The sequence below is a fragment of the Dietzia sp. MNB45 genome, assembly GCF_051994785.1.
GTDB classification, from domain to species: Bacteria; Actinomycetota; Actinomycetes; order Mycobacteriales; family Mycobacteriaceae; genus Dietzia; species Dietzia kunjamensis.
Genome location: NZ_CP163397.1, coordinates 1,949,344 through 2,407,551 on the forward strand (window position 1 = coordinate 1,949,344; position 458,208 = coordinate 2,407,551).

The 458,208-nt window shown below is 69.5% G+C and carries 416 protein-coding genes, 6 tRNA genes and 8 pseudogenes (2 of these 430 cut by a window edge); 149 read left to right on the plus strand and 281 right to left on the minus strand.

The genetic code is table 11. From position 1 onward, the window contains the following. The 18 genes from thyX to rimP all read right to left on the minus strand — a co-directional run. Window positions 1-9 carry the 5' end (the start) of an FAD-dependent thymidylate synthase gene (thyX, locus tag AB5G72_RS09350; protein WP_067717719.1) on the minus strand. 744 nt of this gene lie to the left of the window's left edge, so 9 of the gene's 753 nt are visible here — the first part of the coding sequence; it begins with the start codon at window positions 7-9; the stop codon falls past the left edge of the window. 32 nt (window positions 10-41) lie between these two features. Further along, window positions 42-494, minus strand: a complete 453-nt coding sequence (locus AB5G72_RS09355) for a flavodoxin family protein (protein WP_067717716.1) — start codon at window positions 492-494, stop codon at window positions 42-44. Continuing rightward, entirely contained in the window at window positions 491-970 is a 480-nt protein-coding gene (locus tag AB5G72_RS09360) for a hypothetical protein (RefSeq protein ID WP_440219726.1), read from the minus strand. The genes AB5G72_RS09355 and AB5G72_RS09360 overlap by 4 nt, the downstream gene beginning before the upstream one ends. Before the next feature lie 10 nt (window positions 971-980). Then, window positions 981-1,730, minus strand: a complete 750-nt coding sequence (dapB, locus tag AB5G72_RS09365) for a 4-hydroxy-tetrahydrodipicolinate reductase (protein WP_185950444.1) — start codon at window positions 1,728-1,730, stop codon at window positions 981-983. 36 nt (window positions 1,731-1,766) lie between these two features. Further along, window positions 1,767-3,095, minus strand: a complete 1,329-nt coding sequence (locus AB5G72_RS09370; RefSeq protein ID WP_440219727.1) for a M16 family metallopeptidase — start codon at window positions 3,093-3,095, stop codon at window positions 1,767-1,769. Between the two features lie 98 nt (window positions 3,096-3,193). Beyond that, the gene (locus AB5G72_RS09375) at window positions 3,194-5,455 is read right to left on the minus strand and encodes a polyribonucleotide nucleotidyltransferase (RefSeq protein ID WP_440219728.1); all 2,262 of its coding nucleotides are present in this window, start codon (window positions 5,453-5,455) and stop codon (window positions 3,194-3,196) included. Between the two features lie 360 nt (window positions 5,456-5,815). Then, window positions 5,816-6,085, minus strand: a complete 270-nt coding sequence (rpsO, locus tag AB5G72_RS09380) for a 30S ribosomal protein S15 (protein ID WP_185950441.1) — start codon at window positions 6,083-6,085, stop codon at window positions 5,816-5,818. Between the two features lie 121 nt (window positions 6,086-6,206). After that, window positions 6,207-7,196, minus strand: a complete 990-nt coding sequence (locus tag AB5G72_RS09385) for a bifunctional riboflavin kinase/FAD synthetase (protein ID WP_440219729.1) — start codon at window positions 7,194-7,196, stop codon at window positions 6,207-6,209. Further along, window positions 7,193-8,104: a tRNA pseudouridine(55) synthase TruB gene (truB, locus tag AB5G72_RS09390; RefSeq protein WP_154827638.1), complete on the minus strand. Its 912-nt coding sequence runs from the start codon at window positions 8,102-8,104 to the stop codon at window positions 7,193-7,195. The genes AB5G72_RS09385 and truB overlap by 4 nt, the downstream gene beginning before the upstream one ends. Continuing rightward, window positions 8,101-8,820 carry a 4'-phosphopantetheinyl transferase family protein gene (locus AB5G72_RS09395; protein ID WP_440219730.1) on the minus strand — a complete coding sequence of 240 codons (720 nt, stop codon included), beginning with the start codon at window positions 8,818-8,820 and terminating at the stop codon, window positions 8,101-8,103. The genes truB and AB5G72_RS09395 overlap by 4 nt, the downstream gene beginning before the upstream one ends. Then, a complete protein-coding gene (locus AB5G72_RS09400) occupies window positions 8,817-9,758 on the minus strand; it encodes a metallophosphoesterase family protein (protein ID WP_440219731.1) in 942 nt (313 codons plus the stop codon). Before AB5G72_RS09400 ends, AB5G72_RS09395 begins: the two co-directional genes overlap by 4 nt. Further along, on the minus strand, window positions 9,755-11,176 hold the full coding sequence (locus AB5G72_RS09405; RefSeq protein ID WP_440219732.1) for an MATE family efflux transporter: 1,422 nt from the start codon (window positions 11,174-11,176) through the stop codon (window positions 9,755-9,757). The genes AB5G72_RS09400 and AB5G72_RS09405 overlap by 4 nt, the downstream gene beginning before the upstream one ends. After that, the gene (locus tag AB5G72_RS09410) at window positions 11,133-12,113 is read right to left on the minus strand and encodes a DHH family phosphoesterase (RefSeq protein WP_440219733.1); all 981 of its coding nucleotides are present in this window, start codon (window positions 12,111-12,113) and stop codon (window positions 11,133-11,135) included. The genes AB5G72_RS09405 and AB5G72_RS09410 overlap by 44 nt, the downstream gene beginning before the upstream one ends. Beyond that, window positions 12,110-12,571 carry a 30S ribosome-binding factor RbfA gene (gene rbfA / locus AB5G72_RS09415; RefSeq protein WP_067717687.1) on the minus strand — a complete coding sequence of 154 codons (462 nt, stop codon included), beginning with the start codon at window positions 12,569-12,571 and terminating at the stop codon, window positions 12,110-12,112. The genes AB5G72_RS09410 and rbfA overlap by 4 nt, the downstream gene beginning before the upstream one ends. Before the next feature lie 112 nt (window positions 12,572-12,683). Further along, a complete protein-coding gene (infB, locus tag AB5G72_RS09420) occupies window positions 12,684-15,530 on the minus strand; it encodes a translation initiation factor IF-2 (protein WP_440219734.1) in 2,847 nt (948 codons plus the stop codon). Window positions 15,531-15,599: 69 nt separating this feature from the next. After that, the gene (locus AB5G72_RS09425; protein ID WP_440219735.1) at window positions 15,600-15,998 is read right to left on the minus strand and encodes a YlxR family protein; all 399 of its coding nucleotides are present in this window, start codon (window positions 15,996-15,998) and stop codon (window positions 15,600-15,602) included. A 140-nt stretch (window positions 15,999-16,138) separates the two neighbouring features. Further along, on the minus strand, window positions 16,139-17,125 hold the full coding sequence (gene nusA, locus AB5G72_RS09430) for a transcription termination factor NusA (protein WP_154827654.1): 987 nt from the start codon (window positions 17,123-17,125) through the stop codon (window positions 16,139-16,141). Continuing rightward, on the minus strand, window positions 17,122-17,667 hold the full coding sequence (rimP, locus tag AB5G72_RS09435) for a ribosome maturation factor RimP (RefSeq protein WP_440219736.1): 546 nt from the start codon (window positions 17,665-17,667) through the stop codon (window positions 17,122-17,124). Before rimP ends, nusA begins: the two co-directional genes overlap by 4 nt. Before the next feature lie 106 nt (window positions 17,668-17,773). On the opposite strand from rimP, the gene AB5G72_RS09440 reads away from it, so the two are divergent. Both AB5G72_RS09440 and AB5G72_RS09445 read left to right on the plus strand, forming a co-directional pair. Next, entirely contained in the window at window positions 17,774-18,241 is a 468-nt protein-coding gene (locus tag AB5G72_RS09440; RefSeq protein WP_440219737.1) for a hypothetical protein, read from the plus strand. Continuing rightward, a complete protein-coding gene (locus AB5G72_RS09445) occupies window positions 18,238-18,642 on the plus strand; it encodes a DUF4439 domain-containing protein (RefSeq protein ID WP_440219738.1) in 405 nt (134 codons plus the stop codon). Before AB5G72_RS09440 ends, AB5G72_RS09445 begins: the two co-directional genes overlap by 4 nt. Before the next feature lie 3 nt (window positions 18,643-18,645). On the opposite strand, the gene AB5G72_RS09450 is transcribed toward AB5G72_RS09445, so the two are convergent. Beyond that, window positions 18,646-20,400 (minus strand): proline--tRNA ligase, encoded by a 1,755-nt coding sequence (locus AB5G72_RS09450; protein ID WP_440219739.1) that lies wholly within the window; start codon window positions 20,398-20,400, stop codon window positions 18,646-18,648. Between the two features lie 81 nt (window positions 20,401-20,481). Here AB5G72_RS09450 and AB5G72_RS09455 point away from each other — a divergent pair, with 81 nt between their 5' ends. Together AB5G72_RS09455 and AB5G72_RS09460 are read left to right on the plus strand one after the other, a co-directional pair. Then, window positions 20,482-21,231, plus strand: coding sequence for a YaaA family protein (locus AB5G72_RS09455; protein ID WP_154827660.1), 750 nt, complete (start codon window positions 20,482-20,484; stop codon window positions 21,229-21,231). Beyond that, window positions 21,228-22,256, plus strand: a complete 1,029-nt coding sequence (locus AB5G72_RS09460; RefSeq protein ID WP_440219740.1) for a hypothetical protein — start codon at window positions 21,228-21,230, stop codon at window positions 22,254-22,256. Before AB5G72_RS09455 ends, AB5G72_RS09460 begins: the two co-directional genes overlap by 4 nt. Window positions 22,257-22,288: 32 nt before the next feature. Here AB5G72_RS09460 and cobA read toward each other — a convergent pair whose 3' ends face one another. Further along, complete coding sequence (cobA, locus tag AB5G72_RS09465; RefSeq protein ID WP_440219741.1) at window positions 22,289-23,527, minus strand: uroporphyrinogen-III C-methyltransferase; 1,239 nt, start codon at window positions 23,525-23,527, stop codon at window positions 22,289-22,291. Between the two features lie 135 nt (window positions 23,528-23,662). After that, window positions 23,663-25,159 (minus strand): malate dehydrogenase (quinone), encoded by a 1,497-nt coding sequence (mqo, locus tag AB5G72_RS09470; RefSeq protein ID WP_082923978.1) that lies wholly within the window; start codon window positions 25,157-25,159, stop codon window positions 23,663-23,665. A gap of 133 nt (window positions 25,160-25,292) precedes the next feature. Here mqo and AB5G72_RS09475 point away from each other — a divergent pair, with 133 nt between their 5' ends. Together AB5G72_RS09475 and mtr are read left to right on the plus strand one after the other, a co-directional pair. After that, entirely contained in the window at window positions 25,293-26,330 is a 1,038-nt protein-coding gene (locus AB5G72_RS09475) for an alpha/beta hydrolase (RefSeq protein ID WP_440219742.1), read from the plus strand. 5 nt (window positions 26,331-26,335) lie between these two features. Beyond that, window positions 26,336-27,736, plus strand: coding sequence for a mycothione reductase (mtr, locus tag AB5G72_RS09480; protein WP_440219743.1), 1,401 nt, complete (start codon window positions 26,336-26,338; stop codon window positions 27,734-27,736). Window positions 27,737-27,837: 101 nt separating this feature from the next. Here the strand turns inward: mtr and AB5G72_RS09485 are convergent, their stop codons facing one another. The 8 genes from AB5G72_RS09485 to dxr form a co-directional block, all read right to left on the minus strand. Further along, window positions 27,838-29,316, minus strand: a complete 1,479-nt coding sequence (locus AB5G72_RS09485; RefSeq protein WP_440219744.1) for a flavin-containing monooxygenase — start codon at window positions 29,314-29,316, stop codon at window positions 27,838-27,840. A 105-nt stretch (window positions 29,317-29,421) separates the two neighbouring features. Next, on the minus strand, window positions 29,422-30,297 hold the full coding sequence (gene map, locus AB5G72_RS09490) for a type I methionyl aminopeptidase (RefSeq protein ID WP_253001892.1): 876 nt from the start codon (window positions 30,295-30,297) through the stop codon (window positions 29,422-29,424). Between the two features lie 46 nt (window positions 30,298-30,343). Continuing rightward, window positions 30,344-30,529 carry a hypothetical protein gene (locus AB5G72_RS09495; protein WP_154827674.1) on the minus strand — a complete coding sequence of 62 codons (186 nt, stop codon included), beginning with the start codon at window positions 30,527-30,529 and terminating at the stop codon, window positions 30,344-30,346. Then, a complete protein-coding gene (locus AB5G72_RS09500) occupies window positions 30,529-31,014 on the minus strand; it encodes a hypothetical protein (protein ID WP_440219745.1) in 486 nt (161 codons plus the stop codon). Before AB5G72_RS09500 ends, AB5G72_RS09495 begins: the two co-directional genes overlap by 1 nt. Before the next feature lie 174 nt (window positions 31,015-31,188). After that, complete coding sequence (locus AB5G72_RS09505; RefSeq protein WP_154827676.1) at window positions 31,189-32,043, minus strand: GNAT family N-acetyltransferase; 855 nt, start codon at window positions 32,041-32,043, stop codon at window positions 31,189-31,191. Between the two features lie 3 nt (window positions 32,044-32,046). Continuing rightward, window positions 32,047-33,195 carry a flavodoxin-dependent (E)-4-hydroxy-3-methylbut-2-enyl-diphosphate synthase gene (ispG, locus tag AB5G72_RS09510; RefSeq protein WP_082923994.1) on the minus strand — a complete coding sequence of 383 codons (1,149 nt, stop codon included), beginning with the start codon at window positions 33,193-33,195 and terminating at the stop codon, window positions 32,047-32,049. Window positions 33,196-33,330: 135 nt separating this feature from the next. Further along, window positions 33,331-34,551, minus strand: coding sequence for a M50 family metallopeptidase (locus tag AB5G72_RS09515; protein ID WP_276534116.1), 1,221 nt, complete (start codon window positions 34,549-34,551; stop codon window positions 33,331-33,333). 3 nt (window positions 34,552-34,554) lie between these two features. Then, window positions 34,555-35,718, minus strand: a complete 1,164-nt coding sequence (gene dxr / locus AB5G72_RS09520; protein WP_440219746.1) for a 1-deoxy-D-xylulose-5-phosphate reductoisomerase — start codon at window positions 35,716-35,718, stop codon at window positions 34,555-34,557. A 163-nt stretch (window positions 35,719-35,881) separates the two neighbouring features. Here dxr and AB5G72_RS09525 point away from each other — a divergent pair, with 163 nt between their 5' ends. Beyond that, window positions 35,882-36,268, plus strand: coding sequence for a DUF2631 domain-containing protein (locus tag AB5G72_RS09525; RefSeq protein ID WP_096905327.1), 387 nt, complete (start codon window positions 35,882-35,884; stop codon window positions 36,266-36,268). Window positions 36,269-36,413: 145 nt separating this feature from the next. Here the strand turns inward: AB5G72_RS09525 and rlmN are convergent, their stop codons facing one another. Continuing rightward, window positions 36,414-37,523, minus strand: coding sequence for a 23S rRNA (adenine(2503)-C(2))-methyltransferase RlmN (gene rlmN, locus AB5G72_RS09530; protein ID WP_067717626.1), 1,110 nt, complete (start codon window positions 37,521-37,523; stop codon window positions 36,414-36,416). A gap of 84 nt (window positions 37,524-37,607) precedes the next feature. Here rlmN and AB5G72_RS09535 point away from each other — a divergent pair, with 84 nt between their 5' ends. Then, window positions 37,608-38,033 (plus strand): LapA family protein, encoded by a 426-nt coding sequence (locus tag AB5G72_RS09535; protein WP_132061113.1) that lies wholly within the window; start codon window positions 37,608-37,610, stop codon window positions 38,031-38,033. Window positions 38,034-38,125: 92 nt separating this feature from the next. Here AB5G72_RS09535 and AB5G72_RS09540 read toward each other — a convergent pair whose 3' ends face one another. The 5 genes from AB5G72_RS09540 to rpsB all read right to left on the minus strand — a co-directional run bounded on the left by AB5G72_RS09540 (window position 38,126) and on the right by rpsB (window position 42,546). After that, the gene (locus AB5G72_RS09540) at window positions 38,126-39,004 is read right to left on the minus strand and encodes a phosphatidate cytidylyltransferase (protein ID WP_067717620.1); all 879 of its coding nucleotides are present in this window, start codon (window positions 39,002-39,004) and stop codon (window positions 38,126-38,128) included. A gap of 40 nt (window positions 39,005-39,044) precedes the next feature. Beyond that, the gene (gene frr, locus AB5G72_RS09545; RefSeq protein WP_154827682.1) at window positions 39,045-39,602 is read right to left on the minus strand and encodes a ribosome recycling factor; all 558 of its coding nucleotides are present in this window, start codon (window positions 39,600-39,602) and stop codon (window positions 39,045-39,047) included. A gap of 50 nt (window positions 39,603-39,652) precedes the next feature. After that, the gene (gene pyrH, locus AB5G72_RS09550; RefSeq protein ID WP_154827684.1) at window positions 39,653-40,378 is read right to left on the minus strand and encodes a UMP kinase; all 726 of its coding nucleotides are present in this window, start codon (window positions 40,376-40,378) and stop codon (window positions 39,653-39,655) included. 241 nt (window positions 40,379-40,619) lie between these two features. Further along, window positions 40,620-41,444 carry a translation elongation factor Ts gene (gene tsf, locus AB5G72_RS09555; protein ID WP_185950420.1) on the minus strand — a complete coding sequence of 275 codons (825 nt, stop codon included), beginning with the start codon at window positions 41,442-41,444 and terminating at the stop codon, window positions 40,620-40,622. Between the two features lie 205 nt (window positions 41,445-41,649). Continuing rightward, a complete protein-coding gene (gene rpsB / locus AB5G72_RS09560; protein ID WP_440219747.1) occupies window positions 41,650-42,546 on the minus strand; it encodes a 30S ribosomal protein S2 in 897 nt (298 codons plus the stop codon). Window positions 42,547-43,015: 469 nt separating this feature from the next. Between rpsB and AB5G72_RS09565 the strand changes: the two genes are divergently transcribed. Further along, a complete protein-coding gene (locus AB5G72_RS09565) occupies window positions 43,016-43,588 on the plus strand; it encodes a M23 family metallopeptidase (protein ID WP_440219748.1) in 573 nt (190 codons plus the stop codon). Between the two features lie 21 nt (window positions 43,589-43,609). Here AB5G72_RS09565 and AB5G72_RS09570 read toward each other — a convergent pair whose 3' ends face one another. The 17 genes from AB5G72_RS09570 to ftsY form a co-directional block, all read right to left on the minus strand. After that, complete coding sequence (locus AB5G72_RS09570) at window positions 43,610-44,563, minus strand: tyrosine recombinase XerC (RefSeq protein ID WP_440219749.1); 954 nt, start codon at window positions 44,561-44,563, stop codon at window positions 43,610-43,612. Between the two features lie 103 nt (window positions 44,564-44,666). Continuing rightward, a complete protein-coding gene (gene dprA / locus AB5G72_RS09575) occupies window positions 44,667-45,866 on the minus strand; it encodes a DNA-processing protein DprA (protein ID WP_440219750.1) in 1,200 nt (399 codons plus the stop codon). A gap of 5 nt (window positions 45,867-45,871) precedes the next feature. Then, window positions 45,872-47,389 (minus strand): YifB family Mg chelatase-like AAA ATPase, encoded by a 1,518-nt coding sequence (locus AB5G72_RS09580; RefSeq protein ID WP_440219751.1) that lies wholly within the window; start codon window positions 47,387-47,389, stop codon window positions 45,872-45,874. A gap of 2 nt (window positions 47,390-47,391) precedes the next feature. Next, the gene (locus AB5G72_RS09585; RefSeq protein WP_163375889.1) at window positions 47,392-47,796 is read right to left on the minus strand and encodes a YraN family protein; all 405 of its coding nucleotides are present in this window, start codon (window positions 47,794-47,796) and stop codon (window positions 47,392-47,394) included. Window positions 47,797-47,939: 143 nt separating this feature from the next. Continuing rightward, on the minus strand, window positions 47,940-48,245 hold the full coding sequence (locus AB5G72_RS09590; RefSeq protein ID WP_007632861.1) for a DUF2469 domain-containing protein: 306 nt from the start codon (window positions 48,243-48,245) through the stop codon (window positions 47,940-47,942). Continuing rightward, entirely contained in the window at window positions 48,242-48,946 is a 705-nt protein-coding gene (locus AB5G72_RS09595) for a ribonuclease HII (RefSeq protein ID WP_185950417.1), read from the minus strand. The genes AB5G72_RS09590 and AB5G72_RS09595 overlap by 4 nt, the downstream gene beginning before the upstream one ends. After that, window positions 48,943-49,707 carry a signal peptidase I gene (lepB, locus tag AB5G72_RS09600; RefSeq protein ID WP_419763249.1) on the minus strand — a complete coding sequence of 255 codons (765 nt, stop codon included), beginning with the start codon at window positions 49,705-49,707 and terminating at the stop codon, window positions 48,943-48,945. Before lepB ends, AB5G72_RS09595 begins: the two co-directional genes overlap by 4 nt. Window positions 49,708-49,769: 62 nt before the next feature. After that, on the minus strand, window positions 49,770-50,111 hold the full coding sequence (rplS, locus tag AB5G72_RS09605; RefSeq protein ID WP_067717600.1) for a 50S ribosomal protein L19: 342 nt from the start codon (window positions 50,109-50,111) through the stop codon (window positions 49,770-49,772). 162 nt (window positions 50,112-50,273) lie between these two features. Continuing rightward, complete coding sequence (gene trmD / locus AB5G72_RS09610) at window positions 50,274-51,056, minus strand: tRNA (guanosine(37)-N1)-methyltransferase TrmD (protein WP_440221486.1); 783 nt, start codon at window positions 51,054-51,056, stop codon at window positions 50,274-50,276. A gap of 32 nt (window positions 51,057-51,088) precedes the next feature. Further along, window positions 51,089-51,622, minus strand: coding sequence for a ribosome maturation factor RimM (gene rimM / locus AB5G72_RS09615; RefSeq protein WP_067717598.1), 534 nt, complete (start codon window positions 51,620-51,622; stop codon window positions 51,089-51,091). A gap of 41 nt (window positions 51,623-51,663) precedes the next feature. Then, window positions 51,664-51,906: an RNA-binding protein gene (locus AB5G72_RS09620; RefSeq protein WP_119192748.1), complete on the minus strand. Its 243-nt coding sequence runs from the start codon at window positions 51,904-51,906 to the stop codon at window positions 51,664-51,666. 5 nt (window positions 51,907-51,911) lie between these two features. Beyond that, on the minus strand, window positions 51,912-52,406 hold the full coding sequence (rpsP, locus tag AB5G72_RS09625) for a 30S ribosomal protein S16 (RefSeq protein ID WP_120283496.1): 495 nt from the start codon (window positions 52,404-52,406) through the stop codon (window positions 51,912-51,914). A 192-nt stretch (window positions 52,407-52,598) separates the two neighbouring features. Beyond that, window positions 52,599-54,179, minus strand: a complete 1,581-nt coding sequence (ffh, locus tag AB5G72_RS09630; protein ID WP_440219752.1) for a signal recognition particle protein — start codon at window positions 54,177-54,179, stop codon at window positions 52,599-52,601. Window positions 54,180-54,245: 66 nt separating this feature from the next. After that, a complete protein-coding gene (locus AB5G72_RS09635; RefSeq protein WP_440219753.1) occupies window positions 54,246-56,621 on the minus strand; it encodes a [protein-PII] uridylyltransferase in 2,376 nt (791 codons plus the stop codon). A 193-nt stretch (window positions 56,622-56,814) separates the two neighbouring features. Further along, window positions 56,815-57,153, minus strand: coding sequence for a P-II family nitrogen regulator (locus AB5G72_RS09640; protein WP_440219754.1), 339 nt, complete (start codon window positions 57,151-57,153; stop codon window positions 56,815-56,817). Window positions 57,154-57,181: 28 nt separating this feature from the next. Further along, entirely contained in the window at window positions 57,182-58,477 is a 1,296-nt protein-coding gene (locus AB5G72_RS09645) for an ammonium transporter (protein WP_067717988.1), read from the minus strand. A 256-nt stretch (window positions 58,478-58,733) separates the two neighbouring features. After that, window positions 58,734-60,215 carry a signal recognition particle-docking protein FtsY gene (gene ftsY, locus AB5G72_RS09650; RefSeq protein WP_096907220.1) on the minus strand — a complete coding sequence of 494 codons (1,482 nt, stop codon included), beginning with the start codon at window positions 60,213-60,215 and terminating at the stop codon, window positions 58,734-58,736. A gap of 194 nt (window positions 60,216-60,409) precedes the next feature. On the opposite strand from ftsY, the gene AB5G72_RS09655 reads away from it, so the two are divergent. The 3 genes from AB5G72_RS09655 to AB5G72_RS09665 are packed head-to-tail and all read left to right on the plus strand — an operon-like array spanning window position 60,410 to window position 63,758. Beyond that, window positions 60,410-61,045: a succinate dehydrogenase cytochrome b subunit gene (locus tag AB5G72_RS09655; protein ID WP_082923992.1), complete on the plus strand. Its 636-nt coding sequence runs from the start codon at window positions 60,410-60,412 to the stop codon at window positions 61,043-61,045. Beyond that, the gene (locus AB5G72_RS09660) at window positions 61,042-63,018 is read left to right on the plus strand and encodes a fumarate reductase/succinate dehydrogenase flavoprotein subunit (protein WP_440219755.1); all 1,977 of its coding nucleotides are present in this window, start codon (window positions 61,042-61,044) and stop codon (window positions 63,016-63,018) included. Before AB5G72_RS09655 ends, AB5G72_RS09660 begins: the two co-directional genes overlap by 4 nt. After that, on the plus strand, window positions 63,015-63,758 hold the full coding sequence (locus AB5G72_RS09665) for a succinate dehydrogenase/fumarate reductase iron-sulfur subunit (protein WP_120283504.1): 744 nt from the start codon (window positions 63,015-63,017) through the stop codon (window positions 63,756-63,758). Before AB5G72_RS09660 ends, AB5G72_RS09665 begins: the two co-directional genes overlap by 4 nt. Before the next feature lie 3 nt (window positions 63,759-63,761). Here the strand turns inward: AB5G72_RS09665 and smc are convergent, their stop codons facing one another. The 11 genes from smc to AB5G72_RS09720 all read right to left on the minus strand — a co-directional run bounded on the left by smc (window position 63,762) and on the right by AB5G72_RS09720 (window position 76,418). Continuing rightward, on the minus strand, window positions 63,762-67,325 hold the full coding sequence (gene smc, locus AB5G72_RS09670) for a chromosome segregation protein SMC (RefSeq protein ID WP_440219756.1): 3,564 nt from the start codon (window positions 67,323-67,325) through the stop codon (window positions 63,762-63,764). A 16-nt stretch (window positions 67,326-67,341) separates the two neighbouring features. After that, window positions 67,342-67,632 (minus strand): acylphosphatase, encoded by a 291-nt coding sequence (locus tag AB5G72_RS09675; RefSeq protein ID WP_440219757.1) that lies wholly within the window; start codon window positions 67,630-67,632, stop codon window positions 67,342-67,344. After that, complete coding sequence (locus tag AB5G72_RS09680; protein WP_440219758.1) at window positions 67,629-68,117, minus strand: OsmC family protein; 489 nt, start codon at window positions 68,115-68,117, stop codon at window positions 67,629-67,631. Before AB5G72_RS09680 ends, AB5G72_RS09675 begins: the two co-directional genes overlap by 4 nt. A 32-nt stretch (window positions 68,118-68,149) precedes the next feature. Beyond that, complete coding sequence (gene mutM / locus AB5G72_RS09685) at window positions 68,150-69,067, minus strand: bifunctional DNA-formamidopyrimidine glycosylase/DNA-(apurinic or apyrimidinic site) lyase (RefSeq protein ID WP_440219759.1); 918 nt, start codon at window positions 69,065-69,067, stop codon at window positions 68,150-68,152. Between the two features lies 1 nt (window position 69,068). Beyond that, window positions 69,069-69,767, minus strand: coding sequence for a ribonuclease III (gene rnc / locus AB5G72_RS09690; RefSeq protein WP_440219760.1), 699 nt, complete (start codon window positions 69,765-69,767; stop codon window positions 69,069-69,071). After that, entirely contained in the window at window positions 69,764-70,363 is a 600-nt protein-coding gene (locus AB5G72_RS09695; RefSeq protein WP_440219761.1) for a YceD family protein, read from the minus strand. Before AB5G72_RS09695 ends, rnc begins: the two co-directional genes overlap by 4 nt. A 23-nt stretch (window positions 70,364-70,386) precedes the next feature. After that, window positions 70,387-71,178, minus strand: a complete 792-nt coding sequence (locus AB5G72_RS09700) for a DivIVA domain-containing protein (protein WP_325767745.1) — start codon at window positions 71,176-71,178, stop codon at window positions 70,387-70,389. A 128-nt stretch (window positions 71,179-71,306) separates the two neighbouring features. Then, the gene (gene coaD, locus AB5G72_RS09705) at window positions 71,307-71,780 is read right to left on the minus strand and encodes a pantetheine-phosphate adenylyltransferase (RefSeq protein ID WP_154827719.1); all 474 of its coding nucleotides are present in this window, start codon (window positions 71,778-71,780) and stop codon (window positions 71,307-71,309) included. Continuing rightward, a complete protein-coding gene (rsmD, locus tag AB5G72_RS09710) occupies window positions 71,777-72,382 on the minus strand; it encodes a 16S rRNA (guanine(966)-N(2))-methyltransferase RsmD (protein ID WP_440219762.1) in 606 nt (201 codons plus the stop codon). Before rsmD ends, coaD begins: the two co-directional genes overlap by 4 nt. 20 nt (window positions 72,383-72,402) lie before the next feature. Further along, entirely contained in the window at window positions 72,403-74,703 is a 2,301-nt protein-coding gene (recG, locus tag AB5G72_RS09715) for an ATP-dependent DNA helicase RecG (protein WP_440219763.1), read from the minus strand. Then, a complete protein-coding gene (locus AB5G72_RS09720) occupies window positions 74,700-76,418 on the minus strand; it encodes a DAK2 domain-containing protein (protein ID WP_440219764.1) in 1,719 nt (572 codons plus the stop codon). The genes recG and AB5G72_RS09720 overlap by 4 nt, the downstream gene beginning before the upstream one ends. A gap of 127 nt (window positions 76,419-76,545) precedes the next feature. On the opposite strand from AB5G72_RS09720, the gene AB5G72_RS09725 reads away from it, so the two are divergent. Continuing rightward, window positions 76,546-77,340: an enoyl-CoA hydratase-related protein gene (locus tag AB5G72_RS09725; RefSeq protein WP_440219765.1), complete on the plus strand. Its 795-nt coding sequence runs from the start codon at window positions 76,546-76,548 to the stop codon at window positions 77,338-77,340. Between the two features lie 35 nt (window positions 77,341-77,375). Here the strand turns inward: AB5G72_RS09725 and AB5G72_RS09730 are convergent, their stop codons facing one another. From AB5G72_RS09730 to thiL, 3 genes are read right to left on the minus strand one after another with little or no spacing between them, the layout of a single operon-like run. After that, entirely contained in the window at window positions 77,376-78,086 is a 711-nt protein-coding gene (locus AB5G72_RS09730) for a uracil-DNA glycosylase (protein ID WP_440219766.1), read from the minus strand. Window positions 78,087-78,089: 3 nt separating this feature from the next. Beyond that, the gene (locus AB5G72_RS09735; RefSeq protein WP_440219767.1) at window positions 78,090-78,611 is read right to left on the minus strand and encodes a gamma carbonic anhydrase family protein; all 522 of its coding nucleotides are present in this window, start codon (window positions 78,609-78,611) and stop codon (window positions 78,090-78,092) included. Window positions 78,612-78,621: 10 nt separating this feature from the next. Then, window positions 78,622-79,608, minus strand: coding sequence for a thiamine-phosphate kinase (gene thiL / locus AB5G72_RS09740; RefSeq protein ID WP_440219768.1), 987 nt, complete (start codon window positions 79,606-79,608; stop codon window positions 78,622-78,624). Window positions 79,609-79,723: 115 nt separating this feature from the next. Here thiL and AB5G72_RS09745 point away from each other — a divergent pair, with 115 nt between their 5' ends. Next, window positions 79,724-80,344 (plus strand): DUF3515 domain-containing protein, encoded by a 621-nt coding sequence (locus tag AB5G72_RS09745; protein WP_253001910.1) that lies wholly within the window; start codon window positions 79,724-79,726, stop codon window positions 80,342-80,344. 31 nt (window positions 80,345-80,375) lie between these two features. On the opposite strand, the gene AB5G72_RS09750 is transcribed toward AB5G72_RS09745, so the two are convergent. Then, window positions 80,376-81,482, minus strand: a complete 1,107-nt coding sequence (locus tag AB5G72_RS09750) for a D-alanine--D-alanine ligase family protein (RefSeq protein ID WP_440219769.1) — start codon at window positions 81,480-81,482, stop codon at window positions 80,376-80,378. A gap of 10 nt (window positions 81,483-81,492) precedes the next feature. Next, entirely contained in the window at window positions 81,493-82,491 is a 999-nt protein-coding gene (locus tag AB5G72_RS09755) for an NAD(P)H-dependent glycerol-3-phosphate dehydrogenase (protein WP_069388469.1), read from the minus strand. 111 nt (window positions 82,492-82,602) lie between these two features. On the opposite strand from AB5G72_RS09755, the gene cofC reads away from it, so the two are divergent. Genes cofC through AB5G72_RS09770 form a run of 3 tightly spaced genes read left to right on the plus strand, consistent with a single transcriptional unit; the run spans window position 82,603 to window position 86,317 of the window. Further along, window positions 82,603-83,322, plus strand: a complete 720-nt coding sequence (gene cofC / locus AB5G72_RS09760) for a 2-phospho-L-lactate guanylyltransferase (protein ID WP_440219770.1) — start codon at window positions 82,603-82,605, stop codon at window positions 83,320-83,322. Next, the gene (locus AB5G72_RS09765; protein ID WP_132061045.1) at window positions 83,319-85,415 is read left to right on the plus strand and encodes an RNA degradosome polyphosphate kinase; all 2,097 of its coding nucleotides are present in this window, start codon (window positions 83,319-83,321) and stop codon (window positions 85,413-85,415) included. Before cofC ends, AB5G72_RS09765 begins: the two co-directional genes overlap by 4 nt. Next, on the plus strand, window positions 85,412-86,317 hold the full coding sequence (locus AB5G72_RS09770; RefSeq protein ID WP_120283532.1) for an NUDIX hydrolase: 906 nt from the start codon (window positions 85,412-85,414) through the stop codon (window positions 86,315-86,317). Before AB5G72_RS09765 ends, AB5G72_RS09770 begins: the two co-directional genes overlap by 4 nt. 22 nt (window positions 86,318-86,339) lie before the next feature. Here the strand turns inward: AB5G72_RS09770 and AB5G72_RS09775 are convergent, their stop codons facing one another. From AB5G72_RS09775 to leuC, 3 genes are all read right to left on the minus strand, one after another. Continuing rightward, entirely contained in the window at window positions 86,340-86,720 is a 381-nt protein-coding gene (locus tag AB5G72_RS09775) for an HU family DNA-binding protein (protein WP_067717527.1), read from the minus strand. 133 nt (window positions 86,721-86,853) lie between these two features. Next, window positions 86,854-87,450 carry a 3-isopropylmalate dehydratase small subunit gene (gene leuD / locus AB5G72_RS09780; RefSeq protein WP_154827747.1) on the minus strand — a complete coding sequence of 199 codons (597 nt, stop codon included), beginning with the start codon at window positions 87,448-87,450 and terminating at the stop codon, window positions 86,854-86,856. Window positions 87,451-87,456: 6 nt separating this feature from the next. Next, entirely contained in the window at window positions 87,457-88,923 is a 1,467-nt protein-coding gene (gene leuC, locus AB5G72_RS09785; protein WP_440219771.1) for a 3-isopropylmalate dehydratase large subunit, read from the minus strand. A 68-nt stretch (window positions 88,924-88,991) separates the two neighbouring features. Between leuC and AB5G72_RS09790 the strand changes: the two genes are divergently transcribed. Further along, complete coding sequence (locus AB5G72_RS09790; RefSeq protein WP_440219772.1) at window positions 88,992-89,693, plus strand: IclR family transcriptional regulator; 702 nt, start codon at window positions 88,992-88,994, stop codon at window positions 89,691-89,693. A 26-nt stretch (window positions 89,694-89,719) separates the two neighbouring features. Here AB5G72_RS09790 and AB5G72_RS09795 read toward each other — a convergent pair whose 3' ends face one another. Together AB5G72_RS09795 and AB5G72_RS09800 are read right to left on the minus strand one after the other, a co-directional pair. Beyond that, entirely contained in the window at window positions 89,720-90,571 is an 852-nt protein-coding gene (locus AB5G72_RS09795) for an ABC transporter substrate-binding protein (RefSeq protein WP_440219773.1), read from the minus strand. A 76-nt stretch (window positions 90,572-90,647) separates the two neighbouring features. Then, window positions 90,648-90,720 (minus strand) — tRNA-Glu (locus tag AB5G72_RS09800). A gap of 113 nt (window positions 90,721-90,833) precedes the next feature. On the opposite strand from AB5G72_RS09800, the gene AB5G72_RS09805 reads away from it, so the two are divergent. The 3 genes from AB5G72_RS09805 (at window position 90,834) to AB5G72_RS09815 (ending at window position 94,228) form a co-directional block, all read left to right on the plus strand. Beyond that, the gene (locus AB5G72_RS09805) at window positions 90,834-91,556 is read left to right on the plus strand and encodes a TetR family transcriptional regulator (protein ID WP_440219774.1); all 723 of its coding nucleotides are present in this window, start codon (window positions 90,834-90,836) and stop codon (window positions 91,554-91,556) included. Then, entirely contained in the window at window positions 91,553-93,157 is a 1,605-nt protein-coding gene (locus AB5G72_RS09810) for an MDR family MFS transporter (RefSeq protein WP_440219775.1), read from the plus strand. Before AB5G72_RS09805 ends, AB5G72_RS09810 begins: the two co-directional genes overlap by 4 nt. A gap of 120 nt (window positions 93,158-93,277) precedes the next feature. Beyond that, window positions 93,278-94,228: an acyl-CoA thioesterase gene (locus AB5G72_RS09815; RefSeq protein ID WP_154827756.1), complete on the plus strand. Its 951-nt coding sequence runs from the start codon at window positions 93,278-93,280 to the stop codon at window positions 94,226-94,228. Window positions 94,229-94,337: 109 nt separating this feature from the next. Here AB5G72_RS09815 and AB5G72_RS09820 read toward each other — a convergent pair. The 3 genes from AB5G72_RS09820 to gltX form a co-directional block, all read right to left on the minus strand. Next, window positions 94,338-94,410 (minus strand) — tRNA-Glu (locus AB5G72_RS09820). A gap of 53 nt (window positions 94,411-94,463) precedes the next feature. After that, window positions 94,464-94,535: transfer RNA gene (locus AB5G72_RS09825), tRNA-Gln, on the minus strand. A 106-nt stretch (window positions 94,536-94,641) separates the two neighbouring features. Further along, a complete protein-coding gene (gltX, locus tag AB5G72_RS09830) occupies window positions 94,642-96,126 on the minus strand; it encodes a glutamate--tRNA ligase (protein ID WP_440219776.1) in 1,485 nt (494 codons plus the stop codon). Between the two features lie 128 nt (window positions 96,127-96,254). Here gltX and AB5G72_RS09835 point away from each other — a divergent pair, with 128 nt between their 5' ends. Next, window positions 96,255-97,385, plus strand: a complete 1,131-nt coding sequence (locus tag AB5G72_RS09835; RefSeq protein ID WP_440219777.1) for an isochorismate synthase — start codon at window positions 96,255-96,257, stop codon at window positions 97,383-97,385. A gap of 27 nt (window positions 97,386-97,412) precedes the next feature. On the opposite strand, the gene AB5G72_RS09840 is transcribed toward AB5G72_RS09835, so the two are convergent. From AB5G72_RS09840 to serA, 5 genes are all read right to left on the minus strand, one after another. After that, on the minus strand, window positions 97,413-98,207 hold the full coding sequence (locus tag AB5G72_RS09840) for a fumarylacetoacetate hydrolase family protein (RefSeq protein WP_154827762.1): 795 nt from the start codon (window positions 98,205-98,207) through the stop codon (window positions 97,413-97,415). Between the two features lie 10 nt (window positions 98,208-98,217). After that, window positions 98,218-98,937, minus strand: a complete 720-nt coding sequence (locus tag AB5G72_RS09845; RefSeq protein WP_325767724.1) for an exonuclease domain-containing protein — start codon at window positions 98,935-98,937, stop codon at window positions 98,218-98,220. Next, the gene (locus tag AB5G72_RS09850; protein WP_440219778.1) at window positions 98,937-100,799 is read right to left on the minus strand and encodes a putative nucleotidyltransferase substrate binding domain-containing protein; all 1,863 of its coding nucleotides are present in this window, start codon (window positions 100,797-100,799) and stop codon (window positions 98,937-98,939) included. The genes AB5G72_RS09845 and AB5G72_RS09850 overlap by 1 nt, the downstream gene beginning before the upstream one ends. Window positions 100,800-100,896: 97 nt before the next feature. Then, window positions 100,897-101,916 carry a 3-isopropylmalate dehydrogenase gene (locus AB5G72_RS09855; protein WP_067718233.1) on the minus strand — a complete coding sequence of 340 codons (1,020 nt, stop codon included), beginning with the start codon at window positions 101,914-101,916 and terminating at the stop codon, window positions 100,897-100,899. A gap of 17 nt (window positions 101,917-101,933) precedes the next feature. Continuing rightward, a complete protein-coding gene (gene serA / locus AB5G72_RS09860; protein ID WP_440219779.1) occupies window positions 101,934-103,526 on the minus strand; it encodes a phosphoglycerate dehydrogenase in 1,593 nt (530 codons plus the stop codon). Window positions 103,527-103,675: 149 nt separating this feature from the next. Between serA and AB5G72_RS09865 the strand changes: the two genes are divergently transcribed. Both AB5G72_RS09865 and AB5G72_RS09870 read left to right on the plus strand, forming a co-directional pair. After that, window positions 103,676-104,335 (plus strand): hypothetical protein, encoded by a 660-nt coding sequence (locus AB5G72_RS09865; RefSeq protein ID WP_440219780.1) that lies wholly within the window; start codon window positions 103,676-103,678, stop codon window positions 104,333-104,335. Continuing rightward, a complete protein-coding gene (locus AB5G72_RS09870; RefSeq protein WP_120283549.1) occupies window positions 104,332-105,831 on the plus strand; it encodes a phytoene desaturase family protein in 1,500 nt (499 codons plus the stop codon). The genes AB5G72_RS09865 and AB5G72_RS09870 overlap by 4 nt, the downstream gene beginning before the upstream one ends. An 8-nt stretch (window positions 105,832-105,839) precedes the next feature. Here AB5G72_RS09870 and AB5G72_RS09875 read toward each other — a convergent pair whose 3' ends face one another. From AB5G72_RS09875 to AB5G72_RS09890, 4 genes are all read right to left on the minus strand, one after another. Beyond that, window positions 105,840-107,456 (minus strand): hypothetical protein, encoded by a 1,617-nt coding sequence (locus AB5G72_RS09875; RefSeq protein WP_182633856.1) that lies wholly within the window; start codon window positions 107,454-107,456, stop codon window positions 105,840-105,842. A 77-nt stretch (window positions 107,457-107,533) separates the two neighbouring features. Then, window positions 107,534-108,547 carry a ketol-acid reductoisomerase gene (ilvC, locus tag AB5G72_RS09880; RefSeq protein WP_069388416.1) on the minus strand — a complete coding sequence of 338 codons (1,014 nt, stop codon included), beginning with the start codon at window positions 108,545-108,547 and terminating at the stop codon, window positions 107,534-107,536. Window positions 108,548-108,601: 54 nt separating this feature from the next. Continuing rightward, window positions 108,602-109,108: an acetolactate synthase small subunit gene (gene ilvN / locus AB5G72_RS09885; RefSeq protein ID WP_067718247.1), complete on the minus strand. Its 507-nt coding sequence runs from the start codon at window positions 109,106-109,108 to the stop codon at window positions 108,602-108,604. Continuing rightward, a complete protein-coding gene (locus AB5G72_RS09890; protein WP_096905282.1) occupies window positions 109,105-111,000 on the minus strand; it encodes an acetolactate synthase large subunit in 1,896 nt (631 codons plus the stop codon). The genes ilvN and AB5G72_RS09890 overlap by 4 nt, the downstream gene beginning before the upstream one ends. Before the next feature lie 287 nt (window positions 111,001-111,287). On the opposite strand from AB5G72_RS09890, the gene AB5G72_RS09895 reads away from it, so the two are divergent. After that, window positions 111,288-111,722, plus strand: a complete 435-nt coding sequence (locus tag AB5G72_RS09895; protein ID WP_083249449.1) for a PH domain-containing protein — start codon at window positions 111,288-111,290, stop codon at window positions 111,720-111,722. Here the strand turns inward: AB5G72_RS09895 and AB5G72_RS09900 are convergent. After that, on the minus strand, window positions 111,615-113,090 hold the full coding sequence (locus AB5G72_RS09900; RefSeq protein ID WP_440219781.1) for a YhgE/Pip domain-containing protein: 1,476 nt from the start codon (window positions 113,088-113,090) through the stop codon (window positions 111,615-111,617). The two genes, AB5G72_RS09895 and AB5G72_RS09900, sit on opposite strands and share 108 nt — an antisense overlap. 189 nt (window positions 113,091-113,279) lie before the next feature. Here AB5G72_RS09900 and ilvD (AB5G72_RS09905) point away from each other — a divergent pair, with 189 nt between their 5' ends. Next, entirely contained in the window at window positions 113,280-115,118 is a 1,839-nt protein-coding gene (gene ilvD, locus AB5G72_RS09905) for a dihydroxy-acid dehydratase (RefSeq protein WP_440219782.1), read from the plus strand. Window positions 115,119-115,157: 39 nt separating this feature from the next. On the opposite strand, the gene AB5G72_RS09910 is transcribed toward ilvD (AB5G72_RS09905), so the two are convergent. Then, the gene (locus AB5G72_RS09910; protein WP_440219783.1) at window positions 115,158-115,976 is read right to left on the minus strand and encodes a DoxX family protein; all 819 of its coding nucleotides are present in this window, start codon (window positions 115,974-115,976) and stop codon (window positions 115,158-115,160) included. A gap of 67 nt (window positions 115,977-116,043) precedes the next feature. Between AB5G72_RS09910 and AB5G72_RS09915 the strand changes: the two genes are divergently transcribed. Next, window positions 116,044-117,066 (plus strand): oxidoreductase, encoded by a 1,023-nt coding sequence (locus tag AB5G72_RS09915; RefSeq protein WP_440219784.1) that lies wholly within the window; start codon window positions 116,044-116,046, stop codon window positions 117,064-117,066. A gap of 96 nt (window positions 117,067-117,162) precedes the next feature. Here AB5G72_RS09915 and gatB read toward each other — a convergent pair whose 3' ends face one another. From gatB to gatC, 5 genes are read right to left on the minus strand one after another with little or no spacing between them, the layout of a single operon-like run. Beyond that, window positions 117,163-118,644 carry an Asp-tRNA(Asn)/Glu-tRNA(Gln) amidotransferase subunit GatB gene (gene gatB, locus AB5G72_RS09920; RefSeq protein ID WP_120284328.1) on the minus strand — a complete coding sequence of 494 codons (1,482 nt, stop codon included), beginning with the start codon at window positions 118,642-118,644 and terminating at the stop codon, window positions 117,163-117,165. A gap of 10 nt (window positions 118,645-118,654) precedes the next feature. Next, entirely contained in the window at window positions 118,655-119,689 is a 1,035-nt protein-coding gene (locus AB5G72_RS09925) for an ATP-dependent 6-phosphofructokinase (protein ID WP_069389663.1), read from the minus strand. A 57-nt stretch (window positions 119,690-119,746) separates the two neighbouring features. Then, the gene (locus AB5G72_RS09930; RefSeq protein WP_440219785.1) at window positions 119,747-121,132 is read right to left on the minus strand and encodes a DHA2 family efflux MFS transporter permease subunit; all 1,386 of its coding nucleotides are present in this window, start codon (window positions 121,130-121,132) and stop codon (window positions 119,747-119,749) included. Then, window positions 121,129-122,583, minus strand: a complete 1,455-nt coding sequence (gene gatA / locus AB5G72_RS09935) for an Asp-tRNA(Asn)/Glu-tRNA(Gln) amidotransferase subunit GatA (RefSeq protein ID WP_440219786.1) — start codon at window positions 122,581-122,583, stop codon at window positions 121,129-121,131. Before gatA ends, AB5G72_RS09930 begins: the two co-directional genes overlap by 4 nt. Beyond that, a complete protein-coding gene (gene gatC, locus AB5G72_RS09940) occupies window positions 122,580-122,879 on the minus strand; it encodes an Asp-tRNA(Asn)/Glu-tRNA(Gln) amidotransferase subunit GatC (RefSeq protein ID WP_067718272.1) in 300 nt (99 codons plus the stop codon). The genes gatA and gatC overlap by 4 nt, the downstream gene beginning before the upstream one ends. 77 nt (window positions 122,880-122,956) lie before the next feature. Here gatC and AB5G72_RS09945 point away from each other — a divergent pair, with 77 nt between their 5' ends. Further along, window positions 122,957-123,613, plus strand: coding sequence for an amino acid-binding protein (locus AB5G72_RS09945; RefSeq protein ID WP_440219788.1), 657 nt, complete (start codon window positions 122,957-122,959; stop codon window positions 123,611-123,613). A 48-nt stretch (window positions 123,614-123,661) separates the two neighbouring features. Here the strand turns inward: AB5G72_RS09945 and AB5G72_RS09950 are convergent, their stop codons facing one another. Both AB5G72_RS09950 and ligA read right to left on the minus strand, forming a co-directional pair. Further along, window positions 123,662-124,036, minus strand: coding sequence for a hypothetical protein (locus tag AB5G72_RS09950; RefSeq protein ID WP_413957337.1), 375 nt, complete (start codon window positions 124,034-124,036; stop codon window positions 123,662-123,664). Continuing rightward, window positions 124,033-126,231, minus strand: a complete 2,199-nt coding sequence (gene ligA, locus AB5G72_RS09955; RefSeq protein WP_440219789.1) for an NAD-dependent DNA ligase LigA — start codon at window positions 126,229-126,231, stop codon at window positions 124,033-124,035. The genes AB5G72_RS09950 and ligA overlap by 4 nt, the downstream gene beginning before the upstream one ends. A 59-nt stretch (window positions 126,232-126,290) precedes the next feature. Between ligA and AB5G72_RS09960 the strand changes: the two genes are divergently transcribed. Beyond that, window positions 126,291-126,986: an exonuclease domain-containing protein gene (locus AB5G72_RS09960; protein WP_120283569.1), complete on the plus strand. Its 696-nt coding sequence runs from the start codon at window positions 126,291-126,293 to the stop codon at window positions 126,984-126,986. 31 nt (window positions 126,987-127,017) lie between these two features. Here AB5G72_RS09960 and AB5G72_RS09965 read toward each other — a convergent pair whose 3' ends face one another. From AB5G72_RS09965 to AB5G72_RS09990, 6 genes are all read right to left on the minus strand, one after another. After that, window positions 127,018-128,061 (minus strand): cobalamin-independent methionine synthase, encoded by a 1,044-nt coding sequence (locus AB5G72_RS09965; RefSeq protein WP_440219790.1) that lies wholly within the window; start codon window positions 128,059-128,061, stop codon window positions 127,018-127,020. A 40-nt stretch (window positions 128,062-128,101) separates the two neighbouring features. After that, window positions 128,102-129,232, minus strand: coding sequence for a tRNA 2-thiouridine(34) synthase MnmA (gene mnmA / locus AB5G72_RS09970; protein ID WP_253001931.1), 1,131 nt, complete (start codon window positions 129,230-129,232; stop codon window positions 128,102-128,104). Further along, on the minus strand, window positions 129,229-130,425 hold the full coding sequence (locus AB5G72_RS09975; protein WP_440219791.1) for a cysteine desulfurase family protein: 1,197 nt from the start codon (window positions 130,423-130,425) through the stop codon (window positions 129,229-129,231). Before AB5G72_RS09975 ends, mnmA begins: the two co-directional genes overlap by 4 nt. 94 nt (window positions 130,426-130,519) lie before the next feature. Further along, entirely contained in the window at window positions 130,520-131,470 is a 951-nt protein-coding gene (locus AB5G72_RS09980) for an electron transfer flavoprotein subunit alpha/FixB family protein (RefSeq protein ID WP_096905270.1), read from the minus strand. 52 nt (window positions 131,471-131,522) lie between these two features. After that, window positions 131,523-132,308 (minus strand): electron transfer flavoprotein subunit beta/FixA family protein, encoded by a 786-nt coding sequence (locus AB5G72_RS09985; RefSeq protein WP_067718293.1) that lies wholly within the window; start codon window positions 132,306-132,308, stop codon window positions 131,523-131,525. 175 nt (window positions 132,309-132,483) lie between these two features. After that, window positions 132,484-134,115 carry an AMP-binding protein gene (locus tag AB5G72_RS09990; protein ID WP_120283575.1) on the minus strand — a complete coding sequence of 544 codons (1,632 nt, stop codon included), beginning with the start codon at window positions 134,113-134,115 and terminating at the stop codon, window positions 132,484-132,486. Window positions 134,116-134,312: 197 nt separating this feature from the next. Here AB5G72_RS09990 and AB5G72_RS09995 point away from each other — a divergent pair, with 197 nt between their 5' ends. Beyond that, entirely contained in the window at window positions 134,313-135,677 is a 1,365-nt protein-coding gene (locus AB5G72_RS09995; RefSeq protein ID WP_440219792.1) for an outer membrane protein assembly factor BamB family protein, read from the plus strand. Here the strand turns inward: AB5G72_RS09995 and AB5G72_RS10000 are convergent. From AB5G72_RS10000 to AB5G72_RS10010, 3 genes are read right to left on the minus strand one after another with little or no spacing between them, the layout of a single operon-like run. Next, complete coding sequence (locus AB5G72_RS10000) at window positions 135,662-136,879, minus strand: THUMP-like domain-containing protein (RefSeq protein WP_440219793.1); 1,218 nt, start codon at window positions 136,877-136,879, stop codon at window positions 135,662-135,664. The genes AB5G72_RS09995 and AB5G72_RS10000 overlap by 16 nt on opposite strands. 10 nt (window positions 136,880-136,889) lie before the next feature. Beyond that, on the minus strand, window positions 136,890-137,636 hold the full coding sequence (locus tag AB5G72_RS10005) for an NUDIX hydrolase (protein ID WP_067718303.1): 747 nt from the start codon (window positions 137,634-137,636) through the stop codon (window positions 136,890-136,892). Continuing rightward, window positions 137,633-138,484 carry an ABC transporter ATP-binding protein gene (locus AB5G72_RS10010; RefSeq protein WP_067718305.1) on the minus strand — a complete coding sequence of 284 codons (852 nt, stop codon included), beginning with the start codon at window positions 138,482-138,484 and terminating at the stop codon, window positions 137,633-137,635. Before AB5G72_RS10010 ends, AB5G72_RS10005 begins: the two co-directional genes overlap by 4 nt. A gap of 151 nt (window positions 138,485-138,635) precedes the next feature. Between AB5G72_RS10010 and AB5G72_RS10015 the strand changes: the two genes are divergently transcribed. After that, on the plus strand, window positions 138,636-140,654 hold the full coding sequence (locus AB5G72_RS10015; RefSeq protein WP_096905265.1) for a maltotransferase domain-containing protein: 2,019 nt from the start codon (window positions 138,636-138,638) through the stop codon (window positions 140,652-140,654). Between the two features lie 11 nt (window positions 140,655-140,665). Further along, window positions 140,666-143,059: a 1,4-alpha-glucan branching protein GlgB gene (glgB, locus tag AB5G72_RS10020; RefSeq protein ID WP_440219794.1), complete on the plus strand. Its 2,394-nt coding sequence runs from the start codon at window positions 140,666-140,668 to the stop codon at window positions 143,057-143,059. A gap of 69 nt (window positions 143,060-143,128) precedes the next feature. Here glgB and AB5G72_RS10025 read toward each other — a convergent pair whose 3' ends face one another. Then, entirely contained in the window at window positions 143,129-144,073 is a 945-nt protein-coding gene (locus AB5G72_RS10025) for a tetratricopeptide repeat protein (protein ID WP_120283581.1), read from the minus strand. A 35-nt stretch (window positions 144,074-144,108) separates the two neighbouring features. Continuing rightward, window positions 144,109-145,308, minus strand: a complete 1,200-nt coding sequence (locus tag AB5G72_RS10030; RefSeq protein WP_440219795.1) for an acetyl-CoA C-acetyltransferase — start codon at window positions 145,306-145,308, stop codon at window positions 144,109-144,111. Between the two features lie 76 nt (window positions 145,309-145,384). On the opposite strand from AB5G72_RS10030, the gene mce reads away from it, so the two are divergent. Beyond that, window positions 145,385-145,855: a methylmalonyl-CoA epimerase gene (mce, locus tag AB5G72_RS10035; protein ID WP_120283583.1), complete on the plus strand. Its 471-nt coding sequence runs from the start codon at window positions 145,385-145,387 to the stop codon at window positions 145,853-145,855. Between the two features lie 34 nt (window positions 145,856-145,889). After that, complete coding sequence (locus tag AB5G72_RS10040) at window positions 145,890-146,768, plus strand: hypothetical protein (protein WP_341254176.1); 879 nt, start codon at window positions 145,890-145,892, stop codon at window positions 146,766-146,768. On the opposite strand, the gene AB5G72_RS10045 is transcribed toward AB5G72_RS10040, so the two are convergent. The 17 genes from AB5G72_RS10045 to rho form a co-directional block, all read right to left on the minus strand. Further along, on the minus strand, window positions 146,749-147,051 hold the full coding sequence (locus tag AB5G72_RS10045; protein WP_241742425.1) for an ATP/GTP-binding protein: 303 nt from the start codon (window positions 147,049-147,051) through the stop codon (window positions 146,749-146,751). The two genes, AB5G72_RS10040 and AB5G72_RS10045, sit on opposite strands and share 20 nt — an antisense overlap. Before the next feature lie 14 nt (window positions 147,052-147,065). Beyond that, window positions 147,066-147,746, minus strand: coding sequence for an endonuclease NucS (gene nucS, locus AB5G72_RS10050; RefSeq protein WP_067718317.1), 681 nt, complete (start codon window positions 147,744-147,746; stop codon window positions 147,066-147,068). 46 nt (window positions 147,747-147,792) lie between these two features. Beyond that, complete coding sequence (locus AB5G72_RS10055; RefSeq protein ID WP_241742424.1) at window positions 147,793-148,251, minus strand: DUF2550 family protein; 459 nt, start codon at window positions 148,249-148,251, stop codon at window positions 147,793-147,795. 48 nt (window positions 148,252-148,299) lie between these two features. Then, window positions 148,300-148,671, minus strand: coding sequence for a F0F1 ATP synthase subunit epsilon (locus AB5G72_RS10060; RefSeq protein WP_120283589.1), 372 nt, complete (start codon window positions 148,669-148,671; stop codon window positions 148,300-148,302). Between the two features lie 9 nt (window positions 148,672-148,680). Continuing rightward, entirely contained in the window at window positions 148,681-150,129 is a 1,449-nt protein-coding gene (gene atpD, locus AB5G72_RS10065; RefSeq protein WP_067718325.1) for a F0F1 ATP synthase subunit beta, read from the minus strand. 3 nt (window positions 150,130-150,132) lie between these two features. Then, window positions 150,133-151,125, minus strand: coding sequence for a F0F1 ATP synthase subunit gamma (locus AB5G72_RS10070; protein ID WP_120283591.1), 993 nt, complete (start codon window positions 151,123-151,125; stop codon window positions 150,133-150,135). A 54-nt stretch (window positions 151,126-151,179) separates the two neighbouring features. Next, window positions 151,180-152,820: a F0F1 ATP synthase subunit alpha gene (gene atpA, locus AB5G72_RS10075; protein ID WP_120283593.1), complete on the minus strand. Its 1,641-nt coding sequence runs from the start codon at window positions 152,818-152,820 to the stop codon at window positions 151,180-151,182. 90 nt (window positions 152,821-152,910) lie between these two features. After that, window positions 152,911-153,729 (minus strand): F0F1 ATP synthase subunit delta, encoded by an 819-nt coding sequence (locus AB5G72_RS10080; RefSeq protein ID WP_067718333.1) that lies wholly within the window; start codon window positions 153,727-153,729, stop codon window positions 152,911-152,913. A 14-nt stretch (window positions 153,730-153,743) separates the two neighbouring features. Continuing rightward, the gene (locus AB5G72_RS10085; RefSeq protein ID WP_096905256.1) at window positions 153,744-154,316 is read right to left on the minus strand and encodes a F0F1 ATP synthase subunit B; all 573 of its coding nucleotides are present in this window, start codon (window positions 154,314-154,316) and stop codon (window positions 153,744-153,746) included. 25 nt (window positions 154,317-154,341) lie between these two features. Beyond that, on the minus strand, window positions 154,342-154,581 hold the full coding sequence (locus AB5G72_RS10090) for an ATP synthase F0 subunit C (protein WP_067718337.1): 240 nt from the start codon (window positions 154,579-154,581) through the stop codon (window positions 154,342-154,344). Between the two features lie 98 nt (window positions 154,582-154,679). Beyond that, window positions 154,680-155,363 (minus strand): F0F1 ATP synthase subunit A, encoded by a 684-nt coding sequence (atpB, locus tag AB5G72_RS10095; RefSeq protein ID WP_325767688.1) that lies wholly within the window; start codon window positions 155,361-155,363, stop codon window positions 154,680-154,682. Window positions 155,364-155,727: 364 nt separating this feature from the next. Next, window positions 155,728-156,171, minus strand: a complete 444-nt coding sequence (locus tag AB5G72_RS10100; RefSeq protein WP_067718342.1) for a hypothetical protein — start codon at window positions 156,169-156,171, stop codon at window positions 155,728-155,730. A 10-nt stretch (window positions 156,172-156,181) separates the two neighbouring features. Beyond that, a complete protein-coding gene (locus AB5G72_RS10105; RefSeq protein ID WP_067718345.1) occupies window positions 156,182-157,348 on the minus strand; it encodes a glycosyltransferase family 4 protein in 1,167 nt (388 codons plus the stop codon). Between the two features lie 3 nt (window positions 157,349-157,351). Next, entirely contained in the window at window positions 157,352-158,005 is a 654-nt protein-coding gene (locus AB5G72_RS10110) for an L-threonylcarbamoyladenylate synthase (RefSeq protein WP_067718348.1), read from the minus strand. After that, window positions 158,002-158,964, minus strand: a complete 963-nt coding sequence (gene prmC, locus AB5G72_RS10115) for a peptide chain release factor N(5)-glutamine methyltransferase (protein WP_440219796.1) — start codon at window positions 158,962-158,964, stop codon at window positions 158,002-158,004. Before prmC ends, AB5G72_RS10110 begins: the two co-directional genes overlap by 4 nt. A 3-nt stretch (window positions 158,965-158,967) precedes the next feature. Beyond that, window positions 158,968-160,053: a peptide chain release factor 1 gene (gene prfA, locus AB5G72_RS10120; RefSeq protein WP_067718354.1), complete on the minus strand. Its 1,086-nt coding sequence runs from the start codon at window positions 160,051-160,053 to the stop codon at window positions 158,968-158,970. After that, window positions 160,050-162,050, minus strand: a complete 2,001-nt coding sequence (rho, locus tag AB5G72_RS10125; RefSeq protein WP_120283600.1) for a transcription termination factor Rho — start codon at window positions 162,048-162,050, stop codon at window positions 160,050-160,052. Before rho ends, prfA begins: the two co-directional genes overlap by 4 nt. A gap of 433 nt (window positions 162,051-162,483) precedes the next feature. Here rho and AB5G72_RS10130 point away from each other — a divergent pair, with 433 nt between their 5' ends. Beyond that, the gene (locus AB5G72_RS10130; RefSeq protein WP_440219797.1) at window positions 162,484-164,145 is read left to right on the plus strand and encodes a long-chain-fatty-acid--CoA ligase; all 1,662 of its coding nucleotides are present in this window, start codon (window positions 162,484-162,486) and stop codon (window positions 164,143-164,145) included. Between the two features lie 64 nt (window positions 164,146-164,209). Here the strand turns inward: AB5G72_RS10130 and thrB are convergent, their stop codons facing one another. Genes thrB through argS form a run of 5 tightly spaced genes read right to left on the minus strand, consistent with a single transcriptional unit; the run spans window position 164,210 to window position 170,664 of the window. After that, window positions 164,210-165,172 carry a homoserine kinase gene (thrB, locus tag AB5G72_RS10135; protein WP_120283601.1) on the minus strand — a complete coding sequence of 321 codons (963 nt, stop codon included), beginning with the start codon at window positions 165,170-165,172 and terminating at the stop codon, window positions 164,210-164,212. After that, window positions 165,169-166,251 carry a threonine synthase gene (thrC, locus tag AB5G72_RS10140; RefSeq protein WP_120283603.1) on the minus strand — a complete coding sequence of 361 codons (1,083 nt, stop codon included), beginning with the start codon at window positions 166,249-166,251 and terminating at the stop codon, window positions 165,169-165,171. The genes thrB and thrC overlap by 4 nt, the downstream gene beginning before the upstream one ends. Further along, window positions 166,248-167,600 (minus strand): homoserine dehydrogenase, encoded by a 1,353-nt coding sequence (locus AB5G72_RS10145; RefSeq protein ID WP_067718363.1) that lies wholly within the window; start codon window positions 167,598-167,600, stop codon window positions 166,248-166,250. The genes thrC and AB5G72_RS10145 overlap by 4 nt, the downstream gene beginning before the upstream one ends. After that, entirely contained in the window at window positions 167,597-169,015 is a 1,419-nt protein-coding gene (gene lysA / locus AB5G72_RS10150; protein ID WP_120283607.1) for a diaminopimelate decarboxylase, read from the minus strand. The genes AB5G72_RS10145 and lysA overlap by 4 nt, the downstream gene beginning before the upstream one ends. Continuing rightward, window positions 169,012-170,664, minus strand: a complete 1,653-nt coding sequence (argS, locus tag AB5G72_RS10155) for an arginine--tRNA ligase (protein ID WP_120283609.1) — start codon at window positions 170,662-170,664, stop codon at window positions 169,012-169,014. Before argS ends, lysA begins: the two co-directional genes overlap by 4 nt. A 193-nt stretch (window positions 170,665-170,857) precedes the next feature. Here argS and AB5G72_RS10160 point away from each other — a divergent pair. Then, a tRNA-Arg gene (locus tag AB5G72_RS10160) sits at window positions 170,858-170,930 on the plus strand. Window positions 170,931-170,991: 61 nt separating this feature from the next. On the opposite strand, the gene AB5G72_RS10165 is transcribed toward AB5G72_RS10160, so the two are convergent. From AB5G72_RS10165 to AB5G72_RS10185, 5 genes are all read right to left on the minus strand, one after another. Next, entirely contained in the window at window positions 170,992-171,471 is a 480-nt protein-coding gene (locus tag AB5G72_RS10165) for a MarR family winged helix-turn-helix transcriptional regulator (RefSeq protein ID WP_235027941.1), read from the minus strand. 76 nt (window positions 171,472-171,547) lie between these two features. Continuing rightward, window positions 171,548-174,184, minus strand: a complete 2,637-nt coding sequence (locus AB5G72_RS10170) for an AAA family ATPase (RefSeq protein ID WP_440219798.1) — start codon at window positions 174,182-174,184, stop codon at window positions 171,548-171,550. Continuing rightward, a complete protein-coding gene (locus tag AB5G72_RS10175; RefSeq protein ID WP_440219799.1) occupies window positions 174,181-175,368 on the minus strand; it encodes a metallophosphoesterase family protein in 1,188 nt (395 codons plus the stop codon). The genes AB5G72_RS10170 and AB5G72_RS10175 overlap by 4 nt, the downstream gene beginning before the upstream one ends. A gap of 50 nt (window positions 175,369-175,418) precedes the next feature. Next, window positions 175,419-176,174, minus strand: a complete 756-nt coding sequence (locus tag AB5G72_RS10180; protein ID WP_154827865.1) for a hypothetical protein — start codon at window positions 176,172-176,174, stop codon at window positions 175,419-175,421. Beyond that, the gene (locus AB5G72_RS10185; RefSeq protein WP_440219800.1) at window positions 176,171-179,059 is read right to left on the minus strand and encodes a DEAD/DEAH box helicase; all 2,889 of its coding nucleotides are present in this window, start codon (window positions 179,057-179,059) and stop codon (window positions 176,171-176,173) included. The genes AB5G72_RS10180 and AB5G72_RS10185 overlap by 4 nt, the downstream gene beginning before the upstream one ends. Before the next feature lie 157 nt (window positions 179,060-179,216). Between AB5G72_RS10185 and AB5G72_RS10190 the strand changes: the two genes are divergently transcribed. Beyond that, entirely contained in the window at window positions 179,217-179,972 is a 756-nt protein-coding gene (locus AB5G72_RS10190; protein ID WP_206472388.1) for an HNH endonuclease family protein, read from the plus strand. Window positions 179,973-179,981: 9 nt separating this feature from the next. Here AB5G72_RS10190 and AB5G72_RS10195 read toward each other — a convergent pair whose 3' ends face one another. The 5 genes from AB5G72_RS10195 to AB5G72_RS10215 are packed head-to-tail and all read right to left on the minus strand — an operon-like array spanning window position 179,982 to window position 186,440. Next, window positions 179,982-181,994, minus strand: a complete 2,013-nt coding sequence (locus tag AB5G72_RS10195) for a DEAD/DEAH box helicase (protein WP_440219801.1) — start codon at window positions 181,992-181,994, stop codon at window positions 179,982-179,984. Between the two features lie 55 nt (window positions 181,995-182,049). Then, window positions 182,050-183,285, minus strand: coding sequence for an MFS transporter (locus AB5G72_RS10200; RefSeq protein ID WP_067718383.1), 1,236 nt, complete (start codon window positions 183,283-183,285; stop codon window positions 182,050-182,052). After that, window positions 183,282-184,616, minus strand: coding sequence for a M20/M25/M40 family metallo-hydrolase (locus tag AB5G72_RS10205; protein WP_440219802.1), 1,335 nt, complete (start codon window positions 184,614-184,616; stop codon window positions 183,282-183,284). The genes AB5G72_RS10200 and AB5G72_RS10205 overlap by 4 nt, the downstream gene beginning before the upstream one ends. Continuing rightward, complete coding sequence (locus tag AB5G72_RS10210; RefSeq protein ID WP_440219803.1) at window positions 184,613-185,809, minus strand: amino acid deaminase/aldolase; 1,197 nt, start codon at window positions 185,807-185,809, stop codon at window positions 184,613-184,615. Before AB5G72_RS10210 ends, AB5G72_RS10205 begins: the two co-directional genes overlap by 4 nt. Next, window positions 185,802-186,440 (minus strand): TetR/AcrR family transcriptional regulator, encoded by a 639-nt coding sequence (locus tag AB5G72_RS10215; RefSeq protein ID WP_067718391.1) that lies wholly within the window; start codon window positions 186,438-186,440, stop codon window positions 185,802-185,804. The genes AB5G72_RS10210 and AB5G72_RS10215 overlap by 8 nt, the downstream gene beginning before the upstream one ends. A gap of 142 nt (window positions 186,441-186,582) precedes the next feature. On the opposite strand from AB5G72_RS10215, the gene AB5G72_RS10220 reads away from it, so the two are divergent. The 3 genes from AB5G72_RS10220 (at window position 186,583) to AB5G72_RS10230 (ending at window position 192,649) form a co-directional block, all read left to right on the plus strand. After that, a complete protein-coding gene (locus tag AB5G72_RS10220) occupies window positions 186,583-187,917 on the plus strand; it encodes a D-arabinono-1,4-lactone oxidase (protein WP_440219804.1) in 1,335 nt (444 codons plus the stop codon). A gap of 82 nt (window positions 187,918-187,999) precedes the next feature. Beyond that, the gene (locus AB5G72_RS10225; RefSeq protein WP_440219805.1) at window positions 188,000-188,695 is read left to right on the plus strand and encodes a hypothetical protein; all 696 of its coding nucleotides are present in this window, start codon (window positions 188,000-188,002) and stop codon (window positions 188,693-188,695) included. Between the two features lie 129 nt (window positions 188,696-188,824). Next, entirely contained in the window at window positions 188,825-192,649 is a 3,825-nt protein-coding gene (locus AB5G72_RS10230; RefSeq protein WP_172812176.1) for a multifunctional oxoglutarate decarboxylase/oxoglutarate dehydrogenase thiamine pyrophosphate-binding subunit/dihydrolipoyllysine-residue succinyltransferase subunit, read from the plus strand. A 98-nt stretch (window positions 192,650-192,747) separates the two neighbouring features. On the opposite strand, the gene AB5G72_RS10235 is transcribed toward AB5G72_RS10230, so the two are convergent. Further along, the gene (locus tag AB5G72_RS10235) at window positions 192,748-193,734 is read right to left on the minus strand and encodes a glycine betaine ABC transporter substrate-binding protein (RefSeq protein ID WP_244294109.1); all 987 of its coding nucleotides are present in this window, start codon (window positions 193,732-193,734) and stop codon (window positions 192,748-192,750) included. Between the two features lie 69 nt (window positions 193,735-193,803). On the opposite strand from AB5G72_RS10235, the gene AB5G72_RS10240 reads away from it, so the two are divergent. Beyond that, on the plus strand, window positions 193,804-194,877 hold the full coding sequence (locus AB5G72_RS10240) for a magnesium and cobalt transport protein CorA (protein WP_440219806.1): 1,074 nt from the start codon (window positions 193,804-193,806) through the stop codon (window positions 194,875-194,877). Here the strand turns inward: AB5G72_RS10240 and AB5G72_RS10245 are convergent, their stop codons facing one another. The 3 genes from AB5G72_RS10245 to AB5G72_RS10255 are packed head-to-tail and all read right to left on the minus strand — an operon-like array spanning window position 194,878 to window position 197,020. After that, on the minus strand, window positions 194,878-195,450 hold the full coding sequence (locus AB5G72_RS10245; RefSeq protein WP_440219807.1) for a suppressor of fused domain protein: 573 nt from the start codon (window positions 195,448-195,450) through the stop codon (window positions 194,878-194,880). Window positions 195,451-195,482: 32 nt separating this feature from the next. Beyond that, the gene (locus AB5G72_RS10250; RefSeq protein ID WP_173674746.1) at window positions 195,483-195,989 is read right to left on the minus strand and encodes a general stress protein; all 507 of its coding nucleotides are present in this window, start codon (window positions 195,987-195,989) and stop codon (window positions 195,483-195,485) included. After that, window positions 195,986-197,020: an HpcH/HpaI aldolase/citrate lyase family protein gene (locus AB5G72_RS10255; protein ID WP_366220134.1), complete on the minus strand. Its 1,035-nt coding sequence runs from the start codon at window positions 197,018-197,020 to the stop codon at window positions 195,986-195,988. Before AB5G72_RS10255 ends, AB5G72_RS10250 begins: the two co-directional genes overlap by 4 nt. A gap of 69 nt (window positions 197,021-197,089) precedes the next feature. On the opposite strand from AB5G72_RS10255, the gene AB5G72_RS10260 reads away from it, so the two are divergent. From AB5G72_RS10260 to AB5G72_RS10275, 4 genes are all read left to right on the plus strand, one after another. Continuing rightward, window positions 197,090-198,403 carry a magnesium transporter MgtE N-terminal domain-containing protein gene (locus AB5G72_RS10260; RefSeq protein ID WP_069389880.1) on the plus strand — a complete coding sequence of 438 codons (1,314 nt, stop codon included), beginning with the start codon at window positions 197,090-197,092 and terminating at the stop codon, window positions 198,401-198,403. Next, on the plus strand, window positions 198,400-198,951 hold the full coding sequence (locus AB5G72_RS10265; RefSeq protein ID WP_067718401.1) for a DUF1003 domain-containing protein: 552 nt from the start codon (window positions 198,400-198,402) through the stop codon (window positions 198,949-198,951). Before AB5G72_RS10260 ends, AB5G72_RS10265 begins: the two co-directional genes overlap by 4 nt. Before the next feature lie 168 nt (window positions 198,952-199,119). Then, on the plus strand, window positions 199,120-200,175 hold the full coding sequence (locus AB5G72_RS10270) for a hypothetical protein (protein ID WP_253695910.1): 1,056 nt from the start codon (window positions 199,120-199,122) through the stop codon (window positions 200,173-200,175). A gap of 39 nt (window positions 200,176-200,214) precedes the next feature. Then, window positions 200,215-201,354: an Mrp/NBP35 family ATP-binding protein gene (locus AB5G72_RS10275; protein ID WP_067718407.1), complete on the plus strand. Its 1,140-nt coding sequence runs from the start codon at window positions 200,215-200,217 to the stop codon at window positions 201,352-201,354. A 97-nt stretch (window positions 201,355-201,451) separates the two neighbouring features. Here AB5G72_RS10275 and tatB read toward each other — a convergent pair whose 3' ends face one another. The 4 genes from tatB to sigE form a co-directional block, all read right to left on the minus strand. Next, the gene (tatB, locus tag AB5G72_RS10280; RefSeq protein ID WP_440219808.1) at window positions 201,452-201,922 is read right to left on the minus strand and encodes a Sec-independent protein translocase protein TatB; all 471 of its coding nucleotides are present in this window, start codon (window positions 201,920-201,922) and stop codon (window positions 201,452-201,454) included. 60 nt (window positions 201,923-201,982) lie between these two features. Then, on the minus strand, window positions 201,983-203,500 hold the full coding sequence (locus tag AB5G72_RS10285) for a S1C family serine protease (RefSeq protein ID WP_413957301.1): 1,518 nt from the start codon (window positions 203,498-203,500) through the stop codon (window positions 201,983-201,985). 10 nt (window positions 203,501-203,510) lie between these two features. Further along, entirely contained in the window at window positions 203,511-203,942 is a 432-nt protein-coding gene (locus AB5G72_RS10290; protein WP_440219809.1) for an anti-sigma factor family protein, read from the minus strand. Between the two features lie 139 nt (window positions 203,943-204,081). After that, window positions 204,082-204,702 carry an RNA polymerase sigma factor SigE gene (sigE, locus tag AB5G72_RS10295; protein ID WP_253001952.1) on the minus strand — a complete coding sequence of 207 codons (621 nt, stop codon included), beginning with the start codon at window positions 204,700-204,702 and terminating at the stop codon, window positions 204,082-204,084. A gap of 202 nt (window positions 204,703-204,904) precedes the next feature. Between sigE and AB5G72_RS10300 the strand changes: the two genes are divergently transcribed. Beyond that, on the plus strand, window positions 204,905-205,513 hold the full coding sequence (locus tag AB5G72_RS10300) for a hypothetical protein (protein ID WP_096905235.1): 609 nt from the start codon (window positions 204,905-204,907) through the stop codon (window positions 205,511-205,513). A 42-nt stretch (window positions 205,514-205,555) separates the two neighbouring features. Here AB5G72_RS10300 and glgC read toward each other — a convergent pair whose 3' ends face one another. Then, window positions 205,556-206,782, minus strand: coding sequence for a glucose-1-phosphate adenylyltransferase (gene glgC, locus AB5G72_RS10305; protein ID WP_120283638.1), 1,227 nt, complete (start codon window positions 206,780-206,782; stop codon window positions 205,556-205,558). 143 nt (window positions 206,783-206,925) lie between these two features. On the opposite strand from glgC, the gene glgA reads away from it, so the two are divergent. Then, on the plus strand, window positions 206,926-208,092 hold the full coding sequence (glgA, locus tag AB5G72_RS10310) for a glycogen synthase (protein WP_440219810.1): 1,167 nt from the start codon (window positions 206,926-206,928) through the stop codon (window positions 208,090-208,092). Here the strand turns inward: glgA and AB5G72_RS10315 are convergent. From AB5G72_RS10315 to dapE, 8 genes are all read right to left on the minus strand, one after another. Beyond that, window positions 208,081-209,046 carry a putative RNA methyltransferase gene (locus AB5G72_RS10315; protein WP_440219811.1) on the minus strand — a complete coding sequence of 322 codons (966 nt, stop codon included), beginning with the start codon at window positions 209,044-209,046 and terminating at the stop codon, window positions 208,081-208,083. The two genes, glgA and AB5G72_RS10315, sit on opposite strands and share 12 nt — an antisense overlap. Further along, window positions 209,043-210,518: a leucyl aminopeptidase family protein gene (locus tag AB5G72_RS10320; protein WP_440219812.1), complete on the minus strand. Its 1,476-nt coding sequence runs from the start codon at window positions 210,516-210,518 to the stop codon at window positions 209,043-209,045. Before AB5G72_RS10320 ends, AB5G72_RS10315 begins: the two co-directional genes overlap by 4 nt. A 78-nt stretch (window positions 210,519-210,596) precedes the next feature. Then, entirely contained in the window at window positions 210,597-210,764 is a 168-nt protein-coding gene (locus AB5G72_RS10325) for a DUF3117 domain-containing protein (protein ID WP_067718434.1), read from the minus strand. Window positions 210,765-210,856: 92 nt separating this feature from the next. Next, window positions 210,857-211,225, minus strand: coding sequence for a DivIVA domain-containing protein (locus AB5G72_RS10330; RefSeq protein WP_067718436.1), 369 nt, complete (start codon window positions 211,223-211,225; stop codon window positions 210,857-210,859). A 75-nt stretch (window positions 211,226-211,300) separates the two neighbouring features. Continuing rightward, window positions 211,301-212,197 carry a dihydropteroate synthase gene (folP, locus tag AB5G72_RS10335; RefSeq protein ID WP_120283646.1) on the minus strand — a complete coding sequence of 299 codons (897 nt, stop codon included), beginning with the start codon at window positions 212,195-212,197 and terminating at the stop codon, window positions 211,301-211,303. Further along, on the minus strand, window positions 212,194-212,751 hold the full coding sequence (locus AB5G72_RS10340) for a TIGR00730 family Rossman fold protein (protein ID WP_067718442.1): 558 nt from the start codon (window positions 212,749-212,751) through the stop codon (window positions 212,194-212,196). Before AB5G72_RS10340 ends, folP begins: the two co-directional genes overlap by 4 nt. Then, the gene (locus AB5G72_RS10345) at window positions 212,748-213,548 is read right to left on the minus strand and encodes a TIGR00730 family Rossman fold protein (protein ID WP_067718445.1); all 801 of its coding nucleotides are present in this window, start codon (window positions 213,546-213,548) and stop codon (window positions 212,748-212,750) included. The genes AB5G72_RS10340 and AB5G72_RS10345 overlap by 4 nt, the downstream gene beginning before the upstream one ends. Window positions 213,549-213,634: 86 nt before the next feature. Beyond that, window positions 213,635-214,807 carry a succinyl-diaminopimelate desuccinylase gene (dapE, locus tag AB5G72_RS10350; RefSeq protein ID WP_440219813.1) on the minus strand — a complete coding sequence of 391 codons (1,173 nt, stop codon included), beginning with the start codon at window positions 214,805-214,807 and terminating at the stop codon, window positions 213,635-213,637. Window positions 214,808-214,859: 52 nt separating this feature from the next. Between dapE and dapD the strand changes: the two genes are divergently transcribed. Then, on the plus strand, window positions 214,860-215,828 hold the full coding sequence (gene dapD, locus AB5G72_RS10355) for a 2,3,4,5-tetrahydropyridine-2,6-dicarboxylate N-succinyltransferase (RefSeq protein ID WP_067718447.1): 969 nt from the start codon (window positions 214,860-214,862) through the stop codon (window positions 215,826-215,828). Window positions 215,829-215,965: 137 nt separating this feature from the next. On the opposite strand, the gene dapC is transcribed toward dapD, so the two are convergent. From dapC to AB5G72_RS10370, 3 genes are all read right to left on the minus strand, one after another. Further along, window positions 215,966-217,078 (minus strand): succinyldiaminopimelate transaminase, encoded by a 1,113-nt coding sequence (dapC, locus tag AB5G72_RS10360; RefSeq protein WP_363424538.1) that lies wholly within the window; start codon window positions 217,076-217,078, stop codon window positions 215,966-215,968. 5 nt (window positions 217,079-217,083) lie between these two features. After that, on the minus strand, window positions 217,084-217,407 hold the full coding sequence (gene fdxA / locus AB5G72_RS10365) for a ferredoxin (protein WP_067718452.1): 324 nt from the start codon (window positions 217,405-217,407) through the stop codon (window positions 217,084-217,086). Window positions 217,408-217,493: 86 nt separating this feature from the next. After that, window positions 217,494-220,073 carry a bifunctional FO biosynthesis protein CofGH gene (locus AB5G72_RS10370; protein ID WP_120284352.1) on the minus strand — a complete coding sequence of 860 codons (2,580 nt, stop codon included), beginning with the start codon at window positions 220,071-220,073 and terminating at the stop codon, window positions 217,494-217,496. Window positions 220,074-220,172: 99 nt separating this feature from the next. On the opposite strand from AB5G72_RS10370, the gene AB5G72_RS10375 reads away from it, so the two are divergent. Beyond that, window positions 220,173-220,829: a PH domain-containing protein gene (locus tag AB5G72_RS10375; protein WP_096905226.1), complete on the plus strand. Its 657-nt coding sequence runs from the start codon at window positions 220,173-220,175 to the stop codon at window positions 220,827-220,829. Continuing rightward, window positions 220,826-222,514: a PH domain-containing protein gene (locus AB5G72_RS10380; protein ID WP_440219814.1), complete on the plus strand. Its 1,689-nt coding sequence runs from the start codon at window positions 220,826-220,828 to the stop codon at window positions 222,512-222,514. Before AB5G72_RS10375 ends, AB5G72_RS10380 begins: the two co-directional genes overlap by 4 nt. Here the strand turns inward: AB5G72_RS10380 and AB5G72_RS10385 are convergent. From AB5G72_RS10385 to typA, 4 genes are read right to left on the minus strand one after another with little or no spacing between them, the layout of a single operon-like run. After that, the gene (locus AB5G72_RS10385) at window positions 222,485-222,913 is read right to left on the minus strand and encodes a hypothetical protein (protein WP_440219815.1); all 429 of its coding nucleotides are present in this window, start codon (window positions 222,911-222,913) and stop codon (window positions 222,485-222,487) included. The two genes, AB5G72_RS10380 and AB5G72_RS10385, sit on opposite strands and share 30 nt — an antisense overlap. Beyond that, complete coding sequence (mshB, locus tag AB5G72_RS10390) at window positions 222,910-223,806, minus strand: N-acetyl-1-D-myo-inositol-2-amino-2-deoxy-alpha-D-glucopyranoside deacetylase (protein ID WP_440219816.1); 897 nt, start codon at window positions 223,804-223,806, stop codon at window positions 222,910-222,912. The genes AB5G72_RS10385 and mshB overlap by 4 nt, the downstream gene beginning before the upstream one ends. Continuing rightward, complete coding sequence (locus tag AB5G72_RS10395) at window positions 223,803-225,665, minus strand: ABC transporter substrate-binding protein (protein ID WP_259822291.1); 1,863 nt, start codon at window positions 225,663-225,665, stop codon at window positions 223,803-223,805. The genes mshB and AB5G72_RS10395 overlap by 4 nt, the downstream gene beginning before the upstream one ends. 11 nt (window positions 225,666-225,676) lie before the next feature. Then, a complete protein-coding gene (gene typA, locus AB5G72_RS10400) occupies window positions 225,677-227,599 on the minus strand; it encodes a translational GTPase TypA (protein ID WP_067718464.1) in 1,923 nt (640 codons plus the stop codon). 357 nt (window positions 227,600-227,956) lie between these two features. Between typA and AB5G72_RS10405 the strand changes: the two genes are divergently transcribed. From AB5G72_RS10405 to aqpZ, 3 genes are all read left to right on the plus strand, one after another. Beyond that, entirely contained in the window at window positions 227,957-228,637 is a 681-nt protein-coding gene (locus tag AB5G72_RS10405) for an Rv1157c family protein (RefSeq protein WP_082924021.1), read from the plus strand. Continuing rightward, window positions 228,634-229,407, plus strand: a complete 774-nt coding sequence (locus tag AB5G72_RS10410; protein ID WP_440219817.1) for an SIR2 family NAD-dependent protein deacylase — start codon at window positions 228,634-228,636, stop codon at window positions 229,405-229,407. Before AB5G72_RS10405 ends, AB5G72_RS10410 begins: the two co-directional genes overlap by 4 nt. A 150-nt stretch (window positions 229,408-229,557) precedes the next feature. Further along, the gene (gene aqpZ, locus AB5G72_RS10415; protein WP_440219818.1) at window positions 229,558-230,358 is read left to right on the plus strand and encodes an aquaporin Z; all 801 of its coding nucleotides are present in this window, start codon (window positions 229,558-229,560) and stop codon (window positions 230,356-230,358) included. Between the two features lie 99 nt (window positions 230,359-230,457). On the opposite strand, the gene AB5G72_RS10420 is transcribed toward aqpZ, so the two are convergent. The 8 genes from AB5G72_RS10420 to AB5G72_RS10455 form a co-directional block, all read right to left on the minus strand. Next, window positions 230,458-231,363 (minus strand): hypothetical protein, encoded by a 906-nt coding sequence (locus AB5G72_RS10420; protein WP_440219819.1) that lies wholly within the window; start codon window positions 231,361-231,363, stop codon window positions 230,458-230,460. A gap of 127 nt (window positions 231,364-231,490) precedes the next feature. After that, the gene (locus AB5G72_RS10425) at window positions 231,491-232,720 is read right to left on the minus strand and encodes an acetyl-CoA hydrolase/transferase family protein (protein ID WP_440221487.1); all 1,230 of its coding nucleotides are present in this window, start codon (window positions 232,718-232,720) and stop codon (window positions 231,491-231,493) included. Between the two features lie 122 nt (window positions 232,721-232,842). Beyond that, on the minus strand, window positions 232,843-233,829 hold the full coding sequence (locus AB5G72_RS10430; protein WP_440219820.1) for a TIGR03560 family F420-dependent LLM class oxidoreductase: 987 nt from the start codon (window positions 233,827-233,829) through the stop codon (window positions 232,843-232,845). A gap of 79 nt (window positions 233,830-233,908) precedes the next feature. Continuing rightward, window positions 233,909-235,147 carry a glucose-1-phosphate adenylyltransferase family protein gene (locus AB5G72_RS10435; RefSeq protein ID WP_440219821.1) on the minus strand — a complete coding sequence of 413 codons (1,239 nt, stop codon included), beginning with the start codon at window positions 235,145-235,147 and terminating at the stop codon, window positions 233,909-233,911. Window positions 235,148-235,323: 176 nt separating this feature from the next. Then, complete coding sequence (locus tag AB5G72_RS10440) at window positions 235,324-236,193, minus strand: iron ABC transporter ATP-binding protein (RefSeq protein ID WP_366220169.1); 870 nt, start codon at window positions 236,191-236,193, stop codon at window positions 235,324-235,326. 14 nt (window positions 236,194-236,207) lie between these two features. Beyond that, window positions 236,208-237,257, minus strand: a complete 1,050-nt coding sequence (locus AB5G72_RS10445; RefSeq protein WP_132063432.1) for an iron chelate uptake ABC transporter family permease subunit — start codon at window positions 237,255-237,257, stop codon at window positions 236,208-236,210. Beyond that, window positions 237,250-238,272, minus strand: coding sequence for an iron chelate uptake ABC transporter family permease subunit (locus AB5G72_RS10450; protein WP_440219822.1), 1,023 nt, complete (start codon window positions 238,270-238,272; stop codon window positions 237,250-237,252). Before AB5G72_RS10450 ends, AB5G72_RS10445 begins: the two co-directional genes overlap by 8 nt. Before the next feature lie 19 nt (window positions 238,273-238,291). After that, on the minus strand, window positions 238,292-239,203 hold the full coding sequence (locus tag AB5G72_RS10455) for a siderophore ABC transporter substrate-binding protein (RefSeq protein WP_253001968.1): 912 nt from the start codon (window positions 239,201-239,203) through the stop codon (window positions 238,292-238,294). A gap of 198 nt (window positions 239,204-239,401) precedes the next feature. On the opposite strand from AB5G72_RS10455, the gene AB5G72_RS10460 reads away from it, so the two are divergent. From AB5G72_RS10460 to AB5G72_RS10475, 4 genes are all read left to right on the plus strand, one after another. Continuing rightward, window positions 239,402-239,701: a hypothetical protein gene (locus AB5G72_RS10460; RefSeq protein WP_067718488.1), complete on the plus strand. Its 300-nt coding sequence runs from the start codon at window positions 239,402-239,404 to the stop codon at window positions 239,699-239,701. Between the two features lie 82 nt (window positions 239,702-239,783). Beyond that, the gene (locus AB5G72_RS10465; RefSeq protein WP_440221488.1) at window positions 239,784-240,323 is read left to right on the plus strand and encodes a protein-L-isoaspartate O-methyltransferase family protein; all 540 of its coding nucleotides are present in this window, start codon (window positions 239,784-239,786) and stop codon (window positions 240,321-240,323) included. 62 nt (window positions 240,324-240,385) lie between these two features. Further along, entirely contained in the window at window positions 240,386-242,083 is a 1,698-nt protein-coding gene (locus tag AB5G72_RS10470; protein WP_132063429.1) for a fumarate hydratase, read from the plus strand. 185 nt (window positions 242,084-242,268) lie between these two features. Beyond that, window positions 242,269-243,225 (plus strand): toll/interleukin-1 receptor domain-containing protein, encoded by a 957-nt coding sequence (locus tag AB5G72_RS10475; RefSeq protein WP_440219823.1) that lies wholly within the window; start codon window positions 242,269-242,271, stop codon window positions 243,223-243,225. Between the two features lie 56 nt (window positions 243,226-243,281). On the opposite strand, the gene AB5G72_RS10480 is transcribed toward AB5G72_RS10475, so the two are convergent. The 8 genes from AB5G72_RS10480 to AB5G72_RS10515 form a co-directional block, all read right to left on the minus strand. Beyond that, entirely contained in the window at window positions 243,282-244,499 is a 1,218-nt protein-coding gene (locus tag AB5G72_RS10480) for a phage major capsid protein (protein ID WP_440219824.1), read from the minus strand. Between the two features lie 338 nt (window positions 244,500-244,837). Beyond that, window positions 244,838-245,107, minus strand: a complete 270-nt coding sequence (locus tag AB5G72_RS10485) for a hypothetical protein (RefSeq protein ID WP_440219825.1) — start codon at window positions 245,105-245,107, stop codon at window positions 244,838-244,840. Window positions 245,108-245,363: 256 nt separating this feature from the next. Next, on the minus strand, window positions 245,364-245,492 hold the full coding sequence (locus AB5G72_RS10490) for a hypothetical protein (RefSeq protein ID WP_440219826.1): 129 nt from the start codon (window positions 245,490-245,492) through the stop codon (window positions 245,364-245,366). Between the two features lie 487 nt (window positions 245,493-245,979). Next, window positions 245,980-247,380: a hypothetical protein gene (locus tag AB5G72_RS10495; RefSeq protein WP_440219827.1), complete on the minus strand. Its 1,401-nt coding sequence runs from the start codon at window positions 247,378-247,380 to the stop codon at window positions 245,980-245,982. Continuing rightward, the gene (locus AB5G72_RS10500; protein WP_440219828.1) at window positions 247,377-248,141 is read right to left on the minus strand and encodes a bifunctional DNA primase/polymerase; all 765 of its coding nucleotides are present in this window, start codon (window positions 248,139-248,141) and stop codon (window positions 247,377-247,379) included. Before AB5G72_RS10500 ends, AB5G72_RS10495 begins: the two co-directional genes overlap by 4 nt. Before the next feature lie 110 nt (window positions 248,142-248,251). Then, on the minus strand, window positions 248,252-248,935 hold the full coding sequence (locus AB5G72_RS10505; protein ID WP_440219829.1) for a hypothetical protein: 684 nt from the start codon (window positions 248,933-248,935) through the stop codon (window positions 248,252-248,254). A 50-nt stretch (window positions 248,936-248,985) separates the two neighbouring features. Next, window positions 248,986-249,144: a hypothetical protein gene (locus AB5G72_RS10510; protein WP_440219830.1), complete on the minus strand. Its 159-nt coding sequence runs from the start codon at window positions 249,142-249,144 to the stop codon at window positions 248,986-248,988. Next, the gene (locus AB5G72_RS10515; protein WP_440219831.1) at window positions 249,141-249,353 is read right to left on the minus strand and encodes a helix-turn-helix domain-containing protein; all 213 of its coding nucleotides are present in this window, start codon (window positions 249,351-249,353) and stop codon (window positions 249,141-249,143) included. The genes AB5G72_RS10510 and AB5G72_RS10515 overlap by 4 nt, the downstream gene beginning before the upstream one ends. 163 nt (window positions 249,354-249,516) lie before the next feature. Here AB5G72_RS10515 and AB5G72_RS10520 point away from each other — a divergent pair, with 163 nt between their 5' ends. Together AB5G72_RS10520 and AB5G72_RS10525 are read left to right on the plus strand one after the other, a co-directional pair. Then, entirely contained in the window at window positions 249,517-250,212 is a 696-nt protein-coding gene (locus tag AB5G72_RS10520) for a helix-turn-helix domain-containing protein (RefSeq protein WP_440219832.1), read from the plus strand. Beyond that, on the plus strand, window positions 250,209-251,339 hold the full coding sequence (locus AB5G72_RS10525; protein ID WP_440219833.1) for a tyrosine-type recombinase/integrase: 1,131 nt from the start codon (window positions 250,209-250,211) through the stop codon (window positions 251,337-251,339). The genes AB5G72_RS10520 and AB5G72_RS10525 overlap by 4 nt, the downstream gene beginning before the upstream one ends. Window positions 251,340-251,572: 233 nt before the next feature. On the opposite strand, the gene AB5G72_RS10530 is transcribed toward AB5G72_RS10525, so the two are convergent. Then, on the minus strand, window positions 251,573-252,058 hold the full coding sequence (locus AB5G72_RS10530; RefSeq protein ID WP_268092263.1) for a VOC family protein: 486 nt from the start codon (window positions 252,056-252,058) through the stop codon (window positions 251,573-251,575). A gap of 158 nt (window positions 252,059-252,216) precedes the next feature. On the opposite strand from AB5G72_RS10530, the gene AB5G72_RS10535 reads away from it, so the two are divergent. From AB5G72_RS10535 to AB5G72_RS10545, 3 genes are all read left to right on the plus strand, one after another. Further along, on the plus strand, window positions 252,217-252,723 hold the full coding sequence (locus AB5G72_RS10535) for an LGFP repeat-containing protein (RefSeq protein WP_120283680.1): 507 nt from the start codon (window positions 252,217-252,219) through the stop codon (window positions 252,721-252,723). Between the two features lie 28 nt (window positions 252,724-252,751). Continuing rightward, complete coding sequence (locus AB5G72_RS10540) at window positions 252,752-254,335, plus strand: cation:proton antiporter domain-containing protein (RefSeq protein WP_440219834.1); 1,584 nt, start codon at window positions 252,752-252,754, stop codon at window positions 254,333-254,335. A 107-nt stretch (window positions 254,336-254,442) separates the two neighbouring features. Beyond that, window positions 254,443-255,633: a multidrug effflux MFS transporter gene (locus tag AB5G72_RS10545; protein WP_440219835.1), complete on the plus strand. Its 1,191-nt coding sequence runs from the start codon at window positions 254,443-254,445 to the stop codon at window positions 255,631-255,633. On the opposite strand, the gene AB5G72_RS10550 is transcribed toward AB5G72_RS10545, so the two are convergent. After that, the gene (locus AB5G72_RS10550) at window positions 255,608-256,345 is read right to left on the minus strand and encodes a CPBP family intramembrane glutamic endopeptidase (RefSeq protein ID WP_067718502.1); all 738 of its coding nucleotides are present in this window, start codon (window positions 256,343-256,345) and stop codon (window positions 255,608-255,610) included. The genes AB5G72_RS10545 and AB5G72_RS10550 overlap by 26 nt on opposite strands. An 83-nt stretch (window positions 256,346-256,428) precedes the next feature. On the opposite strand from AB5G72_RS10550, the gene AB5G72_RS10555 reads away from it, so the two are divergent. The 4 genes from AB5G72_RS10555 (at window position 256,429) to AB5G72_RS10570 (ending at window position 259,483) form a co-directional block, all read left to right on the plus strand. After that, window positions 256,429-257,304: an oxygenase MpaB family protein gene (locus tag AB5G72_RS10555; protein ID WP_440221489.1), complete on the plus strand. Its 876-nt coding sequence runs from the start codon at window positions 256,429-256,431 to the stop codon at window positions 257,302-257,304. An 88-nt stretch (window positions 257,305-257,392) separates the two neighbouring features. Then, on the plus strand, window positions 257,393-258,433 hold the full coding sequence (locus AB5G72_RS10560; protein WP_440219836.1) for a DUF808 domain-containing protein: 1,041 nt from the start codon (window positions 257,393-257,395) through the stop codon (window positions 258,431-258,433). After that, window positions 258,433-258,960, plus strand: coding sequence for a DUF488 domain-containing protein (locus AB5G72_RS10565; protein WP_440219837.1), 528 nt, complete (start codon window positions 258,433-258,435; stop codon window positions 258,958-258,960). Before AB5G72_RS10560 ends, AB5G72_RS10565 begins: the two co-directional genes overlap by 1 nt. A 40-nt stretch (window positions 258,961-259,000) precedes the next feature. Then, window positions 259,001-259,483: an FABP family protein gene (locus tag AB5G72_RS10570; RefSeq protein WP_440219838.1), complete on the plus strand. Its 483-nt coding sequence runs from the start codon at window positions 259,001-259,003 to the stop codon at window positions 259,481-259,483. 88 nt (window positions 259,484-259,571) lie between these two features. Here the strand turns inward: AB5G72_RS10570 and AB5G72_RS10575 are convergent. Continuing rightward, window positions 259,572-259,844: pseudogene (locus tag AB5G72_RS10575) on the minus strand (ABC transporter permease); the annotation flags it as partial. Between the two features lie 124 nt (window positions 259,845-259,968). On the opposite strand from AB5G72_RS10575, the gene AB5G72_RS10580 reads away from it, so the two are divergent. Both AB5G72_RS10580 and AB5G72_RS10585 read left to right on the plus strand, forming a co-directional pair. Beyond that, the gene (locus AB5G72_RS10580) at window positions 259,969-260,655 is read left to right on the plus strand and encodes a phosphate signaling complex PhoU family protein (RefSeq protein WP_067718518.1); all 687 of its coding nucleotides are present in this window, start codon (window positions 259,969-259,971) and stop codon (window positions 260,653-260,655) included. A gap of 63 nt (window positions 260,656-260,718) precedes the next feature. Next, window positions 260,719-261,123 (plus strand): VOC family protein, encoded by a 405-nt coding sequence (locus AB5G72_RS10585; protein ID WP_132063417.1) that lies wholly within the window; start codon window positions 260,719-260,721, stop codon window positions 261,121-261,123. 85 nt (window positions 261,124-261,208) lie between these two features. Here the strand turns inward: AB5G72_RS10585 and ilvD (AB5G72_RS10590) are convergent, their stop codons facing one another. The 3 genes from ilvD (AB5G72_RS10590) to AB5G72_RS10600 all read right to left on the minus strand — a co-directional run bounded on the left by ilvD (AB5G72_RS10590) (window position 261,209) and on the right by AB5G72_RS10600 (window position 265,585). Further along, window positions 261,209-262,948 carry a dihydroxy-acid dehydratase gene (gene ilvD / locus AB5G72_RS10590; RefSeq protein WP_440219839.1) on the minus strand — a complete coding sequence of 580 codons (1,740 nt, stop codon included), beginning with the start codon at window positions 262,946-262,948 and terminating at the stop codon, window positions 261,209-261,211. Between the two features lie 108 nt (window positions 262,949-263,056). After that, window positions 263,057-264,418: a cryptochrome/photolyase family protein gene (locus AB5G72_RS10595; RefSeq protein WP_440221490.1), complete on the minus strand. Its 1,362-nt coding sequence runs from the start codon at window positions 264,416-264,418 to the stop codon at window positions 263,057-263,059. Window positions 264,419-264,517: 99 nt separating this feature from the next. Continuing rightward, a complete protein-coding gene (locus AB5G72_RS10600) occupies window positions 264,518-265,585 on the minus strand; it encodes an LLM class oxidoreductase (protein ID WP_206472469.1) in 1,068 nt (355 codons plus the stop codon). 103 nt (window positions 265,586-265,688) lie between these two features. On the opposite strand from AB5G72_RS10600, the gene AB5G72_RS10605 reads away from it, so the two are divergent. Next, on the plus strand, window positions 265,689-266,972 hold the full coding sequence (locus AB5G72_RS10605; RefSeq protein ID WP_440219840.1) for a cation:proton antiporter: 1,284 nt from the start codon (window positions 265,689-265,691) through the stop codon (window positions 266,970-266,972). A gap of 130 nt (window positions 266,973-267,102) precedes the next feature. Here AB5G72_RS10605 and AB5G72_RS10610 read toward each other — a convergent pair whose 3' ends face one another. Then, on the minus strand, window positions 267,103-267,723 hold the full coding sequence (locus tag AB5G72_RS10610) for a hypothetical protein (RefSeq protein WP_413957271.1): 621 nt from the start codon (window positions 267,721-267,723) through the stop codon (window positions 267,103-267,105). Next, window positions 267,720-268,640, minus strand: coding sequence for an endonuclease/exonuclease/phosphatase family protein (locus AB5G72_RS10615; RefSeq protein ID WP_440219841.1), 921 nt, complete (start codon window positions 268,638-268,640; stop codon window positions 267,720-267,722). The genes AB5G72_RS10610 and AB5G72_RS10615 overlap by 4 nt, the downstream gene beginning before the upstream one ends. Window positions 268,641-268,782: 142 nt before the next feature. Here AB5G72_RS10615 and AB5G72_RS10620 point away from each other — a divergent pair, with 142 nt between their 5' ends. Further along, window positions 268,783-269,766, plus strand: coding sequence for a pseudouridine synthase (locus AB5G72_RS10620; RefSeq protein WP_440219842.1), 984 nt, complete (start codon window positions 268,783-268,785; stop codon window positions 269,764-269,766). Here the strand turns inward: AB5G72_RS10620 and AB5G72_RS10625 are convergent. The 3 genes from AB5G72_RS10625 to AB5G72_RS10635 all read right to left on the minus strand — a co-directional run bounded on the left by AB5G72_RS10625 (window position 269,735) and on the right by AB5G72_RS10635 (window position 271,761). Next, the gene (locus AB5G72_RS10625) at window positions 269,735-270,406 is read right to left on the minus strand and encodes a dihydrofolate reductase family protein (protein ID WP_440219843.1); all 672 of its coding nucleotides are present in this window, start codon (window positions 270,404-270,406) and stop codon (window positions 269,735-269,737) included. The genes AB5G72_RS10620 and AB5G72_RS10625 overlap by 32 nt on opposite strands. Before the next feature lie 49 nt (window positions 270,407-270,455). Next, window positions 270,456-270,920, minus strand: coding sequence for an SRPBCC domain-containing protein (locus tag AB5G72_RS10630; protein ID WP_206472477.1), 465 nt, complete (start codon window positions 270,918-270,920; stop codon window positions 270,456-270,458). Between the two features lie 67 nt (window positions 270,921-270,987). Further along, on the minus strand, window positions 270,988-271,761 hold the full coding sequence (locus tag AB5G72_RS10635; RefSeq protein ID WP_440219844.1) for an isocitrate lyase/PEP mutase family protein: 774 nt from the start codon (window positions 271,759-271,761) through the stop codon (window positions 270,988-270,990). Window positions 271,762-271,832: 71 nt separating this feature from the next. Here AB5G72_RS10635 and AB5G72_RS10640 point away from each other — a divergent pair, with 71 nt between their 5' ends. The 6 genes from AB5G72_RS10640 (at window position 271,833) to AB5G72_RS10665 (ending at window position 279,814) form a co-directional block, all read left to right on the plus strand. After that, entirely contained in the window at window positions 271,833-272,066 is a 234-nt protein-coding gene (locus tag AB5G72_RS10640; protein ID WP_440219845.1) for a dodecin, read from the plus strand. Between the two features lie 164 nt (window positions 272,067-272,230). Continuing rightward, window positions 272,231-272,671: a hypothetical protein gene (locus tag AB5G72_RS10645; protein ID WP_440219846.1), complete on the plus strand. Its 441-nt coding sequence runs from the start codon at window positions 272,231-272,233 to the stop codon at window positions 272,669-272,671. 11 nt (window positions 272,672-272,682) lie between these two features. Continuing rightward, window positions 272,683-274,275 carry an ABC transporter transmembrane domain-containing protein gene (locus AB5G72_RS10650; protein ID WP_440219847.1) on the plus strand — a complete coding sequence of 531 codons (1,593 nt, stop codon included), beginning with the start codon at window positions 272,683-272,685 and terminating at the stop codon, window positions 274,273-274,275. After that, entirely contained in the window at window positions 274,272-276,122 is a 1,851-nt protein-coding gene (locus AB5G72_RS10655) for an ABC transporter ATP-binding protein (RefSeq protein WP_440219848.1), read from the plus strand. Before AB5G72_RS10650 ends, AB5G72_RS10655 begins: the two co-directional genes overlap by 4 nt. A 112-nt stretch (window positions 276,123-276,234) precedes the next feature. Continuing rightward, the gene (locus tag AB5G72_RS10660; protein ID WP_069390307.1) at window positions 276,235-278,469 is read left to right on the plus strand and encodes an NADP-dependent isocitrate dehydrogenase; all 2,235 of its coding nucleotides are present in this window, start codon (window positions 276,235-276,237) and stop codon (window positions 278,467-278,469) included. 226 nt (window positions 278,470-278,695) lie between these two features. Next, window positions 278,696-279,814, plus strand: coding sequence for a N(5)-(carboxyethyl)ornithine synthase (locus AB5G72_RS10665; protein ID WP_440221491.1), 1,119 nt, complete (start codon window positions 278,696-278,698; stop codon window positions 279,812-279,814). A 58-nt stretch (window positions 279,815-279,872) separates the two neighbouring features. Here the strand turns inward: AB5G72_RS10665 and AB5G72_RS10670 are convergent, their stop codons facing one another. From AB5G72_RS10670 to AB5G72_RS10680, 3 genes are all read right to left on the minus strand, one after another. Further along, window positions 279,873-280,202, minus strand: a complete 330-nt coding sequence (locus AB5G72_RS10670; RefSeq protein ID WP_206472482.1) for a hypothetical protein — start codon at window positions 280,200-280,202, stop codon at window positions 279,873-279,875. Between the two features lie 93 nt (window positions 280,203-280,295). Further along, entirely contained in the window at window positions 280,296-280,628 is a 333-nt protein-coding gene (locus AB5G72_RS10675) for a VOC family protein (RefSeq protein ID WP_206472484.1), read from the minus strand. A 217-nt stretch (window positions 280,629-280,845) separates the two neighbouring features. Then, window positions 280,846-281,499, minus strand: coding sequence for a mismatch-specific DNA-glycosylase (locus AB5G72_RS10680; protein ID WP_206472486.1), 654 nt, complete (start codon window positions 281,497-281,499; stop codon window positions 280,846-280,848). Between the two features lie 174 nt (window positions 281,500-281,673). Here AB5G72_RS10680 and AB5G72_RS10685 point away from each other — a divergent pair, with 174 nt between their 5' ends. Beyond that, window positions 281,674-282,246 (plus strand): YdeI/OmpD-associated family protein, encoded by a 573-nt coding sequence (locus tag AB5G72_RS10685; protein WP_206472488.1) that lies wholly within the window; start codon window positions 281,674-281,676, stop codon window positions 282,244-282,246. A gap of 69 nt (window positions 282,247-282,315) precedes the next feature. Here AB5G72_RS10685 and AB5G72_RS10690 read toward each other — a convergent pair whose 3' ends face one another. Both AB5G72_RS10690 and ychF read right to left on the minus strand, forming a co-directional pair. Continuing rightward, window positions 282,316-282,843 (minus strand): DUF1877 domain-containing protein, encoded by a 528-nt coding sequence (locus tag AB5G72_RS10690; RefSeq protein WP_440219849.1) that lies wholly within the window; start codon window positions 282,841-282,843, stop codon window positions 282,316-282,318. Window positions 282,844-283,088: 245 nt separating this feature from the next. Next, entirely contained in the window at window positions 283,089-284,168 is a 1,080-nt protein-coding gene (gene ychF, locus AB5G72_RS10695; protein ID WP_185950324.1) for a redox-regulated ATPase YchF, read from the minus strand. Between the two features lie 99 nt (window positions 284,169-284,267). Here ychF and AB5G72_RS10700 point away from each other — a divergent pair, with 99 nt between their 5' ends. Then, complete coding sequence (locus AB5G72_RS10700) at window positions 284,268-285,773, plus strand: AI-2E family transporter (protein ID WP_269500939.1); 1,506 nt, start codon at window positions 284,268-284,270, stop codon at window positions 285,771-285,773. Between the two features lie 11 nt (window positions 285,774-285,784). Next, window positions 285,785-286,282, plus strand: coding sequence for a DUF6542 domain-containing protein (locus tag AB5G72_RS10705; RefSeq protein ID WP_208636639.1), 498 nt, complete (start codon window positions 285,785-285,787; stop codon window positions 286,280-286,282). Window positions 286,283-286,353: 71 nt separating this feature from the next. On the opposite strand, the gene AB5G72_RS10710 is transcribed toward AB5G72_RS10705, so the two are convergent. After that, entirely contained in the window at window positions 286,354-287,334 is a 981-nt protein-coding gene (locus AB5G72_RS10710; protein ID WP_440219850.1) for a 4-hydroxy-3-methylbut-2-enyl diphosphate reductase, read from the minus strand. 73 nt (window positions 287,335-287,407) lie between these two features. On the opposite strand from AB5G72_RS10710, the gene AB5G72_RS10715 reads away from it, so the two are divergent. Genes AB5G72_RS10715 through AB5G72_RS10725 form a run of 3 tightly spaced genes read left to right on the plus strand, consistent with a single transcriptional unit; the run spans window position 287,408 to window position 289,319 of the window. Beyond that, entirely contained in the window at window positions 287,408-287,797 is a 390-nt protein-coding gene (locus AB5G72_RS10715; RefSeq protein ID WP_067715593.1) for a hypothetical protein, read from the plus strand. Next, a complete protein-coding gene (xseA, locus tag AB5G72_RS10720) occupies window positions 287,794-289,086 on the plus strand; it encodes an exodeoxyribonuclease VII large subunit (protein ID WP_069390313.1) in 1,293 nt (430 codons plus the stop codon). The genes AB5G72_RS10715 and xseA overlap by 4 nt, the downstream gene beginning before the upstream one ends. Next, a complete protein-coding gene (locus tag AB5G72_RS10725; RefSeq protein ID WP_067715599.1) occupies window positions 289,086-289,319 on the plus strand; it encodes an exodeoxyribonuclease VII small subunit in 234 nt (77 codons plus the stop codon). Before xseA ends, AB5G72_RS10725 begins: the two co-directional genes overlap by 1 nt. A gap of 74 nt (window positions 289,320-289,393) precedes the next feature. Here the strand turns inward: AB5G72_RS10725 and AB5G72_RS10730 are convergent, their stop codons facing one another. Beyond that, window positions 289,394-289,954 (minus strand): DUF4245 domain-containing protein, encoded by a 561-nt coding sequence (locus tag AB5G72_RS10730; RefSeq protein WP_440219851.1) that lies wholly within the window; start codon window positions 289,952-289,954, stop codon window positions 289,394-289,396. A 165-nt stretch (window positions 289,955-290,119) separates the two neighbouring features. Here AB5G72_RS10730 and glpX point away from each other — a divergent pair, with 165 nt between their 5' ends. After that, window positions 290,120-291,130 (plus strand): class II fructose-bisphosphatase, encoded by a 1,011-nt coding sequence (gene glpX / locus AB5G72_RS10735; RefSeq protein WP_440219852.1) that lies wholly within the window; start codon window positions 290,120-290,122, stop codon window positions 291,128-291,130. 73 nt (window positions 291,131-291,203) lie between these two features. After that, window positions 291,204-292,607, plus strand: a complete 1,404-nt coding sequence (locus AB5G72_RS10740) for a class II fumarate hydratase (RefSeq protein WP_067715607.1) — start codon at window positions 291,204-291,206, stop codon at window positions 292,605-292,607. 88 nt (window positions 292,608-292,695) lie between these two features. On the opposite strand, the gene AB5G72_RS10745 is transcribed toward AB5G72_RS10740, so the two are convergent. From AB5G72_RS10745 to AB5G72_RS10770, 6 genes are all read right to left on the minus strand, one after another. Next, window positions 292,696-293,289, minus strand: coding sequence for an LGFP repeat-containing protein (locus AB5G72_RS10745; RefSeq protein WP_440219853.1), 594 nt, complete (start codon window positions 293,287-293,289; stop codon window positions 292,696-292,698). An 86-nt stretch (window positions 293,290-293,375) separates the two neighbouring features. After that, window positions 293,376-294,731, minus strand: a complete 1,356-nt coding sequence (locus AB5G72_RS10750; protein WP_067715613.1) for a PhoH family protein — start codon at window positions 294,729-294,731, stop codon at window positions 293,376-293,378. A 222-nt stretch (window positions 294,732-294,953) separates the two neighbouring features. Continuing rightward, window positions 294,954-296,213 carry an acetyl-CoA C-acetyltransferase gene (locus AB5G72_RS10755; RefSeq protein ID WP_440219854.1) on the minus strand — a complete coding sequence of 420 codons (1,260 nt, stop codon included), beginning with the start codon at window positions 296,211-296,213 and terminating at the stop codon, window positions 294,954-294,956. 18 nt (window positions 296,214-296,231) lie between these two features. Then, window positions 296,232-297,437, minus strand: a complete 1,206-nt coding sequence (locus AB5G72_RS10760; protein WP_440219855.1) for an acetyl-CoA C-acetyltransferase — start codon at window positions 297,435-297,437, stop codon at window positions 296,232-296,234. Window positions 297,438-297,441: 4 nt separating this feature from the next. After that, a complete protein-coding gene (locus AB5G72_RS10765) occupies window positions 297,442-297,894 on the minus strand; it encodes a MaoC family dehydratase (RefSeq protein ID WP_120283741.1) in 453 nt (150 codons plus the stop codon). After that, window positions 297,891-299,045, minus strand: coding sequence for an acyl-CoA dehydrogenase family protein (locus AB5G72_RS10770; RefSeq protein ID WP_120284364.1), 1,155 nt, complete (start codon window positions 299,043-299,045; stop codon window positions 297,891-297,893). The genes AB5G72_RS10765 and AB5G72_RS10770 overlap by 4 nt, the downstream gene beginning before the upstream one ends. Before the next feature lie 123 nt (window positions 299,046-299,168). On the opposite strand from AB5G72_RS10770, the gene AB5G72_RS10775 reads away from it, so the two are divergent. From AB5G72_RS10775 to AB5G72_RS10785, 3 genes are read left to right on the plus strand one after another with little or no spacing between them, the layout of a single operon-like run. Continuing rightward, the gene (locus AB5G72_RS10775) at window positions 299,169-300,032 is read left to right on the plus strand and encodes an HpcH/HpaI aldolase/citrate lyase family protein (RefSeq protein ID WP_317468477.1); all 864 of its coding nucleotides are present in this window, start codon (window positions 299,169-299,171) and stop codon (window positions 300,030-300,032) included. Between the two features lies 1 nt (window position 300,033). After that, window positions 300,034-301,068 (plus strand): acyl dehydratase, encoded by a 1,035-nt coding sequence (locus AB5G72_RS10780; protein WP_120283745.1) that lies wholly within the window; start codon window positions 300,034-300,036, stop codon window positions 301,066-301,068. Between the two features lie 8 nt (window positions 301,069-301,076). Next, window positions 301,077-301,844 carry a FadR/GntR family transcriptional regulator gene (locus tag AB5G72_RS10785; RefSeq protein WP_120284366.1) on the plus strand — a complete coding sequence of 256 codons (768 nt, stop codon included), beginning with the start codon at window positions 301,077-301,079 and terminating at the stop codon, window positions 301,842-301,844. 69 nt (window positions 301,845-301,913) lie between these two features. Here AB5G72_RS10785 and fabG read toward each other — a convergent pair whose 3' ends face one another. From fabG to AB5G72_RS10800, 3 genes are read right to left on the minus strand one after another with little or no spacing between them, the layout of a single operon-like run. Beyond that, complete coding sequence (fabG, locus tag AB5G72_RS10790) at window positions 301,914-302,654, minus strand: 3-oxoacyl-ACP reductase FabG (RefSeq protein WP_182634157.1); 741 nt, start codon at window positions 302,652-302,654, stop codon at window positions 301,914-301,916. Then, entirely contained in the window at window positions 302,641-303,852 is a 1,212-nt protein-coding gene (locus AB5G72_RS10795) for a CaiB/BaiF CoA transferase family protein (protein ID WP_253002003.1), read from the minus strand. The genes fabG and AB5G72_RS10795 overlap by 14 nt, the downstream gene beginning before the upstream one ends. Continuing rightward, on the minus strand, window positions 303,849-305,045 hold the full coding sequence (locus AB5G72_RS10800; RefSeq protein ID WP_440219856.1) for an acyl-CoA dehydrogenase family protein: 1,197 nt from the start codon (window positions 305,043-305,045) through the stop codon (window positions 303,849-303,851). The genes AB5G72_RS10795 and AB5G72_RS10800 overlap by 4 nt, the downstream gene beginning before the upstream one ends. 141 nt (window positions 305,046-305,186) lie before the next feature. Between AB5G72_RS10800 and AB5G72_RS10805 the strand changes: the two genes are divergently transcribed. Genes AB5G72_RS10805 through AB5G72_RS10815 form a run of 3 tightly spaced genes read left to right on the plus strand, consistent with a single transcriptional unit; the run spans window position 305,187 to window position 308,736 of the window. After that, window positions 305,187-306,344 (plus strand): CoA transferase, encoded by a 1,158-nt coding sequence (locus AB5G72_RS10805; RefSeq protein ID WP_120283751.1) that lies wholly within the window; start codon window positions 305,187-305,189, stop codon window positions 306,342-306,344. A 49-nt stretch (window positions 306,345-306,393) separates the two neighbouring features. Further along, window positions 306,394-307,578 (plus strand): acyl-CoA dehydrogenase family protein, encoded by a 1,185-nt coding sequence (locus tag AB5G72_RS10810; protein WP_253002005.1) that lies wholly within the window; start codon window positions 306,394-306,396, stop codon window positions 307,576-307,578. 54 nt (window positions 307,579-307,632) lie between these two features. Then, window positions 307,633-308,736 (plus strand): zinc-binding dehydrogenase, encoded by a 1,104-nt coding sequence (locus AB5G72_RS10815; RefSeq protein WP_120283753.1) that lies wholly within the window; start codon window positions 307,633-307,635, stop codon window positions 308,734-308,736. Window positions 308,737-308,949: 213 nt separating this feature from the next. Here AB5G72_RS10815 and AB5G72_RS10820 read toward each other — a convergent pair whose 3' ends face one another. The 6 genes from AB5G72_RS10820 to AB5G72_RS10845 all read right to left on the minus strand — a co-directional run bounded on the left by AB5G72_RS10820 (window position 308,950) and on the right by AB5G72_RS10845 (window position 316,487). Next, on the minus strand, window positions 308,950-310,092 hold the full coding sequence (locus AB5G72_RS10820; RefSeq protein WP_069388699.1) for a thiolase family protein: 1,143 nt from the start codon (window positions 310,090-310,092) through the stop codon (window positions 308,950-308,952). A 69-nt stretch (window positions 310,093-310,161) separates the two neighbouring features. Further along, the gene (locus tag AB5G72_RS10825) at window positions 310,162-311,367 is read right to left on the minus strand and encodes an acyl-CoA dehydrogenase family protein (RefSeq protein ID WP_067715648.1); all 1,206 of its coding nucleotides are present in this window, start codon (window positions 311,365-311,367) and stop codon (window positions 310,162-310,164) included. 100 nt (window positions 311,368-311,467) lie between these two features. Continuing rightward, complete coding sequence (locus AB5G72_RS10830; RefSeq protein ID WP_067715710.1) at window positions 311,468-312,229, minus strand: SDR family NAD(P)-dependent oxidoreductase; 762 nt, start codon at window positions 312,227-312,229, stop codon at window positions 311,468-311,470. Window positions 312,230-312,291: 62 nt separating this feature from the next. Further along, complete coding sequence (locus AB5G72_RS10835; RefSeq protein ID WP_120283754.1) at window positions 312,292-313,365, minus strand: phosphotransferase family protein; 1,074 nt, start codon at window positions 313,363-313,365, stop codon at window positions 312,292-312,294. A 67-nt stretch (window positions 313,366-313,432) separates the two neighbouring features. Continuing rightward, entirely contained in the window at window positions 313,433-314,797 is a 1,365-nt protein-coding gene (locus tag AB5G72_RS10840) for an MFS transporter (protein WP_440219858.1), read from the minus strand. A gap of 1 nt (window position 314,798) precedes the next feature. Beyond that, window positions 314,799-316,487: a class I adenylate-forming enzyme family protein gene (locus AB5G72_RS10845; RefSeq protein ID WP_413958019.1), complete on the minus strand. Its 1,689-nt coding sequence runs from the start codon at window positions 316,485-316,487 to the stop codon at window positions 314,799-314,801. 118 nt (window positions 316,488-316,605) lie between these two features. Here AB5G72_RS10845 and AB5G72_RS10850 point away from each other — a divergent pair, with 118 nt between their 5' ends. Further along, a complete protein-coding gene (locus AB5G72_RS10850) occupies window positions 316,606-317,256 on the plus strand; it encodes a TetR/AcrR family transcriptional regulator (RefSeq protein WP_440219859.1) in 651 nt (216 codons plus the stop codon). 86 nt (window positions 317,257-317,342) lie between these two features. Here AB5G72_RS10850 and AB5G72_RS10855 read toward each other — a convergent pair whose 3' ends face one another. Both AB5G72_RS10855 and glyA read right to left on the minus strand, forming a co-directional pair. Continuing rightward, window positions 317,343-318,059, minus strand: coding sequence for a LysR family transcriptional regulator substrate-binding protein (locus tag AB5G72_RS10855; protein ID WP_413958018.1), 717 nt, complete (start codon window positions 318,057-318,059; stop codon window positions 317,343-317,345). A gap of 31 nt (window positions 318,060-318,090) precedes the next feature. Further along, window positions 318,091-319,395, minus strand: a complete 1,305-nt coding sequence (glyA, locus tag AB5G72_RS10860) for a serine hydroxymethyltransferase (protein ID WP_313311923.1) — start codon at window positions 319,393-319,395, stop codon at window positions 318,091-318,093. A gap of 136 nt (window positions 319,396-319,531) precedes the next feature. Here glyA and coaA point away from each other — a divergent pair, with 136 nt between their 5' ends. Next, window positions 319,532-320,464 carry a type I pantothenate kinase gene (coaA, locus tag AB5G72_RS10865; protein WP_069388860.1) on the plus strand — a complete coding sequence of 311 codons (933 nt, stop codon included), beginning with the start codon at window positions 319,532-319,534 and terminating at the stop codon, window positions 320,462-320,464. Here coaA and AB5G72_RS10870 read toward each other — a convergent pair. Beyond that, the gene (locus AB5G72_RS10870) at window positions 320,461-321,573 is read right to left on the minus strand and encodes a tocopherol cyclase family protein (RefSeq protein WP_120283761.1); all 1,113 of its coding nucleotides are present in this window, start codon (window positions 321,571-321,573) and stop codon (window positions 320,461-320,463) included. The two genes, coaA and AB5G72_RS10870, sit on opposite strands and share 4 nt — an antisense overlap. Before the next feature lie 37 nt (window positions 321,574-321,610). On the opposite strand from AB5G72_RS10870, the gene AB5G72_RS10875 reads away from it, so the two are divergent. Then, window positions 321,611-322,099 (plus strand): PH domain-containing protein, encoded by a 489-nt coding sequence (locus tag AB5G72_RS10875; protein ID WP_440219860.1) that lies wholly within the window; start codon window positions 321,611-321,613, stop codon window positions 322,097-322,099. Then, a complete protein-coding gene (locus AB5G72_RS10880) occupies window positions 322,096-323,652 on the plus strand; it encodes a PH domain-containing protein (RefSeq protein WP_440219861.1) in 1,557 nt (518 codons plus the stop codon). Before AB5G72_RS10875 ends, AB5G72_RS10880 begins: the two co-directional genes overlap by 4 nt. A 74-nt stretch (window positions 323,653-323,726) precedes the next feature. Here AB5G72_RS10880 and AB5G72_RS10885 read toward each other — a convergent pair whose 3' ends face one another. The 3 genes from AB5G72_RS10885 to AB5G72_RS10895 all read right to left on the minus strand — a co-directional run bounded on the left by AB5G72_RS10885 (window position 323,727) and on the right by AB5G72_RS10895 (window position 326,374). Then, entirely contained in the window at window positions 323,727-324,419 is a 693-nt protein-coding gene (locus tag AB5G72_RS10885) for an MOSC domain-containing protein (protein ID WP_163375996.1), read from the minus strand. Continuing rightward, window positions 324,419-325,186: an isoprenyl transferase gene (locus AB5G72_RS10890; protein WP_069388863.1), complete on the minus strand. Its 768-nt coding sequence runs from the start codon at window positions 325,184-325,186 to the stop codon at window positions 324,419-324,421. The genes AB5G72_RS10885 and AB5G72_RS10890 overlap by 1 nt, the downstream gene beginning before the upstream one ends. Before the next feature lie 114 nt (window positions 325,187-325,300). Continuing rightward, window positions 325,301-326,374 (minus strand): 3-deoxy-7-phosphoheptulonate synthase, encoded by a 1,074-nt coding sequence (locus tag AB5G72_RS10895; protein ID WP_440219862.1) that lies wholly within the window; start codon window positions 326,372-326,374, stop codon window positions 325,301-325,303. 561 nt (window positions 326,375-326,935) lie between these two features. Between AB5G72_RS10895 and AB5G72_RS10900 the strand changes: the two genes are divergently transcribed. Together AB5G72_RS10900 and AB5G72_RS10905 are read left to right on the plus strand one after the other, a co-directional pair. After that, entirely contained in the window at window positions 326,936-328,186 is a 1,251-nt protein-coding gene (locus AB5G72_RS10900) for an LLM class flavin-dependent oxidoreductase (RefSeq protein WP_440219863.1), read from the plus strand. Continuing rightward, a complete protein-coding gene (locus AB5G72_RS10905) occupies window positions 328,183-328,884 on the plus strand; it encodes a CE1759 family FMN reductase (RefSeq protein ID WP_440219864.1) in 702 nt (233 codons plus the stop codon). Before AB5G72_RS10900 ends, AB5G72_RS10905 begins: the two co-directional genes overlap by 4 nt. Before the next feature lie 167 nt (window positions 328,885-329,051). On the opposite strand, the gene AB5G72_RS10910 is transcribed toward AB5G72_RS10905, so the two are convergent. Together AB5G72_RS10910 and mca are read right to left on the minus strand one after the other, a co-directional pair. Next, a complete protein-coding gene (locus tag AB5G72_RS10910; protein WP_407334648.1) occupies window positions 329,052-329,378 on the minus strand; it encodes a hypothetical protein in 327 nt (108 codons plus the stop codon). Continuing rightward, window positions 329,375-330,298 carry a mycothiol conjugate amidase Mca gene (gene mca / locus AB5G72_RS10915; RefSeq protein WP_096905165.1) on the minus strand — a complete coding sequence of 308 codons (924 nt, stop codon included), beginning with the start codon at window positions 330,296-330,298 and terminating at the stop codon, window positions 329,375-329,377. Before mca ends, AB5G72_RS10910 begins: the two co-directional genes overlap by 4 nt. A gap of 137 nt (window positions 330,299-330,435) precedes the next feature. Here mca and AB5G72_RS10920 point away from each other — a divergent pair, with 137 nt between their 5' ends. The 6 genes from AB5G72_RS10920 (at window position 330,436) to AB5G72_RS10945 (ending at window position 337,771) form a co-directional block, all read left to right on the plus strand. Further along, complete coding sequence (locus AB5G72_RS10920) at window positions 330,436-330,894, plus strand: DUF4307 domain-containing protein (RefSeq protein ID WP_120283777.1); 459 nt, start codon at window positions 330,436-330,438, stop codon at window positions 330,892-330,894. Window positions 330,895-331,041: 147 nt separating this feature from the next. Then, window positions 331,042-331,539: a transcription elongation factor GreA gene (gene greA / locus AB5G72_RS10925; protein ID WP_067715687.1), complete on the plus strand. Its 498-nt coding sequence runs from the start codon at window positions 331,042-331,044 to the stop codon at window positions 331,537-331,539. A gap of 94 nt (window positions 331,540-331,633) precedes the next feature. Further along, on the plus strand, window positions 331,634-333,874 hold the full coding sequence (locus AB5G72_RS10930; protein WP_069389600.1) for an AAA family ATPase: 2,241 nt from the start codon (window positions 331,634-331,636) through the stop codon (window positions 333,872-333,874). Then, window positions 333,871-335,280, plus strand: a complete 1,410-nt coding sequence (locus AB5G72_RS10935) for an McrC family protein (protein WP_440219865.1) — start codon at window positions 333,871-333,873, stop codon at window positions 335,278-335,280. Before AB5G72_RS10930 ends, AB5G72_RS10935 begins: the two co-directional genes overlap by 4 nt. Further along, window positions 335,277-336,509: an SGNH/GDSL hydrolase family protein gene (locus AB5G72_RS10940; protein ID WP_440219866.1), complete on the plus strand. Its 1,233-nt coding sequence runs from the start codon at window positions 335,277-335,279 to the stop codon at window positions 336,507-336,509. Before AB5G72_RS10935 ends, AB5G72_RS10940 begins: the two co-directional genes overlap by 4 nt. Before the next feature lie 41 nt (window positions 336,510-336,550). Then, complete coding sequence (locus AB5G72_RS10945) at window positions 336,551-337,771, plus strand: acetyl-CoA C-acetyltransferase (protein WP_069389598.1); 1,221 nt, start codon at window positions 336,551-336,553, stop codon at window positions 337,769-337,771. Window positions 337,772-338,063: 292 nt separating this feature from the next. On the opposite strand, the gene AB5G72_RS10950 is transcribed toward AB5G72_RS10945, so the two are convergent. The 5 genes from AB5G72_RS10950 to AB5G72_RS10970 all read right to left on the minus strand — a co-directional run bounded on the left by AB5G72_RS10950 (window position 338,064) and on the right by AB5G72_RS10970 (window position 342,038). After that, window positions 338,064-338,927 carry a Bax inhibitor-1/YccA family protein gene (locus tag AB5G72_RS10950; protein WP_120283781.1) on the minus strand — a complete coding sequence of 288 codons (864 nt, stop codon included), beginning with the start codon at window positions 338,925-338,927 and terminating at the stop codon, window positions 338,064-338,066. Between the two features lie 220 nt (window positions 338,928-339,147). After that, window positions 339,148-339,939: an excalibur calcium-binding domain-containing protein gene (locus AB5G72_RS10955; RefSeq protein ID WP_440219867.1), complete on the minus strand. Its 792-nt coding sequence runs from the start codon at window positions 339,937-339,939 to the stop codon at window positions 339,148-339,150. 140 nt (window positions 339,940-340,079) lie between these two features. Next, entirely contained in the window at window positions 340,080-340,913 is an 834-nt protein-coding gene (locus AB5G72_RS10960; RefSeq protein ID WP_268099796.1) for a hypothetical protein, read from the minus strand. Further along, the gene (locus AB5G72_RS10965; protein WP_440219868.1) at window positions 340,910-341,641 is read right to left on the minus strand and encodes an ABC transporter ATP-binding protein; all 732 of its coding nucleotides are present in this window, start codon (window positions 341,639-341,641) and stop codon (window positions 340,910-340,912) included. The genes AB5G72_RS10960 and AB5G72_RS10965 overlap by 4 nt, the downstream gene beginning before the upstream one ends. 1 nt (window position 341,642) lies before the next feature. After that, a complete protein-coding gene (locus AB5G72_RS10970; RefSeq protein WP_069390092.1) occupies window positions 341,643-342,038 on the minus strand; it encodes a GntR family transcriptional regulator in 396 nt (131 codons plus the stop codon). A 147-nt stretch (window positions 342,039-342,185) separates the two neighbouring features. Between AB5G72_RS10970 and AB5G72_RS10975 the strand changes: the two genes are divergently transcribed. Further along, on the plus strand, window positions 342,186-342,677 hold the full coding sequence (locus tag AB5G72_RS10975) for a flavodoxin family protein (protein ID WP_440219869.1): 492 nt from the start codon (window positions 342,186-342,188) through the stop codon (window positions 342,675-342,677). Between the two features lie 215 nt (window positions 342,678-342,892). Continuing rightward, window positions 342,893-343,063 (plus strand): hypothetical protein, encoded by a 171-nt coding sequence (locus AB5G72_RS10980; RefSeq protein ID WP_096905156.1) that lies wholly within the window; start codon window positions 342,893-342,895, stop codon window positions 343,061-343,063. Between the two features lie 205 nt (window positions 343,064-343,268). Here the strand turns inward: AB5G72_RS10980 and AB5G72_RS10985 are convergent, their stop codons facing one another. Continuing rightward, window positions 343,269-343,409, minus strand: coding sequence for a hypothetical protein (locus tag AB5G72_RS10985; RefSeq protein ID WP_440219870.1), 141 nt, complete (start codon window positions 343,407-343,409; stop codon window positions 343,269-343,271). Between the two features lie 65 nt (window positions 343,410-343,474). Then, the gene (locus AB5G72_RS10990; RefSeq protein WP_440219871.1) at window positions 343,475-344,857 is read right to left on the minus strand and encodes a family 1 glycosylhydrolase; all 1,383 of its coding nucleotides are present in this window, start codon (window positions 344,855-344,857) and stop codon (window positions 343,475-343,477) included. Between the two features lie 221 nt (window positions 344,858-345,078). Between AB5G72_RS10990 and AB5G72_RS10995 the strand changes: the two genes are divergently transcribed. Both AB5G72_RS10995 and AB5G72_RS11000 read left to right on the plus strand, forming a co-directional pair. Further along, window positions 345,079-346,758 (plus strand): MFS transporter, encoded by a 1,680-nt coding sequence (locus AB5G72_RS10995; RefSeq protein ID WP_440219872.1) that lies wholly within the window; start codon window positions 345,079-345,081, stop codon window positions 346,756-346,758. Continuing rightward, entirely contained in the window at window positions 346,751-347,368 is a 618-nt protein-coding gene (locus tag AB5G72_RS11000) for a TetR/AcrR family transcriptional regulator (RefSeq protein ID WP_132063382.1), read from the plus strand. The genes AB5G72_RS10995 and AB5G72_RS11000 overlap by 8 nt, the downstream gene beginning before the upstream one ends. A gap of 73 nt (window positions 347,369-347,441) precedes the next feature. On the opposite strand, the gene AB5G72_RS11005 is transcribed toward AB5G72_RS11000, so the two are convergent. The 8 genes from AB5G72_RS11005 to AB5G72_RS11040 all read right to left on the minus strand — a co-directional run bounded on the left by AB5G72_RS11005 (window position 347,442) and on the right by AB5G72_RS11040 (window position 358,314). Further along, on the minus strand, window positions 347,442-348,683 hold the full coding sequence (locus tag AB5G72_RS11005; RefSeq protein ID WP_440219873.1) for a hypothetical protein: 1,242 nt from the start codon (window positions 348,681-348,683) through the stop codon (window positions 347,442-347,444). 270 nt (window positions 348,684-348,953) lie between these two features. Next, complete coding sequence (locus AB5G72_RS11010; RefSeq protein WP_440219874.1) at window positions 348,954-350,072, minus strand: sterol desaturase family protein; 1,119 nt, start codon at window positions 350,070-350,072, stop codon at window positions 348,954-348,956. Window positions 350,073-350,088: 16 nt separating this feature from the next. Beyond that, a complete protein-coding gene (locus AB5G72_RS11015) occupies window positions 350,089-351,117 on the minus strand; it encodes an MsnO8 family LLM class oxidoreductase (protein ID WP_440219875.1) in 1,029 nt (342 codons plus the stop codon). Window positions 351,118-351,212: 95 nt separating this feature from the next. Next, window positions 351,213-351,920 carry a hypothetical protein gene (locus AB5G72_RS11020; RefSeq protein WP_440219876.1) on the minus strand — a complete coding sequence of 236 codons (708 nt, stop codon included), beginning with the start codon at window positions 351,918-351,920 and terminating at the stop codon, window positions 351,213-351,215. Window positions 351,921-352,065: 145 nt separating this feature from the next. After that, entirely contained in the window at window positions 352,066-353,574 is a 1,509-nt protein-coding gene (locus tag AB5G72_RS11025) for an MDR family MFS transporter (RefSeq protein WP_440219877.1), read from the minus strand. 105 nt (window positions 353,575-353,679) lie between these two features. Continuing rightward, window positions 353,680-354,690 (minus strand): arsenic resistance protein, encoded by a 1,011-nt coding sequence (locus AB5G72_RS11030; RefSeq protein ID WP_440219878.1) that lies wholly within the window; start codon window positions 354,688-354,690, stop codon window positions 353,680-353,682. A 190-nt stretch (window positions 354,691-354,880) separates the two neighbouring features. After that, window positions 354,881-356,869 (minus strand): hypothetical protein, encoded by a 1,989-nt coding sequence (locus tag AB5G72_RS11035; RefSeq protein WP_440219879.1) that lies wholly within the window; start codon window positions 356,867-356,869, stop codon window positions 354,881-354,883. Window positions 356,870-357,015: 146 nt separating this feature from the next. Further along, entirely contained in the window at window positions 357,016-358,314 is a 1,299-nt protein-coding gene (locus AB5G72_RS11040) for an ATP-grasp domain-containing protein (protein WP_440219880.1), read from the minus strand. A gap of 208 nt (window positions 358,315-358,522) precedes the next feature. On the opposite strand from AB5G72_RS11040, the gene AB5G72_RS11045 reads away from it, so the two are divergent. After that, window positions 358,523-358,912 (plus strand): DUF1622 domain-containing protein, encoded by a 390-nt coding sequence (locus tag AB5G72_RS11045; RefSeq protein WP_440219881.1) that lies wholly within the window; start codon window positions 358,523-358,525, stop codon window positions 358,910-358,912. Between the two features lie 134 nt (window positions 358,913-359,046). Continuing rightward, on the plus strand, window positions 359,047-359,271 hold the full coding sequence (locus AB5G72_RS11050; protein ID WP_440219882.1) for a hypothetical protein: 225 nt from the start codon (window positions 359,047-359,049) through the stop codon (window positions 359,269-359,271). Window positions 359,272-359,296: 25 nt separating this feature from the next. Here the strand turns inward: AB5G72_RS11050 and AB5G72_RS11055 are convergent, their stop codons facing one another. Then, on the minus strand, window positions 359,297-359,869 hold the full coding sequence (locus AB5G72_RS11055) for a nuclear transport factor 2 family protein (protein ID WP_440219883.1): 573 nt from the start codon (window positions 359,867-359,869) through the stop codon (window positions 359,297-359,299). Here AB5G72_RS11055 and AB5G72_RS11060 point away from each other — a divergent pair. Then, on the plus strand, window positions 359,766-360,794 hold the full coding sequence (locus AB5G72_RS11060; protein ID WP_440219884.1) for a DUF418 domain-containing protein: 1,029 nt from the start codon (window positions 359,766-359,768) through the stop codon (window positions 360,792-360,794). The two genes, AB5G72_RS11055 and AB5G72_RS11060, sit on opposite strands and share 104 nt — an antisense overlap. Window positions 360,795-360,898: 104 nt before the next feature. On the opposite strand, the gene AB5G72_RS11065 is transcribed toward AB5G72_RS11060, so the two are convergent. Together AB5G72_RS11065 and AB5G72_RS11070 are read right to left on the minus strand one after the other, a co-directional pair. Next, window positions 360,899-362,083 (minus strand): methyltransferase, encoded by a 1,185-nt coding sequence (locus AB5G72_RS11065; RefSeq protein ID WP_440219885.1) that lies wholly within the window; start codon window positions 362,081-362,083, stop codon window positions 360,899-360,901. 139 nt (window positions 362,084-362,222) lie between these two features. Continuing rightward, window positions 362,223-362,543: a hypothetical protein gene (locus AB5G72_RS11070; RefSeq protein WP_440219886.1), complete on the minus strand. Its 321-nt coding sequence runs from the start codon at window positions 362,541-362,543 to the stop codon at window positions 362,223-362,225. Window positions 362,544-362,708: 165 nt separating this feature from the next. Here AB5G72_RS11070 and AB5G72_RS11075 point away from each other — a divergent pair, with 165 nt between their 5' ends. Then, entirely contained in the window at window positions 362,709-363,557 is an 849-nt protein-coding gene (locus AB5G72_RS11075) for a class I SAM-dependent methyltransferase (RefSeq protein ID WP_440219887.1), read from the plus strand. Window positions 363,558-363,580: 23 nt separating this feature from the next. On the opposite strand, the gene AB5G72_RS11080 is transcribed toward AB5G72_RS11075, so the two are convergent. After that, on the minus strand, window positions 363,581-363,853 hold the full coding sequence (locus AB5G72_RS11080) for a type II toxin-antitoxin system RelE family toxin (RefSeq protein ID WP_440219888.1): 273 nt from the start codon (window positions 363,851-363,853) through the stop codon (window positions 363,581-363,583). A gap of 1 nt (window position 363,854) precedes the next feature. Beyond that, window positions 363,855-364,076, minus strand: a complete 222-nt coding sequence (gene relB, locus AB5G72_RS11085; RefSeq protein ID WP_407334667.1) for a type II toxin-antitoxin system RelB family antitoxin — start codon at window positions 364,074-364,076, stop codon at window positions 363,855-363,857. 241 nt (window positions 364,077-364,317) lie between these two features. On the opposite strand from relB, the gene helR reads away from it, so the two are divergent. Further along, window positions 364,318-366,567 (plus strand): RNA polymerase recycling motor ATPase HelR, encoded by a 2,250-nt coding sequence (gene helR, locus AB5G72_RS11090; protein WP_440219889.1) that lies wholly within the window; start codon window positions 364,318-364,320, stop codon window positions 366,565-366,567. 146 nt (window positions 366,568-366,713) lie between these two features. On the opposite strand, the gene AB5G72_RS11095 is transcribed toward helR, so the two are convergent. Then, on the minus strand, window positions 366,714-367,223 hold the full coding sequence (locus AB5G72_RS11095) for a hypothetical protein (protein WP_271798848.1): 510 nt from the start codon (window positions 367,221-367,223) through the stop codon (window positions 366,714-366,716). Window positions 367,224-367,415: 192 nt separating this feature from the next. Here AB5G72_RS11095 and AB5G72_RS11100 point away from each other — a divergent pair, with 192 nt between their 5' ends. Further along, window positions 367,416-367,697 (plus strand): hypothetical protein, encoded by a 282-nt coding sequence (locus tag AB5G72_RS11100; RefSeq protein WP_069390076.1) that lies wholly within the window; start codon window positions 367,416-367,418, stop codon window positions 367,695-367,697. Window positions 367,698-367,907: 210 nt separating this feature from the next. On the opposite strand, the gene AB5G72_RS11105 is transcribed toward AB5G72_RS11100, so the two are convergent. Further along, window positions 367,908-367,981 (minus strand) — tRNA-Met (locus AB5G72_RS11105). Window positions 367,982-368,433: 452 nt separating this feature from the next. On the opposite strand from AB5G72_RS11105, the pseudogene AB5G72_RS11110 reads away from it, so the two are divergent. Beyond that, window positions 368,434-368,553 (plus strand): annotated as a pseudogene (locus tag AB5G72_RS11110) (IS481 family transposase); the annotation flags it as partial. Window positions 368,554-368,566: 13 nt separating this feature from the next. On the opposite strand, the gene AB5G72_RS11115 reads toward AB5G72_RS11110, so the two are convergent. The 6 genes from AB5G72_RS11115 to AB5G72_RS11140 all read right to left on the minus strand — a co-directional run bounded on the left by AB5G72_RS11115 (window position 368,567) and on the right by AB5G72_RS11140 (window position 381,164). After that, the gene (locus tag AB5G72_RS11115) at window positions 368,567-369,853 is read right to left on the minus strand and encodes a TIGR02679 family protein (RefSeq protein WP_440219890.1); all 1,287 of its coding nucleotides are present in this window, start codon (window positions 369,851-369,853) and stop codon (window positions 368,567-368,569) included. Beyond that, window positions 369,850-374,097, minus strand: coding sequence for a TIGR02680 family protein (locus tag AB5G72_RS11120; protein WP_440219891.1), 4,248 nt, complete (start codon window positions 374,095-374,097; stop codon window positions 369,850-369,852). The genes AB5G72_RS11115 and AB5G72_RS11120 overlap by 4 nt, the downstream gene beginning before the upstream one ends. Beyond that, complete coding sequence (locus tag AB5G72_RS11125; RefSeq protein ID WP_440219892.1) at window positions 374,094-375,422, minus strand: TIGR02678 family protein; 1,329 nt, start codon at window positions 375,420-375,422, stop codon at window positions 374,094-374,096. The genes AB5G72_RS11120 and AB5G72_RS11125 overlap by 4 nt, the downstream gene beginning before the upstream one ends. Then, window positions 375,419-377,041 (minus strand): DUF2397 domain-containing protein, encoded by a 1,623-nt coding sequence (locus AB5G72_RS11130; RefSeq protein WP_440219893.1) that lies wholly within the window; start codon window positions 377,039-377,041, stop codon window positions 375,419-375,421. Before AB5G72_RS11130 ends, AB5G72_RS11125 begins: the two co-directional genes overlap by 4 nt. 761 nt (window positions 377,042-377,802) lie before the next feature. Beyond that, window positions 377,803-379,929: an FAD-dependent oxidoreductase gene (locus AB5G72_RS11135; RefSeq protein ID WP_440219894.1), complete on the minus strand. Its 2,127-nt coding sequence runs from the start codon at window positions 379,927-379,929 to the stop codon at window positions 377,803-377,805. A gap of 155 nt (window positions 379,930-380,084) precedes the next feature. Beyond that, window positions 380,085-381,164: a GIY-YIG nuclease family protein gene (locus AB5G72_RS11140; protein WP_440219895.1), complete on the minus strand. Its 1,080-nt coding sequence runs from the start codon at window positions 381,162-381,164 to the stop codon at window positions 380,085-380,087. 238 nt (window positions 381,165-381,402) lie between these two features. On the opposite strand from AB5G72_RS11140, the gene AB5G72_RS11145 reads away from it, so the two are divergent. Continuing rightward, window positions 381,403-384,402 (plus strand): AMP-binding protein, encoded by a 3,000-nt coding sequence (locus tag AB5G72_RS11145; protein ID WP_440219896.1) that lies wholly within the window; start codon window positions 381,403-381,405, stop codon window positions 384,400-384,402. Here the strand turns inward: AB5G72_RS11145 and AB5G72_RS11150 are convergent. The 19 genes and pseudogenes from AB5G72_RS11150 to AB5G72_RS11240 all read right to left on the minus strand — a co-directional run bounded on the left by AB5G72_RS11150 (window position 384,399) and on the right by AB5G72_RS11240 (window position 407,780). Further along, window positions 384,399-385,775: pseudogene (locus AB5G72_RS11150) on the minus strand (DUF3375 domain-containing protein). The gene AB5G72_RS11145 and the pseudogene AB5G72_RS11150 sit on opposite strands and share 4 nt — an antisense overlap. A gap of 214 nt (window positions 385,776-385,989) precedes the next feature. Then, a complete protein-coding gene (locus tag AB5G72_RS11155; protein ID WP_440219897.1) occupies window positions 385,990-386,349 on the minus strand; it encodes a HepT-like ribonuclease domain-containing protein in 360 nt (119 codons plus the stop codon). A 164-nt stretch (window positions 386,350-386,513) separates the two neighbouring features. Further along, window positions 386,514-386,744, minus strand: a pseudogene (locus tag AB5G72_RS11160) (IS3 family transposase); the annotation flags it as partial. A 103-nt stretch (window positions 386,745-386,847) separates the two neighbouring features. Beyond that, window positions 386,848-387,615 (minus strand): ATP-binding protein, encoded by a 768-nt coding sequence (locus AB5G72_RS11165; protein WP_440219898.1) that lies wholly within the window; start codon window positions 387,613-387,615, stop codon window positions 386,848-386,850. After that, window positions 387,615-389,216, minus strand: a complete 1,602-nt coding sequence (gene istA, locus AB5G72_RS11170; RefSeq protein ID WP_440219899.1) for an IS21 family transposase — start codon at window positions 389,214-389,216, stop codon at window positions 387,615-387,617. Before istA ends, AB5G72_RS11165 begins: the two co-directional genes overlap by 1 nt. Before the next feature lie 147 nt (window positions 389,217-389,363). After that, a pseudogene (locus AB5G72_RS11175) lies at window positions 389,364-389,996 on the minus strand (IS3 family transposase); the annotation flags it as partial. Continuing rightward, window positions 389,993-390,301 (minus strand): transposase, encoded by a 309-nt coding sequence (locus AB5G72_RS11180; protein WP_005180812.1) that lies wholly within the window; start codon window positions 390,299-390,301, stop codon window positions 389,993-389,995. The gene AB5G72_RS11180 and the pseudogene AB5G72_RS11175, both read right to left, overlap by 4 nt. A gap of 364 nt (window positions 390,302-390,665) precedes the next feature. After that, window positions 390,666-393,629 (minus strand): DEAD/DEAH box helicase family protein, encoded by a 2,964-nt coding sequence (locus AB5G72_RS11185; RefSeq protein ID WP_440219900.1) that lies wholly within the window; start codon window positions 393,627-393,629, stop codon window positions 390,666-390,668. Continuing rightward, window positions 393,629-395,554 (minus strand): site-specific DNA-methyltransferase, encoded by a 1,926-nt coding sequence (locus tag AB5G72_RS11190; protein WP_440219901.1) that lies wholly within the window; start codon window positions 395,552-395,554, stop codon window positions 393,629-393,631. The genes AB5G72_RS11185 and AB5G72_RS11190 overlap by 1 nt, the downstream gene beginning before the upstream one ends. A 69-nt stretch (window positions 395,555-395,623) precedes the next feature. Then, window positions 395,624-398,488, minus strand: a complete 2,865-nt coding sequence (locus tag AB5G72_RS11195; protein ID WP_440219902.1) for an SNF2-related protein — start codon at window positions 398,486-398,488, stop codon at window positions 395,624-395,626. A 167-nt stretch (window positions 398,489-398,655) separates the two neighbouring features. Next, window positions 398,656-398,729 (minus strand) — tRNA-Leu (locus AB5G72_RS11200). A gap of 54 nt (window positions 398,730-398,783) precedes the next feature. Continuing rightward, complete coding sequence (locus tag AB5G72_RS11205) at window positions 398,784-399,779, minus strand: Ppx/GppA phosphatase family protein (protein WP_440219903.1); 996 nt, start codon at window positions 399,777-399,779, stop codon at window positions 398,784-398,786. After that, window positions 399,776-400,327 carry a DUF501 domain-containing protein gene (locus AB5G72_RS11210; protein ID WP_067712814.1) on the minus strand — a complete coding sequence of 184 codons (552 nt, stop codon included), beginning with the start codon at window positions 400,325-400,327 and terminating at the stop codon, window positions 399,776-399,778. Before AB5G72_RS11210 ends, AB5G72_RS11205 begins: the two co-directional genes overlap by 4 nt. Next, on the minus strand, window positions 400,324-401,229 hold the full coding sequence (locus AB5G72_RS11215) for an FtsB family cell division protein (protein WP_440219904.1): 906 nt from the start codon (window positions 401,227-401,229) through the stop codon (window positions 400,324-400,326). The genes AB5G72_RS11210 and AB5G72_RS11215 overlap by 4 nt, the downstream gene beginning before the upstream one ends. 63 nt (window positions 401,230-401,292) lie before the next feature. Next, the gene (gene eno, locus AB5G72_RS11220) at window positions 401,293-402,570 is read right to left on the minus strand and encodes a phosphopyruvate hydratase (RefSeq protein ID WP_440219905.1); all 1,278 of its coding nucleotides are present in this window, start codon (window positions 402,568-402,570) and stop codon (window positions 401,293-401,295) included. Window positions 402,571-402,917: 347 nt separating this feature from the next. Beyond that, the gene (locus AB5G72_RS11225; protein WP_146776249.1) at window positions 402,918-403,190 is read right to left on the minus strand and encodes a hypothetical protein; all 273 of its coding nucleotides are present in this window, start codon (window positions 403,188-403,190) and stop codon (window positions 402,918-402,920) included. 651 nt (window positions 403,191-403,841) lie between these two features. Beyond that, window positions 403,842-406,037, minus strand: a complete 2,196-nt coding sequence (locus AB5G72_RS11230) for an AAA family ATPase (RefSeq protein ID WP_440219906.1) — start codon at window positions 406,035-406,037, stop codon at window positions 403,842-403,844. After that, window positions 405,970-406,536 carry a hypothetical protein gene (locus AB5G72_RS11235; protein ID WP_119192122.1) on the minus strand — a complete coding sequence of 189 codons (567 nt, stop codon included), beginning with the start codon at window positions 406,534-406,536 and terminating at the stop codon, window positions 405,970-405,972. The genes AB5G72_RS11230 and AB5G72_RS11235 overlap by 68 nt, the downstream gene beginning before the upstream one ends. Continuing rightward, window positions 406,533-407,780: an SIR2 family protein gene (locus tag AB5G72_RS11240; RefSeq protein WP_440219908.1), complete on the minus strand. Its 1,248-nt coding sequence runs from the start codon at window positions 407,778-407,780 to the stop codon at window positions 406,533-406,535. The genes AB5G72_RS11235 and AB5G72_RS11240 overlap by 4 nt, the downstream gene beginning before the upstream one ends. Window positions 407,781-408,379: 599 nt before the next feature. On the opposite strand from AB5G72_RS11240, the gene AB5G72_RS11245 reads away from it, so the two are divergent. The 5 genes from AB5G72_RS11245 (at window position 408,380) to AB5G72_RS11265 (ending at window position 415,587) form a co-directional block, all read left to right on the plus strand. Then, on the plus strand, window positions 408,380-409,978 hold the full coding sequence (locus tag AB5G72_RS11245) for a DEAD/DEAH box helicase family protein (RefSeq protein WP_440219909.1): 1,599 nt from the start codon (window positions 408,380-408,382) through the stop codon (window positions 409,976-409,978). 38 nt (window positions 409,979-410,016) lie between these two features. Further along, the gene (locus tag AB5G72_RS11250) at window positions 410,017-411,525 is read left to right on the plus strand and encodes a tyrosine-type recombinase/integrase (RefSeq protein WP_440219910.1); all 1,509 of its coding nucleotides are present in this window, start codon (window positions 410,017-410,019) and stop codon (window positions 411,523-411,525) included. Window positions 411,526-411,632: 107 nt separating this feature from the next. Continuing rightward, window positions 411,633-413,270, plus strand: a complete 1,638-nt coding sequence (locus AB5G72_RS11255; protein ID WP_132064156.1) for a hypothetical protein — start codon at window positions 411,633-411,635, stop codon at window positions 413,268-413,270. Then, entirely contained in the window at window positions 413,267-415,231 is a 1,965-nt protein-coding gene (locus tag AB5G72_RS11260) for a hypothetical protein (protein WP_132064157.1), read from the plus strand. The genes AB5G72_RS11255 and AB5G72_RS11260 overlap by 4 nt, the downstream gene beginning before the upstream one ends. Further along, window positions 415,228-415,587 (plus strand): hypothetical protein, encoded by a 360-nt coding sequence (locus AB5G72_RS11265; protein ID WP_132064158.1) that lies wholly within the window; start codon window positions 415,228-415,230, stop codon window positions 415,585-415,587. The genes AB5G72_RS11260 and AB5G72_RS11265 overlap by 4 nt, the downstream gene beginning before the upstream one ends. Window positions 415,588-415,829: 242 nt before the next feature. On the opposite strand, the gene AB5G72_RS11270 is transcribed toward AB5G72_RS11265, so the two are convergent. After that, window positions 415,830-416,120 carry a helix-turn-helix domain-containing protein gene (locus AB5G72_RS11270; protein ID WP_081470468.1) on the minus strand — a complete coding sequence of 97 codons (291 nt, stop codon included), beginning with the start codon at window positions 416,118-416,120 and terminating at the stop codon, window positions 415,830-415,832. A gap of 1,095 nt (window positions 416,121-417,215) precedes the next feature. Here AB5G72_RS11270 and AB5G72_RS11275 point away from each other — a divergent pair. After that, window positions 417,216-417,551 (plus strand): histone-like nucleoid-structuring protein Lsr2, encoded by a 336-nt coding sequence (locus AB5G72_RS11275; protein WP_182642448.1) that lies wholly within the window; start codon window positions 417,216-417,218, stop codon window positions 417,549-417,551. 250 nt (window positions 417,552-417,801) lie between these two features. Beyond that, window positions 417,802-418,068: a hypothetical protein gene (locus tag AB5G72_RS11280; protein WP_067715495.1), complete on the plus strand. Its 267-nt coding sequence runs from the start codon at window positions 417,802-417,804 to the stop codon at window positions 418,066-418,068. A 42-nt stretch (window positions 418,069-418,110) separates the two neighbouring features. On the opposite strand, the pseudogene AB5G72_RS11285 reads toward AB5G72_RS11280, so the two are convergent. The 3 genes and pseudogenes from AB5G72_RS11285 to AB5G72_RS11295 form a co-directional block, all read right to left on the minus strand. Beyond that, window positions 418,111-419,034, minus strand: a pseudogene (locus AB5G72_RS11285) (sensor histidine kinase); the annotation flags it as partial. Further along, a pseudogene (locus tag AB5G72_RS11290) lies at window positions 419,027-419,215 on the minus strand (response regulator); the annotation flags it as partial. The pseudogenes AB5G72_RS11290 and AB5G72_RS11285, both read right to left, overlap by 8 nt. A gap of 264 nt (window positions 419,216-419,479) precedes the next feature. Beyond that, on the minus strand, window positions 419,480-419,794 hold the full coding sequence (locus tag AB5G72_RS11295) for a heavy-metal-associated domain-containing protein (protein WP_311200806.1): 315 nt from the start codon (window positions 419,792-419,794) through the stop codon (window positions 419,480-419,482). A 332-nt stretch (window positions 419,795-420,126) separates the two neighbouring features. Between AB5G72_RS11295 and AB5G72_RS11300 the strand changes: the two genes are divergently transcribed. Then, the gene (locus AB5G72_RS11300) at window positions 420,127-420,471 is read left to right on the plus strand and encodes an NADH-quinone oxidoreductase subunit A (RefSeq protein ID WP_007626392.1); all 345 of its coding nucleotides are present in this window, start codon (window positions 420,127-420,129) and stop codon (window positions 420,469-420,471) included. Window positions 420,472-420,566: 95 nt separating this feature from the next. Here AB5G72_RS11300 and AB5G72_RS11305 read toward each other — a convergent pair whose 3' ends face one another. Further along, window positions 420,567-421,016, minus strand: a complete 450-nt coding sequence (locus AB5G72_RS11305) for a hypothetical protein (RefSeq protein WP_187352317.1) — start codon at window positions 421,014-421,016, stop codon at window positions 420,567-420,569. A gap of 21 nt (window positions 421,017-421,037) precedes the next feature. On the opposite strand from AB5G72_RS11305, the gene AB5G72_RS11310 reads away from it, so the two are divergent. The 7 genes from AB5G72_RS11310 to AB5G72_RS11340 are packed head-to-tail and all read left to right on the plus strand — an operon-like array spanning window position 421,038 to window position 428,412. Further along, window positions 421,038-421,745 carry a hypothetical protein gene (locus AB5G72_RS11310; RefSeq protein ID WP_223210110.1) on the plus strand — a complete coding sequence of 236 codons (708 nt, stop codon included), beginning with the start codon at window positions 421,038-421,040 and terminating at the stop codon, window positions 421,743-421,745. Then, on the plus strand, window positions 421,738-422,673 hold the full coding sequence (locus AB5G72_RS11315) for a complex I subunit 1 family protein (RefSeq protein WP_017836399.1): 936 nt from the start codon (window positions 421,738-421,740) through the stop codon (window positions 422,671-422,673). The genes AB5G72_RS11310 and AB5G72_RS11315 overlap by 8 nt, the downstream gene beginning before the upstream one ends. Before the next feature lie 3 nt (window positions 422,674-422,676). Further along, entirely contained in the window at window positions 422,677-423,240 is a 564-nt protein-coding gene (locus AB5G72_RS11320; RefSeq protein WP_064257203.1) for an NADH-quinone oxidoreductase subunit J, read from the plus strand. Then, the gene (locus AB5G72_RS11325) at window positions 423,237-423,539 is read left to right on the plus strand and encodes an NADH-quinone oxidoreductase subunit NuoK (RefSeq protein ID WP_017836397.1); all 303 of its coding nucleotides are present in this window, start codon (window positions 423,237-423,239) and stop codon (window positions 423,537-423,539) included. The genes AB5G72_RS11320 and AB5G72_RS11325 overlap by 4 nt, the downstream gene beginning before the upstream one ends. Beyond that, window positions 423,536-425,482, plus strand: coding sequence for an NADH-quinone oxidoreductase subunit 5 family protein (locus AB5G72_RS11330; protein WP_154828152.1), 1,947 nt, complete (start codon window positions 423,536-423,538; stop codon window positions 425,480-425,482). Before AB5G72_RS11325 ends, AB5G72_RS11330 begins: the two co-directional genes overlap by 4 nt. 2 nt (window positions 425,483-425,484) lie before the next feature. After that, the gene (locus tag AB5G72_RS11335) at window positions 425,485-426,975 is read left to right on the plus strand and encodes a complex I subunit 4 family protein (RefSeq protein WP_007626381.1); all 1,491 of its coding nucleotides are present in this window, start codon (window positions 425,485-425,487) and stop codon (window positions 426,973-426,975) included. Between the two features lie 21 nt (window positions 426,976-426,996). Beyond that, entirely contained in the window at window positions 426,997-428,412 is a 1,416-nt protein-coding gene (locus AB5G72_RS11340; RefSeq protein ID WP_043565818.1) for an NADH-quinone oxidoreductase subunit N, read from the plus strand. A 174-nt stretch (window positions 428,413-428,586) separates the two neighbouring features. On the opposite strand, the gene AB5G72_RS11345 is transcribed toward AB5G72_RS11340, so the two are convergent. The 5 genes and pseudogenes from AB5G72_RS11345 to resB form a co-directional block, all read right to left on the minus strand. Continuing rightward, window positions 428,587-429,015: a four-helix bundle copper-binding protein gene (locus AB5G72_RS11345; protein ID WP_007626378.1), complete on the minus strand. Its 429-nt coding sequence runs from the start codon at window positions 429,013-429,015 to the stop codon at window positions 428,587-428,589. Window positions 429,016-429,125: 110 nt separating this feature from the next. After that, a pseudogene (locus AB5G72_RS11350) lies at window positions 429,126-429,326 on the minus strand (ATP-binding protein); the annotation flags it as partial. Then, a complete protein-coding gene (locus tag AB5G72_RS11355) occupies window positions 429,325-429,834 on the minus strand; it encodes a DUF2771 family protein (RefSeq protein WP_007626376.1) in 510 nt (169 codons plus the stop codon). The gene AB5G72_RS11355 and the pseudogene AB5G72_RS11350, both read right to left, overlap by 2 nt. Before the next feature lie 239 nt (window positions 429,835-430,073). Continuing rightward, window positions 430,074-431,078: a c-type cytochrome biogenesis protein CcsB gene (gene ccsB / locus AB5G72_RS11360; protein ID WP_017836393.1), complete on the minus strand. Its 1,005-nt coding sequence runs from the start codon at window positions 431,076-431,078 to the stop codon at window positions 430,074-430,076. Further along, entirely contained in the window at window positions 431,075-432,721 is a 1,647-nt protein-coding gene (gene resB / locus AB5G72_RS11365) for a cytochrome c biogenesis protein ResB (protein WP_096907181.1), read from the minus strand. The genes ccsB and resB overlap by 4 nt, the downstream gene beginning before the upstream one ends. A 318-nt stretch (window positions 432,722-433,039) precedes the next feature. Between resB and AB5G72_RS11370 the strand changes: the two genes are divergently transcribed. Continuing rightward, window positions 433,040-433,738: a response regulator transcription factor gene (locus AB5G72_RS11370; RefSeq protein ID WP_096907180.1), complete on the plus strand. Its 699-nt coding sequence runs from the start codon at window positions 433,040-433,042 to the stop codon at window positions 433,736-433,738. Further along, on the plus strand, window positions 433,735-434,892 hold the full coding sequence (locus AB5G72_RS11375) for a sensor histidine kinase (RefSeq protein WP_119192606.1): 1,158 nt from the start codon (window positions 433,735-433,737) through the stop codon (window positions 434,890-434,892). The genes AB5G72_RS11370 and AB5G72_RS11375 overlap by 4 nt, the downstream gene beginning before the upstream one ends. Before the next feature lies 1 nt (window position 434,893). Here the strand turns inward: AB5G72_RS11375 and AB5G72_RS11380 are convergent, their stop codons facing one another. Beyond that, entirely contained in the window at window positions 434,894-435,520 is a 627-nt protein-coding gene (locus AB5G72_RS11380; RefSeq protein WP_154828158.1) for a M23 family metallopeptidase, read from the minus strand. Window positions 435,521-436,172: 652 nt separating this feature from the next. On the opposite strand from AB5G72_RS11380, the gene AB5G72_RS11385 reads away from it, so the two are divergent. The 3 genes from AB5G72_RS11385 to lnt all read left to right on the plus strand — a co-directional run bounded on the left by AB5G72_RS11385 (window position 436,173) and on the right by lnt (window position 438,755). Beyond that, a complete protein-coding gene (locus tag AB5G72_RS11385; RefSeq protein WP_244200922.1) occupies window positions 436,173-436,601 on the plus strand; it encodes a hypothetical protein in 429 nt (142 codons plus the stop codon). Next, window positions 436,598-436,963, plus strand: coding sequence for a cytochrome b5 domain-containing protein (locus AB5G72_RS11390; RefSeq protein WP_017836387.1), 366 nt, complete (start codon window positions 436,598-436,600; stop codon window positions 436,961-436,963). The genes AB5G72_RS11385 and AB5G72_RS11390 overlap by 4 nt, the downstream gene beginning before the upstream one ends. A 313-nt stretch (window positions 436,964-437,276) precedes the next feature. After that, window positions 437,277-438,755, plus strand: coding sequence for an apolipoprotein N-acyltransferase (gene lnt, locus AB5G72_RS11395; RefSeq protein WP_319026992.1), 1,479 nt, complete (start codon window positions 437,277-437,279; stop codon window positions 438,753-438,755). Window positions 438,756-438,913: 158 nt separating this feature from the next. On the opposite strand, the gene AB5G72_RS11400 is transcribed toward lnt, so the two are convergent. From AB5G72_RS11400 to AB5G72_RS11415, 4 genes are all read right to left on the minus strand, one after another. Next, window positions 438,914-439,912: an SURF1 family cytochrome oxidase biogenesis protein gene (locus AB5G72_RS11400; protein WP_187352351.1), complete on the minus strand. Its 999-nt coding sequence runs from the start codon at window positions 439,910-439,912 to the stop codon at window positions 438,914-438,916. 166 nt (window positions 439,913-440,078) lie between these two features. Next, window positions 440,079-440,822, minus strand: coding sequence for a M23 family metallopeptidase (locus AB5G72_RS11405; protein WP_081470571.1), 744 nt, complete (start codon window positions 440,820-440,822; stop codon window positions 440,079-440,081). 270 nt (window positions 440,823-441,092) lie between these two features. After that, on the minus strand, window positions 441,093-441,977 hold the full coding sequence (locus tag AB5G72_RS11410; RefSeq protein ID WP_440219911.1) for a cation diffusion facilitator family transporter: 885 nt from the start codon (window positions 441,975-441,977) through the stop codon (window positions 441,093-441,095). 51 nt (window positions 441,978-442,028) lie between these two features. After that, window positions 442,029-443,221 (minus strand): IS3 family transposase gene (locus tag AB5G72_RS11415; RefSeq protein ID WP_440219912.1). Its coding sequence is split into 2 segments (ribosomal slippage): window positions 442,029-442,934 and window positions 442,937-443,221, totalling 1,191 coding nucleotides; the frame shifts between segments, so codons are not numbered across the junction. A 295-nt stretch (window positions 443,222-443,516) separates the two neighbouring features. Here AB5G72_RS11415 and AB5G72_RS11420 point away from each other — a divergent pair. The 15 genes from AB5G72_RS11420 to AB5G72_RS11490 all read left to right on the plus strand — a co-directional run bounded on the left by AB5G72_RS11420 (window position 443,517) and on the right by AB5G72_RS11490 (window position 457,148). After that, window positions 443,517-444,170 carry a TlpA disulfide reductase family protein gene (locus AB5G72_RS11420; RefSeq protein WP_154828163.1) on the plus strand — a complete coding sequence of 218 codons (654 nt, stop codon included), beginning with the start codon at window positions 443,517-443,519 and terminating at the stop codon, window positions 444,168-444,170. Then, window positions 444,167-445,021, plus strand: a complete 855-nt coding sequence (locus tag AB5G72_RS11425) for a cytochrome c biogenesis CcdA family protein (RefSeq protein WP_440219913.1) — start codon at window positions 444,167-444,169, stop codon at window positions 445,019-445,021. The genes AB5G72_RS11420 and AB5G72_RS11425 overlap by 4 nt, the downstream gene beginning before the upstream one ends. A gap of 358 nt (window positions 445,022-445,379) precedes the next feature. Further along, window positions 445,380-446,927, plus strand: coding sequence for a multicopper oxidase family protein (locus AB5G72_RS11430; RefSeq protein WP_269529594.1), 1,548 nt, complete (start codon window positions 445,380-445,382; stop codon window positions 446,925-446,927). Between the two features lie 76 nt (window positions 446,928-447,003). Next, window positions 447,004-447,630 carry a DUF305 domain-containing protein gene (locus AB5G72_RS11435; RefSeq protein ID WP_096907541.1) on the plus strand — a complete coding sequence of 209 codons (627 nt, stop codon included), beginning with the start codon at window positions 447,004-447,006 and terminating at the stop codon, window positions 447,628-447,630. A 109-nt stretch (window positions 447,631-447,739) separates the two neighbouring features. Next, a complete protein-coding gene (locus tag AB5G72_RS11440; protein WP_440219914.1) occupies window positions 447,740-448,582 on the plus strand; it encodes a F510_1955 family glycosylhydrolase in 843 nt (280 codons plus the stop codon). 41 nt (window positions 448,583-448,623) lie between these two features. Then, window positions 448,624-449,898: a L,D-transpeptidase gene (locus AB5G72_RS11445; protein ID WP_181694399.1), complete on the plus strand. Its 1,275-nt coding sequence runs from the start codon at window positions 448,624-448,626 to the stop codon at window positions 449,896-449,898. A 130-nt stretch (window positions 449,899-450,028) separates the two neighbouring features. Then, the gene (locus AB5G72_RS11450) at window positions 450,029-450,184 is read left to right on the plus strand and encodes a hypothetical protein (RefSeq protein WP_156523497.1); all 156 of its coding nucleotides are present in this window, start codon (window positions 450,029-450,031) and stop codon (window positions 450,182-450,184) included. A 667-nt stretch (window positions 450,185-450,851) separates the two neighbouring features. Next, the gene (locus tag AB5G72_RS11455) at window positions 450,852-451,118 is read left to right on the plus strand and encodes an SHOCT domain-containing protein (protein ID WP_003862069.1); all 267 of its coding nucleotides are present in this window, start codon (window positions 450,852-450,854) and stop codon (window positions 451,116-451,118) included. Then, the gene (locus tag AB5G72_RS11460) at window positions 451,115-452,596 is read left to right on the plus strand and encodes a multicopper oxidase family protein (RefSeq protein WP_096905124.1); all 1,482 of its coding nucleotides are present in this window, start codon (window positions 451,115-451,117) and stop codon (window positions 452,594-452,596) included. The genes AB5G72_RS11455 and AB5G72_RS11460 overlap by 4 nt, the downstream gene beginning before the upstream one ends. A gap of 65 nt (window positions 452,597-452,661) precedes the next feature. Continuing rightward, complete coding sequence (locus AB5G72_RS11465) at window positions 452,662-453,963, plus strand: APC family permease (RefSeq protein ID WP_096905123.1); 1,302 nt, start codon at window positions 452,662-452,664, stop codon at window positions 453,961-453,963. A 236-nt stretch (window positions 453,964-454,199) separates the two neighbouring features. Further along, window positions 454,200-454,442, plus strand: a complete 243-nt coding sequence (locus AB5G72_RS11470; RefSeq protein ID WP_076599981.1) for a YgaP family membrane protein — start codon at window positions 454,200-454,202, stop codon at window positions 454,440-454,442. Window positions 454,443-454,621: 179 nt separating this feature from the next. Next, the gene (locus AB5G72_RS11475; protein ID WP_256385638.1) at window positions 454,622-454,750 is read left to right on the plus strand and encodes a hypothetical protein; all 129 of its coding nucleotides are present in this window, start codon (window positions 454,622-454,624) and stop codon (window positions 454,748-454,750) included. A gap of 35 nt (window positions 454,751-454,785) precedes the next feature. Further along, window positions 454,786-455,133 carry a YHS domain-containing protein gene (locus AB5G72_RS11480; RefSeq protein WP_440219915.1) on the plus strand — a complete coding sequence of 116 codons (348 nt, stop codon included), beginning with the start codon at window positions 454,786-454,788 and terminating at the stop codon, window positions 455,131-455,133. A 153-nt stretch (window positions 455,134-455,286) separates the two neighbouring features. Beyond that, the gene (locus AB5G72_RS11485) at window positions 455,287-456,225 is read left to right on the plus strand and encodes a cation diffusion facilitator family transporter (RefSeq protein WP_096907173.1); all 939 of its coding nucleotides are present in this window, start codon (window positions 455,287-455,289) and stop codon (window positions 456,223-456,225) included. Further along, window positions 456,222-457,148, plus strand: a complete 927-nt coding sequence (locus AB5G72_RS11490) for a DMT family transporter (protein ID WP_440219916.1) — start codon at window positions 456,222-456,224, stop codon at window positions 457,146-457,148. The genes AB5G72_RS11485 and AB5G72_RS11490 overlap by 4 nt, the downstream gene beginning before the upstream one ends. A 49-nt stretch (window positions 457,149-457,197) precedes the next feature. Here AB5G72_RS11490 and AB5G72_RS11495 read toward each other — a convergent pair whose 3' ends face one another. Then, window positions 457,198-458,208, minus strand: partial view of an ABC transporter permease gene (locus AB5G72_RS11495; protein ID WP_096907172.1) — the 3' portion only. It continues 510 nt past the right edge of the window; only the last 1,011 of its 1,521 coding nucleotides appear in the window; its start codon lies off the right edge, out of view; the stop codon is at window positions 457,198-457,200.

Consider the following 458,208-nt stretch of genomic DNA (forward strand, 5'->3'; position numbering starts at 1 on the left):
CTCGGACATCGCTTGACTCCTTCGATGATGTGCCCGGCGGTTCAGCCGAGCAGATGTGCGGCGACGGTGGCCGCGACCTCGGCGGCGGTGTCGAGATCCTGGCGTCCGGGTTCGCCGGTCAACTGGACTGCGGGGGCGACGGCCTGCAGTCCCCAGCCGGTGGCGATCCGTTCGACCGAGGTGACCGCTCCCGCGGTGTCGTTGTCCCCGTGCACGCACAGGGCGTACGGCCGGCCTGCCACCGCTCCTTCGCAGGTGTAGTAGGTGCGGTCGAAGAAATGCTTGAGCGCGCCGGACATGTACCCGAAATTGGCCGGGGTGAGCAGGACATAGCCGTCGGCACGCAGGACGTGGTCGTCGGTGGTGGCCAACGCGGGGACGGACTCGACCGCGATCCCTTCGAGTTCGGGATGGTCGAGACCGGTGACGAGTGCTTCGAGAATGCGTCGTAGGCGTGGTGACGGGGCGTGGTGCACGACCAGTACCGTGCTCATCCCAGCCCCTTCCCCGAGGTGAGTTCCGTCTCGCGCAGCCCGATGGCGGCCTTCATGACCTCCCGGGCGCGGACGCGGTCGCCGGCGTGGTCGTAGGCCCGCGCCAGCCGGTAGGTCGTCCGCCAGTCATCGGGGGCGGCCTGGTACTCGGCGCTGACCCGGTCGAACAGCGCGTCCGCCGCGTCATGCTGGAGCCGACCAGAGGGGCGTCGCTCCATGTCCGCGACAGCGAGCTCGATGCCTTCCGCCGCGGCGGCGGCCGAGATCCTCTGGAGTTCGAGACCGTTGCGGACGATGGCCCAGGTCGCCCAGGCGCCGACGCCGGTGAGCAGGATGATCCCCGCCCCGAGCCCGCGCACGGCCAGATAGTCGGAGGCGCTGACCATCGACCAGCCGAGGTACAGCAGGTACCCGAAGGCCACGACCAGGCCCAGCGCCGTGAGGGCCATGACCAGGGGCTTGACGATGCGCTCCACGGCGGTGGTCCTAGAGGTCCATGAAGGAGTCGAGCCCGACGGTCAGGCCCGGGGCCCCGGCGATCGAGCGGACCCCCAGAAGCACCCCGGGCGCGAACGAGGTGCGGTCCAGCGAGTCGTGCCGGAGGGTGAGGGTCTCCCCCTGCGTCCCGAGCAGCACCTCTTGGTGGGCGACGAGGCCCGACAGTCGCACCGAGTGCACGCGGATCCCGTCGACGTCGGCGCCGCGGGCCCCGTCGAGTTCCGTGGACGTGGCATCGGGCGACGGCCCGAGCCCCGCCTCCCGGCGAGCCGCCGCCATCATGGCGGCGGTGCGGTGGGCCGTCCCCGACGGCGCGTCGGCCTTGTTGGGATGATGCAGCTCGACGATCTCGGCGGACGGGAAGTACTTCGCGGCCTGGACCGCGAACCGCATCATCAGGATGGCACCGATGGCGAAATTGGGCGCGACCAGTACACCGGTCCCGGGACTGTCCTCCAGCCACCCCCTGAGGGTGGCGAGACGGTCCTCGGTGAACCCGGTGGTGCCGACCACCGCGTGTATGCCGTTGGCCACGCAGTACTCGAGGTTGTCCATCACCACGTCCGGGTGGGTGAAGTCCACCACCACCTCGGCACCGGAGTTGACGAGCGCGTCCAGCGGATCGCCCTGGTCGACCTCCGCGACGAGTTCGAGGTCCTCCGCGTCACGGACGGCCTCACAGATCGCCGTCCCCACCTTGCCGCGTGCGCCGAGCACTCCGACCTTCGTCACCGTCATCGTCTCCTCACGTGGTCCTCGTCGAGCCCGTCCAGCCTATCCGCCGACGCGCCCGAGCAGTCCAGCCGCGCCGTCGCCGGGCATCCCGGGGCCGACCGCCGCCAGACACCACGGGGCGGACTCGTCGGTCCAGTAGGCGGCGACCTCGTCGCAGGTGACCCGACGGAGCCTGGCCACCGATTCCTCGACGGGGACCACCGTGTCGCGGTCCAGGAGGTGTCGACCGATCCGCGTCATGCGGGAGAGTGGATCGTCCAACCCGAGCCTGATCGACCCCGTGAGGTGGCCGATCGCCCGACCCACCTCGTCGGCGGCGGGCGGCGCGGCCAGCATCCCGGACACGACCTCGCCCACCTCGTCGCACAGTGCGTCCACCCGGTCGACCGGGGCGCCGGCCACCACCGTGAGCAGACCGGTCGGCCGGAACTGGTCCATCCCCGCGTAGACCGTGTACGCCAGACCGAGCTCCTCGCGGATGCGTTGGAACAACCGGGAGCTCAGTCCCCCGCCGAGAACCGCGGTGCCGACCTGCGCCGCGGCTCGGTCCCGGTGATCACGGGCCGGGGTTCTGCGGGCGAGGGCGATCAACGCCTGTTCGGAGTCGTCGTCCTCACCGGTGAGCACGGACGTCGCCGCCCACCCGGGGACCCCCGCTCCCGGTACGGTGTCGCCACCGCCGGTCGCGGTCCCGAGATCGGCGCCGTCCCGCGACGTTCCGTGGCGGGAGACCGCCGCCGCCAGTGGCCCGGCGGCGATCCGGCGCACGAGGGCGTCGTGGTCGAGACGCCCGGCCGCCGCGACAACGACGTCGCCGGCACCGAGCATGCGTCGGTGGAATGCCCGTAGGGTCTCGGCGTCCAGCGCTTCCACCGACTCCTCGGTCCCGATGATCGGGCGGGCGAGCGGGTCGCCACCGAGAACCGCGCTGGCGACCAGTTCGCAGGCGAGGTCCTCGGGGTCGTCCGCGCGGCCGGCGAGCTCGTCGAGCACGACGTCACGCTCGATCTCGACGTCGGCGGGGTCACAGGATCCGTTGGCGACGACGTCCACCAGGATGTCCACCGCGGTGTCCAGCCCCTCGGCGGGGACGTGGACGTGATAGCAGGTGTGCTCGCGTCCCGTGAAGGCGTTGAGGTCACCACCCAGCAGGTCGATACGCTGGGACAACTCCAGACCGGACGCCGAGCTGGTGCGCTTGAACAGGACGTGCTCCAGGAAGTGCGCGGCGCCGTGTTCCCCGGGGCCCTCGTCCGCGGATCCGGACCCTATCCAGACACCGACCGCTGCGGTGTGGCACCACGGTAGGTCCTCGGTCACCACACGCACGCCCGGGATCGACCGGTCCACGCGGATCGTCGGGTTCACGGCCCTTCCCTTCTGTCGACGAACGAGGCACGCACCCCGCGCGCGGGGTGCGTGCCTCGTGGGGTGCCGGGCGCCGCGGGCGGCGGGCCGGCGGGTTCTCAGTCGTCGTTGCCGGAGTCCGCGTCGGCTCCACTGTCCGAGTCGTCACCGACCGGGACCAGACTGATCTTGCCGCGGTTGTCGATGTCGGCGATCTCGACCTGCATCTTGTCGCCGACGTTGACCACGTCCTCGACCTTGCCGACGCGCTTGCCCTGGCCCAGCTTGGAGATGTGGACCAGACCGTCGCGGCCCGGCAGCAGCGAGAGGAAGGCGCCGAACGGGGCGGTCTTCACGACCGTGCCGAGGAAGCGCTCCCCGACCTTGGGCAGCTGCGGGTTGGCGATGGCGTTGATCTTGTCGATCGCGGCCTGGGCCGACTCGCCGTCGGTGGCCCCGATGTACACGGTGCCGTCGTCCTCGATCGAGACGGACGCGCCGGTCTCCTCGGTGATCGAGTTGATCATCTTGCCCTTGGGCCCGATGACCTCGCCGATCTTGTCGACCGGGACCTTGATCGCGATGATGCGGGGCGCGAACGGGCTGAGCTCGTCGGGCTCGTCGATCGCCTCGGCCATCACGTCGAGGATGGTGAGCCGGGCCTCACGCGCCTGGGTCAGCGCACCCGCGAGCACCTCGGAGGGGATGCCGTCGAGCTTGGTGTCGAGCTGCAGGGCGGTGACGAACATACCCGTGCCGGCGACCTTGAAGTCCATGTCGCCGAACGCGTCCTCGGCACCGAGGATGTCGGTGAGGGCGACGTAGCGCGTTTCGCCGTCGACCTCGTCCGAGACGAGGCCCATCGCGATGCCCGCCACGGGCGCCTTCAGCGGCACACCCGCGTTGAGCATGGACAGCGTCGACGCGCACACCGAGCCCATCGACGTGGAGCCGTTGGAGCCCAGCGCCTCGGAGACCTGACGGATCGCGTAGGGGAACTCCTCGACGCTCGGCAGGACCGGCACGAGGGCGCGCTCGGCGAGGGCACCGTGGCCGATCTCGCGACGCTTGGGCGAACCCACCCGGCCGGTCTCACCGGTGGAGTACGGCGGGAAGTTGTAGTGGTGCATATAGCGCTTGCTGGTCTCGGGCCCCAGCGAGTCGATCTGCTGCGCCATCTTGACCATGTCGAGCGTGGTCACACCCATGATCTGGGTCTCGCCGCGCTCGAACAGGGCTGAACCGTGGGCGCGCGGGATGACCTCCACCTCGGCGGACAGCGCGCGGATGTCCCGGACCCCGCGACCGTCGATCCGGAAGTGGTCGGTGAGGATCCGCTGCCGGACGATCTTCTTGGTCAGGGACTTGAACGCCGCCCCGACCTCACCGAGCCGGTCGGCGAAGCGCTCGGCGAGCTTGTCCAGCACCGTGGCCTTGAGCTCGTCGGTCGCGGTGTCGCGCTCCTGCTTGTCGGCGATCTGCATGATCTCGCCGAGCTTGGCCTCCGCGACCTCCGCGACGGCGGTGTACGCGTCGTCCTGGTACGGCGGGAAGAGCGGGAACTCACGCGGGGTGCCGGGCGCGGCGTTTGCGAGCGCCTGCTGCGCGGCGCACAGCTCGGCGATGAACGGCTTCGCGGCCTCCAGACCGCTCGCCACGACGTCCTCCGTGGGCGCCTGCGCACCGCCGGCGACCTTCTCGATGACGTCCTCGGTGGCCTCGGCCTCGACCATCATGATCGCGACGTCCGCGCTGTCACCGGAGCCGACCACGCGGCCGGCCACGACCATGTCGAACACGGCCTCGGAGAGCTGCTCGACCGTCGGGAAGGCGACCCACCGGCCGGCCGGGTCGGCCGCGGTCGGGATGAGTGCGATCCGCACGCCACCCACCGGACCGGAGAACGGCAGGCCCGACAGCTGGGTGGAGGCGGAGGCGGCGTTGATCGCCACCACGTCGTAGAGATCCTTGGGATCGAGGCTCATGACGGTCACGACGACCTGGACCTCGTTGCGGACGCCGTCCGCGAAGGTCGGGCGCAGCGGCCGGTCGATGAGACGGCACGTGAGGATGGCGTCCGTGCTGGGCCGACCCTCACGACGGAAGAACGATCCCGGGATGCGACCGGCGGCGTACATCCGCTCCTCGACGTCCACCGTCAGGGGGAAGAAGTCGAAGTGCTCCTTGGGGTGCTTGCCCGCCGTGGTGGCGGACAGCAGCATCGTGTCGTCGTCGAGGTAGGCGACGACCGAGCCGGCGGCCTGCTTGGCCAGGCGTCCGGTCTCGAAGCGCAGTTCGCGGCGACCGAAGTCGCCGTTGTCGATGGTCGCGACGGTCTCGAAGACACCGTCCTCGACCTCGACGGCAGTGTTCTGTGGCATGTGTGTCCTGTCGTATCGGAGAGTGTGGGCCGCACGGCGGAGTCGTCCCGCCGGGGCCACCGGGCGACACGTCAGGGGATCCCGGTTCGACCTCGGTCTTCGATCGAAGCGGCCGGACCTCTCGCTCCGCACGACACTCGCCGCGGGGAGTCGGGTTCCGGCGGCCACTACCGAGGACCGCCAATCGGACCTGTCGACCACCCCGGCACGTGTGCACCGGCTGCCCCGAGGCTATCAGGGAAAATCGCCCGGGTCACCGGGCGCGCGGGCGCGGCCGCCCCCGCCGCCGCACTCGGAGAGAAACGCCGACCCCCGCCCGGTCGATCCGGGCGGGGGTCGGCGACGTGCGGGGTCCACGCGTCAGCGGCGCAGTCCGAGGCGCTCGATCAGCGAACGGTAGCGCTGGATGTCGACCTTGGCGACGTACTTGAGCAGACGACGCCGACGGCCGACGAGCAGCAGCAGGCCACGACGCGAGTGGTGGTCGTGCTGGTGGGTCTTGAGGTGCTCGGTGAGCTGCTGGATGCGCCGGGTGAGCAGCGCGACCTGGGCCTCGGGCGAGCCGGTGTCGGACTCGTGGATCCCGAACTCGGCCAGGACGGCCTTCTTCTCTTCGGTGCTGAGCGCCATGGGTACTCCTGGTTGTTCCAGTCCGCGATAATGTGAGACCCCGCCGCCGCGGACCGCAGCGGAGCCGACTGACCAGGCTACCAGGACGGCGACCGGCGGCCCCAATCGCGCTGCGGTCGACTCAGGCGCCGAGGACGCCTCGGGTCCTGGCGACGTCGCGGTCCATGGCCTCGAGCAGCTCGTCGACGGAGGCGAACTTGACCATGTCGCGGACGTGGTCGACGAAGTCGACCGCCGCCAGGCGTCCGTACAGGTCGGCCGACTCGTCCAGGACGAACGCCTCGACGCTGCGGGCGGAGTCCCCGAACGTCGGGTTGGTGCCGACGGAGATCGCGGACGGGTAGCGCCGTCCCGGGACGATCGTGCCGTCGACGGGGCCGTCGTCGAGCACGGTGAACCACCCGGCGTACACGCCGTCGACGGGCACGGCGGTGTACTCGGGCAGGTCGAGGTTGGCGGTGGGGTAACCCAGGTCCCGCCCCCCGCGGCCGGCACCGTGGACCACGACGCCCGAGACGCGGTGCGGTCGGCCGAGGACCTCGGCGGCGCCGGCCACGTCGGCCTCGGACAGCAACCGGCGGATACGGCTGGAGGAGACGGTCTCTCCCCCGGCCTCGAGCAGGTCGACGATCTCGCAGACGATGCCGCGGTCGGCGCACAGCTCGCGCAGGGTCTCCGGGGTACCGGCCGCGCGTCGACCGAACGTGAAGTTGCGCCCCACGGTGACCGCGCGGGCCCGCAGGCCGCGGACGAGGACCCGGTCCACGAACTCGTCGGGCTCCCACGACGCCATCTCGCGGTCGAACGGCAACGCGAACACGGCGTCGATCCCGAACCCGCCCGCGAGCTCGGCACGCCGCTCGAGGGGGGTGAGGACCGACGGGTGGGTCCCCGGCCTGACGACCTCGACGGGGTGGGGGTCGAACGTCACGAGGACGGGACTCGCGCCCAGGTCCCGGCCGTGGCCGACGGCGCGGTCCACCAAGCTCCGATGACCCCGGTGGAGCCCGTCGAACACGCCGAGGGCGACGGAGGTCCCGCCGTCGGGGATCACGATCTCGTCGAACGTCCGCCACAATTGCACGGCGACCACCTTACGCGCGGCGTTCACAGGCCCGCCGGGCGCATGACCACGACCGGAGCGGCACGCCGCCCCGATTCCGAGACCAGCGCCGCGACCCGGCCGTCCGGGCCGACGGCGGCGACGACCCCGGCGTCACCGCGGGCCTCGAGCCATCGGCCGTGGCGCAGTCCCTCCGCCTCGTCGGCGTCGATGTCGCGTCGGGGGAACGCGGTCAGCGCGGCGGAGTCGAGGTCCAGCGACAGTGTCGGATCGGTCTCCAGCTGGTCGAGGGTCCGTGCCACGTCGAGACCGAACGGCCCGACGTGGGTGCGGCGCAGCGCCGTGAGGTGACCGCCGACCCCGAGGGCGGAGCCGAGGTCCCGGGCGAGCGCGCGGATGTAGGTTCCGGTGGAGCAGTCGACGACGACGACGAGGTCGACCACCGCGCCGGAGCGGGTCCGCTCGAGCACGTCGAACCGGGAGACGGTGACCCGCCGTGGCCGGAGCTCGACCTCCTCCCCCGCCCGCACGCGGTCGTAGGCCCGCCTCCCGTCCACCTTGATCGCGCTCACCGCGGACGGGACCTGGTCGATCTCCCCGGTCAGGGCCGCGACGGCCGCGTCGATCGCCTCGTCGGTCACGGCGGAGGCGTCGGTGGTCGAGGTGGTCTCCCCCTCGGCGTCGTCGGTGGTCGTGGTCTGGCCGAGACGGATGGTGGCCTCGTAGGACTTGGTCTCCAGTGCCAGCAGTCCGAGCATCTTGGTGGCGCGTTCGATGCCCACCACGAGCACCCCGGTGGCCATCGGGTCGAGCGTTCCGGCGTGGCCGACCTTGCGGGTGCCGAAGTAGCGCCGGAGCCGTCCGACGACGTCGTGGCTACTCATGCCCCCCGGCTTGTCGACGACCACCAGGCCGGGGTCGGGAGCGGGGCGGGGGTCGGGTCTGCGCGGCGTCACGGGCCCACGCTATCGACCCCGGCGGGCCGCAGCACGATCGCCGAGGCCACGTACCCGTCCCGGACGGCCCAGCGGCCCCGGAACTCGACCAGATCGGGCCCCCCGTCCACGGCATGGCCGTCGACGAGGATCCGCGATCGCAACGTGCCGGTGACCACCTCGTCGTCGTCGCCGTCCGGGACCAGGGTGATGTGTGCGTCACCGAACCCCAACCACCGGTTGGTGAGCGGGAACCACGCCTTGTAGGTGGCCTCCTTCGCCGTGAACAGCAGCGCATCCCAGGCGACGTCCGCGACCTCGGCGCGTGCCGCACGCACCCACGCCGCCTCCTCTGGCAGGGAGACCGCCTCGAGGACGCCCGCGGCCAGCGGTGCGTGGCGTTCCACGTCCAGCCCGAGCGACCGGACGCGGGCGGTCGGCGCCAGCGCGGCGGCCCGCAGCCCCTCGGTGTGCGTGAGCGTGCCCACCAGGCCCGACGGCCACACCGGCATGCCCCGACCCCCGCGCAGGACGGGGCCGGCGGGGACGCCGAGCCTCGACATGGCCTCCCGGGCACACGCACGCGCGCCCGCGAAGTCGATCCGGCGCCGCTCGACGGCGGCCCCGATCTGCTCGACCTCCACCGGGTACAGCGACGCCAACAGCGCCGCGTCGTCCAGGCCCAGCTCGGCGTCGGTCACCCCCACCACGTCGGGCGGGAACAGGTCGTCGATCACCGTTCGTCCTCCAGGTAGGGACCGGTGTCGGCGGGCCGGGCGATTCTCGGCATCCCACCGTCGCCGCGGACCCACCGCACCTGCGGACCGTCCGGCGCCGGGAGGATCTGACGGGTGAGCGGGTCGGGCCGCCCACGCCCGTTCCACTCCCTCGGGTATCCCAGTGAGACCTCCTCGAAGCGCACGCCGTCGTGGACCGTGGTCCGCGGGATGTGCAGGTGCCCGTAGACGCACGCGATGGCGCGGTACCGGCGGTGCCAGTCGGCGGTCTGATCGGTCCCGCACCACAGCGCGAAGTCCGGGTGCCGCAGGACCCGGGTGGGGTCCCGCAGCAGCGGCCAGTGGTTGACGAGCACCGTCGGGTGCGCGGGATCGAGGCGGGCCAGCCGCGTCGTCGTGCCCACGAGACGGTCCCGACACCAGGCGACCGCGTCACCGTAGGGGGCGGGGTCGATGAGGAACTCGTCCGAGGCCACGACGCGACGCTCTCGTGCACCGGCCAGGGCCTCCGCCCGCGACTGCCCCGCGACCCGCGTCCAGCTGTAGTCGTAGAACAGGAACATCGGCACCACCCACGCGGGCCCGCCCGGTCCGGTCCACAGGGGGTACTCGTCCTCCGGGGTGTCGACCCCGATGGCCCGGCACGCCTCCACCAGCCGGTCGTACTTGGTGGTGGACGTGATCCCCGCGTCGTCGCGGCCGATCCACAGCTCGTGGTTACCGGGCGCCCAGATCACCCGTTCGAAACGCGCCGCCAGTCGCTCGAGCGCGTCCACGACGTGGTCGACCTTCTCGGCGACGTCACCGGCCACGATGAGCCAGTCCCCCGGGTGCGCGGGGTGGATCTCGTCCACGACGTCCGCGTTGCCCCGGTGTCCCACGTGCAGGTCGGACACCGCGCGCAGGCTCGGTTGTACGCCCGTCACCCCGTCGGTCATCCGTCCACCTCCTGCAGGGCCCGTGAGCCCGGCGTCTGCGCCCCCAGCACCATCCACCGGTCGCCGCGCACCCGGGCCACCACGGCGATCAGTCGGAGACCGACGAACACCCCCATCCCGACCCAGATCCCCGGCAGCCCCCACCCGAGGTACCGGGTGACGAGCAGCACGGGCAGGAAGCCCACCAGCGCCGCGACAACGGTGCTGGTGCGCAGGTACGCCGCGTCACCGGCGCCCAGCAGCACACCGTCGAGACCGAACACCACCGCTGCCGGGATCACCACCACCGCCATCCCGATCAGGGCGACGACCAGTCGGTCGGCCACCCCGGGATTCCCGGACAGGAGCGCTGCCAGGGGTGCTCTGAACACGGCCGTCAGCAGGGCGAGGGCAGCACCCAGACCCAGTGACCACACCACGACGGCACGTGCCAGCGCCCTGCCGTGGGCGGCGAGTCCCGCGCCGAGCGCGGCGCCGACGAGCGACTGGGCCGCGATCGCGACCGAGTCCAACACGAGCGAGTACAGCGCCCACAATTGCTGTGCGAGGTGGTGCGCCGCGAGCGAGTCGACCCCGGCGGCGGCTGCCGCGGTGGTGGCGACGGCGAAGGTGATCTGGAACGACGCGGTGCGGATGATCAGGTCCACGCCCATGCGGAGCTGGCTGACGATCACGGCGCGCCGGGGCCGCAGCGACCCCGGACGCTCGAGGACGAGCGCCACGAGGAAACCGGCGGCCATGAGCAGTTGACCCGCGAGGTTCGCCCACGCACTCCCGACCAATCCCAGCGCCGGGGCCGGCCCCAGACCGGGGACCAACACCACGCACCCGGCGGTCGACACGCCGATGCCCACGCCGACGAGCACGAGCGGGGTGCGCAGGCGCTGGACGCCCCGCATCCAGCCGTGACCCGCCGACGCCATGAGGATGCACGGGATGCCCCACACGGCCACCCCGAGCCATTCGGCCGCGCCGGCGGCCACGTCCGCGTCCGCGGCGAGTACCCGGGTGATCGGCCCCCGCAACGCCAGTACGGCGGCCACCACCAGCGCGCCGACGGCGACGGCGATCCACGTCGCCTGCACCCCCTCGGCCACGGCGTCGCCGCGGCGGCCCGCCCCGTGCAACCGGGCCGATCGGGCGGTGGTCCCGTAGGACAGGAAGTTCATCTGGGTACCCAGCACCAGGAGGACGAGGGCTCCCACGCCGAGCGCGGCCAGGTCCTCCGGTCCCTGGCGACCGACGATGATCCCGTCGACCAGGAGATAGACGGGCTCGGCGGACAGCACCGGCAGGACCGGCAGGGCGATCGACCAGAGTCGGCGTCCGATCGCTCCCAGCCCGACGGCCGGATCGGGCCCGGTGTGCGTCACGTCAGCCGAGGAGTTCACGGAGCCTCGTGCTGATGGTCTCCACATCACCGCGCATCGTGCAGCCGGCGGCCGACGGATGACCGCCGCCCCCGAGCTCTGTCGCGATGGCCGAGACGTCCACGACGTCTGCGCCCGGGCCACCAGGACGCGAGCGGAGGGAGACGGCCCACTCGCCGGGGAGATACTCCTTCAACAGCACCGCCACCCGGGCCTCCCGGACGCCGCGGAGATGCGAGACGAGGGACTCCACGTCGTCCTCGTCCGCTGCCGAGATCACCTCGTACGGGACGGCCAGCCACACCGATCCGCGCCCGCCCACCGCATCGGCTTCCAGACGCACCGTCGTCAACAGCCCGCCCAGCACCCGCAGCCAGGCGAACGAGTGCGCGTCGAGCAGGGCATGTGTGAGTTCGGTTGATTCCGCGCCCGCGGCCAGCAGTCGTCGGGCGGTCTCGTGCGAGTCCGCGCCGCCCCAACGGAAGGATCCGGTGTCGGTGACGAGCCCGGCGTAGAGGCTCGTGGCCGTCACGGCGTCGACGGGGAACCCGCCGGCGTCGAGCACGTCCAGGACGAGTGACGCCGTGGACGCGGCGTCCGGGTCGAGCAGCATGTGGGAACCGAATCCCGGATTGGACCGGTGGTGGTCGACGACGAGGACCTCTGATGCCGCGTCGGCGAGCCGGTCCCACCGGCCCGCCCGGTCCGGGCTCGCGCAGTCCAACGTCACGACGAGACCCCGATGGGCGGGCACCTGCGCGAGGGGCACCACCCGGTCGGTACCCGGGATGGCCCCCATCGCCTCCGGGACGACGCCGGGATCGAACGAGTGGTGGACCGTCACGCCCCGCGCACGCAACGCGCGGGCGAGACCGGAGGAGCTACCCAGTGCATCCGCGTCCGGGCGGACGTGGCACAGCACGGTCACCTCGCGGTGACGGGCCAACACGTCCGCCGCGCCGGCGGCGTCCACCGGTTCGGTCACCGATCGTCGTCCTCCGGCCGGTCCGCCTCCTCCGGCTTGCGGTAGGGGTCCTCGTCGCCCGCCGGGCGGGCTCCCTCGGCCACGCGCCGGACCTGTTCGTCCTGCGCCCGGGCCTTGGCGAGCAGCTCTTCCATCTGGCGCGCCGCGTCCGGGACCGAGTCCAGCACGAAGGTCAACTCCGGGGTGAACTTCACCCCGGTCTGTTTACCGACCATCGTGCGCAGGCGGCCCCGGGCGGCGGTCAACGCCGCCTCCGCGGCCTCGTGGTCCGGCTCCTCGTCGAGGGTCACGCCACGAACCGTGTAATACAGGGTCGCCACCCGCAGATCCGCGGTGATCCTCGAATCGGTGATCGTGATGAACTCCAGGCGTGGGTCCTTGATCTCGTGCTCGATAGCCGTCGCGACGATCTCGCCGATCCGCTTACCGAGCCGTCCCGCGCGTCCCTTACCGGTCATGGCGATCCTCCTAGACGTGATGCGGTCGCTCGGCGACCACGGGTTGACGAGCATGCCGCGGGGGCAGGTCCGTCTCCAACGGATCCCGCCCCCACGACAGTGCCCTGCGACGTCAGTCGCGCGGCTTCTCGACGAGCTCGTAGGTCTCGATGATGTCACCGATCTTGATGTCGGAGTACGTCACCGTCAGACCACACTCGAAGCCCTCGCGGACCTCGGTCGCGTCGTCCTTCTCGCGACGCAGCGACGAGATGGTCATCTCCTCCGCCACGACCTTGCCGTCCCGGATGAGCCGGGCCTTGGCGTTGCGACGCATGATGCCGTCGAGCACCATGCAACCCGCGATGTTGCCCACCTTGGAGGAGCGGAACATGTTGCGGATCTCCGCCTGACCGAGCTTCTTCTCCTCGTAGATCGGCTTGAGCATGCCCTTGAGCGCGCTCTCGATCTCGTCGATCGCCTGGTAGATGATCGAGTAGTACCGGATGTCCACGCCCTCGCGGTTGGCCAGCTCGGTGGCCTTGCCCTCCGCACGGACGTTGAACCCGATGATCACCGCGTCGGATGCGGCCGCCAGGTTGACGTTGGTCTCGGTGACGGCACCGACACCGCGGTCGATGACCCGCAACTGCACCTCGTCGTCGATCTCGATCCCCAGGAGGGCCTCCTCGAGGGCCTCGACCGTACCCGAGTTGTCACCCTTGATGATGAGGTTGAGCTGGCTCGTCTCCTTGAGATGCGAATCCAGGTCCTCGAGGCTGATCCGGCGACGGCTACGGGCGGCCATCGCGTTGCGCTTGCGCGCGTTACGACGGTCGGCGATCTGCCGTGCGGTCCGATCCTCCTCGACCACCATCAGGGTGTCACCGGCGCCACAGACGCTGGTCAGACCGATGACCTGCACCGGACGCGACGGGGTCGCCTCGGTGACGTCCTCGCCGTGCTCGTCGACCATGCGTCGGACGCGACCATAGGCGTCGCCAGCGACGATCGAGTCGCCGACCCGCAGCGTGCCGCGCTGGATGAGCACCGTGGCGACAGGCCCGCGACCGCGGTCCAGGTGCGCCTCGATGGCCACACCCTGCGCGTCCATGTCCGGGTTCGCCCGGAGGTCGAGAGACGCATCGGCGGTCAGGACGACGGCCTCGAGCAGCGACTCGATGTTGAGACCCTGCTTGGCGGAGATGTCGACGAACATAGTGTCGCCGCCGTACTCCTCCGGCACCAGGCCGTACTCGGTCATCTGGCCGCGGATCTTGTCGGGCTGAGCGCCCTCCTTGTCGATCTTGTTGACCGCCACCACGACCGGCACCTCTGCCGCCTGTGCGTGGTTGATCGCCTCGACCGTCTGCGGCATCACGCCGTCGTCCGCCGCGACCACGATGATCGCGATGTCCGTCGACTTCGCGCCGCGGGCACGCATGGCGGTGAACGCCTCGTGACCCGGCGTATCGATGAAGGTGATCGTGCGATCCACGTCGTCGACCGGCACCGTCACCTGGTAGGCGCCGATGTGCTGGGTGATGCCACCGGCCTCACCCTCGCCGACCTTCGCCGACCGGATGCTGTCGAGCAGTCGGGTCTTGCCGTGGTCGACGTGACCCATGACCGTGACGACCGCGGGACGGATCTCGAGATCGCTCTCGTCACCCTCGTCCTCACCGAAGGAGAGGTCGAACGAATCGAGCAGCTCGCGATCCTCGTCCTCGGGGCTGACGATCTGGACCTTGAAGCCCATCTCCTCACCGAGCAGCTGCAGCGTCTCAGGGGTGACCGACTGCGTCGCCGTGACCATCTCACCCAGGTTGAACAGGGCCTGGACCAGCTGCGCGGGATTGACGTCGATCTTGTCCGCGAAATCGCTCAGCGAAGCACCCTGTGCCAGCCGCAGGACCTGCCCGCGACCGTCGGGAAGCCGGACGCCGCCGACCTCCGGGGCCCGCATCGAATCGTATTCCTGACGCTTCTGCCGCTTCGACTTGCGACCACGACGCGGGGCGCCACCGGGACGACCGAACGCGCCCGCGGCGCCACCGCGGCCACGGTTGCCGCCGCCGGGACGACCGCGGAAACCGCCGCCGCCGGCTGCGGGTGCACCGCCACCACCACCGGGACGGAAACCGCCACCACCCGGACGGCCACCGGGGCCACCCGGACGGCCGCGACCCGCCGCGGGACGCGCGACCTGACCCGGCATCTGACCGGGGCTGGGACGCGCCGGCATGTTGCCGGGGTTGGGACGGGGACCGCCCTGACCCGGTGCCCCCGACCGCTGCGGGGGACGGGGCCCACCCTGACCGGGTGCGCCCGGACGGGCGCCTCCGGGACGGGGCCCACCCTGGCCGGGTGCCGGGCGGGGACCGCCCTGCGGACGCGGCGCGGGCGTGGTGCCGCTGGAGTACGGATTGTTCCCGACGCGAGGCGCCTTGGGGCCGGGCTTCGGCCCCGCCGCGCGCGGCCCGGGAGCCGGGCGGGAGGCTGCGGCGGCCGCGCCGGGGGTCGCCCCCGGGGTCGGACGCTGGGAACCGGGCTTGGCGCCCGGGGTCGGACCCGACTCCGGCTTGGCAGCCGGCGAGGGGGCCGCGGGCTTGGCACCCGGGGTCGGCCCGGCATCCGGCTTGGGAGCCGGCGCGGGGGCCGCGGGCTTCGCGCCCGGTGTGGGTCCGGCCGCGGGCTTGGGGGCCGCGGAGCGCGGGTCCCCGCCCGGGCGGGGACCCGGCGCCGGCTTGGAGGGTGCACCCGGCTTGGGCGCAGCGCCTCCTGCGGACGTGGACGGGGCCGGAGCGGAGTCGCCGCCTGCCGGTGCATGTGCCTCGCGCAGGCGCCGGACGACCGGGGCCTCCAACGTCGAGGACGCGGATTTGACGAACTCTCCCTGATCGCGGAGTTTCGTCAGAAGTTCTTTACTGGTGATACCGAACTCTTTTGCCAGCTCGTGTACCCGGGGCTTGCCTGCCACTGCTCTCCTCACTGCGAGGTCTCCACGGCAGGGCTGGCCGCGCGACCTCGGTCTACATTCGATGGACGTTCATCGCTGGAGCTTCACGGTGTGCTCATCGTGTCTGGTCCGTTCCTTCTCTTGTGCTCCCCCTGCCGAACCGAGCGGTCGGCGGGTGGTGTCGTGCCCGAGACGTAGTGCCTCGAGTACCTCCGTGATCGCGTCCTGGGACACGTTCCCGGCGATCCGCAGGGCCCTGGTGAAGGCCTTGCGGTCGAGCGCTGTCGTGATGCAGCGCGGTTCGCGATGCACCCAGGCTCCTCGTCCGACCGCCCGTCGGCGCGGATCGGGCGAGAGCGCGGCCGTCTCCGGATCGTGAACGATCCGCAACAGTCGGGAATCGGAGTCCCGACCCCGGCAACCGACGCAGGTCCTGATCGGACCAGCGGCCTCGGCGGTACCGAACCGCTGGTCCTTGCGTCCCTGCATCCGGCCACCTCGGTCTCTCGCCGCCCGGCCCGAGTGGACGGGTGGACGTGAAGTCACTGTGACAACTGATCAGTCTACAGACAATGCCGTGTCGACACTAACGGCGCGCCCGACCGCGTGGCGGCGGGCGGCGCAGCGCGTCACTCCGCGTCGCTGTGGATGTCGATCCGCCACTGGGTCAGGCGGTGTGCCAGACGTGCGTTCTGGCCTTCCTTCCCGATCGCCAGGGACAGCTGGTAGTCGGGGACGACGACGCGGGCCGCCCTCGTCGTGGCGTCGGCGACGGTGACAGAGATCACCTTCGCCGGGGACAGGGCGTTGCCGACGAACACCGTCGGGTCGTCGTCGTAGTCGACGATGTCGATCTTCTCGTCGTTGAGTTCGGCCATGACCGCGCGCACACGGGCCCCGTTCGGCCCGATACAGGCGCCCTTCGCGTTGAGTCCCGAGATGGAGGATTCCACCGCGATCTTCGTCCGGTGGCCGGCCTCACGGGCGATCGCCGCGATCCGCACCGAGCCGTCGTCGATCTCCGGGACCTCGAGCGCGAACAGCCCCCGGACCAGGTCCGGGTGGGTGCGGGAGAGCGAGACGGAGGCGCCGTGGGGTCCCTTGTGCACCCCGATCACGTGGCACTTGATGCGCTCCCCGTGCGTGTAGCTCTCGCCCGGTACCTGCTCAGCCGGGGCGATGGTCCCCTCGGTGCCCCCGTTCTCGGGTCCGATGTGCACGACCACGATCCCGCGGGCGTTGGCCCGGGAGTCGGACTGGATGACGCCACTGACCACCTCGCCCTCTCTCGTGACGAGATCACCGTAGATGCGGTCGGTCTCGGCTTCGCGCAGACGCTGCAGGATGATCTGCCGTGCCGTCGCCGCGGCCACCCGCCCGAAATCCGAGGGGGTGGCGTCGAACTCCCCGATGCGGTTGCCGTCCTCGTCCACCTCGGCGGCCATGACGGCGACCGTGCCGGCCTTGCGGTCCAGCGCGATCCGGGCCACCCGATGCGATCCCTCGGTCCGCTTGTAGGCGGTGAGCAGGGCGTTTTCGAGAGTCTGCACGAGGTCGTCCAGCGGGATCTCGCGCTCTCGGGACAGCATGTTCAGCGCTGCCATGTCGATGTTCAACGGTTTTCTCCTTCTCGCACGCCGTGCCCGGGGTTCTCCGGCTCGGACAACAGGTCCAGTTCCTCCTGTGGCGCTGGCCGGAACTCGACCCGGATCACGGCGCGGGCCACCTGATCCAACGCTACCGAGTCCACTCTCGTTCCCCGGCCCGCCCTCGACACGATGCGGACGGTCCCCGAGTCCTCGTCGAGGTCTCCGATCCGCCCACGGGTCGGTCCCTCGGCGCCGTCGATGTAGAGCAGGTCGACCTGGCGTCCGCGGGCACGGAGCCAGTGCCGGGGGTGCTCCAGCGGCGCGTCGACGCCCCTGCTGGTGACCTCCAGCGTGACCGGCTGGCCCGCCCCTCCCCACTGCTCGGCGAGGGGGTCAAGATCAACGGACAGTTCGGCGAGATCGTCGAGGGGGACGCCGGAGTCCCCGTCCACGACGACCGTTACGTGCCACGTGGACGAACGGGTGTCCTCCCGGATGTCCTCGAGGTCGAGGCTGCGGTCCGAGACCGCCTTGCGTATATGGGCCCGGTCGGGCTCGGGGACGATCACTGTGCTCCTGGAGTGCGGGCTGGCGGATTCCGTTCCGGGACGCGGACGGGCCGCATCACTGTACCGCCTCGCCGCCCCCTTCTCCGACCCCTGGCAGGATGTCGGAGTGCCCCATTCCGCCCCCGTCGTCCTCTCGCGCCGTCAGTTCGCCGTCGCGGCCGCCGGCGTCGCCGGGCTCGCCGTCGCCGGTGGCTGTGCCCTGCCCACGGTCACCGACCGTCCCGATCCCCTGCTCGGCCTGCTCGAGGCCGCCGAACGAGACGCACGCGAGCTCGCGGCCGCGGACGCCTCCCACGGCGACCGGGTGGGCGCCCTGCGACGGATCGCCGACGTGCGGAGGGTCCATGCGGAACGGCTCACCGCGATCGTGGAACGCCCGGAGGACGACGCCACACCGACACCTGTGCCGCCGGCCCCGCCGGTGTGCCCACCCGCCGACGAGGTGCGCTCTCGCCTCCGTGCGGACGCGGCCGACGCCGCCGGTGCGGCCGCGACGACCGAGGGGGCCGGGGCGGAGATCGCCGGCGCGGTCTCGGCGGCGTGCACCGCAGCGGTCGAGGTGGAGCTCGCGTGAGCGCCCCGGTCGGATTGGCCGCCGAGGACGCGGCGGTCTACGGGTACGGTCTCGTCCTCGCCCGGGCGGACGGGTCCATCCGAGCAGCGGTCAGGCGTGAACTCGCGGCTCATCGAGCCCGTCGGGACGCGGCCGAGGTGCTGTGGCCGGAATCGCCCCCCGCGCCGGTCGGCTACGTCCCCGATCCGGAGGCCCCCGGCGCCCCCGTCCTTCTGGCGATCCGGATCGAATCGGACTGCTGCGAGGCCTGGCGCGTCGAACTCGGCCTCGCCCGGACGCCGGAGACCCGGCGTTTCTGCGTGGACGCCCTCACCGCGGCGGCGGTGCAACTGGCACGGTGGAGGACCCTGGTCCCGGGAGCGCCGTTCGAGGCGCTGCCCGGGTTCCCGCCGCCGGCCTGAGGCTCAGGGGCGGCCGGCACCGATCAACCGGACGATCTCCTCCGCGGCACCGTCCACCGGCACCTGGGTCACCTCACCGGTGGCGCGCTCGCGCAGCTCGACTGTGCCCTCGGACCAGCCGCGACCCACCACGACCACCCACGGCACACCGATCAGCTCGGCGTCCTTGAACTTCACACCGGGTGAGGCCTTGCGGTCGTCGAAGAGCACCTCGAGTCGGGCGCGGTCGAACGCCTCCACCAGGGTCGCGGCTCCGGAGATCGCGGCATCGTCCTTGTTGGCGATCACCACGTGGACGTCCGCGGGCGCGGCCTCGGCGGGCCAGACCAGACCCTTGTCGTCGGCGAACTGCTCCGCGAGTACCGCCACGAGACGCGATACCCCGATGCCGTACGACCCCATGGTCACCCTCGCGGGCTTGCCGTTCTCGCCCAGCACGTCGAACCCGAAGGCGTCGGTGTACTTCCGGCCCAGCTGGAAGATGTGGCCGATCTCGATCCCGCGCGCCAGGGTCAGGGTGCCGTGCCCGTCCGGTGCCGGGTCGCCCTCCCTCACCTCGGCGACCTCGATGGTGCCGTCCGGGGTGAAGTCACGGCCGCACACCAGGTCCACCACGTGCTTGCCGGGCTCGTCGGCTCCGGTGATCCACGCCGTGCCGTCGACCACCCGCGGGTCGACCAGGTAGCGGACCTCGTTCTCCTGCAGCGCGCGCGGGCCGATGTACCCCTTGACGAGGAACGGGTTGGCCTTGAAATCGGCCTCGTCGAGGATCTCGACCTCCGCCGGCTCGAGCGCGGCCTCGACCCGCTTCATGTCGACCTCACGGTCACCCGGTAGGCCCACGGCCAGCAACTCCCAGTCCTGACCGGGCTGACGCACCTTGAGCAACACGTTCTTGAGGGTGTCCGCGGCGGTCACCTCCCGGCCCAGGTCGGCGGAGTTCGCCCAGGCGACGAGCGTCTCGATGGTCGGCGCGTCCGGGGTGTCGTGCACGACCGCGCGCGGCGAACCCTCGATCGGGAGAGCGGGGGGTGCGGGGGTGACGACGGCCTCGACATTGGCCGCGTAGCTTCCGTCGGTGGAGCGGACGAACGTGTCCTCGCCCGCCGCGGAGACCGCGAGGAACTCCTCGGAGGCGGAACCACCCATCGCACCGGAGGTGGCGGCACAGATGACGTACTCGATCCCGAGACGGTCGAAGATGCGTCGGTACGCCTCCCGGTGGGCCCGGTAGGAGCGTTCGAGTCCGGCATCGTCGACGTCGAACGAGTACGAGTCCTTCATGACGAACTCGCGACCGCGCAGGATCCCGGCACGGGGTCGCTCCTCGTCGCGGTACTTGGTCTGGATCTGGTACAGCGTGACGGGCAGGTCCTTGTACGAGGAGTACTCGCCCTGCACGGTGAGCGTGAAGAGCTCCTCGTGGGTGGGGCCGAGCATCATGTCGTTGCCCTTGCGGTCCTTCAGCCGGAACAACGCCGGGCCGTACTCGGTCCACCGTCCGGTGGTCTCGTACGGTTCCCGCGGCAGGAGTGCGGGCAGGGTGATCTCCTGCGCGCCGAAGGCGTTCATCTCCTCGCGCACCACCTGCTCGACTCTGCGGAGGGTGCGCAGACCCAGCGGCAGCCAGGAGTACACGCCGGGAGCGACGCGGCGGACGTACCCGGCGCGGACCAGCAGTTTGTGGCTGAGGACCTCGGCATCGGCCGGGTCATCGCGGAGCGTGCGCAGGAACAGGTGGGACAGACGCGTGATCACGATGCACCAGCCTAGCCGCCCCTGCTCGCGGACCCACCGCCCGCCGTCGGGGCTACCGGTGGCCTCGGTACCCTGAGCCGGGTGCGTATCCTCCTGTCCCCTTCCGAGACCAAATCCGTCGGCGGGTCCGGGGAACCGCTCGACCTGGCCGCGCTCTCGCTCCCCGAGCTCGAGGGAACCCGCCGCACCGTCGCCGACTCCCTCGTCTCGCTGTGCTCTGGCGAGGCGGCGGCAGCTCGCGACGCGCTCGGGCTGAGTGAGAAACTCGGCCACGAGGTGACACTGAACGCCGACCTGTGGACCTCCCCCACCGCGTCGGCGCTGAGTCGCTACACCGGCGTCCTCTTCGACGCCCTCGACCCCGCCTCGTTCACCGCGGCCACCCGGTCACGAGCGGAGTCGCGGCTGTGGATCGGCTCGGCCCTCTTCGGCCTGCTCGGTGCGATCGACCCTATTCCGCACTACCGCCTCTCTGCCGGGACGCAGTTGCCCGGACTGGGTACCCTGCGTTCGACCTGGAAGCCGGCACTCACCGCCGCCACCACCGGGTGGGGCGACGACCTCGTGGTGGACCTGCGCTCCGGCGGTTACCACCAGCTGGGGCCGGTCCCGGGGGCGATCACCGTCGACGTCGTCACCGACTACCCCGACGGCACGCGCAAGGTGGTCTCGCACTTCTCCAAGCATCACAAGGGTCTCCTCGCCCGGACGCTCGCCACGTCCCGGGCCGAGATGGGTGACGTCGCCGCGCTCCTCCGGGTAGCCCGTCGGGCCGGGCACACCCTCGAGCGCACCTCGGATACGGTTCTCACCATGGTCACGGAGCCGTGAGTTCGAGTCCCGATCCCGACGCCGTCCCCGCCACACCACGGGTCCTCCCCTCGCACGGTTCCCGCGCCGCCTGGCGGCTTCAGGAGGAGCCGGGGCTCGCCTCGTTGCCCCGTCTGTGCCTGTCCCCGGTCCAGTACTACGGGGCGTACCTCTTCGGTTCGTCCTCCGCCTTCCCGCCCGGACATCGGCGACACGATCAGGGCGTGGCCGCCGACCTCGACATCCCCGGCGAGCTGCGGGACGACCTCGAGGGGTGGATCGAGGAATGGGAGGAGAACTTCGTCCATCTCGGCGACCGCCCCGTCGATCAACCCGTATGGCGCGAGGGCTTCGACGAGATGGTCTGGTTCGACCGCGGCCACGAGCTCGCCGACCGGCTCGAGGTGAGCCTGCCCGGAACAGCGGTGTTCTGCACCGCCGAGCGGTATGTCCTGTGTGAGCTGGCCGCCGAGCAACTGGACTACGTCCACCCCCTGCGAGGCGAGTACGTGCGCACCGAGGGCTGGCGGACGCCGGGGAACGGACCCGACCCCGACCGCACGCCGACGATCCGACTCATGCCCGAGTACGGCGTCACGTGGGGACTGTGGGCGGGACGGCTCCCCTACTACCAGCCTCCCCGCCTCAGGGAAGGGTTCATGGACTTCGCCACGCCTCGCAGCCTCGGACTGACCCCTGACCTGGAGAGCCGGATCCTGCGATGGAATGACGACTGGCGGCGCGGATTCGTGGACTACGGGAGCAGCGTCGACGACAGCGGCGCCGCCCTCGGTTTCCTCGGCTACGGCTACGGCGTGCCCGTCTGGACCGACGGCGTCGATCCGGTCGACTGGTACCGCGAGGGACTGGCGATCGCGCGCCGCCTGGCGGAGGAACTCCCAGGCGTGGAAGTCGAGTTGGTGGCGATCCGCAACGTCTGTTCGGCGCGGCTGGTCATGCAGGACCACACCTCGCACCTACGCGGTCAGGATCCGGCCACCTACTCGGACGTCTTCCTGACCGAGCGGCGCCGCGTCGGTTCCTGACGGGCACGCACCACGCCCGGCGTCGGGATGCGTCAGCGGTGCCGCAGGTCCGTGGACAGCGCCTGCGGAAGCCCGGCCACGTCGCCGACCACCACGATGGCCGGGGGCCTGACCTCGTGGGTCGCCAGGGTGTCGGTGAGGGTGCCGAGCGTGCAGCGAAAGGTCGACTGCCCGTCGAGACTGCCGTCGACGATCACCGCGGAGGGGGTGTCCGACGAGCGGCCCCCCGCCATGAGCGTCTCGGCGATCGCCGGAGAGTTCTTGACTCCCATCAACACGACCAGGGTCCCGCGCATGCGCGCGAGGGCGTCCCAGTCGATGAGGGAGCCCGGGTGTCCGGGCGGGAGATGCCCGGACACGACCGTCAGTTCATGTGTCATCCCGCGGTTGGTCACGGGAATCCCCGCGAGGGCCGGGACCGCGAGGGCGCTGGAGACGCCCGGCACGACCGTGCACGGCACTCCCGCCTCCGCGCACGCCTGCGCCTCCTCGTAGCCACGCCCGTAGAGGAACGGGTCCCCGCCCTTGAGGCGGACCACGAACTTGCCGGCTCGTGCCCGGTCCACCAGCACCTCGTTGATCGCGTCCTGCGCCATGGCCCGCCCGTAGGGGATCTTGGCCGCATCGACGATCTCGACGTCCGCCCGCAGCTCGGCCAGTGGGCGCTGGGGGGCGAGACGGTCGGCCACGACCACGTCGGCGCGGGCGAGCAGTCGACGTCCACGCACCGTCATGAGGTCGTCGGCCCCCGGCCCGCCTCCGACCAACGCCACCGTGCCCCGGAGCGCCTCGTCGACCTCGGGTGCCTCCGCCCCCGCGTCGCTGAGGGCCCGCGCGACCACGTCCCGGGCCTCGGCGGTACGCGCGCGGTCGCCGGTGAGAACTGCGACGAGCATCTCGCCCCTGCGGACCACCGCCGGGGTCACCGCGGAACCCGACGTCACGGCGTCAGCCCGGACGCAGAAGGTGCGGTTCTGCTCGGCCTCGGCCGCGACCCGGGCGTTGACCAGAGAGTTCCTCGTCGCGGCGACCACGTACCACGCACCCTCGAGATCGCCTGATTCGTACTCTCGTGGCTCCCACCAGATGCGCCCGGCGTCTACGAGGCCCTGGAGCGTGGGCGTGACGTCGGGGCTCACGAGGTGCACGACCGCACCCGCCTCGAGCAGCACGGGGATGCGTCGTTGCGCCACGGACCCTCCGCCGATCACCACGACACGACGGCCTTCGAGGTCCAGACCGACGGGGTACGGGTTCACAGGCCGGATCATGCTGCTGATCCTATCCGCCCCCGGCTCGGCCCCAGGCCCCGGCCTGGGGCCCGTGACACGACTCACCCCCCGGCCACCACGTCGGGCGACCAGGGGATGAGGAATGGTGCGTGGTGGCGGATCAGCGCCGTTCCGTCAGGCCTTCTGGTCGAGCTTCAGGGTGCGGGTCGAGCGCTCGAACTGCTCGGTGAACAGGGTCGGCTCCTCGGCGAGGTCCCGGCCGAGCGAGGGGATCATCTCCTCGAGGGCCGGGGTCCAGTCCGCGAACCGGCTCGGGAAGCAGCGCTTGAGCACGTCGACCATGGCGTCCACCGCGGTGGAGGCGCCCGGGGAGGCTCCGAGCAGACCCGCGATGGACCCGTCCGCCGCGTTGACCACGGCGGTGCCGAACTCGAGGGTTCCGCCCCGGCCGCTGGGCTTGATCACCTGGACACGCTGGCCGGCGATGACCTTCTCCCACTCCCCGTCCTGCGCCGAGGGCACGAAGTCGCGCAGTGCGTCGACCCGCGCACCGTGGTTCTTCGCGAGTTCGGTGATGAGGTACTTGACCAGGCTCATCTCGGTGAGGCCGATATTGGCCATGGGCAGCAGGTTCCCGGCCCGGATGCTCGACGGCAGGTCGAGGAAACTGCCCATCTTGAGAAACTTGGGGGTCCACCCGGCGAACGGCCCGAACAGCAGACCCTTCTTGCCGTCGATGACGCGGGTGTCCAGGTGCGGCACCGACATGGGCGGCGCGCCCACGGAGGCCTGGCTGTAGACCTTCGCCTGGTGCTGCTCGATGAGCTCGGGGTTGGTGCAGCGCAGCCACTGGCCGCCCACGGGGAAGCCACCGATGCCCTTGATCTCCGGGATGCCGGACTTCTGGAGCAGGTGCAGGGCACCGCCACCCGCGCCGACGAACACGAACTTGGCGTCGACGGTGCGCTCGTCACCGGTGTGCCGGTTGGCCACGGTCAGCCGCCAGCTGCCGTCACTGTTGCGCTCGAGGTCCTTGACCTGGTTCTGGTAGTGCACCTCGGTGCCCGTGCGGGTGAGGTACTTGATGAGCTGCCGGGTGAGCGCACCGAAGTTGACGTCGGTGCCGTTCGAGAAGTGGCTCAGGGCGAAGGGCTGCTCGGGCGAGCGACCGCGGGCCATGAGCGGAACGAGCCGCTCCAGCTCGGAGAAGTCGGTGGTGTGACCCATTCCCGGGAAGAGCGGGTGCCCGGCGAGCTTGTCGTAACGCTTCCGGAGGTAGTCCTGACCGTCCTTGCCCGCCACGAAACTCATGTGCGGGACCGGGCGGATCCACTCGGTGGGGTCGCCGAGGATGGTGTTCTCGACCGCGTACGACCAGAACTGCCGGGAGACCTGGAACTTCTCGTTGACGCTGACGGCCTTGGTGATGTCGACATCGCCGTCGGCGGTCTTGGGCGAATAGTTGAGCTCGCAGAGAGCGGAGTGCCCGGTTCCGGCGTTGTTCCACGCGTCAGAGGACTCCAGAGCGGGCCCCTCGAGCCGTTCGAACACCTGGATGTCCCAGTCCGGTTGGAGCCGCCGCAGCAGGGCACCCAGAGTCGCGCTCATGGTGCCCGCGCCGATGAGCGCCACATCCGTCGTTCCGTGCTTTGCCACCTGGTCTGAAGTCACCGGCTACCCTCGCTCATTGGTCGTGGACCCGAATCTCTCGTCGACGCGGGTCGTCCCGACAGGCCCGCGCCCACAGGGTCCTCAGACTACTCACCGCGCCGGGCGCGGGACACACCGGACTAGGGTGGTCGCCGTGTCTACGCCCTCTCCAGATCCCGGCGCCCCCGACGGATCCGACCCCCAGTGGGCCCCGGATCTGCTGGGGCCGTCGTACACACGGCGCGACCTACCCCTCGGTGCCGATCCAGACGGTGAGGGTGAGATCTCCGCGACCCTCGTCCGCCACGAGGACGCACCGAACGATCCCACCGCCGTCGTCCTGGTCGTCCACGGCCTGTCGGACTACTTCTTCCACACCCACCTCGCCGAGTTCCTCGCGTCGAGCGGGTTCGCGACCTACGGGATCGACCTGCGCAAATGTGGCCGGTCCCGGCGAGAAGGTCTGACACCGCACTTCACGACCGACCTGGAGAGCTACGACGACGAGCTGGACCAGGCCCTCGACGTGATCGTCTCCGAGCACCCTGGAACGCCGGTCCTCGTGGCCGCCCACTCGACCGGGGGGCTGGTGGTGCCCTTGTGGCTGGGCAGACGTCGCGACAGGGGTGCCCTCGCCCCCGTCGTGGGGGTGGTGCTGAACTCCCCGTGGTTCCAGCTCGACGTCCCGGAACACGCCCGCCCCGTGCTGGACCCCGTCATCCGCACTCTCGGATCCCTCCGACCCTTCTACCGGCTGCCGCTACCCACCTCTGACCGGTATGTGATCAGCACGCACGTCGACCACGACGGTGACTACCACTTCGACACCACGCTCAAGCCCCCCGGCGGGGTGGGTGTCCGGGCGGGGTGGCTCGCCGCGGTCCGGCGCGCCCAGAAGCGGCTACAGTCCGGGGTCGACCTACCGCTCCCGGTCCTGCTGCTCCGCTCGACGGCGTCGTCGGTCGGGGCCCGCCCACGGGGCGCCGTGCTCGACGTGGACACCGATCTGATCCTGGACGTCCGGTCGATGGAGCGCTTCGCCGACCGTGTCTCCCGTGACGTCACCGACATCCCCGTACCGGGTGCCCGGCACGACGTCTTCCTCTCCCGCGCCGACGTCCTCGAGGTGGTCTTCGACCATCTCGGGCGCTGGCTGGACCAGACCCTGTCCTCACACACCAAGGAGTCCTGAACCCCATGACCCAGACCCCCTCCCGCCACTTCGACCTGGTCGTCATCGGCACGGGCAGCGGCAACTCGCTGATCGACGAATCGTTCGCCGACAAGTCCGTGGCGATCTGCGAGAAGGGGACGTTCGGTGGCACCTGCCTCAACGTCGGCTGCATCCCCACCAAGATGTTCGTCTACGCCGCCGACACGGCCACCTCCATCCGGCACTCGTCCGCCTACGGTGTCGATTCGACTCTGGACGGGGTCCGGTGGCCGGACATCGTCTCGCGGGTCTTCGACCGGCGCATCGACCCGATCGCGTCGAGCGGGGAGGACTACCGGCGCAACCGTTGCGACAACGTCACGGTGTTCGACGGTCACGCGACATTCGTCGGCCCGCGCACCATCGACACGGGAACCGGGGAGATCATCACCGCGGACTCCGTCGTGATCGCTGCGGGGGCACGGCCGTCGATCCCCGAGATCGTCACCGAGGCCGGCGTCGCCTACCACACCAGCGACGACGTCATGCGGATCGCCGAGTTGCCGAAGTCCATGGTCATCCAGGGCTCCGGGTTCATCGCCTGCGAGTTCGCGCACGTGTTCTCCGCGCTGGGCGTCGAGGTCACCGTCATCGGCCGGTCGGACGTACTGCTCAAGCATCTCGACCGCGAACTCGCGGAGCGGTTCACGGACGCCGCCCGGGGGCGATGGGACGTCCGCCTCGGCCAGCACGTCACCTCGATGACCGCGACCGGTGACGACCGCCGGGGCGTGGAGATCACCTTCGAGGACGGGTCGACCTGCGCGGGCGACGCGCTGCTGGTCGCCACGGGTCGGACACCGAACGGGGACCTGCTCGGTCTGGACGCGGCCGGGGTGGAGATGGACGGCGAGCGGGTCCGCGTGGACGAGTTCGGCCACACCACCGCGGAGGGCGTCTGGGCGCTGGGCGACGTGAGCTCGCCGTTCCAGCTCAAGCACGTGGCCAACCACGAGCAGCGGGTGTTGGGCCACAACCTCAACCACCCGGAGAACCTGCAGCCGTTCCACCACAGTCACGTGCCGTACGCCGTGTTCAGCTGGCCACAGGTCGCGTCGGTCGGGCTGACGGAAGCAGAGGCCCGCGCGGCCGGGTACGACGTGACCGTGAAGACCCAGGACTACGGCGACGTGGCGTACGGCTGGGCGATGGAGGACTCGGTCGGGTGCTGCAAGCTCATCGCCGACCGCGCCACCGGGTTGCTCCTGGGCGCCCACCTCATGGGCGCCCACGCCCCGTCTCTCGTGCAGATCCTCATCCAGGCCATGGAGTTCGAGATCACGGTGCCGGACCTCGCGCGCAAGCAGTACTGGATCCACCCGGCGATGGCCGAGGTCGTCGAGAACGCATTGCTGGGACTGGACTTCCCGGACCGCGGCTTCTAGCTGCCGGACGATGCCGGAAGGCAGACGACCGGGGCCGACATCGGTGGACCGGCGCTCGGGGGCGGGGCCGCGAGGCGGGTGACACCCGCTCCCCGCCGGCCTCAGGCGAGGACGAAGTCGTCCGGGTCGACGGTGCGGACCTGCTCGCGGTACCGGAAGGTGAACGTCGGCCACTGCAGGGAATTACGTCCCCGCGAGTCGATGTACCAGCTCGAGCAGCCCCCCTGGTTCCACACCGTGTGCGCCAGTTCGCGGTCCATCCGGGCGGCGTAGGACTCCTCCACCTCCGGACGCACCTCGATGGTGCGTCGGGCCTCCCGCCCGGCGAGGTCGAGCAACCGCAGAACGTGATCAGCCTGGGACTCGAGCATGTACACGATCGACGAGTGCCCCAGGTTGGTGTTGGGGCCGTACAGCAGGAACAGGTTGGGGAACCCCGCCACGGTGATGCCGTTGTGCGCTCGCGGACTGCCATCCCAGTGCTCGGCGAGGGTGCGCCCGTCCGCGCCGGTGATCACGCGGGAGATGGGCGGCTCGGTCGGCTGGAAGCCGGTACCGAAGATGATGACGTCCGCCGGATGCTCCGTGCCGTCGTCGGCCACGAGCCCGCGCGGGGTGACAGCCGACGCCGCGCCGGACACCAGGGTCACATCGGACCGGCTGAGGGCGGGGAGCCACTGACTGGTGAGCAACACCCGTTTGCACCCGATCGAGAAGTCGGGGGTGAGCGCACGGCGCATCCCGCGGTCCCGCACTTTGAGGAAGAGGTAGAACCGTGCGAACCATTCGAAGAACCGCAGCAGGAACTGCGCCCGCGTGAACACCACGACGTAGAGCTCACGACCCAGGTAGATCCGCCCCCGGATCAGCCGCTGCACCAACGGGAAGCGTCGGTAGAGCCGCTGACGGCGTCCGGAGATCGATCGGTCCAGCCTGGGCAGGATCCAGCCCGGGGTCCGCTGGAAGACCGTGACGTGCTCGGCGGGCCCGGCGATCTCGGGGACGAACTGGACCGCGGGGGCCCCCGTTCCGACGACGGCGACCCTCCGGCCCTCGAGCGGGATGTCGTGGCGCCACCTCGCGGAGTGGAACACCTGGCCCTCGAACGACTCCAGACCGGGTAGCCGGGGGATCGAGGGGGCGGACAGTGCCCCCGAGGCCACCACCAGGTCGCGTGCCCGGATCCGACCGCGACTCGTGTCCACGACCCAGTGCGCCGACGCCGAGTCCCACACCGCCGCGGTCACCTCGCAGGAGGTGACGAGTCGGTCACGCAGGCCGATGCGGTCCGTCACGGACTCGAGATAGGCCCGGATCTCCGGTTGCCTCCCGAACGAGTGGGACCAACCGGGGTGGGCGTGTCGGGACAGCGAGTACAGGGCGGTGGGGACGTCGCAGGCGCACCCCGGGTAGGTGTTGTCGCGCCAGGTGCCCCCCACCGAATCTGCGGCCTCCACGACGAGGAAGTCCCGGCCACGCCCCTCCCCCAACAGACGGTCGGCCATGGCGATTCCGCCGAAGCCGGCGCCCACCACCACCAGGTCGATCTGCTCCACGGGTCCACGAGGGGTATCGATCATGGTGGACAGTATGCCCCGGATTGTCCACGACCGAGGGGCACATCAGGACGATCGTCCATACACTCTTCCCGACCGGCCGGGTGCGCCCGCGGGCACCGGACACGCTCAGGAACCGGACGGTAGGGTGAGGATCTCGTATCCGTCCTCGGTGACGACGACGGTGTGCTCGAACTGGGCGGTCCACGCCTTGTCCGCGGTGGTGACGGTCCAGTCGTCGTCCCAGACGTCGAAGCCCGGCCCGCCGAGGGAGATCATCGGTTCGACTGTCAACGTCATGCCCGGCTCGAGGACCTCGGTCCGGGACGGCTCGTCGTAGTGCAGCACGACCAGACCGTTGTGGAAGGTCGGGCCGACACCGTGGCCGGTGAACTCCCGCACGACCGTGTAGTCGAAACGCCGGGCATAGGATTCGATGACCCGCCCGATGACGTTGACCTCGCGACCGGGTCGGATGGCCTTGATCCCCCGGTTCATCGCCTCTTCCGTGCGCTCGACCAGGAGCCTGACCTCCTCGCTGACGTCCCCTGCCAGGAACGTCGCGTTGGTGTCACCGTGGACACCGTGGATGAACGCCGTGACGTCGACGTTGACGATGTCCCCGTCACGGATCACCGTGGTGTCGGGGATGCCGTGGCAGATCACCTCGTTGAGCGAGACACAGCTCGACTTGGGGAACGACTTGTACCCCAGGGTCGACGGGTAGGCCCCGTTGTCGCACAGGAACTCGTGTACGACCCGGTCGATCTCATCGGTCGTCACGCCGGGCTCGACCGCCTCGCCGGCGAGCACGAGGGCGTCCGCGGCGATCCTGGAGGCCACGCGCATCGCGTCGATCACCTCCGCGGGCTGTACCCACGGCTCCCCGTTGGCCTCGTCGACACTGTCGCGCCAGGCGTATTCCGGCCGCGGGATCGATTCGGGAACGGTCCGGATCGGGGTGGGTTCACCTGGGACGAGAGGCTGACGGGTGGAGGTGGTCATGCCCCCAGGATAGGCCCGCCCGGCGCGATCGGTCGCCCCGGTCCGGTCACCAGATGACGAAGCACACCGAGGCGATGAGCACCATCGCCCCGAACAGGCACATCGTGATCACGTCCGCGGACGACTGGCCGGGTTCTCCCTTCGCGGGCGGGCCGGCATCGTCGGGCGTCACCGGGGCCGTCTCGTCAGCCGCTGTGTCCACACCGGGGTCGGAGTCCTGTCGCGGATCCATCAGATCACCCCCAGTCGGTGGAACTCGGAGACCATCGCCACGGCGAGGATCGCGAACACGACCGCCATGAAGCCGGTGTACATCCAGCGCTTCGCGTGGTCGGACGCCCAGAACCGGCGGACGCTGACCACGCCGTTCACCACGGCGACCACACACAACGCGATACCGACGGGCGCCGCGACCCAGCCGGATAGGCTGAGCAGCGGCACTAGAATCGGGATCGCGAGGTAGGTGATGAGGCACCGCACGGCCGAGACCATCACCGAGATCCGGAATGCCCGGTGGGCGCCGGAGCCGGCCTTGCGGTCGACGCCCCGGACGCCGAGCAGACGCCGCATGGCGCGGTCGGCCGGCCGCAGCGAACGGAAGCCCGGGTCGACAGCCGCCTCCGGTACCGGGCCCGTCATGGTCACCGGCGCCACCACCGCCGGCCCCGTCGCGGCCGCGGGCGCCCGGGTGACCTGTGCTGTCATCGGGGTACTCACACGGCCCTCCCCCGGAGGGCGCCGCCCACGGCGCGCACTGCCGCACTGTCTGTCATCGGATTACACCTTCCGGGGTCCGTGGTCTGACTACGCTCCACTTTCCCACAGGCGTGGCCGATCCCGTAGCCGCCGGCCGGGGGGTACCCCGCTCGGGGTCGGTGCGGGCGAGATGACTCACAGCAGGACCGTCGCGTACTCGACGGAGTCGACCATGCCCACCCGCCGATAAGCGGCGCGGGCTGCGCCGTTCGACCCGTTCACCACCAGGGAAGGTCGGAGCCCCCGTGAGCAGAGGGCGGCGCACACCGCGGCGGTACCGCCGGACCCCAGCCCGGCGTCCCGCCGGTCTCGGTGTACCCATACGCCCTGGATCTGGGCGACCTCCGGGGAGATCGCGGCGACATCGGCCTTGAAGACCACCTCGCCGTCGTCGATCCCCACCCAGGTCCTCCCCCGCGCGAGGGACCGCGCCACGCGGCGCCGGAACGGAATCCCGGAGCCCACGGCGAACGGGTCGGCGCGCAGTTCCTCGCGGTACATCGCCGCGGCGGCGGCGAGCACCGGTTCGAACTCCTCCAGCGTCGCGACCCGGATCCCGTCCAGGACGAGCGCCGGATCGAGCGGGCCCTCGAGCGCCATGAGGAACTGGTGAGCCCGGTACTCCCGGGCCTCGCCCCAGCGTTCTCGCAGGGCCGGCCACATGCCGGCGACCAGGTCGCGCCGACCGTGCACCGACATGGGCCCGAGTCCCAGTCGGGCCACCGCGTCACCGAGAGCGCGCTGATCCGCGGCGTCGCCCCGGAGCGGCAACACCGAACTGCCGACGAACACGAGAGACCGCTCGGGCCCGCCCAAGGTGAGGAACCGTCCGTCGGTGCCGGCGGCGACACCCGACGTGGCGAACTTCTCCGCCGCCGGCGCGGAGACCAACGGGTCGGCGGCGAGCACGTCGCCGAGCGCCCGCGACTCTCCCCGACCGACCGCCCGGCACCCGCCGAGCCCGGTCTCCGGGGCAGCCGTGTCGGTCACGGTCTATCGCGTGACCTTGACCTGGGGCCCCTGGCCCTCGGCGGCATCCCCCACGGGCTCGCCCATCTCCTCGGCGATCCGCATGGCCTCCTCGATGAGCGTCTCCACGATCATCGCCTCCGGCACGGTCTTGATGACCTCGCCCTTGACGAAGATCTGGCCCTTGCCGTTTCCGGACGCGACACCCAGATCGGCCTCGCGGGCCTCGCCGGGCCCGTTGACGACGCAGCCCATGACGGCCACACGCAAGGGGACGCTCATCCCCTCCAGTCCGGCCGTGACCTCGTCGGCGAGCTTGTACACGTCCACCTGGGCTCGCCCACACGACGGGCACGAGACGATCTCGAGCTTGCGCGGACGCAGGTTCAGCGACTGCAGGATCTGCGTGCCGACCTTGATCTCCTCCACCGGCGGGGCGGAGAGGGAGACCCGGATGGTGTCGCCGATCCCCTCGGAGAGCAGTGCACCGAACGCCACGGCCGACTTGATCGTGCCCTGGAACGCGGGCCCGGCCTCGGTCACGCCGAGGTGCAACGGGTAATCGGTCTGCGCGGCGAGCCGTCGGTAGGCCTCGACCATGATCACCGGGTCGTTGTGCTTGACCGAGATCTTGATGTCGCCGAAGCCGTGCTCCTCGAACAACGAGGCCTCCCACATCGCCGACTCGACGAGCGCCTCCGGGGTGGCCTTGCCGTACTTGGCCAGCAGGCGCGGGTCCAGTGACCCGGCGTTGACACCGATACGGATGGGGATGCCCGCGTCACCGGCGGCCTTGGCGACCTCCTTGACGCGTCCGTCGAACTCCTTGATGTTGCCCGGGTTGACGCGCACCGCGGCACACCCGGCATCGATCGCCGCGAAGATGTACTTGGGCTGGAAGTGGATGTCCGCGATCACGGGGATCGGGGACTTCCGCGCGATGGTCTCCAGCGCGTCGGCGTCCTCCTGCCGGGGACACGCCACGCGGACGATGTCACACCCGGACGCCGTGAGCTCGGCGATCTGCTGGAGGGTGGAGTTGACGTCGTGGGTCTTGGTGGTGGTCATGGACTGGACCGAGACCGGATGATCACTGCCCACGCCCACCTGGCCCACGAACAGCTGCCGGGTCGTGCGCCGGGGCGCGAGGACCGGCGGCGGGCCGTCGGGCATGCCCAGTCCCACTGGGATCGAGGAGGAGTCGTTCACTTCAGGCCTTCCGTAGGGGCTGCCAGCCGGGTGCTCGCAGGTCCCGCATCCCATTATCCGGGTAACCGGGCGCCGGTGCGAGGTGGGTGTGCGCCCGGCTCAGCCGGGCAGCAGGATCGGGTTGACGAAGTCGGCGGTGATCACGATCGCGGAGACACCGATGAGGAGTACGAACACCCCCATCGTCAGTGGCGCCAGCTTCTCGTAGTCCGCCGGGCCGCCCGGCGCGAGGCCACGCAGACGACGGAGGGCGTCCCGGATCTTCTCGTAGAACACCACCGCGATGTGGCCGCCGTCGAACGGGGTCAGGGGCACGAGGTTGAACGCCCCCAGGAACAGGTTGAGGCCGGCGAGGAACAGCAGGAACAGGCTCCACAGCCCCTGTTCGACCGCCTGCCCGCCGATGTAGCTGGCCCCCACCACGGACACCGGGGAGTCGTCCGCCCGCTCGCCCCCGAAGATCGACGCGGCCACCGCCGGGATCTTGGCCGGGAACGAGATGAGCCCCTCGACGGTCGCCTCGACCATCTCCCCGGTGAAGACGAGAGTCGCGGGTACCGCGCTGAGCGCGTCGTAGGTGTTGACCGTCTGGTAGGCGGGATCGTCGAGGATCTCCCGTGGGATCCCGTCCTCCGAGAGCCGGACCCCGAGCGCACCCCGCTGCTCGCCGTCGATGCTCGACGAGGTCAACGTCGTCGTCGTCGTGATCGTCTCCCCGTCGCGTTCCACCGCCACCGGCACGGTCTCACCGGGCCGCGCCGAGACCACGGTGGACAGGTCGTCCCAACTGGCCACCGGGACGCCGTCGACCGACGTGATCCGGTCGCCCGGCAGGATCCCCGCCTCGCCGGCCGGACCCACCCCGGTCCCGCACCGGTCCGCCCCCGCGCAGGTGTCCCCCACGACGGCCGCGACGCGGTCGGTGGGAATCGGCTGGACGTCCCGGTTCACCAGACCCCAACCGAGGGCGACCGTGTAGAACAACGCGATCGCCAGGACGACGTTCATGAAGGGCCCGGCCAACAACACCGCGACGCGCTTCCACCAGGCCTGGCGCCACATCGCCCGCGGTTCGTCCTCCGGGGACAGTTCGTCGTACGCGGTCATCCCGGCGATGTCACAGAACCCGCCGAGCGGGATCGCCTTGAGCCCGTACTCGATCCCACCACGCCGGACGGACCACAGGGTGGGACCGAACCCGACGAAGAACCTGCGAACCCTCATCCCCGACCACAGCGCGACCCGCATGTGGCCGTACTCGTGCAGCACGATCGACACCATGATCCCGAGGGCGAACAGCACGATCCCGAACACCAGCACGACTCAGCCCTCCAGGCTCGTGACGAGGGCTCCGGCGTACCGCCGCGCCCAGGACTCCGCCGCCGCGACGTCATCCGGATCCCGGGGATCGGACGACCACTGATCGGCTGCGCCCACGGTCTCCGCCACGACATCGACGATGGCGGTGAACCCGATCCGGCCGTCCAGGAACGCCGGGGCGGCCTCCTCGTTGGCCGCGTTGAACACCGCGGTCCGCAGACCCCCCGCCTCGCCCGCCGCCCGGGCCACCGAGATCGCCGGGAACGTCTCGGAGTCCACCGGCTCGAAGGTCCAGGTGTGTGACTGCGAGAAGTCCAACGGGGTCGACGCCCCGGGAATCCGTGACGGCCACCCCAGGGCCAACGCGATCGGCAGCTTCATCGACGGCGGGGAGGCCTTCGCCACGGTCGCGCCGTCGACGAAGGTCACCGCCGAGTGCACCACCGACTGGGGGTGGACGGTCACGTCGATCCGATTGTAGGGAACCCCGAACAGCAGGTGTGCCTCGATGAGCTCCAGGGACTTGTTCACCAGGGTCGCGGAGTTCAGGGTGATCATCCTGCCCATCGCCCACGTGGGGTGCTGCAGCGCCTGCTCCGCGGTGACACCTTCCAGTTCGGCGCGGGTACGGCCCCGGAAGGGCCCGCCGGAGGCGGTCAACACCAGTGACGCCACCTCGTCCGCCGTCCCCGCCCGCAGACACTGCGCCATCGCTGAGTGCTCGGAGTCGACGGGGATGAGCTGGCCCGGGGCCGCGGCGCCGGTGACGAGGGCGCCCCCGGCGACGAGTGACTCCTTGTTCGCCAGCGCCAGCCGCGCACCCGTACGCAATGCGGCCAGGGTGGGCCCTAGGCCGATGGACCCGTCGATTCCGTTGAGCACCACGTCGGCCTCCACCGCCCCCACGAGCTCGGTGGCGGCCCCGGGACCGTCGAGAACCGTCGCCTCCGGGAACGCCGACCGGATCCGCTCGGCCGCGGCCGGGGCGGACACCGCGACGAACCGGACGCCGGTCCGGCGGATCTGCTCCGCCAGCAGATCGATCCGGCCACCGCCGGCCGCCAGACCGACGACCTCGAAACGGCCGGGTCCGGCCTCCGAGGTCACCTCGAGGGCCTGGGTACCGATCGAGCCGGTACTGCCGAGGACGAGAACGCGCGTGGTCACCCCGCCATTGTCCACGCCGGAGCCACCTGATGCCGCATCAGCGGCCCCAGGTGTGGCGGGGACCGGCGGGTTACCCGTCGACCGCCGGACGGCGTGTGACAAACTGGGCACGATGTCGGCGGCCCGCAGGGCTGCCAGCGAGCCGTGAGGAGAACCGGGGAGCATGAGCGCGGACGGGCACCACACCAGCAAGGAGATCGTCGTCGACGGGATCAGCACCCTCGACGAGCCCTCGGTCGAGTGGGGCTGGCACCAGCACAGCAGGAAGGTCGGCCTCGTCACGGGCGGCTTCTTCGTCCTGTTCCTGTTGGCCATGCTGTTCGGCAACCACATTGGACGGGTGGAGGACATCTGGCTGGTGGCGGTCGCCGTGTTCCTCGCGATCTGGATGTTCCTGTCGCTGCGACCCAAGAAGGACGACACCCTCAAGCGGAACCGTGTCTTCGAGGTCTCCTCGGACCACTACGCGGTGGTCGGCGCCGCCGCCTCGGGTCACGTAGGGGCCGAGGCCGCCCGGAACCCGCAGGGCCGGGCGCCGGCCAGGCACTGACTCCGGTCGACCCGAGAAGGGCCGCAACCACTCGATGGAGTGGTGGCGGCCCTTCTCGTCGTCCGTAGCTCTCAGTGGGTGGCCCAGTGGTCACTCCCCAGCGATCACTCCCCCGCGATCACTCCCCACGCTCACTCCCCCGCGCTCACCCCTCGGCCGCGAGCTGACCACACGCCGCGTCGATCTCCTGGCCGCGGGTGTCGCGCACCGTGCACGAGACCCCGGCCGCGCGCACGGCGGCGACGAAGGCGTCCTGCTGATGGCGGGGGCTGGCGTCCCACTCGCTGCCCGGCGTCGGGTTGAGCGGGATGAGGTTCACGTGCGCCATGGGCCCGAGACGCTGGGCGAGCAGTCGACCGAGCATCTCGCCCCGCCAGGTCTGATCATTGACGTCACGGATCAACGCGTACTCGATGGACACCCGCCGCCCCGTGGCATCGGCGTAGTGACGAGCCGCGTCCATGACCTCGGAGACCGGCCACCGGTTGTTGACGGGCACCAGGGTGTCCCGGAGTTCGTCGTCCGGGGTGTGCAAGGACACCGCCAGGGTGACCTGGAGCCCCTCCTCTGCCAGCTTGTGGATGGCGGGGACCAGGCCCACCGTCGACACGGTGACCGCGCGTTGCGACAGACCGAATCCCGACGGCGGCGGGGCGATGATGCCTCGCACGGCGGTCATGACGCGCTTGTAGTTGGCGAGCGGCTCCCCCATGCCCATGAACACGACGTTGGACAGTCGCCCCGGCCCGCCCGGGATCTCACCGTCGCGCATGGCGCGGGCGGCGACCCTGACCTGCTCCAGGATCTCGGCTGCCGAGAGGTTGCGTTGCAGACCGCCCTGCCCCGTCGCGCAGAACGGGCACGCCATCCCGCAGCCGGCCTGACTCGAGATGCACACGGTCGCCCGGTCGGGGTAACGCATGAGAACGCTCTCGACCAACGAACCGTCGTGCAGTTTCCACAGGGTCTTACGCGTGGTGCCCTCGTCGGTGGTGACGTGTCGTAGCGACGAGGTCAGCGAGGGGAACAGTTCTTCTCCGACCTTCTCCCGCAGGCCGGCCGGCAGGTCGGTCATCTCGCGGGTGTCCGCCTCGAGGCGCCCGAAGTACTGGTTGGCCAGCTGCTTGCCGCGGAATGCGGGAACTCCGAGCTCACCCATCGCCGCCTCGCGACCGTCGGCGTCGAGGTCGGCGAAGTGACGAGGGGGCAGCCCTCGGCGGGGGGCGTCAAAAACGAGCGGGAGAGGTTCAGCCATGATGCGGCCATTGTGTCAGAAACGGGCGACCGCAACACATCGCGAGCGGTGCCGTCCGACGCCGCCAGCGCATACAGTCCAGGTATGGCACAGCGATCACACGACCCGACAGACCGTCGTCACGCCGCCCCCGTCGAGGGGCGCGACGAGATCCCCCTCGAGGACACCCACGCGGACTCCACCCTCGTTCCCGCCGACGAGTCGACCCCTGCGACACGCACCCACGAGCAGGATGCTGTCCCCGATTCGTCGGGGGGACTTCTGGGCTCCGCGTGGGTGGGTCTGGTCCTGGGCGCGCTTGTCACCATCCTGCTGTTGATCTTCATCGCGCAGAACACGACCTCGACCGACGTCCGTTTTCTCGGGTTGGAGTTCACCCTCCCGCTTGGGGTGCTGATCCTCTTCGCCGCGATCGCCGGCGCGTTGATCATGGCCCTGTTCGCCGGCTTCCGGATCCTCCAGCTGCGGATGCGCGCACGCAAGGCGCGCAAACTGACCGCCCGACACTGACGCGCGACCCCCGGCGCGGGTCGGAGGGTCCGCTCACTTCGCGGCTTCGCCCCGTGCCGACGTCACCCGTGCCAACGGAGGTGGTCGACGACTCAGGTCGGCACGACGTAGGTGAAGATGACCCAGACGACCACCGCGGTGGGCAGCACGGAGTCGAGGCGGTCCATGAATCCGCCGTGCCCCGGCAGGAGCGTGCCCATGTCCTTGATTCCGAGGTCCCGCTTCACCTGGGATTCCACCAGGTCGCCCAGCGTCGCGGTGAAGACCGTCAGGACGCCGAGCAACAGGCCCTTCCAGATGCTGTCGTCGAAGAGCAGGGCGACCACGAGTGCGCCACCGACCGTGGCGAACAGGATCGACCCGGCGAATCCCTCCCAGGACTTCTTGGGGCTGATCGCCGGGGCCATGGGGTGCTTACCGAAGAGCACCCCCGCCACGTACCCCCCGACGTCGGAGCACACGACCAGCAGGATGAGGGCCACGACCCGTTGCGCGCCGTAGTCACCGTCCGACAGCATCGCGCCGAGGGCTCCCGGAACCGCGATCCACACCAACACGAACACCGCGACCGACACGTCGCGCATGTAGTTCTTCGGTGCGGTGGTCAGACCGGCCATGAGCAGACGCCAGACCAGGACGACCACGCCGGTGACGGCGAACGCGGCGAACGCGCCTTCCGCCCCGTTGAGGTAACCCGCCCAGACCATGGCCTGCCCGCCTGCGAGCAGCGGGAACAGGGGAAGCGCGAACCGGGCCTGCCGTAGGCGTTTGAAGACCTCCCAGGTGCCGACGGCGACGGCGCCAGCGGCGACCAGATACCACGCGCGGGGGGTGAAGGCGATACTGGCGATAACGAGCGCGCCCAGGCCGACCCCGACCGGGATCGCCCGGGTCAGGTCACGGCCGGCGCGCGACGGAGGTGCGGCGGCCGCGGCGGTGGGCCCGGGCGGGCCCTGGGGTGCGGGGTCCACGGCATACTCCTCGGTTCTCGGGTGATGGGTGTCGCGGAGGTCAGACCTCCATCAGGTCGCCTTCCTTGGCCTTGACGAGTTCGTCCACCTCGCCGACGAACCGCTGGGTGAGCTTGTCCAGCTCCTTCTCCGCCGCGTTGACCTCGTCCTCGCCGGCCTCGCCGTCCTTGTCGATGCGCTTGAGCTCGTCCATCGCCTTACGCCGGACGCCTCGGACGGCGATGCGGCCGTCCTCGGCCTTGCTCTTGGCCTGCTTGACCAGATCCCGGCGCCGCTCCTCGGTGAGCTGCGGCACGGTCACGCGGAGGACCTGGCCGTCGTTGGTCGGGTTGACGCCCAGATCCGAGTTGCGGATGGCGTTCTCGATCGGACCGATCTGCGACATCTCGTACGGCTTGATGATGAGCATGCGCGGCTCGGGTGCCGAGATGGTCGCCATCTGGGTGATGGGAGTCATGCTCCCGTAGTACTCACAGAACACGCGGTTGAACATGCCCGGGTTGGCGCGGCCGGTGCGGATGGCGGAGAGCTCGTCGCGAACGTGCTCGATCGCCTTCTCCATCTTGTCCTCGGCCTCGAGCAGAGTGTCGTCGATCATGTCTGTCCCTTTTCGTTGGGGTCGGTGTCCGTGGTCGGGTCGAGGACGTGTCAGGCCGTGCTGGACACGAGCGTCCCGATCTGCTCACCGGCGACGGCGCGCGCGATGTTGCCCTCGGTGAGGAGGTTGAAGACGAGGATGGGCATGTCGTTGTCCATGCACAGGCTGAACGCGGTGGCATCGGCCACCTTCAGGCCCCGCTCGAGGCATTCGCGGTGCTCGATCCGGCTGAAGAGCTCGGCGTCGGGATTGGTACGGGGATCGTCCGAGTAGACGCCGTCCACCGCCTTGGCCATGAGCAGCACGTCGGCCTTGATCTCCAGCGCGCGCTGGGCTGCGGTGGTATCGGTCGAGAAGTAGGGCATGCCCATACCGGCCCCGAAGATCACGACGCGGCCCTTCTCCAGGTGTCGTTCCGCGCGCAGTGGGATGTACGGCTCCGCGACCTGTCCCATGTGGATGGCGGTCTGGACACGGGTCGACACACCCTCCTGCTCGAGGAAGTCCTGCAGTGCCAGGCAGTTCATGACGGTGCCGAGCATCCCCATGTAGTCGCTGCGCGCCCGGTCGAGCCCGCGCTGCTGCAACTGGGCACCCCGGAAGAAGTTGCCGCCGCCGATCACGATCGCGATCTGCGCCCCCGTCCGGGAGACATCGGCGATCTGCCGGGCGACGGACTGCACCACGTCCGGGTCGATCCCCACGCCGCCGCCGCCGAACATCTCGCCGCCGAGCTTGAGCATCACACGTTTGTAGCCGTCCCGCGGGTCGGTCATCCCTCTCCTCGTCCCGGGCGGATCCAGCCCGTGTCGCGCGCGTTCACGCCCCCGACATCGATTGGCCGGAGTGGCGTGTGGTCCGTGGTGGGACCGGGTTCATTCTGCCCTATCGCCACGACCGCCACACTCCAGCCCGCCGGGTACGGGCACACCCGACCGTGCAGACGGCGACGGCGGTACCCGGGAAACCGGGTACCGCCGTCGTTCGGGAACCCGCTACGGCGGGTTCGGGCCGTGGTCAGGCCTGGCCGACCTCGAAACGCAGGAACGCCGAGACCTTGGCGCCGGCCTCGTCCAGCAGGGCGCCGACGGTCTTCTTGTTGTCGGTCACCGACGGCTGGTCGAGCAGACAGACATCCTTGTAGAAGCCGTTGAGGCGTCCCTCGACGATCTTCTGCAGCGCCTGCTCGGGCTTGCCCTCCTCGCGGGCGGTGGCCTCGGCGATCTCGCGTTCCTTGGCGACGATGTCGGCGGGCACCTCCTCGCGGGACACGTACTGCGCCTTCAGAGCGGCGACCTGCATCGCGGCGGAGCGCGCGGCGGCCTCGGCGGCCTCGCCCTCACCGGAGTAGGCGACCATGACGCCGACGGCGGGCGGCAGGTCGGAGGAACGCTTGTGGAGGTAGACGGCCACGGGACCGTCGAGCTTGCCCACACGGCGCAGGACGAGCTTCTCGCCGGACTTGGCGGAGAAGGAGACGACCGAGTCGGCCACGGTGGTGCCGTCGAGCTCGGCGGCGTTCAGCGCGTCGAGGTCGGAGATGCCCTGGGCCGCGGCGACCTCAACGATCTTGTCGGCCAGTGCGATGAACTCGGCGCTCTTGGCGACGAAGTCGGTCTCGGAGTTGAGCTCGATCATGACGCCGTCCTTGATGGCGACCAGGCCCTCGGCCGTGGTGCGCTCGGCGCGCTTGCCCACGTCCTTGGCGCCCTTGATGCGCAGCACCTCGACGGCCTTGTCGAAGTCGCCGTCGGTCTCCTCCAGAGCCTTCTTGCAGTCCATCATCCCGGAGCCGGTGAGCTCACGCAGACGCTTGACGTCGGCAGCGGTGTAGTTCGCCATGGTGGGGCGACCCTCCTTAAAGGGGTTCGTGATCTGTCGGAAAAGTGTTCTGAGTCGGTCGGCGGGCGATCGCCTCCACCCTAGACGCCGGGGCGTCGGTGGATCGTCCGCCCACCGCCTCCGACACCTCGGGCCCGGCCCCCGGATGATCCCCGTGGGGATCGTGGGCGGCCGGGCCCGACGGTGCTCGAGCTGGTGGTGAGGATCAGGCCTCGGTGGCCGGCGCCTCGGAGGTGGCGGCCGCGATATCCTGGGCGTCGGCCTCGGGGGCCTCGGCCACGGGGGACTCGGTGCCGGTGACCTCGGCGGGTGCCTCGGCACCCTCTGCCGTGGCGGCGCCGGTGACCTGGTCCAGCTGCTCGGTCTCCCACTCGGCGAGCGGCTCGGCCTCTTCGCCGGTGGCCTTGCCGGCCTGCGAGCGGGCCTTGAGTCCCTCGGCGACGGCGGAGGCGATGACGCGGGTCAGCACGGTGACCGAGCGGATGGCGTCGTCGTTCGCCGGGATCGGGTAGTCGACGACGTCCGGGTCGCAGTTGGTGTCGAGCAGCGCGACGACCGGGATGTTCAGCTTGCGGGCCTCGCCGACGGCGATGTGCTCCTTGTTGGTGTCGACGACCCACACCACGGAGGGGACCTTGCTCATGTCACGCATACCGCCGAGCGTGCGCTCGAGCTTGTTCTTCTCACGCGTGAGCATGAGGATTTCCTTCTTGGTGCGACCCTCGAATCCGCCCGACTGCTCCATGGACTCGAGCTCCTTGAGGCGGACGAGCCGCTGGTGCACGGTCTGGAAGTTGGTGAGCATGCCACCCAGCCAACGCTGGTTGACGTACGGCATACCGACCTTGGCGGCCTCCTCGGCGATGGCCTCCTGGGCCTGCTTCTTGGTGCCGACGAACAGGACGGTGCCGCCGTGGGCGACGGACTCCTTGACGAACTCGTACGCCTGGTCGATGTACGTCAGGGTCTGCTGCAGGTCGATGATGTAGATGCCGTTGCGGTCGGTGAAGATGAACCGACGCATCTTCGGGTTCCAGCGGCGGGTCTGGTGGCCGAAGTGGGCACCTGCGTCGAGCAGCTGCTTCATGGAGATGACTGCCATGATGGGTTGAGGGCTCGTCCGGCTTGGAAGCAGCCGGACCGCGAGGCCCTCGTCCTCGCTTTCTGTGTATCGGGTTTCGCCCTCGAGCCGGGTGGCCGCGGGCCCTGGTGTCCGCGCCGGGCCGGACCCCCGTCGGGCGGGGGCACCTGCTGGTCCGGCGTCCGGGGGGCCGGGGCTCATGGCCCCGGGGCCCGGATGCGGCTCCCGGGAACCGGGCTGCCGCAGGACACGCGAAGTCGATCGACGCAGAGTCGACCGCACCGGAAGCATAACCCCTCGGGCGCGCCCCTCCAAGGCGGCCCACCCGGGCGTGATCCGGGCATCGCGAACCGCGGTCGCGGGTGAGTCCCGTGCGTGGCGGCTCCCGGGGATGCCCGTGTGCGGCGGTCGCTGGGGATGGTCGTCCATCCTGTCCACAAGTTCCGATCCCCCATGGTCGGCTCCGGGGTGCGTGCGGTGGACTCACGGTATGCAGTCGAACCGGGTCGATCGACGACGGCTCCGCCACCGCGCCTGTGCCGGCCTGGCAGCGGGGATCCTCGCCGTCGTCCCGGTGGCCGACGCCGCGCCGTTCGGGTCACGGGTGGGCATGGGCAGCCCCCTGCCGGGTCCGGTCTCGGTCTCGACCCCGTTCGATCCGCCCGCCCAGCGATGGCTCCGGGGGCACCGTGGGGTCGATCTGGTCGGCACGGTGCTCGCCCCGGTGCGGGCGCCCGCGGACGGGACGGTCCTGTTCGCCGGGGCCGTGGGAGGTCGACCCGTCTTGTCGATCGACCACGGTGGCGGCCTTCGCACCACCTACGAGCCGGTGCGTGCCACCGTCCGGGCCGGTGATCGCGTCATCGCGGGCGGGGAGGTGGGCCGGCTCCTCGCCGGCCACCCCGGGTGTCCGGCCTCGGCGTGCCTGCATTGGGGCGCCCGTGTGACCTCCGGTGACCCGTCCGGTGACGACGACGACTACGTCGATCCGCTGTCACTGCTCGCGGACTCCGAACGGCCGATCCGCCTCAAGCCCACACGTCCCGGAGACGGAGCCGGCTGACGCCCGGGCCGCACTCCCCGCTCAGGCGCGGGGGTGGGCTCCGCGGTAGGCGGCCCGGAGGCGGTCCGCCGAGACGTGCGTGTAGATCTGGGTGGTCGCCGGGGTGGAGTGCCCGAGGAGCTCCTGTACGTGCCGCAGGTCCGCACCGCCCTCCAGCAGATGTGTCGCCGAACTGTGCCTCAGCGCGTGGGGCGAGACCCGGGGGGCGCCCGGCGTGGCCGCGGTGACCTCGTTGACGATCCGTCGCGCGGCCCGGGGGTCGAGTCGCCCCCCGCGCGCCCCGAGCAACAGGGACGGGCCGGACCGGGCGGTGGCCAACGCCGGGCGGCCGCCGTCGAGCCAGGCACGCAGTGCCCGGTCCGCGGGCGGGCCGTACGGGACGGCGCGCTCCCGGTCGCCCTTGCCCACCACCCGCAGCAGGCGACGCTCGGTGTCGACGTCGTCCACGTCGAGCCCGCACAGTTCGGCGACCCGAATACCGCAGGAGTAAGGCAGTTCCACGACCAGCCGGTCGCGCAGGGCGATCGGGTCCCCCTCGGCCGCGCCGAGCTCGGTGGTACGGATCGTCTCGGCCGCCTGGTCGAGGTCGAGCACCTCGGGCAGATGGCGACGGGCGCGGGGCGCCTCGAGCCGGGCCGCGACATCGGTCGGTACGAGGCCGGTCCGTGCGGCCCACCCGCTGAAGGATCGGGCTGCCGCGACACGGCGGGCGACGGTCGACCTGGCGGCCCCCGCACCGACTTGGGCGGCGAGCCACCCGCGCAGGGCGGGGAGGGTGAGTGCCCCGCGCAGGTCCGCCGCGGTGGAGGGTCCGTCGGTGTCCCGGGCGAGGTGGGCGAGCAGGCCGCGGACGTCGGAGCGGTAGGAGCGGACCGTCGCCTCGGACCGGGAGCGACCGGTGCGCAGGTAGTCCGCGAAGTCGTCGACCACGCCCCCGAACGGCTCGGACCGAGTGTCCCCATCACCCTCAGACATACTCACCGGCCCCATGGGTACCAATTGTCGCCCTCGCGTCGGGCCGGCGCAAGCACGCCGGGCCGGACCAGCCGGGCCGGACCAGCCGGGCCGGGCGACGGGGTCACGACACGGGGAAACTCATCTGCACCCCGCCATCCCGGCACCTGCGCCACCCCTCCGGGCCCCGTACGGCCGCCCCGGAGGCCAGGAGCCGGCCGAGGACGGCCCTCGCCGTGACGGGTGCGATCCCCGCCGAGGCCGCGATCTCGGCGGGCTCGGCGCCACCCGAGGTGGGCAGCGCCTCGAGGATCCGCCTGGTCGCGTCGTCCAACCCGTCCCACGCGCCGGGCTCACCCCTGGGGGGCGGCGCCGTCTCCCCCATCCGACCTGCGAGCTCGACCACGTCCGACGTCCGAGAGACCAGCACCGCACCCCGCTCCCGGAGCAGCAGGTGACACCCGACCGACGCGACCGACGTGACCGGCCCCGGTACCGCGCCGACAGGGCGGTCCAGCGCGGTGGCCCACGCCGCCGTGCTCAGCGCACCGCTCCGGGCAGCCGCCTCCACCACCACGGAGGCGCCGGTCAACGCCGCGATGATCCGGTTCCGGTCGAGGAAGCGATACCGCGTCACCCCGGTCCCGGGGGGCTGCGCGGAGATCACCGCGCCGGTCTCCGCGATCTCGCGCAGCATCGCGTCGTTCCCGCGCGGGTAGAGCCGATCCACGCCACCGGCGAGGACCGCGATCGTGGTGCCGCGAACCCCGAGGACGGCGCGGTGCGCTGCCGCATCGATCCCGAAGGCCCCACCCGAGACGACCGTGAACCCCTCGGCGGACACCCCGGCACCCAGGTCGGCGGTCACCGCCCTCCCGTACGGAGTGGGCGCCCTGGTCCCGACGAGAGCGACCGACCTGCCCAGCACCCGGCCCGGGTCTGCGGGGCCACGCCACCACAGCCCAAGCGGGCGCAACGCGGTGGGCACCCCGCCCGTCCCGGCGCGGCGTCGTCCGCGTGGACGGTCCAGGGGTTCGAGGGCGAACCCCGGCCAACCCGGGTCCCCGGGCACGAGGAGCCGGGCGTCCACCTCGTGGGCTGCCTCGAGCAGCCGCTCCCCGTCGACGAGGTCCCGCCGTGCCTCGGTCTGGGCCGCCACCGCGTCGCCGGCCCGACCGGCGCGGATCAGCTCCCGTGCCCGCACCGGTCCCACCGAGTCCACCAGGTCCCACAGCTGCGCGGTCGGGCGCTCGGTCACCGCGCCCAGGTAGGCGTAGGCCGCGCGCACCTCCGACGACACCACCGATTCCTGCTCCCGTTCCACCGGCATCACTCCTCCCCTCTCAGCACGAGCGCCTCCGCCACGTGCGGCTCCCCCGGCACTGTGGCCCCGTCCAGGTCGGCGACCGTCCACGCGAGGCGCAGACACCGGTCGACCCCGCGGGGTGACAACACCCCGTGTGCCAGTGCCCGGTCCAGGGGGTGCAGCGCCCGACGATCGAGCCCCCATACGGATCGCAGGACGCGGCCGGGGACCTCGGCGTTCGCCCGCGCACCGGCGGCCTCCGGGCAACCCGCCCACCTCTCGGCGGCGGCCGCCCTCGCCGTCGACACCCTCGTCCGTACCGCGGCGGTGTCCTCACCCTCGTCCACGGCGAACAGCCCGGACCCGAGCGGCAGCGTCCGTGCGGCGATGTCGATCCGGTCGCGCAACGGCCCGGTCAGCGACCGTCCGTAGCGCCGCCGGGCATCGGGGGTGCACGTACAGGCATCGGGCCGTGCACTGCCACACGGGCAGTCGTTCGCCGCCAGCACCAGCTGAAATCGGGCCGGGAAGACGGAGATGCCGTCGCGCCTGGCGATCCGCACCTCGCCGTCCTCGAGCGGAGTGCGGAGGCTGTCCAGAACCCGGCCGGGGAACTCGGCGCACTCATCGAGGAACAACACCCCGCGATGCGCCAGCGTCACCGCCCCCGGGCGTGCGACGTTGTTGCCGCCGCCGACGAGGGCGGCCACCGACGCCGAGTGGTGGGGAGCCACGAACGGCGGGCGACGTAGCAGCGGATCCCGCGGCGCGAGCCGTCCCATCACCGAGTGGATGGCCGTCGCCTCGAGTGCGTCCTGCTCCCCCAGATCAGGCAGCAACCCCGGGAGGCGACGCGCGAGCATGGTCTTGCCGGTCCCGGGAGCCCCGCGCAGGAGCACGGCGTGCCCCCCGGCGGCAGCCACCTCGACAGCCCGCCGACAGTCGTCCTGCCCGTGCACCTCCGCCAGGTCGGTGTGGGACCGCGCGCCCACGGCGCGGACCTCCGGGGCGTCCGTGACCAGGGCTCCCCGGCCCCGGCACCATGACGCGAGCATCGCGAGTGAGTCGACCCCCGCGGTGTCGATACCGCTGACCAGCCGGGCCTCCGCGAGGTTCGCGGCGGGAACGATCGCCCGGGACAGTCCGGCGTCCCGCGCCGCGAGCACGGCGGGCAGCACCCCGCGCACCGACCGGACCCGACCGTCCAACGCCAGCTCGCCCACCAGCAGGGTGCCGTCGAAGCCCGCCCCGGGCAGCTCCCCTGACGCGGTCAACGTGCCCACCGCGAGCGCCAGGTCGAACCCCGAGCCCCTCTTTGGCAACGCCGCCGGGGACAGGGACAGCACGACCTTGCCCGACGGCCAGGTCAGACCACTGTTGATCACGGCCGCCCGCATCCGCTCCCGCGCCTGCAACACCGCCGAGTCCGGCAACCCCACGATGCTGACCCCGGGCAACCCGCGGCCCACGTCGGCCTCGACCTCCACCAGCTGTCCACCGACTCCCTGCAGTGTGACAGCCCACGTCCGACCGAGCGCCACGGCTACAGCACGTCCTCGAACAGCTCGAGACGGGGCCGAGTCGGGTCCGCCAGGTCCACGCCCACCACGTCGAAGCAGACCTGGCGCCACCGGCCCGGGTTCTCCGAGAGCCAGTGGGCGGCCAACCGCCGCAGACGCCGTTGCTTGTCCGGGGTCACCGACTCGGCGGGGGTGCCGAAGCCCGTCCCCGTGCGCGCCCGGACCTCGACGAATCGCAGCCGCCCCGCGGCATCCAGTACCACCAGGTCGAGCTCGCCGGCCCGGCACCGCCAGTTCCGGCTGATGACCACCCCGCCCCGGGCCTGCATCAACCCCGCAGCGTGGTCCTCACCGAGTTGCCCCGTCCGTCGGCGGGGATCCACACCGCCCCCGGCCGCCTCGCCGCCCACCGCCTCGTCCCCCGTCATCGCCAGCCCTCCCGGCCGCCCGGTCCGTCCGGGCCCGCCGGGGCTCACCCTGCCGGACGGAAACGGCCCGGCCCGCTGGTCGCGGATCGGGCCGGGGGCGCCCTGTGGAAGCGGCGCGGGCTGTGGAGAACGGGGGCCGGGTGCTACTCCGGGAGCCGCAGTTCAGGCTTGTCGAGTTCCTCGATGTTGACGTCCTTGAAGGTCAGCACCCGAACGTACTTGACGAAACGTGCAGGTCGGTACATGTCCCATACCCACGCGTCGGACATCCTCACGTCGAAGTAGACCTCGCCGTCCGCCGACCGGGGGATCAGCTCGACGGCGTTGGCGAGGTAGAAGCGCCGCTCCGTCTCGACGACGTAGGTGAACTGGCCGACGATGTCGCGGTACTCGCGGTAGAGCGAGAGCTCCATCTCGGTCTCGTAGTTCTCCAGATCCTCGGCGCTCATCTCGTGCTGCTCCTCGAATGCGCCTGCGCGGCGCGACGGACGTTGGCGTACGACATCCGATGGATGCCGCTGGGACCGAGCTGCTCGATCGCCCTGGCGTGACTCACGGTGCTGTACCCCTTGTGGGCGGCGAAACCGTACCCCGGGTACCGCGAGTCGAGGTCCACCATAATCCGATCCCGCGTCACCTTCGCGAGGACACTCGCGGCGGCGATGGATGCGACCACTGCATCACCCCCGATCACGGACGTGGACTGACATCCGAGCCCGTCGACCGCGAAGCCGTCGGTCAGCACGAAACCGGGTGCCGGGTCGAGGGCGGCGACCGCCCGGCGCATCCCCTCCAGATTGCACCGGTGGATCCCGCGCATGTCGATCCGGTCCGGCTCGATCACCACCACACTCAGCGCCGACGCCCTGCGCAGGATCACGTCGTGCAGTCGCTCACGGGTGGCGGCGGTGAGCTTCTTCGAGTCATCCAGGTCGGCCAGGTCGGGGTGGAGCCGGTTCCCCAACACGCAGGCCGCCACCACCAGTGGGCCCGCACAGGAACCGCGTCCGGCCTCGTCGACACCGGCGACCGGGCCGAGACCTCGACGGGCGAGGGCTGCCTCCAACGCCAGGCGGCCGTCGCGACGGGTCACCCGGACCCGGCCGGGAAGGGCGACATCCCGGGGCCGCTGCGGTCGTGCCCGGCTCACCCCGCGTTGATATCCGGGGAGGACACCGTCCCGATCCGGCTGAACGGGAGGATGATCGCCCGGACCTTGCCGATGATGTTCTCCTCGGGCACGGTTCCCTGGAACTCGTCACCCATGTGGAAGCGAGAGTCCGCGGAGTTACCGCGGTTGTCCCCCATCACCCAGTAGTTGCCCTCGGGGACCGTGACCGGTCCGAAGGCACAATTGAGGGGGTTCCCGGCCGGCGAGGGGGCCTCGTTGAGGTACGGCTCGTCCAGCGGCTGACCGTCGACGAGCAGTGCACCATCCGGGGAGCAGCCCCCGACGGTCTGGCCCCCCACCGCGACGACGCGCTTGACCATGTCGTTCTGATCGGGTGGGACGATGCCGATCACGCCGCCGATGTTCTGCAGGGTCCTGATGACCTGATTGTCCGACCGGATGGACTGGTAGCCCTCGTTCCACGAATCGGGACCCTCGAAGACCACCACGTCCCCGGGTTCGGGGTCTCCGAACCGGTAGGTGATCTTGTCGACGAAGATGCGGTCCCCCGTGCAGCCCGCGCAGCCGTGAAGGGTGGGTTCCATGGACTCCGACGGGATCTGGTAGACGCGTCCGACGAAGGTCTGGAAGACGAACACCAGGACGAGTGCGATCACCACCAGCAGCGGGATCTCGATGTACCAGGGCTGGCCCTTCTTCTCGACGCCGCGAGCCGGGGCCCCGTCGTTACGGGACCCCGGCTCGGCGGCGTCATGTCCAGGCGTATCGGTGCTGCTCACCCGGATGAGCGTAGCCGATCCCGCACCGCCGACGGCGGCCGAGTCCGACCGGCTCTACACGGTCAGCGCTTCTCCTTGATCTTCGCGGCCTTGCCACGGAGTGCACGCAGGTAGTACAGCTTCGCGCGACGCACGTCGCCGCGGACCAGGACGTCGATGCGGTCGATCGTGGGCGAGTGCACGGGGAACGTGCGCTCGACGCCGACGCCGAACGAGACCTTGCGGACGGTGAAGGTCTCGCGGACGCCACCGCCCTGGCGACGGATCACGACGCCCTTGAAGACCTGGACGCGCTCCTTCGAGCCCTCGATGACCTTGACGTGCACGTCGAGCGTGTCGCCGGGGCGGAAGTCCGGGATGTCGTCGCGGAGCGACTTGTTGTCGATGAAGTCGAGAGTGTTCATTGTGTTCCTTGCATGTCAGGAATGAGGACAGAGGACCCTGGCGCCCGCCCGCAGGCGGGACGACCGGTTCGTGCCCCGGATCAGCGCGACCGTCAGCGGACACACGTGGTGCCCGGAAGGTCAACCTCGCTAGTGTGCCATCCGCTACTCGGCGGACTCAAATCACCCGGCCGGAGGAACCCAACCGAAGTCCGAGAGCGTCGCCAGGTCGGCCTTGTCCAGCTCGGCCGACCCGAGGAGATCGGGCCTCCGCTCGGCTGTGCGCCTCAGCGACTCGTCGCGGCGCCACCGCGCGATCCTGGCGTGATCGCCACTCTTGAGGACTTCGGGCACCGGCCGGTCGCGCCACACCTCGGGCCGGGTGAAACTGGGGCCCTCGAGCAGGCCGTCGGAGAAGGAGTCCTCCTCATGGCTGCGCCGGTTCCCCAGCACCCCGGGTAGGAGGCGGATGACGGCCTCCGCGATGACGAGCACCGCCACCTCGCCCCCGATGAGGACGTAGTCGCCGATGCTGACCTCCTCGACGTCCATCCGCGTGGACGCCTCGTCGACGACGCGCTGGTCTATGCCCTCGTAGCGACCACACGCGAACAGCAGGTGGCGTCGGCGGGCGTAGCGGTGCGCGTCGGACTGGGAGAACGGTCGTCCGGCGGGCGTCGGGACTATCAGGAGTGGGCGGATCTGACCGTCCCCCGGCTCGCCCATCGCCGTCCCCGGCGGCGGCACGAGGTCGTCCAGCGCTTCGCCCCACACCGTCGGGCGCATGACCATGCCCGGCCCACCACCGAACGGGGTGTCGTCGACCGACTTGTGGACGTCGTGGGTCCAGCCCCGGAGGTCGTGAACGGCGACGTCGACTATGCCCCGGTCGGCGGCCCGACCGATCAACGCCAACTGCAGCGGAGCGAGGTACTCGGGGAAGACCGTGATGACGTCGAGGTGCATGAGCGGACCGTCCCCACCGTCGGGGAGAGCGGTCACGACGTCCCCAGGTCGAGCAGCCCCTCCGGCGGGTCGATGACGCACGTCCGCGCGACGACGTCCACCTCGGGGACCATCTCGGAGACGAACGGGACCAGTGCATCGCCTCCGTCGGCCAGCCGGATGGCCAGGAGTTCGCCGGCCGCGGTGTGCACGATCTCGGTCACCTCGCCGAGGGTGGCACCCGAGGTGTCGAGTACCCGCAGTCCCACCAGTTGATGGTCGTGGTACTCGTCCGGGTCCTCCGGATCCTCCAGCGCATCCGAGTCGACGAGCAGCAGCATGCCGCGGAGTGCGTCCGCGGTGTCCCGATCACCGACGCCTTCCAGACGCACCAGAAGCCGCCCGGAATGCTGCCGGGCGGCTTCGATGGTGACGTCGCGGTCGGTGGCCCGATCGCCCCGACCGACCCGCCCGACGAGTCGGGTCCCGACGGCGAATCGCTCCTCGGGTGAATCGGTGCGAACCTCCACCACCAGTTCGCCGCGGACGCCGTGCGATTTGACGACGCGTCCCACGACGAGCTCCATGATGGTCCAGGTCCTCCGATTGCCGACGTGTACGGGCGGGGTCAGCGGTCGGTGTCGACCACGTCGACCCGGACACCGTCGCCGCCGACGGCGGAGACGATGGTCCGGATCGCGGAGGCGGTACGGCCACCCCGACCGATGACACGGCCGAGATCCTCGGGCGCGACGGCCACACGGATCACGGTGCCGCGCCGACCACCACTCGACCGGACGGTCACCGCGTCGGGGTCCGACACGATTCCGCGGACGAGGTGGTCGACGGCGTCGACGACCATGTCATTCATCTGTCTCAGGCCTCGGCGGTCTCGGCGTCAGCCGACGCGGCCTCGCCCTCGCCGGCCTCGGCGGCCTTCGCGGCCTCCTGCTCGGCCTTCTTGGCCTCGTCCTTCTTCGCCTTCTCGGCCTTGCGCTTGGCGGTGATGGCCTCAGCGGACGGCTCGCCCTGGGCGTCCTCGAGGGCCTTGTTGAACAGGTCCAGCTTCGAGGGCTTGGGCTCGGCGGTCTTCAGGGTGCCCTCGGCGCCCTCGATCCCCTTGAACTTCTGCCAGTCGCCGGTGATCTTGAGCAGCTGCTCGACGGCCTCGGTGGGCAGGGCGCCGACACCGAGCCAGTACTGCGCGCGCTCGGAGTCGATCTGGATGAAGCTCGGCTCCTCCTTGGGGCGGTAGAGACCGATGGTCTCGATGGCGCGCCCGTCGCGGCGGGTGCGGGCGTCGGCGACGACGACCCGGTACTGCGGGTTACGGATCTTGCCGAGGCGGGTGAGCTTGATCTTGACGGCCATGAGGCGTCTCGCTTTCTGTTGCGGGTCACGTGGCGATTCAGCGGCGCCCGCCCTGCTGGCGGGGCCCGGTTTCGCCTTCCGGGTGACCGCCGTTCGGCACGGACCCACGAGGGTCCACCGGTGACGGCGTCCAGCGGACCAGTCTAGACAGGCCGGGACGGTGGGCACCAATCGACGCGTCGGGCGGACCGGTCAGCGCTTGGGGAACTTCAGGTCGTTGAGGTCGATCCCCTCCAACCCCGGCGGGAGCTGGTCGAGTCCGGGCGGCAACTGGGACAGGTCGGGCATCCCGCCGGGCGGCATACCGGGCATCCCGGGCGGCATCCCCGGCATCCCCCCGGGCATCATCCCCCGCTGCTTGGGCGGGGTGGGACCGCGGCCCTTCCCCTTGCCCTTGCCCTTCTTGCCCTTGCGCTGGTTCTTGCGTCCCGCCCCGGGCATCCCCATCTGGCCCGCCATGCGGCTCATCATCTTGCGGGCCTCGAAGAACCGGTCGACCAACTGGTTGACGTCGGTGACCGTGACCCCCGAACCGTTCGCGATGCGCTGGCGGCGCGAGCCGTTGATGATCTTCGGGTCCGCGCGCTCCTCGGGGGTCATGCCGCGGATGATCGCCTGGATGCGGTCCAGGTACTTCTCGTCGATGTCGCCGACGGCGGCCTTCATCTCCTTGCCGCCGGGCAGCATGCCGAGCAGGTTCCCGATGGGCCCCATCTTGCGGATCATCAACATCTGGTCGAGGAAGTCCTCGAGCGTGAGCTCGCCGGAGCCGATCTTCGCGGCGGTCTTCTCCGCTTCCTGCGCGTCGAAGACCGTCTCCGCCTGCTCGATGAGCGAGAGCACGTCGCCCATCCCGAGGATGCGGCTGGCCATGCGGTCGGGGTGGAAGACGTCGAAGTCTTCGAGCTTCTCGCCGTCGGACGCGAACATGATCGGCGTCCCGGTGAGCTCGCGGACGCTCAGCGCGGCGCCACCGCGGGCGTCACCATCGAGCTTGGTGAGCACGACACCGGTGAAGCCGACGCCCTCACGGAAGGCCTCGGCCGTGACCACCGCGTCCTGACCGATCATCGCGTCCAGGACGAAGAAGGTCTCGTGGGGCTGGACGGCATCCCGGATCCCCCGGGCCTGGGCCATCATCTCCTCGTCGATGCCGAGTCGACCGGCGGTGTCGACGATCACGACGTCGTGCATCTTGGCGCGGGCGTGAGCCAATCCGCGCTGCGCGACGGACACCGGCTCCTGGACACCGATCACCTCGCCGTCGCCCCCGACGGAGGTCCCGGGGTGCGGGGCGAAGGTGGGTACTCCGGCACGCTCACCGACGATCTGCAGCTGGTCGACCGCTCCCGGCCGCTGCAGGTCACAGGCCACCAGGAGCGGTGTGTGCCCCTGCCCCTTGAGCCAGTGCGCCAGTTTGCCCGCCAGGGTGGTCTTACCCGCGCCCTGCAGACCCGCCAGCATGATGACCGTCGGGGGCTGCTTGGCGAACTCGATCCGTCGCTCCTGCCCGCCGAGGATGGCGGTGAGTTCGGCGTCGACGATCTTGACGACCTGCTGGGCGGGGTTGAGCGCCTCGGAGACCTCCGCGCCCTTGGCACGCTCCTTGACCCGCGCGATGAACTCGCGCACCACCGGCAGGGCGACGTCGGCCTCGAGCAGTGCCAGGCGGATCTCGCGGGCCGTCGCGTCGATGTCGGCGTCGCTGAGCCGACCTTTTCCGCGCAGGTCCTTGAGCGCACCTGTGAGGCGGTCGGACAAGGATTCGAACACGGCAACAGCTCCCTGGTTCGCGGCCCGGGAGCGCGCACGGTTCCCGGTGTCGTCGGCGACGACTGATCACAGGGTATCGGCATGCGCCACGGCGGGCGTCGTGGGATCACGTCGTGGCAGCAACGCCTCCACCTGACCCGCCGTACTCAACACCGCTCCGGGGCCGGAGAGCGCGAACACGTCCTCCACGGCCGCTCCCCTGGTGCGCACCACCACCCAGTCGATGCGGGCGCCGGCCTCGATGATCGCGGCCACGACCCGTGCGAACAGGCCGGGCCGGTCCTCCGACCGCACCTCCATCAGCACGCCGTCGGCGTCGGTCCGGTGCGAGATCAGGACGGAGGATCTGGCCTGCGGGGGTCCGATCGCCAGCGCCGCCCCCCGGGACAGCGCGGCGCGAAGCGGCCCGGGGAGCCCGGAGTCGATCGAGCGGCGCAGATCCTGCCGGAGTACGCGTCCGTCCACCGGGTCTCCGAAGCGGGTGGAGACCGTCATCCTCGCGCGCATCCCGCCCGGGGGACGCAGGTCGATCTCCGCGTCCACGATCTCCAGCCTGTGGGCGGCCAGGACCTCCGCGGTCACCGCGAGCGAGCGGCCCCCGCCGGGGACGACGAGAGTGACCTCGTGTGTGGTGCCGGTGTCCGCCGCCCGGAGGTCCACCACGACGTCCGGCGGACCGTGCCGCCGAGAGGCGTTCACAGTCGGCGCCTGCACCGCGGCGGGACGGGGGCCGAGCGCCTTGCCGCAGGCCGCCACGAGCGCGGCGTGGGCCCCGGCACGGCCTGTGGTCCAGACCGTCGGCCCGGTCGCGAGCGAGTCCGCCTCGGTGAGCGCGGCCAACACGTCGAGGGAGACGGCGTCCCGGTCCAGCGCGGTGAGCACGGCCTCGGCGGTGGCGGGGTCGGCGGGGTCGCGTCTCGCGGCGGTCGCGGAAAGCAGCAGATGATGCCTCACGATGCGCGTGAGGGTCTCGGTGTCGCGGCCCCCGAGGCCCATCCGCGCGCAGATCGGGCGGATCATGTCCGCCCCGTTCTCGCTGTGGTCGCCGTCCCGGCTCTTCCCGAGGTCGTGCAGGAGCGCCGCGAGCAGCAGGAGGTCCGCGCGTGCGACGGAGGTGGTGAGTCGGGACGCCTCCACGGCCGTCTGCACCAGGTGCCTGTCGACCGTGTAGATGTGCGCCCGGTCGCGGGCGGGCAGATCCCGCACCCCCGCCCATTCCGGTAGCAGCCGTTCCCACAACCCGCACCGGTCGAGCGCCTCGTGCACGGGGATCTGCGCCTCACCCGAGCCCAGGAGCACGAGCAGGTCCGACAGGGCCTCCGCCGGCCACTGACCGTCCGGGACGGGGCAGCGTTCGGCGAGGACACCGAGGGTGGAGGTCGCGATCGGCAGCCCGAACCGGGCCGCGGCCGCGGCCACCCGCAGCGCCAGCCAGGGGTCGTCGGCCACGCGGGCCGCGCGGGCGAGCGTCACCTCCCCCGCATGTTCCACCACCCCGTCGTCGAGGGGCCGACGGACAGGCGACCTCCGCAGCAGGCCGGTCAGTCCCCGGGAGGACAGCGCCGCGCACGAGCCACGGATCGCCTGGTCCGCGGTGAACGCGATCGTCCGGGAGGCGTCACTCAGCGCCCGGGCGAGATCGAACCGGTCCCCCAGGCCCAGCGCCTCGCCGACCTCGTCCCCGTACTCGGCGTGCAGCACCTCGCGGGGGCGTCCGCTCACCCGGTGTAGTTCGGTCCGGGCGTCCAGCACCAGCCGGTGCGCGCGCGCCATCCCACCGGGGACCACGGGCCGACCGTCGCTGAGGTGGGCCAGGCCCAGGGCGGCGACGAGCTGCGCGTCGCGGAGCCCACCGGCCCCGTTCTTCAGGTCGGGTTCGCTGCGGTGCGCGATCACCCCGGCCCGGTGCCGCCGGGCGGCCGCCGCGTCGACGAGGTCGTCGAAGCGGGAGGCGATCTGGTCCCGCCACTGCCGGCGGGCGCCGTCCACGACGAGCGCTCCCAGATCCGCGTCGCCAGCGATCACGCGCGCGTCCAGCAGACTCAGCCCGACGGAGACGTCGGCAGCGGCCACGGCCAGGCACTGGTCGACCGTGCGGACACTGTGGTCGAGTCCGACGCCGGAATCCCACAGCGGGTACCACAGTGCGTCGGCCAGCTCGCCCACGTCACGGTCCGGCCGCCGCTCGTGGACCAGGACGAGGTCCAGATCCGAGTGTGGCAGAACCTCCCGGCGTCCCAACCCGCCGAACGCGATGAGGGCGAACCCCGACCCCGGGCCGATTCCGGCCTCGTCGGCGAGCCGTCCCAGCTCCATCTCGTAGAGTTCGCACAGGGCATCCCTCAGGGACGCGGCGGGCAGGCTCTCGCGCGGGGCGGAGAGGATCCGCTCGCGTCCCGCCCGCAGCGCCGTGGCGCGCTCGCCGTCGGCCGTGACCGCCATGGCACTCCCCTTCCCTCATCCGTCGGGTCCAGAATGTCGCCTCCGTGTCACCGCCTCGGGGCGTACAGGTTTCACCTTTGTGAACGGCTGCGCACGGTCTGCGCGGGACCGGGCGAGGGTGGCCTCCGCAGTACACGACGGCGCGCGGCCGCCCCTGTGACGGGGCGACCGCGCGTCGGGTTCTGCCCGAGGGTCAGATCGCGGACGTGCCCTCCTCACCGGTGCGGACGCGCACGATGCTCTCGACGGGGGTCAACCAGACCTTGCCGTCGCCGATCTTTCCGGTCCGGGCCGCGTCGACGATCAGTTGGACCGCGGTGCCGGCGGTCTCGTCGTCGACCACCACCTCCACCCTGATCTTGGGGACGAAGTCCACGGCGTACTCGGCGCCGCGGTAGACCTCGGTGTGGCCCTTCTGGCGTCCGTATCCCTGGACCTCGCTGATGGTGAGGCCGTGGATACCGGCCTGCTCCAGTGCTGCCTTGACGTCGTCGATCGTGAACGGTTTGACGATCGCGGTGACGAGCTTCATGTCGTGGGTTCCTTTCGAAGGGGTCGGCTCAGCGGATGAGCGCGTTGGTGGAGGCCTCGTACGCGCTCTCGGCGTGCTGGGCACCGTCGATGCCCGCCTGCTCGTCGGCCTTGTCGATCCTCCAGCCGAGCGGCCGGCAGATCGCCCAGGCGATCGCGGTCATGATCGCGGTGAACACGAGGGCGGCCACGGCGATCACGATCTGGACCACCAGGAGTCGCCAGCCGTCCGCGGAGTAGAACATTCCCGCGTCCGTTCCGAAGGTGCCGGTGGCGAACAGGCCAATGGCGATGGTGCCCCAGAGTCCTGCGACCAGATGCACGCCCACCACGTCCAGGGCGTCGTCGTAGCCGAAGCGGTGCTTGAGGCCCACGGCCAGCGCGGACAGCACGCCCGCGATCGCACCGAGGGCGATCGCGCCGAGCGGGTGGACGGAACCGGCGGCGGGGGTGATGGCCACGAGGCCGGCGACCACGCCGGAGGCGGCACCGAGGCTGGTGGCGTGGCCGTCACGGATACGCTCCGCGAGGAGCCAGCCGAGCATCGCGGCGGCGGTGGCGGCGGTGGTGTTGACCCACGCCAGGCCCGCCGCACCGTTGGCACCGAACGCGGAACCGGCGTTGAACCCGAACCAGCCGAACCACAGCAGGGCGGCGCCGAGCATGACCAGCGGCAGGTTGTGCGGGCGGTAGGCCGTACGGCCGAACTCGAGCCGCTTGCCGATGAGCAGGACCAGGACGAGCGCGGCCATACCGGCGTTGATGTGCACGACGGTTCCGCCGGCGAAGTCGACGGGCGCGACGGCGGCGGTCAGCCCGCCCTCGCCGTCGTCGACGGTCCCGAAGATCATGGCCGCCAGTCCGCTGTCCGAGTGGGAGAGCAGTCCGCCGCCCCACACCATGTGGGCGAGCGGGAAGTACGCCAGGGTCACCCAGACGCCGACGAACGCCAGCCAGGTGCCGAACCGGGCGCGCTCGGCGATCGCGCCCGAGATGAGCGCGACGGTGATGATCGCGAAGGTCACCTGGAAGGCGACGTCGACGACCTGCGGGTAGGCGCCGGAGCCGGAGACCGCCCATTCGGTCGCGTCACCGATCACCCCGGAGAGCCCGAACATTTCGAAGGGGTTGGCGAACAGCCCCAGGACCGACTCGCTGCCGTAGGACATCGACCATCCCCACAGCAGGTAGATCACGCCGACCACGCCCATCGCGCCGAACGACATCATCATCATGTTCAGCACGGACTTCTGCCGGGACATGCCGCCGTAGAAGAGCGCCAGGGCGGGCGTCATGAGCAGTACCAGGGATGCTGCGATGAGCATCCAGGCCGTGTCTCCCGTATCGATCTCCGGCGTCGCCTCCTGGGCGAGCAACGCGACACTGTCACCTATCACGGTGCGGTCCTCCTCGTCTCGTACGTGGTGAGCGACTCTTCGCTCCCCGTCGACATGAAGATTTCCTTGGTCGTGTTGCACCGGATGTGCCCTGATGTTTCGGGGTTGTAACGCGCTCGGGTCCCCTGTTCCGGTCGTGTGTCCCGGCCGCCCGGGCGCGTATCCCGGCCGCGTCGCCCGGGACCTACGTGCCGAGCAACGCGTCGACGAAGGCCTCGGGGGTGAACGGCGCGAGGTCGTCGGCCCCCTCGCCCAGTCCGACGAGCTTCACGGGCACGCCCAACTCGTGCTGGACCTGGAACACGATGCCGCCCTTGGCGGTGCCGTCGAGCTTGGTGAGCACGACACCGGTGATGTCGACGACCTCCTTGAACACGCGCGCCTGCATGAGCCCGTTCTGCCCGGTGGTGGCGTCGATCACCAACAGGACCTCGTCGACGGGGGTCTTCTTCTCCACCACCCTCTTGACCTTGCCGAGCTCGTCCATGAGCCCGGTCTTGGTGTGGAGGCGACCGGCGGTGTCCACGAGCACGGCGTCCACGCCGGTCTCGACCCCGCGGGTGACCGCGTCGAAGGCGACGGAGGCGGGATCCGCGCCCTCCTTGCCGCGGACCACCTCGGCGCCCACCCGCTCGGCCCAGGTCTGGAGCTGATCCGCGGCGGCGGCGCGGAACGTGTCCGCGGCGCCGAGGAGGATCTCGCGACCGTCGGCGACGAGGACGCGGGCGAGTTTGCCGGTGGTGGTGGTCTTGCCGGTGCCGTTGACGCCGACGACGAGGAGGACGGCCGGCGTCCCGTCGTTCGGCAGCGCACGCAGCGAGCGGTCGAGTTCGGGGTGGAGGTTGTCGATGAGGGTCTGCCGCAGCAGATCGCGCACCTCGGCCTCGGTGCGGACCTGTCGGGTGGCGATCTCCGCCCGCAGGCGGTCCACGACGAGCTCGGTGGTGGCCGAACCGAGGTCGGCCATGATCAGCGTGTCCTCGATCTCCTCCCAGGCGTCCTCGTCGAGATCGCCGGCGCCGAGGAGACCCAGCAGCCCCTGGCCCACGGTGTTCTGCGACCGCGCGAGGCGGCCCCGCAGGCGGTCGAGGCGGCCGGCGGCCGGGTCGATGCGCTCGACCGGGGCGACCGGCTCCGGGGTCCCGGTGACCGTCTCCGGGGGCGCCGGGATCTCCTCGTCGGGCACCTCGGGGGGGACCACGACGGGTTCGACCGGGGCGGGCTCGACGACCTCGGTGGCCTCGGTCGGGCCGGGATCGACGTCCGGCTCGGGCGCGGGGACGGCAGTCTCGGGCGCGGTATCCGGCGCGGTCGCGGGTTCGGCGGCGGGTTCGGCGGCGGGGGCCGCCCCCGTCGCAGGAGACGACGGCGCGGGGGGCCGTGGGGCCGGTGTCGCCGGCGGCAGGTCCTCCCGCGGCGTCGGGTCACGGCGCACCGGCTCCCTGGGCGGGGCCGCCGTGGCGCCGCCCCCTCCCTGGGCGAACGAGAACCCCGTCCCGGCCTGATAGTTGCCGGAGCGCTCCTCGCGGGTGAGCTCCTTGCGCTCGGCGGCCCTGGTGAGGGAGATCTGCCGCTTCTTGCGCAGCTGCAGACCCACGACGAGGGCGATGATGGCCAGCAGCAGCACCGCGGCGACGGCGATGATGATCCAGGTGGTGGTAGTCACGGTGCCCAGTATGGCCGACCGCACCCGTCGTCATCTCGGTCCCGGGGGGCTGTGGCGGACCTAGACTGGCGCCTGTCGTCGTCCGGGGAGGAGCCCACGTGGTCGAGCTCGCCGCCCAGCCAGGGGGTACGTCCGTACGCCGGCGCCCCCTCCGCCGGGCCCCGGCCCCGCCCACCTGGCTCGCCAAGACCATCATGGCGGTGACGGGGTTGCTCTTCACCGCCTTCGTGGTGGTGCACATGGTCGGCAATCTCAAAGTGTTCGGCGGGGCCACGGGTTTCGACGCCTACGCCGCGTGGCTGCGGACGTTGCTGTACCCCCTCGTCCCCCACGAGGGCGTCCTGTGGGCGTTGCGCGTCGTGCTGGTCCTGGGCCTGGTGGCGCACGTCTGGTGCGCGGTCGTGCTGGTGCGGCGCTCCCACGCGTCCGCGGGCCCGCACCGTCGGCGGACAGGCCTGACGGCCGGCTCGTTCGGCGCCCGCTCGATGCTGCTCACCGGCGTGGTGCTGCTGCTCTTCGTCGTCTTCCACGTCCTCGACATGACCACGGGCACCGCCCCCGCGGCGTCGGAGGCGTTCGAGCCCGGCACGGCGTACGCCAATCTGGTCGCCAGCTTCTCGCGGCCCTGGGTCGCGGCCTTCTACGGCATCACCATGGTGCTGCTGGCCCTGCACGTCGCCCACGGGGTCCGCACCGCCGCCGGCGACCTCGGGGTGACCGGCGCCCGGAGCCGGGCGGTGATCACGACCGTGGGCGGGATCGCCGCGGTGGCCGTGCTGCTGGGCAACGCCGCTATCCCGATCGCGGTCCAGGCCGGGTGGTTGACGTGACCTTCACCCCGCCCCCCGTCCTCGTGCCCGACGCACGACAGGGACACGTGCTGAGCTCCGGCACACCCGGGGGCGACCCGGCCTCCGCTTGGGCGAGGCGTCGCGACGCCTACCGCCTGGTCGCGCCGGCCAACCGCCGCCACCTCCACGTGGTGGTGATCGGCACGGGCCTGGCCGGGGCCGGCACGGCGGCCGCCCTCGGCGAACTCGGCTACCGGGTCACCGCGTTCACCTACCACGACGCCGCCCGGCGCGCGCATTCCGTGGCCGCCCAGGGCGGGATCAACGCCGCCCGCGGCCGCCGGGTGGACGGAGACTCCGTGGCCAGGTTCGTCGCCGACACCGTCTCGGGCGGGGACTTCCGTGGGCGGGAGGCCGAGGCGTTCCGGCTGGGCGAGGAATCCGCGCGGGTGATCGATCACTTCTCCGCCATCGGGACCCCCTTCGCACGCGAGTACGGCGGCGTCCTGTCGACCCGGTCCTTCGGCGGCGTGCAGGTCTCGCGCACGTACTACTCCCGCGGTCAGACCGGCCAACAACTCCAGCTCGCGGGCGTCTCGGCCCTGCAGCGGCAGATCCGTGCCGGCGCCGTCACGCTGCACACCCGCCACGAGATGCTCGACCTCGTCGTCGACGATTCGGGGTGCCACGGTGTGGTGGTCCGTGACCTGGTGTCCGGCCACATCCGGGCCGAGACCGCGCACGCGGTCGTCCTCGCGACCGGTGGCTACGGGACCGTCTTCCACGACTCCACGCTCGCGATCCACTCCAACGCCTCGGCGGTGTGGCGCGCGCACCAGCGGGGGGCCCTGTTCGCCTCACCGTCGTTCGTGCAGTTCCACCCCACCGCGCTGCCCAAGGACAACGACTGGCAGGCCAAGACGATCCTCATGAGCGAATCGTTGCGCAACGACGGCCGCGTCTGGGTCCCGCTCCACGACGGCGACGACCGGCCGCCCGGGGAGATCCCGGACGCCGACCGCGACTTCTTTCTCGAGCGCCGATATCCCGCCTTCGGCAACCTCGTGCCCCGCGACGTGGCCTCCCGGGCGATCACCTCCGAGATCCGTGCCGGGCGAGGGGTGGGGCCACGCCGCAACTCCGTCTACCTGGACTTCCGTGACGCCCTGTCCCGCGACGGGCGCCGGACGATCACCGAGCGCTACGGCAACCTGTTCGAGATGTACGCCCACGCCACCGGCGAGGACCCGTACGCCGTACCCATGCGCATCGCGCCGACGTGCCACTTCACGATGGGCGGGCTGTGGAGCGACTTCGACCTGCAGACGTCGATCCCCGGCCTGTTCGTCGGCGGCGAATGCGGCTGGGCGTATCACGGCGCGAACCGACTCGGTGCGAATTCCCTGCTCAGCGCGAGCGTCGACGGGTGGTTCACCCTTCCGTACTCGGTGCCGGCGCACCTGGCCACCCGCCTCGGGGACGACCTGCCGGGCGACGACGACGAGGTGGTCGTGGCCGCCGTGGCCCGCGCCCGGACGCGGGTGCGGAACCTGCTCGCGGTGGGCGGCTCGACCGGGCCCGAACACTTCCACCGTGAGCTCGGCGAGATCCTCTACTCGGGCTGCGGCGTCACACGAACGGCCGACGGCCTGACCCGGGCGCTCGAGCGCATCCGTGACCTGCGGACCCGGTTCTGGACCGACCTGCGGGTCACGGGCGCAGGCGGTCACCTCAACCAGGTGCTCGAACTGGCCGGGCGGGTCGCCGACTTCCTCGAACTGGCGGAACTGATGTGCGTGGATGCGCTGGACCGGGACGAGTCGTGCGGCGCCCACTTCCGCGACGAGCACCAGACGCCCGACGGCGAGGCCCGGCGGGACGACCGTCGGTGGGCCTTCGCCTCCGCCTGGGCCTCCGAGGGCGATGACCGTGGCGGGCCCCGGTCCTTTACCCGCCACGCCGAACCGCTGGAGTTCTCGGCGGTCGCCCCCACCGCGAGGGATTACCGATGAGGCTCACCCTGCGAATCTGGCGACAGTCCGGGCCCGACATGGCCGGGCGGTACGAGGAGTTCGAGGTCCACGACGCCCGGCCGGAGATGAGTGTCCTGGAGTTGCTCGACGTCCTCAACGCCGACCTGGTGGACGCGGGCGTCGAACCGGTGGCGTTCGACTCCGACTGCCGTGAGGGGATCTGCGGGGCCTGCGGAGTCACCGTCGACGGACGCCCCCACGGTCCCGCGGAGAACACCCCGTCGTGTCACCAGCGGCTGACCCCCTACGCCGACGGGGACATCCTGCGCATCGAACCCCTTCGCGCCGCCGTGTTCCCTGTCATCCGCGATCTGGTGGTGGACCGCTCCGCTCTGGACGGGGTCGTCGAGTCCGCGGCCCATGTGGGAATCCCGGCCGGCGCCGCCCCGGACGCGGACTCGACCCTCCAGGGTCACGACACGGCGGAGACCGCGCTGGACTTCGCGGCGTGCATCGGGTGCGGGGCGTGTGTGGCGGCCTGCCCCAACGGCTCGGCCAACCTGTTCGTGGGGGCCAAACTCGGGCACCTCGCCCTCATGCCCGTCGCGGGCGCCGACCGCGCGACCCGCGCCCGCGAGATGGTCAGCGCCGCCGACGAGGAATTCGGACCCTGCTCGCTCTACGGGGAGTGCTCGCGGGTGTGCCCGGCGGGGATCCCGCTGCGGGCGATCGGCGTGGTCAACCGTGAACGGCTCCGGGCGGTCTTCCGGCGCTCGTGATCCTCAGCGCATGCGTTGGGAGATGACCTTGGAGATGCCGTCGCCCTGCATCGACACCCCGTAGAGCACGTCGGCGACGTCCATGGTGGGCTTCTGGTGGGTGATGACGATGAGCTGGCTGGTCTCCCTAAGCTGTTCGAACAGCCCGATGAGCCGCCGCAGGTTGGTGTCGTCGAGCGCCGCCTCGACCTCGTCCATGACGTAGAACGGGCTGGGGCGGGCCTTGAAGATCGCCACCAGCATGGCGACCGCGGTGAGCGACTTTTCGCCGCCGGACAGCAGCGACAACCGCTTCACCTTCTTTCCCGGTGGTCGCGCCTCCACCTCGATCCCGGTGGCGAGCATGTCCTCCGGCTCGGTGAGGATCAGTCGCCCCTCCCCTCCGGGGAAGAGCGTGGAGAAGACACCCCGGAACTCGCGCTCGACGTCGACCCACGCCTCGGTGAAGATCTGCTCGATGCGCTCGTCGACGTCGTCGATCACCCCCTCCAGGTCGGACCGGGCCTTCTTCACGTCGTCGAGCTGGGTGGACAGGAACGCGTAGCGCTCCTCCAGCGCCGCGAACTCCTCCAACGCCAGCGGGTTGACCTTGCCCAGGGTGGCCAGGTCCTTCTGCGCCGACCTGAGACGACGCTCCTGTTCGGCGCGCACGAACGGCATCGGCGGCGGCGGGGTCACGTCCTCACCACGTTCGCGAGCCGCCTCGTACTCCTGCATCTCCAATGCCGACGGCGGCAGGTCCACGTCGGGGCCGTACTCCTCGACGAGGGCCTGCGGTTCGATACCGTGACGCTCGAGCACCGCCGCCTCGAGCTCCGAGACCTTGACCTCGAGCTGCGCCCGGACGATCTCGTCGCGGTGGGCGGCGTCGCCGAGCCTCGACACCTCGGACTCGGCGGCCGCGAGATCACCACGCAGCGTGGCGACACCAGCGGTGGCCTCGGCGCGCGCGGCCGAGAGCCGGTCCCGCTCGGTTCCGGCGGCGGTGATGAGTTCGTCGAGCCGCGCGAGCAGCCGCCCGCTGAGTTCGTCGACCACGCCGGCGACCTCGGCGCCGCGGCGCCGCTGCGCCGCCGCCCTGGCGGCCCGGGCCCGGGACTCGCGCTCCGCCTGCGCGGCCCGCCGCAGGGACGCCGACTTGCCGCGGACGCCGGCGGCCCGCTCCTCGGCCGACCGGTGGGCGAGCCTGGCCTCGAGTTCCGCGGCCCGGGCCGAGGCCACCGCGGCCTGCGCGGCACCGCGCCCGTCGTCTTCGGGTGGCCGGACCTCGTCGTCGTCCCCGGCCCTGGCGAGTCGGTCGGTCAGCTCGGCGTGTTCGGCGCGCGCGGCGTCGAGCTTGTCCACCGAGATCCGGCGGGTCTGCTCCAGGCGCCGCACCTCGGCCTCGGCGCGACGCCGTCGCTTGCCGATACGGGCGAGCTCCGCGTAGATCTCCTCGATCGCGGCGTCGGACTCGCTGATGGCGGCGAGCGTCTCGGAGAACCGGTCCGCCCGCTCGGTGTCCTCGGCCGCGGCGCCGGCCAACTCGGCGCGGGTGGTCTCGATCTCGGCCCGAACGGCGTCGCGCTCGACGACCGCGGCGTCGATCGCCGACTGGATCTCCAACCCCGTCCGCCCCGACGCGGACCCGCCCACGGTCCACCCCGCACCGGCCAGCTCCCCGTCGCGGGTCACCGCGCGCACGCGGCGGTCCGCTTCGACCTGGGCGTGGGCGGCGGCGAGGTCGTCGACCACGACCACATCGACCAACAGGGCGGTCACCGCCGCCACGAGGTCCTCCGGGACGTCCACCACGTCCAGCGCCCAGCGTGCCCCGCCGACCAGGTCGACCTCCAGGCGGTAGTCGCCACCCGGCGCCCCGGCGCCCACGAGACCGGCCCGGCCCGCGTCGGCCTCGCGCAACGCCGCAAGTACCTGGCGCCGGTCCACGGAGGTGTCCACGACCACCGCGTCGACGGCCGGCCCGAGGGCGACCCCCACGGCGCGTTCCCACCCGTCGCGGACGCCGAGCATCTCCCCCACCGTCCCGGCGACGGCGTCGGCCCCGAGGTGCCGCAGGACCCACTCGGCGCCGTCCCCGGCGCCCTTGTTCTGCTCGAGAGTCTCGATCCGGGCGGCCAGCCGCGCGATCCGCTGGTCGGCCTCCCGCTCGATCCCCTGCAACTCCGCCAGCCGGGCCCGTGCCGCCAGGTGGGCGCGCTCGGCCCGCCCCAGGTGTTCGTCGAGGGTCCGCTCGCTCTGCTCGTGCGCCCCCACCCTGGCGTGGACGGCGTCGAACTCGGCCTCGGCGTCGACCACGGCGGTGCGCGCGACCTCCGCCTCGGCGTCCACGCGCGCGATCTCCGCCTGGGTGGACTCCACTCTCGCGGCGAGGGTCTCGACCTTGCCCGCGAGCCTGGCCACGCCCTCCCGGCGGTCCGCGATCGCCCGGACGGCCTTGAGATGCTCGGCCTCGAGCGCGGCGAGCGTCGACTCGGCCCGTCCGAGCGCCTCCGTCGCGAGACGGGCCTTCTCGGCGGCGGCGTCGACCTGGGCGGCGAGTTCCTCCTCGTGCGCGGCGGCCCGCTCGGCCTGGCGCTCGAGCTCGTCCGGGTCGGTGCCGTGGTGCACGGCGACCTCGGCGGCCAGCGACCGCGCGCGGTCGGCGGCGATCCGGGCGGTGGCGCGGGCCCGCTCCGCCAACGTCGACAAGGCGAACCACCGCTGCTGCGCGGCGTCGGCGTCCGGGGTCAGCCGATCGAGCTCGGCCTGGGTGTCTGCGACGGCCCGCACCAGCTCGTCCCTGCGGTCGACCGCCTGCGCGACCTGGTCCGCCAACCGGGAGCGAACACTCTCGGCATCCGCGAGCTCGCGTCGACGGGTGACCAGGTCGTCGGCGGCGAGGCGGAACGTGGCGTCGCGCAGGTCCGCCTGGATGGTCTGCGCCCGGCGCGCGACCTCGGCCTGCCGCCCCAGCGGCTTGAGCTGGCGCCGCAGTTCGGTGGTGAGATCGTTCAACCGGTCCAGGTTGCCCTGCATCCCGGCGAGCTTGCGCTGGGCCTTCTCCTTGCGGCGCCGGTGCTTGAGGATGCCGGCGGCCTCCTCGATGAACGCCCGGCGCTCCTCCGGCTTGGACTCGAGGATCTCGGCGAGCTTGCCCTGGCCGACGATGACGTGCATCTCGCGGCCTATCCCTGAGTCCGACAACAGTTCCTGCACGTCCATGAGTCGGGCGCGGTCGCCGTTGATCTCGTACTCCGCGGCGCCGTCGCGGAACATCCGGCGGGTGATCGACACCTCGGCGTAGTCGATCGGCAGCACGCCGTCGGAGTTGTCCAGGGTGAGGGTGACCTCGGCGCGGCCGAGCGGCTGCTTTCCCGTGGTCCCCGCGAAGATGACGTCCTGCATCTTGCCGCCGCGCAGCGATTTGGCACTGTGCTCGCCCATGACCCAGGTCAGGGCGTCGACGACGTTGGACTTTCCCGACCCGTTGGGCCCCACCACGCAGCAGATTCCGGGCTCGAATCTCAGGGTCGTCGGCGCCGCGAAGGACTTGAAGCCCTTGAGCGTCAGCGACTTGAGATACACGGTTGTCGATCCTAGGTCAGCGTTCGACGAATCCCGGGAGTCCGCCCCGGGCCGGCTCCCAGGTGTCGACGACGAGGTCCACGTGGCCGGGGGTCCCGCCGCCGCGGAGGAGTTCCAACAGGTCACGGCACGCGGGCGCCGGTCCCTCCGCCACCACGTGGACGCGCCCGTCCGGCTTGTTGGCCGCGTACCCGCTCAGCCCCAGTTCGAGTGCCCGGCTGCGGGTCCACCAACGGAAGCCCACGCCCTGGACGCGGCCGTGGACCCAGGCGACCAGCCGGACCCGGTCGGCTCCCGGGGCGCTCATGCCTCGCCGCCCCCGGTCTCGAAGCCCAGCTCGATCTCGGTGCCCGCGGTGAGCGTCCGGCCGACCGTGCACGCGGAGTCCACCGAGCGCCGGATCATCGCCACCAGTCGCTCGGCCATCGCCGGGTCGAGCCCGGACAGGTCGAGCTCGTAGCTCTCCTCCAGCAGCGGGTATCGCTCGTTCTCGCGGTCGGCGTCTCCGGAGACGCGAACGGTCGCGGAGTAGTCGTCACCCAACCGGCGGGAGATCGTGAAGTCGGAGGCCATGGCCGTGCAGGCCCCGAGCGCGATCTTGAGCAACTCCCCCGGGGTGAACACCCCCTCGACGTCGGCCGAGCCGATCTCGACCCGGGCCCCCCGGGAAGATGTCCCCACGTAGCGTCGGGTCCCGGTGCGTTCGACACGGAGATCGGGACCGGGGTGCGCCGCCTGCGGGGCGGCCGGCGCGGGCGTCTGCGTGGGGGTGGGGGGCGTCGACTCAGTCATGCGGTCATCGTACGACCGGTCCGCGGGCCACCTCAGCCCCGCCGCGGCGCGCGGGACCGACGTGGCGGGCGGGACCGGCGTGGCGCGGGCTGGCAGACCGGGCAGAAGTGCGAACCGCGGTTCATGAAGTCCTCCCGCACCACGGCCGTCCCACACCGCGCGCACGGCAGGCCCGCCCGTCCGTAGACGTCGAGGGAGCGATCGAAGTACCCCGAGGCGCCGTTGACGTTGACGTACAGCGCGTCGAATGAGGTGCCGCCGGCCGCCAGCGCGTCCGCCATCACCTCGCGGGCGTGCTCGAGGACCCGGGTCACGGCGCGGAGTGTCACGGCGCCGGACCGCCGGCGGCCGTGGAGACCGGAGCGCCACAAGGCCTCGTCGGCGTAGATGTTGCCGATCCCCGAGACCACGGTCTGATCCAGCAGGAGGCGCTTGATCTCGGTGTCCCGGCGTCGGATCGTCCGGGCGGCGACGAGGGGGTCGAACCCGGGCTCGAACGGGTCCGCCGCGATGTGGGCGGCCGGCGCGGGCAGGAGCTGCCCCGTGCCGTCGAGGGCCTCCGCCAGCGGCACGACCGTCCACCCGCCGAACGTCCGCTGATCGACGAAACGCAGCTCCATGCCGTCGTCGAGCTCGGCTCGCGCGTGCAGATGGCGTACCGGCGGCGCACCGCCCTCGGCGACCAACATCTGACCGCTCATCCCCAGGTGCACGAGCAGACAGTCCGCGCCCGCCGCGTGGTCGGAGTCCAGGGTGAGCCACAGGTACTTGCCGCGACGCCGGGCGCCGCTGACGGTGCGGCCGGTCAGACGCGCGACGATCTCGGGAGCGCCGCCCGGCTGCCGACGGGCGGTGCGGGCGCCGCTGACCTCCACGGCCGTGATCGCACGCCCGACGACGTGATCGGCCAGGCCCCTGCGGACGACCTCGACCTCGGGTAGTTCGGGCACGTCAGCGGGTGGTCCCGTCCAGGGCGGACCACGCCTGCTCGGCGGCCTTCTGTTCGGCCTCTTTCTTGGTGCGTCCGGTCCCTTCGCCCAGGGACTCATCGCCCACGAACACCACCGCGGCGAAGGTCTTGTCGTGGTCCGGCCCGGTGGAGGTGATCTCGTACCGCACCCTGGGCCTGCCCGTCGACGCGCACTTCTCCTGCAGGCTGGTCTTCCAGTCGAGCGCCGCCCCCAGATGCGGGACCACCTGCAGTCGGTCGCCGATGATCCGTTCGATCAGATCCCGGGCCGTCTCGAGCCCGTGGGTCAGATAGACCGACCCGAACACCGCCTCGAGGGTGTCGGCGAGGATCGAGTGCTTGTCGCGACCGCCCGTCAGTTCCTCACCGCGGCCGAGCCGCAGGTGATCTCCCAGGCCGCCGGGGCCGATCTCGCGCGCGATGTCGGCCAGGACGTAGGTGTTGACCAGGCTCGCGCGGATCTTGGCGAGGTCCCCCTCGGGACGGTCCGGGTACGCCGTGTAGAGGTACTCCGTCACGACCAACTCGAGCACCGCGTCGCCGAGGAACTCCAACCTCTCGTTGTGGGGCAGACCGCCGTGCTCATAGGCGTACGACCTGTGGGTCAGAGCCTGGGTGGCGAGGTCGGCGGGGAGGGCGACCCCCAGGACGGAGTCCAGGGGCGACGGCTGGTCCGTCACGCGCGGTCCTCACCGGCATCGCCGGCTCCGGTGGACCCGAACTTCTCCGCCAACCCGGCCCAGCGCGGGTCGATCCGGCCCTCGGCGTCGCCGGAAACGCCGTCGGGAGCGGGGGTGTCGGGGTTGATGCACTCGTCGTGACCGTAGTCGGTGCACGTCGGCGACATGGGGAACTCCAGACCGAACGCGTCGACGAGCGCGGGCTCGAGGTCGAGCAGGTCGCCGTCGAGGAGACGGACCTCGTCCTGTTCGGCGGCCTCGGCCGCGGCGGTGCCCTCGGCAGCGAACATGTCGGTCAGGTCGACGCCCACCCAGGCGGAGAACTCGCCCAGGCAGCGTGCGCACTCGACCTCGGCCCGCCCGGTGACGGAACCGGTGACCAGCACACCCTCGTCGACGTAGGTCAGCATGAGGTCGAGGTCCACCTCGGAGCCCTCGGGGATCCGGATGAACTCCACGCCGATGGCCGAGGGCAGTACGGCGGCACGCTGCACCGGCACCATCGAACCGGGCGCGCGTCCGAGGACGCGGGTGTCGAGGACGAGCGAATCGGCGGCAGGGCGGCCGTGGCGGGGGGAACGGGAGGTGGTGGACACGCCCAGCAGACTACCCGCCGGCGTCAGTAGTCCCCGTACCCGTCGCCCGGGCGCTCGTCCTCGCGGACCCCCCGCCGACCGGTGGGCTCCCGTCGCCCGACCGGGGCGACCCCGTGCAGTTCCTCGCGACCCCGGCTGACGGTGCGCATCGTGGTGCCGAGGAACTCCTCGAACCGGGCCATCTTCTCGTCGATGTAGGCGTCGCATTCCTCGCGCCGACGCTCGCTCTCGGCGTGCGCGGCGTCCCGCACCCGCGCGGCCTCCTCGTCGGCGATGCGGACGACCTCGGACTCGGACAGCATCCGCTGCTGCTCCTGCCGGGCTTCGGTGATCGTGCGGTCGTAGAGGATGTTGGCCTGTTCGACGAGCCGGTCGGCCTCGGCGCGGGCGCGGCTCGTGGTGGACTCGGCATCCCGACGCGAGCGGTCGAGGAGCTCCGCCGACTCGGCGCGGGCGTCGCCCACCAGCCCGTCGGCGTGGGTGGTCGCCTCGGCGACCATCCGGTCGGCGCGGGCCTTGGCGTCGGCGAGCATGGCATCCGCGTCCTCGCGCGCCTCGCGCAGGGTGCGGTCCGCCTCGGCGTCGGCGGCGGCGACCGTCTCCCGGGCGGTGGCATCGGCCTCCGCGAGCACCCTGTCGCGCTGGTCCAGCACGTCCTGGGCGTCGTCGAGTTCGCCGGGGAACGAGTCACGGATGTCGTCGAGCAACAGCAGGGACTCGTGCCGGGGCACCACGCAGTTCGCGGTCATGGGCAGACTGCGGGCGTCCTCGATCATCGCGTTCAGCTCATCGAGGGCCTGGAACACTCGGTACACGCTCGTCCCTTCACCGGATCGTCACTCTTGCCCCACCAGTGTGCCCGCAACACAGGTCGCCGGGCCGGTGCGTGGGCGGTGTGTCCGGCAGGTCCGGCGGGCCGACGCCGCGCGCCCCGCCCTCCCCGTCAGCCCAGGCGCTCCCTCAGGGCCCGGGCGACCTGCTCCGGGAGCAGGTGGGAGACGTCGCCGCCGAGTCGGGTGACCTCGCGGCACAGCGACGAGGAGACAAACGCCAGGTCGGCCCGGGTGGGCAGGAAGACGGTGTCGATCCCCGCGATCGAGCGGTTCATGTGGGCCATCGGCAACTCGTAGTCGTAGTCGGTGGAGTCGCGCAGCCCCTTGATCACGGCGGTGGCACCCTGATCGCGGCAGTAGTCCACGAGCAGGCCGTAGAAGCTGTCCACCCGCACCCCGGGGATGTCGGCGCAGACCTCGTCGATCATCGCCTTGCGTTCGTCGATCGAGAAGGTGCCCTGTTTGTTGGGGTTGGCGACCACGCAGACGATCACGTCGTCGAACAGAGCGGCGGCTCGCCGGATGATGTCGAGGTGCCCGAGGGTCACCGGATCGAAGGAACCTGGGCACACGACGGTGGTCATGGCCCGACCGTATCAACAGGCCGGGCCATCTCCACGGCGGTCTCGCCGTAGGTGCGCTCGAACACGACCTCGTACCCGCCCGGCCACCGCACGGCCGGGTCCCGCTTCGACCGCTCCCACACGACGAGCGCGTCCTCCGCGAGCCACCCCCCGGCGAGCAGGGCGTCCAGCACCGGTTCGTCCAGCTCCGCGGACCGCTCGTACGGGGGGTCGGCCAGGACGAGGTGGAATCCGCCCTCGACGGGGCACCGGCCACGGACCGCGGCGGGCAACGCCGCGCGCTTCACGGTGAGGCGGAACGGGGACGACGACGAGGACGACGACAACGACGACGACGCGCCCGCCGTGTTCTTCTTCAGGCACGCCACCGCGCGCTGGTTCTCCTCGACGAACCACGCCACGTCGACTCCCCTCGAGACCGCCTCGAGCCCGAGTGCGCCGGAGCCTGCGAACAGGTCGAGAACGGCCGCGCCGTCCAGGTCGACCCGGCTTCCGATGGCACTGAAGAGCGCCTCGCGGACGCGGTCCGTGGTGGGCCTGGTGCCGGCTGGCGGCACGGTGATCGACAGCCCGCGCAGGCGGCCGGAGATGATGCGGGTCATGTCTTCCCTGTGGTCGTGGGTCAGTATCTGAACAGGTAGTCGGATTCCTCGGAGCCGGCCAGGCGGCGGACCCGCTCCGCGAGCGCCGGATGAGCGTGCAGCCCCGGGTCGGTCTCCAGGATCTGTTCGGCGTGGCGTCGGGCGATCTCGATCACCTCACCGTCGTCGACCACCGACAGCAGCCGCAACGCCGAAAGGGCACCGGACTGTGCGTCCCCGAGGACGTCGCCCTCGCGACGCTGCACCAGGTCCAGCTGCGCGAGCACGAAGCCGTCCGTCGTGGCCGCCACCGCGTCGAGCCGCTCCATCGAGCGGCCCCCGGTGCGGGAGTTGGTCACCAGCAGGCACAGGCCGGGCAGTCCGCCCCGGCCTACGCGGCCACGCAGCTGGTGCAGCTGGCTCACGCCGAAGCGCTCGGCATCCATGACCACCATGACGGTGGCCTGGGGAACGTCCACGCCGACCTCGATCACGGTCGTGGAGACGAGGACGTCGAGAGCGCCGGTCGCGAACGCCGCCATGGTGGCGTCCTTCTCCTCCGGCGGGAGTCGGCCGTGCATGAGTCCGATCCTCAGTCCGGACAGGGGCCCGGTGGAGAGGTGCTCGTGCAGGTCCACGGCCGCGGCCAACGGCGGTCGGTCGCTGCTGTTGTCGTCGTCGCCCTTGTTGTCGCCGCCCTTGTCGTCTCCGCCCTTGTTGTCGCCGCCCTTCTCGGAGTCGTCGGCGTCGATCCTGGCGCACACGACGTACGCACGGTGGCCGGCCTCCACCTCCTCGCGGACCCGCTCCCAGGTCCGCTCGAGCCAGCGCGGCTTCTCCCTCGCCGGGACGACGGAGGTGGAGATGGGGCGACGCCCACCGGGGAGCTCCTGGAGTTCGGAGACCTCCAGGTCCCCGAACACGGTCATGGCGATGGTCCGCGGGATCGGGGTCGCGGTCATCACCAACAGGTGGGGAACCAGTCCCTCGCGCCCCTTGGCGCGCAGTCGGTCGCGTTGTCGAACGCCGAAGCGGTGCTGCTCGTCCACCACCACCAGTCCCAGGTCGAAGAAGTCCACCGAGTCCTGGATCAACGCGTGGGTCCCCACGATGATCCCGGCCTCCCCGGTGACGATGTCGAGCAGGGCCGCGCGCCGCTGGGCCGTGGACATCGACCCGGTGAGCAGCACCACGCGGGTGGCCTGCTCGGCCGCTCCCAACCTGCCGCGCTCACCGAGATCGCCGAGCATCGCAGTCAGTGAACGGTGGTGCTGGACCGCCAGGACCTCGGTGGGGGCCAGCATCACGCACTGCCGCCCGGCGTCGACCACCTGGAGCATCGCCAACAACGCCACCACGGTCTTGCCCGAGCCGACCTCGCCCTGCAGGAGCCGGTTCATGGGCTCGTCACGGGTCAGGTCCGCCGAGATCTCCTCCAGTACCGACGCCTGTCCGCCGGTGAGCTCGAACGGCATCCGGGCCTCCATGGCCGCGCGGAGCCCGTCCCCGCGCACCGGGCTGGCCGGCGCCGGGTCCCGCGCGACGAACCGGCGCCTGGCGCCGAGCAGCAACTGCAGCGCGAGTGCCTCGTCGAAGCGCAGCCGGTACCCGGCCCGATCCTTGTCCCGGGAGTTCTCGGGTAGGTGGGCCTTACGCAGTGCCTCGTCGAGGTCCATGAGGCCCGCCACCGACCGGACCGTGTCGTCGAGCGGGTCGACCACCGGCACCAACGCCCGAAGGGCGGTGACCACCGCGCCGAGCAGGTCCCAGGAGGTGACCCCCTCCTTGGCCGCGTACACGGGCAACAGTGGCCGGTCGAACAGGCTCGGTCCGCCCTCGGCATCGATCTCCGCGGCCAGGCGGGCCAACGCGGCGAGATCGCCGGACCCCTTGAGCTGGCCGCCCGGGCCGGTCACCGGACGCAGGACGAGGAACTCGGGATGCTTGAGGTCCAGTGACCGGCGGAAGCGGGAAACGGTGCCGTCGAACATCGCCAGCGTCCCCACCGGGAGCATGAACTTGATCTTGCGCCCGGCGAAGAACACGACCCGGAACGTCGTGTCGCCGTCCTCGACCGTCAGCGTGAGCATCTCCCGCGTCTGCCGCTGCTTGGTCTGGTAGGTGCGGGTCTGCGCAGTGGTGACCTTGCCGATCACCGTGACCCGCTCGCCGTCGACCAGTTCCCGCTTGTCGTAGCGCTGCCCGTGCTGCCGGTAGCGGCGCGGCAGAGTGTGCAACAGGTCGCCGACGCTGCGGTGCCCGAAGGCGGCGGTGATGCGCTCCGCCAGCCCGGGGTCGAGGACCTCGGCGAGCGGGGTGTCCGTGGTGGCCAGAGAGGTCATTCGACCCCGACTTGGGCCACGGCCCGCCCGGGGCCTGCGGCGTACCCGACCACCTCGATGTCGGGGTGGGAAGACCGCACGCGGGACAGCGCCGACTCGGTCGCCGCCTCGTCGTAGGCGTCACCGAACAGTACGGTGACGAGTTCGCCTCCGGAGGACAGCACCCGGTCGACGAGCGCACACACCGCGTCGACCGCGTCGGACTCGATCAGTGCGACGTCGTGCCCCACCACGCCGAGCAGGTCGCCGGCCGTGCACCGACCCACCAGGGTCAGCGCGTCCTGCTCCGCCCGGATCAGGTGGGCGTGCCGGGTCCCGGCCGCGGCGTCGGCCATGGAGAACCCGTCCAGCGACAGGGTGGTCGTGGGGTCGTGCACCGCCAGGGCGGCCAGGCCCTGGACCACGGATCCGGTCGGCAGGATCAGTGCGTGACCCTCGCCGTCGCGTAGCGCGGCGTCGATCGCGCCGATCTGGTCGCGGGACAGTTCGCCGTTGGGGAGCACGAGGAGCTCGTCGGCGTCGACGGCGAGCACCGCGTCGATCACGCCCTCCCCGTCGTCCCCGGGGTCGACGGTCGCCGCCCCGGCCTCGGAGAACAGGTCGGCCAGCGGCCCCTCCGGCACGATGGCGACGACCTTGCGCAGCCCGGGGTCGCCGGTTCGCGGGTCCGAACCGTGCGGGTCCCCGGCGTCGTGGGCCCGGTGCTGCCCGGGTCGATCGCCCACGGGGTCGAGCATGTCGGTCACCCGGATCTCGGTGACCCGCCCGAGCGACAGGGCCGCCTCGATCGCGGCGCCGATGTCGTCGGTGTGGACATGCACCGCCCACCTGGCATTGGCTCCGGAGCCACCGTCGCCGACGACACCCACGCTGTCGCCCACCATCCGGAGTGCGGTCCGCAGCTCGTCGGCGCGCGCGTCGTCGGAGTGGGTGAGGGAGTACATCACCTCGTAGCGGGTCCCGGCGTCCTCGTGCGGTTCGTCCGTATCGTGCCCGGGCGTTGACGACGCCTCTGCGCCGTCCTTCGGGATGAAGTAGTCCGGCCGTTCGGGGGTCTGACCCGCCAGGATCTCGACCATGGCGTCCAGCAGGACGAGCAGCCCACGCCCGCCGGCGTCGACGACGCCGGCCCTGCTCAGCGCGGGCAGTTGTGACGTGGTCCTGTCGAGCGCCTCGGCGCCGGCGTCGGCGGCCACGCGGGCCACCTCGACCAGCGAGGAGGCGGAGGACCGTCCGGCCGCGGCCGCGGCCTCCCGCAGGACCGTGACGATGGTCCCCTCGACCGGCTCGCTCAACGCGTGGTCCACGAGGGTCACCGCGGTCCGCAGTGCGCGCCGGTAGGTGGAGGCGTCGACCACGGTGAAGGTCGCCGCCTCGCCGACCGCCCGCAACACCTGCGACAGGATCACGCCGGAGTTCCCCCGCGCACCGTGCACGGCCCCGTGGCCCAGCGCGACGGCGATCTCGCGGGCGCCGGCGGTGCCCCCGCCCTCGGAGATCCACGCGTCCTCGCCCTCGGCCCGGTCCACGGCCGCCCGCATGGTGTAGAGCAGGTTCGTTCCGGTGTCGGCGTCGGGGACCGGGAAGACGTTGAGGGCGTTGATCTCCTCGCGGCGGGCGGCGAGCTGCTCGACGCACCGCCGGGCCCACGTGAGCAGCCCGTGCGCGTCGAGGGTCGACGGGCGTTCCTCGACACGTGTCGACTCCTGCGTCATCACCCCTCCTCACCGCGCTCCCACCCCTGCGGCCATCTTCCCTGTCGGCCCGGCCAAGCCTAGTACCCTCTGCACTCGACAGCCGTCCGACTAGCCGAGACGGCCGACACGACCCGGGAGCACCACGATGACCGCAGACCTCACCGCCACCCCCCTCGTCACTCTCACCGACGGGGTACTCACGCTCCCGGTCTCGCTGGAGGGCAAGGGCAACTCACTCGATTCCGACGCGGTCGACCAGGCGGCCATCACCCTCCGTGCGCTCCTCGACGGCGAGATCGACGCCGGTTCGGTCCTGCTGGTGGGCCTGGGCAAGAATTTCTGTAACGGCGGCAACGTCCCGGGCTTCGCCGCGGCCGAGGATCGTTCGGAGCACGTGCGGGAGCTCGCGGACCGGCTGCACGGAGTCGTCCGGATGCTCGACGAGGTGACCGTGCCCGTGGTCGCCGCGGTCGCGGGGTGGGCGGCCGGCGCCGGCGCCTCGCTGGCCATGGCCGCGGACTTCTCGGTCGGCGGGCCCGACACCCGACTGCTCGCTGCCTACCCGGGCATCGGGCTGTCGCCGGACGGAGGGATGTCGTGGCGCCTGCCGCGGGCCGTCGGTCAGCCCGCGGCGCGGGCGTTCATCCTCGGCAACGAACCGATGGACGGTGGGCGCGCGTTCCAGTTGGGCCTGCTCACGACTTTCGTCGACGGCGATGTCCGAGAGGCCGCCCGGTCGCTGGCGGTGCGTCTCGCGGCCGGACCGCGCGCATCCTACGCCGCCGCGAAGGCGCTCCTGCGTGCCTCCGAGAACGCCACACTGGCGGATCAGCTCGACGCCGAGCGCGAGTCGATCGCCCGCCTCGCCGTCTCGCCGGACGGCATCGAGGGCGTGGATGCGTTCGTCGCCAAACGCCGCCCGGAGTTCGGACGGGGCTGAGCCGGGAACGCCACGTCGTGGACCGGCCGGGGCCGCTACATCTGTAGCGGATCCTCGGGCAGTCGCCAGTCCACCGGCTCGACGCCGAGTCCCCGCAGTTCCTCGTCGGCCCGGCTGAACGGCCGTGAGCCGAAGAACCCCCGCGACGCCGAGAGCGGCGACGGGTGCGCGGACGCGATCACGGGGGTGTCCCCCAGCATCGGCGCCAGCGACTGCGCGTGACGTCCCCACAGGATCGCCACCATCGGGCGATTCCGCTCGACCAGGGCCTCGATCGCCCGCCCGGTGACCTCCTCCCACCCCTTGCGGCGGTGGGAGGCGGGCTCCCCGAGCGCGACGGTGAGCACCCTGTTGAGCAACAGGACCCCTGCACGGCTCCAGGCCCCGAGGTCGCCGTGCCCGGGGGCCGCCAGTCCCAGGTCGTCCGTGTACTCGCGATAGATGTTGACCAGGCTTCGCGGGAGCGGGCGCACGTCGCCGTCGACCGCGAAACTCAGTCCGACGGCGTGGCCGGGCGTCGGGTACGGGTCCTGCCCCACGATGAGCACGCGCACGTCGTCGAACGGCTGGGTGAACGCACGCAGGACCCGGTCGGCGGCGGGGAGGTATCCCCGGCCCGCCGCGTTCTCGGCGCGGAGGAAATCGCCCATCCGGTGGATCCGCTCCTCGACGGGCGCGAGTGCACGAGCCCAGCCGGGGTCGAGGAGGTCGGCCAACGGGGTGGGCGGGGCGTGTCGGTCGCTCACCGGTCAGTCGAGTCGACGCAGGTCGGCGCGGTAGCGGATGGCGTTGTCGTGATACATCTGGGTGTTGCCCTCGAGCATCGCGGGGTCCACCTCGAATCCCTCGCGGATCTTCGCCGGCATCCCCATCGCCATCCGACGGGCGGGGAGTTCGAAGCGGGGCGGGACCAGGCACCCGGCGGCCACGACCGCCCCGGCCCCGATCACGGAGGCGTTGAGCACGATCGAACCCGACGAGATGAGGGCGCCGTCCCCGATGGTCGCACCTTCGATGTGCGCGTTGTGCCCCACCACGCAGTGAGCGCCGATGATCGTCGGTTCGGTGGCCGTGCAGTGGACGATCGTGCCGTCCTGGATGTTGGTCATGGCGCCGATCTCGATGCGCCCGTAGTCCCCGCGCAGGACCGCGGTGGGCCACACCGAGGCGCCGGCGCCGAGCGTCACCCGGCCGATGACCACCGCATCGGGGTGCACCCAGGCGTCGGGTGCGATGTCGGGTTCGAGGTCTCCCAGTGCGTAGACAGCCATGCGGCTCAGCCTAGTTCGCGCCGCGGGCGGAGTCCCAGCCTCCCGGTGTGCGGGGCTCACCGTCGACGGTGACCCGGCCGGGCTCTCCCGACCGGACGGTGCCGATCGCCGTGAACCCGGGCGGGAGCACCGCCCCGGGTGGGAACGTCCCGAGCAGTCCGTGGTCCTCACCACCGTCGAGGACCCAGTCCAGCACCTGTCGCCCGGGGTCCGCGACGCCCAGTGTTCCCGCGGCGTCGGCCAGGATCGGGTCGACGGGCAGCGAGTCGGTGACGAGGTCGGCCGCGACCCCCGAGGCCCGCGCTAGCCCCGACAGGTCGCGCAGCAGACCGTCGCTGACGTCGGTGAGAGCCCGCGCGCCAGCCAGCCGGGCGGCGGTGCCGGAACCGATCGGCGGTACGGGTACCCGGTGCGACCGCTGGAGCGGGCCGTCGGGGTGCCCGGCCAGGAGCAGCGCCAGCCCGGCGGCCGAGCGTCCGGGCGCGCCGGTGAGCGCGACCGTGTCGCCGGGCTCCGCCCCGTCGATCCTCAGGGGGCGGGCTCCGTGCGGGAGGGTGCCGATCGCCGTCACGCCGACGACGACGAGGTCCGCTCTGGTGAGATCCCCGCCGACCACGACGGCGCCGGATCGCGCGGCCTCCCCGTGAACACCCTCCGCAAGGTCCGCGATCTGCCCCATCGTCGTCGCGGCCGGTACGGCGAGGGCGACCAGGACACGTGTGCACTCGGCCCCCATCGCCAGGACGTCGGAGACGTTCTGCGCCACCGCGCGCCTGCCCACGTCGCCCCAGCCGGTGAGGTCGAGACGGAAGTGGGTGCCCTCGACGAGCATGTCGGTGGTGACCACGGTGGCAGCGGCGGGTCCCAGAACCGCGGCGTCGTCGCCGTTGCCGACCGGGTCGTCTACGGCGTGCCCGGCCGCGCCGCGCAGGACGGCGAGCACCGCGGCCTCGCCCGCCTCGGCGACGGTGAGGGCGCGGTCGGACACGGCGGCCACCTCTGCTTCCCGTGGTGTCTCGTCGCCGGGCACACCGGCGGGGGTCTGTAGCGTTGCCGTCAGGTTAGCGGCTGCCCGAGTCGGCGGCCGATCGTGGGAGGAAGGACGACACGACGTGGCTTCGACGGATTCGGACCCGGCCGGGCGGTATGACGCCGGCCCGCGGGACACCGGTACCCCGGGTGCGCGGGCGGTCCCCGTGTCGACCATCGTGGTGGTCCTCGCGGTGGTCGTCCCGCTGGTCATGCTCGCCGTCGTCTTGGTGCTGTTCCGCTCGGTGGGTGAGGAGGCCAGGGAGGCGGCCGCGAGCGAGCCGGTGGCCGCGGTGCCCATCCCCTCGCCCGGAGCCGGGTCCGAGGAGTGCGCGACGCTGCTCGAGGCGCTCCCGGAGTCGCTCGGGGAGGCCGGCCGGGTCGCTCTCGCCGAACCGGCGCCGGAGGGGGCGGCGGCGTACCGGATGCCCGATGCCGAACCGGTGATCGTCCGCTGCGGGCTGCCGGCTCCGCCGACCTTCACGGTGGGGGTGGGCCTGCAGGAGGTCAACGGCGTCCAGTGGTTCAACGAGCCTGATCCGGACCCGGCGGTCACCGCGTCGACCTGGGTCGCGGTCGATCGTCCGCAGTTCGTCGCGGTGACGCTGCCCGACGGCAGTGGCACCGGACCGATCCAGGACCTGTCCGACGCGCTCGGCGCGACCCTCGAGGCCGTCGAGCCGGATCCCGCACCGATCGGCTGACCCGGCCGATCGGGGCCGGAGGGCGGTCGTCTCAGCCGCGGGCGAGCGCGGTCCGCACCAGGGTGTCGAGCAGGGTCGGGTAGTCCACGCCCGTCGCCGCCCACATCTGCGGGTACATGGAGATCGGCGTGAACCCGGGGATGGTGTTGACCTCGTTAATCACCGGCCCGTCGGCGGTGACGAAGAAGTCCACCCGACTCAGCCCCCGGGCATCCAAGGCGTGGAACGCCTCCACGGCCAGTGCGCGCAGTCGCCCGTTCTCCTCGTCCGACAGATCGGCGGGAAGGTCGAAGGTGGTGACGTCGTCGAGGTACTTGGTGTCGAAATCGTAGAACGCGTCACCCTCGGTCTCGCCCTCCCCGCCGGTGGGCTCGCCGGGGATGTGCAGTTCGGCGGGCAGGCTCGCCTCCACCCGGCCATCGGGGTACTCGAGGACCCCGCATTCGACCTCGCGCCCGACGATCGCGGCCTCGACGATCACCTTCGGATCGAAGCGTCGCGCCTCCGTGATCGCCGCATCGAGTTCCTCCGCCCGCGACACCTTGGTGATGCCGATGGACGAGCCGCCGCGGGCCGGCTTGACGAACAAGGGCAGGCCCAGGCGGTCGCGGTCCGACGCCGAGAGTGTCTCCGTACCCGGCCGGAGCACGACCTGCCGCCCAATCGGCAGTCCCGCCGCGCCCAGGACGACCTTGGTGAACTCCTTGTCCATGCCGGCGGCACTGGCGAACACTCCCGGGCCGACATAGGGGATGCCCGAGAGTTCGAGCAACCCCTGGACGGTCCCGTCCTCGGCGTGGGTGCCGTGCATGACGGGGAAGACGACGTCCACCCGTGAGAGTTCCTCCCCCGCCCGGTCACCGTCTGAGAACCGCAGGACCCCACGGTCGTCGGTGGACAGCCCCAGTGCGACCCGGGGGCGGTGTGGGTCGACGACCGGCATGCTGCGGTCGACGATCCGCAGGTCGGACACGTCCTCCGGGCCGAGCGTCCACGTCCCGGATTCGGTGATCCCGACGGGGATGACCTCGTAGCGGGCGGGGTCGAGGTGCGACATGACGGCGCCGGCGGAGACGCAGCTCACGGAGTGCTCCGAGCTGCGACCGCCGTAGAGGACGGCAACGGTGATGCGATTCACCGGGCCGAGGCTACTCGGGCTTGGTGCTCCGCCTCATGAGGCGCACCGCCACCTCGACGGCGTCGCCCCCCTCGTGACAGATCTCGTGGATCGCCTCCGTCAGCGGCATCTCCACCCCGACCCTACGGGACAGTTCGCGGATCGACGTGCACGACTTGACCCCCTCGGCGACCTGACCGTTGGTGGCCTGCTGGGCCTGTTCCAGGGTCTCTCCCCTGCCCAGACGCTCGCCGAAGGTCCGGTTGCGGGACAGGGGCGAGGTGCAGGTCGCCACGAGGTCCCCGAGGCCCGCCAGCCCCGCGAAGGTCATCTGGTTGGCGCCCAGCGCCACGCCGAGCCTGGTGGTCTCGGCCAGCCCTCGGGTGACGAGGGTGGCCATGGTGTTGTCGCCCAGCCCCATCCCGGTGGCGATGCCGCACACGAGGGCGATGACGTTCTTGGTGGCGCCACCGATCTCGCAGCCCACGACGTCGGTGTTGGTGTACGGGCGGAAGTAGGGCGTGGAGAAGGCGTCCTGGAGCCGGGCCGCGCGCTCGTCGTCCGTGCAGGCGATCACGGTCGCCGCGGGCTGCCCCTCCGCGATCTCCCTCGCGAGGTTGGGGCCGGACAGCGCGGCGATCCGGCGATCGTCGAGCCCGGTGACCTCCGCGACGACCTCGCTGATGCGCATCAGGGTCCCTGTCTCGATGCCCTTGGCCAGCGAGATCACCCCGGCCTCCGGCTCGAGGTGGTCGACCCAGTGCTCGAGGTTGCCCCGCAGACTCTGGGACGGGACCGCCAGCACGACCTCCTCGGCGCCGGCCAGGACCCGCGCCGGGTCGGTCGACGCGGTGACCGTCGCCGGCAGCACGATGCCGGGGAGGTATTTGGAGTTGCAGTGCGCGTCGTTGATCCCGGCTGCCACCTCGTCCCGACGGGCCCACATCACGACCTCGGATCCGGCGTCGGCGAGAACCTTGCCGACCGCAGTCCCCCAGGACCCCGCACCCATCACCGCGATCCGCGCCATCATCGCCTCCCGACCGTCGACCTGCTCCCAACCGCCACCCTCAGGCGGATCGTGGTCAAACGCTACCCGGCGGAGGACGCTCGTGAGGCCCGGCTGGCAGGATGGCGGGCGATGAGCACAGCGGGGCACGGCGGGTCGACGGCTGACGGGTGGACGATCGTCGTCCCCGTCAAGGCGCTCGAGCGCGCCAAGAGCCGGTTGGTGCCCGCACTCACCGCGGACGGCAGGAGGGCTCTCGTGGTGGCGATGGCCGTGGACGTCCTGGCCGCCTGCCGGGGGACCCCGGGAGTCGCCCGCGTTCGCGTCGTCTCCGCCGACCCCCGTGTGGAGGAACTGGCCTCGGGGGCGGGGGCGGAGTTCGTCGACGAACCCGCCCGTACGGACCCCCGCCACGGTGACCCCCTCAATTTCGCCCTGGACAACGCACTCGCCGACGTCCCGGGTCCGGTCGGAGTGGTCGCGGCGGATCTCCCGGAACTGCGACCCGAGCACCTCGCGCGGATCCTGGACATCGCCGGCCGGCACCCGCACGCCACGGTCACGGACCACCGCGGAGCCGGGACCACGATGGCGTTCTGGACCGGCGCGCCCGGTCCCCGTGTCTGCCGGTTCGGTGTCGATTCGGCCGCCCGGTACCGCGACGAGGGCGGCGCGGTACAGATCGCGGCGGTGGGCGATCTGGCCGCCGCCGCCCGGGATGTCGACGTCCCGGAGGATCTCGCGAGGTTGCCGGGGCGGTCCGTCGGTCCCGCCACCGCCGCGGCCCTCCGTGACCCCTCCGTCCGCCTCCTCGCCCACTCGACCGGGGTATCGGCCACAATGGTCCCGTGACCGCCGAACCGACCGCCCTCCAGGGATTGCCCCGGCCCCGCGACCGCTACCTCAACCGCGAACTGAGCTGGCTCGACTTCAACGCCCGGGTCCTCGCACTCGCCGGGGAGAAGGACCTCCCGCTGCTGGAGAGAGCCAAGTTCCTCGCGATCTTCGCCTCGAACCTCGACGAGTTCTACATGGTCCGCGTGGCCGGTCTCCAGCGCCGCGACAAGACGGGACTGTCCGTACGCTCCGCGGACGGCCAGACCCCCGCCGAGCAGCTGGGCCGGATCAGCCGACGGACCCGGGAACTGTGCGACGAACAGACCCGCTTGTTCGAGGACGAGATCCGCCCGGCGCTGGAGGAGCACGGGATCCGGATCCTGCCCTGGGCCGACCTCACGGCCGAGGAACGCTTCACCCTCGCGGAGCTGTTCCGTAACTCGATCTTCCCCGTCCTCACGCCCCTCGCTGTGGATCCCGCCCACCCGTTCCCGTACATCTCCGGGCTGAGCCTGAACCTCGCGGTGATCATCCGCGACCTGGACTCGGGCCAGGAGCACTTCGCCCGGGTGAAGATCCCGCACAACGTCCCGCGCTTCGTCCGGGTCGACCGCGGCGGCCCGGACGAGTACGCGTTCGTCCCCGCCGAGGACATCATCGCCGCGCACCTCCAGGATCTGTTCCAGGGCATGGAGGTCGTCGAGCACCACGTGTTCCGGGTGACCCGCAACGCGGACATGGAGGTCGAGGAGGACCGCGACGAGGACCTGCTGCAGGCACTCGAGCGCGAACTCGCCCGCCGGCGCTTCGGATCGGCCGTGCGGCTGGAGATAGCGGAGGACACCACCCCGCGGATGCTCCGCATCCTGCAGCGTGAGCTCGACGTGGACTCGGCTGACGTCATCCGGTTCTCGGGCCTGCTGGACCTCACGGGGCTCTGGCAGATCCACGGGCTGGACCTGCCGGATCTCAAGGACCCGCCCATGGTGCCGGCCACTCCCCCGGCGTTCGGTGAGAGGGAGACGGCCCGCAACATCTTCGCCTCCCTCCAGGAGGGCGACGTCCTCGTCGAGCACCCCTACGAGTCGTTCGCCACCACGGTCCAGCGGTTCATCGAACAGGCCGCTGCCGACGACGACGTCCTGGCGATCAAACAGACCCTGTACCGGACCTCCGGCGACTCCCCCATCGTCAACGCGCTGGTCGATGCCGCCGCGGCCGGCAAACAGGTCGTCGCGCTCGTGGAGATCAAGGCCCGTTTCGACGAGCAGAACAACATCCGGTGGGCCCGCGAGCTCGAGCAGGCCGGAGTCCACGTCGTGTACGGCCTCCTGGGCCTGAAGACCCACTGCAAGACCTGCCTCGTGGTGCGCAAGGAAGGCGACCGGCTCCAGCGCTACGCGCACATCGGGACCGGCAACTACAACCCCAAGACGGCGCGCCTGTACGAGGACGTCGGCCTGTTCACCGCCGACGAGGACGTCGTGTCGGACCTGACGGATCTGTTCAACCACCTGACCGGGTTCTCCAACGTGAGCAAGTACCGCCGCCTCCTCGTGGCGCCGGAGGGCATCCGGACGGGGATCATCGAGCGGATCGACCGCGAGATCGAGCTGGCCGCCGAGGGACGCGAGGCCGGTATCCGGCTCAAGGCGAACGCCCTCGTCGACGAGCAGGTCATCGATGCCCTGTACCGCGCATCCCAGGCCGGGGTTCCGGTCGACATCGTGGTCCGTGGCATCTGTTCCCTCCGAGCGGGCGTCCCCGGCCTGAGCGAGAACATCCACGTCCGCTCGATTCTCGGGCGCTTCCTCGAGCACTCCCGGATCCTGCACTTCCGGGGCGCCGACGAGGCCCTCATCGGCAGTGCGGACATGATGCACCGCAATCTGGACCGCCGCGTAGAGGTGATGGTCACCGTCACCGATCCCCGGCTCAAGGCCCAGATCCACCGCATCTTCGACTCGGCCCTCGATCCGGCCACGCGCAGCTTCCATCTCCGGCACGACGCCAGCTGGGCCCGTATGCCCGCCCCGGAGGACTGGGCCGAGTCGGTCGACCATCAGGAGCGGTCGGCCTCCCTGCACGCGGGATTCCGGGACCGATGAGCAAGAAGGCCACGGTCCGGGTGGTGCCGGCGGCGGGTGCGGTCCTGTACCTCACGGACGGCGACTCGCGCCTGTGTGCGGTGGTCCACCGCCCGCGCTACGACGACTGGTCCCTGCCCAAGGGCAAGGTCGACGCGGGCGAATCGTTGCCGGTCACCGCTGTCCGGGAGATCGCCGAGGAGACGGGATTCACCGCCGTCCTGCAGTCCCGCATCGGCACCACCGGCTACCCCCTCAAGGAGAACACCCGCAAGGAGGTCACGTACTGGTCGGCGATGGCCTGCGAGGGGACCTTCGAGCCGAACTCGGAGGTCGACGAGATCCGGTGGCTCCCGGTGGAGCAGGCCAAGGATCTGGTCTCCTACCCGTTGGACCGTAAGATCCTCACCCGCTTCTGCGCGGCCCCGCCCGAGGGAAAGACCCTGCTCGTCGTCCGGCACGCCAAGGCCGGCAGCAGGAGCCAGTGGAGCGGGAACGACGACCTGCGTCCCCTCGACAAGTCCGGACGGGCGCAGGCCGAGATGCTCGTGCCGATGCTCCGGGCGTTCGGCGTGACCCGGTTGTACAGCGCGCCCAGGGTCCGGTGCGAACAGACACTCGCGCCACTGGCGGACGAGCTCGGGGTGGGGATCGCGATCGAACCGGCGCTGAGCGACGAGGCGTACCTCGACGACCCGGCAGCCGCCGTGGCCCGGCTGGCCGCGATCGCCCCGGGCGACGGCGTCGCCGTGGTGTCCTCGCAGGGAACCGCCATCCCCGGGATGATCCGGGACCTGGCGGGCTCGACCGACATCGACGTCGGCGAGGCCGCCACCAAGAAGGCCGGCGTGTGGGCCCTGGGGTTCGACGGCACGCGGCCGACCTACGCCGACTACTACCCCAGCCCGCTACCGCTGTTCTGAGCTGCGGTAGCGGGCCGGTCGGTCAGCTGACCTTCTCGCGGTGGTTCACACCATTCTTGCGCAGGCCCCCGAACGACTGGTGGGAGCTGGAGCGCTTCGCGGCGAGCCGGTCCTCGGGGAGCGACTCGGTGCCCTGGATGACGGACTTGAAGTACTGGCCCGGCCGGAACACCGGTGAGTGGGTCGGCGGTACCGGGATCGACTCGCCGGTATGGGGGTTACGGGCGACCCGGGCCGCACGGGACTTCTTCTCGAAGATGCCGAAACCCATGATGGTGATGGATTCCCCGGACGCGACGGTCCGGACGATGATGTCGAGAGTGTTCTCCAGGGCCTCGGTGGCGAGTTGGTGATCTCCGCCCATCCGGTCCGCCAGTTCGGCGATCAGGTCGGCTTTGTTCACGTGGGGATCCCCCTTTGGTTGAGGTATGCGGGCGCGGTACCGGTCCGCGCCGACTAAACATAAGCATACTCACACGTTTTTGCCAGCCGGGGGCATTTCGGAGGTTACTCCGAAACAAGTTCTTATCCCGAGGTCAGCGTGGGGTGGTGACCGGCTTGAACGCGGGCCGGCGACTCTCGAACTCCGCGATCTGATCGGCTTCACGCAGCGTGAGACCAATGTCGTCGAGCCCCTCCATGAGACGCCACCGCGTGTTGTCGTCGATGTCGAACGGCACCGTGACGTCGCCGGCCGTGACCGTGCGCGACACCAGGTCGACGGTCAGCTCGATACCCGGTCGCTCGTCCATGACCTTCCACAGGAGTTCGACGTTCTCCTGTTCGACCTGGGCGGCCACGAGTCCGGACTTGCCGGAGTTGCCGCGGAAGATGTCGGCGAACCGCGATGAGATGACCACACGGAACCCGAAGTCCATCAGGGCCCACACGGCGTGCTCGCGCGAGGACCCGGTGCCGAAGTCCGGTCCGGCGACCAGGACGGAGGCGCGGTCGTAGGGCGCCCGGTTGAGGACGAAGTCGGGCTCCTTCGCCCGCCAGGAGGAGAAGAGTCCGTCCTCGAATCCGGTGCGCGTGACGCGCTTGAGGTACTCGGCCGGGATGATCTGGTCGGTGTCCACGTTGGAGCGGCGCAGCGGGGCGCCGATGCCGGTGTGGGTGGTGATCGGCTCCATGAGGTGTCAGGCCCCCTTCGCGGGCTCGAGGTCGACGGGTGAGGCGAAGTGTCCGAGCACCGCGGTGGCCGCGGCGACCGACGGGCTGACCAGGTGGGTGCGGGCCCCCTTGCCCTGGCGGCCCTCGAAGTTGCGGTTCGATGTGGACGCACACCGCTGGCCCGGCAGCAACGAGTCCGGGTTCATGCCCAGGCACATGGAACAGCCTGGTTGGCGCCATTCGGCGCCGAACGCGGTGAAGACCTTGTCCAGGCCCTCCGCCTCGGCCTGTTCGCGCACGCGCATCGAGCCGGGCACGATGAGCATCCGGACCCCGTCGGCCACCGTGTGACCGTCGACGACCTCGGCGACGGCGCGCAGGTCCTCGATGCGGCCGTTGGTGCACGAGCCGACGAACACGACGTCGACGGGCACGTCCCGCATCGGGGTGCCGGCCTCGAGGTCCATGTACTCCAGAGCGCTCTCGGCGGCGATGCGCGCGCTCTCGTCGGTGAAGGTCTCCGGGTCGGGGACGGCCGCACCCAGGGGCACGCCCTGACCGGGGTTGGTGCCCCAGGTGACGAAGGGGGTGAGCGCGGCACCGTCGATGACGACCTCGGTGTCGAACACCGCGTCGTCATCGGTCCGGAGCCCGTCCCAGTACCGCACGGCCTCGTCCCACTCGTCACCCGCGGGTGCGTGCGGGCGACCGCGCAGGTAGTCGTAGGTGATCTGGTCCGGCGCGATCATGCCGGCCCGGGCACCGGCCTCGATGCTCATGTTGCAGATGGTCATCCGCGCCTCCATCGACAGCTTCTCGATGGCCTCGCCGCGGTACTCGATGATGTAGCCCTGCCCGCCGCCGGTGCCGATCTGGGCGATGACGGCCAGGATGAGGTCCTTGGCGGTGACGCCGGGCTGCAGCTCGCCGGTGACGGTGACGGCCATGGTTTTGAACGGACGCAGGGCCAGCGTCTGGGTGGCCATGACGTGCTCGACCTCGGAGGTGCCGATGCCCATCGCGATGGAGCCGAATGCGCCGTGGGTCGAGGTGTGCGAATCGCCGCACACCACGGTCATGCCCGGCTGGGTCAGGCCGAGCTGCGGACCCACGACGTGGACGATTCCCTGCTCGAGGTCGCCCATCGGGTACAGCCGGACACCGAACTCCTCGCAGTTGGAACGCAGCGTCTCGATCTGGATCCGCGAGGTCTGGTCGGCGATGAGGTTGACCGCACCGCCGACGATGTCGGTCGGGACGTTGTGGTCCTCGGTCGCCAGGGTCAGGTCCGGGCGGCGGAGCCGGCGTCCGGCCAGGCGGAGACCGTCGAAGGCCTGCGGGCTGGTGACCTCGTGTACGAGGTGGAGATCGATGAACAGCAGGTCGGGCCCCCGGGACCCGCCCTCGCCCTCGCCCTCGACCACCACGTGGTCGTCCCAGACCTTCTCGGCCAGGGTCCGCGGTCGCGTGCCGCCGGACACGGTCTCGTTCATCACGCCTCCACTCCACGTCCTGATGGGATCCGATGGATTCTCACCATGTAGGACGATATAGTCGAACTGTGAGACAGTATAGCGGGATCGGGGTCCTCGACAAAGCGATGACGGTGCTTTACGCCGTGGCCGAGCAGCCGTGCGTCCTGGCCGACCTCTGCGAGCGGACGGGCCTGCCTCGCGCGACCGCCCACCGGCTCGCGGTGGGGCTCGAGATCCACCAACTCCTCTCCCGTGACGACGCCGGAGTGTGGAGCCTGGGGCCCGGTCTGGCCAAGCTCGCCGCGCACGTGTCGGACTCCCTGGCCGAGGCCGCGTCCTCCGTGCTGCCCCGCCTGCGCGAGGTGACCGAGGAGAGCGTGCAGGTGTACCGCCGCGACGGTGACCGCCGGATCTGTGTGGCCTCCGCGGAACCACCGACGGGACTGCGGGACACGGTGCCCGTCGGCGCGATCCTGCCCATGACACGGGGCTCGGGCGCGAAGGTGTTGGCGGCGTGGGCCGACCCCGCCACCCAGCGCACCCTGCTCGCCGACGCCACGTACACCGAGCGCCAGCTCGCCGACGTCCGGCGGCGCGGCTGGGCGCAGTCGGTCGCCGAGCGGGAGGCGGGCGTGGCCTCGATCTCCGCGCCGATCCGGGATGCCGCCGGCACGGTGGTCGCCGCGATCTCCGTGTCGGGCCCGGTCGACCGCATCGGTCGCCGCCCCGGCGTGAAGTGGGCGGCCGATCTGCTCGCCGCCGCCGATGCGATCCACAAACGGCTCTAGTCGACAGGGACGCCGCCGCGCCGGCCCTACGCGGGCCGCCGGCCGCGGGTGAGCCGCTCGAGCGCCCACGGCAGGCTGGCCACGCTGGGTTGGCGCACCGCGGCCACGAGATCGTCGTCGCGCGGGTCCACCCGCACCACCTGCACGCCCGGCCGCCGGAGGTCCCGGTACGGAACGGGGTCGGGGCGCGAGTCCACGTCGAAGCCCAGCGCACGGATCTCGGCGCCGAGTGGCGACGTCGCCGCGAGGGTGGCGACGGGGGTGTCGGGCCGCGCGCCGGTGCCGATGACGACGGCGAGGGCGTCGACCCCCAGGCGGCGCTGCTCCTCCGACCACTCCTCGAGCGCCTTCTCGGCCGTCTCGGCTGCCGGGGTGGGATCGCGGTCGACGGCCCCGGCGACGAGATTGAGGTGGTCCCGCCACCCGGGTCTCCCCTGCGGGTCGACGATCACCGTGGCGAGCTGCTCGTACCCACGGAGCTCGGGCCCGGTGACGTCGGCCGCGACCAGGACGAACGCGTCGACCCCGAACGGCAGCAGCGACCGCAGGCTCGGCAGTCCGGGGCCGTCCCACTCCGGCGACGGCGGTGCCGGGTGGTCGCGCCACGGTCGCGGGCCCGTCCCGTCGACGGCCCACGCGGCGGTGGGCTCTCGGTCGAGGGCGTGCAGGACGTCGAGGTCGGCCGAGGAGAGCGCGATGAGGCGGCGTGGCGGAGCGTCCGGTGTGGGGGTACGGATCGGACTGGGGGGAGTCAGCGGGTCGCTCGCCGTCGGAGCCGGTGTCGTCGTCGACCCCCCTCCCGGGCCGCACGCGGTGAGCCCCGCGAGGGTCAACCCGCCACCGACGGCCAGGCGGAGGAGGTCACGGCGAGAGGTCACCCCGGTGATCCTGCCACGGCCACAAATGCGAGATGTCCCGGCTCGTCGTTGCAGACGAACCGGGACATCTCCCCTGTACCCCCGATGGGATTCGAACCCACGCTACCGCCGTGAGAGGGCGGCGTCCTAGGCCGCTAGACGACGGGGGCTTGGCGCTCGACCACTATATCCGGATGGTGGACGACGAACCAAATCGCGACATCGCCCCCGTACACCGGGTGCAAAGATGCACTCGGTGAAGTAAGCAGCTATCGTGACCGGCATGTCCTCTCCCCCCGACCCCGACTCACTGCGCGACCGGAAGCGTCGCGCGACCATGGTGGCCATAGAGAACGCGGCGACCTCCCTGGTGCTCGAGTACGGCTTCGACGCGGTGACGGTCGACCAGATCTGCGCCGCCGCCGAGATCTCCAAGCGGACGTTCTTCAACTACGTGCCCTCCAAGGAGGCCGCCGTCATCGGCGCCACGCCCGAGGACGTCACCGAGGCCGACCGCGCCGCCTTCCTCGACCGCGGCGAGGAGGGCGTTCTCGACGCGCTACTCCGTCTCTACCTCGCCGCCTTCGCGGCGACCCGCACCGCCGACAGGGACCAGACCGCCACGCTGGCCCAGCGCCGCCGGGCCATCTTCCGCGCCGAGCCCGAGCTGGCGGCCGCGCGGATGACCGCCTCGTCGCGCTTCCAACTCCGCCTGACCGACCTGGTGATCGTGCACCTCGACCGGCACCCGTCGCTGCGTCGGCTGGCCGGGGTGGCGGTCGAGGCCGAGGCCCGGGCCTGCGTGGCCCTGGTCGCGGCATCGGCGAACCTCGGGCTGTCCGCGTGGCTCGCCCGCGACTCCGCCACCTTCGAGGACCTCGACGGTGACTGCGCCACCGCGTTGCGGCAACTCGCCCTGCTCGCGGGAGCACCCGACACCACCGCACCCCCCGCCACGGCGCCCACCGCACCCTCCGCCTCACATCCCGCCGGGAGTCCCGCATGAGCGACACCGATATCCGCACTACCGCGCCCTCCCCCGGCGCCGATCCGGGAACCACGACCTCCGCGGCTCCGGCGCCGGTGACCCACAACGTGCCGCTGGTGTTCACCTCCCTGCTGCTCGGGATGCTCATCGTCTCCCTGGGCCAGATGATCTTCGCCACGGCACTGCCGACCATCGTGGCCGACCTCGGTGGGGTCGACCGGATGAGCTGGGTCATCACCGTCTACCTGCTCACCATGACGATCGGCCTGCCGGTCTACGGCAAACTCGGCGACCAGATCGGCCGCAAGCCGCTGTTCGTGACCGCGATCCTCCTGTTCTCCGCCGGCTCGCTGCTGGGCGCGGTCGCGTGGGACATCGACCTGCTCATCGTGGCCCGCGCGATCCAGGGGCTCGGTGGTGGCGGTCTCATGGTGCTCTCCCAGGCGATCGTCGCCGACGTCGTCCCCGCCCGGCAGCGCGGCCGGTACATGGGCGTACTGGGCGCCGTCTTCGGCTTGTCCTCCGTCCTCGGGCCCCTGCTCGGCGGGTTCTTCACCGAGGGCCCCGGCTGGCGCTGGGCCCTGTGGTTCAACCTCCCCGTGTGCCTGGTCGCCCTCGTCGTGGCCGTGGTCTGGCTCCGCCTGCCCAACCGCGGCGCCGGTCGACGTACCGACTGGCCCGGCACGGTCCTCATGGCCACCGGCACCACCGCTCTGATCCTCATCTCCTCCTGGGGCGGTAACCGGTACAGCTGGACGGACCCGATGATCCTCGGTATGGGCGCGGTGTTCCTGGTGTGTGCGGTCGCGTTCGTCCTGGTGGAGTCGCGCTCGGAGCACCCGTTGATCCCGATGACGCTGTTCGCCGAGCGGAACTTCTCACTGGCGACCGGAGCCGGGCTCCTGGTCGGTGTCGCGATGTTCGGTTGCATGGCGTACCTGCCCACCTACATCCAGATGGTCCACGGGCTCGGCCCCACCGCCGCCGGCCTGATGATGACGCCGATGATGGCCGGAATGATGGGCACGTCCATCGTCGTGGGCAACATCGTCAGCCGGACCGGCCGCTACAAGTGGTACCCGGTGGTCGGCACCGTGATCATGGCCGCGGGCCTCTGGCTGATCGGCTCGCTGGAGGCCGGCGACACCCTGGTGCACCTGGGCGTGGTGCTGTTCGTCTTCGGCTTCGGTCTCGGACTGTGCATGCAACTGCTGGTGCTGATCGTGCAGAACACCTTCCCGATCACCATGGTCGGCACCGCCACCGCGTCCAACAACTTCTTCCGCCAGATCGGCGGCACCATGGGTTCGGCGATCGTGGGTTCAGTGTTCGTCAGCCGGCTCGCCGATCTCATGGGCGAGCGGGTTCCCGCCGCGGCCGCCGAACTCGGTCCCGAGGGCGCCGCCGTCGCCGAGACCTTCTCGAACGGTTCGGGTGCGGCCAACTCCATGAGCCCGGAGATCCTGGCAGGGTTGCCCGGTCCCCTGCACGACGCGATCGTCGGCTCCTACAACGACGCGTTGGTGCCGATCTACCATGTCGTGGTCCCGCTCATCCTGGTCGCCACCGTGCTGCTGCTGTTCGTCCGAGAGGACACCCTCAAGGAGACGGTGGACTGATCCTCCTCCCACGCCCCCGCGTCCCGGCTCACCGTCCGACGGCGCGGGGGTGAGGAATCCGTCACGGAATCCGTACGCGCGGCAACCGCCCCGTCACGCGCGGTCACTAGCGTGCGGAGCGTGACCACACCTCGTCAGACCGTCCTGCGGTTCCTCGCCGCGCCCACCGATGTCGGTACGGGCACGCAGGTGCACACCGGCCGCATCCTCGAATGGATCGACAAGGCCGCCTACGCTCTGGCGGCGGGGTGGTCCGGCGGATACGCCGTCACGGCCTACGTCGGGAACATCCGCTTCTCCCGACCGGTCATCTCCGGCGAGCTCATCGAGGTCTCGGCCCGCCTGGTCCACACGGGGTCGACGTCGATGCACATCCAGTGCGACGTCCGCGCCTGTGATCCCGTGACCCTCGACTACCGGCACTGCGCCGAGTGCCTCGTGGTGTTCATCGCCGTCCGCGACGGTGCACCCACCCCCGTGCCTCCCTGGACACCCGCGTCCCGGCTGGAGATACACGAGTCCGACGAGGCGGTCATGCGGATCGGACTGCGCAAGGACATCGAACAGGCGATGGCGGAGCAGACCTACTCCGTCGAGGGCACCGCGCCCCGCTCGACCCTGAGGTTCCTCGCGGCACCCGGTGACGTCAACTGGGGCGGCAACGCGCACGGCGGGCGCATCATGTCCTGGATCGACGACGCGGCGAACCTCTGCGCCACCCGGTGGTCGGGTACCCCCTGCACCTCCGTGTACGCCGGCGGTGTCCGGTTCTATCACCCGGTGAAGATCGGCCATGTCGTGGAGGTGGAGGCCCGCCTGCTGCACACGGGTCACGAGACCATGCACGTCTCGGTCCACGTGAGCTCCGGAGAGGCCACCTCGCCCGAGCGGACGCTCACCACCCACTGCCTGACCGTCTGTGCGGCACTCGGACCGGACGGTCGACCCACCCCGGTGCCCCGGTGGGCCCCGGTATCCGCCGAGGACCACGCACTGGACGAGCACGCCCGCCATCTCATCCGCCTCCGGGGGCGGGGCAGGGTGACCGGGCCGGTCCGGGCCTTGGCCTGACCCGCGATGAGGGCCCGGGCTGGTGGCCTACCGCGACTCCTGGAATCCGCCCCCGGCCCCCACAACGAGGAAGGCGCCCGGAGCGATGTGCTCCGAGCGCCTTCTGCTGTACCCCCGATGGGATTCGAACCCACGCTACCGCCGTGAGAGGGCGGCGTCCTAGGCCGCTAGACGACGGGGGCTAGGACACGGATCCGCACGGGATCCGCTGTAGCGAGCGCTGTGACGCGCTCAGCTGGCCTACCAGGACTCGAACCTAGAACGACGGTACCAGAAACCGCTGTGTTGCCAATTACACCATAGGCCACTGCATTCACTTTTCCGCCCCTCGCGGGGCGCCTCGAAGAGACTATCAAACCACCGAGGGTGAATAGCAAATCGCCTGGTCAATCCGTCTGTTTCCGGACCCCGAGCTAGTCGGCGACGGGGGCGGACCGCAGCCTGGACAGCGTGGCCTCACGACCGAGCAGCTCCAGCGACTCGAACAGCGGCGGCGAGATGTGCGACCCCGTGACCGCCACCCGCACGGGCCCGTAGGCCTTGCGCGGCTTGATGCCCAGGTCCTCCACCAGCGCGCCCGACAGAGCGGCCTCGATGGCCGGGGGCGTCCACTCCTCGAGCGCCTCGAGCGCGGCGATCGCGGCGTCCACGACCTCGCGGGAGTCTGTCTTGAGGTTCTTGGCGGCCGACTGGGCGTCGACGGTGAACCCGGCCTCGTCCACGAGGAGGAACTTGATGAGCTTCCATGCATCCGACAGGACGACGATGCGGGTCTGGAGCAGATCTGCAACGATCGCCCACCGCTGGTCGTCGAAACTCTCCGGCAGGGTCATCCCGTCCTCGGCGGGGTGAGCGACGAGGTACTCGCGCAGGCGGCGGGCGAACTCCTCCGCCGGCAGCTGCCGGATGTGCTCGGCGTTGATCGCGTCGGCCTTCTTCTGGTCGAAGCGGGCCGGGTTGGCGTTGACCTGGCGGATGTCGAACGCCTCGACCATCTCCTCGAGGGAGAACACGTCGCGGTCCTCCGACAGTCCCCACCCGAGCAGTGCCAGGTAGTTGAGCAAGCCCTCCGGCAGCATCCCGCGGTCCCGGTGGAGGAACAGGTCCGATTCGGGGTCACGCTTGGACAGCTTCTTGTTGCCGTCGCCCATGACGAACGGCAGGTGCCCGAACGCGGGGACGTCATCCGCCACCCCGATCCGCATCAGGGCACGGTAGAGGGCGATCTGTCGGGGGGTGGAGCTGAGCAGATCCTCGCCCCGGAGGACGTGCGTGATCTTCATCAGTGCGTCGTCGACCGGGTTGACCAACGTGTAGAGCGGGATGCCGTTGGCTCGCGTGAGCGCGAAGTCCGGCACGGTGCCCGCCCTGAACACGGTCTCCCCGCGGACCAGGTCGTCCCAGGCGAGATCCTCGTCCGGCATCCGCAACCGGATCACCGCGCCGCGCCCCTCGTCACGGAACGCCTGCTTCTGGTCCTCCGTGAGGTCGCGATCGAACCCGTCGTACCCGAGTTTGGGATCGCGACCGGCGGCCCGGTGGCGGGCCTCGACCTCCTCGGGGGTGGAGAACGACTCGTACGCCTCCCCCGCCTCGACCAGCCTGCGCACCACGTCCAGGTGCAGATCGCGCCGCTCGGACTGCCGGTACGGCGCGTACGGGCCACCCACCTCGGGACCCTCGTCCCAGTCCAGGCCGAGCCACCGCAGGGCGTCGAGGAGCGACTGGTACGACTCCTCCGAATCCCGGGCGGCGTCGGTGTCCTCGATGCGGAAGACGAACGTGCCGCCCGTGTGCCGGGCGTGCGCCCAGTTGAACAGGGCCGTACGGACGAGACCCACGTGGGGTGTGCCGGTGGGGGACGGACAGAAGCGGACGCGGACGTTCGAGGCGGTCATGGAGCCCATCTTAGTGACGATCCCGGCTCGCACCCCCGGCGAGGACCGGCCTAGGATCGGCGGGTACCCGTGGCCGCCGTACGAGGAGGCGCGATCCACGCAGGAGTCCGAACCGAGGGAGGCGTGCCGTGGCGTCTGGGCACCAACCCGACGTCGCACGCCCGGTGACCGCCCCGGACTTCCTGCTGTCCCGTCCGACCGGCTCGCTGCGCACCCAGGGTGCCCTGAACTCGTTCACGGCACCGGCGGACGCGGCCCTGGCCCTGCGGTCCGGCGCCAGTGGTCTGATCGTGGGCGCGATCGGTTTCGAGCCCGACGCGCCCGCCGCTCTGGTCGAACCCGACGTGGTGGTCCGCGTCGACGGCCCACTGGAGCCCCCCGCCTACTTCCGCCGGATGCGCACCCGCGCCCACGTCACCCGGGAGATCCCCACGTCCTCGGAGCACCGCGCCAGGGTGTCGACCGCGATCGCGGGGGTGCGCTCCGGCGAGATCGACAAGGTGGTGCTGGCCAGGGCGGTCCGGCTGTCTGCCGATCAGCCCATCGACCCCCATGCCGTGTGCGCCGCACTCATCGACTCCAGCCCGGCGGCGGACGGCTACCTCGTCGACCTCTCCCCCGCCGGCGGGGTCCACGCCGGGCGGGTCCTGGTGGGCTCGAGCCCCGAACTCCTCGTCCGCCGCCGAGGCGATCTGGTGGAATGCCACCCGCTGGCAGGGTCCGCGCCCCGCTCGACCGACCCGGCCGCGGACCAGGCCGCCGGCCGCGCCTTGCGCGCGTCGGGCAAGGACGCCTCCGAGCACGCATTCGTGGTGGAGTCGCTGGCACGGGCCCTGGAACCACTGTGCACGGATCTGGAGATCCCGGACCGCCCCACTCTCACGTCCACCCGCGAGATGTGGCACCTCGGGACCCGTATCCGGGGGCGTGTCGCCGACCCCCGCACCACCTCGCTGGACCTCGCCCTCGCCGTGCACCCCACACCGGCGGTGTGCGGGACACCAACGGACGAGGCACGCAGGCTCATCGCCGCGATAGAAGGGGAACGGGGGTTCTACGCCGGGGCCGTCGGGTGGTCGGACGCCGGTGGCGACGGGGACTGGATGGTGACCATCAGGTGCGCCGAGATCGACGCGGACCGGTCGGGAGCGATCGCCTGGGCCGGCGGCGGTCTGGTCGCGGACTCGCAGCCCGACGACGAGGTGGCCGAGACCGGCGCCAAACTCCGCACCATCCTGAGGGCGTTCGGAGCCTTCTAGGGCGGTGCCCGGCGCCGGTCCCCCGACCTACCGGTCGACGACGGGGTTCGTCAGTGAGCCGATGCCCTCGATCTCGACCGTCACACGGTCGCCGGGCAACATGGGCCCGACCCCCGCCGGGGTACCGGTGAGGATCACGTCGCCGGGCAGGAGGGTCATGACCCTGCTGACATACTCGACGATCTCGCCGACGGTGTGCATGAACTGCGAGGTGTTGCCATCCTGCCGCACCTCGGACGTGCCGTCTGGATGGGTGAGGGTGACCCGGACGTCCAGCCCGTTGGGGTCCAGATCGGTGACGATCCACGGACCGAGCGGGCAGAAGGTGTCGTATCCCTTGCCCCGCGTCCACTGACCGTCCGAGAGTTGCTGGTCGCGGGCGGTGACGTCGTTGGCGCAGGTGTAGCCGAGGATGACCTCGTGGGCCCGCGCGGCGGCGACGTCCCGGCACGGCTGCCCGATCACCACGGCCAGCTCGCCCTCGTGGTCGACCCGCTCCGAACTCGGCGGATAGGCGACAGACGCCTCGGGGCCGACGACCGAGGTGTTGGGCTTGAGGAAGATCAGGGGCTCGGCCGGGGCCTGCGAGCCCATCTCCTCGGCGTGATCGGCGTAGTTCTTGCCGACACACACGATCTTGGAGGCCAGGATCGGGGCGAGCAGACGCACGTCGGCCAGCGGCCATTCGCGGCCGGTGAACTCGGGGGTACCGAAGGGGTGCTCGGAGATCTCGGCACAGGACAGCGAGGACGGGTCGGAGATGTCTCCGCGGACCTCGACGAAGGCGAAACCCTGCGGGTGGGCGATACGGGCGAGACGCATACCCGCGATCCTAGGCGGTCCGCAGGTCCCGCAGCGTGCGCGCCCCGCGGTCGCGGAGCTCGGTGACCTGGGCGAGATACAGCTCGGCGCAGGCGAGCGCGTCGACCAACGGGTCGTGTGCGCGGTACCGCGGTAGCCCGTACCTCTCCCGGGCACCCCAGAGCCGCAGCCGCTCGGGCGACGGGTCGGCGGTGAAGCCCATGTCGACGCCGCCGCCCAGAACCCGCCGGTGCAGCTCCAGGGTGTCGACGGACTCCACAGGTGGCCGGATGCCGAACGTGCGCCGGCACAACGCGCCCAGGAAGTCGACCTCTATCGGGCAGTAGTGCGCGACCAACACCCGGCCGGTCAGAGCGGTGAACACCCGGTCCAGGACGTCCTCGACATCCGCTCCGGTGGCGATCGCGTCGTCCGTGAGTCCGTGCACGGTGGCACTCTGCCCCACCCCGTCGTCGTCGCCCGGTCCGCGATCGGGACGCAACAGTACCGATCCCGCCCCACCCAGGACGATCCGCTCCCCGTCGACGGGGACGAACCCCACCGCCAGGACCCGGTCATGACGGGGATCGAGACCCGTGGTCTCCACGTCCACAGCGAGCAGCGACAGGTCCTCGAGTGGCGTGGTCGGATCCGGCGGCGGTGTCTCCAGGTATCGCCGCAGTGGCCCGTCGGGGGCCTTGCGGGCGGCACTCCTGCGGCGGCCGGCCGCGGTCAGCCAGGGCAGAACCATCACATCTGCCCGACCCGGTATTTGATCTGCAGTGCGCTCTGTGCTCCCGCGATGATGCGGAACGCCGCCCGTAGCCGATGGCGGTCCTTGGTTCCGAGCGTCGACGGGTCCACGTTGTTGTCGAGGTCCGAGTGCTCGTGGATCTGACGCGCGTGGTGGCGGAATGCCAGCCCGCGCAGGAACCGGAAGGCCTCGATGAGGTTCTCGGCGTCCGAGCGGGCGATCACCCCGGCGCTCGCCGCCGCGTCGAGCCGGCCGAGCGTCGATACCTCGTCCAGTCCCGCGGACAGGGCGTACAGACGCGCGATCTGGACGACTGGCGCGATCCCCCCGGCCTTGAGGTCCAGGGTGTTGCGGTACTCGCCCCGGCGCGCGACGACGAGCCCGCGGAGGAAACCGAGCGGGGGTTGCCACTCGCACGCGATCCGGGCCAGATGCGCCTGGAAACGGGGGCTGCCCTTCGCGCGGACCAGCATCTCGCGTTGGACGCGGACGGCGAGGCCGCTCTCACCGTGGACGGGACGGAGGTCGAAGAACACCTGGCTGTGCAGAACTGCGTCGGCCTCGGGGGCCCCGACCCAGTCCCGTACCGTCCCCTCCCACTCCGCGCAGGTGCGCCGCCACCGCGGGTTGGTCGCCATCACCCCACCGGGACAGAGCGGGAAGCCCGCCCGGTCGAGACCCGTGCAGACGCGGTCGGCGAGCTCCGCGAAGTAGTCGTCGGAGCCGGCGACCTCGTGTGCCCTGTCGTCGAGGATCAGCGCGTTGTCCTGGTCGCTGGACACCCCGAGCTCACCCCGGGCCTGGGAACCGAGTCCCACCCAGGAGTAAGGCACGGGAGGCGGTCCCAGGTCGGCCTCCGCCAGCGCGATCAGGCGGCGCGTCGCCGCATCGGCGGTGGCGGTGACGACCCGGCCGATATCCCGCGGCGTGGTGCCCCGCCGCACGAACTCGCCGACCAGCGGTAGCAACCGGGCGGACAGTTCCGCCACCGTCTCGGTGTCGGGCGCCCGCGAGATCCGCGCGGCCAGATAGACCGGGTCGGACTGTGCCAGGCGCAGCAGGTCCCCGCTCGTGACCATCCCCGCGGGGGCACCGGCCTCGCACACCGGCAGGTGATGGACGCCGCGTTCGATCTGGAGCAGGGTCGCGTCGAACGCGCGGGTCCGGGCGTCCACCGAAACCGGGTCGTGGGTCATGATCGTCGACACCGGCGCCGCGGTGTCACCGCCGACCGCGACCACCTTCGAGCGCAGGTCGCGATCGGTGAAGATGCCGACCACGCGTCCGTCCTCCACCACGAGCAGCGCGGAGACGCGTTCCCGCGACATGATCTGCGCCGCCTCGAGGATGGTGGTCCCGGGCCCCGTGGTGACCGCGTCGCGGGTGAGGAGATCGCCCACCGGTGTGCTCAGCGGGTCTCCCCCGGCCGCGGCGACCCGGGCGGAGGCGAGGTCCTGGCGGATCCGATCGCTCCGCGCACCGAAAAAGTCGCGAATACCGGGGTGGGCGGCCGCGAGCTCGTCGAACACCTCGCGCGGCATCTCGAGCAGCAGGGTGTCCGCGACCGCCTCCATGCGGTACCGCGACGGGCCGGAACCGGTCAGCGTCGAGTAGCCGAAGCAGTCACCCTCGTCGCGCGCGTCGAGCAGGGCACCGCCCGGGTCGCACACCTCGACGGCGCCCGTGCGGATGATGTGGAGGGTGTCGTTCGCGTCCCCCGCCTCCAGAATGACGGTCCCCCGCCGGTGGTAGCGCTGACTGAGCCGCGCGGGCAGGCGGTCGAGCACCTCTCCGGGCAGCTCGTCGAAAGGAGCGCAGCGCGCGAGGAAGTCCCGCACCTCGGCGAGTTCGACGTCCATTCCACCACTGTGGACGCCGACGGCCCGCGGTGTGATCACTTCTCGCGATTCACACCCGCGGGCCGGGGACCGGACGTGGGGTCAGCGGGGCGGTGGTCTAACCGCTGACGGCCGCGACGATCCGGTCGCCCACCTCGGAGGTGACGATCGGGGCGTCGCCGCGCGAGCCGAGGTCCGCCTCGACGGCTGCCTCCACTCGATCGGCCTCGGCCGTGTGACCGAGGTGGCGCAGCAGCAGAGCCACGGACAGGATGGCGGCGGTGGGGTCGGCCTTGCCCTGTCCGGCGATGTCCGGGGCCGAACCGTGGACGGGCTCGAACATGGACGGGTTGGTCCCGGAGGCGTCGATGTTGCCCGACGCCGCGGTGCCGATGCCTCCGGTGACCGCGGCCGCGAGGTCGGTGATGATGTCGCCGAAGAGGTTGTCGGTGACGATCACGTCGAACCGGGACGGATCGGTGACCATGTAGATGGTGGCGGCGTCGATGTGGCAGTAGTCCACCTCGACCCCGGGGAACTCCGGAGCCACCTCGTCGACGGTGCGCTGCCACAGCCCACCGGCGTTGACGAGCACGTTGGTCTTGTGGACCAGGGTGAGCTTGTTGCGACGCGACTGCGCACGGGAGAACGCGTCGCGGACCACGCGCTCCACGCCGTACCGGGTGTTGACCGAGGTTTCGGTACCGATCTCGTGCGGTGTCCCCACACGGATCGCACCGCCGTTACCGGTGTAGAGCCCCTCGGTGCCCTCGCGGACGACGACGAAGTCGATCTCGCCCGGGTCCTTCAGCGGGGTGGCCGACCCTGGGAAGAGCCGGGAGGGCCGCAGGTTGACGTGGTGGTCGAGGGCGAACCGCAGCGGGAGCAGCATGCCCCGCTCGAGCACGCCGGCCGGCACGGAGCGGGGATCACCGATGGCACCCAGCAGGATCGCGTCGTGGCCTCTCAGGCTCTCCACGTCCGCGTCCGTCAGGGTCTCGCCGTTGCGGAGGTACCGGCGCGCGCCGAGGTCGTATTCGGTCTTCTCGACACCGGGGACCAGCGCGTCGAGCACCTTCAGTGCCTCGGCCGTGACCTCGACGCCGATACCGTCGCCGGGGATGACTGCGAGCTTCATGATGTCGTCGTCCCGGCTCAGACCAGGTTGATCTGGGTCGCGGTGGCGTCGAGCTCGGAGACGATCCGGTCGACGGTCGGCTCGGCGACCGTGCGGTCGACCCGCAGGATCAGCGACGCGCCCTCGCCGGAGGCGTCCTGGCTCAGTGCGGCGGCCTGGATGTCGATGCCCTCCCCGCCGAGGATGGAGCCCACCTTGCCGAGCACGCCCGGGCGGTCGGAGTAGTGGACGAACAGGTTCTGGCCCTCGGCGCGCAGGTCGAACCCGCGCTCGTTGATCCGGACGATCTTCTGCACCTGGTCCAGGCCGGCCAGCGTGCCGGTGACATCGGCCGACGCGCCATCCGCGGCCACGGCCGTGACGGTGACGGTGCTGCGGTAGGACTTGGACTCGCTGTGGGTCTCCACCGAGTGGGTGACCCCCCGCTGCTCGGCCATCTGGCCGACGTTGACGAAGGTCGCGGGCTCGTCGGTGATCGCGGAGAACATGCCGCGCAGGGCGGCCAGCCCGAGGACGTCGACCTGCTCGGATGCGAGCTCGCCGGCGACGTCGATCCGGACGGTCGTCGGGATACCCGGGCACAGGTGGCCGGCGACCAGTCCGAGCTTGCGGACGAGGTCGAGCCAGGGTGCGACCTCGTCGCCGACGGGACCACCGGTGACGTTGACGGCGTCGGGGACGAACTCCCCGCGCAGGGCGAGCAGCACACTGCGGGCGACGTCGGTGCCGGCGCGGTCCTGCGCCTCGCTGGTGGAGGCGCCGAGGTGCGGCGTGACGACGGTGTTCTCGAGCTCGAAGAGCGGCGAGTCGGTGCACGGCTCGGTGTCGAACACGTCGAGCGCCGCGGAGCGGACCTTGCCGGACTTCAGGGCGTCGACGAGCGCGTCCTCGACGATCAGACCGCCGCGGGCGGCGTTGACGATCACGACGCCGTCCTTGGCACGGGCCAGCCTCTCGGCGTCGAAGAGACCGGCGGTCTCCTTGGTCTTGGGCAGGTGCATCGTGATGATGTCGGCGCGGGAGACCAGCTCGTCGATGTCGACCAGCTCGATTCCCAGCTGCGCCGCGCGGGCGGCGGGCAGGTAGGGGTCGTAGGCGATGAGGTTGGTCTCGAACGCGGCGAGTCGCTGCGCCACGAGCTGGCCGATGCGGCCCAGGCCCACGACGCCGACGGTCTTGCCGAGCAGCTCGACGCCGTTGAAGGAACTGCGCTTCCAGGTGTGCTCGCGCAGGGTGCGGTCCGCGGCCGGGATCTGGCGGCAGGCGGACATGAGCAGCGCGACCGCGTGCTCGGCGGCCGAGTGGATGTTGGAGGTGGGCGCGTTGACCACCATGACGCCGCGCTCGGTGGCGGCGGGGATCTCGACGTTGTCCAGGCCGACGCCCGCGCGCCCGATGATCCTGAGGTTCGGCGCGGCGGCGAGCACCTCGGCGTCGACGGTGGTGGCCGAGCGCACGAGCAGTGCGTCGGCGTCGGCGACCGCCTCGAGCAGCTTGGGGCGATCCGGGCCGTCCACCCAGCGGACCTCCACGGCGTCGCCGAGCGCGTCGACGGTCGACTGGGCGAGCTTGTCGGCGATGAGGACGACGGGCCGTCCGGATGCTGTCACAGTGGGTTCTCCTCGGTGTCTTTTCGGGCACGGCCAGTCTAGGGCACCTGTCACCGGCGCCGAGCAGTGGCCGGTACGCGCCCGGACGCCTACCGTGACGAGGGTCGGCGACCCGACGTGACCACCGCCGCGCGACGAACGGAGCACCGATGCCCCGCACTCCCCGGTCGGCCCAGCCGCCGGTCCGCTTCCCCGACCCCTGGTTGCCCGTGCTGGCCCCGGCACGCGGCCCGACGGCGGTGGCGATGTATCTGCGGGCCCACCTGTACGGCGCCGCGGTGGGCCGGAGCGTCCTGGACCGCTGCATCAGTGCGGTCGATCCGGAGGACCGGGTCCGGTTGGTCCCGCTGCGCCGGGAGTTCGAGGAGGAGATCGACACCGCCGCCCGCCTGTTGGCGGTGCTCTCACCTCTGGGGGCCCCGGGCCGTCGGCTGGTGCGGTGGTCCGCCGCGGTCAGCCTCACCGCACTGCCGGTGGGCACGGTGGTGCGCGATCCTCTGGCCCGGCTCGCGGTCCTGGAGGCGCTGCGCACCCTCGTGGTTGCGAAGCGCTCGATGTGGGAGTTGCTCGCCGCGTCGTGGGTCGCGGACGGCCCGGCGTCCGCTGCCGGGAGGTCCGGAGCGGAACCCGACGTCAGCAACGACGACAACTGCGACGACGATGACAGCAGCGACGACGACGACAGCGACGACGAGCCCGGCGGTCCCGGCACCGGCCGGCTGCTACGGGGACTGGCCGACCAGGCCCGGTCACAGGAGGACCTGCTGGAGCAACTGCGACGCGCCTACGGTCTGGCGGTCTTCGAATGAGCGCGGCGGGGACCGTACGTGCGGACGTCGTCGTGGTGGGCTCCGGCCCCAACGGCCTGGCCGCCGCGCTGCTGTGTGCGCGGGCCGGGCGGCGGGTGGTGGTGCTGGAGGCCCAGGAGACCATCGGTGGCGGGTGCCGAACCCTGCCGATGGGCGATATCGCGACCGGCATCCCGGAGGACGTCGTGAACGGGTTGCTGGTGGATCCGTGCTCGGCCGTGCACCCCATGGCGGGGGCATCCCCGTTCTTCCGTGGGTTCGACCTGCCGGCCCACGGGGTCGAGATGCTCACTCCCCCCGTTCAACTGGCTCACGCACTGCCGGCCCGCGACGCGATCGTCGTTCCCGCGTCCCCATCCCCCGCCGCCCTCGCAGAGGGCCTGGGGTCGCGCGCGGAGGCCGACCGGTGGTGGAGCCTCATGGGCCCCCTGGGCCGCAGGGCGGAGGACGTCGTCGCCACGGCCCTGTCCGATCAGCGCTCGGTCCCGCACCTGGGGGCGACCGCGGCGCTCGGCGCGGCGTTCGTCCGCGCCCACCCCCGCGGTGTGGTCGGCGATCCCCTCGGTCCGGACGGACGGACGCTGCTGTCCGGGATCTCGGCCCACGCGATCACCCCGCTGTCCTCCCCCGCCGCGACGGGGGTCGGCCTCGTCCTGGGCTCGTTGCTCCACTCGCCGCTCGGCTGGACGCTGCCGGTCGGCGGCAGCGGGGCCATCACCGCCGCACTGGCCGAGGCGATCCGGGATGCCGGGGGGGAGATCCGCACCGGGGTCGGCGTGGATTCGCTGGCACGGCTCGACGCCCGGGACGTCGTCTTCAACACGTCCTCCCGGATCCTCGGCGAGATCCTCATGGCATCCTCGCCCTCTCCGGCCGTGGCCCGCCGCGCACGCAGACTCCTGGAGGCGCCGGTCGGCGGGGCCGCGGCGAAGGTCGACCTGGTCCTGTCTGGCCCGGTTCCGTGGCGCGACGGCCGGCTCGCCGACGCCGGCACTGTCCACCTGGGTGGGGATTCCCATGCCATCGCGGCCGCCGAGCGCGAGGTCGCCGCCGGTCGGCACGCCGATCGGCCCATGATCCTCGTCTCCCAGCCGTGGGTGACCGACCCGGGACGAATCGCCCCGGACGGTCGACGTCCACTGTGGACCTACGCGCACGTGCCCGCGTTCTCCGACCGTGACCAGACCGAGCAGGTGCTCGCCGCGCTCGAGGCGGTCGCGCCGGGGGTGCGGGACGTGGTCGTGGCCGCCCACTGCACGCCCGCGGACCGGATGGCCGAGCACAACGCCAACAACGCCGGTGGGGACATCGCGGCGGGACGCGTGGACCTGCGGGGGCTCATCGCCCGCCCGGTGCCGCGGGCCGACCCGTTCGCGACCGGTGTGCCCGGGGTGTGGCACGCCTCCGGCTCGACCCCTCCCGGCCCGGGCGTGCACGGCATGGCCGGGCAGCACGTGGCGGAGCGCATCCTCGGCGGGTTACCGACTCCCTGGTAGGAAGCGAATCACTGGTAGGACACGAACCACGGCCGGGGCTCGACCGCCATGGTCTGCTCGGGCGTGAACGTGGGGGTGTCCTCGTCATAGAAGTTCTTCCACGCCATCCGGATGCCGGACGGCAGCCCGCTGCGCAGGACGTCCCACGTCTCCATCTTCAGGTCCGGGGTGCCGTGACCGTCGGCGTGCAGGACGATTGACACCTCCGGCCTGGAGGTGTCGATCTGGTCGCGGTCGTCGATCATGGCCATGCTGAACTGGTGGAGGATGAGGAGCTTCTGTGGCCCTCCGCTGTCCCGGGTCAGGTCCGCCAGCCAGTCGGTGACCCGGTTGATCTCCTCGGCGTCCACCGACCCGATCTGCGCGCCCGGCTGTTGTCCCGGCTCGAGCTTCCACTCGGGGTCGAGCGCGAGTCCGACGTTCGGGCGGGTGAGCAACTCCTCGAAGATCCTCGCCTGATCGAGGAGGTCGGCCATGCCGGGCTGGAGGTCGATCACCGCGTACCCGCCGGCGTCGGTGATGGCGTCGATCAGCGGGACGAACTCCTGCGGGTCCCACTCGTTGGTGTAGTTGCCGTCGGGTCCGGCGGACGTCGAGGCGACCGTCGCGATGATCTCGAACGCCGGGATGACCGGTTCCGGGGAGTGCGGCTGGTACTCCCCGACCAACTGCTGAACCCGCGCCACGCTCTCCTCTGGTCCCTGCTCGCCGAGGATCCCCAGGGCAGGGGTGATCGGCGACCCGTAGGCGGCCACGAACCGCCGGCCCGGGAACAGCAGCTGTCCGCCGCCCGGCAGTTCGGGAACCGTCCGCGCCTTCTCCACCCGGTCCTCGAGTTCGTCCTCGGTGCCCCACCCGGGCCCGAGCGCGTAGACCGCCTCGGCGTCCCGCACCGCCTCCACGGACCCGCCGTCGACCCGCGGGTCCGGGGTACGGAGGTGGGACACCGCCGCCCCGACGGCCACTGCCGTCGCGACCGCCGCGACCGGCGTCTCGTCGTACACGAGCACGCTGGGTGCGCCCTCGCCGTCCCATGCGGGTTCGCCGCTGTCGAACGGATCGGGGGCCGCGCCCGCGCCGTCGGCAGCGGTGATCTCCCCGGCCGTCATCAGCGCAGGCGTACCCGGCACCTGGTGGACGGTGACGTCGTCGATCCGCCCCGGCGGGACCTCGACCTCGGAGTCGAACGTGATCCCGGTCAGCTCCTCGAGCTCCGGCCGACCTCCCGGGGCGTCGACCACCTCGCCGTCGTCAGGTGTGAAGGCCACCTGCCCGACCCGCAACACCCGCTCGGCGCCGAGTCGCGACACCTCGTCGGCCAATGCCGCGTCCCCGCCCTCGACGGCGGTGAGCATCGGTGCGTGCAACCCGACCGCGACGGAGGCGGCGCGCGCCTGCGCGGCGGCGTCCGGGGCTGCCACCACGACCACCGGGGCGGACTCGATGAGCAGTCTCGTGGTCTCCACGCCGGACCCGTCGGCGTCGGCGGCGACCCGCGTGCCCTCCACCGGGGCGGCTTCGGTTCTCGGTCCGCCGTCACCGGGGTCGGACGTACACGCCACGGTCGTCCCCACCAGGGAAACGGCGAGGACCGCCGCACCCACTCCTCGGTTGAAGTGGCGCACGGCGGTCCTCCTGCTGAAGTCGGGAATCGATCCCGGTGGACCCTACAGGGGCTTCACCGGGTCGGACACGCGGACCCTCAGGCAGTCTCCGTGATCGGCCGGTCGACCCAGCTCATGAGGTCGCGCAGCTTCTGGCCGGTGACCTCGATCGGGTGCTCGGCGTTCTCCTTGCGGAGCTGCTCAAGCTCCTTATTGCCGCCCTCGACGTTGGCCACGAGGCGCTTGGTGAAGGTGCCGTCCTGGATGTCGGACAGGATCTCCTTCATGCGCTCCTTGGTGCCGGCGTCGATGACCCGCGGGCCGGAGAGGTAGCCGCCGAACTCCGCGGTGTCGGACACCGAGTAGTTCATGCGCGCGATGCCGCCCTCGTACATGAGATCGACGATGAGCTTGAGCTCGTGGAGCACCTCGAAGTAGGCGAGCTCCGGCTCGTAGCCGGCCTCGACCATGACCTCGAAGCCCGTCTTGACGAGCTCCTCGGTGCCGCCGCACAGCACGGCCTGCTCACCGAACAGGTCGGTCTCGGTCTCGTCCTTGAAGGTGGTCTTGATGACGCCCGCGCGGGTGCCACCGATCGCCTTCGCGTAGGACAGCGCGAGCGCCTCGCCCTCGCCCTTCGGGTCCTGCTCCACGGCGATGAGCGCCGGGACGCCCTTGCCGTCGACGAACTGACGACGCACGAGGTGACCGGGGCCCTTGGGGGCGACCATCGCGATGGTGATGTTCTCTGCCGGCTTGATGAGGCCGAAGTGGATGTTGAGGCCGTGACCGAAGAACAGCGCGTCGCCGTCGTTCAGGTTGGGCTCGATGTCCTCGGTGAAGATCTGCGCCTGCGAGGTGTCGGGGGCGAGCAGCATGATGACGTCGGCCCACTTGGTGGCCTCGGCGGCGGTCATGACCTTGAGGCCGGCCTCTTCGGCCTTCGCGCGGGACTTGGAGCCCTCACGCAGGCCGATCGCGACCTCGACTCCGGAGTCGCGCAGGCTGAGCGAGTGCGCGTGCCCCTGCGAGCCGTACCCGATGACGGCGACCTTGCGGCCCTGGATCAGCGACAGATCCGCCGAGTCGTCGTAGAACATCTCCACTGCCATGGTGGATTCCCTTCGTGTTGTTTCGTGAAGTCGAGACTTGTGTAGGAGTCGATACTATCGAGTGGTGTTGATGGACTTGGGGCCGCGTCCGAGCGCGACCATGCCGGACTGCACGATCTCGCGGATCCCGTAGCCGTCGAGCATCCGCAGCAGCGCGTCGAGCTTGTCGGGGGTACCCGTGGCCTCGAGAGTGAGCGACTCGGGTGAGACGTCCACGATGTGTGCGCGGAACAGACTCGCGATCTCCACGATCTGACCGCGGTTGGTGGCGTCGGCGCGGACCTTGACGAGAGTGAGCTCGCGGGCCACCGAGCCGGCCGGATCCTGCTCGACGATCTTGATGACGTTGACGAGCTTGTTGAGCTGTTTGGTCACCTGCTCGAGCGGGAAGTCCTCGACGTTCACGACGATGGTCATGCGCGACAGGCCTTCGGTCTCGGTCGGGCCCACGGCCAGCGACTCGATGTTGAACCCGCGCCGGGAGAACAGCGACGAGACGCGCGCGAGCACGCCAGGCTTGTCCTCCACCAGCACGCTCAGGGTGTGGGAGCGAGCGCTCACTGGTCCTCCTCCTCGGCGGCGATCACCGCGGCGTCGATCCGCTCGGTCGCCTCGTGGATGTCCGCGGCGTCGTCCGCCACGGAATCGGTGTCGTCGAACAGCGGCCGGATGTCCCGGGCCGCCATGATCTCGTCGTTGGACGTGCCCGCCGCGACCATCGGCCACACCTGGGCGTCCTTGCCCACGATGAAGTCGATGAGGACCGGGCGGTCGTTGATCGCGCGGGCCTGTGCGATCACGTCGTCGACGTCCTCGGCGCGCTCACACCGCAGCGCCACGCAGCCCAGGGCCTCGCCGAGCTTGACGAAGTCCGGGATGTGCATGGAGTGGGTCGACAGGTCGGTCTGCGAGTACCGCTCCTCGTAGAACAGTGTCTGCCACTGACGGACCATGCCGAGGTTGCCGTTGTTGATCAGCGCCACCTTGATGGGTGCGCCCTCGATGGCGCAGGTGGCCAGCTCCTGGTTCGTCATCTGGAAGCAGCCGTCGCCGTCGATGGCCCAGACCTCGGCGTCCTGACGGCCGAACTTGGCACCCATCGCCGCGGGGACCGCGTACCCCATGGTCCCCAGGCCGCCCGAGTTCAGCCACGTGCGCGGCTTCTCGTACTGGACGAACTGGGCCGCCCACATCTGGTGCTGGCCGACGCCCGCGCAGTACACGGCGTCCGGGCCGGCGGCGGCGCTCAACCGCTCGATGACGTACTCGGGAGACAGGGAGCCGTCCGACTGCGGGCCGTAGCCAAGCGGGAACTCACTGCGGATCTCGTCCAGCTCACCGACCCACACGGCGGGCTCGCCCAGCGTGCCGGATTCGCGCGCGCCGCGCAGCGTCTCGACGAGCTCGACGAGGACCTCCTTGATGTCGCCGACGATCGGCACGTCGACGGCTCGGTTCTTGCCGATCTCGGCCGGGTCGATGTCGGCGTGGATGACCTTGGCGTCCGGGGCGAAGGTGTCGAGACGACCGGTGACCCGGTCGTCGAACCGGGCGCCCAGGGTGACCAGCAGGTCGGACCGCTGCAGCGCCGCGACGGCGGCGACGGTTCCGTGCATCCCCGGCATGCCGTAGTGCAGCCGGTGGGAATCCGGGAACGCCCCGCGCGCCATGAGCGTGGTCACGACCGGGATGCCGGTCAGCTCGGCGAGCGCCATGAGCTCCGCGGAGGCGTCGGCCTTGATGACGCCGCCGCCGACATACAGCACCGGGCGCCTGGCCTTGCCGATCATCCGGGCGGCCTCACGGATCTGCTTGCCGTGCGGCTTGGTGACGGGCCGGTAGCCGGGCAGCTTCATCTCCGGCGGCCACGAGAACGTCATCTCGGCCTGCAGGACGTCCTTGGGGATGTCCACGAGCACAGCGCCGGGGCGACCTGTCTGCGCGATGTGGAACGCCTCGGCGATCATCCGCGGGATGTCCTCGCCGTGGGACACGAGGAAGTTGTGCTTGGTGATCGGCATGGTGATGCCCGAGATGTCGGCTTCCTGGAAACCGTCCGTGCCGATGAGTGCGGTCCCGACCTGACCCGTGATCGCGACGATCGGGACCGAGTCCATCTGCGCGTCCGCGAGCGGGGTCACCAGGTTGGTGGCGCCGGGGCCCGAGGTCGCCATGCAGACGCCGACCCTTCCGGTCGCCTGGGCGTAGCCGGTCGCTGCGTGACCGGCGCCCTGCTCGTGCCGGACCAGGACGTGCCGGACCTTGGCCGAGTCGTAGAGCGGGTCGTAGACCGGCAGGATGGCCCCGCCGGGGATGCCGAAGACGACCTCGGTGCCGATCTCCTCGAGGGACCGGACGACGGCCTGGGCCCCCGTCATCCGCTCTGGGGCCGCGGACCGGGCCTTCTGCTCTGCACCCGGACGGGGTCCGGGCTGTGCCGTTGGTGCGCTCACTTCAACTGTCCTTCATGCTGGTCGTGGAGCCGTGGTTCGTGGTCGGGCGTGATCGTGGATTTCTCTGACCGCGGTCTGACCCGGCAACAAAAAACCCCCGTCGGCCACGAAAGGCCGGCGAGGGTGCGCGTCGACGGAAAGCCAGGTAGGGCTCAGGCGCCGACGCGCCGGCCGAGTACGAGACCGTTCCAGGTGTTCACGAGGCCCAGACTAGGCCGCGGTCGACGGCAGCGTCAACTCGTGGAACATCGATCCCACTATGTGGACCATGCCAGACTGGAGGCATCATGAGTGCCCCTTTCAGAGCTCCCGTCCCGGAGTCGAGCCCCCGCGATCACGCCCTCTTCCGGGTCAACCCGATGTCGTACGTCGTCATCGCCATTTTCGTGCTGGCGATCCTCTGGCCCGTCACGTCCTACCCCGTCGCCCTGGGCTGGCTGGTGCTGCTCCCCGTCGCCTTCGGTTGGTGGGTGGCCCGGACCTGGACCCGACTGGACGAGGACGGTGTCCACCTGTCGTCCTGGCGCTCCCGACGGTCCGTGCCGTGGGATGAGGTCAGGGGTGTGATGTTCCCCAAGCGTGGGTTCGCCCGGCTCGTGACCACCTCTGACACGTCACTCCCGATGGGCGGGGTCTCGTTCCACGACCTCCCGCGGCTGTCCGGCGCCAGCCGTGGCCGTATCCGCGATCCGTACGCCGCGAGCGGACCCGAGTCCGCCTGACCCTTGCGCTCCGCCTGACCCTCCCGCTCCGCCGGTCACCCCGCGGCCGGCGGGGACCCGGTCGGCCACGGCCTGGCGTCGCATACCCATCCGCTCGTAGCCGACGGTGACCGCCACACCCACGACGAGTCCTGCGACCGCCCAGCCGCCGAGGACCCAGACCGCGTGTCCGAGACCCGCCTCCCACCCGGAGTCGAAGAACATGATCGACCGCAGCCCAAGGTAGGCCTGGTGCATCGGCTGCAGTGTCCCGATGGCGACGAACACCCGCGGGAGCATCTCGGTCGGGGTGGCGCCGCCCGAGGTGGGGATGCCCAGCACCACGAACACCACGAGGTTCACGAGCAGACCGGCGTTGCCGACAGCAGCGATGATCGTGTGCGCACACACCCCGACCGCGACGATGACCAGGTTCGAGAACCAGAACACGTGCCACGGGTCGTACCCGGTGACACCGATGATGTCCGCCACCCACAGGACGAGCCCCGAGACGAGCGGCGCCGTGATCAGCGTGACCACCCACTTGCGGGCCAGTGTCTGGAGCCGCCCGAACGGCGCCACGTGGACATGGAGCGCCACCGGCCCGATCTCCAGCGGGATGAAGCCGAGACGGGCGTCCAGGAGGGCGGAGATGATCATCGCCCCGGTGAATCCCGCCAGGATCACGATCAGCGCGTAGAACATCGGGAGCGACGCGTTCGACACCCCGTCCGGCAGCGGGTTCCACGCGACGACGTCGATCGCCACCGGATCGGAGAGCGCGACCGCGGCCGCGGCGCCGACGGTCCTGCCCTCGGCCTCGGCCAGCAGCCGGGACTGCGACAGCAGTTCGGTCCCCATCCGGTCGTGGAACGATTCCTGCATCGCGTCCGCCATGGTGTTCATGACCTGACCGGAGACGATGGACACGCGTGGCGAGTACTCGAGTGAGATGCGGGCGCGTTCGGGTGGCCCCGCCGCGTCGCCCGCCTCCGTCGCCGCGGCCTCGACGAGCCCGGCCACCCGCCCGCTAAGTTCGGGTGGGATACGGACCGCACCGAAGTACGTGCCGTCGCGGAGGCCCTCCTCGGCGGCCTCCGGATCCACCACGTGCAGCCGGACCCTCCCCCAGTCGTTGTTCTGGAGCAGCCCCGCGGTGATCCGCGACCCCATGTCGAGACCACGCGGACCGATCGGGGTCTCCAGGGTCGCGGCGACGTCCTCGTCCACCACCGCCACGGGGATGTACCTCGCATGGGACTGCGGATCCGCGGTGCCCCCCAGGTACATGAACGACAGGAGGAAGAACAGTCCACAGACCAGGGCCACCGCCCCCGCCGAGTGCGAGAGGAACTCACGTAGCCCACCCGTGTGACCGGAGTCGGTCATGTCCATCCCCATTCGCGTCACGTCGAGGCCGGCCGGATGGCCGACCGTGAGAAGAGTAGACCCACATCGGGGCGTATTGTGTGGTGGTCACGGCGCGATCGGGTGTCGCCGCGGGGCGCGCGCACGCCGCGGCCCCGTACGGCACGACCCCCGGAATGCGCCCTCCCCATCGAGTCGGAGCGAGGTCCCATGCCGCCCCTGAGGTCACGAACCAGTACCGCCGGACGCAACGCCGCGGGAGCGCGTGCCCTCTGGCGCGCGACCGGCATGACGGACTCGGACTTCGGCAAGCCGATCATCGCGATCGCGAACTCGTACACCCAGTTCGTGCCGGGCCACGTCCACCTTAAGAACGTCGGTGAGATCGTCGCCGAGCAGATCGCGGCGTCGGGCGGCGTGGCCCGGGAGTTCCACACCATCGCGGTGGACGACGGGATCGCGATGGGCCACGCGGGCATGCTCTACTCGCTGCCCAGCCGGGAGATCATCGCGGACTCGGTGGAGTACATGGTCAACGCCCACACGGCGGACGCGCTGGTGTGCATCTCGAACTGCGACAAGATCACCCCGGGCATGCTCAACGCCGCGATGCGGTTGAACATCCCCACCGTGTTCGTCTCCGGCGGGCCGATGGAGTCGGGGTTCTCCGTCGTCGTCGACGGCGTGGTCAAGGCGGGCTCGGACCTCATCACGGCGATCTCCGCGTCCGCCAACTCGGCCGTGGACGACGAGGGCCTGGACGCCATCGAGCGCTCGGCCTGCCCGACGTGCGGGTCCTGCTCCGGGATGTTCACCGCCAACTCCATGAACTGCCTCACCGAGGCCCTGGGGCTGTCGCTGCCCGGCAACGGCTCGACCCTGGCCACCCACAGTGCGCGGCGTGAACTGTTCGCCGAGGCCGGCCGGGTCATCGTCGACCTGTGCACCCGCTACTACCGGGACGAGGACGCCTCGGTGCTCCCCCGTTCGGTCGCCACCAGGTCGGCGTTCACCAACGCCATGGCGCTGGACGTCGCGATGGGCGGCTCCACCAACACCGTGCTCCACATCCTCGCCGCCGCGCAGGAGGGCGAGGTCGACTTCGACCTGGGCGACATCGAGCAGATCTCCCGCCGGATCCCCTGCCTGGCCAAGGTCGCGCCCAACTCGGACTACTACATGGAGCACGTCCACCGGGCCGGCGGCATCCCCGCGATCCTGGGCGAGCTGTACCGCGGGGGCCTGCTGGAGACGGACGTCCACTCGGTCCACTCCCCGTCGCTCGAGCAGTACGTCGCGGACTGGGACATCCGCAGCGGCACCGCGACCGAGAAGGCGATCGAGTTGTTCCACGCGGCCCCGGGCGGGGTGCGGACGATCCAGCCGTTCTCGACCGACAACCGCTGGGAGTCGCTCGACACGGACGCGGAGAACGGCTGTATCCACTCGGTCGAGCACCCGGCGACCGCGGAGGGCGGGCTCGCGGTCCTGCGCGGGAACATCGCGCCGGACGGGTCCGTCTTCAAGACCGCCGGCGTGTCCGAGGACAGTTTCCACTTCTCCGGTCCGGCCAGGGTGGTCGAGTCCCAGGAGGAGGCCGTCTCTGTCATCCTGGACAAGACGCTGCAGGCCGGCGAGGTGCTGGTGGTGCTCTTCGAGGGCCCGGCCGGCGGTCCGGGGATGCAGGAGATGCTGCACCCCACGGCGTTCATCAAGGGCGCCGGCCTCGGGACGAAATGCGCGCTCATCACCGACGGCCGCTTCTCGGGCGGGTCGTCCGGGCTGTCCATCGGTCACATCGCCCCGGAGGCCGCCTCGGGCGGCCCGATCGGCCTGGTGCGTGACGGTGACATCGTGACCATCGATGTCGCCACGCGGTCCATCTCGGTGGATGTCGACGACGACGAGCTGTCCCGCCGCCGCGCCGAGAGGGGCCCTCTCCCGTGGCGGCCGGTCAAGCGTGATCGGAAAGTGTCCACCGCTCTCCGCGCGTACGCCTCGATGGCGTCCTCGGCGGACAAGGGTGCCGTGCGCATCCTGCCCGACTGACGCGCCTGGTCAGGGCCGCGCGCCCCGGCTCCCGGGCTCTCAGCCCGCGGTGACCGGGGCGCTGTCGGCTGAGGAGGTCAGCGGGTTGGTGCCGTTGAGGACGTACCACACCAGACCGGCGATGACCGCCACGACGATCACCCACACGACGCCGCTGAAGCGGGGACGGTGGGACCATGCCCACTTGCGGTCGGCGGACCATCGCCCCGGTCCGGAGAAAAGGAGGGTCACCAGCGCCGCGGCGTAGAGGATCGACACCTCGAGTCCGCGGGTGGTGTCACTCAGCACGGGGATGGGGTCGGTCCCGGTCAGTCGGATCGCTATACCCAGTCCGATGAGCCCCAGCAGACCGGCCGCCGCTACCGGGGTGGCGAGTCCCACCACGAGCATGACGCCCGCCACCAGTTCGACGGCGCCGCCGGCGATCGCCAGGATGCGGGCCTGGTCGAATCCGGAGTCGGTGAGGGTCTGCGTGAACCCGTCGATCCCGGGCCCGCCGAACAGTCCGAAGAGCTTCTGCAGTCCCCGCATCGCGAGGAGGACACCCACGGCCAGTCTCAGGACGAACAGCCCGAAATCGGCCGTTCCCCGGCGGCCGATCGTGTCCCGCGACGCGGGCGCGATGGTGGTGGGCTGGTCACCGAAGGGCAGGGGCGAGGACACGTCGTACCCCCCGGACTCGGCGAACTGCGAGTAGTCGGTGCGCCCGGCCGCGGGGAACGCGGTGGTCGCGCCGTCCCCCGAGCCGCCCCGCGAACCGGCGCCCGCGCCCTGGGCGTTGGGGACGTCGAGCGGGTAATCGACGTCGTGGATGATCTCGGTACGGGCGTCGTCGTCTCCGCGCTTTGAGGAAGTCACGGATCGACTGTAGGCCGATGCCGGTGCCCGGACGCTGAAGGACACGGCGCGCCGTAGTCTGGTCGGCATGAGATCGCTCCCGCTGCTGCTGGCACTGGCCGTCGCCGTGTCCGGTTGCGCGAGGTTCGACGACCGCCTCGAGGACCCGTTCACGCCCGCGGCCGGGCCGGGAATGGGTGCCGCTCCGCCGAGCCCTCCCGGCGCACCGACCCCGCCCCCGACGTCGCGCCCCGGGGAGCCCGAGCCCCCGGCCGAGACGGGCCCCTGCGTCGATCCCGACCCCGCCGTCATCGCGACCTGCCTCGAGCCGGCCGTCGCGGTGGCCGGGCTCGGTGAGCGAGCGCTGGTCGCCGAGTCCACGGGCGGGGTGAAGATCGTCTCCGCCGATGCCGACCCCGAGCAGTTCGGCAGGGTGGATCCCCGGTCCGGCCGAGTGGCCGCGGTCGCGCCGTCCCCGGATTTCGCCCAGGACCGGTTGGTGTATCTCCTCGTCGTCGGCGACGGACCCACCCGGGTCGAACGACTGGCGCGCGGCGACGCCCCCCGCACGATCGCGGAGCTCGCACCCGCGGACAGCGGTGGCCTCGCGTTCGTCGACGACATCCTGACCGTCGGCGCCGGCTCCGAGGTCGTCCGGTTCCCGACGTTCACCGGGATCGGCCGCGCGGAGGACCCCCAGGTGATCGGACGCGACCTCGGGCGCATCCAGGCGTTGTGTCCTCTCGGCGAGGATCTCTTTTTCTCCACGGTCACCGACCGCGGTGCGGCGATCCGGACACCGGATCGCACGGTGTGGACGTGGCCGGACCAGCGTTCCGCCGGTGGGTGCGCCGCATCCGAGGGCACGCTCGCCATCGCCCTCCCGGACGCCGAGCGGGTCGACACCCTCCAGACCGCCGGCGGCGCGGCTCGTGGTCAGCCCGAGGCGCTGGCCGAGGGCCGGTACGGGCGGCTGACCGGGTTGTCCGTTGTCGGCGAGGGCGTCCTGCTGGCGGGCACCACCAACAAGGAGGGCGGGTCGCCCGTGGCCACCGATGACCGGGCCGTGATCCTCCCCCAGTCCGGTGGTGGCGGAGACGCCCGTACGTAGCCGCGGTTCGACGCCACGCGCGAGCGCGCGCGTGTGGCGTACGGTCGGTCCCCGTGGTCGAGCCACGCACAGCTCACCGCGCGGACAGCGCATCGCCTAGTTGCAGGCGGCGATCACCAGTTCCTTCACCCGGGCCGGGTCGGCCTGTCCGCGGGTCGCCTTCATGACGGCACCGACGATCGCACCGGCGGCCTGGACCTTGCCCGAACGGATCTTCTCCGCGATGTCGGGCTGCGCGGCCAGGGCGTCGTCGACGGCCTTCTGCAGCGCCGAGTCGTCGCGCACCACCTCGAGGCCCTTGTCGGCGACGATCTGGTCCGGCTCGCCCTCGCCGTCGAGGACGGCGTCGACGACCTGGCGGCCGAGCTTGTTGGTGAGCTTGCCGTCGGCGACCAACTCGATCACGCGCGCCAGCTGCACCGGCGAGATCTCGAGTTCGGTGAGCGCGACGCCGCGCTTGTTGGACTGCTGGGTCAGGTACGACACCCACCACGAGCGGGCCTCGGCGGCCGGAGCGCCCGCGTCGACCGTGGCGAGGATCAGGTCGAGGGCCCCGGCGTTGACGAGGTCCCGCATCTCCTCGTCCGAGACCCCCCAGTCCGCCTGGACCCGGGCGCGGCGAACCCACGGCAGCTCCGGCAGCGTCGCGCGGATCTCCTCGATGAGCTCCTCGGTCGGCTCGACGGGCGCGAGATCCGGCTCGGGGAAGTAGCGGTAGTCCTCCGCCGACTCCTTCGGCCGGCCGGAGGTGGTGGTGCCGTCCGACTCGTGGAAGTGCCGGGTCTCGAGCACGACCTCGTCACCCGCGGTGAGCACGTCCGCCTGGCGGCACATCTCGTGGCGCACCGCGATCTCGACGCTGCGGAGGGAGTTGACGTTCTTGGTCTCGGTGCGGGTGCCGAACTCGGTGGCGCCCTTGGGCATCAACGAGACGTTCGCATCGCAGCGCATCGAGCCCTGGTCCATCCGGACGTCGGACACGTCGAGGCTCCGGAGCAGATCACGCAGCGTCGTGACGTAGGCGCGCGCGATCTCGGGTGCCCGCTCCCCCGCACCGACGATCGGCTTGGAGACGATCTCGATGAGCGGCACGCCCGCGCGGTTAAAGTCGAGCAGCGAGTGGGTGGCGCCGTGGATGCGACCGGTGGCGGACCCGACGTGGGTGGACTTGCCGGTGTCCTCCTCCATGTGCGCGCGCTCGACCTCCACGCGCCACGTGCTGCCGTCCTCGAGCTGCACGTCGAGGTACCCGTCGTGGGCGATGGGCTCGTCGTACTGCGAGATCTGGTAGTTCTTCGGCTGGTCCGGGTAGAAGTAGTTCTTCCGGGCGAACCGACTGTACGGCGCGATAGAGCAGTTCAGCGCCAGACCGATCTTGATGGCCCACTCCACCGCCTGGCGGTTGGCCACCGGCAACGCGCCCGGCAGGCCGATGCACACCGGACACACCTGGGTGTTGGGATCCGCCCCGAACGCGGTGGGACACCCGCAGAACATCTTGGTGTTGGTGTGCAGCTCTACGTGCACCTCCATGCCCATGACGGGATCGAAACGTGACACGACCTCGGTGAACTCCATGCGGAACAATCTAGCCGAAGAGGCAGGCGGCCTCGCGGTAGCGGTCCTCCGGGACGGTCTTGAGCACCGCGACCGCGTCCTCTACCGGCACCATCTCGATCGACTCCCCACGGAGCGCGACGATCTGCCCGAAATCCCCCCGGTGCGCGGCGTGCGCCGCGTGTACCCCGAAACGGGTCGCGAGCACGCGGTCGTACGCGGTCGGCGTACCGCCGCGCTGGATGTGGCCCAACACGGTCGTCCGGACGTCGCGGTTCATGCGCTCGGCGATCGCGGACGCCATCTGGTCGGCCACCCCGGTGAACACCTCGTGGCCGAACTGGTCGGTGCCGCCCCGGCGCAGCGTCATGCCGGAACCCTCGACCGGCGTGGCACCCTCGGCCACCACGCAGATCCCGTACGCCTCCCCCATCTGGAACCGGCGCTTCATCACCTTGCACACGTAGTCGATGTCGAACGGGACCTCGGGGATCACGATCATGTGCGCACCGGACGCCAGGCCCGCGTGCAGGGCGATCCACCCGGCGTGCCTGCCCATCACCTCGACGAGCATGACCCGCTCGTGCGACTCCGCCGTCGTGTGCAGCCGGTCGATGGCATCGGAGGCGATCGAGACGGCGGTGTCGAATCCGAAGGTGTAGTCGGTGCCTCCGACGTCGTTGTCGATGGTCTTGGGCACACCCACCACGGGGATGCCGTTCTCGGTCAACCAGCGGGCCGCCTTGAGCGTGCCGTCGCCACCGATCGCGACGAGCGCGTCGATCGCGTGCCGCTCGAGGGTCTGGCGGATGACCGGCAGACTCGCCGTCAGGACGTCGGGGTTCAGTCGGCCGGTTCCGAGGATCGTGCCACCGCGGAGCAGGATGCGATCGATGCCCTCGTCGTCGAACAGCGGTACGGCACGGTCGTTCACCAGCCCGGCCCACCCGTCCTGGAACCCCAGGACCGGGGAGTCGTACTCCGAGTTGGCGGTGCGGACCAGGGCGCGGATGACCGCGTTGAGTCCCGGACAGTCGCCGCCGGCGGTCAGTACACCTATACGCACGTCGAGCTCCTCTCGGTTACCCCGCAGTCTAGGTCCGCCCGCCCCGCATCGCGGCGGTCACCGCCCCGGGCTCACCGACTGTTCACGGGTACGGAACGCCATGGTGGCCAGCCCTCCCAGCAGGACGACCACGGCGGGGAGGAACATCGCGTCGGCCACCGCCTGACCGATGTCACCGTGGGCGACGAACCGGGCCTGGACCACCGCGCCGATCGCGGCGGACCCCAGCACCGCCCCGACCTGGCGGGTGGTGTTGTAGACACCGGATCCCGCGCCCGCCGACGTCAATTCGAGGCGCCGCATCGCGGTCGACGACGTCGGGGCCCACACACACCCGTTGGCCACCCCCATGAGGGCGATCGGACCGAGCAGGACGGGGATCGAGGTCTGGGCATCCATCACCAGGGCGAGCCAGAACAGGGAGACCGCATACGAGAAATAGCCGATGCCCGTGAAGATCCGCGGATCGAGACGATCCGCCCAGCGTCCGACCAGCGGCGCCAGCACACCCGCGATCAGGGCCATGGGCAGCAACATCATCCCCGCGCGGGTCGGGCTGAGTTCCTTGACCCCCTGGAGGTAGAACATGAGCGGCACCATCGTTCCGGCGGTGACGAAGCCGATCGTCGAGACGCCGAACGTCCCGATCGAGAAGTTTCGATCCCGGAACAGTCGTAGAGGAACGAGCGGCTCGGTGCGGACGCGGGACTGCCACCACACGAACACGGCGAGACCCACCACGCCCGCCGCGATGAACCCGGCGGTGGTCCCGCCCCATCCGTGTTCCTCGCCCTGCTGGATCCCGAACACCAGCAGGAACATGCCCACGGCGGACAGGACGATCCCGGCTACGTCATACGAGCGCGACCTCGTCTCCAGTACAGGGACCCAGAGCCATACCAACACCACCGCGAGGACACCGAACGGGATGTTGACGAAGAAGATCCACCGCCAGTCGAACGCGTCGATGAGCACCCCGCCGAAGACCGGACCCACCACGGAGGCGATACCCGCGACCGCACCCCACGCACCCATGGCCGCGCCGCGGCGCGCGGGTGCGAACACGCGCGTGATGACGCTGAGCGACTGAGGGGTGAGCAGTGCCGCGCCGAATCCCTGGAACACCCGCGCCACGATGAGGGTCTCGATGTCGGGCGCCAACCCGCACCACAGGGAGGCGCCGGTGAACAGCGCCAGCCCCGCGATCGACACCCGTCGCGGTCCGATCTGGTCCCCCAGCCGACCGGTGAACAACAACGGCACCACGTAGGCGAGCAGATACGCGCTGGTCACCCAGATGACCTGGTTGGTCGTGGCGCCGAGTTGGGTGACGAACGCGTCGGTGGCCACCGCCACGATCGTCTGGTCCACCAGGATCATGAAGAACCCGATGACGAGTGCCGCGAGCGCCTTCCATGCGTCCCTCTCGGGGACGGTCGTCACGCTATCGCGCCTCTCGCGGCCTCGTAGGCGGCCCCGACCCGGTAGAGACGGTCGTCGGCGAGTGCCGGTGCCATGATCTGCAGACCGGCGGGCAGGCCCTCCACCAGACCGGACGGCACGGACATCCCGCAGTGGCCGGCCAGGTTCAGCGGCAGGGTGCACAGGTCGAACTGGTACATCGCGACCGGGTCCTCCACCTTGTCCCCGAGCGGGAACGCGGTCGTCGGCGTGGTCGGCGAGATCAGCACGTCGACCTTCTCGTAGGCGGCATCGAAGTCGCGTGCGATGAGCGTGCGCACCTTCTGGGCTTGGCCGTAGAACGCGTCGTAGTACCCGGCCGACAGGGCGTAGGTGCCGAGCATGATGCGGCGCTTGACCTCGGGGCCGAAGCCCGCCTCGCGGCTGGCGGCCATGACCTGGTCGGCCGACCCGTCACCGGTCCGCAGGCCGTAGCGCATGGCGTCGAAGCGTGCCAGGTTGCTGGAGACCTCGGACGGGAGGATGAGGTAGTAGGCGGGCAGCGCGTAGCGGAAGTTGGGGCACGAGACCTCGACGATCTCGGCACCCAGGTCGCGCAGGGTGTCCACCGCGCCGCGGAACGACGCCTCGACGCCGGGCTGGTAGCCCTCGCCGGAGAACTCCGTGACCACGCCCACCCGCAGGCCCGTCAGGTCACCCTTCGCGCCCTCACGGGCGGCGGCAACGACGTCCGGGACCGCCACGTCGAGGCTCGTCGAGTCGCGCGGGTCGTGCCCCGCGATGACCTGGTGCAGCAGCGCGGTGTCCTCGACGGTGCGGCCGCAGGGGCCGCCCTGGTCGAGGGACGACGCGCAGGCGACGAGACCGTAGCGCGAGACCGTCCCGTAGGTGGGCTTGACGCCGACCGTCGCGGTGAGCGCGGCGGGCTGGCGGATCGACCCGCCGGTGTCGGTACCGATGGCGATCGGGGCCTGGTGCGAGGCCAGCGCCGCGGCCGAGCCACCGCCGGAACCACCGGGGGTGCGGCTCGGATCCCACGGGTTGCGGGTGGGGCCGTAGGCCGAGTTCTCGGTCGAGGACCCCATGGCGAACTCGTCCATGTTGGTCTTGCCGAGGATCGGGATCCCCGCCTCGCGCAGTCGCGCGGTGACCGTGGCGTCGTACGGCGAACGGTAACCCTCGAGGATCCGCGAGCCGCACGTGGTGGGCGCGTCGGTGGTGGTGAACACGTCCTTGAGGGCGATGGGCACGCCCGCCAGGGGTCCGAGCTCCTCGCCGGCCGCCAGTCGGGTGTCGACGTCCCGGGCCGCCCGGAGGGCCTCGTCCGCGCCCACGTGGAGGAAGGCGTTGATCTCGCCGTCGACCTCGCCGATACGGTCCAGGTGCGCCCGGGTGACCTCCTCCGAGGACACCTCCCGCGCGGCGATCCGCCCGGCCAGCTCGGCGGCGGTGGCGGTGGTGAGCTCGGTCATGCGTCCTCCCCCAGGATCTGCGGAACCTCGAAGCGCTGTTCGTCGGCCGCCGGGGCCTGGTCGAGTGCCTGCTCCGGGGTGAGGCCGGGCGTGACCACGTCGTCGCGGTAGACGTTGGTGATCGCAGTGGGGTGGCTCATCGCGGGCACGTCCTCCGCGGCGACCTCGGACACCGCCTGCACGTGGTCGAGGATGTCGGTGAGCTGCTGTGCGAACGAGTCCAGCTCGGAGTCGCTCAGTTCCAGGCGGGAGAGCCTGGCCAGATGCGCGACGTCCCCGCGTGAGATCGAGGTCACGTGCCTGCCCCTTTCCGTGACGTGGTCGGTACCGGCCCAGCCTAGTCAGCCCGAATGCGTGCGGCACAATGGGCGTCATGTCTTATCTGCTCCGTGTCATGCTGCCCGACCGACCGGGCAGTCTCGGCTCCCTCGCGGTGGCGCTGGGGACCGTGGACGCGGACATCATCAGCCTCGACGTGGTGGACCGGTTCGACGGGGTCGCCGTCGACGACATCGTCGTGGAGGTCCCGCACGGCACCTTCCCGGACGCCCTCATCACCGCCGCCGAGCGCCTGGACGGCGTGATGGTGGACTCCCTGCGGCCATTCGGCGGGATCCTCGACGCGCATAGGGAACTCGAACTCATCGACGCCGTCGCCGGGGCGGGTGCCGGGGCTTCCCAACTGCTCGCCGACGAGCTCCCGGCCGCGTTGCGCGTCGGCTGGGCGCTGGTCGTGGAGGTGGCCGGGGACTCGGGGTGCCGTCTGGTCGCGCGGGGCGACTCCGCGCCGATGTGGGAGGGCGGCGAGGTCTCCGTGTTGCGCGGCCTGGAACGGGTGACCGCACTGGACGACGACGACGACGGCGTGCCGGCGGAGTGGACGGCCATGGACACCTCGCTCGCGGCCGCGCCGTTGAACTCGGGGCACATTCTCGTGGTGGGCCGACCGGGCGGTCCCTCGTTCAGGCCGTCCGAGGTCGCTCGGCTGGGGTACCTCACGGGGATCCTGCGGTCCCTCGACGCCGGCTGACCGGGCGGGCCCGCCGCCCGGCCGGCGCCGGTCCGGAACGGATGTCGGTCAGCGTCGGGGTCCGCGTCGCCACGACCACACCGCGACCGCCGCGGAGAGGAGCACCGTGACCGGGAGAACCCACGCCAGGTCGGTCATGAGGACGATCTGTCGGAACTGCTCGTTGGACAGGAACTGCGCGACTTCGTTACAGGAGTAGAGGCAGGAGACCGGCTTCGACATCGGGCCGACCCAGAGCCACACCAGTCCGGCGAACGCTCCGGTCGACGCCCCCGCCACGGCGGAGGCCGACACCGCGAGGATGCGCCGGCGACGCTCGCTCCGCAGACCACGGAGGGAGACACCGACCGCGAGCGCGAGACCGACGCCCGCTCCGAGGAACAACGGCCAGGGGAACTGGACGAGGGGCGTTATCGGGGTCACGGGTCGGTCTGCTCCGGTTCCGCGTCCACCTCCGGGTCCAGGTCCCCTTCCCCCGCCCCGGCCGGACCGTTGTCCATCAGGTCGACGAAGCCGGCCTCGTCCAGGATCGTCAGGCCCAACTCCTCGGCCTTGGCCGCTTTGGACCCCGGGTTGTCGCCCACCACGACGTAGTCGGTTTTTTTGGAGACCGACCCGGAGGCCTTGCCGCCGCGAGCGATGATCGCCTCCTTGATGCCGTCGCGCGTGAAGCCCTCGAGTGAGCCGGTCGCCACGATCGTCAGTCCCTCCAGCGTCCGCGGGATCGATTCGTCGCGCTCGTCGGCCATCGAGACACCTGCGGCGGTCCAGCGGTCGACGATCTCGCGGTGCCAGTCGACGTCGAACCACTCGACCACCGAGGCCGCGATGGTCGACCCGACCCCGTCCGTCTCCGCCAGTTCCTCCTCGGACGCGGCGCGGATGGCCTCCATGGTCCCGAACCGGGTCGCCAGGGCGCGCGCGGCCGTGGGGCCCACGTGTCGGATCGACAGCGCGACCAGTACCCGCCAGAGCGGTCGGTCCCGGGCGGTGGCGAGGTTGGCCAGCAGCTTGCGACCGTTCTCGGTGAGCACGGTGCGTTCGGGTTCGGCCCCCGCCTCGATCTGCTTGCGGGTGGCCTTGTCGACGCGGGTGTAGAGGTCTGTCCTGAGCAGGTCGGGCTCGGTGAGGTCGAACAGTCCGGCCTCGTTGACCAGCACCCCGCTGGTCAGCAGGTCCGAGGCGCCCTCGTACCCGAGCGCCTCGATGTCGAGGGCGTTGCGCGAGGCGAGATAGAACAGCCGCTCCCGCAGCTGGGCGGGACAGGAACGCTGGTTGGGGCAGCGCCAGTCGGCGTCGCCCTCCTTCGCCGGGGCCAGGACCGTATCGCACTCCGGACAACGTTCGGGGAAGACGAACTCGCGCTCGGTGCCGTCGCGCCGCTCGACCACCGGGCCGAGGACCTCGGGGATCACGTCACCGGCCTTCCGGATGACCACCGTGTCGCCGATCAGCACGCCCTTGCGGATCACCTCGGTCTGGTTGTGGAGGGTGGCCAACGAGACCGTCGATCCGGCGACCGTGACCGGCTCCATGTGAGCGAAGGGGGTGACCCGTCCGGTGCGCCCGACGGAGACCCGGATGTCCAGGAGTGTCGTCATGACCTCCTCGGGCGGGTACTTGTAGGCGATGGCCCACCGCGGCGCGCGGGACGTCTGGCCGAGTCGGCGTTGGACCGCGCGGTCGTCGATCTTCACGACGAGACCGTCGATCTCGTGTTCGGGGTCGCTGCGGTGCTCACCCCAGAACCTCATCCGCTCGACCACCTCCTCCACCCCCGTGGCGGGCGCGGTGTGCGGTGAGACGGGCAGGCCCCAGTCGGCGAGGGCGAGGTAGACGTCGTGGAGGCTCTCGAAGGTCGCGCCCTCGACCGCACCGAGACCGTGGCAGTACATGCCGAGCCGGCGCTGGGCGGTGATGGCGGGGTTCTTCTGGCGCAGCGACCCGGCCGCACTGTTGCGCGGGTTGGCGAACGGCGCCTTGCCCTCCGCCACCAGACGGGCGTTGAGCTCGGCGAAGTCCTCGAGCCGGAAGAAGACCTCGCCCCGCACCTCGATGAGCGAGGGCACCGGGCGGTCGTCCGACGGGGTGAGCGTCACCGGGATGTCGTCGATGGTCCGCGCGTTGAGGGTCACGTCCTCTCCCGTACGGCCGTCACCGCGCGTGGCGGCGCTGACCAACTTCCCGTCACGGTAGACGAGGTCCAATGCCACGCCGTCGATCTTGACCTCGCACAGGAACGGCAGGCTGTCCTCTGGGACGCCCGCCTGCTCGACGGCGGAGGCGACCCAGTCGCGCAACTCCTCCTCGGAGAACACGTTGTCCAGGCTGGTCATCCGCTCGAGGTGCTCGACCGGAGCGAAATCCGTCGAGAAGCCGCCGCCGACCAATTGGGTGGGTGAGTCGGCGCTCCGCAGCCCCGGGTGCGTCTCCTCGAGCGCCTGCAACTCGCCGAAGAGCCGGTCGAACTCGGCGTCGGAGACGATGGGCGCGTCCTTGACGTAGTAGCGGAACTGGTGATCGCGGACCGTCTCTGCGAGCTCGGTCCACTCCTGCCGCACCTCGGGCGGGATGTCCCCCGTGCCGACGGGCTGACTGTTGTCATCGGGAAGGCTCACAGGGACAGGGTAATGCCGGGCGGGGCCTCGATGTCGGAGCGCTGCCCTACGGTGAGCCCATGACAACCCACACACAGCTCCCGCTCGCCATCGACCGGAACCGACTGCTCGCGTTCGACCTCGAGACCACCGGTCCCGACCCCCGGACCGCCCACGTCGTCTCCTCTGCCCTCATCGCGATAGACGGGCAGCACAAGAAGGAGCGGAACTGGCTCGCCGACCCGGGGATAGACATTCCCGAGGGGGCGACGGCGGTCCACGGCATCACCACGGCCCATGCCCGCGAGAACGGCCGTCCCCATGCCGAGGTCATCGCCGAGACGGTGGCCGCCATCCGCCGGGGATGGGGCGAGGGACGCACGCTCGTCGTGTTCAACGCCTGCTACGACCTGACTATTCTGCGCCGGTGGGACCCGTCGTTCGAGATCCTCGGTCCCGTGATCGACCCGTACGTCGTGGACCGTGCGGTGGATCCCTACCGGAAGGGCAAGCGGACGCTTGAGGCCCTGTGCGGTCTACACGGGGTACGACTGGACAGCGCCCACGAGGCCGCGGCGGATGCACTCGCCGCCGCCCGGCTGGCGTGGAAGATGCTGGGCGGTCAGCAGGAACTGTCGAGTCCGGACTGGCGGGAGGTCAATGCGCGACAGGCGAGTTGGCACGAGACGCGCCAGCGGGACTTCGTCGCGTACCTGGAGCGGTCCGGCAAGGACTCGTCCGACGTCAACATCCTCTGGCCGATGGCGGCAGTGTAGCGCCGCGTTGTCTGTTACTCCGCGTCGTCTGTTACTCCGCCACCCGTGGGGTGGTCTCGGCCACCAGACGGGCGCCCCGGAGGGCGGCCGCGGCACGGTCCTCACCGGTCGAGGTCTCCTCGGTGGTGGGCGTGAGGATGACGCGGTCCAGGGTGGAGTACCTGGGCGCGCTCAGTCGGTCGAGCAGAGCCAGCAGTCCCACTGCGGTGTCCTCGGCCTCCGCCACGGTGCGTGGCGGCGGGCCGCCGCCGGGTAGACCCTCCAGGTGGAGGATCCCGCCGTTACCGAGGACCGTCCCGGCGGCATCCAGCGCGGCATGCGACCGGGCTGTGTGCAGCGGCGCGGTCGCCAGGCACACCCCGTCGAGAGGCGTCTCACCCCGCGGGGGGTCGCTGACGACCTCCCAGACCGGAGGTGCCCCAGGGTCGGAGGTGACCGGGAGCCGGATCAGGACCTCTGCGGCCCCGGCGTCGCGGAGCGCATCGGCGAACCGGCAGAGCGACAGGGCGAGTTGATCAGGGGGAACGGCCGCGATCGGGTCGAGACGGCTGGGCGAGCGGACCGTCCCGGCGGCGACATGCCAGAGCAGGGGCTCGTCCAGCAGGATCCGTGCGCCTGCCCCTATCCGGCCCGCCAGCCGCACGGCACGCGCACTCGCGCCCTCCGCCAGGGAGGCGGCCAGGTCTCGCCGGGCACCGCGGTCGCTGAGGACGGGAAACCCGCCGGGCAGTTCCACCCCGGCCGCGAGGGACCACGGGCCCACCACACGGACCTGCAGACGACGGGAGTCGGTGGCGGGGTCCCCCTCGGGATCCCGGGCCCGCTCGTCGGCCTCCTCGAGGGCGTCGGCGTCCCGGTCGAGGAAGTCGGCGGCCCGGCGGGCGAGGCGCCCCGGCGAGTCCGCGAGTCGCCATCCGCGCGGGGAGGCGTCGGCCGGCAGGTCGGCGAGCAGCGCCAGCGTGCGGCCGATCTGGTCGGCCCCGGGGCCGCGATCCGGTAGTTCGGGCAGGAACGGCAGCGCGTGGCATTCCCCCATGACCATCCGCGCCGATTCACGGGGGTCGGTGCCGGGCATGGGACCGACCCGGTGCTGGACGGGCCCACGCCCCGCGGCGTCACGTGGTCTCCGCGGCCGGGCGGGACGCGGAGATGGTTCCACTCCCCAGAACGCGGTCGCCGCCCGGCTCGGACCTGTACAACACGGCGGCCTGGCCCGGAGCCACGCCGCGGATCGGCTCGTCGAGCGTGATCTCGAGCCGGGCATCCGGTCCGTCGCCGAGGCGTCGGACGTGTCCCGGGGTCGCCTCGCCGTGGGCGCGGATCTGCACCCGGCAGTCGGTCTCGCGGATGTCGTCGTCGACGAGCCAGTAGGGCGAGGACGCGGTCATGCCGGACGAGAGCAGGTGGTCCGCGCCACCGACTGTGACGGTGCCGCTGTCGGCGTCGATCGCGGTGACGTAGCGGGGCCGACCGTCCGCGGCGGGGCCGCTGACCCCGAGGCCCTTGCGCTGGCCGATGGTGAACCCGTGGATGCCCTCGTGGCGGCCGAGCTCGTCGCCGGTGTCCGCGTCGACGACCGCCCCGGGCCGCATGCCGATCCGCGCCCCGAGGAAGGCGCGGGTGTCGCCGGAGGGGATGAAGCAGATGTCATGACTGTCGGGCTTGGAGGCGACGGGCAACCCGGCCGCGTCGGCCTCGGCGCGGACCTGCGACTTGAGCGAGTCCCCGAGGGGGAACATCGAGTGCGCGAGCTGCTTCGGCGTGAGCACGCCGAGGACGTACGACTGGTCCTTGGCGTCGTCCACGGCGCGACGAAGGACCGGCCGTCGGGTGCCGTCGGGCAGTTCCTCGGACGACAACTGCGCGTAGTGGCCGGTGGCGACGGCGTCGAAGCCGAGCGCGATGCCCCGCTCGAGGAGCGCCTCGAACTTGATGCGCTCGTTGCACCGGAGGCACGGATTGGGTGTCTCACCCCGGGCGTAGGACTCGACGAAGTCGTCGATCACGTCGGCACGGAAGCGCTCGGCGAAGTCCCACACGTAGAACGGGATGCCCAGCAGGTCGGCGACCCGACGGGCGTCCCCCGCGTCCTCCCGCGAGCAGCATCCGCGCGATCCCGTTCGCAGGGTCGCGGGGTCCGCACTGAGGGCGAGGTGGACGCCCACGACGTCGTGTCCGGCGGCGACGGCACGGGCGGCGGCGACGGCGGAGTCCACTCCCCCGCTCATGGCGGCGAGGACCCTCATGATGCGGCCACCCCGGTGCGGGCGAGCCCGAGACCGGCGACGCGGGCGCGTTCGGCCGCGGGCCCGATCGCGGCGATGGCGGCGTCGACGTCGTCCTCGGTGGTGGTGTGCCCCAGGCTCAGTCGCAGACTGCTGCGGGCAGCGGCCTCGTCGGCACCGAGGGCCAGCAGGACGTGACTCGGCTCGGCCACACCGGCGGTGCAGGCCGACCCCGTGGAACATTCGATCCCGGCGGCGTCGAGCAGCAGGATGAGCGATTCGCCGGAACAACCGGGGAAGGTGAGGTTGGCGATGCCGGGCAGGCGATCCCCGCCTCCGTTGGCGATCGCGCCGGGGACCTCGGCGAGCACACCGGCGACGAGTCGATCGCGCAACCGGCTCAGACGCAGGGCCTCGGACTCCATCTCACGGACCGCTTCCTCGAGCGCGGCCGCCATGGCGACGACCCCGGGCACGTCCACGGATCCGGACCGCAGGTCCCGCTCCTGGCCACCCCCGTACCCGATCGGCACGCAGTCGGCACCGCGGTCGAGGAGCAACGCACCGACGCCGAGCGGTCCACCGAACTTGTGCGCGGAGAGACTGAGAGAGGTCACGCCGAGGCCGGAGAAGTAGACCGGGACGTGGCCGACGGCCTGGACGGCATCGGTGTGGACGGCCGCGCCCACCGCGCGGGCCGGGCCGGCCGCCGCCGCGACATCCGTGAGGGTGCCGATCTCGTTGTTGCCGAGCATCACCGCGACGAGGGCCAGTCGCGGGCCGAGCTCGTCGGCAAGGTCACGGACCGTTGCCGGGGTGACGGCGCCGCGGGGGTCCACGGGCAACACCCGGACGGCCTTCCGACCGCCACGGTCGGTCGCCAGGTGGGCGGCGGCGTCGAGGACGGAGTGGTGCTCGGTCGCCCCCACGGCCACCACGTCGCCCGCCGAGGCACCCACCTGCCCGAGAACGGCGAGATTGTCGGACTCCGTCCCGCCGGAGGTGAACACCACCTCTGACGGCCGGCAGCCGAGATGGTGCGCGAGCGACTCGCGGGCCTCCTCGACGCGGCGACGGGCGCGGCGTCCGGAGCCGTGGAGCGAGGACGCGTTGCCGACCGAGGAGGACGCCTCGGCGTAGGCGGCGACGGCCGCCGCACGCATCGGGGTGGTCGCGGCGTGGTCGAGATAGTGCACGGAGCGGGTGGTGGGCATATCGCTGGCAAGGATACGCCCGAACGCGCCGGACCCCGGCACCGCAGGGGTGCCGGGGTCCGGGTGACGCTGGTGGACGCGGTGCGCGTCCTGCTCACTTACGGGCGTTGATGGCCTCGGTGAGCTGCGGGGCGACGTTGAACAGGTCGCCGACGATGCCGTAGTCCGCGATCTCGAAGATCGGGGCCTCCTCGTCCTTGTTGACGGCGACGATGGTCTTCGACGTCTGCATGCCGGCGCGGTGCTGGATGGCGCCCGAGATACCGAGGGCGATGTACAGCTGCGGCGACACGGTCTTACCGGTCTGACCGACCTGGAACTGTCCCGGGTAGTAGCCCGAGTCCACGGCGGCGCGCGACGCGCCGACGGCGGCCTTGAGCGAATCGGCGAGCGGCTCGACGACCTTCTCGAAGTTGTCGGCGGAGCCGACGCCGCGGCCACCGGAGACGACGACGGTCGCCTCGGTGAGCTCGGGGCGGTCGCCACCGACGATCGGGTTGCGCGAGATGACCTTGGCAGCGTTCTCGGGCTCGGGGACCTGCACCTCGACGACCTCACCGGCGCCGGCGGCCGGGGCGGCCTCGACGGAGCCCGGACGCAGCGTGTAGATCGGGGTCTCGCCGGAGACGGTCGCCTCCACGGTGAAGGCGCCACCGAAGATCGAGTGGACGGCCGAACCGTCGGACTTGATCTCCACGACGTCACACAGGGTGCCGGAGCCGGTGCGGGCCGCGAGACGACCCGCGACCTCCTTGCCCTCGAACGTGGCGGCCAGGACGATCGCGGCCGCACCCTGCTCGGCGAGGCCGGCCAGGACGTCGACCTTGGGGGTGACGAGGTAGTTCTGGACCGCGTCACCCTCGGCGACGTAGATCTTCTCCGCGCCGGCCTCCTTGAGGGCATCGGTGAGCGCGGCGGCGGTGCCGGTCTCACCGAAGACGACCGCGGAGGGCTCTCCGAGGGCACGAGCGGCGGTCAGCAGCTCGAGGGACACCTTCTTGAGTTCGCCGTCGACGTGCTCGACCGCGACGAGGACTTCAGCCATGGTGGATTCTCCTTGAAAAAGACTGGGATGAGTCGGTCGGGGTGAGTTCGCGTCAGATGAGCTTCTGCGACACGAGGTACTTGGCGACGTCGTTGCCGCCCTCGCCCTCGTCGGTGACCTTCTCGCCGGCGGCGCGCGGCGGCTTGGGGCTCGCGGAGGTGACGCTGGACGCGGCGTTGTCCTTGCCCACCTGGGCGGCCTCGACGCCGGCGTCGGCCAGCGTGAGGGACTCGACCGGCTTCTTCTTGGCGGCCATGATGCCCTTGAAGGACGGGAACCGCGGCTCGTTGATCTTCTCGCCGACGGAGACGACGCACGGCAGGGTGGCCTCGACCTCGAAGATGCCCTCGTCGGTCTCACGCTCGCCCTTGGCGACGCCGTCGGCGATCTCCAGGGTGCGCATGTGCGTCAGCTGCGGGAGGCCGAGGTACTCGGCGAGGATGGCCGGGACGGCACCCATGCGGCCGTCGGTGGCCTCGTTGCCGGCGATGACCAGCTCGGTCCCCTCGATGGTGCCCAGCACGTTGGCCAGCGCCCACGAGGTCTGGACGACGTCGGAACCGTGCAGGGCCTCGTCGTTGAGGTGGACGGCCTTGTCGGCGCCCATGGACAGGGCCTTGCGGATGGCCTCGGTGGCGCGGTCCGGACCGGCGCACAGGACGGTCACCTCGCCGCCGTGGGCCTCCTTGATCTGGAGCGCCTGCTCGACGGCCTTCTCGTTGATCTCGTCCAGGACCGCGTCCGCGGCCTCGCGGTCCAGGGTGTAGTCCCCGTCCGTGAGCTTGCGCTCGGAATAGGTGTCGGGAACCTGCTTGATCAGTACGACGATGTTCGTCATGGGCCTGCGTCGACCTCCTGCGAGTCGGGGCGGGGTGCGCCCCCGTCTAGACCGGGCGCACCGGATTGTGGTCCTGCCAGACACAATAACGCGGCCGTGGCCGCGGTGACGGTGCCGGGGCGGTCGGTGGCGGGGCACGGCGCCCGGTCGGCGGCCACCGGGTGGGGCGGGTGGTTCAGTTGATGCGCTTGTCCCAGCCGGACCAGGCGGCGTCGCGCAGTTCGTTCTTGCGGACCTTTCCGGTCGACGTCCGGGGCAGGGCCTCGGTCAACTCCACCGCACCGGGCACCTTGTAGCGCGCGATCCTGGTCCGGCAGTGCTCGATCACGGCGGCCTCGTCGAGCGTGGAGCCCGGCCGGACCACGACGTAGGCCTTGGGACGCTCGCCCCACTTCTCGTCGGGCATGGACACGACCGCGCAGTCGACCACGTCGGGGTGGGACACGACCGCCTGCTCGACCTCGATGGTGGAGATGTTCTCGCCGCCGGAGACCACGACGTCCTTGGCGCGGTCCAGCAGTTGCACGTATCCGTCCGGGTGCATGACGCCCAGGTCGCCGGAGTGGAACCACCCGCCGGCGAACGCGGTGGCCGTGGCCTCGGGGTCGCCGAAGTACCCCTTCATGACCCCGTTGCCGGTCATGACGACCTCGCCCATGGTCACGCCGTCGGCGGGGACGTCGACCAGCCGGCTCTCCCCCGGTGAGGTGCGCTCGACCACGCGCACGGTGTCGGCGTGGATCATGGCGACGCCCTGGCGCGACTTGAGCCCGGCCCGCTCGTCAGGGTCCAGGTCGGCCCATCCGGGCTGCGGGGTGCACACCGTGAACGGGCCGTAGGTCTCGGTCAGTCCGTACACCTGGGTGACGTCGATGCCGAGGTCCTCGAAGCGGCGCAGGATGGTCGGCGAGGGCGGGGCCCCGGCGGTGACCATGCGGATCCCGTCGATCGGCCGGGCGGCCGGGTCGTCGGCGATGGTGGACAACACGGCTGGTGCACCGGCCAGGCGGTTGACCCCCTCGTCGTCGAACAGTCTCCAGATCTCGTCCCCGCGGACGGCGCGCAGACACACGTGGGTCCCCCTCGCACCGGTCAGCGCCCAGGTCGTGCACCACCCGTTGCAGTGGAACATGGGCAGCGTCCAGAGGTACTTCGAGTCGGCGTCCAGGCCCTGGGTGACGATCTCGCCGAGGGAGTTGAGGTAGGCGCCCCGGTGCGTGTACATGACGCCCTTGGGTCGGCCGGTGGTGCCGGAGGTGTAGTTGACCGCGATGACGGAGTCCTCGTCGGCGACCGTCCACGAGACCGGCTGAGGGGAGGCGGACGCGAGGGCGTCCTCGAGAGCCTCGGCGCGCGGGCCGAAGCGGGCCGGGTCGGGTTGCGTGCCGTCGGCGTCCGGGGCGACCAGGACGAGACGCAGCGCGTCGGGGACCTCGTCGCCCAGCCCCGCGAGGAGTTCCGCGTCGGCGATGAGGACGGCGATCCCGGCGTGCTCCACGATGTAGGCGATCTCGGCCGGGGCGAGGCGGGTGTTGAGCGCGACCACGGCGCCGCCCGCGAGGGGGACGCCGAACTGCGCGAGCAGCGCCTCGGCCGAGTTCGGCGCCAGGACGCCCACCCGGTCACCGCGCGCCACGCCGCGCATCTTCAGCAGGGAGGCCAGCCGGGTGGCCCGGTCGGCGAACTCGGCGTAGGTCTGACGGCGCGGGCCGTCGACGACCGCGGTGGCGTCGGGTGAGACGCGCGCGGCCTTCTCGAGGAAGCTCAGCGGGGTGAGCGCGGTGTCGAGTCCGGAGTTCGCTGTCATCGGGGTGTGGCCGCCTTCCGTGGGCACGGGTGATGCCCGTCACGGTAGCCGCGGAGTGCACTCCGCGATCCGTGATTCCCCCGCCCCGCACCCCTGCACGTCGGTCCCCGCGTCCGCCACGTCGGAGCGCCGGTCGGGTGGGCGGCGGGTGGCGGACTACTCTCTCGTGTGACTGTCTCGACTCGACGGGGGGACCTGTGGCATCGGCACCGGCACTGACACCGCGCACCGCGCGGGCCCTGGTCGCCGTCGCTCTGGCGGCGGGGGTGGCCGCCGGGTGCGCCTCGGACGCGGAGAGTGGCGGCGCCCGCCTGGGCCAGGCCGCGAGCTGGTCCTCGCTCGCGGGTGGCCCGCCGAACTCCGGACGCGCACACTCCCCGGTCTCGGACGCCCCCGGGCTGCTGTGGTCGCGCGCCCTCGGTGCGCCCGCGGTCGGCGTGGCCTCCTCGGACGGCATCGGCACGTCGTTCCAGGCCACGATCTCCGACCGCGGGTGCAATCTCTTCGCACTGACCGCCGACGACGGTCGCAAGCGGTGGTGTCTGCGCCTGCCGACCGACGGGCCGCGGATCACCGCGACAGTCGACGGGCGCGGTTCGCTGTTCGTGCCCCTCTACGGCGGGGTCGGCGCCCTGACGGCCGAGGGTGAGAACCGCTGGACCGCCGCGACCCGGGGCGTGCCCACCACCGTGACGTTGCTGGACGGACGCCACCTGCTGCTCGTGTCGCACCTGGGGGCGGCACGGGTGATCAACGCCCACACCGGTCTGGACGTCACGCCCGAACTGCGGATCGCCGGCGACATCTCCACGGACGACCCGGCGTACGGGATCCCGTGGTGCGCGACCGGCGAGCGGGGCTGTCCGGTCCCCGCCCCCGCGGCCGTGGACACGGACACGGCCACCGCCTACCTCACCGCGTGGACGCCGGGCGCCGACGATCCGGAGTTGGTGGCGGTGCGACTGGTCGCCGGTGAGTTCTCCGCCCTCGACGTGCTGTGGCGTGCACCCCTGCCCGACGGGCGCCTGGGGACGCCGGTGGTGCTGTCGAACGCCCGGGACGAGGTCTACGTCCACGCGGCCGACGGCGGTCTCGCCGCGTACTCGACGTCCGACGGCGCGGCCCTGTGGACCGCCCCCGTCGGGTACCGGCCGGACACGCCGCCCGCCCTGTTGCCCGACGGCACCGTGGTCAGCGGCGGTCGCACGACGACCGTGTGGAGGGGACCCGACGACGACCACGACGACGACGCGGGCCCGGCGCCGGTGGTGGCCGTTCGCGGGCAGGACGGAACCGGCCGGGTGGTCTGGCGCCGGGACGACCTGCGCCAGCTCACGAACCCCGCCGCGACGCCGGACGGGCGGGTGCTGGTGGCCGTGCGCTCGGGCGGATCCGACGACGAGCCCGGCATCGCGGTCCACCTGCTCGACGGCGCCGACGGCGCCACCCTCCACCGGATCGAGGTGCCCGCGGCGACGGGCCCGGTCTCGGGACTCAGCGTCGACGCGGCTGGCCGGATCGCGCTGACGACCGCGGTGGGCGCCCTCTACGTGTTCGAGTGAGCGGTGCGCGGCCCGCACACGAACACCACGGCGGAGCTGCCGATCCGGGTCACCACCAGCGCGAGTGGCCGTGACCCGCTGAGCGAGAGCGAGCGTCGCAGCACGTCCGGGTCGGTGTCGACGCCGCGGACGAGGATCTCCAACGACCCGCAGTCTCGCCGGCGCAGCACGCGGCGCAGCTGCTTGCGGTCGAGCCTGCACTTCTCGAGCACCTCGAACCCGGTGTAGCCGTCCGGGACCCGTGGCCCGGTCAGATGGGCGATCCTCGGGTCGAGCTGGCGGAGCCCGTGGCGGCGGGCCCAGTGCCGTACGAGTCCGGCGCGGACGACCGCCCCGTCGGGGTCCACGATGAACCGCTCGGCCTCCTCGTGGGCGTCGACCTCGTCGTCGTCGCCGTCTGTCACCTCCTCCACGTGGACCGCGACCCCGTCCGCGACGAGGCGCGGTGGTCCCCACGGTCCGGCCGCGTCGGCGGCGGCGGTGCGGACCACGGTCGCACGGCGGCGCACACCCGCGGACAGGCCCGGCGACCACAGGCACGCCTCCCGCACCGAGCCGTCGAGGGACACCAGTTCGACCTCCCCGCAGTGGTCGAGCACCGAGGTGTCGAGGCCCGGGGCGCACTTGATGACGTGATCGCGGTCGGCGGCGACGGCGAGCAGGCCGGGCAGCGGCGGGCTGAGCCGCGCCGGGTCGTGGACCCGACGGCCCCCGGACCGGCGGGCGGGGTCCGCCACCAGGATGGCGTCGCGGCTGGGCGGGGCGAGCGCGTCGGCCACGCACACGAGTGCATCGGGGACGTTGTGGGCCGCCATCCGCGCGCGGACCGGATCCAGATCCGAGCCGATCACCCGGTCGGCCGTCCGGACGAGTTCGGTGAGCTCGGCGCCGACGGAGCAGGTGACGTCGTGGACGTCCCGTCCTGCCAGGCGCCCGGCCCGCAGGGCCGCGACGGGCCACGCGGTGGCCTGCTGGACGGCCTCGTCGGTGAGCAGCATCGCCCCGGCACCCCGGATTCGACCCCTCGCGCGCGCCCGGGCGGTGACGACGTCGATCGCCGCCGCCGCATGCACGGGATCCGCGCGCCGGACGGCCGCTGTCGAGGCCACGAGGTCCGCGCGGGACCACGCCAGGCCGGCTGCGAGGTCGAGCAGGTCGCGTCCGGCGGCGGTGTGCAGGAACTCCAGGTCCTCGGGGGTCACCGACGCAACGTTAGTTCCCGCCCGGAGCGATGGCCCGCGGGGTGGCCAGGACCTCGTCGACATCGGCGGCGGCGGCCAGATCGGACAGCACGTCGAGGGTCGGGCGCAGCATGCCGAGCCGGCCGAGGGTCCCCGCCTGCGCGGCGTCGTCGGCGCGGATCCACTCGGTCGCGCGCGCCTCGGTCGTGCCGCCGTCCGGCTCGACGCCGTGGGGCAGGGCCGCCACGAAGAACAAGGTGTCGTACCGGCGCGGGGGTCCGACCGGGGTGGTCCACCGGTCCCACGGGCGCAGCAGGTGCGCGGACAGCACCAGCCCGTGCGCGGCGAGCAGCGAATCCAGGTCGCCCTCCCCCGCGTCGAGTGCGCGCCGCTCGTCGGGGCCCGGCGGGTCGGCCGGTGCGGCGGCTCCCGGCCCGGTCGCCGGCTCGGCGAGCAGCACCCCGGTCTCCTCGAACAGTTCCCGCGCCACCCCGCGGACGGCCGCGGCGGCGCGGTCCGCCTCGATCCCGAACCGCCCGGCCCACCACTCCGGCTCGGGTCCGCGCCAGGGGCGGGTGCCGTGGTAGTCCCGCGGTTCGACGCCTCCGCCGGGGAACACCGACATCCCGGCGGCGAACTGCATGGTCGCCACCCGGTGCTGCAGGAAGACCTCCACTCCCCCGCCGACCCGCGCGTCGCGGACCAGGGCGACCGTGGCGGCCTCGCGGACCGGCACGGCCTCCGGCGCGAACGCCGCGGGAGCCTCACGTGCCGTCATGCCCGTGGTGCCCGCCGGTGCCGGCCCGAGCGGCGCGCCCGGCGCGCGAAGTAGCGTCCGTCGATCGCGTCCACGACGATCGACTGGGAGAAGGCCCTGCTGAGATTGTCGGAGGTGATCACCTCGTCGATCAGCCCCATCGCGGTGACCTCGCCCTCTGCCAGGAGCATGGCGTGGGTGAACCCCGGGGGGATCTCCTCCACGTGGTGGGTGACCAGGACCGTGGCGGGGGCGTCCGGATCCATCGCCATGTCCCCGAGGCGGGCGACCAGGTCCTCCCGGCCGCCCAGGTCCAGCCCCGCCCCCGGCTCGTCGAGGAGCAGCAGTTCGGGATCGGTCATCATGGCGCGGGCGATGAGCACGCGCTTGCGCTCCCCCTCGGAGAGGGTGCCCCAGGTTCGCTCGGCCAGGTGCTCCGCCCCGATCGACTCGAGGGTGTCCGCGGCGCGCTCGAAATCCTCCGGGTCGTACTTCTCCCGCCAGCGGCCCAGCACGGCGTATCCGGCGGAGATGACCAGATCCTGCACCACCTCGTCGCCGGGGATGCGACCGGCCACCGCGACCGACGACAGGCCGACACGGCTGCGCAGCTCGGTCACCTCCGTCCGGCCCAGCTGCTCCCCGAGGATGACGGCCGTCCCCGTGCTCGGGTACTCCAGGGCCGAGGCGATCCGCAGCAACGAGGTCTTGCCCGCGCCGTTGGGGCCGAGCACCACCCACCTCTCGTCCAGTTCCACCTGCCAGGACAGGGGCCCCACGAGGGACGTGCCGTCCCGCCGGAGCGAGACGTCGCGGAGGTCGAGGACGAGGTCGGGGTCGATGTCGATCAGGGTGCTCACGACGCCCATCTAACCGGTAATCGGGAGGACGGGTGGCGAAGAACACGGCCGTGCAGGTGAACGCCGACTCGGGCACCCCTGAAGGATCGGCCCGACTTCGCTAGCGTCGTGGAGGTGACGCCGCCCACCGCGGCGCCCACCCGCCGAGAGGAGCACCGACGTGAACGACCGTCTGGCCATCGATGAGGTCCGCCCCCTCGTCTCCTGCGGGAGGTTCCCGTCCAAGTCCGTGGTCGGGGAGATCCTGCCCGTCTCCGCGATCGTCTGGCGCGAGGGCCACGACGCCCTGTCCGCCAGCCTGGTCGTCCGCCGACCCGGCGGCGCGTCCTCCCGCACCACGATGGTGCCCGGTACCGAGCCGGACACCGTCCACGCGCTGCTGCCCACGGATGTGGCGGGGATGTGGTCGTTCCGGGTGGAGGCGTGGTCCGACCCGTTCGCCACGTGGCGCAGCGGCATCGTCAAGAAGATGGCCGCGGGCCTGGACTCGGGCGAGCTGGGCAACGAGTTCGAGGTGGGCGCCCGCGTGCTCGACACCGCGATCGCCCGGGCGACGGTCGCCGGCGCCGCCGCCCGGGTCGACCTGCTGACCGGAGCCGCCGCCGCGCTGCGCGGCCCGGGCGACGCGGCCACCCGGACCGCCCCGGCGCTGTCGGACGAGGTCGCGGCCGCGCTGGCCGACGATCCCGTGCGCGAACTGGTGACCGTCGGTCAGACCCACCGCGTGTGGGTGGACCGTCGCGAGGCGCAGTTCAGTTCCTGGTACGAGTTCTTCCCCCGTTCCACCGGAGGGTGGGACGACGAGGGCCGTCCCGTCCACGGGACGTTCACCACCTCGCGCTCCTACGTCGATCACGCGGCCGACCTCGGGTTCGACGTCGTGTACCTGCCGCCGATCCACCCCATCGGCGAGATCAACCGCAAGGGCCGCAACAACACCCTGACCCCCGGGCCCGACGACGTCGGGTCACCGTGGGCCATCGGCTCCGCCGAGGGCGGACACGACGCGGTCCACCCCGACCTCGGCACCGTCGACGACTTCCGGGACCTGGTGACCTACGCCGGGGAGCGCGGCGTCGAGGTCGCACTGGACCTGGCCCTGCAGTGCGCGCCCGACCACCCCTGGGCCGCCGAACACCCCGAGTGGTTCACCGTGCTGCCCGACGGGCACATCGCCTACGCCGAGAACCCGCCCAAGAAGTACCAGGACATCTACCCGGTCAACTTCGACACCGACCCCGAGGGCATCTACGCCGAGGTGCTGCGTGTCGTCCGGCTGTGGACGTCCCTCGGGGTACGGATCTTCCGGGTGGACAACCCGCACACCAAGCCGGCCGACTTCTGGAACCGCCTCATCAGCGAGGTGAAGCGGACCGAGCCGGACGTGCTGTTCCTGGCGGAGGCCTTCACCCGGCCGGCCCGGCTGTTCGGACTGGCCAAGCGCGGGTTCTCGCAGTCCTACACCTACTTCACGTGGAAGACCACGAAGGCCGAGTTGGTGGAGTTCTGCGAGCAGCTGCTGGCCCACGTCGACGAGGCCCGCCCCAACATGTTCACCAACACCCCGGACATCCTCCACGAGTCGCTCCAACGTGGCGGCCCGGCGATGTTCGCGATCCGGGCGGTGCTCGCCGCGACGCTCTCGCCCGCGTGGGGCGTGTACTCCGGCTACGAGCTCTACGAATGGCAGCCCGTCGCCGACGGCAGCGAGGAGTACCTCGACTCGGAGAAGTACGAGCTGCGGCCCCGTGACTTCGCCGCCGCGGAGGCCGCCGGGCAGTCGCTCGCCCCGTGGCTGCGCACCCTCAACCGGGTCCGCCGCGAGCACCCCGCCCTGCAGCAGCTGCGCACCCTGACGTTCCACGACGTGGACAACGACCAGATCATCGCCTACTCCAAGGTCGACCCGGCCACCGGAGACTGCGTTCTCACGGTGGTCTCCCTGGACTCCCTCGGCGTCCAGGAGGGCACCCTCCACCTCGACATGGCGGCCCTGGGGTACGACGCCGACGCCCGGTTCAGCGTCCGCGACGAGGTGACGGGCTCCGAGTTCCACTGGGGGTCGAGCAACTACGTCCGGCTCGAGCCGTGGACCGCCGTCGCACACATCATCGCGATCCCGCCCTGCGACGAAGCACGTAGGGTCGAACTGTCCTACCGCACGCACACCGTGGATTGAGGCGAACGGCCATGGAACAGCACAAGAAGAAGGACCGCTCAACCGACCGGCTCCAGCCGGAGCAGACCTCGTCGTCGTCGCCCTCGTCGTCGTCGTCGCCGTCTTCATCACCGCCGTCACCGCCGTCACCGACACCGCCCGCGCCGGCCACGGCGCCCGTCGCGTCCCCCGGGCCCGTCACTCCCACGGAACCGACGCCGATCCCGCCCGACGTCCTCGGCCGGCTCCGGTCCGGCACCCACCACGACCCGCACTCCGTCTACGGCGCGCACCGGGACGGGGACGGCTCCGTCGTGCGCACCGTCCAGCCGGGCGCGGTGGAGGTGGAGGTCGTCATCGGCGACCGCACCGTCCCCATGCGCCCGATCGGTGACGGACTGTTCCACGCGGCGCTGCCCGACCCCGACGTTCCCGACTACCGCTACCGGGTCCGCTACCCCGACGGCCACACCCGCACCGTCGCGGACGGTTACCGTTTCCTGCCCACCCTCGGCGAGATCGACCTGCACCTCATCGGCGAGGGACGCCACGAACGACTGTGGGACGTCCTCGGCGCCCACGTGCGCACCTACGACACCCCGGGCGGGCCGGTCACCGGCACCTCCTTCGCGGTGTGGGCGCCGGGCGCCCGCGGGATGAGCGTGGTCGGCGACTTCTGCGGATGGAACCCCACCGCGCTGCCCATGCGCTCGATCGGATCCTCCGGGGTCTGGGAACTGTTCGTGCCCGACGTCGCCGACGGCGCGGTCTACAAGTACTGCGTCCGCGGCGCCGACGGCCGGACCGTCGACCACGCCGACCCCATGGCGGTGGCCACCGAGGTGCCCCCCGCCACCGGGTCCAAGGTGTTCACGTCCGGCTACGAGTGGAACGACGAAGAGTGGATCGCCGCCCGCGCGACCCGCGACCACTCGCGTTCCCCGATGACCGTCCTCGAGGTCCACGTCGGATCCTGGCGACCCGGACTCGACTACCGGGAGTTCGCGCACGAGCTCGCCGACCACATCGCCGAGACCGGGTTCACCCACGTGGAACTCATGCCCGTCGCCGAGCACCCCTTCGGCGGTTCGTGGGGCTACCAGGTCTCCTCCTACTACGCCCCGACCAGCCGGTTCGGCTCCCCCGACGACCTGCGCTATGTCATCGACCACCTGCACTCGCGCGGCATCGGCGTCCTGGTGGACTGGGTGCCCGCGCACTTCCCCAAGGACGAGTGGTCACTCGGCCGGTTCGACGGCACCCCGCTCTACGAACACGCAGACCCCCGCCGCGGCGAGCAGCCCGACTGGGGCACCTACGTGTTCGATTTCGGCCGTCACGAGGTACGCAACTTCCTCGTCGCCAACGCCCTCTACTGGGCCGAGGAGTTCCACGTCGACGGCCTACGAGTGGACGCCGTGGCCTCGATGCTCTACCTGGACTACTCCCGCGAGGCCGGCGAGTGGACCCCCAACATCTACGGTGGCCGGGAGAACCTCGAGGCGATCTCGTTCCTTCAGGAGGTCAACGCGACCCTGGCACGGGAGCATCCCGGCTTCCTCACCGTGGCCGAGGAGTCCACGTCCTGGGGCGGCGTCACCTCGCCCACCTACACCGGCGGCCTCGGGTTCTCCATGAAGTGGAACATGGGGTGGATGAACGACACCCTGCGGTACGTGGGGCTTGACCCGATCTACCGCGGATTCCACCACGGCGAGATCACCTTCTCGATGATGTACGCCTGGAGTGAGCGCTTCGTCCTCCCCCTGAGCCACGACGAGGTGGTCCACGGCAAGGGGTCGATGTGGGAGCGTATGCCCGGCACCTCGTGGGACCGTGCGGCCGGCATCCGCAGCCTGTACGCCTACATGTGGGCGCACCCCGGCAAGAAGCTGCTCTTCCAGGGCCTCGAGTTCGGGCAGACCACCGAGTGGGACGCCGACAAGGGTGTCGCCTGGGAGAATCTCGAGGGCTGGGAGGGCGAGTATCACCGTGGCATCCTCGCCTGCGTGCGGGACCTCAACGCCCGCTACGCCGACAATCCCGGCCTGTGGTCGCTCGACGATGACCCCTCCGGCTTCTCGTGGATCGACGCCAACGACGCCGCCCACAACACGCTGTCCTTCCTGCGGACCGACCACGCCGGCAACACCGTCGCGTGCGTGGTCAACTTCTCCGGCGCCGCACTCGGCGATTACCGCATCGGGCTCCCCGAGGACGGGTACTGGGAGGAGATCCTCAACACCGACGCCTCGGCCTACGAGGGCTCGGGCGCGGGCAATCTCGGCGGAGTGCACGCCGAGCAGGCGCCCCACCACGGGCGGCCCTACTCCGCGGCGATCACGGTCGGCCCCCGCGCCACCGTGTGGTTCCGACACACGGCCCCGACGACGGCTGCGGAGCCGGCGGGGACGGCGGGAGGCTGACCGGCGACGTCGCAATCGACAACGGGCGCCCCGTGCGGGGCGCCCGTTGTCCGTATCGGAAGGGGAGCGTCAATAGAGAGCGCTCGCGAGGTTCCGGCGCGCGGCCAGCACCCGCTCATCGTCCACCGGCAGGGCCTCGAGGAGCTCGAGCAGGCGCGCACGCAACGTGACGCGCTCGTCGCCGACGTGGACACGGATCGCGTCCACCAGTGTCGAGAACGCGGCCTCGTACTCTCCGCCCACCAGGGCAGTGTCTGCAGCCCGCAACGCGTCGGGGACGGAACCCTCTCCCGAGTCGGTCGCTTCCGTCGACCGGCGCGCGGCCTGCACGTAGCGCAGCGCCTCCACCAGGGAGTGCTCGCCCGGGCGGGCCTCCACGAGCGCGGTGAACCGTTCCTCCGCGGCCGCCAGGTCCCCCTCGGCGAGCGCGTCCTCGGCGGCGTCCCGCTCGGGGTCGGCGGGTTCCTCCGGCCCAGCCTCGTCGGCGTCCGGCGCGGGTCCGCTCAACTTGCCCTCGGTCGCGCGCAGCACGGCCGCGAGCCACTGCCGCAGGGCCTCCTCCGGCTGCTCGCCCTCGAAGTCGGCGAGCGGGCGGCCCGCCGCCACGGCGTACACGGTCGGCACCGCGCGGGCCTGCAGCGCCTGTGCGATACCCGGGGAGGCATCGACGTCCACTGTCGCGTGGACCCACTGCCCGCCGGCCTCCACGGCCAGCGCGTCCAACAAGCCGGTCAACGCGGTCGGCGCCCGCTGGGACACCAGCTCGAGGATCACCGGAACCTGAGCGGAGCGGGCCAGCACCTCCTGCTCGAAGGAGGCCTCGTCCACCTCCACCACCACTTCCGGACCGGAGCCCGGCGGCGGGCCGCCCTGACCCGGGGCGCGACCGGTGTCGGTCGCGCCCCGGCGGGTCTCGGCCCGCTTCTTCAGACCGGACAGGTCGACGGCGCCTGCGAGCGACGCCGCGAGCTTCTGTTCGGCGGCGGACGGGGGTCGGTTACCTGGTCTCGTCACGGCACCGATCCTGCCACGACGGGCGCGCGGGGGTGTCAGCCGGCCGCGGGCACCCGGATGATCAGGGCGTCACCCTGGCCGCCGCCGCCGCACAGGGCAGCCGCTCCGAGCCCGCCGCCGCGGCGTGCGAGCTCGAGGGCCAGGGTCAGCACCACGCGGTTGCCGGACACCCCGATCGGGTGACCGATCGAGATGGCGCCGCCGTTCACGTTCACCTTGTCGGGGCTCAGGTCGAGCATGCGGGTCGAGTGCAGTCCGACGGAGGCGAAGGCCTCGTTGAACTCGAACAGGTCGATGTCGGAGACGTCGACTCCCGCCCGCTCGCACGCGTTCAGCACCGCGTCGGCGGGCTGGTGCTGCAGGGTCGAGTCCGGGCCGGCCACGGTGCCGTAGCCGACGATCTCGGCCAGCACCGGCCAGCCCTCGGCCTCGGCACGGGCCACGGACGTGATGATGGTCGCCGAGGCGCCGTCCGAGATCTGCGACGACGAACCGGCGGTGATGGTCCCGTCCTTGGAGAACGCGGGACGGAGCTTGCCCATCGACTCGGGGGTCGAGTCGGCGCGCACGCCCTCGTCGGTGTCCACGACGGTGTCGCCCTTGCGGCCCTTTACCGTTACCGGCACGATCTCGTCGGCGAACCGACCCTCCTTCGCCGCCGCGGCCGCGCGCTGGTGGGAGGTCGCCGCGAACTCGTCCTGGTGCTCACGGGTGATCTCCAGCTCGACGTTGCGCGCCTCGGTGAGGGCACCCATGGGCTGGTCGGTCGGAACGTCGTGCAGGCCGTCGTACGCCATGTGATCGAGGACCTCGATCGACCCGTACTTGTACCCGGCGCGGCTCTTGGGCAGCAGGTGCGGAGCCTGGGACATCGACTCCTGGCCGCCGGCAACGATGACCTCGGAGTACCCGGACCGGATCGCCTGGTCCGCCAGCGCGATCGCGGTCATACCGGACAGGCACATCTTATTGATGCTCAGCGCGTCGACGCGCTTCGGCAGCCCGGCGGCGAGCGAGGCCTGACGCGCGGGCATCTGGCCGTTGCCGGCCGAGAGCACCTGTCCCATGATCACCTGATCGACGGCCTCCGGGGAGACGCCGCCCCGCTCGAGGGCCGCACTGATCGCGATGCCGCCGAGCTCCGGGGCGGACAGCGAGGACAGGCCGCCCTGCAGGCGGCCGAACGGGGTGCGGGCGCCGGAGACGATGACGGTACGGGTGGGGTCGGCGGTCATGAGACACCTTCCGATGGAGGGGATGAGACTGTGGTCACCAAACTACCGCGAGCACCGACCGACTAACGTGATGGGCATGACGACTACCCCAGCCGGCCAACCCCTCCTGCCCTCCGAACTCGTCGTGGCGATCGACCACGTCGGGGTCGCCGTGCCCGATTTCGACGCCGCCGTCGACTGGTATCGCGAGAACCTGGGGATGGAGAACCTCCATGAGGAGGTCAACGAGGAGCAGGGCGTGCGCGAGGCCATGCTCGGCTCCCCCGGTCGCCCGGAAGGCGGCGCCCTGCTGCAGATCCTCGCACCGCTGGACGAGTCCTCCACCATCGCCAAGTTCATCGACCGCAACGGGCCGGGGATCCAGCAGATGGCGGTCCGGGTCACCGACATCGACGCCATCACGGCACACCTCACGGGGCGGGGCGTCAGAGTCCTCTACCCGGCACCCAGGAGGGGCACCGCGGACTCCCGGATCAACTTCGTCCATCCCAAGGACGCGGGCGGCGTGCTCCTCGAGCTCGTCGAGCCCGCCGACGCACAGCACTAGTCGCCCCTCACGCGCCCGCCGCTAGGGTGGTGACATGTCGAGCATGCACACGTCACCCACCACGGCGGAGTCCTTCGCGGTGGTGCGCAAGGGATTTGACCGTGAGCAGGTGATGGGAGCACTCACCCGTCTCGAGACGGAGACGGGGGTACTGCGCGCTGACAGGGACGCCGCGGTCGAGCGTGCCGAGAGAGCAGCGGCGGAGGCCGACCGGCAGCGGGCACGCGTGGCCGACCTCGAGGCCAGGGTCGCCGAACTCGGTCGGGCTCCCGTCACCAGCGGTCAGATGTCGGACAGGGTGTCGACGATGCTCTCGCTGGCCACCGCCGAAGCCGAGTCCATCCGCGACTCCGCTCACGCCACCGCCGACCGGATCCGCGCGGAGGCGGAGGAGGACGCGTGGCGGCTGCGGGAAGCCGCGGGGTCCGAATTGGCCGACGTCCGCGGGAGTGCCGAGGCCATCCGAGCAGAGCACACGGCCGTACTCGATGCGGCGCGTGCGCGCGCCCGGGAGATCATCCTCGTCGCGGAGCGCGACGCCCGCCGGCTGGACGACGAGGCGGCGCGTCGGCGGCAGGAGATCGATGAGGACCACCGGCTGGCCTCTGATCTGCGTCGCAGCGAGACCCTACGCGAGGTCACTCGGCAACATGACGCCTCGATGGCGGCCGCCGCGACCACGCGTCGCGAGGCCGAGGAGGAGGCCCGACGGATCGTCGACGACGCCCATCGCCGGGCGGACCAGCTGGTCTCCCGGGCGCGACGACATGTCGACGATCTGCGCGTGCTCCGCGAGCGTGTGCTCGACGATCTCGGCGCGATCCGGGCGAAGCTCGAACCTGTCCCCGGGACAGGCGACGACGTGGAGTTCGACCTGCCGGAGGAACCGGACCTCAACTCCAGCGACGGGTGAGGCCTCTCCGGCCCCGGCCGGACCAGCACCCGGTGTGCCAGTGGCGACGTTCCTCGTCCCCTCCGGGCCGGTCCGGCCACGCCACCACATGCGCGGTACCGGAGGTCACCAGGTGATCGCACCCCGGGCACCGGTAGTCCTTGCCCGCCCTGGCGCCGGGGATCCGTCGGACGTGGTAGGAGTCGGGGTCACCCGCGGGTCCTGGTTCGAGCGCCGAGCCCCCGAGTCCGTGCCGCTGCGGTAGCGGTCGGTCGGACCCGCCACGTCGGTGTCGTCTGGGCATCGCGAACGACTCGTTCAGAACAGCCGGAGGTCGGTGGACTCGATCCCTCGCAGGGAGTCGTAGTCCAGGGTCACGCATCGGATGCCACGATCCTCGGCGAGGGTGCGAGCCTGGGGCTTGATGATCTGGGCCGCGAAGATCCCGCTGACCGGCGCGAGCAACGGGTCGCGGTTGAGCAGCTCCAGATAGCGGGTCAGTTGCTCCACCCCGTCGATCTCGCCGCGACGTTTGATCTCCACCGCCACTGTCGTGCCCTCCCCGTCACGGCCGAGGATGTCGACCGGGCCGATAGCCGTCATGTACTCCCGGCGGACCAGGCTGTACCCCTGACCGAGCGTCTCGATGTGCTCGGCGAGCAACTCCTGCAGGTGGGCCTCGACACCGTCCTTCACCAATCCCGGGTCCACGCCGAGTTCATGTCGGGAGTCGTGGTGCACCTCGGCGACGGTGATCCGCAGCTGCTCCCCCGCCTTGTTCTCCACGACCCACAACTGATGCTCCGGGTTCTCCGGGTGATCCCGCTCGGTGAGGGAACACGGCGGGGTCATCCAGTTGAGGGGCTTGTAGGCGCGGTCGTCGGCGTGAACGCTCACAGACCCGTCGGCCTTGACGAGCAACAACCGCGGAGCCATCGGAAGATGCGCCGTGAGGCGACCCACGTAGTCGACCTGGCACGTGGCTACGACGAGACGCAACGGTTCCTCCTGAATGATGGCGCCGCACCGGCACACGGCCCGGGTGTCAGCGGTGGGGACGCCGTGAGCGGACCTGCTCGGTGGAGCAGGCTTCCACCCACGCGAGCATCCCGGTCAATTTCGCGGGGGCGACGCAGAGTTCACCTTCGACCGGGCGGGCGCGGCGGTCGTGCCCGGAGAACGGGACGATCACCTCGCCCTCCTCCGCCACGTCCAGCTCCGGACCGGTGGGCTGTCGACGCGCGCCGAGCACCAGGGTGCGCCGGTCCAGCCGGACGTCGGCGCCGAACTTCAGACTCACCAATCGGTAGAACGCGACCTCGGTCTCGGAGTACCGGACGGCGCCGTAGCCCCACGACTCCTCTCCTGCCCTGCGGACGAGGACGGACGTGGAATTGCGACGCACGACGACCAGTCGATACACGACGGCCGCGACCACCGGAACGAGGACGAGCAGGATGACGGCACCGAGAACGATCTCGATGGGAGCCGTCAAACTGCTCATCCCCTTCCGGCGGCCGCGGCCGCGTGTGACGGGCGGACCGTGGTCGTACTAGGCGCCGGCCTTCTCGATGGCGAGAAGACGCCCGCGGGCGGTGGCCGCGGCGGCAGCGTCGTCGCCGGCCTCGGACAGCTCCCGCTCGGCAGCGGCACGGTCGATCGTGTCCGACCACTCCGCGGCCTCGCCGAGAATGCTCACCTTGTTGGCGGTCACCGACAGGAACCCACCCTGGACGGCAGCGACCTTGCGGCCCTCGTCCGTGTACACCGTGACGGTGCCGGCGGCATCCAGCTCGCCGAGCAGCGGCTCGTGCCCGGCCTGGATACCGATCTCACCCTCACTGGTCTTGGCGACCACCATCGAGGCGGTGCCGGACCAGAACCTGCGCTCGACCGTGACGAACTCGACTTCGATCTCAGCCATGAGCGACCGTCACTTCCCGGAGAGCTTCTTGGCGTTGGCCTCGACGTCGTCGAGACCGCCGATGCCGTTGAACGCCTGCTCCGGCAGGTGGTCCAGCTCGCCCTTGCAGAGCTTGTCGAACGCCTCGATGGTGTCCGACAGCGGGACGACCGAACCCACCTGGCCGGTGAACTTCTCCGCGACCAGGAAGTTCTGGCCGAGGAAGCGCTCGAGACGACGGGCCCGCTGAACGGTCACCTTGTCCTCCTCGGACAGCTCGTCCATACCGAGGATGGCGATGATGTCCTGGAGCTCCTTGTACTTCTGGAGGATCTGGATGACCTCCTGGGCGACGCGGTAGTGCTCCTCCCCGACGATGCCCGGCTCGAGGATCCGGGAGGTCGAGGTGAGCGGGTCGACGGCCGGGTAGATGCCCTTCGACGCGATGGAGCGGGAGAGCTCCGTGGTGGCGTCGAGGTGGGCGAACGTGGTGGCCGGCGCCGGGTCGGTGTAGTCGTCGGCGGGGACGTAGATCGCCTGGAGCGACGTGATCGAGCGACCACGCGTCGAGGTGATGCGCTCCTGGAGCTGACCCATCTCGTCCGCGAGGGTCGGCTGGTAACCGACGGCGGACGGCATGCGGCCGAGCAGCGTCGAGACCTCGGAACCGGCCTGCGTGAAGCGGAAGATGTTGTCGATGAACAGGAGGACGTCCTGGCCCTGCACGTCGCGGAAGTACTCGGCCATGGTGAGGGCCGAGAGCGCGACGCGCATACGCGTCCCCGGCGGCTCGTCCATCTGACCGAACACCAGGGCGGTGTCCTGGAGGACGCCCATCTCCTCCATCTCGAGGAAGAGGTCGGTGCCCTCACGGGTGCGCTCACCGACGCCGGCGAACACCGAGGTACCGGAGAACTCGCGGGCGATACGGGTGATCATCTCCTGGATGAGCACCGTCTTGCCGACGCCGGCACCGCCGAAGAGGCCGATCTTGCCGCCCTTGACGTACGGGGTCAGCAGGTCGATGACCTTCACGCCGGTCTCGAGGATCTCGGTCTTACCCTCGAGCTGGTCGAAGGCCGGCGGCTCGCGGTGGATGCCCCACTGCTCGCCATCGCGGCCGGTGCCGGGTGCGTCCAGGCAATCGCCGAGGGCGTTGAAGACGTGGCCCTTGACGACGTCGCCGACCGGCACCGAGATCGGCTGACCGGAGTCGACCACCTCGGCGCCGCGGACGAGTCCGTCGGTGGACTGCATGGAGATGCAGCGCACCATGTTGTCGCCGAGGTGCTGGGCGACCTCGAACGTGACGGTCTTGGCGACCGCCGCGAGGGTGATCTCGGCGGTGAGGGCGTTGAAGAGGGCCGGGAGGGCGCCGCGCGGGAACTCCACGTCGACGACCGCACCCAGGACGCGGGCGACCCGACCGGTGAGACCGGCCGTGCCCGTCGTGCTCTGATCGGTAACAGCTGTGGTCATTGCTTAGTCACTTCCTGCGCTAGCGGCGAGCGCACCAGCGCCACCGACAATCTCGCTGATTTCCTGGGTGATCTGTGCCTGGCGTGCCTGGTTCGCCTCGCGGCTCAGGCCCTCCACCAGCTCGGTGGCGTTGTCGGTCGCCGACTTCATGGCGGTCCGTCGTGCCGCCGACTCCGACGCCGCCGCCTCGAGGAGCGAGGCGAAGGCGCGGGTCGACATGTACCTCGGGAGGATGTTGTCCAGGAGGGTGTCCGCATCCGGCTCGAAGGAGACCTCCGGCTTGAATTCGGACTCCGCCCTGGGGCTGTCGTCCATCATCCCGTCGCCCAGGTCCAGCTCCTCGATCTCGACCTCGGTCTCGATCGGGGCCAGTCGACGCGCCCGCGGGGTCTGCGTGAGCATCGACTTGAACTGGGTGTACACGATGTGGACCTCGTCGACGCCCTTGCGGGTGGTGTCCGCGGTGTCCCCCTCGAGGAACTCGGAGGCGTCGAACGTCGACTCGCCGCCGGCCTTGAAGGCCGCCGACAGGAGCTGGAACGCCGGCCGGGCCTCCTGGTAGTCGGGCTTCTGCGAATGCCCGTGCCAGGCACCGGCGAGCTCGACCTCGCGGAACGTGTAGTACACGATCCCCTTGTTGCCCATCACGTAGATGTCGACCTCACGCCCCTCGCCCTCGAGGTAGGCGATGAGCTCGGCGGCCTCCTTGAGCACGTTGTGGTTGTAACCACCACACATGCCCCGGTCGGACGTCACCACCAGCACGGCGGACCGCTTCGGGTTCTCCGGCTCGTTGAGCATCGGGTGCTTGAGCGACGAGGCACTCGCGAGATCGGTGAGGATCGCGGTGATCTGGTCCGCGAAGGGCTTGGCCTCCGCGACCCGGGCCTGGGCCTTGGAGATCTGCGAGGTCGCGATCAGCTCCTGGGCCTTGGTGATCTTCTTGGTCGAGTTGACCGACTTGATCCGGTCGCGTAGTTCACGCATGTTGGCCATGGGCGTGGATCACTCTCCTCTCGACCTTGAATCGGATGGCTGTCATCGCAGGCCTCAGGCCTTCTTCTTCTTGGTGACCGTGAGCTTCTCACGATCGATCTCGTCCTCGGACAACGCCTCGGCCTCGGGCTCGTTGACCACACGGGAACCGTCGGTGGCGACGAAGCCCTCCTTGAACTCGTTGGTCTTGGCCTCGAGGGTCGACTTGGACTCGTCGGAGAGCGCGGCTCCCCCCTCGATCTGGCTGTAGACATCGGAGGCGGAGTGCCGCAGGGTCTCGAGCAGCTCGCCCTCGAAGCGACGGACGTCCTCGACCGGGACGGAGTCGTAGAAACCCTCACCGGCGAGGTAGATCGAGACGATCTGGTCCTCCACGGCGACCGGCGAGTTCTGGTCCTGCTTGAGGATCTCGACCAGACGCTGGCCACGCTCGAGCTGCGCCTTCGAGGCGGCGTCGAGGTCGGACGCGAACGTCGCGAACGACTCGAGGTCGCGGTACGCGGCGAGGTCCAGACGCAGCGAGCCCGAGACCTTCTTCATGCCCTTGGTCTGGGCGGCGCCGCCGACTCGGGAGACGGAGATACCGACGTTGACGGCCGGACGCACACCGCGGTTGAACAGGTCGGACTCGAGGAACACCTGACCGTCGGTGATCGAGATGACGTTGGTCGGGATGAACGCCGAGACGTCATTGGCCTTGGTCTCGATGATCGGGAGACCCGTCAGCGACCCTCCGCCCATGTCGTCCGAGAGCTTGGCGCACCGCTCGAGCAGGCGGGAGTGCAGGTAGAAGACGTCACCGGGGTACGCCTCGCGACCCGGGGGGCGACGGAGCAGCAGCGAGATCGCGCGGTAGGCGTCGGCCTGCTTGGACAGGTCGTCGAACACGACGAGGACGTGCGCACCGTCGTACATCCAGTGCTGCCCGATGGCCGAACCGGTGAACGGCGCGAGCCACTTGAAGCCGGCCGAGTCAGAGGCGGGGGCGGCGACGATGGTGGTGTACTCCATCGCGCCGTTCTCCTCGAGCGTCGCCTTGACGCCCGCGATGGTGGAGCCCTTCTGGCCGATCGCGACGTAGATGCACCGCAGCTGCTTGGTCTTGTCGCCCGACTCCCAGTTGGCCTTCTGGTTGAGGATCGCGTCGATGCAGACCGCGGTCTTGCCCGTCTTGCGGTCACCGATGATGAGCTGACGCTGTCCGCGGCCGATCGGCGTCATGGCGTCGATGGCCTTGATACCGGTCTGCATGGGCTCCTCGACCGGCTGGCGCTCCAGAACGGACGGCGCCTGCAGCTCGAGGGCGCGGGTGCCCTCCGACTCGATGTCGCCGAGGCCGTCGATGGGCTGCCCGAGCGGGTTGACGACGCGACCGAGGAAGCCGTCGCCGACCGGAACGGAGAGGACCTCCCCGGTGCGACGCACCTCCTGGCCCTGGGCGATCTCGTCGAAGTTACCGAGGACGACCGCACCGATCTCGCGGTCCTCGAGGTTCAGTGCGACGCCGAGGATGCCGCCCGGGAACTCCAGCAGCTCGTTGGCCATCGCGGACGGCAGTCCGCTGATGTGGGCGATACCGTCGCCCGTGTCGGTGACGATTCCGACCTCCTCGCGCGACGCCTCGTTGGAGACCGTCGAGGTGTAATTCGCAATCGCACTGCGGATCTCGTCGGAGGAGATAGTCAGCTCCGCCATGTCATTCCTGCTCTCACTAAGTGTGGTCTGGATGTGTCTTGTCAGGTGAGCATCGACCGAGTGCGACCGTTGCTCGTCGGGTGTCGAGGCCTAGGGAAGCGCCCGTCGTACGGCCGAGAGCCGCCCGGCGACGGAACCGTCGATGATCTCGTCACCGACGCGGATCACCATGCCGCCGAGGACCGCCTGGTCGACCTGGACGTGGACCGCCATCTCCCGTCCGTAGATCTCGGCGAGCTTGCCCTCGAGTGCGGCCCGCTGCTCGGTGGTGAGTTCCGTGGCACTGGTGACCACGGCCACCGACTGTCCCTGGAGTTCGGCCGCCTGCCTGGACAGCGCGTCCAGATCGTCGGCGGGCATGGCGTCCGGCCGGGCGATCGCCTGCCCGGCGAGCGCCTCGGTGACCGCGGTCACCTTGCCGTAGAGGACCTGACCGAGGAGTGCGCGCTTGGACTCCGTGGTGGTCGTGCGGTCGGACAGAGCCTGCTCGAACTCCGCGTCGCCGGCGACGATGCGGCCCAGTCTGAACAGTTCGTCCTCGACCGTCCCGAGCTGACCCTGCTCCCGGGCCGAGAGCAGGAGCGCTTCCCGGCCGAGGGTGACGAGGCCCTCACGGAGATCCCGCGGGGTGGACCAGGACAGTGCGACCGCAGCAAGCACGACCGCGAGGGTCGACTCGTCGATCTTCCAGCCGAACACCGAACGGGCGAGGTCCTCGCGGGCCTCGACCGGTGCGGACGAGTCCGCGACGGCGACCCGCAGGGAGCGGTCACCCTCCAGGACGTCGACGACCCGGAAGAGCTCGGCACCGACCTTGGCGCCCGTGGCGCCCCCGGCCGGGTTCGCGGAGAGCGTGGACTGCAGGACCGACCGGGACTGCTCGAGGGCGTCGCGGCTTGCTGCGTGCATAGTCTGCTTCTTCCTTACTTCTGGCCCGCCCCGGCGACCTTGTCCAGGTCGGCGAGGAAACGGTCGATGGTGCCCGAACGGCGGACCGGATCGGACAGCTGCTCACCCATGAGCCGCTCGGCGAGCTCGACCGACTGGCGTCCGAGGTCGCCACGGAGCTCCGTGACGATCTGCTGACGCTGCGCGGCGAGCTGCTGCTGCCCGGCGGCGACGATGCGGTCGCTCTCGGCCTGGGCCTCCGCCTTCATGTCGGCGAGGATCTGCTGCCCCTGCGCACGCGCGTCGTCGCGGATCTTCGCGGCTTCGCCACGCGCCTCGGCGAGCTGGGCGTTGTACTTGTTCAGGGCCGCCTTCGCCTCGGCCTGTGCGGCCTCCGCCTTCTCGATGCCGCCCTCGATGCGCTGGGTGCGCTCGTCCAGGACCCGCTTGAACATCGGGAGGACGAACTTCCAGAACACGAACAGGACGACAGCGAACGGGATCAGCGACCAGACGATGTCGTACAGCGCCGGCGAGAGGACGTTGGGCGTCTCCTCCAGCGGGAGCCCCTCGGTCTCGCTCGCGGCGAGAATGTGGATCGGATTCATGTCGTTGACCTTCGCCAGCCGGCGATCAGAAAATGAAGCCGGTGACGATACCGATGAGCGCCAGGGCCTCGGTGAAGGCGATGCCCAGGAACATCGTGGTGCGCAGCTGGCCGGCCATCTCGGGCTGGCGGGCCATGCCCTCGATCGCCTTGCCGACGACGATGCCGATGCCGATGCCGGGGCCGATCGCGGCGAGGCCGTAGCCGATGGCGCCGTAACCGCGGGCGGTCGTCTCGGTTGCCTGGGCGAGAGTGACGATATCCATGTGGGTTTCCGTTCCCTTTCAGATGGCCGGTGCGGGATGTCCGCACTCGGTCGTCGGTGTGGTCTGGGTGTCCCGGCGCTCGCGGCGCCGGAAGTCTTTTAGTGACTGTCGGCGTGCAACGACAGGTCGATGTACACCGCGGTGAGCAGCGCGAAGATGTACGCCTGCAGGAAGATCACCAGCAGCTCGAAGAACGTGAACGCCACCGACACGATGATGGTCACGAGGCTGACCGCGGTCCACCCGTTGAACTGCCAGAAGAAGAAGTTCGTGGCGGAGAACAGCAGCACGATCATGATGTGCCCGGCCAGCATGTTGGCCATCAGACGGATGGTCAGCGTGGCCGGCCGCAGGATGAAGGTCGACACGAACTCGATCGGCACGACCAGCAGGTGCAGCGCCGGGGGAAGGTTCGGCACGACGACCGACTTGCCCACGAAGGAGAAGAAGCCGTACTTCTTGGCTCCCGCATAGATGAAGACCACATACGCGACCGCGGCCATGACCAGCGGCATGCCGATCCGCGCGTTGGGCGAGATGTTGAAGCCCGGGATCACGGCGGGCAGGTTCATGAACAGCGTGAGGAAGAAGATCGTCGCGATGACCGGGAGGAACCGGTCACCGTCCTTCTTCCCGATGATCTCGTCCGAGATGTTGTTCTTGACGAAGTCCAGCGCGATCTCGCCGACATTCTGCAGTCCGCGCGGCACGACGGCCGACCGGCGCATCGCCAGGTAGAACAGCACCGCGACGACGACCGCCGCGATCAGCCGGATGATCATCAGCCGGTCCAGAGCGAACGGAGTCCCCTCGAAGAGCACGGCCGGCGGGAAGAAGTCATTTAGTGACGGCGGATGGAACTCGCCCTTGAATGCCAGCAGTGACGTGCTCAGCGCTCTCTCCCCTGTTCGGGCCGCCTGCAGAGACGGTGGTCATGTCCAGTGTTTCGTTCCGACCTGCGGAACCCGGGAGGGCCCGGGGGATTCTCGCGGCGTGTACCGCCGCACCCTTTTCCGGTTTCCCTCCGCAGAGCATCCTAGCAAAGGCCATCCCCTGCGGACCCCTGGGGGCACCTCACGCCGTTATCGGCTCCACATCTCCCCGAAACCAGTCCGTGACCGATCGGGAGTGCCGGAAAATCCCAGCTCAGGGCTCCACGTACGGGGCGCGCGTGCGCAGGATCGCCACCGTCTCCGACGCGAGGACAACGACCATGGCCACGACGATGGTCGTGGCGAACGCGGGCTTGGAGTAGAAGTCGAGCGGCTTGAGAGCCGCGACGACCCCGATCGCCACGATGAGCTTGAGGAGCCACGTTCCCAACAGGACGGCTCCGGTCACCTGGGGTGAGGTTCGGGCCGTGGCGATCACCACCACCGCGGTGAGGAGGACGAACACGCCACCGATCGCGGCCCCGAGCAGGGCGCCCCACAGGCCGGAGCGACCATCCACCGCCCACCACAGCCCTGCGCTGATCACCATGAGCACGGCGAGCGCGGCGGCGCCGAGGGTCACCGCCCTGCGTAGTCCGATGGTGTGGGCGCTCTCGACCTGGTGTCCGGGGGCGTCGTGTCCGGGGGTGTCGTCCATACCCCGCAGCCTAGTCGCCCGGGGATCGGGGCCCGTCGGCCGTCCGGTGCTTCCCGCGCGAACTGCGGAGGCGAGGGACGAGGGTCGCCGCCAGGACGGAGAGGAGACCGGCCGCGATCGCGGGGACGATCACCTCGGTGGGCAGCATCGTCGCCCCGACGGCCCCGAACGCGATGAGGGAGACCCACGCATAGATGACCAGCGCGACCCTCCGGTGGGAGTGCCCCAGCGCGAGCAGCCGGTGGTGCAGGTGCATCTTGTCGGGTGCGAAGGGGCTACGGCCGGCCCCGACCCTCCGCACCACCGCCATGACCAGGTCGAGCATCGGCACGAACATCGCGGCCGCGACCACGATCACCGGCGAGAGCAGGACGATCATGTCCTGGGGCCCGTACAGGCTCTGCGAGATCTTCCCGGAGGCGCTCGTCGAGGCCGCGGCGAGGACCAGTCCGATCAGCATGGACCCGGAGTCGCCCATGAAGATCCGGGCGGGTTGGAAATTGTGGGGCAGGAACCCGATGAGCGCCCCGGCCAGGACCGCGGTGACCAGTGCCGGCGGGTAGGCCCCGACGGTCCCGCCCTGGTCCAGCATGATGCCCACGGAGAACACGCAGATCGCCGTGGCCGCGATGGCCCCGAGTCCGGCGGCGAGCCCGTCGAGTCCGTCCACGAAGTTCATCGCGTTGACGATCGTCAGTGTGAACACGACCGTGAGCAGTCCGGCCTGGAGCTGGTCGAGCACGAGGATGTTGCCGTCCCCGAAGGGTATGTACAGCAGCGTCCACGACACGCCCATCGCGACCAGGACCCCGGCCGCGGCGGCCTGGCCCGCGAGTTTGGTGACGGCCCCGAGCCCGAGGATGTCGTCCACGATCCCCACCAGCACGATCACCCCGCCGGCGACGATGGTGGCCTCCACGTCGGGGGCGAAGGGCGGGAAGGCCCGGTTCAGGGCCGGCAGCTGCGCGGCGAGGTAGACGGCGATGAGCATCCCGGTGAAGATGCCCACCCCGCCGAGCCGGGGGGTGGGGACCTGGTGCACGTCCCGCTCCCGCGGGTAGGCGAGCCCGCCGATCGCGGGTGCCACTCCCCTGACCAGACCGGTGACGACGAAGGTGACCAGTCCGGCGGTGACCGCGATGAGCAGCAGCTCCCGGAACGGGACCCCGGCGCCCACGGTTCAGCCGCGCAGGACCGCGGGGTCGACGCCGAGGACCTCTCCCACGCGCTCGGCGGTCACCGCACCCTCGCGGACGATGCGCGGACCGGGCCCGGTGAGGTCGACGATCGTGGAGGGCTGGCCGATCGCACACGGGCCGCCGTCGAGGTACACGGCCACCGAGTCGCCGAGCTGCTCCCGGGCCTGGGCCACGGTGGTGGCCGGCGGTTGACCGGAGACGTTGGCACTGGACACCGCGAGCGGGCCGACCTCGCGCAGGAGTTCGATGGCGACGGGGTGCAGCGGCATCCGGAGCATGACCGTGCCGCGGGTCTGGCCGAGGTCCCAGCCCAGGGACGGTGCCTGGTGCACGATGAGACTCAAGCCCCCCGGCCAGAAGGCGCGGATGAGGTCGCGGGCGGCGGCCGGGGTGCTCACGACGAGGCCGTCGATGGTCTCCCACGAGCCGACCAGGACCGGCACCGGCATGTCCGGGCCTCGGCGCTTGGCGGACAGCAGCGAGACCACCGCGTCCGGGTCGAAGGCATCGGCGGCGATGCCGTAGAGCGTGTCGGTGGGGGTCACGACCAGCCGGCCCGAGCGCAGGGCGCCGGCAGCGGAACTGAGACCGACCTCGCGGCCGGTGTCCTCGGTGCAGTCGTAGGTGATGGTCACCGGGTGGTCCCCTTCCGGACTGTCGTGTCGACCTTGTCGTCGTCGTGGTCGTCGTCGTGTGTGTCGTCGTGGCCCGCGTCGAGTCGCGTCGCGGTGACGAATCGCGGTCGGCCGGCGAGGTCGGTGTGCTGCTCCACGGTACCGAAGCCCCCCTGCGCGGCCACGACCGCGGCGACCGCGGCGCCGGTGGTGTCGTCGTGCTCCACGGCGAGGTGCCCTCCCGGGACGAGGAGGGCGGCGGCCACGCCGACGAGGGGGGTGACGACGACGAGGCCGTCCCGTCCTCCGAACAGCGCCGTCGCCGGCTCGTGCGCGAGGACGTCGGCGGGGAGATCATCGGTGACCGGGATGTACGGGGGGTTGGACACCACGGCGGCGGCGCTGCCCCGCAGGTGCGAGAGGACGTCCGCGTCGGTGGCGTCGGCGTGGTGGACCTCGATCGGGGTGTCCCCGGCGGCGGCGCGCTCGGCGGCGTTGCGGCGCAGCCACTCCAGCGCGGCCTCGTGCAGTTCGACGGCGTGGACGCGGGCGTCGGGCCGGGCGTGGGCGATCTCCAACGCGAGGGTGCCGCTGCCGGCGCAGAGGTCCACCACGACCGGGCCGGGGCCGGGGCCCGGTGCGGGCAGGGCCGCGAGCGTCGACTCGACCAGCAACTCGGTCTCCGGTCGCGGGATGAACACCCCCGGCCCGACGGCCAACTCGAGCCGTCCGGAGACCGCGCGGCCGAGCAGGTACTGCAGGGGGGTCCGGTCGCGGGCGCGGGCGGCGACGATCCGCTCGACCTCGCTCACCGCGGCGGCGTCGAGGTCGTCGGCGAGCATGAGCCGGGTGCGGTCGATGCCGAGCACGTGCGCACAGATGAGCTGGGCCTCGACGTGCGCGGAGTCGACGCCCGCCGCACCGAGCGCCTGCGCGGCCGAGCGCACGACCCCGGTCACCCCGGCCGGGCGCGGGTTCATGGACTAGGCCTCTTCCATTCGTCGCCGCCGTTCCTCGGTGGCGAGGGCGTCGAGCACCGCGTCGAGGTCCCCGTCGAGCACCGCGTCGAGGTTGTGCGCCTTGAAACCCACCCGGTGGTCGGCGATGCGGTTCTCCGGGAAGTTGTAGGTGCGGATGCGCTCCGACCGGTCGACGGTGCGGACCTGGGTGGCCCGGCCTTCAGACGCCTCGGCGTTGGCGGCCTCCTCGGCGGCGGCCTGGAGTCGCGCCGCGAGCACCTGCAACGCGCGTTGCTTGTTCTGCAGCTGACTGCGTTCGTTCTGACACGTGACGACCGTGCCGGTGGGCAGGTGGGTGATCCGCACCGCGGAGTCGGTGGTGTTGACGCCCTGCCCGCCCTTGCCGGATGAGCGGTAGACGTCGATGCGCAGGTCGGACTCGTCGATCTCGACCGGACCCACGTCCTCGGGCTCCGGGTAGACGAACACGCCCGCGGCCGAGGTGTGGACCCGGCCCTGGGACTCGGTGACCGGCACCCGCTGGACCCGGTGCACCCCGCCCTCGAACTTGAGGCGGGACCACACCCCGTCGCGAGACGGCTGGCGAGCCCGGATGGAGAAGGTCGCGTCCTTGTACCCGCCGAGGTCGGACTCCGTGAGGCCGAGGACCTCGATCACCCATCCGTGTTTCTCGGCGTACCGCGTGTACATGCGGGCGAGGTCGGCGGCGAACAGTGCGGACTCCTCGCCGCCCTCCCCCGACTTGATCTCCATGACCACGTCGTCCGCATCGTGTGGGTCGCGGGGCGCCAGCAGGTCGGCCAGGCGGGTCTCGAGCTCGGCCGCCTCAGCCTCCAGCTCCTCGGCCTCCCCGGCGAACGAGGAATCGTCGCCGGCGAGCTCCCGCGCCGCGGCGGCGTCCTCGCGCGTGGACACCAGCGCACGGTGACACTGCACGATAGGGGTGAGCTCGGCGAAGCGTTTGCCCACCCGGCGGGCGGCGGTGGCGTCCTCGTGCAGAGCGGGGTCGGACAACTGCGTCTCGAGGCCCCCGTACTCGGCCAGGACGTCGTCGATCGAGGACGGCGACCGTCCCTCGCTCCCGGTCACTCCTCGTCCTGCGGCAGGGTGGGCGTCGTCTTGGCCACCTGCAGCAGGAATTCGTAGTTGTTGTTGGTCTTGCGCAACTGCGACATGAGCAGGTCGATGGCCTGGTGGGAGTCCAGCCCCGAGAGCACGCGGCGCAACTTGTGCATGATCCCGGCTTCCTCGGGGGTCATGAGCAGCTCTTCCTTGCGCGTCCCCGAGGGTCCCACGTCGACCGCGGGGAACACCCGCCGCTCGGCGATGCGACGGTCCAGTTTGAGCTCGGCGTTGCCGGTGCCCTTGAACTCCTCGAAGATCACCGTGTCGCCGGCCGAGCCGGTCTCCACCATCGCGGTGGAGATGATCGTCAGCGATCCACCGTTCTCGATGTTGCGCGCCGCGCCGAGGAACCGCTTGGGCGGGTACAGGGCCGTGGAGTCGACGCCGCCGGACAGGATGCGACCCGAGGCGGGCGAGGAGTTGTTGTAGGCGCGGCCGAGTCGCGTGATGGAGTCGAGGAGGACGACGACGTCCTGCCCCATCTCCACCAGACGCTTGGCCCGCTCGATCGCGAGCTCCGCGACCTGGGTGTGGTCCGACGGCGGACGGTCGAAGGTCGAGGCGATGACCTCGCCCTTCACCGAACGCTGCATGTCGGTGACCTCCTCCGGCCGCTCGTCTACGAGGACGACCATGAGGTGGCACTCCGGGTTGTTGACCGCGATCGAGTTGGCGATGTTCTGCAGGATCGTGGTCTTACCGGCCTTGGGCGGGGAGACGATCAGCGCGCGCTGCCCCTTGCCGATCGGCATGATCAGGTCGATCACGCGGGTCGAGATGATGTTCTTCTCGGTCTCGAGGCGCAGCCGCTGGTTGGGGTACAGCGGGGTGAGCTTCGCGAAGTCCGGGCGGTTGCGAACCTGGTCCACCGGGCCACCGTTGACGGTGTCGATGCGAACCAGCGGGTTGAACTTCTGACGGTTCTTGCCGCCACCCTGGCCCCCGCCGCCGCCTTGGCCGCCGCCCTGGCCGTCGTTCTGGCCGTCGCGGGGCATCTTCACCGCGCCGGTGATCGCGTCACCGCGACGCAGGCCGTGACGACGGATCATGTTCATGGAGACGTAGACGTCGTTGGGTCCCGCGAGGTAGCCGGACGTGCGGACGAACGCGTAGTTGTCCAGCACGTCGAGGATGCCCGCGACCGGCTGCAGGACGTCGTCGTCCCGCACCTCCGTCTCACCCTCGGCCGGGCGCCCCCCGCCGCGATTGCGCTCGCGACGGCGGCGGCTGCGACGGCCGCGGCCCCCTCCGTCGTCATCACGGTTCTGACCGTCACCGCGGGGACCGTTGTCGCCGCCGCCCTGGTCGGACTGGTCGTTGCGGCCGCTCTGCTGATCGCGGTTGCCGCCCTGGTTGCCCTGGTCGTTGCGCCCGCCCTGCTGATCGCGGTTGCCGCCCTGGTTGCCCTGGTCGTTGCGCCCGCCCTGCTGATCGCGGTTGCGGCCGCCCTGCTGATCCCGGTTCTGCTGGTTACGCCCCTGACGCTGCCCGCCACCGCGGTTGCCATCCTCGCGACGGGAGCGGTCCCCCTGGCGACCGGAGTCGGAGTCATCCGACCCGCCCCGGGGGTTCTCCGCACCGCCCCCGGCCCTGTCGCCACGATCCCGTCGGCCGGACTCGGTCTGCGGGGCGGGCGCCCCGCTCCGTGCAGACGCCTCGTCTCGTGCAGACGCCTCATCGCGGTCCGGCGTCTTCTCCGGAGCCGACTCGGCCTTCGCCGCAGGCTCGTCGGCCACCGCGGGTTCGGTTTTCGGGGCGGGCGCGGTCTTCGGGGCGGGCTCACGGGCCGGCGCGGGCCTGCCACCCCGGGCGCCCTCGATCATCGCGACGAGGTCGCCCTTGCGCTTACCCGACAGGCCTTTGAGGCCCATCTGCTGGGCCAGCGACTTGAGGTCGTTCAGGCGCATCGCCGACAGCGAGGCACCCTGTGCTGGCGTGGAAGTGGTGTCCGTCGAGGTCACGGGGATCCTTTCTGGGCCCGGGGCCGGGGCGGTGTACGCCGCCTCGCATCGAGCAGGTGTCCGGGAAGCGGACTCGGCGTCCCGGGGTGGCCGCTGGGGCCTTCCGTGGCGGCAACGTGGCCGGACACGGATCTTTCGTCTGAGGGGGATCCTCGTGAGGGGAGAACCGCTCGATAGTGGGGATCCCTGTACGCCACTCGCCGATCGGCCTGTCCCACCGAGTCCGATCCACACCACACCGACCTAGTGCGGAGGGTGCTGCGAGGATTGACTCGGAATGCTGGGACGACCGGGCGCCCGTGGCTGGGTGCAAGCATACTACTCTGTGGCCGATCGCGCGCAGGTCCCCCTTCCGCGAGTCGCGACTGGCGCTCACCGCGTCGGATGCGGGCGGTAACGTACAGCACACGACAAGGGCCACACGACCTCGGAGGTGACCGTGCTCGGAACGATGCTGGACACGCCACTGCTCGTGTCCCGGATCCTCGAGCACGCGGCGGAACGACACGGTGGGTCCACTGTCACCGGATTCGTCGGCGACCTGGAACCCCGCCCGGTCAGGTATGACGTCGTGGCCTCCCGCGCGGCCGCCACCGCGCACGCCCTCGCCGGGCTCGGGGTACGACCCGGCGATGTGGTGGGCATCCTGTCCGGCAGCCGCACCGAGGTCGTCGAGGCGATGTTCGCCCTCCCCGCGATGGGCGCGGTCGCCCTCCCGGTGAACGTCCTCCGCTCGCGGGAGTTCATGCTCTCCGTCCTGAGCGACAACCGGGTGTCGGTCGTACTCGTCGACCCGGAGCTGCTCTCCTCGGTACTCCCGGTGGCCGCGCAGCTCGATTCGCTGCGCCACCTCGTCGTCGTCGACGGTCAGGTACCCCCAGACCTCGGCGAGCTCGATGCCGACGTCCACGCCCTCGAGACCCTCCTCGACGGCCAACCCACCACCTACCCGTGGCCCGACCTCGATGAACGCTCCGCCGCGGCGATCGCCTACACCTCCGGCACCACCGGCGCGTCCAAGGGCGTCGCCTACACCCACCGGTCCATCTGGCTGCACTCCATGCAGATGTCCATGGCCGAGAGCGCGGCCCTGCGCAGCGGCGACACCGTCCTGACCACCGTGCCGATGTACCACGTCATGTCCTGGGGGCTGCCGTACGCCGCCTTCATGACCGGCGCCGGCCTCATCACCGCGCGACCACGGCCCGGCCGGGTGCTCACCACCGGCCACGACATGGCCGACCTGCTGCGCACATACAGGCCGAACAAGATGGCCACCACACCGGCCACCCTCCAACGGCTACTCCGGCGGCTGGAGAACCATCCGCAATCGATCGCGCATCTCAGCGAGGTCTTCGTCGGCGGATCACCCGTCCCCGAGGCCCTGTTCGACGCGTTCGTCGAGCGTCACGGGGTCACGATCATGCAGGCCTACGGACTCACCGAGTCCAGCCCCATCGCGACGTTCGCGCGACCGGACCCCCACTCCTCCGCGACCCGGCGACGCGCACAGATGCTCGGTCAGGGACGGTTCCCCGCCGGAGTGAAGGCACGCATCGTGGACGGCGGCCGGGTCCAGCACAACGACGGGTGGTCCGTCGGCGAACTCCAGATCCGCGGCCCGTGGGTGACGGCCCGCTACCTCGGCGACGAGGCCTCCGATCGCTTCGTCGACGGATGGCTACGCACCGGGGACGTGGCCAGCATCTCCCCCAAGGGCTACCTCGACGTGGTGGACCGGGTCGACGACATCATCGCCTCCGGCGGTGAACTGATCTCGACGGTCGAACTCGAACACGCGGTCCTGCTCGACGACCGGGTCGCAGAGGTGGCCGTGGTCGGTGTCCCGGACGAACGCTGGGGCAACCGGCCGCTCGTCCTGGTCCAGCTCAAGACCGGGGCGACCGCGTCCGCCCGCGCCCTCTGGGAGGGTCTCGAGGGCGTCGTGGAGAACTGGAAGCGCCCGGATCACTGGGCTTTCGTCGACCACATCCCGCAGACCACGGTCGGCAAGTTCGACAAGATCAGGATCCGGGCGCGCCACGCCGCGGGGGACTACGAGGTCACCACGATCGCCCCGGGGGCGTCCGACTGAATCCCTCCGACGGGGTCTCGAAGGGACGCTCTACCGATCGGACGGGGCGTCGCCCGACCGGGTGTCAGTCTCCGGCCACGACCCGGGCACCGTCCGCGATCTGCAGGTCCAGCACCGTCCATCCCTGCGCCGCGGCATCGGCGCGCAGGTCGGTCGGCAACCCGTCGGTGCCCAACACCAGCACGGTCGGGCCGGCGCCGGAGACCGTCGCCGCGAGACCCCGCTCACGCAGTCTGGTGACCCACTCGGTGGTGCCGACCAGGGCCGGGGCCCGGTAGGACTGGTGGAGCCGATCCTCGGTCGCGGCCAGCAGGAACTCCGGATGGGCCGCGAGCGCGACCGACATCAGCGCGGCGCGGCTCGCGTTGAAGGCCGCGTCCTCGTGCGGGACGGTGGCCGGGAGCAGGCCGCGGGTCTGCGCGGTCGACGACGTCTCGGACGGCACCAGAACGGTGGCGACGATCGAGGGATCCACCTCCATGCGGACCGCACGGTAGTGCACGCCGGTCGCCGAGCGCTCCGTCCACGACACCACGACCCCGCCGAGGACACTGGCCGCCGCGTTGTCCGGGTGGCCCTCGAACTCGCTCGAGAGCTGGACCAGGTGGTCGTTCGTCAGCACCCCGCCCATCAGACCGTTCGCCGCGACCAGTCCGCCGACCGCGGCGGACGCCGACGACCCGAGACCGCGGGAGTGCGGGATCGCGTTCCGGCAGGAGATCCGTACGCCCGGCACACCCACACCACCGGCACGCAGCCCGGCCTCGACGGCCTTGGCCACCAGGTGCGAGGCGTCCTCGGGAACCTGACCGGCGCCCTCCCCCGACACCTCCAGCTCGAGGCCGGAGTCGATCGTGGTCACCGTGATCGTGTCGTACAGCCCCAGGGCCACCCCGAGCGCGTCGAAACCCGGCCCGAGGTTCGCGCTGGACGCCGGTACCTCGATCGTGACCGTGCGCCCGACCGGCAGGATGTGCCCACCCGAGCTGCCGAAGACCTCCGGGCCGGGACCGCTCACCTCGCTCACTGCAGGCCGAGGGCGCCGGCGACGGCCGACGGATCCACCGGGATGGCCTCGACCTCGGGCATCCCCAGCAGGGCGGTGTCGGGGTCCTTGAGTCCGTTGCCGGTCACGGTGCACACGATGGTCTGTCCCGCCTCCAGCTCACCGCCCGCGTGCGCGTCGAGCAACCCCGCCACCGAGGCCGCGGAGGCGGGCTCGACATAGACGGCATCCTTGCCTGCGACCATGCGGTACGCCTCGAGGATCTGCTCGTCGGTGCGCTTGCGGAACGTCCCCCCGGACTCGTCGCGGGCGGTCACCGCGCCGTTCCACGACGCCGGGGAGCCGATCCGGATGGCGGTGGCGATGGTCTCGGGGTTCTTGACCGGGGCGCCGTCGACCAGCGGTGCGGCGCCGGCGGCCTGCACACCCATCATCCGCGGGCGGGACGAGATGATCCCGTCGGCGTGGTACTCGGTGTAACCCTTCCAGTACGCGGTGATGTTGCCCGCGTTGCCGACGGGCAGGAAGTGCAGGTCGGGGGCGCGCCCGAGAACATCGACGATCTCGAACGCCGCCGTCTTCTGTCCCTCGATCCGGACCGGGTTGACCGAGTTGACCAACCCGATCTCGGCGTAGGTGGCGGTGGTCTTGCGGGCCAACTCCAGGCAGTCGTCGAAGTTGCCGTCGACCTGGATGATGGTGGCCCCGTGCATCACGGCCTGGGCGAGCTTGCCGGCGGCGATCTTGCCCTGCGGGATGAGCACGGCGCACTCCATCCCGGCACGGGTGGCAAAGGCGGCCGCCGATGCGGACGTGTTGCCAGTCGACGCGCAGAGGACGGCCTTCTGGCCGCGAGCCTTGGCATCCGTCACCGCCATCGTCATGCCCCGGTCCTTGAAGGATCCGGTCGGGTTGAGGCCCTCGACCTTGAGGTACACCTCGCAACCCGTCACGGCGGACAGGTGGGTCGCGCGAATGAGCGGGGTCCCGCCCTCGTAGAGCGTCACCGGCTCCCAGTCGTCCCCGATCGGGAGTCGGTCGCGGTAGGCCTCGATGAGGCCGGGCCACCGGCTGTGCACGGGCTGGTGGGTGTTGCTCATTCGGTGTCCACTCCCTCGAGACGGATGACGCTGGTGATGGCCGTGACGGCGTCCTGATCCGACAGTGCTGCCACGGTGTCGGAGAGCGCGCGCTCCGACGCCCGGTGGGTCAGGACGGTGAGCTCCGCGGAGGGCTCGACATCGTCGAGCTCGGTCTCCGGCAGTTCGACCTCGGTCTGTCGCACCTGTGCGATGGAGACGCCGTGCCGCGAGAACTCGGCGGCGACGAGGGCGAGCACGCCCGGCTTGTCGGCGACCCGCATGCGCACGTGATAGCGCGTCGAGATCTCGTCCATGGAGGCGACCGGAAGAGCGGCGTACGTCGACTCCCCCGGGGCGCGACCCGCACCGACCTTGTTGCGGGCGGCGGCGACCATGTCGCCCAGGACCGCGGAGGCGGTCGGGGAACCTCCCGCACCCTGACCGTAGAACATGAGTCGACCGGCGGCCTCCGCCTCGACGACGACGGCGTTGAACGCCCCGTTCACCGTCGCGAGCGGGTGGGTGTTGGGCAGCAGCGCCGGGTACACGCGCGCCGACACGGCCTCGGACCCGTCCGACTGGGTGAGCTTCTCGCAGATGGCGAGCAGCTTGATGGTGCAGTCCATGTCGCGGGCCGACTCGAAGTCGTCCGGCGAGATCCGCGAGATGCCCTCGCGGTAGACATCCCCGGCGGTGACGCGGCTGTGGAACGCGATCGACGCGAGGATGGCGGCCTTGGCGGCCGCGTCATACCCCTCGACATCGGCCGTGGGGTCGGCCTCGGCGTACCCGAGACGGGAGGCCTCCGCGAGGGTCTCCGAGTAGTCGGCCCCGGTCGAACCCATCTCCGACAGGATGTAGTTGGTGGTGCCGTTGACGATCCCCAGCACGCGCTCCACCTGGTCGCCGGCCATCGATCGGCGCAGCGGGCCGATCACCGGGATAGCACCGGCCACGGCCGCCTCGAAGTACAGATCGGTGTGCGTGGAGTCGGCCACCGCCGCCAGTTCGTCCGTGTACTCCGCGAGCAGCGCCTTGTTGGCCGTCACCACGGCCTTGCCGTGACGCAGCGCCTCGAGGAGGAGCGGACGCGGCACGTCGATGCCGCCCATGAGCTCCACGACGACGTCGACGTCGTCGCGCGCGACCAACGACGACGGGTCCGCGGTGAGCAGGTCCGGATCGAGCCCGCGATCCTTGGTGAGATCGCGCACCGCCACGCCGCGGAGGGCCAGGGGCGCGCCGATGCGGGCCGCCAGTGCGTCGGCGTTCTCGGTCATGTAGCGGATGACCTCGGATCCGACGGTGCCCATCCCGAGCACCGCCACCCCCACGGGTCGCACGCCTGACGCGCTTGCGTCGCTCACTGTCCCACCTCCAGGCTCGTCAGATCGTCCAGGGTCTCACGGCGCAGCACCAATCGTGCCCGCCCGTCGCGCACCGCCACCACGGCGGGTCGCCCGATCATGTTGTATCGGCTCGACATGGAGTAGCAGTATGCGCCCGTGGCCGCGACGGCCACCAGGTCACCGCCACCCACGTCCTCCGGCATCCACAGGTCGCGCACCACCACGTCGCCGCTCTCGCAGTGTTTGCCGACCAGCCTGGACACCACCGGCTCGGCGTCTGACGAGCGTCCCACCAGCCGGGCGTCGTAGACGGCGTCGTACAGGGCCGTGCGGATGTTGTCACTCATCCCACCGTCGACACTGATGTAGCGCCGGTTCTCCCCGCCCGCGAGCTCGACGTCCTTGACCACGCCCACCTCGTACAGCGTGACCGTGCCCGGGCCGGCGATGGCACGACCGGGCTCGACGACCAGCGTCGGCGGGACGAGCCCGGCATCCCGGGCGAAACCCTCGACGATCTCCCGCAGGGACGCCGCCAACTGGGCCACCGGCGGCGGATCGTCCGACGAGACGTAGCTGATGCCGAGACCGCCGCCGAGATCGAGGTGGTCGAGCTGAGCTGTCCGCTCGGCGCCGAACTCGTCGACGATCTCGCGCAGCAGTCCGATCACCCGTCGCGCCGCGAGTTCGAACCCGTCGATGTCGAAGATCTGGGACCCGATGTGACTGTGCAGCCCGGTCAGCCGGATGTTCGGCGCGTCGAACACCGCGCGGACGGCCTGCATTGCCGCACCGCCCGCGAGCGAGAAGCCGAACTTCTGGTCCTCGTGGGCGGTCGCGATGAACTCGTGGGTGTGGGCCTCGACACCGACCGTGACCCGGATGAACACGTCCTGGACGACGCCCTCCTCACCGGCGATCCGGTCGAGCATCTCGATCTCCGACATCGCGTCGATCACGACGTGGGCGACGCCACTGCGGACGGCCAGGCGCAGCTCGTCCGCTGACTTGTTGTTTCCGTGGACGGTGATCCGTTCGGGCGGGAACCCGGCCCTCAGCGCGATCGCGAGCTCGCCGCCCGAGGCGACGTCCAGCCCCAGCCCCTCCTCGGCGACCCAGCGAGCAGTCTCCGTGGTCAGGAACGCCTTGGATGCGTAGTGCACGCGGTCCGCCCCGCCGAACGCCTCCGCCATCTCGCGGCACCGGGAGCGGAAATCGTCCTCGTCGATCACGAACAGTGGCGTACCGAACTCCGCGGCGAGCTCGCCCGCGGTGACACCCGCGAACTCCACCACTCCGTCGTCGCGCCGGTCGGCACCGCGTGGCCACACGGAGGGCGCCAGTGCCATGATGTCGTTCGCGTCGGCGGGCCGCTCACCGATCCCCGGCGCGTGCGGGACCTCGTGCCGGGCCCCGGCGGGGTGGGCGCTCACATCTTCTCCGGTGCGCTGACGCCGATCAGGCGGAGTCCGTTCGCGAGGGTCTGCCGGGTGGCCGTACTCAACGCGAACCGGGCGGCGTGCAGCGGGCCCGGCTCCTCGTCACCCATCGGCAGCACACGACAGGTGTCGTAGAAGCGGTGATACGCGGCGGCCAACTCCTCGAGGTAGCGCGCGATACGGTGGGGCTCGCGCAGGTCCGCGGCGCTGGCGACGACCCGGGGGAATTCACCGATGGTGCGGATGAGCGCACCCTCCCGGTCCTCGGTGAGCAGCGCCAGGTCCGCGCCCTCGGGGGTGACCCCCAGATCGGCGGCGTTGCGCGCCAGGGAGCAGAGACGGGCGTGCGCGTACTGCACGTAGAAGACGGGGTTGTCGTTCGTCGCCGACGTCCACAGCGCCAGGTCGATGTCCATCGTCTGGTCGACCGAGGACCGGATCAGCGCGTACCGCGCGGCATCGACGCCGATGGCGTCGACGAGGTCGTCGAGCGTGATGACGGTTCCCGCCCGCTTGCTCATCTTGACCGGGGCGCCGTCCCTGACGAGGTTGACCATCTGACCGATGAGCACCTCGATCGTCGCCGGGTCATCGCCCAGGGCCGCTGCGGCGGCCTTGAGCCGGGCGATGTACCCGTGGTGGTCGGCTCCCAACATGTAGATGCACAGGTCGAAGCCGCGTTCGCGCTTGTCGAGGAAGTAGGCGATGTCACCGGCGATGTAGGCGGCGTCGCCGTCGGACTTGAGAACCACGCGGTCCTTGTCGTCACCGAACGCGGTGGACCGGAGCCACCAGGCGCCCTCGGATTCGTAGAGGTTCCCGTTGCCCTTGAGCGTCTCGATCGCGCGGTCCACCGCACCGGAGGTGAACATCGAGTTCTCGTGGGTGTAGACGTCGAAGACGGTTCCGAACTCGGCCAGCGAGTTCTTGATGTGGCTGAACATCAGGTCCACGCCGACCGCTCGGAACGTCTCGAGGGCCTCGGACTCCGGCTGCTCCAGCACGTCCGGGTGCTCGGCGACCACGTTCGACGCGATGTCCTGGATGTACGCCCCCGCGTAGCCGTCCTCGGGGGTCACCTCGCCGCGAGCAGCCGCGGCCAGCGAACGGCTGAAGCGGTCGATCTGCGCACCGTGGTCGTTGAAGTAGTACTCGCGCGTGACCGCTGCGCCGGAGGCCTCGAGCACACGACCGAGGGCGTCACCGACCGCCGCCCAGCGTGTTCCGCCCAGGTGGATGGGCCCGGTGGGGTTCGCGGAGACGAACTCCAGGTTCACCCGGCGGCCGGCCATCGCGTCCCCGTTGCCGTACTCCTCGCCCGCGGAGAGCACGGTGGCGACGAGCGAGCCCTGGGCCCCGGAATCGAGACGGATGTTGAGGAACCCCGGTCCGGCGATCTCGGCCGAGGCCACGCCCGGGTCGGCCACCAGCGCGGTCGCGAGATCCTGCGCCAGTTCGCGAGGGGCCGACCCCACCTTCTTGGCCAGTTGGAGAGCGATGTTCGTCGCGTAGTCCCCGTGCTCGGGGTTGCGCGGCCGCTCCACCGTCACCGACTCCGGAACGACCGACGTGTCGGCCCCGCGGTCGGCGAGAACGGAGATGAGGGCGGCGCGGATGACGGCGGCGAGATCGGCGGGAGTCACGTCTTCCTATCCTAGGTGTCGGCACGTCGCGGGGGGAATCGGACGTCTGTCCGGGCGACCCGTCCGGGCCCCGACGGGCCCGATGCGGCCCTGCCTGACCGCCGGTGCTACGATCAGTCTCGCTGTTCGAGCGATCCCCGCCAGTGCGGGGTGTCCGCTGGAGCGGCCTCCGGCCCGTGAGGGTCGGTATCCCGCCCTCGTAGCTCAGGGGATAGAGCGTTGGTTTCCGGTACCAAAGGTCAGGGGTTCGATTCCCTTCGGGGGCACAAGCGAAATGAGAAGGGCCCGGGCGGTTGCCCGGGCCCTTCTCGTCTCTCCCGCTCCGCGTCAGGTGGGCCGGGTGATTCCGTCCACCTCACCGATGCGGTCGACGACTCGCTCGTAGATGTCGGTGAGTGCGAGTACCTCGTGCTCGGAGAGCACGTCGATGAACAACTCCCGGACCTTCTCGACGTGCTTGGGGGCCACTGACGCGATCGCCTGGGCGCCCGCCTCGGTGAGGGTGACGACGGTCCCGCGACCGTCCTCCGCGCATTCTCCCTTGGCCACCAGGCCGCGCCCCTCCATACGCCGGACCTGGTGAGAGACCCGGCTGCGGTCCCAGCCGAGTGCGGCGCCGAGTTCCCTCGCCCGGAGTCCCCGGTTGTCGGCCTCACTGAGGCTCACCAGAACCGAGTAATCGGATTGAGACATCGAGGCGTCCCGCTGGAGTTGGCGCTCCATGGCGAGTTCGAGCAGTTGGTTCACATCGCGGTACCGGCGCCACATGCGCTGCTCGTCATCGCTCAACCAGCGTGTCTCCGTCATGGGGCTATTAGAGCACGACGACCCACTCGGCATTCCTCCACCACCGCTCCGGGGCGCCCACCGCCGTCAACGGCGTTCACTCGCGATCGGCGCAAGACCTCTGCATGACGTGGGTGTGTGCGCCCCCGATACCCGCGAACCGGGCGCGGTCGCACGTGAGCACGATGACCTGTGACGTCGCCGCAGCCGCGGCGATGACCGCTCCCATGGCGAGTCGGCGAGAGGGATCCGTATAGCCCATGGTGTCGTCGAGGAAAACGGGGACGCCGTCGTCACCGACGAGTCGCGCACAGGCGATCCGGACGATCACCGCCAACTGCTCCCTGGCGCCCCCGGACAGCGATTCGTAGTCGACGGTCACATCACCGACCCGCCTGGACAGGATGGTCAGATCCTCGCCGAGCCTCACGTCGAAGTCACGCCCGTACACGAGTGAACCGAGTTCGACGACCGCCCTGTGGAACGGGGCCTGGTACGCGAGCAGCGCCTCCGATCGACGCGCCGCGAGTGTGCGGTGGAGCAGGTCCGCCGCACGGGCTCGGCGCCACAGCGCTGCGTTCTCCCTCTCCGCCGCCTCAAGTTCGCGCTCGGCGGAAGCGACCCCCTCGAGCCGGCCCTGGTCGCCGATCGCGTTGACCCGGCCCATCGACGTGGCGACGGCAGCAGCCGATTCGCGTTCCTCGGCGGCCAGTGAGGACAGTGAGGCCCGGGCGTTGTCCAGCAGACCGGGCGGCGCGTCGGCGAGCGCCTCGTCCAATTCCGCCTTCGCCTCCCGTGCCTTCTCACGGGCGGTCTCTGCCCGGAGGCGCGCCTCCCCCGCCCTCTCCTCGAGGCTGAGATCCGGGGCGGCGTCACGCGCGGCCGACAGCGCCTCCCCGCACTCACCGTGCCGGCCGGCTGCCTCGTCTGCCAGTGCGATACGGGTCGCGTACTCGGTGCGGAGTGTTTCGGCCTCGGCGGATGCGGCGCGATCCTCCGCCCTGCAGCGGACGACCGATTCCTCCGCGGCGGCGTACTCGGTCTCCGGATCGCCCTCCCCCTCCGCGACGGCCCCGCCTTCCCGCCCCTCCGCGACCTGGCCGGACGGCACGGTCCCGGCCGGGACCCGTGAGCGCAGGTCGTCCCGCCTCGCGGTGAGATCATCCGCCGTCTCGCCGCCGAGGAGGTCCGATCGCCGTCGACGCAGTGCCTCGATCTCGGCACGCAGGGCGCCCGCCCGCCGGGAGCGTTCCTCCGCCTCCGTGGGGTTCTCCACACCGAGCTCCGCGAGAAGGTGGTCCAGCCGGAGGCGAGCGGACTGCTCGTCCCTTCGGACGGAGTCCGTGTCACCCGCGGGGACGACAGTCAGGGAGACCGTCCCGACCTCGAAGACGGTGTCCTCCACGATCTCGTGCGTCCACCCCGCAGAGGCGTCGAGTCCCTCCCCTCCGACCCGGAACTCGCCCTCACCGGTGATCTCCACCCGGGGAGCACTGGCTGCGGACCGGATGACGGCCTCCCGCAGCGTCTCGTCCGCGCGGCGGATGGCGTCGACCGAGTCATCGGCGACGTCGACCGCGGCGAGCTCCGCCTCCTTGCGGCGCAGCTCGTCCCCCACCTCTGTCAGGATCCCGAGGAGTCGTTCCAGGTGCTCGAGGTCCGCACGCCTGCGGTCGCCCTCCTCGACCGCGCGTGCGGCATCGAGGCGGGTGCGGGCCCGGATCACTCGCTTCTCCGCCGCCTCCAGTTCGGCCCTCGCCCGACGGGCCCGCTGCTGGGCGGGTTCCAGCCTCTCGGCCGCGGTGGCGGCGGCCGCCCGCAGATCGGTCTCCCTCCGCTGTTCGGCCATCGCCCTGTCGATGAGTTCCCGACGCTCCCGTTGCTCGCGCAGCGCGGCGTCATGCGCGGCCACCGCCCGGTCGACCTCGGCATCGGCGGATGCGCTGACCCCTCTGAGGTCCGCGACTGCCCGGCCCGCGGCCTCGAGACGCCCGACTTCCTTCTCGAGCGTGGCGAGCGAGTCGAGTCGCGCGCGGTGGACGGCGGACCGGGCTTCGTGGTCCGCGACCGCCGCGTCGAGTTCCGAGTGCCGGGCCCGTGCCTCGGACAGCGCGGCCCGCGCCTCGATGAGCCGGGACTCCGACCGCGCCAGGTCGCCGGTCGGCTCGCCCCGCCGCGCAGTGAGATAGCGATTGCGTTCCTCGGCGACGCGCTCGACCAGCGAGTCGTCGCCGGTCGGGTCCTCACCGCCCGCCGCGGCGTCCAACGCGCGGCGGAGAGAGTCCATACCCTTGGCCGCATCGACCTGGCCCAGAGGTTCGTCCTGGGCTATGCGCAGGGCGCGCCACAGTGACCTGTCGACCTGACGGTCCAACAGGTCGCGAACGAAGTCGTGGGCGTCGTCTCCGGCCATCGCCGTGCGTGCCGATCCCGGAAACTCGAGGGAGGTGCGTTTGCCGCGGACGAACTCCTTGCGGTAGCGCATCCGTTCGCCGTCGACGGAAAACTCGGCCTCCACCACCACGGGGACGTCCCTGCCGACAGGGCTGGCGGCCTTGATCTCGGCACGCCCGGACGAGGCCTTGTGCTCGAGAAGCATCTCCAGGGCGTCCATGAGGCTGGTCTTCCCCGACTCGTTGGGGCCCTCGATCACCAGCACCCCACGCGGGGGCAGGTCGACCTCCTCGCGCACCACCCCGCGGAAGTCCTCGATCGTCAACCGGTGCAGGATCATCGCGTTCCCCCGTCCACGAGCCGGTACAGCAAGCTCAGGGCGTGCCCGGCGTCCTCGGCGTCCACCCCGCCGGTGGCCGCCATGTCGACGAGGTCCGCGACCGCGCGGCCCGCGTACCCGTCCACGAGATCCGTGAAGTCCGAGTCCTCCGCGCGGACCACGAGGTGGGTGCGTGACTGGCGCAGGTACGCGGAGGCGAACACCGCGTCCCAGGTCTCCAGGAGCGCATCGATCCGCGCGCGCAGGGCCACCCCGACGGTGCCGGTCAGCCCGAGCTTCAACACGGTGCGCGGCTTGTCCTGCACCGCCTCGATCCGCTCGGCGAGGGAGTCGAGGTCCCCGTCCGTATCAATCTCCGCGTCCACCGCCAGGAAGGACCACCGGCCCGTCGCCAGCGGGGTGACCTCGCACGCTCGCCTCTCGCCCGACGGATCTCTCCCACCGAGCTCGACCAGCAGGACGTTGCCGGAGTCTTTCTCCACGTCGTCGAAGTCCGTGGTCTCCGGACTCCCCGAGAACCAGATGCGCCCGCCGGAGCCCACGCGGGTAACCGAGTGCCTGTCCCCGAGCGCCACGTAGTCCAGGCGGCGGGACTCGATCGCCTCCTCGAGCGAAGCCACGGCGATCGCCTCGACCGACGGGGAGTGCCCGCCGTAGATCTCGTCGGTACCCCCGTGCGCCACGAGGACCCGCACGGAGTCAGTGGGTTCGAGAGACGCGAGAAGCGCCGGTAACCGCGAGGGGTCCGGGCGCTTGGACGTCCACGGGACGCCGACCACCTCGACGCCGGGGACGACCTCGACCGGGCCCGAACCGTCGAGGACCACGACGGCCCCGCCCTCGAGCGCCGGGGAGAAGTCCCTGCACCGGAACACCGAGGACACGTCCAGTGGGTCGTGGTTGCCCGGCAGCACCAGCACCGGCACCGGGAACGCGGACAGGGCCTCGACCGCGCGGAGTACCACCGACCGGGGCACCGCGTTGTCCTCGAACACGTCGCCCGCGACCACCACGAACTGTGCCCCGTGTCGTTCGGCCCACCCACCGAGTGCCTCCACGGCCGCGAGCCTGTCCGCCGTGAAGACGGCCTGGGACTCGTCTCCGAGGAACCGCCGGGTCATACCGAGCTGCCAATCGGCTGAGTGGAGGAATCGGATGGCGTCGCCGTCCCGTGGGTTGGTCATGGCCGCATCGTAGGACGCGGGTCCGACAGGCTACGCATCGGCGGCCCGCCTCACCGCGGTCGGTACCGGCCGAACGCGTCGAGGAAGTCCTCGAGGTCCGCCACCACCCGGAGTTGCTCGAGCGCGTCGTTGGTCGCCGCCGCGGCGAGCCTGCGGGTGACGGGCGCGTCCAGCAGGTCCTCGAGACCGGCCGGTCCGGGTGCCGGCGACGACGGCAGGATCGGCTCACCACCCCACAGCGCTTCCTCCACGTCGAAGGACACCTCGTCGTCGTCCCCTCCGCCCCGGAGGACGGCGCCGAGTTGCTCGGGTCGCAGACCCCTGAGCTCGAACAACACCTCCGGCCGGGAGTCCCACCACTCGACCATGATGTAGGCGGCCGCCAGCACGTGTCGGCAGGGGCCGGGTTGCACCGGACAGTGGCAGGTGAACGCGGTTGCCCCGTGCACCGCGGGCAGGAGGAGGAACCCGACGGTGTCGGAGAAGTCCCCGGCCAGGGCGCCGAGCACGCCCCGTTCCTCCCGCCTGAGGGCGGTGCGCAGGGCATCGGAGTCGGTGTCGTCAAGCGGGGCGAACGTGAACTCCACTGTGAAGGGTTCCGGTCTGCTCCCGTCGACGTCGATCCGGACCGACCGGCCCGAGTGGTGCAGGGAGAGGACCTTGTCCTTGCGGGCGTCCTGTCGGGCCATGTGGGCGTCACCCCGGGAGACCCCGGATTCGATGTCACTCGCCCAGCGTCTGCTCCACATGTGTGCGCCGAACTGCCCGGCCCGGGACCTCGCCCGGATGCCCGCTTCGCCGCTCACGGTTCGTCCCGCCCCACGTCGGTGAACTCGACGAGTGCCGCCAGGTCCGCGTCCGCGAGCTCGGTCAGCGCGCCTGCCAACGGTCCCAGCGTCAACTCCGCGAGGTCCCGCTTGGCTTCGAGGAGTTCGTCGATACGGTCCTCGACCGTGCCCGGTGCGACGAGCGTGCGCACCTGGACCACCCGGGTCTGGCCGATGCGGTGGACCCGGTCGGTGGCCTGGTTCTCCACCGCCGGGTTCCACCAGCGATCCAGGTGTACGACGTGGTTGGCCTCGGTGAGGGTCAGTCCGGTCCCTCCCGCGCGTAGCGACGCGAGCATCACCGGTGGGCCGTGCGATGCCTGGAACTCCTCGACCATCTGAGCCCGTCCGGCGGCGGTGACCCCGCCGTGCAGGAATGGCACGGCGGTGGCGGCCCGACGCTCGAGTAGGGGCAGGATCAGATCGCCGAACGCCCGGTACTGGGTGAACAGCAGCACCTTCTCCCCCGCGTCGAGGATCTCGGTGAGGACCTCGTCGAGTGCGGCGAGTTTGCCCGAACGGTGGCGGCCGCCGCGCAGGAGTGCGGACCCGTCCCCGAGGTAGTGGGCGGGGTGGTTGCACACCTGCTTCAGGGCTGTGAGCCCCGAGAGGATGGCGCCCTTGCGGGCGGCCCCCTCGGACTCCTTGACCTGTTCCATCATGTCCTCGACGACCGCCCGGTACAGGGTCGCCTGCTCACGGGTCAGGGGCGAATCGACCCTGATGTGTTGCTTGTCCGGGAGATCGGCGACCACGCGGGGGTCGGATTTGAGGCGGCGCAGCACGAACGGTGCGGCGAGTGCCCGGAGCCTCGATGCCGCGGCCTCGTCGCGGTGGGACTCGATGGGGATCGCGAACCGGGCACGGAAGGTGCTGGCCGAACCCAACATCCCCGGATTGGCGAAGTCCAGGACGGCGCGGAGCTCGTCCAACCGGTTCTCCACCGGTGTCCCGGTCAGCGCGATCCGGTGCTCCGCCGGGATCGAGACGACGGCGCGCGCGACCGAGGTGGAGGGGTTCTTGATGGTCTGCGCCTCGTCGGCGACCAACCGCCGCCAGGCCACCCGGGCGAGGAGTTCCGCGTCCCGGGACGCCGTCCCGTAGGAGGTCAGCACGAGGTCGGCGGCTCCGAGTAGTGTGGCCGCGTCGTCACCCCGTTCGCGGGCCGGTCCGTGATGGACGTGGATCCGCAGCTCCGGGGCGAACGTCGCCGACTCCCGGGCCCAGGTGGCCACCAGGGTAAGCGGCGCCACGACGAGAGTGGGGCCGGTCCGGCCCGCCGCGTGCTCGGACGCGGTGAGCGCGAGCACCTGCATGGTCTTTCCGAGCCCCATATCATCGGCCAGCACCGCGCCGACATCGGCGCTGGAGAGCGCGGTCAACCACCGCACCCCCTCCAGTTGGTACGGACGGAGCGCGGCGCGGAACCAGGGTGGGAGGTCGACCGGGATCGACGACGACGAGGGGATCCAGTCGATGGTCGTGGGCGCCTCCACCTCGACGCCCTCGCCTTCCTCGGACATCAGGGCGGCGACCAGTGCGGGTGCCGTGACCCGCCCCCCGCGCCGCGCGGCGAGGAAGCGGGCCGCCCGACGCAGTGCACCGGGGTCCGCCCGGACCCATTGTCCGCGGAGCTTGACCAGATCGGACGCGGCGTCGAGGAGCATCTGGGCCTCGGCGGGGTCGAGGGGGACGTCGTCGACGACCATCTCCCAGTTCACGTCCGCCAGCTGATCGAGCCCGAGCCGGCGACCCGAGTCGACGTTCTCGGTGCCCGGCTCCTTGACCGCGACCCGGACGGCGGTCCGCACCCTGGTCCAGGCTCGTGGCAGGAGGATCTCGACACCTCTCCCCCGTAGTGCCTCCACCCCCTCGTCGACCAACTGCACCACCAGGTCGGTGGGCATCATCAGGTCCGGACTGCCGGCGGTGTGGGTGGCACGCCCCAGCGGTGGCCACGACCGGACCGCCCGGTCGACGACGTCGCGCACCGCGTCACCCACGGCCGACGCATCGGGCAGCTCGGTGAAGGGCCGAAGGGAATCGATGCCCGTGCGCACCAGCGTCTCCAGCCGCCACAGGATCTCCCCGGGCGCGGCGTGCCCGGCCCCGCCGTCGGAATCGCCCGGGCCCTCGTCGTCACCGCCGGTCGGCTCGACGATCCGGAACACCACCTCGACGTCCCGTGCCGCCGCCGCCCGTCCGAATTCGCCGATCGCTTCCGCCAACGCCTGGCCCCCGGACGTCACGCCCCCGCCCGTGATCAAGGCCGTGCCCAGGTCGCTCCGGCGATTGCCCGCCAGGGGCGCCAGGGCCATCCGCGCGTGCTGGTCCGCCAGGGCGGCGAGTAGTCGGTCGAGGTCCTCGCGGTTCGCCACCAGCCCGTGGCACCGGGACAGGCTCTCCGCTGCCCACGCCGACACCACGGGTGAGGCGGCGAGGGTCCATGACGCGTCCCATGCGCCCTCCGAACGGCCGAGGACGGGGACGACGTGCCCCGCACGCACGAAGGCGGCCACGCCCGACGAGAGCGCCGCGAGGGCCCGCAGCCCGGATCCGACCCAGTGGTCGGTGGCGTCGACCATCCCGCACAGATCCACCGCCGCGCCGACCGAGACCCGGATCCCCGGCACCGTCGCGGTCCGGACCCGGCCCTCGACCGGGGCACGAACCCCGATCCGGTGCGTCAGCGAGTAGCGCTCCAGGAACCGGATCACCTCCGGCGGGGCTCCGACCCGGCCCACAGCCGTGACCTCGGCGGCGGGGGCGATCGATACCGGCCTACGCAATCCCGTCTCGCACCACAAGCCGACGACCCCGGACTGCCACACGGCGTGTAGTCGGGGTGCGGCGGTCGGGGTCACGTGCACATGTAAGCACGTGGGTCCGACAGCGGGCCGGCGTGCTCCCCTGAGAGGTACGGGCGAGGCCGCTGTCCACAGGCGCCCACCTGTCCACAGTCCCGCCCTGCCGACCCCCTCGGCGGGCGGGAGCCGGCGACCCCCGCGTCAGACTCGAGGCGTGAGCCATGATCCCCGTACCCGGAGGCACCTTGCTGGCCGAGTCGTGCCGCCGCCCGCACCCCGGGCGCTCGCCCTGGCCCTCGTCGTGCTCGGCGTGCTCGCCGCCGTGTGGTGGTCCGGCCAACCGCCCCGCTCCGTCCCGGGCAGCCCACCGCGGGACGCGGTGGGGGCACTGCTCGACGCGGTCGAGGTGGTGGAGTCGCGGAACCCCGCTCCCGGGTACGAGCGGGACTGCTCGGGCGCGTCAGGGTGCGTGTTCGGCCCGGCCTGGAGTGACACGACCGGGGCGCCGGGGGCCGGAAACGGGTGCTCCACCCGTCACGATGTCCTGGCCCGCGACCTCGTCGGCGGCACCAGGACACCCGGGGCACGGTGCGAGGTGTCTGGCGGAGTCCTGACCGATCCGTACACCGGCAGGCTCGTCGACGCGGGCACCACGGGGGTGCGCGGCATCCACGTCGACCACGTCTACCCGCTCTCGGCGGCGTGGGACCTGGGGGCGTGGTCGTGGCCGGCCGGGCGCCGTGCCGCGTTCGCCAACGACATCGACCGGAACCTGCTCGCCGTCACAGCGTCGGTCAACACCGGCAAGAGCGACTCGACCCCGGCGGACTGGCTACCCCCGGATCCCGGTCGACACTGCTTCTACGCCTCCCGGTACCTCACCGCGGCCGTCGCCTACGGCCTGCCGGTGACGAGGGCCGACCATGACGCTCTCGCCGGTGCGGTCCGGCGGTGCCCGACCGGCCCGTAGGGCCCGGCGTCAGTGGCGGTCCGGGCCCCCGCCGGAACGCCCGCGGAACCCGCCACCGCGGCGGTCGTCGTCACCGCGGCGGAAGCCCCCACGGTCGTCGCGCTTCTCGTCACGGCCGCCGTGCCGGTCACCACGGTCACCTCGGTCGCCACGGTCATCGCGACGGGGTCCGCCGCCACGCGGCTTGCCGCCCCTGTCGTCCCGGAACGACGACGGACGACCCGACGGAGCGCCGGAGTCGGGGCGGATGTCGATCTCGGAACCCCCGACCCGGATTCCCTTCATCGAGTTGAGCTGGTCCGCGGGGAGATCCGCCGGCAGCTCGACGATCGAGTGGTCGAACCGGATCGAGATGCGTCCGATGTCACCGCCCCGGAGCCCGGCCTCGTTGGCCAGGGCGCCCATGATCGAGCCGGGCTTGACGTTGTTCCGCTTACCCACGGCGATCCGGTACTGCCCCATGTTCTTCCCCGACCGCGACGGACGCGGCCCGTCCGAGAAGTCGCGTGCCGGCCGCTCGCGACGGTCGTCCCGGCGCGGCGGGCGCTCGGGCTCCCGCATGAGGAAGTCGTCCGAGTTCCGCGACTGGGTCGCCAGAGCGGCGGCGATGTCGGACATCGAGACCGAGTGCTCGGAGGCGTACTCCTCCACCAGTCGGCGGAAGAGCGCGATGCTCGGGTCCTCGAGGCTCTCGGTGATCGACTGTGCGAACTTGGCCATCCGCATCTCGTTGACGTCGTCCACGCTCGGGAGCTGGATCTCGGTCAACGGTTGGCGGGTGGCCCGCTCGATCTGGGAGAGGAGCCGGCGCTCGCGCGGGGTGACGAAGAGCAGCGCCTCACCGCTCCTACCGGCGCGACCGGTCCGGCCGATCCGGTGGATGTAGGACTCGGTGTCGTGCGGGATATCGTAGTTGACGACATGGCTGATCCGGGGGACGTCGAGACCCCGGGCGGCCACGTCGGTGGCGACGAGGATGTCCGTGCGACCGTCCTTCAGCGCCTCGATCGTGCGCTCACGCAGGTTCTGCGGGATGTCGCCGTTGATGGGCGCGGCGGAGAACCCCCGTGCACGGAGTCGCTCTGCCAGCTCCTCGGTGGCGGACTTCGTCCGGACGAACAGGATCATCGCGTCGAAGTCCTCGACCTCGAAGATCCTCGTCAGAGCGTCGAGCTTGTCCCGGTGGTTGACCAGGACGTAGCGCTGCGTGATGTTCGGCGCGGTCGACGTCTTCGACGCCACCTTCACCTCGGTCGGATTGGTGAGGTACTTCTGCGAGATCCGCCGGATGGCGGCGGGCATGGTCGCCGAGAACAGGGCCACCTGGGTCGTCTCCGGGGTGTCCGACAGGATCCGCTCGACGTCCTCCTGGAACCCCATCGCGAGCATCTCGTCGGCCTCGTCCAGGACGAGGTGCCGCAGACCCGACAGGTCCAACGTGCCCTTCTTCAGGTGATCGATCACACGCCCCGGGGTGCCGACGATGATCTGCGCACCGCGCCGCAGCCCCGAGAGCTGGATGCCGTAGGCCTGCCCGCCGTAGATGGGCAGGACGTTCACCTGCGGCATGTTCGCCGAGTACGTGACACAGGCCTCGGCGACCTGGAGGGCGAGCTCTCGGGTCGGCGCCAGGATGAGGGCCTGGGGGCTCTTCACCGCCGGGTCGATCAGCGACAGGATGGGCAGCGCGAACGCGGCGGTCTTACCGGTGCCGGTCTGTGCCAGGCCGACCACGTCACGCCCCTCGAGGACCAGCGGGATCGTCGCGGCCTGGATGGCGGAGGGGACTTCGTAACCCACGTCCCTGACCGCCTGCGCGACCGCGGGGGCCAGCCCCATGTCGGCGAACGTCACCTCGGGCTCGTCCTCACCGCCGGCTGCAGGGGCGGCGGCGCCGGTGCGCGCGGGCGCGGCCGTGTCCGCAGCGCCGCTGTCCGCGGCGGAGGCTGGTTCGGGATTGCTGGCGTCGGTGTCGACCTCGTCGCCGGCGGTGGCGGTACGGTCCTCGTCGTTGTTCTCCATGAGGTTTTACATTCTACGGCGTCAGGGGGCTGTTGAGCGACACGGCTGCCGCAGGTCACTCCCCCGTGGTCACCGGGTTCGTGGCCTCACGGGTCTCCTCGGCGATGATCCACGGGATCGCGGCCCCCAATAGGAGCACGCCGGACACCGCGAACCCCGCCTTGTAGCCCAGCAGGTCCACCACCAGCCCCACCACGACCGGTCCCAGGATCGCTCCGGAGTCGCTGGCCATCTGGAAGGTGGCGAGGACCTTGCCGCCTGCCCGGTCCGCGCCGATCACGTCCGCGACAGCGGCCTGTTGCGACGGGTTGAGGATCCCGGCGCCCATCCCGGCGATGACCGAGGCCGCCACGAGCAACGGCACGGTGTCACACCAGCCCAGGACGAGGGTGGTGACGCCGGAGATCACCAGACCCAGGATCACCATCGGGCGTCGCCCGTACCTGTCGGACAACCACCCGGCCGCGGAGACCACCGAGGCGGTCCCCACCGCGAACGACGCCAGCGCGGTGCCGGCGATACCGGCGCCGGCATCGAAGTTGGCCGCGGCGAACAGCGGGACGATGGCGACCCGCACACCGAACGAGGTCCACCCGTTGACGAAGCTGGAGATCAGCGCGGCGCGGTACCCGCTGTGCCGTAGCGCCTCGGCGACCGGGAGGGGTTCCTGCTCGGGGGACCCGTCGTCGGGTGAGGGCCGTCGGCCCCCGCGGAGGAAGACCGCCACCACGCCGGTCGCCACCAGCAGCGTGCCGGCGTAGACGAAGAACGGGATGCGCATGCCGAAGCCCGCCAACAATCCGCCCAGAACCGGACCGCCGATATTGCCGATGAGGAACGCGGTCGCGTACAGGCCGGCGATCCGTCCCCGGGCGCCGGGCGGGGACAATCTGGTGAGCAGGGCCATCGCGGAGATCGTGAACATCGTCGACCCGAGACCGCCGAGACCGCGGAAGACCAGGAGCTGCCAGTAGTTCTGCGCCAGCCCGGTCGCCAACGTGGAGACCACCACGATGAGGAGACCGGACATGTAGACCCACCGCTCGCCGAGTTTGTCGACGAGGAACCCACCGGCCGGCGCGAACACCAACCTGAAGAACGCGAATGCGCTGACGATGACCGACGCCGCCGTGACCGACACGTCGAAGCTGCGGGCGAACTGCGGCAGCACCGGGGCGACCAGACCGTAGCCGATCGCCACGGCGAACGCGGCCGCGACGAGGACCCAGACGTCCGCGGGCAGGCGGGTCCGCGCAGACGGCGTCGGATGTCCGGTGAGCGCGCCCCTCACGCGGATCGGAGCACTCGGGCGAGCACGTCGGCACCGAAATGCAGTGCGTCCACCGGTACCCGCTCGTCCACGGCGTGGAAATGGCCGAAGACGTCGAACTCGTCGGGCACGCGCAGTGGGACGAACCCGTAGCCGTCGATCCCGAGCGGGGCCAGATGCTTGTTGTCCGTGCTGGCGGGCAACAGGTACGGCACGACCATGGCATCGGGGTCGGATTGCCTGACGGCCTCGCGGATCACCTCCACGAACGGGGCGTCGGCCGGTGCGGCGATCGGTGGTTCCCAGATCCACTCGACCGTCACGTCGGGGCCGAGCTCCTGCTCGATCTCGGCACGGAACGTGTCCTCACCTCCGGGGAGTACTCTGCAGTCGATCTCCGCGCGTGCCTCGGTGGGGATGACGTTGGTTTTGTACCCGGCGGACAGGACCGTCGGTGAGGCGGTGTGGGACAGCGAGGCGGAGACGAGGGGCCCGAAGTGCCCGAGGACCTCGAGCCGATCCGGCAGTTCGGCGACCTCGCCGCTTCCTCCGGCCAGCCGACCGACCGCCGCGGCCAGCGCGGTGTTTGCCTCGGTCGGCTGCACCGGAAAGTCGAGATCGGCCACGCGATGAACCGCCCCGGCGATCGCGGCGACGGCGTTGTCCCCGGTCGGGCGGGACGCGTGTGCGGCGGTCCCGTGCGCGGTCACCGTGGCCCAGGCGACGCCCTTCTCGGCGACGGCGATCGGGTAGAGGCGGCGGCCGTCGCCCGGTACCGACCAGCCCCCGACCTCGCTGAGCGCCTGGGTCATGCCGTCGAAGATCTCGGGCCGCTCCCGGACCACCCACTTGGCACCCATGATCCCCGCGGCCTCCTCATCCGCGAAGAACGCGAGCAGCAGCGGCCGCCGGGGCACTATCCCCTCCCGGCGGTAGTGGCGGACCACCGCGAGCATCATGCCGATCATGTTCTTCATGTCGACGGTGCCTCGTCCGTAGAGCCAGCCGTCGCGGATCTCACCGGCGAACGGCGGGACGGTCCAGTCCTCGGCGACCGCGGGGACGACGTCGACGTGTCCGTGCACGACCAGTCCGCCCGCGTCCGGGTCGGCTCCCTCGACCCGGGCGAACAGGCTCCCTCGTCCGGGAACAGACTCCACGAGTTCGCTGGAGATGCCGACCTCGTCGAGGTACTCGGCGATCCGGCGGCACACCCTCGTCTCGCCGTCGCCGATCGTCGCGGGGTCACCGGTGTTGGTCGAGTCGATCGACACGAGGTCCGCCGTGATCGCGACGGCCTCGGCATGCATCCGCTCCCGCGCCTGCCCGGACATCTGCTGGGCGTCGGTCATCCGAAACACTTCCCTTCACCACGGTAGGTGGGCCAGCGATCCACCACGACGGGCCCGTCAGCAGTCTCGTCCACCACGTGGAGAGTGTCGAACCGCTCGCACAGTTCCCCCGCCTTCGCGTGACGCCACCATGCGCGCTCGCCGATGGGCACCTGCCCCCGCACGGGCGTCTGGACCTCTCCGGCCCCCTCCCGACCGAGGTATCGCAACCCCGCCGGGGCGGCGGGCACCGGGAGCCGGTCGCGCCCCGGGACGCCGGACGCGACGTATCCCCCGTACAGGAACGTGGTGAGACCACGGGCCGGCGTCCGCACGGCGGGCAGTGCGAACAGCAGCGCCGGCCGCGGGGTGAAGGTCCGATAGGCGTCGAACAGCCCCGGCACGTACAGTCCCGATCCCGCGGTGACCTCGGTGACGGCGGGCGCCCCGGCGCTCTCGGCGACGGACCCGGATCCCCCGGAGTTGATGATCTCCGGCGGTGTCCCGGTGATCGACTCGATCGTGGACGCCACCGCCGGTCGCACATCCCGCAGCCGCCGCATCGAGAGCCGTTTGACGACGCCGATCCCCGGTACGTCATCGGGCACCCCGGCCACCTGCGCCTCGTAGAACATCGCGCCCACCACGCGGAAGCCGGTGGCGACGGCCCGCCGTACCAGCGGCTCGACGTCGTCCGGTCCGCGCAGCGGGGAGCGGCGCACGCCCAGGTGGACGGGCCCCAGCCGGAGGGAGCAGTCGACGTCGATGCACACCCGCGCCCCGGACGCCCCCGCCTCCCGCGCGATCTCCAGCTGACGCGGATGGTCGACCATGAGTGTCACGCACTCCAGCGCCTGCGGATCCGACCCGAGGCGTCCCAGGGCCGAGCGGTCGACGGTGGGGTACCCCATCAGGACGTCGTCGCACCCCGATTCCACCAACCACAACGCCTCGGTGAGCGAGTAGGTCATGATCCCGCGGACGGAGTCGTCGCCGCGCAGCCGGTCGCCGAGCACCTCCCGCAGCACGCCTCGGGATCTCACTGACTTGCTCGCCACCCGGATCCTGGTGCCCCCTGCCCGGCGGCGTAGGTCGTCCACGTTCGCCCGCAGACTCGGCAGGTGCAGAGCGGCGAGGGGCGCGTCGAGGCCCGCGGTCGCGACCCGGAGCGCGTCGACGACCGCGGGGAGCCCGTCAGCCTCCGTGCTAGGCACCGTCGACCGGGCGCGCGTCCCGTACGACGAGGTCGACCGCCCGGTGGAGGAGGTCGTTGGCCTCGTCGTCGTTCCGGTAGATCTGCCACCGCAGGCTGATGCCGGTGATGATCGACAGGACGACGCGCACCATGTCGTCGAGGCCCATCGCCCACTGCACGTCGGCGGACTGCGCCGTGCGCTCGAGCACCGAACGCACTATTGCCTCGTTGGATTCCTGCTGGTCGCGGGCCAGGCCGACTTCGGGCAGCCCGTGGGTCCTCAGCGAATACGACACGATCTCGTAGGTGAGGAGCTGCCGGTCGGGCGATGCGGAGATCACCGCCCAGATCAGGTCGATCGCCTCGTACAGCCGTCGCCGCAGGCCCTCGGTGCCCCGGATCCCGGAATCGAAGTCGACGCTCACGAAGGCCCGGGCGGCCTGGTGGACCTCCGAGTTGACGGCGCCGATGACCTCGCGGAGAAGCTCTTCCTTATCCGTGTAGCAGTAGTGGACGACCCCCAGCGACACGCCCGCCCGTTCGGCCACGCCGCGGACGGTCACCGCACCCAGACCGTCGTGTTCGGCGATCTCGAGGGCGGCCTGGAGGAGCTGCGCCCGGCGCTGATCGGCAGGAAGTCGTCTGGTCACCCGTCCATGGTACGACGACGAGGTGGACGTGCACACCGTTCACCGCACCCGCTCCCCCGGCGTGCCGGACGTCCGCCCCCACTCCGGGTCGATGGTCCAGGACCGCCTCCCGCCCCGCCTCGCGCGGGTACCCTCTCCTGCCATGACGACCTCGGTGGCCCCCTGGCAGAACTGGGCCGGCAATGTCCTGGCCTCTCCCTCGGGCCGGTCGCTCCCGACGACCGTTGCCGAGGTGAGCGACGTGGTCACGCGGGCGGCCGAGCGCGGAACCAGGGTCAAGTGTGTCGGCGCGGGCCATTCCTTCACGCCGGCGGCCGCGACGGACGGCGTGCTCGTGTCGTTGGACGACCTCGCCGGTGTGGAATCGATCGTGCCGACCCGTGGTGCTGACGGTCGCGTCGACGGCGCGGACGTGACCGTCTGGGCGGGTACCCGGCTGCACCGACTGGGACCGCTGCTGTGGGAGCTCGGTCTGGCACAGCCGAACCTCGGGGACTTCGCCGAACAGTCCCTCGCCGGGGCGGTGTCGACCGGGACCCACGGCACGGGATGTGCGGCACCGGGCCTGCCCGCCACGGTCGTCGGCCTCCAGCTCGTCACCGCCGACGGCGCCGCCCTCACCTGTTCCCGCGAATCCGACCCCGAGGTGTTCGAGGCGGCCCGCCTCGGGATCGGCGCACTGGGGATCATCACCAAGATGACGATCCGATGCGTCCCGGCCTTCGCATTGCGGGCCGAGGAGCGTCCGTGGACCCTGACCGCCGCACTGGCGGACCTGGAGGGTTTCGCACGTTCCGCCGACCACGTTGAGTTCTTCTGGTTCCCCCACACCGACGCGATCAACGTCAAACGCAACACCCGGTTGCCCGGGGACGCCGAGCTGCACCCGGTGGGACGCATCCGGGGTCTGATCGGCGACGAACTCCTCTCCAACGAGGTCTTCGACGTGGTGTGCCGAGCCGCGACCCGACGTCCGGCGCTGACCCCCCGGCTCAACCGGGTCGCCTCACGGGCTCTGTCCGCACGGGACTTCACCGACCGGAGCTACCGGGTCTTCGCCTCCCCGCGGCGGGTCCGCTTCCGGGAGATGGAGTACGCCGTGCCCGTCGCGGCGGCGGCCGGGGTGTTGCGCGACCTCCGCGACACCATCGACCGCTCCGGCATCGTCACCCCGTTCCCCGTGGAGGTGCGGTTCGCCGCCGCCGACGACGTGTGGATGTCCACGGCGTACGGGCGCGAGGTCTGCTACATCGCCGTGCACCAGTACCACCTGATGGATCACACCGAACTGTTCCGTCTCGCGGAAGGGATCTTCCTCGCCGCCGGCGGGCGACCGCACTGGGGAAAGATGCACACCCGCACCGCGGAGGACCTGTCCGCCATGGTGGACCGCTTCGACGACTTCGTGTCCGTCCGTGACCGTCTCGACCCGGAGCGTGTCTTCGGCAACGACTACACCGAGCGTGTGCTGCCCTGAGCCACCACCCCGCGCGCCTTACGTACGGTAGAGGTTCGAGCCCGGCCCGCCCCCGCGCCGCCTTGACCTCCAGGAGTGCCCAGTGCCCGATCGAGTGCCCGCTGAATCCGACGTCTCCGGCCCGGCCGCGGGGGTGATCACTGCCGCCCTGCGCCGGGCGATCCGGAGCCAGACCGGTGCCGCCCGCGCCTACGTACGCACACTCCGGGCCCATCACCCGGACGAGAGCCCGGCCCGGATCCGCGAGCGTCTCGACGCGCGGTTCCTGAACACCGTCACCGCGTCCGGTGCGGCCGTGGGTGCCACGGCCGCGGTGCCTGGTGTCGGAACCATCGTTGCCTTCGGCGCGATCGGCGCGGAGTCGCTGGTGTTCCTCGAGGCCGCCGCGTTCTACACGCTCGCCGTGGCCGAGGTCCACGGCGTGGACGTCCGCCACGACGAGCACGAGGAACTGCTGGTCATGACAGTCATGTTGGGTGCGTCCGGCACCGCCATCCTGGCCAACGCGGTCAGCTCGTCGGGAGGGGCGGCCACGGGCGGCTCGTTGGCCGGCCGTGCACTCCGGGTACCCGGGCTGAAGGAGATCAACCGTCGGATGATGACCCGCTTCGTCAGGAAGTTCGCCGTGAAGCGGGCAGGGCTCGCCGTGGGCAAACTGGCACCCGCGGGGCTCGGCGCCGCTGTGGGTGGATGGGGCAACCGGAAGCTGGGGCGGACGGTCGTGGAGACCGCTGATGCCGCGTTCGGCACGCCACCGGACTCGTGGCCCGCCACGTGAACCGGCCGTGACGGGCCGGGGGCATCCCCCTGTCAGGTGAGATCGGAGAGCCCGGCACGGGCAGAAGGTCTAGCCTGGATCCATTGACGTGTGAAACCCACCACAGAACCAGAGAGGCACCAAGAGATCGTGAGCAACAACGTCTCACAGTTCGGACAGAACCAGTGGCTCGTAGACGAGATGTACGAGCGGTTCGCCAAGGACCCGTCCTCCGTGGACAAGTCCTGGCACGAGTTCTTCGACGCCAACCCGGAGGCCGCCTCCTCCTCCGGTGGTGACTCGACCAACGGCACCTCCCCCGGCAGCTCGGGCGGAAAATCCGGCAAGAGCAGTCGGCCCCGATCGGGAGGTGGGAGCAGTGGGGAATCGGTCACATCAGACAAGAAGCCGTCCGAGATCACCGTCGACGATTCCACCCCCGAGGCGTCCGCCAAGGACATCGCGGCGAAGCCCGCTGCCGACGCCTCGCCCAAGCGCAAGGCCCGCGGGGAGGGGGTGCCCGCCCCGGAGCACAAGTCGGAGACTCGGAAGAAGTCCGACACCGCGGCGACGAAGAAGCCGTCACGCCCCGAGTACGAGCCCCCCGCGGAGCAGGAGAGCAAGGTCATCCGGGGCGCGGCCAACGCGATCGTCAAGAACATGAACGCGTCGCTGTCCCTCCCCACCGCGACCTCGGTCCGCGCGGTCCCGGCGAAACTGATGGTCGACAACCGGGTGGTCATCAACAACCACCTCAAGCGCACCCACGGCGGGAAGATCTCGTTCACCCACCTCATCGGGTACGCCATGGTCCAGGCCGTCAAGGCCTACCCGAACCTGAACAACCACTACGAGGAGGTCGACGGCAAGCCGAACGTCGTCACCCCGAACGGGATCAACCTCGGTCTGGCGATCGACATGAAGACCAAGGCCGGCCGGTCCCTGGTCGTGGCCGCGATCCGCAACTGCGAGAAGCTCGACTTCCGCGGATTCCTGGACGCCTATGAGGACATCGTCGCCCGCGCCCGTGAGGGCAAGCTGACGATGGACGACTTCTCCGGCGTCACGATCTCGTTGACGAACCCCGGCGGTATCGGCACGGTGCACTCGGTCCCGCGCCTCACCGTGGGCCAGGGCGCCATTCTCGGCGTGGGCGCGATGGAGTACCCCGCCGAGTTCCAGGGTGCGAGTGACGAGCAGTTGGCCAACAACGCCATCGGCAAGATCACCACCCTCACCTCCACGTATGATCACCGGATCATCCAGGGCGCCGAGTCCGGCGAGTTCCTGCGTGAGATCCACCGCCTGCTGATCGCGGACGAGTTCTACGACGAGATCTTCGACGTCCTCGGCATCCCCTACGAGCCGGTCCGGTGGCGTCAGGACATCACCGACCCGCGGGTGGACAAGGACGCACGCGTCCTCGAGCTTATCGCCGCCTACCGCGACCGCGGCCACCTCATGGCCGACATCGACCCGCTCGACGGGAAGCACGCCAAGCGGCGTCGCACGTTCCACCCGGACCTCGACGTCAACTCCCACGAGCTCACCCTGTGGGACCTCGACCGCAAGTTCTCCGTCGGCGGTTTCGTCGGCAAGGACAAGATGCGGTTGCGGGACGTACTGTCCGCGTTGCGTGCGGCCTACTGCCGCAAGATCGGTATCGAGTACACCCACATCCTCGAGAACGAGCAGCGCCAGTGGATCCAGGAGCGCCTCGAGGGGGTCGACGACAAGCCGACCGTCGCCGAGCAGAAGTACATCCTGTCCAAGGTGAACGCCGCGGAGGCCTTCGAGACGTTCCTGCAGACCAAGTATGTCGGCCAGAAGCGCTTCTCCCTAGAGGGCGCCGAGTCCGTCATCCCGATGATGGACGCGGTGATCGACGAGGCCGCCGAGTTCGGCCTCGACGAGGTCGTGATCGGCATGCCCCACCGCGGGCGGCTCAACGTGCTCGCCAACATCGTGGGCAAGCCCTACCGGCAGATCTTCACCGAGTTCGAGGGCAACATGGACCCCTCCGCCGCGCACGGGTCGGGTGACGTCAAGTACCACCTCGGGGCCGAGGGCATCCAGTACCAGATGTTCGGCGAGAACGAGATCAAGGTGTCGCTCACCGCCAACCCGTCGCACCTCGAGGCCGTCGATCCGGTCCTGGAGGGAATCGTCCGCGCCAAGCAGGACCTCATCGAGGATCCGGAATGGCGCTCCGAGTACCCGGTCGTGCCGCTCATGCTGCACGGTGACGCGGCATTCGCCGGACAGGGAGTGGTCGCGGAGACCCTGAACCTCTCTCAGATCGACGGTTACCGCACCGGCGGCACGATCCACATCGTCGTCAACAACCAGATCGGGTTCACCACGGCGCCCGAGGCCGGGCGCTCCAGCCAGTACTCCACGGACGTCGCCAAGATGATCGGCTCGCCGATCTTCCACGTGAACGGTGACGATCCCGAGGCATGCGTGCGGGTCGCCCGGCTGGCGATGGACTTCCGCCAGCAGTTCAAGAAAGACGTCGTGATCGACCTCGTCTGCTACCGCCGCCGCGGTCACAACGAGGCCGACGACCCGTCGATGACGCAACCGCGGATGTACGAGGTCATCGACGACAAGAAGAGCGTCCGCCAGTCCTACACCGAGGATCTGGTCGGTCGCGGCGACATCACCGAGAAGGAGGCGGAGAACGCTCTCCGCGACTTCCAGGGGCAGCTCGAGCGGGTCTTCAACGAGGTCCGCGAGCTCGAGAAGCACCCGGTGAAGGCATCCGAGTCGATCCTGCCCAACCAGCCGCTGCCCAAGCGCCTGGTGACGGCGGTGGACGAGTCGGTCATCCACGCCATCGGCGACGCCTTCGGCAACCTGCCCGCGGACTTCCACATCCACTCGCGGGTGAAGCCGGTCTACGAGGCGCGCCAGAAGATGGCCTACAACGGCAACATCGACTGGGCGTTCGCCGAGCTGCTGGCGATCGGTTCCCTCGTCCTGGAGGGCCGGACCGTGCGTCTCGCAGGTCAGGACTCGCAACGCGGAACCTTCACGCAACGCCACGCCGTGGTGGTCGACAAGACCACGTCGGAGCCCTACTCGCCCCTGCAGAACCTCGAGGACGCCGAGGGCCGCTTCGAGGTGTGGAACTCCGCACTCACCGAGTACGCGGGCGTCGGATTCGAGTACGGCTACTCGGTCGGGGACCCGGAGGCCCTCGTGCTGTGGGAGGCGCAGTTCGGTGACTTCGTCAACGGCGCGCAGACCATCATCGACGAGTACATCTCCTCCGGCGAGGCCAAGTGGGGTCAGAAGTCCTCCGTCACCCTTCTCCTGCCGCACGGGCACGAGGGGATGGGCCCGGACCACACGTCCGGCCGCATCGAGCGGTTCCTCCAGCTGTGTGCCGAGGGCTCGATGACCGTCGCACAGCCGTCGACCCCGGCGAACTACTTCCACCTCATGCGTCGTCATGCCACCGACGGCATCAAGCGGCCGCAGGTGGTCTTCACGCCGAAGTCGATGCTGCGGAACAAGAAGGCCGTCAGCGCGATCTCGGACTTCACCAACGGCAAGTTCCGTTCGGTTCTCGACGACCCGACGTTCGCCGACGGTTCGAAGGACCCGGGCAAGGTCAAGACCATGCTGCTGGTGTCCGGCAAGCTCTACTACGAGCTCGCCGCCCGCCAGGAGAAGGAGGGCCGCGACGACATCGCGATCGTCCGGGTCGAACAGATCCACCCGGTGCCGCACCGCCGCCTGCGCGAGGCGTTGGACCACTACCCGAACCTCACCGAGGTCCGGTGGGTGCAGGAGGAGCCGGCGAACCAGGGAGCGTGGAGCTTCCTCGCCCTGGAGCTGCCCGAGCGCATCGAGGACTTCCCGCCCCTCAAGCGGGTCTCGCGTCGCCCGATGGCCGCGACCTCGACGGGTCTGAGCAAGGTCCACGCCGTCGAGCAGAAGGCGCTGGTGGACCAGGCGTTCGAGTGACCGCCGAATCGGAGGACCGCGGACCTCGAGTGACCGCGTAGGAGGAAGGGCCCGACCACCAGGTCGGGCCCTTCCTCGTGTTCCACCCCTCGCGGAGGTCAGTAACCGTGCTCGTCCAACCAGTAGTTCGCCAACGCGACGGGGGTCGCGGAACCGAATTCGACCCCCAGCAGGAGCTCGCGGACATCCTCGGTGGTCAGCTCCCCGCTGATGCGGTTCACCAGGGCGAGCTGATCCTCCGAGAGCGAGCCCTTGCGGAACACGGGCACGAGGTGCTGGGCGAGGACGGCGTCCTCGTCGTCGTCCAACGCGACGATGTCCTCCGGATGGAGGACGGGGTCGGCCGACTGGACCAGACCCACCCCGATCTCCCCCTCCCGCAGGGCGTCGAACACCGCGCGGGGGTTCGGCCCCAGCGCCACACGACGGCCGAAACCGCAGTCGTAGGTGGTACCGACGGATGTGGCGAGCTCCCGGTCCGCGAGCGCCTCCTCGCGTGCGCCGAGGGTGAACTCACCGCACCTCCCGGCCAGGTCGGACATCGTCCGCAGGCCTCGCGATTCCGAGGTGTGCCGGGTGACCGCGTACACGGGGGCGTCCTCGGCGGGCGCAGGATCCGCCGCGGTCACGCCCTCCGGGAGGGCGGCCATCATGGCGGTGTACACCTCATCGGCCTCGACCTCGGTGGAGTTCTCGTCGAAGGTCCGGAGCAACTCACCGGTGAACCCGATCGTGAACGTCGCCTCCCCGGTCACCACGGACTCCACGACCTCGTCCTGGGTCCCGGCCTGCGGGCGGGCGGTCACCCGCGACCCCGACCGCACCAGGGCGTTGCCGTAGATATGACCGACGATCTCGACCTCGCCGAAGGATGCGGTCTCGACGACCACCACCGGATCGTCCCGGTGCGCGGGAACGATCGACGACTGCGCCTGGCAGCCGGACAGCGCCATCGCGCCGACCCCCGCGAGCACCATCGCGCACCGCCCCGCCCGATCCCCCGTCCGCAGCATCCGACCACGCCCTTCCTCACCCCGGCCGCGCCGGTCGGCGCGGATCACCTCGAGGGACAGTCTCCCAGCCACGCCCGCCGGTCGTCACTCCGAGGGCCCGCACGGCGGATATTGTCAGGCGAGACGAGGAAAGGGGACCGGGTGCCCGCGATCCCACCACGACGGCCGTCGACAACCCGAGCAGACGCCACGCCACGAGGCCCGGCCGGGTCGGCGCACCACGCGACCGTGGACTGCGTCGTCTACATCGACGGTGTCGGTGAACGCGGCCGGGTCCCGCACCGGGAGGCGATCCGCCGCGTGCGCGACAGCGGTCGAGGCTTCGTCTGGATCAGCCTCGACGCCCCGGGGCACGACCAGATGGAAGCGCTGTCCCGGGACCTGGGGCTGCACGAGCTCATCACCGAGGACGCGACCAGTGGCCGGCAGCGTCCCAAGTTGGAGGCCTACGACGACGCTCTCGTGCTCAACATGTCGACCGTGCGGTACCTGGCCCACGAGACGGTCACCCAAGTCACCGACATCGTGTCCACCGGCGAGGTCATGGTGGTCCTGGGCCGGGACTTCGTGGTGACCGTCCGCCACGGGGACCAGACCACCCCCACGGACCTCGTCGGCGCGCCCGGGTACTCGCCGGAACGGTTCGCGATCGGGCCGGCGGCGGTGATGCACGCCGTGGCGGACCGTGTCGTCGACAGCTACATCGAGGCCGCCGAGGGGATGGCCGCGGACATCGACGAACTCGAGTCGGCGCTCTTCACGCCGCGCACCCGGGTGGACATCGAACAGATCTACGTCCTCAAGCGGGAGCTACTCGAACTCAAACACGTCATCGGGCCGTTGACCACGCCCCTGCGACGCCTGTCGGTCGATCATCTCGACCTCGTCCCTGCCGAGGCCCGCCACTACTTCCGCGACGTCCAGGACCACCACGCACAGGCGGCAGCGGTGGTCGCGACCCTGGACGAGCAGAGCACCTCGCTCGTCAGCGCGGCGGCGGCGATAGTCGGGGTCCAACAGAACACCGACATGCGCAAGATCTCCGCCTGGGTCGCCATCGCGGCCGTACCCACGATGATCGCGGGCGTCTACGGCATGAATTTCCGCCACATGCCGGAACTCGAGGCGCGATACGGGTACTTCGTGGTGCTGGGGATAATGGTGGCGATGTGCGCCGGGCTCCTCCTGCTGTTTCGCCGGAACCGCTGGTTGTGATCAGCGGTTCAGCCCGGGGTTGACCGCCGAGCGCCCGGGATCGGTGACATCGATGCCGGCCTCCGCCCACGCCTCCTCCAGTTCCGCCGCGCCCTTCATCCGTACCCACGCCGCCTCCGTGTGGGTGACCGGAACGGCCCGGAACACGGTGACCGGCGCGGCGTCACCGGGCAACGGCACGTCCGGAATCTCCGGAGCCCGCAGGACGACCCCCGTGAACGACGCGCCCGGCCAGAGCGGCTCGCCCAGGTCGATCAGTGCTCCCTCCGACAGGACGAGGCCCTCCATCGCGGGTGCGGCCGCGAGCACCGCCAGCGCGCGGACCAGACCGTCCACCCCGCCACGCAGGATCAGACTCAGCTCCGCCCGCGGCGCGGTGGGGTCGGGAACGAGGGCCGACGGGTCCCCCATCGGTTCGGCTGAGCACCCCAGCGAGACATACCGCACCACGCCGGACTCGATATCCACGAACCGCAGGATCCTGATCGGTGACGCGCCGAGGAATGTCACCGACGCCTCCTGGGGCTCCGGGCCATGGTGCTCGATCAGATGCGCCCGCACCACGGAGAGCACGTCCGAGGAGCTCGTCGGACCGCCGGGCAGCACTACTTCAGCCCGAGGCGGGCGAGCTCGTCGCGCACCCGTTCCGCGTTGGCGGGCTCGCACAGGACGTCGTACCGTCCCGCGACGAGCTGCGAGGTGGACGCGAAGTCACGCTTGCCGCGGGTGGCCGCGTAGGACAGCGAGGCCGAGACGACCCCGAACACCGACCCGCCCACCAGGCCCGTCAGGACGACTCCCCACATGGGCTGCGTGAAGATGCCGAGCAACAGGCCGATGAACAGCCCGAGCCAGGCGCCGGTGGCCAGGCCACCGAGCAGGACCTTGGGCCATGTGAGCCGGCCGGTCACACGCTCGACCTGCATCAGGTCCACTCCCACGATCGTGACCTCGTGGACGGGGAACTCCTCGTCCGCGAGATGATCGACCGCGGCCTGGGCCTGCGCGTAGGTGGGGTACGACCCGACCACCCAACCGGTCGGCGGCGTGGGCAGGCCCGGGGTCTGACCAGCCCGGGTCCTACCGCCTGCCGGATTCACGGGAGAGCTCATGATGTCCGTCCTTCCGGGTCCGTTCCTGCACCGGCCTGATCCGTCACGGTCATCCCGCCCGCACGACCCCGCGCGGACACGACCAGCGCCATCTTACGACTGGCCTCGTCGAGCATCTCGTCGCCGAACATCACCGCACCGCGAGCACCTCCCTCGACGGACGTCGACCGCGCGTAGGCGGCGAGGATGGCCTCGGCCTGGTCGAACTCCTCCTGGCGGGGGCTGAACACCTCGTTGCCCGCGTCGACCTGGGCCGGGTGCAACACCCACTTGCCGTCGAAGCCGAGTGCTGCGGTGCGGGCGGCCGCCCGGCGGAACCCCTCCACGTCCCGCACCTTGAGGAAGGGCCCGTCGATCGCCTGGAGGCCGTGGGCCCGGGCGGCGACGAGGATGGTCATGAGTACGTGGTGGTAGGCGTCACCCGGGGCGTAACCCTCCGGTTGCTCCCCGACCGTGAGGGTGCGCATCCCGACGGAGGCCATGAAATCGGCCGGGCCGAACACCAGCGTCAGGACACGCGGACTGGCCGTTGCGATCTGATCGATGTTGGTCAGCCCCAGGGCGTCCTCGATCTGCGGTTCGATGCCGATGTGCCCGACCGGTAGGCCCGCCGCCTTCTCGACCTGGGTCAGCACCAGGTCGAGGGCCACGACCTCCGCCGCGGAGCGCGCCTTCGGCAGCAACAATGCGTCGACGCGGGCACCCGCGCGACCGACTATCTCGGTGACGTCCCGCACCGTGTACTCGGTGTCCCACGCGTTGACGCGCACCACCACCGTGGGTGCGGCGAAGTCCCCGCCGTTCAGGGCGGCCACCACGTTCTGGCGGGCCTCCTCCTTGGCGGGACCCGCCACCGCGTCCTCGAGATCCAGGAAGACCTCGTCCACCGGCAGTCCCCTGGCCTTGTCGATCATCTTGACACTGCTGCCGGGCACGGCCAGTACCGTGCGCCGGGGACGGGCACGGAGTTCGGCGAGCGCCGTGGCGGCGTCCTCCGATGGCGCGGGTGTCGCGTGGGGGGCTGCGGTCATCGTGAGTGGCACTCCCTTACGTCCGGTATGGCGGGCGGGCGCCGCCCGTGGGTGACTAGCCTGGTCGACATGGCGAACCTCAACAAGGCCTTCGTCGCCAGGCTAGCCGGACTACCGGTGATCGGCCCTGACGGGGACGACATCGGACGGATCCGGGACGTCGTGGTGACGATGCGGTCTCGGCACAAGCCCCCCCGGGTGATCGGACTCGTGGTCGAACTACCCACGCGTCGCAGGATCTTCGTGCCGATGCTCAGGGTCGCCTCGATCGACCCCCGGTCCGTCTCCCTGGTCTCGGGCACCATCAATCTGCACCGGTTCCAGTCCCGACCCGGGGAGAACCTGGTGCTCGGGGCGTTGGTGGACTCCGTGATCGGAGTCGAGCGGGACCAGGTCGGTTCGGAGAAGTCGGGCGCCGACCAGAAGGACATTCGTTACCAGGTGGTCGACGTGGAGATCGAGCGTCAGCGCTCGAGGGACTGGCTCGTCTCCCGACTCGCCGTACGCGCACGACGCGGGCGCGCCTCGCTCGGCCGCCGCGGCGAGGTGTCGATCCATCCGTGGAGCCGGATCCGGGGACTCGACGACGACGCGATCGGCACCCCGGAACACAGTGCCGAGAGCCTGGTCGAGCACTATGCCGACATGCGCCCGGCCGACGTCGCGAACGCCCTGCGGGAACTGCCGGAGGTCCGTCGGCTGGAGGTCGCCCGGACACTGGACGACGAGCGATTGGCCGACATCCTGCAGGAACTGCCCCACGACGAGCAGACCGAGATCGTCACCCGGCTCGAGCTGGAGCGCGCGGCGGACGTGCTCGAGGCGATGGACCCCGACGACGTGGCCGATCTGCTCGGCGAGTTGCCGGAGCAGGACGCCGAGTCATTCCTGGAACGCATGAACCCCGAGGACTCGGCTCCCGTCCGGCGTCTGCTCACGTTCGACGCGGACACCGCGGGCGGGCTCATGACCCCCGAGCCGATCATCCTGTCTCCGCAGACGACGGTGGCCGAGGCCCTCGCCCACTGCCGCAACCCCGACCTCAGCCCGGCCCTGGCCAGCCTCGTCTTCGTCGTGAGGCCCCCCACCGCGACACCGACGGGCAAGTACCTCGGATGCGTCCACATCCAGGCGCTGTTGCGGGAGCTGCCGTCGATGATGGTGGCCGAGACCGTCGACACCAGCCTGTCCACGCTGCGCCCGTCCGACTCGACGGACGCCGTGACCAGGTTCTTCGCCACCTACAATCTCGTGTGCGGGCCGGTGGTCGACGACGAGGGACACCTGCTCGGCGCGGTGGCGGTCGACGATCTGCTGGACCATGTCCTCCCGGACGACTGGCGGGACATGGACCTGCACGACGACAGGGAGGCGACCCGATGAGCGAGCCCACCGTGCGGTCCTCGCTCTCGATGCCGGTGACCTCGCGCAGACCGAGGATCAGCTTCGACGCAGACGCGGTCGGCCGCTACAGCGAGTCCGTCGCGCGGTTCTTCGGGACCGGCACATATCTGCTGATCCAGACGATCATCGTGATCGTCTGGATCATCATCAACGTCGCGGTGGTCGCCCTGCGCTTCGACCCGTATCCCTTCATCCTGCTCAACCTCGCGTTCTCGACGCAGGCCGCCTACGCCGCTCCGCTGATCCTGCTCGCACAGAACCGGCAGGAGGACCGCGACAAGGAGTCCGTCAGGGAGGATCGCCTCCGCGCCACGCAGACCAAGGCGGACACCGAGTTCCTCGCCCGGGAACTCGCCTCGGTCCGGCTCTCCGTCGGTGAGACGGTCACCCGCGACTACCTCCGGCGGGAGCTCGACGACCTCCGTGATTCCGTCGAGCGGATCGAGACCCTCCTCTCCGGCCTCGAACCCGGGACGTGTAACGCCGATCACAACAAAACCGATTCAGACGTCAAGGGCCGGGGGTAGCCTCGGCCGGGACGGAACGTCGTGGGGCGCAGCACGTTCGCTGGGCCGACCGGGAAGTCGTAGGGGGAAGTCTTGCGCCGTTTTGCGCACAACGCCGATCGCCGGGTTCTGACCAGTGCCGCCGTTACCGCCAGCGCGATCGCTGTGCTGTCGGCCGTGGGACTGAACATGGACACCAGTCGCCCCGCGCCGCCGGACATCACTCCGCTGGCCGAGTACGCGCCCAGCACGCCGACGGTGACCGAGGCTCCCGCCACCTCCCGCACCACAGAGCCGTCCCCGGAGGAGGAACCGGCCGCACCGGAGGACCCCGGCGCCGCCCACATCGAGCCGGCGACCATCCCGGACGGGCCGCTGGGCATCCCCGGCATCGCCCTCGACGCCTATCACCGCGCCGCGGACCGCCTCAATGCGGAGAAGCCCGCCTGCGAGATGGACTGGACTCTCCTGGCCGGTATCGGCCAGGTCGAGTCCAACCAGGGACGTGGTCGGTTCGACGTCCACGGCAACACCATCGGCCGCATCCTGGGCCCCCGCCTCGATGGGAGCCTTCCGGGAACCGCCGTCATCACCGACACGGACGGGGGCCGGTTCGACGGCGATGCGGAGTTCGACCGCGCGGTGGGCCCCGTCCAGTTCATCCCCTCGACCTGGGCCGGGCTCGGTCGCGACGCCAACGACGACGGGGTGGCCGATCCGAACAACATCTACGACGGCGCGCTGTCGGCGGCGTCCCTGCTGTGTGGGCAGGGGGGATCGATGGCCGATCCCGCCGCCCGCACCCGGGCGGTCCTGGCCTACAACAACTCGCTGGCCTATGTCGCCAACGTGAACGCCTGGGCCCACGGCTATGCGGTCAACGCCGTCCCGCTGCCGTCGGACCTGCCGGAGATCCACCAGCCCGAACCCACCATCGAACCCCCGGAGCCGCCCGAGCGATGCCCCGAGGGGTGGGAGGGCGAGCCCACCGAGGCACCCGAGCCCGTTGCTCCGGGTGAGCCCGAGGCCCCGGTGCCCGGTTGCACGGAGGTCGAGCCCCCGACGACTCCGGCCCCGCCCGCGCCCAGCGCCTCGCCTTCGCCGTCGGCGACGCCGACTCCGACGCCGTCGCCCGAACGCCCGGCGCCTCCGGCGGTGGCGCCCCCGGCTCCGGCGCTACCGGGTTTGCCCGTGATCGAGTTGCCCTGCATACCTCCGTTCTGCGTGCCGCCGCCGCCTGCCTGAATCGTCACCCGGTGCCGTGACGCCTAGACTCGGGGCATCATGAGTGCACCCAGCGAAGAACTGATCCGGGCCGCCCTGGCGAAGGTCGACGACCCGGAGATCCGGAAGCCGCTCACGGAGCTCGGCATGGTCAAGGGTGTCGAGGTGGACCCCGCCACGGGCCGGGTCGACATCGGCATCTACCTGACCGTCGCCACCTGTCCGATGCGGGACACCATCACCGACCGCGTCCGCACGGCGGTGGCCGACGTCCCGGGCGTCGGCGAGATCGCTGTCGAGCTCGACGTGATGAGCGACGAGCAGCGCACCGAACTGCGCAAGCACCTGCGCGGGGATGCCGCGGAGCCCGTCATCCCGTTCGCCCAGCCCGGCAACCTGACCCGCGTCTACGCGGTCGCCTCGGGCAAGGGAGGGGTCGGCAAGTCCACCGCGACGGTCAACCTCGCCACGGCCCTCGCCTCGCGGGGGCTCTCCGTGGGTGTACTGGACGCCGACATCTACGGCCACTCGATCCCTCGGATGCTGGGGACCGACGCGCGACCGACCCAGGTGGAGCAGATGATCCTGCCGCCCGTCGCGCACGACGTGAAGGTCATCTCGATCGCACAGTTCACGAAGGGCAACACCCCGGTTGTGTGGCGCGGGCCCATGCTCCACCGGGCGTTGCAGCAGTTCCTCGCGGACGTCTACTGGGGTGATCTCGACGTCCTGCTGATGGACCTGCCCCCCGGCACGGGCGATGTGGCGATCTCGATCGCGCAGCTCATCCCCTCCGCGGAGATCCTCGTGGTCACCACGCCCCAGCAGGCTGCCGCAGAGGTGGCCGAGCGGGCCGGATCGATCGCGCTGCAGACCCGTCAGCGCATCGCGGGTGTCATCGAGAACATGTCATGGCTCGAGCTGCCCGACGGCACCAGGATGGATGTCTTCGGCACCGGCGGCGGTGCCGAGGTGGCGGCCAATCTGTCCCGCTCGGTCGGTGCACCCGTCACGTTGCTCGGTCAGGTCCCCCTGGAGCAGGCCGTGCGCGAGCACGGGGACGAGGGCACGCCCATTGTCCTCGCCGAGCCGGATTCGCCGTCCGGGCGCGCATACCGCGAGATCGCGGACGGTCTGGCCGTGCGCCCCCGGGGCCTGGCGGGGATGAACCTCGGGATCGACACCACCCGGCACCTCTGACGGACGGCGACGGCCGGGGGCTCAGCCCCCGGCCGTTCGTGCCGTCTGTCCGCCGCGGGTCGGGCCGGACGCGCGCCGGACCGGTCGTGAGGGCGGGTCAGGTGGCGTCGCTGTCCCACACGGGTCCCGATGACGGGGGCGGCGGCGCCGGGGTGTCCCGGACGGGTGCGGTGCCGGCGGTCCGCGGCGCCGTCGACCGGCGGGGGTCGGCGGAGGCCGTTCCCGCGGAACCCGCCCCGCCGGCGACCGCGGGAGCGCCCGCCGGCGCAGCGGCTCCGAAGTCCCCGGAGAACAGGGAGTCGTCACCGTCAAGGAGATGCTTGGTGACCATCGCGCGCGGACTCAGCCCACGCAGGTCGTTGAGCTGCTTGAGGGGCTCCCGGAACTCCTCGAACTCCGTCCCGTAGTCATCCCGGAGCTGCTGCTGGGCGTTGCTGGCGAACTCACGGACCTTGCGGATCGCCGAGGCCAGCCAACGGGCGGCCTCGGGTAGGCGCTCGGGCCCCAGGACCACCAACGCCACCACGCCGAGCACCACGAGCTCGGACCACCCCACGTTTGTGAACATCGCAGCCAGGATACGTCGCCGGGCTCACCGGTGGGAACCCGAGTTGTCCGGTGCCCCCGGTCAGCCCAGCGCGGGGCGCACGGTCAGTTCGACCCGCGTTCCACCGCGGATGACCTCGACCGGGACGTCGACGCCCGCCCCGGCGCGACGGACGGCCACCACCAGTTCATCGGAGGAACGCACCTGCCGGTCACCGACCCTGGTCACGACGTCCCCTTCCCGGAGTCCGCCCTCCTCGGCGGGCGAGCCCTCACGCACGTTGACGATCTCGGCGCCCTCCACCGACCCGTTGTCCGCCTTGCGGGCGTTGACGCCGATCGTGGCGTGGCGGACCGCCCCGTCGGTCATGAGCGACGTCGCTATCTCGCGGACGTCGTTGACCGGGATGGCGAAGCCGAGACCGATGGAACCCCCGGACTGGGTGAAGATGGAGGTGTTGATACCGATGACCGCTCCGGTCCCGTCGATGAGCGGTCCCCCGGAGTTACCGGGGTTGATGGCGGCGTCCGTCTGGATCGCGTCGATCACCACGTCGCCGTCCGAGGTGGCCTCCCCGAGGGCGATCGGGCGCCGGGTCGCAGAGACGATGCCCTCGGTGACGGTCCGGGCGAGTCCGAGGGGCGAGCCGATGGCGATGACCTGCTCCCCCACCTGGACGTCGTCCGAGTCGCCCAGGGTGGCGACGGTGAGGTTCTGGACGTCGTCGACCTTGAGGACCGCGAGGTCGGTGGCGGGGTCGCGCCCCACCATCTCGGCCGAGGCCCTGGAGCCGTCGGGGAAGATGACGTCGATGTCCGCGCGGTCGGCGGCGCCGTCCATGGTGACGACGTGGTTGTTCGTCACGATGTAGCCCTGTGGGTCGATGACGATGCCGGAGCCCTCCCCCTGGGCCGACGCCGTGGACACCGAGATGTTGACGACGGCGGGTTGGACGCGCTGGGCGACCTCACCGATCGGGTTGTCGGATCGGATGACGTTCTCCGGGGCGTCGGCGATCCGGACGGTGGAAGTGGTGAGGACGCGCGCGGAGTCCGCCACGACGGCGCCGATGGCGCCCGCGACGAGGGCGACGACGGCGACGGCCGCGGTCGCGCCGGCCACGGCCTGACTGCTCAGCCGACGTTCGAACAGTGCCTCGGACAGCGAGAGCCTGGCAGCGGGGGCCGCGGCCGCGCCCGACAGGTCGACCGGCTCGTGGTCGGCAGTGGCGGGCACTGCGGGTGCGCCGTACCCGACCGGAGCGTCGGGGTCGCGCCACGGGTCCGGAGCGGGCGGCGGTGGAACCTCGGACTCGTCCTGCCACGCCGGATGCCGCTCTATACCCCGAGCGGCTCCCGGGGCCGGGGCGAAGGCCTGCTCGAGGACCGGATCGGCGTCGCTGCCGAGGAGCGGGCCGGGGTGCGCGGCGGCACCGGCACGGGACGGGTCGAATCCACCGGTGACCCCGTCTGGTCGGGCGAACCGTGCGACATCGTCCTCGCCCACGGCCGGCCGATCGATCGGGGCGGGTTCACGAAGCGGGCGGTCCGGTTCCCCGTCCCGCGCCGCGGGCCCGGCCGCGCCTGTGTCGTCCTCCACCCGGCCCACCCTAGTTGCCGCGTCGCCACAGCCGGCGAAGCAGTCTCGACCAACCGTGGGTCTCCTCGGACCCGGCCACCGGATCGGGGTCCGTCCGCGGGGCCGGATCGGGTGCGTCCTCGAGTGACCGCAGCCGTTCGAGGAGTTCGCGGGGCATCTGGATGGGGCCGGATCCGCGCAGTGCGCGGCGTGCCTCACGCTGGACCTCGACCTCCCGACGACAGTGCGGACACCGGGCCAGGTGGGCGTCGGCCCGGGACTGCCCCGAGGGCGGTAGCCGACCGTCTACATAGGCTGCCGCGGCTTCCGTGGAGAGGTGGTCGGTGGACAGGAAGCTCTCCCTGGCGCGGGGCGGGCCGGTCCTGTCGACCACTTTCCGCGCCGAGTCGAACGACAGCGTGAACTCGGGGCCGGGTCCGCGTTCGTGGAGGTGTCTGTCCACGCCCCTCCCCTTCTCCGGTCATCTCGTGGGCTCGTCCGAGTCCCCGTCGAGGGGTCAACGTCCGGCGTACCCGCAGGGTTCCCGCGCCGCCACCCGCTGTTCCCGGTACGGACGCGGGTTGTGCCGATCGCCGGAGGGATCAGTCGATGCGCTGGTGGGCGCCGGTGACCCCGGCCGCCTCGAGTTCCGCACGCAGCGCGGCCCGTCCGCGGTGGATCCGGCTCCTGACGGTGCCCATCTTCACGCCCAGGATGCGTCCGACCTCCTCGTAGCTGAGGTCCTCGATGTCACTGAGGACCACGGCGGCGCGGAACTCCGGAGACAGGTTGGCCAGCGCGGTCTGCAGGACGGGGTCGAACGTCTCCTCCGAGATCACCTGCTCCGGGCTGCGTTCTCGACCGGGCACCCTTTCGGCGTCCTCGGGCAGCGCCTCGAAGCGGATGCGCCCGCGCCGGCGTGCGGAATCGAGGAACAGGTTGGTGACGATACGGTGCATCCAGCCCTCGAAGGTCCCCGGCTTGTAGCGGTCCAGCGAGCGGAACACCCTGATGAACGCCTCCTGGGTGATGTCCTCGGCGTCGTGGGCGTTCCCGCAGAGGCGGTACGCCAGGCGGTAGACACGGTCACCGTGCTGCGCGACGAGCTCGGACCAGGACGGCATGTCCGTAGCCTCGCCGGTGGCGTCGAAACGAGCGGTCCCGGCCGGCTCGTCGAGGGCGACCGGTGCGATCGCCGTCCCGTGCACGGTTCGTGAGTACATGCGCTGCCGCCGCCTTCCGGCCCGGGCCTGTGGGAGCCCGCGCGGTGGTGGCCGCGCCCTCGTGGCGCGACGTGTGCCCACCCTCCCCTACGGGGCTGTCCTCACGGTATACACGTACTGAGACAGCCCTGAGAGTCTGATACCGATCCGATCACCGCGCGTTGGTCACCGCTGCCTCCCCGGTCGGGGATACGCTGCTCAGGTGTCCGATTCCTCTGATGTCCCCGCCACCGATCGCTCCGGTCTCGACGGGATGGCGCAACGCAGCGCCGCCCTCGTCGACGACTCGCTCTACGCCTCCGCACGGGCCGAGGCCGAGGAACTCGGGGCCGCCTCGCCGGACGCCCTGACCGCGGACGCGATCCGCCTGGTGGCCCGCTTGAACGGCACCCGCGCCGCCGTGTGCATCACCCCCGCACCGGGAGTCCCCGCTCTGGCGATCCTCGCGGCGGCCGCGCCCGGTTCCGGAACCGTGGTCACCTGCATCACGGACGACCCGCATCACCTCGAGGCGGCGCGATCGGCCGTCCGCGGCGCGGGCCATCCCGCCTCCTCCGCCCGCTACATCGCCGCCCGGCCGCTCGAGGTGGCCGACAAACTCGCGGACGGCGCCTACGACCTCGTGGTCGCGGACGTCCCGGCACATTCGGTGCCGCGCGTGATCTCCCGATCCCACCAGCTGTTGCGCGCCGGCGGCGCGCTGGTCCTGATGGGCGAGCACGCCCCGCTGCCCGAGGACGCGGAGCTCCCCGAGCGCGCGCACGTCACGGTGCTCCCCGTGGGGACCGGCCTGACCGTGGTCACCCTCTGAGCGGTCCTCCCCTCCCGAGGGTTCACCCCCCGGGGCGCGAGGTCAGCCGTGCAGTGAGGTGGTGGTGTTCTTGGCGACGCTCACCACGCCGCCCGCGCTGACTGGGAACCGGCTGCGGTCGCGTTCGTGATCCACACCGATCAGGTCCCCGTCGCCGATGTGGCAGTTCTTGTCGACGATCGCCTTGCGGACCACGGCCCCGCGACCGATGCGGACGCCCGGCATGAGGACACTGCCCTCGACGACCGCCCCGTCCTCGACGATGACGTTGTTCGACAACACCGAGTTGCGCACGGTGGCGGCGGAGACGATCGTCCCCGAGCCGACCATGGACTCCTGGGACATGCCGCCGTTGACGAACTTCGCCGGCGGCAGGTTGTCCTGCTGGGTCCGGATGGGCCACAGGGAGTTGTAGAGGTTGAACACGGGGTGCACCGACACCAGGTCCATGTGCGCGTCGTAGAACGCGTCGATGGTGCCCACGTCGCGCCAGTACCCGGCATCACGCTCGGTCTCGCCGGGGACGTTGTTCAGGGCGAAGTCGTAGACGTAGGCCCGCTCCTGCTCGACGAGGGCCGGGATGATGTCGCCGCCCATGTCGTGGGTGGAGTCGGGCTTCTCCGCGTCCGCCTTGAGCGCCTCGATGAGGGCGTCGGTGGTGAAGATGTAGTTGCCCATGGAGGCGAAGGTCGCGTCCGGATCATCCGGCGTGCCCGGGGGGTCGGAGGGCTTCTCGACCCAGCCGCGGATCAGGTCGTCGTCGCCGGCGTCGATGCAGCCGAACGCGAACGCCTCGCTGCGCGGGACACGGATCCCCGCGACGGTCACGGCGGCGCCGGTGGAGATGTGGTGGTCCAGCATCTGCCTGGGGTCCATCCGGTACACGTGGTCCGCGCCGAACACGACGATGTGGTCGGGCTTCTCGTCGTAGACCAGGTTGAGCGACTGCAGGATCGCGTCGGCCGACCCGGTGTACCAGCGGGGGCCCAGACGTTGCTGGGCGGGGACCGGTGCGACGTACTCGCCGCCCATCCCGCGCATGTGCCACACCTGAGCGATGTGGCGGTCCAGCGAGTGGGACTTGTACTGGGTGAGGACGCAGATCTGCATGAACCCCGCGTTGACGAGGTTGCTGAGCACGAAGTCGATGAGACGGTAGGACCCCCCGAACGGCACCGCGGGTTTGGCCCGGTCCGCCGTGAGCGGGAAGAGTCGCTTGCCCTCGCCACCGGCGAGGACGATTGCTAGGACGTGCGGCTGATTCCTCACGCCCCCACCGTATCGACTCCGCCCTCACCCGGACCGGTCATCGTGGGGTTTGCCCCCGCCCAGTACCGAACCGTAACCCCGCGGTCGGGCGGTGTTCGCCGGGCACGCCTCGGGCGGGGGCCCGAGCGACTACCTTGGCCGGTGTGCGAGTAGCGATGATGACGAGGGAGTACCCGCCGGAGGTCTACGGCGGTGCCGGAGTGCACGTGACCGAACTGGTGGCCAACCTACGGCCGCTGTGCGAGGTGGACGTGCTGTGCATGGGGGCCGACCGCGACACCGCCCGCGCTTTCCGACCGGATCCCGAGTTGGGCGCGGACGCCAACCCCGCGATCCAGACTCTCTCCGCCGGGTTGCGCATGAGCGTCGCGGCCGAGGGCGCGGACCTCGTCCACTCCCACACCTGGTACACGGGGCTCGCCGGGCACCTCGCGGGGCAGCTCTACGGCATCCCGCACGTTGTGTCCGCGCATTCACTGGAACCCAGCCGGCCGTGGAAGGCCGAGCAGCTCGGCGGTGGATACCGGGTCTCGTCGTGGTCGGAGCGCACCGCCTTCGCGGGAGCCGACGCGGTGGTCGCGGTGAGCGCCCGGATGAAGGACGAGATCCTGCGCGTCTACCCCGAGATCGACCCGGACCGCATCCACGTGATCCTCAACGGCATCGACACCTCCGTGTGGTCACCCGTCGAGACCTTCGCCGGCGAGGGTTCGGTCCTGCGCCGGAACGGGGTGGACCCGGACCGGCCGATCGTGGCGTTCGTCGGCCGGATCACCCGGCAGAAGGGCGTGCCCCACCTGGTGCGCGCCGCCCGGGACTTCCACCCTGACGCCCAGCTGGTGCTGTGCGCCGGCGCCCCGGACACCCCCGAGATCGCCGCCGAGATGGAGTCGCTGGTGGCGGAGCTGCAGTCCACCCGCGACGGTGTGTTCTGGCTGCGCGACATGCTGCCGCGCGAGGAGGTCATCGAGATCCTCTCCGCCGCGACGGTCTTCGCCTGCCCGTCGGTCTACGAGCCACTGGGCATCGTCAACCTGGAGGCGATGGCGTGCGACACGGCGGTCGTGGCGTCCGATGTCGGCGGGATCCCCGAGGTGGTCGTCGACGGCGAGACGGGCACCCTCGTCCACTACGACGCATTCGCGACCGACGCATTCGAGGCCGGGCTCGCGGCTGCCGTCAACGACCTGGTGGCGGACCCGGGCGAGGCCACCCGGATGGGGCTGGCGGGCAAGGAGCGGGCCCGTACCCGGTTCTCGTGGGAGGCGATCGCCGAGCAGACCCATCGGATGTACGCCTCACTGCTGTAGAGGCTCCCCCGGCCGTGGAGGCGGCCTCCCGGCCGGCAGCGCCCGGTAGGTGTGCACCTCGACGTGCATCCGGACCGGGCGGTCCTGCGGGCCCAACCGGGCCTCGAGCCCGGACCTGTCGAGGTGGACGCCGCTCGGCCCCATGAGCGCCAGGTCCACGGCCACCGGGGCGGGGACCTCGGTGAGCACGTCGACGGTACGCACCTCGCCGGGGCGGAAGTGGTCGGCGAGGTCCGCGTCCAGGCGGTCCGACTTGTCCGGGGCCGGCTCCAGCATGCCGCCGGCCGAACGCAGCGGCTCGAGATGGCCCGGCCCGGGAACGGCGACGACCAACGTGCCACCCGGCCGGAGCACCCGGGCGAACTCCGCCGGGTTCCTCGGGGCGAAGACCACCTGCACCAGGTCGACGCAGTCGTCCGCGAGCGGGAGTCCGTCCCAGGTGTCCGCGACCAGGGCCGCGACGTCATCGTGGACCCTGGCGAGTCGGCGCGCCGCCGCGGTGGAGATCTCCGTGCCGACCCCGAGCGCGCCGGCCGGTCGCCCGGCCCCCGCCAGCGGGTCGACGACCCCGGCGAGGTAGAAGCCGGTCCCGGCGCCGGGCTCGAGCACCACCGGTCGGGCCGATCCCGAGCGGACGCCGCCGGCCCCGGGCCCGAGCGCCTCCCGGGCGACCCCGGCGAGGATCGCCACGAGGGGGTCGAACAGTCCCGAGCCGAGGACCCGGTCGCGCGCCGCGACCTGGTCCGCTCCGTCGCCGGGGAAGCGCCGGCCGCGGGGACCGAAGAGGCTGAGGTGCCCCTGCCGGGCCCGGTCGAACGAATGCCCGGCAGCGCACACCACCGCCCGGTCCACGGTCTCCATACCCTGCCCGCAAACCGGACAGCGCAACAGCGGCACGACGCGGTCGAGGGCGGCCGGCCCCGAGCCCGCAGGTGCTGACGGGGAGGAACTCACGGGCGGGGCCGGTCCGCGAGGTCGCGGAGCAACGCCACGAGCGTGCGCGTCGCGAACCCCGTGGCCACCGGCCCGACCTCATCGATCTCCTCGGACGAGCGGGCCGGCCCCGCGATGTCGAGGTGCGCCCACGGCCGACCGTCCACGAAGCCCTCGAGGAACAACGCCGCGGTGATGGCACCCGGCCCCGTGGGTGCCTGCCGACGGTCGGCGATGTCGGAGCGGACCGCCGGGCGCAGATCGTCGGGGAGCGGCAGCCGCCACCATCGCTCCCCCGCCGCGGCCCCCGCCGCGGCGACCCGGTCGGCGAGGTCGTCGTCGTTCCCCATGACCGCTCCCGTGCGCATCCCCAGCGCGACCTTCATCGCACCCGTGAGGGTGGCCACGTCCACGACGACCTCCGGGTCGCACTCGGCGATGCCGTGGGCGAGGGCGTCGGCGAGGACCATCCGGCCCTCCGCGTCCGTGTTCGTGACCTCGGACGTCGTTCCGCCCACGTGCGTGACGACGTCACCCGGGCGGTAGGCGGAACCGGACAGCATGTTCTCGGCGGAGGGCACCACCACGGTCAGGTCGACATCGGCGTACCCGGGCGACCCGTCCGAACAGAACGCCGCGGCCGCCGCCACGACCGCGGCCGAGCCCGCCATGTCCGTGCGCATGAGGTGCATCCCGTCGGCGGGCTTGACCGAGATCCCCCCGGTGTCGAAGGTGATGCCCTTGCCCACCAGCAGCACCCGCGGGCCCGGGCCGGGGCGGCGGGCCACCAGGACGCGCGGGCCGGCCGCCGAGCCCCCGCCCACCGCGAGCACGCCGCCGAACCCGCCGGAGACGAGCCCCTCTCCCTCGATGACCTCGGTCCGCATGCCCGCCTCGCCCAGTGCCTCGGCCATCCGGGACACCAGCCACTCGGGTGTCTTCAGATCGGAGGGGGCCCCGGCGAGATCGCGCGCCATCGCCGTGGCCCGGGCTTCCTCCTCGGCCGCCGCCACCGCGCGGGCGACGATCACCTCGTCGTCGTCGCCACTGCCCGGACCGGCCGCCACCTCCACGACCAGATCGGGAACGACCGGTGCGGGGTCCGCGGCGAAGACGTCCTGGCCCCGCGCACCCAGGAGGTACCCGATGACCAGATCGCCTACCCGGTCCGCCGGTAGGGCCCCGGGCACGGCCACGGTCACCGGCCCCTCCGCCCGCGAGTCCCGTAGGTGGCGGGCCAACGCGGCGCCCGCCCGCCGGTGCCCCAGACCGTGATCCACCGCCCCCGACCAGCCCGGACGGGGCGCGGAGTCGGCCAACTCGACCTCGACCACCGGTTGCCCGTCGTGGACGGAGACGCGCGCCTCGTCGGCGTGCCCCAGCGGCACGCGACCGGGCTCGGGAGCGCGGGTGACGACCGCCAGCGCGGCATCGGGGGCGGGACCGGAGACGACACGGAGCGAGGGCAGGGGACGGCCGGGGACGGCGGACATCGACGAGGACCTTCCGGGATATGAGTCGGCGCACCCGCCACGAGGGTCGGATGCGCCGGCATCGGTGGGGCGACGAGATCAGGAGATGGCCTGCGACAGCTCCTCGCTGAGCGACTTGGCCTCATCGGGGGTCAGCTCGACGACGAGACGCCCGCCACCCTCCAGAGGGACGCGCATGACGATCCCACGGCCTTCCTTGGCCGCCTCCATCGGTCCGTCACCGGTCCTGGGCTTCATAGCCGCCATCGAGTCGTTTCCCTTCGTCCTTGTCCGCGGGTTGGCGCACTGTACGAGCGCCCGTGCCCACGATCGGTACTGCTGAGTGGATGATGTCGATTCTAGCGCGTCCGGCCGCGTCCGGACGCCGTAGCGGGACGACCGTCCACCCCGTTCTGCGCCCCGTTCGCCGCGGCGTCCCCGGCCACGGTGACGTCCTCGCCCAACCGGGCCCGGAGCCGGTCGATCTCCACCGCCGCCTGCTCGAGTGCCCAGTCGACCTCTGCCATGGTGTATCCACGGGCCGACATGCCGAATCGCACCGACCGGAGATCATCACCGGCCAGGGCCCCGTCCGGCAGGTGGGTGACCGTGTGGTCCCGGGCCACGGGCGGCAACACCTCGGAACGGCCGAACACCACGAGCGACAGCCCGAACAGCCCCGCTGCGACGACCAGGGTGACGACCACGTAGACGACGATGGTGAGCATTCCCGTGCTCCCCTCCTGTAGTGACTAGCGCCGCGACCAGTCTGGCACACGGCCCGCCCCTGGCGGTGTGGCAAGTCACGCCAGGCCGCGTACGGTTCGCGCAGGTCGGCGCGTCCCCACGATCGACGACACCATCTCGAGGGCGCGCAGTGTGCCCGGGACGTCGTGGGTGCGGAAGACCCGCGCCCCGAGGTAGGCCGCGACCGAGGTCGCTGCGAGGGTGCCCTCCGCGCGGTCGTCCACGCCCGCGTCCAGGGTCTCGCCGATGAAGTCCTTGTTGCTCAGCGCCATGAGGACCGGGTGCCCGACCGCCACGATCTCGTCCATCCGTCGCAACAACTCGAGGCCGTGGAAGGTGTTCTTGCCGAAGTCGTGGGTGGGGTCGATGAGGATGCCGTCCGGCGGGACACCGGCCGCCAGCGCGCGGTCGGCAGCTGCCGAGAGTTCGTCGACCACGTCGCGGACGACGTCGGCATACCCCACGCGGAACGGCCGCGTCCGGGGCACCGCGCCGCCCGTGTGCGAACAGACGAACCCGGCGCGCGCCTCCCCCGCCGCGGTCAGGACGCCGGGATCGTGCCCCGCCCACGTGTCGTTGACCAGGTCCGCCCCGGCCGCCAACGCGCGCCGGGCGACCTCGCCCCGCCAGGTGTCGATCGAGATCAGCACGTCCGGGTGACGGACCCGCACCGCCTCCACGAACGGCACGACCCTGCGGGTCTCCTCCGCGGCATCGACGAGGTCGCCGGGCCCGGCCTTGACGCCGCCGATGTCGAGGATGTCCGCCCCGGCCGCCACCACCTCGTCGACCCGCGCCATCGCCGCCGTGTCGGTGAACGTGGCCCCACGGTCGTAGAAGGAGTCCGGCGTACGGTTGACGATCGCCATCACCAGCGGGCGGTCGACCGGGACCGGGCGGCCACACAGGGTGGGCGCCGGCGCCGGCGCCGGAGCGGCGCCGGCACCGGTCATCCCCGACCTCCACAGGCGTCGAGCGCGGCCTCGAGATCGTCACACACGACCAGGCTCGCCATCGCCTCGTCCTTGACCAATCCGGCCTCCACCAACCCTCCCACCCAGTCCAGCAAGGGGCGGTAGAACCCGATCGGGTCGTAGAGCACCACCGGCTTGTGGTGGAAGCCCAGGGACGCCGAGGTCCACATCTCGAACATCTCCTCCATCGTCCCGATCCCGCCGGGCAGGGTGAGGAACGCGTCGGATCGTTCCTCCATCTCCCGCTTGCGTTCCCGCATGGTCGTGACGACGACGAGTTCGTCGGCCGCGGTGTCGGCGACCTCGCGGACCCGCAGCCCCTCGGGGATCACACCGACGGTGCGTGCGCCACCCGCGCGGGCCGACTCGGCGAGCGCACCCATCATCGAGACGTTGCCGCCGCCCGAGACGAGCGACCACCCGCGTCTGGCGATGCCCTCCCCCACCTGCGTCGCGATGGCCAGCATCTCCGGGTCGTACGTGGAGGAGGCGCAGTAGACGCAGACACGGCGACCGGCGACCGGCGCCGTCACCGCTCGACCCCGCGGTGCTCCTCGCCGTACAGGTCCTCCCGCTCCTCGGACGTCAGCGCCGCCCTGTGGTGGGCCTCGCGGATGTACTCCACGGTCTCCGCCACGGAGTCCGTCACCAGGAACAGGTCGGGGTCGGACGCGGAGATCATCCCCTCCTCCGCCAGCGTGCCGCGGATCCAGTCGGTCAGCGGGGCCCAGAAGTCCACGCCGAGCAGCACGATCGGGAACCTGGTGATCTTGTCGGTCTGGACGAGGGTGATGGCCTCGAAGAACTCGTCGAGGGTGCCGAACCCGCCCGGCGTGCACACGAAGGCCTGCGTGTACTTGACGAACATCGTCTTGCGGATGAAGAAGTAGCGGAAGTGCAGTCCCAGGTCTACCCACCGGTTCAGGCCCTGCTCGTGGGGCAACTCGATCCCGAGCCCGACAGACTCGCCATCCGCCTCCCACGCCCCCTTGTTCGCCGCCTCCATCTGCCCGGGGCCACCACCGGTGACCACCGCGTAGCCGGCCTCCACCAGCGCACGGCCCAACTCCACGGCCTGCTCGTACGCCGGGTCCCCGGGCCGGGTGCGGGCCGAACCGAACACGCTGACGGCGTCCGACAGTTCGGCCAGCGCGCCGAAGCCGTTGACGAACTCGCTCTGGATGCGCAGCACCCGCCACGGGTCGGTGTGCAGCCAGTCGGTGTCCTGGTTCTTGTCCAGCAGCCGCTGGTCGGTGGTGGTGTGTTCGCCACCCTTCTCACGACGGACGAGGACGGGGCCTCGCATGTGCACGGGGTCGTTGGGGGCCATGGGCCGGGGGTCTCCTTCGATGATCTGGGGGTGGGGCCGGGAGTGGCGGTACCCGGGACATGCGCGATCCCGGGGCGCTCGCCGCCCTAGCCGGTGAGGTAGGTGCGCAGGACCCTGCTGACCTCGGTGATCTGTGCCGCCGGACAATACTCGTCGCGCTTGTGGGCCATGCCGGGGTCGCCGGGGCCGAGGTTGACCGCCGGGATCCCCAGGGCCGCGAAACGGGACACGTCGGTCCACCCGTACTTCGCACGGACCCGCCCGCCGGCCGCACGGACGAGTTCCGCCGCGGCCGGGGTCCCCAGACCGGGCAGCGCCCCCGGCGAGAGGTCGGTGAGTTCCCAGGACAGCCCGGGCTCGGCGAGCGGGGTCTCCCCTTCCGCCACCCGTGGGAGACCGGTCAGCCCCAGTGCGTCGAGGGCGTGCGCGAGAGCGGCATCGGTGTCCCTGTCCGGGGCGGATCGGAAGTTCACGTCGAGCCAGGCCTCGTCCGGGACCGTGTTGCCGGCGACCCCCGCCGACATGCGGACGGCCTGCAGACCCTCGCGGTAGACACACCCGTCGATGTCCACCGACCGGGCCTCGTAGGCCGCGAGTGCCCCCAGCACCGGCGCGAGCCGATGCACGGCGTTGTCGCCCAACCAGCTCCGCGCCGAATGGGCCCGCACGCCGCGGGCGTGGATCCGGATCCGCAGGGTCCCCTGGCAGCCGGCCTCGATGAGCCCGCCGGTCGGCTCACCGAGGATCGCCACATCGCCCGTCAACCAGTCGCGGTGCGTGCGCTCGAGGACACCCAGACCGTTGGCCGTGGCTTCGATCTCCTCGCAGTCGTAGAGCACCAGGGTGAGATCGTGCGCCAGCTCGTCGGAGTCCGCCAGCGCGGCGAAGAGGTGCAGGAACACCGCGTCCCCGGACTTCATGTCCACTGTCCCGCACCCGTGCAGGACCGTATCCGTCCCTTCGCCGGTGGCCCGGCACGGGACGTTGTCGGCCAGGGGGACCGTGTCGAGGTGTCCGGCGAGCACGACCCGGGTCGGGAGGCCCCGGGAGGTACGGGCGAGGACCCGGTTGCCGTCGCGGACCACCTCCGTCCGGTCGGCGGCGGGCCCGGTGAACCCGGCGACGGTCGTGACGAGAGCGTCGTGGACCGCGGCGGCGATCGCATCCTCCTCCCGTGAGGGACTGGGGATGTCGACGAGGGCGCGGGTGAGGTCGACCGGGTCGGCGGTCAGATCGAGGGCGGCGGTCACGGCCCCCACCCTAGTTGCCCGTGACCCGTGCCCGTCGGGGCAGACCGCTAGCATCGGGGCCATGAGTGCACATGGAGCCGTGGCCACCGGAATCGCCACCCTGACGTCCGACCACACCGTTCTCGACGTGTGGTACCCCGAGCCGGAGCTGGGCGCCGCGTCCGCCGGCGGTCACCGGGTGCTGTCCGGAGACGAGGTACCCGCCGAACTGTCGCCGCTGACCGGCGCCGACGCCGATCGGGGGGTCGAGACGGTGGCCGTGCGGGTGGAGATCGAGGACCTGACCCAGCCGCCGGCCGACGCCTACGACGCCTACCTCCGGCTCCACCTCATCAGCCACCGCCTCATCAAGCCGCATTTCGCGAACATGGACGGCTTGTTCGGCAAGCTCAGCAACGTCGTGTGGACCAACTTCGGACCGTGCGCGGTCCCGGGTTTCGAGCTGGTGCGCGCCAAGCTGCGGGCCCGCGGCCCGGTCACGGTGTACGGCGTGGACAAGTTCCCGCGCATGGTGGACTACGTGGTCCCGTCGGGAGTCCGCATCGCCGACGCCGACCGCGTCCGCCTGGGCGCCCACCTGGCCGAGGGCACCACGGTTATGCACGAGGGGTTCGTCAACTTCAACGCCGGCACGCTGGGCGCGTCGATGGTCGAGGGTCGCATCTCTGCGGGCGTCGTGGTCGGCGCCGATTCCGATGTCGGCGGCGGGGCCTCCATCATGGGCACGCTCTCCGGCGGCGGCAAGGAGACCATCTCGATCGGTGAACGCTGCCTGCTCGGGGCCAACTCGGGTGTCGGTATCTCGCTGGGCGACGACTGCGTGGTCGAGGCCGGGCTGTACGTCACCGCCGGCACGAAGGTGGATGTCCGGGCGGGCGCCTGGGCCGAGCGGGAGCCCGTGAAGGCCGGCCAGCTCTCGGGCATGGACAACCTGCTCTTCCGGCGCAACTCACTGACCGGTTCCGTCGAGGCGGTGCCGTGGAAGCGCGAGGGCGTCGAGCTCAACGCGGATCTGCACGCCAACGACTGACGCCGACGCTCATCGGCGGCGTCACCCTCCGTCGACAAGGACGTTCCGCACACATCGCCCGAGAGGCGGTGCGCGGAACGTCCTTCTCGATGGGGTGGCCGGGCGACGCGGGCGGCCGGGCGACGCGGGCGGCCTGCTCAGCCCAGTCGGCGCACGGCCTCGTCCACCGCGGCGTCGGTGGCGGTGAGCGCGATGCGGACGTGTCGCGCCCCGGCGGGCCCGTAGAACTCGCCCGGCGCGACGAGCACGCCGCGCTCGGCGAACCAGTCCACGGTGTCGCGGCATGCCTCGTCGCGGCTGGCCCACAGGTACAGGCCGGCCTCGGAGTGGTCGATCCGGAACCCGGCCGCCTCGACCGCGGGCAGCAGGCGTGCACGGCGGGCCCGGTACCGCTCACGCTGCTCGGCCTCGTGGGCGTCATCGTCCAGGGCGAGCGTCATGGCCGCCTGGACGGGCAGCGGCATCATCATCCCGGCGTGCTTGCGCACCTCGAGCAGCTCGGCGACCAGGCCGGGGTCACCGGCGACGAACCCGGCGCGGTAGGACGCGAGGTTCGAGGTCTTGGACAGCGAGTGCAGTGCGAGGAGACCGGTGTGGTCGCCGTCGCAGACACGCGGATCGAGGATCGAGGGCGCCTCGCCCTCCCACACCAGTCCGAGGTAACACTCGTCGGAGGCCACGATCACGCCGCGGTCGCGGGCCCAGCCGACCACCTTGCGCAGGTGGTCCACGCCGAGCACCTTGCCACTGGGGTTCGACGGTGAGTTGAGGTACAGCAACGTCGGCGAGGACGGGCCGAGCTGCATGAGCGAGTCGGCGCGAACCACCGTGGCCCCCGCCAGCAGTGCGCCGACCTCATAGGTCGGGTAGGCGACCTCGGGCACGACGACCGAGTGGCCCGGCCCCAGTCCGAGCTGGGCGGGCAGGCCCGCGATGAGTTCTTTTGTGCCGATCGCCGGTAGCACGGCGTCGGGAGTGAGCCCCGTGACGCCGTACCGGCGCTCCAGCGCGTCAACCGCGGCCCGCCGCAGAGCGGGGGTGCCGACGGTCGTGGGGTACCCGGGCCGGTCCGAGCCTGCGGCGAGCGCCTCGCGGATCACCGGGGCGACCGGATCCACGGGCGTACCGACGGTGAGGTCGACGAGACCGTCCGGGTGGGCGGAGGCGCGCGAGCGGGCGTCCGAGAGGGTGTCCCAGGGGAACACCGGGAGCGCGCGCCCGGGCGGTCGACGCTCCGGGCGCGACACCACCGGGGTCACTCCTGGTTCATGGGCGGGAGCGCCTTGACCATCGGGTGGTCGTAGTCGACCTTGCCGACCTTGGCCGCGCCGCCCGGCGATCCGAGCTCGACGAAGAAGTCCGCGTTCGCGGCGTTGTACTCGGTCCACTCGTCCGGGACGTCGTCCTCGTAGAAGATGGCCTCCACGGGGCAGACCGGCTCACACGCCCCGCAGTCGACGCACTCGTCGGGGTGGATGTACAACATCCGTCCACCCTCGTAGATGCAGTCGACAGGACACTCCTCGACGCAGGACTTGTCCATCACGTCGACGCACGGCTCTGCGATCGTGTAGGTCACGTCAGCCACCTTCCTCGTAGCGGTATGACCTGAATGGTATGTCACAGGCCACGCGGATGCGGAAGCCGCCCCGCGAGCCGATCGACCTATGTGACGACGGTCACCCCGACGGGTCGGTGGGCGGGTCCGTAGACGGTGTCACGACGGCGGACCGGGCGTCCGATCCCGGTGGCGATCTCCTCGATCTCCTCCGGGGTCTTGGCCGAGCCGTTCTCTGCGCCGGCCATCCGCGAGATGGTCTCCTCCATCAGGGTCCCGCCCAGGTCGTCGGCGCCGGATCGCAACATGGTCCGCGTCCCCGCGACCCCGAGCTTGACCCAGCTCGTCTGCACGTGGTCGATCGCCCCGTGCAGCATGATGCGGGCCAGGGCGTGGACCGCGACGTTCTCCTCCCGGGTCGGTCCGGGCCGTGAGGCGCCGGCCAGGTACAGCGGCGCGCTGCGGTGCACGAAGGGCAGCGGGACGAACTCGGTGAAGCCGCCCGTGCGTTCCTGGATCCCGCGGAGGGTCCGCAGGTGGGCCACCCAGTGGCGCGGGGTGTCCACGTGGCCGTACATCATCGTCGAACTCGACCGCAGCCCCACCTCGTGGGCGGTGGTGACGATGTCGATCCACTCGGAGGCGGGGAGTTTGCCCTTAGTGAGGACCCAGCGCACCTCGTCGTCGAGGATCTCCGCCGCGGTACCGGGGATGGTGTCCAGCCCCGCCGCACGGAGCTCGGTGAGCCACTCCCGGACCCCCACGCCCGACCGCGAGGCGCCGTTAGAGATCTCCATGGGGCTGAACGCGTGCACGTGCATGGACGGCACCCGCTCCTTGACCGCGCGGACCAGGTCGGCGTACCCGGACACCGGCAGGTCCGGGTCGATGCCGCCCTGCATGCACACCTCGGATGCGCCGGAGACGTACGCCTCGTACGCCCGGTCGGCGACCTCGGCCGCGGAGAGCGAGAACGCATCGGCATCACCCTTGCGCTGGGCGAAGGCGCAGAAGCGGCAACCGGTGTAGCAGATGTTGGAGAAGTTGATGTTCCGGTTGACGACGTAGGTGACGGTGTCCCCCACCACGTCGGCGCGGATCCGGTCGGCGAGCCCCGCGACGGCGGCCAGGCCGTCCCCGGTGGCGGTGGCCAGCGCGAGGTACTGCTCATCGGTGAGGCCGGCGGGATCCGCCTCGGCGGCGCGCAGCGCGGCCACGACCTCGGCGTCGGCCCGCTCGGGGACGAGTGCCGCCGCCCCCAGTTCCGCCGCGCGGGCCCGGATGACGTCCCAGTTGCCGAAGGCCTCGCCGATGTCCGACCGGGTGTCCGTATTGCGGCCCTCGGAGTCGATCGCCGTGTGCAGATCGGTCCGTCCGCTCGAGTCCCAGTCGTCGTCGGGCTCCTGCCAGGGCCGTCCCTGCGGCTGCACCACCTCGTCGTCGTCCCCCACCACGGCGAGCCCGCTCGACGGGTCCGCCAGCGCACGGACGTGGCCCGCCACCCGCGGGTCGATCCACGCGTCTCCCGCACCGACGTAGCGGGGATGCGCGGTCAGTCGTTCGGTGAGCGTCCACCCGCGCGCGGCGAGGTCGGCGGTGAGCTCGTCGAGATGCGGCCACGGCCGCTCCGGGTTGACGTGGTCCGGGGTGAGCGGTGAGATGCCGCCCAGGTCGTCCACACCGGCGTCGATCAGGGCCAGCACGTCGTCGCGGTCGACGAGGTTGGGCGGGGCCTGCACGGCCACGCGCGGGTCGAGAACCAGTCGGGCGACGGCGATCGCGGCGAGGAACTCGTCGGTGTCCGCGTCGTCCGCGGCGCGCATCGCGGTGTCCGGCTTGGCGCGGAAGTTCTGGACGATCACCTCCTGCAGGTGACCGAACTCGCGGGCGAGCCCTGCCAGCGCGAGCAGGCTCTCCGCCCGCTCGGTGCGGTTCTCCCCGATCCCCACGAGGATCCCGGTGGTGAACGGCACGGCGAGGCGGCCCGCGTCGGTGAGGGTGCGCAGCCGTACGGCCGGATCCTTGTCGGGGCTGCCGTAGTGGCACTCGCCCGGGGTCGTGAACAGCCGGGTGGCGGTGGTCTCGAGCATCATGCCCATCGACGGGGCGACCGGCTTGAGCGTGGACAGTTCGGACCAGCTCATCACGCCCGGGTTGAGGTGCGGCAGCAGCCCGGTCTCCTCGAGCACCCGGATGGCCATGGCGCGCACGTAGTCCAGCGTCGAGGAGAAGCCGCGGGACTCGAGCCACTCCCGGGCCTCGGGCCAACGGTCCTCCGGCCGGTCCCCGAGGGTGAACAGCGCCTCCTTGCACCCGGCCTCCGCGCCGCGGCGGCACAGGTCCACGACCTCGTCGGGGTCGAGGAACATGCCCTCGCCCGCCGCGCGGAGCCTGCCCGGCACGGTGACGAACGTGCAGTAGTGGCAGCGGTCCCGGCACAGGCGGGTCAGCGGGACGAACACCTTGCGGGAGTACGTCACCACCCCGGGGCGCCCCTCGTCCACCAGGCGTGCGTCCCGGCGGGCCGCGGCGAGGGAGGTCAGCCGCGCCAGGTCCTCGCCCCGCGCGGCGAGCAGCACGGCAGCCTCGGTGACGTCCAGGGTGAGCCCGTCGGAGGCCCGGCGCAGGGCGCGCCGCATGGCCGACGCCGTTGGCCGGGGATCGGCGGGGGTCGGTACGTGATCCATGCCCGTGATGATGCCCCACCTCGCGTGCGTGGCGAGCGGCCGGTGCTCCACGGGTGGTCAGGGGCCTGACGCGTGCTCCCGCCCACTAGTCTTACCGTCATGCCCGATCACGCAGTCCCCCTCCGCACGAACGGGGACCCCCTGGTGTCCAGCCCGGCCGCAGCCGACGGGGGTGCACACGCGCTCCGCGCGCCGCGCCCGACGCTCGACGAGCGGGACGCCGGCGGCGAACTGCCGGACACCGGCGATGCGCTGCTGACGAACAACCGGGTGCTGGTCACCGCGCCGCGGCACCGGATCGAGAAGCGCACGCCGCTGCTCTTCGTGATCGAGGGGATCTGGTCCTGGGCGGTCCTCGCGGGCCTGCAGGTCGGCTGGTATTTCTGGGGCGACAACGTCATGGCGTTCTGGAACTGGGTGGCGCTGGCGGTGACGGTGCCGTTCGCGTTCATGGGCATCGTCGTGGCGCCGTGGTGGCGTTACATCGTGGCCCGGTGGGACGTCTCGGACACGGCGGTGTGCTCACGCAAGGGGTGGTGGACCACCCAGTTCCGCATCGCGCCGCTGGCCCGTCTGCAGACCGTCTACACGACGCGCACGCTGTTCGAGCGGTGGTTCGGCCTGGCGACCGTCAACGCCTCCACCGCGTCCGCCCAGGGCACGGTGGAGATCCGCGGGCTCAACCTGGCCGACGCCGAGGCGCTGGCCCAGCACCTCATCGCGATCGCCAACCTGGACTCGGAGGACGGGACGTGACCGGGCCCGAGACGGCGGCCGGGGTGACGGCGGGGTCGAACGACGACGACGAGGGCGTCACCTCAGCTGGCATCGCCCCGGCTCCGGAAGCCGAACCGGCGGAAGAGGTCCTCTCGGCCGACGAACCCGCGATCGGGGAGAAGATCGACCCGGAGGCCCCGTGGCAGCGCCTGTCCTGGCGCATGCTGCTCGTGTACCCGCTGGGCATGCTCACGCGCCTGCTCCCGCTGTTCCTCATCTCCCTGTGGTTGGGCTCCAACCGGAGCAACTACTGGTTCGAGATTATCGTGGTCTCGCTGGTGATCCTCAGCGGTGTCCTGCGGTGGCTGTCGACCAGCTATCAGGTCGGCCGCACCCACATCATCCTGAAGAAGGGCTTCTTCAGTCGACAGGTGGTCACTGTCGCCCGTCAGCGCATCCGGAGCGTCGACACCGAGTCCGACCTGTTCCACCGGGTCCTCAAGGTCTCGATCGTGGAGGTGGGGACCGGGCGGGCCGACTCCGGGAAGTCGGACGCCGAGCGGTTCCGCCTCGACGCCATCGACACCACACTCGTCGACCCGCTGCGGGACGAGCTCCTCAAACACCGACGCGCCATGGACCCCTCGCTCGACGTGGAGGACGAGGAACAGTGGGGGTCGAAATACGGGGAGGACATCGCCCGGTGGAAGGTCACCTGGTCGCGGTTCGCGCCGTTCTCCTTCATCGGGTTCGGCGTGCTGTTCTCCCTGTGGCTCATCACCTGGCAGATGGGCGACATGCACGACCGCATCATGGACCTGGCGGTGGTCGAGGGGACCATCGACTGGCTGGATTCACTGGGGCAACCCTGGGCGTTCGTCGGCAAGGGGGTCGCGATCTGGCTGGTCGCCGGGGTGCTGGCGATCATCACCTACGCCATCCGGTACGGCAAGTACGCGCTGACCGACCGGGGCCAGCTGCTCTACGTCCAGAACGGCATCCTGCGGCGCAAGCACATCGCCCTCGACAAGGCCCGGTTGCGCGGCGTGGAGATGCGGCTGCCGGTCTACCTGCGGATGCTCGGCGGCGGCCGGCTGGAACCCATCATGACCGGCACCAAGAAGGGCGCCACCGCGTCGACCCTGCTGCCGCAGGCGCCGATCGCGGACGTGCGTCGGGTGGCGATCCGCATCCTCGGAAACGAGACGCCGGTGACCGTCCCGCTGCGGCGGCACCCGTGGAAGGCCTCCCGTCGGCGGGTCACCCGGGGCCTGCTCCCGTTCTGGATCGTCGCCGGGATCATCGTGCTGGTGCGGATCGACTCGGGCCCGTCGGCGGACATCTGGGTGCACTGGGGCATCCCCGCCGCGCTGGTGTTCTTCGTGGTGCTGTCGGTGGACCGTATCCGCATGCTCGGACACGCGCTACTGCCGGAGGTGTTGGTGACCTCGAACGGGTCGTGGACCGCCAAGCGATCCGTTCTCGAGGCGGACGGGATCATCGGCTGGACCGTCACCCAGTCGGTGTTCCAGCGCACGGCGCGCGTCGCGACCGTCTCCGCGGCCACACCGGCCGGGAACGGCGTCTACTCGGTGGTCGACATCGACGCCGACGAGGCGTGGGCGCTCGCCGAGGCGCTGACGCCGGGGATCACCGACGTGTGGCACCACACCGGAGAGCCCGGGGGCCGTGTCTCACCGTCGATGGGCGTCCGACGCGGGTGACGGCCACAGCGTGGCCATCCACAGCGGGACCAGACCCCCGAACACCAGGAGCGCGAGCCCGCGCAGTCCGATCGGCACGGGCATGTCTCCCCCGGGGCCCAGATCGATCGCGACCAACGTGAGGATCCAGACGAGGGCGGGGAACGCCGCCACGATCTTCCGCTGCGACCACATCGACCCGACCCGCACCAGGAACAGCGACCACGCCCCGGCGGCGAGGACACTGATCGGGACCGGCACGAGACCGACATACATGGTCAGCCACGCCGAGGCGAGCACGCAGCTTGCCACCGCACCGATCGCGAGCAGCACCAGCGCAGTCCCCAACTCGGCGACGGAAGCCGCCCGCGCACGCGGTACCACGGAGGCCCCCTGCGCGCCCTGCGCCGCGGCTGTCATGGTCGCTCCCCGCCCAGCCCGTCGAGCAGGTGCGCCGACCCGGCCGGGCACGTGACGTACGGCCCGTCGTCCTCGGCGCGGTCACGGGCGATGTACCACTCCACCTGGGGGACGGACTGCAGGACCCCGTTGGTCAGGGCGAGGAACCAGGGCTCCCCCTCCGGGCCGGGCACCAGCTCGAGCTGGGTGGCGTGTCCGGTCAGGGCGGCCAGTTTGGCGGCGTAGTCGGCGTCGTCCAGCGGGACGCGATGGGTCAGTCTCGAGTCCGGGACGGACGGCAGTTCGCCGGACTCCGGGTGCCGCAGGTGCGCGGGCGGCGCAGGGTGGGTCCGGGTGGTCTCCGACCGCGCGGTGACCGTCCAGGCCACACGCTCCGGCCGGTGGGCGGCGTCCTCGATGGCGGCGTGCACCACCTCGTGGGCCCGGATGTGGTCGGGGTGGCCGTAGCCGCCCCGCGGGTCGTAGGTCACCACGAGATGGGGCCTGAAGTCGTCGAGGACGGCCACCACCTCGTCCACCGCCTCCCTGCCCGACTGCACGAACGCACGCGGGTGGTCGGCCGAGGGGGTCCCCGCCATCCCGGAGTCGCGCCACCGGCCGGCGCCGCCGAGGAAGCGGGTGCGGTCGACCCCGAGGGCACGCAGGGCACCCGACAGCTCGCCGATCCGGTATCCGCCGAGTTGGTCGGCGCGGTCCGCGACGAGGCCGGCGAACTCCTCGCCGAGTACCTCGCCCTCCTCCCCGAGCGTGCAGGTGACGACCCGGACGTCGGCACCGGCGGCGACCAGCGCGGCGATCGTGCCGCCGGTCGTGATCGCCTCGTCGTCGGGATGGGCGTGGACGAACAGGGCGCGCACGCCGTCGGCGGGCGGGGTCGCGGTGGTCGGTGTCATCCGGTCCTCCTCCAGGCGGGTGCGGTGTCGAACACGTCGGTGGCCGGCCTCTGGTCCGGGTCGTCGCGGGCCGGCTCCGTCCCGCTCACGTCGACCCCGTCGGCCGCCAGAAGCAGGGCCGGCCGAACGAGCGGCACCCGCAGGGCCAGTTCGGCGACCCTGTCGCCCGCGGCGGCGAGATCGACCGCGGCACCCGGGGCGGGCGGGGCGCCCTGACCGGACGGACCTCCCGGCCCCGCCACGCCGAGCGCCCGGTTGATCTCGGGGTCACAGACTCCGGTGACGTCACCGGCCCGCGCGGCCGCGCCGCGGCCGAGTGTGCGCGAGGGGGTGGTGGGCGTCGTGGTGACGGTGGTGGTGGCACTCGTCCGTCGATCGGGGGTCTCCCCCGTGTCCGGGTCGGGCGGGATGAGGCTCGACACGGTCGTCGGCGTGCGGGACGGGACCGCGGTCGTCGTCCCGGTGGCGGCCGGGGGGGTCGCGCAGGCGAAGCGCGACACCGCGGCGACCTCGGGCCGCCCGTCGGTCCGCTGCCAGCCCACGACGCCGTCGACGAGCCCGTGCGGGAGGGCGTCCGCGTACAGGGCGGTCGCGTCCAGCTCCCACACCCGGGCGCCTATCCCCGCAGAGCGCAATTGGTCGGCGACGGTGTAGGCAGCGGTCACGGCCCGCTCGTCCGCGCCCTCGACCCCCAGGGTCACGGCCAGCGGGGTCCCGTCACGTCGCCAGCGCGTGCCCGTGCGGGTGAAGCCGGCGTCGCCCAGCTCGCGCTCGACGGCGTCCGCGTCAGCGGTGACGGTATCGGCCGATCCCGCGGGGAACGGGAAGGACGACACGGACGGATCGGCCTCCCGCGTGACGATGCGCCCCACCACCTCGGGGTCGATCGCCGCGGCCACGGCGCGACGGACCGCCGGATCGGCCACCGCCGGCGCGACCGTGTTCAGCCCGAGTTCGAGCTGGGCCGCGCTCTCCAGGGGCGCGGTGGTCACTCCCGGGACCGTGGCGGCCACGTCCGCCGCCACCGGGTTCGCCGAGACGATCGCCATCACCCCGGGACCGCCCCTCAGCGACTCCCCGAGCTGGCCGGCTCCGGTGGCCCGTCGCACGACGATCTGGTCGACCTCGGGCGCGCGGGCCCAGTACCGGTCGTTGCGCACGAATTCGATCTGCCCCCGGCCGATGTCGGCCGTGCGGACCATGAACGGACCCGCGCTCGTCACGGGCAGGAACTGCATCGAACCCTGGAACCCGTCGGGCGCACCCTTGAGGATGTGCGCGGGGAGGAGGTGGGTGAACAGGCCCCGCCAGTGCTCCGGCACGACGTCGAACTCCACGTCGACGACCTTGCCGCCAGCACCGGAACGGACCTCCACGATCCTCTCGTACCCGGCCGGATCGACCACGCCGGGCTGGGTGGTCATCTGCCGCCAGAGGTACTCGAAGTCCTCGGCCGCGACGGGGACACCGTCAGACCACTGCGCCTGCTGATCGATCGTGTACCGGATGGTCGAGGGGGCCCCGGGGACCCGCGCGGCGGAGACCAGGAGATCCCGGTTGAGCGTCTGTTCGCCACCGGGGCCCGGGACGAACGCGCTGGGCAGCAGCAGCGAGGCCACGAGGTCGGTGTCCACGCCCTGGTCGGCCAGGAGGTGCGGGTTGAACCCCGGGTCCACCCGGTTCAGTGCGAGCAGGAGACCGTCCTCCGTGAGGGTGACCGACGCGCCGTCGGTGCGCTCCTCGCCCACCACCGCCGGTGGGGGCGGGTCGGCGACGCACCCGGTGACGACGACGAGGGCCAGCGCGGCGCACACCGCGGCGGCACCCCGCCGGCGCACCGACGCCCCCCTCGTCGTCATCTGGTTCCGGTCTAGCCGACCGTCTGCTGGTCGCGCGACTTGGACCGGCTGCGGGCCTTGGCCCGCTCGTTGGCGGTGAGCAGGACCTTGCGCACGCGGACCACCTCGGGGGCCACCTCGACACACTCGTCGACGGCACAGAACTCCATGGCCTCCTCGAGGGAGAGGTTCTTGTGCTTGGACAGCGTCTCGGTGGCGTCGGAGGAGGCCGCACGCATGTTCGTGAGCTTCTTCTCCTTGGTGATGTTGACGTCCATGTCCTCCGAGCGCGGGTTCTCCCCCACGACGACGCCCTCGTAGACCTCGGAGCCGGGCTCGATGAAGAAGTCACCGCGGTCGGCCAACCCGAGCAGCGCGAAGGTGGTGGCCTTGCCCGCACGGTCCGCGACCAGCGAACCGGTGTGCCGGGCCCGGATCTCCCCGGCCCACGGCTCGTACCCGGCGGAGTACGAGTTGGCGATCCCCGCACCCCGGGTATCGGTCATGAAGGTGGTCCGGAAGCCGATGAGGCCGCGTGCGGGGACGGTGAACTCCATGCGCACCCAGCCGGAGCCGTGGTTGCTCATCTGCTCCATGCGGCCCTTGCGGGCGGCCATGAGCTGTGTGACGGCGCCGAGGTGCTCCTCGGGGACGTCGATGGTCATGTGCTCGAACGGCTCGTGGAGCTTGCCGTCGATCGTCTTGGTGACCACCTGCGGCTTGCCGACGGTGAGCTCGAACCCCTCGCGGCGCATGGTCTCGACGAGGATGGACAGCGCCATCTCGCCACGACCCTGCACCTCCCAGTCGTCGGGCCGCTCGGTGTCGAGCACCTTGAGCGAGACGTTGCCCACGAGCTCCTGGTCGAGGCGCGCCTTGACCATGCGCGCGGTGAGCTTCTTGCCGCCGTTCCGGCCGGCCAGGGGCGAGGTGTTGACGCCGATGGTCATGGAGATGGCGGGCTCGTCGACCGTGATGGCCGGGAGGGCGACCGGGTTCTCCGGATCCGCCAGCGTGTCACCGATCATGATGTCGCTGATACCGGCGACCGCGACGATGTCACCGGCGACGGCCTCCTCGGTGGGCACCCGCTCGACACCGTCGGTCTTGAGCAGCTCCGAGATCTTGACGGACTTGGTCTCCTGCTCGCCGCCCGGCAGATTGTGGATCCACGCGACCTGCTGCCCCTTGCGCAGACGGCCGTTGTGGATGCGCACCAGACCGATACGGCCGAGGAAGTTGGAGGCGTCCAGGTTGGTGACGTGGGCCTGCAGCGGGGCGTCGGCGTCCCCGCGGGGGGCGGGGATCACGTCGTAGAGGAGCGCGAACAGCTCGTCGAGGTTCTCCCCCTCCGGCTCCTGGCCGTTGGCCGGCTGGGTGGTGGACGCCTTGCCGGCGCGGCCGGAGGCGAAGACCACGGGCAGCTCGAGCGCGTGCTCGGCGGCGGCCTGGGCGGCGGGGTCCTCCAGATCGGCCGCGAGATCGAGGAGCAGGTCCTGGGCCTCCTCGACGACCTCGTCGATCCGCGCGTCCGGCCGGTCGGTCTTGTTGACGACGATGATGACCGGCAGGGAGGCGGCGAGCGCCTTGCGCAGCACGAAGCGGGTCTGCGGCAGCGGCCCCTCGGACGAGTCGATGAGCAGGACGACGCCGTCCACCATGTTCAGGCCACGCTCGACCTCGCCGCCGAAGTCCGCGTGGCCCGGGGTGTCGATGATGTTGAAGACGAGGTCGGCGCCACCCGCACCCGCGCCGTGTCGTCGCACGGAGGTGTTCTTGGCGAGGATCGTGATGCCCTTCTCACGCTCGAGGTCGCCCGAGTCCATGACCCGGTCCACGAGCTCCGCGCGTTCGTCGAACGCGCCGGACTGGCGCAGCATCGCGTCGACGAGTGTCGTCTTCCCGTGGTCGACGTGGGCGACGATTGCGACGTTGCGGAACTCGGTCAAGGCCATACGCTGGGTTCTCCCTCGGAGGCTTACGGGCGCCCGGGGCGGCTCCTGGGCCGCCGGGCTGGTGGTGGGAATCGACGGCGCTAGTCAGCCGCGATCCACAGGCGCGTCCGGTCGAGCGCGCGTGCGGATCCACTTTACCCGCTGATCCGGACGATCCCCCCATCCTGAGACCACCCCGACAGTGCGGACGCCCTGTGTGTTATTTACATCACGTATAACTTCTGTAACATCAGCACCAGAATGCGCGTCTGCCCGACTCCCGGTGCCCGTGACTCGGGACACTTATGAGAATATCTAGCGGTCGACCGGTCGGCCCGTCCGCCGGTCCGCCCGCCCATCCGAAGAATGGACTCGCCAGTGATCCGCCACTCGCTCAGGACCTCGTTCCGGACCATCGGTCTCGGGGCCGTCGCCGCCGTCGCGGTCGGTCTCGCCGCACCCGCCACCGCCAGCGCGCAGTCGCTCGACGAACTGGGGCGCCCGACCGAGCCCGTGCTCCAGGCGATCGAGAACCTCGCCGAGCAGCAGTGGATCCCCGAGGAGACCCGGGGCACCATCGCCCGCGCCGTCGGGTTCTTCCGTGGCACCGGCGAACCCGGCACCCCGATTCCCGAGAACGGCCCGGTCATCGCGCAGTTCGCCTACCCCACGATCATGCAGCAGTGCATCGGCGGTGAGCAGACCGCCGTCGGTGCCGCGACCGCCGTGCCCGGCCCGGCCGATCTGCCGCTGCCCGGCATCGCCCCCGGCCATCTCGGTTTCATCTTCACCGCCCTGGGCACCGAGGGTGTCGCGGCCCAGCAGGCCCAGCCCATGACCGTCGACTGGATCAACGTCAACAACGGTCGTCGCGGTACCACCGTCCTCGGGTACAACGGCCTCAACGAGGGCGGCCCCGCCACCGTCAACGGGGTCGCCGACACGGGCCCGGGCCAGGTTCTCATGCTCCTGCAGGGTGGCGTCACCACGAACCTGGAGGAGGGCGGGACCGCCAACTGCGTCGCCTTCCCCACCGTGGGGACCGCGTTCGTCCGGTGACCGCCGACGGTAGCGGGCCCCACCCCGTCGCCGACCAGGACCTGACCGAGGCCCGTCTCGCCCTCACCGGCGACGGGCCTCTGGTCGTTCTCAGCGGCGCCGGGATGAGCGCCGAGAGTGGTGTGCCCACCTTCCGCGACGCCCAGACCGGCCTGTGGGAGCGGTACGACCCGTCCGCACTGGCCACGCCGGAAGCCTGGGCACGCGACCGGGACACCGTCTGGGCCTGGTACCGCTGGCGTGAGCGCCTGGTCTCCGGCGCGGAGCCGAATGCCGGGCACGTCGCGGTGGCCCGCGCCCAGGCCCACCGTGACGTCGTGGTGGTCACGCAGAACGTCGACGACCTCCACGAGCGCGCCGGATCGAGCCGGGTGCACCACGTTCACGGGAGTCTGTTCGCCCACCACTGCGACACCTGCGACGCTCCGATGGAGGTCGGCTCTCCTCCCGCCGAGCCCGTCGACAGCCTCACCCCGCCGAGCTGCGACCGGTGTGGCGGGCGCGCCCGACCGGGCGTCGTGTGGTTCGGTGAGATGCTCCCGGGCCGGCCCTGGGACGCGGCAGTCGACGCGGTCACCTCGGCCGCGGCGGTGCTCGTCGTCGGCACCTCCGGCCTGGTCCACCCCGCGGCGTCACTACCCGTACTCGCCGCCGACGCCCGCATCCCGGTGGTCGAGGTGAACCCGGGCCCCTCGGGACTCGGCTCCGAGGTCTCGGTCCACGTTCGGGCCACCGCAGGGCAGGCGCTTCCTCAACTCTTGGCACCCTGATCCCCTCGGGCCGCCCTTACGGCCCTGCCACACACCGGCTGGCGTAAACCTCTCTGGGGCCGATAGAGCGCGCTAGCGTAGCGCGCAGGGACCCACGCCCGGAGTTCCCGCCCCTCCGTTCGCACGGAGGCCAGGACCGGAGGTCACCTCATGTCTGATTCGTCCCCGGCAACCCCGTCCACCACCCCGGCCACCGCCCCGGCCACCACCGCGGTCATCGCCGCCGAGCTGATCGGCACCTTCTGGCTCGTCCTCGGCGGTTGCGGCACCGCCGTGTTTGCGGCCGTCCAGATCGCCACCGCCGATACCGGCGACGTCCCCGTCGGCGTGGGATACCTCGGGGTTGCGATCGCGTTCGGGCTCACGGTCCTCACCGGCGCCTACGCGTTCGGGCACATCTCGGGCGGTCACTTCAACCCCGCGGTGACCATCGGCGCCGCGGTCGCCGGACGCCTCCCCTGGTCCAAAGCTCCCGTCTACATCGTCAGTCAGGTCGTCGGGGGTCTGGTCGCGGGCGCGCTGATCCTCGTCGTGGCAAGCGGAAAAGACGGATTCGAGGCCACCGGCAGCATGGCCGCCAACGGCTACGGGGCCAACTCGCCCGACGGCTACGGCCTCCTCTCGGCGCTACTCATCGAGATCGTCCTCACGGCCCTCTTCGTGTGGGTCATCCTCGGCGCCACCGATCACCGGGCCCCCGCCGGCTTCGCGCCCGCGGCCATCGGCCTCACACTGACGCTCATCCACCTCATCTCCATCCCGATCACCAACACATCGGTGAACCCGGCACGGTCGACGGCCGTGGCGTTCTTCAACGGGGGCGGCGCACCGGGCCAGCTGTGGCTGTTCTGGGTGGCACCGATCGTCGGCGCCCTGATCGCCGGAATCCTGTACGGCCCGTTGTTCGGCGCTCGCGGGCTCAACGGTCGATCCGTGGCCGTCTCGGCCTGACGCACCGCCGACGGGGTCAACACGAAGGGCCCGAGGGAGAACTTCCTCCCACGGGCCCCTCATCGATGCGGCCGCTCCGAGGCGCGAGGCCTCCTCCGGTCAGTGGCGGGGTTCATCCCCGCGGGTCCGGCCCAGCATCTTGTCCACGATGCCCGGCTTGTCGTCAGGATGACGGTCCGGATCGACGGTGTCGCCGGGCGTCCCGGTCCGGTGCCCCGACCTCGCCTGCGGATCAGAACCACCGGGGACATCGTCGGTCCGGGCGTGACGCCCGCCGGCGTCACCCACTCCGGCGCCGGGTGCTCCGGCGGCCCCGGCGCCCGCTCCGTGGCGGCCCCGGTCACCGGAGTCGATACCGGACCCGGAAGTGGCGGACGAGCCCATACCGGTCCCGGTGGCCATCCCTCCGTGGTCGGTGCCACGGCCACGCCCCTCGTCGGGGACCCGGTCGCCGCGCAACGCACCGCGGTCGTGATCATGGGTGAGGTCGCCACCGCGGTCGCGGTCATGGGTGAGGTCACCGCCCCTGTCGCGATCGTGGGTGAGGCCCCCGTCGCCGCCATGGTCGCGATCGTGCGTGAGACCCCGGTCGCCACCGTGGTCGCGATCGTGCGTGAGACCCCGGTCGCCACCGTGGTCGCGACCGCGGTCGAGGTCATCAGCACGGCCCTTGGGATCGAGCTTCTCGGCGGTCTGTTCCATCCGCCGGACATCATGCTTCTGCTCGTCGACGGTGCCGCGCTGCCGCTCGGCCTCCACCCGGAGCTTGTCGGCCTCGGCGGCCTTCGCACGGGCCTCCTGCTCAGCCGCGCCCGCCCTGTGCTCCTGCTCGCGGACGACCGCGTCCTGCTGCTCGAGCTGCTGCTCGCGTTCTCGTGCGCTGCGCCGCAGTTCCGCGGCCTCGGTGAGCTTCTTCCGGTTGCTGCTCTTGACGGCCATCGCGATGAGCGCGATCACGATGATCAGCGCGATCACCCCGATGATGATCCAGATGATGGGGTCCACAGCTGCCTCCCTTTCAGGGGTCGGGTTGCGTCTGGAACGTAACCCCGCCCCCAGACGGGTGCCACCGGTCGCACCCGTGGCGGTATTGGCTCGGCGCCCGCGGCACCGGCCCGGCACCCGGGGGCGACTAGTGGTGAGCCCGCGGGAGAAGTCCCGCCTCCCGCGCCTCCCGGCTGAGCCGCTCCCGGTGATCCGGGTGCGCCACGGCGATCAGCGCCGCGGCCCGCCCGGCCACCGACTTGCCCCTCAGCTCCGCGATACCGAATTCGGTGACGACGTTCTCGATGATGTTCTTGTGGGTGGTGACCGGACTGCCGGGCGTGAGCGACAGGGAGATCCTGCTGACGCCCCTGGAGGTCTGCGACGGGGTGACGATGAACCCGTGGCCTCCCGGGGAGAACGTGCAGCCCCGGGCGAAGTCCGCCTGTCCCCCGGCCCCCGACCAGTACCGACCGCCGATTGTCTCCGAGGCCGCCTGCCCGAACAGGTCCACCTCGCTGGTCGCGTTGATCGAATAGAGATTGTGCTCCTCGCCGATCACCCTCGGGTCGTTGACGATGTCCACGGGGAGCATCGCCACCGACGGGTTGTTGTGGAGCCAGTCCATGAGTCGCTGCGACCCGAGTGCGAAAGTGGTGACGTGCTTGAACGGCCGCCCCGTCTTGCGCGACCCGTCGATCACCCCTGCCTCGACGAGGTCCATCACCCCGTCGGACAACGCCTCGGTGTGGATCCCCAGATGACGGTGATCCGTCAGTCGGGACAGGAACGCGTTGGGTAGCCTGCCGACCCCGAGTTGGAGACAGGCCCCGTCGGGGACACGGTCGGCGATGACGTCCGCGATCGCGTTGTCCGTCTCCCCCGGTGGCGGCGCCTCCATGGTGATCATCGGGGTGTCGTTACGGGTCACGCCCACCACCTGGGAGATGTGGATGTGGTTGCGCCCGAAGGTGCGGGGCATGTGCGAGTTGACCTCGACGAAGAACGGCACCTGGCCGATGAACGAGGCCACGTAGTCGGCGTTCGTGCCCATCGAGAAGAAACCGTGCTCGTCGATCTCCGACACCGTGGCGATCGCCAAGCCGGGGGGCGAGAACTCGCGCAACGTGGCCGGCACCTGCGCGAAATCGACGGGGATGAGGTCGCAGTGGCCCCGGTGGAAGTTCTCCCGCGACCCGCGCCCCAGGAAGTAGTCGACATGCCGGAGCCTGCCCGGGTAGGCCCCCTCCATGAACGGCAGCGACTCCCAGGGATCCATGTGGTGGACCGTCACGTCGTCCAGTCCGGCGGCCCCGGCGTCCAGCGCCCGCAGCAGCGCGGGCGGGGCGGCGTTCTGGATGGGCACGATGACGTGCATCCCCGGCGTGATGTGGTCGAGGACCGCCTCGGCCGGACGCTCCTCGTACTCGACGTTCCTTGTCACTGACCCCTGCTCTCGTAGTTCCGGACGTCGCGGTGCGGTGACACACCCCGGCGGTTTCAGGACAGGGCCGGGATGACCTCGCGCTCGAACAACTCGAGTCCGGAGGTGTCGGTGGCGATCTCGGGGAAGTAGAAGATGCCGTACTCCATTCCCCGCGCCTCGAGCTCGGTCAGTTTCTCGACGATCTGCTCCGGCGTCCCCACCGCCGGGAGCCCGCGGTACGCGCCGAGCTGGAGCTCTGCCTCGTCCTCACCGACGTGCGACGCCATCCGGTCCTTCAGGTACGCCAGCCGATCCGCGACGTCCTTCTCGGTCACCCCGATCGCGACGTTGTAGTTCGCGGTTCGGGTGATCTCCGCCGGGTCACGACCGACGTCCCGACAGTGCCCGAACAGCACCTTCGACTTGTGGTCGAAGCCCTCGGCGGTGCCGTCGAAGTTGGTGTAATCCGCGTACCTCGCGGCGGTGCGCAGGGTCTTGCGCTCGCCCCCGCCCGCGATCCACAGGGGTATGCCACTCTCCTGCAGAGGCGTCGGCTGCACGATCGCCCCGTCGACCCGGTAGTGCTCGCCGTCGAGTGAGACCACCCCGTCGGACCACGCCTCGGACAGAATGCGCACGCCCTCGTCGAGCATGGCCAACCGATCACCCGCGGAGGGGAATCCGTAGCCGTACGCCCGCCATTCGTGCTCGTACCACCCCGCGCCGATCCCCATCTCCACCCGGCCGCCGGAGATGTGGTCGACCGTCGCGGCGATCTTCGCCAGCAGGGCCGGGTTGCGGTATCCGAGGCACGTGCACATCTGACCCAGCCGGACCCGGGAGGTGGTCGCACCGAGCGCCGACATCAGACTCCATGCCTCGTGAGTCGCCTCGGTCGAGGTGAGGGGCGCGGTGTGCATGTGGTCGTACACCCACACCGACTCCCACGGCCCGGCGTCCGCGCGGGCGGCCAGGTCGGAGATGACCGGCCAGTGACGGGCGGCCGGCACGTCGACCAGGTCGAGGCGCCAACCCTGGGGCAGGAACAGTCCGAATCGCATGGGGCCGAGCCTAGCCCCGGAACCCGGCCCGGGTGGCCGACCCACGACCGGTTCCGACGGGTGGGCCGGCGCTACCGGATCAGACGCTGCGGTCCTCGTCGTCGTCATCGGGTGGGTCCAGCGTGCCGGCGGCGAGCACGAATCCGGCCGGACGGGGTCCGTCCGGGGCGCTGCCCAACAGCGCGACGCGCACCGTCGACTCGGTCGCACCGGGCTGCCGTTCGCCGATCCTCGCGTCGACAGGGACCTCCACGTCGGCATCGACGACCGCGGTCTCCACGTGCGCACCGGACCGGACCACGGCACCCGGCAGGATGACACTGTCCCGGACCCTCGCACCTGCCTCGATGACCGACCCGGGCCCGACGACGGAATGCTCGACCGTCCCGTGGACCACCGCGCCGTGGCCGAGCAGTGACCCGACGACCTGCGCCGCCTCCCCGGTCCGGGCGGGACCACTGAACGCCGACGCGGTTCGCAGGGACCACCCCGGGACATCCAGCTCGTGGACCGGGGACTCGCCGAGGAGGTCCATGTGTCCGGCCCAGTAGGACTCGACGGTCCCCACGTCCCGCCAGTACCCCTCGTGCCGCCACTCACGGGCGTGCCCCGCCCCCACCATGGCGGGCAGGATGTTGTCCCCGATGTCGCCCAGGTCCCCCGCGCCGCCGGCGGTGACGACGTCCTCGTGAGCCCGCTCGAGGTAGCTGACGAGGGCGGACGTGTTGAAAACGAAGATCTCCGCGCAGATCAGGTCGCCGTCCGGATCGTCCGGCTTGTAGCGGTACTCGGTGACGGCCCTGTCCTCGCCCACCCGGACCACGCCGTAGCGGGAGGCGTCCTCGGGGGCCACGCGAGTGGTGACCATGGTGAGCTCGGCGAACGAATCCAGGTGATCGCGGATCACCTCGTCGTAGTCGAGGCGGTACACCGCGTCCGCACTGACCACGACCGTGACGTCCGGGGCCGCCTCGCGCAGGGGCTCGATCTGCTTCCACAGTGCGTCCGCGGTCCCCGAGTGGAAACCGTCCCGGCCCGTGCCCTGCGACGGGTGCAGCACCAACAGACCGCCGTCGAGTCGGTCGAGGTCCCACGGGCGGCCGCTCCGCAGATGGGACCCCAGGGACACCGGATGGAACTGCTGCACCACCCAGACATCCCTCAGGCCCGAGTTGGCGGCGTTGCTCAGGGAGAAGTCCACCAGCTGGTATCCGGCCCCGTAGGGGACGGCCGGCTTGGCCCGGTCCCGGGTGAGCGCACGGAGCCGAGAACCGGCTCCACCCGCGAGGATTATGGTGACTGCCGACAGCGGCGCCATGCGAGGTCTCCTCTCCGGTCAGGCGTGGGACTACCCACCCCATGCGAGTACGACACTCTAACCGGACTGCGGCGTCATCCCACCGGTCGCCAGGCACCGTGTGACCGGATCAGGCCGCGGCGGCTCACGCGGTGGGCTCAGGCATCGGGGGCTGGCCATGAGATCAGGCCGGGCGCTCAGGCGGTGGACAACGCCGCGCCACACTCCTCCAACTCGTCCTCCCCGTCGAAGTACAGGGCCACGTACCGCCCGGCGACCTCGGCGACCTGCATCTCCATGTCGTAGACATCCTTGAGGACATCGGTGCGCATGATCTCGGCCGGGATGCCGTCGGAGACGATCCGCCCGTCCTTCATGGCGATGATCCGGTCGGAATAGGCGGCGGCGATGTTGATGTCGTGGATGACGAGCACGATGGTCTTGCCCCGCTCCGCGGCGGTGCGACGCAGCAACCGCATGATCGAGGTGGCGTGCCGGAGGTCGAGGTTGTTCAGAGGCTCGTCCAGCAGGACATAGTCCGTGTCCTGTGCCAGCACCATCGCGATGTGCGCCCGCTGGCGCTGGCCACCGGACAACTCGTCGAGATACCGGTCGGCGAGGTCCTCGAGTTCCATCGCCCCCAGGGCGTAGTCGACGTGCTCGGCGTCGTCCGGTCCGGGCCGGCCACCGTTGTGCGGGAACCTGCCGAATCCGACGAGCTCCCGCACGGTGAGCCGGATGGAGACGGCGTTCTCCTGGCGGAGCACCGCGAGACGGCGGGCCAGCTCACGCCCACCGTTGACCGACACGTCGACGCCGTCGACGAGCACCGTTCCGGAATCCGCCGCCTGGAGTCGGCTCATGACCCCCAGCAGTGTCGACTTTCCTGCGCCGTTGGGCCCGATGAGAGACGTCACGCCACCGTGCGCGAAGCACGCCGTCACGTCGTGCAGGACCCGGGTGTCGCCGTAGGACGAACACACCGACCGCGCCTCGATGCCGCAACCGGCCGACCACCGGTTCTCACCGGATCGGTCGTCGCGGCGTCGGAACGGGAGAAGGGACATGATGTGCCTCTCTTTCAGCGTGCGCGGTTGGTCAGGAGCAGGAACAGGAACAGCAGGCCACCGGCGAACTCGATGACGATGCTCAGGGCGGACTCGACGCCGAGGGCGCCGAGGACCATCTCGCCCCCCGCCAGGGCGATCACGCCCAGCAGCGAGGCCACCGGCAGGGTGAACCGGTGCAGGGTGGTGCCGAGCAGGGCGTACGCCGCGTTGGCGACGATGAGGCCGAAGAACATCACCGGCCCGATCAGGGCCGTGGAGGCGGACACCAGGAAGGAGACCACCACCAGGACCACGATGGTGACCCGACGGTGGTTGACACCGAGCGCGACGGCGGGATCGCGCCCCAGCAGCATCACGTCGAGTCGACGACCGAGGATCGCCACGGCGACGAGTCCACCCACCACGATGACCCCGCACGCCACCAGTACGTCGAGTTGGACGCCTCGGAAACTCGCGAACATGGCGTCCTGGACCTGCAGGTAGGCCGCCGGGTCAAGCAGGCGCTGGAAGAACGAGGAGGCGGAGCGGAAGAACACGCCGAACACCACACCCACCAGAAGCAGCAGGTGGATATCGGTCCTCCGACCCCCGAGCAGCCACAGGTACAGCGAGGTCGACGCGACCACCATGATCGCGGTCTGACCGAGGAACCCGGAGAGACCGCCGCTCGTCAGGCCCCCGATGACGGCGGCATCGCGCGGGATCATGAAGAACACGAGCATGGTCTGGATGAGCAGGTAGAGCGAGTCGAAACCCATCAGCGCCGGCGTGAGGATCCGGTTGCCGGTGACGGTCTGGAAGATCACCGTCGAGACCCCGACCGCGACCGAGACCAGGACGATCGCCACCGCATGACGCGACAGTCGGTCGAGGGAGTAGGACCACGCCCTGGAACCGACGGTGTCCGGCAACCCGGAGAGGACGAGAGCGGCGAGCGCCGCGACGGCCGCGACAGCACACACGAGGGTCACGATCCACCGTCGACGGTGGTCGGCCTCCGCTCTCGTCCGTCCCCGGGTGAGGCTCTCCGGCGGTGCGACGAGGATGGCGTTCTCAGGCATTGCGCACCCCTCTCAGCATCATGGCCAGGAACACGGCGCCGCCGAGGATCCCGACGATCGTCCCGACGGGGACCTCGCCGGCGCCGGGGGCACCGCCGGCGAACAACCCTGGTAACGACCGGCCCACCATGTCGCAGATCAGAACGGTGACCGCGCCGAGCAGCGCCACGAGTGGCAGTCCCCTGCGGGCGTCGTCCCCGACCAGTCGTGAGACCACGTTGGGAACGACCAGTCCGAGGAGCGGGAGGGCACCGACGGTGACCACGACGACGGCGGCGACCGCGGCCACGATCGCCATCCCGGCGGCGACGACGGTCTTGTGGTCGAGCCCGAGACCGGTCGAGACATCCTCACCCAGGCCCGCCACGGTGAAGCGGTCGGCGGCGATGTAGGCGAGGACGCCGAGCACCGCCACCAGCCACAGCAGCTCGTACCGCCCGGCCAGGACCGCCGAGAAATCGGCGAGCATCCACGAGTTGAGCATCTGGAGAAGGTCGCGCGACAAGGCCAGGAAGGCTGCGACCGCCCCGATCACGGACCCGAGCATGATGCCGATGAGCGGCACCACGAAGGAGTCCGAGACGGGGACGCGACGGATGCAGGCGAGGAACAGGGCGGTCCCGGCGAGCGCGAACACCATGGCCACGAGCATCTTGGCCACGATCGGGGCGCCCGGCGCGATGATCGCCACCACCACCAGGCCCAGCCCCGCCGATTCGACGGTCCCCGCGGTCGACGGTTCGACGAAGCGGTTGCGGGTGAGCAACTGCATGAGCAGACCAGCGATCGCCAGCGACGCCCCCGCGAGGGCGGCGGCGGCGGTGCGGGGCAGACGGGCCTCGACGAGATAGACGCGGTGGGCCTCGGTGAGCCCGCCGGTGAGCGCGTCCCACACAGTGATGTCGGCCGCGCCGACGAACACGCTCGCGACGAGCGAGAGCACGAGCGCGACGGCGCCGAGCGCCGGCCACAGCGAGGTGCGCTGCGGTCGGCGCTCGACCAGGGTCGTCGTCATGAGAAGTGGACCCCCACCGTCAGGAGACGGCGGAGTCGATCTCGTCGATCATCGACTCGAGGACGCCGATGCCGCCACCGACGAGGTACCAGTTCTGGCCGTCCAGGAAGTGGACGTTGTCCTTGGTCGCGGCGTTGGTCCGGTTGAACAGCGGGTTGTCGAGCAGGGCGGTGGCCGCCTCGCCCTCGGCACCGATCGCGGCGTCGCGGTCGATGACGAAGACGTGGTCGGGGTTCAACTCGGCGATCTGCTCCCAGCTCAGCGGCGCGCCGTGGCTGCCCTCGGACTCGAGCTCACCGGCGGGCGTCATGCCGAGTTCGTTGAAGATGAGGTCGAAGCGTGAACCCGGTCCGTACCCCGTGACCTTGCCACCGGAGGTCATGAGCACCAGCGCCGTGCCCGCGCCCTCGGCCTTGGCGCGGGTCTCGGTGACCATCTCGTCGATTTCGGCGAGCTCGTCCGCGGCCTTGTCCTCGGCCCCGAACAGCGCGGCGATCTCCTCCACCTTGGCGCGGTTGGAGGCGATCGTCTCGGCGGTGTCCGGGTCGCCGGCGATCACCTGGTCGGAGATCTTGGCGAACTCGGGCTCCATCGCGCGGGTGCGGTTGCCGAACAGGATCAGGTCGGGCCCCAGTTCGGCGATCACGTCCATCTTCGGCTCCTTGAGGCTGCCGATGTCCGTGTACTCGTCGCCCGCGTAGGCGTCCAGCGCCTCCGGGAAGACCCCGGTCTTGACCAGGCCGACCACGCGATCCTCGAGATCGAGCTCATCCAGCGTGTCGGCCGCGGCGTGGCTGGTGAGCACGACGCGGGTCGGCCCCTCACCCTCGTTCCCGGCGGACTGTGCATCCGAGCTCCCGCAGGCGGTCAGTGCGCCACCGGTCAGGGCGATGGCGGCCGTCGCTGCGACGAACTTGGGGAATCGCTTCATGTCACTCCAAGGTTAGTTCGGTAGGTTAGGCTCACCTTAAACACCCTCGCGACTCCTGGGCAAGTCTTAAGTATGGCTTACCTCACTTGGAAAGCATTGTCCGCTCCACAGTCCCCGAGTACCGGGTGGCTCTCCGGCTCCCCCGGGGTACGGGGCGACCGGATGCGACGGGCTGGCGGACGACGCACAATCGACGGTATGAGCACCGAACGCGAGTACGACCAGGACACCGACGGCGATTACGACGAGAACACGCTCGACGGCAGCGAGGGTCTCGACGCCGACACCATCTCGACCGACGGTGAGGACCTCACCGTCGACGCGCCGGAGTCGTGGAAGCCCGTCGAGGAGAACGACACCCTCGACGAGAAGCTGTCTGCCGAGCGCCCCGACGTCGACACCGCGGAGCCCGAGGACAAGGGCGTCGCCGAGGAGCCCCGCGACCAGATCGACGACCTCGACCCCGACGGCGAGACGCGCGTTCTCGGCGAGGCATAGAGCCCGGGCGGGGCGATCAGCCCCGCCGCCATGCCCGGCGGGAGGAGGTCTCGCGGTGAGCACCCCGAGCATCCCGGAGGCGATGCGCGCGCAGGATCGCCGTCGATTCCTCCCGCCGGAGGTCGTGGCCGACTACGAACTCGACGCCCCGCTACCGATCGGGTTCGGGCAGACCAACTCACAGCCGTCGACGGTCGCGGCGATGCTCTCGCTCCTCGAGCCGTTCCCCGGGATGCGGGTCCTCGACGTGGGCTCGGGCAGCGGGTGGACCTCGGCGATCCTCGGCGAACTCGGGGGGCCCGATTCCTCCGTGTCCGCCGTCGAACTCGTCCCCGAGCTGGTCGAACGCTCCCGGGCGTCGATACGACAACCCTGGGTACGTGTCCACCCCGCCGAGCCCGGGACGCTGGGCCTCCCCTCCCTCGCCCCGTTCGACCGCATCCTCGTCTCCGCGATGGCCGACGACCTCCCCTCGGAGCTCGTCGACCAGCTCACCGTGGACGGCGTCATGGTGGCGCCCTGGGCCGGGGTGATGCATCGCGTACGCCGTACCGATGACGGCATCGACGTGACCGAGCACGGCGGGTACCGGTTCGTCCCCCTGCTCCACACCCGATTCTGACCCCGTGACCCCGGCCACTATCCTGGGGGAAGTTTGTCCACCTCCAGAACCAGGAGCCCCTGATGGCCGACTTCCTCTACGAGGACCTTCTTCCCGTCGGGGAGGACACCACCGAGTACCGCCTCCTCACCACCGAGGGTGTGTCGACGGTCGAGGGCCCAGACGGCATGACCTTCCTGCGGGTGGACCCCGAGGCCATCCGTCTGCTCACCGAGACGGCGATGCACGACATCTCCCACTACCTCCGTAGTGACCATCTGGCTCAGGTCGCCAAGATCCTCGACGACCCCGAGGCCAGCGACAACGACAAGTTCGTCGCCCTGGACCTGCTCAAGAACGCCAACATCGCCGCGGGCGGCGTGCTCCCGATGTGCCAGGACACCGGTACGGCCATCGTCAAGGGTGAGCGTGGCCAGCACGTTCTCACGCCCGGTCCGGACGAGCAGGCCGTCGCCCGCGGCGTGTACGACGCCTTCACCCGGCTCAACCTGCGCTACTCGCAGAACGCCCCCCTCACCATGTGGGACGAGAAGAACACCGGTTCCAACCTGCCCGCGCAGATCGAGATCGGCGCCAACACCACCCCGGGCGGCGAGAACGCCTACAAGTTCCTCTTCATGGCGAAGGGTGGCGGATCTGCCAACAAGTCGTTCCTGTACCAGGAGACCAAGGCGATCCTCAATCCCGAGCGGATGATGCAGTTCATCGAGGAGAAGATCCGCTCCATCGGCACCGCCGCGTGCCCGCCGTACCACCTGGCGATCGTGGTGGGCGGCACCTCCGCCGAGTTCGCGGTCAAGACCGCCAAGCTCGCCTCCGCGCACTACCTGGACGAGCTCCCCCGTGAGGGTGCGATGACCGGTCGTGGCTTCCGTGACGTCGAGCTCGAGGAGAAGGTCTTCGAGCTCACCCAGCAGATCGGGATCGGCGCGCAGTTCGGCGGCAAGTATTTCTGCCACGACGTCCGCGTCGTCCGCCTGCCCCGCCACGGCGCCTCGCTGCCCGTCGCGATCGCGGTGTCCTGCTCGGCGGACCGTCAGGCCAGGGCCAAGATCACCCCGGAGGGCGTGTTCCTCGAGCAGCTCGAGTTCGAGCCGGGCCGGTTCCTGCCCGCCACCACGGACGCGGAGCTCGACGCCGCAACCGACGGCATCTCCGGCACCGGCAAGGGCGCCGCGGTGCGGATCGACCTCAACAAACCGATGCCGGAGATCCTCGCCGAGCTGAGCAGGCACCCGGTCAAGACCCGCCTGTCCCTGACCGGCCCGCTGGTCGTGGCCCGCGACATCGCGCACTCCAAGATCAAGGAGCGGCTCGACGCCGGCGAGGAGATGCCGCAGTACCTCAAGGACCACCCCGTCTACTACGCCGGCCCGGCCAAGACGCCGGAGGGCATGCCGTCGGGGTCGTTCGGGCCCACCACCGCCGGCCGCATGGACTCCTACGTCGAGCAGTTCCAGGCGGCGGGCGGATCCATGGTGATGCTCGCCAAGGGCAACCGCTCCAAGCAGGTCACCGACGCGTGCGCGACCCACGGCGGGTTCTACCTGGGCTCGATCGGCGGTCCGGCCGCGCGCCTGGCGCAGGACTGCATCAAGCACGTGGAGATCCTCGAGTACGAGGAGCTCGGGATGGAGGCGGTGTGGAAGATCGACGTCGAGGACTTCCCCGCCTTCATCGTGGTGGACGACAAGGGCGAGGACTTCTTCGCCCACACCGGTGAGGTCACGCTGACGATCGGCAAGCGCCCCGGCCTCTGACCCGTCTTGACCGGCGGTTCTAAAGCAACCGTGGTTAATGCGATCTAGCCCCGTAGGACACAAGCCGTGCCCGTCTCGTGCCCGCGAAGCGCCCCCGCTCGAACGACTGAGCGGGGGCGCTCTCGTTGTCGGACCCGCCCGCTACGCTTCGGTTAACACCGTTCGCAGAGGCCTAAGGGAGTGGCATGAGGACCAAGGACCGTTTGGACCTGATTTTCGAGATCGCGGCCAGGTTTGACAGTGTCGGCTGGGAGGACCAGGACATCATTCTGAACGCCTACGGAGTGGTGCGTTTGGAGACCGGAAACGACCCGTTTGGTACCGAGTACGAGTCAGTCAAGTCCGCTCTGCAGAAGGCTAGCGACGAGACGCTGTTTGACTTGGCCGAGCACTTCGACCTTGATCTCACCCGGTTTTCACGCGCACCGCGCATCGCCGGTGCAGGCGCGCAAAGCGGCCCCCTCATCCTGTTTGCCTCGCACGTCTCCGCACACCGTCGCGAAGTCCACGCAGTCGCGGGTGAGCTCAGCAAGTTCAATATTGAACTCTTCGTCGCACACGATTCGATCTCGGTCGACGAACCGTGGCGCGACGAAATCGAGAAGTCTCTCAACACCTCTCACGCCGGGGTGCTATTCCTTCACCCCACGTTCAACACAAGCGTTTGGTGCCAGCAGGAAACGGGGTGGATGCTCGGTCGAGGACTTCCTGTTCTGCGGCTCTTGAAGGGCGAGACTCCAGCCGGATTCGCGAACACCCTCCAGGGTGCGGAGCTGGGAGCGCGTACGCCAGCTGACATTGCCGAGATGATCGCCCAATGGGCCGTCCGTAAGCCTCAGCTCGCCCCAAACGCAGGAGAATCGCTCGTGCATGCGATGCGGAACTCGACGAGCTTCAACCAGACCGATTCGATCTGGCACCACCTCCGAGAGCTGACCAAGCTGAACGGGCCTCAGTGCACCGTGCTTATGGAGGCGGCCAGACACAACACCCAGGTATATCGGATTGGCGCCAAGGAAGGCCCGGAGCGAGGCACCCCATATCCCCAGGTGATTTGCGAGTTCATTCGCCAACAGCCTGGGTTCCATGCGACTTCCGCCCAAGTCGAGCAGTTCGAGTCTGAACTCGCGAAGAGCGAATAGGTGAGCGCCCCACCCCCCTAGCTTGTGGCCGGAGGTGGGGCGCTGGCGGTCGGGGGTCAGGCGGCGGTGGTGTCGACCTGGACCACGGCGGAGGGCTGGCCGACGCCGAGTCCGAATCGGCCCTCGACGCGGAGTCGGAGCTTGTTGGTCTCGAAGTCCTCCTGGCCCTGGCCGTTCCACTCGGCCATGACGCCCCGGCGGTCGGTGAACAGGGTCACCTCGGACAGGTCCGCCACGACGGCCGTCCCGGCGGGCAGGGCGGTCGAGGTGACCACCTGGACGCCGAACAGCTTCCGGGCGGCACGATCGACCGGCGAGGACGCCATGACGAACTCGCCCGAACCGGAGGTCTGCAGCAGTTCGATGGCCTCCCAATCGCCCGGGGTCATGGCGATGACGTTCGGGACGAACCCGAGGGTCTCGACGGCCGTGATGGCCTTGCGCACGGTAGTGAGCAGGTCGTCGGTGAACGGCTGGGTCTGGATCCCGGACTGGGCGAGCAGACCCGTGGGGGTCTCCCCCAGGCCGTCGCCGGTCAGCACCAGCTGCTCGACCTTGTGGAGCAGCCCCCAGCGGAACTCGTTCTCCACGAACGCCTGCAGGTTGCGGGTGTCCAGCAGGTCGTACTTGTTGAGCCCGTCCGAGACGTGGGCGACCACGCGCAGGTGGTCCTCGACCGGGGTCAGGCCGATGGTCGAGGTGGGCTTAGTCTCGCCCGGCGCGACGGCTGCCGCGTTCATGGCGCGGCTGGTCTGGCGCAGGTACCGGTAGGTCGGCGAGTCCAGGGCTGCGGTCTTGAGCATCGACAGGATCGAGGTCGGCATCTGCGGCTGCGCCGCGAGGTCCCGGGCGACGATCGTGGCGGTGGCGGTGCCCCCGGCGATCAGCGCCTTCTGTCCGCTCGGCCCGGTGGTGACCAGGCGGCTCGACAGCTCGCGGGCGGTGGCCTTCACTGCGGCCGGGGCGACCGCCAGCGGTGCGCCGTCGGTGACCGGCAGACCACCCTGGCCCCGGCCGTTTCCGTGGTCGGGCGCGAACGAGCCCGAGCCCTGGCTCTTGAGCTGCGCGAGCAGCGCCTGGTCCTGGGCGACCTGCTCGGGGTCCATGTCGGGATCGAGTTTGGCCAGCTCCGCCTTGAGTTCGAGCATCCGGGCCTCGTTCGACTTGAGGGTCGAGCGCTCCTGGTCGGTGAAGCCGTTACCGCGCTTCTCGACGGTCTCGATGAGGGCCAGCGACTCCTTGCCGAGCCGCGCCAGTTCTTGCTTTGCGTTCATGACGATGCACCTATCTGTGCGAGGGTCCACGCCCGGCGACAGACGAGCCGGGGCACGTGGGGGTGGAAGTGGGGAGTCGACGCTTCTCGCTGGGCGGACGCTGTCTGGGCTGGCCGCCTCCACCGCACTGGGCGGGAGGCTGGCGGGCCTGTCTGCGCTGGCCGCTGTCGGCGCGGGTCGTGACTGGAGGGAACCACCGGTCTAGAGAGGTTCGAGAACCCCGGTGGTTCCCCCAGTCGTGTCGCGTTTACCGTCGGCGGCTCGTTGCCGAGACTCGCGGAGCGGGTTGATCAACCGACCGACCTCCAGTCTACCGATGTAGAGGGAGGCGCGGAAGATTACTCGTCGCGCTCGTCGGCGAGTGCGTCGCCGACCCGCCCTGCGAGATCGAACACGGCTGCCACCACCTGCTCGGGCGGAGTGTCCGACTCGACCATCAGCCCGGCGGACAGGTGGCCCAGGGCGACGAGGCGGGCGTACGGGTTGCCCGCCAGGACGGCGGCGAGAGCGTCGCGGTGCTCCTCCCAATCGCTGGAGACCAGCGCCGTCAGGTAGCGAGCGACCACCACGAGGTCGTCCTTGGTGTACTGAGCGGAGTTGCTTCCCATCGGGGTACCTCTTTCGTGTGTCTGCGTTGGCCGGGGACGGCCTCGGAGCCTTTCGGCGGGTTTCGGGAGCTAAGGGAGTCGCAGAGCGCGAGGAAGGCGCTCTCGGTGTCGAATAGAGGCTGCGAGGGCGGGCCAGGAGTCCCGATAGACCGGGTTGTCTATGGGTCCCCTCGAACCGACTTCGGGGGGAGAGGGCCACGTGTGCGCCGGAGTGGCCCGTTGGCAGAGGTTCTAGCGGCTCGAACCCCCCTTCCCCTCACGCCACCTCGACCCAGTGCTTCCGGTTGCCCTGGCCGTCGGTCTTCTTGGGCACTCGCCCCGCGACCACGCCGAACTCCCCGACCGCCCTGGCGTGGTCGCCCCAGGCCCGGCACTGCTCCAGCACTGGGCACGCGCTCCGGCAGACTCTCGCCACTCGCCTGTGCCGGGCGGTTCGCTCCACGTGGCTCTCGCCTTCGACTGCGAGGTCCCACTCGGGCCACCGGCCGACGCAGGCCCCGCGCTCCATCCACTCCTCGGGTGCTGGCAAGACCTCGCGGTTGAGTGTTGGTGGTCGCCACACTGGCCAGGTCACCAGGCTGGGCCACTCCGACTGTTCCCAGTGCTTCGCCACCTCAGCGGCCCTCCTTCGCCCCGGGTCGGGAGTTTTCGTGTTCGGTCATGCTGTGCGCCTCCTCGGCGTCGTTGGTGTCGGCCCCGGCCACGTCAGCCGGAGCGGTGGGAGGGGGGGACGATGGGGGACCGTCCCCCCCTCCCTTGCGCGGCGTCTTCTTTGTGGGAAACACCCTTTGTGTTTTGGTTTTGGACTCTTAGGGCAGACTTACTGCCTCGGAACCGGAGGGAGGGGGGGACACGTCCCCCCCTGTCCCCCCCTATCGGCACAGGTTCACCTCCACCCGTCCGTGGTCGCCCTCCGTGATCGTCACCGTGCCCGCGTCGACCAGTCGGCTCAGGGCGTCGTCGATCAACGGCTTGATGTCGGGGCGCAGACCGTCCTTGCGAATGAGGCTTCGGGTCGCCGTCCCGCCCTTGCGTTCCAGGTAGCCGACGATCCGCTGGGCGGCACGTTTGATGTCGTCCTCCTCGGTGACCTCGCGGGCGGCGACGGACCGGTACCCTGCGGCCTTGCCCCGCTGGATCGACTCCCGGCGGGCGTTCGCTGCCAGGACCGCCTGGGTCTGCGCCCGAGTGCGGTCCGAGACCGCCTTCACGACCCCCGCCAGCTCCCAGTCCTCGACCGTGATCCGGTCACAACGCCCGTTGAGCCACATCAGACCGGCGGCGACCTTTTCTCGGACGAGGATGCCGTGTCCTTCCAGTTCGTCCGCTTCGACTCCGTCAAGGTCCCGCTGGCGCACCGCGTCGACTGCGTCCACGACGCTCTGGGGTACCTCAAGCACCTGGAACTCGAACCGCTCCACCGGCCGGTCCAAGCGGATGGCGTCGAGATCCTCGGGCACTACGTCGTCGTCGCCGAGTTCCGTCACCACGAGCCCACGCCCGTCCCACTTCGGAAGGCGTAGCGGCTTGGGCTCGTCCGGTAGGGCGCGGGGGCGGTGCGGGTCCGTCGTGGGCAGCCACAGGAACCGTTGCGGAGTGCCGCCGTCCGCGTCGTCCAGGATCGCGCGTGATCGGCCGGGCTGGACTCCGGTCACTAGGCATAACCGGAAGCGGTGCTGTTCGATCCGGAGTTTCTTTTCCTGGTCGGAGTAGGCGAACCCGAGTTCCTCTCCGGACCACGCGGCTCGCAACTCGGACATCAGGGTCGAGCCCGACCGGTTCCCCAGACTCGCCAAAGTGTCGATTTCCGAGACATTGAACAAGACCGAGTTCCTCAGGGTGTGCTGAACATAAGGTTCGCCCTTGGGCTTTTCCTTGCGGGCGTACTCCTTCGGGATCCCCTCTCCAGATCCGGGCTTCGCGACATGACAGCGAGGGCTTGTTCGCAGCATGTCGAGTGAGGTGCCATACGCAGCGCCTTTGCCCGCACCGGATGATCCGACCATCGCGACGAAGGTATTCAGGCTGGCCCGAGCCCCGACAAGGGGTGGCAAAACGACCGTCGGGGGGATGACCGCCACTGCCTGGGCGAGGACGTACCCGAAGGTGCCCCAGGGAGCGGTCCGGCGAGCCCGTGCGAAGTCGCGGATCGTGCGAAGTTCCGGCCGCGACTCCCAGAACTCGTCCTCGGCCTGGGCGGTCAGGGCCGACTCGACCGATACGGGCTCGTGGTCCAGGGCGCGGGCGGTGGGCAGGCTGGCGATGTTGCTCACCTCGTCACCGCCCCGGCGGCGGACCCGATGGTGCGGGCGATCTCGTGCCCGTCCAGCCCGAGATCGTCGGCGACCACTGCCAAGCGACGCTCGGCGTCGGCGGTGAGGCACCCGCGCTCGGCGAGAGTGCGTGCAGCCCGGTACAGATCCGCGTTCCGGCTTCCCGGCACCGCATGGCTCAAGACCTGGCAGTGCCAGCTGATCATCGCCTCGGCCAGCGTCGGGTCAGTGACTGCCGTGGGACGTGGTCGGGGCGCACGGCGCAGGCGCTTGGTCCAGGTGCTCGGGAGGTGGGCAACCTCCGCTGTCTCGACCCACTCGTACTCGCCGGGCTCGACCCGCGACGGTGGCGCGACGACGTAGCCCTTGCCCGCGATCTTCACGTCCACGCCCGCACCGAGAGACCCGCTGGTCTGCTCGGGGGCGAGGTAGGAACGGAACCAGTAGTGGTAACCGCCGGCGCGGGTCCGGGCGATCAGTGTCGGCGGGACGGGTCCGAGTTCGTCCACCAGGCGTCGGATGGATTCTGCCCCGCCGTTCCGGGGGTCTTCATCGACCACCACGTAACCCGGCGGAACCGCGAGCCCGATGTTGTAGTCGGCCTGCGCCCACCACGACTCGACCTGGGCCAGGTCCGTGGTCGCGTCCTTGAACCCATGCGCGGTGGCCGGGGTCTTGCCGCCGACCACCAGGGGGTGGACCGGCCAGCCCCTCTGGGCGTACTGGATGGCCGCGTCGCGCAGCCGCTGTTGGGGGGTCATCTCATCCTCAGTTCTCGGCAGGTCCGTGCTGGTGTCTCGCTTGGCTCCCTTGGCCTCTCGGGGCGGGGGCGGGCGTCTGGCCCACCCCCGCCCGTCGAGGCGACTGGGAGCTATGCCCGTCGCATGACGCGAGTGATCTCGGCGCGGATCTCGTCCTCGGTCTTCCACATGAGCTGGTCCGTCCATCCCGCGCTGGCGATCTCCACCCAGCAGTCCGGCACTTCTAGGAGCGAAGCGATCCGAGCCCGACGCTCACCCTGGCGGTACACCCACCGACCAGCCATGAGGTCCGCAACGAACCCGTGAGACTCCAGGGCAAATGCGGCGCTGTCGGTTGCGCACATAATCCGGAAGGCCCGGTCGCGGAAGGTCTCGAACTCGACCCACGGCAACGGCTCCGAGACTGTGATGAAGTCGGGCCACTCCACGCCGTTTCGCAACAGCGCCACCAACTTGGTCAGGCTGTCCGCCTGGACCACGCGGAAGTGGTCGTCGCGGTCGACATCCTCGACCAACGCGACGGCGGCGTTGGCACTCTGCGCCCACCAGAACGGGCGGGCGTCGCGCATCGTCTCGCCCCGCATTTCCGGCGTGATCACACCCTCGGGCACGTGATGTACCGACTCGTCATCCAGCGATTGCCATAGGTAGCTGTCGCTGTACCAGGGCGACCCGGCCGGGGGCTCGGTTCGCCAGGGTCGGGAGCTTTCCTCGCGGGCGTTCGGGGTGTTGGAATGGTCTTGCATCTCAAGTCCCTCCTCAGGGGATTTGGTGACCGGCAGGGCACCGGTCACTCGGTGTGGTGTTTCTCGGGTGGTGAGGCCGGGGTCTACGGACTCCGGCCTCATCGCTGTTTCCGAGGCTGTGGGTCCGAACTGGTGGAGTAGGTCCACTTCGACCGGCCGTCCTTCGCGACGCCCAGGGCCTCGCGCTCCTGGCGGGCGATCTCGCGCTGGCGATCCAGCCACCGCCTGCGGCTCGCGCTCATTCGCTTCTCGGTCATGCCGTCTCCCGAGTGACGCGCCGGGCGTAGACGTAGGCGGCGAGGTCGGTCTGCAGGTAGCGAATCTTCCCCGCGACCTTCACGTACGCGGGTCCGCGCCCGGTCGATCTCCACACTCGTAGCGTGCCGACCGTCGAGTTCAGGTACTCGGCGGCGGCGTACTCGTCCAGGGCGGTCCTGAACTCCTCGAAACTCGGCTCTTGGGCCATGGTCCCTCCTTGGGCTCGGCGCTTACTCGACGCTCGTAGTAGAAGCGCGTCGGTGACCACCCAACCAGAAGCTTTAACGCGAGTCAACCCTTTGGCCTGCGCTTCTACGTCGAACGATGTAGAATTGAATCCGAAGCGCCCCCCGGACTACAAGGAGAGCAACATGGAGAGCACCCAAGACCTCGGTCGGGTGGTCGGAGCGAACGCCAAACGGATCCGCACCGCCCACGGAGTCACGATGGAGGAGATGTCCTCCGCCTCACGCGGCGTCGGCGTCCGGTGGACGGTTCAACGGGTCGCGGGCCTGGAGAAGGGCACCCGGGTGCCAACCGTTGCGACCCTGATCGAACTAGCCCTGGTGCTGGCTCGGGTCACTGATACCGAAGTGACTCTCGGAGACCTCGTCGCCCACGACGGGTACCTGCACCTGACCGACGCCCTCCGAGTCAGCGGGGAGGCCACCGAGAGGGTCTTCCGGGGCGGTCCCGTTGCCTTTGCTCCCGCCGACTTCGCGCCGGACTTCTCCAGCCACGAGTCCGAGTGGACCGAGACCGACTGGGTTCGGTCGGTGGGCTACGCCGACCGGGAGCAGATGGGGCAGGAACTGGGCATCGACCCGAACGACATCCAGCAGGTGTGGCAGTTAGTCGACCTCGCAACGAGCCTGGACCAACGCACCGCGAAGAACCTGGGCGTGGACCTGGTCCAGCTCGCGGCCCTCAGCCTGCGCCTGTGGGGGCGCTCGATCTCCGACGAACGCACCGCCCGAGCCCAAGAACGAGGCGTCGAGGGAGTCAACGCCCTGGGGAACGTGACCAAGGAACTCGTGGCCGAATTGCGGCAGGAGGCCCAGAGATGAGCGGCGGAAGCGTTGAGTCGTACACGACCACCAAGGGTCGGCTGTGGATGGTGCGGTACCGCGACGAGGACAACAAGCAGCGGAAGAAGCGCGGGTACCGGACCAAGCGAGAGGCCACCCTGGCGCTCGCCGACCTGCAGGTGAAGATCGCCCGGGGTGAGTGGGTAGACCCCCAGGCCGGGAAGGTGACCGTGGGGGCGTTGTGGGACGTGTACGTCGACACCCAGGCCGACCTGAAGGAGACCACCAGGTCGAAGCACCGGTTCTCCTGGTCGACCCACGTCGAGCCCAAGTGGGGAGCCCGGGAGGTCGGCAAGATCCGGCCGTCGATGGTCCGCACGTGGGTCACGGAGATGCAAGCGGCGGAAGTCGGTCCGGCGACCATCGAGACCGCCCTGGACGTGCTGCGCGGATGCCTCGCCATCGCCGTCGAGGACCGGTCGCTCGCCAGCAACCCGGCGGCAGGTGTCCGGGCTCCCCGACGTGAGCACGCCGCCCGGGGCTACCTGACCCACCAACAGGTTGAGGCACTTGCCGTGGAGTGCGGGCGGGACGCCACCGTGGTCCGGTTCCTGGCGTACACCGGCCTGCGCTGGGGGGAGATGGCCGCCCTTCGGGTGTCCGACTTCGACATGTTGCGCCGTCGCGTCCAGGTGTCGCGGTCGGTCACGGAGGTCGAGGGCCGACGCACCTGGTCCACCCCGAAGACCCGCGAGAAGCGGTCGGTGCCATTCCCGGCGTTTCTGGCGGAGGAGTTGGCCGCACAGATGGTGGGCCGGAGCAGGGATGACCTGGTGTTCGCCCGCTCCACCAGCGAGTTCAGCCACCTGCGGGTGTCGCTCTGGCGACCCCGGGTGTTCAAGCCAGCAGTCGCCCGGTGCCAGGAGGCCGACCCGACGTTCCCGGCGATCTCGCCGCACGACCTGCGCCACACGGCCGCGTCGCTGTCGATCTCGGCCGGGGCGAACGTCAAGGCGGTCCAGACCATGCTCGGACACGCCTCGGCCGCAATGACGCTGGACACGTACGCCGACCTGTTTCCCGACGACCTGGACGCGGTAGCCGGTGCCCTCGACTCCGCTCGTGCCCGCGTCGTGCCCGCGACCAGCTCGTCCTCGTTGGGCTGAGTGCTCCGTGGCCGGTCAGAGGGGGTGTCGGCGGTCCCCTGCTCCGGGTGATTGCTCCGCCCACACCGGCGAGGTCACGCTGACGATCGGCAAGCGCCCGGGCCTCTGACCCGCCCTCGTTCCCGCGTTCCCGCAGATCCGCTACTCGTTTTCCGGATCCGCTACTCCATATCGAGTAGCGGATCCGGAATGCGAATAGCGGATTCGGTAGGGCCGACGGGCGGGAGTCCGAGTCAGGCGTCGGTGCCCGCAGCCGCCGCCTCGAGGGCCGACACGTCCAGCTTCACCATGTCCATCATCACCGCGAACGCGCGCGCCGCCGCCTCCCGGTCCTCGCCGCGCCACAGATCGTAGAGGGACTGCGGCGCGACCTGCCACCGCACTCCGAAGCGGTCGATCAGCCACCCGCACTGCACCTCACGGCCCCCTCCCGCGAGCAGGCCGTTCCAGTAGTGGTCGATCTCCGCCTGGTCGGCGCACCGGATCTCCAGGGAGATCGCGTCGGTGTACTCGGGGTCCGAGCCTCCGTTGAGCGCGATGAAGGGCCGCCCGTCGAGCTCGAACTCCACGGTGAGCACGTCCCCCGCCCTCGGTCCCGGGGTGTCGACGGGGCTGGTGTCCACGGCGACCACGCGCGAGTCGGGGAACACCGAGCAGTAGAACTCGGCGGCCTCCTCCGCCTGGGTGGCGAACCACAGACACGTGGTCATCACGGCCATCGCGGCCTCCTCTCGGGGCTCGCCCGGTCGGACGGGTCGCCCGCTCCCAGTGTCCACCCCGCCCGGCGCCCCCGGAAAGGACTCGGGCATCACGGTTCGGCATCGGCGGCGGCGGTGGGCGGGGTGGGCCCGGTGGGCGGGCGGCTAGGATCACCGGCATGGACAGGATCACGCGTGTCCTCGCCCCCCTCGCTCTCGCCGTCGCCCTCGGTACCGGCCTGGTCGCCTGCTCCGCCGACGACGGTGGCGGTGCCGGTGAGTCCGCCGCACCGGTGTCCACGACGGAGACGGCGACGACGACGAGGTCGACCCCCGTCCCGGGGCCCGCGGACTCGGGCGTCGACATCCCGGTGGCCGTTGCGGACCGCTGGAACGAGCTCGGCGGCGAGCAGGGCGATCTCGGCCGGGTGACGGGGCCGCCGACGGCTGTGGAGGGCGGCTCGGTCACCGACTTCGAGCGGGGGGCGATCGTGCTCACACCGTCCGGGAACGCGTTCGTGGTCCAGGGCGAGATCCTCGCCGCCTATCGCGAGGCGGGCGGCCCCGCCGGTGAGCTGGGCTTCCCCGTCTCGGACGAGACGACGACCGACGGCGGGTGGATCTCGGCGTTCGAGAACGGCACGATCGCGTTCCTGGACGGTCGGCCGGTCGTCGAGGTGCGGTGACGACCACCGCGCCGGGCGAGTAGCACCGGTGGAGACCGTTGCGATCTACCTCGTCGTGGTGTTCGGGTGCGGGTTCGTCGCCCGGATGATGCGCCTGCCCACCCTCATCGGCTATCTGGCCTCGGGGTTCATCCTCCACGCGCCCGGCATCGAGGCCCTGCCCGTGGTGGACTCGCTCGCCGACCTCGGCGTGACGATCCTGCTCTTCACCATCGGGCTCAAACTCGACGTGCGGATGCTCCTGCGCCGTGAGGTCCTGGCCACGACGGCCGCCAACCTCCTGGCGGTCGCGGGAGTGACCGCCGGCTTCCTGGGGATGCTGTCCATCATCGGGGTGCGGTTGCTGGCCGGGGCGGACTGGCAGGTGGTGGCCCTGCTGGGCTTCGCGCTGTCGTTCTCCAGCACCGTCTTCGTCGTCCAGGTGCTCGACGTGCGGTCCGACTCCCACACCCTCTACGGTCGGGTCGCGATCGGCATCCTCGTCCTGCAGGACGTGGTGGCGGTCGCGTTCCTCACGGCGATGACGGGCGCCCCGCCGAGCCCGTGGGCGTTGGCGTTGCCACTGTTGCTCCCCGCGGTGTGGCTCGTCCGCCGGGCCTGGAGCAGGCTGGGTCACGGCGAACTGCAAGCGTTGTTCGGGATCACCATGGCGCTGGTGCCGGGGTACTGGTTGTTCGAGAGCGTCGGCATCAAGGGTGACTTCGGGGCGATGGTGGTGGGAGTCCTCCTCGCCTCGCACCCGCGTGCCGCCGAGTTGTCCCGGACCCTCTTCGGTCTGCGTGAACTCCTGCTCGTGGGTTTCTTCGTCTCGATCGGCCTCCACGTCACGCCCACCCCGGAGACCCTGTTGCTGGGCCTCCTGCTCGTGGTGTTGCTCCCCCTGGAGGCCGCCGTGTTCACCCTCGTGCTGGCAGCGTTCGGGCTGCGCAAACGGACCTCGATCCTGGCGGGCCTCGCGCTGGCCAACTTCTCGGAGTTCGGGCTCATCGTCACCGCGACCGGGGTCGATGCGGGTCTCGTCGAGCAGGACTGGCTCGTGGTGGTGTCGGTCGCGGTCGCCGCGAGCTTCGTGATCTCGACACTGGTCAACCACCGCGGGACGCGGCTCGTGGCGCGGTTGTCCTCGCTCGTACCCACCCTGCGGGACGAGCGCACCCACCCGGAGGACGCCCCGCTCGACATCGGTCACGCCCGGGTGCTGGTCCTGGGGGTGGGCCGGGTGGGCCGCGCGGTGCGGGACCGTCTGACCGAGGAGTACGGTCTGACGGTCGTCGGGGTGGAGAACGACCCCGTGAAGGTCGCCAGGCTCCGCGACCAGGATGTGCACGTGATCGAGGCCGACGCGACCGACGACGACTTCTGGGACCGCTGTGTGAACGACGAGAAGGTGGACATCATCGTGCTGGCCATGCCGTTCCACGGCTCGAACCTCATCGCCCTCGAGCAGGTGGACACGCGGGATTTCGAGGGCACCGTCGCGGTGGTCGCCCAGTACGACGACGAGAGGGACGAACTCATCGCTCGGGGAGCCGACGTGGCCTTCCACATCTTCGAGGGCACCGGGGTCGGCCTGGCGGACAGTGCCGCCGAGGCCGCGGGGGTGCGTGAATGAGGTCTGCCGGCCGACGACCCTCCGCCGCGCCCCCCACACCACCCACCCGCCCACCCACCGCACCGCCCACCGCGCCGCCGATCCCCACACCCACACCCACCGCGTCGGTGCCCGCCACGATGCTCCTCGCACTCGCGCTCACCGGGGCGATCGGGCCGTTCGCGACCGACACCTATTTGCCCGCGCTGCCGCTGATCGTCGAGGAGTTCCGGATCACGGCCTCCACCGCCCAGCTCACCCTCACGGCGTTCATGGTCTCGCTGGCGGCGGGGCAGCTCGTGATCGGGCCCCTCTCCGACCGGGTGGGGCGGCGGACGCTGCTCGTCCTGGGCTCGGTGGGCACCGCACTCGCGGCAGTGGTGTGCGCGCTGGCCCCGTCCATCTGGATCCTGGGGCTCGGACGCGTCGCGCAGGGCTTCGCCGGTGCGGCCGGGATCGTCCTGAGCAAGGCCGTCGTGGTGGACGTCGGGCGCGGTGCGGGCGTGGCCAAGGCGTTCGCCACCCTCATGGCGATCCAGTCCGTCGCCCCGGTCATCGCACCGCTCATCGGCGGCGCGGTCGTGCCGTTCGGCGGCTGGCGGAGCGTGTTCTGGCTACTGGCCGGCCTGTCCGCCATCACGGTCGTCGGGGTCCTCGTCGCCGTGCCGGAGTCGCTCCCGGCCGCGTCCCGCCGTACCGGGGGCGTGCTGTCCACCGTGTCGGACATGCGGGGCGTCGCCACCCATGGCCCGTTCATCGCGCGCGTGTCGGTGTTCGTGTTCACCTTCGGCGTCCTGTTCGCCTACATCTCCGCCAGCCCGTTCATCTACCAGGACATGGTGGGCCTGTCCCCCACCGCGTACTCGGTGGCGTTCACCGTCAACGCGCTGGGGATCCTGGTCTCGAACCTCGCGGGCGCCCGGCTGATCGGCCGGTTCGCCCCGGAGAAGATCATGCGCACCGGCGTGGTGGGCATGGTGACGGCGATCGTCCACCTCGTCGTCGTCGTCGCCCTCTCCCCCGCCGGCACCCTGGGGTTGACACCGGTCACCGTGGGGTTCGTCCTGCTCACCCTGTCCGTCGGGTTGGTCCTGCCCAACGCCGCGGCACTGTCCTTGCAGGCCACCCGGGGCCGCTCGGGCTCCGGATCGGCGCTCCTCGGCGCCGCCCAGTTCGGACTCGCCGCCGTGGTCTCCCCGCTCACCGGACTCGCCGGACCGCACTCGGCGATCCCGCTGCTCGTCGTGATGGGGGCGTGCGCCGTCCTGGTCGTCGCGGCGACGTGGGCGGTGATCAGCCGGCCAGTGCGCGCCACGTGAGCGCTGCGGCGAGCGCCCCGACGGCGTTGAACGCCCAGTGCAACCCGATCGGGGCCAGGAGGCTGCTGCTGCGGCGACGGATCCAGATGAACCCGGCCCCGGCCACCGAGGTCGCGGTCACCGCCAGGCCGATCCCCGCGAGCTGACCCGCCAGACCGGTACCGAAGACCTGTGCGAGGCCGGCGTTGCCGGCCGTGAGCCCGAGAGACGACGTGACGTGCCACAGTCCGAACGCCGATGACCCGATCACGAACACGCCCGTGGTGCCGAAGGTCCGCTCGAGCGCCCCCTGCAGGACCCCGCGGAACGCGAGCTCCTCGGGCAGGACCGTCATCAGGGGGATCAGCACGAGCGCCGAGAACACCGCCATGCGCAGGTCCGAGTAGCGCTCGGACAGGAAGAACGGGCTCGTCGCCGGGATCAGGCACCCGGCCGTGACCACGGCCGCCACCAGCACCGTCGCCGCGAGACCGTACGCCAGCCCGCGGGGCATGTGCCGCGCCGCCAGCCCCAGGTCCGACCACCGCATCCACCGCGCCTTGGCGACCACGACCAGCACGAGAACGGCCAGCGGCACGATCCACTCGCGGAAGGGCAGACCCGCCAGGTTGGCGGTGAGATTGATGGCGACCAGCGTGGCCAGGACCGCGGCGACGCCCGCCACCCCGCGCACACGGGAGCGGCCGGACAGGGACGTCGACGTCGTGGTCATCAGTCGCGACGATACCGCGCGGCCCGTCCGTACCAGGGGTATGGTGACACGGACGACCACGTCACGTGATGGGGGTGTCCACCATGGCAACGGTGACGACGACCGCGTCCCGCGCCCTGACCGGCGCCCGCCGCAGGGTGGGCCTAGTGGTCCGTTCCCGGGTGGCGGGTGACGACGCCGACGCGAGACGCCAGCAGATCTGGCACTCCGAGGGCGAACGCTGGAACTCCCCCGACGACGCCATCTGCCGCGTCAACGGAGACGCCTCCATGTTCGCCGGCGGACTCACCGCACTCCTCCTGCAATCCCTGCACCCGCTTGCCATGGCCGGGGTGGCCGACCACAGCGACTACCGGGGCGACCCGTGGGGGCGCCTCCAGCGCACCTCGCAGTTCATCGCGACCACGACCTTCGGCACGGTCACCGACGCCTCCCGGCTCATCCGGGCGATCAACGGTGCGCACCGCGCGGTCGTGGGCACCGACTACCGGGGGCGCCCGTACGACGCCCGCGACCCCCACCTGCTGCGTTGGGTCCACGTCGCCGAGATCTGGAGCTTCCTCGAATGCCACCGTCTCTACGGGCGCGACCCGCTGACGCCGGCCGAACGAGACGACTACGTACGACAGGCCTCGAGGACCGGGCTCATGATGGGCGCCGGGGAGGTGCCCCTCACCGTGCGCGACCTCGACGCGGCGTTGGAGGAGTACCGGCCGGAGCTCGAGGCCTCGCCCGCCGCGCTCGACGCGCGCCACTTCCTGCTCGACGGGCCACCGATGGGGCTGGCCGACAGGCCCGCGTACGCGCTGCTGCGGGAGGGAGCCGTCGCGGCGCTGCCCGGGTGGGCCCGGACGATGCTCGAACTCCCCGACGGGCCGCTCGGATCCAGCGGACTCGGACAGACATTGGGACGCGCCGGTGTCTCCTCACTGCGCTGGGTCCTCGACGCGGTCGAGTGACGCGGCGCTACCCTGTGACGACCCGACCCTCCGGGGTCGGCCCTGTCGTCCGCGGGTTCCCCCCGCCCGTTGAGAAGTGAGGTCTGTGATGGCCGGTGGACTCGCCGCCCTGCTCGATGACGTCGCGGTGCTCGCGCGCATGGCAGCGGCCAGTACCGACGACGTCGCCGCCGCCGCAGGCCGCGCCGGCGTGAAGGCCGCCGGCGTGGTGGTCGACGACACCGCCGTGACCCCCCAGTACGTCCGCGACGTCGACCCGTCCCGCGAACTGCCCATGATCCGCAAGATCGCCATCGGGTCACTGGGCAACAAGGCGATCATCATCGTCTTCGCACTCCTGCTCAGCCAGTTCGTGCCGTGGATCCTCACCCCGATCCTCATGCTGGGCGGGCTCTACCTCTGCTTCGAGGGGGCGGAGAAGGTCTGGGAGCGGGTCTCCGGACACCACGAGGAGGCCGCCCCCGTGGTGGACCGGGGCCCGGACGCCGAGGCGAAGATGGTCCGCGGCGCCGTGACCACCGACTTCATCCTCAGCGCCGAGATCATGGTGATCTCCCTCAACGAGGTCGCGTCCGAGTCCTTCTGGTCCCGGGCGATCATCCTGGTCGTCGTGGGGCTGGGCATCACCGCGCTCGTCTACGGCGTCGTCGCGGTGATCGTGAAGATGGACGACGTCGGCCTCCACCTGGCGGGGAGGGAGTCCCCGGGTGTGCAGCGGTTCGGCCACGGCCTGGTCAAGGCCATGCCGACGGTGCTCGAGGTGATCTCCTTCGTCGGCATGCTGGCCATGCTGTGGGTCGGTGGCCACATCCTCCTCGTCGGGCTCGACGAACTCGGCGTGACGGGGCCGTACCACCTCGTGCACGTCCTGACCGAGCCCGCGGCGGGCGTCGCGGGCGTCGGCGCGGTACTCGCCTGGCTCGTCGACACGGTGTGCGCACTGGTATTCGGACTGGCGGTGGGCGCGGTGGTCGTGGCGATCATGCACCTGATCCCGCGACGGCGCTCCGGGTCACACGCCGAGTCCGACGCCGGGTCCCACGCGGAGACCGGCACGGACGCGGTAGACGCGCGCGGAGACCACGGTGGGGCGACGCGAACCGGGACGGGAGAGGACACCGGCCACTGATGCTGTACACGGTGGGGCACGGCAGGTTGGATCGCGACGAGCTGGCACGGTTGCTCACCGGCGCCGGCGTCGAACTCCTCGTGGACATCCGGCGCTTTCCCGGGAGCCGCGCGAACTCCGCCGCTGCCAAGGGCGCGGTGCCCGAGATCGTCGGCGAGGCGGGGATCGACTACCGCTGGGAAGAGGACCTCGGCGGCCGCCGCAGCCTCACCGCCGACCGGCGCCGGGCCTCCCCCGACACCTGGTGGCGGGTCGAGGCGTTCCGCGCCTACAGCGCCTGGACCCGGGACCCTGCATTCCGCGCCGCCCTGGATCGGGTCGTGGCCGACGCCCGATCGCGACAGGTCGCGGTCATGTGCTCGGAGTCGGTGTGGTGGCGCTGCCATCGTCGGATCGTCGCCGACGTCGTCGCCACGGTCCACGGTCTGCCCGTGGGGCACCTGATGCACACCGGAAAGATCACCGAGCACCGCCCGAGCGAGGGCCTGCGGCTCGACGAGCACGGCGAACCGGTCTGGGATGGCTGACCCCGCGCGGCCGGCGTCACCGATGGCCTAGTCTCGCGCCATGGATCCCGCCTCGACGCCCGCCGCCAACCTGACCCCCGTCGCCGCCCTGCTGGGCACCTGGCGAGGCGAGGGGGCCGGTTCGTACCCGACGATCGACGACTTCACCTACACCGAGGAGATCACGTTCACCGACGTGGGCAAGCCCTTCCTGCACTACGTGCAGCGCACGTGGAGCCCCACCGGATCCCCCATGCACACCGAGACCGGATACCTCCGGGTCCCGGGTGACGGTACGGCCGAGTTCGTCCTGTCCCAACCCACCGGGCAGACCGAACTCTGCGAGGGAACGCTCGTCGCCGAGGCGGACGCCCTGGTGCTGGAGTTCCACTCACGCGTGCACAACAGTGCGAGCGCCAAGCAGGTCGACACCACGCACCGTCGCTACGAGACCGTCGACGACCGGATCACCACCACGTTCGCCATGGCAGCGGTCGGCCAGCCCCTCACCCACCACCTGCGTTCCGAGCTGCGCAGGGCCTAGACCGCAGCACAGGGCCGGTCGGTCACGAGGAACGACGAACTGATCCGCGCGCTGCGCGACCACCGACCGCCGGGGCCAGCCGCGAGCGTCAGCGCGCGGCGCGGTCGCGCAGAACCAGCCGTGACAGCCCATCCAGCGCGAATCCGAGGATGCCGATCACGAGGATCACCGCCATGACCTGGTCGTAGGCCAACTGGTCGCGGGCGTTGAGGATCTGATAACCCAGGCCGGACCGCACGCCGAGCATCTCCGCGGGCACCAACACGATCCAGGCCGTCCCGAGCGCGAGGCGGATGCCGCCCAGGATCGCCGGCCGGACCGCGGGGATGACGACCCGGGTCAGGCGCTCCCAGCCGCTGGCGACCCTGGTCGGGGACCGTTCTGTCTATTCATTCCCGGGCCGGGTCCCCCTTTCCGGAGGGCGGCGCGGTGAACAGTGGGAGAACGGAAGCCGTCCGTTACCGCACCGGCACTACAGTCGTGTCATGCGCACTGTCTTCCATTCCAAGCTCGATGAATTCTCGGACCAGCTGGTTCGCTTCTGCGAGACCAACATCCGCCTGCTCGACCGCGCCACCGCGGCACTGCTCGACGGCGACGAACTCGCCGCCATCGAGGTGATCGACGGCGCCGCGGAACTGGAGGATCTCCGTGAGGCCAGTGAGCAGCATGCGTTCGAGCTCCTCCTGCTCGAGTCCCCGGTGGCCGGCGATCTACGTCAGGTGGTCTCGGGGATCTACATCGTCGAGCACTTCACCCGCATGGCCGCGCTGGCCGGCCACATCGCCCGGGTCGCCCGACGGCGCCACCCGCAGTCCGTGGTGCCCGCCCCGCTCGTCCCGCTCATCCGGGAACTGTCGCAGCACGACGGTCGGATGGCCCGCGAGCTCACCGCCCTGCTCGTCGAGAAGGACGCGGACAGGGCCCGCACCCTGGACGCCGAGGACGACGCCGTCGACCGCCTCCACGCGGACCTCATGAAGCAGATCTCCGCCGAGGACTGGCCGCACGGTTCGGTGGCGGCCGTGGACCTGGCCCTACTCGCCCGTTACTACGAGCGTTTCGGCGACCACACCGTGAGCATCGCCAACCGGGTCGTGTACCTGGCCACCGGCGAGCGCCCCGAGGGCGGGTCGCTGTCCCATCTCGATGACGGCACGGTTCTGGACTGAGTACTGCCGGACGGTTCCGCGCGGCGATATCCTGGGGTCCCGCGACCCGATGAGGAGACCGCCATGTCCCGACCGGTCCATTTCGAGATCCACGCCTCCGACCCGGCCCGGGCCTGCACGTTCTACGGAGACGCGCTGGGCTGGACGTTCGAGGACTGGAGCGAGTACGCCGGGAGCCCCTACTTCGGGGTGACCACCGGACCCGAGGACGCCCCCGGCATCAACGGGGCCATCATGGCCCGGCCGGGGGACGCGCCGGAGCCCGGCTCCCCCGTCCGGGGCGCCGTGCTCACTGTGGGGTGCGAGGACTTCGACGTCACCGCCGGCAGGATCCTGGCCGCCGGGGGCGAGGTGGCCCTGGAGAAGCACGCCCTCCCCGGCATGGCGTGGCAGGGGTATTTCCTCGACACCGAGGGCAATGTGTTCGGTCTCCACCAGCCCGACCCCCGGGCCGGCGAGGAGGCCTGACCCCCGCGGGGGACGACCTCGGCCCACCCGAGACCGCCCCCGCGGGCGTCGACGGTCCGCACCGCCCCCGTCGACGCCGTCCCGGTCAGCGGCAGATCGCCCCGGTGGACGCCGACTGCACCAACTTGGAGTACTTGGCCAGGACACCGCGGGTGTAACGCGGCGGGAGCGGCTCCCAGCCCTCGCGCCTGGCGTGCAGCTCCGACTCGTCCACGAGCAGCTCCAGGGTGCCCTGCGAGACGTCGAGTCGGATCCGGTCACCGTCGCGGACGAATGAGATCGGGCCACCATCTACGGCCTCCGGGGCGACGTGGCCCACACACAACCCTGTGGTTCCGCCGGAGAACCGGCCGTCGGTCATCAGCAGCACGTCCTTGCCCAGACCCGCGCCCTTGATCGCTCCGGTGATGGCAAGCATCTCGCGCATGCCGGGGCCACCCTTGGGGCCCTCGTATCGGATCACCACCACGTCGCCCGCGGTGATGGTCCCGTCCTCGAGTGCGTCCATCGCGGCGCGCTCCCGCTCGAAGACCCGGGCGGTGCCCTCGAAGACGTCGGAGTCGAAGCCGGCGGACTTGACCACGGCTCCCTCCGGGGCGAGCGATCCGTGGAGAATGGTGATGCCGCCGGTCGGATGGATGGGCTCCCCCATGGCGCGCAGCACCTTGCCGTCCGGGTCCGGCGGGGCGATGTCGGCGAGGTTCTCGGCGACGGTGTGGCCGGTGACGGTGAGGCAGTCTCCGTGGAGCAGACCGGCGTCGAGCAGGGCCCGCATGACCACGGGGACGCCACCGATCTTGTCCACGTCGGTCATGACGTGGGCGCCGAACGGCTTGACGTCCGCCAGATGCGGGACCTTGGCGCCGATGCGGGCGAAGTCATCGAGGGTGAGCTCGACCTCGGCCTCGCTGGCGATCGCGAGCAGGTGCAGCACCGCGTTGGTGGACCCGCCGAAGGCCATGACCACGGCGATCGCGTTCTCGAACGCCTCCTTGGTCATGATGTCGCGCGCGGTGATGCCCTTGCGCAGGAGTTCCACCACTGCCTCACCGCTGGCCTTGGCGTAGTCGTCACGCCGACGGTCCGGGGCCGGCGGCGACGCGCTCCCGGGCAGCGACATGCCCAGCGCCTCGGCCGCGCTGGCCATGGTGTTGGCGGTGTACATGCCGCCGCAGGCGCCCTCGCCCGGGCAGATCGCGCGCTCGATGGTGTCGACGTCCTCGCGGCTCATCAGGCCTCGCGAACAGGCCCCGACGGCCTCGAACGCGTCGATGATCGTGACCTGCTTCTCGGTCCCGTCGGAGAGCTTCGCGAAGCCCGGCAGCGTCGATCCCGCGTAGAGGAAGACGCTCGCCAGGTCGAGGCGGGCGGCGGCCATGAGCATGCCCGGCAGCGACTTGTCGCACCCGGCGAGCAGGACCGAGCCGTCCAGCCGCTCGGCGCTCATCACCGTCTCGACACTGTCGGCGATCACCTCGCGGGACACCAGCGAGAAGTGCATGCCCTCGTGTCCCATCGAGATCCCGTCGGAGACCGAGATCGTCCCGAACTCCAGCGGATAGCCGCCGCCTGCGTGGGTGCCCTCCTTGACCGCCTTGGCCAGCCGGTCGAGCGAGAGGTTGCACGGGGTGATCTCGTTCCACGACGACGCGACGCCGATCTGCGGCTTGACCCAGTCGTCGTCGCCCATCCCCACGGCGCGCAGCATCCCGCGGGCGGCCGTCTTCTCCAGGCCGTCGGTGACGTCGCGGCTTCGGGGCTTGATGTCGGCCTCACGGCCGGTGGTCGGGTTCTCGGAGCGGGGGGTGTCGGTGCCGGAGGTCATGGGGCCAGCCTAGGCACTCGCCGCGGTCGGCGCCCTCGGACCCTCCCGCAGGCCGAGGATCGGGCAGGGCCCGGATCGGCCGTGACGGCCGGCGGCCCCACGGCCCGGTCAGCGATCAGCGTCCCTGGCCAGGTCGTACCGACGTAGGGCCTCGCGGCGTTCCTCGGCGTGGTCGACGATCGGCGACGGGTAGCCGCCGTCGTAGCCGCCCGGGGCGCGCCACGGCTCGTGGGCGGCGGCCCCGGACAGGTGAGCGAGTTCGGGCACCCATCGCCGGACGTACTCCCCGTCGGGGTCGAACTTCCGCCCCTGGGTCACCGGGTTGAACACCCGGAAGTACGGGGAGGCGTCGGTTCCCGTGCCGGCCACCCACTGCCACCCGTGGTTGTTGGAGGCGAGATCGCCGTCGTCGAGGTGGTCGAGGAAGTGCCGCGCCCCGACCGGCCACCACACGTGGAGGTCCTTGACGAGGAAACTGGCCGTGACCATCCGCACCCGGTTGTGCATCCACCCCTCGGTGAGGAGTTGCCGCATCCCTGCGTCGACGAACGGGTACCCGGTCCGGCCCTGTCGCCACGCCTCGACGAGGTCCTCCACCCCGGGGCCGTGGTCGTAGGGCATGCCCGCGAGCGGGTCGCGCAGGTCGCGCCACGCGGATCGTGGCCGGTGCCACAGGACGTCGGCGTAGAACTCACGCCATGCGAGTTCGGTGACGAAGCGGCGGGCTCCCTCCCCGCCCGCGGCCGGGTGGTCGGCGAGTTCGGCCAGGATCGTGCGCGGGTGGATCTCGCCGTACTTCAGGTACGCGGACAACCGACTGGTGGTGTCGAGGTCCGGTCGGTCCCGCTGCTCGTCGTATGCCTGGAGATCGTCGTGGAGGAACTCCCGCCACCGGGTGAGAGCCGCGGCCTCCCCCGCTGCGGCGGTCCCGCCCGCTCGTGCCGGGATCTGAGGTGGGCCCTCCCCGGACGCGGTGGTCCACGGGATGTGGTCGGGCCGCTCGCCGGGCGGGGGCCACCCGTGCTCGTGCCAGGCGCGGGAGAACGGTGTGAAGACCTTGTACGGCTCCCCGCTGCCGCTCAGGACCCGGCCCGGACCGACGGCGTAGGGAGACCCGGTGGTCACCAGTTCGCGACCGTCGGCGTCGAGTGCGGCGCGTACGCGGTCGTCGCGACATCGTCCGTAGGGGGTGGATTCCCGGCTGATGTGGACGCGGCCGGCGCCGACCTCGCGGGCGAGCCCCGCGATCACCTCGGCGGGGTCTCCGGTCCGCACGACCAGTGCACCGCCCGTGTCCCCCGAGAGCGCGGCGAGGGAGGCCGCCAACCGCCCCGCCCGTACACCGGCCCGCCGCAGCAGCGCGGGGTCCCGGACGAAGACCGGCAGGACCTCGTCCCCGGAGGCGACGGCCTCGAGGAGTGCGGGGTGATCGGTCAGTCGCAGATCACGTCGGAACCACAGGATCGAGATCCCCACAGGGCCTCCCTCGTCGACGGGCACGACCGCCCCCGGGGCGGCGGGCGGCGCAGTGATCTCCCGAGTGTGGCAGACCCGGGCCGGGGATCCCGTTCAGTCGAGCGCGGGGAAACGGGGCACGACGTACTCGGCCAACTCGGCGATCACCTCGAGGACGGGTCGGCGGCAGGCCCCCAGCCCCAGCTGTACGTGGTTGACACCGATCCCCCGCAGGTCCTCCAGGTGGTCGACCAGTCGCCGACGACCGATCCGGAAACCGAAGTCGATCGGGGAGGCGGTCTCGTCGGGGTTCTCCGCCAGGTCGATGCGGAGCGACTGTGCGAAGGGTTTGAACACCTCGTCGTCGTTCCCACCGCTCTCGTTCCCACCACCGCCGTCGCTCCCGGCTCCCCCGGCCGCGGCGCCGTCGCTCCCGGCTCCCCCGGCCGCGGCGACCACCATCTCCCGCCACTGCTCGACCGTGCGCCGCTGGACGTCGAAGTCCCGCGGGTAGGTCATCCAGCCGTCGCCGTGGGCGGCGAGGTACGCCACGCTCTGCTGACACGAGCCGACCATGATCGTCGGCACCGACGCGGCGCTGGGCTTGGGCACCACGTCCGCGCTGTGCATCCACCCACCGGACCAGCGGATCCCCCGCATCTCGGTGGTCCACGCGTGCGTCACCACGCGCAGGTTCCCACGGAACCGCTCGCCCCGCTCACCCTGCTCGAGGCCGAACGCCCGGAATTCCTCGGGCCTGTCGCCCGACGCCAGGCCCAGCAGGAACCGCCCCCCGGAGAGCCGGTCGAGGCTGGTGGCGGATTTGGCGACGTGGAGCGGGTGCCGGACGGGCAGGACGATGCCGGCGGTGCCCAGCGCGATCCGCGAGGTGTGCGCGGCCATGTGCGTGAGGAACACCCACGGGTCGTAGATCTGGCCGACGTCGCCGAACGACGGTACCCGCAGCGGGATGTCACGGGCGTAGAGGGCGGCGAAGCCACCGGCCTCGGCCGACTGCGCGATCCGCGCCTGGACGGCCGGGTCGCCCACCTCGTCGCCGTCGGCCCGGGTCCGCAGCGGGAATCCCAGGCCCAGGGTGAGGAGGCCGGGCGCGTAGGTGCGCCGGAATCCCGGCAATTCGCGTGGGTCGCCGTCGGAGCGGGTGCACGGCGAGTCGGTCATGCCCCCACCTTCGCACGCCGTCTCCGCCGCCGGCCCCCTTGACCGCCGCACCCGGGGCTACTCGACTAAGATCTCCCTCATCCGTCGAGCGGAAGGCTGAGCGTTGACCACGACCCTGCTGGCCGCGGAAGCCTCCTCGACCGAGCTGATCTCGCTGTTCTGGGTCGTCCTGGTCGTCTTCGCCGCCCCGCTGCTGTCCTCGCTGACGCGGTCGCTGGTCCCCGGCGTGGTGGTGCTCCTCGTGGGCGGGATGCTGGTCGGTCCGAACGGGTTCGGTCTGGCGGTCGAGAGCGGCGGGGTGGCGATGCTCGCCGAGCTGGGCCTGGGGATGCTGTTCCTCCTGGCCGGGTTCGAGCTGGAGGCGTCATCGGTGACGGGCCGGGGTGGTCGACGCGCCGCCGGGACATGGCTGGTGAGCATGGTCCTGGCCGCGGGCGTGGGGTGGCTGGTGTCGGGGCGGTGGGAGACCGCGGTGGCGATCGGGTTGCTGCTCACGTCCACGGCGGTCGGCACCCTGTTGCCGATCCTCAAGGGAGCGGGCCACGACACCACCCCGGTCGGCAGGGCCGTCCTTACGCACGGCGCCATCGGAGAGTTGGGGCCGGTCCTGGTGATGGCCGTCCTGCTCGGCACCCGCAGCATCGGCTCCTCCCTGGTCGCGGTGGGGTTGTTCTTCGCGGCCGCGCTGGTCGTCCTGGTGGTGCCGGCCCGGCTGCTCCGGGTGCGCGGCCTGGGTCGGGCACTGGTTCGCGGTACCTCCACGACGAGCCAGCTCGCGATGCGCACCGTCCTGCTGCTGCTGGCCGCGATGATGGTCGTGGCCACGGTCTTCGGGTTGGACGTGGTGCTGGGTGCGTTCGCTGCGGGCATCATCCTGCGTCGGCTGGTAGATGTGCTCGCCGACCAGCTCCGCGCGAGCGACGAGGACCCCGACCGAGGCCTGGCCGAGGTGCTCACGCACCAGCTGGAGACCGTCGGTTACAGCGTGTTCATCCCCGTGTTCTTCGTGGTCTCCGGGATGGCGATCAGCGTGGCCGCGGTCGCCGATGCGCCGTGGATCCTGGTGGCGGCGGTGGCGAGCATGCTCGTGATCCGTGGTGGCGGGGTGTGGCTGTCCGAGCGCGTCCTGCGCACGAGCCCGGGCCTGACCACGACGCGCGAGCGCGCCAGGGTGGGCCTCTACGCGGCGACGGGCCTGCCGATCATCGTCGCCGTCACTCAGGTCGCCGTGGACAACGGCCTCATGGCCGCCAGGATCTCCTCGGTGCTGGTGGCCGCGGGCGCGGTCACCGTGCTGCTGTTCCCGCTGCTGGCGGAGCTGGTGCGCGCCGGGACGACGACGGAGACGGAGGAGACCAAAGAGACCGAGGAGACGACGACGAGGTGAGGTACCTGTGAAGCTGACGGCCACCACCGGGGCCCGACGGCTCGTGGTGCAGTCCTCCCTGGGTGCCGGTGACTCCGGGAGTCAGCTGCCGCTGCCGCTACGGCTGCTGATGAAGGTCGTGCTGGCCGGCCTACCTGCTCGAGGTGGTCTCGGACGACTCCCTCGTCCGCAGGGCGGTCGGCGTCAGTAGCTGAGGCCCACGGGCCATGAGCACGCCGGCGACCAGGGCGCCCAGTCCGCCTGCCGCCATGTCGCCGACGGTGTCCCCGTAGGTCACGTAGATGTCGTCGGTGAGGAAGGCGTAGCCGAACCACTCGACCATCTCCCACAGGGCGCCCAGCGCAAGCCCCAGCACCGTGGTCAACACGATCCCCCCGGCGGTGGTGAACCCGCGGGCGCCGGGCGACCGCACGATCCCCCGGTGCGCCAGGAACAGATAGGCCACCACCGCCATCCAGCCTGCGAGGACGACGTGGACGGGCACGTCCCACCACCACAGGACCCGGTACAGGTCGACGACGTTGCTCCACGCCGCCACGAGCAGGGCGGTCGAGACGGAGATGTCGGCCCACGCGCGCATCCCGATGAACCTGGGAAACATGAGCGCCGGCAGCGTGAATGCCACGATGGCCGCATCGGTGAGCTCGTGGAACAGCAGCGCCAGCAGGACGCTGAGGACACCGAGGAGGCGCAGGGCGTCCGCGACTCGCTGCGCCCCGGTCTCGGCGGGCCGGAGGAAGTTGTCGATCACGTCGCACCGGCCCCTTCCTGGTCTCGTCCCGGGTCTCGCGGCTCGTCCCGCCCGGGGTCCGGTCGGACCACGGCCTGCACAGGCAGGTGGTCCGACGGCCAACCACCGCCGTACCGCAGCGGGTTGATCGCGGCGTCGGAGACCCTAACCCGTGATGTGGCAAGTATCCAGTCGATCCGAGTGCCACCGCGGCGCGGCTCGCGGTAAGCGGCGTACGTGCCCCACCGATCGGTCCGCCGGTTCTCCGCGGCGCCCCAGCTGTCCACCAGTGCCCCCTCCGCGAGCAGGGTTCGCACCGCGGCATCGGACGGGCCCGCGTTGAGGTCCCCCGCGACGACGGCCGGTACGTCGCGCGCGGCCACCAGATCGCGGACCGCCCGGGCCGAACGGACGCGGGATCGTCGTGACAGTGGGTCGAGGTGGGTGTTGACCACCAGCAACTCGTGGCCGGTGTCGCGATCCCGGAAGTGCGCCGACACGAGCACCCGGGGGAACAGGTTGCCCCAGGACATCGATCCGGGGCGGCCCGGGGTGTCCGACAGCGCCGACTGATCCCACCCCAGCAGGTCGAGCCTGGTCGTGTCGTAGAAGATCGGGCAGGCCTCGCCGCCGCCGTTCGCTCCCCTACCCCGACCGAGGTGGTCGAACCGCTGGCCGAGCCCGTCGCGGACGTCCGTGATCTGCTCGGCGACCACCTCCTGGGCGCACAGCACGGTCGGCTGCTCGGCGCTCAGCAGCGCCCGCACTCGCGGGGCCCGGGCGGTCCACCGGTCGGCCGCACGGGTCAATGCGGCGGGGACCGGTCGACGGATGTTCCAACTCATGACGTGGATCCCCGGCGCCCCGACCCAGCCGATGACCGGCGTCAGCCCCGGACGCGCGGCGCCCGGGGCGGGCGCGGGACCGTGCACTGACATGTCGGACGTCCTCCGCTCTCGCCGTCGATCGGACATGGCCGGGATCGTTTCTCCCACTGTATTCGGCGCGCAGGCCGGCGCGGACCGGTCGCGGGGCGGCACGAGATCGCGTCCACGGCGACGCGGGTGGGAGGATGACCGCGTGTCCACGCCCCCGCCCCTGCCCGTCAAGGACGGAGTCGGGCCCACTCGGCTCCGCGTACCGACCACCGGCCCCTGGGCGGGTATCCCCGGGTTCCTCGTGTCCAGGTTCGACCACGTCGACCCGGGCGAACTGCACCGGCGGATCGAGGACGGGGAGATCGTCGGTGCCGACGGCCGGGCGATCGCCCTCGACACCCCACTGGGCACCCACGAGTTCGTCTGGTACCACCGCGACCTGCCGGACGAGACAGTTCTGCCGTACCGGGAGGAGATCTTGTACCGCGACGACCACCTCGTCGTCGTCGACAAACCGCACTTCCTCCCCACCACCCCGTCGGGGAGGTTCCTCCGGGAGACCGCACTCGTGAGGCTGCGAACCCGCCTCGGCAACGACGCCCTGACACCGATCCACCGGCTGGACCGCGAGACGGCGGGCCTGGTGATGTTCTCCGCCCGCCCCGACACCCGCGGCGCGTACCAGTCGATGTTCGAACGACGCGAGGTCGCCAAGGTCTACGAGGCGGTATCGGCACGGCCGCGGGGATGGGACCCTCGCGGCCCGACGATCGGGGGCCGCCCGCTGCCGATCATCCACCGGGCCCACATCCGCTCCCGGCGCGGCGACCTGCGCGTCACGGTCGACCCCTCACTCCCGACGAACTCCGAGACCCTCATCGACGTGCTCGCGGCCGGGCCCGGTGTCACCGGCCGACAAGTGCTGCACACGATCCTTCGGCCGCGCACCGGCCGGCCGCATCAACTGCGGGTGCACCTCGCGGCGCTGGGCATCCCCATCCTCGGTGATCGGCGTTACCCCGACCTACTCCCCGAATCGCCCGACGACCCCCACCTGCCGCTGCAGTTGCTCGCCAGCGCACTCGAGTTCACCGATCCCGTCACGGGCGCACCGCGGCGGTTCGTCACCCGGCGAACCCTGCGCCACGCCCCCGTCAGAGGTCGCGCCGGAAACTCAGGTGGATGACGCCGCTGGGCGACGCGGCGGCCTCGATGTGGAACCGCTCCTCGAGCCCCTCCAGTCCGTCCCACAACCGCTCGCCCCTGCCCAGGGGGACCGGGACCACCGCGACGTGCATCTCATCGATGAGGTCGGCCTCGAGGAACTGCCGGATCGTCGTGGTGCCGCCCCCGATCCTCACGTCGCCTCCCGCCGCCAGACCGCGGGCGTGGTCCAGCGCCTCGGCGGGCGAGGCGTCGAGGAAGTGGAAGCTGTTCCCGCCGTCCAGTTCGAGGACCGGGCGCGGGTGATGGGTGAGCACGACCACCGGGGTGTGGAAGGGCGGATCGTCCCCCCACCATCCGCGCCACCGCTCGTCCCACGGCCCCCGCGACGGGGCGAACTTGTTGCGGCCCATGATCTCCACGCCCACGCCGGTGTTCCACCGGCTGGCGAACGCCTCGTCCACGCCCACCGTGGGCGACTGGGCGTCGTGGAAGCCCATCTCCTGGAAGGTCCGCGTGGGCAGGGCCCACTCGAGGAGGCGGTGGTCGGCGTGGCCGAACGGCGCCTCGAGGCTCTGCCCCTCGCCGGTTCCGAACCCGTCGAGCGAGACCGAGAAGTTGTGGACCCGCACCCTCGATGCGGGTCCGTCCGCGACCGTCATCGCTCGATCGTATGCCGATTCCCGGGGGCGTCAAGGCGTGGTCGGCCCCTCACTCCACGAATCGCGCGAGTTGTCCCGTGACGAGGGTCCAGCCCTCCACCAAACCGAGCTCGTCATGTGTGGCGCGCCCCTCCTCGTCCGCGTGGCGCGCGGTGATCCGGTATGTCGTGCCGTCCGGATGGTCCAGCAGAGCCACCTCTCCGGTCACGGCCACCGGTGCCGGAGTCGTCGGACGCAGGGTGCTGTCCACTGCATTGGTGAACACCAGACGTTCGCACTCGTCGACAACCAGAAATGCGGCGTCCATGTGAGGCGAGAAGTGCGACCCGTCCTCGCTCATCGACGTGATGAAGCCGCCGCCGGCGTGCGGGGCGAAGTGGTCCACCCGACAGAGGTACGGATCGGGGATCCACCACTGCGCGAACGCGGCCGGGGTGGTCCAGGCGTCCCAGACGGCCCGGCGCGATGCCCGGATCACCCTCTCGATGGTCAGGTCGTCATACTGCGGGTTCATGGGTGGCTCCCGTCCGCCAGGTCCGGCGATGAGGGGCGGTCGACCAGCGCCCGGCCACGGTGAGGCCTCAGCTCACAGGGCTCCACTCGGCGAGCTGTTTCGCCGAGACCTCCGCGAGCCACATCTGCCACAGCGGGCCGAACGACACCCGTCGCACCCCGAGGCCCCGCAGCGCGGAGGCGTCACCGGCGCCGTTGCCCTTGACCGGATGAGCGGTGACGTTGAGCGGGATGGTCACCGCCTGCACGAGTCGCCCGACCTGGTCAGCGGTCGAGAGCCCGACCGGGTAGACCGAACGCGCCCCGGCGTCCTCCATCAGCCGGATGCGCGCCTCGGCCTCCTCCAGGGGGTCCGCGAACACGTCGGTGCCGAGCTTGACCGCGTCCGTACGCCCGTTGATGACGAACGGGACCCCCGCCTCGTCCGCCGCGCGTCGGGCGCCGGCGATGTAGTCGGCGTGCTCCTGCCGCTCACGGACGCGCTTGCCCTCACCGTGGACCACGTCCTCGATGTTGGCGCCGACCGCACCCACCTCGATCAGCCGGTTGATCAGCTCTCCCGGCTCCAGCCCGTATCCGGACTCCACATCCACACTCACGGGGACGTCGACCGAGTCGGTGATCCGTCTGACCACACCGAGGTACTCGGTGAAATCCATGTTCTCGCCGTCGGCGCTACCGAGGGAGTCGGCGACGGGATGGCTACCCACGGTGAGGCCGCCGAACCCCGCGTCCACCGCGACCCGGGCGCTCCACACGTCCCAGACTGTCGGCAGAACGAGCAGGTCGCCGGATCCGTGCCGTTCGGAGAATTCGTTCGCGCGCGCGGTGACATCTGTCATGGGAGACCTCCTGGTGGCGTCGGTAGCCCGACCCTACGGGATGCACCCCTCTACCCGGCCACCGTAGAGTGATGTGTATCACACACCGGGAGGTCATCGTGAACCACGTCTACAGCATCACCGAGATCGTCGGCTCGTCACCCGACGGCACCGACCAGGCCATCGCCAACGCGGTCGCGGAGGCGTCCAAGACGCTCCGGAACCTCGAGTGGTTCGAGGTGCAGTCCGTCCGCGGCAAGCTCGACGCCGACGAGGTCACCCACTGGCAGGTCACTATCAAGGTGGGATTCCGGCACGAGTCCTGAGACCCCGGTATCGCACCCGGGGGCGCCGGGCGCCGCGCATGGCGCGACGCTCCACACGGCAGCCCGGTTCCCCCGAATCGAGTTCTCCACAAGCCGGTTCTCCCCGTCCACAGATCCCTGACCAGGGCTGTCCCAGGTTGTCGAGGTCGCGGAGACTCGGCGGCATGAGATTCGACGAACTCCCCGAGAACTGGTGCGGCCTCCCACTCGACGACGCGCCGCTGGCCGCCGGCGTCATCGACCTCGTCATCGGTCACCACGACCGCCACCGCGACACGTTGCTCATCCTGCCCTGCGACGAGTACGACGTCGCGTTGCCCTCACCAATCCTCGTCAGTGACACCGAGTGGACGACATCCTCCCGTCACCGCCGCGAGTCCATGTCCGTGCTGTCGCAGATCCCCGTACCCGGATTCGTCGTGGGCCTGTCGGCCGGGCGCCGTCTGCCCGACAAGATCGTTCGGGGCTGGCTGCGGACAGTCGAGGACGAGCTCGACGCCTCCGGCCAGGCCCTGCTCGCATTCGGGGTGGCTGATCTCGACGGGGTGGAGATCGTCGGTGGACGGGCGGCTCGCAACGGCAGCCTCGGTGCCGCCGCCGGGTAACATCGCACCTCGTGCCCGACAACTCACCCACCCCGGAGCCGGGCAGCATCGTCGACTATTCGGCGCTTCCCGGGCCGGGCGGGCGCAGGTCGAGGCTCCCCGCCGTCGACGCGCCCCGGTGGACGCTCAAGGTCGCGCTGGCGCAGCGCCCGTGGAGCTTCATCGCCTCCGGCGCCATGGCCGTGGCGTTCCTGTGCAACGGACTGACCCCGGTCGTGGTCGGGCGGGCGGTCGACGATGCGGTCGCCGCTTCCTCCGCCGACCGGCTGTGGTTCTGGATCGCCATCCTGGGTTGCGTGTTCCTCATGGCGATCGCCGCCAACTGGACCGCCCGTTTCATGCTGGTGCGGAGCCAGCAGTTGGTCAGCCACGACCTGCGGACCGCGGTCACCGACCGAATCCAGGACCCGCGCGGGTTCGCCGGTCGCGATCGCACCGCCGGAGGCCTGCTGTCCGTCGCGTCCTCGGACACCACCCGGGTCGGCGACATCGTCATGATGACGGTCATGCCGGTGGCCGAGGCCGCCGCCATCACCTACGGCGCGGCGATGATGTTCAGCATCAATCCGTGGCTGAGCCTCGCCACGCTGATCGGGGGCCCGCTGCTCGTGGTGGTGGCACTGTGGGTGGCGCGCCCGCTGCAGGAGCGGTCGGTCGAGCGGCAACACGCGATCGCCCGGGCCGCCGCCACCGCCACCGACGTCGTGCAGGGCCTGCGCATCCTCAAGGGACTGGGCGCCATCGTAACCGTTCGCGGCCGCTACGACGAGGTCTCCGGCACCGCGTACCGCAAGACGGTCCACGCCGACGCCGCCGAGGCCCGCCTCAACGGCGCCACCGAGGCCGCGGGCGCCCTCTTCGTCTCCACGCTCGGCATCTCCGCCGGTGCGCTGGCACTTGCGGGTCGTATCACGATCGGCGAACTCATCACGGTCGTCGGTCTGACCCAGTTCCTCGTCGTGCCGATGACGATGTTCGGCCGCAACCTCGCCTCCCGGTGGGCCTCGGCCGAGGCGTCGGGCAGGCGGATCCGTGAGGTCCTCGGCGCCGACTTCGAACGCCTCTCGGACGTCGAGGCCACCACGAGCCAGCGCTTCATTGACGCCCTACCGTCCGGTCTGACCGCCGTCGACGGCACGGATCACGAACTGGTCCACCTGCTCGAATCCCTGCCCCGCACCCGGGTGGTGGTCGCGCCGCACGCGGCCGACCTGTTCGACGGCAGCGTGGCCGACAACGTCCACCCGGACCGGGGCATCGCGGAGCGGGCGCTCGACGTGGCCTGCTGCGACGACATTCCCGAGGGCCCCGACAAGCGCGTCGGCGAGAGCGGGCGGATGCTCTCCGGAGGCCAGCGCCAACGCGTCGCCCTCGCCCGCGCCGTCGCCTGGGACCCGGAGGTCCTCGTGCTGCAGGACCCCTCCACCGCGGTCGACTCGGTCACCGAGCAGAACCTCGCCTACAACGTGGCCCGTCACCGGGCCGGCCGGAGGACCCTGGTGTTCAGCCAGGCCCCCGCATGGAGCGCGGTGGCCGATTCCCGTCTGACCGTGGACGGGCTCCGCGCGGTGGCGGAGGGTCTGCTCGTGGGGGCCGGGAGATGACGACGACGATCCCGACACCCCCCCTCAAGACCGACAGCGGCCTGAGGTTCCCGGTCGCCTCCGCGGGCGAGGTCCGCCGCGAGGTGGCCCGGCAGTTGCGTGGGGTCCGCCATGCGAGGCGGTGGCTGGCTCTGGCCGTGGTTCTGCTCAGCCTCGGTGCCTACGCGGGGGTGCTCATCCCCCAGCTGATGGGGCGGATCGTGGACCTGGTCTCCGGACAGGCCTCGGGTTCGCTGTGGCATATCGGTGCGCAGTTGCTAGCCGCGGCCGTCGTCGGCGCGGTGTCGAGTGCCGCCGGCTTCTATCTGGTGGCCAGGTTGTCCGAGCGGGTGATCGCCACTCTGCGCCAGGACATGGTCGGCACCGCACTGGGGCTGCCCTCCCACCGCGTCGAGGACGCCGGGTCGGGAGACCTGGTCAGCCGGTCCACCGACGACGTCGCCGAACTGTCCTCGGCGGTCACGGAAACCGTCCCGACACTGTCCACGTCCGTTCTGACGGTCGTGGCCACGGTGATCGCCCTGTTCGCACTGGACTGGCAGTTCGTCGTCATCCCGCTCGTCGTCGCGCCTCTGTACTACGTCGCCGCACGCCGCTACCTGGCCAAGGCCCCGCAGCGCTACGCCGCGGAGCGGGCCGCGATGGCCGAGCGGGCCCGGCGCGTGCTCGAGGCCATCCGCGGTCGCGCGACGGTGCGCGCGTTCTCCCTCGAGGACCGGATGCACACCCTGACCGGGAACGCGTCCTGGGACGTGGTCCGCAAGGGGATCCGGGCCCGGACCACCATGCTCGTGCTGAACGTGTGGATGCTCATCGGCGAGTTCCTCATGCTGGCGATAGCGCTGGCGGTCGGGTACCACCTCGTCGCCACCGAAGCCCTGACGGTCGGCGCGGTGACGGGCGCTGTCCTCATGATCATCCGACTGCGGGGGCCGCTGAACACCTTCATGCGCATCCTGGACGTTGTGCAGTCGGGATACGCCTCGCTCGCCCGCATCGTGGGCGTCGTCGTGGACCCGCCCGTGTCCGTACCCGACAGCGGAGTGGACGCGCCGCAGGGTCGCGTCGAACTCCGCGGCGTCGGCTTCAGTTACGGCGGGTCCTGGGCCGTGCGCGACGTCGACTTCGCCATCTCGCCCGGTGAGACGGTCGCGGTCGTCGGCGCGTCCGGGGCGGGGAAGACCACCGTCGCGGCGCTCGTGGCCGGACTGCTCGTCCCCGACGCCGGCGAGGTCCTGGTCGACGGCCATCCGGTCTCATCGCTGTCCGACTCCGAGCGCATCGCCCGCCTGGCCACGGTCAGCCAGGAGGTCCACGTCTTCTCGGGCACCCTGCGCCAGGACCTGACGCTGGCCAAACCGGCCGCCACCGACGAGGAACTGCGTCTCGTCCTCGAACGCGTCCATGCCACCGCATGGTTCCGCCGTCTGCCGGACGGGCTCGACACCGTGGTGGGGGCACGCGGCATCCAACTCGACCCCGTCGCCGCCCAGCAGCTTGCGCTGGCCCGGGTGCTGCTGCTCGACCCTGCCGTCATCGTCATGGACGAGGCCACCGCGGAAGCCGGGTCCGCGGGTGCCGGGGCACTCGAGCTCGCCGCCGACGAGATCACCCGTGATCGTTCGGCCCTGGTCATCGCCCATCGCCTCGATCAGGCGTCACGCGCCGACACGATCCTCGTGATGGACGGGGGCGCGATCGTCGAACGCGGCTCGCACGCCGCGCTGATCGAGCGGGACGGCATCTACGCCCGTCAGTGGTCGGCATGGTCCGCCGGCCGGCAGGGGCAGGCCTCCCGGGCGTCCGCGACATCCCAGGCCGGCCCCGGGTCCGCCCGACCGGGGTAGATGACTCCGGGAAACGGCGCACAGGTGTCCGACTCGGGTGATGATGGAGTCGGCGAATTGACCCCGTTCCACAAGAACTCGCTCAGCCACGAGACGAAAAGAGTCGACATCCATGACCTCAGACAGACAGACGATCATCTACACGCTCACCGATGAGGCCCCGCGCCTGGCGACGGAGGCGTTCCTCCCGGTCGTGCGCACCTTTGCCGACGCGGCCGGCATCGACGTCACGACGAGCGACATCTCGGTGGCCGCTCGCATCCTGGCAGCCTTCCCCGAGCGGCTCACCGATGAGCAGAAGGTCCCGGACAACCTCGGTGAACTGGGCCGGATGACCCAGGACCCGCACACCAACATCATCAAGCTCCCGAACATCAGCGCCTCGGTCAACCAGCTGACCAACGCGATCGCCGAGCTCCAGTCCAAGGGATACGACATCCCGGACTACCCGTACGAACCCAAGACCCCCGACGAGGTCGAGATCGTCGAGCGCTACGGCAGCTGCCTCGGCAGCGCCGTCAACCCGGTGCTCCGCCAGGGCAACTCGGACCGCCGCGCCCCGAAGGCGGTCAAGGAGTACGCCCGGGCCAACCCGCACTCCATGGGCAAGTGGTCGATGGCCTCACAGACCCACGTCGCCCACATGACACACGGCGACTTCTACGCGGGCGAGAAGTCGATCATCCTCGACCGCGCGTGCGACGCGCGCATGGAGGTCGTGACCCCGGACGGCGAGACCCACGTGCTCAAGACCGTGCCGCTCGAGGCCGGCGAGGTCGTCGACTCGATGTACATGAGCAAGAAGGCGCTCATGGACTTCTACGAGGAGCAGCTCAATGACGCCAAGGAGACCGGCGTCATGTTCTCGCTCCACGTCAAGGCCACCATGATGAAGGTGAGCCACCCGATCGTGTTCGGCCACGCCGTGCGGGTCTTCTACAAGGATGCCTTCGCCAAGCACGAGGAGCTGTTCCACGAGCTGGGCATCAACGTCAACAACGGCATGGCCGACCTGTACAACAAGATCGAGAATCTCCCCAGCTCCAAGAAGGAGGAGATCATCGAGGATCTCCACCGCTGCCACGAGCAGCGGCCGGAGCTGGCGATGGTCGACTCGGCGCGCGGTATCACCAACTTCCACTCCCCCTCGGATGTCATCGTCGACGCCTCGATGCCCGCGATGATCCGCATCGGCGGGAAGATGTACGGCGCCGACGGCCGCAAGAAGGACACCAAGGCCGTCATCCCGGAGTCCACGTTCGCGCGGATCTACCAGGAGATCATCAACTTCTGCAAGACCAACGGGGCCTTCGATCCGACCACGATGGGCACTGTGCCGAACGTCGGCCTCATGGCCCAGAAGGCCGAAGAGTACGGCAGTCACGACAAGACCTTCGAGGTCCAGTACGACGGTGTGGCCAACATCGTCGACGCCGCCACCGGCGAGGTCCTGCTGTCCCAGGATGTCGAAGCCGGTGACATCTGGCGCATGTGTACCGTCAAGGACGCGCCGATCCGCGACTGGGTGAAGCTGGCCGTGGACCGCGCCCGCGCCTCCGAGATGCCGGCGGTGTTCTGGCTGGACCCGTACCGGCCCCACGAGAACAACCTGATCACCCTGGTGAACAAGTACCTCGCCGAGCACGACACCGAGGGTCTGGACATCCAGATCATGTCGCAGGTGCGCGCTATGCGGTACACGCTCGAGCGCGCCTGGCGGGGCCTGGACACCATCTCGGTGACCGGCAACATCCTGCGCGACTACCTCACCGACCTGTTCCCGATCCTCGAGCTCGGGACCAGCGCCAAGATGCTGTCCATCGTCCCGCTGATGGCCGGCGGTGGACTGTACGAGACCGGTGCGGGCGGCTCGGCACCGAAGCACGTCCAGCAGTTGGTCGAGGAGAACCACCTGCGCTGGGACTCGCTCGGTGAATTCCTCGCACTAGGGGCGAGCCTGGACGATCTCGGGCGAAAGTACGACAACCCCAAGGCCACGATCCTGGCCAAAACGCTCGACACGGCGACCGGGAAGCTGCTGGAGAACCGGAAGTCGCCGTCCCGCACGACCGGTGAGCTGGACAACCGGGGGAGCCAGTTCTGGCTCGCGATGTACTGGGCGCAGGAACTGGCCGAGCAGTCCGACGACGCGGAGCTGGCAGCACACTTCGGCCCGCTCGCGGAGAAGCTGACCGCGGACCGGGACACCATCCTCGACGAGCTGCTCGCGGTGCAGGGCACCCCGGTCGAGCTGGGCGGCTACTTCCAGCCCGCCATCGACAAGCTGAGGGAGGCGATGCGGCCGAGCGAGACGCTCAACGCCGCTCTCGAGGACACCCGCGCCTGACCCACCCGGCCCACAACACCGCACCCACCGGCCGTCGGCTGGTGGGTGCGGTGCTGTATCGGCCTACACTCAAGTCGGAGCTGGTCCCGGTTCCCCGATGATGGGAGCCCGGATGTCCGGCACCGCTGAACCGTCCCGTTTCCCCTCCGATCCGAAGGACTCCCCACACTCCCCGGAGACCGGGGCGCGACCCCTCCTGACGCTCGGAGTCCTCGCGACCTCCACGATGGAGAACGAGCGGCGCCTGCCCCTTCATCCGCATCACCTGGATCGGATCGATCCGGACGTTCGGGCTCGGATGGTCGTCGAACGCGGGTACGCTGCGGACTTCCAGCTCGAACCCGGGTACGTGGAGTCGAGGGTGGGCAGGGTCGCAGAGCGGTCGGAAGTCATCCAGGCCGCCGATCTCCTCCTGCTCCCCAAGCCCCAGGCGGCGGACGTGAACGAGATCCCTGCCGGTCGCACCCTCTGGGGGTGGCCCCACTGTGTGCAGGACACCGAGCTGACGCAGACCGCGATCGATCGACGACTCACCCTCATCGCCTTCGAGGCGATGAACCACTGGACACGGCAGGGTGACTTCAGCCTGCACGTGCTCCACAAGAACAACGAGCTCGCCGGGTACTCCTCCGTGATCCACGCCCTGAGTCTCACGGGGACCACCGGAGACTACGGCCCCCGTCGCAGCGCGGTCGTGATCGGTTTCGGCGCGACGGCCCGAGGAGCCGTCACCGCACTGAGCGCCCACGGGATCCACGACATCCAGGTCCTCACACAGCGCGGGGCGACGGCAGTCGGTTCACCGATCCACAGCGCTCACATCTCCCAGCTCCACACCGGCGGCGGTCCAGCCCACCTCGGCACGGTGCCCACCGAGGATGGTGACGTCCCTCTCCCGGTATTCCTCGCCGCACACGACATCGTCGTCAACTGCACCCTCCAAGACGTGGACGCGCCGATGACCTACCTGCGCACCCGCGACCTGGAGGGGTTCGCCCCGGGCAGTCTGATCATCGACGTCTCGTGCGACGCAGGCATGGGGTTCGAGTGGGCCGAACCCACCGGGTTCGACGATCCGATGTTCGCTGTCGGCCACGGGGTGCACTACTACGCCGTCGACCACAGCCCCTCCTACCTGTGGAACTCGGCGACGTGGGAGATCAGCGAGGCACTACTTCCGTTCCTGCGCACCGTCATGGAGGGCCCCGCCGCGTGGGACGAGAACCTCACCATCTCCCGCGCCATCGAGATCCGTGGCGGGGTGATCGTTAACCCGAGAATCCTGAGCTTCCAGGGCCGTGACACCGCGTATCCCCACGCCCTGGCCGGGACGCGTCCCGCATAGCCGGCTCATAGCGCTCACGGGTCCGGGGCGACGGCGAGCGGCTGGGGGCCGTCGACGGTCACGGGACGTCGGGGCACTCGATGACGTCGATCGAGTTGCCCGGGAACAGCGCGAGAAACGGGTGCCCACGCACGAGGTCGACCGCCGACTCGTGCGAGGGCGCTGAGAGCAGCATGTAGGCGACCCTGTCGTCCTCGAACACCTCGACACCCTGGCTGGTGACGCGCCGCTTGCGGTACAGCGGACGTCCGGGATCCACGAGCGCCGGGCCCGCCTCCTCCGCCCACCGGGACCACGCCGCCATGAACTCTGCCTGCTCCGCCTCGGTGAGTTGAGGCTCGGTCGCCAGGTCGGCCGCGCCGTTGAGTATTCCGAGGAAGATGCCCATCCGGGAAGCGTTTCCGCGGGGGACGCACTGCGGAACGGTCCCGACGAGTCACTCTCCTCTGACCAGGCGCCCGGCCCCGCGTCGTGCGCGCGATTAGTCTCCTGCGAAGACGACGCGGTTGCCCTCGGGGTCCTCCACCACGAGAATCCTCCGACCGCCGCCGGGTTGCGGACCGTGATTGTCGACCCCGGCCGCAACGAGGCGACCGACCACCGAGTCCAGGTCGTCGACCTCGATCACCACCGACGAGTGCCCTGCCCGATCCGGTTCGGCCCAGACCTGGAGCCCGAAACCGTCTCCGAGATGCCATTCGAGCAACTCCGGCATCGGCCGGCTGTCCGGCCCCCGGTCGAGATGGCGGGAGTACCACGCGTCCCCCACCGATTCGTCGGAAACCGTGCAGTTCGCCATCAACAATCTGAACATCGTCGCTCCTCGGTCCGGTCTGCTGTGATCCCTGGGCGTCGCGCACGGAGTCGCGGCGCTTACCGATCGTCCCGGGAGCGCCAGATGGCCCGGGCGAACGCCGGGCTCGTCGTCGCGATGGCCCCGGATCCTATCTCCTCGCGTAGCGCGCGAGCAGGCACAGGAGGAACGTCCTTCCGCGGTGACCGGCCCACCCCCGCGCTGAACGTGCAGCTCGTCAGCCGTCGCTCGACCCGTGACGCTCCTCGACCGCCTCCCAGACCCGACGCCAGTGGTCGGCCAGCGAGTCGATGGTCTCGTGAGCGTTCAACCCGCTCGGCTGGGGCACTACCCAGAGTGCGACATCGTCGGGCCACCCTGGGACCGGGGTGGTGTCCTGTTCTCCGTACGTCGCTTTCGGCATCGCGAAGGCGGTACGGAAGGCGGTGATTCCTGCGACCGATACCACTGCGGGCCCCAGCTCCCCGGCCAGCGCGGCCAGGCGTTCGGCACCTGAGCGAAGCTCGTCGCGAGAGAGCTCATCGGCCCGCGCGGTGGCCCTTCCGACGAGATTCGTCATGCCGATCCCGCGGGAGAGCAGTTGCGCCTCATCCTCCGCCGACAATCCTGTCGAGGCGTCCACGAGGTGGTTGGTCAGCCCGGCCCGGTGCAGTGAGGGCCAGAATCGGTTTCCCGGCCGCGCGAACGGCGCATTGACGGCCGCGGTCCACAATCCCGGATTGACTCCCACGATGAGCAGGCGCAGCCGGCCGGGATCGGCGGGGAGGACGGCGTCGACACCGTTCGGATCATCGGTCGCGAATGCGGCGAGTTCCTCCCGCCTCGGGCGGCGACCACCCAGAGGTGAGGGCCGCCGCGGTACCCCGGTCACGATGTGCCGACGTCGAGCGCACCCCGACACTCTTCGCCCCTCTTCACCTTCTCAACCATGGGAGGAGGCTAGCGCGACGAGATCCCCGCGATCTCGACCGGCGGGGTCGGACAGACTCACCACCGTCTCCACCTGAGGACAGCGTGCGTCCGTAGTGCCTGAAAGGCTGGGCCCATGAGCGCAAAGGAAGGCCCGGCGTCCCCTGTCGTCTTGGCCGGCAGAGCCCAATGGCGCGAGTGGCTCTGCACGAACGAGGACAGTTCCGACGGCATCTGGCTGATGCTCGCGAAGAAGGGGGTGACGACTCCGACCTCCCTCAGCTATGGGGAGGCTCTCGACGAGGCTCGGTGCAGCGGATGGATCGACGGCCAGCGCAACGGCTATGACGAGCGGACCTACCTGCAGAGGTTCACCCCACGCCGGGCGCGTTCGCTCTGGTCACGGCGAAACGTCGAGATCGCGGAGCGCCTCGCCGCCGATGGTCGACTTCGACCGCGGGGCATCGCCGAGATCGAGAGGGCGAGATCCGACGGACGCTGGGACCGCGCCTACCCCGGGCAAGCGACCGCGCAGCCTCCGGATGCTCTTCGCACTGCCCTCGAGGCGGCACCAGCCGCGAAAGCGGCCTTCTCCCGGCTCACCCGGCCCGAGCGCTTCAGCGCGCTCCTCCCACTGCTCACGGCTACGAACGAGGATGCCCTCGAGCGACGCGTCGCGCACCTGATATCGCGGCTCACGCCGCCGTGATCCACCCCTTCTCCATGATCCCCCCCCCCCCCCGCGACCAGATGCGACGACGAGGGGCCAGCCGTGCTGTCACCCGATCAAGTACGCGAACCCTCGACCGGATGTAACGAGCCCGCGGAGAAAATGTCTCGCCCGGCCTAAGAAGTGATCGACGTAGTCTGCTTCCGCTTCGTGGTCTTCCCCGAACGGTCCGCTGTGCCGACTGAACCAGGGAACGAAGTCCGCGCGGGTGATCGCGTCCAGATCGTCCGCGATCCAAGCGACGTCTTCGGGCGGTATCGCCCGTACCCACGGCAACCAGCCCTCCCAGTTCCCGAGCGGAGTCACGGCGCCTTCGAACATCCGGTAGGCGGGGCGCGCTCGCTCGTCCGGATCGGATGGCTGCGTCATCATCTGCAAGTTTCTCCACGACTTGTCGAGGTAGAGCATGTCCTCCACTGGTGGCCCCTGTTGGAAGTCGGTCGTCCCCACTGCGAAGCCGTGCGGCAGTCCGAAGGCGTCCGCGAGCGGGTCCGCGCTGATGTAGGCGCGTGGATCGGCGAGCACCACCTGTGTGATCTCGCTGTCGAATGCGTATGCGTAGTACTTGATTCCCATGCACCCAGCATCGACCTCCACGCGGGACCCGATAACCCCCCACGACCGATCTGTGGATAGGAAGTGTCGATCGCACTCGCCTGTGGAGAAACTCCTAGCGCCCACGGACAGCCTCGCCAGCACGAACGAGTCCAGAAAGCCCTAGCGCGGGCGAGTTCACGCCGTCCGGATGCACGAGCCGCACGCGCCCACCGCTCTCTGAGATTAGTCAGTAGAGCCGACAAGCCCCGCCTAGCAGGCAGTCCCTAGACGTTGAAGCGGAACTCCACCACGTCGCCGTCGGCCATCACGTAGTCCTTGCCCTCCATGCGTACCTTGCCGGCGGCCTTGGCGGCGGCCATCGACCCGGCGGCGTCGAGGTCGTCAAAGGAGACGATCTCGGCCTTGATGAAACCCTTCTCGAAGTCCGTGTGGATCACGCCGGCGGCCTTGGGGGCGGTGTCGCCCTTGCGGATGGTCCAGGCGCGCGACTCCTTGGGGCCGGCGGTGAGGTAGGTCTGCAGGCCCAGGGTGTGGAACCCGGCGCGGGCGAGCGAGTTGAGGCCCGGCTCGTGCTGGCCGATCGACTCCAGCAGCTCCATGGCGTCGTCCTCCTCCAGCTCGAGGAGCTCGGCCTCGACCTTCGCATCGAGGAAGACCGCGTCGGCGGGGGCGACCGCGGCGCGGAGTTCGGCCTGACGCTCCTCGCTGGTCAATACGGACTCGTCGGCGTTGAACACGTAGAGGAACGGCTTGGCGGTCATCAGGTGCAGGTCACGCAGCAGGGTGCGGTCCACCTCGTCCTGCGCCCTGAACAGGGTCCGCCCGTCCTCGAGCACGGCCTGCGCCTTGCGGACCTCGTCCAACAACGCCACGAGGGACTTGTCCTTGCGCGAGTCCTTCTCGAGCCGCGGGATGGCCTTCTCGATGGTCTCCAGGTCGGCCAGGATCAGCTCGGTGGCGATCACCTCGATGTCGGCCATCGGGTCGACTTTGCCGTCGACGTGGATGACGTCCGGGTCGTCGAAGACGCGGACGACCTGGCAGATCGCGTCGGCCTCACGGATGTTGGCGAGGAACTTGTTGCCCATCCCCTCACCGGTGCTGGCGCCCTTGACGATGCCCGCGATGTCGACGAACGACACGACGGCGGGCAGGATCCGCTCGGAGCCGAAGATCTCCGCGAGTCGGTTCAGGCGTGGGTCCGGCAGATCGACCACGCCGACGTTGGGCTCGATGGTGGCGAACGGGTAGTTCGCCGCGAGGACGTCATTGTTCGTCAGGGCGTTGAACAGGGTCGACTTACCGACGTTGGGCAGTCCGACGATTCCGAGGGTGAGGCTCACGAGGGCACAGTCTACGGACAGCACCCCGGCTCCTCCCCCGCGGCCGTCGGGCGCCTCGTCAGGGAGCACACCACCGTGACCTCTGACATCATGTGACCCATGACCGACGAGCCGAAACCGCGTCCCCCCGTCGAGGACCAGGAGCAGCACGTCGACCGTTCCGTCCTCATCGGACTGGGCGGGCGCTGGGTCACCGACTGGGCCCTGCGACTGGCCATCCTTCTCGTCGCGGGCTGGTTGGTATCGAGGATCGGTGGCGCCCTGTGGGTCGGCATCCTCCCGATCCTGTTGGCGCTCATCGTCTCCACGGTGCTGTGGCCGCCGACGGGGTGGATGGTGCGGCACAGGGTCCCCAAGACGCTGGCCTCGCTGTTGTCCATCATCGCGTCACTCGGCCTCGTCTCGGGCGTGGTCGCCCTCATCGCCCCGTCGATCGTCGAGCAGAGCGTGCAGCTCGCCGACCAGACCTCGGAGGCGATCACCCAGGTCCAGGACTGGTTGCGCGGACCGCCGCTGAACATCCGGGACGAGCAGCTCGACGGGGTCCTCGAGCAGCTCAGCTCCACCCTGCAGGACCGCGGTGACCAGATCGCCTCGGGTGTGTTCAGCGGTGTCAGCGCGGTGGGGTCCTTCGTGATCACCCTCGTACTGGTTCTGGTCCTGACGTTCTTCTTCATCAAGGACGGGCCGAGGTTCCTCCCGTTCGTCCGCCGCATCTCCGGGCGCACCGCCGGCCGTCACCTGACCGAGGTCCTGACCCGCGCCTGGAACACCCTCGGCGGCTACATCCGCGCCCAGGCCATCGTGTCGTTCGTCGACGCGGTGCTCATCGGTCTGGCTCTGGTGATCCTGGGCGTACCGCTGGCGTGGGCGTTGGCCGTCATCACGTTCATCGCCGGGTTCATCCCCATCGTCGGCGCCTTCACCGCGGGTGCGCTCGCGGTCCTCATCGCCCTGGTCGCCAACGGCTTCACGACCGCGATCATCGTCCTCGTCGTGATCATTCTGGTGCAGCAACTCGAGGGCAACGTTCTCCAGCCGATCGTCCAGTCGCGCGCGATGAACCTGCACCCGGGGGTCATCCTGCTCGGCGTGGCCGCGGGGAGCACGCTGTTCGGCATCATCGGCGCGTTCCTGGCCGTCCCGCTCCTCGCGGTACTGGCGGTCGCGCTGCGCTACATCAACGAGCAGATCGATCTGCGTACCGGTGATGTGACCGCGTCGGATCTGGCGTCAGCGACAGACGAGGGACGTCTGACAGCGTGGCTCGCCGAGCTGTCGAGCTCGCGCTTCGCACCTCTGCGCAAGAGCAGCACCGCGATCATGGCCGGGATGATCGACGAGCGCCCCGACATCGCCGGGCCCCGGCGCCCGGTCCCCACCCGTGCGGGTGCAGGGGTCACCGTGGAGGCCGACGACGACGAGGTGGGCGGCGGCTCCACCACCGCCGCACCGGGGTTGTCGGATGAACCCCCGCCGGCGGCGGGCCCCGTCGATCCGAAGGCGGTCGACGGCTACCGCCCGTCCCCGCAGGAGCAGGAGGCGGAGAAGCCCAACCCGCTACGGCGGTTCGGCCGTTTCCTCGCCCGCCGACTGGGAGGTTAGAGTCTTCTCCCGTGACTAGACGCAGGAGTGGGCGGGTACCCGCGGACGAGCGGTCCGTGCTGTCCTCGACGCGGGGGCTGCCGGCCTGGACCGCGGTCCTCCTGGCGGTGGCGATCTCGCTGACCGGCGTGGCCATCGACTCGGTCTCCGGGGACCTCGGCGCGGGCTTCACCGTGGCGTTCTTCCTCGGCTGCGTGGTGTCCGTGCTCGCAGTCGCGCGGCGCTCGGTGTTCGTCGCGGGGGTGCAGCCACCGATCATCATGGCCCTGCTGGTCCCGCTGGTCTACGTCGTCTCCGGGGTCGGTTCGGGCGCGGACGTCTTCTCGCGGTCCCAGCTCGTGGCGATCATCCTGCCGCTGGCGACCCGCTTCCCGCTGATGATCACCACGACCGTCGTGGTGGTGGCGATCGCCCTGATCCGTGCCCTGGTGCTGGAGCCGCGGCCGCGGGTCGCCCGCCCCGCGGCGCCGCCCGTCCAGCGCAGCGCCCCGGCACACGCCCGCCGTTGAGGCGGGGTGCGCAGGGGCGCTGACGGCTACCGCGTCCTCCCCCGCCACCTACCGGCGGGCGGGGGCGCGTATCAGCCCTTCTTGGGGACCCGCAGTTCGCGGGGCAGCGAGAACGTGATGGTCTCCTGCGCCGTCCGGACGGTGGAGACGTCGCCGAAGCCGTGGTCGGCGAGCAGGTCCACCACCCCGCGGACGAGGATCTCCGGCACGGACGCGCCCGAGGTCACGCCGACGGTGGTGACGCCCTCGAACCAGGACGTGTCGATCTCCTTGGCGTAGTCCACCAGGTGCGCGTCGCGGGCTCCCGCCTGCAGCGCGACCTCCACCAGTCGCACGGAGTTGGACGAGTTCTGTGACCCCACCACGATCACCAGGTCGCACTGCGGGGCCATGGTCTTGACCGCGACCTGACGGTTCTGCGTGGCGTAGCAGATGTCGTCAGACGGCGGGTCGATGAGCGTGGGGTACTTCTGCTTGAGACGGCGCACCGTCTCCATGGTCTCGTCCACGCTGAGCGTGGTCTGCGAGAGCCAGATCAGCTTCTCGGTGTCCACGGGAATGTCCAGCGCGTCCACGGACTCGGGACCGTCGACCAGCGTCACCACGTCGGGCGCCTCACCGGCGGTCCCCTCGACCTCCTCGTGGCCCTCGTGGCCCACCAGCAGGATGAGGTAGCCCTCGCGCGCGAAGCGCTTGACCTCGGTGTGGACCTTGGTCACCAGGGGGCAGGTGGCGTCGAACGTCTTGAGTTCGAGCTGGAGAGCGCTCTCGCGGACGGCGGGCGAGACGCCGTGCGCGGAGAACACCAGGTTCGCGCCGTGCGGGACCTCGTCGGTCTCGTCGACGAAGATCACGCCCTGGTCGGTGAAGGACTCGACCACGTGCTTGTTGTGGACGATCTCCTTACGGACGTACAGCGGCGCCCCATGCTTGGCCAGGGCTTTCTCGACCGTCTCGACGGCTCGGTCGACGCCGGCACAGTAGCCGCGCGGTTCCGCGAGAAGTACCCGCTTGGTTGCCGGTTCGGCGATCATGTCGGTCTGCTCGGTCATGTCCCCAGGGTACGGTTCATACTGGATTTCGACCATTACGCCTCCCTTCACGCCCCCCGGCAGAGAGGTCCGCATGCTCCGACCCCTGTTCCTGACCCGTGCATCGATCGGTCTCGCCGCCACCGCGGCGGAGCGTGTCGTGGCCCTGCCCGGCCGTGCGGTCGAGGCGGTCACCACGCTGCCCGCGATCCCCGTGCGGGTCGCCGGCGGCCTGGTCCAGTCCTATCTCCACGCCGGTCAGACCCTCACGGACCTGGCCGTCAAGGGCGACAAGGTGCTCGCCTCGGTGTTCCCGGCGCGGTCCGACCAGCCGGAGTGGGCGACGTTCGACGAGGACGAGGCCGACCCCGACGAGGTCCTGGACGTGTCCTACCGGGTCTACGGGTCGTCCTCGAGAGCCGCCCGCGACCGGGACGACGACCCCGACGTGCCGACCGGCCGCGTCGCCCCCCGCGACGCGTGACGGCCTCGTCCCCGCGCACGCCGAGCAGCGCCGAGCAGCCGTGGCCGGTCCGGGTGGTCTCGGACCAGATCGCCGCGTGGATCCACCGACTCGGGGCGGTGTGGGTCGAGGGTCAGATCACCCAGCTGAGCCTGCGCCCCGGCACCCGCACCGCGTTCCTCACCCTGCGTGACCCCTCCGTCGACAACTCGCTGACGCTCACGTGTCCACCCAGGCTCATCTCGGAGTCGCCGGTGCCGGTCACCGAGGGCAGCCGGGTGGTCGTGCGGGGGACGCCCCGCTTCTATACGGGCCGCGGGTCGTTCTCCCTCCAGGTTTCGGAGATCCGGCCCGTCGGCGTGGGCGAGCTCCTCGCCCGCATCGAGCGGCTCAAGCAGGCGCTGTCGGCGGAGGGGTTGTTCGACCCCCGACTCAAGCGGCCCCTGCCGTTCCTGCCCACGTGCGTCGGTCTGATCACCGGCCGGGCGAGCGCCGCCGAACGCGACGTCGTCGAGGTGGCCCGCGGCCGCTGGCCGGACGTGCGTTTCGCCGTGCGCAACACCCCGGTGCAGGGGGTGTCGGCCGTGCCCCAGATCCTGGACGCGCTGGCCGAGCTCGACGCCGACCCCGTCGTCGACGTCATCATCCTCGCCCGCGGCGGCGGGTCGGTCGAGGACCTGCTCCCCTTCTCCGATGAGGCTCTCATCCGCGCGATCTCGCGGTGCCGCACCCCGGTGGTCTCCGCGATCGGCCACGAGCCCGACTCGCCGTTGTCGGATCTCGTCGCCGACCTGCGGGCGGCCACCCCGACCGATGCGGCCAAACGGGTCGTGCCCGACGTGATCGAGGAGCGTCGTCGTATCGCCGAGGCCCGGTCCCGTACCGCCCGGGCGCTGCGCGGTTGGGTGGACCGGGAGCGCAACCAGCTGGCGGCCGTGCGGTCGCGGCCGTGCATGGCGAACCCGTACGGGATCGTCGAGTCGCGGGCGGAGATCGTCGCCGAGGCACTGCGCGCGGCCCGACGCGACATCACCCGGATCATCGACTCGGAGTCCACGTCGCTGGGCCACCTGTCGGCGCGTCTCACCACGCTCGGTCCCGCCGCCACCCTGGCCCGTGGCTATGCCGTGGTGCAGTCCGTCGCCGGGAGCCACGACGGCCGGGTGGTCTCGTCGATCGCCGACGCCCCACCCGGATCGCAGCTGCGGATCCGCGTCTCCGACGGCTCCATCTCCGCGGCCGCACTCGGGTCGACACCCGCCGCCGGCCGACCCACCCCTTCCACCGAACCGACCGAGGAGCAGTCCTGATGTCCGACGAGCAGACCCCCGTCTCCGAGCTGGGATACGAGCAGGCCCGCGACGAGTTGATCGAGGTGGTCCGCATCCTCGAGGCCGGCGGTCAGGACCTGGACGCCTCACTGGCGTTGTGGGAGCGGGGCGAGGAACTCGCCGAGCGGTGCACCGAACACCTCGACGGCGCGCGTGCGCGTATCGACGCCGTCCTTGGTGACGACGACGAGGGCGACTCCGGCCGGGGGTGATCCCGTCGCCCAGCCGGGCGCGAACACCTACCGCCGCCCCGATGCGATCACCGCGGGCACGGCACGCCGGGCGTCTACGGCGCGGGCAGCGGCTCGACGTCCTGTACGGCGGCGGCGAGTGACTCGAAGTCGGACGTCGGCGCGGAGCCGGTGACGGCCACGCGGACGCCGTCGAGGTCGAGCACCCACACCGGCCGGACGTCGTCCCCGGTGAGGACGGCCCACTCGCGCCCGGAGATGGGCACCACGGTGCGACTGGGCCTCGGCCCGCCACCCAGTGACCGGAACGCGTCCTCGGGAGCGTCGGACTGGACGAGCTCGATGTAGCTGCGCTCGCCCGTCACCCAGCCGACGTGGCTGGACGTGGTCCCGGCGAAGCCCTGGACACGGCCGGAGTTGGGGGTCCACCCCTCTGGGACCTCGGGCGAGCGGATCGGGAAGTCCAGGCTCCGGGCGTCCTGCTCCAGCGAGGCCCGCGCGTCGAAGTCGGGGATCTGTCCCTGCTGCGGGCCGGACGGGCTGAAGGTGCACAGTCCGGCCACTCCGGCGAAGACGCCACAGATCACCATGAGCACCACCACCGACCAGAACATGTCGCGGTTGCCCTGCAGGATTCTCGGTTTCGCCTCGGCCACGCCTGCGAGTATCCCACCCGGCCGGGGCGAGTCCGGCGCGTGGCCCCCCGCGGGGTGGCCGAGGTGGAACAATGGGCGCCGACACCCCACCGCGGCCGTGCGCGCCACCGTCGCGCACGTGCCACTGACAACCCCAGCCAGCGTTCACGAGGAGCCAGACCACCTATGTCACCCACCAAGCGTCCCGATCGAAACCTCGCAATGGAGCTGGTCCGTGTGACCGAGGCCGCCGCCCTGGCCGCCGGGCGGTGGGTCGGGCGTGGCGACAAGAACGGTGGCGACGGCGCCGCGGTGGACGCGATGCGCGAGCTCATCTCCACCGTCGACATGGATGGCGTCGTGGTGATCGGTGAGGGCGAGAAGGACGAGGCGCCCATGCTCTACAACGGTGAGAAGGTCGGCACCGGCGAGGGGCCGGCCGTCGACGTGGCCGTGGACCCCATCGACGGCACGCGGCTCATGGCGGAGGGCCGGCCCAACTCGATCGCGGTGATCGCGGTCGCCGAGCGCGGGTCGATGTTCGATCCGTCCGCCGTGTTCTACATGCGCAAGATCGCCGTCGGCCCGGACGCCGTGGGCAGGATCGACCTCGCCAAGTCCACCGAGTGGAACATCCGTTCGGTCGCGGAGGCCAAGAACATCGATGTCGGGGACATGACGGTGTGCGTGCTCGACCGGCCGCGTCACGCCGAGCTCATCGCCGAGATCCGGGCCGCGGGCGCCAAGGTCCGGCTCATCATGGACGGCGACGTCGCCGGCGGTGTGGCGGCGGCCTCCGACGACAGCTCGGTGGACATGCTCATGGGCATCGGCGGTACCCCGGAGGGGATCATCACCGCGTGCGCGCTGAAGTGCATGGGCGGCGAGATCCAGGGCCAGCTGTGGCCGCAGGACCAGGCGGAGCGCCAGAAGGCGGTCGACGCCGGACTCGACGTCGACGCGATCCTCGGCACGGACGACCTGGTCAAGGGCGACAACTGCTTCTTCGCCGCCACCGGCATCACCAACGGCGACATGGTCCGCGGTGTGAGCTACCGCGCCAACGGCGCCGTCACCCGCTCGCTGGTGATGCGGTCCAAGTCGGGCACCGTCCGCCACGTCGAGGGGCGCCACAAGATGGAGAAGCTCCGCGAGTTCTCCGCCGTCGACTACGGCCAGGCCGCCGGCGGCAACTGATCCCTCCCGGCACCCCGCGCCCGCCGCTTCCGTCCTCCTGCACGGTGCGGCGGGCGCGCCTAGTCTGACCGGTATGGCCGATCAAACTGAATTCCGTATCGAACACGACACGATGGGCGAGGTCCGGGTCCCCGTCGACGCTCTCTGGCGGGCACAGACCCAGCGTGCCGTCGAGAACTTCCCCGTCTCGGGCAGCGGGCTCGAACGAGCGCAGATCCGCGCGCTCGGTCTGCTCAAGTCCGCCTGTGCGACGGTCAACGGCCGGCTGGGACTGCTCGACCGGGACAAGGTCGACGCGATCGTCGCCGCAGCCGGCCGCATCGCCGAGGGTGAACTGGACGAGCACTTCCCCGTCGACGTGTTCCAGACCGGCTCGGGCACGAGTTCCAACATGAACACCAACGAGGTCATCGCCTCGCTCTGCGCGGCAGAGGGCGTCACCGTGCACCCCAACGACGACGTGAACATGTCACAGTCGTCCAATGACACCTTCCCGACGGCGACCCACGTCGCGGCCACGGAGGTCGTGATCGCCGATCTCGTGCCCGCGCTGAACACCCTCGCCGAGTCCTTCGAGACCAAGGCCGGTCAGTGGCGCGAGGTGGTCAAGCCCGGGCGCACCCACCTGATGGACGCCGTGCCGGTGACGCTCGGACAGGAGTTCGCCGGATACGCCCGGCAGATCCGCGCCGGGGTCGAGCGCGTCTGCGGGACGTTGCCCCGTGTCGGCGAGTTGCCGATCGGTGGAACCGCCGCCGGCACGGGCCTCAACGCCCCCGACGGCTTCGGCTCCGCTGTGGTCGAGGAGCTGCGCTCCCTCACCGGTCTGGAGGAGCTCCGTCTGGCGGCGGATCCGTTCGAGGCCCAAGCCGCCCGCGACGGCCTTGTCGAGCTGTCCGGGGCCCTGCGTTCCGTCGCCGTCTCGCTCACCAAGATCGCGAACGACATCCGGTGGATGGGGTCGGGCCCCATGACCGGGCTGTCGGAGATCCACCTTCCGGACCTGCAGCCGGGGTCGTCGATCATGCCCGGCAAGGTCAACCCGGTGCTGTGTGAGACGGTCGCGCAGGTCGCCGCCCAGGTCGTGGGGAACGACGCGGCCGTGGCGTGGGCCGGGGCCAGCGGTGCCTTCGAGCTCAACACCGCGATCCCGGTGATGGCGCGCAACGTGCTCGAGTCGGTCCGGATCCTCGCGAACTCGTCCACGCTGTTCGCCGAGCGCTGCATCGACGGGATCGAGCCGGACACCGATCGCATGCGGCGGCTCGCCGAGTCCTCCCCCTCGATCGTCACGCCGCTGAACTCGGCGATCGGCTACGAGGAGGCCGCCCGGGTCGCCAAGCACGCCCTCGCCGAGGGGATCACCATCCGCGAGGCCGTCATCGCGCTCGGCTTCGTCCCCGATCCACTGTCCGAGTCCGAGCTCGACCGGCGCCTCGACGTCCTGGGGATGACGGGCCTCGACCGCGAGCGCTGACCCGACGGTCTCGCCATGAGTGCGCACCGCGATGTGCGCCGCGGCCCGGGCTCGGCGCGCCCGGCCCGCGGCGCGTCGCGTTCCGGGGTCAGCCGGAGTGCTCGACCACCCGGATGGCCTGGTCCTCGAGGCGGATCTGTCCGCGTTTGAAGTCCGAGTAGATGACCTCGCCCTCGGCGATCTCGTCGCTCACCGGCCACCCCAACCGACCGGCGGGTCCGCCGTTGTCGCGGTAGGTGGCGAGGATCTGCCCGCGGACGATCTGCGCACCGGTCTGCGGTGACCAGAAGATGGCCCCGTCGGCGAAGTCCTGCTTCTTGCCACCCTCGAGCGCCTCTGCCGGGGCGACCGGGGCCCCGAGCGCGAGCGGGGTCTCCTTGGCGTCGTCATATCGGCGATAAATGGCCATGTTCGTGAGGAACTCCTCCTCGCCGATCTTCACCACGATCGGGTCGTCCGCATCGGCCCCCGCGGCGGGAGCGGCCGCGCCCGGGTCCGCAGCGGCCTGGTCCGCACCGGTCTGGCCCGCACCGACCTGGTCCGCAGCGCCCTGGTCCGTAGCGGTCTGGGACTGCGCCTCGGCCGGCATCCCGCCCGGGGTCTGCTCGCCACACGCGGCCAGCCCCAGGATGCAGGCGGTGATCAACCAGAGCGCGGGCGCCGGTGACGAGCGTCGGGACATGGGAGACCTCCGATACGGCATGCTTGATGCGGGCCCGGGCTCGCTCGCCCGGACCCGCATCATCCCACGGTCGCCGGAGCCTGCAGTCAGGCGGCGTGGATGCGTCGCAGCTCCCCGGAAGCTCCCTCGGGGTGGAATTCCTCCAGCATCGTGGTGACGAGTTCGGCGATGGCGGAACGCTCCGAGCGGTTGAGGGTGACGTGGGCGAACAGTGGGTGCCCCTTGAGCTTCTCCACGACCGCCTGGATGCCGTCGTGCCGACCGACACGGAGGTTGTCCCGCTGGGCCACGTCGTGGGTGAGGACGACCCGCGACCCGGTCCCCAGCCGCGAGAGCACGGTGAGCAGCACGTTCCGCTCGAGCGACTGCGCCTCGTCGACGATCACGAACGAGTCGTGCAGGCTCCTGCCGCGGATATGGGTCAGCGGCAGCACCTCGAGGATGTCCCGGTCCATGACCTCGTCGATGACGTTCTCGCTGACCAGTCCCTCGAGGGTGTCGAACACGGCCTGGGACCACGGCGACATCTTCTCCGACTCGCTGCCGGGCAGGTACCCCAGTTCCTGCCCGCCCACGGCGTACAGCGGGCGGAACACGACGATCTTGCGGTGACGACGCCGCTCCAGGACCGACTCGAGGCCCGCGCACAGCGCCAGCGCCGATTTGCCGGTGCCCGCCCGGCCGCCGAGGGAGACGATCCCGATCGACTCGTCCAGCAGGCAGTCGATCGCGATGCGCTGCTCGGCCGAGCGGCCGCGCAGGCCGAAGACCTCGACGTCTCCACGGACCAGCCGGAGCCCGCCGTCGTCGGCGACGCGGGCCAGAGCCGACGACGACTCGGTCTGGACGCGGACGCCGCAGTGCACCGGGGTCCCGCTCTCCAGTCCCGCGGCCCGGGCTGCGAGGCCCGAGGCGCGGCCCTCCGAGAACAGGGTGTCGACGAGGTCCTGGGTGGCCGGCAGGTCGGCGACCCCGCTGTACCCGGTCAGCACGACGTCCTGGGCGTGGTACTCGTCGGCCGGCAGGCCCACCGAACCCGCCTTGACCCGCAGGGGGACGTCCTTGGACACGAGCACGGTGTCGGCGCCCTCGGCCCGCAGATTGAGCGCACACGCCAGGATCCGGGAGTCGTTGCCGGTGTCACGGAATCCGGACGGCAGCACCGCCTGGTCGGTGTGGTTGAGCTCGACCCGCAGGGTGCCGCCGACGTCGGTGACGGTGATGTCGCCGTCGAGGCGCCCGTGCCGCAGCCGCAGGTCCTCGAGCAGCCGGAGGGCCTCCCGCGCGAAGTAGCCCAGCTCGGGATGATTGCGTTTGCCCTCCAGCTCGCTGATGACCGCGATGGGGAGCACCACGCGGTGCTCGGCGAAGCGGGTGACGGCCCACGGGTCGGACAGCAGAACCGAGGTGTCGAGGACGTAGGTACGTACGGTGTCGGTCACGGCGCGCTCCTCGCCCGCGGCACCCGCGAGCGTGTTGGGTTGGACCGGCCGGCCCAGGTCACCTGGTGGTGACGGGGCCGGGTGCCGGCCCCCTCCCGATCGAGACAGACGATCATCGGCTGGGACCTCCCGACGGTCGGCTTCCCCACCGACCGTTGCCGATGACGCTACGCCCGAATCACATCCCTGTAGTTAAGTCTGGGTGAACTATCAGGTGACCCGTCACGCCACCCGCTCGAACGCCGCGGCCAGCCCCTGCCCACCGCCGAGGCACATCGTCTCCAGGGCGAGCCGGCCCTCCCGGCGCGCCAGTTCGCGCGCCATGGTGGTGAGGATGCGTGTACCGGTGGCCCCGACGGGATGCCCGAGCGAGATGCCGGATCCGTGGACATTGAGCCGCTCGCGGTCGGCGGCGGTGAACCCGTGGTCCGACTCCCACTCCCGCAGGCACGCCAGCACCTGCGCGGCGAACGCCTCGTTGAGTTCGATGAGGTCGAAGTCCGCCAGCCGCAGGTCGAGTTGCCGGAGTAACCGGGCCGTCGCGGGGACGGGGCCGATGCCCATCCGCGCGGGGTGGACGCCGGTCACCGCCCAGCCGAGCGGACGGACGTAGGCGCGCAGCCCCAGCTCCTCCGCGCGACTGCGGGTGGTCACCACGCACACCGCCGCGCCGTCGTTCACTCCCGACGCGTTGCCGGCCGTCACCGTCGCGTCGGGGTCGACGCGGAGGCGGACGGGGCGCAGTGCGGCGAGGGAGTCGGCCGTGACGCCTCGCCGGGGGTGTTCGTCGGTGTCGACGACGACGAGCTCTCCCCTCCGCTGAGGGACCTGCACCGGCACGATCTCCTCGTCGAACACCCCCGAGTCCTGCGCGGCGGCCGCGCGCCGCTGGCTCTCGGCCGCCAGTTCATCCTGCTCCGTCCGGGAGATCGAGTACTCCGCGCGGAGGTTCTCGGCGGTCTCGAGCATGCCGCCCGCCACCGGGTGGTCGCGGCCGCCGGAGGTCACCCGGCCGCGGGCGATGCGGTCGATGAACTCGACCCGGTCGCCGCGGACCCCGCCGCGCAGACCCAGGGAGTAGAACTCACTGTTCGACATCGACTCGGCGCCACCGGCGATCACCACGTCGCTCGCGCCGACGGCGACCTGCATCGCCGCGTTGAGCACGGCCTGTAGACCCGATCCGCAGCGGCGGTCGATCTGGATGCCGGGCGTGGTGATGTCGAGGCCGGCGTCCAGCGCGGCGACCCGGCCGATCGCCGGCGCCTCACCGTTGGGGTAGCACTGACCCAGGATCACGTCGTCCACATCGTCGGAGCCGAGTCCGGTCCGGTCGACGAGACCACGGATCGCCGCGGCCGCGAGGTCCGCGGCCTGGAGCCCGGCGAGCACCCCGTGTCGTCGGCCGACCGGCGTTCGGACGGGTTCGCAGATCACGACCTCGGCGAGCGCCTGCGCACCTCGGAAACTGGTGTTACTCATCTCGGTCCTCTTGTCCTGTCAGGCGCTCTCGATGACGGCGGCCATACCTTGGCCACCGCCGATGCACATCGTCACGAGGGCCTTGCCCCCACCTCGGCGGCGCAGCTCGTGCAGGGCCGACGTGGTCATCCGGGCCCCGGTCGCGCCGATCGGGTGGCCGAGCGAGATGCCCGACCCGTTGACGTTGAGCTTGTCCTGATCGTCCCAGCCCCACTGCGAGAGCACGCCCAGAACCTGGCAGGCGAATGCCTCGTTGAGCTCGACCAGGTCGAGATCGTCGAACCCGAGTCCGGTCCGGGCGAAGAGCTTCTCGACCGCTGCCACGGGACCCAGGCCCATGGTCGCCGGAGCGCAGCCGGCGGCGGCCCACCCGGTGAGGTAGCCCATCGGTTCCAGGCCGAGCTCGTCGAGCTTGTCCTCCGCGACGACGAGCATGGCGGACGCGGCGTCGTTCTGCTGACTGGCGTTGCCCGCCGTGGTCACCCCGTCCGGCATGACCGCACGCAGTCGCGCCAGGGACTCAGGTGTCGAGTCGGGGCGGATCCCCTCGTCGCGGTGGATAGTGGTGACCTCACCCTTGCGCCCGGGGACCTCGACGGACAGCACTTCGTCGTCGAACCGTCCTTCTTCCCACGCGGCGTGGGCGCGACGGTGACTCTCGGCGGCGAGGCCGTCGGCGTCCTCACGACCGATCCCGCACTCCCGGGCGACGTTCTCGGCGGTCTCGATCATCCCGCTGATGTGGCCGAACCGCCATTCGGGCTGCGACCGCTCACGGCCGCGATCCAGACGGTCGTAGAGGGTCACGCCACCGGCGCGCGTTCCCCACCTGACCCCGGTGGAGTAGTGCTCGATGGAGCTCATCGACTCCACGCCGCCCGCCACCACGACGTCTGCGGCGCCGGTCTGCACCATCATCGAGGCGGTGGCCACGGCTTGCAGGCCGGTGCCGCAGCGGCGGTCGGTCTGGATTCCGGACACCGACAGCGGGAGGTCTGCGTCGAGCGCCACCCAGCGTCCGATGCACGGGGTCTCGGAGTTGGCGTACGACTGCCCCAGGACCACCTCGTCGACCCGCTCGGGATCCACCCCGGACCGGGAGAGCACCTCCTTGACGACCGGGGTGGCGAGGTCGGCCGCGGTGAGGCTCTTGAAGGCGCCGCCGAAGCGGCCGACGGGGGTGCGGACGGGCGCGACGAGCGCGGCCCTGCGTAGCTGCGTCATCGGGTCACTCCACCATCATCCGGATCGTGTCGGCCACGACCGCCGGGCGGTCGCCGCCCTCGACCTCGACAGTCACGCGACTGATGAGCTGCACGCCCGAGGCCTTGCGCTCGAGCGAGACGAGCTCGACGCCGGCGCGGATGCGCGAACCGACTGGCACCGGTGCCGGGAAGCGGACCTTGTCCGTGCCGTAGTTGATCATCATCCGGAAGCCCGTGATCTCCACGACCTCGTTGCCGAGCACCGGGATCAGCGAGAGGGTGAGGTACCCGTGAGCGATGGTCGCGCCGTACGGTCCTTGCGCGGCCCGCTCCGGGTCGACGTGGATCCACTGGTGGTCGCCGGTCGCATCCGCGAAGGCGTCGATCCGCTCCTGCGTGATCTCCATCCACTCGCTGTATCCGACGTGCTCGCCGACGGCGGCCTCGACCTGGTCGAGTCCCTCGAACACCCTCATGCCAATCCTCCTCGCTGCACCAGCTGCGACGCGATCACGTTGCGCTGGATCTCGTTGGTCCCTTCGCCCACGATCATGAGCGGTGCGTCGCGGAAGTACCGCTCGATGTCGTACTCCGTCGAGTAGCCGTAGCCGCCGTGGATCCGCACCGCATCGAGCGCGATCTCCATGCCCACCTCGGAGGCGTAGAGCTTGGCCATTCCCGCCTCCATGTCGCAACGCTGGCCGGCGTCGAACTTCTCCGCCGCGAACAGGGTGAGCTGCCGGGCGGCGGTGAGCTTGGTGGCCATGTTGGCCAGGTGGTGGCCGATCGCCTGGTGCTTCCAGATGGGCTGACCGAAGGACTCCCGTTGTTGGGCGTAGGCGAGGGAGTCCTCGAGCGCGGCGGCGGCCACCCCGAGCGCGCGGCTGGCCACCTGGATCCGACCGGTCTCCAGACCCTTCATCATCTGCGCGAAACCGCGGCCGGGTATGCCCCCGAGGATCTGGGTGGCCGGCGTGCGGTAGCCGTCGAAGGACAGCTCGCAGGTCTCGACGCCCTTGTACCCGAGCTTGGACAGATCCTTGGACACGGTCAGTCCGGGGCCGTGTTCGACCAGCACGATCGAGATGCCCTTGTGCTTCGGGGTAGCCGACGGATCGGTCTTGCACAGCAGGGCGATGAGACCGGACCGGCGGGCGTTGGAGATCCACGTCTTGGCACCGTTGATGACGAGATCGTCACCGTCGGCGGTAGCGACCGTGCCCATGTTCTGGAGGTCCGAACCGCCGCCGGGCTCGGTCAGCGCCATGGTCGCTCGCATCTCGCCCGTGGCCAGGCGGGGGAGGTAGGTGTGCTTCTGCTCTTCGGTCCCGAACTCGGTGAGCAGCTTGGCCACCACCGTGTGCCCGCCCATGGCACCAGCCAACGACATCCAGCCGCGGGCCAGCTCCTCGGTGACCCGGACGTAGCACGGCATCGACACGGGCATGCCGCCGTACTCCTCCGGAACCGCCAGTCCGTAGATGCCGATCTGCTTCATCTGCTCGATCCAGCGCTCGGGGTAGGTGTTCGCGTGTTCGGTCTCGAGCACCGAGGGCTTGACCTCACGGTCGATGAACTGTCGCACCGTGGCGATCAGGTAGGACTCTTCATCGTTCAGATCCGGCACGGGGAACACCTCGTCGTCGTCATCGTCTCGGCCCGTCGCGGTGGCGACGGTCACGCCTGTCATCTTCCACACCGACGACGCAATAGTCAATAATGATGCGCAGGAATTGTGTAGGGTGAGCCCATGGACCCGATCGACCACGCCCCCACCCCCCGCCGCGCAACCCTGGTCTGTCCCGGCTCCGCACCGGAGAAAATCACCAAGGCGCTGGCGTCACCCGCGGACGAAGTCGTCGTGGACCTCGAGGACGCGGTCGCGCCCGCACGCAAGGACGAGGCCCGCCGGGCGCTCGGCGACCTGTCACCCCGCCCGACCGGCACACTCGCCGTCCGCGTCAACGCCCCCGGGACACCCTGGTTCGCCGACGACCTCCGTGCCGTGGCCGCACTCGGCGCGACGGTGGCCTCCGTCGTCATCCCCAAGGTCGACTCGCCCTCCGATCTCGAGGAGGTCGAGCGGATCCTCGACATCGCGAGCGCTCACGGGCTCGTCATCCAGGCCCTCGTCGAGACAGCCCGGGGGCTGCGCGACGTGGAGGCGGTGGCCGACGCCGGCGGTCGCCTGGTGGGGCTGATCCTCGGGTACGCGGACCTCGGTGCCGAGCTCGGAAGGTCGCCGGGCGCCGCACCCGAGCTCTGGCTCGCGATCCAGGACCGGGTGCTCGTGGCGGCCCGCGCGGCGGGAATCCAGGCCATCGACGGCCCCGCGCTGTACACCTCCGCGGACGACCGGCTGCGGTCCGACGCGGGCCGGACCGCCGCGCTCGGCTTCGACGGCAAATGGGTCATCCACCCCGGCCAGGTCGCGTCCGTCACCGAGGCGTACACGCCCACCGACGAGGAGCTCGCCCGCGCCCGGGAGGTGCTCGAGGCCCTTTCCGCGGCGGAGAACTCCGGCCACGGCGCGGTGGGTCTGAACGGGATGATGCTCGACGAAGCCGTGGCGGTCGCCGCGCGCCGGACACTCGCGAGGGCTGGGGGAGCCTGACATGACAGAGAACACCACACGCCCGGGTCCGACGACCATGGTGGGCGGCCCCTATTTCGACGAGCTCGAGGTCGGTTGCGTCTTCGACGACGCTCCCTCGGTGACCCTCACCGAGGGACTGGCGGCGACCCACCAGGCCATCCTCGGCGACCGTCTGCGCCTGCCGCTCGACCGACGCCTCGCGCACGCCGTCACCGGCGGCACGGTCGCCCACCCGGGACTCGTGACCGACGTGGCGATCGGCCAGTCGACCGTGGTGACCCATCACGTCAAGGCGAACCTCTTCTACCGCGGCCTGCGACTGCTGTCCGCACCCCGTATCGGCGACACGCTCACCACCCGCACCGAGGTTGTGGGGCTGAAGTCGAACCGCCCCAAGCCGGGGCGCGCCGCGACCGGTCTCGCGGCCCTGCGCATGACCACCACGGACCAGGACGGCCGCACCGTCCTCGACTTTTACCGCTGCGCCATGCTCCCTGTCGCCGAGGGGGTCGACCCGGACTCCTGCGCGCACACCGACGATCTCTCCACCATCGGCACCGGGGGCGAGCGACCGTGGACCGCGCCGGAGGGCTGGGACCTCGACGCTTACCATTCCGCCGTCCCCGGTGCCCGGGACCCCCTCCCCGTCGAGGGGACCGTGCTGCGCACCGGCGCGGACGTGGTGACGAGCGCGCCGGAGCTCGCCAGACTCACACTGAACATCGCCGAGACCCACCACGACGCCCGGATCTCGGGCTCCGGTCGGCTCGTCTACGGCGGCCACACCATCGGCCTCGCCCTCGCACAGGCGACCCGGGCGCTCCCCGCGATGCTCACGGTCCTGGGGTGGCACGCGTGTGACCACGTCGGCCCGGTCCGCGAGGGGGACACGCTGAGCAGCGACGTCGTGGTGGGCGCCGCGACCGCGCTACAGGGCGGCGGCACCGCGCTCGACCTGCGCTCACTCGTCACCGCGCACCGGGAGGACGGCGACTCCCCCGTCCTCGACTGGGCGTACACCGTCCTCGTGCCCCGAGATCGGAGTCCGGGATAATGGTTGTCATGAGTTCACCGAACGGTGCCGCCGGTTCGCGCGCGGGCATCGGCCGACCCAAGAAGACGGCGCTGCTCGTCGCCCAGCAGATCGTGGAGGACATCTCCCGCCGGGGCAACACGGTCGGCGACCGCCTACCGCCCGAGCACCTCATGCTCGAGGAGTACGGCGTGGGCCGCGGCACCCTCCGCGAGAGCCTGCGTTACCTGGAATTGCAGGGCGTGATCATGCTCAAGCCCGGTCCGGGCGGTGGCCCGATCGTGCAGCGGCCCGACGGCGGGATCCTCGCCGCCACCCTGAGCCTGCTCCTGCAGTTCGAGGATGCGCCGTTCTCCACGATAATGGAGGTCCGCACCGCGCTCGAACCGACGATGGCGGCGCTCGCCGCCGAACGGATCGACGACGAGAGGCTCGAGCGGCTGCGGGAGAACCTCGAGTCGACCCGGACCGACCTCGCGGACACGGACGCTTTCAACGCCGCCTCCGAGCACTTCCACGACCTCATCGCCTGGGGCTCGGGAAATCCCATGTTCGGGTACCTCTTCGACGCGATGAACGGCCTCATCACGGGGTCGATCCTCGGCGTGGAGTACCCGCGGCGCCAGCGCGAGCACACCTGCACGGCGCACGACGAGATCTACCGGGCCATCGCGGACCGGGATCCCGACGCCGCACGGGACCTCATGGCGTCACACATCAGCGAGCACGCCACCTACCTGGAGAAGCGACACCACTCGGCGCTCTCGCGGCCCATCCGCTGGAACCTCGACGGCTGAACGTGCGCCACACGCGAAGAGGGCCCCACCCAAGCGGTGGGGCCCTCGTCGCGCGAGGTCGCCGGCGGCTCAGATATGCCTGCCGCCCGTGATCTCCAGGACGGTGCCGGTCATGTAGCTCGACATGTCGCTGGCGAGGAAGAGCACGACCTGGGCGACCTCGCTCGGCTCGGCGGCGCGCCCCATCGGGATCTCGGCCATCTTCTCGTCCCACACCTGCTGTGGCATGGCGAGCGTCATGGCGGTCCGGATGAGCCCCGGCTGGATGGCGTTGACGCGGACCCCCTTGAACGCGACCTCCTTCGCGGCGGCCTTGGTCAGGCCCACGATGCCGGCCTTGGCCGCCGAATAGTTGGTCTGGCCCATGAGCCCGACCTTCCCGGAGATCGACGAGACGTTGACGATCGCCCCGCCGCCGTGCTCGCGCATCCGACCGGCCGCCGCCCGCGTTCCGTTCCAGGTGCCCTTGAGGTGGATGGCGATGATGTCGTCGAACTGCTGCTCGGTCATCTTGCGCATGGTGGCGTCGCGGGTGACGCCCGCGTTGTTGACGAACACCCCGATCGGACCGAATGCCTCCTCGGCCACGTCGATCATCGCCTCGACGGCAGCGGAGTGGCGGACGTCACAACGGACGTAGCGTGCCTTGTCCTCGCCCCCGAGCTCGGCGACGGCGGCGGCGCCGGTCTCGTCGTCGATGTCGCCGATCACCACCCGCGCGCCGTTCTCGATGAACGTGCGCGCGATCTCCAGTCCGATGCCGCGCGCGGCCCCGGTGACCACGGCGGTCTTCCCCTCAAGCAATCCCATGATGTGTGTCCTCTCGTGTGCTGTCGTTCGTCCCGTCCGGTGTCGGGCCGCGCAGGCCCAGTTCCGCCAGGATCGTGTCGGTGTGCTCCCCGAGCGCGGGGACCGCGCCCATCGGGAGCTCTACATCGGTAAAGGTCATCGGCGGGAGCAGTCCCCTGACCGGGCCCCCGGGGGTCTGCACGTCCCGCCACCGGTCGCGCGCATCGAGCTGCGGGTGGTCGACCAACCCGGCCACGTCGTTGAGCCGGGCCGCCGGGACGCCGGCCCCATCGAGTAGGTCGGCCAGCTCCACCGAGTCGAACCCCCTGGTCAGGGACCCGATCAGCGCGTCCACTTCGGCTCTCCGGGCGACGCGGTCGATGTTGGTGGCGTACCTCTCGTCGTCGACGAGATCCGGGCGGCCCAACACGTCGCGTACCAAGGCGGCCCACCCCCGGTCGTTCTGGACGCCGATCAGTACCTGCCCGTCACGCGTCGGGAACGCGTCGTAGGGGCATATCGAGGCGTGGGACAAGCCCATCCGCCCTACCTGCCGGTCGGCGTACATCCGGATGTACATGGGGTGGCCCATCCACTCGGCCGTGGCCTCGAACATCGACACCTCGATGGTCGCGCCGCGCCCGGTCCGCTCGCGACGGAACAGGGCGGCCTCGATCGACGACAGCGCGTACATGCCAGTCGCGATGTCCGAGACGGGTACCCCTGTCTTGGTGGCGGTCTCCGGCGTACCGGTGACCGAGCACAGCCCGGATTCGGCCTGGACGAGCATGTCGTAGGCCTTGCGGTGGGTGTAGGGTCCGGCGTCGCCGTACCCGGAGATGGTGACGACGACGAGGTCGTGCTTCCGCGCGCGGAGTGCGGTAGCCCCCAGGCCCAGTCTGTCCATCGCCCCGGGGGCCAGGTTGCTGATCACGACGTCCGCCCGCTCGGCCAGAGCGAGCGCGACCTCCCGGCCCCGGTCCGAGCCCAGGTCGAGTTCGATCGACTCCTTGCCCCGGTTGAGCCAGATGAAGTGGGACGCCTGGCCGTGGACGGTGGCGTCGTAGGCCCGGGCGAAGTCCCCCTCCCCCGGGCGTTCGATCTTGATCACCCGGGCGCCGAGGTCTGCCAGGTGCCGGGTGGCCAGGGGCGCGGCGACGGCCTGCTCGACGGCCACCACGGTGATGCCCGCCAGCGGCAGATCGTCCGGCTCGGTCATCGCGCCCCTGCTCCGGCGCCGGCCGCCTTCATCAACCCGCCGCCGATGATGAGTCGCTGGATCTCACTGGTGCCCTCGTAGAGACGCAGCAGCCGGATGTCGCGGTAGATGCGCTCGACCGCGACACCGCGCATGTACCCGGTCCCGCCGTGGATCTGGACCGCCAGGTCAGCCACCCTGCCGGCCATCTCGGTGCAGTAGAGCTTCGCGGCCGACGGGGCGAGGCGGCGGTCCTCACCGGAGACGTACTTGGCTGCGGCCTCGCGGACGAGTGCCCGACCGGCCATGACACCGGTCTGTTGGTCGGCGAGCATGGCCTGGACCAGTTGGAATCCCCCGATGGGCTGGCCCCCCTGGGTGGTGGCGGCGGCGTAGGCCACCGACTCGTCGAGCGCCCGCTGCGCCGTCCCCACCGCGAGCGCGGCGATGTGGACCCGGCCGCGGGCCAATGACGTCATGGCCGCCCGGTAGCCCGTGTTCTCGTCGCCCCCGACGAGCGCCGACGCCGGGACCCGCACGCCCTGGAAACTCACCTCGGCGGTCCAGGCCCCCGCCTGGCCCATCTTCTTGTCCCGGGGTCCCACCGCGACACCGGGCGCGTCCGCGGGGACGAGGAACACGGCGATCCCGGTGCCGTTCGCGTCGGCCGGGCGGGTGCGGGCGAACACCACGAACAACCCCGCGATCGGGGCGTTGGTGATGAATCGCTTGTTGCCGTCGATCACCCAGTCGTCGCCGTCGCGGACGGCCCTGGTGGCCAGTCCGGCCGGGTTCGAGCCTGCGCCGTCCTCGGTGAGCGCGAAGGAGGCGATGACCTCCCCGGAGGCGATCCGCTCCAGCCATTCGGCCTTCTGCTCGTCGGTGCCGAAGCCCACGAGCACCTGGCCGGCGATGCCGTTGTTGGTACCGAACAGCGATCGCATGGCCAGCGTGGTGTAGCCGAACTCCATGGCCAGCTCCACGTCTTGGGTCAGGTTCAGGCCGAGCCCACCCCACTGTTGCGGGATCGCGTAGCCGAACAGTCCCATTTCGGCCAGCCCCGCCCGGATGTCGTCCGGGATCGCGTCGGCATCGGCGATCTCCTGCTCGCGCGGCACCACGACCGTGCGGACGTAGTCCCGCGTGGTGGCGAGGATGTCCGCGAAGTCCTCGGCATCCACCTCGGACGTGGACGTTGTCGTCTGCTGGCTCATCGGGTCGCCCTTCCTCCGGCATGCGGGATGCGGACCGTCGGCCCGCGTTGTATGCTTCCAATTATTATCAGCAATTAGTTCCGGTGACAACAGTCCCCGCCCGCGGCGGCCGACTGCCACCGCCGACCCTCGGAGGTCCCGATGCCCGAGCCCACCGCCTCCCGTCCCCTGGCCGGCCTCCGGGTCGTCGAGTTGTCCAGCTTCGTCGCCTCTCCCCTGTGCGGGCTCACCCTCGCCCAGCTCGGCGCAGAGGTGATCCGCGTCGACCCCGTCGGCGGTGCCGCGGACGTCCACCGCCTCCCTACGTCCTCCGACGGGACCTCGATCTATTGGACGGGCCTCAACCGTGGCAAGGCGTCGGTCACCCTCGACCTACGGTCCGAGGACGGTCAGCGGGCCCTGCGCGACCTGGTGACCGACTACGGGGACGGCGGCGGCATCCTCGTCACCAACTCGGCCGGGCGCTCGTGGCTGTCCCACGACATCCTGGCCGCGGTCCGCCCGGACGTCATCACCCTCGAACTGCTCGGCCGGCGGGACGGTCGGCCCGGGGTGGACTACACGGTCAACGCCGCCCTGGGCTTCCCGTCCATCACCGGCCCCGCCGGGACCGACACCGTGGTGAACCACGCGCTTCCCGCCTGGGACGTGGCGGCCGGGTTGCACGCCGCGCTCGCAGTGGTCGCGGCGGTCCGCCGACGGGAACGGACGGGTGAGGGGTGCCACATCGTCTTGCCGCTGGACGACGTCGCGCTCGCCACCGCCGGCACCCTCGGCTACCTCACCGAACCCCAGATCGACGGCTCGAGCCGCCCCGCCGTCGGCAACTACGTCTACGGCACCTTCGGTACGGACGTGGTGGCCTCGGACGGGGGACGGTTCATGCTCGTTGCGCTGACCCCCCGGCACTTCCGCGATCTTGCGCGCCTCACCGGCACCGAGGAGGCGGTCGCGGCCCTCGAGAACGCGACCGGTGCCGACTTCTCCACCGACAGGGACCGCTACGAGTACCGGGAGGTGCTCGCGGCGCTGTTCGCCCGGTGGTTCGCCGCGCACACCACCGAGCAGGTCTCGGCGGCACTCGCCGACTCCGTCGTCCTCCACGAGCGCTACCGCAGGTTCGACGAGGTGGTCTCCGAGGGCGACCTCGACGCCAATCCGCTCTTCTCACCCCTGGTCCAACCGGGTGTCGGCGAGTATCTCGCCGCCGCTCACCCCGCCACGTTCGACGGCCACCATCTGGCCACCGGGCCGGCGCCGCAGCTCGGCGCGGACACCGAACGCCTGACCTGGGAGTGAACCGACCCACCCGACACCCGGACTCTCACGCCCCGACCCGGGAGGACCCATGACCCACAAGCCCGTCGCCCGTCCCGGCACCCCCACCTACCTCACCGAGGAGCGGCTCGCGATCCGTGACCTCGCCCGCGAGTTCGCGATGAAGGAGGTGCTGCCCGTCGCCAACGCACTCGACCCGGAGAAAGGCGACATTCCCGACGGCCTGCGGCAGAAGATGGCGGACATGGGGTTCTTCGGGATCATGATCCCCGAGGAGCACGGAGGTCTCGGCCTCGGAGTGTTCGAATACTGCCTCGTGGCCGAGGAACTCTCCCGCGCGTGGCTCTCCGTCTCCGGGCTGCTCGCCCGCGGCAACGGCATGGGCGGCGGGTTCACCCCGGAGCAGGAGAAGCGCCTACTCCCCCGCGTCGCCCGCGGCGAATGGCTCGGCGCCTACGCGCTCTCGGAGGCCGAGGCGGGCTCGGACGTCGCCAACATCTCGTGCCGCGCGGTCCGCGACGGCGACGAGTGGGTCGTCACCGGCACCAAGATGTGGTGCACGTACGCCGACCAGGCGGACTACCTCGTGCTGTTCGCCCGTACCGAACCGACCCGCGACCCCGCCAAGCCGCACCGCGGCATCTCGACCTTCCTCGTCGAGAAGGAGCGGGGCGGGTTCCCGCCCGGCATCACCGGCAATCCCGTTCGCAAGATCGGCTACTTCGGATGGCAGACCTGGGAACTGTCCTTCGACGGGTTCCGTCTACCCGCCGACGCGCTGCTCGGCGAGGAGGGCAAGGGCTTCTACATGGCCGTCTCGGGCCTCGAGGTGGGCCGGGCCCACACCGCCGCCCGCGCCATCGGCCTCGCCCGGGCCGCGCTCGAGGACTCGATCGCGTACGTGCACGCACGCGAGCAATTCGGTCGTCCGATCGCCGACTTCCAGTACCTGCGGTTCGAGATCGCCAAGATGGCGGCCGACATCGAGGCCGCACGACAACTCATGTACTCGGTCGCCACCGACATCGATTCCGGTCGCCGCTGCTCGCTCGAGGCCGCCATGTGCAAACTCGTCGCGACCGAGATGGCCGAGCGCGTCACCTCCCAGGGCGTCCAGATCCACGGCGGGGCCGGCTACACCACGGACTTCCAGGTGGAGCGGCACTGGCGCGATGCGCGGCTGACCCGCATCTTCGAGGGCACCAGCGAGATCCAGATGCGGATCATCTCGGACGAACTGCTCGGACGGAGCTGACGTTTCGGAGCGATCCGCCCGCGACCGTCGTCCCGCCTGCGTACCGTCGGGCCCATGAAGGCTGCGGTGTGCGTTGAGACCGGATCCCCACTGGTGATCGAGGACATCCCGATCCCGGAACCGCGCGCCGGCGAAGTCCTGGTCCACAACCACGCCTGCGGGGTGTGTCACACGGACCTGCACGTGATGAAGGGCGAGGTCGGCTTCCCGCTGCCAGGGGTCCTGGGCCACGAGATCTCCGGTGTCGTCGCCGAGGTCGGCGCCGGGGTCACCCACGTCCGGCCCGGCGACCGGGTGGTCGGCTCCTTCATCATGCCGTGCGGGTCGTGCGAGAACTGCGCCCGTGGCATGGAGGACATCTGCTCCACGTTCTTCGAGTACAACCGCCTGCGCGGCACCCTGTACGACGGCGAGACGCGCCTGCACCGGGCCTCCGGCGAACCGTTGTCCATGTACTCGATGGGCGGACTGGCCGAATACAGCGTCACGCCCGCCACCGCGGTGTTCGCCCTCCCCGAGCAGCTCGACCTCACCGATTCCGCCATCCTCGGCTGCTCGATGTTCACCGCCTACGGCGCGGTCCGCAACGTGGGCGACGTCCGGACCGGGGAATCCGTCGCGGTGGTGGCGGTCGGTGGGGTCGGCCAGAACATCGTCCAGCTGTCGGCGGTCAGTGGCGCGGAGTCGGTCATCGCGATCGACGTGGACGACGACAAGCTCGCCCTCGCCCGCCGCATGGGCGCCACACACACCGTCAATTCGCGTGAGGTGGACGCGACCGAGGCGGTCATGGCGATCACCGGCGGCCGCGGGGTGGACGTCGCCTTCGAGGCGCTGGGGTCGGCGGCCACGACCCGGCAGGCGACCGACATCGCCCGCGAGGGCGGGCGGGTCGTGGTCGTGGGCATTCCTCCCGCGGGCACCGCGCTCGACGTGGACCTGGCCCGCATCGTGCGTCGCAAGATCCAGATCAAGGGCTCCTACGGCGCGCGCGCCCGGCAGGACGTGCCGGCGCTCATCCGACTGCTGGCCGCCGGGAAACTCGACCTGGGCGGGATGATCTCCCGCCGGGTGCCGCTGACCGAGGCACCGGAGACCTACGAGGCCCTCGACCGTGGCGAGGTGCTCGGCCGCGCAGTAGTCCTCACCGGCGACTGAGCCGCCCGCGCACCCGGCGACTGAGCCGCCCGCGCACCCGGCGGCATCCGCGCGCGCCCCTGCCCGCAGGCGCACGAGCGCCTGTACGCCCACAACACAGCCGCCCCCGACGCTGAACGCCGGCCTGCGCACCTGCGCACGCCAGACGCCATCGTCGGGAGCGGCTGTGTCTCCAATGGCAGCCGCTCCGCGGATGTCCGGTGGGGGCTCGGATCAGAGCAGTTCGATGATGGTGGCGTTGGCCTGGCCGCCGCCCTCACACATCGTCTGCAGGCCGTACTTGATGCCCTCGTTCTTCATGTGATGGACGAGGTCGGCGAAGATCCGGGCGCCGGAGCCACCGAGCGGGTGCCCGAGGGCGATGGCGCCGCCGTTCGGGTTGAGCTTCGCCGGGTCCGCCCCGGTCTCGGCCAGCCACGCCATCGGCACGGACGCGAACGCCTCGTTGACCTCGTACACGCCGATGTCGTCGATGGACAGTCCGGACTTGGCCAGCGCCTTGGCGGTGGCGGGGATCGGAGCGGTGAGCATGATGACCGGGTCGTCACCGGCGAGCGTGGCGGTGTGCACCCGCGCGATCGGGGTGCACCCGTACTTGGCGGCCGCCTCCTCGCTCATCACGAGGATCGCTGCGGCGCCGTCCGAGATCTGCGAGGCGTTGCCGGCGTGGATCACACCGTCTTCCTTGAACGGGGTCTTGAGCCCGGCCAGCCCCTCGACGGTGCTGCCGCGGCGGATGCCCTGGTCGGTGTCGAAGACGCCGTCCGGGGTGGTCACCGGCACGATGTGCCCGGCGAAGAACCCGGCGTCCTGCGCGGCGGCGGCCTTCTCGTGCGACGCCACGGCGAACTCGTCGAGCTGGGTGCGCGTGAAGCCCCACCGCTCGGCGATCATCTCGGCACCGACGCCCTGGTTGGGGGCCGTGCCGTCGTAGCGGTCGAGGAACGCCTGACCGTAGGGGAACGACTCGGAGGAGACGTGCGAGCCCATCGGCACCCGCGTCATCGACTCGACGCCGCCGGCCACCACCACGTCGTGGAAGCCTGCCTCCACCACGGCCACCGCGAAACTCAGCGCCTGCTGCGACGAGCCACACTGCCGGTCGATCGTCACGCCGTTGACCGTCTCCGGCCATCCCGCCGACAGGGCGGCGGTCCGGGCGATGTCCCCGGCCTGCTCCCCGGCCTGGGTGACACAACCCCAGATGACGTCCTCGACGATCGATCCGTCGATCCCGGCGCGCTCGGCCAGCGCCGTGAGAACGGTCCCTGACAGATCGGCGGGATGCACCCCGGCCAGTCCACCCTTGCGCTTGCCCACCGCGCTGCGCACGGCCTCCACGATTACTGCACCCATGTTCTGCACATCCTTGTCTCTGCGGTTCCGGCGCCGGGCGGCACCGACCGTTACTGGGACATCCTAGTTTTATCCGACGTACGGCGGGGTCTTCTTCAGCTCTCCGCGCGCGATGGTGCGACGGTGGACGGCGTCCGGTCCGTCGACGATCCGCAGCGCGCGCGCCCAGGCGTAGAAGTACGCCAGCGGGGTGTCGCCGGAGACGCCGGCGCCGCCGAAGATCTCGATGGCCCGGTCGATCACGGCACAGGCGACCTGCGGGGCGATCACCTTGATGGCGGAGATCTCGAACCGCGCCTCCTTGGCGCCGACGGTGTCGATCATCCAGGCGCAGTGCTGCACCTGCAGCCGCGCCTGGTCGATCTCGATGCGCGAGTTGGCGATGTGCTCCTGCACCACGCCTTGGCTCGCCAGCGACCCACCGAACGCGTGCCGGGACTTGGCGCGGTCGACCATCAGGGCCAGCGCCCGCTCGGCCATGCCGATGGCGCGCATCGCGTGGTGGATGCGGCCCGGCCCGAGACGGGCCTGGGCGATCGCGAACCCGGCGCCCTCCTCGCCGAGGAGATTCGACACGGGCACCCGCACGTCGGAGAACACGATCTCACAGTGACCGTGCTGGTCCTGGTATCCGAACAGCGGCAGGTTGCGCTCGATGGTCAGGCCCGGGGTGTCGCGGGGCACGAGGACCATCGACTGCTGCCGGTGGGTCTCGGCGGACTCGTCGGTCTTGCCCATGACGATGAGGATCTCGCAGCGGGTGTCGGCGATGCCGGTGATCCACCACTTGCGACCGTTGATCACGTACTCGTCGCCCTCGCGACGGATCACGGTCTGGATGTTCGTGGCGTCGGAGGACGCGACATCGGGCTCGGTCATGGCGTACGCCGAGCGGATCCTGCCCTCCTTGAGCGGCTCGAGGTACTTCGCCTTCTGCTCGTCGGTGCCGAACAGGTGGAAGGTCTCCATGTTCCCGGTGTCCGGGGCCTGAGAGTTGATCGCCTCCGGGGCGATGACGGGCGACCACCCCGTGATCTCCGAGACGGCGGCGAACTCGAGGTTGGAGATCCCGGACCACTCGGGCAGGAAGAGGTTCCACAGCCCACGGCGCCGGGCCTCGGCCTTGAGGTCCTCCATGACCGGCGGGTAGGCGTTGTCCCCGTGCTCACGCAGGTACTCGGCCCAGACGGGCTCGGCGGGGAAGACGTGCTCCCGCATGAACTCCCACATGTTCTCCTGCAGCTCGATGCTGCGCTGACTGTGAGCGAATTCCATGTCATTACTCCTGTAGAAGCGTGCCGCGGCGGCCCGCCGCGGGCGGGATGAGTGAAGTGGTGCCTGCGTCAGTGCTGAGTTGGTTCAGTGCTGAGTCGGTTCAATGCATAGTCATCCCACCGTCGACCACGAGCGTGGTCCCGGTGATGAACGACGAGGCGTCGGAGGCGAGGAAAAGCAGCGCGGAGTCGAGCTCGGGCTGGAGCCCCAGTCGGCCGAAGATCGTGCTGCCGGTGATGTCCGCGAGCATCTTCTCCGGGATCTCGTCGGTCATCTCGGAGGCGAAGTACCCGGGGGCCAGCGCGTTGACGCGGATACCGCGGCGGCTGCCCCACTGCGCGGCGAGGTCACGGGTCAGTCCGAGCACGGCCGCCTTGGTCGCCGAGTAGGCGGCCTGCGGTGCGAAGCCGGCGGTCAGGCCCAGGACGCTCGCGACGTTGACGATGCTCGCGCCCGGCTCCATGACGGCCGCGCACTCCTTGGCGGCCCAGTAGGCGCCGTTCAGGTTGACGTCCACCACCCCGCGGAACTGCTCGGGGGTCTCCTTGAGCGCGGGCACGGCGGTCCCGATGCCGGCGTTGTTGACCAGCACGTCGATGCGTCCGTGGGTGTCCATCGTGTCGCGGACCATCGCCGCACACGCCTCGGGGTCCGCGACGTCGCACGCCACGGTCGAGGCGGTGCCGCCGGCGGCACGCAGTTCCTCGGCGAGGGCGTCGAGCCGCTCGCGGCGTCGGGCGGCCAGCACGACCGTGGCGCCTGCCGAGGACAGGGCCCGCGCGAAGCCGGCCCCGAGCCCCGACGACGAGCCCGTGATCACCACGACGCGGCCGTCCAGCCGGAAGCGGTCGAGCACGGGCAGCGCGGCCTGCGGACCCGTCCGGGGATCGACCGGGGTGGGCGCTGCGGATGAGGAGTCGGCCATCAGTTGGTCACCTTCCTGGAGTCGAGGATCGAGTGGCCGTGGTCGACCAGCTCGCGGATCTGCGGGCCGATGTCACCGAAGTCCTGACCGGCCATGTCACCGGCCTCGGAGCGCGTCGCCACGCCCTGGGCGATCGCCGCGAACTTGAACGTGGCGAACGCCAGGTACCACGGCATGTGGGACGGATCGGTGCCGGTGGCCGCGCAGTACCGGTCGAGCAACCGCTGCGGTCCGGGCCAGCCCGGCTCGGTGGTGATGCTGGGGATGAGCGGCACGGTCGGCCCGTTCGGGTCGCCCCAGTACAGAACCGTCTGCGCGAGGTCGGCGACCGGATCACCGAGGGTGGACAGCTCCCAGTCGAGGATCGCCTTGATGCGCCCCGGGTCGTCGGGGTCGACGACGTAGTTGTCCAGGCGGTAGTCACCGTGGATGATCCGCGACGACGGCGAAGTGGGCATGCTCTCGCCGAGACGCGCGGCCAGCTCGGGCAGACGGTCCGCCCGGACGGAGGCACTGGATTTCTCCGACTGGCCCAGCCAGCGTCGCAGCTGCCGCTCCAGATAGCCGTCCGGGCGACCGAGATCCCCCAGGCCCACCGCGTTCTGGTCCACGGCGTGGAGCGCGACCATCGCGTCGATCTGGGCGTCCGCCATGGCCGCCTTGTCGTCGTCGGACTCGGCGAAGCCCGCCGGCAGCGCGTCACGGATGACGTGGCCGACCACTTTCTCCATCACGTAGTACGGTACCCCCAGGTCCTCACCGGTGGTCTCGTTGAGCACCACCTTCGCGACCGGCACGTCCGTGTCCGCCAACCCGAGCTGGATCCGCGCCTCGCGGCCCATGTCGTGCGCGCTGGGCAGGAGCTCGCCCGTCGGCGGCCGCCGCAGGATCAACTCCCCCGCGTCGGAGCGGAGCGTGAACGTGAGGTTGGACTTGCCGCCGGCGATGAGGTCGGCGTCGAAGTCCGCCCAGTCCTGGTCACCGGTGGCCTCGGCGATCTTCGGCCCCACGACGTCGGGGCGGAGCAACTGGTCGACGGACAGTCCCGTGGACTCGGACGATGAAGGGGTCATGGCGTGGATCCTCGCGGTTGATGGGCGACCGGGCGGGCGGTTCGGGTGGATCAGTTGTGGCCGACGCTCAGTTGTGGCCGACACGGTGCAGGTCGTGACCCCGGGTCTCCTTCATGAAGGCGGTCGCGACCATCGTCGCCACGCACAGGGCGATGATGTAGGCGCTGATCATCCAGTACAGGTCCCACTGGATGAACTGGGCGTTGAGGTACGGCGCACTGCCGCCGAAGACCGCCACCGACAGGGAGTACGCGAACCCGATGCCCGCGGTACGCATCTTGGTGGGGAACGCCTCGGACATGAACGAGGACAGGATCGAGCCGGCGGCCGCGACCAGGGTCATGGCGACGAGCGAGGCGAGGAACAGCGTCCACGGGCGGTCGTCGATCATCCCCATGAGCATCGGCGTGGTGATGATCGTGCCGATGGCGAAGATGAAGATGACCGGGCGACGGCCGATGTGGTCCGAGAGCAGACCCCACAGCGGGAGGGTGCACAGGGCGATGAGCTGGCTGCCGAAGATCGCCCAGAACGCGGCCTCCGAGTCCATGTCACGCTGCGTGATGGCGAACGTCGAGGCGTACGAGCTCCAGGTGTAGTGCGCGACGGTGATGCCGGAGACCATGGCCACGACCAGCGCGATGGCGCCGGCGAGCTTGCGTCGCGAGAACGTGGCGACCGGCGAGGTCGGGTCGGCGGCGGCGGCCGCGGCGGCCTTGTCGAAGACGTCGGACTCCTCCATGCCGGACCGCAGGTACAGCACGAACAGGGCGAACACGGCGCCGAGCAGGAACGGCACGCGCCAGCCCCACTCGCCGACGGCGGACTCGGAGAGCACGGCGGTGATGCCGCCGCCGATGCCGTAGGCGATCACGGTGCCGCCCATGATGGCGACGAACACGAGGCTGCCCCACATGCCGCGACGGTGCGGCGGTGCGATCTCGGCGACGTAGCTGTAGGCGGTGGCCGACTCGCCACCGTGGGCGAAGCCCTGGATCATGCGGCACAGGAGCAGCAGCGCCGAGGCGAAGATCCCGAGCGTCTCGTAGCTCGGGAGCAGGCCGATGAGCAGGCTGGCGCCGGCCATCATGAGCATGGTGGTGATGAGGACGAACTTGCGTCCGCGTACGTCCGCGATCCGGCCGAAGACGATCCCGCCCAGCGGGCGCATGAGGAACCCGACCGCGAAGACGGCGAACGTGGCCAGCAGCGCCGAGACCGGGTTCTCGTTGTTGAACATCACCGCGGCGATGTACGGGGCGAAGACCGCGTAAGCGGTCCATTCGTACCATTCGAACAGCTGCCCGGTGGTACTGGCGGCCAACGAGCGGACGCTGCCGCGGCTCGCCTTGGCGGACTGGTGTGGGGCTGCGGTGGCGGCGGTGGCGCCGGCCCGCCCGCGGTCGTCGGGGTTGATGGTGGCCTCGGCCATGTCAGCTCCCTTCGGTGGGAGTGGAGGAGTGGGAGGGGGTGTGTTCGTCGCGGAGTTCGCGACGGCGGATCTTTCCGGTCTGGGTCTTGGGGAGCTCGCCGACGACGTGGACCTCGCCCGGCCGCTTGTAGGCGGCGAGCCGCTCCGAGGCGAACGCGATCAGCTCGTCCTCGGTCGCAGTCTGCCCGGCCTTGAGCGAGACGAACGCGACGACCTTCTCGCCGCGGTACTCGTCCGGCAGTCCCACGACGGCGGCCTCGAACACCGCGTCGTGCTCGTACAGGGCGTCCTCGACCTCCCGCGGCCAGACCTTGTAGCCGGAGGCGTTGATCTGGTCCTTGAGGCGGTCCACGAGGTACACCCAGCCGTCGGCGTCCATGACGGCGACATCGCCGGTGTGCAGCCGGCCGCCGGGCATGGTCGAGGCCGTGGCGGCCTCGTTGCGCCAGTAGCCGGACACGATCTGCGGTCCCGACAGGACGAGCTCGCCCTGCTCGCCCGGGGCGACCGGCTGGTCGTCGACGCCGATGACCTCGGCGCCGATCCCCGGCAGCGGCACTCCGATGGACAGGGTGCCGCTGGTCTCGTCGACCGGCGCCCGCAGCCCGGGCGGCACCGCGATGACCCCGGAGGTCGTCTCGGTCATGCCGTATCCGTTGTGGATGTAGTGGCCGAACCGCTCCGCGAAGCGCTCGACCGTCGAGGGCGGGATGGGCGCGCCCCCGCTGTACAGGGTCTTGACCGACGCAAAGTGCTCCGGTCCCGCCTCGTCCAGGCGCATGAGCGCGTTGTACGCGGTGATGGAACCGATGGTGAAGGTGACCCCGTGTTCGCGGAACGTGTCCAGCATGACACCGGGCCGGAAACGTCCGGCGAAGACGAGGGTGGAGTCGGTGACCAGCGCGACGGTGGCGTTGATGACGGCGCCGGTGATGTGGAACAGCGGGGCGATCGCCAGCACCACGTCGCCCGGCACGAGACCGACGAAGTCGGCGAAGCTCCGCGCGACCGCGATGACGTTGCCATGCGAGTTCATCGCCCCCTTGGGCGGCCCGGTGGTTCCCGAGGTGTAGGTGAGAAGCGCGAGGTCGTCGGGGGTGACCTCCGCCGGCTCCGGCGTGCGGCCCTCGAACTCGCGGATCAGGGAGACCAGGTCGCCGTCCGGCGAAGGCTCGACCTGCTGGTCGTCGCCGAACGCGCGGGGGTCGTTCCGGGTCTGCAGGTCCCGCTCGCTCGTACTGACGACCCATGCGACGTTCGTACCGCTCACGGCGTCGCGGATCGCCGTGGCGTCCCGGTCGGTGGCGATGATCCCCACGGCACCGGAGTCCTCCACGGGCAACCGGAGTTCCCGGCCGAAGTACATCGGGTTGAGCACCACGGCGGCGGCGCCGATCTTCCACAGCGCCAGCATCGCCAGCGCGTACTGCGGGATGTTCTGCAGGTGGATGCCGACGCGGTCACCGGGCGCCACCCCGCGGACCTGCAGTGCGGTGGCGAGCGCATCCGCCATCGCGTCGACCTCGCGGGCCGACAGCGTGGTGTCGAAGTAGGCGACGGCCGCCCTGTCCGGCGAGGAGTCGACACGCTCACGCCAGGCGTCCACGAGCGTCGACCGCCGCGTCACGAGGCTCTCGTCGAGGCCCGGTGGGTACAACGTGCGCCACGGCCGTGGGTCTTCCTGGCTCATCCTCGGTCCTCTCGTTCACGATCCTTGTGCGATCCACCGACCGATCGATCGCTCGGTGTGCCATAGTGTTACCCACACCACAACCGGTGTCAAGCGAAGGGTGGCTAGTGTTGTGACGATGAGTGAGGAGACCGCGACGTTGGAGACCGCGACGTTGGAGGCCGCGACGTTGGCGCAGTGGCGCGAGTTCGGCACCGACGAACTCTCCCCTCCGCTCCGCGCGGCCCTGCAAGTCTTCGCCCGGCACGGTTATCACGGTGCCTCGATCCGGTCGATCGCCGAGGCCGCCGGACTGTCCGTGCCGGGCCTCTACCATCACTACCGATCGAAGCAGGCCATCCTCGCAGCGGTCGTCGACCAGGCCATGGCGGAGATGCTCACGCACACTCAGGCCGCGGCCGACGACGCCGGCGACCGCACCGTCACCAGGTTCGAGAACATCGTGGAGTGCCTCGCCCGCTTCCACATGGCACGGCGCGACCACGCGTTCGTGGCGTCCACCGAGATGCGCAGCATGGACCCGGACGTGCGCGCACGCCACATCGCGCAGCGCGATGCGCAGCAGAAGATGCTCGAGGACGCCATCCGCGCCGGTGTCGACTCCGGGGAGTTCTCCTGCGCCCACCCCGAGGACGCGGCCCGCGCCATCGCCTCACTGTGTGTGTCGATCGCGTCCTGGTACCGGCCCGACGGGCCGCTGTCGGCCGACGACGTCGTCGCCCGACACCTCGAGTTCGCCCGCGGGATGGTCGGCGCCGCACGCGGCTGAGGTCGACGGCGCCGCACGCGGCTGGGATCGACCGCGCCGCACGCAGGTGGGATCGACGGCGCCGCTCGCGGCTGAGACCCGCCCGGTCAGCGTCTGCGCTGCCCCCGACCCACCGGCTTCGGCGCACGTTCGGCGCGGGCCTTCGCCTTGGCGGCGGCCTTCTCCTTTGCGGTCCGCTTCTCGCGCGGAGGCTCGCCCGCTCCGCGCGAGGTGCCCGCCCTGCGACCCCGCACGATCCCCACGAACTCGTCGATCAACTCATCGGTCTCCCTCGCGGGCGACCAGGCGATGCCCATCCGGGTCGCGGGGACCCCGTCGACGGGCCGCGCCACCACGTCCCGCCGACTCAGCGCCCTCGCGTACGGCGCCGGCAGGACGAGCAGTCCCACGCCGGCGGCGACGAGGTCCACCGCGGCGGACACCTCCTCGGGCGATGCCGTGATGGGGTCCACCGGCTCGAGCCACCGCTCCCCCTCGAGGTCGGCGATCCCCAGCGAGTCGAAGGCGGCGAGTTCGTGGTCCTTCTCGGCGAGAACGGCCATCGTCTCGGTGTACAGCGGGACCCGGAGCAGGCCGGCCGGCGCCGAGCGCGGTGCATCGTCGGGCTCGCGGAGGAAGACCACGTCGAAGCCGTCGGCGCCGGCGGAGCCCGCGAGCTCCGCCCACGGGTCACCGGTGCGTCGGGCCGAGATCGGCACGCGTGGATTGCGCTCGCGCCACCGCGCGAGCCACTTGTCCGGCTGGACACCGGGGACGTAGCCAACACGTAGACGGGGGCCGTTGCCCGTGTTCTCGTCGGTCATCGGCCCCCGCCTGTCGTTTTCTCGACCCGCCTCAGCCCAGGATCTTCCAGTCCTCGAGTCCCTCGTACAGCGGCTTCGACGCGGCCAGCGCAGACACGCGCTCACGCAGGGCGGTGACGTCGGCGCCCGTCCCCGCGGCCAGCGCGGTGCCGATGATGTCCGCGACCTCACGGAAGTCCTCGGCCTCGAACCCGCGGGTGGCCAGGGCGGGCGTGCCGATGCGCAGGCCGGAGGTCACCATCGGCGGACGCGGGTCGAACGGCACCGCGTTGCGGTTCACCGTGATCCCGACCTCGTGGAGGAGGTCCTCCGCCTGCTGGCCGTCGAGCTCGGAGTCACGCAAGTCCACCAGGACGAGGTGCACGTCCGTGCCGCCGGTGAGGACGGAGACGCCGGCGTCCCGGCAATCCTGGGCGGTGAGCCGCTCGGCGAGGATCTGGGCACCCTCGATCGTGCGCTGCTGACGCTCGCGGAACTGCTCCGTCCCGGCGATCTTCATGGCGGTGGCCTTGGCGGCGATCGCGTGCATGAGCGGGCCGCCCTGCTGGCCCGGGAACACCGACGAGTTGAGCTTCTTGAACAGCTCGAGGTCGTTGGTGAGGATCATGCCGGAGCGCGGCCCGCCGAGCGTCTTGTGGACGGTCGTGGAGACGACGTCGGCGTGCGGGACGGGGCTCGGGTGCAGGCCGGCGGCGACCAGGCCGGCAAAGTGGGCCATGTCCACCCACAGCTTGGCGCCGACCTCGTCGGCGATCTCGCGGAACTTCGCGAAATCCAGGGTCCGCGGGTAGGCCGACCAGCCGGCGATGATGACATCCGGCTTCTCCGCCAGCGCCATCTCGCGGACGGTGTCCATGTTGACCTGCATGGTCTCCGGATCCACCTCGTAGGCGGCGACCTCGTAGAGCTGGCCGGAGAAGTTGAGCTTCATGCCGTGCGTGAGATGCCCGCCGTGGGCTAGTGATAGGCCCATGATCTTGGACCCCGGCTTCGCGAGCGCCATGAGCACCGCGGCATTGGCCTGGGCACCGGCGTGCGGCTGGACGTTCGCGTACTTGGCGCCGAAGACCTCCTTCGCGCGGTCACGAGCCAGGTTCTCCACCACGTCCACGTGCTCGCAGCCGCCGTAGTAACGGCGACCCGGGTACCCCTCGGCGTACTTGTTCGTGAGCACGGAGCCCTGCGCCTGCAGGACCGAACGCGGCACGAAGTTCTCCGACGCGATCATCTCGAGCGTGTCTCGCTGTCGGGCGAGCTCGCCGGCCATCGCCTCGGCGACCTCCGGATCGAGCTCGGTCAGGGAGGCGGTGAACACGTCGGTGTTCGGGTCGGTCATCGTTGCTCCTCGCACGTGGGCTTTGCACTTCGTACGAATCGTGTGGGGCCACGGCTCGTCTCGTCGTCGTCGTCAGTCTAGTGCCACGCCACCCTGACACCCCCTCCCCCGTGGCCACCTGCCACAATCGGGAACCGTGAGCAGACAAGCCGGCGACTACACGCCGTACGTCGAGTTCGACCGTCGGAGCTGGCGGCGCCTGCGGCGTGCGATGCCCATGGTGCTCACCGAACAGGACCTCGAGGGCCTCCGGGGCCTGGGCGAACACCTCGACCTCGACGAGATCGCGGAGATCTACCTGCCGCTGAGCCGGCTCATCCACCTGCAGGTATCCGCCCGGCAGCGGCTGTTCCAGTCGACCAATCTGTTCCTCGGCGAGACCGTGGACGCCCCCATGCCGTTCGTGATCGGCGTGGCCGGATCGGTGGCGGTCGGCAAGTCCACCTCCGCCCGTGTGCTGCGCGCGCTGCTCACCCGCTGGGACTCCCACCCCCGGGTGGACCTCATCACCACCGACGGCTTCCTTCACCCCAACCGCGAACTCCAGCGACGCGGACTGATGCACCGCAAGGGCTACCCGGAGTCGTACGACCGGCGCGCGCTGCTGCGGTTCGTCACGGAGGTCAAGTCCGGCGCCCCGGTCGTGCGCGCGCCGGTGTACTCGCACACCAAGTACGACATCGTGCCCGGCGAGTTCATCGAGGTCCGCCGACCCGACATCCTCATCGTGGAGGGCCTCAACGTCCTGCAGACGGGTCCGCGCCTCATGGTCTCGGACCTGTTCGACTTCTCGCTCTACGTCGACGCGCGGATCGAGGACATCGAACAGTGGTACGTCGAGCGCTTCCTCGAACTGCGGAGCACGTCGTTCTCCAACCCCAACTCGCACTTCGCGCACTACGCCGACCTGTCCGACAAGGCGGCCCGGCTCGCCGCCCGCGAGATCTGGACGTCGATCAACCGGCCGAACCTGGTGGAGAACATCCTGCCGACCCGGCCGCGCGCGACGCTGGTGCTCCGTAAGAACTCGGACCACTCCATCCAGCGGCTGCGCCTGCGCAAGATCTAGAGCGGCGGCGCGCCCGTCTCCCCCTCCGGAACACCGCGCCGCCGCAACTCGGCCTCGGCGCGGTCGAGTCCACCGTGCTCGAGCGCGGCCAGGGCGCTGCGGTCCGACCACACCAGTCGCCCGTGCCGGCGCACCTCCACCTCGAGCTCGCCCGCGAGGTGTTCGATCGACCCGGCGGAGTTCCGCTTCTCCGACGGCAGCGGGACCGGCAGCACGTGCGCGCGGTCCAGGGGCGAACGCCCGCTGATGCGGACCTGCCAGCCGTAACCGCGGCCCTGGAACTCCCACCGCTCGTCGGTCACCTCGGCGCGGACCGGCGAGACGACAGGGTTGCCCAGCCGGATGACCTTCCCGCCGGGCAGTCGCACGACAACTGCAGTCACCTCGGTGCGCAGCGGCCCGGAGTGGATCTGCCCGCCGGCGAACGCCACGCACGTGTTCGGCTCCGAGAACGCCTGCGCCTGGCCCCACCACCACGAGTCGGGGAAGCCCTCGGCGCCCCAGTTCTTCTCGCCGTACACCTCGGCGCCGTCGAACTCCCAGTGCTCACCGTCGAGTTCGGCCCACCCAGAAGCGCGGCCGCCGAGCAGCCAGGGGTGCCAGTACTGGTTGAGGGCGGGGACGGACTGGAAAATGCTCGAGCCGCCGACGGCGTGGTGCGGCCACTGCACCGGGTCGGTGATGTTCACGTGCAGGCGAGCGCCCTCCCCCATGTCCACGCGGACCCCGTCGGGTCGGTACTCGAACAGTTCGCCGGAGCGCGCGCCGATCCGGTCCGGGTCGGCCCAGCCGTCGGGCGCGGCCATGAGGCGCAGGGTGGACGACGACGAGGACGACGAGGAGAAAGACGACGACGAAGAACCCCCGTCTCCGTCCCGGCGCGATCCACCGGCCTCGATCGGGATCGGCGCCTCGTCGGAGGCGAGCCCGAGCGTCGCCCAGTGCCCGTCGGGTCCCCGGTTGACCCCGATGAGGGCGATCACGACGCGCCCGCGCTCGCGGTCGGTGACGCGGAGGAAGTACCCCTCCATGGCCACGTCGTGTGCGCGGAGCGGATCGCCGAAGGGCAGGTCTGCGCCGGTCGCCCGGTATCGCCGGAGGAGTCCCATGGGGTTCAGCGTCCCATAATCGGCTTAGGGTGAAGCCGTGAATGCGACTCAACTCGGCCTCCGTCCGCCTCGGGAACGGGTCGATCCCCGGTGCCGGCGGTGGTGGACGGCGCAGGTCGTCCTGTGGATGGTCGGGCCGCTGCTCGTACTGGCGGCATCGACACTGATCGTGGGCCCGTGGATGCTCCTCGCCACCGCCGGGTGGGCGTTGCTGACAGTGGCGGCGCTGGTGGTGGTGCCCCGCGTGCGGTGGGCGATCCACCGCTGGGAGGCCACCGACACCGCCGTCTACAGCCGTAGTGGACTGTTCTGGGAGGAGTGGCGGGCGGCTCCCCTGTCGCGCGTCCAGACCGTCGACAAGACCCGCGGCCCGCTCCAGCGACAGTTCGGCCTCGCCACCGTCGTGGTCACCACCGCCTCGTCCAAGGGTGCGGTGCGCATCAGCGCCCTCGACGCCACGCAGGCCGAGGAGATGGCCGACCGCCTCACCCTCCTCGCCGAGGACGATCAGCGGGACGCCACATGACCGGCCCGGCCGGCGCGGACCATGACGACTGGCTGCCGCTGGACCGTCGGACGATCACCTCCACGACCGTGGTGGTCGCCGCGGCACTCGTCGCCGCGGCGGTGCCGACGGCGATCGGCATGCTGGTGGGCGGCCTGGCCATCGGCTGGGTACTCCTCTGGACGGTGGGCGGGGTGGTAGTCGGAACCGTCGCCACCGCGATCGCCGAGTCCGCCCGCCTGACGGTGACCCGCTACCGCGTGGACACCCACCGAATCGAGCGCCGGGTCCGCTTCCTGTCGAGCACCACGTCGTCACTGTCGACGCACCGGGTCCGCAACGTGGAGATCACCGCCGACGTCGTCCAGCGTCGCCTCGGTATCGCCACCCTCAAGCTGGCCAGCGGTGAGACAGACGGGTCGAGGATGACGCTGGCCGCGCTCGACCGCTCCGAGGCCGAGGACCTGCGCCGCCGACTACTGGCCGACCGAGCCGGCGCGGACACGCACGAACTCGCCCGCCTCGATCCCCGGTGGGTCCGCTACGCCCCGGCCAGCCTCATGACGCCGGTGTTCGGCCTGGTGGGCTTCGGCATCGTGCTCCAGGTGGCCGACTGGTTCAACGCGGTGCCGGCGGTGCTGGAGTGGGTCTGGGACCGCGTCGGCGGACTGCCGTTGCCCGTCCTCGCCATCGGCGTGGTGGCCCTGACCCTCGCCATCGGCACCGTCGCCGCCACAGTGCTGTTCGTGGAGAACTGGTGGGGCATGCGCCTCGAGCGTCACCGCGACGGTTCTCTCGAACTTCGCCGAGGCCTGGTCGTGGGCCGGCACGCGACGTTCGACGGCCGACGCGTCCGTGGCATCACGCTGCACGAGCCGCCGGGGTTCCGCGCGGTCGGGGCCGCCCGGCTGGACGTGATCGCCACCGGCGTGGGTATCGGCAACGACGAGAACGGCAAGCCCAAGCAGAGCCCTGCGCTGGTCCCGGCCTCGCCGCGCGACGTGGCGGCTGGCGTGGCGGCGGAGATGCTCGGGACACCGGTGCCGGGTACGGCGGCGGGCACACCGGATGCGGCGGCGGGCACGCCGGGTGCGGCGGCGGGCACACCGGGGCCGGACGCGCTGCGCTCCCATCCGCCTGTGGCGCGACGACGACGAGCCGTCCGCGCGGTGGCCGCCACCCTCGCCCTCGCCGGGATCGCCCTCGTACCCGCGCTCGTGTGGCCGTGGCTGTGGTGGGTTCCCGTCACCGTGGCCGCGGTCGGTGGGACGGTCGCCGCGTGGGCTGTGGTCGACAACTACCGCGGACTCGGCCACGCGGTGGGCGGCACGGTGGTCACGGTCCGTAAGGGTTCGCTCCTGAGACGGACCGATGTCCTGTACCGCGACGGGATACTCGGGTGGAACGTGCGGCGCACCCCGTTCCAGCGCCGGGCCGGCCTGGTGACGCTGGTGGCGACCTCGGCGGGCGGCGGCGGTGCGTTCCGACTGCCGGACGTCGCCGAGGCCGAGGCGCACGAGGTGTGGTCGACCGCCGGCGACGTGTGGGACCACCTGGCCGAGCCACGCGACTGAGCGACTCTGCAGCTGAGCGACTCTGCAGCTGGGCAACTCCGCGGCCGAGCCACCCCGCGCGGGCGCAGGCCCGGTCAGTCGGCGTCCACGGGCCTGTCGTCGGTCGCCGGATCCAGCTTCCGGACCAGACTGGGCGCCAGGTCGGACAGCGCGTACTCGTCGAGGAGCCGCCGGGCCTCGTCGTCGTCGACCCCGGCGAAGACCCGCCCGATCGTGACCCCGTGCGTGGGCACGGCGACCACCCGGATCTCGTCCCCGGCCTCGACGGGGCCCGCGGCGAGGACCCGCGCGTACGCGCCCGGGCGCCCGCCCTCGGTGAAGCGCCGCACCCAGCGCGGCTTGCCCACGTGGTGGCCGAAGGTCTGACACGGGATCCGCGGCGTCGTGACCTCCATGCGCAGGCGGCCCACCTCCAGCACGGTGCCGATCTGCAACTGCGAGGTGTCGACCCCGGCCACGCGAAGGTTCTCGCCGAAGTACCCGGGCGGGATCGGGCCGCCGAACTCGGGCTCCCACTGCTCGACGTCGGAGTCCGAGAGCAGGTAGACGGCCTTCCACACCCCGCCGTGGTGCTGGCGATCTGCCTGGACGTCGCCGTGGAGGCCGTACTCGCGCACCTGGACGGGCCCGTCGACGGGCCGCTTGTCGATCGCGGTGACGCCGACCCGGCCGGGCACCTCGAGCAGTTGGTCCACCACGCACACGGCGCGGACGGTGAACACCTCGCCCACGGTGATCGGCCCGCGCTCCGCCTCCGCGCCGACCATCACTGACCGAACCGACGGTTGCGGGCTCCGTACTCGCGCATCGCCCGGAGGAAGTCGACCCGCCGGAACGCCGGCCAGTACGCCTCGGTGAACCAGATCTCCGAATACGCGCTCTGCCACAGCAGGAAGCCCGAGAGCCGCTGCTCGCCGGAGGTGCGGATCACGAGGTCCGGGTCGGGCTGGCCCGAGGTGTAGAGGTGCTCGCCGATGCCGTCGACGGTGATCGCGTCGACCAGCTCCTGTCCGCTGCAGCCCTTGTCGATCAGCTCCCGGACCAGCTCGCGGGCGGCGTCGGCGATCTCCTGCCGCCCGCCGTAGCCGACCGCGACGTTGACCTTGACGCCCGGCCGGCCCCTGCTCACCTGCTCGGCGTGGCGCAGTCGCTCGGCGAGCCAGTCCGGCAGCACCTCGAGACGCCCGACGATCCGGACCTCCCAGTTCTTCCCCGGGCCGGTGATCTCGTCCACCACGTCCGCGATGATCTGCAGCAGTTCATCGAGTTCCTCGGCATCGCGGCCGAGGTTCTCCGTGCTGAGCAGGTAAATGGTGGCAACGTCTACACCGAGGTCGTCACACCACCCCAGCATCTCGGCGATCTTGACCGCGCCCGCCCGGTGACCGTGCGCGACGTCGGTGAACCCCGCCTCACGTGCCCACCGGCGGTTCCCGTCCGCCATCACGGCGATGTGCCTCGGCAGCCTCGACTCGTCCAACGAGGCGCGGAGGCGCGCTTCGTACAGCGAGTACAGGGGGAAGGAGACGGCCACGCGGAAAGGGTACCGCGCGCCGTCGCCCGCCCAGTGGTGCCCCTCGGGCCGCCGACCCCGGGCCGACCGCACCGGCGACGGGGGCGGCGGCGTGGGCGGCGGGGCCAGCGGCGGTCAGCCTCGTCGGCCCTGACGGACGGCCGCGGCGAGCGCACGCAGGCTGTCGGCGGTGGTGTCCCAGCCGATGCACGCGTCCGTCACCGACTGGCCGTACACCAGCTCGTCGGCCTCGACGGACTGGGCGCCGGGCTCGAGGAAGCTCTCGATCATCAGCCCGGAGATGCCCTGCTCCCCCGCGCCGATCCGCTCGGCGAGCTCGGCCACGACCTCTGCCTGCCGCTCGTGCGACTTACCCGAGTTGGCGTGGCTCGCGTCCACCATCACCAGACCGGGCAGGCCGACCTTGCCGACCGCCGCGACGGCCGACGCGACGGACTCGGCGTCGTGGTTGGGTCCACCGGTCCCGCCGCGGAGGATGACGTGGCAGTCGGTGTTGCCGGCGGTCTCCACGACGGAGGCCCGGCCGTCGGCGTCGGTGCCGAAGAACACGTGCCGCGCCGCCGACGACCGGCAGCCGTCGACCGCGACCTGGACCTCGCCGTCGGTCCCGTTCTTGAAGCCCACCGGCATCGACAGGCCGGACACCAGCTGACGATGTACCTGGCTCTCCGTGGTGCGGGCGCCGATCGCGCCCCACGAGACGGCGTCCGCGATGTACTGCGGGCTGGTCGGCTCGAGGAACTCGGTCCCCACGGGCAGCCCCAGGTCGAGCACGTCGAGCAGCAGGGTGCGGGCGGTGCGCAGGCCGCGCGGGATGTCGTAGCTCCCGTCGAGCGCGGGGTCGTTGATGAGGCCTTTCCACCCGACGGTGGTCCGGGGCTTCTCGAAGTACACGCGCATGACGATGAGCAGGTCCTCGGCCGTCTCGGCGGCGAGCGCGGCGAGTCGCGCCGCGTAGTCGAGGGCAGCCTCGGTGTCGTGGACCGAACACGGACCGACGACCACGAGCAGGCGGTCGTCGCGCCCGGCGAGCACGTCGGCGACGTCGGCGCGACTGCGCTCGACCAGCGCCTCGCGGGCCTCGCCCAGCGGGAGCTCGCCGAGGATCTCGGTCGGCGTCGGCAGCGGGGAGTAGGACAGGACTCGCCTGTCGGCGGTCTGGGTGGGGTTCTCGGCGGTGACGGTCACGGCTGTGCACTCCTGGCGATGTGGTCGTGGCGGGCCGGGTGCCGTGATCTCTTCGGTGCCCTGCGTCTCGCGCACCCGGATCCGCCGTCTGGAAAGGCGGAAGGCGGCGACCATGGTGGTCACCGCCTCTGGGCTCCGGGTGTCGAGACGTCCGTCTAGCGGACGCGTGCGCTCGCGGCGCGGGCTCCACCCGGAGCCCACATAAAGCGCCAATAAGCGCGAGCGATCGACATGCCGGACACCATAGCAGACGGACCCGGGCCGGCCCGAATCGCCTCGCAGCCCTACCCTGACAGCCGCTCCCGCGCCTGGCGTGTCGCCCGCGAGGCTGGCGTGTCGCTCCCGCGCCTGCTCGACCAGGACGCAGCCGCGTCCCGCCATGGCGTCTGGCGTGCACCGCTGCGCAGGCCAGACGCCGTCGCGAGGGGCGGCTGCGGAACCGTCCACACCGGAGCAGGCCGGACGGCACCCGCCATGTGAGGGGGAATACCGCCCCACTTTCTTTTGTTTGATATGTCAGCTAGTTAAGATGGGGACACCAACAGACGAGAGGCCACCATCATGCAGTTCGGAATCTTCAGCATCGCCGACATCACCCCGGACCCCACCACCGGGCGGATACCCACCGAGCACGAGCGACTGGAGGCGGTCGTCGAGTACGCCACTCTGGCCGAGCAGGTGGGCCTCGACGTCTTCGCGCTGGGCGAACACCACAACCCGCCGTTCGTGACGTCCTCCCCCACCACGACGCTGGGCTACATCGCGGGCAGGACCTCCGAGATCATCCTGTCGACGGCCACCACCCTGATCACCACCAACGACCCGGTGAAGATCGCCGAGGACTACGCGATGCTGCAGCACCTGGCAGGCGGCCGGATCGACCTGACGATGGGCCGTGGCAACACCGGCCCGGTCTACCCGTGGTTCGGGCAGGACATCCGACAGGGCCTGCCGATCGCGATCGAGAACTACGAACTGCTCCACCGCCTGTGGCACGAGGACGTCGTGGACTGGGAGGGCAAGTTCCGCACGGCCCTGCAGCAGTTCACCTCGACCCCGCGCCCGCTGGACGGCGTCGCGCCCTTCGTGTGGCACGGCTCGATCCGCTCGCCGCAGATCGCCGAGCAGGCCGCGTTCTACGGAGACGGCTTCTTCCACAACAACATCTTCTGGCCGATCCACCACACCAAGCAGATGGTCGAGCTGTACCGCCGCCGCTACGAGCACTACGGCCACGGCTCGGCGGACCAGGCGATCGTCGGCCTGGGCGGGCAGTTCTTCGCCCGCACCAACAGTCAGGACGCGGTCGACGAGTTCCGCCCCTACTTCGACAACGCGCCGGTCTACGGCCACGGCCCGTCGCTGGAGGACTTCACGGCCCAGACCCCGCTGACCGTCGGCTCGCCGCAGCAGATCATCGACCGATACATGACCATGCGCGAGCACGTGGGCGACTACCAGCGTCAGCTGTTCCTCATCGACCACGCCGGCCTGCCCCGCAAGACCGTTCTCGAGCAGATCGAGATCCTGGGCAGCGAGATCGTGCCGACCCTGCGACGGGAACTCGACGCACTGCGCCCGGCCCACGTCCCGGACGGGCCGACCCACGCCGGGCGAGTGGCCGCCCGCGACGCCGACCTGGCCGCCGCCGGCGATCCCACCTATTCCGACGCGTACCGCTTCGGCACCGGCGACAACTGGACGGGCCTCACCGCCGAGGGCGGTCAGCGCGCCCAGGAGCAGTCGCTGGCCCGCGCCCGCCGCAACCAGGCCCGCCTCGCCGAGGCGCCGGCCGGGAAGGACTCCAAGTGACCGACCCCCACAACAGCCACTCCGCCGGGCGGCCGCTCAACCTCGTCGTCGTCGCCGCCGGAACCTCGGTGCCCTCCAGCACCCGGATGCTCGCCGACCAGCTCACCGCCGCGACCCGCGACGCGCTCGCGCGGCACGGCCAGAGGGTCGACGTGACGGTTCTCGAGGCGCGCGAACTGGCGCACGAGGTCGTCGACGCCACCTTCACCAGGTTCCCCGGGGAGAAACTGGCCGCGGCGATCGACGAGATCGGCCGGGCGGACGGGCTGATCGCGGTGTCGCCCATCTACAACCAGTCGTTCTCGGGCCTGTTCAAGTCGCTGTTCGACGTCATCGAACCCGGCACGATCGCCGGCGTGCCGGTGGCGTTGGGCGCGACCGGCGGCACCGCTCGGCACTCGCTGGCGGTCGACTACGCCCTGCGGCCGATGTTCGCCTACCTCAAGGCCGACATCGTGCCCACGACCGTGTTCGCGGCGGCCGAGGACTTCGGGGCCGTCTCCACCGACGGCGACGAGGACTCGCTGCGCGCCCGTACCGCGCGAGTGGGGACCGAACTGTCGGACTACATGCTGCGGTTCGCCGGGGTCACCGCCGGCGCGGTGGCGCCGACGCGCGCGGACGCCGGGCGGGGACGCAGGACCGACGACGACGAGTTCAGCGACTTCGTCCCGATGGGCGACCTCCTGGGCCGCTGAACCGGCGGGCGGGTTCGCCCTCACCACGGTCCGCCCTTCGGAGGTCGATCCGCCCGCGGGACCCGCAACGCGGATCGACATCCGAGGGGCGGATCGTGTGCTGGGTTCGGGGGCGGGCTCAGCGGAGGTCGGGCTCAGCCGGGGGGCGGGCTCAGCGGGGGGCGGGCTCAGCGGGGGTCGGGCTGACCGTCGGTCGGCTCCAGGGGCGGGACCGCCCCGCGGTCGGTGCCCTCGTCGGCGAGCTGATCCGGCTCGGGATGCTCGGTGTCGAAGCTATCCGGCAGGTTCTTGATGTGCTTGTTCATGTTGCGGATGAGCAGCACGGTGGCGATGAGCAGCAGCAAGATCACCGGGATACCGATCGGCGATGCCTTGCCGAACTCCGGCCCCACCGGGTTGTCGTTGTACCCGGGCGTACCGGGCGACTGGTTCTGCGCGAGGACCATCGCCGACTGGTACGCCAGGATCTGGACGTCCGGTCCCAGGGTGATCATCGTGGGTCCTCACTCGTGCTCGGGCCGACGGGGAGAGCGACGTACGGGTCGACTCCCTCGAACAGGTCTGTCTCGTATTCTCCCTCACCGAGCTCGGGAAAGCCCACCCGGCTGGCGGCGAGCTCGAACTCCTCGGTGGGCCACACCCGCTGCTGCATCTCCACGGGTGCGGCGAAGAACCAGCCGTTGGGGTCGATCTGGGTGGCGTGGGCCAGCAGTGCCGAGTTGCGCTGCTCGAAGTAGTCAGCGCACTCGACCCGCGTGGTGACCCGCTCCATGATGTCGGGGCGGTCCCCCCAGCGCGACAGGAACTCCTCGAAGTGGCGCACCCCGTCGCGGGCGAACAGCTCGTCGTCCAGCAGCTGGAGGCGGCTCTTGGGGAACCCGTGGGTGTAGTAGACCTTGGCGATCGCCCACGGCTCACCGGCGTCCGGATAACGGGCGGGGTCGGCGGCGGCCTCGTACGCGGCCATCGACGCCGAGTGCACCTTCAGGTGATCCGGATGGGGATACCCACCGTTCTCGTCGTAGGTGATCATCACGTGGGGACGGAACTCCCGGATCCTGCGGACCAGGGACTCGGTGACCTCGTCGTCGTCGGCCAGGGCGAAACATCCCTCCGGCAGGGGTGGCGTGGGGTCACCCTCCGGCAACCCCGAGTCCACATATCCCAGCCAGTGGTGGTCGACCCCCAGGATGTCGGCCGCGCGCGCCATCTCACGCACCCGGACGCCCGTCAGGTCCGCGACGATGTCGGGGCGGTCCATCGCGGGGTTGAGGATGTCGCCCCGCTCGCCCCCGGTGCACGTCTCCACCAGCACGTGGACGCCCTCGGCGACGTACCTGGCCATGGTTGCCGACCCCTTTGACGACTCGTCGTCGGGGTGGGCGTGGACCGCCATCAGCCGCAGACCGGCCATCGGGAGCACCTGCCGTTCTTCTCACGTGAGTGGATGACCGCACCATTCTATGGGCGTCGGCCCAGGCGCCGCCCCCGGCGGGGCCCGCCGGCGACCCCCGGCCGTCCCCGCCGGCGTGCCCCGATACCCTGGCTCCCATGAGTGAGCCGAGGTCGGACGCCCCGTCGCAGCCCCCCGTGGGCCCGCCCGCGGACCGGTACGCGACGGCCGACCGCGGCTCGAACCTGACCGGCAAGGTCGTCGCCGTCATCCTGGCGCTGCTCGTGGGCGGCCTGGTGATCGCCGGCGTCTACACGATGTGGCGTCTCAACCAGACGCCGGACATCACGGGCGAGGCGATCGGGGTGGAGGTCGTCGACGAGTCGCGGGTCGACCTGACGTTCACCGTGACGCGCGAGGAGCCGGGCACGCCCGCCTACTGCATCATCCGGGCCCAGGAGGAGTCCAAGGGCGAACTCGGCCGGCGCGAGGTCTACGTCCCACCGTCGGAGAACACCACGATCCAGATCGACGCGTCCATCTTCACCACCGCCCGCGCGTTCGCCGCGGACGTCTACGGCTGTGGTGACGACGTCCCCGACTACCTGCGCAGGTAGAGCCGCAGACGGCGCGGCCGTCAGGGCCGCGCGTATCGGCCGGCGGGCCACGGCGCCTGTGTTAGAATCGGCGCTTCAGCACGGCTCCCTTTTTCGCGGGGCCGTGTTTTTCTTACATCACGCACGCGAACAGATTGGAGTGCGCTCATGGCGAACGACACCCAGGTCCACTGGTTGACCCAGGAATCGTACGACCGCCTCATGGCCGAGAAGGAGGCGCTGATCGCCAACCGTCCGGTCATCGCCGCCGAGATCAACGAGCGGCGCGAGGAGGGCGACCTCAAGGAGAACGCCGGCTACCACGCCGCGCGTGAGCAGCAGGGCCAGGAGGAGGCCCGCATCCGGACCATCGACGACCTGCTGGCCAACGCCCAGGTCGGCGAGACGCCCACCGAGTCCGGTGTCGCGCTCATCGGCTCCGTCGTCCGCGCCTACTACAACGGCAACGAGGACACCAAGGAGACCTTCCTCATCGGTACCCGCGGCGAGGGCTCCGGCAAGGACGACCTCGAGATCTACTCCCCCGAGTCCCCGCTCGGCAAGGCCGTCCTCGGCGCCAAGAACGGGGAGAGCCGCGAGTACACCGCCCCCAACGGCAAGAAGGTCGCCGTCACCATCGTGACCGCGGAGCCGTATCACAGCTGACCGGCTGAAGACCGGGGCCGGTGGTAGGTTCTTCACGAATGTCGGGTCGCCTCCAGGCGGGCCCGAATCCGCCCCGGCGTAGCAGGAGTTCCACGTGTCAGACGGTTCCCAGGACAGGCCCCACGGCCCGGCCCCGACTATCGAAGCGGCGGCCGGGCGGGTCCTGGGACCGGCACTGCGGACCGGTCAGTCCCCCTTCGAGGACGACCTCTACACGTGGACGCCCGAGGTGGCCGAGGAACTGGCCCGCCGTCTGGACTCCGACCCCGAGGAAGGGGCCGCCGGCGCGGCGCCCGGGTCGACACGCTCCCCCGTGATGCAGGCGCTGCACGACCAGCTCGAGGGCGCACCACGGCCCGTGGTCCTGCTCGCCGCCGAGCTGCTCTTCATCCAACAGCTCCCCCTGTCCACGGTCACGGCCCGCCTCAAGCGCGGCCGCGTCCGCGACGTGCTCTCCTGGATCGAGGACGCGCCCGGGATCCCCACCGATCTCGACGAGGTCCTCAGCGAGAAGGGCCCGCTCACCGGCGGCCTGGGTTTCAACGTGCAGATGCGCGAGCACCTGCGCTGGCTGTGCTCGTTCGTCATCCACTGGGCCGAGCTCGACGCGTCCGTCCGGGACGCCGCGCTGTCGGATCCGTGGGAATTCCAGCGCGCGGCCCGCTCCACCCCCGGCGACTGGCGGGCCATCCGCTACAGCCTCCAGTACCTCGTGTGGCCCGGCTACTTCCAGCCGATCGTCAAGCACGAGCACAAGACCCGCATCCGCGACGCGTTCGCCGACCTCATCGGCGGCCCGTCCGGCATCGACGAGCTGGACATCGACCAGGACCTGCACCGCATCTCCGAGGTGCTCTCCGCGCAGCTCGGCCAGCCCGTCGACTGGTACCGCGGCTCCGTGGCCAACCAGTGGCAGCGCCACCGCGACGACCACTCCCGGCGTGCCTGGCTCGTGCGGCCCGGCCGCGGCGGCGTCGGCCAGGCCGGCCAGTGGGTCGCCCAGAACCGCATCGCGCTGCCCGCCTCGCACCTGCCGCGGATCCCCGCGCACGCCAGCCGGCTCGAGGTATCCCAGGCCGTCGAGCAGGGCTACCCGCACTTGGACTACCAGGCCCGGTTCCAGCTCACCGCCGAGCTGCACACCTTCCTGTCCCGGATGAACCCGCAGGACGTGGTGGCCACGGTCGCCGACGCCAAACTGCATCTGGGCACCCTCACCGACGACCTCGGCTACGTCGACGACGGCGGACAGCAACTCGAGCGCTCGGTGCTGTGGAGCACCGTCACCCTCGACCTGGAGACCCTGCCCAGTCCCCTGTCCGAGTTGATCGGCGAGCCCGGCACGGTCGTCGACCTCACCGACGGGCTGGACGCGATGCTCTCGGCGATGCACCCCGGGCGCCACTCCGCGGAGTCGCAGGTCGCCGAGGCGCCCGCGGCCGGGGCGGTGCCGACCCTGCCCGAGGTCACCGACGAGCTGGCCGACGGCCTGCACATGCCCCGCGAGGAGTTGCAGGAGATCGTCGACACCCTGCAGCAGCGTCAGCAGATCGTGTTCTACGGCCCGCCCGGCACCGGCAAGACCTTCCTCGCCCAGGAACTGGCCCGCTTCCTCGCCGGCCCCGACGACCCCAGCCGGGTCCAGCTGGTGCAGTTCCACCCCAGCTACGCTTACGAGGACTTCTTCGAGGGCTACCGACCCACGCTCACCGAGTCCGGGCAGCCCGGCTTCGCTCTCCAGGCCGGGCCGCTGCGGCGCCAGGCCGCGCGGGCGACCTCGGAGTCGGGTCGCGAACACCCGAGCTTCCTCATCATCGACGAGATGAACCGCGCCGACCTGGCCCGCGTGTTCGGCGAGATGTACTTCCTGCTGGAGTACCGGGACCGGACCGTGCTGCCGCAGTACTCCCCCGACACCTCGTTCCGGCTGCCGCGCAACCTGTTCATCATCGGCACCATGAACACCGCCGACCGGTCGATCGCCATGGTCGACGCCGCCATCCGCCGACGCTTCGCGTTCATGGAACTGCACCCCGACACCCCGCCGGTGGCCGGCGTGCTCCGACGCCACCTCGAGGCGCGCGGCGTGACGACCGAGCCCGCGGAGCTGCTCGAGGCGCTCAACTCCGAGATCGACGACTCCGACCGCGACCTGCGGATCGGGCCGTCGTACTTCATGAAGGACCAGGCCACCGAGCCGGGCGGTCTCGAGGCGATCTGGCGCTTCGACCTGCTCCCGCTGCTCGAGGAGCACTACTACGGGCGGCTCACCCGCGCCGAGGTGCACGAGCGGTTCGGCCTCGCGGCACTGCGCCGCAAGATCGGGCGGGCGTGACCGCGACTCCGACTCGCGCCGGCGCGCCGGCGTCGGCACAGTCGCCGGCGTCGCCGGTGGCGCTCGAGTTCGACGAGTTCGACCGCCGCGGCCGACTGGTCAACCTGAGCTGGGAGGGTGCGCAGCACCTGTCGCAGACCGGCCTCGTGGAGGTGCTGCCCGCCGGCCGCGACACGTGGCGGCTCATCCCCTGCGGCGCGGTGGGCTCGGTCCGCGTCGAAGGTCTGTCAGTGCGGGTCATGCCCGCCGCCAGCCTCGGCCTGACGCAGTTGTTCTTCCTGCTCGACCACGCGGCCGACGACCCGTTCCTGTCCTCATCGGTGCAGGCCAGGGACGACGACGAGCTGTGGACCTCCGTCGCCGAGTCCATGGCCCGGTTGGCGCACCGGGCCCTGTCCGCCGGACTGCTGCGCGGGTACCGCAGGGTGGACGAGGCGCTGACCACCGTGCGCGGCCGGATCCGACTGGGTGATCAGATCCGCCGCCACCCGGGCATGACCATCCCGCTCGAGGTCACCTACTCCGAGTTCACCCCGGACATCGCCGAGAACCGCATCCTGCGCACGGCCGCCCACCGTCTGCAATTCCTGCCCGAGCTGCCCGATTCCACCCGCCGCCGGCTGGCGATGGTCGACGCCCGCCTGTCGGATGCCACGCTCATCGGCCAGGGCGCGCCCGTGCCGGCGTGGACGCCCAGCAGGCTCAACGCGCGCTACCAGGACGCGCTGGCGTTGGCGGACCGCATCGTGCGGCGGATCTCGGTGGAGGTCGAGGACGGCCACGCCGCGTCGGCGGCCTTCGTCACCGAGATGCCGGCACTGTTCGAACGCTTCGTGGAAGCCGAGCTGACCGCCGCCCTCGACGGCCGGGGAGGTCGGCTGCTGCAGAACCCCGTCGTCAACCTGGATTCCGGTGCCGAGGCGGACGACGCGCCGTCGGGTCGTCACAGTGCGCCATCCGACGACGGTGACCACATCTCCGTGCGCACGGGGTTGGTGTACGAGGTCGACGGCGAGCCCGTCACCACGTTCGTCCCGACCTATCCCACGGACCGCCGGGCCCACGCCGCCGAGCACTACCGACTGTTGGCCGCCTGCACCGCGCTCGGGGTGGACCGCGCGTACCTGGTCTACCCGGCCCAGCGGCGCGACGATTCCCCCCAGCCCCGACGGATCGTCCACACCGACATCTCGATCGTGGAGTACCCGATCGACCTCTCCCGCGGGCCGGCCGAGAGCAGGAGGGCTATCGTCGAGTTGGCCCAGCACGCCCGTGAGCTGGCCGCTCCGTCCGCCGCACGCCACCGGACGGGCTCACGCCACGACGCCGGGTCCCACCACAACGCAGAGTTCGACCACAACCCAGAGTCCGACCACAACCCAGAGGGGAGACGACACGCCCGATGACCGACGCCGACGACGCCTCCCGACGCCTCTGGATGAGCCTCGGGCTGGCAGCCGTGGGCACGGTGGGGGCGTACCGCGGCGCCCAGGAGGTGCTCACGCAGCAGGCCCGGATCGCCCGCCGGGTGATCCCCAAGCCGACGTCGCGGCCCTACTCCGGCGACGGGCTCTACCGGCCCGGGGCCCGGTCACCCGAGCCGTGGCGATCCGGAATGACGTGCGACGTACACATGATGATCTTCGGCGACTCGCTCGCCGCCGGCCTCGGCGCCGACTCCCCCGACGAGCTGCCCGGCGTGCTGCTGGCGCGCGGCCTGGCCGAAGAGTCCGGCTGGGATGTACGGCTGAGCATTAAGGCGATCGTCGGCGCCACGTCCAAGGGACTGCCCGGGCAGATCGAGGCGATGCAGATCGCGCACGGCGACCCCGACATCTCGGTGATCCTCGTCGGCGGCAACGACATCACCTCCCGCAACGCGATCGGTCCCTCGGCGCGGCGAGTGGGCGACGCGGTGCGGGCGCTCCGGGAGAACGGTTCGCACGTCGTCGTGGGCACCTGCCCCGACCTGAGCATCATCAAGCCGGTCCCCCAGCCGTTGCGATCGGTCATGTCCGGCCTGAGCCGACGCCTGGCCGGCGCGCAAGCCGTGCAGGCCCGCAAGGCCGGCGGCATCCCCGTCTCCCTGGCGGAGACGCTCGCGCCCGAGTTCCACCGTCGCGGCGAGAGCCTGTTCTCGCCCGACCGGTTCCATCCCAACTCGGCCGGATACGAACTCGCCGCCGGCCTGCTGCTGCCCGCCGTGTGCGTGGCGCTGGGCGTGTGGGAGGACATGCCCGAGGAGCAGCTGCCGCACGACGCCGAGGAGGCCGCCGCCTCGCTTGAGGCCGCCGAGAGCGCCGCCGATCTCGCCGTCTCCGGCAGCTCCGGCGAGACTGCCGACACCGGCGCGACCGCCGACACCGGCGCGCCCGCCGACGCTCCCGACTCCGGCGCGCCCGCCGAGCACCGCGAGTCCGTGGTGGCCCGGCTGACCAAGCGCCTGACCGACTTCGTCCGCACTCACGAGGATGCGGACGACGGTGACCGAAACACGTTCCTGCATAATGAGGACGTGGACGGTGACCCCGAGAGCACGGGCGAGGCCCGTGAGGCCGCGGACACCCTCCGACGCCGTAGCCGGATCCTGACACCGGCCCGCTCGACGCGGGACGACCCGGATCCCCAGGACTGACCCGACCACACCAGCACTCACCCGCAACGAAGGAGCTTTCCATGCCGGAAGCCGTGATCGTCTCGTACGCCCGTTCCCCCATCGGGCGCGCCAACAAGGGTTCCCTCGTGGGCATCCGCTCCGACGACCTCACCGCCCAGATGGTCAAGGCCGCGCTGGACAAGATCCCCGCGCTCGACCCCACCGAGATCGACGACCTCATGCTGGGCTGCGGCCTGCCGGGCGGCGAGCAGGGCTTCAACATGGGCCGTGTCGTCTCCGTGCTCGCCGGCCTGGACACCGTCCCGGGCACCACCGTGAACCGCTACTGCTCCTCCTCGCTGCAGACCACCCGTATGGCGCTGCACGCGATCAAGGCCGGCGAGGGTGACGTGTTCATCTCCGCCGGTGTGGAGACCGTCTCCAACTTCTCCAAGGGCACCGCCGACCACTGGCCGGACACACACAACCCGATCTTCGCCGACGCCGAGGCCCGCACCGCCACGCGCGCAGAGGGCGGCGCCGAGACCTGGACCGACCCGCGGGTGAACGGCCAGCTCCCCGACGTCTACATCCCCATGGGCCAGACCGCCGAGAACGTCGCCCAGATGACCGGCATCACCCGCGAGGACCAGGACCACTGGGGCGTGCGCTCGCACTCCCGCGCCCTCGACGCGATCGAGCGTGGCCACTTCGCCAACGAGATCGCCCCGGTCACCATGCCCGACGGCACCGTCGTCTCCACCGACGACGGCCCGCGCGCCGGCACGACCTACGAGAAGGTCTCGCAGCTCAACCCGGTCTTCCGCCCCGATGGCACCATCACCGCCGGCAACTGCTGCCCGCTCAACGACGGTGCCGCCGCCCTGGTGATCATGTCCGACACCAAGGCCAAGGAGCTGGGCCTGACCCCGCTCGCGCGCGTCGTCTCCACCGGCGTGTCCGGCCTGTCGCCCGAGATCATGGGCCTGGGGCCGATCGAGGCCGTCAAGAACGCCCTGCGGATCGCCGGCAAGTCGATCTCCGACATCGACCTGTTCGAGATCAACGAGGCGTTCGCCGTGCAGGTGCTCGGCTCGGCCCGCGAGCTCGGCATCGAGGAGGACAAGCTCAACATCAACGGCGGTGCCATCGCGCTCGGCCACCCCTTCGGTATGACGGGCGCCCGCATCACCGCGTCGCTGCTCAACAACCTGCAGGCCGAGGACAAGCAGTTCGGCGTCGAGACCATGTGCGTCGGCGGCGGCCAGGGCATGGCGATGGTGCTCGAGCGCCTCAGCTGATCCCACCCGGCGTGGCCTGAGCCCGCGCCACCCCGCGGCACTGCGAGCGCCCCGGGCACGCTTCTCTCGAGGAAGTGTGCCCGGGGCGCTCTCGTCGTTGGTCCTGCAGCCGGCTACCCCGGCGGCGCCCGCGGGGTGTACGAGGCGGGCCGGGCACGCCGGCCGCTGCCGGAACCCCATCGCCGCCACACCCGAAATGCCGACGACCCCGGCTCCCCTCGCGGGGGGCCGGGGCCGTGGGATTCGCCGGAACCTGACCTGATCAGTCAGGCAGCGCTACAGCTCGCGCCGGTCAGTCGCGGAAGTAGCTCATGAGGCGGAGGATCTCGACGTACAGCCACACCAGGGTGACCGTGAGGCCGAGCGCGACGCCCCACGCCATCTTGGACGGGGCACCGGCGCGCACGAGGCGGTCGGCGTTGTCGAAGTCCATCAGGAAGCTGAACGCGGCCAGGCCGATGCACAGGAGGCAGAAGCCGATCGCGATCGGGCCACCGTCGTACAGCGGGTTGGTGCCGGTGAACAGGCTCAGCACGATGCTGCCCAGGGCCGCGAACAGCACGCCGACGATCGCGGCGGACATGAAGCGGGTGAACTTGGGCGTCACGCGCACGGCGCCGGTCTTGTAGACGAACAGCATGCCCACGAAGACGCCGATGGTGCCGAGGATCGCGGCACCCACCGCGCCGAGGACGCCGCCGGTCCCCTGCAGGTCGATGGTGAACAGGTACGTCGCCGCGCCGACGAACAGCCCCTCGAGGGCGCCGTAGGTCAGGGTGACGGGCGCGGAGTCCATCTTGCGCGCGAAGGTGGCGATCAGAACGGTGATCAGGCCGCCGATGCCGCCGACCAGGATGAACGGGAACAGCAGCCCCGGGTTCATCGTGATCAGGTAGAAGGAGATCGTGCCGACGATGGCGAGCAGACCGAGCGTCGTGCCGGTCTTCGCGACGACGTCATCGATCGTCATGGGCCGCGTGTCGGCGGCGAACTGCGGGTGCGCCTGCGGGGCACCGTAACCGGCCTGGGCACCGAAGCCCTGCTGGCCGTACTGGCCCTGCTGGAAGGCGCCACGGCCGGCACCACCGAGGTGGGTGGCGCCGCGGGCACTGTCCGTGGACAGTGAACTGAAGACCGGGTTGCTGCTGGTGCGCATCGAGGTCCCTTCGGAATTGTCGGGGAAGGTCGTTGGTCGAGAGTCCCCGCCGGGTCACCGACGAATCACTCGTACATGTGCAACGCGCGGGCTCACCTGTGTGTTCCCGGCGCCGATACACATCTTGCCCGATCCGTTCGCCCGACCCGGAACGACTCACGGGAACGACGACGACGAGGATTTCAGCGCCGAGCGATCCTGCGGTCGCTGGCGGCGCGGATCATTCGCAGGCGACACCGTCGTTGTCTCGGTCCAGTGTCGAGGCGTACCCCGGTTGACCGCGGTACAGCGGCGCGACGCCGGCGGCCCGGGCCGCCGAACAGTTGGCGTAGGACGCCGCCTGCGGGACCGGCTCGGCGACCGGGGCGGGCGCGTACGTGGGCTCGGGAGCCACCGGCTGCCGGGGCGCGGACTCCGACTCGACTGCGACGGGCGTGACCGGGGTCGCCGAGGCCGGTGAACTCGTGGGGGCTTGCGTCACGGTGGTCGTCGGCGCTGCGGCCCGGGCCGTGGTGGTGACGGTGCTGGTCGCGGCCACCGGGCTCGAGGCCGGGGTCGGCGTGGGCGCGGGGGTGGGCATCAGTGCCGCCCCGACGATGAACATGGCCACCGAGACGGAGCCGACCACCGGCCAGCGACGGGTGAACGGGCTCAACGGGGTGTTCCAGGTCAGCGGGCTCAGCGCGTCCGGGGCGACGAAGCCGGACATCGACTGCGCGGCGAGAGCGGCCTGCCGGTCGAGTTGGAAGTCCTCCTCGGCGTGGGTGCGGTCCTCACGCTCGCAGAAGACCCACCACCCGCCCGCCAAGGCCATGGCCAGACCGATGAGCGCCATCGCCACCGACTCGAGAACGCCGCTGCCGAGCGTTCCGAGCGTTCCGAGCGCCCCCACCACCATGAGTCCACCCATGACCAGGCCGGCCCAGGCGAGGACCGGCTTCCAGACGGGAGGCGTGAGGTAGGTGGGCTCGGTCAGGGTCGGACGGGCCATGGAGGGCAGGACGATCGGCATGCTCGCGGTCTTTCGAGGGAGGTGAGGGGCCCGCGGCGGCCAACGGACGACGCGCGGTGAGGATGTGAACACTACTCCACCGCGCGCCGCCCGCCAAAGAAATCCTCATCCAGACCGGGGTCGGCCCCGCGCAGGGTCCACTACCCCAGCGCCACCTTGTGGTTCCACGATCGCGCGGTGCGCCAGAGGCAGAACGCCGCCACCGCGACCAGGGAGACCACGAACCCGACCGGCATGACCTCGCTGGTCGTGTGCCCCGCGGCGAGCTCGCCGACAAGGTCGAACCGGACGAGGCCCAGGGTCTCGCCCTCTGCCTCCCCCACCCCGAACGGGATCACGAGCATGCCGAGCAGGGCAAGGACCTGGCTGGCGATGTAGACCGCGACGAACACCACCACGGGCCCGCCGGCACCGAGTCCGGCCAGTCGCCGCTCGTGCCCCACCGAGACGGCGAAGTAGTAGTACACCGGCCAGACGAGGAACCAGGCCAGCACCAGTGCCAACCCGGCGGCGATCATCCACCCCGGGGTCACGGCGGTGACCGTGGACCACGCCTCGGTCAGCGTCGACCACGACGGCGCGGTGCCCCCGGACCGCTGCGAGTTCGCCCACCACGCGAGCAGCGCGAGCACGACGGTCAGGACGATCGCCGCCAGCGAGGCGAGCATCGCCCACGCCAGCTTGGCCCGGAAGATGCGGGCCCCGCGGACCGGGATCGAGTGCGTGAAGTAGCCCGTCCGGCCGTAACCGGAGCGCCAGTAGTCGGCGGCGAGGGCCAACTGGACGGCCGGGACCGCCACGACCGCGGCGAGCATGCCCGCGGCCAGCCCGAGCTCGGACAGGAGCGGCCATCCCGAGGCACCGAGCAGGCTGCCCAGCACGCCGACCAGCGCGATCAACCCGAAGAGGGTCGCGAGCGGACCGCGCGTGCGCAGCCACTCGTGCTTGAGGAGTGTTGTCGTCGTCGCTCTCATCGGTAGGTCTCCCTGAAGATCTGATCGAGGCTGGCGCCGCGGCTGCCGCGGAGATCGTCGGCGTCGCCGGAGAGCAGGACGCGGCCGTGGCGCATCATGACGGCGGCGTCGAGGATCGGCTCGAGGTCGTGGACGAGGTGGGTGGTGATGAGCAGGAGCGAGTCCTCGGAGAGGTTGCGCACGATCCCGTCGAGGATCACCTGACGCGCGGCCGGGTCGACGCCCGAGATGGGCTCGTCGAGGAGGAACACGCGCGCGTCGCGGGACATGGCCAGTGCGATCTGGACCTTCTCGCGCATGCCCTTGGACATCTGCTTGAGCCGCGCGGACTCGCTCAGGCCGAAGAAGCCGATGAGGTCGCGCGCCTTCTCGGGCTGGAAATCGGCGAAGAAGTCCGTGTACAGCTCGAGGCAGTAGCTCACCCGCGCGGCGTCGGGGAGGAAGCTCGTGTCGGGCAGGTAGGACACGAGGGCCTTGGATTCCGGGCCGGGGACGTGACCGGCGATCCGCACATCGCCGGAGTACCCGGCCAGGACGCCGGCGAGGATCTTGAGCAGCGTGGTCTTCCCGCAGCCGTTCTCGCCCAGCAGGCCCACGATCTGCCCCGGGGTCAGGGTCAGGTCCAGGCCGTCGAGAGCGGTGGTGGCGCCGTACGTCATGCGGAGACCAGTGGCCTCGACGAGTGTAGTGGCGGGGCTCGCGGTGGCGGCGTGGTCGGTGGCGCTCATGTCAGGCACCTCCGTCGTGCTCATCGGTAGTGGTGTGTTCATGGGTGTCCCATCTGTGATCGAGCAGCGTTCGGGCTTTGTCGTGCGCCATTCCCAGGCCGCGGACGCGCCGGATGAAGGCGTCGGCGGCGTCGGTGGCGAGGTCGGCGCGGACCTCGTCTATCCGTTCTTCGTCCTGCGTGACGAACCGCCCGGTGGCCCGCTCGGACCGGCACAGTTCGAGCCGTTCCAGTTCCGCGAGGGCCCGCTGGGCGGTGTTGGGGTTGACGCCGAGATCGGCCGCCAACTCCCGGACGCCGGGCATCTTCTCCCCCGCCGCCCACTCCCCGGTCACGATGCGTCGCGAGAACTCCCCGACGAGCTGCACCCAGATCGGGGACGAGTTGTCGAACTGCATCGCCGCCCCGCTTCCGTATTGCTGTATTAGGTGCTTAATACAGTGACATCAGGCGGGACACTTGTCAATGAGCGGATCCTGACGAGCCGCTGTGCGGGGCGGTCCGGAGGCGCAGACTGAGGGCAGGACCTGCGGAAAGGGCCGACCATGAACGCACTCGTCGTGTACGAATCCGCGTGGGGGAACACCAGGCTCGTCGCCGAGGCGATCAGCGACGGCCTGTCCCCTCACCTGACCGCCGAGGTGCTGGCCGCCCACGAGGCGCCACCGCTCGCCGAACTCCGGGTGGACCTGCTCGTGATGGGCGCGCCGACCCACGCGTTCGGGCTACCCCGCGACGGCACCCGCGAGGACGCCCACACCCGCGGCGGCGAGCTGATCCCGTCGGGAGTGCGCGAGTGGCTCGACGCCGCCGGGCCCGCCTCCCTCGCGGTGGCCACCTTCGACACCCACGTCCGCCACCCCGACCTCCCCGGCCATGCAGGCAAAAAGGCCGCCAAGAAGCTGCGCAAGCTCGGCTGCCACCCCGTGACGGATCCCGAGACCTTCTACGTGGACGGCTACGAGGGCCCGCTTCTACCCGGCGAACTGGAGCGCGCGCGGGAATGGGGCGACGGCTTGACCCGCGGCGACTGGTGAGCCGGGCTGGACGCCGGCGGGGGTGAGCCCGACGAGAACGACGACGACGAGGTCGACCACCCCGCCCACGCCACAGGTGCAGGGCGTGCCGAACCGGCAGGGTTGACCGATACCCCTAGGGGTATGTAATCTCGGGGCATCAGCCAGTCGGATCATCGGCCGGCGGTCGGCGCGATCCACGCCGACGACAACCCCACCCCCTGAGGAGTCTCATCATGTGCCGTCCCGCCACCTGCAAGAAGTGCGGCAAGACCACCTGGGCCGGATGCGGAATGCACGTCGACCAGGTGATGGCCGGTGTGCCCAAGGCCGACCGCTGCCCGGGCCACGAGTCGGACGTCCCCGCGGTCAAGGACGGCTTCTTCGCGAAGATGTTCAGCAGGTAGTCTCGGCCGCCGCCGCCGTCGAGCCTGGCGGATTTCGATCCGCATTCGATCCGCCCCTCGGATTTCGACCTGCATTCGATCCGCCCCTCGGATGTCGATCCACGCTGCGGCCCCCGCGCGCAGAAGAAAATCCGGCGGGCGGATCGGGGCGTTTCGGACAGGGACTATCGGGAGTCGTCGGCCGGGGGCCGTCAGTCTGGGCTCGTCAGCTCGCCATACCGAAACGGGCCGCGAGGTACGGGATCAGGCCCATGCACTCCGGTGTGAGAGCGAGGCACGCGGGCTCATCCGGCCAGGGGCCGAACAGAAAACGCAGCGGGTTCTCGATCGAGCCGGCGGGAAACATCTCATCGGTCCTCTCGTGGTCAACGGGCGGGTCCACTAGGGAAATCGCGTGTGAGGTCGATCCTGTTATCGCCCTGCCAGCGTCGTCAAGGGTCCGTCTGCCGACACCGGCCCGATGCAGCTGTCCGGGATCGCGGCCAGCGAGCACCACGCAGACGGCAGCACCGGACGGTATCCGTCGGGCACTCCCCCTCCCGCGATGATCTCGCGGTAGGCGTCGACGCCCGACGTGGGTTGGCGTGTCAGCGTCGGGTCGGTGAGCACGTCCACCCGATACAGCCCGAACCGCGCCGAGTAGTCGCCCCATTCGTAGTTGTCGACCAGTGACCAGTGGTTGTAGCCGATCACGGGGTAGCCGTCCGCCACGGCCCGCTGCAGCCAGAAGACCGTGTCGCGCAGGAAGTCGCCCCGCTCGATCCCGTCTGCGCGCCCACCGTTGAGAGTCGGCATCCCGTTCTCCACGATGTAGATCGGTTTTCCCGGGTAGGCGTGGGCGTAGTGCGTGATCGCCTCGTAAATCCCCTCCGGCTGTGGCCGCACGGCCGCGAAGTCGTCCCACGCCGCGTTGATGGCGGTGAGGTTGTTCAGCGCGACACCGTAGTAGTAGTCGATGCCCACGTAGTCCACGACGTCGGCCACCCGGTCCCCGATCAGCGTGTCGGTGAACTCGGTTGCCAGCGGCAGGTAGGCCTCGTTCATGGTGACCATCGCGTCCGGGTCGGCCCGGTGGGCGGCCGCGTAGCCGAGCCGGTGGGCGGCTTCGATGGTGTCGAGGAAGCGGGAGAAGTCCGTGACCTGCACCCGGCCGATGGTCATCTCGTGCTTGAAGAACACCAGGGGTTCGTTGAACGTCACCCACATGGTGCCGTCGCCGGCCCACCGGCCGGTGATGAGGTCGGCGAAGCGGCCGAACGACTCCACTGCGTCATCCGCGAGCATCCCGCCCCGGTCGGCCAACCACCCGGGGTAGACGAAGTGCACCATCGTGATCATGGGGGTCATGCCATGTCGGCGGACCGTGTCGATGATCCGGTCGTAGTGTCTGAGGGCCTCGTCGTCGTACTCCCCCGGCGCGGGTTCGATCCGCGCCCACTCCACGCTCAGCCGGAAGGTGTTCACGCCCATCGCCGCGGCGTTGGCGATGTCCTGCTCATAGCGGTTCCAGAAGTCCACCGCGTCACCCACCGGGTCGGCCTGACCCGTCGGCGCGGTCGCGTCGACATACCGCTTCCAGTTGGAGTCCGGATTCGATCCCTCCACCTGGAAGCCCGACGTGGCGACGCCCCAGTGAAACCCGGAGCCCGGCGCGGCCAGTAGCCCGCCAGGTTGGGCCGCTGCGCTCGGCTGCAGCTGCGGGGCCACCGCCACGGCGAGGACGAGCGCCAGCAGCAGCGGAACCGCCCTCCGGACGATCGTCGGATGTCCTGCCCATCGCGCGCGTCCGCTCATGAGTGCACCCTAGGAAGCACCCACGCGGACGGCAGCGGAATGACCCGAGTGCGCTAAGCGCGCGCTCCCGACGGTGGCATTCCCCACACTTCTGGCCACCTGGCCAAGAGAGGTTGGCCAGGTGGCCAACCTCGTGTCAGGATGATCCTCGCCGGGTGCAGATCCCCCCGGCTTCGCTGCGTGCACACCGCCCGCAGTCCGACCGCCCTGGAGAGGCACCCGTGTCCCCCGCACGCCGCTGGACGGCCCTGCTCGTCCTCGTCCTTCCCGTTCTGCTGATCTCGATCGACATGTCAGTGCTCGGCATCGCCGTGCCCGCGCTGTCCGCCGACCTGCAGCCGACCTCGAACCAGCTGCTCTGGGTCATCGACCTCTACTCGTTCCTGCTCGCGGGCCTGCTGATCTTCACGGGCTCCCTCGGAGACCGGATCGGCCGCAAACGGATCCTCATGATCGGCGCACCCCTGTTCGGCGTCGCCTCCCTCGTCGCCGCGTTCTCCACCAGTCCAGAGATGCTGATCGTCGGCCGTGCGCTGCTCGGCATCGGCGGCGCGACCCTCATGCCCTCCACTCTCGGCCTGATCCGCGCGATCTTCCCGGACCGCACCGAGCGACGCACCGCCATCGCCGTATGGGCCACCGCGTTCTCCGGCGGCGCCGCACTGGGCCCCGTGGTCGGCGGGCTGCTGCTGGAGAATTTCTGGTGGGGCTCGGTCTTCCTCCTGAACGTCCCGGTCATCGCGCTGTTCCTCCTGACCGCCCCGTTCCTGCTCCCCGAGGCGAAGGACCCCAACCCGGGCCCGTTCGACCCGACCTCCGTCATCCTCTCGATCGCCGGCATGATCTCCCTGGTCTACGCCCTCAAGACCGGCGTGAAGGGAGTCGACGGGGCGGTGCTCGTCGCCTTCGTTCTCGGCGCTGCCGCGCTGGTCTGGTTCGTGACCCGTCAGCGCCGCCGCGAGAACCCCATGATCGACGTGACCCTGTTCGGGAACTTCGCGTTCTCCTCGGCGGTGTCGATCAACGTGATCTCGGTGTTCGCGTTCATGGGGCTGATGTTCTTCCTCCCGCAATACCTCATGCTCGTGCGCGGCATGGGCTCGGCCGAGGCCGGTCTCTGGATGCTGCCGCTCGCGGTGGCCGCCGTCGTCGGAACCCTGCTGGCCCCGGCCCTGGCGCGGACGGTCTCGGTGCGCACCGTGATCATGACGGGCCTGTCCCTCGTGATCGTCGGGTTCGTCATCGGCACCCGGTTGGACACCGCCGAGACGATACTCCTCTTCACGCTCCTGTCGGTCCTGTTCGGCATCGGCGTGGGCCTGGCCGAGACCCTCACGAACGACGTCATCCTCACTGCCGCCCCGAGTGACCGCGCCGGCGCCGCCGCGGCGATCTCCGAGACCGGCTACGAATTCGGCGGCGCGATGGGCACCGCCGTACTCGGCACCGCGGGGATGGCCGTGTACTCGAGCCGCGTGGTCGAGACCGCTACCCTGCCCGGCATGGACGCCGACTCGGCGAACGCCGCCTCCCAGACCCTGGCGGGCGCCCACGAGGTCGCGGAAACGTTGCCCGGCGGCGGCGGCGCTCGTCTTCTGGAGATCGCCGATTCCGCCTTCCTGGCGGGCATGGATCTCGTGGCCGCGATCGGCATCGGAACGGCGGCGATCACCCTGGCGCTGGCCTGGCGCGGCCTGCGTTCGGAGTCGCGAGAGGCCGGAGCGGTCGGGGCGGCCGGAGCAGCCGGTGCGGCCGGGGCGGCCGGGGTGGCCGGGGTGGCGCCGGTAGAGGCGCACGACGCCGCAGCAGCCACGTCCGCGCGAGAGCCGGAGGCGAACCTTCCATACGTGCCACCGGCCGCGCGAGCGGACTCCGCTGCGTCGGAGGTGAACCGTGGCTGACTCTCGCCGAGCACAGGTCCCGATCGAACAGCGCCGCCGGGAACTCACCGAGACCGCGGTGACGGTGATGGCGCGGGACGGGGCGTGGGCGCTCACGACTCGAGCCCTGGCGAAGGAGGCCGGGGTGCCCCACGGGTCCGTCCACTACGCGTTCTCCTCCAAGGACGAGCTGATGCGTTCGGTGCTGCGTCTGGACCTGACGCACCTGTCGGACCTGGTGCAGACGCAGCAGGACCGGCCGGTACACGGACCCGACGACGTGACCGCCGCCGTGGCCGAGCTCTTCGCGGCCTACGCGGATTCCGTCCTCGCCGATCCGAAGACGGAGATCGCCTACTTCGAGTTGTCTCTGATGGCGGCCCGCGACGAGCAGCTGCGGGCTCTCGCCGCGCAGTCCCACCAGGAGTACCGACGGATCATCGTGACCCTGCTCAGCAGCCTGGCCGAGCGTGCGGGCCTGCGGTGGGACGCCGACGTGGTGCTGGTGGCCGAGCAGGCGATGACGCTGATGTTCGGGGCGGCGCTGGGTTGGTTCGAACTGCGCGACGACGCCCTGTTCCGGGCGGTGCTCGACGATGCCGCCGGGATGGTCGGTCGCCGACTCGTCTGAGTCGCCTGGTCCGCTCAGCTCAGCGCACCGTCTCCAGCCGGCTTGAGCTCGTCACGGAACGCATGCTCCGTCGTCAGTTTCCTCGGAGCGGATTGCCTCCGGGGTAGTGAGCGCTTGAGGCCGGTTCGGACATCTCTTTCGGGGTGTCCACCTTCACCTGGGTCTCAATAGAATCAGGACCGCCCTCGGACTCGGCCGACCCCCCTGTGTCGAGCCTGCGATCCGCGGCGCTCTGAAGCGCGCGACCCAGTGCACCGAGACGAGAGAAACTGCTATCGACCGCCCGGTCTCCGGCCGCATCGATTCTCTGCGCGGTCGCCTGAATCCGCTTGCCCAGCTCCCCGGCGGCGTCCCCCAGCGTCGGCCGCTCGGCGTCGTGCCATCCCACGGCCTGCAGCTGACGAGCCCGCGAGAATTCGTCGAGGGCGTTCTTCAGGACCTCTGCTGACTCCTCGAGCTTGTTCGTGGAGATCACCCGGTGGATCTCGAGCGGCCGGACGACTGACGCCGCGCTCAGGGTGGCGTTCACGGAGGTGTAGAGCTCTTCGTCGAGCCGGGCGGAGTCTGCCAAGATCTGCCGCGCGGAGAGGACCGTGGACTCCAGGAACTCCGGCTCCGTCCGCTGGACGTGCGCCACGCGCAACTGCTGGAACTTGAACATCGCGTCTTCAACCACTACGAGGAGGTTCAACGTCTCGTCGATACGATGCGAGTTCACCAGGGCGCTGACCGCGTCGGCGCGCTGATTGATCGGCGCGGAGACAACGACTTCGGCTAACGCGTTGGACACGTGCTTACGTAGCTGGTTCATCGTCACCGACAACTGGGAACCGACCGCAGCGACAGCATTCCAATCGGAGGTCGTCACGACTCCCGATTCGTCGAGTAGGTGGCAGTAGTGCGTGAGCATCTCGTGCAGCCCCAACACGTTGCCGACCTGGTCGGCTCGCGCGAGCTTGAGAAGAGCATCAACTTTGCCCTCCACGCGCTTGACGGCGCTCACGACCTCCGCGATGGCCATGCGGAGGGCGAACTGCACGGCGAGCATCTGCACGTTCACCAACTGGGCGGGATTCACCGGCTTGCCGGTGAATCGGACGTGGTGCGCGATCTTCGATCCCGACCTCGTCATACCGAGGTACGTATGAGCACCGTTCTTGGCCGGGATGAGCCCTTCACGGGCGAGGTGCGGCAGGCTCTCTTTGGCGACCTGCATGTAGACGCCGCCCTGCGCGGCCCGCCGGACTCCGTCGGCGACGGCAAGTGCGGCCGCCGCGTCTGCAGCCCGTCGTCCGCTGAGCATCGAGGTCGACACCTGGGCGCCGGCGCCCCTCAGCTGCTCCACGTAGGCCAGGGCCGCTTCCGTGGGGCCCGCTATGACGACCTCACCGTCTTCGATGTAGAGATCGAGTCCTACATCACCGTCGACACTTCGTCGGCCAGCGTAATCAGTCACCGTGTTGCTCCCCGTCCGTCGTTACCCGCGAGATGCTACGGGAGCGGTACGACGAGATATCACTACTTGCCCGCAGGGGAGACGTTGCATGCGGACCCCGCCGAGCCGTCCCCGACATCACCGGCGGCCCTACGCCCTCCGCGCCCCGGCCCACCCCGGCCCGCGCACCAGGTACCCCGCCCGGTCGCGCCAGGTCTGCGCGCGAAAGATATCGTGCCCGATCGCGACCCATTCATGCGTGGCGATTCGCAGCGGGTTGAACGTGTTGATGTTGCTGGTCAGCCCGTAGACCACGTCCTCGCGCTCGGGTTCGTAGGTACCGAACAGCCGGTCCCAGATGATGAGGATGCTGCCGTGGTTGCGGTCGAGGTACCGCCGGTTGCTGCCGTGGTGCACGCGGTGGTGCGAGGGCGAGTTGAGCACCTTCTCCAGCGGCCCGATCGACCGCACCGCCTCGGTGTGGACCCAGAACTGGTAGATGAGGTTGATCGCGCGGGCGTCCATGACGATCGCCGGCCGCACCCCGAGCAGCGAGAGCAACCCGTACGGCACGTAGATCGTCAGCGCCTCGGCGACGGGCTGGCGCAGCGCCGTCGACAGGTTGTAGCGCTCGCTCGAGTGATGCACGACGTGCATGGCCCAGAGCCAGCGCGACTCGTGGGCGAGGCGGTGGTTGAGGTAGTAGATGAAGTCCCAGCCTCCGATGGCTACCGCGTACGCCAGCGGCCCGGACCCCAGGTCAAGCGGGGACGTCCGGAAGAGCCGCGAACTCGCGGTCTGCGCGCTCCACAGCGTGGAGACCATCACCACGGTGGAGGCCACCGCGGTGACCGCCGAGCCGCCGGTGATCCGACGCAGGGCGGGCGGGACCGCCGCGCCGGTGTCACCGTCTGCGTCGGGACCGGGGCCGGAGGACGACGACGACAACGACCCCGCCTCACCCAGACCCGACCCGCGATGGCGTCGGAGGACGTCTCCGGCGGTGGCCACGGCCGCCGCCCCGAGGGACAGGCCCATCACGGCTTTCGCGCATCGGCCTGTCCGCGGGGTGAGCGGCGAGAGCACCGTGGCGGAGATGTAGGGGGCGAGCAGACTCCCCACGCCCATCGAGAGGCTCGCCATCGTGTCGGCGAACTCGTAGTCCCCCGCCCGCTCCCCGACGGCCGGGTTGCGCTTCTGCAACGCGTATTCGGCCGCCATCGCCCCGACGAACGCCGGGATGGCCAGGACCGTCAGATCGACCTTCATGCCCTGAGGGTAGAGCTCACGGCGTGGCCAGGCCGAACTCTCGGGCGAGGAGTTCGCGTGAGCGCCGGCGGTCGGCGGGGTCGGCGATAAGGTCCTGGATCATGACCTCGTCGGCCCCGCTCTCGGCGATCATCTGCTCCAGGGTGGCGCGGACGTCGGCCGGGCCGCCCGCCACGAACCGGGGCCAGCGGCCGTCGGTGATGGTGACCGGTTCGTCCGTCTCCGCCGGGGACATCTCGGCGGCGGCCTCGTCCGGGGTGGGCACCATGACCGACCCTGCCTTGCGGCCGGCCCTGCCCAGGCGTGCGTAGAAGCCCCTGGGCGAACCCGCCAGGTGCAGTCCGTCGGCGGTCGTCTCGCCCACCGCCACGTTGACGGCGAGGATCGCCCTCGGCGACTCGAGCCCGAAGCCCTGCGGCGTGAAGGTCTCGCGGTAGTGGCGCAGCGCCGGCGCGGCGCCGGCGGGGTTGATGAAACCGGCGAAGGTGTAGCCGATCCCGAGCCCCGCCGCGAGGTTCGAGCCGTTGGGGCTGGAGCCCAGCAGCCAGGTCTGCGGGATGTCGGGGACGGTTGTCATGAGCGGGTGCTCGGCGAACGGGTGGTCCGCGGGGAAGCTCTCGTAGAGCCAGGCCAGGGTTTCCAGGATCTGCTGCTGGTGATCGGCCTGTGCCGGGTGCTGGCGGTTCTGCTGGAGCGCGGCGTCCAGCACCGGACCCGCGGTGGCTCGACCCATGCCGAGGTCGATGCGGCCGGGCGCCATCGCCTCCAGCTGCTTGAACATCTCGGCGACCTTGAACGGGCTGTAGTGGTTCATCAGCACCGCCCCGGATCCCAGCCGGATCCGGGAGGTGACGGCCGACGCCGCGGCGATGAGCAGCTCCGGATGGTGCGAGGCACCCGAGCGACTCAGGTGGTGTTCGGCAAACCAGATCCGGTGGTATCCCGCCGTTTCGGCCTGCCGTGCGGCTTCCAGACTGTCGGCGAGCGCGTCCTTCTCGGTGGTGCCGGGCGCGACCGTGCCCAGGTCGACGATGGACAGCTTCACGTCGTGAACTCTTCGCGGTCGGTACTGTGGCGGCGATCGTACGTCCGAGGGAAGGCCGTCGTCGGTGGTCGGCACGCTCGACGGCCGTGCCCGGCTCACCGAGTGAGCTGCCCCTCCACCACATCGTCGCCGGCCGCGGGGCGGCGCACGGCGGTGACGGTGGTCGCGTCCTGGCGGGTCACGTACCAGGTTCCGCCCTGGTCGCAGGGCCCCGAGGTGATCGTCTCCTGGTAGACGCGGGCGCCGTCGACGTCCCCGGTCGGGCGGAGCGTGCCGGTGCACCCGAGCGTCGAATAGCCGACGTACGACCCCGCCGAGGTGAAGGTCATGATCACCGAGTAGTCCGTGTCGGGTCGCTGGGACCCGCGCTGGGTCACGACCCCGGCGTAGGTACCACCGTCCGGGGCTGCCTCGGACGCCGACCAGGGGCGGGGCGCCTCCGAGGTGACGGGGCGACCGGCCTGCTCGGGGCTCGACTCCCCCGGCGCCGGCGCGGTCATCTCTTCCGCCTCCGACGGCTGGGGCGGCGGGTCCGCCGCCTCTCCCCCTGCCCGGTCCGAGGCGGACGCGGTGGGCTCTACGGACGCGGTGGGCTCGGCGGATTTGGCGGGATCGTCGTGACCACCGAGGGCGGCGACACCTCCCAGGACGAGGAGCGCTACAACGACCGCGCCGGCGAGGGCACCCAGGAGGCCGAAGCCGATGCGCCTTCGCGACACCGGGGGCGGCGTGGGGCCGCCGGTCGACGCCTCCCGGGTCGAATCCACGCCTCCGTCGTCATCCCGGCCGCCCTGCTGCGTCATGGCACTCGCCTCCGTCGGTCGCCGATCCCCCGGAACTGAACGTCGGACCCCAGTCTGGCCGACCCGTGCCCCTCGGAGAGGCATACACGCGGGCGGCAGGTCGAGAAGGGGGCGCGATGGACGCCGCAGAGCAGGGGGGTCGCGCCTACGCCTCCGCCGCCACCTCGTCGGACGCCCGCGCCGCCGGCCCCTCGGTCTGCGCGCTGTTGCGGACGAACCACACGCCGACGACGGTGATGAGCGAGATGCACGCGCCCAGCAGCAGCGCGTTGTGGACGCCGGTCATCTGCGCGGCGACGTCGCCGAGTCCGGACTCGGCGCCGGAGACGATGCCCAGCGTCATGACGGTGATGAACAGGGCCGTGCCCGCGGCGGCGGCGACCTGCTGCAGGGTGTTGAGCAGCGCCGAGCCGTGCGAGTACAGGTGCGGCGGCAGCGAGCCGAGCGCGGAGGTCATGAGCGGCGAGAACAGGAACGCCAGGCCCACGCTGAGCACGATGTGCCAGACGACGACCGTGACCAGCGAGCTGTCCGCGGAGAAGAACGTGTACATCCCCCACAGGCCGGCGGACGCGAGGATGGAGCCGGGGATGATGAGCGGCCGGGGGCCGATCCGGTCGAACGCGCGGCCGACGAACCAGCCGAGCACGCCCATGATCAGGCCGCCGGGCAGCAGTGCCAGCCCGGAGTTCAGGGTGCTGGTGCCCACGACCTGCTGCATGTAGAGCGGCAGCAGGATGAGGGTGCCGAACAGCGACATCATCGAGATGAGCATGAGGGCCAGGCTCACGGTGAAGGTCGGGAACGCGAACGCCCGCACGTCGAGCAGCGCGTAGTCCTTGAGCGAGAGCTGGCGCCAGACGAACACGGCCAGGGCGACCACACCGATCGCCACGGGGATCCATGGCGAGATGAGGGCGTTGTCGCTCGCGGCCTCGCCGATGGAGCTGAGGCCGAAGATGAGGCCGGCGAAGCCGATCGCCGAGAGGACGCCGGAGAGGATGTCGAGCGGGATGCGCCGGGGCTCGGTGACGTTGCGGATCAGCACCGCTCCGGCCACGAGTGCCAGCACACCGATGGGCAGCACGGACCAGAACATCCAGCGCCAGCTGAGCACGTCCAGCACCAGGCCACCCACGGTGGGGCCGATGGCCGGGGCGACGGCGATCACGATGGAGATGACGCCCATGGTGCGGCCGCGACGGTCGGCGGGAACCACGTTGAGCACGGTGGTCATGAGCAGCGGAATCATGATGGCGGTGCCGACCGCCTGGACGACCCGGCCGGCGACGAGCATGGGGAACACCATGGCCAGCGACGCCAGCAGGGTGCCCGCGGTGAACGTGCTCATCGCGATGACGAACACGGACCGCAGCGGCAGGCGCACGAGCAGCCACCCGGTGAACGGGATGACCACGGCCATCGTGAGCATGAACGCGGTGGTCAGCCACTGCGCGGTGGCGGCGGTGACCGCGAACTCGCCCATGAGCTCGGGCAGTGCAACGGACATGATGGTCTCGTTGAGGATCACCACGAACGCGGCGCCGACGAGCAGAGCGATGAGCCGCACGGTGGCGGCGGGCATCGGCGGGGAGGCCTGCGGGGCCCGGGCCGCTTCTGCGGAATGGGGGGTGGCGGAGACTTCAGACGTCACGGTCGTCCTCTGGGATTGCGGTGTGATCAGAGAGCAGAATCCGGCGCCGGCGGGGCCGCGCACGGGAACCCTCTGAAGCTACCGGAACCACGCGCCCGACGCCCGTCAAGTGACCGGCGTTACCTCGGGGATGAGTCGCGGGACGAGCCGGACGAGGGCGACCATGGCGACGAGCTCGACGAGGGTCTGGGTGACGACGACGAGGGCCGCCAGATCGAACGCCGCGGGCAGTGCCAGGACCAGCGGGAGGACGACCAGGGAATTTCGGGTCGCGCCACTGAACGCGATCGCCCGCCTGCCCGGCACATCGAGGCCCGCCAGCCGCCCGGCCGCCATGCCCACCGGCACCATGACCACGACGAACGCCACGTACACCGGGACCACCTGCACCAGTCCGCCGAGCCGCTCGCTGACCGCGCTGATCTGGGAGGCGACCACGAGCGCGAGCGTGGCGACCATGAGCGGGACCATCGCCGCGGCCGCGCCCTGCACCACCGCCTGACCGACTCGGCTGACGCGGCCGGCCCGGGCAGCCCGGTCGGGCTCACCGTGGTCGGCGACGAACTGCGTCAGCGCCGCAGCCGCGAGAGGCAGCGCGATGAGCAGCACGAACGCCTCGACGAATGGCTCAAGCTCCACCGCCGCAACCAATTCGGATCCGACGAACATCCACAGGTACAGCGGCAGTAGCGCCATCTGGGCGAGCATGAGCAGCGGGGTCGCGGCCAGGAGCCGGTGTACGTCGGCTCCGGCGAGGCCGGCAAACACGAGGACGTAGTCGATACACGGGGTCAGCAGGACGAACAACACGCCCACCAGGAGCACCCGGTCGTGGTCGACGATCCGCGTCAGCAGCCAGACGATCGGCGGCACCAGCAGAAAGTTGACCGCGAGGATCGTGCCGAGGAAACGCCAGTCACGGAACGCCCCGCCGATGCGTGCGAACGGGATGCCGAGGAACGTCGCGTACAACAGCAGCGCGAGCACGGGCTGGATCGCGAGCCCCGCCGGGCGGGCCACCGCGGGCGCGAGCACCCCGACGACCCCGCCCACGAGGAGGCCCGCCAGGTAGAGCGACACCTGGTGCCGCTCCATCCACTCCACGCTCGCGCGCATGCTCCTCCTCACGCCCATCCCTCTCAGGCTTGTGCGTCCTCTTTGCACACCTTGTCGGCAGTTGTGCGCGCGGATTGGACCATTCCCGCAGCGCATCCACTCGGCACCCCGGCGTCGGGACGCCTTACGCCGCTCTCGGCGCGTAAGTCGGATCAGCCGAGCCGAGCCGGGCCGGGCGTCGCCGCAGTCCTCAGAGCTCCGGTAGCCGGTCGGCGCCCCAACTGCCGTGGATCAGCCCGGTCACCCGGGCGATCTCCTCCGCGGAGACGGTCTCGGTCTCGCCGGGCTCGAGGGCGTCGAAGTGGAAGATGTACAGCCGCGAGGCGAACTCCTCGAACGGCAGCGACGACTCACCGAAACGCTCGCCGTTGCCGGCGGTGCTCACCACCACGCCGTTGCCCCAGTCCTGCCCGCTGTCGTTGTTGGGGTTGAAGAAGTAGACGCGCATGGTCTCGTCCGGGTCCAGCGCGACCCGCAGGATCGTGATGGCGTGCCACCCGACGAACCGCGCGGAGGAATCGGTGACGGCGACGCCGGCGGGCTGCGGGTGGATGAGCGGCTGGTTGCCGTTGTGGAACGGGTGGTAGCTGCCGTAGAAGTGCCGCAGGAAGTCCTCGAGCCCGGTCAGCCTGCCGGACTCGACGTCCACGTTGATGCTGAAGCCGCGGGCCGACCACCAGCCGTGGAACTCGGGGTTGACCCACCGGTGGGGGTCGCCCGGGCGGTCCGAGCACAGGCGGCCCATCTCGGCGTAGATCCGGTCCAGGTGCGGCACCACGAGCAGCGACACGGGGTCGAGATCCACGGGCAGGGTGGTGGCCAGGCCCGCGTCGAGTTCTCGGGAGGAGATCGGCCGGCCCTCGAAGTGCATGACCACCTCGTTGTCGCGGGCCGCCCACGCGATGATCTGCAGCAGGTAGTCGGGGTCGTTGTAGGCCCACATCGACAGCGCCCGGGCGGACTGACAGGTGGGGTTGTCGCCCTGCCCCACGCCCAGCGGCTGACCGAGCATCGACAGCGTCCCGGCGAGAAGCCAGACGCGCCCCTCGTGGGCGGGGCCGCACGAGAGGGCGAGCCGCTCGGCCGCGTAGCCGGACAGCGGCAGTGCCAGCAGCCGCCACAGCGCGGGGGCGGCGGGCGGTTGGAAGAGGATCCCCCGCTCGAGCAGCAGCGCCAGCCCGTAGACGGACTGCGCGGTCTCGGGGTGCACGGCCGCGTCGATCAGGGCGTCGACCAGACCGTGGAAGCACAGCAGGCTCTCCCGGCCCGTGCTGGACAGCCCGAGCGCCTCGCTCAGCAGGAAGCTGCCCTTCTCCCGCAGGAACCGCACGAGCACCGGGTGGTACGGCGACACCAGGCCGGTGTCGTGCATTGACCGCGCGAACCCGGCCGCCTCGTACTGCAGGGTCCCCTCGTCCATGGACTCCAGTCGGGAGAGGTAGACGTCCACGCCGGGGTCCTCGCGGCTGGCCTCTGTGGTGCCGTAGATGCTGCTGATGAGCCGGTCGATGCCCACGCCGCCGCCGCTGGTGCCCATCTGCGGGTCCTGGCGGGCGATCGAGATCTGGGTGATGGTCTGCTTGATCTGGTCCACCTGGATGGGGCGTTGGCGCAGGATGCGCCAGATCTCCTCGACCAGCTGGTCGAGCACGCCGTCGAGGCCGATCTCCGAGGCGATGTGCGCCAACGCCGCACGGGTGACGGTCGCCATCCGGCCCTGCTGTGTGCGCTCAGCCTCGGTGGCCACGGTGAACAGCAGTGAGGCATTGTTGGCGAGCACCTCGGCGAGGTGCTGACGCGCCTGCTCTGCCGTGACCTCGGGGTGCTCGTACTGACCCTGCGCCACGGCCGTCAGCCGCAGGTCGCTGACGATCTCGGTGACGACCTTGTCGGAGTCGGAGCTGCGGAGCGTGCCGACGCTCAGGGCCGGGATCAGTGCCGCCGGCGAGTCCCAGTCGGTGCCCTCGAAGAACCCGGCGGCCTCGAGTTCCGGGGTCATCGACTGCACGGCCCCGGCGCCCCCGTCCTGGAGGAGCACCAGCCGCGCCCCGTCCAGGACGCGCCGCAGACGCGACGACTTGGTCACGTCACCGGCTTCGGCGAGCCCCCTGATCGCGTCGGCCAGGGAGGCGACCCGTTTGTCCAGCACCCGCGTCGCGCCGGGCTCGTCGTTTCCCACTTCGATCCACTCTCCGTCTCTCGCCGCTGAGTCGTGCCGCGTCGTGCCAGGTCGCCCCGGGCCGTCCCAGGCCGTGCCTGGTCATCCCACGTCGTTCCACGTCCGCCCGCCGGTACCGTACCCGCGGGCCGGTACCGGCCGAGGCGTCACACGTAGAAGTCGAGGTCCTCCTGGTTGCGCAGGACCGATCGCATCTCGTAGGCGTCGTCGCCGAAGAAGTAGACCAGGCCCCAGTGGGTGCCGAAGGCGGTGCGCTTGGTGACCGTCTCCTCGAGCGGGGCGGTGAGCTCGTGGGATTCGAAGTACTCGTGGTCCTCGGTCGCCTCCGGGATCTCGAGCGTGGACACGACACGGCGCCGCGGGTAGACGCCGAAGCACCCGGCGTGACCCTTCGCGTCGACCACCTCGCGCGGGAAGAACGCCGCGATCTCGTCCTCGGTGGTCTTGGGGTCGAACGCCAGAACGAGGCCCTGGTAGGCGTTGAACCCGTAGGTGCGCTCGAGCAGTTCGAAGACCTTGAAGCCCGGCGGCCGGTAGGCCACCTCGCCGAAGTACATCTCGCCGTCGCTGGTGACGAAGTACTCGGGGTGGACGAACCCGAACTTGATGTCGAAGGTCTTGATGAGCTTCTCGATCTGCCGGGTGATCTCCGGGCGGTACTTCTCCAGCTCTGGCGAGGCCGGCACGAACACCGAGTAGCCGAGCGTGACGTACTCGGAGATGTTGAGGAAGACGATCTTCCCGTTGTGGACCCAGGCCTCCACGGCGAACTCCCAGCCGTCGAGGTGGGATTCCATGAGGACGGGGAACTCCTCCTCGGGGATCGTGTCGACCTCGTCGGGCGTGCGGATGACGCGGTGGCCGAGGCACCCGGCCTTGTCGAACGCCTTGAGGTGGATCGGGTCGTTGGGGTCGCCGTCGAGCTTGAGCAGGGTCTGGTTGACGCGCTTGAGGAACCGGATGACGTCGTCCCGCTCGTGCGCCTCCTCGAAGATGCCCACGCGGATCCCGCCGAGCTGGGCGCGCCGCTTCATCAGCGCCTTGTCCCGCAGCAGCAGCGACTGCCCGTACAGGGTGGGGTTGTCGAGCAGCATCGAGTTGATGGCGCCCGCCCACTCGACGGTCTCCTCGAACAGCGGGATCGCCACGTCGACGCCCATGTCCCGCAGCGTCTCGGCGATCTCCATGGACCGGTCGTTGAGCCGCTCGAAGTCCCACGGGACGTACGGGATCTGGTGCTGACTGCAGTATTCCTCGGCCCAGGGCGGTGCCACCACGACGTAGCGGCGGTCGAACTTGTCGAGCGCGTCGATGGCGTTGGGTACCCAGCCCAGCAGTGCGACGTATCCCTTGTCGGGATCGCGCAGGTGCTCGTTGGGGTCGTGGGTCGGGTTCGGACGAAGGTCCGTGGCTCCGGTGGTCGATTCTGCGGTAGGCGTCTGCAAGTGCGGTGCCTCCTCGAGTTGGCGCGGGTTCGATCTGCGTGGGCCGATCAATCCAGGGCGGTGGGCCACAAACGTACCCAAGACCCGTCTCAGTGCAACTGGTTACGGGATCGGCGAACGCCCGGGCGCGCGGCGGGAGGCCCCCTAGGCTCGTCGGACAACGCCGTCCGGGTCGCCCCGGTGCGGATCCGGGTGAGAGGAGTCCAGGGTGCCTTCCAAGGAGTACATCGAGGCGGTCGGCGAGGTGATCGACGCGCTCGGTGTAGCAGCGATCGTCATCGGCATCGTGGCGGCCACGGTCATCGCGGGGTGGCGCCTGCTCAGCCGGCAGCCGGACACCTATCGGCACTTCCGCCGGTTCCTCGGTCGGTCGATCCTGTTGGGGCTGGAGATCCTGGTGGCGGCGGACATCATCAAGACGGTCGCGGTGACCCCGACGCTGGAGAGCGTGGCGGTGTTGGCGGCGATCGTCGTGATCAGGACCTTCCTCAGCTGGTCGTTGGAGCTGGAGATCTCGGGCCGGTGGCCGTGGCAGAAGTCGAGGGCCCCGGAGGCCGCGCCCCGGGACGCCGCCGCGTCGTCAGGGCCGTCCGACTAGGGCCACCGCGCGGATCGAGGGGCGACGACGACGAGGGAAGTCGCCTCCAGGTCGGGGCCCGCGCCTGCCCGCTCGGCCGAACCGGCATCAACCGACCGCCCCATCCGATGCGCAAGTGGCGCCGAATCCCGGACATGCACACGGCTTCGCACTCCCCTCGGCGCCGGAACTACCTCGGTGACGCGAGCTTGTGGTGGGACAACTGGGTGCCGGTCGCGGCCACCGGGTGGGGCGCGCTGGTCGTCATCGCGCCGATGCTGGCGGCCGATTTCCTCATCCGGGCCATCCGCGGGCCATCCGGCCAGGACCCCGCACCGGACCACATGTCCGACCCACCTGAATCCGACAACCTCGTCTGACCAGCACCCTCTCCGTGTCCCAGCGCTACTGCACGGCCGGCGGGACGGGCGTCTGCTGGTAGAGGGCGATCCGCCACTGTCCCTCGCGGCACGTGTAGACGGTCGACATCAGTGCATGGAAGTGGTCCTCGTCGCCGCGCGAGGCTCGCCCGGTGTACACCAGCGCAGCGGTGTTCTCGTCGACCTCGATGAGGCGTTCGTCGCTGATGTCGTAGGACTGCCACGGCGGTGCCTCGTTGAGGGAGGCGATCACCGCCTCGCGGTCCAGGGCCAGACCGTGGGCGAGAACCATCACGGCGTCTGCGGTCATGCGACGTCCGTAGAAGTCCGCCCCTGTGCCGTCGCACAGCGATAACCAGCCTCGATGCTCAAGCTCTAGCAATTCGGCGATGTCCATGGCGCCACGGTAGGTCACGACGCTGCGGCCGACCGGAGAACCGGCGGGCGGTTTCCATCCCTTCTCCCGGTCAGCCGTCGGTGTTACGGTCCGCCTCGTGGCAGGCGACACAGACGAAAGGCTGACCTTCGACACCACGACGACAGGGCGTCGGCGGATCGAGGAACTGGACGTCATCCGCGGGTTCGCGCTCTGCGGCATCCACGTGGTCAACGTCTACCAGCAGGTCGTGTTCTCCGAGCTGTTCGGCGACCAGCCCGGCCTCGGGGTGACCGTGATGCCGGCGATCGTCCGATACGGCTTCTACGAACGCTTCCTACCGATTTTCACGCTGCTGTTCGGCGTGGGGTTCGCGATCTTCCTGGCCTCCGCCGGAAGTCGTGCCGATCGCCCTCGAGTCGTCCTCGCCCGCCGCCTGGCCGTCCTGGCGGGGTTCGGCGTCCTCCACCAGGTGGCCCACCCCGGCGAGGCGTTGCTGCCGTACGCCGTCTTCGGGCTTGTCATCCTCCTGCCCGCCTCGTTCCTCCGGCCGCGGTGGGCGCTCGCCGTGGGTCTGGCCCTGTTGCTGCTCGGAGCGCAGACGGTCGCCGGATACGGAGTGATGCCCGGGCTGCTCGTGGTGGGTTATGCGCTCGCAGGTCTCGGGGTCGCCGACGCGCTCGGCCGCCAGACTCGCCGATGGGTGCTCGCCGCCGCGATGCTCGGCGCGGTGACGATCGCGTACTGGGCCTCGGTTGCCGTCGGAATCCACCTCCCGCGGTTGTCCTTCGGAGCGACGTCCCTGCTGTCCCAGCTCGCGGGGGTGGTGACCGGCCTGTTCTACGTCTGTCTGGTGGTGCTCGCCTTGCGGACACCGGCGGGCGGCGTGCTCCGATGGGCGTTGGCCCCGATGGGCCGGATGGCGCTGACCAACTACCTGCTGGCGACGGCGTTCATCCTCGTGCTCTCCCCGATTCTGGCGATCGACGGGCTGGACGACTGGCCTGCCATCGTCGCGCTGGTGGTCGGGATCATCGTGGCTGAGATCGTGGCGAGCCGCGTGTGGCTGGCCCGGTTCCGCTTCGGTCTCGCCGAGTGGCTGTGGCGCTGTGCGACGTGGTGGGAGATGACGCCGCTCCGCCGGTGATGTCAGGCTGCCCCGGTAGCTGGTCTGCTCTGGAAACCGGTCTGGTCGGCCAGTCGCGACTGGCGGGACAGGCGGGCGCCCTCAGCGGCCGTGTACCGCAATCCTCACGAGGCCCGCGCGGCCAGTCGCCACAGGATGGTCCGCTCGCGCGACCGAGCAGCGTGGAGCGGATCGGCACCGTCGGCCGCGCGCGGGTGGCGAGGCGTCGTCTCGCGGGTGCCGATCACCGTCAGCCCGGCGTCGGCGATGCGGGTCAGCAGCTCGTCGCGAGTGCGTAGGCCGAGTTGCTCGGCGAGGTCGGACAGGATCAGCCACCCTTCGCCCTGCGGTGTCAGGTGATCGGCGAGCCCGCCGAGGAAGCGGTGGAGGACGTCAGATTCCGGGTCATAGATCCCCTGCTCAAGTGCTGACGTCGGGCGCCCGGGGATCCACGGTGGGTTACACACGACCACATCGGCTCGCCCGGAGTCGCCCACCTCGTCGTCGTCCCCATAAGGCCACAGATCGGCCTCCACCACGTCCACCCGGTCGGCCCACCCCAGCCGACCCACGTTGTCGCGCGCGCACTGCACAGCGCGCGGGTTGATGTCGGACGCCACGACCTGCCGGGCCCCGCGCCGGGCCAGGACGGCCGCGAGCACGCCGGTTCCGGTGCCGATGTCCCACACGATCGGATTCTCGACACCCTGCGGCCAGGGGGCGTCGGCGACCAGGTCGATGTACTCGTCACGGGTCGGCGCGAACACGCCGTAGGCGGGTTGGATCCGAGCCCCCAACGCGGCCACCTCGATGCCGCCCAGGTGCCACTCGTAGGCACTGATGACGCCGAGGAGCTCGGGCAGCGAGACCAGCGTCTCCCGACCGGTCGAGTCGTTGCCGTTGTGGGTCGGCGGCCCGTAGGCATGGACGCAGGCGTCGCGCACGTCAGGCGCTCGGCGCAGCCGAACCGTGTAGTCCTGCTCGAGTGGGATGAGGATCCTTCCCAGCGTCTCCGCCCGCTGCGCGCGTGCCTTCCGGTTGGCGAGGAAGACCTCGCCGGGGTCGGAGCTCTGCGGAGCCCGGGACGCCCGCTTCTGCAGACGCCGGTCGAGGGCGCGCATGAGCTGGCGGGCGTTGTGGAAGTCGCCTCGCCACAACAGACCGGTGCCCCGCCGGATCATCCGAAGCGCCTTGTCCGCGGCGATGTCGTCGTGGATCACCACGATGTCCCGCGGCGGCGGCGCGCCGTTCTCGGAGTGCCACCCGGCAGTGCGGTCCTCGCCCTTCTCTCGCCAGCTGACAGTGGTCACAGGCGACCCGGGGGCGGCAGGAGAAGACACGGGAGTCCTTCGAACGGGCGCGCCCTCGACCGTGGGGAGGAATGACGCGCAAGAGCAGGTTGCCCGTGAACCGGGCCGCACCCAGTGTCTCAGCTCCGCGGTCGAACGGTCACGGCCAGTCGATCTCATACGCCTCGGCCCGGGCCGAGTACATCCGACCCCCGCTGACGAAGTAGCCATCGGTGTAGGTGGCCGTGTCGGAGGGGATGCCGTGGGCAAGCGCGTAGAGCTGGGCCGCCAGGTCATCGGCATCGAACGCGCCGGAGCTGTCGCGATGGGGGGTGATGATCGCGGTCCTGTCTGCAAACACGCCCGGCGCCCCTCGCAAGGTGACGCGGCGAGCGCGGTAGTCCCCGGCGCGAACGTGGGCCAGAGCCTGGCGGAGCACCGTGTCGTAGCGGGTGTCGGTCAGTGGGGTGGCGATGTGCATGGCCGACAGCGTCACACCCCTCGGCGGCGTCCTCGCCCGCGTCACGGTCCCCGGCACCGCAGCCTGTGGAGAGTCGCGTGCCCTGTGAGTGTGGTGCCGCTGCCGTGAGGGTTCCGGTCGCCTCTCCCCGGTTCTACGATGGGAGTCGAGGCATTGGAGCTCATCATGAGTGCATCGCAGGCCGACCTCTGGAGTGGTCCCGTCGGGCAGTCGTGGGTGCGCAATGCGCTCGCGTACGACACGATTCTCGAGCCGCTCGGTCGCGCGGCGCTTGACCGCCTGGACCTCGGCCCGCCGCAGCGGGTGCTGGACATCGGGTGCGGGACCGGGACCACGACGTTGGAGATCGGACGTCGGGTGCGCCCGGACGGGTCGGCGGTCGGCGTGGACGTGTCCCGACCGATGGTCGAGTGCGCGCAGGCTCGCCTGGTGGACGAGGCCGATGCGGAGAACGTCGAGTTTCTCACCCTCGACGTGGAGAGCGAGCCGTTGCCCGGCCTGTTCGACGCCGCGTTCTCGCGGATGGGCGTGATGTTCTTCGACCGACCCGAGGTGGCGTTCTCCGCCGTCCGGGCGGCCCTCCGACCGGGCGGCCAGCTCGCGTTCGTCTGCTTTGCCGCGCCCGCCGCGAACCCGTTTATCACGGTCCCCACCGGCGCCGCGTTGGCCCGGCTCGGTGGTGCCCCTGTGCCTCCGCCGGGCGCGCCGGGACCGTTCTCGTTCGCTGACCCGGACCGCGTGCGCAGCGTGTTGGAGACCGCCGGCTTCCAGTCCGTCAAGGTGAACCCCGGCCCCGACGAGGTCACCCTCGGCCCCGCCGACCGCCTCGAACAACTCGCCCGGCAGGCGCTGGAACAGAACCCCCAGGCCATGATGGCGATGGCCGCCAACCCCGACGCCCGCGACTCCGCCGTCGCCGCGGCCATGGCCGCGCTGGGTGAGCATGTCACCGACGGCGAGGTCCGTCTGGGTGCCGGAACCTGGGTCGTCGAGGCCCGCGCGCCCGGGGTGTGACAGGGCAGAAGCACCAAGGGCCGCTATCGATAGACCTCGCGCCGATGGGCAATATCGACAACGAGGACGGTCACCCGTTGATCCTCGATCGAGCAGATGATCCGGTAGTCGCCCACGCGGTACCGCCAGAGGTGCTGGTCGCCGCGAAGTGCCTTCCCGAGATACCTGGGGTTTTCGCACCCGTGTATTCGCTCCTCGAGGAATGCCCGGATTCTCTGCTGCGCAGTCCTATCCTGTCGACCGAGTTTGGTGATGACCTTCTGGACGTGCGGCGTGACCTCGACCAGATACGCCACCTCAGGACCAGTCCACCTGGTCCAACGGGATCGCGGAATCGTCTGACTGCCTGAATTCCTCCAGACGGTGCCGGGCCAAGTACCAGTCCTCCATCTCGTCGAGTCCGCTGCGGATGAACTCGCTCGCGTAGAACGACTTGGACCTGCCGGTGACTCGAGCCAGATGGTCCAGACGGGCGATGGTCTCGTCGTCCAACTTGGTGTTCAGCTGTTTGGCCGTCATGACACCCCTTCCGCCGCTATACGAGTATAGACCCAGCGACCACCCTGAGACCGTGACCATCCGGCCGGTCGATCTCGAGAGCGTGATTGACGCCAAGCGTGAGGGCGAGCCACTTCGAGACGCAGCGACGATCTGGCAGCCTTCAGACAACCAAACTCCTGCCGGAAACCCCTCCCCTTCTCAAGTTATAGCTGGTAGGGGGCCTTGCGGCAAGACCCCGGTGGGGGCGCACACTGTCGCCATGTCCCCCGAGGCACCCGGCATCTTCGCCCTCCCCGATCACCTCGCCCACAAGGCTGACCCGGCGCACATCGCCGCCGACGAACGCCACCTCGCCGCCATCTCCCACGCCCTCGACCAGAAGGTCGCCTCCCTGTCCGCCCGTCTGGACGCCCGCCGCCGCGACCCCGCAGGCCGCGGCGCGCAGACCATCGAGCGCGACGCCGACATCCGCCGCCTCGTCGCCGAGCTCGCCACGCTGCGCCGCTTCGGGCTGGACGTGTGCATCGGCCACTACGCCATGGCTATTTCAGACTCCGCCGACCCGAGCCCCACAGCACCCGAGGCGGCGCCGGTGTACGTGGGACGTATCGGCCTCACCGATGCGGCCGGCACTCCCCTCCTCGTGGATTGGCGCACCCCGGCCGCCGAGCCGTTCTTCGCCGCGACGCTCGCCGATCCGAGGGGCGTGACGTATCGCCGGCGGTACCGGTGGTCGGGCGGGCGCATCGTGGATTATTGGGATGAGGTCTTTGGCGACGACGACGAGGTCTTCGCTCACGTCAGCCCCGACGACCTCTCGGCGTTCGTCTCGAGCTTGTCCGAGGCGCGGACCGGCCGAATGCGGGATGTGCTCACCACGATCCAGGCCGATCAGGACGCCATCATCCGCGCGGACTCCCGGGGAGCCCTCATCGTGGACGGCGGACCGGGCACCGGCAAGACGGTGGTGGCCCTGCACCGTGCGGCCTTCCTCCTCCACGAGCAGTCGCGGGCCGGCCTGCGGCGCGGCAACCTGCTCCTCGTCGGCCCGCACCGGCCGTACCTGGACTACGTCGCCGATGTGCTCCCCTCACTCGGTGAGCACGGTGTGCAGACGGCGACCGTGGCCGACCTCGGGCTGGCCGCCCTCGGCGGGGTGATCGCGTCATCGACCGACGGTCTGCCCGACGATCCCGATCCCGAGGCCGCCCGACTGAAGTCAGACCTGCGCATGGTCGAGGCGGTCGAGGCCGCGGTGCGCTTCTACGAGCAGCCGCCCGAGCAGTCGATGCTGGTGCAGACCGAGTGGGTGGACCTGCACCTGACGCCGGCGGACTGGGCCGAGGCGTTCGGCTCGGTCGAGGCCGGGACGCCGCACAACGAGGCCCACCCGCAGATTCGCGACACCATCGCCGAGATCCTCGTCGATCGGGCTCTCCACGAGAGTGCCGGCGGCGGCGTGCCGGCGGAGGCCCTCCGCGCGGAGCTCTCGGCCCACCCGGACCTGCACCGCGCCCTGTACCGGGCATGGCCGATGATCAGCGCCACCGACCTCGTCGGGGACCTGTGGACCGTCCCCGCGTACCTGCGCCTGTGTGCACCGTGGCTCACCACCGACCAGGTCCGGCTGCTCCAGCGGTCTGAACCCCATGGATGGGCCGTCGCTGATCTGCCGCTCCTGGACGCGGCCCACCACCGGCTGGGCGACGCCGACCGGGCGCGGAGGGCTCAGCGCCGCCGGGCCGAGCGATCCGCGGAACTCGCGAGGCGCCAGCGGGTGATCGACGACCTCATTGCCGCCGACGACGACCCCGAAGGCGTCTCCCCCATGCTCCGTCACGCCGACCTGCAGGAGGCCCTGCTCGATACGTTGGCCGAAGAAGACCCAGCCATCGGCGACGCTCGCCTGGCGGGCCAGTTCGGTCACATCATCGTGGACGAGGCGCAGGAGCTCACCGACGCCGAGTGGCGAATGATCTTGCGCCGCTGCCCGTCGGGCAGCCTCACGATCGTCGGCGATCGCGCTCAGTCCCGCCGCGACTTTGACGAGTCCTGGCGCGAACGGCTGGCTCGGATCGGCCTGGAACCCGGCCGGATCACCGCGGTCCATCTGAGCATCAACTACCGCACGCCCGCCGAGGTCATGGAGGCCGCTGCCCCAGTGATCCGGTCCGTCCGCCCCGACGCCAACGTGCCCGAGTCGGTGCGCCGCAGCGGGCTCCCCGTCGAGTACGGCCACGTCGAGGATCTCCAGCACGTGATCGACGGTTGGCTCGCCACCCACTCCGAGGGCACGGTCTGTGTCATCTGCGCGCCCGGCTCGACTGTTCTAGACTCCAGCGGTTCGGACCGCGTCCGCTCGCTGACCCCCGCGCAGGCCAAGGGCCTCGAGTTCGACCTGGTGGTCCTTGTTGACCCAGATACCTTCGGCTCGGGCGGCACCGGTGCCGTCGACAGCTACGTCGCAATGACACGGGCAACGCGACAGTTGGTCGTTCTCAGCTCGTAGATTTTTCCGCCGTTCGCGGCGTCGCGGGCGATTCGGGAGTCGGGCGGTGCTCGCCATGGCCTCAAGTTGACGGCTGAACGCCCGAACGAAAGGCGCCCGTGCTGTCTACCGCCCTTGCCGCCGTCGCCGGTATCGCCCCTGGGTAATCACAGGTCGCTTGACTCCAGACGCTGCACCACCCGGGGAGCCAACTCGCCTTTCGAGAGCCTGTACTTCGACCACTTGTCGCCACTCTCGGCGGACATCGACGTCGAGAAGACGCGCCGACCCCGTGCGTTCACAGTGGTGTTCGTCTCGAAGACGGGGCTCGGCACCATCCATGACTGCTCGATCGAGCCTCGCGTCACGTTCACGTAGACGAACAGCATGTCCAGGTCGCTGCGAGGGTAGAAGGACGAATCGCGGACGTGGGCTTGGAAACGACCCCGTTTGACTACTGCGCCATCCGACATTCGCGCCTTGACTTGGACGGCCAGAGTGGCGGTATGTTCGCGCAGGTGGAAGACCAGGTCGACGCCCTCGTCGTCGATGATCGACGTCGACACGTTGAGCTTCGCGCGGGACTGCAGGATGCAGGTGGCAGCGACGAGCAGCTCCGCGGCTTTGCCCATGCGTCCGGCATCGAGTGACTTCTCAGAAGATTCGTCGGGCCCCATTGCCGCACTATAGAGGCGCCTGAGCGAGCCGACGGCCCCAAGAACAGAAGAGGCCATCAGTCGGCAGACACAGCGGCAAGCAGTTTAAACAGACCCGTGGGCGGACTCACGATTCGTCCGCATTGCCGTAAGGCACCGACCCGGCACTGTTAGCGTCACTCAGGCCTGGGACAGACCGGAGGAGGCACAGCGTTGAGAAAGAAGACGTTCGCGGCGCTCGCGGGCACCTACGGGATCCTCTTTCTCCTCACGACCGCATGGACGGCGTGGCAGATCGCTACTCACGGGGCCGAGAACGTCAGCGCCCCGGTTTTCCCGGCGATGGCACTCGGGGCTCTCGTCGGCGTCGTGGTGATGAGAATCCGCGGCAAGCGGCGGGGACAGGCGACGCTCTCCAGTGCACTAGCCGCGATAGTGTCCTTCGCTGCGGTCGCCGCCGCCGGGCTCTGGGTGTGGTTTCTCTTCGCGGCGTAGCGCCAGGCCTCTGACCAGGGGTGCCCTAAACGCCCCGTGCAGGGCACCCCAGGTCACAGGCCGTCTTCGATCTCCCGCACGAGCGCGCGTGCCGGACTCGATTTGGATTGCCACCGCCCTGACGGACTTCGGCCGTTGGTCGATCGGGCGCCAAGGCGGAAAACACTCAAGCTCGGCTCCCCAAGAGGGAACCGAGCTTGAGTGCGTTTGTAGCGGGGACAGGATTTGAACCTGCGACCTCTGGGTTATGAGCCCAGCGAGCTACCGAGCTGCTCCACCCCGCGTCGATTGCCTCACCGACAGTACGTGCGACCATCCAAAGGTCCAAATCGACAGATGAGTAGATGCGCGGCGCTACAGACCGAGCCAGCTGCCTCGACGCCGGGCGCATACCCATCGAACGCGGCACCGATATCCGCCGCCTCGTCGCCGAACTCGCCGCGCGGCACCGGTTCGGGGTGGACGTGTGCATCTGGGAACACACCGGGACCGGTCCCTACTCCTTCTTCGAAACACGCGAGTCCGCGCCGGTTTACGTGGGCCGCCTCGGCCTCACCGATTCGGCCGGCAATCCCCTCCTCGAGGACTTGCGCGCCCTGGCTGTCGAACCGTTCTTCGCCGCGTCGCTCGCCGACCCGAGGGGCGTGTCCCACCGAGGTCGGTACCGCTGGCTTTGGCGCGACGCTGACGCGTTACCTAGTTTCCTGTTCCATCCTCGTCGTCGGGCAACTGAGCCTTCGACAGCAACGCCCAACGAGCACAGGCTCTCGCACCGCGGCTCGATTACTTCAACACTGAACGCCGCCACAGCACACTTGGAGGCCAGCAAACGATCAGCCGCCTGCAACCACCCTGGTGGCCGGGAGCACCTAGAGGTCGGCGAGCAGCACGTCTAGCAGTGCCTCCTCATGGACCGCGACTCCGGTGCGCGACATGGTTACCGCGAGTTGCGGATCCCACGGTGTCGGACCTGGGGTTCCTGCGAGCGGCAGCTTGTCCGCCGAGCTAGCCGCCGCGACAGCGGCCTCGTAGTCGCCGGCGCTCATGTGCCACGGCTGCGCCCCGGCAGCCAAGATGCGCCCGGCGATCGCGACCCCGGGCCAGTCGAAATCGCCGTGGTAACGGACCAGTGCTCCTTGTTTCACTAGACCCCGGAGTAAAACCCAAGCGGCGCTCGCGGGGGTGCCGGACACACACACCAGGGCGCGGGTCGATCCTGCTCGTGCAGCCGCTTGGAGGACCTGCGGGTTCTCGCAGACCGACACCGTCGTCCCCGCGACCGCCCAAGCCAGCGCCGCGGCGGCGCCGTTTAGTTCGTGCAACGTTAGGTGGGTGACCAGGCCAATATCGGCTCGGGCCCGCATCATGACCGCCCAGGGGTCATCGCCCGGTGGCCGTAGCGACCAGACCAGCACCGTTCCGGACAGCTCGTCGGGCACCACCCCGAGGAGGGTCCACATGCTGCGGACATCGGGCGCCGACTCCGGCGGATTAAGACCGTGAGCGGCGGCCGCGGCACGCAGCACGAGAGCGGCGGCGATGCGTCCCGAGTCGAGGCCGTGGGCGTCGCCGGTGCACTTGGTAGCGAGTTCAGCCAAGGCCCACTCGGTTGTCTGCTCGGACGCTGGCCTTGCTGGATCGAGGGCACCAGACGAGGCGAGCTCAGCCAGGACTGCACCCGCCTGCACGACAGCGGCATCCGCGCCATCCCCGGCCCTGGTGAGGATTCCGACGACACGTGTTCCCTCAACGAACCCGGGGACCCACTCCTGGTCACCGACTCCTGCGTCGGCGAGCGCAGCATCGAGCAGGGCGGCTGTGCTGGCCCGCGCTTCAGTCCGAGCTAAACGGGCAGCCTTACGGTCCACGAGCGGTCCACTGAGCGCCTCGATCACCGTCACGAGCCCAGCTGCCGCGGCGGACCGCCGCAGCGCTGCGTCCGCGTCTGCGAGACGCACGCGGGCGGGGCTTGTCACGCGCCGGCCGAGGAGCCCACCGAGATGGTCGGCGCCATGTTCGTCTAGGGGGACAGTCACGGTGCCGGTGACCTGGATGCCATTTCGTTCGAGCCTGCCGCGAACTACGTCCCAGAGGGGCGCCAGTCCGGGGTGGAGCAGGTAGTCGCGTGTCGCTGGCGGGAGTGCCTGGTCGGTCATCGCGGCGCTACCTGGAGGCGTCGGCTGTGTCCGTCCCAACAGACGTGGGTCGTCACAGCAGCCGAGCCTTCGACTCGCCGGACTTCGTAACAATCCAGCGCCGGCACCTGCGGGTAGTCGCCCCACAAGGCGTGCCCGGTCATTGCGAAGTCGACGTCGAGCTTTACCAGCAGCCCCATGAGCTCACCGATGGTGGGGTTGTCGACCTTGGCAAACGCGTCGTCCAATAGCAGCAGTCGCAGCGCGCGCCCGGTGTCGGGCAGACCGGACAGGTAGGCGTCGATGGCAGCGAACAGAGCCACGTAGGACACGAACCGGGTCTCGCCCTGGGAGAGTCGTGCCTTGCGGCTGATTCGTCTCTCCTGGCCCGGCTTCGGCCCCAGAATGATTACCTCGACTGCGTGCCAGGCCCGGTAGTCCAGTGCGTCGCGCAGGTGGGTGGCATAGCCCGCGGACTCGTCGAGCTCGAACGCCTCGTTGACGCGGTCCTTGAGGAGCTCGGTCAGTTGAGCATTCTGGTCGGCCGACCTCACCGCACCAGCCGTAGACACGAGCTCCTTGATGCGCACGACGGCCGGGTCGGAGCTCTCCGATATCTTCCACCGCAGCTTGACCCCGATTCCGTGCGAGGTGCGGATGGTGGCCAGCGAGGCATTCATCGCGGCGATGAGCTCGTCGGCCTGGTCCAATCGGCGCCGAAGTTCTTCGGCGACCCCGCCGAGGACAAACTCGGTGAAGACGCTCCGTTCACGCTCACTGAGCGCGTTTCGGCCCTCGTCGACGGTCCGGGCGAGCTCGGCGGCGGCGTCGGCGACGCTGCGCCGTCCGGTTGTGTCGGACAGTTCGACTAGGCGGACACCCTCGCGTACCTCGGTGACGACGTCGAAGGAGCCTGACAGCTCTCGCTCCAGGGTGCGCTGCGGACCGAACAGCGCGTTCTCATCGGCGCCCTGGCTGTGTCGGCGCAGCCCGGCGGCTACGCGGATTACTGCCTCGCGCACAGCGGTCGGAGTGACATCTGACAGCTCGATAGTCTCCGGCGAGTCGGCGAATGCTGCTGCTGCGATGCCCGGGATCGCCAGCCGTCGGCGGAACTGGTCGAACGCGGCGACGAGATCAGCTTGGGTTGTCGTGACTCGTTCGGCTGCAGCGCGAGCCTCAGCTTCGGCGGTACCGACCTGGACACCCAAACTGGAGTCGAGGCTCCGAGCGGACTCCAGCTCACCTGCCAGGGCATTGCGGGTGGTCTCGCATTCTCGCAACTCGACCTTCGCTGCGGCCGCCTCCTGCCCGATGCTGGAACGGACAGACTCGAGCTCGGACGCCTCTCGATGCCAGATGGTCCACAGCGTTGCGGCGCGCGCCTCGTCTTCGACCCGTTCACCGGTGCGGTCGCTGGCCTTTCCGACCGCCTCCGTGTGGTCAGCGACCGCGCTGACGACTTGGCCGAGCAGGTGGCTCAGGTCACGGCATGCCGTCTCCGCTTCGCCTGTGGCCTGCCGGAACGCCTGTAACTCGTCAGCGGTGTGCGGAAGGCTGAATTCGGAGCAGATCGCGCGGTGTTCGCTAACCTCCCGGGACCAGGCCGTGCGCATCTCAGCTGCTTCAATTGCAGCACCGTGGGCTCGCGACCGTTCCTTCGCGGCTCGGTTGGACGCTTCGGTCGCGCGGACCCTGGCGGAGGAGACGGCCTGCGTCCGCGGCGCGTTGCGCGTCGCGGCACTCAGCCGTTCTCGGGCAGCGTGGGTCTCGGCTCGGTCTGCGGCCCGATTCTCGGCGGCGTCCGTGAGCTGGGCGAGCTCGACCTCGATGGCTGCAAGGCGCACCCGTCTGGCCTCCGTGCGAGCGGTAACGCCGATATGGCGGGCCACCTTGGGCAGGTGTCGGCCAGTCAGTGGACCTGAGCCCCACGACCCGTCCGGAGACACCCAGATCCCACCGGGCGAAGTGGCCCCGCCTCCGCGTCGGTCACCGAACCCGATGCGCGCAAGGATCGCTTCGACTACGTCAACCGGCTTAGGGCTGGCCGGGTCGGCAATCAACTTGCCTGACACCGGGGTTTCGTCAACCGGACCTGTCGGGGTCAGCAGCAGCTGTCCGTCTTCGGCGTGCAGGGTCCCGTCTGGCTGCAGGACGGCGAGAAGGAGTCCGGAGGCTAGGAGAGCACCTTCGAGGCCGGCGCGGTCAGTCGAATTGAGCTCGTCGCCGAAGTCGATGGCTTGCCATAGCGGGACGGAGTCGTCGCGATGTGGCCGGACCCAGGGCGACAGGGTCGGGCTGGGGTCCACCGCAGACTCCAACCCGGCACGTTCTGCCTCCAGGTTTTCGCGGACCTCGTTTTCGACCTGGTCAACTCTGTCGAGCTCGGCAAGTCGGTACGCGTGTCGTTCGCGCACGGGTTCGGCAAGCGACCCCGCAACGTGGTCCAGGTCGGTCAGGTCGCGTTCGCTGAGGTCGCCGAAGAGGACTGAAGCGTCGGCGAGAACGACGTCGATGACTGTGCCTGCCACTTCGGGCTCTGCGCCGAACGCTGCAACCGTCGCTTCAGAAGAGACCCAGTCGCGCCACCCGTCTGCATACGACTCGGCGGAGGTCGCGAGCTCGGACTGACGCTCTAGCTCAACATTCTCGGCTTCGCTGGCCCGCTGATCGGCTTCCTCGGCGCGCCGGTCGGCCGCCTCAACCTTTCCGCGCTGGACGTCGAGCGCCTTCGCCTTCCCTAGACGCCCCGCGGCCTGGCGCCCACGTTCGGTTGCGCTGACCTGCACCCGCCGTACCTGCTCGACCGCGCTGCCGAGGTCGTTTGGGGCGACTGAGAGCTCGACCGGGACCGGACGGTCCAGCGGGGTCGGGTCGCTGTCCCGAGTGAGGCGCACCGGCTCGGTGAGGACACTGGCCGGAGCTGTCGTAGCGGCGATGCTCGCCGGGAGCCCACCAGAAACGCCGGCAGCGTCAACCTTCGCACGGGCCGTCTCGACGGCTGCTGCGGCCCGCGTACTCGTGCGAACCGCTTTCGCGGCCGTCTCATCACTGGCACGGACCTCACGCGCCTCCGCGCCGCGTGCGCGCTCTGCCGTGACAAGCGAAGCATCGGCCGCCGAGCCGAGTGCTTCGACCTTCTTCTCGCGCTCATCGAGGTCGCGGGCGTCGGCGTACGCGGAGGACTGCTTGATGCCGGCGATGGTTCCGGTCAGGTCGGCGATCGTCTCGTCGAGTTCGCCCATCCGGGCCCTATTCTCGCCACGTGCCTTGTCAAGCTCGGCGTGAACGGTGGCGCGGTCCTTGGCGTCCTTGACCGCGGCGTCAGCCGCCGACGCAGCCTTCGTGGTGTTCTCTGCGCCGTCTGAAACTACGGTCGCGGCGTAGCGACTATAGGTACCGAAGAAAGTGCTCACGTGACTTAGGGCAGCTTCAAGCCGGCCTTGGGCGAGGCGGGTCTCGGACAGCCCGTCCAGCTGATCGCCTGCCGCGTTGAGCGCATGTTCGTCCAACGGCGGGAGCGCGTCGGACAAAATTTGGGGAAGACGACCTTCCTCAATGCGGTTTCCAACGTCGGGTGAACGCAGAGTGTGAAGCAGCTGGAGCAGCCCGGCGTACCGTTCAGCACCCGAGTCACCGGTCAGGGTGAAGACAGTTGCGCGGACGCGGTCGCGGTGGGTGCCCGGTGATGTCGTGACGCGGTCGGCACCGATTAGTTCAGCAAGCTTGTCCCGCGGAAGGGTCTCTCGCGTTGGCGACATGAGCTCGAGTTCGGACCCGACGCGCAGATCGGTAGTGAAGTAGTGCACCTTCGCTTCTCCGGTCGAACGGGAGAATCGGATGTGCGCGCCGACAGTCGTGTATTGCTCGGTCGTTCCGGACCCGTGGAGCTCGACATCCGCCGGGTCGGTGGGGTCCAATGTGCGGGCCAGCTCGAGCCACACGTAACCGGCCCGCGTGGTGCGGTCCTCTGCGCCTGCCTTCATTAGCTCGACGAGGCTTACCTTGCCGGAGCCGGTGGCGTCCATCTTGCGGCGGTCGGCGTCGAGAACAAACGGTAGGAGCAGTTCGAGGGCCCGGCTCTTGCCAGATCCGTTCGTTCCGCGCAGGACGAGCCGACCGCCGGAGAGATCGAACTCGGTGTCGTAGTAGTACCAGACGTCGACCAGCCCTGCGCGGTTCATGCGCCACCTGTACGGATGGCGCTTCGGGGGGGTCTGGTCTGCGGTCTCGAACCCCGCGCCGGGGATCTGCGTGGGGGTCACGACTGCTCCTGGCCGTGCGGTTCTACGACGGCGTCTGCACTAGGGCTGGGGCCGGGCCCGGGGTCGGCAAAAAGGGGCTCATCTGCGGGGTCGATTGACCCGCCGTCGTCGGCGAGGCGGCGTTGGGCTCGCGTGCGTGTCGGCGTGCGGACAGGATCGGGCCGGTATCGGCTGCAGGCTGGATGAAGGACGAGCCCGTCGTCGGTGGGCGTTGCGAGCGACACCGCCGACAGCACTTGAACCACTTCGTCGCTCAGCCTGCCCAAGTCACCTGCAACTTCAGCACGCCAGACCTTTGAGTTCTGATCGGAGAGGATTTCGATTTTCTCGGCGACCACCTCCCACGACGCGAAGACACCGGGAACCGGGACGCCGTTGACCGATGCGGTCGTGCCGGCCGCGGGATGCAAGGTGTCCACCAGCGCGTCCAGAAGGAGGAGGGCGGCCTGCCTTACCGTGCCCTGACCAGGGAACTCGACGTCTGTCAGCTCATCGTCCGGGTCGTAGGCCAGCGCACCCTCGAGCCAAACCTCGAGCGTCAGGCCGAACGCATCGTCGAGGGCCCTGGCAACGTCGCGCCGTTCACGCGATAGGGCGTCAGCCTCAGCCTCGGTAAGCGCCTCACGTGGAGTGAGTGGGTGCTCGGTGAGCCGGCGACGCAACGCGGGTCGAGGCTGCTCACGCTCGGCCGGGTCGACTGCCCACATCTCCTCCGGGGCGTCCATCCCTGCGAGCGGACGAGCGACAACGTGCGGCAGGAGGGACTGATTAACGGTCAGAAGCGCCTCTTCGCGGCGCTCACCCCACCCTGCGACGCTGCCGTCGGTTTCAACCAGGACACCCCATTCAATGAGCTGGTCGATGGCGGCGACTAGGGCTCGTCGTTCCCCGAGGGTCTCGTCCATCGTGATGCCGGCAGTCGCCGCGTCGGCCCGAAGCTGCTCGACGAGGGCTGAGAGGAGAATTTGCTCACCCGCACCGGGAGCCATCAGGCCGGCGCACACGAGCGCGAGGTACGCGTAGGCGCGGGGGGTGAACTCGCCGCCGTTCGCGCGCCGCGCTCCGCGGGCGGGTACGTCGACTGGCGGGACCGCCTTGACCAGTCGAGCGAAAGTCGGTTCGACAACGAGCGGGTACCCAAGGAGCGTCTGGAAAGTCTGCCGGAGCGCGACCTTGTGACGACGGACCAACGTGAGGCTCTCAGCGTGTTGAGCTGCAGCCAGGATGGGGGTGGACAGTAGCGCCCGGGCGGCGGCCCGCCGTTCTGCCGCGGAGTGCTCGCTGGTGGTCGCCGTCGAAAAGGAGCGGCGCTCCGACGTGCTCATGCTGTGGTCTCCGTTGACACCTGGTGACCCACCCTGTCGGGTCTGTAGGTGACGGTGCACGCGCCGGTGCCGGCCGGGTCGGCACGCACTTCGAGGTCGTGCACGGTGAGGTCGCCGTCCGAGCAGTGAACGACAGTCTTCGTGCCGGCGACCGGGGTGGCGGTGATGATGAGGTCCACGTCGGTGGCGGTCGACGTTGCCGGTCCAGTCAAAACCTGGTCGACTGCGATGAGTTCCGCAAGCCTGTCGAGGAGCAGCTCGCGAGCTGCCGGCGACAGGTGTGCGCCGTTGAGGCTGCCTGCGGCAGCGAGCTCCGCTGCTGCCGCGCGCTTATTGTCAGCCTCGGCCTGGGCCTCGGCGAGGAGCCACTCGCGGTCCAACCCTGGGTCGGGAACTCGGGACGTTCGGCCCCGGGCAGTGCGGTCGCCGCGCTCTCGTAGCGACAGCGGCACATCGACGGGATCGCTGTCCCACCACGACGTTGTAGCGCTGGCTCGCGCGGACTCCTCGTCGGGCCTGCCCCCAAGGTGCCGTGCCGGGTACGCTCCGAACGCCGCGTCGAAGATGCGGTGTGCGGTTACCGTGTCCGCTTCATCGAACCAGACGGCAAGACGCAGTAGGTCCGCGCGGCGTGATACACCGGTGCCAGCGGCTGCGAGCATCCGCTTCGCGTTCGCGATGAGTTGGCCCAGGGCCTGGTCGGCTGCTGAACGCAGCTGCGTCGGCCCGGACCGGCCCCGCCGACCCGTGTACCAGGCGGTCAGCTCCTCCCAGTCTGCCCGGGTCCTGCCCGGCGACCGCTCAGTCTGCTCATCACTGGGGAGTCCAGGTAACGCGTCGAGGATGGTTAGCACCACGTCGATCCGCTCCTCGATCCGCTCGAGCAGTGCCGCGACCGCGGGCGCGTGGCGAACTACGTCGGCGGAGATGAGGTCGACGTAGGTGAGTAGCAACGTCTTGAACGCTGCGTACTCGGTTCCGCCAAGGTCGTCGCGCGAGATGCGGCCCTGGACGAAAGCGTAGAAGTCAGTCGCGGACTCGGCGAACAGTCGCTGGTTGTTGAACACAGTGGTCACGTCGCTGGCGAGGGCGTCACCATCGACCGGCTTGGAGTCGAGGTGGGCAAGGATGCGCTCGAGAGTCTGGACGGTGCCGCCGAGGAGCTCGCGCGCAATCTCGCGCGCCCCATCGGAAGCGCGAAGGACATCGTCGACCTGGCGGTGCACTCGACCGCCGAGCTTTGACGCTTGGTATCGGGATCGGGAACGTAGCCATTCGCTGACCGTGGCGACGCGGGCGTCACGGACGGACGGGACGAGGTTGCCCCAAGTCACCAACTGTCGGCAGCGGTGCTCGATGTCGTCGACGGACAGCGCTATACCGGGCACCGTACGGAGCAGCGCCTCGTGCGCTTCAGCCGCGGACAGGTCGGTGAGGAGAGTCTCGGTGAACAGTCGCATCAACTGCAGATATTCGCCAGTGCTCTCGGCCGTGACGTAACGGTAAAGCGACAGCCTCTCAGCAGTCTGAATCGTATTGGGAGGGCTGGGTTCAACGAGAGACTCTCTTGCTCCGATGATACGAGCCTGAGTGTCATCATCATCGCTCTCCGGTGCCAAGACACACCCTCCATCCATGGTTGACGAGGGGCACCGCGCTGCCGACAATTGCGACGCCTCCGGCTTGCTTCCCCCGACGCCACGCACGCTACGTGAGCCCTCCGACACTTGGGGTGTGAAGTCGTACCTTCCTCAAGCACGAGCGCGGACAAGTGGCACACCGGTTCGTCCGAATTCGCGGGCCCTGCCCCGTGCCGTCAAAGCGAGCCAGCGCAGCCGGTTCGCTCGACAAGCTGCTTACCCGGTAGCCGCACCCGATTCCGAACGGCCTACGACTTAGCGGGGCAACTAGTGCACCCCTCAATATCCGCCGCGCGATGATGAGGGCGCCAACGTACAGTTCGGTGAGGAAGTGGCGCGGCTGAACGTGGACAGTGCGCGATTCCGCCCTTTGAAGCACAGGAGCAACCTTGAAATGAGAGTAAAAGTCCTGGCGATAATAATCACATCGATCGCCCCGTGCTCCTCAGTAGGGACTGCTCAAAGACTGCGCACTCCGATTCTGATTGCCCGGCGACCAAGTCACAACCAGTTTCGGACATCGCGGCCTTGATGGTCTTGTGGGCTTGGGGACCATCGGTTATCGACTCCGGAGCCAGCGGTATTCCGTCGGCGGTCGGTGATAACGCTTGGCGGGGCACTGGCCCGGCCCGGGCATTTAGCTACTTGGTCGCTGCAGCGCGTTCGCGCATTTCCGGAGAGCCGGGCTCAATCTAGAATTCAGATTGAAGGAAGCTGCGTCGACCGCGCCCCTCTTGGGTTCAGCCCTGCGCCACGGCCTTCCACGCCGAGTGGATCGCGCCGTGGATGTAGCCCACCTCGCCGGCGTCGCCGATGACCTCGCAGTCGATGCCGGCGGCGCGGAGCTCGTCGGCCAGCGGGGCGGCGGCGGTGGTGCCGTCGGCGTAGATGACCATGTCGGCAGGGGCGGACTGGGCGCGACCCTTGGCATCGGTCCAGGCGACCGTCGACTCGGTGATGTGGCTGACCTTCACCCGGCGCTGGATGTCGACGCCGTGCTCGCGGGCGTGACGGACGGCGGTCCAGCGGCGCGGCATGGCCAACGGCAGGCCGAGCTGCTGCGACTCGTGCAGGAGGGTGACGCTGCGGCCGCGCTCGGCGAGGAACTCCGCGAGCTCCAGGCCCACCAGCGAGCCGCCGATCACCACGACGTTCCTGCCCATCGGCAGCGCAATCTTGGTCAGCCGCCGGATCCACGAGGGCCGCTTGGTGATGGTCGACAGCCGGCCCAGCTTGCCGACCGTCCGGAGGAAGAACCCGGCCTCGTCGGCGGTGGCGGTACCCAGCATGGTGGCGCGAAGCGAGTCGCCGGTGTGCACGTGCGGCAGGTCCCCGCCCGGGATGGCCGGGGCGGGACGCTTGGCACCGGTCGCCACGATCACGCGGTCGGCGCCGAGAGCACGGATCGACTCCACCGTGGCTTCGGTGTTCAACCGCACGTCGATGCCGAGCCGCTTAACCTCGGCCTCGAAGAAGCGGATGAGCGGCTCGTTGTCGGGCGTGGTGAGGCTCGAGAACCACATCGTGCCGCCTAGGCGGTCGGCCTTGTCCAGCACGGTCACCCGGTGTCCGCGCTCGGTGAGCACCAGCGCCGACTCCAGGCCGGCGGGTCCGGCGCCCACCACCACGACGTGCTCGCGCGTGGGCGCGGGCGTCAGCGGCAGCAGCGTCTCGTTGCCCAGTGCCGGGTTGACCGCGCAGAACGGGGTGTCGTCAAAGAAATTCTCGGCCACGCAGAGATAGCAGTTGATGCAGGGGCGGACACGCTCCGGCGTGCCGGCGGCCAACTTGTTGGGCAGGTTCGGATCGGCGAGCAACTGCCGGCCCATGGCGGCGAAGTCCACCTTGTCGTCGTCGATCGCCTTCTCCGCCACCTCGGGGAGCATGCGGCCCACGGCGATGACGGGGATCGACACGGCCTTCTTGATGGCCGCGGCGTTGTCCACGTACGCGCCGATCGTATCCGGGAGGGGGCCGTCGGTGAAGTTGTCGAAGGGGTTGCGGCCCCAGCCGGTCACGTGGATGGCGTCGGCGCCCGCGCGCTCGAACAGCACCGCGGCCTCGGTCGCCTCGGGCAGGGTCAGCCCGCCCTCCTGGCCGTACTCCTCACCGGACACGCGCACCAGCACAGCGAGCTTGTCGCCCACCCGCGCCTTGACCGCAGCGATGACCTCGCACGTCAGCCGCGCCCGGTTGGCCAGCGACCCGCCGTACTCATCGGTGCGCAGGTTGTCGCGGCGGTTGAGGAACACGCCCAGGATGTAGCCGTGCGCCACGTGGATCTCGATCGCGTCCGCGCCGGCCCGGGCGATGCGGTCGGCGGCCTCGGCCCACGTCTCGACGAGCCACGCGATGTCGGCGTGGTCCATCTCCTTGTAGACCGTCTTCTTGCCGCCGGTCGCCGCGCCCATCCGACCCAACTCCTCGCCCGTGCTGTCGGCCAGGGCGGAGTAGTCGTAGTCGTAGTCCGGGGTGCTCGGCGCGATGAGGGGACGGTCGTTGGCGATGTCCACGCGCGCGACCTTGCCGTGGTGCGTGGACTGCACGCACAGCTTGGACCCGGCCGCATGCACCGCGTCGGCCAGCGCCTTGAGGCCCGGGATGTACTTGTCATCCGACAGGCCCGGCTCCTTCAACGACGCCGCGCCCACCGGGAACGCGATCGCGCACGCGCCGGTGATGATCAGCCCGGCGCCGCCGGCGGCGCGGGCGACGTAGTGGTCGATCTCCCGCTGCTCGATCTCGCCGTCCTCGGACACGTTCATGTCCATCGCGGGCAGGACGATGCGGTTGGGCGTCTCCATCGGGCCGATGCGGCCGGGAGACATGAGGCGAGGGAAAGCGGTGAGGGTCGTCACGCCGATCATGATACGCCCGAGTTGACGGGTGTCTATAACAGGTTCCAGTTTTTGGGGTGGTGGGTTGTAGTCGACGGGGTGAAAGGGACGACGACGACGCCAGCGAGTGCGTATTGCAATCCCCTACCAGGCGCTGCCTTGCCGGCTCAGTCGGCTACGAGCAACTACTCGTCATCGGCACCGAGGGCATCACGCAGACCCACAGTCGGCAAGCCAATTCCAGCCGCCCGGTCGATCGCCGCCCCAGCCAGCAACCCGTTGTGCGCATCGGCGTACCGCCCAGAAACCCGCCCCCTACGAGTTCTGTCCAGGGAGTACCTCGCCGCTGCGGAGCGAATCTTGTCCGACTTCTTCATCGCCTTCACGAACGCAGTTGGGGACTTAAAGATGAGATATTCCGCATTGGGTCCCGAGGACTTGTGCACGGGACCAGCCATCGACGCACCGCGATGCTTCAGTGCCCACCACGTCATGCGGGCCGGAAGTACGGTGCTGTCCGTCGCGACACCGAGTTCCAGCCTCCCGCCCGGTAACTCGTTGAGGTAAAAGACCTCGAGCATCCCCATATTGAGCGTCACCAGACGCTTGACTCCGCCTCCCATTCTCAGGCTCGGGAGACACGACAGGGACCAGAACTGGCCCTGCGTGCGCCTCGGGAAGAGCACGCACCCGTGCAGATACGTCGCAAGCGCTTCCAGAATCGACTCGAACTCAGGGTGCGAAGAAAGCTCTTCGAACCTGACCTTCGAGCGCACCTCCGCCGATTTTCCGCCGAGGACAGACTGATCGGCTTCGCCAGACCGAAGATCAGCGAGATTGGCTTCCGCAGGGCTGTTGAACCATGCCTTCTGTTCCTCCACCGAGACGAGCTCGTCTAAAACGGACGTCCCGTAGATCACCGCGCTGTGCTCTCGGTTGAAACAGGTGAACCCGTTTCGGCAGAGGTCGTAGATCAGTTCGCGCTCTGCCGCTCTCAGCGTCTCTGTGTTCGCCGGTTCCGGCATGTATCGGAAAGATTGAATATTCGCGTGGTCGTAGTTCTTGACATGCTGCCGCAACCTCGACACCACCGAGGTGCTGGAGATGCCCACGTACACCTCGTGGGCTTCCCCCTCCCACATGTACAGACCCGCCGGCTTTCCGCTCCGCCTCTTCGCTAGAGCTCTAAGCGACTTGTCAGACATCGGGGTCGCCGGCCCGAAGCCCTGCTGATCTGCCCACGTGGCGACAGCGGGATCGGGCACCCAGTTTGGGATAAGCGAGTTATTAAGAGAAGCCATTGGTGGAGAGTAGCTTCTCAGTAAGACACTCGTCGGGGAGGAGCGTCTAATTGGGTCTGGCCGTGCTGAAGAATCCCGGCTTTCTAGCGGGGATGCGAGCGACGACGACATCGGCCCGGCGGGGGCGGGCAGCCGCAAGTCGCGGAGCTATCCGCTGGATCTTCTCGGTGCCCGTGCTGCACCCTCTACCCTCGGAAGCACCATGCCGCCCAACCCTGACATCGTCTCGGCCGCGCTCAAGACAGCGACGTCGTTCGTCCTGAACGCGGTCGAAGTCGTGCGTTTCGGCGGCCTTCAGACAGACGAAGAGCAATCTCCGTTCGAGATCGTCGCACGGCGCCCGATGTTCCGGCTGCGCCGCTACTACCCGCCGGCGGCGGGGGACGCTGGCCAAAGTGGGGTCCACATCGATGAGGACGAGCCGCCGCGGCCGCCGATCGTGCTCGTTCCGCCGATGATGATTTCCGCGGAAGTCTGGGACGTGTCACCCTCGACCAGCGCAGTGGCCGCACTGCACGAGGCAGGCATGGACCCGTGGGTGATCGACTTCGGTGCCCCGGACCTCGAGGCCGGCGGTCTCGAGCGCACCCTCACCGACCACGTGGTGGCGGTGAGCGACGCCGTCGACCTCGTCACCGCGGCGACCGGCCGTTCGGTGCATCTCGGTGGGTACAGCCAGGGCGGCATGTTCTGCTACCAGGCCGCGGCCTACCGGCGCTCACGCGACCTCGAGAGCATCGTGACGTTCGGCTCCCCCGTCGACTGGCGCGCCAATGCCCCGCTCGGCATTCCCGAGCAGGTGGTCGTCACCATCGCGCGCCTTGTCGCCGACTACGTCTTCAACGAACGTCCACTGCCCGGGTGGTTGGCCTCGACGGCATTCCGTCTGCTCGACCCGATCAAGACCGCCCGTTCCCAGGTGGATTTTCTGCGCCAACTCCATGACCGCGACGCGCTTCTCGGCCACGAGCGCCAGCGCCGCTTCATCGGGGGCGAGGGATTCGTAGCCTGGTCCGGCCCGGCGCTCGTCGACATGTTGCAGCAGGTGATCGTCCAGAACCGGATGATGGTCGGCGGCTTCGTCGTCGGCGACCACGTCGTCTCGCTCGCCGACATCACCTGTCCCGTCCTCGCCGTCTTCGGCGAGGTCGACGAGATCGGCGTCCCGGCCGGCGTCCGCAAGATCGCGTCCGTCGCTCCCGCGGCCGATGTCTACGATTTCTCGGTCCGCGCCGGGCACTTCGGCCTCGTCGTGGGCTCGACCGCCGCCTCGCTGACGTGGCCCACCGTCGTTCACTGGATCGACTGGATCGAAGACCGAGGGGCTCGACCGGACGGGATCACCGAGGTCGACCCCGACACCGTCATCGACCCCTCCCCCACCAAAGCGATCATGCTCGCGGCGGACGGGGCGTTCCAGGCAGCTGGACTCGGGGTCGGTGTGGTGCGCGGTGCGGGGCAGCTCGCCTTAGGCGCCCTGCGGACGACGCGAGCCGTCGGATACGAGGCGGTGCGCGCGGCACCGCGTCTCATCCGGCTGGGGCAGATCCAGCCCGCGACCCGGATCTCGTTCGCCAAGATCATCGGCGAACGCGCCCGGAACCAGCCGAATGACGCGTGCTTCCTTTTCTCCGACCGCGTCCACACGTACTCGGCCGTCGACACCCGGATCACGAACGTGGTCAAGGGCCTCATCACGGTCGGCGTGCGCCAGGGCGACCACGTCGGCGTGGTCATGGAGACGCGGCCCTCGGCGCTGGTCGCGATCGCCGCACTGTCGCGTCTCGGTGCCGTGGCCGTGCTGCTGCCCCCGTCCCAGTCACTGCCCGAACTTCTCCAACTCAGTTCCGTAACCGACGTGGTCGCCGACCCCGAGCACGCGTCCAAGGTCACCGATGCCGGAGCGCGGGCGCTGGTGCTCGGCGGTGGTGGCGTTGAGCGCGACCTGCCCGCGGCCCTCGGCAAGGACATCGTGGACCTCGAGCGCATCGACCCCGAGGCGGTGGAGTTGCCCCGCTGGTACCGTCCGAATCCCGGCCGAGGGGGCGACCTCGCCTTTGTGTTCTTCACCCGCTCCACGGGCACGTGGCAGACCAAGCTCGTCACCAACCACCGGTGGGCGGCGTCCGCGTTCGGCACCGCCAGCGCCGCGCGTCTCACCACCGAGTCCACCGTCTATTGCCTGAGCCCTCTCCACCACCCATCGGGACTGCTCACCACCGTCGGCGGCGCCGTGGCGGGAGGAGCCCGAATCGCGCTATCCCGCGGTTTCGATCCGGCGACCTTCGACGAGGAGATCCGTCGCTACGGCGTGACGGTGGTGTCCTACACCTGGGCGATGATGCGCGAATTGGTGCGCGGGCCAGTGCATCCGCGCGAGACGCTCCCGACACTCTCACTTTTCATGGGGTCAGGCATGCCCCGTGGGCTGTGGCGGCGGGTCCTGGACCGCTACCCGGGCACGCGAGTCCTTGAGTTCTATGCCGGTACCGAGTCCGATGTGGTCCTGGCTAACCTCACCACCTCCAAGCCGGGCGCGCGCGGACGTCCACTGCCCGGCACCGCCGAAGTGCGTCTCGTCGAGGTCGATCCCGACACCGGCACGATCCTCGCCGGCCCCGATGGCTTCGCCATACCCAGTGAGGTCGACGCACCCGGCGTACTTCTCGCCCGGCCCAGGCTCGGATTGGACGCTTCCGTGCGCCAACTCCGTGGGGTGTTCCGCCCCGGCGACACGTGGGTGTCGACCAATGACATCTTCGAGCGTGACAGGGACGGCGACTTCTGGCTGCTCGGCTCAGCGAGCTCGGTCGTCCACACCGAGCACGGTCCCGTCTACCCGATCCAGGTCGCCGATGCACTCGGGGATCTGCCCGAGGTAGACCTAGCCGTGCTGTACGAGGTGGATGGCGCAATGGGCCCGGTCGCCGTCGCCGCGGTGAACCTATGGGGTTCAGATCCGATTACCGCGGCCGACATCGGTGGCGCGCTGGCCTCGGTCCCGCTCGCCGGACAACCGGACATCGTCCACGTCGTCAAAGACATCCGGGTGACCAACTGGTACCGGCCGGACCCCAGGACGCTCGCAGCCCGGGGGCTGCCGAAGGCCGGCCCGCGTACCTGGATCCGCGATCGCGACACGGGTGAGTACGTGCGGCTTACCAAGGCGGTGCGGGACAAGCTGGCTCCGCCGACTTCCTAGACCAGTATCACGGTCTCCTCGTGCGCGTTGGTGGTCACCTCGAGGTCCTCGTCCTTGAGCGCCAGGTAGCCGACGATCTCGGCCGCCCCGTGCTGCAGGGGGTACATGGTGACGATGTCCTCCAGGCGGGCGGTGCCGCGCACCGGGATCAGCGCCCGGATGCGGGAGGCCAGGCGGGTGGGGTCGACGACGACCTGGTCGGTCAGCACGGAGGTGTCGACCTCCTCGGTGTCGACAGGATCGAGCAGGCTGTTGACCTCCGCGGCGGGCCGGGCGGTGAACAGCGGACGATCGGTGGGCAGGGCGACGTCGATACTCGTCTCCTCCAGCTCCAGCCCGAGGTCCGGCAGCTCGCCCTCGCGGACCTGCAGCGCCGAGGTCTCGATCTGGCGCACCAGGTCCAGCACCCGGCGGTTCTCCAGCCACACCTGGTCGTCGGTGAAGCGGCGCAGCTGCTCGGAGATGTTGCGGACCGTCTGCTGCGTGCGCTCCGCGGCCTCCGCCCAGCCGTGGTGCACGGTGCGCAGGCGCCGGTCCGCGCCGAGCTAGTCGATGCCGGTGAGGCGCTCGAGCAGCATGGACAGCTCCTCCTGGCCCGAGGTGGACAGCAGCAGGTCGTAGAAGGCCTGGAAGCTGCGGCCCTGGTCGGAGGAGTCGATCATGCTGCGGCCGTGGACGAGCTCGGCCAGCAGCTCGCCCTTGCTGCCCTGCCACGTAGCGATGCGCTCGCGTGCCGAGCGGTCCAGGGCGCGGAAGTTCTCCTCCACCTGGCGGAAGTCGGCCAGCAGCTCGCGGGCGGTGGTGGCGAACTGCTGGTAGCGCTCGCGGACCGCGGTGCGGTCGAGCAGGCCGGCTTGCGGGTCCTCGCGGAGCTGGGCGATCTCCCGCTCGATGTCGCGCTTGCGGCGCTCGAGTTGGTCCAGGCGTTTCGCCGGATCGGACTCGGTGCCCTGGGCGATCTGGCGCAGCAGGTCCACCGCCGTCTGCAGGCGCGACTCGGTGCCGACGAACGACTGCTCGGCCAGGCCCTGCACCCAAGCGTAGGCCTTTTCCAGGGCCGGGGTGGCGTCGTAGTGGATCTCGTCGGCGCCCAGCGGGTAGAAGCGGCGCAGGAAGCCCGACTCGGGCGCGGCCCAGTCGGCGAGGTACTCCGCGGCGGTGCGCACGAAGCGCGGGTTGGCCGGGTCCTGGGTGTTGATCGCGTACAGCTGGTCGTCCAGCGCCGCGACGAGCTCGCTCTCCGGGCTCGCCCCGCGGCCCTCCTCCACGAAGAACCGGCCCAACACCGTCAGCAGCAGGGGCGCGTGCGTGGCGCGCAGCATCCGCCAGGCGGGATGCCGCTCACGCAGCGCCTCGATCTGCGCGTACTCCACGTGGGGCTCCTCGGGTGGGTGGACTGTCGGTGACGGCGGGTCGTGCGCCGAGGGGACAGTCTAGGAGCGGGGGGTCCGTGACGGCGTGGGCGGTCCGGGTTCCGACGCAGGCCGGACCTAGACAGTGCACGTGGGCCGCATCGGCCTCACCGACGCGGCCGGCGCACCGCACAACGAGGAGCGATGACGCGGGCAACGCAGCACTTGGTCGTTCTCACCCCTGCGCGCCGTCTGGATCCGCACGGGGTGTGTGCGTCCTCAGGGCGGCGGCGAGAGGAGGGAGGTAGGTAACCACCACGTCGCGAACAACTTCAGGCTCCACCCCAAAAAACCGATGGACCAGGATATTGCGGAAGCCACGGATCTGCGGCCAGCCGATCTCCGGGTGCGCGTCCCTTACGTGTTGTGGAAGGTGACTCGCCGCCTCGCCGATGATCTGCAGGTTCCGTTCGAAGGCGTCCTCAGCCATGAAGATGAGGTCGTCAGCGTCGTCGTCCAGCCTGCGGACGTACTGCTGGCATCGGTCGATAGCGTTCAGAATGTCGTCGATACGCCGCGCCGAATCGCGACTCATAGCGCCACGGCGTCGGCGAGCGCCGTTTCGCATATAGGCCGTTTGAGCAATTGCGCTGGGAAGATGTCGATGTCCTCGCGACCGAAGAGCGTACGGACTTCCTCGAGCAAGCCGGAGGCTCGCATCAGGAGGGGGTCTGATGCACGGTTAGGTGACACGGTTAGTCACGCGGCCTGAGGGGCCTCGCGGTTGATGATTGTCTCGAATTCGATGGGGGTCAATCTGCCGAGGCGGTCTTGTCGTCTGCGGCGGTGGTAGGTCCGTTCGATCCAGTGCACGATGGCGGCCCGGAGCTCGTCTCTGGTGGCCCAGGATCGGCGGTCGAGGACGTTGTTCTGTAGCAGCGAGAAGAAGCTCTCCATGGCCGCGTTGTCACCACACGCACCGACCCTGCCTGGCAGATAGGGCTTGTCGGTACCGCGGGTCCGGCGAGTTGGTACCGCCATTCCGGCGACCCGGAACCGGCCCGTGTGTGAAGCGGGCCGGCACCGTCGGGGGTTACTCCCAGTAGCCGGTAGTGGCTCGGGCTTGGTCGTCGCGCTGTCGGCGCATGTCGACTTCGCCGAGGTTGATCTCGCGGGCGTTGTTGGCCAGGCGGTTGACGATGGAGTCCGCGGCGACCCGGTCAGGCAGCGCCTCGAGCCAGTACGCCGGCCGGGATTGGGAAGCGATCATCGTCGGCAGCCGGTGCTCCCGGTTGGCCAACACGGCGAACAAGTCGTTCGCGGCCTCAGGATCGATGCCCACGGTCAGGAAATTGTCGATGATCAGCAGCTCCACGTCCGAGAGGTCGTTGAGCATCTTCTGGTGGCGGATGCCGTCGCCGCGGGCGATGACCAGCCGCCGGGCGAGTTCGTCCATGCGGGCGTAGGTGACGGTGTGCCCGTTCTGGCAGGCGGCGATGCCGATCGCGCAGGCCAGGTAGGTTTTCCCGCCGCCGGTCGGTGAGAGGACCAGCAGGTTGGTGGGGTCTTGGCGCCAGTGGTGCCCGGCGTAGCGTTTCATCCGCACCGGGGTGATCCCGCGTCCTTCCTGGTAGTTGATCTCCGCGATCGAGGCCTGCGGGATCGGGAACTTCGCCGCTCGGATCAGCTTGTCGATCCGGTGGGCCTGGCGCTGGTCCAAGGCGTCGTCGACGGCGGTGAGAAAGATCTGCTCCGGGGTGAGCTCGTCATTGGCCTCATCGCTGATGAGCTCCTCGAACCGGGTCGCCACGTGCGTGATGCGCAGATTGCGGAACTTCTGGTGATCGATCTCGGTGAACATCACACGCCCTCCCCGCTGCGGCCGCGCGCATAGTGATCGGCCGAGCGCACCTGCACCGCGCCGTCGTCTCGGGCTCCGGCCGGTGGCGGGGGCTTTCGTGTGGCCGCCGCCGGGACCACGGGTCGGGGCGCTTTGCCGTCGGAATCGATGGTGGCCATGACGCGTTTGAGCACGCTGTAGCTGCCGACGCCGTTCTGGTTGAGCAGCACTTGGCAGGCCGCCTCGAGCCGCTGTCGACTTCTCTTGCCGAGAGTTTCGAGAATGTTCTGGCAGTCCAGATAGCCCTGCGCCTCGATCACGTGACGATCCAGGATCTGGGCGATCACTTTCTCGGTGGCGGGGCCGAACCCGCGGGCGCGGTCGGTGAACCACTGCCGCGACCACAGGCCGTCGATACCCTGGTGCTCTTTCGGGGCGTGAGCCAGCACCGTCGAGTACTGGCCCTTGCGGCCGTGGCGCCGGGAGTGCTCGCAGACGACCTGGTCACCGTCGAAGAGCGTCACCGACTGCGCGGTCAGGCGCACCCGCAGCAGCTGACCGGCGAAGGTGTACGGCACCGAGTAGTACTGCGACTCGCAGGAGACGTGATAGTTCCGACCGACCTTGAGTTGCTTCCATTCCACCGTGGCGAACCCGTCGTCGGGCAGGGCCGCCAGCAGCGGCGCTTCGTCGGACTCGAACCTCTCCCACCGGGTCGTACCGTCAGCCCGGCGAATCTGGGTGTTGATCTCGGCGACGCGGTCGGCGATCGCCGCGTTCAGGGCCTCGACGGTGGTCCACACCTCCTCGGCGAGGTAGCCGATGACGCGTTTGTTGACCACTTCCACTGCTGACTCTACGGCTGCCTTGTCGCGGGGTTTTCGGACCCGGGCCGGCACGATCGCGGTGCCGTAGTGGTCGGCCAGCTGCTGGTAGCGGACGTTGACAGCCCTGGCCGCCTCGCCCTGCTTCTGCCGATGAGTGGCGGTGGTCGGGTTGTCGGGCACCACCATCTGCGGTGTCCCACCGAAGAACGCGAATGCGGCGACGTGAGCGTCAATCCAGGACGGCGATTTCATATCCGTGAAGCCGCGGCAGAACACCGCACCGGAGTACGGCAGGACGGCCACGAACAAGTACAGCTTGGTGACCTCTCCGGTGACGGCGTCGAGGACCTCGAGGGTGTCGCCGGCCCAGTCGACCAGCATCGTTCTGCCGGGTTCGTGATGCAGCGTGGCCACGACGTCCTTGATGCGGGCGTGCTCGGCGAACAGGGCGCAGTACTGCGAGTACCCGTACTTCTTCCCGGCCCCGGCGGGGTCGGCGAGATATTTGCCCCAGGCCTGCTGGATGGTGAAGTGCCGGTTGAACTTCATCGACGCCAGCACCCGATCAAAATCGGGCTTGGCGTAGTCCTCCGAGACGCGTTTGCGCCCGTCGGGGAACATCCCGGCGATCTCGGCCGGGTTCATCGACGACGCTTGGCCGGCGGTGATGCCGTACGCGGTGATCGTCTTCTTCACCGCCGCGATCTCCCTACGCGAACACCCGACGGCGGCGACGATCTCGCTGTAGCTATGCCCGGCCAGCGCCAACGTCATGATGGCCTTGTACTCGGCCACATCAGCCTCCTCAAATAGGAAGAAGCGGCGCAGTCGCGCCGCCTCACCCCGAGCAGACCACCCCGCCCGCCCCAAGGAGTACCGAGTCGCCGGAATCGAAGTACCGGATCGCCGGACTAGGCGTACCCACTGGCCCTATCTGCCACTGCCCATCGAGCCGATCAGCCCGTTACGGGTGATCGCGATCTGCATCTTCTTCGAGCGAAATTGCGACCCTCTATCGCTGTGTAGAACGCAGCCGGTCACGTCGCCCCGTCTGGCGACGGCGCTGTTGAGAGCGCTGACCGCCAGGCGGGATTTCATTCTCGAGTCGATCGAATATCCGACGATTCGCCCCGCGTAGACGTCCTTGATCGCGCACAGGTACAGCTTGCCCTCGGCTGTCCAGTGTTCGGTGATGTCGGTCAGCCACAACTCGTTCGGACCAGCCGCGGTGAAGTCCCGCTCCACGAGGTCGTCGTGCACGGGCGGGCCGGCCTTGCGATGCCGACCCCGTCCCTTCTTGCTGATGGCGCTGGTCCAGCCGCCGGCGGAGCAGATCCGCCACGCCGTCCGCCGGCACATCTTCTCGCCTGCGGCTTCGGCCTCGTCGGCGAGGTAGCGGTAGCCGAACTCCGGGTCTTCGCGGTGGGCGTCGAACAGGGCGTTGGCCCGGTACGCCTCGGCGAGCTCGGCGTCGGTGATCGGGTTCTTGCGCCACCGGTAGTAGGGCTGGCGAGCGATCTTGAGTACCCGACACGCCACCGTGACGGGGATGCCGTCAGCGGCCAGCTCACTCACGAGCGGGTACCACCTTTTCCCGGCAGATTCGCTTGGGACAGGTACGCCGCCGCCCGGCGTAAGACCTCGTTCTCCTGTTCAAGCAGGCGCACACGCCGCTTGGCCTCGCGCAGCTCACGCGATTCGGCCGACGTGGTGCCGGGCTTGATCCCGGCCTCCACGTCGGCCTTGCGGATCCACTTGTTCAGGGTCATCGGGTGGATACCGAAGTCGGCAGCGATCTGTTCGAGAGTCACACCGTCTTCACGGTTCTGGGCGACGCGGACAACGTCGTCGCGGAACTCCTGGGGATAGGGCTTGGGCACAGCTGGCATCCTTCCAGGCCGCCCCGGCAGGGCAAGCCAGATCAGATGTCACCTACTCGTGCACCAGCCCCCTGAACTTCCGACGTGATCGTGGTGCCATGATCTTGATCCTCTCGCATCAAGCGGCTGTCCAAGATCCTTGGTACACCCCACCTATACACGCGGCGGAAGGAGCCTAGAAGCGGGTGGCCCCCACGGGCGCTACTGCTGGCCCCCAAGCGCAATATTCGCGATCCCGGCCACTGGCCCCCGGAGGCAATACCGGTGGACCCCCGTGAGACGAATATTCACTCACCTTGGTACTCGTACGGGTTCACCTGTAGTGCCGCGCGTACCCAACGCGCACCCGGTGTTGTCTTGCCGCTCATACCCTCCACGCTCCCGGCACGGAGACCGCGTAGTCGCCGACGCCGATTGCGGCGAAGTGCTTGGTGGCTGCCTTGATCTTGGCGTTCTCGGTCGGGCGGCGCTTGACCTCTTCGGTGGTGCTCTTGGTCTCGCGGATCATATAGATCCGGTCTTGGCCGGCCTCGTGCTTGATGATCGCCCAGTCCGGGTTGTAGGGGCCGACTGGAGTGTCGATCTTGAACTTGGACGGCAATTTCATGAACAACTTGACGTCATCGCGTCCGTCGAGAAGTTCTGCGAATTGGCGTTCCGGTTCGGAGTCATATACGACGTAGTCGAAGTCCGACTTCTCCGGATTTTGCAGCTCGTACATCTGGTCGATAAAGCGGTCCTTCTCTTCCTGCCCATCCTTCTGGAGTTCGCGCAGCTCATAGACGTAGCCGCCGATCTTCTCGTATTGGATCCCTTCGGTGACAATCTCAGCGAGAACGGATTGTAGGCGTGCCTTGACCATCTGGATGAAGTCGTTGGGGTTGCCGATGAACTCGGTGAGACGACCGCTGTCGATGAGGATGTCGATGATGGTCTTGCGAGTTAGTGACGTTGCTTCCTGTAGCTCGGTGACAATGTCCGGCAGATCGAAGGCACCCTGAAGAGACGCTGACCGCTGCCCCGTCTCAGTGGCTTTGGTGCCTCCACGAAGAATCTTTACGCCGGCTCGGGTGACCTGGATGCGCAGCGGCTGGATCGGTGGCGCTTCTTTGATCGCCTTGACCGTTGCTTCGATTAGACGCCCCCGGTCAACGGCGACGCGGTAGGTGGTGCGCCGGGAGATGGTGCGCCAGAACTCCTCGAACTCCGGGTTGGCAAACAGTTCCTTGTTGAGCTTGCGTGCCTTGCGCTTGGACTGCGGCTTGACGTACCGCTCGATACTGGAGCGGCCGATGTACTCGATGATGACGTCTTCATAAGGCCAGTAGAACTCCGGCACATGCTGCTTGAGATCGAAACCCAACTGGGTCGGCTGGTAGGCGGCGGTGGCCTTACCGTCCTTGATCATCCCCGAGGACTCCAGTGCCTCGTACAGGGTCCTGGAGCGCTCGTAGCCGAAGTACTCCGGGCCGTCCGGCTCAATGTGCTCCTCGTAGAGGGCGATCTTCGAGAACTCCTGCAGGCGCACGCGACCGATCTCGACCCCGGACTTCTCGTACTCGGTCTGGAGCGACTTGGCGAACGCGACGTAGGACTCGTTCGCGATGACGGTCAGCTGGGCGATGCTGCGGTCCGCCACGCGCTCACCGGTCTGGTCAACCGGAAGTCGGAGGCCGCGACCAATGGTCTGACGGCGCTCAACTTCAGCACCCATCTCACGCAGAGTGCAGATCTGGAAGACGTTCGGGTTGTCCCAGCCCTCGCGCAGTGCGGAGTGACTGAAGATGAAGGAAACAGGCTGCTCCCAGCTCAGCAGTCCAGCCTTGTCTCGCATGATCAGGTCATAGGCATCGTCGTCGGTTTTGGTGCTGCCGGAAGTGTCCTGGAACTTGTCGGCAGCCCCCTTCCTGCCCTTGAGCACGGAGAAGTAGCCACGGCGCAGGTCCGCCGGATCTTGCGGAAACAGCTCTTGCCACTGCGGCGTCTTGGCCCGCTCTTCGCGGAATAACTCATCGAACCACTGCACGAATCGGCCGTTGGCGTCAATGTTGTTGACACCCTCACCGAGGAAGTTCTCGACCTTGTCGATGAAGAACAGGCTGAGCACCTTGATGTCCTTTGATTTCAAGAGCGTCTGCTTGCGGAAGTGCTCTTTGATGGCCTCGCGGATCATCTCGCGGTAGATCGACTCGGAGTTGCCGCCGATTTCCTCACCCTGCTGGAGCATGCCGTGCTTGTTGAGCTCGACGAACTGTGGCTCGATCGAGAGCTCAGTGATCCACCAGCCCTCGTAGACAGAGTTGTTCGCCAGATTCGACAGCTCCTGGTCTTGCTTGGCGTTGACGACCCGGCGGGTCATCGAGCCGTCGGCGGAACGAACGGCCACTTCCAGCTTGGCAACCCAAGGGTCACGCCTGACCTCAACCACCTTGATGTATGGCGTCACATCCGAGCCTTGGTGGGCTACGTCGGCCACCACGATCTGCTTTACCAGGCCGTGGTCGTGAGCGTCGACCGGGTCGAGCCGATAGACGACGTTACGCTGCTTGCGGTGCGTCGCAGAGAACCGGAGCGTGGCAATCGGGTCGAGGTCCCCAATGGAGGACTGCGAGAGCTGCGACTCCATGTTCTGCGGCTCGTCCATGATGACGATTGGCCGGGTGGCCTTGAGATAATCGATCGGGCGCAGGCCGTTCAACTTGTCGCGGGTCTGGTGGATGATGCGCGAGTTGGCGTTACCCCGAATCGAGTCAATCGTCATGACCATGATCTGCACGTTGGTGCTAGTGGCGAAGCCCTGTACCTCCTCGGCGGACTGGCCCGAGTAGACCGAGTAGTCGAACGGCTGCGCCGGATACAGGTCGCGGAAGTGCTGGCGCATCAGCTCGATACTGGTGGTGACGCCTTCCTTGATCGCCACGCTCGGCACGAGGATCACGAACTTGGTGAAGCTGTAGGCCTTAGCAAGCTCGAAGATCGTGCGCAGGTACACGTACGTCTTACCGGTGCCGGTCTCCATCTCGATGTCGAAGTCGAGGACACCACCGACGAGAGCCCCAAGAACCTCCAGACCGTTCTTGTCCTGGACGGTCTGCAGGTTCTGGAGGATGGTCGCCTCATCGAGGACGAGGTTGTTGCCGACAGCGCCGACCTCCTGCGAAAGGTCAAGGTCGAGGCTGGTTTGGTCCTGCGCTCCGTTCAGCTTGCCCTCTACCCGCAATGCGGTCAGGACAGCTTCGGCATCCTTGGGTTGGCCATCGAAGAGCTGCACGATCGACCCAATCGCATCGAGCTGGTACTGCTGCTCGGCATCGAACTTGAACTCCATCAGGCAGTCCAGAGCTCCACGCTCTTGCTCTTGCAGAGCTGAGCAAGGTTGGTCTTCAGTTCGTCGTCGCCGTGGAACGCATCCTCGAGTATGACGAATCGCACGGGCACGTCATCCACGACCGCACGGAGCTGGTCGAGGGTCGGCTTCGTGTGCTCGTCGAGGTATGCCAGGAGGAGGCCGCCTCCAACCGATCGAATTCTGAGCCCCGAGACCTCTTTCTCGTGAGCTCGCTCCGTCAGCGAATAGCCCTGCTTTAACAACAGCTCGTAGAGCAGCGCATCCGGCGTCGCGTCACCGTCCGCGCTATCCCGGAGGCCGAGCAGATGCTGCTCAAGCTTTGTCGGATCAACGTCACTCGCGGCCTTCCACTTCGAGAAGTTGGTATCAGTCAACGTGAACGACCGGAATCCCAAGTCTGCGACACCACTTGGTACACCAAGCACATCTAGCTGGTCGTCGAACGTCTCACCGGCCTTCGAGATCCGAGCGCGGGCGACTTCGGCAATGCTCCGATAGCCCGCCGCCGCTGCATCCGATCCATCCGAGACAGGCTCGGGCAGTTGGATCGAGATGCTGCGCCGCCGCCCCCCGTCTGCACGATTTAGTGCCATGACGGCGTGCGCGATAGAAGCCGAGCCGGCAAATAGGTCCAGTACGATCCCGTCACGTCCAGCACCAAGCTGCATGAAATCCTGCAGCAGGCCGAGCGGCTTTGGATTGTCGAAGACCTTCTTGCCTCCGAACAACTGCTTGACCGCTGCCGTGCCGTTGCCACTGCTGTATTCAGGCCTGTAGAAAGTCGACTTCGGCTTCGAAGTGGGCATGTCACCAAGCGTGGGCCGCTGCTTCTTATACAGTGTGTAGCTGCCGCCCGATGGCACCACAATCACGTCATGGAGGTCGCTCAAGAACTTCTCGCGGCTCCAACGCCAGGACATCTCCTGACCGTTAGTGATCGGAAACAACTCGGTCCAGCCCTCGTTCGGCCTGAGTGACACTTCGAGATCCTTGCTCACATAAACTGGGAAGAACAGGTTCGGACGCTTTGCCCGAGGCGCATTCGTGCCAGTGGCCTTCAAACTGGCACCGCGCTTGTACTGGCCGCGTTCGTCCGTCTCCCAACTTTCAAGACCCTCATCGTCAATCGGGAACTGATCGAGCTTCAGGGTTTTGACGTTTCGCGCATAAACGAGCGTGTACTCGTGGGTTCCAGCAAAACCAAACTGGTCGTTATTGCCCTTGAGATTCATGATCGTCGGCAACTCGGCAACAAAGTTAGCTTCGCCAAAGATCTCGTTGCAGACCTTCTTAAGGTTGTCCTGTTCGTTGTCGTCGATAGAGATGAAGACGACACCTTCAGGTGAGAGCAGGTTGCGCACGAGTTTCAGGCGCGGGTACATCATGTTCAGCCAGTTCGAGTGGTAGCGACCCTCGGACTCGCTGTTGGTCGAAATCTTCTTGCCCTCTTCGTTGACCTGCTTAGTCCACTCGAGGTATGTCGCCAGCCCCTCATTGAAGTTGTCGGGGTACACGAAGTCCTTGCCTGTGTTGTACGGAGGATCGATGTAGATCATCTTGATCTTGCCGTGGTAGTGCTTCTGCAGGATCTTGAGCACTTCGAGGTTGTCACCCTCGATAAAGACGTTCTCGGTGGTGTCCCAGTCCTTGCTGTTGTCCTTGTCTGGGCGCAGCGTGGCCGTGGTGGGCTCCTGGGCGGCGCGCAGGGCGCGCTTCTTGCCAGGCCAGAACAGTCCGAAACGCTCGTTGCTGTCGGCGGCATCGTCCGCGAGGAGCTCGGTGAGCTTAATGACGTCAACCTTGCCGTCAGCTATGGCTTCGGGCACTAGTTCCTGCAATTTCTGTGCAAGCTCGCTCTGCAGGTCGGGCGTCGTGCTAGGAATCTCGTAGATTTCGTCAGACATTCAGTTTATCCCCATTCTCACCATTGCTTCAATTTTACTGTCTATTGCCGCTATTAATGAGCGCTGGGTTTAGGCGTTCACTCTCCAGCGGATGGTAAACAGGTCTTCAATTTCTTGCTTACCTTGAAGCGACTGTTCGATTAGGTCGAGGTATTTGTCGGTCTCCTCGCGCAGCTTGGTCCGGTCACTGCGGGCGCGATCATCCTCGTCCTCGGCCTTTTGCGACCAGCGGCGAGCTTCCTTCTTGTGGCGCAATTGTTCCATCGGGTCGTCAGTCACACGCGCAGCCTTGCGGCTTTCCTTTTCCTTCTGACGAAACTGCCGGATCAGCGCCTCGGACTCGGCTTTGCGGTCGAGGGAGTTGCGGTACAGGATCTCTTCCTGCTGGTCGTAGTAACGAGCGTTGCGCGCCTGAACTTCCTTCTTAAACTGCTCAACTTGAGCATCTAGGTGCGGAGTAAACGTCGACTCATCCATCACGCCAAGAGGGTCTGAGACATTGATGCACGCCAAGTCCATGAGGTCCGAGACGTACTCATGGTCAAGCCACTCGCCGTCGTCGGTGAGGATGCCGGCGAGGGAATAGGACTCGGAGATATCCTCGCTGCCGGCCTCTACACGGAAGGTGACGACCTTGCTGACGAGCTGGCCGCTCTTACCTGCCAGGGCCTTTATAGCTGTGCTGGCTCTCTCGGATCGGGAAATGCTGAACGTCAGCTCCCGTGGGGGCGTGGACATGCTCTTAGACCGCTCCATGACGTACCCAGCCAGTGGGCTAGCGAAGCGGTACTGGTGCGCATGCGTTTGCGGCTGCGATTTGAAGTAATAACGACCAGTCTGCGCACCAGGCACCGGCGCGGTGTGGAGATCGAACACTCGGCCGTCGCCCTCAAAAGTTGCCTCGTCGGCGAGCTGGTACCTCGTGGCGGCGAGAAGGAGTCGCTCGAACTTGTTCAGTACCTCACCCGACTGGGCGTCGTATGACTTGAGGCGGTCCTGGACGTTGGGGTCGAGGTTGTCGAACACCTTGGCCTTGGCGGTAGCCATCTCCTTGGAGATCTCGCCCTCGAATCGCTTTTCGAGCTCATTAAAGGCGAAGTCAATGTCTTCGGCCGTCCGGCAGCGATTCAGTATGTCAGAAATGCGCTTCTCGAAGTCGAGACCATCTTCGATGGTGCCGAGCACCTCGTCGCTCGCCCCGAACACACCCTGGAACAGGTGGAACTTCTCGTCTAGCAGTTCCAGGATTCGTTGCTCGGCGAGGTTGCCCTTGTTGGAGAAGTTCACGACAACCACGTTGTGTTTCTGGCCGAAGCGGTGGGCGCGGCCGATGCGCTGCTCGACACGCTGGGGGTTCCACGGCAGGTCGTAGTTGACGACCATGGAGCAAAACTGCAAGTTGATGCCTTCCGAGGCCGCCTCGGTGGCGATCATGATCGTGCCCTCGTCCCGGAAGTAGTCCACGAGTGCTTTACGTCTGTCGGCGGCGAGCACGCCGGTGATGACGTCGCTACCTCGGTTCTTCTTTAGCCACTCCCGGTAGATTTCGGTCGATCGAGGGGAGTCGTTCTGCCCGTTGAAGAGAACCAGGCCGTCACCGCGGCCGGCTTCTGTCAATGAGCGGGAGATGTACTCCTGCGTGACCGTGGAATCGGTGAAGATGATCGCCTTCTCTGGCGCGCCAAGCTCTCGTAGTCGATCGAAACCGAGGTCGAGGGCATAGTTGAGCTGAACTGCTTTCTCGTTCACGGTGATCGACCGTGCGAGTGCAGCGTACTCCCTGAGCTCACGGACTTCGTCGCGCATGAAAGCGGTGTTTTCCTGCGAGCTACGTCCTGACCCCTGGCGAGCCGGTTGGTCGTCGAACTCATCAGACTCTTCGTCCGTGAGGTCGGCATCAATGAGGAGACTGTCCATGCGCGGCTGAGGTCCGCCAGCGGCGATCTCGGCCTCTAGCCGATAGGCGATTCGCTCCAGCGTGCTCGCAATTGCGTAGGTGGACGACCCGAGGCGCTTCCGGATGATCAGTGCACTTAGATGTCGCGTGGACGGCGAGAAGGCGTAGAGCTCGTCGCGCTGGAGGTAGTCGTTGACGAGTTCGTAGAGGCGCTGCTCGTCGGCTGAAGGTTCGAAGCCGACAGTGATCGGCAGTCGCTCGGTGAAGCGGATGTATTTGTCCGCGTCGCGGCGAAGCGTGCGCTTGCTGATCTGGGCAACACGATCACCGAGATCATCGAATGCAGCCGTCTCGCGATTCTTGATGTAGCGCTCACGGAAAGCGTCCAGCGAGTGAAAATACTCGGGGTCGAAAACCGAAACGAGACCGTAGAGTTCTTCGAGCTTGTTCTGCAGTGGCGTTGCGGTCAGTAAAACGGTCTTACGGGCACTTCCAACGATGTTTGCAACAGCGCCGGCAACCTTCGCTCGACCATTCCAGAAGCTGCGTAGACGGTGGGCCTCGTCAGCGACGACTAGATCCCACACACGAATCAGCGAGGCCTCGTGTCGCTGGGCGAACTCGTACGAACAGATCAGGACCTCGGGATTGCTTCCCGCGTTCAGGAGGCGGTCTCTGGTCTTGGCGTCGAGCAATGAGGACGGAATCAGGAACTTCTCGTACAGCTCCTGCTGCCACTGCTGCCGGAGGCTAGATGGTGCAACGATCAGGATATTGCGCTTGCGCTCCGCCCAGTACTGGCTGATCACGATGCCGGCCTCGATCGTCTTACCGAGACCAACCTCGTCGGCAAGGATGACACCCTTGAGGAACGGCGTCTGGAGGGCGAACAGCGCGGCGTCGATCTGGTGCGGCTTGGGCTCGACCTGCGCGTCAAACAAGAGTCCGGCGAGCTTCCCAACATGGTCGCTGGCGTAGCTGCGTTGGAGCTCGTGGGCGTAGTACTTGGCCTGGTAGTCCGAGAAGCCGTTCCGCATCGTCTTCTTTCCATCAAGATCTATATGTGTCGCCAACCAGCGCTCTTGGACGTGTGAACAGATTCCTATACTAACGAACCCTCTGCGAGTGGGCACAGCAAATACTGGGCTTGTACATTGGATTGTCTTTCGGCCGCTCGGCCGCTCTCAGATTGAAACCAGTGCAGTGCCCCCAGTCGGACTCGAACCGACACTGAAACGGTTTTAAGCCGTCTGCCTCTGCCAATTGGGCTATGGGGGCTTGCCGGCCCCGCCGGGGCGCGGCCGGGTGGCGCGCAGTACGCCGGGGGCCGAACTAGCCGGCCAGGCGGGTCAGCACCGACATCGCGATGCCGTCCAGGATGTCCTTCTCACTCACAGTGAGCTCGGACAACCCGGCGCGCTCTGCCATCACATCACACAGTGTCTGCACCACGATCGCTCCCCCGCCGATCACGTCCGCACGGCCCGGATGCATCGGCCCGAGAGCGCGGCGCTCGGCCACCGACGAGGCCACCAATCGGCCGCACACCTCGCGCATCCGGTCCAGCGGGATCACGCTTCCATGGATCCGCTCGGGGTCATACTCCCCAAGCTCCTGCGCCAACGCCGACAGCGTGGTGAAGGTCCCGGCCACGCCCACCCAGCGGGCAGCGCGGCCCACCGGCACGTCGCCGGCCTCGGCCAGCGCATCGGCGATCACGGCCCGCGCCTCGGAGATCTCGGCGGCCGTGGGCGGATCCGAGTGCAGCACCCGCTCGGTGATCCGCACGCAGCCCACGTCGAGGCTGCGGGCGCCGAGTATCTTCACCTCGCCGCCGACGAGCTCGCCCACCACGATCTCCGTGGAGCCGCCGCCGAGGTCGGTCACCACGAACGGGCCGTCGGCCGGCGAGAGATCCGAAACGCCGCCGGCGAAAGTCAGCTCGGCCTCGGTCTGCCCCGAGATCACCTCGGCCTGGGCACCCGGGAAGTGCTGGCCGAGCACCTCGGCGGTCATGCCGAAGAACTCGTCCTTGTTGCGGGCGTCGCGGGTCGCGGAGGTGGCGACCATCTGCACCGACTGCACACCGAGCTCCGCCATCGTGGCGGTGTAGTCCGTCAGAGCGGTACGGCACCGGGCGAGTGCACCGTCCGAGAGCCGCCCGGTCGCGTCGACGCCCTCGCCGAGCCGGATGATCCGCATCTCGCGCGTGACGTCGGTGAGCCCGGCCTCGCCGGGGACGCCCTCGGCGACGAGCAGCCGGATGGAGTTGGTGCCGCAGTCGACCGCGCCAACACGAACTGAATCAACACCGCCGGGCGTGGTCACTGCTCGTCCATCGCGAGGTAGTCGGGCACGCCCAGCTCCTCGGGGGTCGGCCAGTCCTCCGGCAACGCCGTACCGCGCAACCCGGCCTCGCAGGCCAGCGCCACCGACTCGTCGCCAAGCCAGACCACGCCCGGCCCCTCCGCGAGCGCGTACGCCATGAGCACGTGCAGGCACTTGACGCGCTCGGGCATGCCGCCGCCGCTGAAGTCCGTGCCCAGGTCCTCGATCTCGTTGCGCTTGGCGAGAAACCGCTCGTGCGCCTGCACATAGTTGGCGGCCAGCTCGGGCTCCTGGGCCAACCTCGTCGTCATCCCCCTCATGATCCCCGCGGACTCCTGCCGACTCGCCTCGGCGGTGAGCCGCGGATCGGTGAGGTAGTACAGCGTGGGGAACGGGGTGCCGTCCTCCAGCCGCGGCGCGGTCTTGACCACCCCGGGCTGGCCGTCGGGGCTGCGGTAGGACACCTCCAGCACGCCCCGCGGCGGCCGACCCAGCTGGGCCTGGATCGCGTCGAGGTCTTCGCTGGACACGCTCTGCTCGGCGCTCACGCTGGGGGGTCCTCCTGTGATTGATCTTGGACGCCGCCCGGGATGGGGGCGGCGGGGTCATCGGCGCCGGGCACGCCGGGCACGACCGGGACCGGCGGAGTGTCGGGGCCGCCGGGGATGGACGTGCCCTCGAGCACCGCCGAGTCCTCGGGCATGATCGGGTCGGCGGGCTCGGCGATGGAGTTCCACACGCGCGTCTGCCACGGCTGCGCCGCCAGCTCGGCGGCCTTCTGCTCGGCCACGGCCTGCTCGATCGGGTCGACCATCGACACGCGGTACGGGGTCTCCCCCGGCTTCACGGCGCCAAAGCGGATGCGGGCCTGCTGCTCGATGTACGCCGGGTCCGAGAGCATCTGCTCCTCGGCCTCGAGCTCTGCGATCGTCGCCTCGAGCGCGGCCCGCTCCTGCGCCACGGTCTTCTCGTCGCGCAGGAACTGGTAGTGATTGCGCAACGGGAACGACACGGTGACGAGCAGGATGATGGCGACGACGGCGAGGAGTCCGATCCGCCGCGGGGTGTAGTTCCGCGGGCCCAGCAGGGTGTCGGACAGGTCCGTGCGCGTGGTGAGGCGGTGGGCCTCCGGATGCGCGGTGGTGCCGACCCGGCCGGAGCGGGCAGAGGCCGGGACGGGCCGGTCCCGTTCGCGGCTCGGCGTCCGCCGGCGGGTCGGCTCGCGGCGGGAGGGGTCGGCCGAGTGGTCGGCCCCGCTCTGCCCGTCGACCCCGTCGCGGCCGACAGCACCCGGGCCGCGGCCGGTGCTGCTCCCCCGGTCGGCGGAAGCGCCACGGCCCGTCCCGTTCGCACGGCGACGGATAGCACCCGACGCCTCCCCGGGCCGCCGGGACGCCGCACGATCGCGTGCGTCTCCCCGGCGGTCCGAGGGGCGGGGCGGGCGGGCCATGCGCCTTCCTTTCCGACTACGTGCCCGTCAGCGGTGAACTGCCGACGGGCGGTGCTGGTGCCGTCAGGCGTTGAAGCGCGGGAACGCCTCGGCGCCGGCGTACCGGGCGGCGTCGCCGAGCATCTCCTCGATGCGCAGCAGCTGGTTGTACTTGGCCACGCGCTCCGAGCGGGCCGGGGCGCCGGTCTTGATCTGGCCACAGTTGCAGGCCACGGCGAGGTCGGCGATGGTCGTGTCCTCGGTCTCGCCCGAGCGGTGCGACATCATCGAGGCGTAGCGGTTGCGGTGGGCCAGGTCCACGGCGTCCAGCGTCTCGGTGAGGGTGCCGATCTGGTTGACCTTGACCAGCAGGGCGTTGGCCAGGCCCTTCTCGATGCCCTCGGCCAGGCGCTGCGGGTTGGTGACAAAGAGGTCGTCGCCGACCAGCTGGACCTTGTCGCCGATCATGTCGGTGAGCGTCTTCCAGCCGTCCCAGTCGTCCTCGTCGAGCGGGTCCTCGATCGAGACCAGGGCGTACTTGTTGACGAGCTCGGCGTAGACGTCGGCCATCTCGGCGGCGGAGAGCTGCTTGCCCTCGAAGTGGTACTTGCCGCCGGAGTAGAACTCGGTGGCGGCGACGTCCAGCGCGAGGGCGACGTCGGTGCCGAGCGAGTAGCCGGCCTTCTCGATGGCCTCGGCGATGAGGTCGAGAGCGGCGGTGGTGGACTCGACGGAGGGAGCGAATCCGCCCTCGTCACCCAGGCCGGTCGACAGGCCGCGGTCCTTGATGACGGTCTTGAGGTGGTGGTACACCTCGGTGCCCATGCGCAGGGCCTCACGGAACGTGGGCGCGCCGATGGGGGCGATCATGAACTCCTGGACGTCGACGCCCGAGTCAGCGTGGGCGCCACCGTTGAGGATGTTCATCATCGGCACGGGCAGCACGTGGGCGTTGGCGCCACCGATGAAGCGGTACAGCTCGAGGCCCGAGGACTCGGCGGCGGCGCGGGCGACGGCCAGCGAGACTCCGAGGACGGCGTTGGCGCCGACGGTCGACTTGTTGGGGGTGCCGTCGGCGTCGAGGAGGGCCTCGTCCACGACGCGCTGGTCCTCGGCGGGGATGCCGATGACGGCGGGGGCGAGGACGTCCAGCACGGCCTCGACGGCCTTGGTGACGCCCTTGCCCAGGTAGCGCTCGTCCTCGTCGCGCAGCTCCACGGCCTCATGGGCGCCGGTGGATGCACCGGACGGCACGGCGGCGCGGCCGAACGAGCCGTCGTCCAGAAGCACCTCCACCTCGACGGTGGGGTTGCCTCGCGAATCGAGGATCTCCCGGGCTCCGACCTGCTCGATAAGCGCCATCTGTGCTCCTTGGGGGAAGTTCGTGGGTTCGTGTGCGTGGCCGGCGCCGCTAGGCGGGCGCAGTCCGCTGGCCATTGTTCCACGTCGGTCTACAGGGCGGGACAAGGCTGGGCCGGGGGGGCGCTAGGGACTGCCGCAGCCTCACTCACACGATGCTGGCCCCGCTGACAGCACATAGGCCCAACTCGCGAGGCGGTTCAGGACAACAAACCTCGAGCCCCCCGTCCCCGCATCGCTGGGTCGATGGGTGACTGCAGATCCATCGGTCACTACAAAGGAAAGGGGCCAAGGCACGGCGTCGCGGTGGGGCCTGAATGTAACCAAATGTCACGCTGGTTGCACGTGTTTCAGTATCCGGCCAGCAGTCTTCGATCTTCTTCGTCAAGTGCGAGATCAGCCATCCAATCCGATGTCATACGCTCCACTAAGACTGACGATTCCTCCGCTGGCGGACCGCCTACACTTCCTAATTCCTCATCGTTAGGAGGAACTAAATCTCGTACTGCAATGTGATCCCGCTCCACCGCTGCAAGAAAATGGCACAATCGGACCGCGCCAGTGATCGCCTCAAGCTCAGCATCGCCAGCGGGCAACTCAACTGTTGGATTCGCGTTAGACATCCCGCCTACGTTAATTGGATTGGTGATAAACCTTAACAAGTCGTCCGCGCGTATACACCAAGACCAATGGTTGAACCACGGTTGCATACGAGTCGCGTCGGGCGCAGATGCAACTGGTTGTGACTGACCGGCCCATCGTCTCCGATAAATGGCGCCTGAGTTACTGGATGGGTTCGAACACGCTCGACATCTGCCACTTGGATCTGGATCCGTATGACAGTTCCGAATCCACGGCTTCTTCCTCTGCACTGGCTCAGCGGGCAATATATAGACAATCGAAGAACCACCGCTATTTACGTAATCTTCCAATTGCCGAACTGGAATTTTCACTACCCACTTTAAGGGGTTAGACGTCGAGGCGTAGATCGTCTTGCACTCGAAAGTGAATTTTCGGACGACTCCTTGGAACTCGTGATCTGGCGTTCGTGGGCCCCGGTTGTTATGCGGCGAGACAATGATTGCTGTTGGGGCAACCGATATAAGCTCGAACGTAAACAGCGTGTCGATGGTCCGCTCCGGAATGATTAGCGTCATAGGTGTCCTTAAGACCAGCCCTTGGCGACGACAAACGTCGGGCACGTTCAGCAGGCGGCGGTCGTCTGTCTTGTCGATAAACTTACGGTTCTCACTTAGGCGGGTAGCGGCTCCTCGTCAGCCAGCCAGGTGGACTAACCGAATCGGGTCTTCGAGCAACTGCGGCTCGACGAAGTACTCCTGCACGGTGGGGCCGCTGCGGTCCCAACCCGTGAATTTAATGATCTTCGTCCGGGAGCCTTCCGCTCGCGGCGCAAGCTTGCGTTCGAGGAGGCTGGAAAACCGGCGTTCGTGTGTGGACACGATGAGTTGTCGACGGAGCCGGAGGTGCCTGCACAAGTCAGCGAAGCCGAGTACATTGACGTCGTCCATCGACTGAACTGGGTCATCTAGCAACAGGAACGGCAAGCCTCGCTCTTCGAAAGACAGGCTCATCGCTATGAAGTAGGACAGGGCCACGATGTTGGCCTGCGATGTGGAGAAGATCAGAAGCGGATCCGCGGCGATATTCTCTACCTGGTCGATGACTAGGGGGCTGGTCGTCCCCTTACGGTAGTAGGTGTCCAACTCGAACTCGACGGTCTTGAACGCGGGATGAGGGTCAAGCCGCTGGAAGATATTCGCGACCAGCGGCTGGATCGAGCGAAGCCGAGCCTCGGTGACCTCGACACGTGCTTCGATCGTCTGCTCGGACAGCATTTGGAGCATATTGGACCGGGCCGACTGCGCGGCCAGTTCCTCCTCTGCCGAGGCTAGAGCGAACTCGAAGCTGCGGGTCTCCGCTACAGCACGCTCAACGGCGCCTTGGTCTGACTGCCTGTCAAACGTTTCCAGGAGGTCATGAAGCGCCCGACGAACTCTGCGGAAGTACTCCAACGCTGGAGTTGCGACACCAGCGAACGATTCCAAGTCGCAACGGGCAAGGTTCACAACTTTGATCTCCTCAGCAAGAGCCTCCACGGCAGCCTGGGCCGCGAGGTCGGCGCTGCGAACCTGCCGCCAGCGTTCAGCCTTTTGCTCTGCTGCGGAGAGGACTTCCCGAGCCGTCGTCACAGCCGCTGCGGTGCGACTGAGGTCGTTCGCCAGTTCGGAGAAGGCCCGCTCCAGTTCCAGAATGGTCCCGGTTGCCTCTGCCCGTTCCCTTAGTTCGCGCTCCACGTGGTCACGGTCGATGTGCTGCCCGCAAACGGGGCAGTCGTCCGACAGCATAGGCACAGCCAGGACGGCAAGCTGAGCCATGTCAGCCGCCGCCAGCCGCGCTGCATTGAGTTGTCCTTGCGCGATGTCGCGTGAGACTTCGACAGCGTCCCTTGCAGCCTCAGCTCGTGCCACCTGAGCCCGGAGACCACTTACCTCCTCCTCTGCTGGGCCCTCACCAAGACCTCTGCGCAGCTGGAACGCGTGACTGGTCAGGGCCCTTGCGGATTCGACCATATCGGCCGCGTGGCCGAACGCTGTCGCCGCGAGACGAACATCGTCGGGTCCTTCGAGGCTCACGCTGCGCCCCCTGACGGAGATGCCTGCGGGAGTGGCCAGCAAGACGCTAAGAGCTTCTTCACGTACCGCTGCTACCTGAGGCCGAGTTGCCAGCCGCGTCTGCGCAGCCCCCGAACGGCCCTGAGCTTGCTTTAGAGCGTCAGCGAGTCTGGCGAGCTCAACCCGAGCATCCTTCTCGCGCTCAGACGTCAGCTTCGCCAGTGACCTTGTGGTGTCTTCAAAGTCCTCGAGTGCTCCGAGTCCAAGTACCGTGCTCAATTGTCGGTACCGGTCGGCCGGCTTGGCTTCAAGAACACGTCGCATCACATCTTGCTGCATAAGGCCCGACGTGGTCAGTGCAGACTCGAGCGCCAACTCGGAATTTGGCAGCAGGATGCTCCGCAGTTCCGCTTCGGCTTCGTCGCCGAACAGGGCCGGTTCGTACGCCCGGCGGAGCTCGAGAGTGCTACCGCCTTGGTCCCCGGTACGTCTCAGGGTCACAGGCCCTGACGGCAGACTGAGGTCCATCTCGACGGATGCCTTTCGTCCCAACCGGTATTGGTTGACGACGTGTTCGACATTGCGGCGTGAGCGGAGGCTTTCTAGCCGCTCAAGGCTGCCGAGCAGTCCCCACTGTAGCGCATCGAAGAAGCTTGTCTTGCCGGTCCCATTCGGTCCGGTGATGACGACTGCAGTCGCCGACAGGTCGAACTCGCAAGCATCGCGAAAGCCGCGAAACGCTTCGACGCGCAACCGGTCGATGATGGGCTCAAAGGACATCATCGAGCGTTGCCCCCTGTTCAAAGGCAGCAATGGCGCGCCGAGCGAGTTCTTCATCGACTCCGCGGGAGATGAGAACTGCAAGCAGCGAGTCAAGCGCGTCAGTTTGCGCGGCAGACGTCTTTGACGCCGCCGGCTCAACGAAGGGGGCCAGGGCGTGGCTGACCGATTCGGGGGTTGGGTCTACGCCGGTGTGCGCGATGCGCCGCAACCGCGACATGTCGTAGTTAATGGCGTACAAGTCATGAGTGATGTCGTCGTCCTCAGCGGACTTCTCTTGCGTTAACAGGACGAGATACGTGTCCCACTTCTTTGGGCCAAGCGCGGCTGACTCGATTCGCCGCGCGAGGGCCTCGAACGCGACGGGTTCAGCGAGAATCAAGTCGCGGATTGTGTTCATCGCCGCCACTGCAACAACGAAATAGCTGTTCTCCGCCAGAATAAGGTCGATGCCCCCGCTTAGGGTCTCCACTTGGAAACCCTGCTCTGACAGAACCGCCTTGGAAATGCGGAGGAGCTCGTCGTCCGACCGAATAGACGGTGACCCACTGTTCATGAAGCGATCACCTCATCGGCGTGCCGAACCTTGGGCACCAGTGCAAGAGGACCATCAACGATGTCCAAGTCATCCGCCTCGCTGAGGATGCTCTCGGGTAAAGACTCTGGCTGTGGAATCGGACCTACTCCCCCGGCCACGACGAACTGCGGAAGCGGCTCGCCACGGTTGGCGTGATCATGCAGCCGGCTCTCGGCCGCCTCGACAATACGTCGCTGCGGCACCGTCTGTGTCGCTATCAATACCTCGATGGGCCCCTGCGCAGTATGAAAGATGTGGTTGTGATTGAGCCTGGCCGAATCACCAGCAAGGTGACCCAGAGCGATCATGACTTTGCCCAACTCAGAACTCTTCAGGACGGGCTCACCAACCCTCGGGTTGATATCGACCGCCCGAGCCCATTGAAGGACTGTCAACGAGTCTGACTCGAACAATCCCATTTTGGCAGCCTCTAGGTCACCGGATAGCACTTCGTCTGACGACAAGGTGACGCTGTGCTCGCTGAGCCGGCCGGTGACGTACGCCGCGGCAAGTTGCTCCATGAACAAATCGGCCGTTACTGGAATTCTGTGATCGTCGTGGAGGGTCGGCGCAACCGACTTCCATTGCGAGTCTTCCCATCTAGTTTCGATATCTGGGGCAACGACCCTTATATTTTCGACGCCAACTTCATGGACTGCTTCCTTGATGCGCTGCTTGACGTACCCGGCAACGTCTCCGATACCAATGAAGACCACTACAGCGCTGCCAAGTCGCGCGTGGGTTTGCTCCTGCACCCACGTCGGCGGGTCGTCGAGGTGACCACTCGTCACGAGCAGCGAGTCCGGCTTAGAGGCGCAACCGTGCACTTTCAGAACCCACGGCGGGTCTACGTTTGCAAGGTCATTGTCGTTCGTGACCGTCGGCAGCCACTCGTCGCCGGCCCCGCGCTCGATACAGTTGTCCCAATTCGTGGTGAGTACGTCGATCGCGCCCTCGAGCATCAGGTGCGCCAGAACCCTATGCCCGTACCCGGGTTTCGCAGTCTTGAAGTTCGCCGACCTAGCAGAAGTCTGACGCAACGCTTCTTGGCCACCCGGCAGAGCCGCAACAGCATCAGCAACGGCGACGAGATCCCACGAATCAACGGTCGCGAGAATGGGAAACGCACTCTTAAGCTGCATGTGTATCGCAGCAGCCAACGTTGCGCCCGTCGGAAGACTGGTTGGCTGAGACAGGCTTATGCCTGCGCCAGCGTAGATCACGAGCTTACCTGCCGACACAGTTCTACCGGCCAACGCAACCGCATACGGCGGAACGCTGGCCGAGATCCGAGACGGGCAGTGTTGCATTCGCCGATGTTAGCGGCAGGCAGCGCTATCTGTGTCCGTTACTGCTTTCTGCCTCGCTCGGATAGCGCCGGTTCGGAGTCACCTTCTCGCTGAGGTTTGCGTAGTACTGGACGGAGAAGGGGTGGCCTCGGACCCGCGCAGACGGCCTCTGCGGCAGTCCCCGGCCCGGATCGGGGATTCTCGAAACCCGGAATCTCCTCGGATCGTGGCCTGATAAGTGATGGCAGTTCGGCGAATGCTAGGCCGGTGGGCCATCCGACAGGGCATCAGCTATTGGCAGCCCCACCGGCGGCCGGAGTTTCACTCGCGGGTGGGTCGGTGTCGTCGTCATCTCATTCCAGGTCCTTCCATAACACGCGGACTCGCACCCCGCCGCCCCGGCGGCCCGGAACCGCGGACGCCGGCGGTGACGTACCCGCCCCCTAAAGTGAGCCCGACCCCGCCAGGACCACCCAGGAGAACGCTGTGGACTCACCCGCCGTCGTCACCGCCCGCGCCGGGGCCGGCCATTGATGGCGACCCGGTCCACGCGCAAGCCCGCGGCCAAGCGCAAGACAAGCTCCACGCGGGCGACGTCGACCACAAAGCGGCCCGCCGCGGCGCCGACGGTCCCCACCATCCCTCCCGGCCAGCGGGTGTGGCTGCTCGAGCTCCCCTGGGGTGGTCTGGGCGGCGGGATCCCGGCCGGGGTGACCTACTACAAGTCGCTCACCGCGCACGCCTACGTCGACACCGCCCTGCCGAGCGCACTGGAGCCTTACGCCAGCAAGCCTTACTCCTACCTGCGCCTGCTGGAGGACGAGCTCAACGGCAGCGAGGGCCCGGGCGCGACCGCCGCGCCGATGGCGCTGCGCCCGGAGCAACACGCAGACGTCGACGCGATCGTCACAGCCGCCGAACGCGGATTCCGGCAGGTCCACCTGGCGAACGATGTGGGCACCGGCAAGACCCTGGTGGCGGTGGCCGCGGCGAAGACCATCGCCAAGATTCGCGGCGCACACACGGTCCTGGTGACGGTGGACCGGCCGGCGCGCATCACCATCCCATCGTGGCGTCGCACCATCGCCGCGCTGGGCGATGACGATCTGCGATGGATCATCATGTCCTCCGACAGCCTGGGCAAACTCATGGCGCGAAACGGGCGCCCGCGGCTCAAGGTCGACGTCGCGGTGATCGACGAGGCCCACCAGTTTCGGCACGCCAGCAAGCGAACCAGCTACATGCGTCGACTGACCCGCATGGACGGCCCGCCCGAGAAGGCCCCGTTCGTGCTGACGATCACCGCCACCCCGGGGCATCACCCGGGCGAATGGGGCTACCTGTCGTCGCTGTTCGCAGAGGTCCACGGTGACCCGCCTGCCCGGTGGGCTGACTTCGGGCGGGCCCTGGCCGAACGAGGCGTGCCCTTGGAGACCTCCTACGGCAAGTGGACGTGGACCGCGGAGGCCAAGGAGTTGCTGCAGACCCAGCAGGCCGCCATCAGCGGCGTGCGAGACATCCTGCTGCGGCACGATCCGCCGCTGATGCTCACCCGATCGGCGCCGTGGGGGCCACCTCCGTTCGACGTGGACCTGGTGGAGCTGACCCCGGACCAGTGGCGGGCCTACGAACTGGAGTGGGGCGATTTCCAGCGGGAGATGCAGCTGGCCAGGACGGGCAACAACGTCGCCCGCGGACTGGCTGCACTGGTGAGGCTGCGCCAGAAGGCATCGATGATCCGGGTCGAGCACACGGTGGCGGCGGCCAAGGCCGAACTCGAGCGTGGCTACCAGGTGTTGATCGCCACCGAGATGGTGTCCACGGCCGCGCACCCGGTGGCCGAGCTGCTCGAGGCCGACGGGATCCCGGTCGCACGGATCTACGGCTCGAACCCGGAGGCCGAATCCGAACGGATGCGGTTCCAGCGGGGCGAGGCGCAAGTGGTGGTGTTCAACACCCCCACCGCGATCAACCTGCAGGCGCGCGAGCAGTTCGCCGACGGCTCGTTCGCGACCGCCACCCCGCGCAGGGGCTTCTTCCACCAGGCCCGCTACTCAGGGCTGCTGGCGGAGCAGACGATGGGCCGCGCACACCGGAATCATCAGGTGTGCGCCTGGTCACTACTTATATAGTAACCGGCGACTGTTGGGTGCGCTCTACGCTGGCTGACATGACCGTCTCGCAACCCATGAACCTCGCGCAGGTGAAGACCGTTCGTCTGAGCGTGCTGTCGGACATGGTTGACCGGCCTGCGTGGCTGGAATCCACAATGAGCCAGGCGGCTGGGATTCTTCGCCGGAAGGCTCCCCTCTATATTCCGGTGACTGCCAACGGGAATATTCATCCTGCGGTTGCCGAGTGGGCGCGGAGGTATCACTCCGTCAATACAGCTTCCGCTTATGCGTCAGATGTGGCGCTCTTTTTCAGATGGCTTGGTCCGGGGAATGACTGGCTTGCGGTGCGCCGCGCTGAGATTAACGATTTCATGGACCGGCGTCGCTTTGGTGCCTCGGGCGATGATGATCTGCGAGATATTCCGGCGGAGCCGGTATCTGCATCAACGCTAGCTCGCAACCTGGTCGCCATTCGCTCGCTTTACGACGTGGCTGTGGGTCTGGGAATTATCTCCGGCAATCCAGTGCCGTCGGGACGGATCAATGCCACCAAAGGACAGTTGTCAGCGGACGTCAACTGGCTGACCCGCCGGGCGTACGACCGCTGGCGGTCCGAGGGCCTGCTGGGGATTGGATCAGCTCGCGGCGAATCGTTGATGATGCGTGAGAGGAACACCGCGTACGCGGACTTGCTTTACCACACTGGCCTGCGACGAACTGAAGGTGCTGGGCTGCTGACGTTTGAGATTCCCAGCGCTGATTTCAGCACGCGACTGGTCTCTGGGCGGGTGCCAGCTTCGCTGTCGAAAGGGAGCCCGTCGCGGGGCCGGATGATGTACTTGGACCGCGCGACGCACCAGTCGATCACGTCATATGTCACCGGGGCGCGTGAGGTCGAGGTGGCGTTCGGCCTTCGGTCTGGCATCTACGAGCAGGACGCGGACCCGCTGATCCTGAAAGAGATTTCCCGCCGCGGAGGGATTCCGACCAAGGTCCTGGTGAGCCGACCCGCAAGGGCTGGTGAAGAGCGTTGGTGGCGGCTGGACGACCTCACGCTCGCCCAGCGCACACGCATGTACGCACTGGATGATGAGGGGCGTCGGCGTCCTCTCATGGTGTGGCTCGGGACGGGCGGGAAGCCTGTCGGCGTCTCCAACTGGAACACCGTCTTCAAGTCTGCTTCCGCCCGAACGGCGGGTTCTCGCGGCGCGTGGGGGGCCGGTCTCGCGGTCCTCGATGACACAACGATTCGGGTTCATCCACATATGCTTCGCCACTCGTTCGCGCTGTATGTGTTTGCGCTCGCCGCACACATGGAAATGTGCCAGCGTGGTGCACTAACGCCCGGCGCGTTCGACTCGATGGTGCGCAGCCAAAACATCTGGCTGCGAGTCCAGACACTGCTGGGGCACCGGAGTGTCGAGACCACTCGGAATTACTATTTGGCACCCGTTCTGGCCCTGGAGTGGGAGTGGTTCATGCGGGCCGCTGAGGGTGCTCCGCTGTCCCTCGACCACACGCTCTCGCAGGTCGCTGCCCTAGACGACCGGGTCGCAGACGCATGAGATGCGAAGCAGTCAATGACGGCCTCCGGGTGACCCCGTCACGCGGACGGCCCTACGAGCTCGATTTCACATCTGTTGACGTCGGACCAAACCTGCGAAAAGCACTCATGGAACGATTCATCGACATGGCTGGGCCTTCGGGGTCATGGGGCACGAAAGCGACGACGGGTAGAGCTCTGACGGCAGTCCGGGCGTTCTTCTCCGACCTCGGCGTCGTCAATGCCAGTGACCTGACTGGGGTGATGTACCGCGAACGGTTGATGTTGTGGACCAATTACACTCGCTACAGACGGCACCGCATTCTTCGAGTCATCCTGCCCACACTTCCCGGCATCAGCGCGGAGTGCGCACACGTCATTGAATCGACGACTGCGCCGCGACCGGAACCGCAGGCCTCTGACGACGCGTTGACCGATGAGGAAATCGAGTTGCTACGACTCACCTGTGTCAACAACGTGCGTGATGCCCTCACCCGTGTGAAGCATGGCTGGGACGTCGTCGACGCCTATCAGCGTGGCGAGTATGACGACCGCCATCCCGACTACGAGTACGCCCAGTTCCTCGACGAGGTGGCCCGCACCGGCGATGTAGCAGACCGCAGCCCCGGGAGCCCGAGTAAGCGGCGCGTGCCACCGAGCGTGTACCGCAGGCTTTACCCGAACTCGAGAACCAATAACCGAACGCTCTTTCCGCTGTGGGAGAACCTCTACCCGACTCCCGCCGAAGTCGCTGCCGCGCTCCTCGCATTGATCATCACCTGCGGCTGGAACCTCGGCACCGCCCTCACTCTCGGCGTGAGCGACGTCAACCGAGTGGACGCCCGTGACGGCAGTGAACCGCTCCATCTTCGCGTCAGGCTCACCAAACCGCGACGGGGCGTCGTCAGCGAGTGGACTGAGACCTACACCGACAACGGCCCTCGATCCAAAGCCCGCCTGATTCAGATGATTCTCGAACTCACCGACGGGGCGCGGCGCACGCTACAAGAGGTGGGCTACCCCACTGACGCGGTGCTCGTGTCCCTCTCGGGCCAAGTAAATGCGATCGGTAGGAACGCGCGACCAGTCCCGCTCACCGTGCTGGTAGACGCGAATACCCACACGATAGCGAGATACCTCAGGGCCTGGCGCGGTGAACACCCCGAACTGGACTTTGCAACTCCTATCAGGTTGCGATCCTACTTCGCCACACAAGTTCATCCGCAAGGTCATAGCCTCAACACCAACATCGACTACAACCTCAACGATCCGACGGTGAAGAAGGCCGTGCAGCCAGTCATCGCCACTGTTCTTCAAGACCATTTCCACGCCGTGCAGGCGCGAGTCGTGAACGGTGCGGCGACGGTCGACGACCTCCCTACGGATTTCCGCGGCGTGCTTGAGGACGTGAACTCAGGTGCGCGCGACACAGTGGCCTCGGCCTGCGTTGACCACGAGCATGCTCCCGACACTCATGAGCCGTGCCGCGCGTCCTTCCTGACTTGTTTCGCGTGTACGAACGCGGTGGTCCTTAAGCGACACCTCCCTCGAGTCGTCGCCCTCCACGACCACCTGGAGGGATTGCGCGCTGTCACGCCAGCACACCTCTGGGACTCGCGATTCGCGGCTCATCATGCCCGCATCGCCTCGCTGCTAGTCCCCAATCGGCACTTCTCGAACAGCGACCTCCTCGCTGCCCGCGCTGATGTCACCGATACTGACCGGGACCAGGTCAATCGACTGATGAATAGGACTTGGGACACATGACCAACCCCGCCGTCAACACTGCTGCGACTCGGACGGTCGGGCTCACGCCGGTCGTCCCGCTGCTGACCAGTCCACTCTTCGCCAACCGTCACCACCGGACTCCCGAAGCAGCACCGGAGCCAGTCTTCGGCGACGACGTGTGGCCGCTCCACTACCTCTCGCTCTCCGAGAACCAGATCACATTGAACATCAACTTCGCTGCCATTCGGCCCCGTCATCGCGAAGCGGCGAAGGTTTACCTCTACAACGTCCTCAATACGGAAACTCAGCGTCGAACCACGTCTATGAAGTCTCGGTTCCCATCCGCCGGGACCGCCCTCCATATGTTCCACGCCATGAAGTTGTTGCTGGACTGGATCGACGCACACGGACTCAGTAGCATCGCAGACCTCACCACCGACGACTGGACCCAGTACGGCGAGCACGTGGGTGCACGCGAGGATTGCGCCTATTCATACAAGGTTGCGCAACTAGTCCACCTAGGGCGACTGTGGGCCCACAATGTCGACCTGCCCTCGCCTTACGCGTTCACCGCACCCTCATGGTTCTCGGCGAAATATAGCCGGTGGCTCGGTCCTGCCCCAGTCGAGTACGAGAACAAAACCGAACCGTTCCACCCTGAGGCGATCAGTGCGCTCATCGTTGCCGCCCACACCGTCATCAGCGGCTATCTCGACGGCACACTCACCGTCGGGCGTCGCGGCATTAAGAAGACCGCTGAAACATGGTTCACGGCGCAAGGGATCACGCTCCCACCGGGCCGTCTCTCCGCCGAGAACGCCCGACAATGGAAGGACGCCACCAACTGGCTCCAGTCCTACGACGCAGGCAGCGTGCGGTCGGCAGCGTTCGTGCTCATCTCCTACTTCACCGGCATGCGCCCCCAAGAGGTCCTGCACCTTCAACGCGGCTGCCTCCGCTACAACCCAGTCACCAGCAATGCCAGCGCCGCAGCTGAGTACACAATCGTCGGCCGCGAGTTCAAGGGCCTCCGCGACGAGTACGGTGATCAACTCAGTCAAGGTGCTCAACGCGACCAGCCGTGGGTGACCATCGAGCCCGCCGCCCGCGCGATTGAGGCGCTCGAACAGCTCGCGAGACCAGACACCCCATATTTGTTCGCCTGGAACCGCCGCCCACGAGAAGGCCAACAGCGGCAAGGCGAAGTAGCCACCACGTCCTCCATAGGTATTAGTCTCGGCAGCTTCATCACGCTCTGGAACGCCCACGCTACCCAGAACGGAGACCCGGTCGTTCCAATCTCCGGGCCGACCAGCATCCTCTCCGAGAACCAATCCGGTGACGCCGCTCGCCTGCTTATCGGAACCACCCGCTTCCGACGCACGCTCGCCTACCACATCGCCAACCAGCCCGGCGGTGAGATTGCGCTCGGCATCCAGTACGGGCACGTCAAAAGCGTCGTCTCCCTCGGCTACGCGGGGCGCGAGGAGTCCGGCTTCCCCGATGTAGTGGAGTTAGACGCCCTCCTCGGCTCCTGGGACGACCTCACGCTACTCGCCGAAGAACTCGAAGGCGGATCTGCCATTAGCGGCCCGGCCGCGAATCGCGTCCGTGATGGCGTCACCGCCTTTGCTGCCGAGTTCGCCGGCGAGGTCAAAACCGAAGCAGCACTCGAGCGTTTCAAACGATCCGGACTCACTCTCATTCACGACAACGGGCACGCCCACAACGTCTGCTCGTACGTTGCCGCCACCGCCCTCTGCCACCCCACCCGAACTACCAACCGCGACTCGGGGACACCAGACCTCACCAACTGCCAACGCGGCTGCCCCAACATCGCCCTGCTCGACCGCCACTTCCAAGAGAAGACGCGGCAACGCGACCAACTACTCGCTGAAATCGACTACTTACCCGCCCCGCTGGCAGCGCGCAACCAGCAAATCGCGGACGAACTTACCAAGGAAATCACCCGACACGAACAAGGAGAGAACAATTCATGACCCGACGCGGTGATGATGCAGAAGAACGCGACAAACTCATTGCCGCGCTCATTCGGACCCTGAAAGGTGAATCCGAAAGTAGTTCGGGACGGCTATCAGTCAAAGCGATAGCCCAGGAAGCTGGTCTCGCACGAACGGCGCTTACCCACAAACACCTCGACCTAAAAGAACTCATCGAAATTTATCAATCTGCAAATAGAGACCGAACCCGAAATGACAATACGGAAAAGGTGGAGTCTCTCACGGCCGAAGTTCAAGAACTCAAAGCCCTCAACGAGGTGCTGGCCGCGCAAGTGACGCTCGCGGCCCTCACCTACCGTCCCTCGCCAAGTCTCACATCGGTGCCGCCACCCTGAGCACCACGCAGGCTGGTCAACCAATTATTTACCAGCGCGTGTCGAACAATCAGCCCAAGGATTTCGCCCTGCAACCTGCCGGAGGCCGCGACGGAGTGAACAGCCTAGCCGTCAGTGGTACTGACTGTTCTAGCTGAAAGTTGTTGGTGGGTGCAGACCACGATCGTCAATCTCTACAGCCATGCCAAATCTCGCCACTGGGTCGGCCTATCAAACGAGTCGCGGCTGGCCCATTAGTATTCTCAGCCGAGTTCTGGGTCGGCGCTTATGAGCTTCTGCGCTTCAAGCACGATTTCTTCTGGCGTTGAATTTATCGCACGGGCTAGAGGCCATAGACGATCCAGCGGGGTTCCGCCGACTCCCTTTTCAATCCGTCGAAGCTCTCTCTCGCTCATGTTCGCCTGTTCGGCAACTTCGACCTGAGAGAGCGCGGCCGCCTTCCGCAACCGGGCTACGACCGTTCCGATGGCTCGGCGCACGACTTCCCTCTCCCGCAGCTCCATGGGCGAAAACTTGTGATCCGAGATAGGCACAGGCCCATTATCGCCGTCGATCGACCGTGTCGAGCGACCGGCACGACCCTTTCTGGCACCCGAGGGCCCCTCAGCGATACTATAGGACACTAGTGTCCGGTTTCGCTACGATCGTCTCGAGGTCCTTGGTGCACTCGCCACTCCCGCTACCCGCGCTCCGGCCGCCGAAGCGGCGCCCGGTCCACCAGATGTTGAGCTTGATCGAGGCGCACTCGAAGGGCGAGCAATGGACAGTTCAATTCCGTAGCCCGATATTTGGTGTTTACAGTGTGTTCGGCCCAATTCACCGCTCTGCCGTGACAAATGAGCTGAGAGTGGGACTGGCTTTTATCACGACCGGGGGCAAGTCCCCTAATAGCCGCGTGCTAAATATCTGGGCTGAACGGGCGGACTTAATTGATGTTGCGAGCACAAACTGCTCGCCGGCCACCGTCAGACATGGGGCAGTGGTCCGCGCTGAGGTCTCATCATTCGGAGATCGCCTCACCTTGGTGGGACATGCAGTCGCACAACGGCGCACCGAACTGATCGGAGTCGGCCACCACACGATACGAACGCCGTCTGGTGCGGCGCCGAACCTCATCTCAGTGTCTGAGGTTGCAATCCCCTCTAAACGACCTCCACCCCTGCCGTATGCGTGGTCGGATCTCGACTACGATGCCTCGCGTCAATAACGTGCTGGCTATGTACGCGACACTGCACCGAGCCCGGCAGGAATCATGACCCAGCGACAAACACACGCCGGAACCCCGCTTGTCGAAATAACTCTACCGGGACGAGGGCCACTTGCTGCCGCTGCGGCATTGGGAAGAGATGCTGGGAACCATAACCGGCATGTGGTGAGTTTCCGGTTGCCGGCACGCTCTAAGTGGTCTGATGACAACGCTGCTGCCGACCGTCCGCAAAAAACCGTTCAGCAGCACTAAGCCGACCGAGGACGTGCGGAACAACCCCAGATATCGCCAAGCTGTGAGATAGCCCACTGGCCATACTGGGGAAGCTGTTTTTATTGCCACTCCTAGCTTGCTGAAAAATTGACCAAGATCGTCAAGTGTGGATACTTAGTCCCGCACCTTGACAATCTTTGGGAGAACAATGGCAGTCGTATATTCCGCAGTCTTCATCGACGACTTCGACGGTAAGGAACTAGACCGAGACGAGGCCGTGTCGATTAAGTTCAGCTACCGCGGCAAGGACTACAGCATCGATCTGAGCGCCGAAAACGCCGCTCTGTTCGATGATGCGATCGAACCGTTCCGGTCAGCGGCGACCAGAGTGAAGGGCGACAAGAAGAAGCAGATCGCCCGCACCTCGGGCGGGCGCACCGACACCAAAGCGATCCGCGAGTGGGCGAACGCCAATGGGCACACGGTCTCTGACCGTGGACGTATCCCCGCCGACATCGTCGAGGCGTACGACGCCGCTCACTGAACTAGCCGAAGAAAAAGGAAGGGCCCTGCCTCAAGTCGAGGCAGGACCCTTTGTTTCCACTCGCAGGCTCCAGTCCAGCTCGTCCCAGCCACAGAATCGCGCTGACACATTGACGAGGTCGAGCCAGCGGGCGCCCTCTCCGACTGGCGGCGGGACGACACCGGTAACCAGACGTTATGTAAAGTAGTACTTGTCGAGAGCGTCCACTACTACTTGACGACATACTCAGCGCAGGCGAATACTCGGGACTATGGAGACCTCTCGCCTGGTCGAGCTCATTGATGCTCACAAGCACACCTACGGCGTCAGTGAGGCCGAGCTGGCCCGCCGAATCGGGATCACCCGCCAGAATCTGTACTTGTGGCGCACCCGCGGTCTGCGCGGCCTGCCGGCCCGAGCGACTCTCGATGGCATGGCTACCGAACTGCATCTTCCGTATGTCCGGGTTCTCGAGGCGGCCTTGCGCGATGTCGGCTACCTCGACGCCACCGACGGATTCTCAGGCGTACTGGCATGACCGCCCCTGACCCCCTCGGCCCGGCGGCCACCTGAGTCGTCTTTAGTCCGGCTTTGGAATTTCGACAGTAAAGCTCGCACCTTGGCCGGGCCCGTCGCTGTGCGCTCGAATGTGCCCTCCGTGGGCTTCGACGAGTGCGCGAGTGATGGTCAGGCCGATACCGCTGCCGCCGCTGTGGCGGCCGCGTGAGGTGTCGGCTCGGTAGAAGCGGTCAAAGAGGTGGTCGAGGTGGTGTGGGGCGATTCCTTCGCCGGAGTCCGACACGGTGATCTCGACGTGGCGGCGCCCTACCTGCCCGCTGATGACGGTGACGGTGCCGCCGGCGGGGGTGTGGCGAAGTGCGTTGTCCAGGAGATTGCCCAGCACTTGTCCGATGCGGTCGGTGTCCACCGTCACCGGTGCGTCGTCGACGTGGGTGTGTAGCTGGACTCCCTTGTTCTCGTATCGTTCTCGGACGGCGTCGACCGCACGGGTGACCAGCGTCCGAGTAGTGGTCGGACTGGGGCGAAGGCGGGTGAGGTGTTCTTCCGCGCGGGAGACGTCGACGATGTCCGCGGCGAGTCTCTCCAGCCGCCGAGTAGCCGACCACAGAATGGTTCGGACGTCGTCGTCGAAGGTGTGGATGCCGTCGTCGATGGCTTCGAGGTAGGAGTCGAGTGTGGCAAGGGGTGTGCGCATTTCGTGTCCGAGGTCGGCCAGCATTCTGCGTCTGGTGGTCTCGGTGGCGTCGAGCCGTCGGGCGAGTTCGTTGACACTGTCGGCGAGATCGTCGAACTCGCGGCCCAGGCCTGGGCTAACGACCCGCGTGTCGTAGCGTCCACTGGCGATCTCGGCAGTCGAGGAGGTCACGGCGGTGACGGAGTGTTGAACTCTCCGGGTGAGATACCAACTCACCAGCAGCGCCAGTAACACTGCGATGGTCACCGCCAACCCCCACGCCACGATGATGGACGCCGTGAATGCTTCGACAGACCTCCACCCCGTCCAGCCCGGGCAGGCCAAGGTCAAGGACGATGACGTCTGGGTCGATTTGCCGGGCCAGTGTCACCGCCTGAAGACCATCGCCGCAGATCGTCACCTCGAAGCCCTCGCGTTCGAGGTAGGTGGCCACGACATCGGCCAAAGACTGCTCGTCCTCGACAACCATCGCCCGCAAGCCCGTGGCCGGACGTGGCGTCGGTGCGGCGACTTCTGTCGTTCCGAGCGCACGGGCAGAAGAGTTCATGTCCCCCATCATCCTCGGCGCCACCATATGGGCCACACGCGCGCGGGCCACATGCCGACCCGGACATCTCTCAATGACTTGCGGCTGGAAGTCGAGCGCCGGGTGAGCGAGGGTGCCCACCCGGCCAATGCTGTGTTCGCTCGAGAACGTGGTTCATCGCGTCATCGGGCCGAAATGGGCCAACCGTCAGCTGCAGCAGCAGCCACCCGTTCCACTCGCCATGGGCAAGGAGACACCGACCGTCTGATCTGCGGAGACTATCGCGTATCCGGCGTCGGCCACGGCTTGGGATACGGCCTGGGTAGTCGCGGTTCCGGTCGTTGTCATACTTCCTGCCTGCAAGTTGACTTCGACGCCGATCACGCCGGGCAATGCACCAACAGCGGCTTTCACGGATGAAACGCAATGCCCGCAGGTCATCCCCTGAACTTGGTATGTGGTGGCCGTCATCGTCTTAATCCTTTCGCCGAACGCCGTGGGGCGATCCCACACCAGAATCATATACCCCCGGTGGGTACATGATTCGAGTCGTCAGGTTTCTTCACGAGATCTTGACCTTGGCACCGAGGGAGCGAGGTGGGCGCCCCAGGACACGTTGCCCGAGGCTGGTCGATCGGGCTCGGAGAACCGCGGTTTTCGGACTGGCCCCTGAAAGCACCCTCTGCCGGTGCCCTACAGCGCCCATCATTTCCTGCTGCTCTGCGGAGCCGGCCCCGGTCACGGCTGACCGCCGAGCTGGAACGAGATTATCGATCGCGGTAATCCGTTAAGGTGACTCCCACCGCTCAGCGACCGGCCTCGATGTTCGACCGCGAGAAAGGGGAGAGACCGTCATGTCCTCAGGGATCGTGTCCGTGGCTCTGGTGGCGCTGTCTGTCGTTGCTCTCTTCTATGCACTCCACCGCGTGGCCAGCATTACCTCCGACCCGTTGACAGTCCTGCCGGCCCAATCCGGGTGGGCACCGCAGGAGCACGCCCTGTCGCGGTTCCACGCACGCTGGTACCTCGCCTCGATCGTGTTTCTGGCCTTCGACGTCGAGATGCTCTTTATGTACCCGTGGGCCGTGGTGGTGATCGAGAAGGGGCTCTCTGCGGTGGTGGAGATGTTCCTGTTCCTTGGTGCCCTGCTAGTCGCCGTGGCCTGGGCACGGCGAGAAGGCGCATTCCGATGGGCTTGAGCCCGTTTCTCGCCCGCCTCGCCGTCCAGGCCACCCGGGTGCTCGTCGTCGAGGCCCCGGGCCAGTGGGCGACTCGGATGGAGCTTGAGCAACAGCTACTCCGTCGCGGGTGGCGGATAGCCAGTAGTCCGGCTCAGGGGGACGTGCTCGTCGTGTGTGGTGCGCCGGGCCCTGAGCTGTCGGATCTGGCGAACCGCCTCTGGGAGCAGATGCCCGGCCCTCGGGTGCGCATCGGCATCGCCTCGCCCGGAGCGGTGGTTCCCGCCCTCGACAATGCCACTGCGCTCCTGCTCGACACTTCCCATCACCGGACCGACGCCCGCGAACGGGCGCAGGAGCCCTCGATGTCCGATCACGCGAACAATGCTGATGGCGAAGGGCACGAAGGGCACGTGGGTCACGAAGGACACGAGGAACACCAGGGCCACGGTGGACACTCGGACCACGAAGAGCACGCGGATCGCCAGGCGCACGAGGGCCACGAAGACCATGGCGGGCATGGTGGCCACGAGGGCCACGCAGACCACGGCGGGCACGAGGGCCATGAAGGCCACGGGGATATGGACATGGCTCCCGCCGGGATTCCCTTGGCCGAAGGCGGGGAGGACCGCGACGGCCTGGAGATGGATGTTCTCCATCTGCCGCTCGGTCCGGTATTGCCGTTCTGGCCGGCCGGGCTCGTGCTGCACTGCTCGCTACAGGGGGACGTTGTCGTCGACGCCACCGCCTCGGTGATCGACGCGACGGAGCACAGGGCCGGAGCACCCGGTCGGCCCACGGACCACGCGTCTGCCACGGTGACCCAATGTGATCAGGTCATGGCACTGCTGGCACTGGCCGGTGCCGAAGACCTGGCGGACTGCGCCCGCCGTGCCCGGGACGGGATTCTGACGGGCGATCCCGGTGCCGCCCGTGACGCCGTCGAGCGTCTGCACCGGAAGGTTCGCAGGTCGCGGCTGCTGCGCTGGTCATTGCGGGGCGTGCTGCCGCTCGGCCCGGCCGATCTGGAGCGCCACGGCTTGCCGGGGCACTGCCTCGGGGATGCCCACGACCGGTTGCTGGCCCAACTGGAACGGATCCGCGTCGAGGTCGGCGGCGCAACGCCGGACCGGGCGGATGGCGGCTCAGCGCAGGAATCTGCGGACAAACTAACTGTGCCGTGGGCGGTGGTGCCGGACCTGGTGACCGGTTTGGAGCTGGGCACTGTGCGCTTGGCGGTGGCGAGCCTTGATCTGGGCTCGCATCCTGCCGTCCGGGAGGTGGGGCATGTCTGAGACCGTGGTGACGACCGTGTCCGGTGGGTGGGCCGTGCTGGCCGGGGTGATCCTGTGTGGGCTGGCGTTGTTCGCGGTGGCGCTGGACGGGGTGCTCTCGTCGCCGGCGCGGGGCGGCGGTCGTGGCGGGCCCACTCCCCTGGCCCGTGCGGCCCGTCTGTTGCGGCAGCGTCGCCGCACGACGGTCGCCGCGGACACCCTGCTGTGGCGGATCGGCGGCGCGGGCATGCTGGTCGGGGCGTTCCTGATGATCGCCGTGATCCCGCTGGGCCGCTGGACACTGGCGGACCTCGACGTGGGAGTCGTGTGGTTCAACGCCGTCGACGTCATGGTGTGGGCCCTGGTCTGGCTGGCGGGGTGGGGCGCCAACTCCATCCACGGTCTGGTGGGCGGTTACCGCTTCCTCGCGCACGGGCTGGCCTATGAGCTGCCGCTGATGTTCGCATTGGTGGCCCCGGCGATCGCCGCCGGCAGTCTGGCGGTGGGCGACGTCGCGGCCGCGCAGGACGGCGTGTGGTTTGTGGTGTGGATGCCGGTGGCGTTCCTGGTCTTCCTGATCGGCGTGACCGGCTTCTCTGTATGGGGTCCATTCGCCCCGGCCCTGTCCGCGGACATCGTCGGCGGGGTGACGGCCGAACTCTCGGGGGTCGATCGGCTGGTCCTGCAGGCCGGGCGCTACCTGTTCCTCACCGCCGGGGCGGCGTTCTCGGTGCCGCTCTTCCTCGGCGGTGGTGCCGGGCCCGTCCTGCCCGACTGGGCGTGGGTGCTGGTCAAGACAGCGCTGGTGCTGACGGTTCTGGTGTGGGCGCGGCGCAAACTTCCGCTGCTGCGACCGGATCGGTTCATGGAGATCGGCTGGACTGTCTTGCTCCCGGCCGTCGTGGCCCAGGATCTGCTTGTGTCCCTCGTCGTGGTCTGGAAGGGCTGAGCCGTGCTGGTCGGGATCGTGTTCTGGGTACTCGCTGTGGTGGCGGTGACCGCGGGGACGGCCGTGTTCGTGGTGGACTCGATGGCCCGGGCCACCTACGCGCTGGCGGCATCGTTCATCGCCGTGGGGGTGATGATTTTGCTGCTGGGTCAGAGCTACCTGGGCATCATCACGATTCTGATGATGGTCATGGAGATGGCGGTGATGGCGGTCTACATGGTGATGTTCATGGGCATGAACCCGGCGCTGATGCCGATGGACATGACCCACGGTAAGAAGACCGCGATCGGCACCTCGGTCGGGGTCTTTGTGCTGCTGGCCGCCGGGGCGCTGCTGATCCCGTGGCCCGAGCGACGTGGCGCCCCACCCGAGGACCTCACCAACGCGCTGGGCCTGGAGATCATGGGCGAAAAGATGTTGGTGATGGCCGTGGTGGGCGCGGTCATGGTGGCCACCATCGTGGCCGGGATCGTCCTGGCCGCCGGGCGCACCCGCTACGACCGGCTCGGCGACGATCTGCGGCGCCGCCCGGCCGACGACCCCCAGCCGGGAGGTGTGGGTCGATGACCCTGGAGGCCGTTCTGGTGGTGGCCGCCGCCCTGTTCGCCGTCGGGCTCTACGGGGCCCTGTCCCAGCAGGTGGTGGTGATGGTGATGATGGGCCTGGAGTTGATGATCAACGGGGTGCTCCTGGCCGCCGCGGGGTTCTGGTGGTTCCTGGCCCCGGGCCCCTCCGGGCAGGTGCTGCTGCTGGTGGTGCTGGCGGCCATGACCGTGGAGATGGCCATGGGCTTTGCCGTGGCGACGCTGTTGCACCGCAAGCGGCAGACCGACATGACCGACATGGCCGAGGATCTCTCCGGATGACCGCCGACCAGACCTTGCTGCTGACCCTGGTGGTGCTCCCGGCTGCCGTGGGTGCGGTGCTCGCGCTGACCCGGGCGGAGCGGGTTGCGGCCCCGATCGCGGTATCGACCGCTGCCGTGACCGCGCTGCTGGCGGCTGTCGTCGCCGTTGCGCGGCCAGCGGTGGCGTTCCCGTTCATCGCCGGCGTCGACGTGGCATTGGAGGTCGACGCCCTGGCGGCGCTGACCCTGCCGATGGTCGCAGTGGTGACCCTTTTGGTGCTGGTTTTTGCGGCCGGCAACATCCGGGCGGCCCGGCCCCGCTTCCACGGGCTGATGCTGCTCTTCGCCGCCGCGGCCCTGATCACGGCCTCGGCCGCCAGCCTGCCAGCGCTGCTGTTTGCCTGGGAGTTGATGGGCGCGACCTCGTACGCGTTGATCGGGTTCTGGTGGCGGGACACCGACCGCGTCTCGGCCGGGCTCACGGCCTTCCTCACCACCCGTACCGCCGACCTGGGTCTCTACCTGGCCGCCGGCGCTGCCTTGGCCGGCGGCGCCGGTATGGGCCTGTCCGAGTTGCCGGCGGCGGAGAGCCCGTGGCGGCACGTGGTGGCGGCCGGGATCATGGTGGCGGCACTGGGCAAGGCCGCGCAGCTGCCGTTCTCGTTCTGGCTCTCCGGCGCGATGAAGGGCCCCAGTCCGGTCAGCGCACTGCTGCACTCGGCGGCGATGGTGGCAATGGGCGGTTACCTGCTGCTGCGCGTGGAGCCGCTGCTCGCCTCCACCGGGTGGGCGGGCCCGGCCGCCGCGTGGATCGGGCTACTGACCGCGGTGGCGATGGGGATCGTGGCGTTGGCCCAACGGGATCTCAAACAGTTGCTGGCGGCGTCCACTGTGGCGCAGATGGGATTTGTGGTGCTGGCCGCCGGAGTGGGCGCGGTGAGCGGAGGTGCCGCCCAACTGGTGGCTCATGCCTCCACCAAGGCACTGCTGTTCCTCGCTGCCGGGGCGTGGCTCACCGCGTTGGGCACCGAGAAGCTCACGGAACTGCGCGGGGCGGGCCGCCGATGGCCGGTGGTGGGCGTGACCGCGACCGTGGGAGCCCTGGCCCTGGCCGGGATCGCGCCGCTGTCCCTGTGGGCGACCAAAGACGCGGTGCTGGCTGGGGCCCTGGAGACCTCGGCCTGGCTCTACGCCACAGGACTGGTGGCGGCGGCCCTGTCGGCGGCCTACTCCGGCAAGGTCCTATGGACGATCTGGCACCGCGGGGCCCAGGCCCGGGTCGAGGAGCCCACCGCCGGGCGGGAGGTCGGCGCAACGCAAGAGCTCGGCACCGGGCAGGTGGGGGCGCTCGAGCAGGCCCCGCTGGTCGTGCTGGCCGCGGGGGCGGCCGCGGTGTCGGTGTTGGCGCTGCCCCCGCTCAGCGGCGCCCTCGCCCAGGCGATGGGCGGGCACGGCGAGGTGACGGCGCTCGAGCTCGTGGTCTCGGCCGCCATCGCCCTGGCCGTGGTGCTGCTGATGCGACGTCTACGCGCCCCGGAACTCGGGTGGGCCGAGCGGTGGCTGGGGCTGGAGGCTGCTGCGCACGTTGTCGTCGTCGTTCCCGTCATGCGGTTGGCGCACCTCCTGGCCCGGTTCGACGACGCGGTCCTGGACCGCGCCGTGACCTCCGTGGCCGGGGCCGTCCCGATGCTGGCACGGTCCGTGGCGCGGTTCGACGACGAGGTCCTCGACGCCGGAGTCGGAGCAGCCGCACGGGCCGCCCATACGGCCGGGCAGGGCGCGGCCCGCCTCGATGACGCCGTGGTCGACGGCGCCGTCGAGGGCCTGGCCGGTTGGGTTCGCCGACTCGGGCACCTGGCCCGCACCCCGCAGACCGGGGCCGTCCACCAGTACCTCCTGCAGGCCGTCGCGGTGCTCACCGTGGCCGTGGTGGCCTGGACCGTCTACGCAGTGATGGGATGAGCATGCTCAGTCTGATCGTCTTTCTCCCCTTGGCCGCCGCCGCCGTCCTGGCCGCGGTGCCGGCGATCGGGCCGGCGGCCGCGCGATGGGCGTGGATCGCGGTGAGCGTGCTGGAAGTGCTGCTGGTTGCCGTGGTGTGGGCCGGCTACAAGGACCCGGGACCGAACGGGCTGGCGTTCGAGGAGCAGGTGCCGTGGATCCCGGGGGTGGGCAGCAGTTACCACGTGGGCATCGACGGGCTGTCCCTGCCGCTGGTGGCGATGACGGTCGTGGTGTTCTTGGCGTGCGCTGTGTACTGCCTGCGGGATTCGGACCGGCCGCGCGTGCAGGCGGCGCTATTTTTGTTCCTGCAGAGCATGAGCCTCGGCGTGTTCGTTTCGGCCGACCTGATCCTGTTCTTCGTCTTTTTTGACCTGTCGATCGTGGGAATGTACTTCATCATCGCCGGGTGGGGCCACGGCAATGCGGCCCGGTCGGCGCTGAAATTCTTCCTCTACACGTTCCTGGGGTCGCTGGCCCTGCTGCTGGGTTTCATCGGGCTGTATGTGTTCTCGGCGCCCCACACCTTTGACATCCCCGAGCTGGTCGCCGCACCCCCGCTGGCCGGTGAGCCGCTCGCCGGGGGGCTGGTGCTGGCGGCGATCCTGGTGGGCTTGGCCGTCAAGACCCCCACCGTGCCGTTCCACACCTGGCTTCCCCCGGCCCACACCGACGCCCCGGCCGCCGGCTCGGCCGTCCTGGCGGGGGTGTTGCTGAAGATGGGCGCGTACGGCTTCGTGCGGATCGCCATGCCGATGCTGCCCGAGGTCTGGCGGGCGTGGGCCTGGGTGATCGTGGCTGTGGGAATCGTCTCCGTGCTCTACGGCGCACTGGTGGCGCTTGCCCAGACCGACCTCAAGCGGATGATCGCCTACACCTCCGTCAACCACATGGGCTACATCGTCCTGGCCCTGGGTGCGGCCGGGCTGCTGGTGGAGGGTGCCGAGCAGGCCCGGTCCGTGGCGGTCACCGGCGCGATGGTGCAGATGGTCAGCCACGGACTGATCACCGCCGCCCTGTTCTTGCTGGCCGGGGTCATGCAGAGCCGGGCCGGGACCTACGACCTGGGTTCCTATGGCGGGCTGGCCGGCCCCGCCCCGCGGTACGCGGCGCTGTTCGCGATCGGCGCCTTTGCCTCCCTGGGCCTGCCCGGGTTCTCCGGGTTCATAGCCGAGTTCCAGATCTTCGCCGGCAGCGTGGCCGTGGCCCCGGTGACCGCAGTGGCGCTAGTGGGCATCGTGATCACCGCCGCCCTGTTCCTGCGGGCCCTGCAGCGGGTCTTCACCGGGCCCGCCGCCGGGCGCTCCCCCGGGTTCGCGGACCTGCGGGCGCACGAGCTGTGGTCGGCCGGCCCTCTGCTGGCGCTGTCCGTGCTGATCGGAGTGCTGCCGCTGGTGCTGCTCGGGGTGATCGAGCCGAGCTCGGCCGCCCTCGTGGAACTGGTGGGACGGTAACCCGTGGACGCCTCCATGCAGATGAGCCCCGGGCTGCTGCTGCCCGAGATCATCGTCTTTACCGGCGGATTGGCGGTGCTACTGGGCGGATCGTTCCTCCCCCGGCAGCGCCAGTGGATCGCCCGCGCCGCGGCCGCCCTGGCGCTACTGGGCGCCGCGACCGCCGCCGCGGTGGCTATGGCCGGGCCTGCGCAAAGCGCCTTTGCGGGTACCTTTGCCGTGGACACCGCCACCGGCGCCGCACGGGTGATAGCCACCCTGGCCACCCTGCTGATCCTGGGGGTGGCCTCCGGGGAGCTCAAGGACTCCCCGCGCGAATCCGACACCTACGCCCTGCTGCTCTTCGCCACCGCCGGGGTGATGGTCCTGGCCGGGATCACCGACCTGTTGGTGCTGATCGTGGGATTCCTGCTGGCCAGCATCCCGCTGTACGGGATCATCGGACTCACCGGCGGCCGCTTGGGCGCCGAGGCGGCGGTCAAGACCTACCTCATGGGGGCGCTGTCCGGGATCCTGCTGATGCTGGGCGTCACCGTGCTCTATGCCCTGGCCGGAGGCACCGACTACGCCCTGCTCCGGGAGGCGTTGCCCACCGCACCGGACGCCGCCGTGGGGACAGGCATCCTGGGGGTGCTGGCCGGGCTGCTGTTCAAGGCCGGCGGGGTGCCGATGCACTTCTGGGTGCCCGACGCCGCCCAGGGCTCCGGGGTCACCGCCGCCACGTTCCTGACCACCGTGCCCAAGGTGGGCGCGCTGGTGGCCGTGTACCGGTTGGTGGCCACGGTCTCCGCCGAAGAGCACTCCTGGTTGCTCGTCGCCGCCCTACTGGCCACCGCCTCGATGTTCCTGGGCAACCTGGCCGCCTACTGGCAGACCGATCCCCGCCGGCTACTGGGCTGGTCGACCGTGGCGCAGGTGGGGTTCCTGCTGGTGCCCGTGGCCGCAGCCGGGCGCAGCGACCTGGCCCTGCCCTCGCTGTTGTTCTACCTGGCCGCCTACGCCGTGACCAACGTCGCCGCCTTTGCCGTGACCGCTGCCCTGCCCGAGCACCGGACGCTCGCCGAATACCGCGGGCTGGCCCGCTCCCGCCCAAGGTTGGGACTGACCGTGCTGGTGGCGCTGCTGGGGCTGGTGGGCACCCCGCCCCTGGCGATCTTCGTGGGCAAACTGACCACCGCCACCGCCGCCTGGGACGGCGGTCACGGGTGGCTGGCTCTGGTGGTGGTGGTCAACAGCGTGATCAGCCTCTTCTACTACCTGCGCTGGTTCGCCCCCGTCTTCGCCCGACCCGACTCCCAAGCCGCCGAGTTCCCCGGACGCGGCGGGATGGCCGCCTGGCCGGCCGTCACGGCCGCGGTCGCCGCGACCGCGAGCCTGGCGCTGGGCGTCCTGGCCGGTGTCCTGTGGGCTGCCCTCGACGGCCCCGGGATCCTGTAGGGCTGGGAGCGGCAGCCTTCCCCAGCCGGAAGGGGCGTCGAGTAGGTGCGGGAGGGAGCCGGGGGCCGTACAGGAGAGCCCGCTTATAGGAGAGAACCCCCTAGATCGTCGGTTGTCGCCGTAGGACCTAAGTCGCACACCCAGTCGAGCAACGACTACAGCGGCGCCGCGGGTTCAGCCAATGGCGCTGAGGAGGTCGCTGCAGGCCTTTTCGCAACGACGGCAGGCGTCAGCACACAGCTTGCAGTGCTCGTGCATGTCGGCGTGAGCCTCGCAGTCTTCGGCGCAAGTAGCGCACGCGGCACGGCAGGCCTTGAGCAACTCGGTGACCACGGTCAGGTTGCTGCCCGTTCGGCGACTCAGGACGGAAGCGGTGGCGACGCAGACATCGGCGCAGTCGAGATTGGTACGGATGCAGTTCCGCAGGTCGGCAACCGCCTCTTCTGCCAAGCAGGCGTCCGCGCCGTGCGGGGAATCAAGGTAGGTCCGGTGCCAGCGACGCATGAATCGTGGCCCCAGGCCGGGGAAGAAACCGGCCGGTAGCTGTTCAACGTGCAACTGCGCGGTCGCGCCGAGATCAGCGATCGTGGCGTACCGCAGCACGAGATCGTCCTCCGTCGCCGGTCCCGGCCGTGGGCAAGGCGCCGTCCGCGCACGGTAGAGCAGGCGGTAGCGCCACGTCGGTCGACACATAAGCTGACTCCCTTCTTCGGTCAAATCAGACCGGGCCCGGCCACTTGCGCGCCGGAAATGCCGGCTCGGTTAGTGGGAGAGCGGCCAGAGCTCGGAAACTCGACAGTGAAACTTGCATCTCGGCCGGGCCCGTCACTGTGCGCTCGAATGTTCCCGCCGTGGGCTTCGACGAGTGCGCGAGTGATGGTCAGGCCGATACCGCTGCCGCCACTGGGGCGCTCAGTCCTCGTAGACGAAGGACACGGACCATTCGCCGTTGAGGATCGACGGCTCACCGGCTTTGTCATAGAAGATCGGGACCGACCGGATGGCTAGGCCCTCGATGGGGCCATGCTCCGGGGTGCTCACCGGAATGAGTAGCTCGCCGGCACCGCCAGCCTCGACGATGTACTCGTTGGTACCGCCCTGACGCACCTCGTAGACGTTCATCGTCGACTCGCGCAGCTCGGTGGACAATCGGACGGTCAGTGTGTGCTCGCTGCGCACCACGAATTCGGGCACCGGGTTGGTGAAGGAGTTGCCGTCCAGGTCGGTCGCGGTGAAGGGCAGAGCCTTGACGGTGCTGCGGTCGGTGGCCACGGTGATCTCCGACAGCACACCGAACCGGGCTTCCGACCCCTTCCACGCCCCCAGGATGGCGGCGATCATGATGATCATCCACGCCAGGATCGCCCAGGTGGCCGGGCGGACACGGCGGCCGGTCAGTTCGGATTCATTGCGGGAGCTCACAGTTTCGTTCTGCCGATCTCTTCGTAGTCGGACTCAGGGAGCCACCGGCTTCCCCGAGGTGCCGCGAACGGTTCCACCTAGCCCAGTGTGGTTACCCGGCTCGCCTCGCACGGTGCCAAAAAGCGTCTCCTGCCCGAGTCGGACCGGGGCGATAGCCGGCCCCGTTTCTTTCATTTCGCGGAGTTGGATGCTGCGCTTTCTAAAGCAGATATCGAGGCTGCGAAGTGCTCCTCAACCGTTCAGTTCAGGCCAGCATAGGAGTGCAGACCGGAGACCACGATGTTGATAAAGAACAGATTGAAGATGAGCACCGCAAACCCGGCGAGGTTGATCCAAGCGGCCTTCTTGGGGCCCCAGCCACTGGTGGCGCGGGCGTGCAGATAGCCGGCGTAAAGGACCCAAGAGACGAAGGAGGCAGTCTCTTTGGGGTCCCAGCCCCAGAAGCGACCCCACGCGCCCTCGGCCCAGACAGCGCCCAGCAGGATGCCCACGCTGTAGATCGGGAATGCGATCACAGCGGTGCGATAGGCCAGTCGGTCGAGAGTGTCGGCATGCGGTAGTGGGCGGGAAAGCCCAGAGCTCCAGCCCGTTTCCTGACCCTGCGGTTGCCACACCCGGATCAGGTACATGATCGAGGCGACGCCGGATATCAGCAGTATGGCCGATCCCAGCGAGATGATCGAGACGTGGATGGGCAGCCAGTACGACTGCAGTGCCGGCACGACGGGAGAGGCTTCGGAATACAGGTTGGTGCCGCCGAAAAACAGCAGGATCAGAACCGGTACCAGTACGAATGGCCAGGCCACCTGTAGGGCCGGCTTGCGCAGGAAAATCAGCCCGGCGCCCACTCCCAGCAGCGTGGTGGCCAGAATGAACTCGTACATGTTGCCCCACGGGAAGCGACCTGTGGCCACCCCGCGCAGGATCAGCGCAGCCGCTTGGAAGAGGAAGGCGATGATGATGAATAGCTGTGCGATCCGTGCCCAGCGGACACTGCCTGCGGACTCACGGTCCTCGTCTCCGGTGTCGGTGAGAGAGGTTGATTCTGTGAGCCCGGGCCCACCGGCACCCACTAGGTTCCGGCTTGATTTAGTCACCTTGGCTACCCGGAATCCGGCGTAGTAGATCAACGATGCGACAAGCGCCAGCACGTATAGACCGAACGCGGACCTATACGCCAGGTCGCTGTAGGTGGAGAGCGTCTCGTTGACAGGCAGTCCCTGCGCGAGAATTACAGTGTTCACCGGATGTTGTCCTTCCACGAAGCGTCGGGGTCGGCGCCTCGACTAGATGCAGTGTCGCTAGGTTCGGGCAAGACGGGTGTAGCAGTAGCAATGGTGGCCAGCCGGTCCCGGAGGTCGTCGAATTCCCGGCCCCAGCCCGATCTGTCCGTCTTAGCGAGGCCACCCAGGTCGACGCGGGTCGCCTGGGCCCCGTCGACAATGACCCGTGCCCAGATCCTTCGGCGACGGACCATCAACGACAGGACGAGTCCACCCACCATGACGGCAGCGAACACGCCCACCCAGATCTGAGTAGGGTCCTCCGAGACCTGGATGTTGATGAACTCGTCGGCTCCATCGAAGCGAACCTCGGTGCCATCGGGCAGGGTCGTGGATTCGCCGGGCATGAGGTTGACGCGGGCCCTACGCTCCAACGCGCCCGACTCCATTAGGTCGGGGTCCAGCGAGAAGATCGACTGTGCGCCGCCATTGTCCAGGCCGGCGTTGCCCTGGTAGACGTCGATCGCCACCGCCGGGTCGTCCATCCGCGGGAAACGGGAGCTGAGTATGTTGCCGTCGAACGAGGCGGTCGGTGCGAACAGCCCCTGGATGGCGATCTGCTGCTCAAGGCGATCGTCGATGTCCGGGTACATGCCGGCTGGCGGATCAAAGCGCATGATGCCGGAGGAGAGAAAAGTCAACAGGTCCGTCGGTTGCCACTGCACTGTGTCTGTACGGGTCTCGCCGTTGGGGAACGTGACCGTGAACGTGGGCGCGAAGCCGTGACCTTGGAGGTAAACACGAGTACCGCCGATGCGCAGCGGGTGGTTGACCTGCAACGTGTAGGGATCCCATGTGTCTGGATCGGTGGTAGTGACCTCCTCACTGAAGCGAATGTTGGAGGTGAACATCTCCGCCTGGCCATTGGGTAGATAGTCGGTACGGAAGTCTTCGACCTTGATACAGAACGGCGCCAAGTCAGTGCCGTCTACCAGCAGACCTGCCCGGAACGAGTCGTACGCACTAGGCGTGGTGTTGCAGAAGGCCGGCGCTTCCTCGTTGGCGATGATCACCCGCATGCCCTCCGCGTACACGAACTTGCCGGCCGCGAACGCGATCAGCAGGAACAGCAAGCCGAAGTGGAATACGATGTTGCCCACCTCGCGCGCATACCCGCGCTCCGCGGACAACTCGATGCTGCCCGACACGCGACCGTCCCCGTTGTTGCGACGGACCCGCCAGCCCTTGAGGCTCTTTTGGACCTGGTCCGCGGCCTGCTCCGGCGTGGCCGTGGTCCGGTACGCCGCATGATGCGGCAGGCGCGCAAGGTTACGCGGGGCGAGCGGCGGCCGGGCCTTGAGTTGTTTGACCAGATCAATCGACCGCGGTGTCAGGCAGCCCACCAGCGATATAAACAGCAACACGTACACGGCTGTGAACCACCAGCTGGAGAACACGTCGAACAGCTGGAGCTTGTCGAAGAACTCCCCCAGCCAGCCGTTGTCCGCGATGTACTGATTGACGTTTCCCTGGTTGAGGCTGCGCTGCGGCAGGAGTGCCCCCGGTATCGCCGCCACTGCCAGCAGAAATAGCAGAATCAATGCCGTGCGCATCGCGGTGAGAGTGCGCCATGAGTTCCGCAGGAACGCGGTGACCGGAGCCATCCTAGGCACTGATATGAGTCCCCTCTGCCGTTCCCGGTGCGACGAACCGGAACGAGGGGCAGCTTCGGTGGGGCGTCACCGGCTTCATAGCATCATCAGCACCGCTGTAGCACGCATAGTCACATCTGGAGATTGTCCTTCGCCGACCCCATTGATTCGGTGGGGGTTTGATGAAGGTCTGATCAAGATCAAGCATGCGATAGGCGCCAGTGGCAGACCTACGACGATGATTGAGGCCTTATGTTCACATCCGATTCTCGAGACGCCGGACCTGAAGGTGAGTCACCGACCACGCGCGCGACCACAGGGCTGCGGGCGATGGTCATCGAAGATGAGCGTGAGCTCGCCGATCTCATCGGTACCTATCTGACCCGCGAGGGCTTCGACATCACGATCGTTCACGACGGGCAGGATGCAGTCGACCTGATCCGGCAGATTGATCCCGACGTCGTCGTGCTAGACCTCGGCCTTCCGCGACTGGACGGCGTCGAAGTGTGCCGCCAGTTGCGTACCTTTTCCGATGCGTATGTCGTCATGCTCACCGCCCGCACCGAGGAGGTCGACACCCTCATCGGACTGTCCGTGGGAGCCGACGACTACATGACCAAACCGTTCAGCCCACGAGAGCTCATGGCCCGCATCCAAGTCATGCTGCGCCGTCCTCGATCGTCTACAGCCTTACGCTCCCCGTCCGCGGCCTCCGAACGCAGAGAGCTGCGAAGGATTGGGGCACTGGCGATCGACGTCGAAGGCCGCGCGGTCACCGTCGACACCACCCCGGTTCAGTTGACCAGGACCGAGTTCGACCTCTTGGCGGCACTGACGCGAGACCCCGGCTTGGTGCTGTCCCGGACGCAGTTGATCAGTGCCATCTGGGGGCCTGACTGGGTCGGCGACACGCACCTGATTGATGTCCACATCGCGCACCTCAGACGCAAGCTCGGAGACACTGCGTCCCGGGGCGCGTACATCCGCACCGTCCGCGGTGTCGGCTACCGCACCGGAGATGGTCAGTGAGCCGGATCGATCTGGGTGACAACGTGACGCGCCTCAAGCGGTGGTTCACCACTGCCACCTTCGGTACCCGGCTACTGGCGGCGCTCGCTTTTGTGATGATCGGTTTCGCAGTCAGTGCCTGGGTCGTCGCCGCAATACTTGCCCCCGGGATCTTCCACGAGCATCTGGAGATGGCCGGACTGTCACAGAACTCCTCCGAAGCAGCCCATATGGAGGAGGCATTCAACTCGTCAATGATGCTGTCTTGGTCGATCGCACTGGCGGTATCGGTGATCTTGTCGCTGGCTGTCAGCGGCTACATCGCCCGCCGCGTTCAACGATCGATCACCCCGGTCACCCGATCAGTCCAGCAGATCTCCGGTGGACAATACGACTCACGAGTGCACGAGCCGAGAATAGGTCGTGAATTCGACGATCTTGTCGTCAGCTTCAACGAACTGGCACGACGACTAGATGCCACCGAAACCACACGCCGACGGATGCTTTCAGATCTCGCACACGAGTTGCGGACTCCCCTGGCCACGCTCGAATCCCACCTTGAGGCGATCGAAGACGGTGTCCGTGCACTCGACGACGACACGCTGCGCATTCTGCGTACCGCGACTGGTCGGCTAGGCCGGCTCGCTCACGATGTCAGCGCAGTGTCCCGAGCCGAAGAACACCTCACGCGTCTCATCCCCATCGGTACCGACACTCGCAGCATTATCGCGGCCGCGATCGAAGCCCTGCGCCCCGAGTACTCGCACAAGAATGTGATGCTCCAAGCGCGTATTGATCAGGCAATACCGATCACTGTCGACAGTGATCGAATCAACCAGGTCCTGACCAACCTTTTGCACAACGCGCTCCGCCACACCGATTCAGGTGGGATGGTCACCGTCACCAGTCGCCTACACGAGGGGAACGTGGAGATCACTATCGCCGACACTGGAGAAGGCATCGCAGCGCAGCACCTCGACCACATTTTTGACCGCTTCTACCGCGTCGACACCGCACGCGACCGGGCACACGGAGGAAGCGGCATCGGACTCACCATCACCCGTGCACTCGTCGAAGCCCACGAAGGCCATATCCGCGTTCACAGTGACGGGCTCGGCCGCGGCGCCCGATTCACGATCTCCTTACCGCAGACCCCGGCTCATTCCAAGGGCTGACTCAGTTGGTCGCGATACCGTTTTGCCGGAGCCACTCGATGGGGTCGGCGCGCTCCCGTCCCTCGTTCAACCACACCTCGAAGTGCAAGTGTGAACCGGTGGAAAAGCCACGACTTCCCATGAGGGCAATCGTCTGTCCAGCCTGTATACGCTGGCCCGTGGACACGAGAACCTCTTCCATGTGTCCATAAACGGTCATCGTGCCCTCATCCGACAGCAGTCGGACCCAATTGCCGAACCCTTGCGCCGGGCCGGCATCGATGACGGTCCCGTCAGTGGCCGCCACGATCGGGGTTCCGATCGCGTTTGCGATATCGATGCCGCCGTGGAGCGAGCCCCAGCGTTGGCCGAACTCAGACGTGAGGGTCCCGACTGTCGGCATCGCTGCTGTTGGACGGCGCGCGGTCTCCTCGGCAACTTGTCGGCGAGCGTCGATTTCGGTGCCTGCCGCCAATGACGACACCATGGCGGCAGCGCTCTCCAGCGGGAGGTCGCCTTGCACCGCAACGGGCCCAGGCAGTTCAGCCGGGGGAAGGGCTATGTCTCCAGACTGGCCAGCAGGACTGATCGACTCCTCGTGCGCGATGAGGTGAATGTGCTCACCACCAGCTTCTGCGTGCTGGTCCACTAGAAAACTTATCGAGGACACGATGGCCCCGGCGGCGACCGTGACGACGACGACCTGATCATGTAACTCGGGCCGGGCGGAGGGTTGGCGATGCGTACCGCCACCTCGAGGGCGACCAGAACTCGCCCAGATGTCGACAGTTAAAGGGTGTGCCTTGCGGCGTGCACGTCTTCGCTCCACTGTCGCCGTGTCTCCCCTGCCGCTATACCGTGATGGTTTCGTGATGTGACTTTTGCTCGAACTTAGACGAGCAGAGTCCGCCGTCGCAAGAAGTGGGGGCCTCGTCACCCGTGTCGAAGAACGACCGGGAGCGGCCCCCACCAGCGTGCATCGTGCCTAGAGTCTCCCTCTGACCACAGCCTCTGGCAGCGTTCATCAAGCTGCCTGTTGCGAGTGTCAGGGACTACGTGGGCGACATGGGAAGGCCTTCGGAAGCTGGACGTCCTGACAGGCTTCACCCAGGTTCACCCCAACTGGCCGCGCACCAAATCAGCACCGCGTCAGCGACCGTCACGTCCGGGATCTTGATCAGACCTTCATCAAACCCCGACCGAATCAAGAGGTCAGCACAGCACAATCTCCAGATGTGACAGTGCGTGCGGCATTGGGGGACAAGTGGGGCGGGTCGCCAGCCGCCTCCCACCACGAAGAAGTGGACGAGCAGCTCGAGAAAGGGAAAGTGTCGCGATCACAAGATTTACAGATTTCCGGACGATTGTTGTTGCTCGCACGAGCGGTGGCCTTGTTGACGGTCAGCGCCCTCGGACTTCTCTTCACTTCGGCAGGGGTGCTGGTCCAGGACGGCACCAGTCTGGACGTCCACAGCTCGGCCGCCATCGCCCTTCATGTCCTCACCGGCGTGCTGGCTCTGGTTCTAGGGTGGCGCGCGTGGGCTACGCGGCGAGGTCGCTGGGCTGCAGTCGTCGCCCTCGTCCTGTTCGGGGCCACGTTCGCCCAAGCGAGCTTAGGGGGCAGTTCGACCTTGGCATTCCACATCGGCGTAGCACTGGTGCTCACGGTCCTGTGTACGTGGCTGGCCGCCTGGACTTTCGGTAGATCACTATACGAGGAGATCGAATGAGACTGCGCAGGACACTCACCGCCTCCGGCTCCACCGCCGCCCTGCTCCTAGCTGTGGGCTGCGCCGGGAACGACACGGGCGCGCCAGAACAGGCAGAGCAGCTCCAGACGGGCGAGAGAGCCGAGAAACAGGTCACGATGGCCGAGGTCCAGCAGAACGATTCGACCGACTCGTGTTGGACCGTGATCGAGAACATCGTCTACGACCTCACCGCGTGGGTCGACCAACACCCGGGCGGGCCGGACCGGATCGAGCAGCTGTGCGGCACAGACGGGACAGAGAGTTTCACCGACCAGCACAGTGGAGCGTCCCAGCCACAATCGCGGCTCGCCGAGTTCCAGATCGGCCAGCTCGCCGGGTGACCCGGCAGATATGCTTCCGATCCGCTCTGTGCGTCCCGGTCGGAGGCATGTGCCGGGCCCCGCTCCGGGGCCGCGCGCGTGGACTCAGCGAGGCCGTGAACGGGTTCGATTCGCTCCCCCCGCGACCTCTGCGGAAGACGAGAGCGCACCTCGCAAGCGTGACATGACAACACGACAGAAGAACCGTGGGCCGCAATCGGTGGTACTGCCAGCAGTCGACCTCAGGATGGGCGGGGTTACCCGAAATCAACCGCAGTCAACGCCTTCCCGGCGGTGGCTAAATAGTCACCCCGTCGGCCGTGCGCTTGGTCGAATGGTGTCGTCATTGGGCGCAGGAATACTGCTGTACACCAGTTTCCCGCCTCTATCCTTGTGGTTTCTCGCCCCGGCCGGTCTTGCCATTTTGGTCCTGTCGATCCGAGGGATCAGCGTGCGCGGCGCATTCGGATTGGGATACCTGGCTGGTCTCGGGTTCTTCGTACCTTTACTGCCCTGGGTGGGGGTTTATGTCGGCGCTGTCCCCTGGCTAGCATTAGCGGCGCTACAGGCCGTGGCAGTCGCTGTCTTCGCTGGGGCCACCGCACTGGTGGCGCGGCTGCCCGGGGCTGCACTGTGGATCGCGTGCTGCTGGGTGGCCACCGAAGCCGTTCGAGCGCGCCTGCCCTTCGGTGGGTTTCCCTGGGGCCGGCTGGCGTTCGGTCAGACTGATGGACCATTGCTGGCGATCGCTCAGATCGCTGGGGCGCCAGGGGTGAGCCTGTCCGTTGCACTGGTGGGCAGTGCAACTGCTGCAGTGGTCGTCGGACTTGCTCGGCGCTCCGCCTGGCGCTCGGTGTTGCTACTCGGGGCGGTGCTTGTGACCGCCTCTGCACTCGGCTCGATACCCGTCTCTACCGCACCAATCACCACCCCCTCTAAAACGGTTGCCCTAGTCCAGGGCAACGTGCCCCGACTCGGTCTGGATTTCAACGCGCAACGGCGCGCTGTACTGGACAATCATGTGGCTCGTACCGACGCTCTCGCCACCGAGGTCGCAGCGGGGGTGAAGCCCGCACCGGATCTGGTGATCTGGCCGGAGAACGCATCAGACATCGACCCGTTTCGCAATGCCGACGCTGCAGAACAGATCGATGCGGCCACAGAGGCGATCGGCGCTCCGATCCTTGTGGGGGCGGTGGTGTCCACTGGCTCCGGTACCACCCGAAATACAGCGCTGGTGTGGGAGCAAGGAACAGGACCTGGCGATGCGCACGACAAAAGACGCCTGGTTCCATTTGGTGAATATCTGCCAATGCGATCGATCGTGAGCAAGCTCTCGCCTTATGCCGCGCAGGCGGGCAACTTCGTGCCCGGTAACGGCGATGGTGTGGTGACCATCGATGAGACACCGCTCGCTGTGGCCACCTGTTATGAGGTCGCGTTCGATGATCTGGTGGCCGAGTCGGTTCGGTCGGGGGCGCAGTTGATCGCGGTACCAACGAACAATGCAACCTTCGGCGATACCGACATGACCTATCAGCAGCTGGCGATGTCGCGGCTGCGCGCTGTCGAACACAACCGCACGGTGGTGGTAGCGGCCACCAGCGGTGTCAGCGCGATTATCGCGGCGAATGGCGATGTCCTCGAGCAGACCGAAATGTTCACTGCCGATGCCCTCGTCGCACAGGTCCCGCTCAATACCGAGTTCACACTTGCCACCCGATTACGTTCAATTCCTGAACTCATCATCACGGTCACCGCAGTATTCGCGATGCTGGTGGGGTGGATTGCTAGCCGCCGTCGGCGGGGCTGAGATCCCCGGCCATGAGTGCGCGCCGATATCGGGAGCGGACCCGTCGTCGGCCGGGCCGGCTGCAGGCGCTCAACGTGAGCATGTCGGGCAGGGCGCCGAGGGCGAGAAATTGATGAGCTCCCGCGAGGTAAGGGCGAGAGCCAGCTCGAGGATTGGACTCAGTAATCGAGCCTATTTCTCGGACGTAGACGCCGTCGGCGTTCAGCCTCAAATCTGGTGCCGTAGCGATCACGAACGGTCATCGTTACGAGGCGGTCATGGGCCACTGCCTCCGTGGCCGCATCCACCTCAGCAATATGACCGGATACGACATCAGGATCGATATCCCTGTCACCAGGTCCCACAGCACCGTCGCCTAGGCTGCCTTGCTCGTCGTTGCCCTGGCTACGTTGGCGGCGCCGCTCCCGGATTTCACTCCACAGAAAGTAGCCAAGCCCAATTGGCGCTAGAACTCCGAATGCAAGCCATTGAAGCCCATAGGACAGGTACGAACCCGCCTCGACTTCCGGTATCGGAGTTGGCTCGAGTGATCCTGGTTGACCTCCGGGGAGCTGGAGATGATAGCCAGCAAGATCGAGATCCAGAACCCGACCGATCGTCGAGGTTTCAATGGAGCGCACCATGTGACGATCGTGCAGAACTATCGGTTCGGCCGGGGTGTCGGTGGGCATTCTGAGCCTGGCGGTGATGGTCACTGGATCGGCTACCGCGGCCGGGTAGGTCGGCACCGTGTTGTTCTCGCCAACGCGAACCCATCCACGATTAATAAGCAGATCATCGCCGCCCTCGGTCCGAAATGCGGTGAGAACTTGGTAAACCTGTTCCCCGTCGACAGCTTGCTGCCGCAAGAGCACTTCGTCTTCGGGCAGATAGCGACCGGTTACTGTGACCCGATGCCACTCGGATTCGTCCAACGGCGCGTCCCGCGCCGTCAATTCCGTCAACGGCACTGGATCGGCTTCGACGCTGTGAAGAAGTTGGGAATTGCGCGTCTTCAAATCCTCGTTCTTGCCTAACTGCCATGGCGCCAACAGTGTGAAGCACGTATAGACGAACAGTGCGACGGCGATGAAGGAAATCAACCACCCCGGCGTCATCACGCGAAAGACCCTCTGCACGCCGTTCACGGTAGGCGGTGATGGCAAGACGGTCGGCATCGGGGCCCTCCTGTCGGCACCAGCTCCGGCGATCATTAATCGTGCCCGCCTCCCGCCACTGTCGGCAGGGATGGTTCCGATCCGGCGAGATCAGCGTGTTGCGTGCCGAATTGTGGCATCCGGGCCTGGATCGGAAGTGTCGAGCAGCAGGTCGTTGTCTACGTCCTCAGATGACGACGCCGTTCGCGGCCAACCATGACACCGAGTCGATCCACTGGCCGGCGGGATTCCGTACGCCGAAGTGCACATGCGGACCAGTCGAGTAGCCACGGTTACCGACTTCACCGATCACCTGGCCGGCGGTGACCTGCTGGCCTTCGGTGACGTAGTTGGCATTGTTGTGGCCATACTCCAAGAGATAGCCGTCATCGGTCTTGATGCGAATCCATAACCCATAACCGGAAGCGGGGCCGGAGGCCACGACCGTGCCGGACTTGGCTGCATACAAGGGTGTGCCGATCGGCGCAGCGATGTCGGTGCCATTGTGGTTAGCGCCCCACCGCGAGCCGAAGCCAGAGGTGATCGTTCCATCAGTCGGCCTGTGAGCTTGGCTGGCGACCGAAAACGCCGAAGACGACGACTGAGCAGTATCGAATCCGAGCGCCTGGCTCAGCCCGGGGGCCTGACTTGCATACTGGCGGACCGCGTCAGCTCCGATGCCATAGCGGGCGGCAGCCTCTTCGACCATCTGTCCGACGTGCTCGGGATCAGACGATTGGGCAGCGGCCACAGGGGCGACACTAAGCGCCGCGCCACCGGCGATTGCGGCGCCAGCCAGCGTGGTGGCGGCGATCCGGCCCACTCCCCTGGATCGGTTGGCGCGATGACGCCCACCAGCAGAGATGCGGTGGCCCACACCAAGCGAGTCCATGAGATCGGCGAACGGAACGCTCTTGGAGGAGCTCGACATGATTGATTCCTTCAACTTAAGCGATGGTCGCAGCTTCATACCGACGACCACTGGAGACTCCCGAAAAGGTAACAGTTGCATATCGTCCTGTCACGGAGAGTTTCCTGAGAATCCAGAAATCAGCAGTTCATACGCCATTTGTTAATCATCTACGGCATCGCCCGACCGTTACCCCGACGTGATTTTTGGTTCGAACGCGGGCCGGCCGGAGCCACCCCGCAATCGTCCCGGGTGACTAAACCGCGATCAACGCAAGCAGGATCAAGGTCCTTACTCCTGCCCCCTCCTCGTACCCGCCGCACGTGTGATGTCGATCGCTGCTGCCGCAGACTCATCGGGACAGTCGGTCTCCACCTGCACAGTAGAAAAGAAGAAGCCGTACCGATCCTGAAGCAAGTTGGAGGCGGATTGGAGAACGATCTGCGGATCGGCACTTGCGGAGGTGCGCAGGTGGCCGGAGAACACGAAACGTCCACTGGTTAGTGCCCAAGCATGGGCATGATGGACGTCTTCCACCCCATCTATCGCTGCCAGGTCTTCAGTCACGTCAGACAGGTAGACCTCGTCGGGTGTGCCCTCCATGAGCAGATGGGTGGCGTCGCGCAGGATGCTCCAGCTTGCCCATACAAGCACGAAGCCGAACGCCAAACCGAGCAGCGGATCGATCAGCAAGAACCCGGTGAACTTGATCACTAGTGCGGTGACGATGATGAGCAGGCTGCCGACGAAGGTCTGGATGATGTGCCACAACGCGCCACGAACGTTCATGTCGCTGCGGCTTTGTTTCCAGATCAGGCTCAGGGCAACGATTTCGGTAAGCAAGCCTCCCGCGGCTGCCCACAGCATGGGCGTCGTGGGCAGGTCAACCGGAGCATTCATGCGCATGGCAGCCATCACGATCACCACCATCGCCATGATTAGCAGGAAACCGCCATTGACCAGCGCGCCTACGATCTCGGCGCGGTACCAGCCAAAGCTGCGATTTTCGTCTGCGGGGCGGCGGGCGAGTCGAGCAGCGAAGATGGCGACTAGGACACCACCGACCGCCGAGAAGGTGTGAAAAGCGTCCGAGATCACCGCAACCGAGCCGGTCCACAGCCCGATCGCCAACTCGATGACGAAGTAGATTCCCGTCAGCCAAGCCGAGATAGCCATGCCCCACCCACGAGCCTGCGGGACTGCTGCACGAGTAGGTGACAGGTTGGGTCACGCAGCCTGAGTGGCTGGCGTGGTCATGATGGTCTCGAACTCAATGGGGGTCAACCGGCCGAGAGCGGCTTGTCGACGTCGGCGGTGGTAGGTCCTCTCGATCCATGTCACGATCGCGATCCGCAGCTCTTCGCGGGTGGCCCAGGTACGGCGGTCGAGGACGTTCTTCTGCAGCAGCGCAAAGAAGCTCTCCATGGCTGCGTTGTCGCCGGCGGCGCCGACCCTGCCCATGGATCCGACGATGCTGTGGCGGTTGAGGGCGTGGACGAACTTCCTGCTTCGGAACTGGCTACCTCTGTCTGTGTGGACTACGCAGCCGGCCGCATCGCCACGCCTGGCGACGGCGTTGTTGAGCGCGGCGACCGCGAGCCGGGACTTCATCCGGGAGTCGATCGAGTAGCCCACGATCCGGTTGGAATAGACGTCCTTGAACGCGCAGAGGTAAAGCTTGCCCTCTGCGGTCTTGTGTTCGGTGATGTCGCCGATCCACAGCTCGTTCGGAGCGCCCGCTTCGAAGACGTGCCGGATCACGCCGTGCTTGTCGAGCACGGCGCACAGGTCGTCGTGGACCGGTGAGCCGGGCTTCTTCGCCTTGCCCTTCTTGGGCTTGCCGAACGCCGACCACCAGCCGTTGGACGAGCAGATCCGCCACGCGGTCCGCTCTGCCATCGACTGGCCGGCATCTCGGGCCTCGTCGAGGAGGAACCGGTAGCCGAACTCCGGATCGTCGCGGTGGGCCTCGAACAGCGCGTTGGCGCGGTAGGCCTCCTTGAGCTCGGTGTCAGTGACCGGCTGCGCGAGCCAGCGGTAGTAGGGCTGGCGAGCGATCTTGAGCACCCGACACGTCACCGTGACGGGGACACCGTCACCGGCCAGCTCTCGGACGAGCGGGTACATCATTTTCCCGGCAGGTTCGCCTGCGAGAGGTAGGCGGCCGCGCGGCGAAGGACCTCGTTCTCCTGCTCGAGCAGCCGGATCCGCTTCCGCGCCTCCCGTAGCTCGGCGTTCTCGGTTGACGTCGTGCCGGGCTTCTTGCCGTCCTCGACGTCGGCGGTCTTCATCCAGTTCGTCAGGCACGACTCGCTGATGCCGAAGTCGGCGGCGATCTGCTTCAGGTGGACGCCCGGCTCACGGCTCCTTGCGACACGAACGACGTCGTCGCGGAACTCCTTGGGGTACGGCTTTGGCACGGTATACATCCTTCCAGCGGCACCGTTCGGCACCACAGATCAGATGTCACCTAATCGTGCAGCAGTCCCTGCACCTGCCCGTGTCCACCATGCCCATGCGCCATGGGGGTCTCCTTTTTTGCACTCGGAATCCGGTTCTCGTGTCAGCTGCACACTGTGCATCGGTCTCGCGGTGCCCACAGCTTCTCTTGGGAATCTTGATCAGACCTTCATCGAACCCCGACCGAACCAATGGGGTAGGGGCGGCACAATCGTCCGGTGTGACTGTGCATGCAAGAGTGGTGCTGATGCTGTGATGACGACGAATGTGTTCGGCAAGGGTGCGCAGCCCGGTAGCTGGGGCAGACGGGCAAGATGCCAACTGGCCGCAGTGGTGGTGAGTTCGCTTGTACTTACTGGCTGCGCTAGCGGCACTGATGCCGTCGCTTCAGGTGAGACGTTCGATTTTGTCAGCCCGGGCGGCCAGATTGAGATCTTCTATGATCCGCCGGCGGACCGCCAGAAGATCGCGCCGATGTCTGGCCCGGAAGTAGTAGATCCGGAGGCCACTGTGGCGGTCGCAGACTTTCCTGGCGAGGTGGTGCTGATCAACCTGTGGGGTCAGTGGTGTGCTCCCTGCCGGACGGAAACCGACGACCTGCAGCGACTACAGGACAAGTACCAGGCGCAAGGGTTCACCAATCTCGGCGTCAACTTGCGCGACCCGAATCGGCAAAAGCCTGTCGACTTCATCAAGGACAACGGGGTCACCTATCCCTCAATTTGGGACCCATCGCAGGCCGCGGTGGCAGCGCTACATGGTTTCCCCACCTCGGTGGTGCCAGCGACACTGATTCTCGACAAACAGCACCGAGTCGCTGCGGTATATCTAGCAGAGGTCACCGACACCCAGTTGGAGCCGGTCATCGAGAGACTGCTGGCCGAGCCTGCTGAAAGCGACGCTGCATGAACACGGTGCTGATCGCGCAATCCATTGGCCAGACGTTCCAACAAACAGCTGCTTCCGGGCCTCTACTTCTCGCGTTGGGAGCATGTGTCCTTGCGGGACTCGTCTCGTTCGCCTCGCCGTGCGTAGTCCCGCTCGTGCCCGGGTATCTGGCATATATGGCCAGCATCGTGGGTGCAGAGCGCCCGGCGGTGACCGTGCAGGCCGCCGAGCAACGCCGCGCCGAAGCCAGCACGCTCACTCTTGAACAGCAGCGTCAGCGGGTGTCATCGCGACGACGAGTCGTCCTCGCCGCGGTGCTATTCGTTGCTGGATTCACGGTGGTCTTCGTGCTGCTGTCGGCGATGGTGCTGGGCACCGTGCAATACCTCGCCCCCCAGCAAGAATTGCTGCAGCGGCTCGGCGGTGTGGTGACCATCTTGATGGGTCTGGTGTTCATCGGGGCCATACCCGCCCTCCAGAGGGACACTCGAATGCAGCCGAAAGCGCTTTCCACCTGGGCGGGCGCGCCGCTACTTGGCGCCGTCTTCGCCCTGGGATGGACGCCGTGTCTCGGACCGACGCTGGCAGCGGCGTTGTCGGTGGCCGCCGGAACCGGACTCGACGCCGCACGCGGAGTACTGCTCATCGTGGCGTACTGCCTGGGGCTCGGACTGCCTTTTATCGTGGTGGCCTTCGGTTCGACGAGAGCCATCCGCACGGTGGGCTGGCTGCAACGACACACGCGAACGATTCAGATCGTCGGCGGCATCATGCTCATTGTCGTCGGAATCTTGCTGCTCAGCGGCATATGGACGCAGTTCGTGTACTGGCTCCGCGACTTCGCCGTCTCAGACATTACTTTGCCGATCTGACAGTGCTCCGATGGTCTCTCCTAACTCGAGTCGAGTCTGTCTGTCCGAAAAGAACCTTGATCGGATCTTGACGAAACGATGACCCAGATCTCGCATTTCGCCCCGCAGAATCGAGTTTCTAATACAGGCAAGGAGTTGAGTCTGATGGGGTGGTTTTACGGTATGAACTGGATCGACATCGTCCTGTTGATCGCGTTCGTACTCGGTTTCTGGGCGATGGTTCTGGCCTTGACGACCAGTCTTTTCGGAGGGCATCGGCACCTACGCGGGTCTCACTCTCCTGCTACTGGGGTCGTCTCTTCCGGTATCTCTTTCGGATCTCACGTAGGGACCGCGACTTCGCGAAACGCCGATCATGATGAACGCTGACGCCACGGGGCGGGCAGGTGCGCTAAGACGTGCGCCGCGCGTGCTGGTCTCCCGCCGGTCTTTCTTGGCCGGATCGCTTCTCGCCGGCGCCGGCGCTCTGACTGCATGTTCTGGTTCCGGAGCAGCCACGGGCAGTCCCGTGGGAGCCTCGTCAGATCTCGTGAGGCGGCTTGAGCAGGAGCGACGCTCCCCCGGCCAAACGGTGGTATCTGCGCAGTTGACCCCCCGTCCGGTCGACGTTGATCTGGGTGGCCGAGTCGTCTCAACGTGGGGATACGACCAACAATTGCCAGGCCCACTGGTGCGGGCCCAAGCTGGAGAGCGGCTGCAGATCACCGTGGACAACCAGCTGCCCCAGGAGACCAGCGTGCACTGGCACGGGATCGCCATGAGCAACGACATGGACGGGGTTCCCGGGTTGACGCAGGACCCGATCGCACCAGGCACCACGTTCACTTACGACTTCACCGCCCCAGACCCGGGCACGTACTTCTACCACTCACATTCGGGTCTGCAACTCGATCGGGGCTTGTACGGAGTGGTGATCATCGATGATCCGGGCGAGCCCGGCGACTACGACCATGAATGGCTCGTGGTCCTTGACGACTGGGTCGACGGGACCGGTCGGACCTCCGACGATGTCGCCCGTGATCTGGGCATCGGTGCCGACACCGCAGATGCCGGGATGCAGGGGATGGACCACGACATGATGGACATGCACGGGGGTGAGGGGTCGATGATGTCCCCCATCCTCGGCAGCGCCGGGGATGTCACCTACCCGCACTTTCTGATCAATGGTCGACTCCCTGTCGACCCCTACGTTTGGAGAGCGGCGCGGGGCCAACGCGTGCGCATCCGGTTCGTCAATGCCGGCGCCGACACCGCGTTCCGGGTAGCGCTTGGCGGGCACCGGATGACCGTCACTCACACTGACGGCTTTCCCGTGCTTCCCGAGGACACCGATTCCCTTCTGATCGGCATGGGTGAACGGTTCGATGTTGTGGTCACGCTCGGCGACGGCGTGTTCCCGTTGTTCGCTCAGCCCGAAGGCAAGGATGGCCACGCGCAGGCCCTTGTACGTACAGCAGCGGGCGATCTCCCGACAAATTCCCGACCAGTCGAAGTGGACCGGCGTCCGCTATTGGGTACCGACTTATCCCCCAGCGAGGCAGTGCGTCTGTCTAACCGAAGTCATGATCGGTACCACAGTGTTGACCTGGGCGGGACGATGTCGCCGTACCGGTGGACCCTCAACAGCCAAGTCCACCCGGATTCGGTGCCGCTGGAGGTCAACAGTGGGGAGCGGGTGCGGATGCGGATGCGGAACATGTCCGACATGTTCCATCCGATGCACCTGCACGGACATACGTTCGCGCTCGCGGACAGCGGGCTTCGCAAGGATACCGTCACGATTCGGCCGATGCGCACTATTGAGATCGAGTTCGACACCGATAATCCTGGCCAGTGGGCGTTGCACTGCCACAACGCCTATCACCAAGAGGCCGGGATGATGACCACTCTGTCTTACCTCGCCTGACCGGCAAGGTAATCCACTCGCGGGCCCGAAAGTCCGCAGAAGAAAGGGAACCCAGATGAATCGAAAGAAGCTTGTGATGACCGCCGCTGCCGCCGCGGTCCTGCTGGGGCTGTCCGCCTGCACCAGCGACGAGACCGACACGGCCAGCGAGACCACGACCGCCGTCGAGACCACTGCGACCAGCGGGAGTTCGACCACCGAGCAGGCAGAGGAATCAGCTCAGCATTCCGAGGCTGACGTGATGTTCGCCCAGATGATGATCCCCCACCATGAGCAAGCCATCGAGATGAGCGACATCATCTTGTCCAAGGATGATGTCCCCGCCGACGTCACCTCGCTGGCCGAGGAGATCAAGGCGGCCCAGGGGCCCGAGATCGCGCAGCTGACCGACTGGCTTGAGCAGTGGGGCGAGCCGACGCAGCCCGAAGGCATGGACATGGACATGGGCGGTGACCATGACATGGCGCAGATGGAGGGCATGCTCTCCGATGAGGACGTGCAGCAGTTGTCCGACGCTCCCGGCCCTGAGGCTGCCGAGTTGTTCCTTAACCAGATGATCGCCCACCACGAAGGTGCCGTGGCCATGGCCGAAGACCAGGTGGAGAACGGCACGTACCCGCCGGCTGTCGATCTGGCGCAAACCATCATCGACACCCAGCAGCAGGAAATCGACACCATGCGGCAGTTGCTTGACCCCATGTAGAAAACGAAGCCTTGTATACCCGGCGGGGTCGATGGCAGTCCGACCCCGCCGGAGACCGTCTGGGCATCAACACATTTTCTTGTCCCTGCCAGAAACGAGATACGCATTCATGCTTTCGCACCGAAAGCGGGCCTGGGCCTCAATAGCCATCCTTGCATCGGCTCTCATCGCGACCGCGTGTTCGAGCCCGCAGCAGACGCCAGCACCCGAATCCGGGGACGCCTCATCGACGGTCGGCACCGCATTAACACCCGCGCTTGACCATGTGCACGGACTCCACCTCGATGCTGAGGGCAGGGTGCTGGCCGGCACGCATACGGGGCTTTTCGTCCTCAACCCCGATGGCGAGACCACCCGCGTCGGCGACGCCGACGACGACTTCATGGGGCTCACAGGCGCGCCCGGGACGGATAACCTCTACGCCTCGGGCCATCCTGGCCCGTCAAGCTCCGCCCCCAATCCTCTCGGACTCATCGAGAGTGTCGACGGCGGCCAGTCGTGGGCGACGAAATCCCTCTCCGGCGAAGTCGACTTTCACGCCCTGACCACTGACGGAAACACCCTTGTCGGACTCGACACCGCCAACGGAATTCGAACGTCCACCGACTCGGGCGTCAGTTGGACCGACGGCATCGAGATAGCCGCGAGAGCATTGGCGATTACCGACGAGGGCATCTGGGCCACAACCGCAGGAGGCCTACAACTCAGCACCGACATCGGGCGCACATTCGCATCAGTACCAGCTGCTCCCGAACTCCTGCTGATATCTGCAGCCGAAGACGGCACCCTCTGGGGGATCGATACCGACGGCACCGCCTGGCGCAAGAACGTCAACGACGATGAGTGGCAGCAGGGACCAGTTGTCGGTGATGTCGAAGCCATCATCGCCGCGGACCAGGACACTGCCTACGCTGCTGATGGACGGTCATTTCATACATTAACGATTCCCTGAAACGTCGTCGGCGGCGCAAACCAAGGCCGACCGAAGACGGAATGGAAACTACCGGTCAGAACGCATACGAACTCGAGGGAGAAGTGGTGAGGAAAGAAGCGATGCTCGCAGGCGGAGCCGCACCAGAGCGCACACCGGCGAAACGGCTTGCCTCGGTCGCGGTGGCCTTGGTGGCCGCAGTAGGACTGAGCGCGTGCACGATCGGGGACACCGAGGACGCCTCGACGGCCGCTGCACCGAAAGAAGCCCCCGCCGCTGCGGCCGTCATTCACACCTCGTTCGAAGATGGGACAGTGGCCGCGACGCCGCGGGAACCGATCGTCTTGGATGTGACAGACGGTGCGTTCGACGATGTCACGGTCACAAACGAAGAAGGCCGCGAGGTCGAAGGCGAGTTCAACGCGGAACGCTCCCAGTGGCGCACCACCGAGACTCTGGGCTACAACCGGGATTACTCGATCGAGGCGAGCGCTACTAACGACGACGGTGAGACGATTACAGACTCGTCCTCGTTCAGCACCGTGGTCCCGAACTCGACCACCAGCGCGAGCCTGGTGACCGGTCAGGGCCACACGGTAGGTATCGCGCAGCCGGTCGCGGTGCGTTTCGAGTCCGCCGTCGGCGACCGTAAGGCCGTCCAGGACGCCATCGAGGTCACCACGACCCCCGCCGTCGAAGGAGCCTTCTACTGGGTGTCGCCCTCGGAGGTTCGCTGGCGCCCCGCCGAATTCTGGGCACCGGGCACCGAGGTCGACGTCGACGTCAACATCTACGGCACCGATATGGGCGAAGGCCTTTACGGAGCCCAGGACGCAAACAGCAACTTCACGATCGGCGACGAGGTCATCACCACGATCGACGACAACACCAAGACAATGACGACCCGAATCAATGGCGAGGTCGTCAGCAGTAGCCCGGTCTCACTAGGAAAGGCATCGACACCCACCCCGAACGGCACCTACTACATCGGCGACCGATACGAATCGCTCATCATGGATTCATCGACGTTTGGTGTGCCGGTCGACTCGGCCGACGGCTACCGGCTTTCAGTCAACTGGGCCACCCAGATGTCCTACAGCGGGATCTACGTCCATGCCGCCCCATGGTCCGTTGAACAACAGGGCTTCACCAACGTCAGTAACGGCTGTATCAATGTCACCGACGCCTACGCCAAGTCGTTCCAGAACAACAGCAACCGTGGCGACGTGGTCGAAGTCATCAATACCGTCGGACCAACACTTCCTGGGACCGACGGACTGGGCGACTGGAACATCCCGTGGGAGACCTGGCGTGCCGGAAATGCCGATCAGGCCTGAGGGGTCCAGTCACTATTCTGACCTCGACCAAAGGCCAGGCCAAAATCGTCCGGCGAGCGCGGGAATAGCCAAAATGCACACTCTTCCGTGGTCATTGATCGACGTTTGAATTTCCTGACATTCGACGTTCATGGACGAGGGAGTCTCGCCGGATTCGTTTTTGGCGGCCCCACCGGCACAAACGAACAATGGCAGCCAGCAGGTGCGCAAGATGGTGCGCGACATCTGGTGCAACCAGCCGGTGGACGCGAATACGCCCGGAGCTAATACGCAGACCTTCCACTAAACGGGCCCTTCACTATGAAGGGCCACTAAACGATGCCGAGCTGTAGTTTCTGCGAACTCACCCTTCCCCAAATTTCCCCCATCTTCGAGGGCACGAGGGTTCTCCACCATGGTCTCGATCGTTCCAGCCTGTCCTGAGTGTCAGCTCGCCAGCGGAAATTCTTGATCAGACCTCCACCTGATCTCCACACAAATACGCGGGCGTACCGGCCAATGTGGAACTCGACCGGAAGGCAGGGGCGCGGTATGGAGTGGGCGAGTGTAACCGTGGTGGCCATTGGCCTGGGCGTGTTCTGGGCCAGCGTGCTCTGCCTCATTGTCGCCCTGACAGGGACCGCTCCCCAGGCGTGAGACACCCAGGGACCAATCGATGGGTGAGCCGGGTTCAACCACCTACCCCACATACCCCATAGGGGTATAATTGGAGGTGTTCCAGTGAGCACCAGCAACGAATATGAAGAGGAGAAGATGTCTATCCAGCCTCGCAGTAACCTTCCGTTGGAAGCGATCGCTGAATCCTGCACGTGCTGCTCCACACCCAGACCCTCGGTGCCGATGCCGATCCACGGTCTCCAGACCGACCGCCACGCCCCGCACCCGGCGCCACCACCCCCCAGACACCGGCGGGCCACACGCTCGGGACTGAGAAGTAGCGAAGGACGATCGCGATGATGTGGAACAACGGGATGGGTTCGGGAATGGGCTGGATGTGGATCTTCTGGCTCTTGGTCATTCTGGGCACGGTGGTGGTCACCGTCGTCCTGGCGAAAGCGTTCACCGGCGGCCGGGGCCAGACCGGAGGGCATGAGCATGTCAAAACCGGGGAACGCCCGCGCCAGCCGCGAGAGATCCTGGACGAACGCTACGCCCGTGGAGAGCTAACCACCGAGGAGTACCGGGAGCGACTACACACTCTGGGCGAGGGACGGCAGTGAGCGAGCTGACCCGACGGCAGCTCCTCGCACTGGGTTTGGCAGGGGCCGGCACCGCCGCCGTGGGCGGGGCCGGCCTGTGGTGGACCGTCAGTGAGGGCAACACCACGAACAGTGGTGGCTTCTCCGACGGTGGTGACGACCTTCTCGAGCCGGACGTGGTGGCCAGTCGGGACGGTGTGCTCGATCTGGAGTTGGTCGCCGCCCCCGCCCGGGTCAAGATCGGCGGGCGAAACGCAAACGTGCAGGCGTTCAACGGCACACTCCCAGGCCCCACCCTGCGCGTTCGGGGCGGAGACACGATCCGAGTGGCGATTGCCAACGAACTCGACACCCCGACCAACCTGCACGTACACGGGTTGCACGTCTCCCCCGAGGGCAATGGCGACAACCCCTTCGTCAGCATCTCCCCCGGCGAGTCCTTCGACTACGAAATCGTCCTGCCAAACGACCACCCGCCCGGGACTTTCTGGTACCACCCCCACCACCACGGCCATGTCGCTGACCAACTGGCGGCCGGACTCTACGGAGCGATCGTTGTTGAGGACCCCGAGCCGGTCCCGGTGTCCCGTGAGCGCACCTTGGTCGTCTCCGACATCACCCTCGACGGCACTGGCAACCCGGCTGCCGCGTCCCCGCCCGAGAAGATGATGGGCCGTCAAGGCGAGATAGTGATGGTCAACGGCCAGGTTCGGCCCCGGGCCACCGCTTCGCCGGGAGAGCGAGAGCAGTGGCGGATCGTCAACGCCTGCCCGTCCCGCTACCTGCGCCTGACCCTGGATGGTCAGTCTCTGCGCCTGCTCGGCCGTGACACCGGCCGCCTACCCGAACCTGTCGACCTCACCGAGGTGACGCTGGCTCCCGGAAACAGAGTCGAACTCCTGGTGGACGCTCGCCAGGGCACCTCCACTCTGCTCAGCATCCCGGTGGACCGCGGCGCCATGCCTGGCATGATGGGCGGACCCATGGCCGGTGCGTTCCCGGCGGACGACGAGCCGATCGGTCTGCTCACGCTGGACGTGACTGGGCCCCCGGCGGACGAACCCGATCCCGTGCCCGCAGGACCGGCCCTGCGGGACCTGCGCACCGCACCGGTAACTGCCCGTCGAACCCTGGAATTCGCCATGGGCATGGGCATGGGCCGTGGGATGCGCGGAGCCGAATCGATGATGTCGTTCACCATCAACGGCCGACAGTTCGACGCCGACCGAAACGACATCACGGTCCGCGCCAGAACTGTGGAGGAATGGACCCTGACCAACACCAGCCCCATGGACCACCCAATGCACCTGCACGTGTGGCCCATGCAAGTCCTCGACGACGGCGAGTCACCCACCTGGCAGGACGTGGTCAACATTCCGGCCTTCGGCCGCGTCACCATCCGCGTGGCCTTCGACGACATCGTCGGCCGCACCGTCTACCACTGTCACATCCTCGACCACGAGGACCTCGGCATGATGGGCACGATCCTGGCCCGCTGAACTCGGCGCACCCGACCGCAAGCACACCGCCAACCCCGCCCGACGAGAAGAAAGTACGGTACCGCATGGATCGCAGCGCCCAGTCCTCGAACTCACTGACCCTCACTGGATCCGTTGCGCTCGGGACGGGGGTGATGATCGGGGCGGGCATTTTCGCCCTGGTAGGGCAGGTCGCCGAGCTGGCCGGGGGGTGGATGCCGTGGGCCTTCCTTGCCGGGGCAGTGGTGGTGGCCTTCAGCTCCTACTCCTACATCCGCTACTCAGCCACCAACCCTTCCTCGGGCGGAATCGCGATGCAACTCAAAGCCGCGTATGGACCCGGGGTCGTGGCTGGCTCGGTTTCGCTGTTCATGTACGTGTCGATGATCCTCGCCGAGTCCCTTCTCGGCCGAACCTTCGGTACCTACATGCTGCGACCGTTCGGGATGCAGGACTCCGACGTGTGGGTCCCGGTGCTGGCCGTCCTCGCCATCGCCGGCGCCGCACTCGTGAACCTGGTGGGCAACCAACTAGTGGAGCGCTCTGCCACGGTCACCGCAGCGCTCAAGATCGTCGGCATCGCGGTGCTGGCGATCGCGGGAATCCTCGCCGCGGGACTCTCCTCCCTGCCCCGGCTCATTACCGCCGCTGGACGCACGCCACCAGACCAGGGATGGGTGGGCTTTCTCGCCGGTGTCACCCTATGCATCCTGGCGTACAAGGGGTTCACCACGATCACCAACCACGGCGGGGATCTGAAGAACCCCAAGCGCAATATCGGCCGCTCAATCATTATTTCCATCGCCCTGTGCACGGCGCTCTATCTATTGATCACCGTCGCAGTCACTGCGAGCCTGACCGTGCCAGAGATCATCGAGGCCCGCGACTACGCACTGGCCGAAGCAGCCCAGCCGATGTTCGGCGACTGGGGCATGAGAATAACCGTGCTTATCGCGGTGGTCGCCACACTGTCTGGACTGATCGCGAGCCTATTCTCAGTCTCGAAACTCTACGACATGCTCCGAGAAATGGGCCAAGCCCCGGGCCTGCCCGGCCGGCCAGGACATCAGTCGCTCTACATCACCGCCGGGCTGGCGATCGTGATGGCCGCCTTCTTCGACCTCTCCCAGATCGCCTCCCTTGGCGCTATCTTGTATTTGGCCATGGACATTGCCATCCACTTCGGGATCATCCGCCGTCTCAAAAACGACGTCGCCGCCAACTCCTGGATCCCGTTGCTCGCGATCATCCTTGACCTCGCGGTACTGGTGCCCTTCCTGCTCACCAAGAGCCAATCGGACCCGTTCACCCTCGTCATCACCGCGCTAGTGGCCCTAGCCATCGTCCTCGCCCAGTGGCTCGCCGTGCGACACCACCAACACCAGTGAGAACACAGAGCACACCAGAGACTCCAACCAACCCAGCGCGATTCAGGCCGCACGACGCGCGTCCGCTGAGCGCGTTGAGGCGCGCATCTCCCCACACTTGTGGCACACGCCGTACCGGCTTCACCGAACCTTCACGTGAAGGACAGTTCGTCCTTCACAAACACTTGGCAGATTGGGGGTGTACCGATCAATGGTCCCGTGCACTCGGGGCTGGATCGAGCACCCAGGAGGAAACGATGCAGGCGAGATGGAGTATCAACATCACCCCTATCGAAAGGGGCGCTCGCATCGTGTTGGGTCTTCTCGGTGTCGTTGGCGGAGGAATTCTGCTCAGCCAGGCGGACTCCACGGGCGCGGTGATCGTGGAGCTGTTGTTGATCGTGGCTGGTCTGGACCTGATCGTCACTGGTGGGACCGGGCACTGTCCACTGTACAAAAAATTGGGCCGCCTCCCGCTTCGGAAAGGACACCCCTCATGAGCGAGCAATCACCCCAGGAGCGACGGCGCCAGCCACTAGACGCGCCCCCTGATCAGCCCCCCGTTGCGGGGTCGGCTTCCCCCTACAGCGATGGGCCTCTGGAAGAGCAGTACCCGCCCGAGCCCTCGAAGCCCGGACGCTCCGGTCATCGTTGGATGATGCTCGCGTGTTGTGTCCCGATGCTCGTTCTTGTCGGGGTCCTGCTGGTGACCGGGGTCGCAGGCACCGGAGTGATCGTGTTTGGCGCGCTGTGCGTGGCGATGATGGGCCTGATGATGTTCGCAATGCCCGGTGGCCACGGCCATTAACCCGCCACTACACGCTCCTGGGATCCATCAGCCCGATGATTGCCGCTGCGGCGATGGCATTGTCCTCCCTGTCGGTCGTGGTCAACGCCAACCGACTCCGGGGCTTCACTGCCGAACGGGCCGCTGATGACTCCGCGGTGTCGCTCGCCTCCGAACCTGTGGTGGAAGTCGGCGACGACCGCCACGATCCTGGATCAGAGCCAACTCCCCATGCCACTGACCCGGTATGCGGCATGAGCGTGGACCCGGCCTTTGCCACTGCCAGCGCCACCCACGAGGGCCACACCTACTACTTCTGTTCCGGCCACTGCGCGAGAGTATTCGACACCCGACCCACAGACTTCGCCGCCACCACCGAGCGAGGAAGCGCCCCGCCGCAATGACCTCCACCAGAGATGCTCTCCTCCAGACGCGAGCACTAACTCGCACTGACCCGATCAGATCCTCAATTTCGACCATATTTCGCCCTGCCGGTTGCTCCCGGTGGGGATGAGCAATCACACCAGAACTGACCTTGCGGTCAGGAGGAGGGGTTCATGACTCACGGACACGGAGGCCACAGTTACACGGACGGTGCGCGCGGCCCTGGGTGGGGACTGGCCATCTCGGCGTGGCTGACGGGAATTTACTTCTTCATTGAAATTAGCATCGGGTTATGGACCGGTTCGGTCGCGGTGATCTCAGATGCCTTCCACACTTTCTCGGCCGTCGGTGGCGTACTGGTGGCCATCATTGCTGCACGGCTCGCTCGCCGGCCAGCAGATGAAGACCGCAGCTTCGGCTGGTATCGCGCGGAAATTGTCGGCGCATTGGTCAACGGCGGTTTCCTGCTGGTGATGGCGCTGGTAGTGATCGTGATGGGCGGGATGCGGCTAACTGCCCCGATCGACCTGTCCACTACGCCGATGTTGTGGGCAGCCGCGGGCGGTTTGCTCACTGAAGTCATCTCGTTGGGTCTGATATGGAAACAAAGTCGCACTGATCTGAACGTCCGCGGCGCACTGTGGCACATTCTTCAGACCTTTGTGGGCAGCCTCCTGATCATCGTCACCGCACTCGTGATCCGCTTTACCGGTTTCTTGCTGATCGACCCACTCTTGGGCATTGCTTTCGGTGTGGTATTGCTGTGGGCGAGCTGGGGCATCTTGCGGGATGCTGCCCATCTACTGATGGCGGGCACACCGACCGACCTCAGCCTTCCCGAGATCACGGCAGCACTGGAGGACACCGAGGGGGTCCAAGGGGTGCACCACGTTCACGCGTCAGCACTGACCAGCGGACGCTATATCTTCTCCGGACACCTTCGAGTGGTCGAGGGCGCCGATCCACAAACCGTCCTGCAAACAGCCTCCACTGTGCTCGAAAACAAGTTCGGGTTCTTCTTCACCACCTTGCAAGTGGAGACCGGCCACCTTGATGAGGCTGGCGCCGAAGCGATCGACATCACGCGGCCCGCGCCGAAAAATAGAACATGAAGGCGCTACTGCTGCTGGCTTTGATCACCGTGTCTGAAGCGACTATCGGCGTATTTGTCAAGCTTAGCGACGGGTTGATTCCCGTCCAGACGCTGACGTTTTACGCGATGGCCTTCGCGGCGGTGTTTCTGTTCATTGCGCGGGCACTGGCGAGCCGGGAATGGCCCCGGTTCCCGCGCGGGAACGTAAAGGACACGGTCATCATCGGCGCGCTGATCGCGGCCCAGGGCGGAGTGTTCAACTACGCCATGACGTTGGTGCCCATCGCCAATGCGGTGATATTCTGGAGTATTGCCCCGTTCTTCGTGTTCATTTTTTCTGCACTGTTTCTTGGCGAGAAGGCGCACAAGCGCTACATCGGGATTTTCGTCATTGCGTTGGCCGGTATCGCCGTGGCTAACCCGCTCAGCGGCGGTCACACCCTGGGCAATCTTGTGGCGTTGGCAACCGGGGCGATCTATGCGGCGATGATCACCTACATGCGTTATGAGGGCAAGACCGAGACGGGTAACGACATAGCCTGGTCGCTCCTGGCCGCGGCACTGGTGCTGTCGCCCTCGCTGCTGCTCGTCGGGCCCGGCAAGGTCTCAGCCACAATCTCCTATCCCGGGCTAGGTATCTCCGTGCCGGTGATGCTTTGGGTGGGGGGTTTGGGCGTGATTTCCACAGGATTCGCCTATTTCGGCATCTCCATCGTTTTGAAATTTCTCAACGCCAATGTTTACTCGCTGGTCGATATCATTGTCTCCCCTGTGGTAGCCACGACATTGGGGTATCTGGTCTTCGCCGAAGTTCCGGCGCGGAGCACGATTTACGGGGCTGTACTGCTGCTCGGCGCCGGATTCTGGTTGACACGGGAGATGTCGCGGGGGGCAGAAAATCGAGCCGCGCACCCCTGTCAAATTGCCTCCCACCACACTTGAGAGTCCAGGGGTTCGTGCACGAGGTGAACCACGACGTCGTCTTCGACGTTTAGCTGGCTGTCCTCAGTGGGGTGCGGCCCGGTGCGGCAATCCGGTGGAACACCATGGCTGCCGCGAGCGTGATCCCAGCTAGCCAGCCAAGGGCCAGTAACGCCCCGGCGGTCTCGTCGAAACTGGGGGTGAACGCTGCGTCGGTCAAGACGCGAACAGCTCCATGGGAGGGCATCCAAGTCGCCCAGTCGGGTGGGGCGGCGTCGAACATGATGTTCTGGGCCAACCCGACATCAAGGAAAGGCAGCATGAACATCAAGTACAGGCCGCCCAGGCGCCCGACTATAGGTCCGATCAGCACTCCGAGCATGGCGTAGGTCAGGGCAACCGCCAGGGTCGCGAGCGCGAACGCCACCCACGAACGCGGTTGGAAGCTGAAGCTGGTCACGCCCAGGGAGACTGCGCTGACCAACACTGCGGCCAAGAGGATCACCCCGAGACGAGCCGCGAGCACCTCTGCGGTGCGGTAGCCGGCCACAACGAGTCGCCGGTCGGCCTCGAGTGATCCGAGCACGACGAACAGGCCAGCCAGGCCGGCCAAGAAGGCCACGGTGATCGGCACCATGATCGCTCCGTGCACATCGATCATCGAGACAATGGCGATCGTGTCCTGGCCGCGCTCGGTGAGTGCAACGGGGGTGGGCTGATCAGGGGTGATGGCGATCGACAGAGAGATGAAAAAGAAGGGAAGACCGACAAGCAGAACCCACAGTGCGACGTTGCGTCGATACTCGCGCCAGGCGAACCGCGACGCCACCCGTGTGCGCCCCCAGGTCGACTCGGGTGCACGACGACTGGTGCGGCGGTGGCCGGTAGTCAACACGAGGACACCGAACGCGAGCACCAGCCCGCCAAGGGTCCAGACCGCTGCGGCGCCAAGGTCACTGAGCGGGCCCGCGTGGCCAGTGCTGGCATCGAGCATCACCAACGTCGGAAAGTGTGAAGGGAACACGCGGGTAATCCATGAGTCGGACGGACCCATCGCCGGTCCGAGGAATACATCGAACAT

What these genes read in the sequence shown, in the direction of transcription:
- AB5G72_RS09980 (WP_096905270.1), bottom strand. Translation starts at nt 131,470, where the DNA reads ATGGCTGAAGTCCTCGTCGCGGTCGAGCACGTCGACGGCGAACTCAAG.
- AB5G72_RS10660 (WP_069390307.1), top strand. Translation starts at nt 276,235, where the DNA reads ATGACCTCAGACAGACAGACGATCATCTACACGCTCACCGATGAGGCC.
- AB5G72_RS10970 (WP_069390092.1), bottom strand. Translation starts at nt 342,038, where the DNA reads ATGCAGTTCGACAACTCGTCCCCGATCTGGGTGCAGCTCGTCGGGGAG.
- AB5G72_RS11480 (WP_440219915.1), top strand. Translation starts at nt 454,786, where the DNA reads ATGATTGCCGCTGCGGCGATGGCATTGTCCTCCCTGTCGGTCGTGGTC.
- AB5G72_RS10975 (WP_440219869.1), top strand. Translation starts at nt 342,186, where the DNA reads ATGAACGCACTCGTCGTGTACGAATCCGCGTGGGGGAACACCAGGCTC.
- AB5G72_RS11400 (WP_187352351.1), bottom strand. Translation starts at nt 439,912, where the DNA reads ATGCCGACCGTCTTGCCATCACCGCCTACCGTGAACGGCGTGCAGAGG.
- AB5G72_RS11315 (WP_017836399.1), top strand. Translation starts at nt 421,738, where the DNA reads ATGTCTGAGACCGTGGTGACGACCGTGTCCGGTGGGTGGGCCGTGCTG.
- AB5G72_RS11420 (WP_154828163.1), top strand. Translation starts at nt 443,517, where the DNA reads ATGACGACGAATGTGTTCGGCAAGGGTGCGCAGCCCGGTAGCTGGGGC.
- rpsO (WP_185950441.1), bottom strand. Translation starts at nt 6,085, where the DNA reads ATGGCGCTCAGCACCGAAGAGAAGAAGGCCGTCCTGGCCGAGTTCGGG.
- AB5G72_RS10765 (WP_120283741.1), bottom strand. Translation starts at nt 297,894, where the DNA reads ATGAGGGTGTTCGAGGGACTCGACCAGGTCGAGGCCGCCGTCGGCGAG.
- AB5G72_RS10985 (WP_440219870.1), bottom strand. Translation starts at nt 343,409, where the DNA reads ATGTTTCCCGCCGGCTCGATCGAGAACCCGCTGCGTTTTCTGTTCGGC.
- folP (WP_120283646.1), bottom strand. Translation starts at nt 212,197, where the DNA reads ATGACCGGTGCCGGCGCCGCTCCGGCGCCGGCGCCGGCGCCCACCCTG.
- AB5G72_RS09355 (WP_067717716.1), bottom strand. Translation starts at nt 494, where the DNA reads ATGAGCACGGTACTGGTCGTGCACCACGCCCCGTCACCACGCCTACGA.
- cofC (WP_440219770.1), top strand. Translation starts at nt 82,603, where the DNA reads ATGAGCACAGCGGGGCACGGCGGGTCGACGGCTGACGGGTGGACGATC.
- resB (WP_096907181.1), bottom strand. Translation starts at nt 432,721, where the DNA reads ATGGCTCCGGTCACCGCGTTCCTGCGGAACTCATGGCGCACTCTCACC.
- AB5G72_RS10525 (WP_440219833.1), top strand. Translation starts at nt 250,209, where the DNA reads ATGAGCGGCGGAAGCGTTGAGTCGTACACGACCACCAAGGGTCGGCTG.
- AB5G72_RS10265 (WP_067718401.1), top strand. Translation starts at nt 198,400, where the DNA reads ATGAGCGAGCCCACCGTGCGGTCCTCGCTCTCGATGCCGGTGACCTCG.
- AB5G72_RS09870 (WP_120283549.1), top strand. Translation starts at nt 104,332, where the DNA reads ATGAGCGCGGCGGGGACCGTACGTGCGGACGTCGTCGTGGTGGGCTCC.
- AB5G72_RS09735 (WP_440219767.1), bottom strand. Translation starts at nt 78,611, where the DNA reads ATGGCTGTCTACGCACTGGGAGACCTCGAACCCGACATCGCACCCGAC.
- glyA (WP_313311923.1), bottom strand. Translation starts at nt 319,395, where the DNA reads ATGACCGACCCGAACACCGACGTGTTCACCGCCTCCCTGACCGAGCTC.
- atpD (WP_067718325.1), bottom strand. Translation starts at nt 150,129, where the DNA reads ATGACCACAGCTGTTACCGATCAGAGCACGACGGGCACGGCCGGTCTC.
- AB5G72_RS10940 (WP_440219866.1), top strand. Translation starts at nt 335,277, where the DNA reads ATGACCGACGCCGACGACGCCTCCCGACGCCTCTGGATGAGCCTCGGG.
- rplS (WP_067717600.1), bottom strand. Translation starts at nt 50,111, where the DNA reads ATGAACACTCTCGACTTCATCGACAACAAGTCGCTCCGCGACGACATC.
- AB5G72_RS11135 (WP_440219894.1), bottom strand. Translation starts at nt 379,929, where the DNA reads ATGATCGGCGTGACGACCCTCACCGCTTTCCCTCGCCTCATGTCTCCC.
- sigE (WP_253001952.1), bottom strand. Translation starts at nt 204,702, where the DNA reads ATGTACTCACGAACCGTGCACGGGACGGCGATCGCACCGGTCGCCCTC.
- mce (WP_120283583.1), top strand. Translation starts at nt 145,385, where the DNA reads ATGACGACTACCCCAGCCGGCCAACCCCTCCTGCCCTCCGAACTCGTC.
- AB5G72_RS11325 (WP_017836397.1), top strand. Translation starts at nt 423,237, where the DNA reads ATGACCCTGGAGGCCGTTCTGGTGGTGGCCGCCGCCCTGTTCGCCGTC.
- AB5G72_RS11430 (WP_269529594.1), top strand. Translation starts at nt 445,380, where the DNA reads ATGAACGCTGACGCCACGGGGCGGGCAGGTGCGCTAAGACGTGCGCCG.
- AB5G72_RS10275 (WP_067718407.1), top strand. Translation starts at nt 200,215, where the DNA reads ATGAGTGCACCCAGCGAAGAACTGATCCGGGCCGCCCTGGCGAAGGTC.
- AB5G72_RS10560 (WP_440219836.1), top strand. Translation starts at nt 257,393, where the DNA reads ATGGCCGGTGGACTCGCCGCCCTGCTCGATGACGTCGCGGTGCTCGCG.
- trmD (WP_440221486.1), bottom strand. Translation starts at nt 51,056, where the DNA reads ATGCACCTCGACGTCATCACGGTCTTCCCCGAGTACCTCGCTCCGCTG.
- mtr (WP_440219743.1), top strand. Translation starts at nt 26,336, where the DNA reads ATGACCCAGACCCCCTCCCGCCACTTCGACCTGGTCGTCATCGGCACG.
- AB5G72_RS10785 (WP_120284366.1), top strand. Translation starts at nt 301,077, where the DNA reads ATGAGTTCACCGAACGGTGCCGCCGGTTCGCGCGCGGGCATCGGCCGA.
- AB5G72_RS10615 (WP_440219841.1), bottom strand. Translation starts at nt 268,640, where the DNA reads ATGTCAGTGCACGGTCCCGCGCCCGCCCCGGGCGCCGCGCGTCCGGGG.
- AB5G72_RS11475 (WP_256385638.1), top strand. Translation starts at nt 454,622, where the DNA reads ATGCTCGTTCTTGTCGGGGTCCTGCTGGTGACCGGGGTCGCAGGCACC.
- AB5G72_RS11470 (WP_076599981.1), top strand. Translation starts at nt 454,200, where the DNA reads ATGCAGGCGAGATGGAGTATCAACATCACCCCTATCGAAAGGGGCGCT.
- ilvC (WP_069388416.1), bottom strand. Translation starts at nt 108,547, where the DNA reads ATGGCAGTGGAGATGTTCTACGACGACTCGGCGGATCTGTCGCTGATC.
- AB5G72_RS10960 (WP_268099796.1), bottom strand. Translation starts at nt 340,913, where the DNA reads ATGAGAGCGACGACGACAACACTCCTCAAGCACGAGTGGCTGCGCACG.
- AB5G72_RS10850 (WP_440219859.1), top strand. Translation starts at nt 316,606, where the DNA reads ATGAGTGAGGAGACCGCGACGTTGGAGACCGCGACGTTGGAGGCCGCG.
- rsmD (WP_440219762.1), bottom strand. Translation starts at nt 72,382, where the DNA reads ATGACCCGCATCATCTCCGGCCGCCTGCGCGGGCTGTCGATCACCGTG.
- AB5G72_RS11295 (WP_311200806.1), bottom strand. Translation starts at nt 419,794, where the DNA reads ATGATTCTGGTGTGGGATCGCCCCACGGCGTTCGGCGAAAGGATTAAG.
- AB5G72_RS10440 (WP_366220169.1), bottom strand. Translation starts at nt 236,193, where the DNA reads ATGTCCCTTCTCCCGTTCCGACGCCGCGACGACCGATCCGGTGAGAAC.
- AB5G72_RS10810 (WP_253002005.1), top strand. Translation starts at nt 306,394, where the DNA reads ATGACCCACAAGCCCGTCGCCCGTCCCGGCACCCCCACCTACCTCACC.
- AB5G72_RS11245 (WP_440219909.1), top strand. Translation starts at nt 408,380, where the DNA reads ATGGCGACCCGGTCCACGCGCAAGCCCGCGGCCAAGCGCAAGACAAGC.
- AB5G72_RS09865 (WP_440219780.1), top strand. Translation starts at nt 103,676, where the DNA reads ATGCCCCGCACTCCCCGGTCGGCCCAGCCGCCGGTCCGCTTCCCCGAC.
- AB5G72_RS10470 (WP_132063429.1), top strand. Translation starts at nt 240,386, where the DNA reads ATGGCCGACTTCCTCTACGAGGACCTTCTTCCCGTCGGGGAGGACACC.
- AB5G72_RS09845 (WP_325767724.1), bottom strand. Translation starts at nt 98,937, where the DNA reads ATGGTTCTGCCCTGGCTGACCGCGGCCGGCCGCCGCAGGAGTGCCGCC.
- AB5G72_RS09985 (WP_067718293.1), bottom strand. Translation starts at nt 132,308, where the DNA reads ATGACGAACATCGTCGTACTGATCAAGCAGGTTCCCGACACCTATTCC.
- AB5G72_RS09915 (WP_440219784.1), top strand. Translation starts at nt 116,044, where the DNA reads ATGAGATCGCTCCCGCTGCTGCTGGCACTGGCCGTCGCCGTGTCCGGT.
- AB5G72_RS10250 (WP_173674746.1), bottom strand. Translation starts at nt 195,989, where the DNA reads ATGAGCTCTCCCGTGAATCCGGCAGGCGGTAGGACCCGGGCTGGTCAG.
- AB5G72_RS10820 (WP_069388699.1), bottom strand. Translation starts at nt 310,092, where the DNA reads ATGGGTGCAGTAATCGTGGAGGCCGTGCGCAGCGCGGTGGGCAAGCGC.
- AB5G72_RS11235 (WP_119192122.1), bottom strand. Translation starts at nt 406,536, where the DNA reads ATGAACAGTGGGTCACCGTCTATTCGGTCGGACGACGAGCTCCTCCGC.
- mnmA (WP_253001931.1), bottom strand. Translation starts at nt 129,232, where the DNA reads ATGAGGGTCCTCGCCGCCATGAGCGGGGGAGTGGACTCCGCCGTCGCC.
- AB5G72_RS10990 (WP_440219871.1), bottom strand. Translation starts at nt 344,857, where the DNA reads ATGAGCGGACGCGCGCGATGGGCAGGACATCCGACGATCGTCCGGAGG.
- AB5G72_RS11260 (WP_132064157.1), top strand. Translation starts at nt 413,267, where the DNA reads ATGACCAACCCCGCCGTCAACACTGCTGCGACTCGGACGGTCGGGCTC.
- AB5G72_RS10945 (WP_069389598.1), top strand. Translation starts at nt 336,551, where the DNA reads ATGCCGGAAGCCGTGATCGTCTCGTACGCCCGTTCCCCCATCGGGCGC.
- eno (WP_440219905.1), bottom strand. Translation starts at nt 402,570, where the DNA reads ATGGCGCTTATCGAGCAGGTCGGAGCCCGGGAGATCCTCGATTCGCGA.
- AB5G72_RS10535 (WP_120283680.1), top strand. Translation starts at nt 252,217, where the DNA reads ATGGACAGGATCACGCGTGTCCTCGCCCCCCTCGCTCTCGCCGTCGCC.
- AB5G72_RS10635 (WP_440219844.1), bottom strand. Translation starts at nt 271,761, where the DNA reads ATGACAGATGTCACCGCGCGCGCGAACGAATTCTCCGAACGGCACGGA.
- AB5G72_RS11425 (WP_440219913.1), top strand. Translation starts at nt 444,167, where the DNA reads ATGAACACGGTGCTGATCGCGCAATCCATTGGCCAGACGTTCCAACAA.
- AB5G72_RS09965 (WP_440219790.1), bottom strand. Translation starts at nt 128,061, where the DNA reads ATGCCCGGCACCGACCCCCGTGAATCGGCGCGGATGGTCATGGGGGAA.
- AB5G72_RS09665 (WP_120283504.1), top strand. Translation starts at nt 63,015, where the DNA reads ATGAGGCTCACCCTGCGAATCTGGCGACAGTCCGGGCCCGACATGGCC.
- AB5G72_RS11255 (WP_132064156.1), top strand. Translation starts at nt 411,633, where the DNA reads ATGGAACGATTCATCGACATGGCTGGGCCTTCGGGGTCATGGGGCACG.
- AB5G72_RS11265 (WP_132064158.1), top strand. Translation starts at nt 415,228, where the DNA reads ATGACCCGACGCGGTGATGATGCAGAAGAACGCGACAAACTCATTGCC.
- AB5G72_RS09535 (WP_132061113.1), top strand. Translation starts at nt 37,608, where the DNA reads ATGGCACAGCGATCACACGACCCGACAGACCGTCGTCACGCCGCCCCC.
- rpsP (WP_120283496.1), bottom strand. Translation starts at nt 52,406, where the DNA reads ATGGCCGTCAAGATCAAGCTCACCCGCCTCGGCAAGATCCGTAACCCG.
- thrC (WP_120283603.1), bottom strand. Translation starts at nt 166,251, where the DNA reads ATGAGCAACACCCACCAGCCCGTGCACAGCCGGTGGCCCGGCCTCATC.
- frr (WP_154827682.1), bottom strand. Translation starts at nt 39,602, where the DNA reads ATGATCGACGACACTCTGCTCGAGGCCGAGGACAAGATGGAGAAGGCG.
- AB5G72_RS10425 (WP_440221487.1), bottom strand. Translation starts at nt 232,720, where the DNA reads ATGCACGTCATCGTGCCCATCCAGAACGCCGCCCCGCCCGCGCTGCTG.
- AB5G72_RS10170 (WP_440219798.1), bottom strand. Translation starts at nt 174,184, where the DNA reads ATGATCCTGCACCGGTTGACGATCGAGGACTTCCGCGGGGTGGTGCGC.
- AB5G72_RS10005 (WP_067718303.1), bottom strand. Translation starts at nt 137,636, where the DNA reads ATGACGGCACGTGAGGCTCCCGCGGCGTTCGCGCCGGAGGCCGTGCCG.
- AB5G72_RS11275 (WP_182642448.1), top strand. Translation starts at nt 417,216, where the DNA reads ATGGCAGTCGTATATTCCGCAGTCTTCATCGACGACTTCGACGGTAAG.
- AB5G72_RS11125 (WP_440219892.1), bottom strand. Translation starts at nt 375,422, where the DNA reads ATGAGCACGTCGGAGCGCCGCTCCTTTTCGACGGCGACCACCAGCGAG.
- AB5G72_RS09400 (WP_440219731.1), bottom strand. Translation starts at nt 9,758, where the DNA reads ATGACCGACGGGGTGACGGGCGTACAACCGAGCCTGCGCGCGGTGTCC.
- AB5G72_RS10655 (WP_440219848.1), top strand. Translation starts at nt 274,272, where the DNA reads ATGACGACGACGATCCCGACACCCCCCCTCAAGACCGACAGCGGCCTG.
- AB5G72_RS10085 (WP_096905256.1), bottom strand. Translation starts at nt 154,316, where the DNA reads ATGAATCCGATCCACATTCTCGCCGCGAGCGAGACCGAGGGGCTCCCG.
- AB5G72_RS10855 (WP_413958018.1), bottom strand. Translation starts at nt 318,059, where the DNA reads ATGACCGACGAGAACACGGGCAACGGCCCCCGTCTACGTGTTGGCTAC.
- AB5G72_RS10950 (WP_120283781.1), bottom strand. Translation starts at nt 338,927, where the DNA reads ATGCGCACCAGCAGCAACCCGGTCTTCAGTTCACTGTCCACGGACAGT.
- AB5G72_RS10520 (WP_440219832.1), top strand. Translation starts at nt 249,517, where the DNA reads ATGGAGAGCACCCAAGACCTCGGTCGGGTGGTCGGAGCGAACGCCAAA.
- AB5G72_RS11075 (WP_440219887.1), top strand. Translation starts at nt 362,709, where the DNA reads ATGAGTGCATCGCAGGCCGACCTCTGGAGTGGTCCCGTCGGGCAGTCG.
- leuD (WP_154827747.1), bottom strand. Translation starts at nt 87,450, where the DNA reads ATGGAGCCGATCACCACCCACACCGGCATCGGCGCCCCGCTGCGCCGC.
- AB5G72_RS10510 (WP_440219830.1), bottom strand. Translation starts at nt 249,144, where the DNA reads ATGACCGAGAAGCGAATGAGCGCGAGCCGCAGGCGGTGGCTGGATCGC.
- AB5G72_RS10370 (WP_120284352.1), bottom strand. Translation starts at nt 220,073, where the DNA reads ATGGATCACGTACCGACCCCCGCCGATCCCCGGCCAACGGCGTCGGCC.
- AB5G72_RS09570 (WP_440219749.1), bottom strand. Translation starts at nt 44,563, where the DNA reads ATGTCTGAGGGTGATGGGGACACTCGGTCCGAGCCGTTCGGGGGCGTG.
- AB5G72_RS10375 (WP_096905226.1), top strand. Translation starts at nt 220,173, where the DNA reads ATGCCCGATCACGCAGTCCCCCTCCGCACGAACGGGGACCCCCTGGTG.
- AB5G72_RS11225 (WP_146776249.1), bottom strand. Translation starts at nt 403,190, where the DNA reads ATGTCTAACGCGAATCCAACAGTTGAGTTGCCCGCTGGCGATGCTGAG.
- AB5G72_RS10800 (WP_440219856.1), bottom strand. Translation starts at nt 305,045, where the DNA reads ATGAGCCAGCAGACGACAACGTCCACGTCCGAGGTGGATGCCGAGGAC.
- AB5G72_RS09585 (WP_163375889.1), bottom strand. Translation starts at nt 47,796, where the DNA reads ATGACGGGGGACGAGGCGGTGGGCGGCGAGGCGGCCGGGGGCGGTGTG.
- ilvD (WP_440219839.1), bottom strand. Translation starts at nt 262,948, where the DNA reads ATGACCTCCGGCACCGACACCCCCCGCTCCGAGAACCCGACCACCGGC.
- AB5G72_RS09405 (WP_440219732.1), bottom strand. Translation starts at nt 11,176, where the DNA reads ATGTGGAGACCATCAGCACGAGGCTCCGTGAACTCCTCGGCTGACGTG.
- AB5G72_RS10640 (WP_440219845.1), top strand. Translation starts at nt 271,833, where the DNA reads ATGTGTATCACACACCGGGAGGTCATCGTGAACCACGTCTACAGCATC.
- AB5G72_RS11145 (WP_440219896.1), top strand. Translation starts at nt 381,403, where the DNA reads ATGCCGCCCAACCCTGACATCGTCTCGGCCGCGCTCAAGACAGCGACG.
- ispG (WP_082923994.1), bottom strand. Translation starts at nt 33,195, where the DNA reads ATGCCCGACGGCCCGCCGCCGGTCCTCGCGCCCCGGCGCACGACCCGG.
- AB5G72_RS10625 (WP_440219843.1), bottom strand. Translation starts at nt 270,406, where the DNA reads ATGACGGTCGCGGACGGACCCGCATCGAGGGTGCGGGTCCACAACTTC.
- AB5G72_RS10740 (WP_067715607.1), top strand. Translation starts at nt 291,204, where the DNA reads ATGGCCGATCAAACTGAATTCCGTATCGAACACGACACGATGGGCGAG.
- AB5G72_RS10710 (WP_440219850.1), bottom strand. Translation starts at nt 287,334, where the DNA reads ATGACCGAGCAGACCGACATGATCGCCGAACCGGCAACCAAGCGGGTA.
- AB5G72_RS11190 (WP_440219901.1), bottom strand. Translation starts at nt 395,554, where the DNA reads ATGTCTGACGAAATCTACGAGATTCCTAGCACGACGCCCGACCTGCAG.
- AB5G72_RS11020 (WP_440219876.1), bottom strand. Translation starts at nt 351,920, where the DNA reads ATGACGCAGCAGGGCGGCCGGGATGACGACGGAGGCGTGGATTCGACC.
- AB5G72_RS11300 (WP_007626392.1), top strand. Translation starts at nt 420,127, where the DNA reads ATGTCCTCAGGGATCGTGTCCGTGGCTCTGGTGGCGCTGTCTGTCGTT.
- AB5G72_RS10445 (WP_132063432.1), bottom strand. Translation starts at nt 237,257, where the DNA reads ATGCCTGAGAACGCCATCCTCGTCGCACCGCCGGAGAGCCTCACCCGG.
- AB5G72_RS09960 (WP_120283569.1), top strand. Translation starts at nt 126,291, where the DNA reads ATGACAACCCACACACAGCTCCCGCTCGCCATCGACCGGAACCGACTG.
- AB5G72_RS10880 (WP_440219861.1), top strand. Translation starts at nt 322,096, where the DNA reads ATGACCGGCCCGGCCGGCGCGGACCATGACGACTGGCTGCCGCTGGAC.
- AB5G72_RS10195 (WP_440219801.1), bottom strand. Translation starts at nt 181,994, where the DNA reads ATGGAGAACAACGACGAGGACCGTACCGCCACCGCCGGCGACGAGGTC.
- AB5G72_RS10835 (WP_120283754.1), bottom strand. Translation starts at nt 313,365, where the DNA reads ATGACCCCTTCATCGTCCGAGTCCACGGGACTGTCCGTCGACCAGTTG.
- AB5G72_RS10570 (WP_440219838.1), top strand. Translation starts at nt 259,001, where the DNA reads ATGGATCCCGCCTCGACGCCCGCCGCCAACCTGACCCCCGTCGCCGCC.
- rbfA (WP_067717687.1), bottom strand. Translation starts at nt 12,571, where the DNA reads ATGACCGGTAAGGGACGCGCGGGACGGCTCGGTAAGCGGATCGGCGAG.
- AB5G72_RS09565 (WP_440219748.1), top strand. Translation starts at nt 43,016, where the DNA reads ATGCAGTCGAACCGGGTCGATCGACGACGGCTCCGCCACCGCGCCTGT.
- AB5G72_RS10475 (WP_440219823.1), top strand. Translation starts at nt 242,269, where the DNA reads ATGAGGACCAAGGACCGTTTGGACCTGATTTTCGAGATCGCGGCCAGG.
- AB5G72_RS11155 (WP_440219897.1), bottom strand. Translation starts at nt 386,349, where the DNA reads ATGAGTCGCGATTCGGCGCGGCGTATCGACGACATTCTGAACGCTATC.
- AB5G72_RS10910 (WP_407334648.1), bottom strand. Translation starts at nt 329,378, where the DNA reads ATGATCACCCTGGGACCGGACGTCCAGATCCTGGCGTACCAGTCGGCG.
- prmC (WP_440219796.1), bottom strand. Translation starts at nt 158,964, where the DNA reads ATGAACCCGCGCCCGGCCGGGGTGACCGGGGTCGTGCGCTCGGCCGCG.
- AB5G72_RS10845 (WP_413958019.1), bottom strand. Translation starts at nt 316,487, where the DNA reads ATGAGCCAGGAAGACCCACGGCCGTGGCGCACGTTGTACCCACCGGGC.
- AB5G72_RS10645 (WP_440219846.1), top strand. Translation starts at nt 272,231, where the DNA reads ATGAGATTCGACGAACTCCCCGAGAACTGGTGCGGCCTCCCACTCGAC.
- mshB (WP_440219816.1), bottom strand. Translation starts at nt 223,806, where the DNA reads ATGACACCGACCACCGCGACCCCGCCCGCCGACGGCGTGCGCGCCCTG.
- AB5G72_RS11195 (WP_440219902.1), bottom strand. Translation starts at nt 398,488, where the DNA reads ATGCGGAACGGCTTCTCGGACTACCAGGCCAAGTACTACGCCCACGAG.
- AB5G72_RS11490 (WP_440219916.1), top strand. Translation starts at nt 456,222, where the DNA reads ATGAAGGCGCTACTGCTGCTGGCTTTGATCACCGTGTCTGAAGCGACT.
- AB5G72_RS10530 (WP_268092263.1), bottom strand. Translation starts at nt 252,058, where the DNA reads ATGGCCGTGATGACCACGTGTCTGTGGTTCGCCACCCAGGCGGAGGAG.
- AB5G72_RS09945 (WP_440219788.1), top strand. Translation starts at nt 122,957, where the DNA reads ATGTCTTATCTGCTCCGTGTCATGCTGCCCGACCGACCGGGCAGTCTC.
- AB5G72_RS11305 (WP_187352317.1), bottom strand. Translation starts at nt 421,016, where the DNA reads ATGGCCCTCGTGCCCGCCGTGGTCTGCGTGGCCCTCGTGGCCACCATG.
- AB5G72_RS09895 (WP_083249449.1), top strand. Translation starts at nt 111,288, where the DNA reads ATGAGTGCCCCTTTCAGAGCTCCCGTCCCGGAGTCGAGCCCCCGCGAT.
- AB5G72_RS11310 (WP_223210110.1), top strand. Translation starts at nt 421,038, where the DNA reads ATGGCTCCCGCCGGGATTCCCTTGGCCGAAGGCGGGGAGGACCGCGAC.
- rlmN (WP_067717626.1), bottom strand. Translation starts at nt 37,523, where the DNA reads ATGGCTGAACCTCTCCCGCTCGTTTTTGACGCCCCCCGCCGAGGGCTG.
- AB5G72_RS10745 (WP_440219853.1), bottom strand. Translation starts at nt 293,289, where the DNA reads ATGTCCCGACGCTCGTCACCGGCGCCCGCGCTCTGGTTGATCACCGCC.
- AB5G72_RS09375 (WP_440219728.1), bottom strand. Translation starts at nt 5,455, where the DNA reads ATGCCACAGAACACTGCCGTCGAGGTCGAGGACGGTGTCTTCGAGACC.
- atpB (WP_325767688.1), bottom strand. Translation starts at nt 155,363, where the DNA reads ATGATCATCCGGCTGATCGCGGCGGTCGTCGTCGCGGTGCTGTTCTAC.
- dapD (WP_067718447.1), top strand. Translation starts at nt 214,860, where the DNA reads ATGAGTGCACATGGAGCCGTGGCCACCGGAATCGCCACCCTGACGTCC.
- AB5G72_RS10040 (WP_341254176.1), top strand. Translation starts at nt 145,890, where the DNA reads ATGTCGAGCATGCACACGTCACCCACCACGGCGGAGTCCTTCGCGGTG.
- AB5G72_RS10080 (WP_067718333.1), bottom strand. Translation starts at nt 153,729, where the DNA reads ATGCACGCAGCAAGCCGCGACGCCCTCGAGCAGTCCCGGTCGGTCCTG.
- AB5G72_RS10870 (WP_120283761.1), bottom strand. Translation starts at nt 321,573, where the DNA reads ATGGGACTCCTCCGGCGATACCGGGCGACCGGCGCAGACCTGCCCTTC.
- AB5G72_RS11485 (WP_096907173.1), top strand. Translation starts at nt 455,287, where the DNA reads ATGACTCACGGACACGGAGGCCACAGTTACACGGACGGTGCGCGCGGC.
- atpA (WP_120283593.1), bottom strand. Translation starts at nt 152,820, where the DNA reads ATGGCGGAGCTGACTATCTCCTCCGACGAGATCCGCAGTGCGATTGCG.
- AB5G72_RS10045 (WP_241742425.1), bottom strand. Translation starts at nt 147,051, where the DNA reads ATGCCCAGACGACACCGACGTGGCGGGTCCGACCGACCGCTACCGCAG.
- AB5G72_RS10805 (WP_120283751.1), top strand. Translation starts at nt 305,187, where the DNA reads ATGCCCGAGCCCACCGCCTCCCGTCCCCTGGCCGGCCTCCGGGTCGTC.
- AB5G72_RS10690 (WP_440219849.1), bottom strand. Translation starts at nt 282,843, where the DNA reads ATGGGAATCAAGTACTACGCATACGCATTCGACAGCGAGATCACACAG.
- AB5G72_RS09805 (WP_440219774.1), top strand. Translation starts at nt 90,834, where the DNA reads ATGTCCTCTCCCCCCGACCCCGACTCACTGCGCGACCGGAAGCGTCGC.
- AB5G72_RS11435 (WP_096907541.1), top strand. Translation starts at nt 447,004, where the DNA reads ATGACCGCCGCTGCCGCCGCGGTCCTGCTGGGGCTGTCCGCCTGCACC.
- tsf (WP_185950420.1), bottom strand. Translation starts at nt 41,444, where the DNA reads ATGGCGAACTACACCGCTGCCGACGTCAAGCGTCTGCGTGAGCTCACC.
- AB5G72_RS10395 (WP_259822291.1), bottom strand. Translation starts at nt 225,665, where the DNA reads ATGACGACGAGGGGGGCGTCGGTGCGCCGGCGGGGTGCCGCCGCGGTG.
- AB5G72_RS10580 (WP_067718518.1), top strand. Translation starts at nt 259,969, where the DNA reads ATGCGCACTGTCTTCCATTCCAAGCTCGATGAATTCTCGGACCAGCTG.
- AB5G72_RS09485 (WP_440219744.1), bottom strand. Translation starts at nt 29,316, where the DNA reads ATGATCGATACCCCTCGTGGACCCGTGGAGCAGATCGACCTGGTGGTG.
- AB5G72_RS10555 (WP_440221489.1), top strand. Translation starts at nt 256,429, where the DNA reads ATGGCAACGGTGACGACGACCGCGTCCCGCGCCCTGACCGGCGCCCGC.
- AB5G72_RS09590 (WP_007632861.1), bottom strand. Translation starts at nt 48,245, where the DNA reads ATGAGCGCCGAGGATCTGGAGAACTACGAGACCGAGATGGAGCTCTCG.
- AB5G72_RS11330 (WP_154828152.1), top strand. Translation starts at nt 423,536, where the DNA reads ATGACCGCCGACCAGACCTTGCTGCTGACCCTGGTGGTGCTCCCGGCT.
- AB5G72_RS10100 (WP_067718342.1), bottom strand. Translation starts at nt 156,171, where the DNA reads ATGGACGACACCCCCGGACACGACGCCCCCGGACACCAGGTCGAGAGC.
- AB5G72_RS11340 (WP_043565818.1), top strand. Translation starts at nt 426,997, where the DNA reads ATGAGCCCCGGGCTGCTGCTGCCCGAGATCATCGTCTTTACCGGCGGA.
- AB5G72_RS10260 (WP_069389880.1), top strand. Translation starts at nt 197,090, where the DNA reads ATGGCGAACCTCAACAAGGCCTTCGTCGCCAGGCTAGCCGGACTACCG.
- AB5G72_RS10900 (WP_440219863.1), top strand. Translation starts at nt 326,936, where the DNA reads ATGCAGTTCGGAATCTTCAGCATCGCCGACATCACCCCGGACCCCACC.
- AB5G72_RS09655 (WP_082923992.1), top strand. Translation starts at nt 60,410, where the DNA reads ATGGCGGTGACGGGGTTGCTCTTCACCGCCTTCGTGGTGGTGCACATG.
- AB5G72_RS09635 (WP_440219753.1), bottom strand. Translation starts at nt 56,621, where the DNA reads ATGGCGGTCACGGCCGACGGCGAGCGCGCCACGGCGCTGCGGGCGGGA.
- AB5G72_RS09645 (WP_067717988.1), bottom strand. Translation starts at nt 58,477, where the DNA reads ATGCTCATCGCAGCATCCCTGGTACTGCTCATGACGCCCGCCCTGGCG.
- lnt (WP_319026992.1), top strand. Translation starts at nt 437,277, where the DNA reads ATGGTGTCGTCATTGGGCGCAGGAATACTGCTGTACACCAGTTTCCCG.
- greA (WP_067715687.1), top strand. Translation starts at nt 331,042, where the DNA reads ATGGCGAACGACACCCAGGTCCACTGGTTGACCCAGGAATCGTACGAC.
- AB5G72_RS11335 (WP_007626381.1), top strand. Translation starts at nt 425,485, where the DNA reads ATGCTCAGTCTGATCGTCTTTCTCCCCTTGGCCGCCGCCGCCGTCCTG.
- AB5G72_RS10585 (WP_132063417.1), top strand. Translation starts at nt 260,719, where the DNA reads ATGTCCCGACCGGTCCATTTCGAGATCCACGCCTCCGACCCGGCCCGG.
- fabG (WP_182634157.1), bottom strand. Translation starts at nt 302,654, where the DNA reads ATGGGATTGCTTGAGGGGAAGACCGCCGTGGTCACCGGGGCCGCGCGC.
- AB5G72_RS11370 (WP_096907180.1), top strand. Translation starts at nt 433,040, where the DNA reads ATGGTCATCGAAGATGAGCGTGAGCTCGCCGATCTCATCGGTACCTAT.
- AB5G72_RS10500 (WP_440219828.1), bottom strand. Translation starts at nt 248,141, where the DNA reads ATGACCCCCCAACAGCGGCTGCGCGACGCGGCCATCCAGTACGCCCAG.
- AB5G72_RS10460 (WP_067718488.1), top strand. Translation starts at nt 239,402, where the DNA reads ATGAGCACCGAACGCGAGTACGACCAGGACACCGACGGCGATTACGAC.
- ilvD (WP_440219782.1), top strand. Translation starts at nt 113,280, where the DNA reads ATGCCGCCCCTGAGGTCACGAACCAGTACCGCCGGACGCAACGCCGCG.
- relB (WP_407334667.1), bottom strand. Translation starts at nt 364,076, where the DNA reads ATGACGGCCAAACAGCTGAACACCAAGTTGGACGACGAGACCATCGCC.
- AB5G72_RS09900 (WP_440219781.1), bottom strand. Translation starts at nt 113,090, where the DNA reads ATGACCGACTCCGGTCACACGGGTGGGCTACGTGAGTTCCTCTCGCAC.
- AB5G72_RS11390 (WP_017836387.1), top strand. Translation starts at nt 436,598, where the DNA reads ATGAGACTGCGCAGGACACTCACCGCCTCCGGCTCCACCGCCGCCCTG.
- AB5G72_RS10320 (WP_440219812.1), bottom strand. Translation starts at nt 210,518, where the DNA reads ATGTCCGCCGTCCCCGGCCGTCCCCTGCCCTCGCTCCGTGTCGTCTCC.
- AB5G72_RS10450 (WP_440219822.1), bottom strand. Translation starts at nt 238,272, where the DNA reads ATGACGACGACCCTGGTCGAGCGCCGACCGCAGCGCACCTCGCTGTGG.
- mca (WP_096905165.1), bottom strand. Translation starts at nt 330,298, where the DNA reads ATGGCCGGTCTGCGGCTGATGGCGGTCCACGCCCACCCCGACGACGAG.
- AB5G72_RS09810 (WP_440219775.1), top strand. Translation starts at nt 91,553, where the DNA reads ATGAGCGACACCGATATCCGCACTACCGCGCCCTCCCCCGGCGCCGAT.
- AB5G72_RS10840 (WP_440219858.1), bottom strand. Translation starts at nt 314,797, where the DNA reads ATGGCCGAGGCCACCATCAACCCCGACGACCGCGGGCGGGCCGGCGCC.
- AB5G72_RS10955 (WP_440219867.1), bottom strand. Translation starts at nt 339,939, where the DNA reads ATGCCGATCGTCCTGCCCTCCATGGCCCGTCCGACCCTGACCGAGCCC.
- AB5G72_RS10795 (WP_253002003.1), bottom strand. Translation starts at nt 303,852, where the DNA reads ATGACCGAGCCGGACGATCTGCCGCTGGCGGGCATCACCGTGGTGGCC.
- AB5G72_RS10550 (WP_067718502.1), bottom strand. Translation starts at nt 256,345, where the DNA reads ATGACCACGACGTCGACGTCCCTGTCCGGCCGCTCCCGTGTGCGCGGG.
- AB5G72_RS10385 (WP_440219815.1), bottom strand. Translation starts at nt 222,913, where the DNA reads ATGACAGCCGCGGCGCAGGGCGCGCAGGGGGCCTCCGTGGTACCGCGT.
- AB5G72_RS10430 (WP_440219820.1), bottom strand. Translation starts at nt 233,829, where the DNA reads ATGCGATTCGGACTGTTCCTGCCCCAGGGTTGGCGCCTCGACCTGGTC.
- AB5G72_RS10175 (WP_440219799.1), bottom strand. Translation starts at nt 175,368, where the DNA reads ATGACCAACCCACGGGACGGCGACGCCATCCGATTCCTCCACTCAGCC.
- AB5G72_RS09975 (WP_440219791.1), bottom strand. Translation starts at nt 130,425, where the DNA reads ATGCCCACCACCCGCTCCGTGCACTATCTCGACCACGCCGCGACCACC.
- AB5G72_RS10920 (WP_120283777.1), top strand. Translation starts at nt 330,436, where the DNA reads ATGAGTGAGCCGAGGTCGGACGCCCCGTCGCAGCCCCCCGTGGGCCCG.
- AB5G72_RS10455 (WP_253001968.1), bottom strand. Translation starts at nt 239,203, where the DNA reads ATGAAGCGATTCCCCAAGTTCGTCGCAGCGACGGCCGCCATCGCCCTG.
- AB5G72_RS11165 (WP_440219898.1), bottom strand. Translation starts at nt 387,615, where the DNA reads ATGTTCACCGAGATCGATCACCAGAAGTTCCGCAATCTGCGCATCACG.
- AB5G72_RS10565 (WP_440219837.1), top strand. Translation starts at nt 258,433, where the DNA reads ATGCTGTACACGGTGGGGCACGGCAGGTTGGATCGCGACGAGCTGGCA.
- AB5G72_RS09855 (WP_067718233.1), bottom strand. Translation starts at nt 101,916, where the DNA reads ATGAAGCTCGCAGTCATCCCCGGCGACGGTATCGGCGTCGAGGTCACG.
- AB5G72_RS10070 (WP_120283591.1), bottom strand. Translation starts at nt 151,125, where the DNA reads ATGGCCAACATGCGTGAACTACGCGACCGGATCAAGTCGGTCAACTCG.
- AB5G72_RS11185 (WP_440219900.1), bottom strand. Translation starts at nt 393,629, where the DNA reads ATGGAGTTCAAGTTCGATGCCGAGCAGCAGTACCAGCTCGATGCGATT.
- AB5G72_RS10345 (WP_067718445.1), bottom strand. Translation starts at nt 213,548, where the DNA reads ATGGCCCCCAACGACCCCGTGCACATGCGAGGCCCCGTCCTCGTCCGT.
- AB5G72_RS11465 (WP_096905123.1), top strand. Translation starts at nt 452,662, where the DNA reads ATGGATCGCAGCGCCCAGTCCTCGAACTCACTGACCCTCACTGGATCC.
- AB5G72_RS11055 (WP_440219883.1), bottom strand. Translation starts at nt 359,869, where the DNA reads ATGCCGCAGAGCGCGAACCCGCGGATGACGTCCAGTTCCTCGATCCGC.
- AB5G72_RS10780 (WP_120283745.1), top strand. Translation starts at nt 300,034, where the DNA reads ATGACAGAGAACACCACACGCCCGGGTCCGACGACCATGGTGGGCGGC.
- leuC (WP_440219771.1), bottom strand. Translation starts at nt 88,923, where the DNA reads ATGAACGAGACCGTGTCCGGCGGCACGCGACCGCGGACCCTGGCCGAG.
- tatB (WP_440219808.1), bottom strand. Translation starts at nt 201,922, where the DNA reads ATGTTCACAAACGTGGGGTGGTCCGAGCTCGTGGTGCTCGGCGTGGTG.
- AB5G72_RS10325 (WP_067718434.1), bottom strand. Translation starts at nt 210,764, where the DNA reads ATGGCGGCTATGAAGCCCAGGACCGGTGACGGACCGATGGAGGCGGCC.
- AB5G72_RS09725 (WP_440219765.1), top strand. Translation starts at nt 76,546, where the DNA reads ATGACCGCAGACCTCACCGCCACCCCCCTCGTCACTCTCACCGACGGG.
- rpsB (WP_440219747.1), bottom strand. Translation starts at nt 42,546, where the DNA reads ATGGCAGTCATCTCCATGAAGCAGCTGCTCGACGCAGGTGCCCACTTC.
- AB5G72_RS09990 (WP_120283575.1), bottom strand. Translation starts at nt 134,115, where the DNA reads ATGACAGCGAACTCCGGACTCGACACCGCGCTCACCCCGCTGAGCTTC.
- AB5G72_RS10480 (WP_440219824.1), bottom strand. Translation starts at nt 244,499, where the DNA reads ATGAACGCAAAGCAAGAACTGGCGCGGCTCGGCAAGGAGTCGCTGGCC.
- AB5G72_RS10685 (WP_206472488.1), top strand. Translation starts at nt 281,674, where the DNA reads ATGAGCGCAAAGGAAGGCCCGGCGTCCCCTGTCGTCTTGGCCGGCAGA.
- AB5G72_RS10270 (WP_253695910.1), top strand. Translation starts at nt 199,120, where the DNA reads ATGGACACCAGTCGCCCCGCGCCGCCGGACATCACTCCGCTGGCCGAG.
- AB5G72_RS10815 (WP_120283753.1), top strand. Translation starts at nt 307,633, where the DNA reads ATGAAGGCTGCGGTGTGCGTTGAGACCGGATCCCCACTGGTGATCGAG.
- AB5G72_RS10515 (WP_440219831.1), bottom strand. Translation starts at nt 249,353, where the DNA reads ATGGCCCAAGAGCCGAGTTTCGAGGAGTTCAGGACCGCCCTGGACGAG.
- AB5G72_RS11450 (WP_156523497.1), top strand. Translation starts at nt 450,029, where the DNA reads ATGGACGAGGGAGTCTCGCCGGATTCGTTTTTGGCGGCCCCACCGGCA.
- AB5G72_RS09675 (WP_440219757.1), bottom strand. Translation starts at nt 67,632, where the DNA reads ATGAGCGCCCCGGGAGCCGACCGGGTCCGGCTGGTCGCCTGGGTCCAC.
- AB5G72_RS11030 (WP_440219878.1), bottom strand. Translation starts at nt 354,690, where the DNA reads ATGCGCGCGAGCGTGGAGTGGATGGAGCGGCACCAGGTGTCGCTCTAC.
- AB5G72_RS10205 (WP_440219802.1), bottom strand. Translation starts at nt 184,616, where the DNA reads ATGACCGACGCCCAGCAGATGTCCGGGCAGGCGCGGGAGCGGATGCAT.
- AB5G72_RS11445 (WP_181694399.1), top strand. Translation starts at nt 448,624, where the DNA reads ATGGAAACTACCGGTCAGAACGCATACGAACTCGAGGGAGAAGTGGTG.
- AB5G72_RS10700 (WP_269500939.1), top strand. Translation starts at nt 284,268, where the DNA reads ATGACCGACGAGCCGAAACCGCGTCCCCCCGTCGAGGACCAGGAGCAG.
- AB5G72_RS10055 (WP_241742424.1), bottom strand. Translation starts at nt 148,251, where the DNA reads ATGAGCAGTTTGACGGCTCCCATCGAGATCGTTCTCGGTGCCGTCATC.
- AB5G72_RS10485 (WP_440219825.1), bottom strand. Translation starts at nt 245,107, where the DNA reads ATGGGAAGCAACTCCGCTCAGTACACCAAGGACGACCTCGTGGTGGTC.
- map (WP_253001892.1), bottom strand. Translation starts at nt 30,297, where the DNA reads ATGACCACCTCCACCCGTCAGCCTCTCGTCCCAGGTGAACCCACCCCG.
- AB5G72_RS10965 (WP_440219868.1), bottom strand. Translation starts at nt 341,641, where the DNA reads ATGAGCGCCACCGACCACGCCGCCACCGCGAGCCCCGCCACTACACTC.
- AB5G72_RS11095 (WP_271798848.1), bottom strand. Translation starts at nt 367,223, where the DNA reads ATGGGGCCCGACGAATCTTCTGAGAAGTCACTCGATGCCGGACGCATG.
- gltX (WP_440219776.1), bottom strand. Translation starts at nt 96,126, where the DNA reads ATGACCGCCTCGAACGTCCGCGTCCGCTTCTGTCCGTCCCCCACCGGC.
- helR (WP_440219889.1), top strand. Translation starts at nt 364,318, where the DNA reads ATGTCCCCCGAGGCACCCGGCATCTTCGCCCTCCCCGATCACCTCGCC.
- AB5G72_RS11280 (WP_067715495.1), top strand. Translation starts at nt 417,802, where the DNA reads ATGGAGACCTCTCGCCTGGTCGAGCTCATTGATGCTCACAAGCACACC.
- AB5G72_RS09850 (WP_440219778.1), bottom strand. Translation starts at nt 100,799, where the DNA reads ATGGACGTCGAACTCGCCGAGGTGCGGGACTTCCTCGCGCGCTGCGCT.
- AB5G72_RS11230 (WP_440219906.1), bottom strand. Translation starts at nt 406,037, where the DNA reads ATGAAGAACTCGCTCGGCGCGCCATTGCTGCCTTTGAACAGGGGGCAA.
- AB5G72_RS10825 (WP_067715648.1), bottom strand. Translation starts at nt 311,367, where the DNA reads ATGGAATTCGCTCACAGTCAGCGCAGCATCGAGCTGCAGGAGAACATG.
- AB5G72_RS09640 (WP_440219754.1), bottom strand. Translation starts at nt 57,153, where the DNA reads ATGAAGCTCGTCACCGCGATCGTCAAACCGTTCACGATCGACGACGTC.
- AB5G72_RS09495 (WP_154827674.1), bottom strand. Translation starts at nt 30,529, where the DNA reads ATGGATCCGCGACAGGACTCCGACCCCGGTGTGGACACAGCGGCTGAC.
- AB5G72_RS09525 (WP_096905327.1), top strand. Translation starts at nt 35,882, where the DNA reads ATGAGCGCGGACGGGCACCACACCAGCAAGGAGATCGTCGTCGACGGG.
- AB5G72_RS10030 (WP_440219795.1), bottom strand. Translation starts at nt 145,308, where the DNA reads ATGACCGCCGACCCCACCCGTACCGTCATCGTCTCCGGCGCCCGCACC.
- AB5G72_RS10220 (WP_440219804.1), top strand. Translation starts at nt 186,583, where the DNA reads ATGACGACCTCGGTGGCCCCCTGGCAGAACTGGGCCGGCAATGTCCTG.
- gatA (WP_440219786.1), bottom strand. Translation starts at nt 122,583, where the DNA reads ATGACCGAGCTCACCACCGCCACCGCCGCCGAGCTGGCCGGGCGGATC.
- AB5G72_RS10775 (WP_317468477.1), top strand. Translation starts at nt 299,169, where the DNA reads ATGGACCCGATCGACCACGCCCCCACCCCCCGCCGCGCAACCCTGGTC.
- rimM (WP_067717598.1), bottom strand. Translation starts at nt 51,622, where the DNA reads ATGGAGCTCGTCGTGGGACGCGTCGTCAAATCGCACGGCGTCCGCGGC.
- AB5G72_RS11215 (WP_440219904.1), bottom strand. Translation starts at nt 401,229, where the DNA reads ATGGCCCGCCCGCCCCGCCCCTCGGACCGCCGGGGAGACGCACGCGAT.
- AB5G72_RS10670 (WP_206472482.1), bottom strand. Translation starts at nt 280,202, where the DNA reads ATGGGCATCTTCCTCGGAATACTCAACGGCGCGGCCGACCTGGCGACC.
- AB5G72_RS10675 (WP_206472484.1), bottom strand. Translation starts at nt 280,628, where the DNA reads ATGTTCAGATTGTTGATGGCGAACTGCACGGTTTCCGACGAATCGGTG.
- AB5G72_RS10665 (WP_440221491.1), top strand. Translation starts at nt 278,696, where the DNA reads ATGGAGAACGAGCGGCGCCTGCCCCTTCATCCGCATCACCTGGATCGG.
- AB5G72_RS09425 (WP_440219735.1), bottom strand. Translation starts at nt 15,998, where the DNA reads ATGCAGGGACGCAAGGACCAGCGGTTCGGTACCGCCGAGGCCGCTGGT.
- glpX (WP_440219852.1), top strand. Translation starts at nt 290,120, where the DNA reads ATGTCACCCACCAAGCGTCCCGATCGAAACCTCGCAATGGAGCTGGTC.
- AB5G72_RS10755 (WP_440219854.1), bottom strand. Translation starts at nt 296,213, where the DNA reads ATGAGTAACACCAGTTTCCGAGGTGCGCAGGCGCTCGCCGAGGTCGTG.
- AB5G72_RS10255 (WP_366220134.1), bottom strand. Translation starts at nt 197,020, where the DNA reads ATGACCGCAGCCCCCCACGCGACACCCGCGCCATCGGAGGACGCCGCC.
- AB5G72_RS09755 (WP_069388469.1), bottom strand. Translation starts at nt 82,491, where the DNA reads ATGGCGCGGATCGCGGTGATGGGTGCGGGGTCCTGGGGGACTGCGGTC.
- gatB (WP_120284328.1), bottom strand. Translation starts at nt 118,644, where the DNA reads ATGGAGTTCACCGAGGTCGTGTCACGTTTCGATCCCGTCATGGGCATG.
- AB5G72_RS10090 (WP_067718337.1), bottom strand. Translation starts at nt 154,581, where the DNA reads ATGGATATCGTCACTCTCGCCCAGGCAACCGAGACGACCGCCCGCGGT.
- AB5G72_RS11405 (WP_081470571.1), bottom strand. Translation starts at nt 440,822, where the DNA reads ATGTCGAGCTCCTCCAAGAGCGTTCCGTTCGCCGATCTCATGGACTCG.
- AB5G72_RS10760 (WP_440219855.1), bottom strand. Translation starts at nt 297,437, where the DNA reads ATGACGCAGCTACGCAGGGCCGCGCTCGTCGCGCCCGTCCGCACCCCC.
- AB5G72_RS09770 (WP_120283532.1), top strand. Translation starts at nt 85,412, where the DNA reads ATGAGCAAGAAGGCCACGGTCCGGGTGGTGCCGGCGGCGGGTGCGGTC.
- pyrH (WP_154827684.1), bottom strand. Translation starts at nt 40,378, where the DNA reads ATGACCGACCCGCGGGACGGCTACAAACGTGTGATGCTCAAGCTCGGC.
- AB5G72_RS11070 (WP_440219886.1), bottom strand. Translation starts at nt 362,543, where the DNA reads ATGCACATCGCCACCCCACTGACCGACACCCGCTACGACACGGTGCTC.
- AB5G72_RS10010 (WP_067718305.1), bottom strand. Translation starts at nt 138,484, where the DNA reads ATGGGCGTCGTGAGCACCCTGATCGACATCGACCCCGACCTCGTCCTC.
- AB5G72_RS10630 (WP_206472477.1), bottom strand. Translation starts at nt 270,920, where the DNA reads ATGAACCCGCAGTATGACGACCTGACCATCGAGAGGGTGATCCGGGCA.
- cobA (WP_440219741.1), bottom strand. Translation starts at nt 23,527, where the DNA reads ATGATCCGGCCTGTGAACCCGTACCCCGTCGGTCTGGACCTCGAAGGC.
- AB5G72_RS10885 (WP_163375996.1), bottom strand. Translation starts at nt 324,419, where the DNA reads ATGGTCGGCGCGGAGGCGGAGCGCGGGCCGATCACCGTGGGCGAGGTG.
- AB5G72_RS11440 (WP_440219914.1), top strand. Translation starts at nt 447,740, where the DNA reads ATGCTTTCGCACCGAAAGCGGGCCTGGGCCTCAATAGCCATCCTTGCA.
- AB5G72_RS11050 (WP_440219882.1), top strand. Translation starts at nt 359,047, where the DNA reads ATGCACACGGCTTCGCACTCCCCTCGGCGCCGGAACTACCTCGGTGAC.
- AB5G72_RS10435 (WP_440219821.1), bottom strand. Translation starts at nt 235,147, where the DNA reads ATGGCGCCGCTGTCGGCAGTCACCATAATCCTCGCGGGTGGAGCCGGT.
- AB5G72_RS10715 (WP_067715593.1), top strand. Translation starts at nt 287,408, where the DNA reads ATGCTCCGACCCCTGTTCCTGACCCGTGCATCGATCGGTCTCGCCGCC.
- glgB (WP_440219794.1), top strand. Translation starts at nt 140,666, where the DNA reads ATGGAACAGCACAAGAAGAAGGACCGCTCAACCGACCGGCTCCAGCCG.
- typA (WP_067718464.1), bottom strand. Translation starts at nt 227,599, where the DNA reads ATGGCCTTGACCGAGTTCCGCAACGTCGCAATCGTCGCCCACGTCGAC.
- AB5G72_RS10330 (WP_067718436.1), bottom strand. Translation starts at nt 211,225, where the DNA reads ATGCTCACCATCGTCGTCTACGTGGTCGTCACCCTGGTCGTCGCAGCG.
- AB5G72_RS11010 (WP_440219874.1), bottom strand. Translation starts at nt 350,072, where the DNA reads ATGAAGGTCGATCTGACGGTCCTGGCCATCCCGGCGTTCGTCGGGGCG.
- dapB (WP_185950444.1), bottom strand. Translation starts at nt 1,730, where the DNA reads ATGACGGTGACGAAGGTCGGAGTGCTCGGCGCACGCGGCAAGGTGGGG.
- AB5G72_RS10465 (WP_440221488.1), top strand. Translation starts at nt 239,784, where the DNA reads ATGCGCGCGCAGGATCGCCGTCGATTCCTCCCGCCGGAGGTCGTGGCC.
- AB5G72_RS09620 (WP_119192748.1), bottom strand. Translation starts at nt 51,906, where the DNA reads ATGAATGACATGGTCGTCGACGCCGTCGACCACCTCGTCCGCGGAATC.
- AB5G72_RS09720 (WP_440219764.1), bottom strand. Translation starts at nt 76,418, where the DNA reads ATGACGCAGGAGTCGACACGTGTCGAGGAACGCCCGTCGACCCTCGAC.
- AB5G72_RS09840 (WP_154827762.1), bottom strand. Translation starts at nt 98,207, where the DNA reads ATGCGTCTCGCCCGTATCGCCCACCCGCAGGGTTTCGCCTTCGTCGAG.
- AB5G72_RS11455 (WP_003862069.1), top strand. Translation starts at nt 450,852, where the DNA reads ATGATGTGGAACAACGGGATGGGTTCGGGAATGGGCTGGATGTGGATC.
- AB5G72_RS10600 (WP_206472469.1), bottom strand. Translation starts at nt 265,585, where the DNA reads ATGACCGACTCGCCGTGCACCCGCTCCGACGGCGACCCACGCGAATTG.
- coaD (WP_154827719.1), bottom strand. Translation starts at nt 71,780, where the DNA reads ATGACCACCGTCGTGTGCCCAGGTTCCTTCGATCCGGTGACCCTCGGG.
- AB5G72_RS11250 (WP_440219910.1), top strand. Translation starts at nt 410,017, where the DNA reads ATGACCGTCTCGCAACCCATGAACCTCGCGCAGGTGAAGACCGTTCGT.
- AB5G72_RS10725 (WP_067715599.1), top strand. Translation starts at nt 289,086, where the DNA reads ATGTCCGACGAGCAGACCCCCGTCTCCGAGCTGGGATACGAGCAGGCC.
- aqpZ (WP_440219818.1), top strand. Translation starts at nt 229,558, where the DNA reads ATGTCTGATTCGTCCCCGGCAACCCCGTCCACCACCCCGGCCACCGCC.
- recG (WP_440219763.1), bottom strand. Translation starts at nt 74,703, where the DNA reads ATGACCTCTCTGGCCACCACGGACACCCCGCTCGCCGAGGTCCTCGAC.
- AB5G72_RS10165 (WP_235027941.1), bottom strand. Translation starts at nt 171,471, where the DNA reads ATGACGGAGACACGCTGGTTGAGCGATGACGAGCAGCGCATGTGGCGC.
- AB5G72_RS11410 (WP_440219911.1), bottom strand. Translation starts at nt 441,977, where the DNA reads ATGGCTATCTCGGCTTGGCTGACGGGAATCTACTTCGTCATCGAGTTG.
- AB5G72_RS09680 (WP_440219758.1), bottom strand. Translation starts at nt 68,117, where the DNA reads ATGACTGAGTCGACGCCCCCCACCCCCACGCAGACGCCCGCGCCGGCC.
- AB5G72_RS11115 (WP_440219890.1), bottom strand. Translation starts at nt 369,853, where the DNA reads ATGACCGACCAGGCACTCCCGCCAGCGACACGCGACTACCTGCTCCAC.
- AB5G72_RS10980 (WP_096905156.1), top strand. Translation starts at nt 342,893, where the DNA reads ATGTGCCGTCCCGCCACCTGCAAGAAGTGCGGCAAGACCACCTGGGCC.
- AB5G72_RS10060 (WP_120283589.1), bottom strand. Translation starts at nt 148,671, where the DNA reads ATGGCTGAGATCGAAGTCGAGTTCGTCACGGTCGAGCGCAGGTTCTGG.